The sequence below is a fragment of the Enterobacter sp. 120016 genome (genome assembly GCF_018383635.1).
GTDB lineage: Bacteria > Pseudomonadota > Gammaproteobacteria > Enterobacterales > Enterobacteriaceae > Enterobacter > Enterobacter asburiae_D.
Genome location: NZ_JAHAWC010000001.1, coordinates 575,174 through 903,145, shown reverse-complemented (window position 1 = coordinate 903,145; position 327,972 = coordinate 575,174). Strand labels below are relative to the sequence as shown.

Genomic DNA, 327,972 nt, shown 5'->3' with positions numbered 1-327,972 from the left:
GTGATCGACCTGAAGAAAAAGTCGATCACCATGGGTAAAGGATGTTAAAAAGTGTTCACCATGTCCCCGAACACCTGTCTACCATGTCCCCGGACCGTACAGGGAGAGGGTTAGGGTGAGGGCATCATCGCGCACCGTCTGAAACATCAGCGCAAAAGCACGCAGTCCGGCGGCAGCCTGCACTGCAGCGCGCCGGGCAACACCTCAATGCGGAACTGCGTTCCGCTCAGCGGCTCTCCGTCGAGGTTAAAGGTCATCCCGTGCGGAGCATTCACTTCAAACCACGCCGACTTCCCGGCGATGATATTTGGACTCTCTTCCGGCTGCGTCAGCGTGGTAAACAGCGCGGGCAGCAGGCCGTCGCCCGTGAAAATACGCAGCTGTAGCTGACCGTCATTGATCAGCGCCTCCGGGCACAGCTGCTGCCCGCCGCCAGCCTGGCGGCCATTGCCGATCCCAATTACCAGCGCGTCACCCTGCCACTGAAAATCCTCGCCGCGAATTTCGCAGCGGTCAGGCTTGAGGGTGTCCATGCGCATCAGGCCGTGGATCAGGTACGACACGCCGCCCAGCGCCGCCTTCAGCTTTTCCGGCGTTTCGCTGGTGATGCGCGTGCCAAACCCGCCCGTCGCCATATTGATAAAGCAGGTTTTATCATTCACCTGCGCAATATCCACAGCGGTGGCCTTGCCGAGGATTGCCAGCTGAAGCGCCTTCTCTAACTCCTCCGGGATCCCGGCGCTGGTGGCAAAATCATTGGCGGTACCGAGCGGTAAAATGCCCATCACCGGCCGGTCCGCCGGGGGCAGGTCGATAAGCGCTGACGCAATCTCATTGATGGTGCCGTCGCCGCCGCCGGAAATGATGGTGTTGACGCCAAGCCCGAGGGCTTCATTGATATAGCGTGCCGCGTCGCCTTTTTCCCACGTCACCCTGACGTGGACACGTGCGCCATCGTCACGCAAACCCTGAATCACCTGACGCAACAGATCGTTGCCCGCACTTTTGCCATTGAGAATCAATAAACTGTCTGGATAGGTTGCCATCCGCGCTGCTCCCTTTTTTAGCGTTAGTAAGAGTGTATAGCAGAGAGGAAAAAAGCGGGTAAGAACAGGATGAAAGGAACAAAATAGGCACGAAAGCGCGTTACACTTCAGCGATGACGTTAATGTAATCACAGGAAAGTGATAATGAATAAAATTTTGGTAAGCGCTTGCCTGATGAGCTTCAGGGTTCGTTATAACGGAAGTGAAAAAGCGCGAATGAACGAGCAACTCGCTCGCTGGCAACAGGAACAACGTCTGGTTATCCACTGCCCTGAACTTGCGGCCGGGCTGCCTGTCCCTCGTCCTCCGGCAGAGATTATGTCCGCTGATGGCAAAGACGTGATGCGCGGACAAGCCAGAATTATTGAAAATACAGGGCAGGATGTGACTGAGCATTACCAGCTTGCAGCCTGGCTCGCGCTACGCACTGCTCAGGAATCGGGGTGCAGCGCTGCATTGTTAACCGATGGTAGCCCAACGTGCGGCAGTCAGCTTATTTATGACGGATCTTTTGGCGGGATACATAAAGCGGGGATGGGTGTTGCGGCATCGTTGCTTGCAGAGCATGGGATAGCCGTGTTCTCAGAGAAGCAAATCGACGAGCTTATTGCCTGGGTTGAGGTAAGAGAAGGCAAAAAATAAGCCCGCGTAAGGGAGATTACGCAGGCTAAGGAGGTGGTTCCTGGTACAGCTAGCATTTATGGGTTATGTTTTTCAGCGGGGGGATAATACCCGTATTGAACGAAGCGGTATGTGATCCGATTCTAAGAATTATCCCAGCGCGAAAAAATTTCCCTGATCAACTATTTGCCGTGCGGGTTTCGGGTGCTTTCACCGTTGAAGTTACGCATCAGCAGCGCGAACTTCAGCTCCACCTCTTCAGGAACCGGCAGCCAGACGGTATGACCGTCACCCGGCGCCACGTCAATCGCTTCGCCTTTGCCGTTTTCCAGATGCTCCAGCGTAAAGTTCATGTTGCCCTGCGGGGTCATCAGCTCCAGGCTGTCGCCTTTGGTGAATTTGTTTTTCACCGCGACGGCCGCCAGCGCGCCTTTGCGCTCGCCGGTAAAGTCGCCGACAAACTGCTGGCGCTCGGAAACGGAGTAGCCGTGCTCGTAGTTCTGGTAGTCGTCATGGGTATGACGGCGCAGGAAGCCTTCGGTATAGCCACGGTGCGCCAGGCCTTCCAGGGTTTCCAGCAGGCTGGTATCGAACGGTTTACCGGCCGCCGCATCGTCGATGGCTTTGCGGTACACCTGCGCGGTGCGCGCGCAGTAGTAATAGGATTTGGTGCGGCCTTCGATCTTCAGGGAGTGCACGCCCATCTGGATCAGACGCTCGACGTGGGCGATGGCGCGCAGATCTTTCGAGTTCATGATGTAGGTGCCGTGCTCGTCTTCAAAGGCGGTCATGTACTCGCCCGGACGTTTGGCTTCTTCAATCATAAACACGCTGTCGGTTGGCGCGCCGATGCCCAGCGTAGGCTCGACGTTAGTCACCGGGATAGGCTCGTGCTTGTGCACGATGTTGCCGACGTCATCCTCTTTGCCTTCCTGGACGTTATATTCCCAGCGGCAGGCGTTGGTGCAGGTGCCCTGGTTCGGGTCGCGCTTGTTGATATAGCCGGAGAGCAGGCAGCGGCCAGAGTAGGCCATGCACAGCGCGCCGTGAACGAAGATTTCGATTTCCATATCCGGCACCTGGGTGCGGATCTCTTCGATCTCTTCCAGCGAAAGCTCGCGGGAAAGAATAACGCGGGTCAGCCCCATCTGTTTCCAGAACTTCACCGTCGCCCAGTTGACGGCGTTAGCCTGTACGGAGAGGTGAATATCCATATCCGGGAAGTTCTCCCGAACCAGCATGATTAAACCCGGGTCCGACATGATCAGCGCGTCCGGCCCCATATCCACCACCGGCTTCAGGTCACGGATAAACGTTTTCAGCTTGGCGTTGTGCGGCGCGATGTTGACCACCACGTAGAATTTCTTGCCCAGGGCATGCGCTTCGTTGATGCCGAGCTGCAGGTTCTCGTGGTTGAATTCGTTGTTACGCACGCGCAGCGAGTAGCGCGGCTGGCCCGCATAAACGGCGTCGGCACCATAGGCGAAAGCGTAACGCATATTTTGCAGCGTTCCCGCCGGGGAAAGGAGTTCCGGTTTAAACATGTTTGTTCTCGTTCTGATGACAGGTCAGATCCGCATGCACCAGGTGCAGCGGTAAGGGGAGATCCCCCACTTTAAGGGCGGGCATTGTAGCGCTGCGGGGCAGGGAGGTAAACAATTAAAAGCACCTGCGCGTTATTTTATAACTTAGTATTATTTATTATAGAAAGCATTATTGATTATTTTTTGTAATTCGGTAATTTTCCCTATCAGATCCTCATAGCTATAAGGAAGTTGACCACCTGGGAACATATCTACCATAGATTCCCAATCTTGTTTATAATGAGAATTCATATCCTCGTTGTCAGGAATTAATTTAATTGGTCCTTCATTAGCAGTCTTGCATGATAATTCTGATGTTTTATAATAAATGTCAGAAAACAGAACGTGAGCAAGAAATAGTTCTTTGTCTAAACACCATTTGTCATTTTGATTATGTAACTGAATTATGTCGTATAAATGTCTGGCATATTTTGGTTGTTGTTTACATGCAGTCAGGTTTGTATGTACGCCAAATATTTTTTCCAGCATTGTTCTTTGGGGTGATAGAGCGCAGACTTCAAATGGTTGGTCCACACTAAAAGCTTCGACGCATTCACTTAACATATGATTGATTGACACTTTAATTGTAGGGTTATTATCGGAGCGACCACCTGTTTCTAATAATACTCTGGGTTTTACACCCTTTCCATAATAACTTTCATCAAGTTCTTTAGGGTAGTAGATGGCTATATTTAGTGGGGTTTCACTTTCTACAACAATTTCAATTCTTGAGTCCATTTTCTCCAAACCCTCAGCTAAGTGGGGTAGGAGGGTTTCCCTAATAAATTGTTTGGCCGTTTCATCAAGCGCTAATGCCAGTTGAAGAAGTTTTTTTCTACCGTCATCTTTTTTTTCAATCGGTTCATGCTTTAATAATTCAAAAGAAAAGGATAAATCAATATCTTCTGACATTCGATTGATTGATTTGAAACACTTAGATAAAGATGTTCCACCTTTGAATATAAAAGGCGGAGATGCCAAACCAGTCAGTTTTGGAATGATGTCATTATAGATAATATAAAGTGTTTGGGTGACCCAGAAATCTTTCTCAATGATATATGCAGGTAAACCTAAAGGGTGCTGTTCCTCTGCTGTCAGAAACGCTCCTTTACGGTCCTCATTTGAAAAAGTAAATAATACGCTCATTCGTTTGTTATCCTTTAACGAATTTTATACGAACCCATTTCATCGAACTTGGCAATGCGTTTAAAAAAAGCATTCTGGATTCAGGCCCTAACAATTCGATGAATTTTTGGTACATTTCATCGTGATAATGAGGTAAGCCATGTATATCCAAATAGCTTAATGCGCTCCAAAAAAGAAGGGCCGTATTCTTTTGCTCTTCATTTTTTATATGTAAATGATGAATAAAAAAATTCAGTGATTCTTTATATTCAAATTTTACATTTTTTATGTGATATGAGGAACGCAACCTTTCTGAGCTGAAATAGCTCTTGACCATAGGAAGTTGAGTATCCAAGCCTAACGCGTTAACAGCAGCAATTCCTGCAGGCACAACAGTTGCCTTTTTTGTTTTAACAACGGCGGCAACAAGTTCTTCTATATCAAGCGGCAGACGACCGAATCTACCTACACGTGGGCGGTAATAAACACCATTCGCGAGCCGTACAATTTTTTTCTCCTGGGCTAGGCGACTGAGTGCCTTTAAAGCCGCAGGTCTTTTCTCCGGCTCAAGGCCTTTACGAGCCAGTATTTGTTCAATACTGAAAACGCGTCCGTGTTGTTGGCGTGACACATAAGATTTCACAGTCGTTGCGACATCATTTTGATGCGAAGTATGCGTCATGTTGTGCCTCCTGTAACTATCTCAATCTATACATTCTGCTTCATTTGAACATAAGCTGCAAGGATGAGAAATGCGAGTTCTGTCCAGAATTGACAGCTTAACCTTTCCAAATTTTTTTAAAATCAATGAATTTGGATAGTTTCCTTAAATAGGAGGTAAACATGCTTTCTTAAGAAATCCTGCACGCATCCGCTTCCCAGCGATACCCCACGCCATACACCGCGCGAATAAACGACTGCTCGGCGTCCAGCGCCTCCAGCTTGCGGCGCAGGTTTTTGATATGGCTGTCGATGGTGCGGTCGGTCACGACGCGGTAATCGTCATACAGGTGGTTCAGCAGCTGTTCACGGGAAAAGACTTTCCCCGGCTCGTGGGAGAGGGTTTTCAGCAGGCGGAACTCCGCAGGCGTCAGGTCCAGCAGCTTGCTGCGCCAGCTTGCCTGGAAGCGGCTTTCATCCACAATCAGCGGGCTTTCGGCGTCGAGCACCTGAAGCTCGCGCTGTGGCCTGCAGCGGCGCAGAATGGTTTTCACGCGGGCGACCACTTCACGCGGGCTGTAGGGTTTGCAGATGTAATCGTCTGCGCCAATTTCAAGCCCCAGCAGGCGGTCAATCTCTTCAATTTTGGCGGTGACCATGACGATCGGCACGTCGGAGAAGCGACGAATTTCCCGGCACAGGGTCAGTCCGTCAACGCCCGGCAGCATTAAATCCAGCAGGATCAGATCCGGCGGGGTCTGACGCACGTATGGCAGCACCTGGTCGCCGTGGCCGATCAGCGACGGGGCGTAGCTGGCCGCGCGTAAATAGTCGATCAGCAGCTGCCCAAGTTTGGGCTCGTCTTCCACAATCAAAATGCGCGGCGTTTTTTCGTCAATCGGTAACTCGGTCATACTTCTCTCGATAAATCCCGTTCCAGAGGTAACTCTACTGTAATGCTAACCCCGCCAAAAGGCGAATGGGCGGCGCGGATCGTGCCATTATGCGCCTCGACGATGTTAACGCAAATCGCCAGCCCCAGGCCGGAACCGCCGCTAGCGCGGTTGCGGGAGCCTTCGGTACGGTAGAAACGTTCAAACAATTTTTCCAGCTGCGCGTCCTGCACGCCGGGGGAGGAATCCGCGAAGGTGAGGGCAAAGCGCCCGTTTTCCTGCCTGCCGGAGATGTGCAGCCCGCCGCCGCTGTCGGTGTAGCGCAGGCTGTTTTCCAGCAGGTTATTGAACAGCTGCATCAGCCGGTCTTTGTCGCCAAACACCACCGCGCTGTCCGGCAGGGAGTGTTCGATTGTCAGGTTGCGGCTGGCAAACCGCTCGCGGAAGGCGCCGCTGATCACTTCCAGAATGTTAATCACGTCCACCGGCGCTTTCTGGTAGGCCAGCGCGCCTTCGTCGGACATGGAGAGCTGGTGGAGGTCGTCCACCAGCTTGGTGAGCGTACCCACCTCCGCCTGCAGAGAGGCCACCGATTCGGGCGTAAACTGGCGAACGCCGTCCTGAATGGCCTCCAGCTCGCCGCGCAGCACCGCAAGCGGCGTGCGCAGCTCGTGGGAGATATCGGCCATAAAGTCGCGGCGCATCTGCTGGTTCTTCTCCAGCGTGCTGGCGAGCTGGTTAAAATCCTGCGCCAGCTTGCCCAGCTCGTCCTGGCTGCGGGTATCGACGCGGGTGGTGAAATCCCCGGCGGCCAGCTTGTGCGTGCCTTCCACCAGCCGTTTCACCGGGGCAAGCAGGCCGCGCGCCAGCGGGAAGGTGGCGAGCGCGGCGAGCAGGGTGGAGAGGGCAACAATCAGCCAGCTTGTCCGACGCTGCTGGCGGTCAAAGTTGATGTCGGTGTTGCGCGTCAGGCGCTCCACCGGGGAGGCGATAACCCAGCCGACTGTCGCATTATTGACTTTGATCGCCCGACGGGTGCCGTCCGGCGGTATCGGCGCGCGCGGGCCCACCAGCGTGCGCATGTCCTGGTCAATCACCCAGAACTGGGTGCGCCAGCCGTGCGGCGGCATGCCTGGCCCCGGGCGATCGTCACCGGTATCGTGCTCCAGCGAGCGCAGGATCTGGAAAATAAAGCGGTCGTTATTGCGCAGAAAACGCCAGTTGCCGTGCTGGGCGTACTGTTCACTCAGCGCATCGCTTAAGCCCTGTAAACGCTGTTCATTGCCATGCTTGATGTAATCAATAAAACCGCGCTCAAAGCTGATCCGCACCGCCCAGTGCATGGTGACCAGCAGGACGATACAGGTGGCAAAGATCGCCACGAAGAGCTTGCCGGTAATGCCCGGACGCCAGAATTTCATGAGCCACTCCTTTTGCCGCGCCTAATCACGACGTTCTTGCTGGTATCATCCGGCACTCTGGCGAAGATGAAAGCGGGCAGGGCGATGATGACCGCCATGCTGAGATAGGTATATAAAAAGACCTGATGCGCCACCGGCGTGTCGACGCTGAGATGATGCTGGCCGTACATGCCGAGCAGTAAACCGGCGATGGTCACCCCGACGCTCATTGAGAGCTGCATGATCATCGACAGCAGGCTGTTGCCGCTGCTCGCCAGATCGTCCGGCAGATCCTTCAGCGTCAGGGTATTCATCGACGAGAAGCGCATGGAGTTAACGATCCCCTGGCAGAACAGCACCAGCGGCAGAACGTAGTACCAGCCCATCAGCGCCACGGCCATAAACACCAGACTCACCAGCGCCAGCCCCAGCGTGGCGGTGACCAGCACGTGACGGTAGCCAAAGCGGTTCACGACCTGCACCACGATGCGCTTCATTCCCATGCTGCCGAGCACCATCGGGATCATCATCAGGCCCGCGTGGAAGGGCGAAAATCCCATCCCGATTTGCAGGAAAACGGGCGTCATAAACGGCAGCATGCCGCTGCCGACCCGCCCGGCGAAGCTGCCGAACAGGCCAAGGCGGTAGGTCGGGTTTTTAAACAGGTTCAGGCTGAAGAGCGCCTTATCGTTACCTCTGGCATGCCACAGGTACCACAGTATGGCGGTAACGCCGAGCGCGATCAGGAGCCCGAGCGTCAGGGGCGAAATCCCCAGTCCTTTTTGCCCGTCGAGCGCCAGGGTAAGCGTTGCCATGCCCGCCGCCAGCAGAATAAAGCCAAAGAAATCAAAGCGCCGCGTCTGCATTTTGTAGTTCGGCATCAGCGTCAGGGTGGCGATGGCGCCGATGATGCCAACAGGAAGATTGATTAAGAAGATCCAGTGCCAGGAGGCGTATTCCACCAGAATGCCGCCGAGCGCCGGGCCCAGCAGCGGCCCCACCTGACCGGGCAGGGTCACAAAGGTCATCGCCGCCATATACTGCTCGCGCGGCACAATCTTCATCACCGTTAGCCGCCCGACGGGCACCATCATCGCCCCGCCAACGCCCTGCAGCACGCGCGCCATCACCAGCTGGTCGAGGGTGTTGGCCTGGGCGCAAAACAGCGAGCCGGTGGTAAACAGCACGATGGCGGTAAAGAAGATATTCCGCACCCCCACTTTGTCCGCCAGCCAGCCGCTGGCAGGCAGCATCACGGCAACCGTCAGCACGTAGGAGACAATAACCATATGCATATGCAGCGGGCTCTCCCCCAGGCTTTTCGCCATGGAGGGGAGGGCGGTGTTGACGATGGTCGTATCCAGCGACTGCATAAAGAAGCCGAAAGCGACTATCCATAGCTGCCAGCGAACGTTAGCGGGGAGATCGGTCATCTACTCGGTCACCGTGGTTCTGTTTTTACGCGAAAAGCGCAGCCGCAGGCGGTCGAAGAACAGATAGACCACCGGCGTGGTGTACAGCGTCAGCAGCTGGCTCATGACCAGGCCGCCGACAATGGTGATCCCCAGCGGCTGGCGCAGCTCTGAGCCGTCGCCGCCCGAGATAACCAGCGGCAGCGCGCCAAACAGCGCCGCCAGGGTGGTCATCATGATCGGACGAAAACGCAGCAGGCACGCCTGGAAGATCGCCTCTTCCGGCGACAGATTGCCGTTGCGCTGGGCGTCCAGGGCGAAATCGACCATCATGATCGCGTTTTTCTTCACAATGCCAATCAATAGCATGATCCCGATGAGCGCGATAAGGCTGAACGGCGCGCCGAACAGCTCCAGCGCCAGCAGCGCCCCCACGCCCGCCGACGGCAGCGTTGAGAGAATGGTCAGCGGGTGAACGTAGCTCTCATACAGCACGCCCAGCACAATATAGACCGTGGCGATGGCGGCCAGAATCAAAATCACCTGCGAGTTCATCGTCTCCTGGAACACCTGCGCGGTCCCCGCAAAGCTGCCGCGCACGGTGGACGGCACGCCAAGCTGCGTCATCGCGCGGTTGATTGCGTCGCTGGCCTCAGAAAGCGACGAACCGGCGGGCAGGTTAAAGGAGATGGTCGACGCCGCCGAAAGCCCCTGATGGTTTACCGACAGCGGCGCGTTGGCAGGCTGCCAGCTGGCAAAGTAGGAGAGCGGAATCGCCTTGCCGTCGTTGTTAATCACAAACATTTTGTCCAGCGCGCTTATGTCCTGGGTGTAGCGCGGATCGACTTCCATCACCACCTTGTACTGGTTCATCGGCTGGTAGATGGTGGAGATCTCGCGCTGGCCGAAGGCGTTGTTCAGCAGGCTGTTGGCGGCTTCAACGTTAATGCCCAGCCGCGACATGGTTTCGCGGTCGTAGGTCAGGGCCATCTCGGCGCCGTTGTCCTGCTGATCGGAGTTGACGTCCGCCAGCTCCGGCAGGGCGGCCAGCGCCTTGCGGATCTTCGGCTCCCACTCGCGCAGGGCGGCTAAATCGTCCGAGAGCAACGTGTACTGATAGCTGGCGTTCGCCTGACGGCCGCCGACGCGGATATCCTGAACGGCCATCAAAAACAGGTTTGCCCCCGGCTCTTTGGCGAGCTTCACCCGCAGGCGGTCAATCACCTGCTGGGCGGTTTCGTTGCGTTCGCCGCGCGGTTTCAGGGTAATAAACATCATCCCGCTGTTAACGCGTGACCCGCCGGTAAAGCCGGTGACGTTATCCACGGCTTTGTCTTCACGAATGATCTTCATAAAGTCCTGCAGCTTGCCGCGCATCGCCTGGAACGAAATGCTCTGGTCCGCCTGAATCCCTCCCATCAGCACGCCTGTGTCCTGCTCGGGGAAGAAGGTTTTCGGGATGGTGATGTACATCCAGACGTTGAGCACGATGGTGCCGATCAGCACCAGGCCAACCAGGCGCGTATGGTTCAGCACCCACTTCAGCGATTTGCCGTAGCCTTCCTGCATCGCCATCAGGAAGCGACCAAAGCCTTTGCGTCGCGGCTGCGAGTGCGGTTTGCTGCGCTTGAGCATCCAGCCGCACATCATTGGCGTCAGCGTTAAGGAGATAACCAGCGAAATGCCGATGGCGACGGAGAGGGTGACGGCAAACTCGCGGAGCAGCCGGCCCGGCAGACCGCCCATCAGCAGCAGCGGCAGGAATACCGCCACCAGCGACAGGCTCATGGAGAGCACCGTAAAGCCCACCTCGCGCGTGCCCTGCAGGGCAGCCTGCAGCGGCTTCACGCCCGCTTCCAGGTGGCGGGAAATGTTTTCCAGCACCACGATGGCATCATCCACCACGAAGCCCGTGGCAATCGTCAGGGCCATCAGCGACAGGTTGTTGAGGCTAAACCCGCACAGGTACATGGCGGCAAAGGTCCCGATCAGCGAGACCGGCACGGCCACCGCCGGGATCAGCGTCGCGCGGCCGGAGCGCAGGAACAGGAAGACCACAAGGATCACCAGAGCGACGGAGATAATCAGCGTTTGCTCCACCTCTTCAAGCGAGGCGCGAATGGTCGGGGAGCGATCCTGCGCAATTTGCAGATCGATTGCTGCCGGGATGGTCTCCTGCAGGTCCGGAAGACGGGCGCGAATGCTGTTAACCGTCTCAATAATGTTCGCTTCCGGCAGCTTGCGGATCATCAGCAGAATGGCCGGTTTAGCGTTGGTCATCCCGGCGTTACGCACGTCCTGCACCGAGTCGGTGACGCTGGCGACATCGCTCAAGCGCACCGCCGCGCCGTTGTTGTAGTGAATAATGAGCGGCTGATATTCGGCGGCGGTTTTCAGCTCGTCGTTAGTGTGGATCTGCCAGCGGTGGCTACCGTCCTCAATCGCCCCTTGCGGCTTGCGGACGTTAGCCGTGCTGATGGCGGAGCGCACGTCATCCAGCGACACGCCCTGGTTGAACAGCGCCTGCGGGTTTAGGCCCACGCGCACGGCGGGCAGGGAACTTCCGCCAACGCTCACGTCACCGACGCCGTTAATTTGTGAGATTGTCTGCGCCAGTTGGGTAGACGCAAAGTCGTAAAGCTGCCCCTGCGAGTACGTATCCGAGGTCAGCGTCAGGATCATGATTGGCGCATCGGACGGGTTGGCCTTGCGGTAGGTTGGGCGGCTCGGCATTCCGCTCGGCAGCAGGCTTTGTGCGGCGTTGATGGCCGCCTGCACGTCGCGTGCCGCACCGTTAATATCCCGGTCGAAGCTGAACTCCAGAATGATGCGCGTGCTGCCCAGCGAGCTGCTGGAGGTCATCTCGTTGACCCCCGCAATCCGCCCAAGGGAACGCTCCAGCGGCGTGGCAACCGACGAGGCCATGGTCTCCGGTGACGCACCCGGCAGCGAGGCGCTGACCATGATCACCGGGAAATCCACCTGCGGCAGCGGCGCCACCGGCAGCAGCCGGAAGCCCAGCACGCCGCAGAGGGTAATGGCGAGCGAGATTAAAATCGTCGCCACCGGGCGGTAAATGAAGAGGGCGAAAAACTTCACTTATGCCTCCTCTTCACGTTTCGGAAAGCGGCTTTTGGTCCACAGCGCCAGGCGGTCAAACAGCAGGTAGATCACCGGCGTAGTGAAGAGCGTGAGCACCTGGCTCACCAGCAGACCGCCGACCATGCCGATACCCAGCGGACGGCGCAGCTCCGCGCCGACACCGGTGCTGAGCATCAGCGGCAGCGCGCCCAGCAGGGCGGCCAGCGTGGTCATCAGGATCGGACGGAAACGCAGCAGACAGGCCTGGAAGATGGCATCGCGCGGCGACATGCCCTGCTCGCGCTCGGCGGCCAGAGCGAAGTCGATCATCATGATGGCGTTTTTCTTCACGATCCCGATAAGCAGGATAATGCCGATGATGGCAATGACGTCCAGCTCGCTGCCCGCCAGCATCAATGCCAGCAGCGCCCCCACGCCCGCCGTCGGCAGGGTAGAGAGGATGGTGATCGGGTGAATAAAGCTTTCGTACAGGACCCCGAGCACGATGTACATCGCCACGACCGCCGCGACGATCAGCCAGATGGTGTTACCCAACGCGGCCTGAAACGCCAGCGTGCTGCCCTGGAACTGGGTCTGAATATCGGACGGGAAGCTGAGCTCTTTTTCCGCAGCCTGAATGGCCTCCACCGCTTCGCCGAGAGAATAATTGTCCGGCACGTTGAAGGAGATGGTGGTGGACGGGAACTGATCCAGATGGTTGATCGACAGCGGGGTATAGCGTTCTTCCACCGTGGCGATAGCGCTCAGCGGCACAATACCGCCGTCTTTACCGGTCAGGCGCACCGAGTCCAGCCCCGCCAGGCCGGGCGTATTCTCCGTATTGTGCTCCAGCACCACGCGATACTGGTTGGCCTGGGTGTAGATGGTGGAGATCAGGCGCTGGCCGAAGGCGTTGTACAGGGCGTTGTCCACATCCGACATGGTGATGCCCAGACGGCTGGCGGTATCGCGGTTGACGTTCACATACGCCGCCAGCCCTTTGTCCTGCCAGTCGCTGCTGACGTCGGCGAGCTGCGGCAGGGTGTTAAGCTTATTCACCAGCTGCGGCACCCAGGTGCTGAGCGCGTCCAGCGAGGTGGCCTGCAGCGTGAACTGGTACTGCGTGCGGCTGACCTGGGTATCAATGGTCAAATCCTGAATCGGCTGCAGGTAAAGCTCAACGCCCGGCACGCGCGCGACGGCGTTTTGCAGACGCTCAATGACGGCGTTGACGCGATCGTCGCGTTCATCCAGCGGCTTGAGGTTGATCTGCAGACGCGCGCTGTTGAGCGACGGGTTGGTGCCGTCGACGCCCACGTAGGAGGTCAGGCTCTCCACCGCCGGATCTTTCATGACGATCTCAGACACCTGCTGCTGGCGCTGGGCCATATTGGCGAAGGAGACCGACTGCGGGGCCTGAAGCGTGCCCTGAATAATGCCGTTGTCCTGGATGGGGAAGAAACCTTTCGGAATGAAAATCCACAGCATCACGCTGAGCGCCAGCGTTCCCAGCGCCACGCCGAGCGTGGCCCACGGATGGTTAAGGACTTTCGCCAGCACGCGACCGTAGGCGGCAATAATCCGCTCGAACATGCGCTCGGAGGCGCGCGAGAAGCGGTTTTGCCTGCGCAGGGACTCGTGGCTCAGCATGCGGGCGCACATCATCGGCGTCAGGGTCAGCGACACCACGGCGGAGATCAAAATGGCGACCGCCAGCGTCACGGCAAACTCGCGGAACAGCCGCCCGACGATATCGCCCATAAACAGCAGCGGGATCAGCACCGCAATCAGCGAGAAGGTCAGCGAGATAATGGTAAAGCCGATTTCGCCCGCGCCCTTCAGCGCGGCCGCCAGCGGTTTTTCACCTTTCTCGATATAGCGCGAAATGTTCTCGATAACGACGATGGCGTCATCCACCACGAATCCGGTGGCGATGGTGAGCGCCATCAGCGTCAGGTTGTTAATCGAAAAATCGAGGAACACCATCACCGCAAAGGTCCCGACCAGCGAGAGCGGCACGGCGACGGCGGGAATAATGGTCGCCGGAACGTTACGCAGGAACAGATAGATGATCATAACGACCAGCGCAATGGCCAGCATCAGCTCAAACTGGGTGTCGGTAACCGACGCGCGAATGTTCGTGGTGCGGTCGGAAAGCACCTTCACGCTGACCGACTTCGGCAGGCTTTCGATCAGCTGCGGCAGCATGGTGCGGATGCTGTCGGCGGTTTCGATGATGTTAGCGCCCGGCTGGCGCTGCACGTTCATCACGATTGCCTGCTGCCTGTTGGCCCAGGCGCCGAGCCAGCTGTTTTCCGCACCTTGCTCCACGGTCGCCACGTCGCCCAGACGCACCGGAGCGCCGTTCTGGTAAGCAATAATCAGCTGGCGGTATTCATCGGCGGACTGCATCTGATCGTTGGCAGAGAGCGTCACGGCGCGGGTGGGGCCGTCCAGCGAGCCTTTTGCCGAGTTAACGTTGGCACTGCTGATGGCGGTGCGGATGGTTTCGCTGGTCAGACCCAGCGCGGCAATCGCCTGCGCGTTCAGCTTCACGCGCACGGCGGGGCGCTGGCCGCCCGCCAGCGTAACGAGGCCGACGCCGGAGACCTGTGAAATTTTCTGCGCCACGCGCGTTTCGACCATATCCTCGACCTGGGTCATCGGCATGGCGGAGGAGGTAACGGCAAGCGTCATGATCGGCGGATCCGCCGGGTTCACCTTGCTGTAGACCGGCGGGTTAGGCAGGTCCGAAGGCAGCAGGTTGGTGGCGGCGTTAATCGCGGCCTGCACCTCCTGCTCGGCGACGTCCAGCGACAGCGTCAGCTGGAACTGCAGCGTCACGACGGATGCCCCGCCGGAACTCTGGGAGGACATCTGTTTTAGCCCCGACATCTGGCCGAACTGGCGCTCCAGCGGGGCGGTAATGGCGGACGTCACCACGTCCGGGCTGGCCCCTGGATAGAGAGTGACAACCTGAATCGTTGGGTAATCCACCTCCGGCAGTGCCGACACGGGCAGGAAGCGGTAGCCGATAATCCCGGCGAGCAGGATCGCCACCATCAGCAGCGTGGTGGCGACAGGACGGAGGATAAACAGGCGTGACGGCCCACCTGTAGAGCCTGGGGGCATAACCTGCATCAGGATTTCTCTCCCTGTTTCGCAGGTTCAACCACTTCCACTTTGGCCCCTTCGGTCAGACGGTCAATGCCGTCGGTGACCACGCGGTCGCCTGCGGAAAGGCCTGCGGCGATGACCACCGTCTGGCTGTCCTGGATACCGGTTTTCACCAGGTGCTTGCTGACCTTATTGTCGCTGTTAAGTACCCAGACGAAGTTACCTTCGTTACCCATCTGCAGGGCAGCCGTTGGGATCACCACCGCGTTCTCTTCGGTGGCGACCAGCATGCGCGCGTTGACGAACTGGTTCGGGAAAAGGGCATCGTCCTGGTTGTTAAAGCGCGCCTTCAGCTTGATGGTGCCGGTGGTGGTATCGATCTGGTTATCCAGGCTGAGCAGAGAGCCTTCGCTCAGCTTCTGCTTGTTGCTGCGGTCCCAGGCTTCCACCACCAGACCTTTACCGGCTTTTTGCGCCTGCACCACCGTCGCAATGTCGCTTTCCGGCAGGGTAAAGACTAAATCAATCGGGTGAGTCTGGGTGATCACCACGATGCCCGTGGTGTCGCCGCTGGAGATCTGGTTGCCGATATCGACCTGCTTCAGGCCCACGCGCCCGTCAATCGGCGCGGTGATGCGGCTCCAGTCGAGCTGCAGCTGTGCGCTGGCCACGGCGGCCTCGTCGGCTTTGATGGTGCCCTGCGTTTCGCTGACCAGCGACTGCTGGGTATCCAGCTCCTGACGAGACACGAGGTTGGTTTTCACCAGCTGCTGGTAGCGGGCCAGATCGCGACGGGCGTTGGCGAGGGTGGCTTTGTCTTTCGCGAGCTGCCCCTGCGCCTGGGCGAGGGCGACCTTAAACTGGCTCGGGTCGATTTCCGCCAGCAGATCGCCCGCTTTGACCTGCTGACCTTCCTGGAAGTGAATGGCCTGAAGCTGGCCGTCGACGCGGCTGCGCACCGTCACGGTGTTGGCGGCGGTAATGGTTCCGAGACCGGTAAGGTAGCGAGGAACGGCTTTATTGACCGCCGTCGCCGCCTGGACCGGCGCCAGCGCGCCGCCGCGCATGCCGTGACGCCCTCCGCCTGTCGGGCGCAGTGCCTGACTGCTGGCACCGGCGGGAGCGGCGGAGTTCGCGGATTGACTGTGCCAGTACCAGGCGGCGGCAAGGACCACCACAATGATGCCAGCGGCGATTGCCCAGCGGGATTTGTTACTGCCTTTCATCGTTATACGTTCTCATCCTGAATACTTCGGGGAATGATACTAGTTTAGTCAGCTAACACAGCGGAAAAATGGAGGAAATATGGAAGACTGTCAGGAATGGTCTGAATGGAGGTAAAAGCAAAACGGCAACATCCGTTGCCGTTTTTGGTGTTTTCTCCCTCTCCCTGTGGGAGAGGGCCGGGGTGAGGGCACCAGACCGCACCGCAACCGCACTAGCTAAACATCACCTGCGCCCAGCGCGCCAGCCCTGCGGTAACGGAGCCAAAGTCATCCCCACCGGCAATCGGAATGCCCGGCAGCTGTTCCGCCAGCGCCTTCTTGATCAGCGGGGAACGGGCGCTACCCCCGGTCAGATAGATAACGTCCGGCTTCTCTTTACCGTTCTCCAGCGCCAGCTGCACCTGCTCCAGAATACGCTGCAGCGGCTGCGCGAGCGCCGTCTCCAGCCCGTCCTGCGAAATCGCGGTGGCCAGATCGTCGCTGATAAACGGCAAGGAGACCGCATGCTCAGTACGATCGGAAAGGGCAATTTTGCTCTCTTCGGCAGTACGCACCACGCGGTAGCTCAGGCGCTGACGCCATACTTTATACAGCAGGGCAACTTTTTCGGCGTCCTGCGCGTCGCGCACCAGATCGTTCAGGAAGCGGCCGTTCGCGGTGCTGTAAAAATCACTCTGCGCAGGCACGTCGTTAATGGCAATCGCGTTCCACCACGGCAGGATCGGCAGGGCGATGCCTTTTTCGGTTTGCCCGCCCATGCCGAGCAGCGGCATCAGGCTCTTGAACGCCAGGGCGATATCGAGATCGTTACCGCCTACGCGGCAGCCGCTGTGCCCGAGCAGGCTGTTTTCGCGGTCGCGACGGTTATGCCACTGCGGTCCCATCAGCAGCAGCGAGCAGTCCGTTGTGCCCCCGCCGATATCCACGACTAACACGCGCTTCTCTTCCGTCAGCGTGGCTTCAAAATCCAGCCCCGCCGCAACCGGCTCGTACTGGAACACCACGTCGCGGAAGCCTGCCCGGTGCGCCGCGCGTTCAAGGATCCCCTGCGCCTGCTGGTTGGCCTCGTCGCCGCCCAGCCCCTGGAAGTTGATCGGGCGGCCAATGACCGCCTGGGTAATCGTATCGGAGACCTGCGTCTGCGCCTGATTGCGTATGTGCAGCATCATCGCGCACACCAGGTCTTCGAACATCGCCACCTGCTGCGGCTTCAGGCCGCTGGCGCCAAGGAAGGATTTTGGCGACTTAACGAAGTAGACCTCTTCCGGGTCTTCAATGTAGTGCCCGAGCGAAGAGAGGCCGAACTGCACGCTGGACGGCGATACGTCGATGTCTTCCTCGCGGTTAAAGCTGACCGCACGGCGCAGCAGCGCCTGGGTCTCCGCCGCCGTGGCCGGAACCTGATGGTGGCGGAACAGCCATTCGCTCACCGCTTCACGCGTCGGCGCGCAGAGCATTGAGGGCAGCAGCGTGCTCTCTTTTTCCATTTTCAGAAGCTGTGGCTGCCCTTTTTGCATAATCGCAACCGAGCAGTTTGCCGTACCGTAGTCGAATCCAATAAACACGATAAATCCCCATGCCAGTGAGAAGGGGCGAGACTTTAACGAAATGTCTTCATGGCGACAACAGGAATATGAAAGCAAGGCAATACAAGGTCTTTCCGTTTATGCTGATAAGAACAAAAAAGGAGCAACGATGTACACCCTGAACTGGCTTCCCCCTTACGACTGGCAGTGGATGTTTGGCTTTCTCGGCGCGCGTGCGGTGACGGGCATTGAAACCGTCACAAACGACTACTACGAGCGCAGTTTTGCCTGCGAAGGGCATCAGGGGATATTTCGCGTCACGCCGGATATCGCCACCCATACGCTGAACGTCACGCTCGGTCCGGGGTTAATCCCGGTGGCGCAGACGTGCCTTGAACGCATCGAACGCCTGTTCGATCTCGCCTGCAACCCGCAGCACGTCGCGGATACGCTGGGCGATCTCGGCGCTGCCCGGCCAGGCTTGCGTTTGCCGGGGGCGATGGATGCGTACGAGCAGGGCGTCCGGGCGATCCTCGGGCAGCTGGTGAGCGTGGCGATGGCGGCGAAACTGACGTCGCGCGTGGTGGCGCTGTGCGGCGAACCGGTGGCGGATTGTCCGGGCTATCTCTGCTTCCCCACCCCGGACGCGCTGGCGGCAGCGGACCCGCTGGCGCTGAAAGCGTTAGGGATGCCGGTAAAGCGGGCGGAATCGTTAATTCATCTGGCACAGTCGGTCATCGACGGGACGTTTCCGCTTTTCCCGCCCGCGAATATTGAGGCGGGGATGAAAGCGCTACAGCAGCGGCCGGGGATAGGGCGCTGGACGGCAAACTACCTGGCCCTGCGCGGCTGGCAGGCGAAAGATGTCTTTCTGCCGGATGATTATCTGATTAAGCAACGCTTTGCCGGGATGACGCCCGCGCAAATTCGTCGTTATGCCGAGCGCTGGCAGCCGTGGCGCTCTTACGCGCTGCTGCACATCTGGTATACCGACGGCTGGACGCCGTCAGTTGATGGCGAAATAGCTGGTATTGAGCAGTAGATCCAGCGGCTGCGGCTCGGCGATGGTATCACCAAAGATAAAATCAATGCCGATGCCGGAGAGCGTATCCATCATGATGGGCTGGTTGCAGGGGCCTGCGATGGTTTTCATTCCCAGACGCTGGGCGTGGCCCTGCACAATGGTCACCATCATCTCATCCATCAGGTTGCCATACACGTTGCTTACCACCTCTGCGTCCAGCATCAGATAGTCGGCCATATTGGCGGTCAGATGGGTAAAGACATTCATGTCGCGGCCTACCTGGCTGAAGATCACGCGGCAGCCCGCCTGGCGAAGCTTTTGCAGACTCCGCTGCAGGTTTTTATCCGGGCTGCACACCACGTCGGCAGAGATAACCAGATGCAGGAGGCGGCCCGGCATGGGGCTTTTATCCAGCAGGTCGAGGAGTTCATCAACCAGCGTTACGCTGGCTAAACCGGCCTCAGAAAGCGGCAGAGCCACCCCCATGCCTTTACTGGCGACCTGTGCGGCAGAGGCGCGGAAAAACTCATTAAAAATACGTCTGTCGAGGGCGTGCAAAAGCTCAGGCTCCGCCAGGCCCGAGCGGAACGCATGCTCCTCCTGGACTTCTCCCTGGCTGGTCCACAGGCGTAACGACAGCAGCCAGAAGTTACTGCTTTCCGGGATGCGCGGAGAGGCGACGCTGCGGGCAATCATCAGCAGATGATTGTCTTTAATCATGTGCCACTGTTCATCAAGCGACATCATGCTGCGCGTGTTGTGATCCCGCTCCTGCTGGGGTTCGTAAACCGTCACCATGCCGCGCCCGCTGTTTTTTGAGGCATAACAGGCAATATCCGCCTGGGACATCACTTCCGATGCCTGATGGTTATTTTCATCAATCAGCGTGATACCTGCGCTGGCGCCGATCCGGTGCAGGCGGCCTTCCCACATAAAGTGATAGTCATTGATCGTGTGGATCAGGCGCCCGGCGATATAGCGCGCGCTTTCAATATTGCAGTCCGGTAACAGTAACCCGAACTCATCCCCGCCCAGACGCGCCAGCACGTCGCTGGAGCGGAGCATGGTCAACATCAGGGAAGAGAGTTCCCGCAGCAGGGCATCGCCCGCCGCGTGGCCTGCAGAATCGTTGACGGCCTTGAAGCGATCGAGATCGATAAAGACCAGAGCGTGACGCTGGCGCGTTTCGCGAACGGTCTGCAGGAGTCGTTTGAGATGATTTTCGAAGCTCACCCGGTTTGCCAGGTGGGTCAGGGCATCGTGGGAGGCGCTATAGCTCAGCTGTCGCAGCATTTTGCGCGACTCGGTCACGTCCTGAATCACGATAACCGAGCCAATATTCTGCCCATCCAGCGTGCTGAGCGGCGTAATGCTGTAGTGAATATCAAAATTCCCGCCGGTCCGGCAGTTCAGCACCACGTCCTGATCGATATCGGAACGGGACATATCGCCGCTGTGAATATTCTCCATCAGCGGCCCTTTTTCACCAAAGGTGATGTGCAACACCTTCAGGATCGGCTGGCCGATAGCCTCGGTCTGCAGCCAGCCGCTCATTTTCTCGGCCACCGGGTTCATAAAGGTGACGTTCATGTTGATATCGGTACACAGCACCGCTTCACCGATGGAATCGAGGGTGATGTGCAGACGCTCTTTTTCCTGGAAGAGGGCCTCGTTGAGCTGCTTAACCTCGGTCATGTCCATGTTGATCCCGAGCAGCCGTTCGACTTCACCCTGCTTATTGAGCACCCGGTTCGCCAGGGAGCGAATGTGGCGCACGCCTTCCTTCACGCGGATGCGGAATTCCAGCTTAAACGGCAGACGGGAAATCAGCGAGTCCCGCAGCACCTTCTCGGCGTGGGCACGATCTTCCGGCAGCATCGTGTCATGCCAGAGCTGCCAGGTGGGCTTGATGTGCGGCGGAATTTCATACAGCTCAAACATCCGCTTGTCCCAGCTGATAATGTCTGGCTCCAGATCCCACTCCCAGATGCCGATGCCGCCCGCTTCGTTAGCAAGCGTAATGCGCTCCATCAGGCGCTTATTGACCCACTCGGTCTGCTTCAGGTCGTTAATGTCTTCAATCTGGGCGATAAAATAGAGCGGCGAGCCGTCGGCATGACGCACGACGGAGACGGCAAGCAGCGCCCAGACCACTTCTCCGTCGCGGGTGTAGTAGCGTTTCTCGAGGGTGTAGGTATTGATGTCGCCGTTTACCAGCTGTTCGAGCTGTTCCAGGTCGGTGTGCAGATCTTCCGGCCAGGTGAGTTGCTGGAAGGTCAGCGACTGGAGCTCGGTCTGGCTGTAACCCAGAAAATTGCACAGCGCCTTGTTAGCCTGAAGCCATTTGCCCTCAATGCTGACCAGCGCCATACCGATAGCGGAATACTCCATCGCATTACGGAAGCGCTCCTCGCTTTCGGTGATGTGCTTGCGCTCGGCGCGGAAGGCGTACATCACCATGGTCATCACGTTGGCAGGCAGGAGCAGCATCAGGAACGGCAGCCAGGGGGCGTTCAGCATCGGCCCGACGTGCTGGGTTGTCAGCGCCACCGGGTTTTGGGCAATCATCAGCGACACAACCATCACGGTGACCAGAAACACCAGGAACGCTTCCATTCGCGGCAGGCGCACGGCGCTCCACATAAGCAAAACGATAACGCAGGTGAAAGGCCACGGCAGCCAGGTGATAGCCGCCCAGCTGAGGGCCAGCGTCACGGCCAGCGTGGTCAGCGTTTCCAGCAGCAGTCTCGGGTCACGGTGGCGCAGCAGATAGTGCGGTTTAAACAACAGTCCCAACGGTACTACCGCCAGCGCGCCAATGGCTTCTGACAACACCCAGACGAAGAAATTACGCAGGGGTTCAGGGCCGGGAGCCAGCAGAGACACCAGGACGCCGCCCACCAGCGGCGGTATCACGGCGCTGCCGATGGCCACGCGGACCCAGTCATTCAGATTCTGCAGCGGGTTGTACCACGGGAGCAATTTGCGCAGCAATAGCGCGCCGGTAAAGGCCTCAACCACGTTAATTGAGGTGTAGGTGAGGCTTATCGAACCCCACGAAAACAGCATCCAGGTGGCCAGAATATTGCCGAACGAACAGGCCAGGGCAATTCCGGGCCACATTTTTCCTGCATGACGGTAAAACGCCACCATCATAATCGCGGTGGGGAACCAGAGCGGGGCAAGCAGGGTGCCGAACCGGGTGAGCTCCAGCGAAAATAAGGTAAAGATAAAGGTGACCAGGCCCAGACAGACAAGTCGTATTAAAGGATGTGGGGTGGTAACCAAAACCCGCTGGTATTGTTTATTCATTACCGCTTTATCCAGAGACGCCATGCCGTCAGGGAAGATGTCCGAACGCGTGAATTTGATAATTTGGTTTATGCTAGTACAAACAATTTACAATTCATATGGTGACCGCTCAGAATTTGACACCACAGACTTATTAAATAGAGACTCCGTGAGAAAAAAACGGTTAAACGCTGAAAAAACGTTCATTTAAATTTCACTCAGGGAATAAATCGCCACTTTTCGGCCAGTCTCGCAGAACCTGTGCATTCGACTGGTATCACGCCCGCGAAATCCCTATAATTGCCGCGTTTGACGCTCCGGCGTCGTCCTTCCTTAACATCCAGGTTAATCAGGTCGCTAAATTTATGACTGATAAGTCTCATCAGTGCGTCATTATAGGCATCGCCGGCGCATCGGCTTCAGGTAAAAGTCTAATTGCCAGTACGCTTTATCGCGAACTGCGTGAACAAGTAGGTGATGAGCATATCGGCGTCATTCCCGAAGACAGCTATTACAAAGATCAATCCCATCTGTCGATGGAAGAGCGCGTCAAAACCAACTATGACCACCCCAATGCGATGGATCACAGCTTGCTGTTCCAGCATTTAGAAGCGCTTAAGAGCGGCCAGGCGATTGAGCTGCCCGTTTACAGTTACGTAGAACACACCCGCACCCAGGAAACCATCCGCATCGAGCCGAAAAAGGTCATTATCCTTGAAGGCATCCTGCTGCTGACCGACGCCCGCCTGCGTGAATCCATGAACTTCTCGATTTTCGTTGATACCCCGCTGGATATCTGCCTGATGCGCCGCATCAAGCGCGACGTAAACGAACGTGGCCGTTCGATGGACTCCGTCATGGCGCAATACCAGAAAACGGTCCGCCCGATGTTCCTGCAGTTTATTGAGCCATCCAAACAATACGCCGATATCATCGTGCCGCGCGGGGGTAAAAACCGCATTGCTATTGATATCTTAAAAGCGAAAATCAGCCAGTTTTTTGAATAAGCCGCGCGAATTGTGTACCGTTCAGAGATAACCTGGTTTTACCCTGAGCGCTTACCGCCTCAGGGTATGATGCATGAAAGGAGAAAGTGCCGTGCGTCTTTGCGATCGCGATATAGAAGCCTGGCTGGATGAAGGCCGTTTGTCTATTACCCCACGTCCGCCCGTTGAGCGTATCAATGGCGTGACCGTTGATGTACGGTTAGGGAATAAATTCCGCACCTTTAGCGGCCATACCGCACCGTTCATTGACCTTAGCGGGCCGAAGGATGAAGTCAGCGCCGCGCTCGATCGCGTGATGAGTGACGAAATCGTTATCGACGAGGGCGAAGCCTTTTATCTGCACCCAGGTGAACTGGCCCTGGCGGTGACGTTTGAATCCGTCACCCTGCCTCCGGACCTGGTCGGCTGGCTTGATGGCCGTTCTTCGCTGGCGCGACTGGGGCTGATGGTTCACGTGACCGCGCACCGTATCGATCCAGGCTGGTCGGGACGTATCGTGCTGGAGTTCTTCAACGCCGGTAAATTGCCGCTGGCGCTGCGCCCGGGGATGATGATCGGCGCGTTAAGCTTTGAACCGCTGTCAGGCCCGGCAGATCGTCCTTATAACCGTCGGCAGGACGCAAAATATCGCGACCAGCAGGGCGCGGTTGCCAGCCGTATTGATAAAGACTGATCGTTAGCCCATTGAGGATGCCATGAGAAGAGTTCTGACAACGCTGATGATTTTGCTGGTGGTGCTGGTGGCCGGCCTTTCGGCGTTGGTTCTGCTGGTTAACCCCAACGATTTCCGCGCTTACATGGTGCGGCAGGTCGAGGCACGCAGTGGTTATCAACTGAAGCTTGACGGGCCGCTGCGCTGGCACGTCTGGCCGCAGCTCAGCATTCTCTCTGGCCGCATGTCGCTCACGGCGCCGGGGGCGTCCCAGCCGCTGGTGTCCGCTGACAACATGCGCCTTGATGTGGCGCTGATCCCGCTCATTTCCCATCAGCTGCAGGTTAAACAGGTGATGCTGAAAGGCGCGGTGATCCAGCTCACCCCGCAATCCGAAGCCGTGCGTGATGCCAATGCGCCGGTTGCGCCGCGCGAAAATACTCTGCCTGATGAACCGTCTGATACCGGCTGGTCCTTTGATATCGGCAAGCTGAAAGTTGCCGATAGCGTGTTGGTTTTCCAGCATGAGCACCAGGAGCAGGTAACCGTTCGCAACATCAACCTGCAGATGGAACAGGACGATCACCACCTGGCGTCGGTGGAGTTTAGCGGGCGCATCAATCGCGATCAGCGCGATTTGACCCTGTCGCTGAATGCCAGCGTCAACGCCTCAGACTATCCGCATCAGCTTACGGCCGACATTCAGCAGCTGGACTGGCAGCTGACGGGGGCCGATCTTCCCACCCAGGGTATCACCGGGCAGGGAACGCTGCAGGCCGTGTGGCGCGAAGAACAGAAGCAGCTGGAGCTGGATAACCTCAACCTGCAGGCAAATGACAGTAGCCTGAAGGGGCAGGCGAGCGTCACGCTGGAAGAGAAGCCGAAGTGGGTGCTGAATCTGCAGTTTGACAAGCTCAACCTGGAAAACCTGCTGCCACCGCTGCCAGCCAGCGCCACCGACAGCGAAGCCACGCAGACCGGGCAAAGCCAGGCACCGGTATCGCGTCCGGTTATCTCGTCGAATCTTGATCAGCCTGACTATAACGCCCTGCGCGGATTCACGGCGGATATTCTGCTGAAGGCCAATAGCCTGCGCTGGCGCGGTATTGATTTTACCGACGTGAGCAGCCAGATGTTTAACCATAACGGTTTGCTGGTGATCTCCGAACTGAGCGGTAAGATGGGCGCAGGGAACCTCTCGCTGCCCGGCACGCTGGATGTCCGTAAAGACGTTGCCAGCGCCGAATTCCAGCCGCGTCTCGACAACGTTGAGATAGGCACCATCCTGAAAGCGTTTAACTACCCGATATCCCTGACGGGGCAGCTGACGCTTGCGGGTGACTTCTCAGGCACGAAAATTGATGCCGATGCTTTCCGCCGCGAATGGCAGGGGCAGGCGCATCTTGATCTGAAAAACTCCCGTATGGAAGGGCTTAACTTCCAGCAGCTGGTGCAGCAGGCGGTTGAGCGCAGCAGCGATGTGAAAGCCCAGGAAAACTACGACAGCGCCACGCGCCTCGACAGCTTCACCGCGGACCTGACGCTGGACAATGGACAACTCTCTCTCGACGGTATGCAGGGCACCTCTTCACTGTTATCAATGACCGGTGACGGTAAGCTGGATCTGGTGAAAGAGACGGCGGACACGCGCTTTAACGTGCGGGTGCTTTCCGGCTGGCAGGGTGAAAGCAAGCTCATCGACTTCCTGAAAGAGACGCCGGTCCCGCTGACCGTATATGGCAAATGGCAGGCTCTGAATTACAGCCTCCAGGTGGATCAGATCCTGCGTAAGCATCTGCAGGATGAAGCGAAACGTCGGCTTAGCGGCTGGGCGGAACGTAATAAGGATTCACAGGACGGCAAGGATGTGAAGAAGCTGCTGGACAAGCTTTGATGCCCGTTGTGCCGGGTGGCGGCTTCGCCTGACCCGGCTGCCAGTGCGGCTGATGCCCTCACCCCAGCCCTCTCCCACGGGAGAGGGAGTAAACCCTTAAACGGCAACCTGGTTGCCGTTTTGTTTTATCTACACCTCAAAATCCAGTTCTTCCTCATCCCGCAGCGGAATAAGCTGAACCTTCTGCACGCGATGGTTTTCAATTTGCAGGGTTTTGAGCAGATAGTCGCCCACCTGAACCTCTTCTCCCGGCTGCGGGATACGCTGCAAATACTCCATCAGCAGGCCGGCAATAGTGTGATATTCCCGTTTTTCATCCAGCGGCAGCGGCACGTATTGCACCAGATCTTCCAGCGGCATATGGCCGTTAGCCGTCCACGAACCGTCTGCGTTTTTCTGAATGTCATGGCGGGCATCAATCTCATCCACCTCGTTAGGCAAATTACCGGCGATGGTTTCCATTACGTCGCTGAGCGTGACCAGCCCTTCCACCGATCCAAACTCATCTACCACAAAGGCAAAGTGCGTGCGCGCGTTACGGAATTGCTCAAGGGCGGAGAGCAGCGGTAGCCCCTCCGGGAAAACCAGCGGCTGGCGGACCAGGACGCGCAGATTGAGCGCCTCGCCGTGCAGCTGCTGCTGGAGCAGGTCAATAACGTGCACCACGCCCAGCAGCTCCTCTTCCTCTTCACCGCCGGTCACCACCACGCGGGTGTGCTGGTTTTTATCCAGCAGGGCGCGAATGTGCTCTTCCGGTGCCGTCAGGTCAATATGTTCAATGTCATGCCGCGAGGTCATGATGCTGCTGACCGTCCGCTGGTTCAGATTGAGCACCCGCTCGATCATCCGTCGTTCCTGCGGGTCAAAGATCAGCCCGTCGCTGTGATCGGCCAGCATGGCGGAGGATTCGGCGTCCAGCTCTGCATCCTCTTTCTTACCGCTTAACAGGCGCATAACCGTGTCGGCCGTGCGCTGACGCAGGGTCTGATTCGCGGACAGAAAGCGGCGGCGGTTAAATATCGCCAGCTGGTTAAGCGCTTCAATCATGACGGAGAATCCGATGGCGGCATACAGGTAGCCTTTCGGAATATGGAAGCCAAAACCGTCGGCCACCAGGCTAAAGCCAATCATCAGCAGGAAGCTCAGACAGAGGATCACGATGGTCGGGTGACTGTTCACAAAGCGGGTCAGCGCCTTGCTGGCCATGACCATCAGCGTGATGGCAACAATCACCGCGGCCATCATCACCGCAAGGTGGTCCACCATCCCGACGGCGGTGATCACCGAGTCCAGGGAGAAGACCGCATCCAGCACCACGATTTGCGCCACTACCGGCCAGAATTTCGCCCCGCGGCGCTGGGTGGGGTTCTCGCTGTCTTTGCCCTCCAGCCGCTCGTTGAGTTCTACCGTGGCTTTGAACAGCAGGAACAACCCGCCGAAGAGCATGATGAGATCGCGGGCGCTAAAACTCAGACCGTGAATGGAGAACAGAGGCTGAGTGAGCGTGACCAGCCAGGAGATAGAGGCCAGCAGCAGTAACCGCATCACCATCGCCAGCAGCAGACCCGTCACGCGCGCGCGGTCGCGCTGGGAAGGGGGCAGTTTTTCAGCGAGGATGGCGATAAAGACCAGATTATCAATCCCGAGCACGAGCTCGATGACGACCAGCGTAACCAGCCCGGCCCAGATTGAGGGATCGGCAATCCATTCCATAGTAATAGCAATACCTTCTGTTATATGACGAATGTCACACTTCGATCATGGATAAAGCTGGGGGAAATTGCAATGCCGGGCTGAGATTTCTCTTAATAGGAGGGATAAAAAAGAGAGCATTCTCAAGAGGGTGTAAATAAGCGAAATACGTATATTTAATTACAAAGAAAGCATTTTAGGATATATCGCAGTTACTGGTTTTTAGTCTCTTTTTGTCAATATAAAGAAATTCCTAAAAGGTCAAAAATTTGCTCTTAATATTAATCTTAAAAACTGATATTAGGACAGTTGTCTCCTTGCCTGCTATTAGGTTAGCTGCAACAATTCTCCCAGCATCAAATGTTAAATCTCGGTGTTGCTATTAATGTTCGGTCTTCAGGGATGGTTATTCATTATCCGTCGGGTTTTTCAAGCGACTGATATATTTCCAGAAGACCTTGCTCAAGAGGGTGTCTATCCATAACACATTGTTTAGTCAGTGGATTGGTAACTGAAAGCCAAGGGCGGTAGCGTGCCTGAAAGCGTGTGAATCAGCCTCGATTATTCTGTCAATAGCCAATGGATGAATAAGCTTTTTTTAGGACTGATGCCAGTTATATTTCTATTTGATTAACTGCATGCTGAAACCCAATACGACCCGAGCTTATTTAAATTGCACAGGATAATTACTCTGCCAAAGTGATAAATAATCAATGATGAAATCCAAAATGAAATTGATGCCATTATTGGTGTCTGTGACCTTGATGAGTGGTTGCACGGTCTTTCCCGGCAGCAATATGTCAACAATGGGTAAGGATGTGATCAAGCAACAGGATGCCGATTTTGATCTCGACAAAATGGTGAATGTTTATCCACTTACGCCTCGTCTGGTCGAACAATTACGTCCACGTCCGAATGTTGCCCAGCCGAATATGTCGTTGGACCAGGAAATTGCCTCCTACCAGTACCGCGTGGGGCCGGGTGACGTGATCAACGTGACCGTCTGGGACCACCCCGAACTGACCACGCCAGCGGGCCAGTACCGCAGCTCAAGCGACACCGGTAACTGGGTGCAGTCAGATGGCACCATGTTCTATCCCTACATTGGTAAAGTCCATGTTGTGGGGAAAACGCTTGCCGAGATCCGTAGTGATATTACCGGCCGCTTAGCGCAGTACATCGCCGATCCGCAGGTGGACGTTAATATCGCCGCATTCCGCTCGCAAAAAGCCTATATCTCCGGCCAGGTGAACAAATCTGGCCAGCAGGCCATCACCAACGTTCCTCTGACCGTACTGGATGCCATTAACGCCGCGGGCGGGTTAACCGACGGCGCCGACTGGCGCAACGTCGTACTGACCCACAACGGGAAGGAGCAGCGCATTTCGCTGCAGGCGCTGATGCAAAACGGCGATCTGACCCAGAACCGTCTGCTCTATCCGGGCGACATTCTCTACGTGCCGCGCAATGACGATCTGAAAGTCTTCGTGATGGGTGAAGTGAAGAAACAGAGCACCCTCAAAATGGACTTCAGCGGTATGACGCTGACCGAAGCGCTGGGCAATGCTGAGGGTATCGATCTGACGACCTCTAACGCGACCGGTATCTTCGTCATTCGTCCGCTGAAAGGTGAGGGCAGTGCGAAAGGCAAGATCGCCAACATCTACCAGCTGGATATGTCCGATGCGACCTCTCTGGTGATGGCAACGGAGTTCCGTCTCCAGCCATACGATGTGGTGTACGTCACCACCGCGCCGGTTGCCCGCTGGAACCGTCTGATCAACCAGTTGCTGCCAACCATCAGTGGCGTTCGCTACATGACGGATACGGCGCGCGACATTCATACCTGGTAATCCGCGATGTTTAACAAAATTCTGGTGGTATGCGTGGGGAACATCTGCCGTTCCCCCACGGCTGAACGGTTGTTGAAACACTACCAGCCCGAACTGACCGTTGATTCGGCAGGGCTGGGTGCACTGGTCGGTAAAGGTGCCGATGAGCGCGCTACGAGCGTGGCGCGGGATCATCACCTCTCTCTCGACGGCCACGTGGCCCGCCAGGTCACTGGCCGCATGTGCCGGGAGTATGACCTGATCCTGACGATGGAAAAACGCCATATTCATGCGCTGTGCGATATCGCTCCGGAGATGCGCGGCAAGGTGATGCTGTTTGGTCACTGGGACAATGAACGTGAAATCCCCGATCCGTATCGCAAAAGCCATGAGGCCTTTGAGGCGGTTTACACCTTACTTGACCAGTCTGCCCAACAGTGGGCGCAGGCACTGAAAGTTCAGCAGGGATAACAATGACAGAAAAAACAAGACCTTCTGCCGCCCCGATTTCGGGCAGTGATGAAATTGATATTGGGCGCCTGGTCGGCACTGTTGTAGAGGCAAAGTGGTGGGTGCTTGGCATTACCGCCGTGTTTGCCGCGGCGGCCGTCGTCTACACGCTGTTCGCCACCCCTATCTACAGCGCCGACGCGCTGGTGCAGATCGAGCAGAATACCGGCAACTCGCTGGTGCAGGACATCGGTTCCGCGCTGGCGAACAAACCGCCGGCATCCGACGCCGAAATTCAGCTCATCCAGTCACGTCTGGTGCTGGGTAAAACGGTTCACGACCTCGGGCTCGATATCTCCGTCACCAAGAATACCTTCCCAGTCTTTGGTGCCGGCTGGGATCGTCTGATGGGGCGAAACAACGACACGGTGAAAGTCACTGACTTCGTGCTGCCGAAAGGGGCTGCCGATCAGACGTTTACCCTGACGGTGCTTGGTCCGAAACAGTACCAGCTAACCAGCGACGCAGGTTTTAGCGCGCGCGGTGAAGTGGGGCAGATGCTGACCAAAGACGGCGTCAGCATGATGGTCAGCGCGATTAACGCCCAGGAGGGCGGTGAGTTTACCGTCACCAAATTCTCCACGCTGGGGATGATCAACAATCTGCAAAACAACCTGACCGTCACCGAAAACGGTAAGGACACCGGCGTGCTGAGCATGACCTTTACCGGTGAAGATAAGGATCAAATCCGCGACATCCTGAACAGCATTACCCGCAACTATCTTGAGCAGAACGTCGAGCGTAAGTCGGCGGAAGCGGCGAAAAGCCTGGCCTTCCTCGCCAAACAGCTCCCGGAAGTGCGCGCCCATCTGGATGATGCCGAGAACAAGCTGAACGCCTATCGTCAGGATAAAGACTCCGTTGACCTGCCGCTGGAGGCGAAATCGGTCCTTGATTCGATGGTCAACATTGATGCGCAGCTCAACGAGCTGACCTTCAAAGAGGCGGAGATTTCCAAGCTTTATACCAAACGTCACCCGGCCTACCGCACGCTGCTGGAGAAACGCCGTACCCTTGAAGAGGAGAAGGCGAAGCTTAATGACCGCGTGACCGCGATGCCGAAAACGCAGCAGGAGATCGTGCGTCTGACCCGCGACGTGGAGTCCGGACAGCAGGTTTACATGCAGCTGCTGAACAAGCAGCAGGAGCTGAAAATCACCGAAGCCAGTACCGTCGGTGACGTGCGCATCGTCGACCCGGCCATTACCCAGCCTGGCGTGCTGAAGCCGAAGAAAGCGCTGATTATTCTCGGCAGCATTATTCTCGGCCTGATGCTCTCCATCGTGGGCGTGCTGCTGCGTTCGCTGTTCAACCGCGGCATCGAAAGCCCGCAGGTGCTGGAAGAGAGCGGTATCAACGTCTATGCCAGCATTCCGCTGTCTGAGTGGCAAAAATCCCGCGACAGCGTCAAAACCATCAAGGGCGTCAAGCGTTACAAGCAGAGCCAGCTTCTGGCGGTGGGTAACCCGACCGACCTCGCTATCGAAGCGATCCGTAGCCTGCGTACCAGTCTTCACTTCGCCATGATGCAGGCCAAAAACAACGTCCTGATGTTAACCGGTGTTAGCCCGTCGATCGGTAAAACCTTCGTCTGCGCCAACCTGGCGGCGGTGGTCAGCCAGACTAACAAGCGCGTGCTGCTGATCGACTGTGATATGCGTAAGGGCTATACCCACGAACTGCTGGGTACCAACAACGTTAACGGTCTGTCGGAAATCCTGCTCGGCAAAGGTGAAATCAGCCAGAGCGCGAAACCTACAACGGTGCCGAAATTTGACCTGATCCCACGCGGTCAGGTACCGCCTAACCCGTCCGAGCTGCTGATGAGCGAACGCTTCACCGAGCTGGTGGAGTGGGCGAGCAAAAACTACGACCTGGTGCTGATCGATACGCCGCCAATTCTGGCCGTGACCGACGCGGCCGTTGTTGGCCGCCATGCGGGCACCACGCTGATGGTAGCGCGTTACGCGGTGAACACCCTGAAAGAGGTGGAAACCAGCCTGAGCCGCTTCGAGCAGAACGGCATTGAGGTGAAAGGGGTGATCCTGAACTCCATCTTCCGCCGCGCGACCGGGTACCAGGATTACGGGTATTACGAGTACGAATATAAATCTGACAGTAAATAAAAATCCCCCTCACCCTAACCCTCTCCTCTGAGGGGAGAGCAGCTTTTCTCCCTCTCCCTCCGGGAGAGGGGCGGGGTGAGGGATAAGGGGAAGACCATGACCACACAACGCCCTTTAGTTTCAATCTATATGCCGACATGGAATCGTCAGCAGCTGGCGATCCGCGCAATCAAATCCGTCCTGCGACAGGACTACGATAACTGGGAGCTGATCATCGTTGATGACTGCTCTTCCTCGTATGAACAGCTGCAAAAGTTTGTGACTGACCTCAACGACCCGCGGGTGGTCTATACGCATAACGCCATTAACTCCGGCGCATGTGCGGTGCGTAATCAGGCGATTATGCAGGCCAAGGGGCAGTATCTGACCGGGATCGACGACGATGACGAATGGACGCCGAACCGCCTGTCTATCTTCCTGTCGCATAAAGAACAGCTGGTTACGCACGCTTTCCTGTATGCCAACGACTATGTCTGCCAGGGCGAGGTTTACTCGCAGCCCGCGAGCCTGCCGCTGTATCCGAAATCACCGTACTCTCGCCGCCTGTTCTACAAGCGCAACATTATTGGTAACCAGGTCTTCACCTGGGCGTGGCGTTTCAAAGAGTGCCTGTTCGATACCGAACTCAAGGCCGCGCAGGATTACGATATCTTCCTGCGCATGGTGGTGGAATACGGCGAGCCGTGGAAGGTGGAAGAGGCCACGCAGATCCTGCACATCAACCACGGGGAGATGCAAATCACCTCCTCGCCGAAGAAGTTCTCCGGCTATTTCCATTTTTACCGCAAGCACAAGGACAAGTTTGACCGTGCCAGCCGTAAATATCAGCTCTTTACCCTCTATCAGATCCGCAATAAGCGCATGAACTGGCGCACGCTGCTGACGCTGCTTTCCGTGCGTAACGGCAAGCGCCTGGCTGACGGGCTTCGGGGGAAATAATGTTTCTGGAAGATTGCCGCGCTAACAGCTGGAGCCTGCGTCCGTGCTGCATGGTTCTGGCGTACCGCATCGCGCACTTTTGCTCGGTGTGGCGTAAGAAAAACGTGCTGAACAATATCTGGGCGGCACCCGTGCTGGTGCTGTACCGCATCATCACCGAATGCTTTTTTGGCTATGAAATCCAGGCCGCTGCCACCATTGGCCGCCGCTTTACCATCCATCACGGCTATGCGGTGGTGATCAACAAGTTCGTGGTCGCCGGGGATGATTTCACCATTCGTCATGCGGTCACCATTGGCAACCGTGGGCCTGACAGCCTGGCCTGCCCGGTCATCGGCAATAACGTCGAGCTGGGGGCGAACGTGGTGATCGTCGGTGACATCACTATTGGGAATAACGTCACGATTGGTGCTGGCAGCGTGGTGCTGGACAGCATTCCGGATAACGCGCTGGTTGTGGGAGAAAAAGCCCGCGTGAAGGTGATTAAATGAACATTCTGCAATTTAACGTACGCCTCGCAGAAGGCGGAGCGGCAGGCGTGGCCCTGGATCTGCACCAGCGCGCGCTGCAAAAAGGACTTCAGTCCCGGTTTATTTACGGCTACGGCAAAGGCGGCAAGAAAAGCGTCAGCCACGATAACTTCCCGCAGGTGCACAAGCACACGCCGCGCCTGACCTCGATTGCCAACATTGCGCTGTTCCGCCTGTTTAACCGCGATCTGTTTGGCAACCTGAACACGCTTTACCGTACGGTTACCCGCTCCGCGGGTCCGGTTGTGCTGCATTTTCACGTGCTGCACAGCTACTGGCTGAATCTGGAAGAGGTGGTGGCGTTTTGTCAGAAGGTGCAGGCCCACAAGCCCGATACCCGCTTTGTCTGGACGCTGCACGACCACTGGAGCGTGACGGGCCGCTGCGCGTTTACCGACGGCTGCGAAGGCTGGAAAGATAACTGCCAGAAGTGCCCGACCTTAAGCAACTACCCGCCGGTGAAGGTGGATCGCGCGCATCAGCTGGTCGCCGGAAAGCGTCAGCTGTTCCGCGAGATGCTCTCGCTAGGCTGTACCTTTATCTCCCCGAGCCAGCACGTGGCCGATGCCTTCAACAGCCTGTACGGGGCAGGGCGCTGTCAGATTATCAACAACGGCATCGACGTGGCGACGGAAGCCATTCTTGCCGAGCTGACCCCGGTGGCGGAAACCGCGGGCAAACCGAAAATCGCTATCGTTGCGCATGACCTGCGTTACGACGGCAAAACCAACCAGCAGCTGGTGCGCGACATGATGGCGCTGGGGGACAAGATAGAGCTTCACACCTTCGGCAAGTTTTCACCGTTTGAAGGGGCCAACGTGGTGAACCACGGGTTTGAGACCGACAAGCGCAAGTTGATGAGCGCGCTGAATGAAATGGACGCGCTGGTGTTCAGCTCCCGCGTGGATAACTATCCGCTGATCCTCTGCGAAGCGCTCTCAATCGGCGTGCCGGTGATTGCCACGCACAGCGATGCGGCGCGTGAAGTGCTGGAAAAGTCCGGCGGGAAAACCTTCTCGGAGCAGGAGGTCCTGCCCCTGGTACAGCTGCCGAAGGCGCAGATTGCTGAGATCGTTTTTGGCACTGACCTGGAATCGTTCCGCAACCGCAGCCGCAAGGCCTACAGTGGACAACAGATGCTGGAGGAGTATGTCTCGTTCTATCAGAATCTGTAGTTATCTGCTGCTGCCGCTGATCTACCTGCTGGTCAACGTCAAAATTGCCCAGCTCGGCGAAAGCTTCCCGATAACCATTGTGACCTTCTTGCCCGTTCTGCTTCTGCTGTATGTCGATAAAATCAACCTGAAGAAGCTGATGATTGCCCTAGGGTTGGGCACGGGCCTGACGCTGTTTAACTACATCTTTGGCCAGTCGCTGGATGCCAGTAAATACGTCACGTCGACCATGCTGTTTGTTTATATTGTTATTATTATCGGAATGGTCTGGAGTATTCGGTTTAAAACTATTTCTCCACACAATTATCGGAAAATCCTTAGGTTCTTTTATATTGCCGTTGCGTTAATTGTTATGCTTGCCGCACTGGAGATGGCGCAAATTATTCTGACCGGTGGCAGCAGCCTGATGGAGATAATTTCGAAATATCTCATTTACAGTAACAGCTATGTATTGAACTTCATCAAGTTTGGCGGAAAGCGTACTACGGCCCTCTATTTTGAACCGGCGTTTTTCGCTCTGGCGTTAATCTCAATTTGGCTCAGCATCAAACAGTTTGGTATCAAAACGCCTAAGACCGATGCTATGATTCTTGCAGGAATTGTTCTGTCTGGATCGTTCTCAGGGGTAATGACATTTATCCTGTTTTACCTGCTGGAGTGGGCGTTCCAGTACCTGAACAAAGATGCGATTAAGAAAAAACTGCCGCTGGCGATTATCTCCCTGACGGTATTTATGGTAGGCGTGATATTTGCTTTCCCGTACATCTCAGAACGTCTGGGTGATTTGGGAACGGAAGGGTCTTCGTCCTATTATCGCATCATTGGGCCACTGGTGATGGTGGGTTATTCCTTAACCCATATTGATGGGGTAGTAAGATTCGGCTCACTTTACGAATATGTTGCATCATTCGGAATCTTTAACGGTGCGGATGTCGGTAAAACCATAGACAATGGTCTGTATCTGTTAATTATTTATTTTTCGTGGTTCGCCGTACTGTTGACCCTGTGGTATCTGTTTAAAGTTTTCAAAATGATGATTAACGCCTTTGGTGATAACCAGAATTTTCGCGTTCAGCTTTATCTGTTTACTCCGGTGTCGCTGTTTTTTACCGGGTCAATATTTAGCCCGGAATATGCTTTCTTGATTGTCTGTCCGTTTATTCTGCGCAAAGCGCTTAATATTACGAACGCATGACGAAATGAGGTGATTTATGTTTCTTAGCGTCATTACTGTCGCTTTTCGTAATTACGAAGGGGTGGTAAAAACCTGGCGCTCGCTGCGTAACCTGGCGCGCGATCCAAGCCTCACCTTTGAGTGGATTGTGGTCGACGGCGGCTCGAACGATGGCACGGCGGAGTTTCTGGAAAAACTCAACGGTGAGTTCAACTTACGCTACATCAGCGAGAAAGATAAAGGCATCTACGATGCGATGAATAAAGGCATCAACATGGCGCAAGGCCGCTATGCCATCTTTCTGAACTCGGGCGACATTTTCCATGATGACGTGGCGCTGTTTGCCCGCCAGCTGGCTCGTCAGAAAGAGGACGCCATGTATATTGGCGATGCGCTGCTCGATTTTGGCGACGGACATAAAGTGTGCCGCAGCGCGAAGCCAGGCTGGTATATCTATCACAGCTTGCCGGCCAGCCATCAGGCCATTTTCTTCCCGGTAAAAGGTCTGAAAAAACAGCCTTACGATTTGCAGTATAAAGTGTCTTCGGATTATGCACTGGCGGCCAGCCTGTATAAGTCAGGTTACCCGTTCCGCCGAATTAAAGGCCTGGTATCTGAATTCTCAATGGGCGGCGTGTCAACGTCGAATAATCTGGAATTGTGCCAGGATGCCAAAAACGTACAGCGCAAAATATTACGCGTGCCGGGGTTCTGGGCGGAATTGTCTTATTTATTGCGCCTGCGTACCACAGGCAAAACGAAAACCTTATATAACAAAGCCTGAATATAAGGAAACGCAATGCAGGATCTGAAAGGTTTCTCCGTGCCGAAAGGCTTTCGGGGCGGGAACGGTATTAAGGTACAGCTGTGGTGGGCCGTTCAGGCAACCTTATTTGCCTGGTCGCCGCAAATACTGTACCGCTGGCGTGCCTTCTTATTGCGCCTGTTTGGCGCAAAAATAGGAAAAAACGTAGTCATCCGACCTTCTGTGAAAATTACCTATCCGTGGAAATTAACGCTTGGGGATTACGCATGGGTTGGGGATGACGCGGTGTTATATACCCTGGGCGAAATTACGATTGGCGCAAATTCGGTGGTTTCACAGAAATGTTATTTGTGCACCGGCAGCCACGATTTTATGAGTCAGCATTTTGATATTACCGCTTCGCCTATTGCGATCGGTGAAAAATGCTGGCTGGCAACGGATGTTTTTGTTGCACCGGGTGTTTCTGTTGGCGATGGCACGGTAGTCGGTGCCCGCAGCAGCGTTTTTAAATCGCTACCGGCAAATAAAGTTTGCCGTGGCAACCCCGCAGTGGTGATACGCGAACGCGTTGAAACTGATTAAATTCATAAGTAGAGGAATATAAACATGTCTAAAGTCGCTCTCATCACCGGCGTTACCGGGCAGGATGGTTCTTACCTGGCAGAATTACTGCTGGAAAAAGGTTATGAAGTGCACGGTATTAAGCGTCGTGCGTCTTCTTTCAACACCGAGCGCGTGGATCATATCTATCAGGATCCTCACGCGGCGAACCCGAAATTCCACCTGCACTACGGCGACCTGACCGATACCTCCAACCTGACCCGTATCCTGCAGGAAGTACAGCCGGATGAAGTGTACAACCTGGGCGCGATGAGCCACGTAGCGGTCTCCTTCGAGTCCCCGGAATACACCGCTGACGTTGATGCCATGGGTACCCTGCGTCTGCTGGAAGCCATTCGTTTCCTCGGCCTTGAGAAGAAAACTCGCTTCTACCAGGCGTCTACCTCCGAGCTGTACGGCCTGGTGCAGGAAATCCCTCAGAAAGAGACCACGCCGTTCTACCCGCGCTCTCCGTATGCGGTCGCCAAACTGTACGCCTACTGGATCACCGTGAACTACCGTGAATCCTACGGCATGTACGCCTGTAACGGCATTCTGTTCAACCACGAATCCCCACGCCGCGGCGAAACCTTCGTGACCCGCAAAATCACCCGCGCGATCGCCAACATCGCACAGGGTCTGGAATCTTGCCTGCACCTCGGCAACATGGATTCCCTGCGTGACTGGGGCCATGCCAAAGACTACGTGAAAATGCAGTGGATGATGCTGCAGCAGGAACAGCCAGAAGACTTCGTGATTGCGACCGGCGTGCAGTACTCCGTACGTCAGTTCGTTGAAATGGCCGCGGCACAGCTGGGCATCAAACTGCGCTTCGAAGGTACCGGCGTGGAAGAGAAAGGTATCGTTGTTTCCGTGACCGGCCACGACGCACCGGGCGTGAAGCCAGGCGACGTGATTGTTCAGGTTGACCCGCGCTACTTCCGTCCTGCTGAAGTGGAAACCCTGCTGGGCGACCCAACCAAAGCGCACGAGAAGCTGGGCTGGAAACCAGAAATCACTCTGCAGGAGATGGTTTCCGAGATGGTAGCCAAAGATCTTGAAGCAGCGAAAAAACACTCTCTGCTTAAGTCTCATGGCTACGAGGTTGCCATCGCGCTGGAGTCCTGAGAATGACAAAACAACGTATTTTTGTCGCCGGTCATCGCGGAATGGTGGGTTCCGCGATTGTTCGCCAGCTGGAACAGCGCGGTGACGTAGAGGTGATTGTCCGCACCCGCGACGAGCTGAACCTGCTCGACAGCCGCGCGGTACAGGACTTCTTTGCTAACGAACGCATTGACCAGGTGTATCTGGCGGCGGCGAAGGTGGGCGGCATTGTTGCTAACAACACCTACCCGGCGGATTTCATCTACGAAAACATGATGATCGAGAGCAACATCATTCACGCGGCGCATCTGCACAACGTGAATAAGCTGCTGTTCCTCGGGTCGTCCTGTATTTACCCGAAAATGGCGAAGCAGCCGATTGCCGAGAGCGAACTGCTGCTGGGCACGCTGGAGGCCACCAACGAGCCGTACGCGATTGCCAAGATTGCCGGGATCAAGCTGTGCGAGTCCTACAACCGTCAGTACAACCGCGACTATCGCTCGGTGATGCCGACGAACCTGTACGGACCGCACGATAACTTCCACCCGAGCAACTCGCACGTGATCCCGGCGCTGCTGCGCCGCTTCCACGAGGCGACCGCCGAGAACGCGGCGGATGTGGTGGTGTGGGGCAGCGGTACGCCGATGCGCGAGTTCCTGCACGTGGACGACATGGCTGCGGCCAGCATTCACGTGATGGAGCTGGATCGCGAAGTGTGGCAGGAGAACACCGAGCCGATGCTGTCGCACATCAACGTCGGTACCGGCGTGGACTGCACCATTCGCGAGCTGGCGCAAACCATCGCGCAGGTAGTGGGCTACAAAGGCCGCGTGGTGTTTGACGCCACGAAACCGGACGGCACGCCGCGCAAGCTGCTGGACGTGACCCGTCTGCATCAGCTGGGCTGGTATCACGAGGTGTCACTGGAGCAGGGTCTGGCCAGTACCTACCAGTGGTTCCTGGAAAACCAGCACCGCTTCCGGGGGTAACGATGTTTTTAAGTCAGGAAGATTTTGCCACGGTAGTGCGTTCCACTCCGCTCATCTCAATTGATTTGATCGTGGAGAACGAACGCGGCGAGTTCTTGCTGGGGAAACGAACCAACCGTCCTGCACAGGGCTTCTGGTTCGTGCCCGGCGGGCGCGTGCAGAAGGATGAGACGCTGAGCGATGCGTTTGAGCGTCTTACTCTGGCGGAACTGGGCCTGCAGCTGCCGATGGCAGCGGGCCAGTTTTACGGGGTCTGGCAGCACTTCTATGACGATAACTTTTCAGGCACCGGGTTCACCACGCACTACATCGTGCTGGGATTCCGCCTGAAGGTGAGTGAGGCAGACCTGCGTCTGCCTGATTCTCAGCATGACGACTACCGCTGGCAGACGCCAGAGGCGCTGCTGGCCAGCGACAATGTGCATGACAACAGTCGTGCCTATTTCCTGGCCGATCGTCAGTCCGGAGTGCCGGGCTTATGAAAATTTTAGTGTACGGAATCAACTACTCGCCGGAGCTAACCGGCATCGGGAAATACACCGGCGAGATGGTCGAGTGGATGGCGAGCCAGGGACATGACGTGCGGGTCATTACCGCGCCGCCGTACTACCCGGAGTGGAAAGTGGGGGAGCGCTACTCAAGCTGGCGCTACCGTCGCGAAGAGGGCGCAGCGACCGTCTGGCGCTGCCCGCTCTACGTTCCGAAGCAGCCCTCGACGCTGAAGCGGTTACTTCATCTGGGCAGCTTTGCCCTGAGCAGTTTTTTCCCGCTGATGGCGCAGCGTCGCTGGAAGCCGGATCGCATCATCGGCGTGGTGCCGACGCTTTTTTGCACGCCGGGCATGCGTCTGCTGGGCAAACTCTCCGGCGCGCGCACCCTGCTGCACATTCAGGATTACGAAGTTGACGCCATGCTGGGCCTGGGGATGGCAGGCAAAAGCAAGGGCGGCAAGGTGGCGAAGCTCGCCAGCGCGTTTGAGCGCAGCGGCCTGCACAACGTGGATTACGTCTCGACGATCTCGCGCTCGATGATGAACAAGGCGCAGGAGAAGGGCGTCCCGGCGGAGAAAGTCATTTTCTTCCCGAACTGGTCCGAAGTGGCGCGTTTTCGCGATGTGACAGAACAGGATGCTCATGCCCTGCGCGCGCAGCTCGGTTTGCCTGAAGATCAAAAAATCATTCTTTACTCAGGCAACATCGGCGAAAAGCAGGGGCTGGAGAGCGTGATTGAAGCGGCCCAGCAGCTTAGCAAACATCCGTGGACGTTTGTGGTTGTCGGGCAGGGCGGTGGAAAAGCGCGGCTGGAAAAAATGGCCGGCGAACGTGGCCTGAGCAACGTGAAATTTTTCCCGCTTCAGTCTTACGAGGCATTGCCTGCGCTGCTGAAGATGGGCGACTGCCATCTGGTGGTGCAAAAACGCGGCGCCGCGGATGCGGTGCTGCCGTCCAAGCTGACCAACATTCTGGCAGTGGGCGGCAACGCGGTGATTACGGCAGAAGCCGAAACAGAATTAGGCCAGCTGTGCGACAGCTATCCGGGAATTGCCGTGTGCGTGGAGCCGGAATCGGTCCCGGCGCTGGTGACCGGAATTGAGCAGGCACTTGCCATGCCAAAAGTGAACACGGTGGCATGTGAATATGCCGAACGCACGCTCGAGAAAGAGAACGTGCTGAGCCAATTTATTGCAGATATACGGGGATAAATCATGAGTCAAACCACTTTGTATCCGGTTGTGATGGCTGGTGGCTCTGGTAGCCGGTTGTGGCCGCTGTCCCGCGTGCTCTATCCAAAACAGTTCCTCTGCCTGAAAGGGGATCTCACCATGCTGCAGACGACGGTAAACCGTCTGCACGGCGTGGAGTGTGAAAGCCCGGTGGTGATTTGTAACGAACAGCACCGCTTTATTGTTGCCGAGCAGCTGCGCCAGCTGAACAAACTCACCGAAAACATCATCCTGGAGCCTGCCGGTCGTAACACCGCGCCTGCGATCGCCCTGGCGGCGCTGGCGGCAAAACGCAGCAGTCCAGACTGTGACCCGCTGATGCTGGTCCTCGCGGCAGACCACGTTATCCAGCAGGAAGACGCGTTCCGCGACGCGGTGCGTGCGGCCATTCCTTACGCCGAGAGCGGCAAGCTGGTGACCTTCGGCATCGTGCCGGATCTGCCGGAAACCGGCTATGGCTACATCCGCCGCGGCAGCGTGACGCCGGGTGAAGGCGACAGCGTGGCGTTTGACGTGGCGCAGTTTGTTGAAAAACCGAATCTGGAAACCGCGCAGGCGTATGTCGGCAGCGGTGAGTATTACTGGAACAGCGGGATGTTCCTGTTCCGTGCCGGACGCTATCTGGAAGAGCTGCGCAAATACCGCCCGGATATTCTGAACGCCTGCGAGAAAGCGATGGCGGTGGTGGACCCGGATCTCGACTTCATCCGCGTGGATGAAGAGGCGTTCCTCGCCTGCCCGGAAGAGTCCATTGACTACGCGGTGATGGAACGTACGGCAGACGCCGTCGTGGTACCGATGGATGCGGGCTGGAGCGATGTGGGCTCCTGGTCCTCCCTGTGGGAGATCAGCGCCCATACCCCGGAGGGTAACGTCCACCACGGCGATGTTATTAGCCACAAAACGGAAAACAGCTACGTCTACGCCGAGTCCGGTCTGGTCACCACGGTTGGGGTGAAAGATCTGGTGGTAGTCCAGACCAAAGACGCCGTGCTGATTGCCGACCGTAACGCCGTGCAGGACGTTAAAAAAGTGGTGGAGAAGATCAAGGCGGATGGTCGCCACGAGCACCATATTCACCGCGAAGTCTATCGTCCGTGGGGGAAATATGACTCCATTGACTCCGGTGACCGCTATCAGGTGAAACGCATCACCGTGAAGCCGGGCGAGGGGCTGTCGGTGCAGATGCACCATCACCGCGCCGAGCACTGGGTGGTGGTTGCGGGTACCGCTAAAGTCACTATCGACGGTGAAGTCAAACTGCTGGGTGAAAACGAGTCCATTTATATTCCGCTGGGGGCGACGCACTGTCTGGAGAACCCGGGGAAAATTCCTCTCGACTTAATTGAGGTGCGCTCCGGCTCGTATCTGGAAGAGGACGATATCGTGCGCTTCCAGGACCGCTACGGGCGGGTGTAGCACTCTGCATTATGCCCGGTGGCGCTGCGCTTGCCGGGCCTACGAATGACAAAAAAATCAATTTGGCCATTTAGTGGTCAGGGCCGACTGTTGCCTGAAAAAGGGGTCATCATGGAAAAATTAACCTGTTTTAAAGCCTACGATATTCGCGGCAAGCTGGGCGAAGAGCTGAATGAAGACATCGCGTGGCGCATTGGCCGCGCGTACGGCGAATATTTAAAACCGCAGACCATCGTGCTGGGCGGCGACGTGCGCCTGACCAGCGAGTCCCTGAAGCTGGCTCTGGCGAAAGGGCTGCAGGACGCGGGCGTGGACGTGCTGGATATCGGCCTTTCCGGGACCGAAGAGATTTACTTTGCCACCTTCCACCTGGGCGTGGACGGCGGTATCGAAGTGACGGCCAGCCACAACCCGATGGACTACAACGGCATGAAGCTGGTGCGCAAGGGCGCCCGTCCTATCAGCGGCGATACCGGCCTGCGCGACGTGCAGCGCCTGGCGGAAGCCAACGATTTCCCGCCGGTGAACGACGCGAAGCGCGGCAGCTACAAAAAAATTAACCTGCAGAAAGACTACATCGACCACCTGCTGGGCTACATCAACGTGGCGAACCTCAAGCCGCTGAAGCTGGTGATTAACTCCGGTAACGGCGCGGCCGGCCCGGTGGTGGATGCCCTCGAAGCGCGCTTTAAGGCGCTGAACGTGCCGGTCACCTTCATCAAGGTGCACAACACCCCGGACGGCAACTTCCCGAACGGTATCCCTAACCCGCTGCTGCCGGAGTGCCGCGACGACACCCGCAACGCGGTGATTGAGCACGGTGCCGATATGGGTATCGCCTTTGACGGCGATTTCGACCGCTGCTTCCTGTTCGACGAGAAAGGGCAGTTCATCGAGGGCTACTACATTGTCGGCCTGCTGGCGGAAGCGTTCCTCGAGAAAAACCCGGGCGCGAAAATCATTCATGACCCGCGCCTTTCCTGGAACACCGTTGACGTGGTGTCAGCGGCAGGCGGCACGCCGGTGATGTCCAAAACCGGCCACGCCTTCATCAAAGAGCGCATGCGCGAAGAAGACGCCATCTACGGCGGCGAGATGAGCGCCCACCACTACTTCCGTGATTTTGCCTACTGCGACAGCGGGATGATCCCGTGGCTGCTGGTGACCGAGCTGCTGTGCCTGAAGGGGCAGACGCTGGGCGAGCTGGTGCGCGACCGCATGGCGGCGTTCCCGGCGAGCGGGGAGATCAACAGCAAGCTGGCGGAGCCAGCCGAGGCCATTGCCCGCGTGGAGCAGCACTTTGCGATTCACGCGCTGGAAATTGACCGTACGGACGGCATCAGCATGGCGTTCCCGCAGTGGCGCTTTAACCTGCGCTCGTCCAACACCGAGCCGGTGGTGCGCCTGAACGTGGAATCCCGTGCTGATACGGCGCTGATGGAAGCCCGAACGAAGGACATTCTGGCGCTGTTGAATCAGTAACAATTGCCCCTCCCGGTGGGAGGGGGAACCGAATACAGGAACAACGATGACGAATCTAAAAAAACGCGAACGAGCGAGAACGAATGCATCGTTAATCTCTATGGTGCAGCGTTTTTCTGATATCACCATCATGGTCGGTGGATTGTGGGCGGTGTGTCGGATCGGCGGGCTGCCGTTCTTATACATGCATCTGCTGATGGCACTGATCGCGCTGGTTGTGTTTCAGATGATCGGCGGGATGACCGATTTCTACCGCTCGTGGCGCGGCGTCAAAATGACCACCGAACTGATGCTGTTGCTGCAGAACTGGACCCTGAGCCTGATCTTCAGCGCTGGCCTGGTGGCGTTCAGCCATGATTTTGATAATCGCCTCGTCACCTATCTCTGCTGGTATCTGCTGACCAGCGTCGGCATGGTGGTGTGCCGTTCACTGATCCGCTTTGGCGCGGGCTGGCTGCGTAACCGGGGCTATAACCGTCGCTTCGTTGCCGTGGCGGGCGATCTGCCGGTCGGGAAGGTGCTGCTCGACAGCTTCCGCAAAGAGCCGTGGTTAGGGTTTGAAGTGGTCGGGATTTATCACGACGCGAAGCCGGGCGGCGTGCCTGCGGACTGGGCGGGTAATTACGAACAGCTTATTGAAGACGCGAAAGCCGGCAAAATTCACAACGTCTACATCGCCATGCAGATGAGAGACGAGTCCCGCATTAAGCATCTGATGCGCGAGCTGGCGGACACCACCTGTTCGGTGATCCTGATCCCGGACGTGTTTACCTTCAACATTCTTCACTCCCGTATTGAAGAGGTGAACGGCGTGCCGGTGGTACCGCTGTACGACACGCCGCTGTCGGGCATTAACCGCGTGCTGAAGCGCGTGGAAGATATCGTGCTCTCTTCACTGATCCTGCTGCTGATTTCGCCTGTTCTGTGCTGCATTGCCCTGGCGGTGAAGCTGAGCTCTCCCGGCCCGGTTATCTTCCGCCAGACCCGCTACGGTATGGACGGTAAGCCGATTATGGTGTGGAAATTCCGCTCCATGAAGGTGATGGAAAACGACAAGGTGGTGACTCAGGCAACGCAGAACGATCCGCGCGTCACCCGCGTGGGGAACTTCCTGCGCCGCACCTCGCTGGACGAACTGCCGCAGTTTATCAACGTCTTCACCGGCGGCATGTCGATTGTTGGACCGCGTCCACACGCGGTGGCGCACAACGAGCAGTACCGCTCGCTGATTGAAGGCTACATGCTGCGCCATAAGGTGAAGCCGGGCATCACCGGTTGGGCGCAGATCAACGGCTGGCGCGGCGAAACCGACACGCTGGAAAAAATGGAAAAACGTATCGAATTCGATCTGGAGTACATCCGTGAATGGAGTATCTGGTTCGATATCAAGATTGTTTTTCTGACCATCTTCAAAGGTTTCGTGAACAAAGCGGCGTACTAAGATGAGCTTACGTGAAAAAACCATCAGCGGGGCGAAGTGGTCAGCGATGGCGACCATCGTCATCATTGGCCTCGGTCTGGTGCAGATGACCGTGCTGGCGCGCATTATTGATAATCACCAGTTCGGTCTGCTGACCGTCTCGCTGGTGATTATCGCGCTGGCCGATACGCTGTCTGATTTTGGTATTGCCAACTCGATTATCCAGCGCAAAGAGATCAGCCATCTTGAGTTGACCACCCTCTACTGGCTGAACGTGGGGCTGGGGATTTTCGTGTTCGTGCTGGTATTCCTGCTGAGCGACACCATCGCCAGCGTGCTGCATAACCCGGATCTGGCTCCGCTGATGCGCACGCTGTCGTTTGCTTTCGTGGTGATCCCGCACGGGCAGCAGTTCCGCGCGCTGATGCAGAAAGAGCTGGAGTTCAACAAGATCGGCATGATCGAGACCAGCGCGGTGCTGGCGGGCTTTACCTTCACCGTGGTGAGCGCCCATTTCTGGCCGCTGGCGATGACGGCCATTCTGGGATACCTGGTTAACTCTTCCGTGCGCACGCTGCTGTTCGGCTACTTTGGCCGCAAGATCTACCGTCCGGGGCTGCATTTCTCTCTCGCGTCCGTCTCGTCCAACCTGCGCTTTGGCGCGTGGCTGACGGCGGACAGCATCATCAACTATGTGAATACTAACCTGTCGACGCTGGTGCTGGCGCGTATTCTTGGCGCGAGCGTGGCGGGGGGCTACAACCTGGCCTACAACGTCGCGGTGGTGCCGCCAATGAAGCTGAACCCGATAATCACCCGCGTCCTGTTCCCGGCGTTTGCCAAGATTCAGGACGACACCGAGAAGCTGCGCGTCAACTTCTACAAGCTGCTTTCCGTGGTGGGGATCATTAACTTCCCGGTGCTGCTGGGGCTGATGGTGGTTTCCAGCAACTTCGTGCCGCTGGTGTTTGGTGAGAAGTGGAACGGCATCATCCCAATCCTGCAGCTGCTGTGCGTGGTGGGGCTGCTGCGCTCCGTGGGGAATCCGATTGGTTCCCTGCTGATGGCAAAAGCGCGCGTGGACATCAGCTTTAAGTTCAACGTGTTCAAAACCTTCCTGTTTATTCCGGCGATTATCGTCGGCGGGCATATGGCGGGCGCCATCGGCGTTACGCTGGGCTTCCTGCTGGTGCAGGTAGTCAATACCGTTCTGAGCTACTTCATCATGATCAAGCCGGTGCTGGGCTCCAGCTACCGTCAGTACATCCTGAGCCTGTGGCTGCCGTTCTATCTCTCATTGCCGACCCTGGCGGTGAGCTACGGCCTGGGCATCATCCTCAGCGGCCACCTGCCGCTGGCCGCGCTGCTGGCGGTACAGGTTGCCGCGGGCGCGCTGGCATTCGTCGTGATGATTGTGCTGTCACGCAATGCGTTGGTGGTAGAGATGAAGCGCCAGTTTTGCCGTAACGAAAAAATGAAAACGCTGCTTCGCGCAGGCTAGTTATTTAAGAGGCCATTATGAAATTATTAATTCTTGGCAACCATACCTGCGGCAACCGTGGCGACAGCGCCATCCTGCGCGGTTTACTGGATGCAATTAACACCCTTAAGCCTGAGACCGAAGTGGACGTGATGAGCCGTTATCCGGTCAGCTCATCCTGGTTACTGAACCGCCCTGTGATGGGCGACCCGCTCTACAGCCAGATGAAACAGCATAACAACGCCGCGGGCGTGATGGGCCGCGTGAAGAAGGTGCTGCGCCGTCGCTACCAGCACCAGGTGCTGCTTTCCCGTGTGACCGATACCGGCAAGCTGCGCAACATCGCTATCGCGCAGGGCTTCACCGATTTTGTTCGTCTGCTGTCCGGCTATGACGCCATTATCCAGGTTGGCGGATCGTTCTTCGTCGATCTCTACGGCGTGCCGCAGTTTGAGCATGCGCTTTGTACGTTCATGGCGAAAAAACCGCTGTTTATGATTGGCCACAGCGTCGGGCCATTCCAGGATCCGCAGTTTAACCAGCTCGCAAACTACGTTTTCGGCCACTGCGACGCGCTGATCCTGCGCGAGTCGGTCAGCCTCGACATGATGAAGCGCAGCGAAATTGACACCTCAAAAGTTGAGCACGGCGTGGATACCGCCTGGCTGGTGGATCACCAGGACGATAGCTTCCAGCCGAGCTACGCGGTGCAGCACTGGCTCGATGTGGCGGCGAAACAGAAAACCGTCGCCATAACCCTGCGCGAGCTGGCGCCCTTTGATAAACGTTTAGGCACAACGCAGGCGGCGTATGAGAAAGCCTTCGCCGACGTGGTGAACCGCGTGCTTGACAGCGGTTACCAGGTGCTGGCGCTCTCAACCTGTACCGGTATCGACAGCTACAACAAAGATGACCGCATGGTGGCGCTGAACCTTCGCAGCCTTGTGAACGATCCGTCCCGCTATCATGTGGTGATGGACGAACTGAACGATCTGGAGATGGGCAAGCTGCTCTCCGCCTGCGACCTGACCGTGGGCACGCGCCTGCACTCCGCCATTATCTCCATGAACTTTGGCACGCCGGCCATTGCCATCAACTATGAGCACAAATCAGCAGGCATCATGCAGCAGCTTGGTATGCCGGAAATGGCCGTGGATATCCGTCATCTTCTGGATGGTTCGCTGGGTGCGATGGTGGGGGACACCCTGGGTCAACTGCCTGCCATCAATGAACGCCTGGCCGTGGCGGTGAAAGCCGAGCGCGAGAAGGGCATTGGGATGGTGAAATCGGTACTTGACCGCGTACGGGAGGGGAAATGAAGGTTGGTTTCTTCTTACTGAAATTTCCGCTGTCGTCTGAAACGTTTGTCCTGAACCAAATCACCGCGTTTATCGATATGGGATATGACGTGGAGATTATCGCCCTGCAAAAGGGCGATACCCAAAACACCCATGCGGCGTATACCCAGTATGGCCTGGAGGCGAAAACCCGCTGGCTGCAGGATGAGCCGTCCGGGAAGCTGAGCAAGCTGCGCCACCGGGCCAGCCAGACCTTACGCGGGATCCACCGCGCGTCGACGTGGCGGGCCCTGAATGTTTCCCGCTATGGGTCTGAATCTCGCAATCTCATCCTGTCGGCCATCTGCGGGCAAACGGCGCAGCCGTATCGTGCCGACGTGTTTATCGCCCACTTTGGCCCGGCGGGCGTCACCGCCGCGAAGCTGCGCGAGCTGGGCGTGATTGACGGTAAAATTGCGACCATCTTCCACGGTATCGACATCTCCAGCCGCGAAGTCCTGAACCACTACACGCCGGAGTATCAGCAGCTTTTCCGCCGCGGCGACATGATGCTGCCGATCAGCGACCTGTGGGCCGGACGCCTGAAAAACATGGGATGCCCGGGAGAAAAAATTGCCGTTTCGCGTATGGGCGTGGACTTAACGCGCTTCACTCGGCGTCCTGTAAAGGTGCCGGGAAAGCCGCTGCAGATCATCTCCGTTGCTCGTCTGACCGAGAAGAAAGGCCTCCATGTGGCCATTGAAGCCTGCCGCCAGCTGAAAGCGCGCGGGGTGGATTTCCACTATCGCATTCTCGGCATTGGGCCGTGGGAGCGTCGTCTGCGCACGCTTATCGAACAGTATCAGCTGGAAGATGTCGTAGAGATGCCGGGCTTCAAGCCGAGCCACGAGGTCAAGGCCATGCTCGATGAGGCGGATGTGTTTCTGCTGCCCTCGGTGACGGGCGCCGATGGCGATATGGAAGGCATTCCGGTGGCGCTGATGGAGGCGATGGCCGTAGGTATTCCTGTGGTATCAACCCTGCACAGCGGGATCCCGGAGCTGATTAAGTCTGACCACTCCGGCTGGCTGGTGCCGGAGAATAACGCGATGGCCCTTGCGGACCGATTAGCTGCCTTCAGCGACATCGACCAGCAGGCGCTTGAGCCCGTGCTCCATAATGCCCGACAAAAAGTGGAAGCCGATTTTAACCAGCAGGTGATTAACCGCCAGTTAGCGAGCCTGCTGCAAACGCTGTAACGCCGAGGATGTATGCTGAAAAAGATTACCCGACGCACCTTTGTCTCTTCTCTGTCCGTTCTGGCGGCCACGCCGCTGCTGTCGTCACGCATTGCGCGGGCGGCAGCCGGAAGAACGGTCTCTGTTAATCAGTACAATAACAACGACTGGATCGCCGCCTTTAAGCAGGCGTTTAATGACGGCGACACCGTCGTGGTCCCTGCCGGGCTCACCTGCGAAAACATCAATACGGGCATTTTCATTCCCGACGGTAAAACGCTGCTGATCCGCGGGGCGTTAACCGGCAACGGGCGCGGCCGCTTTGTTCTGCAGGAAGGCAGCAAAGTGATAGGCGAAGGCGCTGGTCGCACGGAGAACATTACGCTCGACGTTCGCGGCTCTGACTGCGTCATCAAAGGGCTGGCCATGAGCGGTTTTGGCCCGGTGACGCAGATCTACATCGGCGGCAAGAAACCGAGCGTGATGCGTAATTTGCTGATTGATAACATCAGCGTAAGCCAGGCCAACTACGCCATCCTGCGCCAGGGTTTCCACAACCAGGTGGATGGCGCCCGCATCACCAACAGCAAATTTAGCCATCTGCAGGGGGATGCGATCGAGTGGAACGTCGCCATCAACGATCGCAATATCCTGATCTCCGATCATGTCATCGACAACATCAACTGCACCAACGGCAAGATCAACTGGGGCATCGGCATTGGCCTCGCCGGCAGCACCTACGATAACGACTATCCGGAGAAGCAAACCGTCAAGAACTTCGTGGTGGCCAACATCACCGGCAGCAACTGTCGCCAGCTGGTGCACGTTGAAAACGGCAAGCATTTTGTTATCCGCAATATCAAAGCCAAAAATATTACTCCCGACTTCAGTAAAAAGGCGGGAATAGACAACGCCACGGTGGCCATTTATGGCTGTGATAATTTCATTATTGATAATGTCGATATGGTGAACAGCGCCGGAATGTTAATCGGCTATGGGGTGATAAAAGGCGATTATTTATCCATCCCGCAGAACTTCAAGCTCAACAATATTCACCTCGATAATCGACAGCTTGCGTATAAATTGCGCGGAATACAGATTTCGTCCGGTAACGCCACCTCGTTTGTGGCGATAACTAACGTGGAGATGCAACGTGCTACGCTGGAATTACACAATAAGCCGCAGCATCTTTTTTTACGAAATATCAATGTGATGCAGGAATCTGCTGTGGGTCCCGCCCTGAAGATCAACTTCGACCTGCGCAAGGATGTGCGGGGTAAATTCATGGCGAAAGACGAGACCCTGCTGTCGCTGGCGAACATAAAAGCTGTGAATGAGAAGGGGCAGAGTTCGGTGGATATTGACAGGGTCGACCAGCAGGTGGTGAATGCGGAAAGGCTGAACTTTGCGCTTCCGCACAGATAATCGACAATCGTCTGTTTTGAGACTATTCCTGGCATAAAAGCGCGATCGAATCAGATTACAACTACAGAAATTTGTGATGCGAAGGCGTAACATTGCCCAAGGATTACGGCAAATCATGCTGGCGAAAACAGGTTAAAGAGCTATAATTCGTCAACCATTTTAAGGTGGAAGAAATAATGATTAATTTGAAAGCAGTCATTCCGGTAGCAGGCCTGGGCATGCATATGCTGCCAGCCACAAAAGCCATTCCTAAAGAGATGCTGCCGATCGTCGACAAGCCAATGATTCAGTACATTGTCGACGAGATTGTTGCTGCAGGGATCAAAGAAATCGTCCTGGTTACCCACTCGTCCAAGAATGCGGTAGAAAACCACTTCGACACCTCTTACGAACTCGAAGCGCTGCTTGAGCTGCGCGTTAAGCGCCAGCTGCTGGCGGAAGTACAGTCAATCTGTCCGCCGGGCGTGACCATCATGAACGTGCGCCAGGCGCAGCCGCTGGGCTTGGGCCACTCTATTCTGTGTGCTCGTCCGGTTGTGGGTGACAATCCGTTTATCGTTGTTCTTCCGGACATTATTATCGATACGGCTTCTGCCGATCCGCTGCGTTACAACCTGGCGGCAATGGTGGCACGTTTCAATGAAACCGGCCGTAGCCAGGTGCTGGCAAAACGCATGAAGGGCGATCTCTCCGAGTACTCCGTTATTCAGACTAAAGAACCGCTGGAGACGGAAGGGCAGGTGAGCCGCATCGTTGAGTTCATCGAAAAACCGGATCAGCCACAGACGCTGGATTCGGACCTGATGGCAGTGGGTCGCTATGTTCTGAACGCAGATATCTGGGCGGAACTGGAAAAAACCGAGCCAGGCGCCTGGGATCGTATCCAACTGACCGACGCGATTGCAGAACTGGCGAAGAAGCAGTCTGTGGATGCCATGCTGATGACCGGCGACAGCTATGACTGCGGTAAGAAAATGGGGTATATGCAGGCGTTCGTGAACTATGGGCTGCGTAACCTGAAAGAAGGGGCGAAGTTCCGTAAGAAAATTGAAAAACTTCTGGAAGAGTAAATTTTCGAACCTGTGTTTGTCTAAGTTGATGAGAAAACGACAGATGATACTTGGAGCACATTTTAATGTGTCCCTCGTCTCCTCTGTCGTTTTGTTTTTAGCACGTAACTCGATGTGTAGGACGTCTTACGGTTTTGAATACCAAACGGTTGGTTTTTCTTGTTTTGACCTGTAATTAATACCACAATACTGGATTCGCTGTGGCTGCTATGGACGCTGCAGTCTGAGTAACAAAATATAAAATTCAACGTCTCATGCAGACTTAGTGCACTGGTAGCTATTGAGCCAGGGGCGGTAGCGTGTTCAAACATGAACCTCCAGCGTTGAGATGTATATATGCGACTTGAAGAGGTATGCATGATCGGTTTACTCAATCGTTTGCTATTAAAGTTGAAGTTAGCAACAAAATTCCGAAATAAAATTCAAGTGGGTGATAATGTATTCATTCACAAGAACCCCACTTTCATTGTGAGATCGAATGAAGATCGCAACGGTATCTTTATCCATGATGGGGTTTATATCGGCAGAGATGTAAACATTCATACTGCCTCTAAGATTGTGATATCAAAAAATTGCGTTATCAGTGACTATGTTTATATAAGCACGCTAGCTCATGGTATAGATCCTGAACTGGGGCCTATCCTCACCCAGAAAGATATTGACAAAGGGCAGATAATTCTAGGTGAGAACGTTTTTCTTGGGTTCAATACTAAAATCTTGCCGGGGGTAACGCTCGGTGATTGGACCATCGTAGGGACGGGGGCTGTTGTCACGAAATCCTTCCCAGGCTTTTGCGTAGTAGCAGGTAACCCAGCCCGCATCATCAAGACGTACAATCATAGTTCACATGAATGGGAAGCAGTGAATGTTGCTAAATAAAATAGTGAATGCCTTCCATTTATTTGTTTCACAGGTTAAGTATAAAACCTGTATGAAATCTTTTGGGCGTCGTAGTAGGATTATCTCGCCCATGCTCATCGCAAATCCGCAATATATTGAGGTTGGGCAGCGAGTTTTAATAAGAAACGGTTTAAGGCTAGAAGTGGTTGACCCTCAAAATGAGGTTGTCATCAGTATTGGTGATAATGTCAATATTGAACAGAATTGTCATATTATTGGCCGCGTAAAAGTTGCTATTGGTAACAATGTAACTATTACCGGGAATTGTTCCATTGTTGATGTTAGCCATCCTTTCGAAAATATTCATGATACGAAAAAAATTGGTGACCGAATTTCAAGTATTCAACAGCCAGTTACTATAGGTGATGGTTCTTTTATTGGTTTTGGATCGCATATTTCTCCCGGTGTTACGATTGGAAAAAATTGCGTCGTTGGTGCTGGTTCAGTAGTGACTAAATCAATACCTGATTATTCGGTTGTCGCAGGTGTTCCAGCCAAAGTTATAAAGTATTATTCATTTGAAGAGAATAAATGGGTCAGTGCAAGAAGTTGATATCAGTACTTTAAAACCCTTGGCTTCAATTATATAAAAGAGATCGTGATGAAAATATTAGTTACTGGTGGTGCCGGATTCATCGGTTCGGCATTAGCGCGTTACATTATTAACTCGACAACTGATTATGTGGTGAATGTTGATAAGTTAACCTATGCAGGTAACCTTCAGTCTTTAAAAGACATTGAAAATAGCGATCGTTATGCTTTTGTTCATGCTGATATTTGCGATGCACAGGCGTTAGACGAAATCTTTTCAACTCATAAACCTGATGCAGTAATGCATCTGGCAGCAGAAAGTCACGTTGACCGTTCAATAACCGGCCCTGCTGCGTTTATTGAAACGAATATAGTTGGAACCTACGTCTTGCTTGAAGCAGCCAGAAAATACTGGCAAACCCTGGAAGGTGAAAAGAAACAGAGATTCCGTTTCCATCATATTTCAACCGATGAAGTGTATGGAGATCTTCCTCATCCTGATGAATGGGATAATAAAAAAAGTCTTCCATTATTTACTGAGCAAACCGCCTATGCTCCAAGCAGTCCTTACTCTGCCTCTAAAGCATCAAGCGATCATTTAGTTCGCGCGTGGCATCGTACTTATAATTTCCCAACTATTGTGACTAACTGTTCAAACAATTATGGACCTTACCATTTCCCAGAAAAATTAATCCCGCTGGTAATTCTCAATGCATTACAAGGAAAACCGTTGCCTATTTATGGTAAAGGCGATCAAATCCGTGACTGGTTATACGTTGAGGATCATGCCCGCGCACTCTATACCGTTATCACGGAAGGGATCGTAGGTGAAACCTACAATATCGGCGGTTATAATGAGAAAAAGAATATTGAAGTAGTACAGACTATCTGCGATATCCTTGACGAAATAAAGCCGAAGAATACCTCGTATAACGAACAAATCACTTATGTTGCCGATCGCCCAGGCCACGATCGACGCTATGCAATTGATGCCAGTAAAATCACTCAAGAACTCGGCTGGAAACCTCAAGAGACCTTTGAATCTGGTATTAAGAAAACGATTCATTGGTATCTTGATAACCAGGATTGGGTCCAAAATGTTATGAGCGGTGCCTATCAGGACTGGATCAACAAAAATTACGAGCAACGTTAATCTTTTCAACCCCGTCATAAGAAGCATTGAACATGTCAAAAAGAAAAGGAATTATTTTAGCCGGTGGTTCAGGTACCCGCCTTTACCCTGTGACGATGGCGGTTAGTAAACAGCTGCTGCCAATCTATGATAAGCCGATGATTTATTATCCATTAAGCACGCTGATGCTTGCTGGCATTCGGGATATTCTCATCATAAGCACACCTCAGGATACCCCTCGCTTTGAGCAATTACTTGGTAACGGTAAAAAATGGGGACTGAACATCGAATATAAGGTCCAGGAAAGTCCTGATGGCCTTGCTCAGGCATTTATAATTGGTGAAGAATTTATCGGTAACGATTCTTGTGCTTTAGTCCTTGGCGACAATGTTTTCTATGGTCACGATTTGCCAAAAGAACTTGAAATGGCAATGAATCAGGAAAAAGGAGCTACGGTCTTTGCCTATCATGTAAAAGACCCTGAACGCTATGGCGTGGTAGATTTCGATGAGAACGGCAAAGCGCTTTCTTTAGAAGAAAAACCACTGAAGCCAAAAAGTAATTACGCTGTGACTGGTCTCTATTTTTATGATAATGACGTCATTGAGATGGCTAAACAGCTGAAACCGTCAGCGCGTGGTGAATTAGAGATCACTGATATTAACCGCCTCTACCTGGAAAAAAATTCGCTCTCAGTTGCTATTATGGGACGTGGATATGCCTGGCTTGATACAGGAACGCATGAGAGTCTAATTGAGGCAGGTAACTTTATTCAGACAATCGAATCACGTCAGGGGCTCAAAGTTTCTTGTCCGGAAGAGATTGCTTATCGTAAAGGTTTCATTGATAAGAAACAGTTAGCAAAATTAGCCAAAGAGCTCAATAAAAATGACTATGGCAAATATTTGCAGCATTTAGCTAAAGATTGAAATCCAACATTAAGTACTAAAAACGTATGAAAATTATTGAAACGCCCTTAAAAGATGCTGTGATTATTGAACCTAAAGTTTTTGGTGACGAACGTGGCTATTTCTTCGAAGTATATCAGAAAAAACGTTACCAGGAATTAGGATTTGGTCTGGACTTTGTTCAGGATAACCGTTCTAAATCGACGAAAAATGTCCTGCGCGGGCTTCATTTTCAGAAAACAAAGCCTCAGGGTAAGCTAGTCTCAGTAACCCAGGGTTCTGTTTTTGATGTGGCTGTTGATCTCCGCCCAGAGTCACCAACATTTGGTCAGCATCATTCAGTCATTCTATCCGAAGATAATTTTCTTCAGTTTTATATTCCTCCTGGTTTCGCTCATGGTTTCTGTGTATTAAGTGATACTGCTAGTTTCCAATACAAATGCACAGATTATTATGATCCAACCGATGAAGGTGGTCTTATCTGGAACGATCCAGAACTGGGTATTGAATGGCCAGTTTCGAATCCTGTGGTTTCTGCTAAAGATTGTATTTTACCTTCACTTGAAAGTATCAAAGAACAGATTCTTAAAGGCTGGACAAATGGCTAAGTATACAATTATTGGTGGTAACGGTTTTATTGGTTCACATATCGTTACCTTGCTTAAAGAGCAAGGGCATGATGTCGTTGTCCCTGATCGTAATAGCTGCAATTCCCTCAATGGTGAGTTGGGCAAAGTCATTTATTGTGCTGGCAATGGTGATTGTGCAAAAAGCTATTTTTCTGTGCTGGAAGCAAATACGGTCTTGTTGGCAAAGTTACTGCAGGATGCACAGTTTGAAAAGCTGGTATATATATCCTCAACTCGAGTTTATATGAACCATTATAGCGCGAATGAAACTGACGATCTGGTAGTAACAGCGGATGATAACAGGAAGCTTTTTAATCTGACCAAACTGGTAGCTGAGGAGCTGTGCCTTAAGAGCGAACGTGATGTTACTGTGGTTCGACCAAGCAATGTCTATGGTTTAGCGCTCAATAGTACATTATTCTTGCCGTCAATTATCCGTCATGCCATTAATAATGGTGAAATCAACATGTTTGTTGCACCTGAATATGCTAAGGACTATGTTTCGGTCAATGATGTCGCTAAAGCATGTGTGTGGTTGGCTGAAAACAAAAATGCCAATAAAAAAATATACAATGTCGCATCTGGATTTAACGTCACAGCTAAACAAATCGCTGATGTCATTGAAAAAGAGACAGCTTGTAAAGTTAACTGGCATGACGGTAATTTTCCTCGTGAAGAGTTTCCTGTTACCAGCATAAGTAAATTAACTAATGAAATTCCGGATTATAAACCACAACATGTGCTTGATGATTTGAAAATTATGATAGCTAGTTATAAAGAAGAACTGGCGAGATAAATATGAGTGGGTTTAAGCGGTTACTTAAAAACTCTTTATCTAATATAATAAATGGCTTCTCAAATGTAATTCTTGGAATAGTTATATCTCCAGTTTTACTACATAATCTTTCAAAGGTAGATTTTTCGATTTGGTCCCTTACTCTTCAGGTTGGGGTTTTGATTGGCATTTTTGGAATTGGTCTTCAGGTTACGGTAGGGCGTTTTGTCGCCCTTCATTTAAGTAATCCACAGAAACTTCAAATGGCAATGCATCAGTCATTGCTTTTTTCGTTACTGCTCAGTGTGGTATGTTTGAGCGGGATCTTCGTTTTAGCAAAGTTCTTTTTTTCATTTTTCCCTGAAGTTTCAGAAACTAGTGCTAATGCTAGACAAATTCTTATATTAATTGGCAGTTCGTTCGTCATTAATAATGTATTCTCACCCTTCGTCGGTTATTTCACTGGTATAGAACGCAATGATATTACCGCTGGCATAAATATATTTTTTAAAGTGATTTTGGGTACGTCGATTCTGTTGCTTGTTCACCATGGTCTCGATGTTATTGCATGGGTTTATTTTGCAATAAACAGTTTTAATCAAATTACTTTTTATATTTTATATAAATTTAAAAATACATCTCAAAGAACAAAGTTATCGCTGGATAAAAATTTATTTCGAACCATAGTTGTCTTTTTCAGCGGACTCTTAGTATGGAATATCGCCCAGTTCTTAATTTCCGGTATAGGCACCTTTACCGTCGGTAAATACTCATTTCAGGAACTCGCTGGGTTTGCCGTATTAATGACACTTGTTAATGCTGGGGTGGGAATTTTGGGAGCCATGATTAATCCTATAATTCAACCCATGATAAGGATGCATAATCACGGGAATAATCAGCATGTTGAACTTCTGGTCAACAAACTTATCTTCCTTTTCTCGATGATTGTCTTTATTGGCGTCTTTATTGCCTGGTTTGCCTCTGTACATATCCTTGGCGTCTGGCTGGGATATCAGCAAGCGACAAACTTGCACGTTATGTTTTCTTTGCTGCTTGCGGCTTATCTTATTCGAATGATTGCAGCGCCCTACGGGCTTATGTTAGTCGCCTACGGCAAACAATTGTCAATTGCCTGGCTACCGGTGCTCGAAGGAATATTGAACTTTGCGTTGTCGATTTACTTTGTTCGTATATTTGGCGCCATTGGAATTGCCTACTCGACGTTTATTTCAGGCGTATTAATCATGGCTGTTTACGCATGTAAGTATCAGGCTGAAGCTGAATATAAATCAAAATTAATATTTGTCTCGTTTCTGATAATACCTGTGATGATAGCCTTCTGCCTGGTCAGTCTGGTGATGACTAAGTCGGTAACTATCCATTATGTTGTTTATGGCATCCAGGTTGCTTTTATATCTGTATTTACTGTCTTCATAATAAAACAAATAAAAAGCATCAAGAATCTGTTAAATCAATACTAATATTTCTATGGTGAAAGTGTGAAAAAAGTTGGACTCGTTACTGTTTTGTTCAATTCTCCAGGTGTGCTGCCTGACTTTTATTCGAGTGTTGAAAAACAAAATTATCAGAACAAGCATCTTTATATTGTAGATAACAGTACAAATCAGGATTCTTTTAACTTAACGCGAGAAATTCTTTTAGAGAAAGATATAAATTACACCTATATTAATAATGAAGGAAATAATGTTGGGGTTGCGCAGGCCAATAACCAAGGTATTGAACAAGCTTTAAAAGATGGGTGTGAGTATATATTGCTCACAAATAACGACTTGCTTTTTGAACAGGAAGATACTCTCAGCAAAATGATGAGTGTTGCTGAGGAAGGACAATACAAACTTGTTTCACCAGTAATATTCAGTTATCCAGAAAAAAAAGTCTGGTACGCAGGTTCATTTTTTAATAAGAAAAAAGCTATCGCCCCTCATCTTTTTGAGGGAGCCGACTACGATGATGTTTGTGCTAATATTCCAAAAGAGTGCGATTACGCACCAACATGTTTTTTGCTTGTGCATGCTTCGGTGTTTGCCACTATAGGTATGATGGATGCTCGTTACTTTGCTTATTACGATGATACTGATTTTCTCTATCGTGCAAACATAGCGGGCACCCGGGTTAGAATTATTAATGAGCCTCTAGTGTTTCATAAGGTTAGTACTTCTACTGGGGGGGGGTTAAGTCTATTCGGCGCATATTATTTGACAAGGAACCGAATATTTTTTGCCAGAAAAAATATTGAGGCTCCTTATTATATTATTAGCGTTTTCTTTACCATTGTAACCCGGTTGGTTTATCCACTTTGTCGCAGAACGCCATATAATGTCTATAAGGCTTTTGTTAGAGGGATTATCGACGGACTAATGTTAAAAAAATAAATAACTAAGAGGTTAAGGTGAGCGAAATTTCCAGTAGCACACTTGTAAATAACTATAATTTATCGACAACTTTTATTGTCAAATCACTTGTTGGACTATTATTAATTAATTCACTTTTTAGTGGTGTCGACTTTTCTCAGATTGGTTTAATGAAAGGCCTTTCAAGTATTGCTGATTTTGGCCTAAAGATCATCCTTGTAATCGTATTGCTCGTACTTTTCAGGATTCGCAGTCTTAACCTTGCAAAGATACTCTTTTTTGCCTTTATCCTTCTCATTGGTGCTGCGCTAGGTGCATTCTATCATGGTGCTGAATATGATAAAACCTTCGCGCTTTTACTAAATATGCTCTTATGGTTTGTTATATTCAGTTATGCTAAAGAACTTGAACGTAACTTTGAGATATATAGTTTTAGTGTCAAGATATCGAGTTTATTTCTTGGTGTCGCGCTGATACTTTACATCATGGCAAAGTTTGGTTTTCATGTTAAAATATTAGGTGGGGCTTGGTTATATGATGAAAATTTTCGCTTTGCAGGTACTTTTGCAGAGCCGAGTTTAAATGGCTATTTTTATGGCTTAATGTTCTTGATGGTGATGTTGTCTAATCAAAAGTACAGACTAATTCTGGCGTGTATGTTTGCCATTACCACCTATATTTCAGGTGCTAAATTTTCATTCCTGATAATTCCAGTACTCCTTGGGCTAGTTTATTTCTTCAAGGTTAAGGGCTTTTATAATTATACATACCAGCTCATTCCGTTATCTTTTATTGTTCTTTTTGTCAGTCTTGCGTTCATCTATTATGACCTTTTTGCACTCATTGCAGCTCATTTGTCAAATTCTGCAACGATGACGTATGTCACTCGTCTGGGGTTCCCAATTGTCAGCATATGGCATCTTAGTGATTATCCACTTGGCAGTGGAGTATATGGTTTCAAGAGCACGCTATCACCTTTTATACATGACTATTGTCAGGCTCTTTCTGGTTTGGACGTAAACTGTAATGAAATGAGATCTTATTTATCTTCGTTGGATCCCAATGCCTATGAAAGTTTCGCCCCTAAAGATGTCTTAAGTTTTATTATTTTAACTTTCGGCCTACCGGGCTTACTCATATTTGTCCTAAGTATATGTTTATTGTCAGCCAGACTTAAAGCAAATAAGAATCACTTTATCATTCTAATGTATATTGTTGCTTCGATGCTCTTTACATTACCTTTTAGATTTATCCTTTTTTATTCCTTCTTTATGTTTCAGTGTTACATCTACAGAATGCCGAGTAATAAATGATCTATATTAATGCGAGATTTTTGACTCAACGTAAAACTGGTGTACAGCAATATGCATTGGTACTATGTCGGGAACTCGTTAAACACGTTCCTGATATCTGTTTTTTAACACCGAAAACTGACCTCATTGATGACAAATGGAGGAAGGAATTTAATATCCTTCAAATAGGAAATCGTAACGGCCACTTCTGGGAACAAATCGAGTTACCTCGTTATCTAAGAAGCGTCGGTAGTCCGTTACTGCTCTGCTTCACTGGGTTATCGCCTGCGTTTTACAAGAACTGTTACTTTACTATCCATGATATGTCATTATACGCATATCCAAAGTGGTTCCGTTTTTTATATCGTGCTGTATACAAAGTTAACTATGCCATTCAGTCGAGAATCGCGAGAGGTATTTTTACGGTTAGTGACTTTTCAAAATCAGAGATAGAGAAGTATCTGGCGGTAGATCCAGATAAGATCACTGTATTGCCAAATTCCGTGGATACATCTATTAACCTCAAGAATTATATTGAAAATGAAAAGGTTAAGCATAAAGAGATTTTATTGGTTGGTACCTTAGAACCGAGAAAAAATATCGAATTTGTTATTAATGCTTTTTTGAATTCAAAAATCGAAGATTATAAACTCATCGTGGTGGGAGGGTTAGGGGCTGCTTTCTCAAAAGTGACTTTTTCACAGCATGAGAACATTGTATTCTGTGGCTATCTATCAGATGACGATTTAGAGTTAAAATATAGAGACGCTTCAATTTTTGTCTATCCGTCACTATATGAAGGTTTCGGACTTCCTCCTCTGGAAGCAATGCAACGCGGTTGTCCTGTAATGGCTTCTGACCGCGCAAGTATCCCTGAAGTTTGTGGTGATGCGGCATATTATTTTAATCCAGAGGACTCAGCAGATTTTAGTGCTAAGTTACGTGAATTGATTGAAAATTATGATGAGCTCAGTCCTGTATTGATTCGTAATGGATATCGTAGGCTGGAACAATTTGACGTACGTGATGTTGCATCGAAACTTATGGATGTGATCTCTCAAAGGAATATTTGAATGAAGGTTTTACAGTTTAGTAAATTTTACCCTCCAGTACATGGTGGAATCGAACAGGTAGCATTCGATATAAGTGAAGGTATCGCAAAAAGTAATGACCAACCTGTTGATGTACTCTGTGTTGATCCGATTGGAGAAAGAAAAAATGACGATAAACTCCGTTATAAAGTTTACCGTCAGAAATTGTTTGCACAGCTTTTTTCGACACCGTTATCATTTTCCTTAATATCCCGCTGGAGAATGATAAGAAATAATTATGATGTTATCCATGTTCATCTTCCAAATCCACTGGCTGTGTTGGCACTCTTTTTATTCCCTCCCAAAGGGAAGATCGTTCTCCATTGGCACAGCGATATTGTTAAGCAAAAAAAACTATTGATGCTTTTTGCCCCGTTACAAAAATGGATTTTAGATAAGTGTACCAGTATTATTGTTACTAGCCCTGTTTATGGGCAGTCCTCTCCAACTTTGCAGCCTTATCAGGATAAAATTGTTTGTATTCCAATTGGGGTTGATACCCGTGTTATGCCACTGAATGAGGACCTTGAAAAAAGTATCAAGCAGCGTTATCAAAATAAAAAAATAATTTTTTCTTTGGGACGTCTTGTTTACTATAAAGGTATGGAATATCTGATTGATGCTGCGAAGGAACTTCCTGAAGATTACATTGTTCTTATTGGTGGTACTGGTCCATTAATTGATACATTAAAGCAAAAAATTGCTAATGATGGATTGTCAGACAAAGTAATTCTTCTTGGTAGTATCAATTATTCGGATTTGGCTTCTTATTACAAAGCATGTGATGTTTTTTGTCTGCCATCTATTCATGAATCTGAAGCTTTTGGTGTAGTTCAATTGGAAGCTATGAGTTTTTCCAGACCGCTTGTGTCGACTAATATTCCTCGAAGTGGTGTGGCTTGGGTTAATCAGCACAACGAGACTGGCATCGTTGTTGAGCCTAATGATGCCAAAGCGCTTGCAAAAGGAATAGTTACAGTTATTCAAAGCAGTGAGACGTATAGTACAGGCGCGAAGGCCAGATTTGATACTATGTTTACTAAAGAGTTGATGGTTAAGAATATAATGAATTTATATTCATCATTAAAGTGAGTGCAATCATGTCATTATTTCCTGTTGTTATGGCCGGAGGCTCCGGTAGTCGTTTATGGCCGCTTTCTCGTGTTCTCTATCCAAAGCAATTTCTCTGTCTGGAAGGTGAACTGACAATGTTACAAGCGACGATTAACCGATTACAGGGCATTGAATGCGAAAGCCCCGTCGTTATTTGTAACGAACAGCACCGCTTTATCGTTGCCGAGCAACTGCGCCAGATGAGTAAACTCACTGAGAATATCATTCTCGAACCGGTTGGTCGTAATACTGCTCCGGCGATTGCGTTGGCTGCACTTGCTGCTGTTCGTGCCCAGCACGAGGGCAATGCGCTTATGCTGGTTCTGGCCGCCGATCACGTAATACAGGATGAAGAAGCGTTTCGTAATTCAGTTCGGAAGGCGCTACCTTATGCTGAAAATGGACAGCTTGTGACGTTTGGCATAGTCCCACATAAACCAGAGACTGGCTATGGTTACATTCGTCGAGGTGTTCCATGCGATGATGTTGAGCATGCCGATGCATTCGAGGTCGCGCAATTCGTTGAGAAACCTAATCTTGAAACGGCAGAAGCCTATGTTGCCTGCGGTGAATACTACTGGAACAGTGGGATGTTCCTCTTCCGCGCAGATCGCTATCTCGAGGAACTGAAAAAATATCGTCCGGATATTCTTGAGGCGTGCGAAAAGGCAATGAGCGCTGTTGATCCTGACCTGAACTTTATTCGCGTTGACGAGGAAGCTTTCAGGGCTTGTCCTGATGAGTCGATTGATTATGCTGTGATGGAACAGACTTCAGATGCTGTTGTTGTGCCAATGGATGCAGGCTGGAGTGATGTCGGCTCCTGGTCTTCGCTTTGGGACATTAGTCATAAGACGGCAGAGGGTAACGTCGTTACAGGTGATGTATTGTCCTGCAATACCGAAAATAGCTTCCTGTATTCTGAATCCGGGCTATTGACTACTGTTGGAGTGAAAGATTTGGTCGTTGTTCAGACCAAGGATGCTGTATTGATTGCCGATCGTAACGCCGTACAGGATGTGAAGAAAATTGTCGAATCGATCAAAGCAGACGGCCGTCACGAACATCATACTCACCGTGAAGTTTATCGTCCTTGGGGTAAATATGACTCGATTGATACGGGAAGCCGCTATCAGGTTAAGCGATTGACCGTAAAGCCGGGCGAAGGTATCTCTCTTCAGATGCATCACCATCGTGCGGAGCATTGGATTGTCGTCGCGGGAACTGCACAAGTGACTATTAACGAGCAAACAAAACTTCTCGGTGAAAATGAGTCTATTTATATTCCTGTTGGGGCGACACACTGTCTGGAAAACCCTGGAAAGATCCCTTTAGAATTGATTGAGGTTCGCTCAGGTTCTTATCTTGGGGAGGATGATATTGTACGTTTTGCTGACAGGTATGGTCGTGTTTGAGATTACGGTAAAATTATCATGGAAAAATTAACCTGTTTTAAAGCCTACGATATTCGCGGCAGGCTGGGCGAAGAGCTGAATGAAGACATCGCGTGGCGCATTGGCCGCGCGTACGGCGAATATTTAAAACCGCAGACCATCGTGCTGGGCGGCGACGTGCGTCTGACCAGCGAGTCGCTGAAGCTGGCTCTGGCGAAAGGGCTGCAGGACGCGGGCGTGGACGTGCTGGATATCGGCCTTTCCGGGACCGAAGAGATTTATTTTGCCACCTTCCACCTGGGCGTGGACGGCGGTATCGAAGTGACGGCCAGCCACAACCCGATGGACTACAACGGCATGAAGCTGGTGCGCAAGGGCGCCCGTCCTATCAGCGGCGATACCGGCCTGCGCGACGTGCAGCGCCTGGCAGAAGCCAACGATTTCCCGCCGGTGAACGACGCGAAGCGCGGCAGCTACAAAAAAATCAACCTGCAGACAGACTACATCGACCACCTGCTGGGCTACATCAACGTGGCGAACCTCAAGCCGCTGAAGCTGGTGATTAACTCCGGTAACGGCGCGGCCGGCCCGGTGGTGGATGCCCTCGAAGCGCGCTTTAAGGCGCTGAACGTGCCGGTCACTTTCATTAAAGTGCACAACACCCCGGACGGCAACTTCCCGAACGGTATCCCTAACCCGCTGCTGCCGGAGTGCCGCGACGACACCCGCAACGCGGTGATTGAGCACGGCGCGGACATGGGTATCGCCTTTGACGGCGATTTCGACCGCTGCTTCCTGTTCGACGAGAAAGGGCAGTTCATCGAGGGCTACTACATTGTCGGCCTGCTGGCGGAAGCGTTCCTCGAGAAAAACCCGGGCGCGAAAATCATTCATGACCCGCGGCTTTCCTGGAACACCGTCGACGTGGTGTCAGCGGCAGGCGGCACGCCGGTGATGTCCAAAACCGGCCACGCCTTCATCAAAGAGCGCATGCGCGAAGAAGACGCCATCTACGGCGGCGAGATGAGCGCCCACCACTACTTCCGTGATTTTGCCTACTGCGACAGCGGGATGATCCCGTGGCTGCTGGTGACCGAGCTGCTGTGCCTGAAGGGGCAGACGCTGGGCGAGCTGGTGCGCGACCGTATGGCGGCGTTCCCGGCGAGCGGGGAGATCAACAGCAAGCTGGCGGAGCCAGCCGAGGCCATTGCCCGCGTGGAACAGCACTTTGCGATTCACGCGCTGGAAATTGACCGTACGGACGGCATCAGCATGGCGTTCCCGCAGTGGCGCTTCAACCTGCGCTCGTCCAACACCGAGCCGGTGGTGCGCCTGAACGTGGAATCCCGTGCTGATACGGCGCTGATGGAAGAGAAGACACAAGAAATTCTGGCTTTGCTCAGGAAGTGAGGGTCGGCCGCCAGCGTATTTCTGGCGGCTTGACTGTACCTGGATTGTGCAATCAGTGTGACATAGATCAGCAAAAGCTATTCATGTCACCTAATACTGAGTTAACATCTCAACCACATTTCAAGCCGCGCATAAGCCGTGGTGACCACACCTGACAGGAGTATGTAATGTCCAAGCAACAGATCGGCGTTGTCGGTATGGCAGTGATGGGGCGCAACCTGGCGCTCAACATCGAAAGCCGTGGTTATACCGTCTCCGTTTTCAACCGCTCCCGTGATAAGACCGAAGAAGTTATTGCCGAGAACCCAGGCAAGAAACTGGTTCCTTTCTATACGGTGAAAGAGTTCGTTGAGTCTCTGGAAACGCCTCGTCGTATCCTGTTAATGGTGAAAGCGGGCGCAGGTACCGATGCAGCTATCGACTCCCTGAAGCCTTACCTCGAAAAAGGTGACATCATCATTGATGGCGGTAACACCTTCTTCCAGGACACCATTCGTCGTAACCGTGAGCTGTCTGCAGAAGGCTTCAACTTCATCGGTACCGGTGTTTCCGGTGGTGAAGAGGGCGCTCTGAAAGGCCCATCTATCATGCCTGGCGGCCAGAAAGATGCGTACGAACTGGTTGCGCCTATCCTGACCAAAATCGCAGCCGTGGCTGAAGATGGTGAGCCTTGCGTAACCTATATCGGTGCGGACGGTGCAGGTCACTATGTGAAAATGGTGCACAACGGTATCGAATACGGCGACATGCAGCTGATTGCTGAAGCTTATTCCCTGCTGAAAGGTGGGCTGAACCTCTCTAATGAAGAGCTGGCTGAAACCTTTACCGAGTGGAACAAAGGCGAGCTGAACAGCTACCTGATCGACATCACCAAAGATATCTTCACGAAAAAAGATGAAGAGGGTAAATACCTGGTTGATGTGATTCTGGATGAAGCAGCGAACAAAGGTACCGGTAAATGGACCAGCCAGAGCTCTCTGGATCTGGGCGAACCGCTGTCTCTGATCACCGAATCCGTGTTTGCGCGTTACATCTCTTCCCTGAAAGAGCAGCGCGTCGCGGCATCTAAAGTGCTGTCTGGCCCACAGGCCAAACCAGCTGGTGATAAAACCGAATTCGTTGAAAAAGTGCGTCGTGCACTGTACCTAGGTAAAATCGTTTCTTACGCGCAGGGCTTCTCTCAGCTGCGTGCGGCGTCAGACGAGAACAACTGGGACCTGAACTACGGTGAAATCGCGAAGATCTTCCGTGCGGGTTGCATCATTCGTGCGCAGTTCCTGCAGAAAATCACCGATGCCTATGCTGAAAATGCCGGTATCGCTAACCTGCTGCTGGCACCGTACTTCAAGAAAATTGCGGATGAATATCAGCAGGCGCTGCGTGACGTGGTTGCCTACGCTGTCCAGAACGGTATCCCGGTTCCGACCTTCTCGGCTGCAGTCGCCTACTACGACAGCTACCGTGCGGCTGTTCTGCCTGCTAACCTGATTCAGGCACAGCGTGACTACTTTGGTGCGCATACTTACAAACGTACCGATAAAGAAGGCGTGTTCCATACCGAATGGATGGAATAAGTTAGCTTACTCGCTGTAATCAAAACCCGGAGCCTGTCTCCGGGTTTTTTTATGCAAAAAATGTCGCCCGTTATTCGAAGTAGTCTGAATCTCGGCCCGCTCGTAGTGATTACTCCTGGTTTGCCTTGACAGTTCAGTTTGCCAGGAGGTACAAAGCCCAACAGTTATGTTTATCGCGATGGTCTGGCGGCCATCAGTACAGTTAACTCACAGAAGTCATTAGCGAATGAAAATAACAATCTCCGGAACAGGGTATGTCGGTCTTTCTAACGGCATTCTGATTGCTCAGAATCATGAAGTGGTTGCGCTGGATATCGTGCAGGCCAAAGTGGATATGCTCAATCAGAAAAAATCGCCGATTGTGGATAAAGAAATCCAGGACTATCTCAGCAATAAAACGCTGAATTTCCGCGCCACGACAGATAAAGAAGATGCATACCGCAATGCGGATTACGTCATCATTGCGACGCCTACTGACTACGATCCTAAAACCAACTACTTCAACACCTCAACTGTAGAAGCGGTGATCAAAGACGTTATCGCGATCAACCCTGATGCGGTGATGGTCATTAAGTCAACGATTCCCGTCGGTTTTACCAAATCCATTAAAGAAAAGTTTGGTATTGATAATATCTTCTTCTCGCCGGAATTCCTGCGTGAGGGCAGAGCGCTTTACGATAACCTCCATCCTTCGCGAATCGTCATTGGCGAACGTTCTGAGCGCGCTGAACGTTTTGCTGCGCTGCTTCAGGAAGGCGCAGTGAAGAAAGATATTCAGGTGCTGTTTACCGACTCCACTGAAGCTGAGGCGATTAAGCTCTTCGCGAATACCTACCTGGCAATGCGAGTGGCTTATTTCAATGAGCTGGACAGCTACGCAGAAAGTCTTGGACTGAATACCCGCCAGATTATTGAAGGAGTGTGTCTCGATCCGCGCATTGGCAACCACTACAACAACCCTTCATTTGGCTACGGTGGCTATTGCCTGCCAAAAGACACGAAGCAACTGCTGGCAAACTATCAGGCTGTGCCGAATAACCTCATTTCTGCGATTGTTGATGCTAACCGTACACGTAAAGACTTCATCTCCGATTCCATCCTTGCGCGTCAACCGAAAGTGGTCGGCGTGTACCGTCTGATTATGAAGAGTGGCTCCGATAACTTCCGCGCCTCATCCATTCAGGGGATCATGAAGCGCATTAAGGCGAAAGGGGTTGAGGTTGTCATCTATGAGCCAGCTATGCCGGACGATCAGTTCTTCAATTCCCGGGTGATCCGCGATCTGGATGCCTTTAAGAAAGAAGCTGATGTCATCATTTCAAACCGCATGGCGGAAGAGCTGGCTGACGTGGCGGATAAGGTTTATACCCGCGATCTGTTTGGTAGCGACTGATTCTCTGCTTTATCCTGTAAAAAACCCGGCTTAATTGCCGGGTTTTTTATTTTCAGACCTTGTAGAAATCGCGGTACCAGTCAACGAAGTTCTTCACCCCGTCTTTAACCGAGGTTTGCGGTTTAAATCCGATTACTTCATAAAGCGCCTGGGTATCGGCACTCGTCTCCAGAACATCGCCTGGCTGAAGAGGCAGCATGTTTTTCTCTGCTTTTTTACCCAGCGCGTCTTCCAGCGCGGTGATGTAATCCATCAGTTCTACTGGCGAACTGTTACCGATGTTGTAAACACGGTAAGGCGCTGAGCTGGCAGCCGGGGAGCCGGTCTCAACGGTCCAGTTTGTGTCAGATTGGGGAATAACATCCTGCAGACGAATAATGGCTTCAGCGATATCATCAATGTACGTAAAGTCGCGCTTCATCTTACCGTAGTTATAGACATCAATGCTTTTGCCCTCAATCATCGCCTTAGTAAACTTAAACAGGGCCATGTCCGGGCGTCCCCACGGACCGTATACGGTAAAGAAGCGCAGGCCGGTGGTCGGCAAGTTGTACAGATGCGAATAGGTGTGCGACATCAGCTCATTGGCTTTTTTGGTCGCGGCGTAGAGTGAGACCGGGTGATCCACGGAATCATCGGTGGAGAAGGGCATCTTGCGGTTGAGGCCATAAACGGAGCTGGATGAGGCATACAGCAGGTGCTGAACGTTATTATGGCGGCAGCCTTCCAGCACGTTGAGATGGCCGATAAGGTTGGCATCCGCATACGCGTGAGGGTTTTCCAGGGAGTAGCGTACGCCGGCCTGCGCGGCCAGATGAATCACACGATCAAACTTCTCACCAGCGAAAAGTGCGGCCATACCTTCGCGGTCGGCTAATTCTAGCTTGTGGAAGGTGAAACTCTCAGATTTTAACAGTTCCAGGCGTGCCAGCTTCAGATTGACATCGTAGTATTCATTGAGGTTATCGATACCAACAACCTGATGACCGGCCTCAAGAAGGCGTTTACTGACGTTCGCACCGATAAAACCTGCGGCACCCGTGACTAAAAATTTCATAGCTTCCCTCATAAAACCTATTCTGACAGATGCCATAGCGCATCACATAGCGTCTATGATAGCGCGAAGGATGTAAGTTACATAACCCATCTTTCCGATATTACTCATCGGATTCTTATAGAAAAATCGCCAGTAATAGATAAACTATACAAACAAAATTATGTTTGCCCTTTTTCATCTGTTAGGGATTGTATGACGCAAAACAACAATAGCCAGGTCAGCCGAAGCAATGACCCTGAGCAAATTGATTTACTTGATTTAGTGCTGCAGCTGTGGCGTGGGAAGTGGGTGATAGCAGCCTTTGTTGTTGTTTCTATCGCCCTGGCAATTGGATATTTATCGGTCGCAAAGGAAAAATGGACCTCAAGTGCGATTATTGCGCAACCTGATGCGGCTCAGATTGCCAGCTATTCCAATGCATTGAATATCCTTTATGGTAGCGCAGCACCTTCTATGCTTGACAACCAAACGCGCGCTATTGGTCGTTTTAGCTCCTCATTCTCGGCATTATCGCAGGCACTTGAAAATCAGGCTGAGCCTGAAAAACTGACCATTGAGCCCTCGGTTAATGAGCAGCCGCTCCCGTTGATTGTATCCTATACCAGTACATCTGCAGAAGCCGCGCAAAAGCAGTTGGCGCAGTTCATCCAGCAGGTTGATGAGCAAACGGCGAAAGAACTTGCTGCTGACCTTAATGACAACATTAAAGAGCAGATAAAGACCCTGAATGATTCTCTGCAAAACCAGGAGAAGGTCGCTCAGGAGCAAAAAGATCTGCGTATCAAACAGATTGCTGAGGCACTGAAGAACGCTGAAGCAGCAAAAATTACCTCGCCGCAGGTCCAGCAGACCCAGGAGGTGACTCAGGAAACGATGTTTCTGCTGGGCAGCGAGGGGCTGAAATCGATGATTGACAATGAAGCTTCTCGTCCGTTGGTCTTCCCAACAGCCTATTACCAGACCAAGCGAAACCTGCTGGACATCCAGAATCTCAATGTGAACCCGGATACAATCCACGTTTACCGTTATGTCATGAAGCCGGAACTCCCTGTTCGTCGTGACAGCCCGAAAAAAGCGATTACTCTTATTCTTGCCGTACTGCTGGGCGTGATGCTTGGTTCCAGTGTGGTTCTGGTGCGCAACGCATTACGCAACTACAAACCAAAAGCCTGATTTTAGATTTAAAAATACCGGGGATAATCCCCGGTTTTTTTATTTGTGACGTTTGCGAAGATTTTCAATCACCGCCGTCAAATCCAGCTCCTGATCCTGCAGCAGCACCAGCAGGTGATACATTAAATCGGACGCTTCATTCGTCAGCTCCTCCCGGTCATGCACCGTCGCTGCCAGCGCTGTCTCAACGCCTTCTTCACCTACCTTCTGTGCGATACGCTTGGTTCCGCTGGCGTACAGCTTCGCGGTGTAGGAACTCTCAGGATCCGCCGTTTTACGCTCTGCCAGCAGCTGTTCCAGTTGATACAGGAACAACCACTGGTGGCTCGTCTCGCCGAAGCAGCTGCTGGTCCCTTTGTGGCACGTCGGCCCAATCGGGTTTGCCAGCACCAGCAGGGTGTCGTTATCGCAGTCGGGCGCCATGCTGACCACATTGAGGAAATGGCCCGAGGTTTCCCCTTTGGTCCACAGGCGCTGTTTCGTGCGGGAGAAAAATGTGACTTTGCCGCTGTCGATCGTTTTCGCCAGCGCGTCCTGGTTCATATACCCCAGCATCAGCACTTCACCTGAGACGGCATGCTGGACAACCACCGGCAGTAATCCGTCCGTTTTTTCCCAGTCCAGCTGCGCCTGTTGTTGCTCTGTTAACATACCCTGATCTCCACGCCCTGGTCGGCCAGGTACGTTTTTAACTCACCAATATTAATAATCTGTTTGTGGAACACGGACGCGGCCAGCGCGCCGTCCACGTTGGCATCGCGGAAGGCTTCGAGGAAGTGTTCCATGGTGCCCGCGCCGCCGGAGGCAATCAGCGGAACGTGGCAGACCGCACGGACTTTTTTCAGCTGCTCCAGGTCATACCCGTTACGCACGCCGTCCTGGTTCATCATGTTGAGGACAATCTCGCCCGCGCCACGTTTCTGCACTTCCTGCACCCAGTCGAGCGTTTCCCACTGCGTCACGCGCGTGCGGCTTTCATCTCCTGTGTACTGGTTGACGTGGTACTTGCCCGTTGCGGCGTCATACCAGGTGTCGATCCCAACCACAATACACTGTACGCCAAAACGATCGGCAAGGCGGGTGATCAGCTCCGGGTCGGCCAGGGCAGGGGAGTTGATAGAAATCTTGTCGGCACCAAAAGAGAGAATTTTGGCGGCGTCGTCAGCGGACTTAATCCCGCCCGCCACGCAGAACGGAATGTCGATCACTTCCGCCACGCGCGCTACCCAGCTTTTGTCGACCACGCGGCCATCGCTGGAAGCGGTGATATCATAAAAGACCAGCTCGTCTGCGCCTTCATCAGCATAGCGTTTTGCCAGCGGGACGATGTCGCCAATGATCTCGTGGTTGCGGAACTGCACGCCTTTCACGACCTGACCATTGCGTACGTCAAGACAAGGAATTATCCGTTTTGCCAGCATTGAATCGCCTCCGTCACAGTAAATTTACCTTCCAGCAGGGCCCGGCCCACAATCACACCCTGTACACCGGTACCGCGCAGCGCGGCCACGTCGGCAATATCACCGATACCACCAGAAGACTGGAACGCTACCTGCGGATAACGCGCACAGACCTCTTCATACAGAGAAACGTTGGAGCCCGCCAGCGTTCCGTCCCGGGAGATGTCCGTGCATAACACGTGCTTCAGGCCGACGGGCAGATAGATATCGACCAGCTCTTCCAGCGTCACGCCGGAATTTTCCTGCCAGCCGCTGACGGCAACCTGCTTGTTACCCTGTTCGTCAATACGCACGTCCAGCGCCAGTACAAGGGCGTCAGCGCCAAAGCGGCGGAACCAGCCCTTCACCGTCTCAGGAGCTTTCACCGCGGTTGAACCTACCACCACGCGGGCCACGCCAGCGTCCAGCAGCGCCGCAACGTCATCTTCCGTGCGTACGCCGCCGCCGACCTGTACGGGCACATCAACACCGGCGACCAGATTTTTGAGCAGGGGGATCTGGCGCTTTGCCGGGTCTTTCGCGCCGGTCAAATCCACCAGATGCAGCACCTGGGCACCCTGGGCGGCATAATCCTGCAGACGCGGCAGCGGATCGTTTCCGTAGTCTCGCTGCTGGCCGTAATCGCCCTGGTGGAGACGGACAACCGTGCCGTCAATTAAATCTAAAGCGGGAATAATCATCACATCTCCAGGAAGTTTTTCAGCAGTTGCGCGCCTGCGGCGCCAGAGCGCTCCGGGTGAAACTGCACGCCGAAGAAATTATCTTTCTGTACAGCTGCCGTAAACGCCTCGCCGTAGGTGCACTGGGCGATCGTGTTCACGTTCACCGGCATGGCGTAGCTGTGCACGAAGTAAAAATACGCGCCGTCTTCGATGCCGCGAAACAGCCGGTCGCCCGCTTTGGCGTAAACGCGGTTCCAGCCCATATGCGGCAGAGGCAGGCCGTGGTCGGTCATTTTCGGCACGTCTTGGTCAATAATGCCCAGCAGATCAACGCCGTTGCTCTCTTCGCTGCGGCGGCCCAGGATCTGCATGCCCAGGCAAATGCCCAGCACCGGCTGGGTACAGGCTTTGATCAGATCGACCAGCTCGCGTTCGCGAATCTGATCCATCGCGGCCTGCGCGGTTCCCACGCCCGGTAAAAAGAGTTTGTCGGCGCGCAGCACCACGTCCGGGTCACGGCTCACCGCCGGCTCATAGCCGTGGCGCGCAATCGCCGATTTCACGGAGTTCAGGTTGGCGCATCCGGTATCCAGAATCACCACGTTCATTACAGCACTCCTTTCGACGAGGGCAGGGCGTCGCCTTCCACGCGAATCGCCTGGCGAAGGGTACGGCCAAAGGCTTTGAAGAGACTCTCCACGCGGTGGTGGTCGTTCTTGCCCTTGGTCTTCAGGTGCAGCGTCAGGCCCATGGTGTAGGACAATGAGCGGAAGAAGTGCTCCACCATTTCAGTGCTCAGATCGCCCACGCGCTGATAGGTGAAATCGGCTTTATATTCCAGGTGCGGACGACCGGAGATGTCCATCGCGCAGCGCGCCAGACACTCGTCCATCGGCAGGACAAAGCCGAAACGGTTAATGCCGCGCTTATCGCCAAGCGCCAGCTTCAGGGCTTCGCCCAGCGCCAGGCCGGTATCTTCCACGGTGTGGTGATCGTCAATATAGAGGTCGCCTTTTACTGCGATCTCCATGCGGAAGCCGCCGTGGGTGGCAATCTGGTCCAGCATGTGGTCGAAGAAGCCGACGCCGGTGTGGATCTTGCTGCCGCCTTCACGGTCCAGCCAGACCTTCACGTCAATCTGCGTCTCTTTGGTGTTGCGCTCAACGTGGGAATAGCGGTCGCGCTTTGTCAGCTGCTCGCCAATCTTCGCCCAGTTAAGGTTGTTGCGGTCGTAGCGCAGCCCCGCGATGCCCATGTTTTCCGCCAGCGTGATATCGGTGATGCGATCGCCGATGACATAGCTGTTGGTTTTATCCAGCAGATCTTCAGCCAGGTAGCGCTCTACCAGCTTCACCTTTGGCTTACGGCAGTCACACTCGTCGGCCGGCATGTGCGGGCAAATCAGCACGTCATCAAACACCACGCCCTGAGAGGTCAGCACCTGCATCATCAGATTATGCGGGCCGTCAAAGTCTGCCTGCGGGAAGCTGTCGGTACCCAGACCGTCCTGGTTGGTGATCATTACCAGCTTAAAGCCTGCTTTTTGCAGATTAAGCAGCACCGGGATCACGTCCGGTTCAAAAGCCAGCTTGTCGAATCGATCGACCTGAAAATCGGCAGGTGGCTCCGAAATAAGGGTGCCGTCACGATCGATGAAAAGGATCTTCTGGGTCATACTTTCTCCGCTTTCAGGGCGTCAATCACGCGCTGGCTCTCTGCACGGGTGCCTACGGTAATGCGCAGGCATCCGCTCAGAGAAGGTTGTTTATTCTGGTCTCGTAAGATAATGCCCTGATCCCACAAAGATTTAAATACGGCGCTGGAGGCGGTGAAGCGCACCAGGATGTAGTTGGTTTCCGAGTCGAACACCTGCTCCACGCAGGGAATATCCTTCAGGGTACTCACCAGATACTGACGTTCCTCCAGGATTTGCGCCACGCGCTCGCGCATCGCGTTGATTCCCTGAGGCGTCAGCGCCTGTGCCGCAATATCGGCAACCGGCGTCGAGAGCGGGTACGGGGCGATCACTTTCAGCAGCAGGTCGATGACCTCCTTATTCGCCAGCGTGAATCCGCAGCGCAGACCCGCGAGGGCAAAGGCTTTCGACAGCGTACGCAGCACCACCAGGTGCGGATACTCTTCCAGCCAGCCTGCCAGCGTCGCCTGCGGGCAGAACTCGATGTAGGCTTCGTCGGCCACCACCAGGGCTTTACCGCGCGTCATCTCCAGCAGGGTGCGGATATCCTGCGGGTTGATAATCTGTCCGGTCGGGTTGTTCGGGCTACAGACAAAGACGACTTTTACGCCATCGAGATTGTCGGCAATGCCCTGCAAATCCAGCTGCCAGTTCTCGAGCGCCTGCACGTTGCGGCACGCCACGCCGAACGTTTCCGCGCTGACGCTGTACATGCCGTAGGTCGGCTGGCAGTACATCACCGCGTCTTTGCCCGGCTCGCAGAAGGCGCGGATCAGCAGTTCGATACCCTCGTCCGCGCCGCGGCTGACCAGCACCTGCTCCGGCTTCACGCCCGCGTACTGGGCGTAGTTTTCAATCACCGCTTTCGGCTGACACTCCGGATAGCGGTTCAGCGTTTGCTGCGACAGCTCAAACTGCACCGCCGTCGGGAATTCGTTGGCGTTCAGCCAGACATCCCCTTTGCCGCCGAGACGACGCGCGGACTGATAAGGCGTCAGGCGACGGACATTTTCGCGGGCTAATTCTTCAATGTTCATGCTTGCTCCTTCAGGGCTGCAACGCGCAGCGTAACGGCATTTTTGTGGGCGATCAGCCGCTCGGCGGCTGCGAGGGTTTCAATAGTAGAAGCCAGTGACGCAAACCCTTCGCGGGAGAGTTCCTGCACGGTCATGCGTTTCTGGAAATCCGCCAGGCCCAGGCTGGAGCAGGTAGAGGTGTAGCCATACGTGGGCAGCACGTGGTTGGTGCCGGAGGCGTAATCCCCCGCGGACTCCGGTGACCAGTCGCCGAGGAACACCGAGCCCGCGCTGGTAATGTTGTCGACCAGATCGCGCGCGCTGCGGGTCTGAATAATCAGGTGCTCCGGACCGTACTGGTTGGAGATGGCAATGCACTGCGCCAGATCGCGCGCTACAATCAGGCGGCTGGCCGCTAGCGCCTGGCGTGCCGTGTCGGCGCGGGGCAGGTCGGCAAGCTGACGCTCAACGGCTTCGCCCACGCGTTTCGCCATATCGGCATCCGGCGTCAGCAGGATGACCTGCGAGTCCGGGCCGTGTTCCGCCTGAGAAAGCAGGTCGGAGGCAACGAAGTCCGGCGTTGCGCCGCTGTCGGCAATCACCAGCACTTCAGACGGACCGGCAGGCATATCGATGGCCGCGCCGTCCAGACGCTGGCTGACCTGACGCTTGGCTTCGGTCACGTACGCATTGCCCGGGCCAAAGATTTTGTCGACCTTCGGAATGGATTCCGTACCGAACGCCAGGGCTGAAATCGCCTGCGCACCGCCCACTTTATATACCGCCTGCACGCCGCACAGCTTCGCCGCATAGAGGATCTCGTCGGCAATCGGTGGCGGTGAGCAAAGCACCACTTTCTGACACCCGGCAATGCGCGCGGGAGTCGCCAGCATCAGTACGGTGGAGAAAAGCGGAGCAGAGCCGCCAGGAATATAGAGGCCGACGGATGCAACCGGGCGCGTGACCTGCTGGCAACGCACGCCGGGCAGGGTTTCGACATCCACGGTCTGCAGCTTTTGCGCGGTGTGGAAGGTATCAATGTTTTTCACCGCGACGGCCATCGCCTGTTTGATGTTGTCACCCAGACGATTGCTGGCATCAATGATTTCCTGCTCGGTTACCCGTAATGCGCCGACTTCCGTCTTATCAAATTTTGCGCTGTATTCACGCAGCGCGTCATCGCCACGGGCTTTGACGTTGTCCAGGATCTCCGCCACGGTGCGTGAGATGCTTTCGGAGGCGGAAATCGCCGGGCGCATCAGCAGCTCGCGCTGCTGTGCGTCGCTACAGTTATTCCAGTCGATGATTGTGTTAAAGCTCATGGCGATTACTCCATCATCTTCTCAATAGGCAGCACCAGGATGGAGCTTGCGCCCAGCGCCTTCAGTTTTTCCATGGTTTCCCAGAACAGGGTTTCGCTGCTCACCATGTGCATCGCCACGCGCTGCTGATCGCCCGCCAGCGGCAGGATGGTTGGACGCTCAGCGCCCGGCAGCAGGGCAATCACTTCATCCAGACGCTCGGTTGGGGCGTGCATCATGATGTATTTGGACTCACGCGCCTGAATCACGCCCTGAATACGGGTCAGCAGCTTGTCGATCAGCTGCTGCTTGGCGTCGGCCATGTCGCCGTCGCGCTGAATCAGGCACGCTTTAGAGCGGTAGATGACTTCCACTTCGCGCAGACCGTTTGCTTCCAGCGTCGCGCCGGTAGAGACGAGATCGCAGATGGCGTCCGCCAGACCCGCACGCGGTGCGACTTCAACAGAGCCGTTCAGCAGGCAGGATTTAAACTGCACGCCTTTCTGGTCGAGATAACGCTTTAACAGGTGAGGGTAAGAGGTGGCGATACGTTTGCCGTTCAGCGCGGCCGGGCCGTCCCACGCTTCATCAACCGGCGTAGCCAGCGACAGGCGGCAGCCGCCGAAGTCCAGACGACGCAGGGTGAAGTAACGCGGATCTTCGCCCTGCGCGCGGCGGGTCAGCAGCTCTTCTTCCAGCACGTTTTCACCGATGATGCCGAGGTCAACGACGCCGTCCATGACCAGGCCGGGAATATCGTCATCACGCACGCGCAGAATGTCGATGGGCATGTTTTCAGCCAGAGCAATCAGGCGCTGGGTGTGCAGGTTAATTTTAATCCCGCAGCGGGCCAGCAGTTCGCGTGAGTCGTCGCTCAAACGGCCTGATTTTTGAATAGCTATGCGTAAGCGTGAGTTATCTAACATTCTTTATTCCTCGTTAACCTGTTTTAACCTGTCTGAATTCGGTCCAAAAAAAAGCCCCCGGAAGAAGATCTTCCGGGGGCTTTCTCATGCGTTCATGCACCACTGGAAGATCCAAACGTCTTCCAGCACACATCGCCTGAAAGACTAGTCAGGATGATGGTGATGATGGTGGTGTTTAAATTGAACGCGTGTCATATAAATTCTCGATGAATGCTTATTCATTTGATGTCTTTTAACCTAAACCAGTTGTACGACATATTGCAAGGGCTTTTTTTGATCATTAATTCATTTCATATTGATGCTATGAATTGTGTGTTCTGCCAGGCTGGCGTAGCCTTATAAAAGACGAGTAAGAGTCAGGAGAATTCGCATGAAAAAGGTCGCGATTGTCGGTTTAGGATGGCTGGGAATGCCGCTGGCGATGTCATTAGCCGCGAAAGGCTGGCAGGTGACCGGGAGCAAAACCACGGCGGATGGGGTAGAGGCAGCGCGCATGTGCGGTATTGATGGCGTTGAACTGCGTCTTGAACCGGAGCTGGTGTGTGATGCTGACGATCTGGACACGCTGATGAACGTCGATGCGCTGGTGATCACGCTACCCGCGCGGCGCAGCGGGCCGGGCGAGTCGTTTTATCTGCAGGCGATGCAGGAGATCGTCGACAGCGCGCTGGCGCACCATGTTCCGCGCATCATTTTTACCAGCTCGACGTCGGTCTATGGCGAGGTTGAGGGCGTGGTGAAAGAGAGTTCCGAGCGCCGTCCCGTGACGACGAGCGGTCAGGTTCTGAAAGAGCTGGAAGACTGGCTGCATCATCTTCCCGGCACGCAGGTCGATATTGTACGTCTGGCGGGGCTGGTGGGCCCTGGCCGCCATCCGGGACGCTTTTTTGCCGGAAAATCTGCGCCAGACGGCCAGCATGTCGTCAATCTTGTACATCTTGACGATGTTGTTGGCGCAATTGAGCTACTCCTACAGGCTCCGAAAGGTGGACACATCTATAATATATGTGCACCGTCTCATCCGGCGCGCAGCACGTTTTACCCGCTGATGGCACGTCAGCTGGGCCTGGCGGCGCCGGTTTTCGGTGAGGCAAAGGATGACAGTAAAGGCAAAATTGTTGATGGCAATCGCATTTGTCATGAGCTGGGGTTTGAGTATCAGTATCCCGATCCGCTGGTGATGCCCATGGAATAAGTCCCGCAGCGGAGACGATCGCACACCAGAAGGGGGCGAACATGAAACCGCTGCTGGATGTTCTTATTATTCTGGATGCACTGGAAAAAGAGGGGAGCTTTGCCGCTGCGTCGGCAAAGCTCTACAAAACCCCATCTGCGTTGAGCTATACCGTTCAAAAACTGGAAAGCGATCTCAATATCCAGATCCTCGATCGCTCCGGGCACCGCGCCCGTTTTACCCGTACCGGTCAGATGCTGCTGGAAAAAGGCCGCGAAGTCCTTCATACCGTCCGTGAACTCGAAAAACAGGCCGTTAAACTCCATCAGGGGTGGGAAAACGAGCTGGTCATTGGCGTGGATGATACCTTTCCGTTTTCTCTCCTGACGCCGCTGATTGAAGCCTTTTATCAACACCACAGCGTCACCCGGCTTATCTTTATCAACGGCGTGCTGGGGGGCTCCTGGGATGCCTTAACGCAGGGCAGGGCGGATATTTTTGTCGGTGCACTCCATGAGCCTCCTCAACTGAGTGATTTTGGTTTTGCCCGGCTGGGCGTGCTCGAGCAGGTGTTTGCCGTAGCGCCCCATCATCCCCTGGCTCAGGAACCCGAGCCTATTAACCGTCGCGTGATTAAAGGCTATCGCGCCATCGTGGTCGGGGACAGCTCTCGTCCGGAATGTTCAGTCTCCTCGCAGCTGCTTGATGAGCAGGAGGCCATTACCGTTTTCGACTATAAAACCAAGCTGGAACTGCAAATAAGCGGCCTGGGCTGCGGCTATTTACCCCGCTATCTGGCGCAGCGGTTTATTGACAGCGGTGCGCTTGTTGAAAAACAGGTGCTTGCTCAAAGCAGTAATGACTCGGTGTGGGTAGGCTGGAATGAACAAACAGCCGGGCTGGCCAGCGCCTGGTGGCGGGACGAGATTTTAGCAAATAGTGCTATCGCCGCCGTTTACTCTCAGCCCGGCGTCCAGAAATCAGCCAGTTAGCAAAAAGAAAATTGTCCCGTGCTTTGCAAAGTATTGCCTTTTGTATCCGATGTGGGGCAAAATGCCGCCGCTGCAACCAAATGAATAATCGACGATATAAAAGGCGTCGGTTATTTTTTTTTGCATGTACGAAACGAAACTAAAAACCAAGAGGCCGGGCTTCGTACCGGATAGATATTTACTAAAATCCGACAGTTGTTGTCGCTGAGGAAGAAAGAAATGGGGCAATTTTTCGCTTACGTGGCGGTTATCACCGTAAAGGAGAATAACTATGTCGCATAACGCAACTCCAAACACCTCTCGCGTGGAATTACGTAAAACGCTTACGTTGATTCCGGTTGTTATGATGGGCCTCGCCTATATGCAACCGATGACGCTGTTCGATACATTCGGTATCGTATCGGGCCTCACAGACGGTCACGTGGCAACGGCTTACGCCTTTGCGCTGGTCGCTATTCTCTTTACTGCGCTGAGCTACGGTAAACTGGTTCGCCGTTTCCCGTCTGCAGGCTCTGCCTACACCTATGCCCAAAAATCCATCAGCCCGGCGGTTGGCTTTATGGTGGGCTGGTCATCTCTGCTGGACTATCTGTTCATGCCGATGATCAACATTCTGCTGGCAAAAATTTACTTCGAAGCGCTGGTGCCTTCTGTTCCATCGTGGATCTTCGTTGTCGCGCTGGTGGCCTTTATGACCATCTCTAACCTGCGCAGCATCAAGACCGTGGCGAACTTCAACACCCTGATTGTTATTCTGCAGATGGGCATTGTGGCGGTTATCGTTGGCCTGATCATCTACGGTGTTTCTCACGGTGAAGGTGCAGGTACGCTGACCAGCACGCGTCCATTCTGGTCTGAAGGTGCGCACGTTGTGCCGATGATTACCGGTGCGACGATTCTGTGCTTCTCGTTCCTGGGCTTTGACGGTATCTCTTCTCTGTCCGAAGAGACCAAAGATGCTGAGCGCGTGATCCCGAAAGCGATTTTCCTGACAGCGCTGATTGGCGGCCTAATCTTTATCGGAGCTTCCTACTTCCTGCAGCTGTACTTCCCGGATATTTCTCGCTTTAAAGATCCGGATGCGTCACAGCCTGAAATCATGCTGTATGTTGCGGGTAAAACCTTCCAGTGGGGCGTGCTGATCTTCTCCAGCGTGACCGTACTGGCGTCCGGCATGGCGGCACACGCAGGCGTTTCTCGTCTGATGTACGTGATGGGCCGTGACGGCGTATTCCCGACCCGTTTCTTCGGCTACGTTCATCCGAAATGGCGTACTCCGGCGTGGAATGTGCTGCTGGTTGGCGCTATTGCCCTGCTGGCGATTAAATTCGACCTGGTGACGGCGACCGCGCTGATTAACTTCGGTGCGCTGGTGGCGTTTACCTTCGTTAACCTCTCCGTGATTTCCCAGTTCTGGATCCGTGAGAAGCGCAACAAAACGCTGAAAGACCACTTCAACTATCTGGTGCTGCCAGTGTGTGGTGCCCTGACCGTGGGCGCGCTGTGGATTAACCTGGAAGAGAGCTCTATGGTTCTGGGTCTGATCTGGGGTGCTATCGGTTTGGTTTACCTGGCCTGCGTCACGAAGAGCTTCCGTAACCCGGTTCCTCAGTACGAAGACGTCGCGTAATACCGTGTCGGGTGGCGCTAGCGCTTACCCGGCCTACAAAAAAACACACCCGTAGGCCCGCGTAAGCGCAGCGCCACCGGGCAAAAAAAACCGGAGACTATCGTCTCCGGTTTTTTTATCTGTGAATTTCAGACTATCTCTTGCGCGTACTGGAACAGGGATTTCAACAGTGCCTGTTTTTCAGCATTCCCTTCATACTGCCCATAAAGCATTTCCAGCTCCTGGGCATAGCTATTAAGGAACTCCGGGGTAAAGACATTGCGACGATGCTGCAGCCAGCGATCCTGTTCCGCTTCATCCAGGGTTCCCGGGTAGTTACGCGCGCGGTAATTAAACATCAGCCTTTCGATGCGTTTATCGGCGAAGGTAATATCCAGCGCAGGCAAGTTACGCGGCTCGGTTTGCAGAACGATATTCATCGCCGCGCGATCGGCATCGCTAAAGAAACCGTTATAGAGCTGGGCATCGACGTTTTCTGACGGAACGAAAGGCTCCGCCTCGGCAAAGATGGCGACCACTTTCTCGCGCACCTGAGGATTATCGCGCAGCACTTTCAGATTATCGAGGCAGTGCTGCCGGTTTATGCCCAGTCTGTCGGCATCTTCCGGGCGTAGCGTATTGGCCTGCGCCAGGACCGGACATTTATTGATATGCACCAGTTTGACCGGCACCGCAGGCAGATCCCCGAGTTCATTTTTCGGGGTATAAAGCCGTTCACGCAGGGTATCGCTGTCAAGCTCCAGCAGCGGTGAAATATCGCCGGCCAAATCCACCATGATGACCGCATTACGGTTATCCGGATGCCAGGCCAGCGGGGCGACCCAGCTGGTATTTCCGCGCCAGGCGCCAAACATGCCGGAAATATGCACCAGCGGCTTCATCTGCGGCACATCAATCAGCGTGGTCAACTTCTGTTTACTGCGGTGGCTCAGCAGATACTCAAACAGCCGGGGCTGCGCGCTTTTCACCAGCTTCGCCATGGCAATGGTGGCATAGACGTCCGCCATCGCGTCGTGGGCATTGCTGTGCTCGATACCGTTAGCGCGCGTCAGGTGTTCCAGCCGGAAGCTGGTCAGCCCTTCCTCATTTTCCGGCCAGTTAATGCCTTCAGGACGCAGGGCATAACAGGCGCGCATGATGTCGAGTAAATCCCAGCGTGAGTTGCGGTTCTGCCAGCTCCAGGCATAGGGATCGTAAAAGTTACGATAGAAGATGTTGCGCGTCACTTCGTCATCGAAGCGGATGTTGTTGTAACCGACCACGCAGGTATTGGGGACGGTAAACAGGTCGTGGATGCGTCGGGCGAATTCTGCCTCGTTAACGCCTTTCTCCCGCGCTTCCTGAGGGGTGATCCCGGTGACCATGACCGCCCCGGGCTGCGGCAGGTAGTCATCAGCCGGTTTGCAGTAAAAGACCTCAGGCTCGCCAATGATGTTGAATTCGTCGTCGGTACGGATGGCGGCAAACTGCGCCGGTCGGTCCAGCGCCGGGTGCGTGCCAAAGGTTTCGTAGTCGTGGAACAAAAAAGTCGGGCGAGCGGCAGAGTCAGACACCAGTAATACCATCCTGTTAAAAAATGACGTCACTATGGTAAACGATCGCGCGGTCCAGACCGAATAAAAAGCACCGCCGTGGCGCAAATTTGCGCGCCAGCTTCAGAGAAAAATCTGCGTTCTGTCACATTTTTTTGCAATTAAGCCAGGTAACGACATCAGAACTCCCGTAAAAAGGTCATCGATTTTTAATGACCTGAGGATATACCGTTGAAACGCCGTCTGTTTATTGCTGTTTCTTTACTCGCTTCGAGTATCTCATCTGCTTTTGCGGCCGAACCACTGGATTTTTCGCCGCAGCCTCCGGCCATTCAGGCTGGCTCCTGGGTGCTGATGGACTACACGACTGGTCAGATCTTAACGGCGGGCAACGAACATCAACAACGTAATCCGGCGAGCCTGACCAAGCTGATGACGGGGTATGTGGTTGATCGGGCCATTGATAGCCACCGCATTACGCCGGACGACATTGTCACCGTAGGGCGTGACGCGTGGGCTAAAGGCAACCCGGTTTTTGACGGCTCGTCGCTCATGTTTCTGAAAGAGGGCGATCGCGTCTCCGTGCGTGACTTAAGCCGCGGCCTGATTGTCGACTCCGGAAACGACGCCTGCGTGGCGCTGGCCGATCACGTGGCGGGCGGTCAGCCGCAGTTTGTGAAGATGATGAACGACTACGTGCAAAAGCTGAACCTGCGCGATACGCATTTTGAAACCGTCCACGGGCTGGACGCGCCGGGCCAGCACAGCTCGGCCTATGACCTGGCCGTACTCTCCCGCGCCATCATCCACGGCGAGCCTGAGTTTTATCATATGTACAGCGAAAAGAGCCTGACCTGGAACGGGATCACCCAGCAGAACCGTAACGGCCTGCTGTGGGATAAAACCATGAACGTGGACGGGCTTAAAACGGGACATACCTCGGGGGCGGGCTTTAACCTGATTGCTTCCGCCGTTGACGGGCAGCGCCGTTTAATCGCGGTAGTCATGGGAGCGGATAGCCCGAAAGGGCGCGAGGACCAGGCCCGAAAACTGCTGCACTGGGGGCAGCAGAATTTCGATACGGTGCAGATCCTGCACAGCGGTAAAAAAGTGGGGACAGAGCGTATCTGGTACGGCGATAAGGAGCAGGTGAAACTGGGTACCGACCAGGACTTCTGGCTGGCCCTGCCGAAAGCGGAAGTGCCGAACATCAAAGCCAAATACGTGCTGGATAAAAAAGAGCTGGAAGCGCCGATTGCCGCGCATCAGCGGGTGGGTGAGATCCAGCTCTATGACCGCGACAAAGTGGTGGCGCACTGGCCGCTGGTGACGCTGGAAGCCGTTGATAAAGGCGGCCTGTTCTCTCGCATGAGCGATTATCTGCATCACACGCTCTGACGGCAGATGAGCAGACTGGCAGGGTTGCGAGTCTGCTCACATAATAAACACTTCACGTTTGCTGATCGCTCAGAACTCGCTTTATAGTGTATGTATATACAGTAATAAATGGAGGCAGCATGGACTACAGCATTAAGCAGCAACAGAAACGTAAAATTGCCGGTTTTCATTTGGTCGGACCGTGGGAGCAAACGGTAAAACAGGGCTTTGAACAGCTGGTGATGTGGGTGGACGGGCGTCACATTGAGCCGCTGGAGTGGGTTGCGGTCTACTACGATAACCCCGACGAGGTCCCGGCAGAAAAACTGCGCTGCGATACGGCCGTTACGGTACCGGATGATTTCGTTATCCCTGAAAACAGCGAAGGCGTCATGATGACGGAAATCGCGGCCGGGGATTATGCCGTGGCGACGGCCCGCGTGGAAAACTACGACTTCGCCACGCCGTGGTATCAGTTCTTTAATTCCCTGCTGCAGGACAATAAGTACCAGATGGCGCTCAAACCCTGCTTCGAACGCTATCTCAATGACGGGAATGCAGACGGCTACTGGGATATCGAAATGTATATCGCGGTAGAGCATAAAACGGTTTAAGCCTGTTAAATGAAGGGTTTTTCAGCCGGGAGCGATCCGCCCGGCTGAAAACACAGTACAATTGTGATTTGCCGTGTAGCTGGAGAGCGGGTGTGCGTCCCGACAAATCATTAACCCCTTTTGAAATTCGCTTGTACAAACATTACCGCGTGGTGCACGGGTGTCGCATCGCGCTGGCTTTCGTGTTGACATTTGTACTGGTCCGTTTGCTGGACGTTCCGGAAGGAACATGGCCGCTGATCACGCTGGTGGTGGTGATGGGGCCCATCTCGTTTTGGGGGAACGTTGTTCCGCGCGCCTTCGAGCGAATTGGCGGGACGGTTTTAGGCTCGGCCCTTGGGCTTATCGCCCTGAAGCTGGAGCTCATCTCATTTCCCGTGATGCTGGCATGGTGCGGTGCCGCCATGTTTCTGTGCGGCTGGCTGGCGTTGGGTAAGAGGCCATATCAGGCGCTGCTGATTGGTATTACGCTCGCGGTGGTTGTCGGTGCACCCGCCGGGGATATGACTACGGCGCTGTGGCGAAGCGGGGACGTCATCCTGGGGTCACTGCTGGCCATGCTTTTCACCGGTATCTGGCCACAGCGTGCTTTTCTGCACTGGCGTATTCAGATGGCTAACTACGTCACAGCCTTTAACCGCGTCTATCAGGCCGGTTTTTCCCCAAATCTGGTTGAGCGTCCCCGGCTGGAAAAGCATCTGCAAACGATCCTCAACGACGTGGTTAAAATGCGCGGCCTGATCACGCCCGCCAGCAAAGAAACCCATATTCAGAAATCGATTTTTGAAGCCATCCAGACGGTAAGCCGCAATCTGGTCTGCATGCTTGAACTGCAAATCAACGCCCACTGGGCCTCGCGTCCCAGCCATCTGTTGATGCTTAACGCGCAGACCCTTAAAGAGACCCAGCAGATGACGCAGCAAACGCTGTTGACCATCGCTCATGCGCTCTATGAAGGGAACCCGCAGCCGATACTGGCCAACAGCGAGCGGCTGAATGAGATCGTCGCGGAGCTGAAGCAGCTCATCAATGAACGCCAGAGCGATAACGTGGCAGAAACGCCAATTCATGGCTACGTCTGGCTGAGCATGGAACTGGCGCGGCAGCTTGAGCTGTTATCGCACCTTATTTGTCGGGCGCTGCGCAAATAAAAGGCGTATGTGACGGCTGCTGCTTCGATTCAGCAGCAATTGGGGTTATGATAGCTTTAAACGATATACTCATTGTCATTCGCAGCCGCTGTCAGTAAGGTTATTGTTACAACGGTTGCCTTAACGAATCCGAATCTCACATTATCAGGGGTGTAAAAATGGAAACTACCAAGCCTTCGTTCCAGGATGTTCTGGAATTCGTCCGCCTGTTCCGCCGCAAAAACAAACTGCAGCGTGAAATCCAGGACGTTGAGAAGAAGATCCGTGACAACCAGAAACGTGTCCTGCTGCTCGACAACCTGAGCGACTACATCAAGCCAGGTATGAGCGTTGAAGCTATTCAGGGCATCATCGCCAGCATGAAGAGCGACTATGAAGACCGCGTTGATGACTACATCATCAAAAACGCTGAGCTGTCCAAAGAGCGTCGCGACATCTCCAAGAAGCTGAAAGTGATGGGCGAAATCAAAAACGGCGAAGCAAAAAGCGAGTAATCGCAGCGAATAGTAAAAAAGGCTCTCTGGTGACAGAGAGCCTTTTTTTATGATGCAGAACGCGGCTGTAGCTGATAAATCCAGGCCTTAACCTGCTTGCCTTCAAGGGTGGTCACCGTGACCTCAACCCGATCGTAGCCATCTTCAAATTCATCCAGCATTTGCCAGTGTGCGGCAAGGTTATCAGAGATAAACAGATAGCCTTCGACGCGGGGTCCGTCCGGATGGAGCACAATCCCCGGGAAATCTGCCGCAGCGCCCCAGCCGCGTTCGTAAAACGTACCGGATACGGAGCCGGCCAGCCATTCGCCGCCAATGTTTTCAAGAATATGCGCATTTGAGTGGCCCGGGCGCAGCGTGCCGTAGACAAACAGAGCGTTCATTTTCCCTCATCCGCAAAGCAAAAAGCCTGCTTTAAAAGCAGGCTTTTTAAATTTGGCTCCTCTGACTGGACTCGAACCAGTGACATACGGATTAACAGTCCGCCGTTCTACCGACTGAACTACAGAGGAATCGTTGTGGAGGCTTATCTTAGCGGCGAAAAAACTTTTGTCAAACCTGATCTTAGGGAAAATCGACCGATTGCTGATTCTGTCGTCAGTTTGTTGTAAATCCACACATCTTTTTCTGGAAAATACTTTGCAGGATTAGCATTTGTCCCCCATCATTTGAAATGGAGTTTCAACTTTTCTCTCTAAGGTCCATTTTGAACGTCACTGCCTCCTTACGCCAGGCGATAGAGCGCACGCCATGGTATGCAAAACGTAAAAGCTATCGTGTCCTGTTCTGGCGTGAAATCACCCCTCTCGCTGTGCCTATCTTCCTGGAAAATACCTGCGTTTTGCTGATGGGGGTCCTGAGCACCTTCCTGGTGAGCTGGCTGGGAAAAGAGGCGATGGCAGGGGTTGGGCTGGCGGACAGCTTTAACATGGTGGTGATCTCGTTCTTTGCCGCCATAGATCTCGGGACGACGGTGGTGGTGGCTTTTAGCCTCGGCAAGCTTGACCCCAAACGTGCACGCGAGGCGGCCCGCCAGTCGCTGATGATCATGACCATTTTTTCGATCGTTCTGGCGGCGGTGATCCACTATTTCGGTAAAGAGATTATCGATTTTGTCGCCGGGGAGGCCACGAACGAGGTTAAAGACCTGGCGCTGACCTACCTGGAAATGACCGTCTTAAGCTATCCGGCGGCGGCCATTGCGCTAATTGGCAGCGGTGCGCTGCGCGGGGCAGGCAACACCAAAATTCCGCTGCTGATTAACGGCGGGATGAATATCCTGAATATCATTATCAGCAGCGTGCTGATCTACGGCGTGTTCTCGTGGGAGGGGCTGGGGTTCGTCGGTGCGGGACTGGGCTTAACCATTTCACGCTATATCGGCGCGGTAGCCATTATTGGGGTACTGATGGCGGGGATCACCCCCTCGCTGCGTCTGACGCTAAAAAGCTATTTCCGTCCCTTTAATTTCGCCATTATCTGGGAAGTGATGGGGATCGGCATTCCCGCGAGCATTGAATCGGTCTTGTTCAACGGCGGGAAGCTGCTCACGCAGATGTTTGTTGCCGGGATGGGGACCGACGTTATCGCCGGTAACTTTATCGCCTTTTCTATTGCCTCGCTGATTAACCTGCCGGGTAACGCGCTGGGTTCGGCATCGACCATCATTACGGGTAAACGGCTCGGGAAAGGGCAGATAGGCCAGGCGGAGCGGCAGCTGCGGCACGTCTTCTGGCTGTCGACCATTGGACTGACGCTGATCGCCTGGGGAACCGCGCCGTTTGCCGGGCTGATGGCTTCGTTCTATACCCACGAAGACGACGTTAAAGAGGTCGTTAAGATCCTCATCTGGCTCAACGCGGCCTTTATGCCCATCTGGGCGGCCTCATGGGTATTGCCCGCCGGGCTGAAAGGGGCGCGCGATGCCCGCTTTGCAATGTGGGTATCGATGCTCGGCATGTGGGGATGTCGCGTTGTCGCGGGGTATACGCTCGGGGTGATGCTCGGATGGGGTGTGGTCGGCGTCTGGCTGGGGATGTTCCTCGACTGGGCCGTGCGGGGCGCGCTGTTCTACTGGCGCATGGTCAGCGGGCGCTGGCTGTGGAAATATCCGCGAAAGAATGCCTGACAATTGCGCGAAGTGGAGAATAATTCGGCAAACGATCGGAAATATGCATTCTGCCTTTGACATCATGGGGGAGCATCGATAATATGCGCCCCGTTCACACGATTCCTCTGTAGTTCAGTCGGTAGAACGGCGGACTGTTAATCCGTATGTCACTGGTTCGAGTCCAGTCAGAGGAGCCAAATTTAAAAAGCCTGCTTTTAAAGCAGGCTTTTTGCTTTTCAGCGAAAGGTAAATGCAAAACGGCAACAAGGTTGCCGTTTTTAGTGTTTGCACCCTCTCCCGTGGGAGAGGGTTGGGGTGAGGGCACCAGATCGCACGAAATTACACACCAATCGGCGCCGTCGCCTCAACCAGCCACGGACGCGCATCGCTATTCACCAGAGGTGAGAGCGCCTCGCGTACCTGCTGATGATATTCATCCAGCCACTGCTTTTCCTGCTCGCTCAGCAGATGCAGCTCAACCTGACTTAAGTCGATCGGGATCAGCGTCAGCGAGGCAAATCTGCAGAACCCCGGACGGCTCTCCACAATCTCCACCTGGTTTTCAATGCGAATACCGTGGCTATCGCCCAGATAGTAGCCCGGCTCGATAGTCATGATATTGCCTGCCACCAGCGGCCACGGGTTGACCTTTTTGGCGATGCGATGCGGGTTCTCATGGATCAGCAGCTGGTGCCCCACGCCGTGCCCCGTGCCGTGATCGTAATCCAGCCCCATCTCCCACAGCGGGCGACGCGCAAACGCATCCAGCTGATGCCCCTGAGTCCCGGAAGGAAACTGCAGGGTAATGAGCGACAGGAAGCCTCTCAGCACGGCTGTGTAGTGAAGGCGCTGCTGCGGATCGACTTTACCCCATGCCAGCGTGCGGGTGGCGTCGGTGGTGCCGTTAGCATACTGACCGCCGGAATCGTTCAGGTAAAAATGGTCATGGCCGATGGGCTTATTGCTGGCCTCGCTCGAATGATAGTGGCACATCGCCGCATTGCTCGAAGAGGCGGAGATGGTTTCAAAACTCTGCTCGATGAACCCTGGCTGCTGTTGACGGAACGCAAGCTGCTGCGCCTGCGCGTCCAGCTCGGTGAGCGGTTGTCCTGCCGCCTCGCGCAGCGGCACTTCACGGCTCAGCCAGGCGAGGAAGTTGACCCACGCGGCCCCGTCCTGGTGATGGCACTCGCGATAGCCTGTCAGCTCGACCGGGTTTTTAGCCGCTTTCATCAGGGTGATGGGGTCGGTCCGCCAGACAATTTCTCCCCGTGGCTCAATGGCGAAACGCAGGGCCACCGGCGCGGAATCGGCATCAATCATCACCCGTTTGCCTTCAGCAATCTGCTGGCAGCGTTCAATAAAGGTATCCTGCGGCGCAATGGTGAACGCATTGCGCACATCGTCAGGCAGGGCGCTGAGCTTATTATCGTTAACAAACCACTCAACGTGACCGTCACGACCAAGAAGGGCAAAGGAGAGCGGTACCGGGCTGTAAGGGATATCCGCGCCGCGTACGTTTAACAGCCAGGCGATGTTATCCGGCAGGGTGACGGCGAGATAGTCAGCACTGTTTGCGGCCAGCACGGCGGCGACGCGCTGACGTTTGTCCGCGCTGCGTTCGCCGCTGTGTTCAACCGCCATTTCACGGATAAGCCCCGCCGGCGCGGCAGGGCGGTTAGTCCATAAGGTGTCAAACGGCGAGGCATTCAGAGGCACCAGCTCGCACGGCGTGGCAGACAGTTGCTCAAACTCCGTGTTGGTCATCAGCAGCGCGTCAAAACCGATGCGTGTCCCGGCCTCAATGTTTTCTGCAAGCCATTCTGCCAGCGGCTCGTTGTGCAGATGGTGGATCTCAACCTCATCCGTATTGACCTGAACGCGAGCCTGAACCTGATAGCGCCCGTCGACGAACAGCAGCGCTTTGTTTTTGAGTACCAGCGCCACGCCGGCCGAACCGTCAAAGCCCGTCAGCCAGGCCAGCTTTTCTTCGTAGGGCGCGCAGTATTCGCTCTGCCAGGCATCCGCCCGCGGGACGATCATCCCGTCGAGATGGCTGGCCTCAAGCCAGTGGCGCAGGGCAGAGAGCGGTGATGTGCTGGACATTGTTTTTCCTTATCGTTATTAGCGGAACGGCGGCTCGTTGAAGGTGCGCAGCTTGCGGGAATGTAGCTTGTCGCCTTCTGCCCGCAGTAAATCAATGGCGCGAATACCAATCTGCAGATGCTCTGAGATAGCCCCTTCATAGAAACGGTTGGCCTGGCCCGGCAGCTTAATTTCACCGTGCAGCGGCTTATCGGAGACGCACAGCAGCGTGCCGTAAGGGACGCGGAAGCGATACCCCTGCGCGGCGATGGTGGCGCTCTCCATATCAATCGCCACCGCGCGGCTCAGGTTGAACCGCAGCGCGGAGGCGGAGTAGCGCAGCTCCCAGTTGCGGTCATCCGTTGTGACGACCGTACCGGTGCGCAGGCGCTGCTTAACCTCTTCACCCGGCATGCCGCTCACCTCTTTGGTAGCGTCGTACAGCGCGCGCTGTACTTCGGCGATGCTCGGGATTGGGATGTCCGGCGGCAGCACCGCATCAAGCACGTGGTCATCACGCAGATAGGCGTGGGCCAGCACGTAGTCGCCAATCAGCTGGCTTTCACGCAGGCCGCCGCAGTGGCCAATCATCAGCCACACGTCCGGGCGCAGTACCGCCAGATGGTCGCAGATGGTCTTGGCATTTGACGGGCCAACGCCGATGTTGATCAGGGTGATGCCCTGACCGTCGGCGGTGATCAGGTGCCAGGCGGGCATCTGGTGCTTTTTCCACGCCAGGTCGGAAATGGCCTGCTCGGGCGCTTCGGTCTCCGCGGTGATCCAGATCCCGCCCGCGCAGGACAGCGCGATATACGGGCTTTCTGGGTCGAGGATCTGGCTGCAGCCCCAGCGGACAAACTCGTCAACGTAGCGGGTGTAGTTGGTAAAGAGCACGAACGGCTGGAAATGTTCGACTGGCGTACCGGTGTAGTGGCGCAGGCGCGCCAGGGAGAAATCGACCCGGCGGGCATCAAAGTGCGACAGGGGTGAAAATTCTGCCGGGTGATAAATCCCGTCAGCCGTCTCATCGCCAATCTGTGAAAGTTCCGTCGTCGGGAAGTGGCGGGTCAGCCCCGCGCTCATGGAGCGGTCAAGCGTTAACGCCGAACCGTCAATCACGTAGGGATACGGGATCTCATGCCGCGAGGGCTCAACGTGAATGTGCGCGCCGTAATCCTGGTACAACAGCGTGAGTTGTTCCTCAAGATACGGGCGGAACAGTGCAGGGCGGGTGACGGTGGTGCTGTAGCAGCCTGAGTGGGTAAAACGGGCGTAGGCGCGGGTCTTCGGGGTCGTGCTGGCGCTGCCGTCCCAGGTTACAGAGAGCGATGGATAAACAAAAAGGCCCTCGGTTCTGGCCTTTTCATCGGGAAGTTTCCCCGTTTCGATATATTCGCTGATGGCGCCGCGCAGCGCGTTGACGGACTGTTCATACAGCGCGTCGAGTTTTTCCAGCGCCTGAGCCGGGGTCAGGCTGGAGCCCTTATTATTCATCTCTGTCTCCTTGTTCCACAGGTGTGCGACTCTACCCGATAGTATGTCACACGCCTGTGAAACAAAAGGGAGATCAGCTGTGGCTCGTCTCTTTCATCAGCAGCGCCGTCGCCGCCGACAGCAGGCAGCCGGCCAGCAGATAAATCGCCACGCTGTGCCAGTTGCCGCCGGAGAAGGTCACCAGCGCGGCGGCAATAAACGGCGTAAATCCGCCGCCGACCACGCTTGCGACCTGGTAGCCTACGCCCGCGCCGCTGTAGCGGTAGCTTGCCCCGAACAGCTCGGTGAACATCGGCTGCTGTACGCACACCACCATATCGTGAGCGATGTTGGCGAGCATGATGGCGAAGAAGACAATCCAGAAGATCGACTGCGCCTCGAGCGCCATAAAGAACGGCCAGGCGCTGAGGGTGCCAATCAGCGCCCCGGTGATGTAAACGCGACGGCGACCAAACCGGTCCGCCAGCCACGCGAAGCAGGGGATTGTCAGGCAGCTGATCCCGCCGACCAGCAGGCCAATATTCAGGAACAGCTCGCGCGGCAGACCGAGGTTCTGCGTCGAGTAGTTCAGGGCAAACGCGGTGACGATATACATCGTCAGCAGTTCACAGAGGCGCAGGGCGATAATTTTCAGAAAAGCGCCAGGGTGCCGGACGAGGGCTTCCATGACCGGAAGACGCTTGTTCGTGGCCGGTTTTTCCTGCTGCTTTTCGAACTCTGCCGACTCCTCCATCCCGTTACGGATCCACAGCGCGGCGATGACCAGCACGATGCTGAAGATGAACGGAATGCGCCAGCCCCAGCTCAGGAACTGTTCGTCGGTGGTGAGCTGGCTGATTAGCGATACCAGCCCGGTGGAAAGCAGCAGGCCTACGCCGTACCCGACCTGTACGCCGCTGCTGTAAAACGCTTTCCTGTTCTTCGGCGCGCTCTCAACGGACAGCAGCGCCGCGCCGCCCCATTCGCCGCCGACGGCGAAACCCTGGATGGCGCGCAGGGTGACCAGCAGTACCGGCGCCCACCAGCCGATAGAGGCAAACGAGGGGAGGATACCGATAAGCGCGGTGGCGATCCCCATCATCCAGACGGTGAGCATCAGCATGCGCTTGCGGCCAAGACGGTCGCCGAAGTGGCCGAAGATCACCCCACCCAGCGGGCGAAACAGAAAGCCGACGCCGAAGGTGGCAAACGCGGCGAGCGTGCCCATCGCGGGGCTGACCTGAGGGAAAAACTCGCGGTTAAACACCAGGGCGGCAGTGATGCCGTAAAGCAGAAAATCATACCAGTCGACGACGGCACCCGCGAAGCTGCCTAAGGCTGCGCGGCGGGCACGATTGAGCGAAGGTGTCTCCTCGTTGGGACGATCGGAGATGAGGGTGGAGTCCATAGTTGTCCTGTCCATACTGATTTTTTAATTATTGGTATAAGAAAAGGTCACTCACAAAGCAGCCGTCGTATCAACGGAACCTATGAGACTACCGCGACAAAACGCCTGAGAAAACGTTTTTATCTTTCCGGAAGGCGCTGAATAAATAAATTTCATCTTCCCCTGCCTCGAGATAAATCAGTCTGTTTGGCTCCGGTTAGTGCTGAATGGATTACAGTTATAGATACCGCTGCGTGGCCTAAGCTGAGGGAATAACGATGCAACGCACCTTTTCGGCATTCTGGATGGTCCTGTTTTTATACGTCGCACCGCTTAACGCGGAGCCCAACGTCTATGGTGAGCAACGCATCAGCGGCTGGTGGAATGCGCTGACGGATGATATCTCCCGGACCTGGGAAGAGCCTCAACGTTACGACCTGTACCTGCCGTTCCTGAGCTGGCACGCTCGCTTTATGTACGACAAAGAAAAAACGGACAATTATAATGAAATGCCGTGGGGCGGCGGGCTGGGCGTTTCCCGCTATAACGAAGAGGGCAACTGGAGCGCGCTGTTTGCGATGATGTTCAAGGACTCGCACAACGAATGGCAGCCCGCGATGGGCTATGGCTGGGAGAAGGGCTGGTATCTGGATGATGCCAAAGATTTCCGCCTTGGGCTCGGTGCCGCAGCGGGCATCACGGCGCGAGATGATTTTGCAAACTATGTCCCGCTACCGTTCATCTTCCCGCTGTTTTCGGCCGGGTATAAGCGCGTTACCGTCCAGTTCACCTATATTCCAGGAACCTATAACAACGGCAACGTGCTCTTTGCCTGGCTGCGCTTAGGCTTTTAAAGGGTGATCACCTTTTTTGCCACGGCGTTAGACAATACCAGCATGGAGAAGAGAACAGAGGTGACGAACGTGAGCACAATCAGCGCCAGCTTCATACCGAGAGAGGTCACCGGTATCAGCGCCGTCAGCAGATGAAACACCGAGTAGTGCACAATGTACACGCCGGTCATCGTTTTGCTGATGGCGGCCAGAATGGACTCCTTAAATTCAGCGTTGCGGCGAAAGCGCACGCCGTTCGCCGCAATCACCAGGGCAATAATCAGGATGTAGATCTGCGAGCCGGTAAGAATAAAGGCGTTTCTGTCCGCCTTGAACAGCGCGAAGAAGAAGTGGCGCTCGTAAAACCAGGTGAAGAGGTAGATAAACGGGATGGCGACAACCGCCGCCCGGACCACATTTTTGCGGCTAATCCACTCGGCGACTTTCGGGTCGCAGAAGAGTTGCCCCGTCAGATAAAACAGCAGCCACGTCCACAGCCGATACTGCGGTGAAAGCGAAAGGGCGTGCGTTTCAGGATAAAGCGCCGATAGCAGATCGTATCCGTAGGAAAAGAGCAGCAGGGCGGCAATCGCGCCGCAGAACAGCGCTCGCCGCTGGCTCAGCCACTCCACCGCAGGGTGGAAGGTGTAAATCACCACAAACGCAAACACGAACCAGGGCTGGATTAAATACCCGCGCTGATAGGGCTCCCACAGGTAGTAGATCGTTATCCAGAACAGAAAAACAATCACCAGACTTTTAATTTTACCCAGCTGCCAGCGGGTGCCGTGCCGTGATTGTCCGTCGAGATAGCCCGCGACAACGAAAAACAGCGGCGTGGCGATGGTCGAAATAAAGGTTAAAAACCCCAGGATCCAGTGATAGTCGTAATCATAATGATCCCAGGTGTTGTAGATGGTAAAGAAAGTCACCGCCGTCATACAGCCCAGCGTCTTGATAATGTTCAGCCCTGTCGCATTCATTGTTGTTTGGCTTCGTCCTTACGATGGAAACACGCATAGATAACGGGGAGTACCAGCAGCGTCAGGATTGTAGCAAACCCCAGTCCAAACATAATCACAACGGCCATGCTCTGGAAGAAAACGTCCAGCAGCAGCGGAGCCAGGCCAAGTACGGTCGTAAACGCGGTGAGCAGAATGGGGCGCAGGCGCGAGGTGGCGGCATAAACGATCGCACTGTGCTGATCCTTTTGCGTTTTCTGCTGTTCGATCTCTTCCACCAGCACGATGCCGTTGCGGATCAGCATGCCGCTCAGGCTCAGCAGACCAATCAGCGCCATAAAGCCAAAGGGAATGCCGGTAAGTAAAAATCCCGGCGTCACGCCAATCAGCGCCAGCGGTACGGTCAGCCAGATGGCGACCGCATTTTTTACCGAGCTGAACATCAGCACCGTAATAACAAACATCACCAGATACCCGAGAGGTAGCGTAGTGAATAGACCCTGCTGCGCTTCACTGGAATTTTCCGCATCGCCCCCCCATTCAATGCTGTAGCCGTGTGGCAGGCTAAGGGCATCAATCTGCGGCTTCACGCGGGCGAGAATGTCCCCGGAGGTTTGCTGGCTCAGCGGATCGGGATCGGTCTGCACCGTCAGCACCCGCGAGCGGTCGCGTCGAAGGATGAGCGGATCTTCCCACTCCAGCGAGAAGCGGCTGACGACGTTACTCAGCGGGATATACTGCTGCCGCGTCTGGCTCCACACCAGCACGTTGTTCAGGTGATTGGCGTCCAGCCGTTCACTCTCAGGCGGGCGCACCACCACGGGCAGCAGGTCGCTGCCTTCCCGGTACAGCCCCGCCCGACTGCCGGAGAAATTCATCTCCAGCGCGTTATCAACGTCCTGCTTATCTACGCCAAGCTCGCGGCCCAGGGCGGCAACGTACTGTGGGCGGATCACCTTGCTGCGATTTTGCCAGTCGTTCCTGACGCTGCCCGTGGCCGGGTCGCGCGTGATAATGTCGTCCACCTGGCTGGCAATCAGACGCAGCCTGTCAGGATCCGGGCCTTTAATGCGCACCTCAATGGCGCTGTCGCCGGAGGGGCCAAACATAACGCGTTTGGTGCTGGCGTTGACCTGCGGATAGTTTCGCGCGATGTACTCGTCCACGTGGCGCGTCAGGGCGGAGATGTTGCGCTGGTCGTCCATGCGCACCATGATCTGCGCATAGTTGCCGTACTGCCGCTGCCCGCTGTAGGTCAGAATAAAGCGCATACTTCCCTGACCGATGGTTGAGACGGTGGTCTCCACGCCTGGCTGGCCATTGATCGTTTTTTCAATATCGCTGGTCATTTTCTCAGTCCACTTGATATCGGTACCGTAGGGTAACCAGAGGTCGACAAAGAAAATCGGCGTATTAGACGACGGGAAAAAATTTTGCCGCACGGCGCCGAAGCCCCAGACAGACGCTGCCAGCAGCGCAGCCATCACAATGAGCGTCGGCGCCTTATGGTGCAGCAGCGTGTTTAGCAGGCGCTGGTAGGCGCGGTAGAGTCGTTTATCGTAAGGATCTGACTCATCGGTTTTATCGGGCGCGCTGTCGTTTTTAAACAACCACCACTTAATCAGCACCGGGGTGAGGGTGAGTGCCGAGAACCAGCTCAGCATCAGGGAAATCAGCAGCACCTGGAACAGGGATTTACAGTATTCCCCGGTGGAGTCCTGCGACAGCCCGATAGGGGCAAACGCCAGGATGGCGATCACCGTCGCCCCCAGCAGCGGCAGGGCGGAGCGGCGGATGATGTAGTTCACGGCGGTTAGCAGCGGGGAGCCCTGCTGTCGGGCAATCAACACCCCTTCGACAATCACGATGGCGTTATCCACCAGCATGCTGAGGGCGATAATCAGCGCCCCGAGCGAGATGCGCTGCAGCTCAATGCCCCACAGATACATAATCAGCAGCGTGCCCAGCACGTTAAGCGCGAGGGAGAACGCGATGATGATCCCGCTGCGTACGCCCATAAAGATCAGCAGCACGCCGATGACAATCGCCAGCGCCATCAGGAAGTTAATAATAAAACCGTTAACGGAGTGGCCCACTTCGGCAGCCTGATCGTAAAACAGATCTATCTGTATGCCCGCCGGTTTTTCCGCCGACATCTGGTTTAGCTTCGCCTCCAGCGCGTGGCCCACGTCGATAACGTTCACGCCGGGAATAAACGAGACGCCCATGGTAACGGCTTTTTTGCCGTTGGCATGGTAGATACTGGCTGGCGATTCGTTCAGCCCGCGCGACAGCGTGGCGATATCCCGCAGACGCGTCGCCGCCCCGGTGCCGGAAGGCGTGATGATGATATCCGCCAGTTCATCAAGATTCTCGAACTCACCGGTCGGGTGCAGGCGAATGGATTCGGTGCCGGAGGTAATTTCTCCGGCGCTGGAAACGACGTTAAGTCTGCTGAGCAGGGCGGAAAGCTGGTTCAGCGTAATGCCGCGCGCGGCCATTTTTGTCAGGGAGATATCAATGTTGACCTGCTGGCTAATGGCCCCGCCGATGGCGACCTTCGCGACGCCGGGGATCAGAATCAACTCCCGGCGCAGCTGCTCCGCATATCTCACCAGTTCAGGATTACTGAATTCATCTCCGGAAATGGCGAAGAAGAAGCCGAACACGTCGCCGAAATCGTCATTCACGAAGGGCGTGACGACGCCGGGCGGGAACTGACGCGAAGCATCGCCCACCCGGCGGCGCAGTTCATCCCAAATCTGCGGCAGCTCGTTCGAGTGATAGCGAGAAGCGATGTTAACGGTGATTTGCGACAGGCCGTTTGAAGAGATGGAGCTCACGTTGTCCAGATAAGGCAGCTGCTGCAGGGCATTCTCCAGCGGAAGCGTCACCTCCTCTTCAACCTGCTGAGCGGATGCGCCGGGGTAGTGGGTGACCACCACTGCGGTTTTGATGGTAAAGGCGGGATCTTCCAGCCTGCCGATATTCAACAGGGCGAAAATACCCCCAATGCCCAGCAGCAGGATCGTTAGCCAGACGCGAACAGGGTTATTAATAAATTGACGAGAGATATCCATTACAGTCCCCGTTCACGCGTCCAGATACGCACCGGCTGGTTAGCATGGAGCTCCCCAACGCCTGCGGCCACCACGCGCTCGCCCGCCTTAAGCCCGCTGGTAATCACCACGCCTTCGGTACTCACTTGCCCCACGCTGACCTTGCGGTCTTCCAGATGCAGCGCATCGCCTTCGCCCGTTACGACCCAGACGTGCGGCTCGTTGCGCGGGCTGTTGTTCGGGTTAAAGACTGCCTCAACCGGGACGACCAGCGCCTGAGCGTCCGCGCCAGCCGGGAGGTTGGTTAAATTGATGGTCACCGTACCGCTTACGCCGCCGACGGCGGGAAAATCATCTGGCCGCGGCATGGTAAGTATCACCTGCCAGGTCAGGGTATTGCTGTCGCTGCTGCCCGAGTGCTCTTTGTAGACGGCGGTAAATTCCCGATCCGGCATGGCGTTAATTCTCACCACGGGGCGATACTGCGCGTTGCGGATATCAAAGGTCTTAAACAGGTTTTCAGGGATGCTGAACACCACGTCCAGCAGGTCGGTGCGGGTTAACGTCGCGATTGGCTGGCCGGGGGACACCACCTGATGGTTCCGTACGTGCACGCTTGCCGCCGTCCCGCTGAAGGGGGCGACGAGCGTCATCTGGTTTAGCTCTTCTCGGGCAATTTGCAGCGCCGCATTCGCCGAATCGCGGTTTGCGCGCTGCACGTCCATTTCTGCTTTCGAAATCGCCTGGCGGCCCGCCAGCGTCTGGAAGCGGTCAAACTGCCTCTGGGCCAGCGTCGCCGCCGTTTGTCTGTCGTTAACCCGCTGCTGGGCTTCACTGGCGTTCAGTCTGGCAAGCTGTTGCCCCTGTTTGATGGCTGCGCCCTGACGCACATCGAGCGCTTCAATTTGACCTGCGCGCTTGAAGGAAAGGTCTGTGGCATCGCCCGATTCAATGCGTGCGGGAAAAATGCGCTGCTGGTCGTGACCTGGAACCGTCACCTCCGCCACTTTTACCATCCTGGGCAGGGGGGCGGCTTGCTTGGGTTTCGGGTCGCACGCCGTGAGCGTTAACAAAACGAACGGTAAAAGAGAGAGGTAGCGGTTCACTGTATTCCCCTAATAAATAACTGTTTTATTTATTCCATAACCTGGACAGGGGTGACACTATTCTGCCAGAACAGTGACGACCATATAGGTAAATAAACCAATCGCCGTGCTGGCGATAATGGCAAGCGCAATAAACATACCCAGACGAATCAGGCTTAAACCATACATACATTCCTCCATGAGCAGGAAGCGGTAGCTGACTATGAGCATAGTCGGCGAAAAGATAAATGTTAAATAACCATTATCAGTGGGTAAGCGCTAAACCTGATATTCCTGTGCTACGTTTAATGTTATCCATCTTTTTTTACCGTAACTGGCATTAAGGGCAACCCCCTGCATTTAATGCGTTTTTTTGCTTCATTCACTCTCGTGTTGGTTATAAAAAGGATGCTCGATATGTATAAAAACATTCTCGTTCCGGTGGATGTCTACGAGACAAGCCTGGCGGATAAAGCGTTGCAGCATGCACAGTTTCTGGCGCAAAGCGCATCGGGTGACATTCATTTGCTGCACGTCATGCCCAAATTTTCAGCCGAGCTGACGCGTGGTTTTATTTCAGATGCGCGCAAAATGGATGAATATATGATTAATAATTCGAAAGAAAAGCTGTCTGACCTGGTCAAAAAATTGAATCTGCCAGAAGAGCGTGTTCATCTCCACGTCCGTAGCGGGAATGTTCGTGATGAGGTTATTAAGCTGGCGGATGAACTTGCTGCTGGCGCGATTATTGTCGGCTCGCGAAATCCAAATATTCAAACCCATTTGTTAGGATCGGAGGCGGCAAGTATTGTTCGTTACGCACATGTTCCTGTTTTCGTTATTCGTTAATTACAGAGAAGCAAGGTGATTTCTGAATAGAACCTGAGGAAGGAACGATGAAAACAGGAAAACCTGAACGTCCGTATTATCAACAAACCGTTGACGAAACCCTGTCGAATATCCACTCCACCCTGGAAGGCCTTAGCGGCACTGAGGCATCAGCCCGACTTCAGCAGCACGGTGAGAATGCGTTACCGCAAAAAAAGGGCAAACCCGCCTGGCTGCGCTTCCTGGCGCATTTTAACGACGTATTGATTTACGTTCTGCTGGTGGCCGCGTTGCTTAAGCTCTTTATGGGCCACTGGGTAGACATGTTTGTGATCCTTGGGGTTGCCATCATTAACGCGCTGATTGGCCATATCCAGGAGAGCAATGCTGAAAAATCGTTGCAGAGTATTCGCAATATGCTCTCCAGCGAAGCCGTGGTGGTACGACAGGGGAATCATGAAACGATCCCCACGACGGCGCTGGTCCCGGGAGATATCGTGGTGATCCGCGCCGGGGATCGTATCCCTGCGGACCTGCGCGTGATTGAAGCGCATAACCTGCGCGTGGAGGAGGCCATTCTGACCGGCGAATCCACCGTTGTTGAGAAAAACAGCGATGCGTTAAGCGGGGAACTGCCCTTAGGTGACCGGTATAATCTGCTCTACTCAGGCACCACCGTCAGCTCCGGCGGCGGTAAAGGCGTGGTGGTGGCAACCGGGGGCGAGACAGAGCTGGGCCACATCAATCAGATGATGTCCGACATTGAAAAGCACCGCACGCCGCTGATGGTGCAGATGGACAAGCTCGGTAAGACCATCTTCATCACTATCCTGGTGATGATGGTGGCGCTGTTTGTCTTTAGCCTCCTGTTCCGGGATATGCCGGTTTCTGAACTGGTGCTGTCGCTTATCAGCCTCGCCGTTGCCGCGGTGCCGGAAGGCCTGCCGGCCATCATTTCTATCATCCTTTCGCTTGGCGTACAGGCCATGGCGCGTCGCAAGGCCATTATTCGCAAGCTGCCTACGGTGGAAACGCTGGGCGCAATGACGGTCATCTGCTCGGATAAAACCGGCACCCTGACGATGAATGAAATGACGGTCAAAGCGGTGATTACCGCTGACACGACCTATCGCGTAGAGGGCGACAGCTACGAACCGGTGGGGAATATTCACCCTGTAGATGACCCGACGCCCGCCAGCGTGACGCAGGGTTCCCTGCTGGAACGCTACCTGCGCACCATTGACCTCTGTAATGACAGCCAGCTGATCAAAGACGAGCAGGGGCTGTGGAAAATCACCGGGGGCCCGACCGAGGGGGCGCTGAAGGTCCTGGCGGCGAAAATCCCGCTCCCACCGCTCGATACCGAAATGCGCAGTAAAATCCCGTTTGATTCACAGTATAAATACATGTCCACGCTGTACCGGCTGGGTGATGAAGAGGTGATTTTAATCACCGGCGCGCCGGACGTCCTGTTCCGCCTCTGCCAGTACCAGCAGACGAATGACGGACTGCAGCCGTTCGATCAGCCCTACTGGGAAGGGAAGATTGAAGAGTATGCCCGGGAAGGGTTGCGCATGGTGGCCGCGGCCTGGAAACCTGCCCGCGAGGGGCAACGCGAGCTGGATCACCCGGACCTGCATGATGGCGTGATCCTGCTGGGTATTGCTGGAATGATGGATCCGCCGCGTCCGGAGGCCATTACCGCCATTGCCGACTGTCTGCAGGCCGGGATCCGCGTGAAAATGATCACCGGCGACCACCCGCAAACGGCCATGAGCATTGGGCAAATGTTGGGGATTGGTAACGCCGCAAGCGCTATCACCGGACGTGAGCTGGAGGCGATGGACGATCGTCAGCTGAGCGACGCCGCGCAGCAGTACGATATTTTCGCCCGAACCAGCCCGGAGGATAAATTCCGCCTTGTGCAGGCCCTGCAAAGTAAGCAGGAAGTCGTGGGCATGACCGGGGATGGCGTAAATGACGCCCCAGCGCTCAAGCGGGCGGATGTGGGCATCGCCATGGGGATTAAGGGGACGGAAGTGACCAAGGAAGCCGCCGACATGGTGTTAACGGATGACAACTTTGCCACCATTGCCAGCGCGGTGCACGAGGGACGTCGGGTTTACGATAACCTGAAAAAGACCATTCTGTTCGTTATCCCCAGCAACATCGCGCAGGCCCTGCTGATCATCATCGCGCTGCTGGCGGGGAACCTGATCCCGTTGACGCCGGTCCTGATCCTGTGGATGAACATGGCGACGTCGGCAACGCTGTCGTTTGGCCTGGCGTTTGAAGCGGGTGAGAAGGACATCATGAACCGGCCACCGCGCAAGGCAAATCTCCATGTGATGGACGGCTATGCCATCTGGCGCGTGGTGTTTGTCGGTCTGATGATTGCCATCAGCGCCTTCGTGCTGGAGGCCTGGCTACAGCCGCGCGGCTACTCGGCGGAATTTATCCGCACCGTGCTGCTGCAAACCCTGGTCACTGCGCAGTGGTTCTACATGCTCAACTGCCGCGTTAATGACGGCTTCTCGTTGAGCAAAGGCCTGCTGGCGAACAAAGGGATTTGGATCGTGAGCGGCGTACTGCTGGCGCTACAGCTTCTTATCATTTACGCACCCTTCATGCAGATGCTGTTTGGCACCGAAGCGCTGCCGTTCCGCTACTGGGTCATCACCTTGCTGATTGGTTTTGTGATGTTCCTTATTGTCGAGGCGGAGAAAGTACTGACGCGCCGGTGGCGCAAAACCGAGGCGTAATAGCGTAAACTGAGAAAGCCTGCCTGAGACCAGGCTTTCTCTTTTTTTGAGCACAGGAAACTATGATTCGACTTACCTGGTTCGTCCTTACGCTGTGTGCTGCTGTACCCGGTGCGTTTGCCGTAACCTATACGCTTCCGCCGGAAGGCAGTCATCTGGTAGGAAACCCGATTGTCATCACCGTTCCCGAAGGCAACACGCTGCCTCTGGAAGCCTTTGCCGCGCGGTACGGACAGGGGCTGAGCAACCTGCTGGAAGCAAACCCGGGCGTGGATCCTTTTTTGCCTAAATCCGGCACCCGGCTGGTGATACCTCAGCAGCTGATTTTACCTGACACCGTCCGCGAGGGCATTATCGTGAATGCGGCAGAAATGCGCCTCTACTACTACCCGCCGGGTGGCAATACCGTTGAAGTGCTGCCCATCGGCATCGGTCAGGCCGGGCGTGAAACCCCGCGTAACTGGGTGACGGCCGTTGAGCGTAAGCAGGAGGGGCCAACCTGGTCTCCGACGCCTAATACGCGGCGTGCCTATGCGGCAGAAGGGAAAACGCTTCCGGCATTCGTGCCCGCCGGGCCGGATAACCCGATGGGACTCTATGCGATTTATATCGGCAGGCTGTATGCCATTCATGGCACAAACTCGAATTTCGGCATCGGGCTGCGGGTGAGTCAGGGCTGTATTCGTCTGCGAAATAACGACATCAAATACCTTTTCGATAACGTTCCCGTAGGAACCCGCGTGCAGCTTATCGATCGGCCGGTAAAGGTGACCACGGAGCCGGACGGCAGCCGCTGGGTGGAAGTTCACGAGCCATTATCACGTAACCGCGCGGAATTTGAGTCAACCCGGAAAGTGCCTCTGCCCATTTCAGCCGCGCAGCGAACGCAGTTGATAAACGAGGGTGCGGGTGCTGAACTGGAGCGGCGGTCGGGGATGCCGGTTAAGATCGGCATTTGAGGGTATTGTGCGGGCTGGTGCCCTCACCCCGGCCCTCTCCCACGGGAGAGGGTGCAAACACTAAAAACGGCAACCTTGTTGCCGTTTTGCATTTACCTTTCGCTGAAAAGCAAAAAGCCTGCTTTAAAAGCAGGCTTTTTAAATTTGGCTCCTCTGACTGGACTCGAACCAGTGACATACGGATTAACAGTCCGCCGTTCTACCGACTGAACTACAGAGGAATCGTGTGAACGGGGCGCATATTATCGACCTGCGTTCGCCTTGTCAAAGGGTGGATCAACGCCTTTTGATCGTTTGCTGACAAAATCGGCAAAGTGATGTTTTTGACAGCGGAATGCACCGTCATGGTGCGGGTATACCCCTAATGGGGCAGATCATAAACTGCTGTTTCGGTAATAAAACCCCCCTCCATGATTAGGTTTCCTTATTTTCAGGCGCTTAGCGAACAATTTAGACCGCCTGGTAAAAGTGGCATTCATATTGCAAAACCTGTTCAACAACGACAGCCGGTTCCGGCACAGCATTTCGAACAGGGGGCAAAATGAACTTAAGACGACTGAAATACTTCGTAAAAATCGTCGATATCGGCAGCCTGACTCAAGCGGCAGAAGTGCTGCATATCGCGCAGCCCGCGCTGAGCCAGCAGGTGGCTACTCTGGAAGGCGAGATGGATCAGCAGCTGTTGATCCGCACCAAACGCGGCGTCACGCCAACGGAAGCAGGCAAAATCCTGTATACCCATGCGCGCACCATCCTCCGCCAGTGTGAACAGGCTCAGCTGGCGGTGAATAACGTGGGCCAGACCCTGAGCGGGCACGTGTCTATCGGCCTGGCGCCGGGAACGGCCGCGTCCTCTATTACCATGCCGCTGCTGCAGGCCGTCCGCGCCGAGCTGCCTGAAGTGCTGGTGTACCTGCACGAAAACAGCGGTTCCGTACTGAATGACAAACTGCTCAACGGCCAGCTGGACATGGCGGTTCTTTACGATCGCTCCCCGGTCGCTGGTATCACCAGCCAGCCGCTGCTGAAAGAAGATCTCTACCTCGTGGGGACCCGCGACTGTCCGGGCCAGAGCGTCGACCTTACCGCCGTGGCAGAGATGAACCTCTATCTGCCGCGCGACTACAGCGCCGTACGCGTACGCGTGGACGAAGCGTTCTCCCTGCGCCGCCTGACGGCCAAAATCATCGGTGAAATTGACTCAATCTCCACGCTCACCGCGGCCATTGCCAGCGGAATGGGGGTGACGGTTCTGCCGGAATCCGCAGCACGCTCGCTGTGCAGTGCGGCAAACGGCTGGATGGCGCGGATCACCACGCCTTCGATGAGCCTGCCGCTGTCGCTGAACATGTCTGCACGCGGTTCGCTGTCGCCGCAGGCGCAGGCGGTAAAAGAGATTTTGATGTCGCTGGTCAGCAAGCCATCGCTTGAAAACCGCGAACTCCAGCTCGTGAGCTGATATTCCAAAAAAGCATAAGATGCTGGTTTTTATTATTTGTTCTGCAGCTCGGCTGACTCTAACAATAGAGCTATGTCAGATGCGCCGGAGTGAATCGTGAATTTCCAGCAACTTAAAATTATCCGTGAGGCGGCCAGGCGGGACTACAACCTGACCGAGGTCGCCAATATGCTTTATACCTCTCAGTCCGGCGTCAGCCGCCATATCCGCGAGCTGGAAGAGGAACTGGGTATAGAGATCTTTATCCGTCGCGGCAAGCGGCTGCTCGGCATGACGGAGCCGGGTAAGGCTTTGCTCACCATCGCGGAGCGGATCCTCAACGAGGCCAGCAACGTGCGTCGTCTGGCGGATCTCTTCACCAATGACGCCTCGGGCGTGCTCACCATCGCCACCACCCACACCCAGGCGCGCTACAGCCTGCCGCCGGTGATAAAAGCCTTCCGCGAACTTTTCCCTGACGTCCGTCTGGAGCTCATCCAGGGCACGCCGCAGGAAATTGAAGTGCTGCTGCAAAACGGTGGGGCGGATATCGGCATCGCCAGCGAGCGCCTGAGCAACGACCCGCTGCTGGTGGCGTTCCCCTGGTTCCGCTGGTACCACAGCTTATTACTCCCGGTCGATCATCCGCTGAATCAGGTCTCTCCCCTGACGCTGGAAGACGTTGCGAAATGGCCGCTGATCACATACCGCCAGGGGATCACCGGACGTTCGCGCATTGATGAAGCCTTCAACCGCAAAGGGCTAACGCCGGACGTGGTGCTGAGCGCGCAGGATTCTGATGTGATCAAAACCTACGTCGAGCTGGGTCTGGGCATTGGTCTGGTGGCGGAACAGTCCAGCGGAGAACGCGAGGACGGGAATCTGGTGCGTCTTGATACGCGTCACCTGTTTGACGCCAATACCGTATGGCTTGGCCTGAAGCGCGGGCAGCTGCAGCGCAACTATGTGTGGCGCTTTATCGAGCTCTGCAACGCCGGGCTGTCGGTGGATGAGATTAAACGCCAGGTGATGGAGCCGGAAGAAGTGGCGATTGATTATCAGATTTAGCTGCTGGCTTGCCCGGTAGCGCTGCGCTGACCGGGATCGTTGCTTAGCTGAACGGATATTTTTTAAAGACCGACTGCGATTCGAATGATGCGGCAAAAGCCTGAATCTCTCTAAAATCCGCTGCGTTAACGACGTGCGGGATCATCGACTGCATAAACGTCCAGACAACCGTGCTCGTGACGGCAACCTGATCGGGAACGGTGGTGGCGGGGCGCCCCTCCAGTAAGGTATTCCATTCCCTGCAGGCCGCCAGCAGCTGGGTTGTAATGCGCTTGACCCATGCAGCATGCTGCTTCTCCACCGGCCGCTGGTGGTGTTCATACACATTTTGCACGGCTTTCTCAGCGGCGGCGAGAATAAAGCCCAGCGTCTGAAGATCCTTTGCCTGCGCATCCGGCGCGACGGGCAGAAGTCTCCGCTCGGGGGCGGCCTGATCCTCAAAATAGTTCAGTATCAGCGACGAGTCCATCAGCCGTATTCCGTTATCCAGAATCAGCGTTGGCGCTTTTACCGCCGGGTTGATCCGGGAGAACGCTTCGAAGGTGCTAAAGACTGATAGCGGCTGGCTTTCAAACTCAACGCCATAAAGCTCAAGAGAGATCGCCACGCGCCGTACATAAGGCGAATCCATCATGCCAATAAGCTTAATCATAATTCCCGTTTTCCTGTCTCTGTGAAATAACGCTTCATTGAAGAGGATGAACTGACATTACAATACAAACTTCCCGGCGAATATCTTCAGTATCTAACCGTAAAGGTTAGTATTACTGACATGTGGGCAAGCTGTCGTTATAGATCCATCGCAGATAAGGGAATGTTTTTATGTCCGATTTTCCACCCATCGCCAGTTTGCGAAGCTTTGAAGCCGTCGCCCGTCTTGGCAGCGTGACGCTGGCGGCGAAAGAACTCCACGTTACCCATTCCGCTATCAGCCAGCAGATCAAAGTGCTGGAGGAGATGGTGGGCGTGAAGCTCTTCATCCGGAACGGGCGAGGGGTGCAGCTCAACGAAGAAGGGCGGCTCTATGCCTTACAGGTACGCGAGGCGCTAAACCATATCGCAGATGCCACCCGGCTCGTGCAGGTGAAGCCGAGAAAACAGGAGCTGACGCTGGCAATGGTTCCGTCTTTTGGATGCCACTGGCTGTTGCCGCGTCTGGAACGCTTTCGGGCTAAATATCCACTTATCACCTTGCGGATCCAGGCCAGCCTGACGGTCACCAGCCTGCAGCAGGAGGGGATAGACATCGCCATACGGATGGGGAAGGGAAACTGGGAAGGAAGTGAAAGCCATTACCTTTTTTCCGATGAGCTCATTGTGGTGGCCGCGCCTGGCTATAACGACGGTGTGCTGCCCGCTACGTCGGCTGAGATTGCAAAGAGTCATATTATTTTTTCCATGGAGTCCTGGAAAACGTGGTGCGTGAATGCGGGGCTGGAGAAAGAGATCGTGCCTGGCGGTTTATGTATTAACGACTCCAATATCATTATCGAAGCCGTTCGGCTCGGGAAAGGGATCGCGCTGGAGCGTCGCTCTCTGGTTCAGGATGCCATCACCCGAGGTGAACTGGTCCAGCTAACCTCCATCACCGCGCCGTATCCCTGGCCTTACTGGCTGGTGACGGCGCAATCAACGGCGGCGAAGCCGGAAGTGGCTCTTTTTGTCGCGTGGCTGAACGAGGAAGTGGCGGTCTGGCGACAGTTGACGGGCTCCTGAACTTTTTTCGATGCTGCTCGTAACAAAATGAATATCCGACAAGGGATACATAGAATTTCTCCGGCACGCATTCAGTATTCCCGTAACCCCACAAGAATCTTCTTTCCATCTCTGCATAATCATTGCTATAGCTTTGCATGTATATAGTTTTTGATCTATATTTGATGGGAGGCCTTGTGTGGGCAATTAACACGACGGACAGGTTTGATCGCTGGTTCACATCGCTTGACGATACCGATCGCGCCAGCGTACTTGCAGCACTGCTTGTTTTGCGAGAGAAGGGGCCGGGTTTATCGAGACCTTACGCTGATACGCTTAAAGGCTCTCGTCATAGCAACATGAAAGAGCTACGTATTCAGAGTAAGGGTGATCCATTGCGGGCGTTTTTCGCCGTTGACCCAAACCGTACTGGCATCATGCTTTGTGCTGGCAATAAGGTCGGCAGTGAAAGGCGATTCTACGATGAGATGCTTCTCGTTGCTGACCGGGAATTCACTCACTGGCTGAATACATTAAAAGAGAGGGAATAGCGCGATGGAAAGAACCCTTGAGCAGCTTATAGCGGATGAAAAGCCGGAGGTTGTCGCCAGCGCTCAGGCGATAGCAGCGGATATTTTGCTCAACATTCATCTGGCTGAGTTACGTGAGAAAGTACAAAAAACGCAAGTAGAGATGGCACAGGCTCTGGGGATCAGGCAGCCTACCGTTGCGGTAATGGAAAAGCCCGGGCGCGATTTGAAACTCTCTTCACTTAAGCGTTACGTTGAGGCTGCGGGTGGAAAGCTGCGGCTTGATGTTGAGCTGCCAGATGGCTCGCACTATGAGTTCGTGCTGTAGGGCTGAAAAGCCTGATTCAAAGCCGCCAGAATGACCGCCAATCGACGGTGATGAGCGAATCAGGGGCTAAGAGGTTGTTACTTATTGGTGGAAGTAGGGGCATGCTGCTGCATCAATTCAACGATCCAATCAATAAAAACGCGCAGCCTGGCGTTGACGTGGCGGTTCGGCGGAAATGCCAGGTACAGGGGCATTGGGTTAATACGCCATTGTTCAAATAGCGGGATCAAGGAGCCACAAGCCTGATGCGCTGCCGCCATATAGACGGGTAGCGCAATCACGCCTAATCCCGCTAGCCCTGCTTCGAGGTAAGCGTTGCCATCATCCACTGCAAGCACATAGCTGGCCTTGATTTCAATATGTTCACTCTCACCATGCAGTACCAGAGGATCAATCTTACCGGTGCGTGAGGACAAGAATCCCACTATGCGATGGTCCGTGTTTTCCAGCTCTCGCGGATGCGCAGGGGCGCCGAGGCGTGCCACATAACTCGGTGCGACGTAAACACCAATTTGCAAATCGCCGACATGGCGTGCGATCAGGGACTGGTCATTGATTTCGCCACCGCGCAGGACGCAATCCACGTTGTCGCCGATCAGATCCACTACCCGGTCACTCACGCCCATATCGAACTGGATATCAGGGTAGCGTGCGTGAAAAGCCGGTAGCGCGGGCACCAGCACCAGGCGGGCGAGAGGAGTGGGCACATCTACCCGTAGCCGTCCCCTGGGCGTCATCGCCGAACTGGACAGGCTGTTTTCAGCATCTTCCATGTCCGCCAGCAGGCGGATGACGCGCTCGTAGTAGACCGCGCCATCGGGGGTGACACCGAGCCTGCGGGTGGTGCGATGGAGCAGCCTGACGCGCAGGCGCGCTTCCAGCTGCTGAATAAGCTGCGTCACCGTGGTTTTGCTCATATGAAGCGTTTGGGCAGCTTTTGTGAAGCTACCTGCTTCCACCACGCGAGCAAAGGCGCGCATCGCATCGAAACGATCCATCCCCTGTCCTCTCTTTTCACCGATTGTTTGGATATTACAAACAATGATGGACAAAGTCGCTTGTTTATCCGCCGGATCCTGCGCCTGTAAAGTGTCTTTATGTTCACCGGGCAGATTTCGCCCCATTACAAAGGTACTAACATGACAACACGCGAAGCAGTTTTTCCCTTCGGACGGCAGGCGCTCTATGAGCGCAATCGGTATTCACCCGCCATCAAATCTAACGGCTTCCTGTTTGTTTCGGGGCAGGTTGGTAGCCGGGAGGATGGTTCGCCTGAAGAGGATCTCAACGCGCAGGTCCGGCTGGCATTCGATAACCTTAACGCTGTTCTTACGGCTGCGGGCTGCACGTTCGCTGACGTGGTTGACGTTACCCTCTTTGTCGTCGATCCCGAGTCAAACCTCGACGCTATCTGGAGTATTCTGCCAGAATATTGGGGGGAAGCGCCTTACCCTACGTTGACCGGGATCGGCGTGACGTGGCTGTACGGATTCCAGTTTGAGATTAAGGTGATTGCCAGGCTGCCCTAAGCGTTACGGATTTTTCGGCCAGTCGACAGACCAGACAGAGGAAAATTGATGAAAGCAGCGGTTTATGACATGGAAGGCGCTCCCGGCGTCCTGCAGTATGTCGACGTCCCGGATCCGGTCGCAGGGCCTGACGACGTCCTGATTTCTGTTGAGGCTATCTCGATTGAAGGGGGCGATCTGATCAACCGACGCTCAACTCCGCCGCCTCTTCCTTCATGGATCGTCGGCTACGCGGCCGCGGGCACGGTTGTTGCCGTCGGGGCGAAAGTCCATAGCCGCAGGGTTGGGGACAGAGTGACTGCTTTTAGCATGCAGGGATCGCATGCGGAACGTTGGGCTGTGCCTGCGGAACGCACCTGGCTTATACCGGATGGAGTGGATGCAGCAGAAGCGGCGGTGGTACCGATCTCTTTTGGAACCGCGCATCACTGCCTTTTCACACGAGGGATGCTTCGGCGCGGAGAAACCGTCCTGATTCAGGCAGCAGCGGGGGGCGTGGGGCTCGCGGCGGTTCAGCTTGCCTCACAATCCGGCGCGAGGGTCATCGCCGTGGCAAGCGGAACGCAGCGAATAAACCGGTTGCTGGAACTTGGTGCCGATCATGTCGTGGATCGTGTAGAGAATAACGTCGTGGGCAGTGTCCGAGAGTACACCCATGGTACCGGTGTTGACCTCGTCATCGATCCGGTAGGGACGACGTTGCCAGCTTCGCTTTCTGCACTCGCTCCGGAAGGGCGTCTCGTTTTCGTCGGTAATGCGGGCGGTGGCAGCCTGACTGTCGACCTGTGGCCGCCAATGCAGTCTAACCAGACGCTCATGGGGGTATTCATGGGGCCCCTTTTTGAAAGGCCCGGCGTTCGGACAAGTGTGGACGATATGTTGCTGGCTGTGGCAGCAGGGCGCATCAGGGTTGTCATTGACCGCATTTTCCCCCTGGCTAACGCCGCCGGGGCCCATGAATACGCTGAGACAGCGAAACCGCTTGGCCGCATCGTTATGAAGCCTTGAGAGAGGGGGGCCTCAACCTGGCCCCGACACAGCTCCTATCTGGAAACCGCCTCGCATTTCGTTTATTCGATTCGCCATAATCCTTTGAACCGCAAAAACAGTTTTCTATTATCTGCCTTCTTAGTGACGCACTTCGTTCACACCTGCATTGCCCTTCGATGGATAACGACATTCTGCCCACTTAATTACGAAAAGGAAATCACCCTGAATCTGATGAATAATTGCGCACTCCCTGCCATGAATGTTATATTAAAATATAATATTCGGAGGTGTGCTATGTATACAACCCGCCTTAAAAAGGTTGGCGGATCCATCATGCTGGCGGTTCCTCCCGCCGTACTGAAAACGCTGGAGCTGTCGACGGACAGCGAAGTCGGCATGACCATTAATAATGGCTGCCTGATTATCGAACCCCAGAAACGGCCTCATTATTCGCTTGAGGAGCTGCTGGCGCAGTGCGATCCGCACGCTGAAATGAGCGAAGAGGATCGGGAATGGATTGATGCGCCTGCGGTGGGCAAGGAGATCCTGTAAATGGAAAGAGGGGAAATTTGGCTTGTTTCACTGGATCCGATTGCTGGCCACGAGCAAAGTGGAAAACGTCCGGTACTCATCGTATCGAAGGCATCGTTTAACAAGCTGACCCGGCTACCGGTGGTGGTACCCGTCACCAGCGGCGGAAACTTTGCACGTACAGCGGGTTTCACCGTTTCACTGGAAGGGGCGGGGACAAAAACAATGGGCGTTATTCGCTGCGACCAGCCCAGAACTATTGATATGGCTGCCAGGAACGGCATGCGGCTGGAACGTATACCTGACGCAGTTGTAAATGAGGTACTTGCCAGGCTGGATGCGATTCTGAGTTAACATCAGAGACGCAGAAAAGCAAAAAGCCCGCTTCAAAAGCAGGCTTTTCAAATTTGGCTCCTCTGACTGGGATCGCCTTTGCCAGTAACTGGCTAATAATTAAGCTAATCCTGAATTTCCTTTTTGTCAAGACCACCAGAATGACCACCAATCGAAGCTGGTGATCATTTTTGTACATTTGGTTATCGCTATTTAATTTATGAAACTTGGGTTGTTGTACGGCCTGAACCTACCTCGTTTGGATTCTAAGATCTGCAGGTGATTTTTATCTGCAGATCCTATATCAGTAAGTTTTTTATTCTATGCTTAGATCTTCTGCATAAATTAAAACTTTTTCAGGAGAGCCTATTTGCACATAGTTCAGGCATTCAGCAAACAAGAAATGATTATTAAGTTCATCACTAATTTGATTTTTAGATAGGTCTGTTAAATTTTCAAAGAAATAATAAACTCCATCTAAAAAATCGTGAGGGTGATTTTCTAATGCAATATTTATATAATTCCGTAACTCTATTAATATGGACTTATCATTAATTTTATATTTTCTGAAAATGTACATTAAAAAATAATCGAAATAAACTCGGCGGTTAAGTCCCGTAATGAACTCTGACCATCTTAAACTTGTTTTAGCGAATAAAATTCTTTCAGGTAGATAGTATCTTAGGCGTTTATATAATCGGCCTATATAGATAGCCGCATCTCTACTTAATATGGGGTATGTACTAGCCAGTACCGTTTTTGCTCCTGCACATAGAAAAGCATTTGCTGCATTAAAATGATTTCTATCGGCTGGGCTTGTATCACAAGCACTTAATACGACTATTGGTGGGATATTAGCTAAACCCATTAACTCATAAGGATACAAAATTTCACCTGATAGCTCAAGGAATCCATGCCCATCATAATCATGACCACCGTGCATATCAAATATTACAAGAGCGAATTTAAATGAATTCAAAGAATCCACTAGCTCATTTTTATTTGTGACATCTTTAAATATTACTTCCATTTCAAAGTTCGGGATGTAAGACCCTTTTTTAGAAACTTTTTCATTTACTACTGAATTAATACTAGGGTCGTTGCATTCTTTTATTACCCGATGCAATTCATTTTTTATATCATTACTTATACGTTCCCCAGCTTTAAAGGAACTGATGACTAATATTTTTTTAAAACTATCTAGGCTTATTGAAACTTCGTTATTATTGAGAAGAATGTTTTGTTTTATAAATCCCGGGGTGTTGAATATACGACTTGTGTTATGCCTTATCATCAACGGTAGGCCATTTACATTAGTCCATTCCAAAGGGAAGTTTGATATTATTTTTATTTGCTTATTTGATGTTTTAGAAAAATAATCAAACATAGTGTCAGATTTATCAATTACTTTAGATGAGAAAGTCTTCATCATTTTTTGTATTTTTGATATATTACTATTTCTAATGTTTTTACCTATGTCTGAAACCAGGCTAAAAAGATCATTATTACATATTCTTATTTTTATTTCAGGAGTTAAAGTCGATGAAGCATAAATGGATGATATTAGACTGTTGAAATATAACTCATTCCGATATTCAGCAATATGATTGTTATAATGTGAACTATCAATGTCTGTTGATGTTTTAGCATATGAGATTGAGTCGGAAATCAGCTCGTAATCTATGGTTTGGTTTCTCATTAATGTATGCTTTGAGTATTCCTTTGCATTTATAGAATACTCTAGATCAATGGTAAAGTCAGTGATTAAATAGTCTACACTTGGTATCGATAATTCTATGTGCATGTTGCTTGTTATTTTATTCTTAATTTTATTTATAAGATTGATTGATGTTTCAATATTTTCATTTTTGTCTTTATTACAAATGGCTTTAGGGTTAAAAAAGAGATTGATTGATTCTAATGTTTTTATATTGCAAAAGGTAGAAATATTCTCGTCTATGTTAATATCGGTTTCTATGTGTTCTCGTTTATAAGTATCAGGTAGGTCGGTATAAACAGAATCTTGTTCTTTAATTTTGGAGAAGAAAAAGTTTCTCAGTACATCAATATTAATTTCTTCATGTGAAAGGGTGTTCTCAATTGCAATATCTTTATTTATTGAGATATATAGTATAGTACCACATTTTTTCACTGCCTTGATGAACCTTTCATCTATGAAAACAACTTTAAAAACATAAGGTAAGTTTTCAATTTCATTATAATCTTCAATGAAATGTATTATTCTTCCGGGATATATGCCGCTAATTCTTATTTTTATCTTCTCTTCTTTCTCGCAAAGTAATTCTGGTATGCTTATTGGTAAGTTATTGATCTTTTCTAATAAGGGTGATAATTTAAGTAGATAATTAGAAGATCTTAGAAAAAAAGACTCTCCCTCATTTTTATCTATTATAATATAACAAATGCTAAATTTGTTTTTCATTTAAGGACTCTTTCTGCTAGATTTTCCGCAAAAAATTTTTTGGGTTGAATATTTCATTGTATGTTAACAGACTGAAACTTTTAATTATTATGACATTTTGAAATGTATAAGTATAGGTTTTGTATTAAAAAAATGAAATGTAGCCATGCAAGTGTCAAGACTCTATCCTGTGTGGGACAGTTTTTAAGTATAAGAAGTGGGCATCTTTGCACATATCTTGTTATTTGAAATCCTGATTTCCACTAGTGGTAATCTTTCGAGTACCATAAGTTACTGTCCCTTTACCCTGTGGCATTGATAAACCGCATCTTGCAGTTTTCCACTAAAAATATCATCATAGTTGGTATCTAACTGTTGATATTGAAGGCTGTTTTTGTATGGTCGAATAATATTTAGTGGACAAAGAAGGCGTATATCCCCAAGAGAATAATTTTTTTACGATATTAAGTAAGTAATATTTTCATTAGAAGAAAGTCACTCCCCGCCAAGCTGAGTCCCTAAAATATTCAGCAGTATAGGAGGCAGTATGCACGCTATAGACATGAGGGTTTAGAATCATTATACCTAATGCCCTGAGAAAAATTGATCTGCTTCCAGTTGATATTGTGCCGTATCGCCAGGGTATGACCTGTCGTGCCAGCTCATTGTTCTCCAAATCCCAGGATGGCCCGTCCAATGTGAGCAATGCGTAGCTCAGGCTCATTAGGCCGGATACAAGTGTGCCGCGGGCAGTGACAGTGAATAGAGTCTGATAGCCGCTTCGCCTTAGCGCGCCTTGCAGACCGTCACCAACGGTAGCGCGGGAGTTTTCCGGCAATGCCACGCCGATTACCTGCAATATCAGGTCGTGCTGTGCTACATCAGGTGCTAGCTTTAAAGAGGGTAGCGCCCGGAATAAAACCGGGCTCAGCATTTTCAGGAACCGGAGAAATCTCTTTAATGGGCGAAGGCAAGAGAGGCGAGGAGGTTGTCGCGCAGCCACTGAGCAAGGCAGTGACGACAAAAAGCCACTTTGTGAGATGGATCATAGGCATGGTTTAGCTCTCTGTTACGATGAACTGTTACCTTCGTCGGACAAATAGATTTGATTAGCAAAAAATGTGCAATGACCAAAAACCGTTTTGATCGCAACTGCACCCCTCAGCAGATTTGGTCGTGCTAGGCAGTCTCTTGCGGTTTGAGGGCTACTCTTATTTTGGGAGATAATCAAAAAGATAGGGAGGCAGTAATGCGGATTTCCCGAATCCGGTTAATTAATTTCGCCAACTTCTCCGACGTTGATGTTGAAACGGGTGAGAGTATTGTTATTGTTGGTGAAAACAAGGTTGGCAAGAGCAATTTTATTCGCGGCCTGCAACTGATTCTTGACCCAGCGTTGTCTGAGCGTGACCGTCAACTGGGTTTTGAACATTTTTGGGATGGATTGGGCGAAGACAAATTGGGGGAGACCATTGAAATTTCAGTAGATTTCACTGATTTCACTGACGATCCCCGATTGATGGCTCATCTGAATGACTGTGTCCTTAATCCGGGGCCTCCGATGGTGGCCCGCCTTACCTATCGCTTTCAGCCCAAAACCGAGTTAAATCGAGCTCCAGAATCGTTAAAAGATTATGAGTATGTGATCTTCGGTGGTGCTGATCCTGACATGCATATTGGTGGTGCGTTTCGTCGTATGTTGCCCATCGATGTTCAAGGCGCGTTGCGTGATGCTGAGAAGGATCTTTCAAGTTGGCGCAATTCACCCTTGAGGCCGCTTATTGAAGAACTTTCCGCATCTCTGGACGAGGAGGATCGTGAGGAGATTCAAACCCTGGTCGATGAGGCTCAGCGGGAACTGGCTGGGCATGATGAGGTGGTGGCGACAGCAGAACGAATTAGCGAACGGTTGATTGCTATAGCAGGTGAGCAATATGCCGTTCCGGTATCGCTCGGACTTGCACCGACTCGCGTTGATGCGCTGCTACGTAGCCTGCGTTTGCTGCTCGACAGTGGCATTCGGGGCATTGGCGATGCCAGCTTGGGGACAGCTAATCTGATTTTTCTGGCTCTGAAAAGCCTCGAACTTGATCGTCTTGTTGATGACGGAGAGCGAGACCATACGTTTTTCGTCGTCGAGGAGCCTGAGGCACATTTGCATCCGCACGTACAGCGCCTAGTCTACCGTTATTTCCTGGGTACTGACGGGGAGAATGGTGATGAAAGGGCGCCGCTGACAACGATCCTGACCACCCATTCCCCACATATTGCCAGCGTCACGCCTGTCAGATCTATCGTTCTGCTGCGTCATGACGCAGAGGACGAGAAGACTATTGCTGTTTCAACGGCGAACGCACCGTTTACGCAGCGGGACGAAGATGATCTGCAGCGCTATATCGACGTCACACGCGGTGAAATATTCTTTTCACGTGGTGTAATCCTGGTGGAAGGAGATGCCGAACGTTTTCTCGTCCCTGCATTCGCCGATGCTCTTGATATTCCTCTCGATATGCTTGGGATCACGGTGTGCTCGATCGGTGGAACAAATTTCACTCCGTATGTGAAGCTCTTGGGGCCACGGGGGCTCAATATTCCGCATGTGATTCTGACAGACCGCGATCCTATGGAGGGTGGAGTGCCGCTGGTTCGTAAGAGACTTATCAATATTTTAAGCGTGCTTGAGAACGATGTTGACCATGATGATATGGATACCGATGAGGTGATTGAATATGCCGGGGAGTATGGATGCTTCGTCAATGAGATCACCCTGGAGCCTGAGCTGTTTACCGGTGGACTGGGCGAAGCCATGAAGTCGGTTATCGAGCAGGAATTGTCTCTTAGACGAGCTACTCTGAACGAGATACAGGCATGGGTGGATGACACGGACCAGCTTGATAAAGCCCGGTTGTTGAAACTGATTGAGCGAATAGGCAAAGGGCGGTTCGCCCAGGCGCTGGCACCTTCGGTGTCGGAGGATGTTTGTCCGGATTACATTCGCGAAGCACTGGAGCATATCCGCGATGCCGTCGCGTAATGTCAGTGCAGCCTATTTGGCTCAGGCTGCCGAGCTGGCCGAGAATCCGGGCCAGTTAGCCGCGTATCACTCCCGAGGGCACTGCGTGGTTCTCGCCGGGCCAGGTAGTGGTAAGACCAAGACGCTCGTGCTGAAGCTGGCCCGAATCCTGGCCGAGGATGTTGAGGCTCCACGTGGCGCGGCATGTATCACATATAGCCAAGAATGCGCACGCGAGCTGACCCGTCGTCTCGAAGCGCTGGGGCTCAGAGAGGCACCGAATCTCTTTATCGGAACCGTTCATGGGTTCTGTTTGCGCCATCTGTTGATGCCCTATGGACGACTGGCCGATCTGCCAATTCCATTTCCGCTGTCAGTAGCGTCTCAGCGTGCGAGCGAACGATTACTTCGACAATCTGGTGACCGTCTCTTTGGCCCAAACCACCCCTATAAGGCTATTGATCTCGGACGGCATCGCCGTTCGGTACTTAACCGCAACAGTGTTGCCTGGCGTGCAGAAGAGGAACTCGCTGCCTGGGCCGAGGCTTACGAAGCGGCATTGCGGCAGGAAGGGCTAATCGACTACGACGATATGGTGGTATTCGGCCAGCGTCTGATCGTTGAGCATGACTGGGTTCTGCCCTTGGTACAGGCGAAATTTCCGATCCTTGCGGTTGATGAATATCAGGATTTGGGCGTGGCGCTCCACCGTATGGTCAAACGCCTGGCTTTCGAGGGGGGCGTACGCTTATTTGCTGTGGGTGATGCAGACCAATCGATTTACGGTTTCACTGGTGCCGATGGCGCGTTACTCATGGAACTGGCAGGCAGGAGAGACGTTGAAACAGTCAGGCTTCAGTTGAACTATAGATCAGGAGCGGGCATCGTCAATGCATCTGAGATGGTGTTGGGTGAGGTTCGTGGTTATCGAGCAAGCGACCTGAACCGCCAGACAACCATTGCGTTCCAGCTGTGTCCGGATGGCCTAGAGGAGCAGGCTGTCCATGCTGTCGCGCAGATAATTCCAACTGCGTTGGCTGCTAAGCCGGGTCGAACGCTGGGTGATATCGCTATTCTGTACAAGGACTACCGTGCCGGTGATGTGGTGGCCGATGCGGTGACAGCTGGCGGTTTTGATTACATTCGGGTGGACACCGCAGCGCCTTATCGCAAGGTTGCTTTGACGAGCTGGGTGGAGGATTGCGCGGCATGGTGTGCTGGCGGTTGGCGTATCGGGCACCCTCAACTGCGCGGATTGATAGACCGTTATCTGGCATTTCATCGGGCAAGGCTGGATGATGCATGCGCCCGGCATAAGGGACAGGAATTAACCAAGCTGCTTTGGGCACTTCGTGCCGACCAACATCCAGCATGCGATTTTGTCGCGTCGTTGCGCAACGGTCTCGTTGATTCCCTGCTGGCAACTGAACCGGCACTTTCTGATCAGGCAGAGCAGCTAGATCGCATGACTGTAGCACTTGCCGAAGGTGGTGCGTTGGCGATGCTGGACATTACGAGCCTGGGTGGTCGTGACGGTTCACCTGAGCACCTCAATTTGCTGACGCTTCACTCAGCCAAAGGTTGCGAATATGACGTGGTCATCATGGTTGGCCTGGATCTGGGGAATTTGCCGTGGCGTAATGAGACGCCAGAAAAGCTGCGCGAAAGCCGTCGTCTTTTCTATGTGGGGCTGACCCGCGCACGAGACGAGGTGCATATGCTGTATTCCGGTTTTGTTGATGGTCGCTACGGCCCTATGCGTCTAGGGCGTTCCCCATTTCTGGATGAACTGGAGGTGCGAATGCGAGGGGCTGGTTTACAGTAGTCGGGAATAAATGCGTGATCGAATGAAAGCCAGTAAAAGACAATGCCGGTGATCGCGCCACCTTCCAACACTCAACCTAAGGAACAATGCATCTTCCATATTTTAGTCCACCGAGCAGGCAAATCATCACCTGCGACTGAAACTGGATCGAAAATGAATCGTAATTTGATGGACAAAATTAGATTCTGTTAACGATTCACCAATCAAAAAATCAAATCAAAAAGCCTGCACAGCTTTACCTGAGTGGGCTCTTCAAATTGACTGGGCTCGTACTTCATTTGTATCTCCTGCTACAAGGGATGATAATATTTTAATAAAACCACCCCTAATTCATAATGGGTGGTTTTATTTTGAATTAACCTGTAATAAATAATTTTGACTTGTTGCTAGGTGCTTTAAAATTACTCAATCCTTTCTTTTGTCCTGCATCATGACAAACTAAATATATAGGATATCGTTTATTGCCCCCAATTGTTTCCATATCTATTATCTTGTTTTTCCCTTCAGCATGGTATTCACCGAACAGATCAGGCTTTGGTTTCTTATTTGTTTTTTTGAAAGTGGGATCAAAAGTCAATAAAATATTGGTTCTTTCTATTGTCTTTTTTTTTACATTGCAATAGTGGAAGTGATATCCAAAATTATGGTTTTCAACCTCAACTCCTTCTTTTGTGTCTGGGATTTTAAGGAGATGACATATATTGGGTATTGCTTCTTGAGGCACAAGAGGTTTATGGTCTTCAAGTAAGATAGCATCTTTATAAATAGGAATGATGTCAATAATATCATGATAAAATGGTAACGAAGTTTTAAACTTTGTTTTTGTGTGGTTGACATTTATTGAAGGTTGCTTTTCGTGTGATTGTAAGAGTGTTTCCAAATTGAATTCGACCATGGTTTCAAGTTCAAATATTATTTCAAGATAAGATTCTATATTCTTTTCGTCAGAGGCTTCTCTTGAAAATAACCAATTAAATCTTCTGTCCCAAACACCTCTTATTTCTAACTCATGGATGATTTTTCTAATAAACTCTATTGTTGAATTATCTACTACTTCCATAGAACGAACCTTTTTTGGTAGCTGAGTTTATATTTTATCATAACAATAAGTGAATTAAGTAAATATATTTTAATTGTTTTGTTACCTTTAACTGCTTACCCATTAAAGTGGTCTAATTGTTATCGGTTAATCGAAACAATCATTTGCTTGTAGCGTTGGGTTGTGCCTCGCTTCAAATAAAAAGAGTTAATTGATCGGTGAAGCGCCAAACGGCCCGAGGGCCGTTTGTTGTGGGGAGATCATGCTGTTGTCAGCTACCAGGGTCGAAATGGATTGCTTTTCATTCCACTTGAAACCCTAAAATAGATAAAATCAGCCACTGATGCTTGACTAGTCGCGTTGTTGAGGATGTATGGCCTGCTCCCAGTTGATTAACACACCGCGATGTTAGTAATGTCTTCATAAGCCACATGAGGGAAAACTATATTGTTTCTTATTTATTTGAATTTTGTTTATTGCTTTGTTTTTTTTAATTTTTAATTTTTCATAGAACAACCTCGTTTTATCTAATTCTGCTTGTGCTATTAATATAAGTTCTTAAATCACTTTTATTAAATATTGGATAATAAATAATGGTTTTGTGCATCTGAGGGAGTATGTCTAATAGAGTTTTTAGCTCACAGTCTCCTGATTTTATCTGTGATTTTTTATCATAACCATGCTCATTTTGTGACTTATTAAAGTAACCTACCATGTTCTTCCATACGGATTGGATACCTTGATATTGTGAGGTTGCATTATTGCAAGCTCTCCATGAGGGATTGCGGGGGATTCCTGGGTGAAAAATAGGACCTTGTAAAGAGTTATCATCTACAATTGTTACAGGCACAGGTCCTTTTACGTGGATTTTTTATCTAGGGGTAACATTATGAATTGTTCTCCCCTTTTTAATAAATGAATTAATAAATTAATAATTCATTTTGATTAGCTGCATGAATTAAAGAATCATCCAGATTATATTATTTCCCGCAAGGTAGCTTCTCTTGTTCTTCCTGCGACCAGCATAAGTTGAGATAGTGACATGTCTGACAGCAGACTCTTTCATCAATTTGTAAAATATGACATTTGCGGTTTCTACGATCGTACACAACTTGATGAGCGCAATGATGTATTTCCTTGTCGGTAAATATAACTTTAGGATCTGTAGAGCGAATACTAATAGCGGAAATCCCAATGGCACAATTCTCAGAATGGCATTGTTCCCATGAATGAAAACGGCATGAATCTATCAATGGGCTATTACGAAGATAATGATTTTCGGTTCCTGTAACTACCAACCATTCAGTATGATAGTTTTTTATGTTTTTGACCATCAAAGGGAAATTATTTGTAGTCGAAGATGCTGATGGAAAACCCGGAAAATCTTCAACAGAGGAAACCGTTAGCCTGCGGCCTAACTCATGTTCGCAGGTAGTATGAAGTTCCTGAAAGCAAGTTGTAATAGAATCTAAATGCGTCGTGAGACCGCCTGCATCTGTAGCGCTATTTTGGGTGTATTCGAGCGTGTAATGCTCCCCTTTGTTTGCTACAACAGCTAAAACGCCATCATGGCGTTGCAGAATGAGTACCGGATAAATCAATACTTGTGGTTTTACTCTAAAAAGTCGGCTGCCTGTTTCTTCGTAATGAACGTGTAGGCCATAAAATGCAGAGTTCAATGAATTAATATCAACATATTCTTTTATTTGCGTAGGGCGCAAAGGAAACGGAATTTCTTGTGCCAATACTGAACAGTGTAAAAGATTAAACAAAGCATCGACATCGCTTTTGTATGTTTCCAGCTTGAAAACTTTAATATTGCTTGTACTTACTCTGCCATCAACAAACGTTAGACAAGGGTTTGCAAATACTACCGTCCATTGCCCACTGGAGAGAACAGCACAAGGGGTTTTATGCTCATATTCCTTTTTCATGGTACACACGTAACCCATGATCTGTTTCAGATAGTCATGCCATTGTTTTGTAACAGGTGATTCATCTTCAGACTTATCATCCAGAATATGGCGGATTGCGGCGGCAATAAGATCGTCGTCCGTGGCTCTCGTTTCGGGATTACGGGCGGAAACAAAAGGTTTATCCCAGGCTTTTGCTTCAAAAATCATTAAAGGTGTTTTTGTTTCTTCCTTTAAGCCAAGGTAATCCATAAAGCGCGTCGTTTCGGCCTTTATTCTGGCTTCTTCTGCCACATTACCTTTTGTACCCAGACGCCAACCCAGAATTGTCAATAGACGATCGAAGAACAGGATGCGCGTATGATGTTCAAGCAGCGTTTTCTTGCTCTCTTTCGAATAGGGATCAAGATCCTCATTTTCAAGAGACTGTGTCATATCCTCAATTAATGTGGATAGATCTCCACGAAACTGATTACGCAATTGATGTTCGTTCACTGAATCAATTCCGGCAGCCGGTAAAGCAGGCGTCTGGCTGCGGGCCAACCGGTTGCCAGAAAAATATCCAGACTCTCTATCAAACGAGCTCGTCTGTTCTCATCTTCAAAGATGGTTTTATGATCGGCAAGAAACACGCCCATCATTTTTACCAATTGTTCCATTCCCAGCGTTTCGTTCTGGAAACCGGATTTTTTTGCATGACTTAACGCATGAGCCATCAGATCGAAACATTTGGCAGGATCGACAGGAACAAGCGTTTCAAGCAACTCCAGAAGATAATAAACAGTATGTGGCGAGCTGCAATCACCAATACGGCGCATGTGTAATTCAGTTTCGTTCAGAAATTGCTTAAGTTCTTCATATTCTAATGATGTCTTGTCAGAATTATGCTTCCCTTCACAAGCGAAACGAAGTTGTAGACATGCCCTGTCTATAATCGCAAAGCAGTGTGTTACGTTTTCCCTTTCGGCCTCTGTCAGGTCAGTATGGGGGGAGTATTGTTCCAGTTTTTTACCAGCAGCATCAATAATGCTATAGGCCATATCCAGCGCCCGATGCCTGACTTCTGTATCCTTCAGTTTACTTTGTCCGGAAAGGCCAAAAACAAATCCTTCTCTTAATGTAAACAGGACTTGATTAAGCTCATCATGATAAAAGGTGGGTTCGCTAATCCAGCCCTGGAGAATATGGTGCGATTCTCTGACTTCATGGACTCCCCAGAGAATTGCCAAATCGCCGCTGACCAGAGTACGAATACGTTTCTGGCGTTCGGGATGGCCATTAAAACGCCCCAATAGCTTCTGAATTAGGTAGAAAGAACGGGTTGGCTCGGTATGTAACAGATTTCTTATTCCATCCCCAACCGTATGCTCTATTACACCGGTATTGGTTTCCTGCTCCAGCCGTTCACTCAGGTAACGCCATACGCTATCCCGATCGACATCCCACAGCCGTAGCAGCCGTACTGATGCCTGTAATCGAACGGCCGGATGAGGATCAATCAACATTCTTTCAATATCTGGTTTCAGTCGCTCATAAAGGTCGGGACGTAATGGAATAACATCGAGAATAATCTGTGCAGCATCAATCCTCGGTGCAGGTGAGCCCCAGCTAACACTATTTTCAAAGTTTTCTTCTGTATCTTCATTCAGGATTGGATCAGTTGCACAGGAAGCGAGATGTACTAAATCTAAAAAATGAGATGTCAGTTCATCAGCCCGATCGTCGTCTAGCGGAGGCAGCAATTTCTGTTCAACAGCAGCAGCGCAGGCCCGGACAATGACATCCTCAGCTGTTGTACGCACATAGGTATGAGTGTGTGCCAGATTGAGCTGTTCATGAAGAGGTTCGAGAATGCTAAAAACATCCTCCAGCGATAATTCGGATGAAAGCGTGTTATTCGTTGTTAAACCCAACGCAGTTTTAGCGGCTTTGACCGCGTTGATAAGAGTGATGTTGTCCGGTTCGTTCCGATCCAAACCATCGATAAAATCGTAAGGTATATCGGTGCTGACTGTAACGGGGGAAATGTTGAAAAGCCTCTTATTACCAGATGCTTCACCATCCCTTGGGGCGTTCTTCAGGAAATTTCTGGCTTGTACAGTCTGAAGATTCTTTGAACCAATTGTACTGAAAAGACGGTACAACAAACTGGTTTTTGCTTTCTCAGGGTAAACATAATCAGAGAGGTCATACTGAAAGGCGGAATTTTCCAGTTCTCGCCGCTCATGCTCTGAACGATGCGTAATTCCCATAGCGACCAGATCAATAGCGTCTTTACGGGTATCTTCATTTTGGATAAATGCTTCTTGTGCAGCAACAGGCCAGAGAAAATCAATCAGGCCATCATTGCGTCTATTTGCAGCCAGAAAGATTCTGGCCCAGAAAATTGCCAGCGAAGCTTTTTCACAGATAAGTCTTGCCAGAACGAGCGCGTCGGGTTCGGGCTTGCTTTGCAAGCGCTGAAATAATTTTTTAACCAGTACTTCTCCGTCATGAGCATGTTTACCATCAGGATCGTGCGCCCAGATGTAGCTGCAATCTGCCTTAAGGTAAATATCATGCCCAGGAACGGGCACATGCATCACAGGTGTATCTAAGGGATGACGTCGAGCAACATACCCGCTTATTGCGCGCACTGCGGCATCCACAGCCAGACTAGGATATTGTTCGAGAAAACGGGAGAAATATTCTCCAAGTGAATAACGAGCCGATTCATAATCTTGTCGGGCATTTGACCTCAGAGGCAGAATTAGGCTTTTTCCCAGCGTTGTTTCCCGTTCTTCTGTTACATCATGGGTATAGACAAACTCGAATACGTTAACTACAAACTCAGGCGCACAATCTCCGATTTTCTTAATGTTGTAACAGAGCACAGGGATCTCTTCTGAACCAAAGCGTTGGAGACGTTCAGAAGAAATAAGCTGCTCCAGTAAATGGCAGGATGCCTGCACATCGGTATTGATAGTATCTGTAACGAGAAGAATAGCGCTTCTGACAAAATAATCTGGTTCACTCAGCGCAAGGGCGTAGGAAAGTACAGCGCGACTGGCTGTCCCCAGCATATTGCATAAGGGTTTATCGGTAACTCGCTTGATAAGCGGGTACAACAGAAAGCGTAATGTTTCTGCGACCTTATGTACCTGGGGCGTCAGCGCTGCTACCAGATATACCCATGGAAGAGCTATAACCTCTTTTTCATCTTCAAAACGTATTGCCAGCGCTCCGCAGATATGACTGAGCGTGGTTATCATCTTCTCATCATCGGCAGCCACGCGTTCAGCAAGCCAGAGCAGGTCATGTTGAGCAGTGGGATAATCTGCCGCAATCCGACCCGCCGAACTACGAATGATAGGATCGCCATCTTTGTCGTTGACAAGATAACTCACTGCCTGCCAGAAACGGCAATGGTTATTGTCATAACTCCAGATTTCCTGAAGTACAAAACCGAGCGCCGGGGATAGCATTAGCCCCAGTGCCTGTTGTTTGTGGAAACGTAATGTCCCCGCAATTAGCGTTTCTGGATCAAATGATGTCTGGGCCGCAGCGTAGTCAAATAAAAGGTGATGGCGAAACTGTATCCGACGGTCATTTTGTTCCCGAATCAACACCCCTTCGCGGCAGAGTGTATCGATCATGTCGGCATCCGTGTCTGCAAGCAGGGATGAAACACTGAGTGAACGCACATTAATCATAGCATCCACTAATGTTTTTATATTTCGTGTGGCCTTAAGCCCATGAGCCTCAACGCGACGTTGCCAGTACAGTTTTAAGAGTTCTGACTGAGACGAAATATCCGCCAACCTGACACCCGTCTCTTGGGAAACCAGTTCTGCCAGTAGTCTGGTATTAAACGGGACTTTCGCTAGGTCTCGCAGTTTTTTAGAAGCGCCCTCAAGGGCCGTAGCCAGAGATGGAGATTTTTCCAGTAGTTGGCGAAATTCATCATCTGACCAACGTGGGATAACGATGTGGCGAACTGAAGAGAACAGAGTATCAGCACGTTTAGCAACAGGAGGGGTACCTTTAAACAAATCACGAAGTTTTACCCCCATGCGCAGATCAAAGCTGCGTATTGAAGCAACCACTCGCCATCTGCCACCCCAAGCTAACACTTGCTCAATGAGGGGGCGAAAAACGGCCTCTCCCTTGCCCCCTCTGGTGGCATCCAGCGCATCTATAATCAGCCAGCCCTGAGATGAACCATCCCACGCCTGAAGCACGTCGGTCAAACTATGTTCAAGCCTGAGTTCATGGGTTAGGTGCCCGAGTGACTCAACAGAATAGCGATCAACTGCCAGTTCCAGTACATCATCTCCCCGTTCGCGCAGGCTGCGGGCCAGTGCATTCAGCACTCCGCTTTTACCCGCTCCGGGTTCACCAATAATTAATAGCGAACCTGACTGTACGGCTTGCTCAACTTCATTCTGACACTCCCTGCGGAGGGTAACGGGCTGGCCTGACTGACTTTCAATGGCCTCATATTGATTAAGGGAAGCAGCAATCTCCTGAGAATGCTGTTGAAGTCGGGCAATATCATCCTTGTAGCGAGGAGGTGCTGCGAGTTCGATCCCTTTCCCTGCTAGCTCGTTGCGAAAAGTTGACAGATCGCCGCCATCACGGCTGGACATCATTTTTCCGCAAATTTCGGTAAGAACACTCAATGCTGCCGTTGCCTGTGTGCCTTTAGCAAGGATCTGAGTAAGCCGTGAACAGGCGAGTAAAGCCATGTTTTCAACATCAACCACCAAAACAACAACCAGGCGGCAAAGTTCAGATACAAGGTGAGGCGGTAGGGGCGCGGAGGTTATGCTATTCCAGGCTGTGGAAATACAGCGTTCAAAAATGTTATACACCTGTACCTGCTTTTGATTCATCGCTCCGCTGCCGTGCTGAGAAAAAAGAGACAAGGCAGCAGGAAGAACGTCGCGAATTGAAGCCGAAGCTTTGGTACTGACAGCTAAAACCAGACGGTCTTTATCTGAATCGAGAGGTCGATTCCACTCCAGAGAACTATTGCCATCGCGGCATGTAAGCCAGTGTCGGACAAACTGTTCTATGATCCGGTAAAAGGGGGTTCTTTCATCATCTGAAAGCGAAACGGTTGTTTTCGCCTGGATGGCGATGAAGCCACCGACGGATGTTGCAACCAATATATCGTCAACGGGGGCTTCTGTTTCAAAGCGCAACCAAACAGGAGATGCGTTGCCCAGCCTTAAACGTGTATCCAGTCTGCTATCGGAAAGGATCTGAGCAGCAAAGTGAGCGCCCAACTGTTGCTGGAACAAAATACCGCTACTGGTTGCTGCTCCACCGCCGTTAGCGGGACCGTTCAGATTTATATCAGACAAATTCCACCTTCATATATTGAATGCTGTGCTGACGCACTATCCTTACTGTTCTTGAAACCTATTTTACGGGTAGTTTGCCAATAAAACAGAGAAATAGTATCCAGAAAATTATCTTGTTGCTGAATGTGGAGCCGCTCAGGCAGAGTGGCTGATGCCAAATCAGTATTGGCAACCTCCACTCACAACCGCCTCTGACAGCGCCGCAAAAAACGCCCCTCTGACACCTTATCCGCAAAGGGGCGCACCAGCATTGCAACCTTCAGCGCTTCCATTTCATTGATATGGCAGTCGCCATCGCGAAAGAGCGCCATCATGCCGCGAAGCAGATAATCATACAGGGACGAATTTTTTTCATGAACCGGACTTTCCGTCCTATATTTTTGCAATGCTGTTACCACGGACTCATGGTCTTCCTGCGAAGCGCCGACGCTACTGCGGATATAACCCCAGTAATTGACAGTAGTCTTGTTTAACAAATAGAGAAAAGCGTCGCAAAGTTGCTCAAACTCATTTGCCTTAAAGTACACCCGGCGATTGTAGATATTAAAAAAATCTTGTAGTTCAGTCAGCAACGCCAGCAGACTCTGTTTGCTGTCTACTTGTTCAACAGAGATATTACTTTCCGGTTGGTAGTTAGAATAAATATCCTCGGATGTACAGGAGATATGGCGAGGTGCGCAAAATGGCAGTCGTCGCCAGCCCCTGCGTTCTGGAAAGTAATTGGCACAGTACCAGCTATCTGCATGAGGGATTAATTTCTCTATAAGCCAGCGATATGTCGTCAACGCATCCCAGTAATTACGAGGCCCGATGGCGCCATCTTCCATATTATAGATATCATACCGACTGGGAGGTTGCCAGATTAGCACCACGCGATGATTAGTAAGGCTATTAAAATTAGGGTCGCGGTTGGCTAGTAGTGTGACATGATGCCCTTCGTTCATTACTTCATCTTTATGACGGGTAAAGACCATAATGCGCTCACGGGCAGGATTAAATATCGACCACTCGCCTTCGGTATTCAGATAATCATGATGTTGACAAAAGATGCTGATGCGACCCCATAGCCAGTAAGGAATGGAAATGAGATGAATATTATCACCGAGTGGTGTACTGTTCGAGAAATCAACGGTGCGACAAATCCGGTCAATTTCTTCCATGCGCAGTTTATAGCACATCCAGAACTTATCAAAAGCTTCACAGAGAGATTGAGTTTCATTTAGGGTAAGTACAAGGCGGCAATTACCGATATCACAATAATAATTTTCGCCATGAAGTTCTTTTAAAACCCACGATCTGACTCCCGCCTCCGGTGGGCTACCGACTCCTTCGAAGGCAGAATTTAGCAGGCTAGTCTGACTCATCGTCAGCAAAACATGGCTATAGCGGCCATTACGAAAATCAATGAAACAGGAGAGGGGATTCCCCTTCAGGTTAGGTAAAAACGCCTGAATAAACACGTGATCATTCTGTAGTGTATAGGTATCACCAGTAATGTGTTCATATGGATGCGTGTAATTTCGCCAGGCAGAAGATTCGTTATAGTCCCACAAGCCATAGTTTTTGATATTTAACAGTGCTCGCTCACCATAAAAAAGAGATACCCAGCTCTCGTGACAAAAACGATACAACAGATCTGGGCAATGCAGATTTTTCAGCCAGTCGTGGATCAGTTCCGAATCAAGAAGACGATGTACTATATCCATTTCCTTAAAAAGAACCTCTTGTTTTTTGTATTCCGTGATTAATTTTGCTGACGCTTTCTCACTGAGGAAAATGTGAAACTCATTGATTTTAACATGCCATTTCTCCCTGTGTTCATTAAAGCGATTGATAGTGGATAGATATTGGTTCGTTGTGAATTTTTCACAACGTTTCACTTCGTATAACGAATAAATGTCCTGATTGCCGTGCTGACGATGTGTAAAAATATCCGCCCCAAATTGTGATTGGCCGGAAATGCCAATCGTCATGGCATCAACTATTTCTCCGTTTTTTAGCCGTTTTTTTATGAGCTCACAACAAAATAGTTCAAACGTTTTCGGCTCCATAAGCTCCAGAGGTATATAAGCATCTGCTTTTCCTACTGGTGGCCCCAGCTTAACAATCTGTTGTTCAATAGTATTCAACTGACTCCCTCCGTAAAATTGGTGAAGATGACAGATTAGCGACCAATGCTTATATTTATAACAATCTGCGAACTGTATTACACCACTTCCTGTTGCTGTTTTTGCCCGAAAGTGAAATCTTAAGCCCATGCCTGCAAATTCAGGGGCCGGTATTGGAACCACGAGAAATGTTGGTTACTGCGGAAAAGAAAACCCCGCGCTGGCTAATACGCTTACCCACCGCTGGCCCAAAAGCGGAAGATTGTTTGCTTAAGCGTACGGCTTCGAGCCTGGATAAATCTGACCTTCACGCTACCGCTGATGCTCCTCCGACACATCTCCGATCCCGAAGCCGCCTCGCATTTCGTTTATCCAATCCGCCATAATCCTTTGAACTGCAAAATCTATGGATGTTATATTAAAATATAATATTTGGAGGTGCGCTATGTATACAACTCGCCTGAAAAAGGTTGGCGGATCCATCATGCTGGCGGTTCCTCCCGCCGTACTGAAAACGCTGGAGCTGTCGACGGACAGCGAAGTCGGCATGACCATTAATAATGGCTGCCTGATTATCGAACCCCAGAAACGGCCTCATTATTCGCTTGAGGAGCTGCTGGCGCAGTGCGATCCGCACGCTGAAATGAGCGAAGAGGATCGGGAATGGATTGATGCGCCTGCGGTGGGCAAGGAGATCCTGTAAATGGAAAGAGGGGAAATTTGGCTTGTTTCACTGGATCCGATTGCTGGCTACGAGCAAAGTGGAAAACGTCCGGTACTCATCGTATCGAAGGCATCGTTTAACAAGCTGACCCGGCTACCGGTGGTGGTACCCGTCACCAGCGGCGGAAACTTTGCACGTACAGCGGGTTTCACCGTTTCACTGGAAGGGGCGGGGACAAAAACAATGGGCGTTATTCGCTGCGACCAGCCCAGAACTATTGATATGGCTGCCCGGAACGGCATGCGGCTGGAACGCATACCTGACGCTGTGGTAAATGAGGTGCTTGCCAGGCTGGATGCGATTCTGAGTTAACATCCGAGACGCAGAAAAGCAAAAAGCCTGCTTCAAAAGCAGGCTTTTCAAATTTGGCTCCTCTGACTGGACTCGAACCAGTGACATACGGATTAACAGTCCGCCGTTCTACCGACTGAACTACAGAGGAATTGTGTGAACGAGGCGCATAGTAGCGACCTCGGTACGCCTTGTCAAAGGGTGAAAACGCACTTTTCGTTCGTTTGCCGACAATTTCAGCAAATCGCTGATTTTTGGCAAATTTGCGTTGAAATTACACAGCAAAAAGCGCCGCCCGCAGGCGGCGCGCAGGATCAGAACAGTACGGAGTAGTTCAGACCAAAGGTACGTCCGCGGCCTTTATAGGTATACAGGCCCGGTGCACCGTAGGTTGGGCTATACAGCCCCGGCGCGCGCTGGCCCCAGGCGGTGGTGTAGTCTTTGTCCAGCAGGTTTTCCACGCTGAAGCTGACCTTACCCACCGGCAGAGCGTAGCTGCCCAGGAAGTCGACCGTGTTATAGCCATCAATCTTCTTGCCGTCGGAGTCTGACACGTCAAAGGTCTGCGTGCTCTGTACGCGCAGGGTCCAGTCGCCCGGTGCCCAGTTGACCCATGCGCTGGCTTTCGACGGGCTGGCGCTGTCGACCGTCAGCTTCTCCCATTTGCCGTTTTCGCGGGTTTCAGACTTGATGGCGTTAAAGTTCGCACCGGTGCTCCAGTCGCTGTCGGTGAAGAAATAGTCCACCTGACCTTCCACCCCGTAGATACGACGCTTGTCGTCTTCCAGGTTGATGGTCATATCCGTCTTGTTGATGGTGATGGTTTTATCCGAGAGCGAGTAATACGCCGCGACCTGCGTGCGCAGGTTATCGCCGGTGTAGCGCCAGCCCAGCTCATAAGCGTTGACCTTGATACCGTCCAGCGTCGAGTCGTTCACGTTGACACTGTTCAGCAGGCGATAGTGACCGTTGCTGAGCTGATAGGTGCCCGAGCCGTAGTACTTCGCCAGGTCCGGAATTTCGAAGCCCTGGGAGAAGTTAAACCACACCTGCTGCTGTTCGGTCAGGCGACCGAGGATCCCGGCGTTAAACAGGAAGTTGTTGTAATCGGTTTTCCCGCCCGGCACCGCGTCGGCGGAGGTGGCTTTCCCGGTGGCGATGGCCTGCTGCTGGGTGTAACCGACAAAGTCGTCCACCTTGTTTTCGGTGTACTGATAACGCACGCCGCCGCTCAGGGTGATGGCGTCAATGTCGTAGCTGGCCTGCAGGAACGGGGCGAGGTTGGTGATGCTGTAGCCCGGGTAACGGCCCACGTTGTAGGCGTTATCCAGCTCCATGCCGCCGCTCGCCGCGGCCTTGCTCAGGTTAAAGAACTGCTGGTTGGCATCAAAGGTTTCGTGGTCGGCATCCACACCCCAGGTCAGCGTTAAATCGTCCACCGGCTTGCTGTTCAGCGTCAGCTTGCCGCCGTAAAAATCGGTTTTCTGCTGGGACGCGCCGATGCTGCTCACCACGCCTTTGGTCAGGGTCGGGAACGGATAATAGGTCAGGCTCTCGTCGCGATAGTAAATCTGCGCGACCAGATCCTGGCCCCAGAAGTCGGTATTGGAGTACTGCAGGTTAATCAGATGGCGCTCGGTACCCGGTACGCGGTCAGAATCGAGATTACCTTTGTTGTAGGCGGTCGCATCCCCCGTTACCGCCGAGAAGTTCTTCCCGAGATACAGCCCATGTTTGCCGTCGGACTCGCTCTTGTAGTACTGCGTCGTCAGCTGCAGCTGCTGGTGATCGTCAATGTTGATGGTGCCTGTTCCCATCACATCAATACGGTCGGAATACTGGAGGCCGGTCTGGGTGTTATCGATAATGACCTCGTCGCCGTTGCCGTCATACCAGCCGCCGTAGCGCTGATACGACACCGACAGACGACCGGAGGCCTTGTCATTGCCGCCGCTTACGGCTGCCGACACGTTCTCATCGTGATCGTTGTGGCTGTTAAATCCGCTCTTTGTCCCGGTCTGGAACTCAACTTCGGTTTCCGGCTGGCCTTTTTTGGTGACGATGTTCACCAGGCCGCCGGTGCTGCCGCCGCCGTAGAGTGAGGTGGCGCCGGAGATCACTTCGATACGGTCAATGTTAAACGGATCGATAGAGTCCAGCTGGCGGCTGTCGCTGCGGGACGAGTTCAGGCGAACGCCGTCCACCATCACCATCATGGAGCGGCCGCGCAGGTTCATGCCGTAGTTGGTACGCCCCTGGCTGCTGACGTCCATGCCCGGGATCAGCTGCGCCAGCACTTCTTTAATCTCTTTCCCGCCCTGAACCTGCTGCTCAATTTCAGCCCGCTCAATGACCCAGGTGGTCTGCGCCATCTCCGCCACGCTGCGGTGCGCGCGGCTGGCGGAGACAACGATATTTTCTTCCTTTTGTTCTTCCGCCCACGCAGAGGTAGAAAGCATTGCAAGCAAGCAAGGATTTAAAACCCAAAGATGAGAACGTTTCATTGTTATGTTGATCCTGATTGTGTGTGTCAGTACTCGGTGGTTTTTGCTAACGATTTAAAAACCGGGTTGCTGTCCGGGCTGGCGGTGGTGCGCCAGTGGATAACGCCGGGGGTGGTGGCCAGCTCAAACGGCTCATCGGCATGCGCGCGATTCAAGATCCGCGCAGCGCGCCAGGCCATCAGGCTGAGCTGGGGTTCGGCAATGCCGAGACGGTGCATCCCGGCATTCACGGCGAACAGGCGGTTGCTCTGCGGGCCGTCCCATTCGAGGGTGAAATCGTTGTTGATGCAGAAGGCTTCGTCCGTATCCAGATGCAGGCGATGAGACAGCGGCGCGAGGAACGCGGGCTGAACGGCGCGGTAGCCGGTGGCGAAGATCGTCACGTCGCTCTCCAGCTGCTCGCGGCCGCCGTCGAGGTGATGCTGAATGTTCAGACGATGTCCGTTTTCCTGGCGCGTCAGGGACGTCACCGAGCGGGACGGCAGGAGATGCGCCCAGGGTTTTTCACGCAGCACTTCGAAGCGGTGGTACATGGCGCGGTAAATCGCCAGCAGGGACTCGGCGGTGATACCGTCGGACGTCATCTTCTGCTCGTGCAGCATCTGACGACGGGCCTCTTCGCCGAGGGTGGAGAAGCTGTCCACGTACTCTGGCGTGAAATACTCGTTGGCAAAGGCGGCTTCATCCAGCGCGTTGTAGTTGTTGCGGCGCGATACCCAGTTCAGGCTCAGCGGCTGGCCCCATTCGCCGCGGAAGATATTCAAAAACAGGTCGGCCCCGCTCTGGCCGCCGCCGACGACGGTGACGCGCTTGCCCGAAAGATCCGGCGTGCGCAGCATCATCTCGCTGGCGTGGAAGCAGGTATCGTCCTGAACGGTGACGCAGTCAGGCAGGTTGATCTGTTTGCCAATCCCCACGCAGACGTGGCGCGCCAGGAAGCGGTCGCGCTGGGTCACCACTTCAAACAGGCCGCTTTTCTCATCAAAGCTCACCTGCTGTACCTGCTGGCTGAAGGCGAGGTTGGTGAGGTTTTCCGCCGCCCAGCACAGGTAGTCCGCAAACTCCTCGCGGGAGACGGTGCGCTGCTCGGTGGTCAGGAAGCGGTAGAACTTTTTGCGCTGCACCAGGTAGTTCAGGAAGCTGTGGCGGTTGGTTGGCTCCACGGCGCTGACCAGATCCTTCAGGAAGCTGGTCTGCATGTGGCAGTCCGGCACCATCATTCCCGGGTGCCAGGAGAAGTGCGGTTTACGCTCAAGGAACAGCGAGCTAAAGCCGTCCAGCCCTTCGGCCAGAGCGGCGATGCTGAGGTTAAACGGGCCAATACCAATGCCGATGAAATCATAGGTTTTCATTGCGCTGACTCCCGGGAGGCGAGAAAAAGAGGGTTATCAAGGTCGGTAACGTAGTTCGGCAGCATGCGGCTGCCGCCGTCGTGTTCGGAGAAGGTCAGTTTGACCGGGTTGAGGATCACGCGAATAATTTGCGGCTTGAACAGGTCGAACGTCGCAAAGCGCTCCGCAAGCTCCGGGTGCGCGGCCATATAGCGGTGTAAAACCTGCGCCAGGATCTGATAGAAACGGGGTTCGCTCACGCCGCATTGCAGGGTGAGGCGCGAGATAAAGCGCAGCACCGTCACAAAGTTGCCGGTTTGCAGGTCGTGAATGATGTAATCCGCGCTGAGGCGCGCCGTGACGGCCTTCACCTGCTCCGGCAGGCTCTGCGCCTGCGGGAAATCCTCATCCACCAGGCGCATATCGCCCTGGAAATCCTTCAGCAGGATGCGCTGCGGGACGTAATCCTTCATCACCAGCGTCACGTTCTGGCCGTGGGCGATCAGCGCCACGCCGTAGCGGCAGAGCAGGTGATAGAACGGGATCACCGTTGCCTCAAACAGCTTTTCCAGCCACGCGTCGGCGCTTAGCCCCGAGCGTTTAATCCACGCGTCGATCAGCGGGCGCCCGGCGTTATCGGTTTCCATCAGCGCCGCCATCAGCACCGCCTGTTCACCGTCGTCTAAATAACAGGACGGGTTCTCGCGCCAGATCACCCCCAGCATCTCCTGATAGCGGTAGGGCGCTTTTGGCAACGCGGCGTAACCCGGATGCGACAGATAGCCGGCGGCGGGTTCGCCAAGCACCTGCGCGCCAGAGCGGGCAAGCGTAGCGTCGGTGGCAAACTGCTGCTGAAGCCAGCGCGAGGCCAGCGGCCCGGCGGCAATGTACTTGCCCGGAATGCCGCGATAGCAGGAAGTGTTATAGATAGTCAGCGGAAGCTTGATGTCGTAAGGCGCGCGACGGCTGGCGTTGGTGAGCGTGCGCAGGGACTGCTGCGCCAGATACTCATCGCCAAACTCGCCCAGCTCAACCATCTCTCCGCGCGCCAGCTGCGCCAGGAAATGAATGGCAATTTTCTGCTGCCACTGCCACGGGTGCAGCGGCACCGGCAGCCAGCCGTCGTCAAGACCCAGCGCCTGCCAGCGGGCGTCAAAGCGGACGCGCTCGGCGTTGTCCATGGCGCTTGCCAGCAGCGCGTTGATATCGCAATCGACGTCGCTGCTCCAGACCAGATGATCCCTCTGAACGGCAACCCAGTGCAGACGAAAACGCCCGCGGTATTCCGGCGCGTACTGACGCAGCGCGTCCAGCCCCCAGCCGCGGCGGCCTTTGTTGAAAATAAACTTCGGATGACCGCTCATCAGACACTGTAACTCGTCCGGGTCCAGGTGGATCAGCGCGTCCGCGTCCAGCGCTTCACGCGCCTGCAGCAGCTGCATGTCTCCGCGCAGCGTGGCGTAGAGATCTTCCATGTGCTCTGCCGTTTGCGCGTCGCTCATCTCCAGCACCGTCGCCAGCTGTAGCAGCGCGCTTTCCGCTTCGACGGCGTCTCCGCTGGCGGCGATCAGGCTGTCCGGGTCGATGTGCAGCCAGCCCCAGATCCCGCGCGCGGCGCGAAACTGCCAGGACTCGTTGCCCATGGTGATGCGCCAGCCGTCCGACGAAACCGGCTCAGCGCGCAGGGTGCGTTCGTATTCCAGCTCGGCGAGGATCTTTGCCACCATCTCGCGGTTCACTTTCTGCCAGAGCGCGTTCACAGTTCCACCTCGCTGAAGAAGCGGTGACGCTGGCTCACGATCAGGCGCGAGCGCTTGTGCGGGAAGTCGAACTCTTTCATCATCTCGAAACCGGCGGAGGCCAGATGGCGGAACAGGCGCTGGTTGTCGAAGCGCGGCTCGGCGACAATGCGCGCGGTGCGCGGTTCATCGAGATACAGATAGTGGCTCAGGCCGCGCAGCCAGCTGCGGATGTACTGCGCGCCGCGCCAGTTCTCTTCGCCCACCAGCATGTGCAGGCCGCGGTCAAACGGCTGCCAGCGGTAGTGGCGGCCAATGCGGTCTTCCGCCGCCCAGTAGAGCTCAAAGTAGCCGAACGGCTGGTCGTCGAAGCAGCCGATAACCGGGTAGCAGTAGGTCGAGTCAAGCTGGCGGCGCAGGTAGCTTTCCTGTTCGGCCTGCGGGCCCGCCATCTCCCAGAAGGCGTTCACGCGCGGGTTGTTCATCCATTGGGTAAAGCGCTCGCCGTCCAGCGCCACGTCGGCCACGCGGAAGCTGAGTGTGCGCTTAATTTGCGGATCGTAACGACGGTACACTTCGCCCTGCGGGCGGTGAGGACGCAGCGGGAAATACAGCTGACGGCTCTCATCAAACTGCATCCCGCCGCTGGCCCGTGATTGTTCGCCTTTCAGCCACAGCGGCAGCTGCCAGAAGGTTTCGCGTGCCAGATAGTCCCCGTGGGCCAGGCTAAACAGCGCCTGCGCCTGGGGTTCATCCTGCCAGGTCGCCCAGGGCAGGGTAATGCCGGTTAGCGCGGGTGCGGCAATAAACAGCTGATCCAGGGCTTCGACCAGCCAGCCGTCCGGGATCCCACTCAGACGCTCCAGCACCGCGCTGCCGTCAAGACCCAACGTCAGCGGCAGCGCGCGATCCGTGGCGGTGCAGCGAAAGCCGTAGCCGGAATGGACGATATTCGCGATGGCCATTACGCCTTCTCCTTGTAAAACGGGTTGCTAAAGTCGAAATAGATCACCGCCGGATCGGCGATGGTGTTTTCATTGCGATCGTGCAGGTAGCAGAAGAAGTTGCCTTTGCAGTTCCAGGTCGGGCTGTCGAGCACGTAGTCGAGGCAGCGGGTCTGCTTTGCCGTGCGGCGCAGTTCGGCCAGCGCGTCGCGCACCCGGGACATCAGGCTCTCCTCGCTGTCGAAACCTGCGGCGGCGAGGGCGGCGGTGACGGCAAGGGTAGAGTTCAGCAGCAGGTAATAAGGGAAGTAGCGCAGCAGCTGGCTCTCACCGAAGCGGTTTTCCACCTCCGTTTCGCCCGCCTCTTTCAGCCACGCGTCGGCTCCTTCGGTCCACGCGCTGCCCTGGCAGTCGCGGTAGATCAGCCCGACGGGGAAATCCTGCTGCATCTCAACGAGGATATTTTGCTGGTGCGCCAGCAGGACCAGACCGTAGTCCGCCTCGGCGCTGAACAGCGGAAGTAATACGCGGTCGCAATAGGCGTCCAGCCAGCAGCGGGCGGCCTGGGCGAGCGGTAATTCCAGACGCTGGCTCAGACGGCGCACCGCGGAGGCCAGCAGGCTATCACCGCCGTCCGGCGCGGCCTGGGTCAGGCTCACCAGCACGTTGGTCTGGGTCTCTGGCGTATCGAACAGCAGGTTGACGCGCAGGGCCATCAGGCTCTCTTCCTGAATACCGCCGCTTTCGTCACGCAGCCCCGCCCAGCCGTCTTCCTGCATCACGCGCATGGTCGGGTAGCGAGCCTGCAAATCTTGCCAGCGTTCCGTTTTCGCCAGGCGCGCCAGGCGCATTCCGCGCTTAACCTCTTTGACCGACAGCGTGCGCACGGAGTTGGTCAGGCGCACGCTGAGGGAGAACTTAATCATGTCGCCGTTGGTTTCGCTGTACAGCGAGCGGGACGAGCTGGTGGGCAGCCACTGCGCGCCCGCTTCACCCAGGTCCTGCAATGAACCGTTTGCCGCCAGACGCTGGCACCACTCTTGCTCCAGCAGATAGTCGGCCTGCCACGGATGCATCGGCAGCAGCCAGCGGGTGTCGGTGAAGTGGCCGAGCAGCTCAGGCGCGCTCTGGGCCGCGAAGCGCAGCAGACGCTCGCGCAGGGAGACGTTCAGGCTGTCGCCAGCAACGAGCGTGCTCTCAACGGCAAACCAGCGCAGCGGGAAGCGGGAGGCAAAATCGGGCAGATAGCGACGCGCCTCGGTTTCGTTGAACGGCTCGTGCGACTTCGGTGCTGGGTGGAACGCGTGGCCGACCAGCAGCGCCTGTTCCGCCTCGGCAAACGTCAGCGGCTTATCGCGCAGGGTTGCCCAGCTGTGGCGCAGATCGATCGCCTGCCAGGTGTGCGCATGGCTTTCGAGAACGCGCTGCTTAAAACGCGCCAGCGTATCGGCATCCAGCGAGCCTTTTACTGACGGTTTTTCAAGAATTAAATCAACCAGTTGATCAAATGTGACGGCGTCACCGTCATCACTGTTGCTTTGAATAAGCGTTGCCGGGAAACGGTACTGATGATGCTGGGTGGGAGAGAAATAGCGTACCGGAACCCGAAGAGCCTGGGTTTGTGACAGCGGGATATGAATGTCCGGTAACGCATCCGCAGCGGTAGCGGGGAGATAGCGCCAGTCCTTCGTTTCGCGCAACAGGGCGTTTAAAAAACACTGGGCTGCAACGTCTGTACCGGCAGAGCGGGGCAGAGCACGCATAGATGTACCTCATTCCATGATTGATAATAATTCTCGTTATGATATTCATTCTGTTTACAGTCGCAACCATTTTTGCAATATTTGTTTTCATAAACTTCATGATTTCCACACATTTATTGACACTATGTTCACATTCTCATGCGCACTGACTCTGAAATATTGACCGAAAACGTCACCTCTAAAGCCAACTGGCCCCTGGCGCTCTGTGCGGGTTTATTAGGTATCGGGCAAAACGGCCTGCTGGTGATGCTCCCGCAGCTGGTGACCCTGACCGGGCTGTCGCTCTCGGTCTGGGCCGGGCTGCTGATGTTCGGATCCATGCTCTTTTTACCGGCATCGCCCTGGTGGGGACGCCAGAGCGAGCGGCGGGGGTGTAAGGCCGTGATGGTGGCCTCGCTGAGCGGCTATCTGGCCAGTTTCGTCGTCATGGCGCTGGTGGTCTGGGCGATGGCGGCCGGCAGGCTGGATACTTACTGGGGACTGGCGGGGCTGATCCTCTCGCGCCTGCTCTACGGACTGACGGTCTCGGGGCTGGTGCCTGCGGCCCAGACGTGGGCTATTCAGCGCGCGGGGCTGGAGAAGAGAATGGCGGCGCTGGCGACGATAAGCTCCGGCCTCAGCCTCGGACGTTTGCTCGGCCCGCCGCTGGCGGCGCTGATGCTCAGCGTCAGCCCGGTGGCGCCGCTCTGGCTGATGGCGATCGCGCCGTTAATCGCCCTGCTGCTGGTGCTTCGCGAAGTCGCGGACCCGCCGCTGCCGCCGGTGGCGCACCAGGCGACCCGCCTGCAGGCCTCCATGCTGCCGTTCCTGCTGCTGGCACTGCTGCTGGCGGCGCTGGTCAGCCTGATGCAGCTTGGGCTGTCACCGCATCTTAGCCCCCTGCTGGAGGGCAATGCCCGGGACATCAGCCATCACGTTGCGCTTCTGCTGAGCCTGGCCGCGCTGGCCACGCTCGCGGCGCAGTTTCTGGTGGTCCGCCCGCAGCATTTCTCCCCGGTGACGTTACTCTGCATCGCGGCGGTGCTGATGGTGGCAGGGCTTGGGCTGATGACCGTCGCGGGTTTAACGCTGTTCTACGTGGGGATTGTTATCACTTCACTCGGGGCGGCGATGGCCACGCCGGGCTATCAGCTGCTGCTGAACGACAGGCTGACCACCGGGAAAGGGGCGGGCGTCATCGCCACCAGCCACACGTTAGGCTACGGCGTCAGCGCGCTGCTGGTGCCCGTGGTGACGCGTTTTTACGGCGAGCAGTCTTTAACGGTGGCCGCATGGGGAATGGCATTGCTGTTTTTAGCGTTGAGCATAGGGGTACGGTCAACCGAGCGTACCCCTGCTGAAAAACCTTAATGGATCTGGCGGGAGGAATGGCCGCCAGACTCCTCATTTTGCCGCAGACGCTGCAGGGGATCCTGCTGATAAAACTGGCAGAAACGCTGCCACAGCGCCGGGAAACGGGGCGCGAAGAGCTCGGGGGCGCTGAAGAAATACTCCGAGAGCACCGCAAAACACTCGGCCGGGTCGGTTGCCGCATAGGCGTCAATGCTGGCCGCGCTTTCGCCGACCAGGTCTATCTCATCCTGGATGTTATCCATCGCCGCGTGCAGATCGTGCTCCCAGCCCGCCACCTCGCGAAGCGGGATCAGCGGTACTCCGCTGGCGCGATCGCCGTTGCGGGTATCCAGCTTGTGCGCCACTTCATGAATAATCAGATTAAAACCGGACGCATCGAACGAGTCCTGAATGTCGAGCCAGTTCAGGATGATCGGCCCCTGCTGCCAGCTTTGTCCGGACTGCACCACGCGCTGGTTGTGCACCAGCCCGATATCGTCCTGCCATTCGTCATCCACCACGAACGGCGCGGGATAGATAAGCACTTCGTGGAAACCGTCCAGCCACTCAATGCCGAGCTCAAGCACCGGCAGACAGAATAGCAGGGCGATGCGCGCGTTTTTCAGGGGATCGAGTTCGAAACCCTGCAGTGGAACCAGGCGTTTTTGCTGTAAAAAACGATCCGCCAGCTGAACCAGTTTCGCTTGTTCATCCGGCTTAAGATTTGCCAGAACAGGGATCGTCAGCGCGTCATCCCATGGCAGCGCCATATCCCGGCCAGCCTCATTCGTTTTCCAGGGCCACTTTATCATCGCTTTGCTCGCAAACTCGTCACATGAACAAAAATGGGAAAGTCAGGTTCGGTTAAGATGCCAGAAAATCGCTCGCTGCGACAATTCCAGCCTGAATAAACTATCATTCGTACGTAGCGGTGGGTAGCGGTTTGCGGGTATCACCTTCATTTTGTGAAGTCTGTCGTAGCCTTAACCCACAGGTTCAGTGAAGAAATCAGTACGGTATTGAAAAATGAGCGATTTCAAAGGTAACAAGCAGGACCTGCCCAGTCGAGCGTGCGCGCACTGCCAGCGGCCCATGACGTGGCGCAAGAAATGGGCGAAATGCTGGGATGAGGTCAAATACTGTTCCGAGCGCTGTCGCAGGAGCCACCGTTGACCGAACTGCGCCTGATCCTGGGCGATCAGCTTAATCCGCACCACGGCTGGTTTGATGACTGCAATCCGAATGTCATTTACGTGATGCTGGAGCTGCGGGCGGAAACCGCGTACGTGCTTCATCACGCCCAGAAAGTGATCGCCATCTTCGCGGCCATGCGCGCGTTTGCCTCTGCGTTAAAGGAAAAGGGGCATCGGGTGAGGTACGTTCGGCTCTCTGACAGCTCAAACCGCGGCGCGCTGGAAGACAATCTAAACGCGCTTGTCGCGCATTACGGCGCGGACAGGGTGCTGTGGCAGGAGCCCGACGAATGGCGTCTTGATGCGCAGCTGCAGGCGTGGGCGAAAACGGCCTCTGTCGAAACGGCCTGCGTTAGCAGCGAGCATTTCTTCACCACCCGTGAACAGGTGAGCGCGTTTTTTGCGACGCGTAAAAGCTGGCGAATGGAGTACTTTTACCGGGAAATGCGTCGTCAACAAGGCATACTGTTGACCTCAGAAGGCGAGCCGGAAGGGGGAAAATGGAATTTTGATGCTGAAAACCGCAGGCGCTGGTCAGGCGAGCCGCCCGCGCCGGGGGACTCGCGTCCGCTCCATGATAATTCAGCCCTATGGGAGGAGATCCAACGCTGCGGCGTAAACACCTTCGGCGAACCGCAGGCCGGGAAGTTTCGCTGGCCGCTCAACCGTTCGGAAGCCAAAGCCGGGCTGGATGAATTTATCACTCACGTGCTCCCGCAGTTTGGCGCCTGGCAGGACGCGATGCACGCGGAGGAGCCTTTTCTTTTCCACTCGTTAATTTCATTCGCGCTGAATACCAAAATGCTTAATCCGCGGGAAGTGGTGGCTGCCGCCCAGCAGGCATGGCGTTCGGGCCATGCGCCGCTGCCTGCCGTTGAAGGGTTTATCCGACAAATTCTCGGCTGGCGGGAGTACGTGCGTGGGATTTACTGGTCGCAGATGCCGGGCTATCGGGAGCTGAATGCCTTAGACCAGCATGCCCATCTGCCGGACTGGTTCTGGACGGGCAAGACGCAGATGCGCTGCCTGGCGCATGCCGTTGGACAGTCGCTCACCGAGGCTTACGCCCACCATATCCAGCGCCTGATGGTCATCGGGAACTTTAGCCTGCTCAGCGGCCTGTCGCCGCAGGCGGTTCATGAATGGTATCTGGGGGTCTACATTGATGCCTTTGAATGGGTGGAGCTGCCCAATACCCTCGGCATGAGCCAGTTTGGCGATGGTGGGTTACTGGCCAGCAAGCCCTACGTCTCGAGCGCGTCATATATTCATAAGATGAGTAATTACTGTCAGGGGTGCCGGTATCAGCACAACCAGCGTACCGGAGAGCTGGCGTGTCCCTTCAATGCCCTTTACTGGGATTTCTTTGCCCGCAATCAGGCGCGTCTGGGTAACAATCCCCGCCTGGGCATCGTCTTTAAACAGCTTGCGGACATGAAGGAAGAGGAGCGGCAGGCCATTGCCGATCGCGCCGGTTATGTTCGCCTGCATCTCAACGACCTCTGACGTATTTCAACACCGCGCCGGTTGCGGTGGGTCAATAAGACGCTATTATTTTTGACTTTGCTGCGTATTCCCTGACAGGACATCCAGACGCTATGCCCGTGAATTTTGACCTTAACGATCTTTATGCTTTCAGAGCGTTAGTGGAATACGGTAACTTCCGTGTCGCTGCTGAATCTATCTGCTTATCCCAGTCGGCGCTGAGCCGCAGGATTGAAAAGCTGGAAGCCGCGCTGGGAAACCGGCTTTTTGACCGTACCACCCGCCGCGTGGCCTTAACCTTATACGGGCAAAACTTTGCTGAACGCTCCGCGCAGCTGCTCGACAACGTTGAGTCAATGCTGGCGGATGTTGATAAAGTCAGTGAAGAGCGGACGGGGCTGATCGCGGTTGCCGCGGTGCCGTCCGCCGCCTGTTACTTTATGCCTGATGTGATCCGTCGTTTTCAGTCTCGCTATCCGCGCGTTCGCATTAAGCTCATCGACAGCAGCGCGGGGAACGTGATTGACGCCGTGGCCCGAAGCCAGGCGGATTTTGGCATCTCCTTCGCAGGAAACTTGCCGTCTGACATCGAATTTTTCCCGCTGGTGGAGGATGTCTATGTTGCGGCGTGCCGAAAGGATCACCCGCTGGCGCAGAAGAGTCACCTGACGTGGCAGGCATTTTACCAGCAGGATTACATCTCCCTCGATAAAACGTCAGGTAACCGTAACCTGCTCGATCGGATGCTGGGGGATATCATTCCCGAACGCCCCAGCGTCTGCGAAACGCGCCACGTTACCACGATGCTCGGCATGGTAGAGGCGGGGATCGGCATCGCTGCCGTTCCCGCCATGTCGATGCCGACGTCAGAGCACACGCTGCTGACGCATCTGCCGCTGGTGGCGCCGGAAGTGAAACGCACCGTGGGGCTTATCCGGCGCCGGGGGCGCATCCAGTCCTACATTGCGGCTGAACTGGAAAAGCAGATTACCGAGCAGTATCGCCGGACGTAACGGGGATCATCCCCGTCCCCTGGATGACGGCCCTTGAGGGCGGTGAGGCGAGATAGGTCAGCAGCGCTTTCCCCTCCGCGGGATGTTCGGCATGGCGGGTGACCGCACCCGCGAAGCGCGTGATGTACTGCAGATTATCCGGGATTTTCCCGATAAAGGTGACGCCCTGAACCGGCAGCAGCTCGCTGACCTGCTGGAAGCCCACGGCGTATTTTCCTTTCGCCACTTCTGAGGCGACCGGAATACGCTCGACCATTGTCGCTTTGCCCGCCACGTCCTTTTCAATCCCCAGCTTTTTGAACAACGCCTGGCTGACATACCTGCCGCTGGCGCTGTCAGAGTAGGCGATGGAGCTGGCCTGCAGCAGCGTGTTACGCAGACTCGCCTCGCTGCTGATATCAGGGACATCCGCACCTTTTTTCACCACCATGCCAACGGGAGAGTCCGCGAGTTCAGTTCGCGACCCCGGCTGGGTCTGGCTGGCTTTTTCGAGCTTCTCCAGCGCATCGCCTACCATAATCACCACGTCGGCTTTTTCGCCGCGCGCCAGTCGGTTTGGGATCGCCTGCGGCGTCGCGCCCATTGAGGGGCCGGGGATGATCACGATTTTATCCCCGGTCTGGCGTTCATATTCCGGGGCCAGCTTTTCAAGGGCGGCTTTGAAGCCGCCTGAGATCATGACCTTCACGTCCTGGGCACAGGCATTGACGCTCAGGAGCGTCAGCACCAGCGCGCTGGCGGTATAGCGATAAGTGCGTTTCATACTGCCCCCTGTGACTTGACGGTGTTTTGCAGCGATACCGCGCGGCGGCGGTAGAGGTAGAGCGTGGCCAGCAGGGCACACACGGCAGCGAAGCTCATCCAGTAGCCAGGCGACGCTTTGTCACCGGTGTATTCAATCAGCGCGGTGGACATTACCGGGGTAAAGCCGCCAAAGACCGCCGTTGCCAGGCTGTAAGCCAGAGAGAACCCCGCCACGCGCACTTCAGCAGGCATAATCTCCGTCAGGGCCGGGATCATCGCGCCGTTATACAGGCCGTAGAGGAAGGAGAGCCACAGCAGCACGCTCAGCATCATGGAGAAGCTGGGGGCGCTCGCCAGCAGCGTCAGGGCAGGGTAGCTGGTCGCCAGCGCCAGCAGGGCCATGGCAATCAGCACCGGCTTGCGCCCGAAGCGATCCGACAGCGCGCCGCCCACCGGCAGCCAGATAAAGTTAGAAATCGCCACCAGCAGCGTGACCAGCAGGCTGTCCGAGGCGCTGAGCATCAGCACCTTTTTGCCAAAGGTGGGTGCGTAAACGGTGATCAGGTAGAACGCGGTGGTGGTCATCGCCACCATCAGCATGCCTGCGACCACCACCTGCCAGTTGCCGAGCAGCGTTTTAAATACCTGACGCATCTCCAGATGATGGCGGCGCGCGCTGAACTCTTCTGTTTCCTCCAGCTTGCGGCGCAGGAAGAAGATAAACGGCACGATTAAACAGCCGAACAGGAACGGGATGCGCCAGCCCCATTCGCGAATGGCGCTCTCCTCCATCAGGGCATTCAGGGCAAAGCCCATCGCCGCGGCGACCATAATGGCGACCTGCTGGCTCCCGGACTGCCAGCTGGTGTAAAACCCCTTGCGGCCCGGCGTGGCGATTTCAGCCAGATAGACCGAGACGCCTCCAAGCTCTGCACCGGCGGAAAAGCCCTGCAACAGACGGCCCGTCAGCACCAGCAGCGGCGCCCACAGACCGATGCTTTGATAAGAGGGGATAAGCACAATCAGGAACGTCCCCGCCGCCATGATGGAAAGCGTGACGATCAGACCCTTTCTGCGCCCAACCTTGTCAATATACGCGCCAAGCACAATGGCCCCGATCGGCCGCATCAAAAAGCCCGCGCCGAAGACGGCGAAGGTCATCATTAGCGACGCGAATTCACTGCTCGCCGGAAAGAACGTGTGGGCGATGTAGGTGGCATAGAAGCCGAAAAGAAAGAAATCGAACTGTTCGAGAAAGTTGCCGGACGTCACGCGAAGTATCGCGCCCGCCTTAGATCGTACGGTTGCAGGTGAGGTTGAGGAAAACATGGTTATCTCCAGTTTATTGTTGACGTTTTACGCGTCTGTTTCTGAAAACTGGATCAGGACGAGGAAATAGATAAGCGCAAATGCCGCATCGGCTGATGCATTTTTTGCATGAATACCATTCACCGTGTAAATACAATTAATGGCAACAATAACTTAACAAATTGTTGGCTTTTTATTCACCAATATTCTGTAAGTCTCTGATATTGCGATTTTGTGATGTGGCGCAGAGGGGTGCTTCAGAAAGCGCCGGGTAACCGCTTCATTACCCGGCGGGTGCAATTTAGCGCAGCGCCCTGGCAATAGCGCTGAACATCAGAGAGGCCTCCAGAGGCTGGGCGCTAAAGGAGGGCTCCGCCTGCGGCCAGGTAGACCACTGGACGATAACCAGCTTTTCCTTCTGGTTCACCACGATCATTTGCCCAAAAATGCCCAGCGCCCAGAGTGAACCTTTCAGCGAATCCTGCGCTGCTGGATCAACGCCGGTGGCGTTGGCGGGCACAGCGTTGTTCCACCACTGATAGCCGTACAGCCCATCTGGATGGGCGTCTGATACCGAGCCTTTTGCCTTTGTCCAGTCTGACGACTGCGGGATCCAGTTATCCGGCAGGATCGTCTTACCGTTCGGCAGCGTACCGTTGTTCAGGATAAATTGCCCGAAGCGACCCCAGTCCTCCAGCGTGGCGTTAAAGCCGTGCGCGCCGACGTCGTGCTGGCCTTTACTGTAGGCATGCCACACGCCGTCGCTGGCCATGCCGTACGGCTGCCAGATGCTTTTCTCCAGATAGGCTGCGAGCGTCATGCCGGTGGCGCGCTCCAGCACGTCACCCAGCAGCCAGGCGCCGCCCGATGAGTAAGACCAGCTCTCTCCGGCCGGGTGAACCCTGCGTAGTCCCTTCACCAGCTTGCGCACGCAGTCGTAGGTACCCGGCTTCGCCTCGCACTCGGTGAGCTGCGCGAAATCGGAGTTCGGGTTGGTGTAGTCCTCGTTCCACGCCACGCCCGAGGTGTGGGTGATAAGCTGTTTGAGCGTCACGCCGTCCCACGCGGTGCCTTTCAGATCGGGTTCATACTGCGTGACCAGGTCGTTGAGCGAGTGAAGTTTTCCCTCTTTGAGGGCAACGCCCACCAGCGCCGAAACGACTGATTTACCTACCGAGCGCGAGGTCCAGAGCGTGGAGTCGGTATTACCATTTGCGAGATACTTCCAGGCGATTTTGCCGTCTTTCAGCACCAGCATACCGCTGACGTTCTGGCGTTTAAGGTACTCCTCCAGGCCGTAGCGCCTGCCGTTGACCTGATAGTAGGCGTCCTTGAGCGGCTTGTCCGACACCCGCAGCGGCACGGCGTTACCGTGGCGGAAAATATCCCCGGCGTAGTTGCGGTAGTCATTGCGAAAGCCCACCACGCGGTCAGCCTGGCTCCAGGTGAGCATCTTATGGGTGTCCGGCAGCGCGGCGTCAAAGGGGGCAGGGCAGGCGCTGAGGTCGGTGCCTTCGCAGGCGGCAAATGCCGCAGGGGACAGCAGGCTACTGAAGACAAGACCCGCCAGCAGAGCCTGGTTTACTTTTTTGTTTTTCATATCCGTCTCGTATGGGTTAAGAACGGCTTCAGTTTAAAAAGCCCGGCGCTATAATAAAAAACGCATAATGGGGGAAAATCCCCCCCAAATAACGGAGGAAACGTGGCGGGTCTACTCTATTCATTTGCACAGCTTGAGGCATTCACCGCCGTGGCTGAGAACGGCAGCCTGAGTAAAGCGGCGGTGGTGCTGAAAAAAGACCGAACGACGCTTCGCGATCTGATTGATTTTCTTGAGGACGGGTTGGGCTATGCGCTGTTTATTCGCGACGGGCGTACCCTGCGCCTCACGGCGGAAGGAGAGCAGCTTCAGCGCCAGGCGCATCTGCTGATGCGGCAGGTAAAAGCCTTTGAGGCCTTTGCCAGAGAAGTGCCCCACGGTGCCACGCAGGATCTGACGCTGGTCTACGATCCTTTTACGCCCAGAGCCTTTCTGCACGAGGTCATCGCTGAAATGGTAGCGCGAAAAGTCCGGCTGAGCCTCATCTGCGCCTCGCGCGATGAATCTGAACGCCTGCTGACGAGCGGCCGCGCGGATCTGGCCATCTGCCAGGCGCGCAACCGCAGCGTGGGCAACGACATGGAGTGGCGGGCCCTGGGGGCAATCGATATGGATTTTTACGCCTCAAGCACGCTGTTTGCGGATATTTCATCCCCCCTGTCGCTGCTTGACCTCTCCCTGGTTCCCCAGGTCGTTATGCACCCTGCCTCGGACGAGCCGGTCGCGCGTCGCCTGCAGATTTCCGGGCATACCCTTTTTACTAACGAGCCGGAAATGCTGCGCGGCCTGCTGGAGCGCGGATGCGGGTGGGGATTCTTACCGACCCATTTTCATGCCGCGCGGTGGCAAAACGTAAAAAGGCTGCGCACCGAAGTGGGCAGCCAGGGGATTAGTCAGACGATGGTCACCATCTGGAAGCCGGGGAGCGACAAGCGCGCCATCATTGCTGACGCGCTGGCGCTACTGCCGGACGTGTGGAAGCACTCAGCGCTGTGAACAGCCTTTGCACTGCTGGTTCTGGATCTGCTGGAAGAAATCGTTGCCTTTGTCATCCACCAGGATAAACGCCGGGAAGTTCTCGACTTCGATTTTCCAGATGGCTTCCATTCCCAGCTCCGGATACGCGACGCATTCCAGGCTCTTAATGCTGTTTTGCGCCAGCACTGCCGCAGGGCCGCCAATGCTGCCCAGGTAGAAGCCGCCGTGTTTATGGCAGGCGTCGGTTACCTGCTGGCTGCGGTTGCCTTTTGCCAGCATGATCATGCTCGCGCCGTGGGATTGCAGTAAGTCCACATACGAGTCCATACGTCCCGCCGTGGTCGGGCCGAGTGAGCCAGACGCGTAGCCTTCCGGCGTTTTGGCCGGGCCCGCGTAGTAAATCGGGTGATCTTTGACGTACTGCGGCAGTTCTTCACCGTTGTCGAGCAGCTCTTTCAGCTTCGCGTGGGCGATATCGCGTGCCACAATGATGGTACCGTTCAGCGACAGGCGGGTAGAGACCGGGTGCGCGGAAAGCTGCGCCAGGATCTCATTCATCGGCTTGTCCAGATTGATGCTCACCACGTCGCCTTCGCCCTGCTGGCGCAGTGACTCCGGAATGTACTGACCCGGGTTGTGCTCCAGTTTCTCAATCCAGATGCCGTCGCGGTTGATTTTCGCTTTGATGTTGCGGTCCGCGGAGCAGGAGACGCCCATGCCGATCGGGCAGGACGCGCCGTGGCGCGGCAGACGGATCACGCGGATATCGTGGGCGAAGTATTTACCGCCGAACTGCGCGCCGAGGCCGAGGTTCTGCGCTTCCTGGAGCAGTTCCTGTTCGAGCTGAACGTCGCGGAACGCCTGGCCGTGTTCGTTGCCTTCGGTTGGCAGCGCGTCGTAGTAGCGCGTGGAGGCCAGCTTCACGGTTTTCAGCGTGCTTTCGGCAGAGGTACCGCCAATCACAAACGCGATATGGTAAGGCGGGCAGGCCGCAGTGCCCAGGGTGCGCATCTTCTCAACCAGGTAGTTTTTCAGCTTCGCCGGGGTGATCAGCGCTTTGGTTTCCTGGTAGAGATAGGTTTTGTTGGCAGAACCGCCGCCTTTTGCCATGCACAGGAATTTGTATTCGTCGCCGTCCACGCTGTAGAGGTCAATCTGCGCGGGCAGGTTGGTGCCGGTATTCACCTCTTTATACATGTCCAGCGCCGCATTCTGCGAGTAGCGCAGGTTATCTTCAATGTAGGTGTTATACACGCCCTGGCTCAGAGCCGCTTCGTCACCGCCACCGGTCCAGACGCGCTGGCCTTTTTTACCCATGATGATCGCGGTGCCGGTATCCTGACAGGTTGGCAGCACGCCTTTTGCGGCAATTTCAGAGTTACGCAGGAACTGCAGGGCAACGTACTTGTCGTTCTGGCTGGCTTCCGGGTCGTTGAGAATGGCGGCAACCTGCTTCTGATGGGAAGGACGCAGCATAAACGCGGCATCGTGGAAGGCCTGCTGCGCCAGCAGGGTCAGGGCTTCTGGCTCCACCTTCAGGACTTCCTGACCGTCGAATTCGGCAACGGAAACGTGCTCTTTGGTCAGCAGGTAGTATTCGGTGTCGTCATGGGAAAGAGGGAAAGGGTTCTGATAAAAAAACGGTTTATTCGACATAGTATTGCTCCACAAAAATAAAACCGCCGGAGGAGAAGTCCGGCGGTCAGGAATCAGAACATCATGGACATCCACGGATAACCAATCAGCAGCAGGGCCGCCAGGAAGATGGCACCGAAGATGGTGCCGAGGCGCCAGTAGTCTTTGGTTGGCAGGTAGCCGCTACCGTAGTAAATCGGGCTTGGGCCAGTACCGTACGGGGTGATGATCCCCATCACGCCCAGCGAGGTCACCATCAACAGGACAAACACTTCCATATTCATGCCCGGAATGGTGGAGGCGATGGTCAGCATCGCTGGCAGCAGCGCCGTCGTGTGCGCGGTGGTGCTGGCAAACAGGTAGTGCAGCAGGTAGAACGCCAGCAGCAGGACGATGGTCGCCACCCCCGGGGAGATACCGCTCATTAACAGACCGCCTTCTTTACCTAACCAGCTGATAAAGCCGGTAGAAGAGAGGCCATCCGCCAGTGCCACCAGGGTGGCGAACCAGACGAAGGTGTTCCATGCGGCTTTGTTACCGGTGATATCGTTCCACTCCAGCACGCCGGTCCACAGCATCAGACCAACGATGAGCAGGGCCGCCATGGCAGGCTCAATCCACGCGGCAGCGAAGATCCACATCAGCAGCGCACAGCATACGAACACCAGCAGCAGAATTTCATTGCGGGACAGCTTGCCGAGTTTTTCCAGCTCGCGGGTCGCCCACAGCGGCACTTCGTTATTCACTTTAACTTCGGGTGGGTAGAACCAGTAGGCCAGCAGCGGCATGGCCAGAATCAGCAGGATACCCAGCGGCAGGAAGGCGAGGAACCAGGTGCCCCAGGAGATATCAATCCCAACCGTACTTTTCACCAGCGCCAGGGCCAGCAGGTTTGGCGCGAGGGCGGAGAGGAACATTGAGCTGGTGATACAGGCCGCGGTGATCGCCACCCACATCAGGTATGAACCAATCTTACGCGCGCTTGGGTCGTTGGGTTTTGAACCGTACAGCGGCGGCAGGTTAGCAATGATTGGGTAGATGGTTCCGCCGCTGCGCGCGGTGTTGGACGGGGTGAACGGTGCCAGCAGCAGGTCCGCAAACGTAATGGCGTAACCGAGCGTCAGGCTGCGACGGCCGAGGTACTTCACCAGAATCAGCGCCAGACGGCGGCCGAAGCGGGTTTTGTCATAGCCCGCGGCGAACATAAAGGCACCGAAAATCAGCCAGACGGTGGAGTTACCAAACCCGCTCACCGCCCATTTAAAGGAGGCACCCGCCAGCTTGAATTTCGGATCAGCCAGCTGTTCAGGGCTGAACAGCACCCACTGGCTGCACAGGGCAATGGCGACGACGCCGGTCAGGCCGATCACCGCGCCCGGCAGGGGTTCGAAGATCAGACCGACGATCACGCCGACAAAGATGGCGAAGTAGTGCCATGCGTAAGGCGGCAAGCCTTCAGGAACGGGAACAAACAGCAGCAGTACGGCGACGACGATGGGTAACGCCATCATCAGCAGTCGTTTTGCGTTTCCATTTGATGCCTGGTTCGCCACTGGGGGCGTTACAGCAGTTTTTGTATTCATAGTTTCACGTCTTAAGTTGTCAAAAATTCGGTCGCACTGAAAAACGAAATCACTTTTTTAAGTTTCTTTGCTTTTTTTAGTTATTAAAGGTGCTTTCTTGTGTTTTCAGTAATAGCGATTTAACGCATTTTCGTGTGCGCTAAATTAAAAAATGATGATGTTTTTATATTGCGCTTTTGAATGCCATAACTATTGATCGCGATCAAAAAAATAGAATTGCAGCGTTATTTTTATGCTTTTATTAATAACCACTCTGGCGTATGTGGGTATTGCGTATTTTTTGCGTGTTATTTATCATTTCCTTAACAATATTGATTTCGGTGTAATCATATCTTGTTGTTTTTATAGCGTTTAAAAGTGTAATGGTGAATTGGTTTTACCATTAATCATTTAACGAATTTTAAATTATTGTGAATGGCTGAATTACAATCGCTAACACCAATGTGTTATTTGTGTTATTGCAGGGATTAAATAGTTTTTTAACTAACGTAATAACTTTAGAAACTAAAAAAATCATTATATTAATATCATGACATCGGCAAATAACGACGAAATAAAAAATCAATCCGATAACGAATTCTTAATTTTTAAAAGTTTGGAGTTTCAATTATGAGCACTAACGAACGCATTCTAAGCCCCTTCACATTACCGAATGGTACTGAACTGAAAAACCGTTTGTTAATGGCCCCTATGACAACCTGTACCGGCTATTTTGACGGCACCGTCACCAGCGAGCTGGTGGAGTACTATCGGGCCCGTTCCGGCAGCATTGGTACCATCATCGTGGAGTGTTGCTTCGTCGACGATCTCGGTCTCGCCTTCCCGGGCGCCATCGGTATTGATAATGACGAGAAAATTGCCGGGCTGGCGAAAATCGCAGAGGCCATTAAGTCTAAAGGGTCTAAGGCGCTGCTGCAGATCTACCACGGCGGCCGCATGGTCGACCCAAAACTGATTGGTGGCCGTACCCCGGTTGGCCCGAGCGCCGTAGCCGCGCCGCGTGAAGGCGCCGCAACGCCGGTTGCGCTGACCGCTGAAGAAGTGGAAGGCATGATCGGCAAGTTTGGTGAGGCCGTGCGCCGCGCCATCCAGGCCGGTTTCGACGGCGTGGAGATCCACGGGGCGAACACCTATCTGATTCAGCAGTTCTATTCGCCAAACTCTAACCAGCGCGACGACGAGTGGGGTGGCAGCCGCGATAACCGCGCGAAGTTCCCACTGGCGGTGCTGGACATTACCCACAAAATGGTGCGCCAGTACGCGGACGACGCGTTTATTATTGGCTACCGCTTCTCCCCTGAAGAGATGGAAGTCCCGGGCATTCGCTTTGACGACACCATGTACCTGCTGGAAAAACTGGCGGCGCGCGGCGTGGACTACCTACACTTCTCCGTCGGCGCGACCCTGCGACCTTCCATTGTCGACACCCAGGACCCAACTCCGCTTATCGAAAAATACTGCGCGATGCGTTCTGAAACGCTGGCGCAGGTTCCGGTCATGGGCGTGGGCGGCGTGGTAAATGCTTCAGATGTGAATGAAGCGCTGGACCGCGGTTACGACCTGATTGCCGTTGGCCGCGCCACCATCGCTTATCCGGACTGGACAGACCGCATCGCGGCTGGCGAAAGCCTTGAGCTGTTTATGGACAGCACCCAACGCGAGGCGCTGAGCATTCCTGAACCGCTGTGGCGCTTCTCGCTGGTAGAAGCGATGATCCGCGACATGAGCATGGGCGAATCCAAATTCAAACCGGGTACCTTTGCTGAGAAAGTGCAGGATGACACTAACGAACTGGTGATTAACGTCAGCCTGGAAACCGACCGCATTGCGGACATCGAGCTGGCCTCCGGCCCGAGTGAAGACGTTGAGTTTGTGACCAGCTTTGAAGAGATCCGTACCCGCATTCTGGACGCCAACACCCCGCACGTGGATGCCATCACCGGCGCAACCAGCCAGAGTGAAGCGGTGAAGAAAGCGGTCTCGAAAGCGATGCTGAAGTCCAGCAAGGCGCTGGCCGCGGAAGAGGGCGTTGACCCGAACGAAACCCGCAGCGTGGACGTGGTCGTTGTCGGCAGCGGCGGCGCCGGTCTGGCGGCGGCGATTCAGGCTCACGACGAAGGCGCGAGCGTGCTGATTGTCGAGAAAATGCCAACCATCGGCGGGAACACCATTAAAGCCTCTGCCGGTATGAACGCCGCCGAAACCCGCTTCCAGCGCGTGAAGGGCATTCAGGACAGCAAAGAGCTGTTCTATCAGGAAAGCCTGAAAGGCGGCGGCAACAAGAACAACCCGGAACTGCTGCGTCGCTTTGTCGAGAACGCGCCGCAGGCGATTGAGTGGCTTGCAACGCGCGGCATCATGCTGAACGACATCACCACCACCGGCGGGATGAGCATCGACCGTACTCACCGTCCAAAAGACGGTTCTGCGGTGGGGGGCTACCTGATCAGCGGCCTGGTGCGTAACGTCAACAAACGCAACATCGAGGTGATGCTGGATACCTCCGTCAGCGACATCATCTTCGAGAACGGCGAAGTGACCGGCGTACGTCTGACCACCGAAGAGAACGAAACCGTCACCGTGGCAACCAAAAGCGTGATTGTCGCCACCGGTGGTTTCAGCGCCAACAGCCAGATGGTAGTGAAATACCGTCCGGATCTGGAAGGGTTCGTCACCACCAACCACAAAGGGGCAACCGGCGGCGGTATCGCGCTGCTGGAGCGCATCGGGGCGGGTACCGTGGATATGGGCGAAATCCAAATCCACCCAACCGTTGAGCAGAACACCTCGTACCTGATTTCCGAATCCATTCGCGGCGGCGGGGCGATTCTGGTCAATCAGAAAGGGGAACGCTTCTACAACGAAATGTCGACCCGCGATAAGGTCTCGGCCTCAATCATCGCGCTGCCGGAGAAGTACGCGTACATCGTCTTTGACGAGCACGTGCGTGCCAAAAACAAAGCCGCGGATGAGTACATCGCAAAAGGTTTCGTGACAAGCGCCAGCTCGCCAAAAGCCCTGGCTGAAGCGCTGGGGATGGATTACCACGCATTCCTCGCGACGCTGGAACGTTACAACGGTTTCGTTGAGAAACAGCACGATGACGATTTTGGTCGTACCACCGCGCTGCGTGCGCCTATCAACGAAGGGCCGTTCTACGCCATCCAGATTGCGCCGGGCGTGCACCACACCATGGGCGGCGTGACCATCAACACCGAAACCTGCGTGCTGGACAGCAACCACAACGTGCTGCCAGGCGCGTTTGCGGCCGGTGAAGTGGTCGGCGGGATCCACGGCGGTAACCGTATCGGCGGTAACGCAGTGGCAGATATCATTATTTTTGGTACGCTTGCAGGACATCAGGCGGCTATGCGTTCGAAAAAGCAGTAAGACCCCTGTGTTGTAGGCCGGATACGCGCAGCGTTATCCGGCATTTTCCCCGGAGGCGCGGTGCCTGCCGGGGCTACATCTGAGGACTCTTGCTATGCCTGATAGCCATCGCGTTTACAGCTACTCCGCCGTCCTGATGGGCTCACCCATTCTCCTGAAACTCTTCTCCCACGATGAAGCCCTCGCGTCCCGCGTATTTCGCCTGATCAAACAGTACGAAGATCTGCTCACCGTCAACCGCGCGCACTCGCAGGTGATGGACATCAACCATGCCGCTGGGCAGCATCCGGTTACCGTCAGCCGGCCGGTGTTTGAGCTGATCCGCTGTGCAAAAGCGGCAAGCCTGCTCAAGGACAGCGCTTTTAACCTGGCGATAGGTCCGCTGGTGAAGCGCTGGAAAATTGGTTTCCAGGGGGACAGCATTCCGCCTGCCGATGAAATCGCGTCGCTGCTGGCGATTACCCGTCCTGAAGATGTCCTCCTTGATGAGGCCAGCAGCAGCGTGTTTCTGACCAGAGCGGGGATGGAGATCGATCTGGGGGCCATCGCCAAAGGCTATATCGCCGACAGGGTGCGTGATTACCTTCGTAAAGAGGGCGCTGAGCTGGGGCTGATCAACCTCGGCGGGAACATCCAGACGTTGGGCTCACCGGAAGGGGGCTGGGGCGTGGGGCTGAAAAAACCGTTCGCCGGTGACGCGCTGATCGGCACGATGACCGTAGAGAACCTGTCCGTCGTGACGTCGGGAACCTACGAGCGCTACTTCGAACAAAACGGCAGACGCTATCACCATATTCTCGACCCGCGCACCGGGTATCCGCTGGACAACGAGCTGGACAGCGTGACGATTGTTTCGAAAGACTCCATCGACGGCGATATCTGGACCACGCTGATGTACGGCATGGGTGTCGAAAAGGGCTGCGCTGCGCTGCGTTCTCGTCCTGATATCGAAGCGATTTTTGTGACCAAAACAAAAGAAGTGGTGATCTCCTCGATGCACCACTTCCGCTTTACCCTGCTGGATAACGACTACCGCGTTACTGACAGTATTGCTTGAGCAGGCCGGTCTGCTCCGGCTGGAGACGGTAGCGATACACCGGACGGCCGGTGGCGCCGTAGTGAATGCTGGTGAACAGAATGTTGATTTGCGCGAGCCAAATCAGGTATTTACGGCAGGACACGCGGGAGATATTGACCGCGTTTGCCAGGTCATCGGTAGAAAACTCCGTCTCCGGGTGAGCGTCAATCCACTGGCAAATCGTGCGCAGCGTTTGCGGCGTTAACCCCTTCGGCAGCTTTTTACTGTCCGCCAGTTCCGGCGCCCCGCCGTGGATCAGCCGGTCGACGTCGGCCTGCTCATAGTACTGGTGCGAACCCATCAGGCTGTGCTTTGCCTTCCAGCCGTTCAGCGCCTCTTCAAAGCGCGGGAACTGGAACGGCTTGATTAGATAATCCACCACGCCGTAGTGGATGGAGGTCTGGATCGTGGCGGCGTCGGCAGCCGACGAGATCATAATCACATCGATTGGGCGACCGGATGCGCGAATAACGGGCAGCAGATCCAGCCCGTTATCCTGCTGCATATAGACATCCAGCAGCACCAGATCGACAGGCTGCCCGGGGTTATTAATGATGGCCTCGGCCTGGTTTAGCGTGGAGGCGACGCCGCAGCAGCTAAAACCTTCAACACGGTTGACATACAGACGGTTGAGGTCGGCTACCATGGCGTCATCATCGACAATTAATACATTTATCACGCGATATTCCTCTCGCTATCCCAGGGGATGTGAACAAAAAATTGGGTAAATACGCCTGGCTCAGACTCGACGCTGATATCGCCGCCGAGGTTCTGAATTTGCTGGCGAGCAAGGAACAGCCCAACGCCGCGGTTTTCACCTTTTGTTGAGAAGCCCTTTGTAAAAATAGCCTCCAGCTGGGCGGGATCAATGCCGGGGCCATCGTCGCTGACTTCGCAGCTGAGCCAGCCGTTCTGATAATGCAGCAGCAGGCCAATCTCACCTTCCTGCTGTCCTTCCATCGCGTCGAGCGCGTTTTCAATAAGGTTACCCAGCGCGGTGATCAGCACCGCGACCTGCTCTTCACTCGCGGTATCCGGTATCTGGCATTCATCCGCCAGCGTCAGGGTGACGCCCGCTTCTTTCGCCCGGTTGATTTTACCCAGCAGGAACCCGGCTATAACCGGGGATTTTACCTTGCTCTGTATCGTACCGATATCCGTCTGGTAATTTTGTGCCGTCTGAATGATGTACTCTTCCAGCTTGTCGTAGCGCTTCATGTGCAGCAGGCCCAGGATCACATGCAGTTTATTCATAAACTCGTGGGTATGGCTGCGCAGGGCGTCGACGTAGTTGACCATGCCGTCAATACGCTGCATCAGCTGGCTGATTTCGGTTTTATCACGGAAGGTGGTAATGGCGCCGATCACCCGATCCTGACTTTTAACGGGCACCATATTGCACAGCAACAAACGCCCGTTACAGCTAATCTCCTGATCCTGGCGCGCAACGCCCGTCTTTGAGACTTCACGCAGGCTGGCCAGCAGGGGCGCGCTGGCGTTTTCGGTCTGCTTGCCGGAGGGGAGAAGCAATATTTCTCTGGCGGTCTGGTTGATCATCGTCACGCGCCCGTGAATATCGACGGCCAGCACCCCCTCGCGAAGCGACTGCAGCATCGCCTGACGCTGTTCGAACAAGGCGGAAATTTCATAAGGTTCGAGTCCGAACAGGATGCGTTTCAGGACCCGCACCAGACCCCAAATCGCCATCGAACTCATAAAAATACTGAATAAAATGGTCCAGACGGCGTTTAGCCGCCCGCGGGCAATCTGCTCTTCAACCTTATTCAGGGAGATACCGACGGCCACCACGCCGATCTGTTCGTGCTGGCCGTCGTAGACGGGCGTGAAAACGCGCAGCGCTTCGGCGAGCGCGCCCCGGTTAACCGATACGTTCTCTTTGCCTTCCAGCGCGGGGGTTAAATCATCACCGATAAAATGCAGCCCCAGTAGCGCCTCGTTCGGGTGTGAATAGCGGATCCCGCGCATATCGGTGACCACGGTGAACAGCAGATCGTTTCGTTTCGTCACCTCCTGGGCAATGGGCTGAATAATATTCTCCTGCGGTGCATGCATCAGGCCGCGCTGTATCTCGGGGCTGTCGGCGAGGGTGCGGGCAATGCCGAGCGCGGTGTCTTTCACATCATCGCGGGTCGCCCGGGTGATTTGTACGGAGTAGAGCGCAAAGACCACCAGCAGCACAGAGGCAATAATCGCGCCCACCATCAACGTGACCAGCGTATTCAGTTTCATGGGGCGCTTGCGCGTCGGAAGGAAAGGCTGCAAATCGCTCATCAACACTCCGCGAGGATTAAGAAAGGGGTAATTATCGCCGATGACGGGCTTTTCTTAAAGCCATGTAAAGGCGTGTATTTGGTCCTCTTTTCGTGACCCTCCTCGCAGGTCATCTATATAAAACACTTTATAGTGTGTGGGTACTCATAATAAGGAGGCTGTTTATGAGCATTATGCTTACCGGTTCGGTCAAGGAAAGACGGCACGCCAGCACGATGAATATTGATAGATTGTCCACGCTGGACATGCTGAAAGTCATTCACCAGGATGATGCACTCATTTCTGCTGCGATCGCCCCCTGTTTACCTACTCTCGCCCGCGTGGTGGATAACGCCGCCGCAACGCTCAGCCACGGCGGTCGCTTGGTCATCGTTGGCGCGGGGCCGTCGGGGCGCGTTGCGCAACAGGTTGCCGATGAATATGCGCCGGGCAAAACCCCTGTGGTGGCCGTTACGGCACAAGAAGGGGAAGGGAGCTACGAGCGCGGCGTTGCCGATCTGCAGGCCATCAAGTTTGGTGAACACGATATGATGCTGGCCGTGACCGTCAGCGGAAAAACGCCGTGGGTCTGGGGGGCAATGCGTCACGCGTGGTCGCTGGGTTCACCGGTCGCCATTATTACCGGTGATGCGCAAAGTGAAGCCGCACAGCTGGCGAGCATGGTTATCGCGCCGGAGCTGGGGGCCGACGTCGTCGCAGGCTATATCAACACCAAAGCGGGGATTGCGCAGAAAATGATCCTCTCGATGATCGCCACCGGGCTGGCCGTTCGAACCGGACGGGTTTACAGCAACCTGCGCGTGGATCTTGAGGCAGGCACGACCAAATGGGCTGAACGGCAAATCGCCATTGTGATGGAAGCGGGGGGATGCAGCCGGGCGGAGGCAAAAGCCGCGCTGGAGAGCTGTAACCATAACTGTAAAACGGCGGTATTAATGGTGCTGACAGGGCTGGATGCGTGGAAAGCCCATGAGCTGCTGGCGCAGAATAACGGGTTTATCCGCGTGGCGCTGCAGGAAGCGCCGTAATACACACCGTTAAGACGTAAAAAAGGCCGCAATTGCGGCCTTTGGTATTTTGGGGATTAGAACTGGTAGGTCATGCCGATGCCAACGATGTCATCGGTGGAAATACCGTATGCGTCATACAGCGCTTCGTCCTGATCCAGCATGTTGATTTTGTAATCAACATAGGTGGAGAAGTTTTTGTTGAAGCTGTAGGTCATGCCCAGGTCGATGTAGTTAACCAGGTCCTGATCGAATCCTTTACCGTCCAGGTCTTTACCTTTTGAGTAAACCCATGCCAGGGAAGGACGCAGACCGAAGTCGAACTGGTACTGGGCAACCGCTTCAAAGTTCTGAGTCTGGTTGGCGATACCAAAGTTTCCGATTGGCGTCATGTTGCGGGTTTCCGCATACATCATCGCCAGGTAGACGCTGTGAGCATCGTATTTCGCGCCCACGGTCCAGGCTTCAGCTTTATCACCAGCCGCATAGCCGATGCCTTCCGCGGCTTTGCCATAAGCAACCTGCTCGTTAGTACGGTCGGAAGACGAGTACGCCGCACCCAGGCTCAGGCCGGAGAGATCGCCAGAGAAGTCATAGGTGGTAGACATACCGAAACCGTCGCCGTTCTGGAAACGAACATCGTTATGACCGTTTTTGGTGCCTTCCTGATTTTCATCTGCGTTGGCACCTTCATTCGCGCCCTGATACTGCAGAGCGAAATTCAGACCCTCAACCAGACCAAAGAAATCCTGGTTACGATAAGTTGCCAGACCGTTCGCACGACCGTTCATGAAGTTATCGGTCCAGGTGTAAGAGTCACCGCCAAATACAGGCAGCATATCGGTCCAGGCTTCTACGTCATACACGACGCCGTAATTACGGCCATAATCAAATGAACCGTATTCGCCATATTTCAGGCCAGCGTATGCCAGACGGTTAAACGATTTGTCACCCGCGCCTTCGGTATCGTTAGCGTAGGTTTTGTATTCCCACTGGCCGTAACCGATCAGGTCGTTAGCGATCTGAGTTTCGCCTTTGAAACCAATCTGCACATAGGTTTCGTCGCCGTCATCGCCAGCGTTGTCAGAGAAGGTGTGACGCGCATCGACTTTGCCGTACAGGTCAACCTTGTTGCCGTTTTTGTTGTACATCTCAGCCGCATTTGCTGCGCCTGCCATTAATAACGCGGGTACCAGAATTGCCAGAACTTTTCTTTTCATTATATATTCCCTTGAAAGATAATTTATATGAATATATGTAATCACCCTCCGTAATTACAGGGTCGATACTATTCCAGGAGATGCCATTTAGTTTCAAAAATAAATGTAATTAAATTCGATGAAATATTGCTAAATATTTCTATTAATCTCTTTATTTTTCTAGTGAATTAATTCATTGAATTTATATGTTGTAATTATTATTAAGTATTTCGCAATTCTATTTTTTAATTGGTTTAATTTGGCTGTGTTATAATTCACGCTCTTTTAAACAACAGGATATGACGATGGATCTTGCCCAGTGGCAGCACAGATTTGAGCGCTGGCTCGAGGAAAACCACAGCACCGACGATACCGCTCATGATATTTCGCATTTCCGTCGTGTCTGGATGACGGCGCAAAAAATCATGGTTAATGAAACGGTGGAGCCGCTGGTGATCCTGACCGCATGCTATTTCCACGATATTGTCAGCCTGCCGAAAAACCATCCCGAACGCAGCCGATCATCACAGCTGGCGGCGCGCAAGACGGGGGACATTTTGCACAGCGACTTCCCGGACTTTCCGCCAGAGCACGCTGCCGCCGTTGCGCACGCGATTGAGGCGCACAGCTTCAGCGCCGGTATTGCGCCGCAGAGCATGGAAGCCAAAATTGTGCAGGACGCAGACCGGCTGGAAGCGTTAGGCGCCATCGGCCTGGCGCGCGTCTTTGCCGTCTCGGGCGCGCTGGGCGTGCCGCTTTTTGATGCCGACGATCCCTTTGCCGATGCGCGTACCCTTGACGACCGTGCGTTTGCCCTCGACCATTTTCAGACCAAGCTGCTGCGATTGCCTGATACAATGCAAACGGAAATGGGCCGCGAGCTGGCACGTCACAATGCCGATTTCCTGATCCAGTTTATGGCGAAACTCAGTGCCGAATTACGCGGCGACTGCATTGGGCTGGATAGCCAGGTGTTGAACCGCTTCCGTCGCAGTTTGCGCAACTGAACTGTGGTAATCTGTTTCCAGTCTTTATTCTCCGGTTAAAAGAATGCAGGAAAATCGATCAGTGACAGAGCCCGCGCCTGAGCAGGCTGAGAAATCAACGGCAACGGTGCAGGCGTTACTGCGCCAGCTGTTGGATATCTATGATGCTAAAACGCTGGCCAATCTGCTGGTGGCGCGCGGCGAGAGCCACTGGAGCCCGGCGATCCTTAAACGTCTGCTGACCAGCGAGCGCGCAGGGCGTCGCCTGAGTGAAGGCGAGTTTCGTTATCTGCAAAACCTGCTTCCGCGTCCTTCTGCCGCGCACCCAAACTATGCCTTCCGCTTTATCGATCTGTTTGCCGGTATCGGCGGCATCCGGCACGGTTTTGAAGCTATCGGCGGGCAGTGCGTGTTTACCAGCGAGTGGAACAAACATGCCGTAAGGACCTACAAGGCTAACTGGTACTGCGATCCGCACGAGCATCATTTCAACGCGGATATCCGCGATGTGACCCTGAGCCATAAAAGCGGCGTAACGGATGAACACGCCGCCGAGCACATTCGCCAGACGATCCCGGCGCATGACGTGCTGCTGGCAGGCTTCCCGTGTCAGCCCTTCTCGCTGGCCGGTGTCTCCAAAAAGAATGCCCTCGGACGCGCCCACGGTTTTGCCTGCGATACCCAGGGAACGCTGTTTTTTGACGTGGCGCGCATCATCGATGCCTGCCGACCGGCCATCTTTGTGCTGGAAAACGTCAAAAATCTAAAGAGCCACGACGGTGGAAAAACCTTCCGCATTATCATGCAAACGCTGGATGAGCTGGGTTATGACGTGGCCGATTCACAGGACATGGGCGCGGACGATCCCAAAATCATTGATGGGAAACATTTCCTGCCCCAGCATCGTGAACGTATCGTGCTGGTGGGTTTCCGCCGCGATCTCAATCTCAAGGGGGATTTCACCCTTCGGGATATCCCGTCTCTCTATCCCGAGCGGCGTCCAACCGTGGCCGACCTGCTGGAGCCGGTCGTTGACGCGAAATTTATCCTGACCCCTGTGTTGTGGAAATACCTCTACCGCTATGCCAAGAAACATCAGGCGAAGGGCAACGGCTTCGGTTTTGGGATGGTAAACCCCAACGATCCGCACAGCGTGACCCGCACGCTGTCTGCTCGCTACTACAAAGACGGCGCGGAAATCCTGATCGACAGGGGCTGGGACAAGGCGCTGGGTGAAAAAGATTTCGACGATCCGCATAACCAGCGTCACCGTCCGCGACGCTTAACGCCGCGGGAATGCGCCCGGCTGATGGGATTTGAGACCCCGCAGGGCTACCGCTTCCGCATTCCGGTGTCGGACACCCAGGCGTACCGCCAGTTCGGTAATTCGGTGGTGGTTCCCGCGTTCGCGGCGGTGGCCAAGCTGCTGGCCTCGCGCATCAGACAGGCGGTGGCACTCCGTCAGGGTGAGGCCGTCAATGACGGATGTTCACGATAAGGCGACGCGCAGCAAAAACATGCGTGCCATCGGCACGCGTGACACCGCCATCGAAAAGCGCCTGGCCGGGCTGCTGACGCAGGCGGGCTTTGATTTCCGCGTGCAGGATCCCGCGCTTGCCGGTCGGCCGGATTTCGTCATCGACGCCTGGCAGTGCATCATCTTTACCCACGGCTGTTTCTGGCACCACCACGACTGCTACCTGTTTAAAGTCCCCGCGACGCGCACCGATTTCTGGCTGGATAAAATTGGCAAAAACGTCGAGCGCGACAGCCGGGACCTGATCGCGCTGATTGCGCAGGGCTGGCGGGTGATGATCGTCTGGGAGTGCGCGCTGAGAGGCAGATTAAAACTGAACGATGCCGATCTGACCGAACGGCTGGAAGAGTGGATCTGCGGCGGCGGCCAGACCGCGCAGATCGACACGCAGGGAATTCACCAGCTTAAGGTTTCTCCACCCCGCAAGGCGTGACCACCGGTTTTGCGGGCAGTAAATATTTGCCCAGGGTGACCAGCACGACGGCAAAAACAATCACCCCTAATGCCAGCCATTCAACGGAAGAGAGCGTTTCTCCCCCCAATCCCGTTCCGAGCAGCACGGCCACGACCGGATTGACGTAGGCATAGCTGGTGGCGACAGCCGGGGAGACGTTGCGGATCAGGAACATGTAGGCGTTAATGGCGATGATGGAGCCAAACAGCGCCAGGTAGCCTACCGCCAGAAAGCCCGACAATGGCGGCAGGGTCGTTAGCTTTTCTCCCGTCAGCGTGGAGGCGAGCAGTAGCACGATTCCGGCGGCAAGCATCTCAATCGCCCCCGCCATCATGCCGGCCGGCAGTTCGATACGCGAACCGTAGACGGAACCAAACGCCCAGCTCATCGAGCCAATCAGGATGATGACGGCGCCCCACGGATTCCCGCTCAGGTTACCGCCGCTATTTAGCAGAATGATCCCGGCCAGGCCAATACCAATCCCCAGCCATTCCAGTTTGCGGGTACGGATACCGAAAAGACGGCTAAAGCAGAGGGTAAACAGCGGTACGGTGGCAACGACCACGGCGGCGATCCCGGACGGTACGTTCTGGTGCTCGGCAATCGTGACAAAGCCATTTCCCACCGCCAGCAGCAGCAGGCCGATCAGGGCGGCATTCAGCATCGGGCGCAGCGGGGGAAGCTTGTGCCCGCGCAGCAGCAGGAAGGCCAGCAGCAGCACGCCAGCCGAGAGGAAGCGGATGCCCGCCATCATCAGTGGCGGCCAGCTTTCCACGCCGATGCGAATGACAAAGTAGGTTGAACCCCAGATGATGTACAGCGAAAAGAGTGCCCCAATGAGCGGTAGCAGTTGCCGGAAACGCATAATCCCTCACGACGAAATAAAAAGGTCGCTGATAGTAAACGCGAAAACTATCGTGCTGGCGAGCCCTTTAATTGTGTAGCAGATGTGAATTTTTTGTTGACGTGAGGTGCCTGTTTCCGGGTTTACGCTTTTGCTCCATACTATTCACCTAATTACCAAAAAATGAAGGATTAAGATTTTGGCAGGAAGTAGCTTATTAACATTGCTGGATGATATTGCCACCTTACTGGATGACATTTCAGTGATGGGTAAACTGGCGGCGAAAAAAACCGCAGGCGTGTTGGGAGATGATTTATCGCTTAACGCCCAACAGGTGAGTGGGGTAAGGGCTAACCGTGAATTGCCGGTGGTGTGGGGCGTGGCAAAAGGCTCCTTCCTGAATAAGGTGATTCTGGTACCGCTGGCGCTGCTGATCAGCGCGTTTATTCCCTGGGCCATCACGCCGTTGCTGATGATTGGCGGGGCATTCCTCTGCTTCGAGGGCGTGGAGAAGGTTCTGCACTCCTTCAGCGCGCGTAAGGAGAGCGATACGCCGGAGATGCGCCAGCAGCGTCTTGAAGCGCTGGCCGCGCAGGATCCGAAAACCTTCGAGCGCGATAAGGTCAAAGGCGCCATTCGGACCGACTTTATCCTGTCCGCAGAGATTGTCGCCATTACGCTGGGCATCGTGTCTGACGCGCCGCTCCTGAACCAGGTCCTGATCCTTTCCGGCATCGCCATTCTGGTCACCGTCGGCGTCTACGGCCTGGTGGGACTGATCGTGAAGCTGGATGATATCGGCTACTGGCTGGAGGAAAAATCGAGCGCGGTGGCAAGAGGCATCGGCAAAAGCCTGCTGGTGCTGGCCCCGTGGCTGATGAAGAGTTTGTCGGTGGTGGGCACGCTGGCGATGTTCCTGGTGGGCGGTGGGATCGTGGTTCACGGTATCGCTCCGCTGCACCATGCTATCGAGCATTTCTCCTCGGCGCAGGGTGACGTTGTCGCGGCGATTCTGCCGACGCTGCTGAATCTGGTGCTGGGCTTTATCATTGGCGCTATTGTGGTTGCGGCGGTGAAGCTGGTTGAAAAAGTACGCGGCGCGTCGCACTAATTGTTACCCGCTGCGGGATGCAAAAAGACCATTCCTCGTCTAAATTGAAACAGTTTCACCCTGATACAGGAGGCAGGTATGGTCTTTTTGGTCAGTGATGAAGTTAAGCCTAAGAAGGGCGGCCCACGTATGATTGTCACCGGGTATTCCAGCGGAATGGTGGAATGTCGTTGGCACGATGGCTATAGCATCAAGCGGGAAGCATTTCGTGAAGATGAGCTTCAGCCGGGGGACGGGCAGCACAAGCGGGACAAGGCTTAATCACATAACGCCCGGCTTTGCCGGGCGTTTTTATCTCAAGTACCGGGTGTAAGGCAGTCATCATGGAGTGTGTGTGCAGCGCGATACCTTTGTTGTAAGACAATCATTTTTGCAATGGCTGCATAAGCGTAGCAATCCGGGGTTGATTGTTAATGTCTGTTTTATGGTCGTTCTGGTGTTTTCCACTCTCCTGACCTGGCGTGAGGTGGTGGTCCTCGAAGAGGCGTATATCTCCAGCCAGCGTAACCATCTGGATACGGTGGCCAGTTCGCTGGACAGGCAGTTACAGAACAGCGTGGACAGGATGCTGCTGTTCCGTCAGGGCATGCGTGATGCAATCCAGACGCCGCTGGCATTTGATGTATTACAGAACGCGGTGTCACGCTTTAACACCGTCCGCATGCTCCCCACCTGGCAGCTTGCCGTTGATAAAAAACGCACCCTCCCTATTAACGGCGTTTCGGATGCGTTCGTCGACAAAACCACGGTTCTGAATCGTGACGATGAACGCCTCAGCCACGAAATTTCTGCCACGCTCGAAGTGGGATACCTGCTCAGGCTGGCGTCGTCGAGAGCGCAAACGGAAGCGCGCGTGATCTACGTGTCCCGCGCCGGATTTTTCATTTCCACGGATACGCCTGACCAGGCGGGTGATATTACCTCCCGCTATTATCATCTGGTCACGCAGTCCTGGTTTACCCAGCAGTCAGAACGGAACAATCGCGCTCGCGCGGTGCGCTGGTTTATCTCTACCCCTTCATCCTGGACCAATGATGAACGTACGATCACCGCCAGCGTCCCCATCTATTTCGATCATTACTGGTATGGCGTCGTGGCGATGGATTTTACGTTGAGCACGATGCAGCGTCTGCTGGCTGATGCGACGGAAGACCGAACGGAAGGGGAGTATCAGCTGTACGATACCCGGCTCAATATGATTGCCACCTCGGTCCACGCGGAAAACGCGGTTAACCATTTTGACGAACGCGAAACGGCGCAGATTGCGCAGGCGATTGAGCACGCGACCGGCGGCGGGATCCGCCTCGGAAGCCGTTTTGTTAGCTGGGAGCGGCTCGATCACTTCGATGGCGTTGTCCTGCGGATCCACACCCTGCATGAAGGGGTACAGGACGACTTCGGCAGCATCAGCATCGTGCTGGCGCTGCTGTGGGCGCTCTTTACCGCCATGCTATTGATCTCGTGGCTGGTGATCCGTCGGATGGTGAGTAACATGTACACGCTTCAGCACTCGCTCCAGTGGCAGGCCTGGCATGACCCGCTTACCCGGCTGAATAACCGCGGCGCGCTGTTCGACCGCGCAAAATTGCTGGCGGAAACCTGTCGCCAGCAGTCGCTGCCGTTCTCGGTGATTCAGATCGACCTCGACCATTTTAAAAACATCAACGACCGTTTCGGCCATCAGGCCGGTGATAAAGTCCTCTCCCACACGGCAGGGCTGATTGCCAGCGCGCTACGCAAGAATGACGTGGCAGGGCGCGTAGGCGGGGAAGAGTTTTGCGTTGTCCTGCCGGGGATTGGTCTGGAGGAGGCGAGAAGCGTCGCGGACCGCATTCGCTGCCGGATCGACAGCAAGGAGATCCTGGTGAAGAAGAGCACGACTCTGCGCATCAGCGCGTCGCTGGGGGTCAGCAGCGCGGATGAAGCGGGTAACTACGAGTTTGAACAGCTGCAGTCCGTGGCGGACGCCCGGCTGTACCAGGCCAAACAGTGCGGCCGTAACCGGGTCGTCTGGCGGGATTAGGACAGGAAGTGATCCAGCCCCTCCTGCCAGCCCGCGGGGCCGGGCTGCCGGGTGTGATAAACCCGGGCGGGGTTATCATCCCGTAGCGTGATGCCCTGGCGGTTAATGCCCTTAATCACCACCGCGAAGTCAACGCTGTCGAGCAGCGGCGCATCGTTAGGGCCGTCGCCGAGCCCCAGCGTGGTGGGTTCGATCTCTTCCTGCTCGCGGTACTGCGCAATCAGCCAGTTAACCGCAACGTCCTTGCCACAGCGGGCGTCCAGAATGTGCCAGAAGCGCGCCCCCTGCAGACACTTCAGGCCGCTGTGCGCCAGCTCCTCTTCAAACTGGACCATTTTCTCGTCGGTATCGCGCCAGATGAGCGTGACGGAGGCTTCATGCTTGCGGGCAAGCGCCGAACGATAGCGCGTCAGTCCGGTCCACTCGCTGATGACATGCTCATCCACGTCGTCAAAGGTGGTGAATTTAAAGCCCGTCTGCAGGCGAATTTGCTCGATCCGCGGGCGAATATCCCGGTGCGTCATCCCCCTGATCTGGCGCTGAACCTTCTCCCAACGCACGTCGGGCTGAATCACCGCGCCGTTCTCGGCAATAAAAGGCAAGCCTTCCAGCCCCAGATCCTGCTGGATATCCAGCATCTCTGCCGCGGTCTTGCTGCTGCAGAGAATGACCGGTATCTGGTTATCCAGCAGCCTGTCCAGCCAGGGCATGGCGGGTTGCCACTCATAGGTATGAATATCCAGCAACGAGCCATCCAGGTCCGAAAAAATCAGCAATGTATCCCGCAGTGAAGGCATAGTGACTCCTGGTAACGGCTTCGCCTCAATCTAAGAAAATTCCTAAAAAATAACCGAATTGTTAATAGGAGAAATGAGAGTATTCCCTGGCAAACCCGCATTCGGCGTGTGTTATTGCTCATAACAAAAAGCATTATGTTAAAAATATTATATTCATCATAAGAATATATGCTTGTCAGACAAATTCGTTGGGGATAGTGTGGCGTGTACATCAGATTTCCTGGTGTAACGAATTTTCAAGTGCTTCTTGCATAAGCAAGTTTTGATCCCGGCCATCCCCATGACCGGGATTTTTTTCGCCCTACCGATTGGCTTCAGACACGCTAAAGTCGTGAATATCAAGCTCGAAGGCCTCGGCCAGCTCACGATAGGTGTGATAATCCCTTCCGTTGACAATGACGCGGTCCGAATTGTCGTCCGTCCGGCGGACTTCCGACTCACTGATCTCATTGATGGCGGCCAGCAGGGCATCGACATCCACCTCGACTTCGCGCTTGATGGTGTCGCTGTACTCTTTATCGGTCTTCATTACGGGGTTCCTCATTCAACCGTGTCCAACGGTAAGTATAGACTGTGCATAAAAACGCCATTCACACCGGGCGGCGATGTGCGTTTTTGCGTTTTGTTCTACACTGGCTCAAAACCAGAGGAGGAATGTATGAAGGTCAACGATCGGGTAACGGTTAAAACGGACGGTGGGCCGCGCCGCCCGGGTGTGGTGCTGGCAATTGAAGAGTTTAGCGAAGGCACAATGTATCTGGTATCACTCGAAGACTACCCGCTCGGCATCTGGTTTTTTAACGAACTGGGGCATCCGGACGGCATTTTTGTAGAGAAGGCAGACTAGCACGGCGTCGGGTAGCACAGCGCGTGCCCGACAACCTCACAGAAGCAAAAATCTCTGGCCAGGCCAGAGATCAAAGGTAGGGTGCACAGGGTCTTAAGGGACTAACGCATGTTGACGAAAATCCCGTTCGTCACATTATCGGTCAGGCGTACCACGTGGTAGATCACTTGCTTATTATGCGTTTTAATTTTCCTTTTAATATTTCCTTTGTGAGACGAAACGGTTTTCGCTTTAATATTCATCTGGTCCGAGATCTGAATAGTTCCTTGTCCCGCCATCCACATTCGCAGCATACTTGATTCAGTCCTGCTTAATGATAGGGTGGGTAAGTTAACCGCTCCTACATTCTTAACTTCTTTATTCAAATAATCACCCAGAATGTCATCCAGCGACTCGGGTTTAATCGATTTAGAACTAATCAATAAATTTTTACGGACCAACAAATACTCATCGAAATGGATATTCGCGATCGCCATAAAAACAATAAACAGGGTTTTTGGATGCTGATTAATGATTTGCTTAATGTGCTGACTGTTGGCTGGATCGTGAATGAAACAGTCCTCATTAATAAACACCACGCCTGGTTTTAGTTCGTCACAAGCGGCTGCGAGTTCGTCAACGGTGTGTGCATCGTTGATGTCTCTCTTTCTTACCCCTCTGCTTGCCAGGTACCCGGTTAACCCTAGCCGGGTGTAGCTGCATAAATCCATAATGATCGTTGACATGGCATACCCTCACTCAATGCGTAACGATAATTCACCATCTGCCTGAGAGCTCAAAACAGCCATACGGGATGGAAAAAAATAATAAACCTGTGAGCATGACAAAGACTTTCAGGCGGACTCACTATCCCGTAAAGTTACGTATAATTTGCCAGGAATCTTCTTAAAGTAAAGTAAATATTAAGTATTGTGAGATGGTTAGAAACAATTAAACCGCGTCAGATATATCCTGGAAGATGTTTTTCGCGTTTTATTTTAGGAATATCCTCAGAAAGACAGTAGCAACAGTGCGGGCTATTATTTACGTGGCAGTTCGCTGACAATATCCGCTAACAGGTTGAATATCTCGCCGAATAAATGTTCACAGAAGGGAGCGATAAGTGGCATCAGCAATGACATTAATAAAATTCCCACCGTCAGCGTCAGCGGAAAACCGATGACAAACACCGAAAGCTGCGGTGCCATTCGGTTGAGTAAACCTAATGCCAGGTTGACGGTCAGCAGCAGGGTGATGATCGGCAGCGCCAGCATCAGCCCGTTCAGGAATATCAGCCCCGCAGCGCGCGTGAGCGCCAGAAAGGCGTTGCTGTTCACCGGATTTTCGCCAATCGGCAGCGTATGGAACGTATCCACCAGCATGGAGATAAGCCACAGATGGCCGTTGAGCGACAGGAACAGCAGCATGGCGAGAAGATCGATAATGCGCGCCAGCACGGGCATGTTGAGATGACTGCCGGGATCAACAAACGTGGCGAACGATAGCCCCATCTGCAGGCCGATCAGTTCCCCTGCGGTACGCACCGCGGCAAAGGCGAGCTGCATGGTAAAGCCGACGGCGACGCCAATCATCACCTGCTGCAGAGCCACCCACACCGCGTTCGCCGAGAAGATCGGAATATCCACGGGGGAGAGAGAGGGCGCAACGATAATGGAGATGATAATGCCCAGCCCCACCTTGACGCGCTTGGGTATCGATTTCTCACTGAGAATGGGGGCGGTGGATATCAGCGCCATGATGCGCAGCATCGGCCAGAAGTAGACGCCGAGCCACTGAACCCACTGGTCGCTGGTGAAGTGCAGCATCGTCAGGTCAGCCGATGATGTACGGCAGGTTGGTAAACAGGTTGCGCATATAGTCCAGCAACAGGTTCAGCATCCACGGCCCGGCGACGATAATCGCCACGAACACGGCGATGATTTTCGGGATGAAAGACAGCGTCATTTCGTTAATCTGCGTGGCGGCCTGGAGGATACTGATAATCAGACCGGTAACCAGCGCGACAAGCAGCAGCGGCGCGGCAACGGCAATCGCGATTTTCATCGCTTCCGTGCCCATCATCATGACCGATTCAGGTGTCATTACCGTTCCTTAACTGTAGAAACTCTGCGCCAGCGAACTGACCAGCAGTTGCCAGCCGTCGACCAGAACAAAGAGCATGATCTTAAAGGGCAGGGCAATGGTCGCGGGCGGCACCATCATCATCCCGAGCGCCATCAGGACGCTGGCGATCACCAGGTCAATAATCAGGAACGGAATAAAGATGGTAAAGCCGATCTGGAACGCGGTTTTCAGCTCGCTGGTGACATAGGCAGGCAGAAGAATACGCATTGGCACTGATTCCGGTCCCTGCAGCTCGCCGGTGTTGGACAGGCGGGCAAAGAGGGCCAGGTCGGCTTCGCGCGTCTGGCGCAGCATAAATTCTCGCAGCGGCTGAGCGCCTTTATCCAGCGCCTCCTGCATGGAGATTTTGTCTTCGCTGAACGGCTGGTAGGCGTCGGTATAAATCTTATCGATCACCGGCGACATAATGAAAAAGGTCAAAAACAGCGCCAGCCCAAGCAGAACCTGGTTTGGCGGTGCGGAAGGGGTTCCCAGCGCGTTTCGCAGCAGGCCAAAGACGATGATGATGCGGGTGAAGCTGGTCATCATCAGCAGGATGGCCGGAATAAACGTCAGCGAGGTGATGAAAACCAGCGTCTGGACCGGAAGGGACCAGCTTTGTCCGCCGCCCGCGAGAGGGGTTGAGACCAGACCGGGCAGCTGTGCATAAACCGCGGGAGCAAACAGGCCAACGCCCGCGAGCGTCAGGGATAACAAACGGCGCATCAGGATCTCCCGGAACGCTTAAGCAAACTCTTCATGACGGACTGAAAATCCGCAGGGGCGTCTGCGCGCTCGTCCACCACAGCAGGGGCGGGCGGCAGCTTATGTAATACGCTGATGTTTGAGGCCGTGACGCCCAGGACCAGGCGCGCGTCGTCCACCTCGACGATGACCACGCGTTCGCGTGGCCCCAGCGTGGTGCTGGCGCTGACCTTCAGGCCGCGGGCACCGGCGGTTTTACCCGCCAGGCCAAAGCGCTTCGCCAGCCAGGCGGCGATAAGGATAAAGGCAATAATACCGAACAATGCCCCGCTCACCTGGAGCAGCGGCGAGCCGGGAACGGCAGAAGGCTGTGATATTGTTGCCTGGGTTTTCATGCTTAACGGCTCAGACGACGCATACGTTCAGACGGGGTAATGATGTCGGTGATACGTACGCCGTATTTATCGGCAACCACCACCACTTCACCCTGGGCAATCAGATAGCCGTTGATCAGAATATCCAGCGGCTCGCCGGCCAGACCGTCAAGGGCCACCACGGAACCCTGCGTCAGGCGCAGCAGCTCCTTAATGGTCATACGGGTGCGTCCCAGCTCAACGGTCAGCTTAACCGGGATATCCATAATCAGGTCGATGTCCTGCAGCGTGCCGCTGACGTCACCGCCGCCGAGCTGCTGGAATACGGCATCCGCAGCACTTTTGGCCGGGGGTGCTTTTTGCTCGTTTAACGCGTCAGCCCACAGATCGTCCAGTGCTCCGCTGTTTTCATCGGACGGATTGTTCATGTCACTCATTTGGGCTGTTCCTCATTCAGCGAATTCAAAATCGGGTTGATCAAGTGCTCAACGCGTAACGCATACTGACCGTTAATCGTGCCGTACTGGCTTGTCAGCACGGGGACACCATCCACATGGGCAATAATGCGGTCGGGTTTTTCTATCGGCAAAACATCGCCGGGTTGTAATTTCAGGATCTGAGATAACCGCAGCGGGATATCGGCGAAGCTCGCCACCAGCTCAAGCTGCGAATGCTGGACCTGGCGGACCAGGTTTTCACGCCAGTTCTGGTCTTCGTTGCGGGAGTTCTCCAGCGGCGGGTTAACCAGCAGCTCGCGCAGCGGTTCGATCATGCTGAACGGCAGGCAGATGTTGAACTCGCCGGTCAGGTTACCGATCTCCACGTGGAACGGGGTGTTAACGACGATATCGTTCGGGGAGGTGGTGATATTGGTAAATTTCACCTGCATCTCAGAACGGACGTACTCCACTTCCAGCGGGTTAATCGCTTTCCACGCGTCGCTGTATGACTCCAGCGCCAGCTTCAGCATGCGGTTAATGACGCGCTGTTCGGTATGGGTGAATTCACGACCTTCTACTTTGGTCGGGAAACGCCCGTCGCCGCCGAACAGGTTATCCACCGCGATGAACACCAGGCTTGGCGAAAACACCACCAGACCGGTGCCGCGCAGCGGCTTCAGATGAATCAGGTTAAGGTTGGTTGGCACCGGCAGGTTGCGGGCAAACTCATGATACGGCTGAATGCGGATCGCACCGACCGTGATATCCGGGCTACGACGCAGCAGGTTAAACAGCCCCATACGGAACTGACGTGCAAAACGTTCGTTAATGATCTCCAGCGCCTGCAGACGTTCACGTACCACGCGACGCTGGGTATTCGGGTCATAGGGACGAATATCGCTATCGCCGCCAATACCCGGTTTAGGATCATCATTGTTATCGCTGTCGCCGTTGAGCAGCGCATCGATTTCTGCCTGAGAAAGAATACTGTCGCCCATGTCGTTACCGCAGAATGAATGCTGTATACAGAACGTCAGTGACTTCCTGCTTAGGTTGGCCGTTTACCAGCGGGGTCGCCAGCGTTTGTTTAATAGCGTCGACCAGCTTTTGCTTACCCACATCGGTGGCCAGCGCCGAAGCGTCCTGACGAGAGAACAGCAGCAGAAGTCTGCTGCGCACTTCTGGAAGGTAATCGTTCAGACGTGAACGGGTGGCTTCATCTTTCAGGCGCAGCGTAATGCCAACATAAAGCACGCGATCCGCATCACCCAGGTTGACGGTGAAGGTATCCAGCGGGAAAAACACGGGTGCCGGCGGAGGTGGCGCTTCAGCTTTGGCTGCAGCGGTGGTAGGTTCCTGCTGCATACGCCAGTAACTATAGCCCGCGGTAGCGCAGGCGGCGAGCGTGATCAACACCAGCAGCGGGATCCAGATGGAACGCTTACTTTTTTTGGTGATAGCGGAGTCAGTCATCTGATACGAGCTTCCTGTTTCGGTACAGCTTAATAAGGTGATTATCCCGTGTCCTGCTGTCGTCAAAGCGTGGAAAAGACGGGGATAATCACGCTACCTCTGGCGTTTAGGCGAAGATGTCTACGGCACTGTTACCGCGCGCTGCGGATTGCAGGGCGGCAGGGACAGGCAGTAGTTCATCGCTCTCTTCATTAAAACCGCCGGTGTTGCCGGAACGCGAAGCCTGGTGCTGCTGCTGGGATGAAGACTGCTGCTGCCCGGCGAAGCTCTCGCTGCTGACGCTGCTCTGTGAAAGCTGAATGCCGTTCTCCGCCAGCGAGGTCCGCAGTACCGGCAGCGCGGCTTCCAGTGCCGCGCGGACGTGGCTGTGCGCAGAGACCATCTGCAGCTGCGCCTGGTTATCATCCAGCTTGAGCGAAATTTGCACCTGACCCAGATCTTCCGGGTGCAGACGCAGCTCTGCCGTCTGCTGGCCCTGCTTAGTGAACAGAGTGATGTGCTGGCTCAGGGATTGCTGCCATTCGTGGGTTCCCAGAGGCTGGCTTAACACCGGCGCGGTGGCGACGGTGGCGGCCGTCTGACTGGTCGCATGGCTGGACATAATCGGTGCCAGGGTGGCCGTTGGGGAGGCTGAAGAGGAAGAGCTGGCGAGCTCCTGCTTCTCTGCCGCCGCGGCCACGGCCGGGGTTGCCAGCGCGTTGCCCGACAGGGCCGGGTCGTTATTTTTCACCTGGCTCTGATAAGGCACAGAACTCTGCGCTTTATCATGGCTTCCCGGAAGCGCGTTCAGGGACGGTTGGCCCGCGCCATTGTGCGAAAGCGCCGCGGAATTCAGCGTTGAGGTGGCGGATACGCCGTCACTGCCTGCCGCGCGAGAGGCGGTAGTTTGCTGGTGCGGCAGCATCGCCATCAGCGCGCTTAATCCGGCCAGCTCTTCTTCGCTCAGCTCGCTTTTACCGTCATCCTTGCTGTTTGCCGCATTGAGGGTCTTCAGCGCGTCGCCCTTAGACAGCGGTACCAGCCCGGAAACCAGCGTATCAAGCGGCGTGACGGGGGAGGTTTCATCGCCATTCAGCGCGGTTTGGCGCGAGAGCAGGTCGGCAATTTTGGCCTGAAGGGCGGTATCCCCTTTGGCGTCCTGAGCCACTTTTGACAGCTTACTGCCTGCGGCTTTCAGATCGGCCAGGGTCAGCGGCGCATCTTTGCCCTTGCCCGTTGCGTCCGACAGGGCGCCCGCCAGCAGAGAGAGAAAGTCCTGTGCACCGTCGGTGCCTTTCCCCGTTAGCGTGCCGCCTGACAGGTCGCTGTCGCTCATCAGCAGTTGTTGCAGTGTGATCATTCCGGTTTCCTCATTGATGCGCGCTGGGCAAACTCATCCATTTTCTTCTGATCCAGACGGTTTTCCGCCAGGGTCGTTGCCGCGATCTGTCGGTCCTGTAAAGTCTGCCAGGCCTGCAGCCGCTGCTTCTTCTCACGCCAGAAATTCAGCGCGGTATCGACTTTCTGGGTCCACTGGTTAAGCTGCTGGCGATGCTGATCTATCGCCTTCTCCAGCGTCTGGATAAACTGCTGATAGTTAATCCAGCGCTGGCTTCCAATGCCCTGTGTCATATCGGTATTGAGGTTGGTGCGATATTCATGCTGATAGTCGATCAACATCTTCAACTGTTCTTCAGCCTGCTGGCACCCGCGTCGCATTGCGCCTAGCTGCAATGCGGCATCATCAACTTCTTTTTCAGCCAGATCTTTCAGCGTTGATAACGCGCTGTTTTGCGCCATGACCTTCGCCCTCCACCTGTGTTACACCTGCGGGAAAATCAGCTCCAGTGCCTGAATTGAATCTTCCCAGTCGGCGCGTTCAAAAATGCCTTGTTGCAAAAATGCCTCCAGCTGCGGCCACAGGCTAATCGCTTTGTCGAGCATCGGGTCGCTGCCTTTGGCATACGCCCCCACGCTGACCAGATCGCGGTTGCGCTGGAAGCTGGAGAGGAGTTGTTTGAAGTTACGCACGCGGGCGTAGTGCTTCTCGGTTATCAGCGCCGTCATTGCGCGGCTGATAGAGGCTTCAATATCAATGGCCGGATAGTGCCCGGCTTCGGCCAGACGACGCGACAGAACAATATGACCGTCAAGGATCGCGCGCGCGGAGTCGGCAATCGGGTCCTGCTGGTCATCGCCTTCCGTCAGTACCGTATAGAACGCGGTGATGGAGCCGCCGCCGGTGATGCCGTTCCCCGCGCGCTCAACGAGGGCAGGGAGCTTGGCGAATACCGAAGGCGGGTAGCCTTTGGTCGCCGGTGGCTCACCGATGGCCAGCGCGATTTCACGCTGCGCCATCGCGTAACGGGTCAGGGAATCCATGATCAGCAGCACGTGCTTGCCTCGGTCCCTGAAATCTTCGGCAATACGGGTGGCATAGGCGGCACCCTGCATACGCAGCAGCGGCGACACGTCCGCCGGCGCGGCGATAACCACCGAGCGGGCGCGGCCTTCCGCACCCAGAATGTTTTCAATAAAGTCTTTTACTTCACGACCACGTTCGCCGATCAGCCCCACGACGATCACATCGGCCTGGGTATAGCGCGCCATCATGCCGAGCAGGACGGATTTACCCACGCCTGACCCGGCGAACAGGCCCATACGCTGCCCGCGACCCACGGTCAGCAGGGCGTTAATCGGGCGCACGCCGGTGTCCAGCACATGCTCGATAGGGGTACGCTGCAGGGGGTTGAACGGCTGGGTGATCAGCGCGCCGGTTTCGGTGGTGTCCGGGGAGGGCAGCCCGTCGAGCGGTTTCCCGCTGCCGTCCAGCACGCGGCCCAGCAGGGCAGGGCCAAGCGGCAGCTGCTTCCCGCTTTGCAGCCCGTCGCCAGAAATGTTTTTGGCATACACGCGCGCGCCGGGCAGAATGCCTTCCACCTCTTCAAGCGGCATCAGGAACAGGCGCTGGCCGTTAAACCCGACCACTTCGCTTTCAACTTCACGCGTTTCCAGACCATCCTGACGCTCAATGACGCAGGTCGCGCCCAGCGGAAGCTGGAGGCCGGTGGCCTCCAGAACCAGACCGGTGGCGCGCGTCAGTCGCCCATAACGACGAACGGACGGCAGTTGCGCCATCTTCGTCTCAAAGTTGTCGAGCGTGGTGAGCCAGCGGGTGAGGCGCGCAGTCATCAGACGACTCCCGGTGCCGCCAGGCGGCACAGTTCCTGCCAGCGGGTGGCGACGCTGGCATCCAGGTCACCTTCATCGGCAGAGACTTTACAGCCGCCGTGATGCAACGACGGGTCGCCGCGCAGACGCCAGCCGTGCAGGTTTAGCGTCGCCCCCAGGCTTTCTTCAACGCGCTGCAGATCGTCCGGATGGACGCGCAGCTGAGGCTTCCCGCTGAACAGCGGCTCCTGCTGAAGCAGACCCTGAATTTGTTTTATCAGCGCAGTGTTATCCACCACGGGCGTCTGGCCGATAACCTGACGCGCGGCTTCCAGCGCCATCTGCATCAGTCGCGAGGCAATCACGCTGTCCAGCGCGTCCAGCGTATGCTGGAACTCGCTGACCAGCTGCTGCATGCGGGCATGGATCGGCGCCTGCTGCTGGCGCGCCTGATCGATACCGTGCTCTAGCCCTTTCGCCAGACCTTCCTGATAGCCAAGGTCGTGGCCTTTCTGCCGGCCTTCGTTCAGACCGGCATTATAGCCCTGCTCGTGCGCCTGCATTTGCAGCTGAGCCAGCATCTGTGCCTGCTGCTCCTCTTCGCTCAGCTCGGGCTGCTCGACGTCCGGATCACGCTCCTCGCTCGGTATCACGGCTGGCGTGAACTCGGAGAGGGGAGGGGCCAGATCGTCCGGCGTCCAGCGCTTCCACGGCAGCTCATTAGACATAGGTGTCGTCTCCGCTGCCAATCACCATCTCGCCGGTTTCCGCCAGACGACGAACAATAAGCAGAATGGCTTTCTGTTCGTTTTCCACCTGAGACAGACGAACCGGGCCGCGGTTGGCAAGGTCGTCGCGCAGGATATCGGCCGCACGCTGAGACATGTTGCGCAGGAACTTCTCGCGCAGCGGCTGCTCGGCACCTTTGAGGGCGATAAGCAGCGACTCGGAGTCCACTTCCTGGAGCAGTCGCTGGATGCTGCGGTCGTCCACTTCCACGAGGTTTTCGAACAGGAACATCTCGTCGATGATTTTCTGTGCCAGCTCGCCGTCGAATTCGCGAACCGCCGTAATGACGGCCTCTTCCTGCTGCGTTTTCATCAGGTTGATAATTTCCGCCGCCGTTCTCACGCCGCCCATTTTGCTGCGCTTGAGGTTCTGACCGTCGAGCAGGTTGTTCAGCACTTCGGTCAGCTCCGCCAGCGCGGCCGGCTGGACGCCGCCGAAGGTGGCGATACGCAGCATCACATCGTGGCGCAGGCGCTCTTCGAACAGCGCCAGAATATCGGCCGCCTGGCCACGTTTGAGGTGGACAAGGATGGTGGCGATAATCTGCGGGTGCTCGTCGCGAATAAGGTCGGCGGCACTCTGCGGTTCCATAAAGTTGAGCGTTTCGATACCGCTGGCGGTATCGCGCGTTTCCAGAATATCTTCCAGCAGGCTGGCGGCACGCTCTTCGCCCAGCGCCTTGACCAGCACGGAACGCAGGTAGTCGTTGGCGTTGACGTTCAGCGCGGCAAACTGTTCGGCTTCCTGTTCAAATTCCGACAGCACTTCGGTCAGCTGTTTATTGGAGATTTGACGCACGCTGGCCATCGCCGCACTGAGAATTTGCACTTCACGCTGGGAGAGGTGTTTAAACACCTCTGCCGCGCGATCTTCGCCAATGGTCATCAACAGGATGACGCTTTTATCGGTGCCCGTAAGCGTATTACTCATGTTCGTTACCCATCCACTGGCGGATGACCAGCGCCACGACGCGCGGATCGTTATCTGACATTTCGCGAATGCGCTGGCTCATGACCTCAGCGCCCATGCGCTGGTTAGCACGACGCTGCTGCATCTGTTCATCTTTACTGAGGCGAACTTCAACCGCTTCTTCCGTTTCCTGACGCGTAGACATCTGTTCGCGAGCCGCTTTTTCGGCTTCAGCACGACGCTGAAGCTGCGGACGAACGGCCTTACGCCACAGCAGCCACGCGACAATCAGCACCAGCAGCCAGCGTCCTGCGGACATCAGCTGATCGATAAACGCCTGCTGTTGCCAGAACGGCAGTTCACCGCCGGTCTCTTCAACCGAGTTGAACGGTGAGTTCACCACGTTGAGGGTATCGCCGCGCTTCTCGGAGTAACCCATCGCTTCACGGGTCAGGTTTTCAATCTGCTTCATCTGCTCGGCGGTCAGCGGCAGCGGTTTGCCATCCGCCAGCGTTTTGTAGTTCACCACTACCGCAACGGAAAGACGCTGAATATCGCCCACGTTCAGTTTAGTGTGGCGAATCGTCCGATCCACTTCGTAGTTCGTGGTTTCGTTACGGCTGCTGGTACGCGGACCGGCGTTGCTGGTCGTTGAGGTGGTCTGCTGATTTTGCTGACCGTTCTGCTGATTGGCCGGAGGCGTAGAAATCGGCGCCGCGTTAGCCGGGGCAGGCTGATTAGAGAGTGCGCCCGGCACGCCGCCTGGGTATGCACCGCCGACCTGCTCGTTCGAATTGATCTGGCGTGAACGCATCACCGCCTGAGCCGCATCGCCGTTCGGGCTGTATTGCTCTTCAGTTTGTTCTTTATTCGCGAAGTCGATCTGCGCGGTAACCTGCGCGTGCACGTTGCTGTTACCCACGACCGGGCCGAGGATGGCTTCAATACGGCGCTGGAGGCGGTTTTCGACATCGGAGGCATACTTCAGCTGCGCATCATTCAGATCGCGACCGGCGGTATTGGATTGCGTCAGCAGGTGACCACTTTGGTCTACCAGCGTCACGTTACCCGGCGGCAGACCGGCGACGGCGCTGGAGACGAGATGCGTCACAGCGCTGATTTGCCCTTCGTCCAGCGCGCGGCCAGCCTGGAGGTTCACGGTAACGGAAGCCGAAGGTGATTTCTGTTCACGGACAAATAAAGAAGGTTTAGGCATCGCAAGGTGCACGCGGGCACTCTTCACCGGGCCTAATGTTTCAATGGTGCGGGCCAGTTCACCTTCCAGCGCACGCTGGTAGTTCACCTGCTCGCTGAACTGGCTGATACCGAATTTTTCCTGATCCAGCAGCTCAAAGCCAACGGCACCGCCCTTCGGCAGCCCCTGCTGAGCCAGACGCAGACGCAGTTCGTGCACCTTATCTGCCGGTACCTCAAGCGCACCGCCATTATCGGCAAAGCGATAAGGGATGTTCATCTGGGTAAGCTGGGTGACGATGGCGCCGCCATCCTGATCGGAAAGGTTGCTGTAGAGCGTCCGGTAATCAGGGCTTTTCGCCCACAGGACCATCGCTACAAGGATCGCAATTGCGGCAGCGCCTGCCACGATCAACGGGATTTTAGGATTCGCGCGAAGGCGGTTCATCCACTCGAGTGATTTATTCTGCGGCGCTGTCGATGCTGTTGCACTCATTGCGCACCTCTTAAATCCTGGTGGTTTACGTTATTCGTGTAGAGAAACAAAACTGACTCCCGGGTCGGCAAACACGACAAAAGTTCCATATTGATGGCCCTGCCATTATTTGATGATTCGTGATTTTCTATGCGTCAAATAACCTGGTTTTTTCACGCTATTTACCGCCATTATCTTATTGACAAGCTGTTAGTCTTGACCGCGTAAAAAACCATCCAGGGGAAAGTCATGGCTATACAGGGTATTGAAGGGGTAATCAGTCAGTTGCAGGCAACGGCGATGACGGCCCGTAATCAGAATGTGGCAGATCAGCAGCCGAGCATCAGCTTCGCAGGGCAACTGCATGCCGCTCTTGACCGTATCAGTGATACCCAGACTGCAGCACGCACTCAGGCAGAAAAGTTCACCCTCGGTGAGCCTGGCGTGGCGCTGAATGATGTGATGACCGATTTGCAAAAAGCCTCGGTTTCCCTGCAGATGGGGATCCAGGTGCGTAACAAGCTGGTGTCGGCGTATCAGGAAGTGATGGGGATGCAGGTTTAGGTTAACTAACCTGATGATATTGATAGTTGATTACTGCCCTGACCCACGACGTGGGGCATGAGCGGGGCAAATCCTCTTTCGTTTTGGTTCTGGACTGGTGTCTCGTCTGTTCATTTTCCGCCTTCCAGAACCGAACTCTCTGATTCATATCACGCGATATGTTACGTCTTCATGATGCAGATATATGTTTCACCTGGACTGCCCTGATAAAATGTAACTCCTTTATTTTACAGGGATAGAAAAGTGAAAAGAGCGTTTCTGGTTTCTTCTGCAATTTTACTGGCAGGTTGTTCCGCTAAATACAGCACAAATAATATTCAGGAGCGTACAGAGCACCTGGTAAAAGATGTCCCGGTTGTGATTTCTCAGCCAACTGATGGCGTTTATGAGACACACACTTATTCGGGTTCAGGCAAAGCAACGGCCGACGCTGTAAAAGCGGCATTTTTACGGCATTCCGATAAAGTTACTGTTTTTGCTGACTGTGATGATGTCCCATGTCTGAAAACTGGCCATTCAATCAGCCGGGGATATTATGTGGTCCCGCAGATACTGCATTGGGAAGATCGTGCAACCGAGTGGTCTGGCATTCCGGACAAGATTGAAGTGAAAATTACTGTTTATAATGCTGAATCCAATAATCGGGTTGCATCAACCATTATCAACGGCAAAAGCAAGTGGGCGACCTTCGGTGGCGATCACCCGCAGGATTTGCTGCCGGAGCCGATAAACACGTTCGTCTCAAGCCTGTATTAATTATCTATCAGACTCCTTGCGAAACCCCGTACAACCGGGGTTTTTTGTCTGCACGCGGTAGGCAGGAGCTTCAGGAGAGTGCGTGATAGCTATAGCTTAAGACCTTTCGATCTTCGCTGGCAGCCGCAGCGCTTTAATGCCACAATATTTTTTTCTTCGAATGCAGGAAAGATGATGAAAAAAATAGCAATTGCTGGCGCGCTGCTGGCACTGACCGGGTGCGTTCAGGTCGATAACTATAACGACGTGATCAAGCATCCTGTCCCGGCGAATCTGGCGGGATACTGGCAGTCGAAAGGACCGCAGAGCAAAATGGTCAGCCCGAAGGCGATTGCCACGCTGGTGGTGACGGAGGAGGGCGACACGCTGGACTGCCGTCAGTGGCTGCGCGTGATTGCCGTGCCGGGGAAAATCATGCTGCGTTCAGACAGCTATTACAACGTGACGCGTAAGCTCGATATCTATCCGCTGGAGCGCGATGGCTCGACGCTTGAGTACGACGGGCTGGAGCTGCAGAAGGTCGACCGCCCAACGGTTGAGTGTGCGGATTACCTGAGCAAGCATCCGCTGGAGAGTAAGCTACCCTAAGGGTAAACGCAAAACGGCAACCTCGTTGCCGTTTTTGGTGTTTGCGCCCTCTCCCTGTGGGAGAGGGACGGGGTGAGGGCATCAGGCCGCACGTTTCCCGTTCTACAGCGCATCCTCTATTACCCAAATGCTGACGCTCCCCCCATTACAGGTAAACGTCCCTTCGCCATCCGCCGCCGTAGTGATGGTTTCTTCGCGATTGCCGAGAAAATCCCGCCACGTTTTGTTGCCGTAGTTTTCACCCAGGCAAATCACTTTTTCACCGTCGTCGCCGTTAGAAAGTACCACCACGCAGCCGGGATCGTCTTCCGTGCCGCTGCGGCTGAAGGCGATGCAGTTAGGATGGTCGAAAAACAGCGTCTGCACGCCGTGGGCAAAACGCTGGCGCGCGAGGATCAGCTCGTGAAGCTGCTCAATGACCGGCATATCAATATGGTAGGTTTCACCGTCGCCTCCCGTGTCGTCATAGCTGGCGCCGAAGAGATCCGGATAAAAGACGCTCGGCACGCCGTTTTCCCGCAGCAGGATCAGCGCGTAGGCCAGCGGCTTGAACCAGGCCTCGACCGGCGCTTCGAGCGCCTGCAGGGGTTGGGTGTCATGGTTCGCGACGAGGGTGACCGCATGAAACGGATCGGCTTCCACCAGGGTACCGGTGAAGATTTGGCTCATGTCGTAATCCCGGCCCTGACGTGACGCCTCGTGGAATTTCATCTGCAGGGGGGCATCAAACAGCATGGTTTTGCCTTCGACCTGGTCAATATAGGCCTGAAGTTTATCCACCTCATGGGACCAGTACTCCGCCACGATAAACAGCGGCTGGTCGGCGACTTCCTGGACGTGCTCAATCCACTCTTTGTAAAACCAGGCGGGAATATGCTTGACGGCGTCCAGACGAAAACCGTCGCAGCGCGTCTGTTCCATGACCCAGCGGGCCCAGTATTTTATCTCCTCGGTCACGGCGTGATTGCGAAAGTCGATATTTTCGCCCATCAGGTAATCGAAGTTACCCATCTCATCATCAACCTGATCGTTCCAGCCTTCGCCGGTGTAGTCGTTGACGATTTTAAAGATGCCGTCTTCATCGGGGTTTTCAATATGGTCGACGCCGCTGAAGCATTTGTAATCCCAGATGAACTGCGAATACTGCCCGGCCCGGACGGGGAAGGTGTAGCGAGTCCAGGCTTCGCACTCAATAACCTCGTCATCGATTTGCGTGCGGTCCTGTTCGTTCACGCGCTGAACGCGCACGGACTCCTTCTCATCGGCGCCCATTTTGTGGTTGACCACCACGTCCAGCAGCACGGCTATGTCGTTGCTTTTGAGAGCGTCGATGGCCTCCAGCAGCTGTGCTTTGTCGCCGTATTTCGTGGCAATACTGCCTTTCTGGTCAAACTCGCCGAGATCGAACAGGTCGTAAGAGTCATAGCCAACAGAATACCCGCCGGACGCACCTTTATAGGCGGGCGGTAGCCAGATCATGTTGATGCCGATTTCGTTAAGATTGGGAGCTAACGCCGTGACCTCTCGCCACAATTCACCGCCAGCAGGGTAATACCAGTGAAAACATTGTAACAGGGTGGGGTTTTTCATCATCCTTGCTCCAGAAGCCGGTTGGCAGACTTCTGGAGTATGGATGAAGAAATCATAGTTGTGTGTCGCGGGTAAAACTTTCTGGATAAAGAATATTCCCTGACAGCTTTCCATAGGTAGACGTGATGGATTGCTGTTTACCGGTTTGATCAATCAGATTGCGCAGTTCGTCCATGCGGACCTTCAGCAGTGCCTTTAGCGCATTCTCATTTTCAAGGATCATTTCCAGCAGCGCACGCGCTTGCTCAACCTGAGCCGGAGGGCATGACATGATGGGCGTTTGAGAAATCCTTTCCACCAGTTGTACGTAATGCATTTCCTGCTCGATAAGCGCATCCCATTGACCAGAATGTGCGAGATTTAGCATAGCAATGCTCTGAGCATGTAACGCCTGCCAGTGGCTAAGCGCTGCGCTGGGATTATTCATCAAAAATTATCCTGAAATAGAGGACGCATTGGGGCCGATTTGCTTCCACGCATCCGCAATGTTGTTTAATAAACCCTCGACTTCAACAATTGCGTCTACGTCGTTACTGACATTCGCCAGCAACAAACGTCGAACCATATATTCGTACAAGGAGGCAAGATTATCGGACAAGTCGCTCTCAACCTCCATGTTCAGTCCTGCTTTTAAACCGTTGTCGATGATGTTGATGGCTTTGGATAAGGCTTCGCCTTTCTCACGAATTTGTCCGGCTTCCATGAACAAACGCGCGCGAACAAGGGCGCTATGCGCCCCGTCGAACAACATGACAATCAGCTGGTGTGGACTGGCATTCATGACTGCGCTTTCTACTCCTATCTGCTGATAGGATTGAACACCAGAGGTCTTATACATATCCACTCCTGAAGGCTACGACTACTTTTGTGAGAACTGTTGGGTCAGGTAGTTGGCTGTACTGGTCATTTTGGTGACTAATACGTCCAGACTGGTGAACTGGGTTTTGTAACGCGCCATGGTGGCTTCAATTTGAGCATCCATGGCATCGTAACGTTCGCCCAGGGTTTTCAGCGTTTTGTTGATCCCGTCTTTTGCGTTCTGGATCACGCCGGCGTTACCGGTACTGGTGCTGAGCATGTTGGTCAGCGTGTTGTTCATCTGGGTGGCCAGACCGGTGGTTTTCCCGTCACCAACAAAATACTGCTGTACGGCGCCAGGGTTGTCAGTAAGTACTTTTTTCAGCTTATCGGTATCGACTTTCAGGTTACCGACGGTACCGTCCGCGCCTTTCACCGGGTCCTGGGTAATCCCCAGCTGGGCCATGATCTGAACCGAGCCGGTTTGTGCTTCGGTTAGCAGGCCGCGCAGCTGAGACTGAACTCCGCGCACGTTCGCATCACCGACCAGCGCGCCGTTGCTGGTAGACTGGCCGCCGGCGCCTGCATCGACCGCAACATACTTCGTCAGACTGTTAATGGTGGACTGCAGCGAGTTGTACGCCGTGACCCAGTCTGTGATCGCCTTCTGGTTTGCATCCGTTGCGCGTGAAACCTCAAGGGTTTCATCGGCTTTGCTTTCGGCCTTCACCGAGAAGGTGACTCCAGGCAGCGCATCGGTAATGGTATTCGACTGACGCTCGATGGAGATGTTGTTCACCACCACAATCGCGTTCTGCGCGTCGGTGTTCACCGTCAGCGCGCCCGTTTTGGTGCTTGAATCGTAGCCAATTGCGCTTTGCAGCTTGGCGTCGCCGGTAACGCTTACCGTCATCGCACCATCCGTACCGGTGGTTTTTGATGACAGCATCAGGCGGTAATCACCGTCTTTCGCTTTAATGACGCTGGCGGTGACGTTGCCGTTCGCTTTATTAATGGCGCTCGCGATCCCGGCCAGCGACGTATCGCCATCTGCCAGGTTCACCTCTAAAGGCGTTTTGGTACCCGGCTGGGTGATGGTGATTTTACGCGTTGTACCTGTCGTATCGCCCAGCAGGTCCGTGTTGTTAGCATAGGAGCCGGTAGTGAGCGCCTGTGCCTTTGCAACCTGGTTGACGTTGACAACAAAGGAACCCACGGACGCGTCAGCCGTTGTCGTGGCGGTAAAGGCCGTGTTGGTGCTGCTAACGGACGTTGAGTTCCAGGTGGTTGCTTTACCCAGTGCAGCGGTCGCAGTCTGCAGCGATGTCATGGCGCTCTGCAGCTTGCCGTAAGCGCTTAACTGTGCGTTATACGTTGATTGCTGGGAAGTAATCGTCGTCAGCTTGGTTTTTTCTGCCGCTTCCAACTGATTATATAAATCCCCGAGTCCTGCAGAACCTATCCCGAGGTTACTGATAGTAGCCATGCATATTTTCCTTAAAATACGAAAGTAGTTCAGGACTCTTATCGGCCTCTCAGCGTAAAAGTTTACGATGGTGAGAAAAAAATAATCCAAAGAATAGACGCGTCCTGGCGGGGTAAATGAAAGGATTGCACTTTAGTGTCATTATCAGTGCATTAAAAACACGATTAAGTGTGTGCCTTTTTTGTCATCTCTTTGAGCGTTAAAAAAGCGTAAATAATAAACCTCTGACGGGCCTTAATTGATTTTTTAAAAATAAAATCATTAATAATCAGTATCTTGTAATTTTTTGAAAATTGATTCTAAAGTCTTTTGGGGACCCGTCGATAACCTTGATGACGGTGAGAGACGCTGTGAGTGTTAGGCACCGGACCTAAAACCCAATTTTTGAAGGAAACAAAATTATGGCAGTTATCAATACTAACCTGATGTCCCTGACTACTCAGAACAACCTGAACAAATCTCAGTCTTCTCTGGGTACTGCTATCGAGCGTCTGTCTTCAGGTCTGCGTATTAACAGCGCGAAAGACGATGCTGCTGGCCAGGCGATTGCAAACCGCATGACCTCCCAGATCAAAGGCATGACTCAGGCAGCACGTAACGCCAACGACGGTATCTCCATGGCGCAGACTGCTGAAGGCTCCCTGAACGAAATCAACAACAACTTACAGCGCGTTCGTGAACTGGCTGTTCAGGCAAGCACTGGTACTAACAGCACCTCTGACCTGGCTTCTCTGCAGGATGAAGTTACCGCTCGTCTGGCTGAAATCGACCGCGTTGCGGGCAAAACTGACTTCAACGGCATCAAACTGCTGGACGGCACTGCAGGTACTGCTGGTGTGGTTAAAATTCAGGTTGGCGTTAACGACGGCGACACCATCAACCTGGATCTGAGCGGCGCTAAAGCTGACTCTACTACTCTGGGCGTGAACGCAATCGACCTGAAAGCAATGACCGCTACCGACCTGAGCACCATCGACAAAGCTATCGCTACCGTTGATAAAGCACGTTCTGGTCTGGGTGCTGTGCAGAACCGTTTCACTTCTGCAATCAACAACCTGAACAACACCTCTAACAACCTGTCTGCTGCTCAGTCCCGTATCCAGGACGCTGACTACGCAACTGAAGTTTCCAACATGTCCCGCGCGCAGATCCTGCAGCAGGCTGGTACTTCTGTTCTGTCTCAGGCAAACCAGGTTCCACAGACCGTTCTGTCTCTGCTGCGTTAATTTTACGCGTGAAACCCCGCTTCGGCGGGGTTTTTTTATCTCTGCTATTTGAGAATCCGCCTGTGAAACAAATCAGTGTCACTCAACCAAAGCTGGTCGCAGATTTTTCATGTGTCGGTGGGGAATGCCGTGAACATTGTTGTCAGGGCTGGACCATCGCGTTTGATAAATCCTCCGTTAATCGCTATCTGAACAGTAAAAATGCCGCCATTCGTCATACGGCGAAAACGGCGATAAAAGTCACCAAAAAACAGTATGGCAACTGGGGCGAAGTGATTTTCCATACGGAAAGTAAAAACTGCCCGTTTATGGATACGGAAAAACTCTGTTCTATTCATAGCGCCATGGGTGCCCAGGCCTTAAGCCCAACCTGTTCGTCCTTTCCACGGACAAACCGGGTCTATAAAAATGAAATCGAAAAATCGCTGAACCTCTCGTGTCCGGAAGTGACCCGACTTCTGTTGAACGATCGGGAGTCTATGTCGATGATGGAATCCATCAGCGTCCAGCAGGACGTCAATAATGCGCCGATGATTGATTTGAAGGCAAAGGTCATCAATCTCTTCTGCCAGAATATTTTCAGCGTTGAGGCGGTCAGCGTTGAAGAACAGGTTTACGCCGTGGTGAAATTCCTCATGGTGGCTGAAAAGCTCGAAAACCTCGAAGAGAATATCGGCACGCTCGAAACGGTCTATTTCTCGCTGGTTAACGAACTGGTGAGCGGTAAAATCAAAACGGAATTAGGCGGATTTAATCAGAACTACAGCCTGAAATTTGCGTTAATTTCGCTCATCCAGAGCTACTTTACGAAGAAAGCGACAGCCCGCGGCGGTGCGGTATTAAACCGTTATTTTACTCAGCTTTATCAACAATTTGAGTCTGCTGGTGACACCGTGCCGGCAGAGAGGGTCATGGAAAACATCGAGTCCGTCTGGCGCGATGTGGCGGGCAGTTACCTGGCGACCAATGACCATTTATTTAAGAACTTTTTTAAATACAAACTGTGGGAGCAGAGCTTCCCGCAGAACAATGGCCGCAGCATGTTGAATAATCTTTATTTAATCGTCGCGGAGTTCTATTTCCTTAAAACGTTACTTGCCGGTCAGGCACGCGTGGCGGGAAAAATTGAACAAGATAATATCATTGATGTTATTTACAGCTTCCACTCCCTTAGCCAGCATAATCAGGAAGCGGGAAAGCTCTTTCATCAACATATAGATAGCGTCAAACTTGGCGACGATCTTTCATTGTTACAACTGTTAATTTAGGCAGAAAAGTTGCCCCTGTTGTGGGCAACCTCAGAATAACCTCACTTTATCCCCCTTTTTCATCCAATTGAACGCCCTGCAGAATCGGATAATCATGCCGATAACTCAACTAACGCAGGGCTGTTTATCGTGAATTCACTCTATACCGCTGAAGGTGTAATGGATAAACACTCGCTGTGGCAGCGTTATGTCCCGCTGGTGCGTCACGAAGCATTGCGCCTCCAGGTGCGCTTGCCGGCGAGCGTGGAACTCGACGATCTGCTACAGGCGGGCGGTATCGGGTTATTGAATGCAGTTGACCGATACGACGCTCTGCAAGGAACGGCATTTACGACTTACGCAGTTCAGCGTATTCGTGGTGCGATGCTGGACGAGCTGCGCAGCCGTGACTGGGTGCCGCGCAGTGTTCGCCGCAACGCGCGCGAAGTGGCGCATGCGATGGGGCAGCTGGAACAGGAACTGGGACGTAACGCAACGGAAACCGAAGTGGCGGAACGTCTTGGCATTGCTGTTGAAGAGTATCGTCAGATGTTGCTCGATACCAATAATAGCCAACTCTTCTCTTATGACGAGTGGCGCGAAGAGCATGGCGATAGCATCGAGCTGGTGACGGATGAGCATCAGCAAGAAAACCCGTTACACCATTTAATGGAAGGGAATTTACGCCAGCGCGTCATGGAGGCTATTGAAGCTCTGCCTGAACGCGAACAGCTGGTATTGACCCTTTATTACCAGGAAGAGCTTAACCTCAAAGAGATTGGCGCTGTTCTGGAGGTGGGAGAGTCGCGGGTGAGCCAGCTGCACAGCCAGGCCATTAAACGCTTACGAACCAAGCTGGGTAAGTTATAGGTGATTGATTCACCTGAAAAATGCCGCACAACGTATTGACAACCAGGAGTTATCATGACGGTGCAGCAATCTAAAAGACGGCCTTTAAGCCGCTACCTGAAAGACTTTAAACACAGCCAGACGCATTGCGCCCACTGTAACAAGTTACTCGATCGTATCACGCTGGTTCGCCGGGGCGAAATCGTCAATAAGATTGCGATTTCGCGTCTCGACACGTTGATGGACGAATCAGCATGGCTCGAAGAGCAAAAAGAGTGGGTGGCGCTTTGCCGTTTCTGTGGGGATCTCCACTGCAAAGAGCAAAGCGACTTCTTCGACATTATCGGCTTCAAGCAATTCCTGTTTGAACAAACGGAGATGAGCCACGGCACCGTTCGCGAATATGTGGTTCGCCTGCGTCGCCTTGGGCAACATCTGACCGTAAACAATATTTCTCGCGATCTGCTGACAACCGGTTATCTGGATGAAAATTTGGAGCCGTGGCTGCCTGCGACCAGCACCAACAACTACCGAATTGCGCTGCGCAAGTATGCGCAATACAAGGTACAAATGCCGGGTGCCATAAAGCAGAAAGCCCACGCCGGAACAACTTCTGATATATATTAAAAAAGAATAAGATGTAGCGCAGTCGCCTTTGACGTTGCAGGCGATTTCTCTACACTACGTAAAAATTCCACTATATCGGGGTATTTATGAAATTTGCACTTCTGGGTCGTCAGGCGCTGATGGGTGTTATGGCCGTTGCGCTGGTTGCGGGCATGAGCGTGAAAACGTTCGCCGCAGAAAACCTGCTGAATAAAGTAAAAGAGCGCGGTACGCTGCTGGTCGGGCTGGAAGGAACGTATCCTCCGTTCAGCTTCCAGGGCGACGACGGTAAGCTGACCGGTTTTGAAGTGGAGTTTGCTGAAGAGCTGGCGAAGCACCTCGGCGTTAAAGCGTCGCTGAAACCGACCAAATGGGACGGTATGCTGGCGTCGCTGGATTCCAAACGTATTGATGTGGTGATTAATCAGGTGACCATTTCTGACGAGCGTAAGAAGAAATATGACTTCTCTACGCCGTACACCGTGTCCGGTATTCAGGCGTTGGTGAAGAAAGGCAACGAAGGCGGGATTAAAACTGCCGCGGACCTGAAAGGGAAGAAAGTCGGTGTTGGTCTGGGGACCAACTACGAAGAGTGGCTGCGCCAGAACGTGCAGGGCGTGGATATCCGCACCTATGATGATGACCCGACAAAATACCAGGATCTGCGCGTGGGCCGTATCGACGCCATTCTGGTTGACCGCCTGGCAGCGCTGGATCTGGTGAAGAAAACCAACAATACCCTGGCCGTTGCGGGTGATGCATTCTCTCGTCAGGAATCAGGCGTGGCCGTTCGTAAAGGTAACGAAGACCTGGTCAAAGCGATTGATTCCGCGATTGCTGACATGCAAAAAGACGGAAGCCTGAAAGCGCTCTCCGAGAAGTGGTTCGGTGCAGACGTCACGAAATAAGTTTCTGACGTAAAAAAAGGCGCTTTTAAAAGCGCCTTTTTTATTTCTTTCGCGTCTGCGTGCATAATGAAAAATATCACATTTTGTCAGAGTTACCGGAGAACCCATGTCACTACAGAATTTAACGCGCTTTCCCCGCCTGGAGTTTATCGGCGCGCCGACGCCGCTGGAGTACCTGCCGCGATTTTCTGATTATTTAGGGCGCGATATTTTTATTAAGCGTGATGACGTGACGCCGATGGCGATGGGGGGCAATAAGCTGCGCAAGCTGGAGTTTCTGGCGGCGGACGCCCTGCGCGAAGGCGCGGATACGCTCATTACTGCCGGGGCTATCCAGTCCAACCACGTCCGTCAGACGGCGGCAGTGTCGGCAAAGCTCGGGCTCCACTGCGTGGCATTGCTGGAAAACCCGATTGGCACGCGGGCAGAAAACTATCTGACCAACGGTAACCGCCTGCTGCTGGACCTGTTTAATGTGCAGGTCGAAATGGTGGATGCGTTGACCGACCCGACCGCCCAGCTCGACGAGCTGGCGACGCGCCTGGAAGCACAGGGCTTCCGCCCCTACGTTATCCCCGTCGGCGGGTCGAACGCGCTGGGCGCGCTGGGGTATGTGGAAAGTGCGCTGGAAATCGCGCAGCAGTGCGAGGGCGCGGTGAGTCTCTCCTCGGTGGTTGTCGCGTCCGGGAGTGCGGGCACGCATGCCGGGCTGGCGGTGGGGCTGGAGCAGCTGCTGCCGGACGTCGAGCTGATTGGCGTGACGGTATCCCGCAGCGTCGCGGATCAGAAGCCAAAAGTGGTGACTTTACAGCAGGCGGTAGCCGCACAGCTGGAGCTGAAGGCAAAGGCCGATATTCTGCTCTGGGATGACTATTTTGCGCCGGGTTACGGTACGCCTAACGAAGAGGGTATGGAAGCGGTGAAGCTGCTGGCGCGCCTCGAGGGGATACTGCTCGATCCGGTGTATACCGGCAAAGCGATGGCCGGACTGATTGACGGCATTGCGCAGAAACGCTTTAAGGATGAAGGGCCGATTTTATTTGTCCATACCGGCGGGGCGCCTGCGCTGTTTGCCTACCATCCTCATGTCTAAAAATCAGGTCGAAAAATAATAATGCAAGAAAGTATTCAACTGGTTATTGATTCTCTGCCCTTTCTGCTGAAAGGTGCGGTATTTACGTTACAGCTCAGTATCGGCGGGATGTTCTTCGGGCTGGTGCTGGGATTTGTGCTGGCCTTAATGCGCATGTCACCCGTCCTGCCGGTACGCTGGCTGGCGCGTTTTTATATCTCCGTGTTTCGCGGTACGCCGCTTATCGCCCAGCTCTTTATGATCTACTACGGCTTACCGCAGTTTGGTATCGAGCTGGATCCGATCCCAGCAGCGATGATTGGTCTGTCGCTCAATACCGCGGCGTACACCTCCGAAACCCTGCGCGCGGCCATCTCCTCCATTGACAAGGGGCAGTGGGAAGCGGCGGCCAGTATCGGTATGACCCCCTGGCAGACGCTGCGCCGGGCCATTCTTCCGCAGGCGGCGCGCGTGGCGCTTCCACCGCTGAGCAATAGCTTCATCAGCCTGGTGAAAGATACTTCCCTGGCGGCAACGATTCAGGTGCCGGAGCTGTTCCGTCAGGCGCAGCTCATTACTTCGCGCACGCTTGAAGTCTTTACCATGTATCTGGCCGCCTCGCTGATTTACTGGGTGATGGCGACGGTGCTGTCTGCCCTGCAAAACTACTTCGAAAACCAGCTTAACCGCCAGGAGCGTGATCCAAAATGAGTGCTATCGACGTCAAAAACCTGGTGAAAAAATTCCACGGTCAAACGGTGCTCCACGGGATCGATCTTGAAGTCGAGCAGGGTGAAGTCGTGGCGATTATCGGACCGAGCGGTTCGGGAAAGACGACGCTGCTGCGCAGTATTAACCTGCTTGAACAGCCGGAAGGCGGCACTATTCGGGTAGGAGATATAACGATTGATACCGGAAAATCCATCAGCCAGCAGAAAGGGTTGATTCGCCGCCTGCGCCAGCATGTCGGCTTCGTTTTCCAGAACTTCAATCTCTTCCCGCACCGTACGGTGCTGGAGAACATTATTGAAGGGCCGGTCATTGTAAAAGGTGAATCGAAAGAGGACGCAACGGCGCGGGCGCGCGAACTGCTCGCCAAAGTCGGGCTGGCGGGGAAAGAGACCAGCTATCCGCGCCGTCTGTCGGGAGGGCAACAGCAGCGCGTGGCGATAGCGCGCGCGCTGGCGATGCGCCCGGACGTGATCCTTTTTGATGAACCGACCTCTGCGCTCGATCCGGAACTGGTGGGTGAGGTGCTGAACACCATTCGCCAGCTGGCACAGGAAAAACGGACGATGGTGATCGTAACGCATGAGATGAGCTTTGCACGCGATGTCGCTGACAGAGCCATCTTCATGGATCAGGGGCGGATTGTGGAGCAGGGGCCGGCGAAAAGCCTGTTTGCTAACCCTCAACAGCCGCGAACCCGTCAGTTCCTTGAAAAATTCCTGATGCAGTAGAATTTTTGCACTAATTTGCTCCAGAAATTTAGCCTGGAGCAAATTATTCTCCCCCCGCACGCCGCCCTGCGTTTTTTTATTCCATCCAGCTCGGATAAACCTTATCAATAGTAAAGTTAATTGTGCTATTGCCGATATTTTGTAGTTAGAAAAAAGTTTTATGTGTTAGGTTATATTCACCATAATAATGATTATCTTTTCAGAGGCTTCATTTAGTAAGTATGAAGGATTCAGACTTTTTCACCTGGCGACGGGATTGCTCCCTCCGGTTTCAGGAATTGACCTGTGCCGACGAGGTATATCAGGAACTTCAGCGACAAACTCAGACGCTTGAATTTGATTATTTCGCGCTCTGCGTGCGCCATCCCGTGCCATTTACCCGGCCAAAGATCGCCGTGCATACCACTTATCCAAAGCAGTGGATGGCGCAATATCAATCCGCGAACTATTTCGCTATTGATCCCGTCTTAAAACCGGAGAATTTCATTCAGGGTCATTTACCCTGGACCGACGCATTATTCGCTGACGCGCAGGAATTATGGCATAGCGCGCAGGACCACGGTTTACGTGCGGGAATAACGCAGTGCCTGATGCTGCCTAATCACGCGCTCGGCTTCCTGTCGGTTTCCCGTACTAGTGTACTGGAAGGGGCATTTGCCCGTGAGGAAATAGAACTGCGGCTGCAGATGCTGGTGCAAATGGCCTTAACTTCTCTGATACGCTTTGAAGATGAGATGGTCATGCCACCCGAAATGAAATTCAGCAAACGCGAACGCGAAATTCTGAAATGGACTGCGGAAGGGAAGACGTCTGCGGAAATAGCGATCATTCTCTCCATCTCCGAGAATACCGTTAACTTCCATCAGAAAAATATGCAGAAGAAATTCAACGCGCCTAACAAAACCCAGATCGCGTGCTACGCGGCGGCAACGGGACTGATCTGACGGGATAATACGTTCTGCGTGACAGACGAGCGAACGGCTGAATGCACTGCATCCAGCCGTTTTTTGTTACTGGCGGTAGGCTTGTTTGATTTGCTTAACGGTGTTAGCAAATACCGCAGATTCAGCCTGGTCTTCCATCTCCGCGATTTGTTTTTCCATTTTAATGATCACACGACCGGCGTCCGCCTGGCCCATCGCCTGCAGCATCAGCGTTAGCAGCGCTTTCAGGCAGTTTACTTCCTGTGCCAGTTCCTGGTTATTCTCAGCAGTGGCAAATTCAGGTGTGCTCATTTATTTTCCTCATTATTAAACGGCGCTAAAGTGCGACGACGAAAGTCAAGGCGGCGGAGTATACCACAAGCTGACGCAAAAAATGCAGCGGTTGTTTTTCGTACTTTTACGCGGATGTTTAATTGCGTAAACAGAACCTACCGGTAAACTGAACCGCTTTTAAAGGCTATTAATTGTTTATGCCCGGTTCGCTTGCCGTTAATTATTGTTACAAAAATTTGAGATCTGTTTTTTTGCAGGGAAACCCTGCAGGTTTTTTGTAACTTTTTGAATACAGATGCTTAAAAAAAGCTGCAAAAGCCCTGTGTGCACGGTCTTTCTTTCCACGGACTGTACAGCCTAATTTCCAAAAACGAGAGCAAAATCGAATAGCCGGTTTTTTAACGTTTTAATCTTGTGAGGAAAACCGTTAATATAAACCAAATTATCACTCAGTAGCGTTATCCCTATTCTGGAGACATTTCCTTTGATCAACGTCCTTCTTGTTGATGACCACGAACTGGTGCGCGCAGGGATACGACGCATTCTTGAAGATATTAAAGGTATTAAAGTTGCCGGTGAGGCGTGCTGTGGAGAAGATGCGGTAAAATGGTGCCGCACAAACTCGGCCGATGTGGTGCTGATGGATATGAACATGCCCGGTATCGGCGGTCTTGAAGCAACACGCAAAATCGCGCGTACCTTTGTTGATACAAAAGTCATCATGCTGACCGTGCATACCGAAAACCCACTGCCCGCGAAAGTGATGCAGGCGGGCGCAGCGGGCTACCTGAGTAAAGGTGCTGCGCCGCAGGAAGTCGTCAATGCAATCCGTTCCGTGTTTGCCGGACAGCGTTACATTGCTTCCGACATCGCTCAGCAGATGGCGCTGAGTCAGATCGAGCCCGAGAAAACCGAATCACCGTTTGCGAGTTTGTCCGAGCGTGAATTGCAGATTATGCTGATGATCACCAAAGGTCAGAAGGTGAATGAGATCTCGGAACAGCTGAATCTCAGTCCGAAAACGGTGAACAGCTATCGTTACCGGATGTTCAGTAAACTGAACATTCATGGCGACGTCGAACTGACGCACCTGGCCATCCGGCACGGTTTGTGTAATGCGGAGACGTTGTTAAGTCAGTGAGTGATGTGTTCGATTCAAAAGCATTTCTGAAAACCGTAACCAGCCAGCCTGGCGTCTATCGCATGTATGACGCTGGCGGTACGGTTATCTATGTGGGGAAGGCAAAAGATCTTAAAAAACGTCTCTCCAGCTATTTTCGCAGCAATCTGGCCTCCCGTAAGACCGAAGCGCTGGTCTCTCTCATTCAGAATATTGATGTCACCGTCACGCACACAGAAACAGAAGCGCTGCTGCTTGAGCACAACTATATAAAGCTCTACCAGCCGCGCTATAACGTTCTGTTGCGTGATGATAAATCCTACCCGTTTATTTTTCTGAGCGGCGACACCCATCCGCGCCTCGCCATGCACCGCGGTGCAAAACATGCGAAGGGCGAATATTTCGGGCCGTTCCCTAACGGCTATGCCGTGCGTGAAACGCTGGCGCTGCTGCAAAAAATCTTCCCGATCCGCCAGTGTGAGAACAGCGTTTACCGTAACCGCTCGCGCCCGTGCCTGCAGTACCAGATTGGACGCTGCCTGGGCCCCTGCGTGGCCGGGCTGGTGAGTGAAGAAGAGTATGCGCAGCAGGTGGATTATGTGCGCCTGTTCCTGGCCGGAAAAGACGATCAGGTCTTGACGCAGCTGATCGCGCGGATGGAAAAAGCCAGCGCCGCACTCGAGTTCGAAGAGGCCGCGCGGATCCGCGACCAAATCCAGGCGGTGCGCAGAGTCACTGAGAAACAGTTTGTCTCGAATACCGGTGATGATCTTGACGTCATCGGCGTAGCCTTTGACGCCGGGATGGCCTGCGTGCACGTGCTGTTTATTCGCCAGGGCAAAGTGCTCGGCAGCCGCAGCTATTTCCCGAAAGTGCCCGGCGGTACCGAACTGGGTGAAGTGGTGGAAACCTTTGTCGGGCAGTTCTATCTGCAGGGGAGCCAGATGCGCACGCTGCCTTCTGAGATCCTGCTCGATTTTAATCTTGACGATAAAACCCTGCTGGCCGATTCGCTCTCCGAACTGGCTGGCCGTCGGGTCAATGTTCAAACCAAACCGCGCGGCGATCGCGCGCGTTATCTGAAGCTGGCGCGAACCAACGCGGCGACGGCACTCACCACTAAGCTGTCGCAACAGTCGACGGTGCACCAGCGTTTAACGGCCCTGGCGACGCTGCTGAAGCTTCCGGAAGTGAAACGGATGGAGTGTTTCGACATCAGTCATACGATGGGGGAACAGACGGTAGCGTCCTGCGTGGTGTTTGATGCAAATGGTCCACTCCGCGCCGAGTATCGCCGCTATAACATCACCGGGATCACGCCGGGTGATGACTATGCGGCCATGAATCAGGTACTGCGTCGTCGCTATGGTAAAGCCATAGAAGAGAGCAAAATCCCTGATGTGATCCTGATTGACGGTGGGAAAGGGCAGCTCGGCCAGGCGAAAGCGGTATTTGAATCGCTTGATGTCAGCTGGGATAAAAACCATCCGCTGCTGCTGGGCGTCGCAAAAGGGGCCGATCGTAAGGCCGGTCTGGAGACATTGTTCTTCGAGCCGGAAGGTGAGGGCTTCAGCCTGCCGCCGGACTCGCCGGCGCTGCACGTCATCCAGCATATTCGCGATGAATCGCACGATCACGCCATCAGCGGTCACCGCAAAAAGCGGGCGAAGGTGAAAAATACCAGTAGCCTGGAAACGATTGAAGGCGTGGGACCAAAACGTCGCCAGATGCTGCTGAAATATATGGGCGGATTGCAAGGATTACTCAACGCCAGCATGGAAGAAATTGCAAAAGTGCCGGGTATTTCGCAAGGGCTGGCAGAAAAGATCTACTACTCGTTGAAACATTGAGGGCTCTGTAGCAACATAGAGCTAAATTTTACTGACAACAAACAGTTACCGTCATTATGCAATTTAATATCCCTACGTTGCTCACTCTCTTTCGTGTTGTACTCATCCCGTTCTTTGTACTGGCGTTTTACCTGCCGGTCGTCTGGGCACCTTTCGCCTGCGCATTGCTCTTTCTGATCGCGGCGGTCACCGACTGGTTTGATGGCTATCTGGCCCGTCGCTGGAATCAAAGTACCCGTTTCGGTGCCTTCCTCGATCCGGTGGCAGACAAAGTGATGGTCGCTATCGCCATGGTGCTGGTGGCCGAGCACTATCATACCTGGTGGGTAACGCTGCCCGCGGCAACCATGATCGGCCGTGAGATCATCATCTCCGCGCTGCGCGAGTGGATGGCGGAGCTGGGGAAACGCAGCAGCGTGGCGGTCTCGTGGATTGGCAAAGTCAAAACCACCGCGCAGATGGCAGCGCTGGTCTGGATGCTCTGGCGTCCAAATGCCTGGGTTGAATGGGCGGGAATTGGTCTGCTGTGGGTGGCGGCAGTGCTGACGCTGTGGTCTATGCTGCAATATTTGAACGCTGCGCGCGGGGATTTGCTTGATCAGTGATCGTTTCGCCGTAATTTTCAGCAAACGATCCGGGGATGCAAAAAATAACGTTGACTCATAACGTCATATCAGTAGAATGCAACGCATCGAACGGCGGCACACTAAGCCGGACGATAGTGAAATCAAGTGGTTAGACGTTTACTTGATGACATGCGGGAATAGCTCAGTTGGTAGAGCACGACCTTGCCAAGGTCGGGGTCGCGAGTTCGAGTCTCGTTTCCCGCTCCAGGTTAAAGACATGCGCAGTTGCGGGTGTCAGTTTGAAAAGTTTTACGGCGCGTTAGCAAAGCGGTTATGTAGCGGATTGCAAATCCGTCTAGTCCGGTTCGACTCCGGAACGCGCCTCCACTTTCTTCCCTGGCCGGATGGTGGAATCGGTAGACACAAGGGATTTAAAATCCCTCGGCGTTCGCGCTGTGTGGGTTCAAGTCCCACTCCGGCTACCATGGGAAACAAAGAATAAAATCAATGATAAGCAGTGTCGTGTAAACCACCGAAAGGTGGTTTTTTATTTTCTGAATTTCACTCTTCCATCATTCCAGCTTTTCACAAGTACACCTTGCCGATTACATCATTGCATCTACACATTGGTATCTTGCCCCGATAATGCAACGCAATTGGTGTGTGGAGTGAGGGGATTATATAAGCCTATCTGGTATCGATTAGGATCATGATGGGGAGAATGGAATGGAATGGAATGGAATGGGAGGGAAACCCTCCCGATTCGTTATTTTGCGAATAAACAATCTCGTCCAGAAGGTGCACCCATTACGCGGATCATTTTTTTACAAATCACAGTGACCTGCTGTCCTTTTTTCAATGCTACAGCGGTAGCCTTTTCTGAGTTTTCCATCTCCATTCGTGCAGGCATGAACTGGTTGTCTGTTTGTAAGCCGATGATAATTGAGTCTGTAAAATCTTTATCAATGGACTGAACAACACCCTTGACTGCGATGAGCTTACCCTTCATGTTTTCATCGGTTGCGACTTCATTCTCTTCATAAGCTTTAAAAAGCTGTCTTGCGGAGGTCGTAAACACTTCTTTTTGCGGTACTGACTTCTGCGTATCCGTAACTGATGCAGAAGACGAAGTCGCGCCTGCTTCCGTTTTGTCGTTTTTACCGACGATATATCCCAGAACCATCAAAGCAATAAAGATATAGAAAATCCATTTAATAAATTTCTTCATGTAATTACCTGTAAGCTAATAGTTTTACTGTGTAAAGAATGTGAGAATATCACTTTATTACTTTATCGCATAAAGATGCTTATTGCCTATAAAAAGGATTTACGCGAGTAAATTATTTTATCCTTTTTCAAGGAAGGCATTATTGTGATATCACAAAAGGGTGGCTTCACACTAAAGGTGGTTTGTTGGTGCATGGACATTGTGTAATCACACCCCGCCTAAATACGCCTTCCTCACCTCCTGATTCCCCAGCAGCTCCTCGCCGCTGCCGCTCAGTCGGATCTGCCCGTTAACCATCACATACCCGCGATCGGAAAGCTTCAGCGCGTGATGCGCATTCTGCTCCACCAGAAAGATGGTCATGCCGTTGCGGGCCAGCTCGCGCAGCGTCTGGAAGATCTGTTTCACCACTATCGGCGCTAAGCCCAGGCTCGGTTCATCCAGCAGCAGCAGCTTCGGACGGCTCATCAACGCCCGGGCGATCGCCAGCATCTGCTGTTCCCCGCCGGACATGGTCATTGCGCGCTGCTTGCGTCGCTCCTTGAGGCGAGGGAACAGGTCGAACATGGTTTGCATATCCTCAGCGGCAAACTGGCTGCCGATGGGGATGGTCCCCATCAGCAGGTTCTCTTCAACGGTCATATCCGGGAAGATTCGTCTGCCTTCCGGCGCCTGCGCAATGCCGCCGGACGCGACGTAGTGGGTGGATTTATGGCTGATATCTTCACCACCGAAAAGGATCTGCCCGTTGCGGATGCGGGGCTGGCCAAAGATGGACATCAGCAGTGTCGATTTACCCGCGCCGTTTGCGCCAATCAGCGCCACGGTTTCACCCTTATTGACCTCGAGGGAGACCTGCTTCAGCGCCTGAATGACGCCGTAAAACACGTCCACCTCGCGAAATGCCAGCAGCGGTTCGCTCATAGGGTGACCTCGCTTTCATCCGTACCCAGGTAGGCGGCAATGACCTTTTCATCATGCTGGATCTGCTCGGGTTTTCCCCTGGCAATAACATCCCCGTGGTCGAGCACGATAATATCGTCCGAAATCTCCATCACCATCCCCATATCATGCTCAATCAGTAATACCGTGATGTCATGGTGATCCCGCAGAAAGCGAATAATGCTGCTCAGCTTGTGCGTTTCAACCGGGTTCAGCCCGGCGGCGGGTTCATCCAGACAAATCATTTCCGGCCCGGTGCACATTGCCCGCGCGATTTCCAGACGCCGCTGCTGGCCGTACGACATCTCTCCCGCCAGGCGATTGGCACACTCCACCAGATCCACCACTTCCAGCCAGTAGAAGGCTCTGTCAAGGGCATCGCTTTCCGCCCGCCGGTATGCCGGCGTATTTAAGATCCCGGCGAGCAGATTGCGGTTAACGCGCATATGCTGCGCGACCAGCAGGTTTTCCACGACCGACATCTCGCGAAAAAGACGGATATTTTGAAACGTGCGGGCCAGCCCTGCGCGGTTGACCAGATGCGTTCCGCCAAACATTTTGTAGAACAGACGCTGCCCGAACTGCGCGGGGTTAATCCAGTCACCCGGCTGGAATTTTTGTCCGAGAACCTGAATGACGTTGGTCGTTTTAGTGCGGGTATTAAATAAAATGTTGCCGCCGGAGGCCCTGTAGAAGCCCGTCAGGCAGTTAAACACGGTTGTTTTTCCCGCTCCGTTTGGCCCGATCAGGGCGGTAATAGAGCCACGCTGCACGTCCAGGTTGACGTCGTTAAGCGCCTTAATCCCGCCAAAGTGCATCATCAGATGTTCAACGCGTAATATCGTTCCGTTCATGGCGCGACGCCCTTACGCACGGCAAACCCGCAGCGGTTAATGCGGATCAAACCGCGTGGACGCCAGATCATCATCACCACCATGAGCATGCCAAACAGCAGGACGCGGTACTCGGCAAAACTGCGCAGCAGTTCCGGCGTTACCGTGAGCACAAAGGCGGCCAGCACCACGCCAAGCGTAGAGCCCATACCGCCCAGCACCACAATGGCGAGGATCAGCGCCGATTCAAAAAAGGTAAAGGAGGTTGGATTCACGAACCCCTGGTAGGTGGCGAAGAACACTCCGGCAATGCCTGCGGTGGACGCGCCCAGCGTAAAGGCCGACAGCTTAACCAGAACATGATTCAACCCCATTGAACGGCACGCAATTTCGTCTTCACGCAGCGCTTCCCACGCCCGACCAATCGGCATCCGCGTCAGGCGGTGTTTGATATAGAGCACCAGCAGCACCACCAGGAACAGCACCGCGTAGATAAAAATAAACTTCATGTTCGGGTTGTAGTTCAGGTGGAAAAATTCGTGGAAGGGCACGCCGCCTTCTTTCGCGCGTCGCCCAAATTCCAGGCCGAAAAAGGTGGGAGGAGGGGCCGACACGCCGTTTGGTCCGCCGGTGAAGGTTAGCCAGTTGTTCAGTATCAGGCGAATGATCTCCCCGAACCCGAGGGTGACGATGGCCAGATAGTCACCGTGCATGCGCAGTACCGGGAAACCGAGCAGAGCGCCTGCGGCGGCGGCCATGATTGCCGCCAGCGGCAGCATGCTCCAGAAGCCTAAGCCGAGATACTGGTATCCCAGCGCCAGACCGTACGCCCCAATCGCGTAGAACGCGACATATCCCAGATCCAGCAGACCGGCCAGACCCACGACGATATTCAGCCCCAGACCGAGAAGTACGTAGATCAGCCCGAGAATGGCGACGGTCAGCACATATTTCGTGGCGACAAACGGAAAGCAAATCGCAAGGGTAATCACCAGAGGAATAATCCAGCGCATGCGGCTTTTGTATTCCGGTGGCCGGACATATACGCCCGCGCTATCGGCTTCGAAGCGCGCCTGGAAACGAGCGCCCGCGGCGGTACCTAAAAAGGCGCTCAGCAGAAAACGCCCGAGCATGACGATGCCAACCATCCAGGCCAGCCGCTGCCCGGCGAAGTTAAAGCTGTACCCGTCCAGCACTACGCCCGCTATGGGGCCGAAGATTATCAGCGCAATCAGCCCGGAAAAAATCGCGTCCAGAATGCAGCGTTTAAGTGAAAAACCGTGTGATGTCATCATTCTCTCCCTCACACTTTGGCCACAATCGGGCGCCCAAGCAGTCCCTGGGGACGGAAAATAAGGATCATGACCAGCAGGCCGAACGAGAAGACGTCTTTATAGTCCGAATTCACCATGCCCGAGAACTGGGCTTCCGCCACGCCGAGGATAAGGCCACCGAGCATGGCGCCGGGGAGGGAGCCGATGCCGCCGAGTACCGCCGCAGTAAAGGCTTTAATGCCGATCACGAACCCGACGTAGAAATCAAAGGTGCCGTAATTCATGGTGATCAACACCCCCGCCAGACCGGCCATCGCCGCGCCGATGACAAAGACCATCGAAATAATCCGATCGGTGTTAATGCCCAGAATGGAGGCCATCTTACGATCCTGCTGTACCGCGCGGCACATCCGGCCCAGCCGGGTATGGTTGATTATCCAGGTAAGCACCAGCATGCCGACAAACGAGGCAATCAGAATAAACACTTTGGTGTAGGTTATCTGCACGAACCCGTCGCCCAGATGCAGGCGAATAACGCCGTCCAGCATGGTCGGCACCCCTTGCTGGCGCGGCCCTTGGCTAAGCTGCGCGTAGTTTTGCAGGATAAGCGACATCCCAATGGCGGAGATCAGCGGCGCCAGGCGCGTGGAGTTGCGCAGCGGCTTGTAGGCGATACGCTCGATGGTCCAGCCGTACACCCCGGTGACCACAATGGTAAACACCAGCGTCCCGAGGATCAGCAGCGGAAACGACTGCAGACCGAAGAAAGAGAGCAGCGCCAGGCCAATGGCGCAGAGATAGGCGGAAATCATATACACTTCGCCGTGGGCGAAGTTGATCATGCCGATAATGCCGTACACCATGGTGTAGCCGATGGCGATCAGGCCGTAGACGGAGCCCAGCGTTAAGCCATTGATTAACTGTTGCAGGAAGAATGTACTCATCTTAGCGCGCTCGTTTTATAGGCCGCGCGAGCCGCGCAGCCTGATGTTTATTACGCGCCGACGGGAAAGCCCGCCGACGTTGAGCGTGACTCCGTCCCGTTACTGCACTTCCTTATATTTTCCTTTGTCGTCCCACTGGTAAACCACGTAGTCAGACACTTTCAGATCGCCTTTGCTGTCCCAGGCTTTTTTGCCCATCACCGTGTCGACGGAATTGGCTTTCAGCCACTCGCTGGCTTTGGCGGAGTCCTTGCCTCCGGTGGCCTTGAAGGCCGCGGCAATGGCCTGGACGGAGGCATAGGAGTAAAGGGTGTAACCTTCAGGCTCGAATTTACCGGCGCGGAATTTCTCGATAACCGCTTTACCGTCCGGGATAAGGCGCGGATCTTTACCGAAGGTCATGTAAATGCCGTTGGTGTATTGCGGGCCACCCGCGGCGGTCACCATCTCTTCGTTGACAATGCAGTCGCCGGAGAAGAATTTCGCCTGCACGCCCTGTTCACGCATCTGGCGAACCAGCGGACCGGCTTCCGGGTGACAGCCACCGAAGAACACGACGTCCGGTTTTTGCGCGCCGATCTTCGTCACCAGCGCGTTAAAGTCTTTTTCACCGCGGGATAACCCCTCATACATCACATCCTGAACCCCGCGTTTCGCCAGCGCCGCTTTGGTGGCGTCAGCCAGACCCTGACCATAGGTGTCTTTATCGTGAATAATCACCACGCGCTTGGCTTTCAGCTTGTCGATGATGAAGTCGCTGGCAACCTGGCCCTGCTGATCGTCGCGACCGCACATGCGGAACATATCGCTCATGCCGCGTTCGGTGATCAGCGGGTTAGTTGAGCCGGGGGTAATCGCAATAATGCCTGCGTCGCTATACACCTCAGAGGCGGGCATTGTGGAAGAGGAGCAGAAATGGCCGACCACGGCGTTGACTTTATCCTGGTCAACTAAACGGTTGGCGACGGCCACGGCCTGCTTAGGTTCGCAGGCATCATCCCCCTGAACCAGTTTGATCTTCTCGCCGTTAATGCCGCCTGCGGCATTGATGTCTTCAGCGGCCTGCGTTGCGCCGTGCCAGTACTGATCGCCATAGGTGGCATTCGGACCCGTGAACGGCCCGGCCACGCCAATCACAATATCCGCCCGGGCGGAAAACGCCGTCATCAGGCAACCGGCCAACACAAGAGAAAGAGGAGTTCTGATAAATTTCAGCGACATTATTATGTTCCTTAGCAAAGAGGTTTTTGCACCACGGCGTAAACCCGAACGCCCGACGGCGCAGCCAATCCGAAACACGAGCAAGAACAAAATGCACTAAACGAACAAGATACAGACGGCATCCTGCCTATTACGGCGAGATTTCCCTGCGCAGGGACGCGCGAAGAACGTTAAGCAAAAACGTTGCCAGAATGGTTAACCCATTGACCAGCATGCAACATGTTTGAGTATAGAGCGCCGCGTTATGCCGCCTTGCGGGAGGAGAAGAAATTACAGCGGAGATCACATATCGTTAACAATAAAGCCCATAAGTTGTGCAAAGGTCACGATTTGCACGTTTTTGCAGCAATAAAGACCTAAACTTCAGCCCGGAGAGGGGTGAGATATGTGTTAGGATCGTTTCCTTTTTTGCAGGAGTATCAGCGATGACTGAAGGCCCATTGAATGAAAGCGAAATGGCGTGGCTTGAAGAGACGTTAATGTCTTACGGTCATGATGACGCGTCCGTGATTGACGTGTCCGAACTGGACGGCATGCTTACCGCAGTGCTTTCCGGTCCTGTTGTCGTTGAGCCAGATGCCTGGCTGGTGGCGGTGTGGGGTGGCGAGAAGTACATTCCGCGCTGGAAAAACGATCGTGAGATGAACCGTTTTATCGATCTCTGCTTTAAGCATATGAACGATATTGCCGAGCGCCTGAGCGAGTACCCGGATCAGTTTGAACCGATGTTCGGTTATAACGACGTTGACGGCGAGAGCTATACCGTGGTGGAAGAGTGGTGCTATGGCTATATGCGCGGCGTGGCGCTGACGGACTGGTCAGCCTTGCCGGAAGCACTGAAGGCCGATCTTGAGGTGATTGCCCTGCACGGGACGGAAGAGAACAGCGAAAAGCTGGATGAACTGTCCGAAGAGGAGTATATCGCCAGCATCGAGAGCATCCAGCCTGCGGCGCTGCGTTTATATCAATACTGGGTAAACAACCCGCAGCAGCCGGAAGTGAAGAAACCGACGGTGAACGGCACGAAGGTCGGGCGTAACGATCCGTGTCCTTGCGGCAGCGGGAAGAAGTTTAAGAGCTGCTGTTTGCACTGATAAAAAAGGGGCTGATGACAGCCCCTTTTTTATTTAACCCACTTCCGGCAGCATCCCGGCTGCAATCAACACCTGCACCAGAATAATCACCACCCCACAGCCAAACACAACGCACAGCAGCGGTTTTCCGCCCGCCACGCGATATCCCTGCTGAGGATGCTGCTGACGGCTTTTCCATGCCAGCAGGGAAGGGAGGAGGAGGGCAAGGATCGACAGCGCCACCCCTGCGTACCCCAGCGCCATCACAAACCCGCGTGGATAAAAAAGCGCGAACGCCAGCGGCGGCAGGAAGGTAATTGCGCCCGTCTGTAACCGTCCGGCCGCGGTATTGCGACGCTGGAACAGGTCGGCCAGATAATCAAACAGGCCGAGCGCCACGCCCAGGAACGAGGTTGCCAGCGCCAGGTCGGCAAACAGGTGTACCGCCAGCTCCACGTGCGGGGAGGTGACGACCTCGCGCAGTGCCAGCAGAAAACCGTTCAGGCCAGCGTGTTGCGCCATCAGCCCAATAAAGGTTGAAGAGTCAATGCTGCCCAGCGTCACCAGCTGCCAGAAAATATAGGCAATCAGCGGGATCGCGCTGCCGATAACAAAGACGCGGCGCAGCTTGCGGATATCGCCGTTCATATAGCTGACGATGCTCGGCACGCTGCCGTGGAAGCCAAACGAGGTGAAAATAACCGGGATCGCGGAGAGCGCCAGCCCTTTTTCCAGCGGCAGCGTCAGCAGGTTGACCTTGTGCACGTGCGGCGCCAGCAGCACCAGCATGACGATCAGGAAGAGAATTTTGGCGCTGAACAGAAAACGGTTAAACAGATCGACCAGCGATGTGCCCACGCAGACCACGCCGCCGCCGATGAGCGCAAAGAAGATAGCCCCCGTCGCTGGGGTGATGTCGGAACCAAACCAGTCGTTGACGCTGGAGGCGATAAGCTCCCCGGCGCCGCTGATATAGGCGGCGGTCAGGGCGTACATCAGGAACATCATGCTGAAGCCGGTTATCCACTGGCCGTAGCGTCCCAGATAGCGCGCCGCAAGCGAACCCAGACCGGTGTCGGCGGGCACGTGTTGGTAAACCTCAAGCAGCAACAGTGCGGTGTAACACATCAGCGCCCAGAGCGTGCCCAGCAGCAGCAGGGTTATGCCAAATCCCACGCCCGCGGCTGCCAGGGGCATTGCCAGCATTCCTGCGCCAATTGTCGTTCCGGCGACGATAAAAATACTTCCCAGGGTTCTGTTTCTCACGCTTTCCTCTACAACGATGCTTAACCGCGACAAAATCTGCGGCGCAGAGTAAGGGAAAAGCCGTAATTCGTCAAATCACCGTTACAAGTAGTGTAATGAATACTTTACGAATTACTGACCCTCTGATCCTTTATAGGCTTATGCCTACTTCATAAGGGCAATGTTGCTGCGCGACATTCCGGCGTAACGTAAACAATAAATATAAATTATCAAATTAAGTGAGGGTTTTATGGCAGGGGAGAATCCCTTTACCGCGGCATGGAGCCGGGGAGGTAACCTGTTGTGCCATGGTCACTGGATAATCAGCTGGCAGAACCAACCCCTGATACTTCCCGAGCCCCGTCGCGAAAAGGATATGGGCACTTGGGCAATCTATTCGGTTATTGATCCTGAAGACGAAACCTTTGCACAAGGCTTACAGGAAGATGAGTGGATTATTGAGAATGTCGAGTGGTTAACGGATATGTTCTTCGAAGTGGGTATTCCGCTGGAGACCTCCAGCTACCGCTATTTTTACCAGGCCGTGAATCCCCATGACTGGCGCTGCACCAGCTGTGCGGGGTGTATGTAAATTAACGCGGTGCCGGAAACCGGCACCGCGCTGAAATTAATTCTGCGTATCAAGAGTGGAAAGTTCTTTATCAATAAAGTAAAGACCTTCGCCGGATTTCCCCACCAGAGATAATTTATCCAGCACGGATTTAAACAGCTTCTCTTCTTCATGTTGCTCAGCGACGTACCACTGCAGGAAATTAAAGGTTGGATAATCCTGGCTGGTCATCGCCGCATGAACCAGTTCGTTAATTTTCTGCGTGATCAGCTGCTCGTGCTCGTAGGTGGCGCGGAACAGTTCATCGAGAGAATTATACTCGGCAAAGGGTGACGTCACGGTTTCAATGCGCGGCAGGCTGCCCGTATCCGTCAGATAATCAAACAGACGCTGCATGTGGGTCATCTCTTCCTGAGCGTGACGACGCAGAAACGCGGCAGCGCCCTCGAAGCTGTGGTAGCTGCACCAGGCGCTCATCTGCTGGTAGAGCAGGGATGAAAAAAGCTCAAGGTTCATTTGTGCGTTGAGCTTGTCGATCATTTCAGTTTTCAGCATGGTGACGCTCCGGATTATTATTTCTGGTTCACAATGAGCGACACTATAATTTGTTATTTAATTATTTGCAAAACGTAAAATTTTTATTTTATTTATTTAAAATACGAATGGGAATAAAACGCATTGGCAATTTTTAAAACTTATTAATGAGAATTATTTTTGTTCGTAATGAAATAAACTGCCAGCACGCGCTGGCAGCTTCGATTAATACCACGGATTATTTGACTTAGGATTAACGGCGTAACCCATACATTTATACTGGATAGTCACGCTCTCGTTCAGGCACAAAGAGCCGCTCGTCAGGGTGCAGGTTTTAATGGGCTGACCATAGGCTGAGGCAGTGGCATACCCCATGCTCTGACACGCTTTTGCCGCCGTGCCGTTGTTCACATACGCATCGGAATACGCATTTTGCAGCGCTGCCTGGCCGTAGTCGAGGCGGACGATGCCGTTCGGCGCGTCGAGGCTGCTGACTTCAGCCTGGCGATTAATGCTACATCCCGCGAGCAGCAGGATTGTGCCGGCTACAATGACTCTTTTCATGGTTCGCTCTGAGTGGATGGAAATACGTTATCGTACCCGCAGATGCCCGCTGCAATGCCTGGAATAGCCGGACAATCTGCCCTCACTCTTCGCAACGGGTCAGCGGTGAGCGCTTTCAGTCCATACCGCAAGAAAAGTGTGATGCGAGTCACAAAAGTGTTGATTTTTGTGATGGTGGTCATATTATAGGCACGTTAATAATAAAGTTGTATAACAAGTTAATGGAGCATCATCGTGAAACTGCGCAAAATCCTGAAAAGTATGTGGGCCAATTACTGCCGCACGTTCAAAGACGTGCCGCCGGGCGCCATGTTCTGATAAAAAAAACCTGCTTCGGCGGGTTTTTTTGTACCTGCTGACGATGAAGGGAAGGAGTCAGGGGGCGTGTTTTGATACTATGGCGGCCTTTAAATAAGGAGAAAGCCCCCATGTCACAAAACCTGAGCGCCGATCAGGAACTGGTCTCTGACGTTGTCGCCTGTCAGCTGGTTATCAAACAAATCCTCGATGTTCTGGACGTGATTGCGCCGGTTGAAGTGCGCGAGAAGATGTCTACGCAGCTGAAAAACATCGATTTCGCCAGCCATCCTGCTGCCGCTGACCCGGTTACGCTTCGTGCGATCCAGAAGGCCATCGCGCTGATTGAGCTGCGATTCACGCCGCAGGGTGAGTCCCACTAAAGCAGGGAAATGGGCGACGGCATGTGTCGCCCTTTGATGCGGTCAGAAGAACGTCTGGACCAGCAGGTAGCTCGCCGCGCACGCGCAGCTTACCCCAATCAGCCCCGGCAGAATAAAGCTGTGGTTGATGATAAATTTGCCGATGCGGGTCGTGCCTGAACGGTCAAAGCCGATGCAGGCCAAATCGCTTGGATAGGTCGGCAGGACAAAATAGCCGTATGACGCCGGGAAAAAGGCGATCAGCATTTTCGGGTCGATGCCGAGCATCAGGCCCATAGGCGCAACGGCCGTCAGCGCAGCCGCCTGGCTGTTCACCAGTTTTGACACCAGAAACAGCACGATGGCATACGTCCACGGGTGGCTTTTCACCACGCCTTCCAGCGCCAGCTTCAACTCGTCGAGATGCGCCTGGAAAAAGGTATCGCTCATCCACGCCACGCCGAACACCGAGAAGATCGCCACCATACCGGCCTTGAACACCGCGCCGTTGGAAATCGCCGACGCGTTGACCTTACAGGCCATCAGCATCACGGCGCCCGCAATTAACATCATCATCTGAATGACAAGGTTCATCGACAGCGCCGTCATTTTGCCTTTCAGCTCAAAGGCGGGACGCAGGTCAGGGAACGCCCCCAGCAAAACGACCACGGCAATACCGGCAAAGAAAATCCACGTGGACCAGTAGGCCTGTTTAGGGAAACGCTGATTCATTAACGTCTCCGTTCCGCCGTAGATAAACTCGCGCTGCTTAGGATCTTTCAGCTTTTCCTGAAACTCCATGTCGTCAGCCAAATCTTTCCCACGGCGTAAACTCCACAGGGCCGCAATAGCGACGCCGAAAAGCGAAGCGGGAACCGACACGGCAAGAATTTCCAGGATCCCCCACGCGTGGCCGATCCCATGCTGGGCCGCAAGGATGGACACCAGCGATACCACGGCAACGGAAACGGGGGAGGCCGTAATCGCCATCTGCGACGCGACCGATGCCACGGCCATGGGGCGCTCGGGGCGGATCCCTTTTTTCAGGGCGATATCCGCAATGATGGGGAACATGGTGTAGACCACGTGCCCGGTGCCGCACAGAAAGGTCAGCATCCAGGTGGTGAAAGGCGCGAGCAGGGTGATGTGCTGCGGGTGTTTGCGAAGCAGACGTTCAGCAAACTGCATCATGACGTTGAGGCCGCCCGCAGTCTGTAGCGTAGCCGCACAACCAATCACCGCGAGGATGGTCAGCATAACGTCTACCGGCGGCTTACCCGGTTGCAGACCAAAGACAAAACATAAAATGAAAAGACCAATACCGCTGATTAACCCAAGCCCCATACCGCCAAAACGCGTACCCGTCAGCAGGCAGAGGAGAATAACAACAAACTCAATGGTGATCATGATGCTCCCTCGTCAATGATTATGTAACTAAATAAATCATCACACGTTGTGTGGTTAATCATTGGGAGCCAGATCTGATTTGTTAAATTTCAGCAAAAGCAGAAGGTTGGAGAGGGGAAGGGGCCTGCTCCCCGGATCGGAAGCAGGCCAAGAACTCAGTGGTGCTGCACCGCCACAATGTCGAGCAGGTGACGGTCAGTTTGCTCAGGACATAAACCCGCCTGCTGGGCATTATGGATCTCATCCGCCAGCGTCTTCAGCAGCATGCCATCCTGCTGCTGCTCTTTGTCCATATCACGTAAGAATTTGAGCGTCGTAATGTCCTGCTGCGCCCTGGCTTCATCGGCCAGCTTGCTGAGGGTGCTGCAGCGCTGTTCATACTCTTCAAGCGTTTTCTGAAACAGTTCTTCCAGGCAAGAGTAGTTTTCATTGATCCCATCAAGGGCTTTAACGACAGGATTTGCCCCTGCGGCTTTCAGGAAGTTAAAGACACGCATCATATGGGTGACGTTACTTTGCGCCTGAGAGCGAAAGAATGTCGCAGATCCCGTGAGGCTATTCTCGGCACACCACGCGCTTAAGTGAAGGTGCAGATTCGAGGCGTAGAACTCAAGGTTCATCTGCGCGTTAAGTTTTTGCATCATCGTTTGGGTAGCCATACTCATATCCTTATTGACTGTGGGACGTGATGTCCGTTGCTTAACCTGAGGGCCAGGCAAATACGAAGAAAAGAGCAGAAATACACATTCTGCCGTGACCGAAATTCACTTCCTGTGTTCGATATAAATAAGCATACCCTTGTCTTTGGTCTAAGAAAACTCTTAATTAGGCTGTGTTTACCATACATTACAAAGTTTAATATAGTACAGAAATGCAATTAGCTCGCCATGAATTGAGCCTTGGTTAATGCTCTAATAATTAACGATTTTTATTGCATTGATACACTGTTACTCTTTCGAAAATATTAAGTTGGAATAATGCTCCGTGAAAAAGAGAAATACGGATTAATCGTTTCGAATATATGATGTGCTAATAAAATTGCGTTAAATCAAATTCTGCTGAATAACTTTTTTCCAGGTGCCTGGCGCATTTTTGATGAAAAACATGTTGGACCTCTTTAGCGCCAGGTGCGTTTTTCCCGCTGAGGGGTATCAGGGATATCTTAGCTAATCTTATGGATAATTCTGCTTATCCCACTTTCATTTGTCTGACAAATCCTGCCTTTTTTATGTCATTTTCCGCTGAATTTATGTACGCAATTACTGTAATTCTGCGGTGTGATGGGGCTCTCTTATGGATGATTAATTTCCCGCTAAAACTATCACCAGCAATAACGCTTATGACGAGGTAAGCGCTAATGCCTTGTTTTAAGTCCGATTAAATAAGAAGCACGCACATATTCCCTACAGAAAAGAATGCTAAAGCTGGAGTTTACCATGCACAAATTTACTAAAGCGCTGGCGGCCATCGGTCTGGCTGCCGTTATGTCACAATCCGCTATCGCTGAGAATTTAAAACTCGGTTTTTTGGTAAAACAGCCCGAAGAGCCCTGGTTCCAGACTGAGTGGAAATTCGCCGATAAAGCCGGGAAAGATTTAGGTTTTGAAGTGATTAAAATCGCCGTGCCTGACGGTGAGAAAACCCTGAACGCCATCGACAGCCTGGCGGCCAGCGGTGCAAAAGGTTTCGTTATCTGTACCCCGGATCCAAAGCTGGGATCGGCAATCGCGGCGAAAGCGCGCGGTTACGACATGAAGGTCATCGCGGTTGACGATCAGTTCGTGAATGCGAAAGGTAAGCCGATGGACACCGTCCCGCTGGTCATGATGGCGGCGACCAAAATCGGCGAACGCCAGGGCCAGGAACTCTATAAAGAGATGCAAAAGCGCGGCTGGAATGTCAAAGAGACCGCGGTGATGGCCATCACGGCTGACGAGCTGGACACCGCGCGTCGCCGTACTTCCGGTTCAATGGACGCGCTGAAGGCGGCCGGTTTCCCGGAAAAACAGATCTACAAAGTCCCAACCAAATCTAACGATATCCCGGGCGCTTTCGACGCCGCGAACTCTATGCTGGTCCAGCATCCGGAGGTCAAACACTGGCTGGTGGTCGGCATGAACGACAACACCGTGCTGGGTGGGATACGCGCGACGGAAGGCCAGGGCTTCAAAGCGCCTGACGTGATCGGGATTGGCATCAACGGCGTTGACGCCGTCAGCGAGCTGTCTAAAGCGCAGGCTACCGGCTTCTACGGCTCTCTGCTGCCAAGCCCGGACGTTCACGGCTACAAATCCAGTGAGATGCTCTACAACTGGGTAACCAAAGGGGCTGAGCCGCCGAAATTTACCGAAGTGACCGACGTGGTGCTGATTACCCGCGACAACTTCAAAGAGGAGCTGGCGAAAAAAGGACTGGGCGGTAAGTAATACGCTGTGATTGTGCCCCTCACGCATCGTGAGGGGCCAGACGTACACACTACAGGAATCACGGAGACGTTATGCGACAGTCTGATCCGTATCTCTCTTTTCGCGGCATCGGGAAAACCTTCCCCGGTGTTAACGCGCTGACCGATATCAGCTTCGACTGCTATGCCGGCCAGGTTCACGCCCTGATGGGGGAAAACGGCGCGGGTAAATCCACGCTGTTGAAGATCCTCAGCGGCAACTACGCGCCCACGACCGGCACGCTGGCCATTCGCGGCGAAGAGGTGGCGTTTGCCGATACCACGGCGGCGCTCAATGCCGGGGTGGCGATCATCTACCAGGAGCTGCACCTCATTCCTGAGATGACCGTGGCGGAAAACATCTATTTAGGACAGCTCCCGCACAAAGGCGGCGTGGTAAATCGTTCGCTACTTAATTATGAAGCGGGGCTGCAGCTTAAACACCTGGGTCTGGACGTCGATCCCCAGACGCCGCTGAAATACCTCTCCATCGGCCAGTGGCAGATGGTAGAAATTGCCAAAGCGCTGGCGCGTAACGCCAGAATTATTGCCTTCGATGAGCCCACCAGTTCGCTCTCCGCGCGCGAAATCGACAATCTATTCCGCGTGATCCGCGAACTGCGTCAGGAAGGCCGTACGATTTTGTATGTCTCGCACCGCATGGAAGAGATATTTGCCCTGAGCGACGCCATCACCGTCTTTAAAGATGGGCGCTATGTGCGCACCTTTACCGACATGGCGCAGGTTAACCATGACCAGCTTGTTCAGGCGATGGTCGGTCGCGAGCTGGGTGATATTTATCACTGGCAACCGCGCCCGTACGGCCCTGAACGCCTGAGTCTGGACAACGTCAAAGCGCCGGGCGTGCGTACGCCCGTTTCGTTATCCGTACGCAGCGGCGAAATTGTCGGCCTGTTTGGTCTGGTAGGGGCAGGGCGCAGCGAATTGATGAAAGGCCTGTTCGGCGGTACCCGCATTACCGATGGGCAGGTCTCCATTGACGGCGAGCGGGTCGATATCCAGAAACCGGCCCACGCAATCAGGGCGGGGATGATGCTCTGCCCGGAAGACCGTAAAGCCGAGGGGATTATTCCGGTGCATTCGGTACGCGACAACATCAATATTTCCGCCCGCCGCAAGTTTATTCGCGCAGGCTGTCTGATAAACGATGGCTGGGAGTCGAGCAACGCCGACCACCATATTCGCTCGCTGAATATCAAAACGCCGGGTCCGGAACAGCTGATCATGAATCTGTCAGGCGGAAACCAGCAGAAGGCGATTTTAGGCCGCTGGCTGTCAGAAGATATGAAGGTCATTTTGCTGGACGAGCCGACGCGCGGTATCGATGTGGGGGCAAAACACGAGATTTATAACGTGATCTATGAGCTGGCAAAGCGCGGCGTGGCGGTGCTCTTCGCCTCCAGCGATCTGCCGGAGGTGCTTGGCGTGGCCGACCGCATTGTGGTGATGCGTGAAGGCGAAATTGCCGGTGAATTACTTCATGAACAGGCGAATGAACAACAGGCGTTGAACCTCGCCATGCCTAAAGTCAGCCAGGCTGTCGCCTGAGTAAGGAGTTAATGATGTCCTCTGTTACTACATCCGGAGTGCCGAAGTCGAAGTCGGCGCTGAGTTTTGGACGTATCTGGGATCAGTACGGCATGCTGGTGGTCTTTGCCGCACTGTTCCTTGCCTGCGCGATCTTTGTCCCTAATTTTGCCACCTTCATTAATATGAAGGGGCTGGGGCTGGCCATTTCCATGTCCGGGATGGTGGCCTGCGGGATGCTGTTCTGCCTGGCTTCCGGCGATTTTGACCTGTCGGTGGCGTCGGTGATTGCCTGTGCGGGCGTCACGACGGCAGTGGTGATCAACATGACGGAGAGCCTGTGGATTGGCGTTCTGGCCGGTCTGCTGCTCGGCGTCATCAGCGGTCTGGTGAACGGTTTTGTTATCGCCCGCCTGAAGATTAACGCCCTGATCACGACGCTCGCGACGATGCAAATTGTCCGCGGGCTGGCCTACATCATCTCCGACGGTAAAGCGGTAGGGATTGAAGACGAGCGCTTCTTTACGCTGGGTTACGCCAACTGGCTGGGGCTGCCCGCGCCAATCTGGCTGACCGTGGCCTGCCTGATCCTGTTCGGCTTCCTGCTCAATCGGACCACTTTTGGCCGTAATACGCTGGCGATTGGCGGTAACGAAGAGGCTGCTCGCCTGGCCGGGGTGCCGGTGGTACGAACCAAGATTATTATCTTTGTGCTCTCAGGACTGGTTTCTGCCGCCGCGGGGATTATCCTGGCCTCGCGTATGACCAGCGGCCAGCCGATGACCTCTATCGGTTACGAGCTGATTGTCATTTCGGCCTGCGTGTTAGGGGGCGTTTCCCTCAAGGGCGGCATCGGAAAAATCTCATATGTGGTGGCCGGTATCCTGATTTTGGGCACCGTTGAGAACGCTATGAACCTGCTGAATATTTCACCGTTCTCGCAGTACGTCGTGCGTGGTCTGATCCTGCTGGCCGCCGTGATTTTCGACCGTTACAAGCAAAAAGCGAAGCGTACCGTGTAACCCCAGCGCTGCGTTTTTATTGCACAACTTATAACCTTAGTTGACCCCTGAACCGCCCCGCCAGTTTTGCTGGCGGGGCGGTTGTCAAATGGCGAGCCCCGTCACACTGTCTATACTTACATGGCTATGAAAGAGGTAAAGGTGTTTACCTCTCGTAAACCGTAAGGAGGATTAGGGTGGCTGACATGTTAACCGCACCGCCTGTACTGCCCGGAAAATATGCTTTCTTTTTTGATCTCGACGGCACGCTCGCCGGGATCCAGCCGCATCCTGACGACGTGGTCGTACCGGATACGGTGCTAGAGAATTTGCAGCAGCTCTCCAGACTGAACGAGGGCGCATTGGCATTGATTTCAGGGCGCTCAATGGCCGAGCTGGACGTGCTCGCCAGTCCTTACCACTTTCCGCTAGCCGGTGTACACGGAGCGGAGCGCCGCGATATCCATGATCAACTGCACGTTGTATCACTTCCTGAGACCTTAATTCAGGCGTTACACGCTCAACTCTCCTCGGCGCTGGCGTCGCTTCCGGGCACTGAACTGGAAGCGAAGGGCATGGCTTTCGCCTTGCACTATCGGCAGGCACCGCATCACGAGGCGGCAATCTTTGCGATTGCCCGCAGCGTGGCCGATGCACACCCGCAGCTCGCGCTGCAGCCGGGGAAGTGCGTCGTTGAGATAAAACCGGAAGGGATTAATAAAGGTGCTGCTATTGCGGCGTTTATGGCGGAACCGCCATTTAAGGGACGTACACCCGTATTTTTTGGCGATGACCTGACCGACGAGGCTGGGTTTCGCGTGGTGAATCAGGCCGGAGGGATCGCCGTCAAGGTGGGGCCTGGTGACACCGTTGCCGAATGGCGACTGGCGGATGTCGCCAGCGTCTGGCAGTGGATATCTGACATCGCTAACCAGCAACAACAACAAATAGCGCAAAGCAAAGGGGGAAACCATTATGGGTCGCTTAGTCGTCGTCTCTAACCGAATCGCACCGCCTGACGATAAAAAAGCCAGTGCGGGTGGCCTGGCGGTAGGGGTGTTAGGTGCCTTAAAAGCCGCTGGCGGGCTGTGGTTTGGCTGGAGTGGGGAAATTAGTGAAGAAGAGAAACCGCTCAAAAAGGTGACGCGCGGAAACATTACGTGGGCTTCATTTGCATTGAAAGAGAAAGACTACGACGAGTATTACTCGCAGTTCTCGAATGCCGTCCTGTGGCCCGCGTTTCACTATCGTCTTGACCTGGTCAAATTCCAGCGTGAATCCTTCGAAGGCTACTCGCGCGTGAATGCGCTGCTGGCGGATAAACTGCTGCCATTAATAGAAGAAGACGATATTTTATGGATCCACGATTATCACCTGTTGCCCTTCGCGCGCGAGCTGAGAAAAAGAGGGGTAAATAATCGCATTGGCTTCTTCCTGCACATCCCGTTCCCGACGCCGGAAATTTTTACCGCGCTGCCGCCGCATGAAGAATTGCTGGAGGCGCTGTGTGATTACGATTTGCTGGGCTTCCAGACCGAAAATGACCGCCTCGCGTTCCTTGACTCCGTGTCAGGTAAAGCGCGGCTGGTGACCAAAGGCGGGAAAACCCATACGGCGTGGGGGAAAACCTTCCATACCGAAGTGTATCCAATAGGGATTGAACCTGACGAAATCGCGGAGCAGGCTTCCGGCCCGCTGCCGCCTAAGCTGGCGCAGCTTAAGAATGAACTTAAGCACGTGAAAAATATCTTCTCGGTAGAGCGTCTTGATTATTCCAAAGGGCTGCCGGAACGCTTCCTGGCGTATGAAACGCTGCTGGATAAATATCCGCAGCATCACGGTAAAATCCGCTATACCCAGATCGCGCCGACGTCGCGCGGTGAGGTTCAGGCCTATCAGGATATTCGCCACCAGCTGGAGACGGAAGCAGGGCGCATTAATGGCCGCTACGGGCAGCTGGGCTGGACGCCGCTCTTTTACCTGAACCAGCACTTTGACCGTAAGATCCTGATGAAGGTCTTCCGCTATGCGGACGTTGGCCTGGTCACGCCGCTGCGCGACGGGATGAACCTCGTCGCGAAAGAGTATGTGGCGGCCCAGGATCCTGCCGACCCGGGGGTTCTGGTGCTCTCCCAGTTTGCCGGCGCCGCAAATGAGCTCACGTCGGCGCTTATCGTGAACCCTTATGACAGGGATGACGTGGCGAACGCGCTGAATCGCGCCCTGACAATGCCGCTCACGGAACGTCTTTCCCGCCATGCTGACATGATGGAGACAATCCGTAAGAACGACATTAACCACTGGCAGGCACGTTTTATTCAGGATCTCCGGGACATCGCCCCGCAAAGTCATGAAGGCGATCTGCAAAAAAAGATCGCGACCTTCCCTAAACTCGCCTGATTTTCCGCTGGGGGGTTAATTCCCCCCAAGCGGTACTAACAGCACATCGACCTGGCTCGACGCGACAATGGATTTCGCCGCGCAGGCTGCCCGCGATATAAAGCTGTGGTTATGATTCCCGCAAATCACTAAATCAATATCCTGTTTACGACACATGTCGAGAATATGAGCGTTAAGCTCCCCGGTCGCAATAATTGTCTCATAAACCGGATATTGTGCCTTTTCCACCAATTCGCGCAGAAATTGCTGCGTTTCTTCCTGAAGGACCTCTCGAATATCCTCCAGCATGGGCGCGGCCAGCTGATTATACATCTCTGGCTCCGCGGCGAGCGTGATGAGGCTGATGCGGGCATTGTGGGGTCTGGCAATGGAAACTGCCCGGGCGACGAGCTGATGACTTTCGGGGGAAACTGCAACAGAAACAAGAAGATGGGAGTAACTCATGGCGCACTCCTTAGGTGTCTGAAAGACAGCGTATGATCACCTTTACCGCGATTTCCCTGGTTCTGCAAGAGCTGATTACGACATTAGTGTGAAGCTTATCATAATTATTCATTAATTATTCTTATAAGAAGAATAACTGAAAAATGCGCCTAAATGAAAAAAATTAACAACTTAACGTAAATCACACAAATTCACGCTTTCACTGTTAAATCGTTTTGACGCGTTACAAACTCATTTCGAATGATCACGTCCTGAAACATCTTTTTTGTGCTACCTGCATAACTATATGTTTTTTCACGGTAAGAAAAATGTTTCCCGGAGAGGGGTTTGTTGTAAATGTTTCCGCACGGCGCTTGCGGCGGCAAAAGCACGATGCATGCCAGTTCTAATCACACGTCTGCATGAGTATTCGTCGATTAAGAATACAAAACAGTACTGATTGGTTAAAAAACGAACAAATTACAAGTCATACTGATGGATTTATGGGTCATATTCACTTAAATTGTGTGACGTGGATCACATTTTTTTTAAATTTGAGGGTGGCTGGATTGTATGTGGCAAAACTGACGAGTAGAGTTTGCGTCGAATTAGGAAAAATCTTAGTTATTTGTAAGAAATGATAAATCTTGTAAGAGACGCATTCGCGGTTTCTCTCTTACGGTTTCAGTGAATACAAACCTAAATTCAACTATGCATTTAGCCTTTTCTTTTTTATACCGGGTGATTTCCCGGCGACATCACGGGGTGCGGTCTTTCCGCATAAAAATAATAGTTGGTTATTCGGGATGGGAACAATGCATACATCCGAGTTGCTAAAACATATCTATGACATCAATTTGTCGTATTTACTGCTCGCGCAGCGTTTGATTAGTCAGGACAAGGCGTCCGCGATGTTTCGTCTGGGTATTAACGAAGAGATGGCAACCATGCTGGGCGGATTAACCCTCCCGCAGATGGTTAAACTGGCTGAAACGAATCAACTGGTTTGCCAGTTCCGTTTCGATGATTCGCAGACAATAACGCGTCTGACGCAGGATTCCCGTGTGGACGATCTTCAACAGATCCATACCGGTATTCTTCTTTCCACTCGCTTGCTTAACGAAATCAGCCAGCCTGATGACGCAGCCCGTAAGAAAAGGGCCTAGCAATGAGCGAGAAAAGCATTGTTCAGGAAGCGCGTGACATACAGTTGGCCATGGAGCTGATTACACTGGGTGCTCGTTTACAAATGCTGGAAAGCGAGACTCAGTTGAGCCGTGGCCGTCTCATCAAACTGTACAAAGAGTTACGTGGTAGTCCCCCGCCGAAAGGCATGCTGCCGTTTTCTACCGACTGGTTTATGACGTGGGAGCAGAATATTCACGCTTCCATGTTCTGTAATGCCTGGCAGTATCTTCTCAAAACCGGTTTGTGTAGCGGCGTTGACGCCGTGATCAAAGCGTACAAACTTTACCTTGAACAATGCCCACAGCAGGAAGAAGGCCCTCTGCTGGCGCTGACCCGCGCATGGACGCTGGTGCGTTTTGTTGAGAGCGGAATGCTTGAACTGTCGCGCTGCAACTGCTGCGACGGCAATTTTATTACCCATGCTCATCAGCCTGCAGGCAGCTTCGCCTGTAGTTTATGTCAGCCTCCATCCCGCGCAGTAAAAAGACGTAAACTTTCCCGGGATGCTGCCGATATTATTCCACAACTGCTGGATGAACAGATCGAACAAGCTGTTTAACCCGAACGTGTGGGAAAGATTCCAGCAGCGGTAAGCAATTACCGCTGCTTTTTTTTACCCCGCAAACGGTAAACGCTGCGAGCTGGACGTCCTTGCCATAGTCACTAGCGGAAGGATGATGTCGTGCTTATCTTATTAGGTTACCTGGTAGTTCTCGGTACAGTTTTCGGCGGTTACATGATGACCGGCGGGCACCTTGGAGCACTCTATCAACCGGCTGAACTTATTATCATCGGCGGTGCAGGGGTAGGGGCTTTTATCGTTGGCAACAACGGTAAATCGATCAAGGGCACGCTGAAAGCGATTCCGTTGCTGTTCCGTCGCTCGAAATACACCAAAAGTATGTATATGGATCTGCTGGCACTGCTCTATCGCCTGATGGCGAAGTCGCGTCAGCAGGGCATGTTCTCGCTTGAACGGGATATTGAAAACCCGAAAGAGAGCGAAATTTTTGCCAGCTATCCGCGAATTCTTGCTGACGCCATGATGCTGGATTTCATCGTCGACTATCTGCGACTCATCATCAGCGGCAACATGAATACCTTCGAAATCGAAGCGCTGATGGACGAAGAGATCGAAACCCACGAAAGCGAATCTGAAGTGCCGGCCAACAGCCTGGCGCTGGTCGGCGACTCGCTTCCGGCATTCGGTATCGTTGCGGCGGTAATGGGGGTGGTTCACGCCCTGGCCTCGGCAGACCGTCCGGCAGCCGAGCTCGGTGCGCTGATTGCCCACGCGATGGTGGGGACTTTCCTCGGTATTTTGCTGGCGTACGGCTTCATCTCTCCGCTGGCAAGCGTTCTGCGCCAGAAGAGCGCGGAAACCACCAAAATGATGCAGTGCGTGAAGATCACGCTGCTCTCTAACCTCAACGGTTACGCGCCACCGATCGCGGTTGAGTTTGGCCGTAAAACGCTTTACTCCAGCGAGCGTCCGTCGTTTATCGAGCTTGAAGAACACGTGCGTGCGGTGAAAAACCCAAACCAACAGACGACAACTGAGGACGCATGAAAAACCAGTCCCATCCGATCGTCATCGTAAAAAAACGCAAGCACAAGGGCGGCGGGCATGGCGCACACGGCTCGTGGAAAATTGCGTACGCCGACTTTATGACTGCAATGATGGCGTTCTTTCTGGTGATGTGGCTGATCTCCATCTCCAGCCCCAAAGAACTGATCCAGATTGCCGAATATTTCCGAACGCCGCTGGCAACGGCGGTGGCCGGTGGGCCGCGTATCTCTAACAGCGAAAGCCCGATCCCGGGCGGCGGCGATGATTATACCCAGCAGAAGGGTGAGGTGAAAAAAGAGCCGAACATCGACGAGCTGAAAAGAAAGATGGAGCAGGCGCGTCTGAAGAAACTGCGTGGCGATCTCGATCAGCTGATTGAGGCAGATCCGAAGCTTCGCGCGCTGCGCCCGCATCTGAAGATCGACCTGGTGCAGGAAGGGCTGCGTATTCAGATTATCGACAGCCAGAACCGCCCAATGTTTAAAACCGGGAGTGCGGAAGTCGAACCGTACATGCGCGACATTCTGCGCGGTATTGCACCGGTGCTGAACGGCATTCCTAACCGAATCAGCCTGTCAGGACACACGGATGATTTCCCGTACGCCAGTGGGGAGAAGGGATACAGCAACTGGGAGCTTTCTGCCGATCGTGCCAACGCCTCGCGTCGCGAGCTGGTGGTAGGTGGGCTTGATGATGGCAAGGTACTGCGCGTAGTCGGCATGGCCGCAACCATGCGCGTTTCCGACCGCGGGCCGGATGATGCCATCAACCGTCGTATCAGTCTTTTAGTGCTGAACCAGCAGGCGGAGCAGGCCATCCTGCATGAAAACGCCGAAAGTCAGAATGAGTCACTGGACGATTTAAAACAGCCTGGGGCCGTTCCTTCGGCTGCCGTTCCAACATCGCCACCAGCCAATCCGAGGTGATAGCGTGAGCATGGATATTAGCGATTTTTACCAGACATTCTTTGATGAAGCCGACGAATTGTTGGCCGATATGGAGCAACACTTGCTCGATTTGGTGCCCGAAGCACCGGACTCCGAGCAGCTCAATGCCATCTTCCGTGCGGCGCACTCTATTAAAGGCGGAGCCGGAACGTTTGGATTTACCATCCTGCAGGAAACGACCCATTTAATGGAAAACCTGCTTGATGAAGCACGACGCGGTGAGATGCAGCTCAATACCGACATTATCAACCTGTTTTTGGAAACCAAAGATATTATGCAGGAACAGCTCGACGCCTATAAAAGTTCGGCAGAGCCTGATGCCGCCAGCTTTGAATACATCTGCAATGCGCTGCGCCAGCTCGCGCTGGAAGCAAAAGGTGAGGTTGCCGCCGCGGTTGTTCCGGCCGCAAAGCTGAGCGTTGTTGATGCGGTTGCCGGTCAGGAGTCTGCCTCAGCCGACGCACAGGCGGGCAAACTGCGCGTTGTGCTGTCACGCCTGAAAGAGAATGAAGTTAACCTGCTGGAAGAAGAGCTGGGTAATCTGGCGAAATTAAGCAACGTGGTAAAAGGCAAAGACAGCCTTGCCGCGACGCTTGATGACGGTATTGGCCAGGACGATATCGTCGCGGTGCTGTGCTTTGTGATTGAAGCTGACCAGATCGCTTTCGAAACCGAAGAGGCTGCGGTTGACGCTCCTGCGGCAGTGGAAGAGGTGGTCGTTGTCGCTCAGGCCGCCGCACCGGCTGTGACGCCTGCGGCCCCGGCGCTGAAGGCGGTGCCAAAAGAGGCCGCTGCGACTGGCCGTGGTGAAAAACCTGCCGCACGCTCCAGCGAATCAACCAGCATCCGCGTTGCGGTTGAGAAGGTTGACCAGCTGATTAACCTGGTTGGCGAACTGGTGATCACCCAGTCGATGCTGGCACAACGTTCTAACGAACTGGACCCGGTCACGCACGGCGATCTGATTACCAGCATGGGGCAGCTGCAGCGTAACGCCCGCGACCTGCAGGAGTCGGTGATGTCCATCCGTATGATGCCGATGGAATATGTCTTCAGCCGCTTCCCGCGTCTGGTGCGCGACCTTGCCAGCAAGCTGAATAAACAGATTGAACTGACCCTGATGGGCAGCTCAACCGAACTGGATAAGAGCCTGATCGAGCGCATCATCGACCCGTTAACGCACCTGGTGCGTAACAGTCTCGACCACGGTATCGAACTGCCGGAAAACCGCATTGCCGCCGGAAAATCTCCGGTTGGGAACCTGATCCTGTCTGCGGAACATCAGGGCGGGAACATCTGCATCGAAGTGACCGACGACGGCGCCGGTCTTAACCGCGAGCGCATCCTGGCAAAAGCGATTTCGCAGGGGATGGCGGTCAATGAAAACATGACCGACGAAGAAGTGGGCATGCTGATCTTCGCGCCGGGCTTCTCTACCGCAGAGCAGGTGACCGACGTGTCCGGGCGCGGCGTAGGCATGGACGTGGTGAAACGTAACATCCAGGAGATGGGCGGCCACGTTGAGATCCAGTCTAAACAGGGTTCCGGCACCACCATTCGCATTCTGCTGCCGCTGACGCTGGCGATCCTCGACGGCATGTCCGTCAAAGTGGCGGACGAAGTCTTTATCCTGCCGCTGAACGCCGTGATGGAATCCCTGCAGCCGCGTGAAGAAGATCTGCATCCGCTGGCGGGCGGCGAGCGCGTCCTCGAAGTGCGCGGTGAGTACCTGCCGCTGGTGGAACTGTGGAAAGTATTCGAAGTGGACGGGGCGAAGACAGAGGCCACGCAGGGTATCGTTGTGATCCTGCAAAGCGCGGGCCGCCGCTACGCGCTGCTGGTCGATCAGCTGATTGGTCAGCACCAGGTGGTGGTGAAGAACCTCGAAAGCAACTACCGCAAAGTGCCGGGTATTTCTGCCGCCACCATTCTGGGTGATGGTAGCGTGGCGCTGATCGTCGATGTCTCGGCGCTTCAGGGATTAAATCGTGAACAACGTGTGGCGTACACAGCCGCCTGATTAAGTAGAAGGTAATAACATGACCGGTATGAGTAATGTAACGAAGCTGGCGGGCGAGCCATCAGGGCAGGAATTCCTGGTATTCACTTTAGGCGATGAGGAGTACGGCATCGATATCCTGAAAGTGCAGGAAATCCGTGGTTACGACCAGGTTACCCGCATCGCTAACACGCCTGCTTTTATTAAAGGTGTCACCAACCTGCGTGGCGTTATTGTGCCAATCGTGGACCTGCGCGTGAAGTTCAGCCAGGGCGACGTTGACTACAACGACAACACCGTGGTGATCGTCCTCAACCTGGGGCAGCGCGTGGTCGGCATCGTGGTGGACGGCGTATCTGATGTGCTTTCTCTGACCTCTGACCAAATTCGTCCGGCGCCGGAGTTTGCGGTCACGCTCTCGACCGAATACCTGACCGGTCTGGGCGCGCTCGGCGAGCGTATGCTGATTCTGGTGAACATTGAGAAGCTGTTGAACAGCGATGAGATGGCGCTGCTGGATATCGCCGCGAGTCATGTAGCGTAGGTAAAAGCAAAACGGCAACCCAGGTTGCCGTTTTTTGTGTTTGCTCCCTCTCCCTGTGGGAGAGGGCTGGGGTGAGGGCATCAGGCCTCACCCTTTTTCATACCGTTACGCTTCCTGCTTGACCAGCTCAGCTTCAGCTTCCCGCGCGCCTTCATTCTGCGACAGCATCGCGGTCGCAATACCATTCCCCAGAACGTTAATTGCGGAACGGCCCATATCCAGGAAGTGGTCGATCCCCATCAGCAGCAGAATACCCGCCACCGGAATGTTAAAGCTTGGGATCGTCGCTGCCAGCACCACCAGGGATGAACGCGGTACGCCCGCAATCCCTTTTGAGGCCAGCATCAGGGTCAGCATCAGCACCGTCACTTCCGAGAAGCTCAGGTGAATGTTGTATGCCTGAGCGATAAACATTGAGGCGAAAGAGCAGTACACCATCGAACCCACCAGGTTGAAGGAGTAGCCGATCGGCAGAACGAAAGAGGCGATGTTGCGCGAGCAGCCAAAACGCTCCAGCTGCTCCAGCGTTTTGGGATAGGCGGCTTCAGAGCTGCTGGTGGTAAACGCCACCAGGACCGGATCTTTCAGCATGCTGACCAGGCGAAACACCTCTTTTTTCAGCACCATATAGCCCACGGCCAGCAGCACCATGCAGGTGAGAAGGATGGCAACATAGTAGCCGCCAATAAAGGAGGCGTAATTAAGCAGAATGCCCAGACCCTGCGTGGCAATGACGGAGGAGATCGCCGCAAAAATAGCCAGCGGAGCAACGTACATCACGTAACCCGTTACCTTCAGCATGATATGGGAAACCACATCCAGCGCGGCCACCAGCGGCGCGTTGAATTTCTGGCCCAGCGACGCGCCGCCGATGCCGAAGAACATCGAGAACACCACAATCTGCAGGATCTCATTGTTCGACATCGCCCCTGCGATGCTGGTCGGAATGGTGTGCGAAAGGAACGCTTTCAGCGTCATGCCGCCAACGGCCAGACCGGTATCCACCGCTTCGGTTGGAACCGTCAGGTTCAGACCGCTTCCCGGATGCTCCAGCGTGACGATAAACAGGCCGACCAGAATAGAGAGCACGGATGAGCTGATAAACCACACCATCGCTTTGCCGCCAACGCGGCCAATGGTGGAGGTTTCACCCAGCTTCATAATGCCGACGGTGAGCGTGCTGAAGACCAAGGGTGCAATGACCATTTTGATCAGACGGAGGAAAATATCGGTCAGAAGGGTAATATTATCCGACCAGGCTGTGATGGCATCCGCAGATGCATATTCATGAATTGCTGCCCCTGAAAGAATACCCGCCAGCATGAATATCACGATGAAGAGTGTGAGTTTGTTTGCACTTGCCACGAAAAAAGACCCTCTATGCGCTTCAGATGTAGCCCGCATCGATACATATAAATTTTTTATTACGATGCGGGAAATTATTCGGCACATAAATTGACGCAAAGCGTAGGGGGATACAACTCCTTTTTAAGTTTTATTAATTTTGTTGTTATTGCTCCGACGATATATTGTGATCTGCATCACATTTTGGTGGATATATTCTCTCTGGAAAAAATAAAATAGCGGATTAAATGAATTTAACCCTCTGTTATTAATATGAAAATTAAGTCAATAAGACATATGGCTTATGCGTGGAGGGGCGGGTGGTCGAAGCGATATCCGTAAACTAAATTCACAATAACCCCCTCAGAGGAACCTTAAGCGGGGCTAACATCTTGAACGACAAAAATAAAATGTGGCAAGGGAACGGAGACGTCTTCTGGAGGGTGGTAAATGAAAAGAAAACTTCTTTTGATCTGCGCAGGCACCTTACTGACTGCAACAACGGCCCATCAGGCGCTGGCCGTCACCAGCAGCGGCACCATTGGGGCGACGCTGACGCTGACAAACGGCTGTCTGATAAACGGATCGCCCGCGCAAAGCGGCATTAACTTCGGTACGCTCGATTTCGGTACCCATCCGGCAACCTTTTCCACGCTTACGACGCAGCTGAGCGGCGCCAGCGGCGGAAACACCTTCACCATTCAATGTACGACCGCAAGCTATACGGTCGCGATCACCGGTAATACCCACTCTACCGCGCCCGGCTCCGTTGTCGGTTCGCCGGGTACGCCTGAACGCTATCTGGTTAATACGGCCAACGCGGCACAGGGCGTGGCTTACAGCCTGTACAGCGACAGCGGGTTTAACACCGTGATTGCCAATAACGCCGCGTTGCCGATCGCCTCTACGACCGGAGGCGTGGATAGTTACACCCTCTACGGGCGAATTACCGGCGGTGGTAACAGCGTGACGGTCGTCCCGGGAACCTACACCGACACGATTAACGTCAGCGTCACCTACTAGTCCCGAACCGCCATGAAGGCAACTCTTACAGGTCTGCGCAAACGCGCAGAGGGACGCGTGCAGCCTTTTTTCGCGCTGATCGTCGGATTGCTCATGATGCCCACGGCGGACGCGGTGACTTCACAGTCCTTTAAGGTCAGCGCGACGATTGTACCGGGATGCGCGGTGGCCACCGGTAGCGGAGGGCTTCTCGGTACGCTGGATTTTGGCAGCCATAACGGCGTCGAAAGCGCGCCGGTCAGCACCAGCTTTGTGCCAAACGGGGCGTTGTCTATCGCCTGTACGCCGGGCGTGGCGCTGAGCATGAGCATTAATGGCGGTCAAAATTATTCATCCGTTCGTCGGATGAAGCGGTCCGGTGGAGCAGAACTGGTGCCGTACCGGCTCTACAGCAGCAGCTCGCTGGCTGCGAACAGCGAAATTGGCGTTAACCAGGCGATACCGGTGACCTATACCAACAGCAATAACATCGCGCTGCCGCTTTTTGGCGTGGCGCTACTGACCGGCTTTAGCCCGGCGGGAACCTATTCCGATCAGCTCACCGTGACCTTGTCATGGTAATAAAGGGAGAGTGTTGATGAAGCCATTTTTCAGACCCGTTTGTCTGGCGGGCGCGTTGGGAATGGCGGTTGCTGGCCAGGCTCAGGCGGCGGCCACCATCCTGCTGTGGCCTATCGATCCGTGGCTCGCTGCGGACGCCAACGCCACGGAGCTGTGGATCCAGAACCAGGGAAACAGCGCCACGACGATGCAGGTCCGCATCGTGCGCTGGAAGCAGGAGGAAGGACACGAGCGTTATACCGCGCAGCAGGACGTGGTCGCCAGCCCGCCGATCGTCACGATTGGCACTGGCAGCAAGCAGCTTATTCGCCTTATCAAACAGGCTTCAGTTCCCGCAGGCGTCGAACAGGCCTACCGCATTATCGTCGATGAAATCCCCCAGCCGGATGCCAAAGCCGAACCCACCATCGGCCTCAAACTGCAGATGCGTTACTCCATCCCTCTGTTCGTGTATGGACAGGGGATCCCGACCATAAAAGAGGGCGCGCACCACGCGCTGGCGGAGACTCAAAACCTGAGCTGGCGGGTGACGCAGGCGGGGGGACAGCCTGCGCTGGAGGTCCGAAACCGGGGGGATGTCCATGTCAGGCTCAGCCAGGTCGCGCTTGAGCAGGGAGGGCAGAAACGCACGGTTGCGGAGGGATTACTGGGTTACGTCCTTCCGGGCAGCACCCGCAGCTGGCCGGTACCCGCTGGCGTTCGTCAGCCAGAGCGGATGAGCGCGCAGATTAATGCCAGGGACGCACAATGGCAGTCGACGCCCGTCAACTGAAGCCGGCGATGATGATACTGCTATGCGTCAGCTCCGCGACCCTGGCCGAGCCCGGTGACGACAGTTTACCGCCGCCTCCCCAGGCGCAGGCGATAAATGATGAAGCGGTTTTCCAGCTTTCTCTCGTGGTCAACCACTACGATACCGGCCTGGTGGTGCCCGTGACGCAGCGTAAAGGCGCTTTCTTTATCTCCAGCGCCGATTTGCTGCGTGCGGGGCTGCCCCCGGCGCATGTTCCCACCGGAGAGGTGAATCTTTCCTCGCTTGCCCAGGTTCGGGCGGAGTACGACAGCGCCGCACAGCGCCTGCTGCTGACCGTTCCTCGCGACTGGGTGACGGCCCGGGTAACCCCTTTCAGCGCGCAAACGGCGCAGGCCAAACCGCACTACGGGCGCGGGGCGCTGCTGAATTACGATCTCTACACCAACCACACGGAACATATCGGCGGTCAGGCGTCGCTCTGGCACGAGTTCCGCTACTTCAACGAGAACGGCTCCTTTTCCTCCACCGGCTACGCGCGGGAAAATTTCAGCGGTAACGACGGCCAGCAGGAAGGGTATGTTCGCTATGACACGACCCTGCTGTTCACTAACGAAGATGACGCGATGAGCTGGAGCGTCGGGGATGTGATCAGCGATGCCCTGAGCTGGAGCTCCAGCGTGCGAATGGGTGGGGTAAGCGTCGGGCGGGATTTCTCCCTGCGTCCTGACCTGGTGACATGGCCGCTGCCCGAGTTCGCGGGGGAAGCCGCGGTACCCACCTCGGTCGATCTCTTTATCAACGGCTATCGCTCCGGCTCAACCCAGCTTCAGCCGGGCCCCTTCACCCTGACTAATCTGCCCTATATCAACGGCGCCGGGGATGCGGTGCTGGTCACGACGGATGCGCTGGGGCGCCAGGTAAGCACTACGCTACCGTTTTACGTCACCAGCGACCTGCTTAAACAAGGGCTGAGCGACGGCGCCGTGACGCTGGGCGGCCTGCGGCGAAATTACGGTATCAAGAATTTTGACTACGGTTCCGCGGCAGGCAGCGGCTCGTATCGCTACGGGATGACGGACTGGCTAACGCTGGAGGGCCACGCGGAAGGGGCGCAGGAGCTGGCGCTGGGCGGCGCGGGGACGGTGATAAAACTCGGCCAGCTTGGCGTGGTGAATACCTCTTACTCGCAAAGCCGCATGCGCGGGGATGCTGGCGGGCAGATCAACTGGGGCTACCAGTACAGCACCAGCGCGTTTAGCGTCGCCACCCAGCACACGCGTCGCGACCGCGGCTTTGGCAACCTCGCCCTCTACGACCAGCCGACGGTGTATGACGAAAACGATAAACCCATCGCCAGCTTCAGCCGTAATACGGACCAGTATTCGCTGACCTTCAATCTGGGACAGTACGGCAACGTTGGTGCGGCCTGGATCGGCGTGGAGAGTTTTGACAGCCAAAAAACCGAGCTGCTCAATCTCTCCTGGAGCCGCAATCTGTGGGGGGCGAGCAGTATTTACCTGGCCGGCAGCCGGGATCGGCAGCGGGGAGACTGGACGGTCGCGCTGTCGCTGCAGGTGCCGCTGGGGGCGCGCGACAGCGCTGCCGTCACCGTTGAAAACACCCCGGATGCAGGCAGTACCCAGCGCATCAACTATAACCACTCCATGCCTTCTGACGGCGGGTTCAGCTGGAACATGGCCTGGGCCAACCAGTCAAGATCCAGTGATTATCAGCAGGGGACGTTGGGGTGGCGCAATAACAACATAGAGCTGCAGGGCGGCGGCTATGGCGAAAGGGACACCATGACCTGGTGGGGCGAGGCGATGGGTTCCGTTGTGCTGATGGACGGCGAGCTTTTTGCGGCGAATAAGATCAACGATGCGTTTGTGGTCATCAGTACCGACGGCCACCCGGACGTGCCCGTCAGCTATGAGAACCAGCCCGTCGGTAAAACTAATAACAACGGCTACCTGCTGGTGAGCGGGGTGTCGGCGTATTACCCCGCAAGCTACCGGATCGATACCCTCAATCTGCCGGCGGATACCCGTCTGAAAGAGACCGAGCGGCGAATCGCTATCCGCCGTCACAGCGGCTATCTGGTCGATTTCCCGATGGAGCAGGAGCGGGTGGCAAGCGTCATTCTGCATGATGCACACGGGCAGGCGTTGCCGGTAGGAAGCCAGGTCCGACGCGTCTCGCGCAGCAATGCGGTGGTGGGGTATGACGGCATCGCCTGGCTGGAAAATCTCAGCGATGTGAACCCGCTTGAGGTGATTACACCTGACGGAAAACGCTGCAAGGCTACCCTGACCGTGCGGGCCAATCCGGAGCACAAGCTGCAAACCTACGGTCCGCTGGTATGTCGGGAGGAGCCATGACGCGCCTGCTGCTGTTGATGTTGCTGCTTTTCTCCGGCGGCGGCTGGGCGGCGTGTACCGTCAGTACGGTTAATGCGTCGTTTGGCAGCGTCACCTCGTTCGCGCTCAGCGGAACCGGGGAGGTGGAAACCACCGGCAGGCTGGTGGTGGCGTGTGATACCGTGCTCAACGTCCTGACCAACGATTCGGTGACCCTGAGCTACACCGCGGCATCGGTGTCGGGCAACAGTCGCGCGACCATGAAACGTACGGATAATGCGGCCATTACGGACGTAATCCCTACCCGGCTGTGCGGATTATCAGCTTGCGCGAGCAGCAGCGAGGTACAGATAAGTAAAACGTATACCTGGAGCGGGAATACCTTGCTGGGGCTGCTGGGGACAAAGCAGTACAACATTCCGCTCTATTTTCGCACCGTCGCCGGACAAAACGTCACTGCCGGTCCCTATCAGGTGCAGTTGACCTTCAGCATCAGCTACAGCGTCTGTGCCTTAGGTGTGGGAAGCCTTTGTACGAACCCCCAGACGGGAACCTCGACAACCACCATTCTGTTGGATATGACCGTTACCAACGACTGCAGCGCCATGACCACACCGGATGTGAACTTTAACAGCGCGCCGCTGGTACAAAGTTTCCCCACCGTCTCGCAGGCGATTGCCGTCACCTGCACCAAAGGAAGTTCGTATACCATCGGCATTAATAACGGTGCCAACGCGCTGAACAACGTGCGGCGGATGGTGAGCGGCAGCAACACCATGAGCTACGACATCTATAAGGAAGCCACCACTAACCGCTGGGGCGGCAGCGGCAGCGAGCGCTGGTCCAGCGCGGTATCGTCACAGGTCAGTACTGACGGCTTACTGCGCACCTACAACTACACCGCGAAAGTCCTGACCAATCAGGCCACACCACCCGCCGGAACCTATACCGATACGCTGATTGTCGACGTGGCGTTTTAACCCCGCGCTTTTCCCTTTCTCAAATGTAAAGTTCCTGTGGGCAGTGCCGATAACACCGTTAATAAATCTATGAGAAGGTGTTGTATGTTGAACCGTATCCGCGTTGTCACAATGCTCATGATGGTGCTGGTCATTTTCGCACTTCTTCAGCTTATTTCCGGCGGGCTTTTTTTCTCGTCATTAAAACAGAACCAGGACAGCTTCGCGGCCTCGAACGATCTGCGCCTGCAGCAGAGTGAACTCACGTCGACGTGGGATCTGATGCTGCAAACGCGTATCAACCTGAGCCGCTCGTCCGCGCGCATGATGATGGATCCCAACAATCAGCAGAGCAGCGCGAAAACCGATCTGTTGAAAAATGCCCGTGCCACCCTCGCTGACGCCGCTAAACACTACGACGCCTTCAAAAAGATCGCCCCGCAGCCTGCTATGGAGCAGGTGAGCCAGAATATCGACGAAAAATACAATGCCTACCATACCGGTCTGACAGAGCTGATTCAGTTCCTGGAGAGCGGCAATATGGACGCCTATTTCGCGCAGCCTACGCAAGGGATGCAAAACGCCCTCGGCGCGGCGCTGGGGGAATACGCGAAGGCCAGTGGCGATCTGTATCACTCGGCCTTTACCGCAAGCCAGGATGACTACCGCTTTGCGAAATGGCAGATGGCCGTGCTGGCGCTGGCGCTGGTCATTGTGCTGATGGCGGTCTGGTACGGCATTCGCCATATCCTGCTGAATCCTCTCGGCCGCGTCATTGCCCACATTCGTGAAATTGCCGGCGGGGACCTGACCAAAACGCTGACCGTTTCCGGGCGCAATGAGATCACCGAGCTGGCAAACAGCGTTGACCATATGCAGCGTTCGTTAATCGAAACCGTCGCCAACGTGCGTAACGGGTCGGAGGCTATCTATACCGGCACCAGCGAAATTGCGATGGGGAATAACGATCTCTCATCTCGTACCGAGCAGCAGGCGTCCGCCCTGGAAGAGACGGCCGCCAGCATGGAGCAGCTCACCGCGACCGTGAAGCAGAACGCCGATAACGCCCGCCAGGCGTCTCAGCTGGCAGAAAGCGCCTCCGAGACGGCGCAGCGCGGCGGTCGCGTGGTGGATGGCGTGGTGAAAACCATGCACGAAATCGCCGACAGCTCGAAGAAAATCGCCGACATCATCAGCGTCATCGACGGCATTGCCTTCCAGACCAACATTCTGGCGCTGAACGCCGCCGTGGAAGCGGCGCGTGCGGGCGAACAGGGACGCGGGTTTGCCGTGGTGGCCGGGGAAGTGCGCAACCTGGCCAGCCGCAGCGCCAACGCGGCAAAAGAGATCAAGTCGCTGATTGAAGATTCCGTCTCCCGCGTGGATACCGGCTCCGTGCTGGTGGAAAGCGCCGGGGAGACAATGAATGACATCGTGAATGCCGTCACCCGCGTGACGGACATCATGGGTGAAATCGCCTCTGCGTCTGATGAGCAGAGTCGTGGTATCGACCAGGTTGCCCTGGCGGTATCGGAAATGGATCGCGTGACACAGCAAAACGCCGCGCTGGTGCAGGAGTCCGCTGCGGCGGCCGCTGCCCTGGAAGACCAGGCGAGCCGTCTGAAGATGGCCGTCTCGGCGTTTCGTCTCGCTTCACTCGCTGGAAACACGGTCACCCCGCAGGCGACGTATCGCGCGCCAGCCGCTGAATCGGCTGTAAACCGTACGCGCACCGCGACGACCGGACAAGATGAAAACTGGGAAACATTTTGACTGACAATTAAACCGCGGCTGCTTGCCGCTTGATGGGAGCGTGGATGTTAAATCGTATTCGTATCTCGACCACACTGTTTTTGATTCTGATCCTTTGCGGTGTGTTGCAGGTTGGCAGTAACGGGTTGTCTTTTTGGGCGTTTCGCGATGGCTATCAGAATTTGCAGGAAGTTGAGGCGAGTAATCAGCAGCGCTCCGCACTGGCACAAACGCGTGCCGTGCTGTTGCAGGCAAGCACTGCGCTGAACAAGGCGGGAACCTTAACCGCGCTGAGTTATCCGCCGGATGACATTAAAGCGCTGATGGCGGCCGCGCGCGACAGCCTGAAGCAGGCTGACGCACAGTTTAAAGCCTTTACGGCGCAGGCCGCCGACAGCGAGAAAGAGAAAGCGCTGAAGGCCGCCATGAAGACGAACTTTGAACAGTGGTACAGCGATCTCGACCACCAGGCAACGTGGCTTGAGAACAACCAGCTTTCGGACTTTATGACCGCACCGGTTCAGGCGTCTCAGGCGGCGTTTGACGGCAGCTTTAACGCGTGGCAGCAGGATATTAACCAGTCTGTTCAGCGTGCCGGTGAACAGAGCCGTAGCAGCTATCACATGTCGGGCGTCATCTTTGCCGTGGTGGTGATCCTGGCAGGGCTGCTGACCGGCGGGGCACTGCTCTGGTCGCGCAGAATGATTGTGCAGCCGCTGGCAATCATCAGCAGCCACTTCGACAGCATTGCGAAAGGGGACCTGGCGCGTCCGGTAGCGGTGTTCGGCAAAAACGAAATTTCGGCGATCTTTGCCAGCCTGAAGGCGATGCAGAGTTCGCTGCGGGAAACGGTGAGCGACGTGCGGCAGGGCAGCTATGCCATGCACACCGGGATCTCCGAGATTGCGGCGGGTAACAACGATCTATCGTCCCGCACCGAGCAGCAGGCGGCCTCGCTGGCGCAGACGGCGGCCAGCATGGAGCAGCTGACCGCGACGGTAGGCCAGAACGCCGATAACGCGCGCCAGGCGTCCGACCTGTCAAAACAGGCGGCGATGACGGCGAAGAAAGGCGGCGACCAGGCCTCCCATGTCGCCAGCACCATGCAGGAGATTGCCACCAGTTCGCAGAAAATTGGTGACATCATCAGCGTGATTGACGGTATCGCGTTCCAGACCAACATTCTGGCGCTGAATGCCGCCGTTGAAGCGGCGCGTGCCGGTGAGCAAGGGCGCGGATTTGCGGTGGTGGCGGGGGAAGTGCGTAACCTGGCGAGCCGCAGCGCCAACGCGGCGAAAGAGATTAAGGTGCTGATCGAAGAGTCGGTCTCGCGCGTTCAGCAGGGCTCAACCCTTGTGGATACGGCGGCGAAAACCATGCACGAGATCGTCACCTCCGTCACGCGGGTGAACGACATCATGGGCGAGATTGCCTCGGCGTCGGACGAACAGCGTCGCGGCATTGAGCAGGTTGCCCAGGCCGTCAGCCAGATGGATCAGGTGACGCAACAGAACGCCTCGTTAGTTGAGGAAGCGGCAGCAGCAACCGATCAGCTGGCCAGTCAGGCCGATCGTCTGACCGGACTGGTCGCGGTGTTTAATGTGAAAGAGCACGTTGAAGCAGTAACAGAAGTCGGGCGGTCGCAGGCCGTGCCAGTTGTATCCTGAATGTAATTAAGAAGGCGCTATGACATCACCAATGCCCCCTGGGCAAACGTCATTACTGTTGCAGATGACACAGCGCCTCGCGCTGTCCGACGCGCATTTTCGTCGGATATGTCAGTTAATCTACCAGCGTGCGGGGATCGTGCTTGCGGATCATAAGCGGGACATGGTCTACAACCGTCTGGTGCGGCGCTTGCGCACGCTGGGGCTGGATGATTTTGGCCGCTATCTGAGCATGCTCGAGGCGAACCAGAACAGCGCAGAGTGGCAGGCTTTTATTAACTCGTTAACCACCAACCTGACGGCGTTTTTCCGTGAAGCTCACCACTTCCCGGTCCTGGCCGAGCACGCCCGCCGTCGCACCGGGGAGTATCGCGTATGGAGTGCGGCCGCCTCGACGGGTGAAGAGCCGTACTCGCTGGCGATCACCCTTGCTGACACCCTGGGCATGACGCCTGGACGCTGGAAAGTCTACGCCAGCGATATCGATACCGAGGTGCTGGAGAAGGCGCGTAACGGCGTGTATCGCCAGGATGAACTGAAAACGCTGTCGCCGCAGCAGCTGCAGCGTTATTTCATGCGCGGCACGGGCCCGCATGAAGGTCTGGTACGCGTACGTCAGGAGCTGGCGAACTGCGTCGAATTCGCGCCCGTAAACCTGCTGGATAAGCAGTACAACGTGCCGGGGCCGTTCGACGCCATTTTTTGCCGTAACGTCATGATCTATTTTGATAAAACGACGCAACAGGACATTCTGCGTCGGTTTGTTCCGTTGCTCAAGCCTGACGGTTTACTGTTTGCCGGGCACTCGGAAAACTTCAGCAACCTCGCGCGTGAGTTTAGCCTGCGTGGGCAAACGGTATATGCGCTGAGTAAGGAAAAAGCATGAGTAAAATCAGGGTGTTGTCTGTCGATGATTCAGCGCTGATGCGTCAGATCATGACTGAAATTATCAATAGCCACAGCGACATGGAGATGGTGGCCACTGCGCCCGATCCTCTGGTAGCGCGGGATTTAATTAAAAAATATAACCCCGACGTGCTAACGCTGGATGTCGAGATGCCGCGCATGGATGGCATCGATTTCCTCGAAAAATTAATGCGGCTTCGGCCCATGCCGGTGGTAATGGTCTCCTCCCTGACCGGTAAAGGGTCGGAAATTACCCTGCGCGCGCTGGAGCTGGGGGCGGTGGATTTTGTCACCAAACCGCAGCTCGGCATTCGCGAAGGGATGCTGGCCTACAGCGAAATGATTGCAGAGAAGATCCGCACCGCGTCGCGTGCGAAGCTTGCCGCCCACACGCCGATGGCCGCGCCTGTGACCCTGAAGGCCGGTCCCTTACTCAGCTCGGAAAAACTGCTGGTCATTGGGGCGTCAACCGGAGGAACAGAGGCAATTCGTCATGTACTCCAGCCATTGCCGCTTTCAAGTCCGGGTATTCTGATCACTCAGCATATGCCGCCAGGCTTTACCCGTTCGTTCGCCGAACGCCTGAACAAGCTGTGCCAGATCAGCGTGAAAGAGGCGGAAGACGGCGAGCGCGTGCTCCCGGGACATGCCTATATCGCCCCGGGCGACAAGCACATGGAGCTGTCGCGCAGCGGCGCTAACTATCAAATCAAAATTCATGACGGGCCGCCGGTTAACCGGCACCGTCCGTCGGTGGATGTGCTGTTTCATTCGGTGGCGAAACATGCGGGGCGCAACGCTGTTGGGGTGATCCTGACGGGGATGGGCAACGACGGTGCCGCCGGAATGCTTGCAATGCACCAGGCTGGCGCCTGGACGATTGCGCAGAATGAAGCAAGTTGTGTGGTGTTCGGCATGCCGCGCGAGGCCATCAATATGGGTGGCGTGAGCGAAGTGGTCGATCTTAGCCAGGTAAGCCAGCAGATGCTGGCGAAAATCAGTGCCGGACAGGCAATACGTATTTGACTCAGGAGTATTATTTTATGGCGGATAAAGAGCTTAAGTTTTTGGTTGTGGATGACTTTTCCACCATGCGTCGCATCGTGCGCAACCTGCTGAAAGAGCTGGGCTTCAACAACGTTGAAGAAGCAGAAGACGGCGTTGATGCGCTGAACAAGCTGCAGGCTGGCGGGTTTGGTTTTGTTATCTCCGACTGGAACATGCCTAACATGGACGGTCTGGAACTGCTGAAAACCATTCGTGCCGATGCGGGAATGGCGTCTATGCCGGTTCTGATGGTCACTGCAGAAGCGAAAAAAGAGAACATCATTGCCGCTGCACAGGCGGGCGCAAGCGGCTATGTGGTGAAGCCATTCACCGCGGCAACCCTGGAAGAGAAGCTCGGTAAGATCTTCGAGAAACTCGGCATGTGAGGTGATGGAAATGTTGCAACCTGCTATGAAACCCGTTGAAGAACACTCGCCGAGCGATATCATCGTCCGCATCGGCAGCCTGACGCGCATGCTGCGTGACAGCCTGCGCGAGCTGGGTCTGGATCAGGCGATTGCCGAAGCGGCGGAAGCCATTCCTGATGCCCGCGATCGTCTGGACTACGTTGTGCAGATGACCGCTCAGGCCGCTGAGCGTGCGCTGAACAGCGTTGAAGCGTCACAGCCGCACCAGGATGCGATGGAAAAGGGGGCGAAAGCGCTGAGCAAACGCTGGGACGAGTGGTTTGAGAACCCTATCGAGCTGGCGGATGCCCGCGAGCTGGTGACGGATACCCGTCAGTACCTGGGTGATGTGCCGGGCCACACCAGCTTCACCAACGCCCAGCTGCTGGACATCATGATGGCGCAGGATTTCCAGGACCTGACCGGTCAGGTGATCAAGCGCATGATGGATGTTATCCAGGAGATTGAGCGTCAGCTGCTGATGGTTCTGCTGGAGAACATTCCGGAACCGGCAGCCCGTCCAAAACGCGAGAACGAAAGCCTGCTCAATGGTCCTCAGCTCGACGCCAGCAAAGCGGGCGTCGTGGCAAGCCAGGATCAGGTCGACGACCTGCTGGACAGCCTCGGCTTCTGATTGCCAATTCCGCCTCAGGAGGTTTACGCCGCCTGAGGCGGTTTGCGACAAAATCACCGAAAAGAGCCCGAATAAACGGGCTTTTCCCGCCATTGGATTTCCGCTGCGCTGGCATGATACCCGTGACGTAATGGGCTGAGCATGCACTGTGGCAGAAGAGAACGACGACAAAACGGAAGCCCCCACACCCCACCGACTAGAAAAAGCGCGTGAGGAAGGGCAGATCCCCCGATCCCGAGAATTGACCTCCCTGCTGATCCTTATCGTAGGCGTGTGCATTATCTGGTGGGGCGGGGAGTCGCTCGCCCGCAAGCTGGCGGGAATGTTGTCCACCGGCTTACGTTTTGACCACAGCATGGTCAACGATCCGAATCTGATCCTCAGCCAGATTATTCAGCTTATTAAAGGGGCCATGGTCGCGCTGTTGCCCCTGATTACCGGGGTTGTGCTGGTCGCGCTGGTCTCTCCGGTGATGCTCGGCGGTCTGGTTTTTAGCGCCAAATCGCTGCAACCGAAATTTTCCAAACTGAACCCGCTGCCGGGCATTGCGAAAATGTTCTCTGCGCAGACCGGGGCTGAGCTGCTCAAAGCCGTGCTCAAATCGGTGCTGATGGGCAGTTCCGCGGGGTTTTACCTCTGGTACCACTGGCCGGAAATGATGCGTCTTATCAGCGAATCGCCGCTCACCGCGATGAGCAACGCGCTGAATCTGGTCGGGCTCTGCGCGCTGCTGGTGGTGCTCAGCATTATCCCGATGGTGGGTTTTGACGTGATCTTCCAGCTTTATACCCACTTCAAAAAACTGCGCATGTCACGGCAGGATATTCGTGACGAATATAAGCAGATGGAAGGTGACCCGCACGTGAAAGGGCGCATCCGCCAGATGCAGCGTGCCGTCGCCCGTCGCCGCATGATGGAAGATGTGCCGAAGGCCGACGTCATTGTTACCAACCCGACGCACTATTCCGTTGCGCTGCGCTACGACGAAAACAAAATGAGCGCGCCGAAGGTCGTCGCGAAAGGGGCTGGACTGATCGCACTGCGCATCCGGGAAATTGGCACAGAACACCGCGTGCCGATCCTCGAAGCCCCTCCGCTGGCGCGTGCCCTGTACCGCCATGCGGATATTGGACAACAGATCCCGGGACAACTCTACGCCGCCGTGGCGGAAGTGCTGGCCTGGGTATGGCAGTTGAAGCGCTGGCGTCTGGCCGGCGGTCAACGGCCTGTGAAACCTGAGAACCTTCCGGTGCCTGCCGCGCTGGATTTTATGAACGAGAAGGACACTGATGGCTAATCTGGTGGCAATGTTGCGCCTGCCCGGCAACCTGAAATCGACCCAATGGCAGATCCTTGCCGGGCCGATTCTGATCCTGCTAATTCTGTCGATGATGGTACTGCCGCTCCCGGCGTTCATCCTCGATCTGCTTTTCACTTTCAATATTGCGCTGTCCATTATGGTGCTGCTGGTGGCGATGTTCACCCAGCGTACCCTGGAGTTCGCCGCGTTCCCGACCATTCTGCTGTTTACCACCTTGCTACGACTGGCGCTGAACGTGGCGTCCACGCGTATCATCCTGATGGAGGGTCACACCGGTGCGGCAGCGGCAGGTAAAGTGGTGGAGGCGTTCGGCCACTTCCTGGTGGGCGGCAATTTCGCTATCGGTATCGTGGTGTTCGTTATCCTCGTTATCATCAACTTTATGGTTATCACCAAAGGTGCAGGGCGTATCGCGGAAGTCGGCGCGCGTTTTGTGCTGGACGGGATGCCGGGCAAGCAGATGGCGATCGACGCCGACCTGAACGCCGGTCTTATCGCCGAAGATGAAGCCAAAAAACGCCGTTCGGAAGTGACGCAGGAAGCGGACTTCTACGGCTCCATGGACGGTGCGAGTAAGTTTGTGCGCGGTGACGCCATCGCGGGCATTCTGATCATGGTGATTAACGTGGTCGGCGGCCTGCTGGTGGGGGTATTGCAGCACGGGATGGACATGGGCCACGCGGCGGAGAGCTATACGCTGCTGACCATTGGTGACGGTCTGGTCGCGCAGATCCCGGCGCTGGTTATCTCCACGGCGGCGGGTGTGATTGTGACCCGCGTGAGTACCGATCAGGACGTTGGCGAGCAGATGGTGGGCCAGCTCTTCAGTAACCCGCGCGTGATGCTGCTGGCCGCTGCCGTTCTGGGTTTGCTCGGTCTGGTGCCGGGTATGCCAAACCTGGTGTTCCTGCTGTTTACGGCGGGCCTGCTGGGGCTAGCCTGGTGGATGCGCGGTCGTGAAACCAAACCGGCAGCGGAACCTGTTCCGGTAAAAATGCCGGAGAATACCCAGGCCGTCGAAGCGACCTGGAACGACGTTCAGCTGGAAGATTCCCTGGGCATGGAAGTGGGCTATCGCCTGATTCCGATGGTCGATTTCCAGCAGGATGGCGAGCTGCTTGGCCGTATCCGCAGCATCCGTAAAAAATTCGCGCAGGATATGGGCTTCCTGCCGCCGGTTGTTCACATCCGCGACAATATGGACCTGCCGCCCGCGCGCTATCGCATCCTGATGAAAGGTGTCGAAATTGGCAGCGGTGATGCCTATCCGGGCCGCTGGCTGGCGATTAACCCCGGCACCGCCGCAGGCACGCTGCCGGGCGAGCAAACCATCGATCCGGCCTTTGGCCTGGCCGCTATCTGGATTGAAAGTGCCCTGAAAGAGCAGGCGCAGATCCAGGGGTATACGGTTGTTGAAGCCAGTACCGTGGTGGCGACCCACCTTAACCACCTGATTGGGCAATTCTCGGCGGAGCTGTTTGGCCGTCAGGAAGCGCAGCAGCTGCTGGACCGCGTCACGCAGGAGATGCCGAAGCTGACTGAAGATCTGGTCCCGGGCGTGGTGACGCTGACAACGCTGCACAAGGTGCTGCAAAACCTGCTCGAAGAAAAGGTGCCGATCCGCGATATGCGCACCATTCTGGAAACGCTGGCAGAGCATGCGCCAATCCAGAGCGATCCGCACGAGCTGACGGCTGTGGTGCGCGTGGCGCTGGGCCGCGCGATCACCCAGCAGTGGTTCCCGGGAACCGGAGAAGTGCAGGTTATCGGCCTCGATACGCCGCTTGAACGTCTGCTGCTGCAGGCCCTGCAGGGTGGGGGCGGCCTGGAGCCGGGGCTGGCGGACCGTCTGCTGGCGCAAACGCAGGAGGCGCTGGCGCGTCAGGAGATGCTGGGCGCGCCGCCGGTGCTGCTGGTGAACCATGCGCTGCGTCCGCTGCTGTCGCGCTTCCTGCGTCGTAGCCTGAATCAGCTGGTCGTGCTGTCGAATCTGGAGCTGTCGGATAACCGTCATATCCGCATGACCGCGACGATTGGAGGAAAATAATGCGTAAATGGCTTTGGATTTTGCTCTTCCCGCTGGCGGCACAGGCTGGCGGGGAGGGGACCTGGCAGGCGAGCAGCATGGGGGTGACCCTCAGCAACCGGGGCGTCGCCATGTCCTCTAACCCGCTGTCGCCTTCTGACGGGGTTTCCGGTCAGATGGGCCTTGTGGTCTGGAACTACCGGCTGATTGGCCCAACCCCGGCCGGACTGCGGGTGCGCCTCTGTTCTCAGACGCGCTGCACGGAAATCGACGGCGAAAACGGCACGACACAGGCGTTCAACGGCGTACCGGCCATTGAACCTCTGCGTTTCATCTGGGAAGTGCCGGGCGGTGGACGCTTAATCCCGGCCCTGAAAGTACAGAGTAATTCTGTCATCGTGAACTACCGCTAACACCCTCTCTTTTCACCAGCCATCAGGCAATTCTGATGGCTGGCTCTCAAAATTGCCCTCGCCTTTTGAATAAATAGAAACGCTGTTTTATAAATCAGTGACGCGCGTGACGATACTCTTTGCATTTTTGCCATTCACCCGCCTGGTGATGGCAGAAACAGAAAGGTATCAACAGGCCGATGCATTTACTGTAGCCGTATAAAAGCTCCCGGATGAAGCTTGCTTGCAGGGAGTCTCCCAAAACTGATTAGGGTTGACGGCAATGAAAACACGTAAAATTGGACTCGCAAATTATCTTGCTTACGGGTCAGGCGATTTCCTCGGGGCGGGTACCACCGCCCTGACGGCGGCCTGGCTTTTATATTTCTATACCACCTTCTGCGGGCTCTCACCGATCGAAGCCACGTTCATCTTTGCCGCGGCAAGGGTGCTGGATGCCGTGGTTAGCCCGTTAATGGGCTTTTTAACCGATAACTTTGGTACGACCTGGCTCGGTAAGCGCTTCGGCCGTCGCAAGTTCTTTATCCTGCTGGGGATTCCGTGCGTGTTCAGCTACTCGCTGATGTGGGTAGGGGACATGAGCTTCTGGTACTACCTGCTGACCTATCTGGTGTTTGATATTGTCTACACCATGATTCTGGTGCCGTACGAAACGCTGGTGCCGGAAATGACCGACGACTTTAAGCAGAAAACCAAGTTCTCCGGGGCGCGTATCTCTATGGCGCAGATGTCCGCCATTCTGGCCTCCTTCCTGCCGGGGATCCTGTTGACCCACTTCGGGAAAGACAACGCGGTTTCCTTCTTCTACGCAAGCCTGGTCTTCTCCGTGCTCTGCGCGCTGATGCTGACCTTCGTCTGGTTCTTCACCTGGGAACGCCCGCGCGAAGAGTGGTCTGAAGCGGCGCTGCGTGCTGAAGAAGAGAAGAAGAAGCTGACGCTGGGGCAGAGCCTCAACCGCCTGTTCGTCGAGTTAAGCTCCACGCTGCGCATCAAGATTTTCCGTCAGCATCTGGGCATGTACCTCGGCGGCTATATCGCGCAGGACGTTTTTAATGCGGTATTCACCTACTACGTGGTGTTCGTGCTGATGCAGGAAGCGTCAATGGCGTCCAATCTGCTGGGCACGATGGCCATCTTCCAGTTCCTTGCGGTTATCGCCATGATCCCGTTGTGTATCCGCTTCGGGCCGGCACCGTCCTACCGCATGGTGGTGGTGCTGTTTGGTCTGGCATCAATTTCCTACGCCGTGCTCTATTACGCGGGTCTGAGCGACGTTTACTCTCTGCTGTTGCTGATCTCTGCGGTGGCCGGGCTGGGTCGCGGCGGTATCAACTACGTGCCGTGGAATACCTACACCTACATTGCTGACGTGGATGAAGTGATCACCGGCCAGCGCCGCGAAGGGATCTTCGCGGGCATCATGACCCTGACCCGTAAGGCGTCACAGGCCGGTGCGGTGATGCTGGTGGGTATTGTGATGCAGATGTCCGGCTTTGTCAGCGGTCAGAAAGTGCAGCCTGCGGAAGTGAGCCACACCATTTTGATGATCCTGAGCGTGGGCACCATCCTGGTGCTGTTCTGCGGCTTCCTCGTTTCCCTGCGCTTCAAGCTCAATTTGCAGACCCACAGCACGCTGCGCGAGGAGACCGCGAAAATGCGTGAATGTGGTCATGCGATGCCTGAGTCAGCGACGCCACACGCCCGCGCCACCGTCGAGATGCTGGCCGGTATGCCTTATGAGTCACTGTGGGGCAATAACAACATCGGTTATCTGAATCGCAACAAGCCAGCGGCGCCTTCGCTGAAGGATCGCGCGGTACTGAATTCGACATACAACAGAGGTTAAGATAATGAAAGTTTGGCCTGTCAAACATAGCCCGTTACTGCGTCAGCCAGAGCGCTTTATCGCCCGGGACGAGCTGAAATCGCTGATTCAAAAGGTGACGCATAGCCTGGTCAATATCCACGACAAAACGGGTGAATTTTTGCTGCGGCTGGACGACGGGCGCGTGATCGACACCAAAGGCTGGGCCGGATGGGAGTGGACGCACGGCGTCGGCCTGTACGGTATCTGGCAGTATTACTGCCAGACCGGCGACGAAGGTATGCGAGACATCATCGACAGCTGGTTTGCCGACCGCTTTGCGGAAGGCGCGACCACCAAAAACGTGAATACCATGTCGCCGTTCCTGACGCTGGCCTATCGCTACGAAGAGACCAAAAATCAGGCCTGGCTGCCGTGGCTGGAAAGCTGGGCGGAATGGGCGATGGCCGAGATGCCGCGCACTGAACACGGCGGGATGCAGCACATCACCCTGGCGGAAGAGAACCATCAGCAGATGTGGGATGACACGCTGATGATGACGGTGCTGCCGCTGGCGAAAATCGGCAAGCTGCTCAATAAACCGGAGTACGTTGAAGAGGCGGTTTATCAGTTCCTGCTGCACGTGCAGAACTTGATGGACCGGGAGACCGGGCTGTGGTTCCACGGCTGGAGCTACGACGGTAATCACAACTTCGCCAATGCCCGCTGGGCGCGCGGCAACAGCTGGCTCACCATCGTCATCCCGGACTTCCTCGAGCTGGTGGATCTGCCGGAAAACAACGCCGTGCGTCGCTACCTGGTGCAGGTATTGAATGCGCAGATTGCCGCGCTGGCGAAATGTCAGGACGACAGCGGGCTGTGGCATACGCTGCTCGACGATCCACATTCGTATCTTGAGGCGTCCGCCACGGCAGGGTTTGCCTACGGCATTCTGAAAGCCGTGCGCAAGCGCTACGTTGGCGCGGAGTATGCCGAAGTGGCAGAAAAAGCCATTCGCGGTATCGTCAAGAATATCTCGCCGGAAGGCGAGCTGTTGCAAACCTCGTTCGGTACGGGGATGGGAAGCGATCTTGAGTTTTATCGCCAGATCCCGCTGACGTCGATGCCGTATGGGCAGGCGATGGCGATACTGTGTCTGACGGAGTATTTGCGGAAATACTTCTGAACCTGTGGAGATCCCCGGTGGCGCTGCGCTTACCGGGGCTACAAAATAAAACCCGGCATTTGCCGGGTTTTTTGTATTACATGCGTTCTACGGTTTCGATACCCAGGGTATCCAGTCCCAGCTTCAGGGTCTTTGCCGTGAGCTGCGCCAGCTTCAGGCGGCTGTTGCGGACCGATTCGTTTTCCGCAGACAGAATAGGGCAGTGCTCGTAGAAGCCGGAGAACAGACCCGCCAGATCGTACAGGTAAGCACACATCACGTGCGGCGTTCCGTCACGCGCGACAACCGTCAGCGTCTCTTCGAACTGCAGCAGACGCGCCGCCAGCTGCGCCTCGCGATCTTCCGTGATGGTCACGGCAGCATTCGCCAGCGCGCTTTCGTCGATGTTTGCCTTACGGAATACGGAGAGCACGCGGGTGTAGGCATACTGCATGTAAGGCGCCGTGTTGCCTTCAAACGCCAGCATGTTATCCCAGTCGAAGATATAGTCGGTGGTACGGTTCTTGGAGAGATCCGCGTATTTCACCGCACCGATACCCACGGCGTTGGCCAGTTTTTCCAGCTCATCGGCAGGCATGTCCGGGTTCTTCTCGGCCACCAGACGGCGGGCGCGTTCCAGCGCTTCGTCCAGCAGGTCGGACAGCTTCACGGTACCGCCCGCACGGGTTTTGAACGGCTTGCCGTCTTTACCCAGCATCATGCCGAACATGTGGTGTTCCAGCGGAACGCAATCCGGCACGTAACCGGCTTTGCGCACGATGGTCCACGCCTGCATCAGGTGCTGGTGCTGACGGGAGTCGATGTAGTACAGCACGCGGTCGGCATGCAGCGTTTCGTAACGGTATTTCGCGCAGGCGATATCGGTGGTGGTGTAGAGGTAGCCGCCATCCTTTTTCTGGATGATCACGCCCATCGGTTCACCTTCCTTGTTTTTGTACTCATCAAGGAACACCACCGTTGCGCCTTCGCTCTCAACCGCCAGGTGTTTGGCCTTCAGGTCGGCCACAATGCCGGGCAGCATTGGGTTATAGAGGCTTTCACCCATCACGTCGTCACGGGTCAGGGTGACGTTCAGGCGGTTATAGGTGAGCTGGTTCTGAGACATGGTGATGTCAACCAGCTTGCGCCACATCTCGAGGAAATACCGATCGCCACCCTGCAGTTTTACCACGTAGCTGCGCGCGCGCTCGGCGAAGGCTTCGTCTTCGTCGTAGTGCTTTTTAGCTTCGCGGTAGAACCCTTCCAGGTCCGCCAGCGCCATTTCACCCGCGTTTTCCTGCTGCTGTTTTTCCAGGTAAGCAATCAGCATGCCGAACTGGGTACCCCAGTCGCCCACGTGGTTCGCGCGGATCACCTTGTGACCGAGGAACTCGAGCGTGCGCACTGCGGCATCACCGATGATGGTGGAGCGCAGGTGGCCAACGTGCATCTCTTTCGCCACGTTCGGGGCAGAGTAGTCGATCACGACGGTCTGCGCCTCCGGCTGGGAAACACCCAGACGGTCAGATTTCAGCGCCGCGTCAACGTGGCGTGCCAGGAACGCAGGCTCAAGGAAGATATTGATAAAGCCCGGACCGGCGATTTCGGTTTTACTGGCAATGCCGGAAAGATCCAGATGCGTCAGTACCTGCTCAGCGAGCTGTCGCGGCGGCATGCCCAGTTTTTTAGCCACTGCCATCACGCCATTAGCCTGATAGTCGCCAAACTGTACTTTTGCTGACTGACGAACCTGCGGTTCGCAATCCGCAGGCGCACCTGCGGCAATCAGTGCCTGACTGACTTTTTCGGAGAGAAGAGCCTGAATATTCACCTGGATACCTTACGTTTTTGATGCGGGCTTACAACCGCCCGCGCCAGTTAAAGAATTTAGGGCGGGAGTATACTGCAAATGCCTTCTGGCGTCAGCATCGCGGGACCTGAAGATTGCTCAGAATCCAGGCAGTGAAGGTGTGCATAATCATGCAGTCGCAAAAAGCCGGATTCTGCGGTTGGTCAAAACAGGACAACAGAGTAAATTAGCGGCTTTGCGACACGAAAAGAGAGTGAATTATGGCGAACTGGCAATCCATTGATGAACTGCATGATATTTCCGCAGATTTACCGCGCTTCACCCAGGCGTTCACAGAACTTGCCACCCGTCTGGGTCTGGATATCGCACCGCTTGAGGCCGATCACATCTCTTTGCGCTGTCATCAGAATGCCACCGCCGAGCGCTGGCGTCGCGGGTTTGAGCAGTGCGGTGAGTTACTGTCCGAGAACATCATCAACGGTCGTCCCATTTGCCTGTTTAAACTGCATGAACCGGTGAGCGTGGCGCACTGGCAATTCACCGTGGTTGAACTGCCGTGGCCGGGTGAGAAACGCTATCCGCACGAAGGCTGGGAACATATCGAGATTGTCCTGCCGGGTGAGCCGGAGACGTTAAACGCGCGCGCGCTGGCCCTGCTTTCTGACGAGGGTTTAAGCAAGCCGGGAATTTTTGTGAAGACGAGTTCACCCAAAGGCGAGCGCGAGCGGTTACCTAACCCGACGCTGGCCGTCACTGACGGACAGGTCACGGTGAAGTTTCATCCGTGGACCATTGAGCAGATCGTTGCCAGCGAAGCGTAAGAGATGTGAGTTCACGCCGGGACTGAAAACGGACGGCGTGGCATGATGGTTCGTTTAGTGGGATTTCAGGAGGATTAAATGGCGCTGCTGGAGATTTGTTGTTACAGCGTGGAGTGTGCCGTGACCGCGCAAAAGCACGGGGCTGACCGCATTGAACTGTGCGCGGCACCCAAAGAGGGCGGGCTGACGCCGTCCTTCGGCGTATTGAAGTCTGCCCGTCAGGCCGTCACCATTCCCGTTCACCCGATTATTCGTCCGCGCGGCGGTGATTTTTGTTACACGGCGGGCGAGTTCAGTGCCATGCTTGATGATATCGCGCTCGTTCGGGACCTGGGGTTTCCGGGGATGGTGATCGGCCTGCTGGATGAAGACGGCAATATCGATCTACCGCGCATGCGTCAGATTATGAGCGCCGCACAGGGGCTGGCCGTCACTTTTCATCGCGCATTCGATATGTGTAAAGTTCCGCTTCAGGCCTTTGAAACGCTTGGAGAACTTGGCGTGGCGCGCATTCTGACATCGGGTCAGCAGGCGTCAGCTGAAAAAGGACTGCAATTAATTACGGAACTAAAAGCACATTCCGGTGTTCCAATAATAATGGCGGGTGCGGGAGTCCGCGCCAGCAATCTGGAACGGTTTTTAAACGCCGGGGTAGAAGAGCTGCACAGCTCCGCGGGTAAATGGATACCTTCACCCATGCGTTATCGCAACACAGGATTGTCAATGTCGACGGATGCTGAAGCGGATGAGTATTCACGCTATGGCGTAGAGGGAGAGTCGGTTGCGGAAATGAAGTCGCTGATTGAGCGCCATCACGTGTAGCAACGTACCGATTTTTACCGCGCATCATGTCGCCCAATATGATGCTTGCTTGTACCAGGCCCCTGCAATTTCAACAGGGGCCTTTTTTTCTCCTTCATATTTCAAGCCGCAGCTGCGTTGGCTGCCTCGCTCACCCCGGTCACTTACTGATGTAAGCTCTCGGGGATTCGCTGCGTTGCCGCCTTGCTGCAACTTGAACTATTTCGGAGAAAACGTGCTACGAGTAGGCCGGGAAAGGCGTAGCCGCCACCCGGCTAAAGGGCTACGGCTTGGTCGCAATCAACACCGCACGCATCGGGGCCGGATAGCCTTCGATGGTTTTGCTGTGGTCGGCCGGGTCGAGGAACTGCTCCAGCGATTCGGTGATCATCCAGTCGGTGCGGCGCTGTTCCTCAATTGAGGTCACGCTGACGTCGGCAATCCGCACATCCACAAACCCGCACTTCTCCAGCCAGTTCTTCAGCGCCAGCGCGGAAGGGATGAAGTAAACGTTGCGCATCTGCGCGTAGCGATCGCCCGGCACCAGAACGGCATGCTCATCGCCTTCAATCACCAGCGTTTCCAGCACCAGCTCGCCGCCGCTGACCAGCTGATCCTTCAATTGCCACAGGTGTTCAAGCGGAGAACGACGGTGATACAGCACGCCCATGGAGAAGACGGTATCAAACGCTTTCAGGGCAGGGAGCTGTTCAATGCCCAGCGGCAGCAGGTGCGCGCGCTGGTCGTTACCCAGCAGCTTGCGCACCGCTTCAAACTGGCACAGGAACAGCTGCATCGGGTCAATACCGACGGCCAGATGCGCGCCCGCGCCAATCATGCGCCACATGTGGTAACCGCTGCCGCAGCCCACGTCCAGAATGGTACGTCCGGTCAGGTCGGAAAGGTGGGGCAGAACGCGATCCCATTTCCAGTCAGAGCGCCATTCGGTATTGATGTTCACGCCATAAAGTGAAAACGGCCCTTTGCGCCACGGCATCAGGTTACGCATCAGCGTTTCGATGCGGTTGATCTGCCCGGCCGGAAGCGGCTCTTCGCTCTCGGCGGTTACGCTGTGCAGAAGATCCAGACGATGCGGGGTCAGTTCGGGCAGAAACTCCACCGCGTTTGACCACTGCTTTAACAGGCCGTGCTGCTGATCGCGCTGCCAGGCGGCAATCTGCGCGGGCAAGGTTTCCAGCCAGTGGGAGAGCTGGTTTTTGGCAATCAGCTGATAGAAGTTACTGAATTCGATCATGCGGATTCTCCCGCTTTCAGCGCCACCAGAGAGCCAAAGTTAAAGCACTGGAACCACAGTTCGCTGTGCTCAAACCCGGCTTTGCTCAGACGCGCTTTGTGGGTTTCTACGGAATCCGTCAGCATCACGTTTTCGAGCATGCTGCGCTTCTGGCTGATCTCCAGCTCGCTGTAGCCATTCGCCCGTTTGAAATCGTGGTGCATATTGAACAGCAGTTCGCCAACCTCGGCATCTTCGAAGCTGAATTTCTCCGAGAGCACCAGCGCGCCGCCGGGATTCAGCCCCTGGTAAATTTTATCCAGCAGCAGCTGGCGGTCTTCAGGCACCAGGAACTGAAGGGTGAAATTCAGCACCACCATTGAGGCGTTATTGATCTCAATCTCGCGGATATCACCTTCCACCACGTCCACCGGAACAGGGGCTTTGTACGCGTCAATATGGCGACGGCAGCGCTCAACCATGGCCGGGGAGTTATCGACGGCAATGATTCGGCAGCCTTCCTGGTGAATATTACGACGAACCGACAGCGTTGCCGCGCCGAGCGAGCAGCCCAGGTCATAGACCTGCGTGCCGGGTTGAACGAAGCGCTCAGCCAGCATGCCGATCATAGAGATAATATTGGAATAACCGGGAACAGAGCGCTGGATCATATCCGGGAAGACTTCGGCTACCCGTTCATCGAAGGTCCAGTCGCCCAAGCTGGCGATAGGCGCGGAAAAAAGCGTGTCGCGATCTGACATAACGTAAAAATCCGGGAAAAATAAAGTGGCGTATTGTGCGCTAATGGAGGGAGAAAACCAACTCCCACGGCATATACCACAGGTTAGCCAGCACCATCAGCAAAAGCGAACACCAGGTCGCACTCATGCCGGAACGACGCCAGCGGATTAAGCGGTGGTGAAAACCGTAATAGTGCATCAGGCGGCCAGCAATAAGAAGCAGGCCACAAATGTGCACCATCCAGGTTTCTGCGCCATTCATCTCCATAAACAGCAGCAGGATTAAGGCTGCGGGGATGTATTCGACCGCGTTGCCATGAATACGGATAGCGCTTTGTAGCTCTGAAAACCCGCCGTCACCGTAAGAGACTCGGTATAGCGTTCTGAGGCGCACAACATCAAATGAAAACTTAATCAGCAGTAATGCACCTAACACCGCATACAGCGCGCTGACCATACAAACTCCCTGTTTTTGGCAGATGGCACTTCACTATGATAGGGGGTGATATCAGAAAAGAGAAGATTGTTGTGGGATGCCAGGGGCGCTGCCCACGGACGGCACCGCAGCCTGCAAGGCCTGCCACAGAGCATCGACCAGTTCGGGCGCCTGGGCGATATCCGGCGTGTGCAAAAAGAGATACGGCGTGGTGGAGTGTTCCCATTTCGCTAACGTTTGCAGCCAGACGGCGAACATCGCCTGATTTTGCTGCATGTTATCGCTGCCGATAAACCTGACCATTGGGTTATGTGCGGTGACAATGGCGTGGACCGGCACTTTCGGTTTTTTGCGCTGTGCTTCGACGATGGCTTCGCTATGGGGGACAGCGCTGTGCACCGGGCGGCTGTCGAGGATCACCCGGTTTACGGAACGCTCAAGCAGGCCGCGATTGAGCGCTTTTTCTGCTTCGCCCTTTGCAAAAAATTCAGGATGCCTGACTTCAACGCCGTAGGTGAACTCACGGGGCAGGGCATCGAGAAATTGCCAGAGCGCAGGCAAATCGCGCGGGCCAAACGTGGCGGGTAGCTGGATCCAGTACTGACCGATGCGGTTCGCCAGCGGCGACATGCGCGAAAAAAATTCTTCGGTCAAAACGCCGCAGTTGCGCAGCGCGGCGTTGTGGGAAATGGTTGCCGGAAACTTGAAGCAGAAGCGGAAGTCGTCGGTCGTTTGTTCCCGCCAGCGCGCAACAATCTCGGCTTTGGGAAGCGCATACAGGGTGGTGTTGCCCTCGACACAGTTGAAGTGTCGGGCATACTCCTCAAGGCTGGTGATGCCAAGGCGCACCCATTTCGGGTGCGACCACTGGGGCAGGCCGACATACATCATAGCGCGCTGACAATCTCATCCGTGCTGCGCACGCGTCCGATGCGCGGGAATATATGGGTCATGCTGCCCTGATGCTGTTCCGCGGAGGCCGCGCTGCAGGCATCTTCGGCGATCACCAGGTTAAAGCCCAGCTCCCACGCGTTGCGGGCGGTAGACTCCACGCCGATATTGGTGGAAATGCCGCACAGGATGACGGTGTCGATGCCGCGACGGCGGAGCTGCAGTTCGAGATCGGTACCGTAAAATGCGCCCCACTGGCGTTTAGTCACTTCAATATCGCCGTCGCGTTTGCCGAGTGAGACCGGGTACGTCCACCAGTTTTCAGGCAGGGCGCGTGCAGGAGCCTGGGCATCAACGGGCTGTTTTAACGCTTCGGCGTAATCCGCAGACCAGCCGACGCGCACCATGATAACAGGCGCACCGCTGGCACGACATGTTTCCGCCAGGCGAGCGGCGCGGCTGACCACATCATCCGCGGTATGCGGGCCTCCGGCGAAGGGCAGAATGCCTTCCTGTAAATCAATCACGACAAGTGCGGTTTTACTGGCATCAAGTGTTAACATCGTTACTCCCGTTAAATTAGTCACTTCCAGACACCATACGACGTGATGGCCTGTTATTGGTCGGATAATTTTGTTAATTTTTGTGAGAATGCGCAATAAGAGTGCAGCAAACGACCGCCTGGCCGTGGTTCGCTCTTATCGTCCGGCGGAATTTCCAGTATAATAGCCGCCTTTTTTCATCCAGTTGTGACATACAGAAAGCTGCGACATAGTAGCCTGCATACCAGGCGACATTTAGCCTGCGGCTAATTAAGGGATATCTCATGCGTACAGAATATTGCGGGCAGCTGCGTCAGTCCCACGTCGGGCAGCAGGTAACCCTGAGTGGTTGGGTCAATCGTCGTCGTGATCTTGGTAGCCTTATCTTCATCGATATGCGCGACCGCGAAGGTATCGTTCAGGTGTTCTTCGACCCGGATCGCGCAGATGCGTTGAAGCTGGCCTCTGAGCTGCGTAATGAGTTCTGCATTCAGGTTACCGGCACCGTGCGTGCGCGTGACGAGAAAAACGTCAACGCCGACATGGCGACGGGTGCCATCGAAGTGCTGGCGTCCGATCTGGTGATTATCAACCGTGCAGAAGCGCTGCCGCTGGACTCCAACCACGTCAACACTGAAGAAGCGCGTCTGAAATACCGCTACCTGGATCTGCGTCGCCCGGAAATGGCTCAGCGCCTGAAAACCCGTGCGAAAATCACCAGCCTGGTGCGTCGCTTTATGGATGACCACGGTTTCCTCGACATCGAAACCCCGATGCTGACCAAAGCCACGCCGGAAGGCGCGCGCGATTACCTGGTCCCATCCCGCGTTCATAAAGGTAAATTCTACGCGCTGCCGCAGTCTCCACAGCTGTTCAAACAGCTGCTGATGATGTCCGGCTTCGATCGCTACTATCAGATCGTTAAATGCTTCCGCGACGAAGACCTGCGCGCTGACCGCCAGCCTGAATTTACCCAGATCGACGTGGAAACCTCCTTCATGACCGCCGAGCAGGTGCGTGAAGTGATGGAAGCCCTGGTGCGTAGCCTGTGGAACGACGTGAAAGGCGTTGAGCTGGGCGATTTCCCTATCATGACCTTCGCTGAAGCCGAGCGTCGCTACGGCTCCGACAAACCAGACCTGCGTAACCCGATGGAGCTGGTGGACGTTGCAGACCTGGTGAAAGGCGTTGAGTTTGCCGTATTCTCTGGCCCGGCTAACGATCCTAAAGGCCGCGTGGCGGCCCTGCGTGTACCGGGTGGTGCAGCACTGAGCCGCAAGCAGATAGACGACTACGGCAACTTCATCAAGATCTACGGCGCGAAAGGTCTGGCCTATATTAAAGTGACCGAGCGTGCGAAAGGTCTGGAAGGTATCACCAGCCCGGTAGCGAAGTTCCTGAACGCCGACATCGTGGAAGCGATCCTTGAGCGCACCGGCGCGCAGGACGGCGACATGATCTTCTTCGGTGCAGACAACAAGAAAGTCGTGGCGGATGCGATGGGCGCGCTGCGTCTGAAGCTCGGCAAAGACCTGAGCCTGACCGACGAAAACAAATGGGCGCCGCTGTGGGTTATCGACTTCCCAATGTTTGAAGAGGACGGTGAAGGCGGCCTGACGGCGATGCACCACCCGTTCACCTCGCCAAAAGACATGACGGCAGCAGAGCTGAAAGCGGCGCCGGAAGACGCGGTCGCGAACGCCTACGATATGGTTATCAACGGCTACGAAGTGGGCGGCGGTTCCGTGCGTATTCACAGCGGCGAAATGCAGCAGACCGTGTTCGGCATCCTGGGCATTAACGAGCAGGAGCAGCGCGAGAAGTTCGGCTTCCTGCTGGACGCCCTGAAATACGGCACGCCTCCGCACGCGGGTCTGGCATTTGGTCTTGACCGCCTGACCATGCTGCTGACCGGCACTGATAACATTCGTGATGTTATTGCCTTCCCGAAAACCACAGCAGCAGCGTGTCTGATGACCGAAGCGCCAAGCTTTGCCAACCCGGCCTCTCTGGCCGAGTTGGGCATTGAAGTGGTCAAGAAGGAAGAGAAAAACTGATATGGCATATAAGCTTCCCGTTTCGGTCCTGGTGGTCATTTATGCAGAAGACACGAAGCGGGTGCTGATGTTGCAGCGGCGCGACGATCCTGATTTCTGGCAGTCGGTAACCGGCAGTCTGGAAGAGGGAGAAACCGCGTCGCAGGCCGCCGCGCGTGAAGTAAAGGAAGAGGTCACCATTGACGTTGCCCGCGAGCAACTGACCCTGAAGGACTGTCAGCGCACGGTGGAGTTTGAAATTTTTAGCCATTTACGTCATCGCTACGCGCCGGGTACCGAGCGCAATACGGAGTCGTGGTTCTGTCTCGCGCTCCCCCATGAACGGGAGATCGTGTTTACCGAACACCTGACCTACCGCTGGGTGAATGCGGCGGACGCCGCCGCACTGACCAAGTCGTGGAGCAACCGGCAGGCGATTGAAGAATTTGTAATTAACGCAGCCTGAGAAGGCGCGATTTTTGGAGAACTTTTTATGGCAGGTCATAGTAAGTGGGCCAACACCAAACACCGCAAAGCGGCACAGGATGCCAAGCGCGGTAAGATCTTTACCAAAATCATTCGCGAGCTGGTGACAGCAGCGCGTCTGGGCGGCGGCGATGCGGGTTCTAACCCGCGTCTGCGTGCAGCGATCGATAAAGCGCTGTCTAACAACATGACGCGTGACACCCTGAACCGTGCTATCGCACGTGGCGTGGGCGGTGATGAAGACGCGAACATGGAAACCATCATTTATGAAGGTTACGGCCCTGGCGGTACTGCGGTGATGGTTGAGTGTCTGTCTGACAACCGTAACCGTACCGTTGCGGAAGTGCGCCACGCGTTCACCAAAACCGGCGGCAATCTGGGCACTGACGGTTCCGTTGCTTACCTGTTCAGCAAAAAAGGCGTCATCTCCTTCGAGAAAGGCGATGAAGATGCGATCATGGAAGCGGCGCTGGAAGCCGGTGCGGAAGACGTTGTGACCTTCGATGACGGCGCTATCGACGTTTACACCGCCTGGGAAGAGATGGGTGCCGTGCGCGACGCGCTGGAAGCAGCTGGCCTGAAAGCGGACAACGCTGAAGTCTCCATGATCCCGTCCACCAAAGCGGACATGGATGCGGAAACGGCACCTAAGCTGCTGCGTCTGATCGACATGCTCGAAGACTGCGACGACGTGCAGGAAGTGTATCACAACGGTGAAATCTCTGATGAGGTTGCAGCGACTCTCTAATGAGAGCGTATAAATCCGTTACGGGGGACGCGTGATGTCGATTATTCTCGGGATTGACCCAGGCTCACGCGTCACCGGTTATGGCGTTATCCGTCAGGTGGGACGCCAGTTAACCTACCTGGGCAGCGGCTGTATTCGTACCAAAGTTGACGATCTGCCGTCGCGCCTGAAGCTCATCTATGCGGGCGTGTCGGAAATCATCACCCAGTTTCAGCCGGACTATTTCGCCATCGAGCAGGTCTTTATGGCGAAAAACGCCGATTCGGCGCTAAAGCTCGGTCAGGCGCGCGGCGTTGCCATCGTCGCTGCCGTGAACCAGGATTTGCCGGTATTTGAATACGCGGCGCGTCAGGTCAAGCAGACGGTGGTGGGCATTGGTAGCGCGGAGAAAAGCCAGGTGCAGCACATGGTGCGTACCCTGCTGAAGCTTCCCGCGAACCCGCAGGCCGACGCCGCCGATGCGCTGGCGATTGCGATTACCCACTGTCACGTCAGCCAGAACGCGATGCAAATGAGCGAGTCGCGGCTTAATCTGGCGCGAGGCAGGTTACGATAATGAGAAATCAGGCTGGATAAACATCCAGCCTTTTTTTATTATGTCGGCAGTTAATTTCTCCCAGAACGCAGGAGCGTCACGTGATAGGCAGACTCAGAGGCATCATCATTGAAAAACAACCCCCGTTAGTGCTGCTGGAAGTGGGTGGCGTGGGCTACGAAGTCCATATGCCGATGACCTGCTTCTACGAGCTGCCGGACGCGGGCAAAGAGGCGATTGTCTTTACTCAGTTTGTGGTGCGTGAAGATGCCCAGCTGCTGTACGGCTTCAATAACAAGCAGGAACGGACCCTGTTCCGCGAGCTGATTAAAACCAACGGCGTCGGCCCGAAGCTGGCGCTGGCGATTTTATCCGGCATGTCTGCACCACAGTTTGTGAATGCCGTTGAGCGCGAAGATCCTGCGGCGCTGATTAAGCTTCCGGGCATCGGCAAGAAAACCGCCGAGCGCCTGATTGTCGAGATGAAAGACCGCTTTAAAGGTCTGCATGGCGATCTGTTCACGCCGGCTGCCGACCTGGTACTGACCTCTCCTGGCGGCCCTGCCACGGATGATGACGCCGAGCAGGAAGCGGTTGCCGCGCTGGTGGCGCTGGGCTATAAACCTCAGGAGGCCAGCCGTATGGTGAGTAAAATTGCCAAACCGGATGCCAGCAGTGAAACCCTGATTCGCGAAGCGCTGCGCGCTGCATTGTGAGGTAAAGGATGATTGAAGCAGACCGCCTGGTATCGGCAGGCACAATTCAGGCAGAAGACGTGGTGGATCGTGCGATTCGCCCTAAGCTGCTTGATGAGTATATCGGCCAGCCGCAGGTTCGTTCCCAGATGGAGATTTTCATCCAGGCGGCAAAACTGCGCGGCGATGCGCTCGATCACCTGCTGATTTTTGGTCCTCCGGGTTTGGGGAAAACCACGCTGGCGAATATCGTCGCCAATGAAATGGGCGTCAACCTGCGCACCACCTCCGGCCCGGTGCTGGAGAAGGCGGGCGATCTCGCCGCGATGCTGACCAACCTCGAACCGCATGACGTGCTGTTTATCGATGAGATCCACCGCCTGTCACCGGTGGTAGAGGAAGTGCTCTATCCGGCGATGGAAGATTACCAGCTGGATATCATGATCGGCGAAGGCCCGGCCGCGCGCTCCATCAAAATCGATCTGCCGCCCTTTACCCTGATTGGCGCTACCACCCGCGCCGGGTCGTTGACCTCACCGCTGCGCGACCGTTTCGGCATCGTGCAGCGTCTTGAGTTTTACCAGGTGGCGGACCTCCAGCACATCGTTGGCCGCAGCGCCCGCTATATGGGGCTGGAGATGAGCGAAGAGGGCGCGTTTGAAGTAGCGAAGCGTTCCCGCGGTACGCCGCGTATCGCCAACCGCCTGCTGCGCCGCGTGCGTGACTTTGCCGAAGTGAAGCATGATGGCACGATTTCCGCCGAGATCGCCGCTCAGGCGCTGGATATGCTTAACGTCGATGCCGAAGGTTTTGACTATATGGACCGTAAACTGCTGCTGGCGGTGCTGGACAAGTTCTTTGGCGGCCCGGTCGGGCTGGATAACCTGGCGGCGGCTATTGGGGAAGAGCGCGAGACGATTGAAGACGTGCTGGAGCCGTATCTGATCCAGCAGGGCTTCCTGCAGCGCACCCCGCGTGGACGTATGGCAACGGTGCGGGCGTGGAATCATTTCGGCATTACGCCACCGGCAATGCCGTAATACATTGTTCCCTCTCCCTGTGGGAGAGGGCCAGGGTGAGGGCATCAGCGCCCTCCATGTTAATTTGCGGTCTTCTTCATCATACTGAAGATAAACAATACCGCCGCACTGAGCACCACGGACGGCCCCGCAGGCGTATCGTAGAACGCCGAGAAGGTTAACCCACCCGTTACCGCAACCATCCCGACGATAACCGCCACGCCCGCCATCTGCTCCGGCGTACGGGCAAAGCGACGCGCCGTGGCGGCAGGGATGATCAGCAGTGACGTAATAATCAGCGCGCCGACAAACTTCATCGCTACACCAATCGTTAACGCCGTCACCAGCATCAGCAGCAGTTTTACGCGCTGCAGCTTCACGCCGTCGACAAATGCCAGGTCCGGGCTGACGGTCATGGCCAGTAAATTCCGCCACTGCCAGAGCAGAATAGCGAGCACCACCACCACGCCAATGGCGATAGAAATAAGATCTTCCGGCGTCACGGCCAGCAGGTCACCGAAGAGGTAGGCCATCAGATCCACGCGGATGTTCGACATCAGGCTGACCACCACCAGGCCCAGAGACAGGGCACTGTGCGCCATAATGCCAAGCAGCGTATCAATTGCGAGGTGAGGGCGCTTTTCCAGCCAGACCAGACCGGCGGCCAGCAGCAGCGTGACCACAATGACCGCGTAGAAGGGGTTCACATCCAGCAGCAGACCAAAGGCAACGCCCAGCAGAGACGCATGTGCCAGGGTATCGCCAAAATAGGACATTCTGCGCCAGACGACAAACGAGCCGAGCGGGCCCGCGGCGCAGGCAAGCATAATCCCGGCCAGCCAGCCGGGCAGTAACAGTTCAATCATGAGTGTCCATTTCCCCGACGCAGTACGATTCGTCCCTGTAAATCATGGCGATGATTATGATGATGGCGATAAATGCCCAGCTGTTCAGCGCCGCGAGGGCCGAACATAGAGATAAATTCCGGGTGCATTGACACCACTTCTGGCGTGCCGGAACAGCAAATGTGGTGGTTGAGACACAGCACTTCGTCGGTTTTTGCCATCACCAGATGGAGATCGTGAGACACCATCAGCACTGCGCAATCAAGCTCTCGACGTAGCTGGTCGATCAGATCATAAAGCGCAACCTGACCATTCACATCCACGCCCTGAGTCGGCTCATCCAGCACCAGCAGCTGCGGGCTGCTCAGCAGCGCGCGTGCAAGTAAGACTCGCTGCGTTTCACCGCCGGACAGTTTTTGCAGCGGCGCATCGACAAGATGGCCCGCCTGCACGCGTTTCAGTGCCGGGAGAATATCGGCCTTACGTGTGCCGGGACGCAGACGCAGAAAACGGCTGACCGTCAGCGGCAGCGTGGCGTCGAGGTGAAGTTTTTGCGGCACATAGCCAATACGCAATTTTTCCTCGCGCTTGATCACGCCTTCATCGGGTGCGACCAGACCCAGCACCACGCGCACCAGGGTGGATTTGCCTGCGCCATTGGGACCGAGCAGCGTCAGAATTTTGCCGGGCTTCAGATCGAGCGACACGTCAGAGAGGACGCGGCGCTGCCCGAATGAGACCGAAATATTTTCAAGAGAAACCAATGTCGTCATGTCATTTTAAGCTTGAAGAAGTCAACGAATGTTATAATATCACATTCCACGCATTCACTACGATGATTAGTCGCATTATGTTACATAAAAATACGCTTCTTTTCGCAGCATTATCCGCTGCCCTTTGGGGTACAACCGCACAAGATGTTAACGCTGCGGTTGTCGCTTCGCTTAAGCCGCTTGGATTTATCGCCTCGGCCATTGCCGACGGGGTAACGGAAACCCAGGTTCTGCTCCCTGATGGTGCATCCGAGCATGACTATTCCCTGCGCCCGTCAGATGTAAAACGCTTACAAAACGCGGACTTAGTCGTCTGGATTGGCCCGGAAATGGAAGCGTTCATGCAGAAGTCAGCAAAACAGGTTGCTGGCGAAAAGCAGGTCGCGATTGCCGCTCTCCCCGGCGTGAAACCGTTGCTCATGAAAGGGGCGGATGACGACGGCGACGAACATGACCATCATGCTGCAGACGGTGAAAAAGGTGATGGAGATCACCATCACGGCGAGTACAACATGCATCTTTGGTTATCCCCAGAGATAGCGCGGCTTTCAGCGGTTGCAATCCATGACAAATTAGTGGAACTTATGCCGCAAAGTCGAGCCAAACTAGACGCCAACCTGAAGGATTTTGAGGCACAATTAGCCGCAACCGATAAGCAGGTAGGTAATGAGCTCGCACCGTTGAAAGGTAAAGGGTATTTCGTTTTTCATGACGCCTACGGCTATTACGAAAAACATTACGGTTTGACCCCGCTGGGTCACTTCACCGTCAACCCTGAAATTCAGCCTGGTGCGCAGCGTTTACATGAAATCAGAACACAGTTGGTTGAGCAAAAAGCGACATGCGTTTTTGCTGAGCCACAGTTCAGGCCAGCGGTCGTAGAAGCCGTGGCCAGGGGAACATCCGTGCGCATGGGAACCCTTGACCCGCTAGGTACGAATATCCAGTTGAGCAAAGCGAGCTATTCGCAGTTCCTCAGCCAACTGGCGAACCAGTATGCGAGCTGCCTGAAAGGAGATTAACGAGGAAGTGAATACGTGCAACAGATAGCCCGCTCTGTCGCCCTGGCATTTAACAATCTGCCTCGACCCCACCGCGTTATGCTGGGGTCGCTTACAGTACTCACCTTAGCGGTCGCCGTCTGGCGGCCCTATGTTTACCACCCGAGTTCTGCCCCTATCATCAAAACCATTGAGCTTGAAAAGAGCGAAATCCGTTCTTTGCTGCCTGAAGCCAGTGAGCCTATCGACCAGGCGGCTCAGGAAGATGAAGCCATCCCGCAGGATGAACTGGACGATAAAACCGAGAACGAAGCGGGTATCCACGAATATGTTGTGTCAACCGGGGACACGCTGAGCAGCGTGCTGAACCAGTACGGCATCGACATGAGTAATATCAGCCAGCTGGCGGCTGCGGATAAAGATCTTCGTAACCTGAAAATCGGACAACAGCTCTCATGGACATTAACGGCGGATGGCGATCTCCAGCGTCTGACCTGGGAAATGTCCCGCCGCGAAACCCGCACCTACGATCGCACTGCAAACGGTTTCAAAATGACCAGCGAAATGCAGAAAGGCGACTGGGTTAACAGCGTTCTGAAAGGCACCGTGGGCGCGAGCTTTGTCTCCAGCGCGCGCGATGCAGGCTTGACCAGCGCTGAAATCAGCTCGGTGATCAAAGCCATGCAGTGGCAGATGGATTTCCGCAAGCTGAAGAAGGGCGATGAGTTCTCAGTCCTGATGTCCCGCGAAATGCTGGACGGCAAGCGCGAGCAAAGCCAGCTGCTGGGTGTACGTCTGCGCTCCGAGGGCAAAGATTACTACGCGATTCGTGCCGAAGACGGTAAGTTCTATGACCGCACCGGTACGGGCCTTGCGAAAGGCTTCCTGCGCTTCCCGACGGCAAAACAGTTCCGCGTCTCCTCGAACTTTAACCCGCGTCGTCTGAACCCGGTAACCGGGCGCGTCGCGCCGCACCGCGGCGTTGACTTTGCCATGCCGCAGGGTACACCTGTACTGGCGGTAGGGGATGGCGAAGTGGTGGTGGCCAAGCGTAGCGGTGCCGCCGGATATTATGTCGCGGTACGTCATGGTCGTACTTATACGACCCGCTATATGCACCTGCGTAAGCTGCTGGTCAAACCGGGCCAGAAGGTGAAGCGTGGTGACCGTATCGCTATCTCCGGCAATACCGGACGCTCTACCGGCCCGCACCTGCACTATGAAGTGTGGATCAACCAGCAAGCAGTGAACCCGCTGACGGCGAAACTGCCGCGCACCGAAGGCCTGACAGGTAAAGATCGTACTGATTATCTGGCGCAGGTGAAAGAGGTGATGCCGCAGCTGAGCCTAAACTAAGCTCTCTGTTTTTGTTAAAAAAGCCGGCGCACACTGACGCCGGCTTTTTCTTTTGTGCGTGGACGACTGCCTCGCTACACTATCTGAATAAAATTTTGCGTCATCAGACCCTGGATCCAGCATGGAAACCCAAAAAAACAATATTGAATACATTCCTGAGTTTGAAAAATCCTTCCGCCATCCGCGCAACTGGGGCGCCTGGCTTGGTGTTTACGCCTTTGCGGGGATGGCGATGCTGCCTGCCTCTGTTCGCGATCCTGTTCTGGGTAAAATTGGCCGTCTGGCCGGGCGTTTAGGCAAGAGCGCCCGCCGCCGCGCGCAGATCAACCTCTACTACTGTTTTCCTGAGAAAAGCGACGCCGAGCGCGAGGCAATCATTGATGAGATGTATACCACCGCGCCGCAGGCAATGGCGATGATGGCGGAACTGGCGCTGAAAGGGCCGGATAAAATCGTCGATCGCGTTGACTGGAAAGGGCTGGACATCATCGAGGAGATGCGCCGCAACGACGAGAAAGTCATTTTCCTCGTCCCCCACGGCTGGGGCGTTGATATTCCGGCGATGCTCATGGCGTCTCAGGGTCAGAAAATGGCGGCGATGTTCCATAACCAGGGAAATAAAATCTACGATTTTGTCTGGAACACGGTGCGCCGTCGTTTTGGCGGACGTTTGCATGCGCGTAACGATGGCATTAAGCCCTTCATTCAGTCGGTACGTCAGGGGTACTGGGGCTACTATCTGCCGGATCAGGACCACGGCCCCGAGCACAGCGAGTTTGTTGACTTCTTTGCGACCTATAAAGCGACGCTTCCCGCGATTGGCCGTCTGATGAAGGTCTGTCGTGCCCGCGTGATCCCGCTATTCCCGGTCTATGACGGCAAAACGCATCGTCTGAGTATTGAGGTCCGTCCGCCGATGGACGATCTGCTCACCGCGGACGACCACACCATCGCGCGTCGAATGAACGAAGAGGTGGAGATACTGGTGGGGCCGCATGCCGAACAGTACACGTGGATACTGAAGCTGCTTAAAACGCGGAAACCGGGTGAAACAGAGCCCTATAAACGCAAAGAGCTTTATCCGAGGAAATAAAAAAAGCCCTCTCCGTCTGGAGAGGGCTTTTTAACACAGACGTTATTACTCGACGGTCATAACGCGCGTGGTGTTGGTTGAGCCGATGGTGCTCATCACATCCCCCTGGGTCACAATGACGATATCACCGGACACCAGATAGCCTTTGTCGCGCAGCAGGTTTACGGCATCGTGTGCCGCAGCTACGCCGTCATTGGTGCTGTCGAAGTGAACCGGCGTCACGCCGCGGTACAGCGCGGTCAGGTTCAGGGTACGCTCGTGACGGGACATGGCGAAGATCGGCAGACCAGAGCTGATACGAGAGGTCATCAGCGCGGTGCGGCCAGATTCGGTCATGGTGATGATCGCGGTAACGCCCTTCAGATGGTTTGCCGCGTACATCGCAGACATCGCGATCGCTTCTTCCACGTTGTCGAACTGCACGTCCAGACGGTGTTTAGAAACGTTAATGCTTGGGATCTTTTCAGCGCCCAGGCAAACGCGCGCCATGGCGGCCACGGTTTCTGCCGGATACTGGCCCGCAGCGGTTTCTGCAGAGAGCATCACCGCATCGGTACCGTCCAGCACGGCGTTAGCCACGTCCATGACTTCCGCACGGGTTGGCATTGGGTTGGTGATCATCGACTCCATCATCTGAGTGGCGGTGATCACCGCGCGGTTAAGCTGACGTGCGCGACGAATCAGCGCTTTCTGGATACCTACCAGCTCAGGGTCGCCGATTTCCACGCCCAGGTCACCGCGCGCAACCATTACCACGTCGGACGCGAGGATCACATCGTCCATGGCATCCTGATCGCAAACGGCTTCCGCGCGTTCAACTTTAGCGACGATTTTGGCATCGCAGCCTGCATCACGCGCCAGGCGACGCGCATAGTTCAGATCTTCGCCGCAGCGCGGGAAGGAGACGGCCAGGTAGTCAACGCCGATCAGCGCGGCAGTCACGATGTCCGCTTTGTCTTTATCGGTAAGCGCTTCAGCAGAGAGGCCGCCACCCAGTTTGTTGATGCCTTTATTGTTGGAGAGCGGGCCGCCGACGGTGACTTCGGTGAACACTTTCATGCCCTGAACTTCCAGCACCTTCAGCTGTACGCGACCGTCGTCGAGCAGCAGGATATCGCCAGGCACCACGTCAGCCGGCAGGCCTTTATAGTCGATACCGACTTTCTCTTTATCGCCTTCGCCTTTGCCCAGGTTGGCATCCAGCAGGAATTTGTCGCCGATATTGAGGAAAACTTTACCCTCTTTAAAGGTCGATACACGGATTTTTGGACCCTGCAAATCGCCGAGGATAGCCACGTGGCGGCCCAGTTTTGCTGCGATTTCACGCACTTTATCGGCACGTAATTTATGGTCTTCTGGCGTACCGTGAGAGAAGTTCATACGCACCACGTTGGCACCAGCGGCGATAATTTTCTCAAGATTATTATCGCGATCGGTGGCCGGGCCTAAGGTGGTTACGATCTTGGTTCTGCGAAGCCTTCTGGACATGTAATACTCCGTTGACTGAAACAACTTTGGTGTTGCGTGAACATTGAATCGGTCTTCATCTGCTGCAAGGCAGCGGAGAGTGGACCGAATGCCGTAAATCGTTACATCGTAATTATTGGTTACGTCTTCGTTATCAACTATCAGGGGACATCGCTCTTTATAAGCAATTCTTTATCAAAACGCGATTCCTTCAGCGCTTCCTTGACCCGCTTCAAGTTATCCCTGAATTTTGCGCCCCGACGTAAGGTAAAGCCGGTCGCCAGCACGTCAATCACGGTGAGCTGCGCCAGCCGGGAAACCATCGGCATATAAATGTCGGTGTCTTCCGGTACGTCAAGGGTGATCGCCAGCGTCGCCTCACGCGCCAGCGGCGTGCCTGCCGTGGTGAGGGCAATCACCATGGCATCGTTTTCACGGGCCAGCTGCGCCAGCTCTACCTGACTCTTGGTGCGGCCGGTATGCGAAATCAGTACCACGACGTCATCTTCACTGCAATTCATACAGCTCATGCGTTGCAGCACAATGTCATCGGAATAAATAACCGGGACGTTAAAGCGGAAAAATTTGTTCATGGCGTCATGCGCCACGGCCGCCGACGACCCGAGACCAAAGAACGCAATCCGCTTGGCCTGGGTGAGTAAATCCACCGCGCGATTCACGGAACTCATGTCCAGAGACTGGCGGACGTGGTCGAGCGAAGCCATAGCCGATTCAAAAATTTTCGCGGTATAGGCATCAACGCTGTCGTCTTCATCCACATTACGATTAACATAAGGGGTGCCGTTAGCCAGACTTTGTGCCAGATGCAGTTTAAAATCAGGGAAGCCGCGCGTTTCCAGGCTGCGGCAAAAGCGATTGACCGTCGGTTCGCTAACACCCGCTTCCTGTGCCAGAGCGGCGATGCTCGAATGAATCGCCTGAGCGGGGGAGGCGAGAATGACCTCGGCCACTTTTCGCTCGGATTTGCTAAGGTGTTCCAGTTGAAACTGGATTTTTTCCAGCATGTTCATGTTAACAGGACGCTCATGGGTGTAAACGATTTCATAAATTGATGAAATCGTGATTCGATTTAGCCGATATTACCCTTGTGGCTTCCATAAAGGGTAATAATCGACAAGATAATGTTGTTGTTTTTTTTCATTACTTGATCGGTGTCGGGTTTTGCCGTGACCCTGTTGCGCAAAGAAACGACGGTTGTTGCGTCATTGCGCCGTCGTAATCCTCGAGAGGGTGAAAAATCGCGGTATCGCACGCGACGATAAGCGCTAATGGTTTCAGGAATGACGTAAAAGCAGTACAGTGCATCGTAATAAAATTACAACGATACCTGGCAGAAGTACCAGGTGATCCAACTGAGGAGAATGACATGGCGGTAACGCAAACAGCCCAGGCATGTGACCTGGTCATTTTCGGCGCGAAAGGCGACCTTGCACGCCGAAAATTGCTGCCTTCCCTGTATCAACTGGAGAAAGCGGGCCAAATTCATCCGGATACCCGTATCCTGGGTGTAGGGCGCGCCGACTGGGACAAGGACGCTTATACCAAAGTCGTCCGCGAGGCGCTCGAAACTTTCATGAAAGAAAAAATTGATGAAAGTTTGTGGGATACCCTGAGTGGACGTCTCGATTTCTGCAACCTGGACGTCAATGACGTCAGCGCGTTTACCCGCTTAGGCGCGATGCTGGATCAGAAAAACCGTGTCACCATTAACTATTTCGCCATGCCGCCAAGCACCTTCGGCGCCATCTGCAAAGGTCTGGGCGAAGCCAAACTGAACGCCAAACCGGCACGCGTCGTGATGGAGAAGCCGCTGGGCACGTCGCTGGCAACCTCGCGTGAAATTAACGACCAGGTGGGCGAGTTCTTTGAAGAGTGCCAGGTCTACCGTATCGACCACTATCTCGGTAAAGAGACGGTACTGAACCTGCTGGCGCTGCGTTTCGCTAACTCCCTGTTTGTGAATAACTGGGACAACCGCACTATCGACCACGTGGAAATCACCGTGGCGGAAGAGGTGGGGATTGAAGGCCGCTGGGGTTACTTTGACCAGGCCGGCCAGATGCGCGACATGATCCAGAACCACCTGCTGCAAATTCTGTGCATGATTGCCATGTCTCCACCGTCTGACCTGACGGCTGACAGCATCCGTGACGCAAAAGTGAAGGTGCTGAAGTCACTGCGCCGCATCGACCGCTCCAACGTGCGTGAGAAGACCGTTCGCGGCCAGTACACCGCCGGGTTTGCGCAAGGCAAAAAAGTGCCTGGCTACCTGGAAGAAGAGGGCGCGAACAAGTCCAGCAACACCGAGACGTTCGTGGCCATCCGCGTGGATATCGACGACTGGCGTTGGGCGGGTGTTCCGTTCTACCTGCGCACCGGTAAACGTCTGCCGGCCAAATGTTCCGAAGTGGTTGTTTACTTCAAAAACCCGGAACTGAACCTGTTCAAAGAGTCCTGGCAGGAACTGCCGCAGAACAAACTGACCATTCGTCTGCAGCCGGACGAGGGCGTGGATATCCAGATCCTGAACAAAGTGCCGGGCCTGGATCATAAACACAACCTGCAAACCACCAAGCTGGATCTGAGCTACTCCGAAACCTTTAACCAGACGCACCTGGCCGATGCTTACGAGCGTCTGCTGCTGGAAACCATGCGCGGTATCCAGGCGCTGTTCGTGCGTCGCGACGAAGTGGAAGAGGCGTGGAAATGGGTCGACTCCATCACCGAAGCCTGGGCTGCCGATCAGGATGCGCCAAAACCGTATCAGGCGGGAACCTGGGGACCTGTCGCGTCGGTTGCGATGATCACCCGCGATGGCCGCTCCTGGAACGAGTTTGAGTAAGATAATCCTCTAGCTCGAAAGTGTTATTTTACCGGTAACATGATCTAACACAGCTAGTGGCACAATTTTCAACTTTTAAGCTCCGCGTGGATTCACCCGCGGAGCTTTTTTTATTACACTGCCGGAAGTGATTTTGCCCCTGAGCTCCGGACAGCAAGCGTTTCAGCGTTGTTAACAACTGCCAGCGACTTTGTAAACTCCCGAGCCCGGACAGATAAATTAGAGGAGCTTTTATGAATCCGACATTGTTACGCGTAACACAGCGCATTATTGAGCGCTCGAAAGAGACCCGCTCGGCCTACCTCGCCCGGATTGAACAGGCAAAGCGCAACACCGTCCACCGATCTCAGCTGGCCTGCGGGAACCTGGCGCACGGCTTCGCCGCCTGCCAGCCTGATGATAAAGCGTCGCTGAAAAGCATGTTGCGTAACAATATCGCCATCATTACCTCCTATAACGATATGCTTTCCGCTCACCAGCCGTATGAGGTCTATCCCACTATCATCCGTAACGCGCTGCACAGCGTGAATGCCGTGGGCCAGGTGGCGGGCGGCGTGCCTGCCATGTGCGACGGCGTGACGCAGGGGCAGGACGGCATGGAGCTGTCCCTGCTGAGCCGCGAGGTGATTGCGATGTCCGCGGCGGTGGGCCTGTCACACAACATGTTTGATGGCGCGCTGTATCTCGGCGTGTGCGACAAGATTGTCCCGGGCCTGGTAATGGCGGCGCTGTCGTTTGGGCACCTGCCTGCGATCTTCGTGCCGTCAGGCCCAATGGCGAGCGGTCTGCCGAACAAAGAAAAAGTGCGTATTCGCCAGCTGTACGCGGAAGGGAAAGCTGACCGTCAGGCGCTGCTGGAGGCGGAAGCCGCGTCCTATCATGCGCCGGGGACCTGTACGTTCTACGGTACGGCTAATACTAACCAGATGGTGGTGGAATTTATGGGGATGCAGCTTCCGGGCTCATCCTTTATCCAGCCGGATGCGCCGCTGCGCAAGGCGCTGACCGAGGCCGCAGCCCGTCAGGTGACGCGTCTGACCGGCAACGGCAACGAATGGATGCCGATGGGTAAAATGGTCGACGAAAAAGTCATCGTCAACGGGATTGTTGCGCTGCTGGCAACCGGGGGGTCAACTAACCACACCATGCACCTGGTGGCTATGGCGCGTGCGGCGGGCATTCTGATTAACTGGGATGACTTCTCCGAGATCTCTTCCGTGGTGCCGCTGATGGCACGCCTGTACCCGAACGGTCCGGCGGATATTAACCACTTCCAGGCCGCAGGCGGCGTACCGCTGCTGATGCGCGAGCTGCTGAAAGGCGGGCTACTGCATGAAGACGTAAATACCGTGGCGGGCTTTGGCCTTAAGCGCTACACCCAGGAGCCGTGGCTGAACAACGGCGAGCTGGACTGGCGCGAAGGGGCGAGCGCGTCTCTTGATGCGCAGGTGATCGCCACCATCGACAAACCGTTCTCACCTCACGGCGGCACCAAAGTGCTGAGCGGCAACCTCGGTCGTGCGGTAATGAAGACCTCTGCCGTACCGGAAGAGAACCAGATTATCGAAGCGCCGGCGGTGGTATTTGAAAGCCAGCATGACGTGTTACCCGCCTTTGACGCCGGTCTGCTCGATAAAGACTGCGTGGTGGTGGTGCGTCACCAGGGGCCTAAAGCGAACGGGATGCCAGAATTACATAAACTTATGCCACCACTTGGTGTATTATTGGACCGCCGTTTCAAAATTGCGTTAGTCACCGATGGACGCCTCTCTGGGGCATCCGGTAAAGTGCCTTCAGCCATCCACGTGACGCCGGAAGCCTACGACGGCGGATTGCTGGCGAAAGTGCGCGACGGTGACACGATCCGCGTGAACGGTCAGACGGGCGAGTTAACCCTGCTGGTCGATGACGCCGAGCTGGCGGCACGTCAGCCCCATATTCCTGACCTGAGCGCATCGCGCGTGGGGACCGGACGCGAAATGTTCAGCGCGCTGCGTGAGAAACTCTCCGGTGCGGAGCAGGGCGCAACCTGTATTACGTTTTAAGACGACTTGATTTTAACGATCTGGCGAGAGAAAACTCTGATGAAAAACTGGAAAACAAGTGCAGAAGCAATCCTGACCACTGGCCCTGTCGTGCCGGTTATCGTGGTAAACAAGCTGGAGCACGCTGTACCGATGGCGAAAGCGCTGGTTGCGGGCGGCGTTCGCGTTCTTGAAGTCACCCTGCGTACCGCCTGCGCGATGGACGCTATTCGCGCGATTGCCAAAGAAGTGCCGGACGCCATCATCGGTGCGGGTACCGTTCTCAACGCGCAGCAGCTGGCGGAAGTGACCGAAGCGGGCGCGCAGTTCGCCATCAGCCCTGGCCTGACCGAGCCGCTGCTGAAAGCCGCCGCTGAAGGCACCATTCCTCTGATCCCGGGCATCAGCACCGTCTCTGAACTGATGCTGGGCATGGACTACGGTCTGAAAGAGTTCAAATTCTTCCCGGCTGAAGCGAACGGCGGCACCAAAGCGCTGCAGGCGATTGCGGGTCCATTCTCTCAGGTACGCTTCTGCCCGACGGGCGGTATCTCTCCTGCCAACTACCGTGACTACCTGGCGCTGAAAAGCGTGCTTTGCATCGGTGGTTCATGGCTGGTTCCGGCGGATGCGCTGGAAGCGGGCGACTGGGATCGCATCACCAAACTGGCTCGCGAAGCGGTTGAAGGCGCGAAGCAGTAAGCCACTCGCCATATGAAAAACGGGCCTTACGGCCCGTTTTTTTATCCTGCAACCTTGACGCTCGCAGCGGCCGCTTTCGCCCTCGCCACGGCGTCGTCAACGTTATCCCCGGTGGCTAACGCCACGCCAAGACGGCGGGTTCCGTCGATCTCCGGCTTGCCGAACAAACGTACCTGCAATCCTGCACCCACCGCCCCGTCGACGTTATCAAACGTGACGTTCTGGCTGGTTAACTGCGGCAGGATCACGGCCGAGGCTGCCGGGCCATACTGACGTACACCGCCGACGGGCAGGCCGAGGAACGCGCGCACGTGCAGGGCGAACTCGGAGAGATCCTGCGAAATCAGCGTCACCATGCCGGTGTCATGCGGGCGAGGGGAGACTTCGCTGAAAATCACCTCATCACCGCATACAAACAGCTCCACGCCGAACAGGCCATAGCCGCCCAGCGCCAGGACGGTTTTACGGGCGATCTCCTGAGCACGCTCCAGCGCCAGGGCGCTCATCTGCTGCGGCTGCCAGGACTCGCGGTAATCGCCATCCTCCTGACGGTGGCCAATCGGGTCGCAGAAATGGACGCCGTCAACGGCGCTGACGGTCAGAAGGGTGATTTCGAAATCAAACTTCACGACGCCTTCGACGATGACGCGACCGGCTCCGGCGCGGCCACCCTGCTGGGCATAATCCCACGCGTTATCCAGGGTGCTGCTGTCGCGAATAAAGCTCTGTCCTTTTCCGGAGGAGCTCATCACCGGCTTAACGATGCACGGGTAGCCAATCTCCTCGACGGCCTTCAGGAATGCGGCCTTATCGCCAGCAAAACGGTAGCTCGAGGTGGGCAATCCCAGCTCTTCCGCCGCCAGGCGACGAATGCCTTCACGGTTCATGGTCAGCTTTGCGGCTTTCGCGCAGGGCACCACGCGCTGGCCTTCCTGCTCCAGGGCGATCAGCGTATCGGTGGCAATCGCTTCAATTTCCGGTACGACAAAATCGGGTTTCTCGCGCGTAATCAATTCGCGAAGGGCATCGCCATCCAGCATGTTAATCACATAAGAACGGTGGGCGACGTGCATGGCGGGTGCGTCGGCGTAACGGTCTACGGCAATGACTTCCACACCTAAACGCTGGCACTCAATGGCGACCTCTTTCCCCAGCTCGCCCGATCCTAACAGCATCACTCGCGTCGCCGCAGGTCGCAGCGCAGTTCCTAAACGAATCATAACAATCCCCCTAAAAAAGTTGCGCGCAGTATAAACGAAAACGTTTGCGTATGTCTTGTGCACGGCTAAACGAGGCGGCAGAAATTTGCGCTTCTTTAGCCCGACCAGACGTTTCCTGACGCCTGCTCGCTTACGCTGTGGAACATGTACACCGTTAAGTGAGGGAAACCATGTCTGGCTGGTTAAATCAACTGCAATCCCTGTTAGGGCAGAAAACATCGTCTGGCGAGCGGGACCTTAGCAAACTGCTGGTACCCGGGGCGCTCGGCGGGCTGGCAGGCCTGCTTGTCGCGAATAAATCCTCACGCAAGCTGCTGGCAAAGTATGGCACAGGCGCGCTGCTGGCCGGCGGCGGTGCCATCGCGGGCACCGTGCTGTGGAATAAATACAAGGACAGGGTACGGACCGCGCACAGCGATGAACCGCATTATGGCGAGCACACCTCGCCGCTGGATCTGCGTACCGAACGGCTCATTCTTGCGCTGGTTTTTGCCGCGAAAAGTGACGGACATATTGATGATAAAGAACGTTCGGCGATCGAGCAGCAGCTGCGCGAAGCCGGGGTCGAAGAGAAGGGAAGGGTGCTGGTGGCGCAGGCGATAGAACAGCCGCTCGAGCCGCAGCGTCTTGCGCAAAGTGTGAAAAATGAGGAAGAGGCGCTGGAGCTCTATTTCCTCAGCTGTGCCGCCATCGATATCGATCACTTTATGGAGCGCAGCTACCTGAACGCCCTGGGCGATGCGCTAAAGATCCCTCAGGACGTGCGCGAGGGCATTGAGCGGGATATCCGGGAACAAAAACAGGCGCTACAGGGATAGCCGTCGCCGTCGTGACGCGGTTTCGCTTGCATCATGCGTGGGTTTTGCCAACCTTATAGGGTGTAAAACTTAAAAGAATGATGACATGCCACCGAAAGCCCGACGTACTCCTTATGCGATCACCACGCATGGCGATACGCGTATAGACAACTATTACTGGCTGCGGGACGATTCGCGCTCCCGGCCAGAGGTACTCGACTACCTGCACGAGGAAAACGACTATGGCCGCAAGGTCATGTCCAGCCAGCAGACGCTTCAGGACCAGCTGCTGAATGAAATGGTGCAGCGTATTCCTCAGCACGACATCTCCGCGCCCTGGACCAAAAACGGCTATCGCTATCGCCATATTTACGAGCCCGGCAATGAGTATCCCATCTACCAGCGTCAGTCGGTGTTAAGCGCCGAATGGGATGAGTGGGATATTCTGCTGGATGCCAACCAGCGCGCCGCCCACAGCGAGTTTTATACCCTGGGCGGCATGTCCATTTCGCCTGACAACGCGGTAATGGCGCTGGCGGAGGATTATCTCTCCCGTCGCCAGTACGGCCTGCGGTTTCGCAATCTGGACACCGGCAACTGGTATCCGGAAATGCTGGAAAACGTCTCCCCGGATTTTGTCTGGGCGAATGATTCCGAGACGGTTTACTACGTCAAAAAGCACGCGTCGACGCTGCTGCCTTATCAGGTGTGGCGACATACCGTGGGAACGGACTCCGCTGACGACGAGCTGGTCTATGAAGAGAAAGACGAAACGTTTTATGTCAGCCTGCATAAAACCTCCTCACGCCACTATGTGATTATCTTCCTTTCCAGCGCGACGACCTCGGAAGTTCTGCTGCTGGATGCCGAACTGCCCGATGCCCAGCCGCTCTGTTTCCTGCCGCGCCGCAAGGATCACGAGTACAGCCTGGATCACTTCCAGCACAGCTTTTATTTGCGCTCCAATCGCGAGGGCAAAAACTTTGGTCTCTATAAAACCAAAGTGCGCGATGAGCGCAAGTGGGAGGTGCTTATCCCCGCGCGGGATCAGGTGATGCTCGAAGGGTTTACCCTGTTTACCGACTGGCTGGTGGTGGAAGAGCGTCAGCGCGGGCTGACCAGCATCCGTCAAATCAACCGTAAGACCCGGGAGGTGGTGGGGATTGCGTTCGACGACCCGGCCTATGTGACGTGGATTGGTTTCAACCCTGAACCCGAATCATCGCGGTTGCGCTACGGCTACTCATCCATGACCACGCCGGACACCCTGTTTGAGCTGGATATGGATACCGGGCAGCGCCAGGTGATTAAACAAACCGAGGTAAAAGGGTTTGAGTCCGAAAACTACCGCAGCGAGCACCTGTGGGTCACCGCCCGTGATGGCGTGGAGGTGCCGGTCTCTCTCGTTTACCATCGGGCGCATTTCCAGAAAGGCAAAAATCCGATCCTGGTGTACGGCTACGGCTCGTATGGCTCAAGCATGGACGCCGATTTCAGCAGCAGCCGGTTAAGCCTGCTCGATCGCGGTTTTGTTTTCGCCATCGCCCATATTCGCGGCGGCGGTGAGCTGGGGCAGCACTGGTATGAAGACGGGAAATTCCTGAAAAAGAAAAATACCTTCAATGACTATCTCGACGTCTGCGATGCGCTGATTGAGCAGGGCTATGGGGATCCGCAGCTTTGCTTTGGAATGGGCGGCAGCGCGGGGGGAATGCTGATGGGGGCGGCGATCAACCAGCGTCCCGATCGCTTTAAGGGGATTGTCGCGCAGGTTCCGTTTGTTGATGTGGTTACGACCATGCTCGATGAATCCATTCCTCTTACCACCGGAGAGTTTGAGGAGTGGGGGAATCCGCAGGATGAGATGTACTACCGCTATATGAAAGCGTACAGCCCGTACGATAACGTGGAGGCAAAAGCCTACCCGCATATGCTGGTCACCACCGGCTTGCATGATTCTCAGGTGCAATACTGGGAGCCGGCAAAATGGGTGGCAAAGCTGCGGGAGCTGAAAACCGATGACAATCTTCTGCTGCTGTGTACCGATATGGATTCCGGACACGGGGGGAAATCGGGACGGTTTAAATCGTACGAAGGGGTTGCCCTGGAATATGCCTTCTTGATAGGCCTGGCGCAGGAGACGCTGCCAGGCCGTGCGGAGCGTTAGACGTCGCCCAGATAATGTTTCAGCGTTAAGCGCAGCTCCGGGCTCATTCTGTCGAGGTTGTTATACAGCCAGCGCAGATAGCCCGGGTCTTTATCCGCCACCTCGGACACCGGCTTCCCGCGATATTTCCCAAAGGTAAACGTGGTCAGTAGCGCGGGGCGTCCGGTGATGGTTGCCATATCATCCGGCGTCCAGCCAGAGATATTCATAATATCAATCAGCAGCGCGGCGGTGATATAGCAGTCATACAGGGCGCGGTGATGGTGAAGCCCCTCAGGGGTACGGACGCTGAGCTTACGGGACTTGTACAGCGCCATGTTGCTGTATTTAATCCCCGGCCAAAGGCGACGCGCCAGCTTCATGGTACAAATCCATTCGCCCGGCATCTCAGGTAACACCCGGCGGTCAAAGCTGGCGTTATGCGCGACGTACCATGGGCTACCGTAGTAGTGCGGAATAATCTCTTCAATCCACGGCTTATCCGCCACCATCGATTCGGTAATGCGATGTATAGCCATCGCCTGAGGGCTGATGGGGCGATCGGGACGCACCAGATGGCTCATTGGGTTGACGATTTTACCGTCAACCACGTCGACAGAGGCCACTTCCACAATTCCGCCCTGAAGATCGCAAGTTTCGGTATCGATGACGCGCAGCATTGAAAACTCCTGAGCTTAAAACGCCTAGCCTAAAGGAATGATATCGCCTTGCCAACCCCGTCTGCTGAGCGTACCGGTCACCAGAAGCTCGCCTTTATCCGCGCGCACGATCAGCTGGCCTTTTTCATCCCACAGCGCGCTGCCGCCGCAGGCGTTTGCCATCAGTACCGCAATGGCATATTTATGCGCGAAGCGCTGCAGGGTACCGATGGACTGCCGCCAGCGGTTATCCCTTACTGACTGGCAGCTGGTGACAAGCGTGGCCCTGGGATCAAGATTGGGGGAATCGCCATGCGCCTCAATGATGGTAAGGTGTTTATCCCCCGGCACCAGGCTGGCACCGTGACCTTGCGGGTAGAAAAGGATTCGGTGGCGAGCGGGCGTAAACAGCGCGAGGCCTTTCTGGCGCTGACCATTCCGCTCCAGGGGAATTCCGGCAATAACGGTAATCCGGTAAAAATGTGCCGCATTAAGCAGCGGTTCCAGCTGCGCGTCATCGGGCGGGGGAGGTAGCGTCGGCGCGCCTGAGCCCGTTAATGAGAGTTCAGGGAAGACCAGCAAATCACACCGCTGCCGTGCTGCTTCGGCGATGAAGCGCAGGTGGTGCGTAACATGGTCATCCACGCTCTGGTGCTGACCGCTATACTGGGCTGCCGCTATATTCCAATGTGACATCGTGACTTCCTTATACACTGAGTCGCAGAGATTTAAGAATACACCTAAATTTATCAGGGTTTTCTTATCCTGCCAGATTCCGCGTAAGGAAGTGTAACGACTCGTTAAGCTTATTTAACTTTTGGCTCGTACGGTAAACGGGAGAGGTTAACCGAGGCGAGACGGTGGGCGATTAATCTTTCGCGAAACCAGTCGCGCAGATGGGCGGGTTGTTCCCGTTCCACGACTTCAGCCACGATGGGCATGTTGTAACGCTCTTTAAACGCGACGCCAGCGGCAGCGAGATCGACATTCACTTTATCCATCTCGTCCTGCGGAAGGGCGGCCAGGTTGATCTTCATTACCTTCTCCTTTTTATGCGGCGGCAACGTTACCGCGATTGCACGAAGATGACAAGCGGAGGCAGGATGATCCTCGACTCGTTTATTATACAGCGTTATTCTTTAGCTTACAGACATAACAAAAAGGAATGATTGCGATGGGTTTCTCCGCCTCCCGCGCGGTATGCGCACTGGTTTTTGTGGCCTCGACGATGATGACGCCCTCCGTGCTGGCACATGCACATCTTAAACAGCAGCTCCCGGCAGCAGACAGCGTAGTGACCGCACCGCAGGCACTTACGCTGAATTTTTCGGAAGGTATCGAACCTGGGTTTAGCGGTGTGGTGGTAACGGATGCGCAAAAGCAGGTCATCAAAACCGGAACCGCCGCGCGAGACGAAAAGAACAAGGCTCAGCTCACCGTTCCGCTGGAACAAACGCTGGCGTCAGGGACTTACCAGGTGGACTGGCACGTGGTCTCCGTAGACGGCCATAAAACCAAAGGCAGCTATCACTTTAGCGTGAAATAGCATGCTGGCGCTGTGTTATATCGGGGTACGCTTTATCCATTTTGGGGCGCTGATGCTGGTTTTTGGCAATGCGCTTTACAGCGTCTGGTTTGCGCCTTCCTCTCTCCACCGTCTGATGTCCCGGCGATTCCAGTCGCAGCAGAAAGTGGCGGCCTTAGTGGGCCTGGCGGCAGCATTCCTGATGTTTATGCTGCAGGGCGGATTGATGGGTAACGGCTGGGGAGATGTGTTTGCCCCGCAGGTCTGGTTCAGCGTGATGGGGACCCGGTTTGGTGGCGTGTGGCTGTGGCAAATGATCCTCGCGGCGATGATGGTCGGTGCGGCATGGCTTGCGCCGCTGAAAGGGTCGCGGCTGCTGCTGCTCGCATTGGGCCAGCTTATCCTGCTGGTTGGGGTAGGGCACGCGGCGATGAACGAGGGGCAGATGGGGGCGTTGCAGCGTCTAAATTATGCTTTTCACCTGATCTGCGCCGCAACCTGGGTTGGCGGATTACTGCCTCTGCTGTTCTGCATGCGCCTGGCGAAAGGACGGTGGCAGAATGCCGCCATCTTTACCATGATGCGCTTCTCGCGCGTGGGGCATTACGCCGTCGCGGGCGTGCTGCTCACAGGCGTGATAAATACGCTCATGATACTGGGTGTCCATATTCCCTGGCAGGCTGGCTACGTGCGGTTTTTGTTGTTCAAATGTGCGCTGGTGGCGTTGATGGTGGTAATTGCGCTGGCAAATCGGTATTTTCTGGTGCCACGGTTTCGTCCGGAAACCGGGCGAGCACAACAGATTTTTATCAGGATGACACAGGCAGAAGTGGTGCTGGGAGCGCTGGTACTGGCAACGGTCAGTCTGTTCGCCACCTGGGAACCCTTCTGACAAGGTTAAATATCATATGAAAAAGACAGTACTTTCTCTCATATTGCTGGCCTGCACGGGGAGCGCGCTTGCCGCCCCGCAGGTTATCACCGTTAGCCGTTTTGAAGTGGGTAAGGACAAATGGGCTTTCAATCGCGAAGAGGTGATGCTGACCTGCCGTCCGGGCCACGCGCTGTATGCGATTAACCCGAGCACGCTGGTGCAATACCCGTTAAATGATACCGCAGAGCAGCAGGTAGCCAGCGGTAAGAGCAGCGGCCAGCCGATTAGCGTTATTCAGATCGATGACCCGGCGCATCCGGGACAAAAAATGAGCCTGGCACCGTTTATCGAGCGCGCCGACAAGCTCTGCTAACGCTCAGGTTTCCAATAAAAAACCGCAGATGCTGGCGAAAGCACTGCGGTTTTTCACATTTTATGATGCTCTGGCGCTTTTTTTCCGACCGCTTTAGCTGTGGACTGGAAAACCTGGCGTCGTCATCTATTCTTAAAAGGCAAGGCGACTTAGCCTGCATTAATGCCAACTTTTAGCGCACGGCTCTCTCCCAAGAGCCATTTCCCTGGACCGAATACAGGAATCGTATTCGGTCTCTTTTTATCTGTATGTTTTTCAAAGCATTGTTCGGTGTTGACTCGAAATCACCCGAAACTTTCTCGAACTTTCCATATCCTGTCTAAACCATAACATACTCAGGACCGCGTGCGTCCAGGGTTTTTTGGGATCTTTGTTAAAATTTTGTGGCCGAGGGTTCGCTGAGCAAACGTCCTCTAAGAGCAAAAGGGCAGCCCGTAAGTTAAATAATGAATGCGCTGAATTTGTCTTTGTTGCGGACAACGTACTCCGGGAAGTTTTCAACCGTCAGCGCTTGCCTGATTAACGTTCTGTCGCGTCCCCAGATATCTTCCGCATTTTTAATGACCTTCATGATGTGTTCCGGGTTGTTAAACTCAGGAAGATCGTATTCAGTATGGGAAATGGTAGACATTTTTTCTGAGATGCGCTCAGGGGTCATCACCCATGAGAAATGCCAGCCACCATTTTCAATGATGCTGTTGTTAACCTTGAACCAGTTCCATTTTAGCCAGGACCAGCTTTTGACGCTTCGGGTGCGTTTAAGATTCCTGAATGATTCAGGTTCCCCGCCAAAGAAATTAACGAGATTCTTATATTGGGTGGCTCTCGGTAATTTACATTTTCTTGGCGTGTTGTCAGTATTAAAAACCTGCAGGTTAAACTGATAATTATAGAAATTCTGATAAATAGTAGTGCACAGCTTTTTGGGATTTATCGATGCGACCACCCGAGGGGAAAATATCTCATCCACATCGGAAACTAAAATCAAATCATCATCGCTGGCCTGCGTCAAACCCTGCATGATAGCATTCCTCTGCGCGGCTTCATTTGCCCACGCATCCACTACCATGCCGTCTGGCAGCCCCGGAATGAGCTCCCGAGCCGGATGTGATTCTTCAGCGGCTTTCGTAATCGGTTCTTTATCATGAACAACGTAAATAATTTTATCTTTAAATTGACTGTATTTATTTACGTCAAAATGCAGCTGCCTCTTTTTACCGGTAAAGGTATGCGTTGACTCAACGATAACGAAGCGATCGACAACGTCCGCTAGCGTGTTTAGCCTGATTTCGAGAAGCATATCTTCATCGTAATATAAGAAGCAGTCATAGATCATTACCGAAGTCCCTCATTCTTGCGCCGCATTGCGCTTTTCCCAACGCATTCGTCAGTTTCATTTCGCGCAATGCTAACTGAGCGCCCTCGCCCTGTGCAATAGTGGGCTGCTTTATCATTCCTCTTTTAAACAGAATGCATCCACTACGCAGTGAGCGAAAACGCCAGCCGGGCTTAAAAGTGGGACTTAACGGATGCCTCTATTTCATCGAGCAGCTCAAAGCGACGGCGGTATTCGGCACGTTTTTTACTGGCAATCTCTTCCAGGGATTTACGCTCCATGTGCAGCGGCAGCTGCCAGCAGAAGGCCGAAAGCTTTTTACCGTCCAGCGATCCCCAAAACTCATCGTAGCTGGCATGGAAATGGCGGCCTTTGCTCAGGCGATATCGCAACGCGCGGAAAACGTGTCCCTCGTCGCTGACGGCAAAAATCGCCCGGACAGAGGACTGCGCAGCCAGCTGGAAGAGGACTTCCATCAACACTCGTTTGGGGAACAGGCCGTGGCATGCGCGGGTGGCCTGTTTAATGACGTCTCGCGATACGCTGCGGCGGGGCCCCTGAAGGCCGCCGATGACCATCACTTGCTGACCATTGCTGCGCGCGACGCTGAAGGTCAGGCTGGCCAGCAGCGTATCCTCGTTGTCGCGTAGCCACAAGGTGCTTTCGCCCTCGCGCTCGGCTTTCCCCGCAGAGGAAGCATTGACCGTATAGGTTACACCGTCTTTAGCGTGGAACTGTACGACGGTTTGCTCCTGCGGGCTGGTCAGGGCCTGAGCGAGACCGCTCTCTTTCAGGCTATCAATCCAGTAGTAATGGTTGACGATAGCGTCGGCGCGATCGTTAGCCGTCAGGCCGCGCATCAGATACTGCCGGTGGGTCTTGCTGGGTAACGTAATCTGTGAGGCAAGCAGTTTGTCGAAATCGTCGCGCCCGGAAAGGGCCTCCAGCATGCGATGGGTAGAAGACCAGAACAGAAGCGAGCGTAAAAGGAACTTCAGGCGATATTCGCGTTTCCGCCAGATTGGCCCCGGCACGCGTTTGCCGTTCACCAGCTCGGAAATAATATTTGTGCGATGCGGATAAAAAACATCGTTATGCAGGTGCGTATTAGACACGTGAAGACCCCTCTTTTTTTTCTACCCTTATTCTAAAGAGCCAATAAAAAGGGATTAATAGCGCGAGGATCTTTATTTCTGTTTGGTTTACCGTTTGTTTCACTTCGTGAGGACCGCGCCTGTCTGTTGCCTTTTCTGCGGTGGCTATACTGTTAAAAGGAGGTCCTATGTATCAGCGAATTGAAGGTGGAATGTGGCGTCACGTCTGGGTTGTCAGCGATATACACGGTTGTTATCAGTGGCTTATGGATGAGCTTAAACGTCGTCACTTTAACCCGTATGAGGATTTGCTTATTTCTGTCGGGGATATGATCGATCGTGGCCCTGATAGCGTGAAATGCCTGCAGTTAATTCATGAAAAATGGTTTCGCGCCGTGCGGGGTAACCATGAGCAAATGGCTCTCGACAGTCTGGATAATAACGATTTTTCTCTCTGGACGATAAATGGCGGAATGTGGTTTGCGCAGCTTGAACGCGACCAGCAACAGCTTGCGCTGTCGTTACTCGAGGCCTGTCGGGAATTACCGCATATCATCGAGATAACCTGTGCGAACGGTCTGAATGTGATTGCCCATGCTGATTACCCGGCTGCAGAATACCGATGGCAAAAACCGGTTAGCGCCCAGCGCGTTTTATGGAACCGCGACAGGTTGATGGGATTTATGGTGGGCAAAGGGCAGGGCATCAGCGGCGCGGATCATTTCTGGTTTGGGCATACGCCCCTCGACAGAAGGTATGATTTTAACAATCTTCACTACATTGATACGGGGGCTGTTTTTGACGGTTACTTTACGCTGGCGCAGCTGCAGTAATAAATAACCCGCCTTCGGGCGGGTTCTCTTTAGGTCAGGCAAGACGCATGACCCAGGCATCGGTTTTGCTATCGTAATGCTCACGGTAAAGGACAGAATGTTCGCCATCAAGTATTGCCGGGACGCTGGTGTCTGCATCCCATGCATCGAGCTGCATGCACAAATCCGGGTCGGATTTGCAGGGAATACTTAACGTTCGATCGCCCTGTGCTTCGCCGCGCAGCTCTGCGTCGTCGATCTCAAAAGCGCCAATACGCACGCTGGTTTTCGTCATAGTGCTCTCCGGGTCGGTTGTCAAAATCTGGTATGACCAGTACGATCATCCATTTTTGATCGTAGACAAGGAGAGCAAAATCGCCAGTAAAAAAATGCGCTTTTTTCTAGTTCGTGCGATCGTTACCGGTAAACAAACGGCCGTCCCTAACCAGCTCGCGCGGATAGCTGTTTTTCAGCCTTGAGCCGACCTTTTTTGCCAGTCCCAGCGGGTATCCCTGATACGTCACTATCACTTCATCGCCTGATGGCGCGCTGTCCGGATAGACATCGCGACCACGGTACCACTCTTCGGCTTCCTGATGCGTCAGGGCAAAGGTATTCTCGCGTCCGGCAAGGGCGATAACGGCCTCATGCTGCCAGCGATACCCTTTGTTATGCACTTCCGCCAGGCGGATCCCGATTCGCGAAAAACGGACCTTTCCGATGAGCGGCTCGATCTGGGCCGGGAACAGCCATATCTCTTTATCACGCATCCAGAGATGCAGGCTCTCATCCCAGACCAGCCCAACCTTTTTGGCTGCGGCTTCAAGCTGTGCCGCATCGCGACCTTTAAGAGGGGCAAACGGGAAGTTGCCGACCTTGAATTTAGGTGCGGGCAGGGGAGCAACCGCCTGCGTTTTACGCAGACGCGCCACAAAGAACCCTTCGCAGTCGTAAATCTGCGGGAACACGTGAAGGAAACCCTCGGGGGTTACCGCCTCTTGTGCCGAGGCAAACAGATCGTTAAGCGGCAGAAACTCGACTGCATCCGGATAGTTCGCTTTCAACCACAGACAGACGTCTTCGTTTTCATCGCGGTTAAGGGTGCACGTTGAATAGACCAGCGTGCCGCCAGGCCGCAAAGCGTGAAATGCGCTCTCGATCAGCTCTCGCTGCGTGGCGGCGATCTCCAGATTGCTTTCCACGGACCAGTTCTTTAACGCATCGGGATCTTTACGCACCACGCCTTCGCCGGAGCAGGGGGCGTCCAGCAGAATGGCATCAAAAGCTTCCGGCAGGGCGGCGCCAAACACGCGTCCGTCGAAGTGCGTCAGGGCAACATTATGAATACCGCAGCGGCTGATGTTGGCATGCAGCACCTTCACGCGGCTGGCGGAAAACTCGTTGGCGAGGATCGCCCCGTGATTGCCCATCCGCGCGGCAATTTGCGTGGTTTTTGAGCCGGGCGCCGCGGCAACATCCATCACGCGCTCAGGCGCGTTGCCATCGGCAAACAGGGCGGCAACCGGCAGCATCGAGCTGGCTTCCTGAATATAGAACAGACCGCTCAGATGTTCAGCGGTACTGCCCAGCGGCAGCGAGGCCTCGTCATCGCGTTCGATCCAGAACCCTTCAGCGCACCACGGTACCGGCGTAAGCTGCCAGCCGTACGGCGATACCAGCGCCAGAAAATCATCGACGCTGATTTTCAGCGTGTTGACGCGAATGCTTCGGCGCAACGGACGCTGGCAGGCGGCGATAAAATCGTCTAACGACAGGTGAGAAGGAAGCGCCTCGCGCATCTGCGCCAGGAATTGTTCAGGAAGAAATACGGAGTTTTGAGCCACGGGCACACCACAGGGAAAAGTTCAGGCGCGCAGTGTAACATAAAGGCTCCGGTGCGTTGACACCGGAGCCTGTCGGATTAACGCGGCAGGGCGGTTCCCCACTCGCGCCACTCTTTCGGTTCGCTTTCGAGCAGCAGGAAGTGTTTACCCGGCTGCGCTTTTGGCGCCAGCGGCGTTCCCGGCGGCGTGGCAAACGCAATACCGCCGCGAATGAACTGGTTGAAGGTGCCGGTTTTCACCACGCCTCCCGTCAGGCCAAAGTCCAGAGAATAGCCCGATGCCAGCCAGAATACCGAGTTATTACGTACCAGGTGCTGGTAGCGTTCGCTGATGCGCAACGCCACCATCACGCGGTCGGAGAGCGTACCGAGCGTCAGGCCCGTGACCGTACCCACTTCAATACCGCGGAACAGCACCGGGGTGCCGATGCTCAGCGAGCCCGCTTCTGGCACTTCCACCACGATGCTCAGGCCGCCAAGGTAGCGCGAGTCGGTGATCGTGGCTTCCTGAAGCTCGAAATCACGACGGGCATTGCCCTGGCCTGGCTCAACGTTGATGTACGGCTGCAGGATGGTGTCGAGATGCTCAACGCCCGCGGCCGAGATCTGCGGCGTGACCACCGAGAAGCGCGAACCCGTCCGGGCAAAGGTCTGCACATATTCCGGGTAAAGCACGGCGGTAGCCTGCACCTCGTTACGCGAGGTAATTAGCGTCAGCTTTTGGATCTGGCCGATATCAATGCCCAGATAGCGGATTGGCATGCCTTCCGCCAGCTTACCGGCATCAAACGCGTGCAGGGTAATCTGTCCACCCACGGCACGTGCGGCGGTTTCGGACGGGAAGAGAATACGCTTATCACCTTTACGCAGATTCGCGCCCGCGCCGCTGAGGTTATCGAAGCTAATCGCCCCGCGCAGCGCGCGTGAGAGCGGGGAGGCCTGCACGGTCAGGCCGTTACCGTTAAGCTGAACTTTCGCGCCGCCTTCGGCCCAGAAGACGCTGTTTGGCGTCAGCAGCTTGCGGTACTCCGGCTTGATATGCAGTTCGATATCGAACGCGTCCGCACGCGGGCGTACGGTGATCACTTCCCCGACTTCAAACTTGCGATACAGCACCACGGATCCCGCCTGTACGTCCGGCAGCGTCTCGGCGCTTAGCTTCAGCGTGGTGGTAGGAAGATCGCTCAGGCTGTTTTCAATCGCTTTCTCCAGGTTGGCATATAGCGGATAGCTGTCGCGCACGGGGCCTTTATCGCCGGGCAGAATGCGGATACCGCCGTTAACCCATTCGCTGGCGCTGGCGCCGAGGAACTCCACGCCGTCCAGACCCACCTTCACGTCGACGCGACTGTTCACCACGAATTTGCTGTCACCGTGCACCAGATCGCTGTACTGCGGATCGATGGCGACCGAGAACGTCACGCCATCCGCCGAGAGCTTACGCTCCAGCACCTGACCGACCTGCACGCCGTGTAAAATTAACGGCTGTCCGGCTTCGATACCGTAACTTTCTGGCGCATTCAGCGTGACCGTCACCACGCCCGGCTTTTGCAGCAGGGCTTTATCCGCCGGGGCAATCACGAAGCTATTGCTGGGCTCACCTTCGCCGGGGATGAGCTCAAACGTATTTCCGGTCAACAGCGTGCTGAGGCTGGCATCGTTCAGAGAGAGCTTCGGACTACGCATTTCGATGCGCGTTTTCTCGCGCAGGAGATCGACCACGCTCGGGTCGACCGTCATTTCGCCGGTGACCGAACCGCCCGGGTTGAGCGTCATTTTGGTGAGCTGACCAACCTGCAGTCCCTGATACATCAGCGGCGTTGAACCCGCTTTTAGCCCTTTAGCATCGGGCAGGGCGAGTTTGACGATCACGCCGCGCTGGCTGTGCGCCAGGTCAGCGTACAATCCAAATGAATCATCAGCGGTGGCAGGGCTTGAGTTTTCCGGGGAGTCAAAGGCAATGGCGCCATTCACCAGCGCGGCCAGACTCTCCAGCTTCACTTTCGCACCGCTCAGGCTGAGGTCCGCATCCACGCCGGAGACGTTCCAGAAGCGGCTGCCTTTTTTCACCAGGTTGGTGAAGCGGCGCTCGATCAGCACGTCGATGGTGACGCCCTGTTTATTCGGGTTGATCGCGTAATCGTACACGCGGCCAACCGGGATTTTGCGGAAATAGACCAGCGAACCGCTGTTCAGAGAACCGAGATCCGGCGCCTGGAGATGGATCATCAAATCGCCGTTATTGAGGCGGTACTTTGGCTGTGTATCCAGGGCAACAAAGTGATCCTGCGGCTCGCCTTTGCCTGGCATCATGCCGATATAGTTACCGCCCACGAGCGCATCCAGCCCGGACACGCCGGCCAGAGAGGCTTTAGGCGTCACTAGCCAGAACTGCGTTTCGCTGCGCAGGGCATCCTGCATGTCAGATTTAATACTGACCCGCACCTGAATCTTGTTCAGCCCTTTTCCAAGGGAGATGTCCTGAACCGTACCCACTTCAACCCCCTGGAAGCGAACGGGCGTTCGCCCGGCAACGATGCCGTCGGCGGTTTGGAAATCAATGGTGACGGTACTCCCGCGATCTTCATAGCTCGTCCAGATCAGCCAGCCTGCAATCATCAGGGCGATGACGGGCAGCAACCAGAATGGCGAAATGCGGCGTTTTGTTTTAATTCTCGCTTCAGTCGGCGAAGCGGGGGTTTCCTGACTCATGTGCATCCCAAAGTAAGCGGCTATCCAGCCATTCCACAGCAAGAATAGTCAATATCACCGCAGAGCCGAAATAAAAAGCCGCGGGTCCCATTGTAAAAGCAAGTAGCTGGTCGCGATTGATGAGCGACATCATCAGCGAAATCACGAACAGATCTAACATTGACCAGCGGCCAATCCAGGTGACGAACCGCAGCAGCAGAATGCGGGTCCGTAAGCCTTGTTCACATTTAAAGTGAATGCTGATGAGCAGGGTAAACATCACCACCACTTTGGTAAAGGGAACCAGGATACTGGCAATAAAGACGATCGCCGCCACCCCGACGTTGCTGTGCGCAAGGGAGATAATCCCGGAGAGGATAGTATCCTCCTGACGCCCGCCATTCACGTAAATGATGGAAATCGGCAGCATATTGGCTGGGATCAGAAACACCAGGGAGGCGATCAGCGCGGCCCAGCATTTTTGCAGGCTGTTGTTGCGCCGCAGTCTCAACGGAATGTGGCACCGCGGGCAGCGTCCTCGCGTGTCGGGCAAGCCGGTATAGTGGCATCCCAGACAGACGCGCAGATTGTCGTCGGGACGCGTGGCGGGGCGCTGAGGGTAAAACCGTTCCCACAGCTGCTCAACGTTAAGGTGGATCAGCGTCAGGATGCTCAGCAATACCAGGCAGATGAAAGCAAAGAGCCCGATGCCGGGCTGCAAAAAGGCATAGTCCTGTACCTTTATTGACGCAACGCCCACGCCCACCAGATAAATATCCAGCATCACCCACTCTTTGAGCTTATCCAGCATCAGCAGCACCGGGCGAAGGTTCATGCCGAGAATATTGCCAAACCAAAGATAGGCAATGGCGGCGACCAGCACCAGCGGCGCGCCAACGGTGCAGAACAGCACCATGGCAGCGGTGATGGGATCGCCCTGACGGGTCATCTGCCAGATACCCTGCAGCACGTTGGCGTCAATACGTACCCCAAGCAGGTAGAGTTTCAGCAGCGGTTCGCTCCAGGCGAAGGGCATCAGCAGCAGCATGGTGACGGCCATGGCGGCGAGGCGGGTTAACGACCAGTCGCGACCATCACGAATTTTGGCGTCGCAGCGGGGACAAAAGGCACTTTGGTGCGATTTCATCTTCGGCAACATAAAAAGCGTATCGCACTGGGGGCAACGCTGATAATGTGCACGTGGCAAAGCTTCGCTTACCGTATGGACAGTTATCTTTCTTGTCGGCGTAATTTTGGTTGTTTTTAAGGCCATCAGCTGCGCACAAATAAGTATTGTTGAAAGTTATAATAACTCATGAACGGATTCATCTTGAGCATGAGCGCATTTAATGCTTATTTTAATAGGCTATGCGGTAAATTTGTAAGACAACTAAGTGATTGAATAATGAACAAAACAGAATTCTACGCGGATCTGAACCGCGATTTTAAGGCATTGATGGCGGGTGAGACCAGCTTCTTAGCCACTCTGGCAAATACTAGCGCATTGCTGTTTGAACGTCTCTCTGACGTGAACTGGGCCGGCTTTTACCTCCTGGAAGGTGAAACGCTGGTGCTTGGCCCGTTCCAGGGCAAACTGGCCTGCGTACGTATTCCGGTAGGGCGCGGCGTATGCGGCACGGCGGTGGCCGAGAATGAGGTCCAGCGTGTGGAAGACGTTCATGCGTTTGACGGGCACATTGCCTGTGATGCCGCCAGTAACTCTGAAATCGTTCTGCCGCTGGTGGTCAAAAATCAGATTATTGGCGTTCTGGATATCGACAGCACGGTCTTCAGTCGCTTTACAACCGAGGACGAACAGGGGCTGCGCGAGCTGGTGGCGAATCTGGAAAACGTACTCGCTGCAACCGATTATCAAAAATTCTTTGCGAGCGTCGCAGGATAATCAACGGATAACGTAGCATTTACTGATAGCGTCATTATAATGACGCCTGTTCATGCCTGCGCTTGTTGGCAACGTCCGTTGTAATCAGGAAATTTCATGGAAAATCAACCTAAGTTGAATAGCAGTAAAGAAGTTATCGCATTTCTGGCCGAGCGTTTCCCGCAGTGCTTCAGCGCGGAAGGTGAGGCTCGTCCCCTGAAAGTCGGTATTTTTCAGGATCTGGTGGCGCGTGTTGAAGGGGAAATGAACCTCAGCAAAACTCAGCTGCGTTCCGCCTTACGTCTTTATACTTCGAGCTGGCGTTACCTGTACGGTATCAAAGCTGGCGCGACCCGCGTGGATCTCGACGGTAACCCTTGTGGTGAGCTGGACGAGCAGCACGTTGAGCACGCGCGCAAGCAGCTTGAAGAAGCCAAAGCACGCGTTCAGGCACAACGTGCAGAACAGCAGGCGAAAAAACGCGAAGCCGCAGCGGCAAACGGCCAGGAAGAAGCGCCTCGTCGTGAGCGTAAACCACGCCCTGCGCCGCGCCGTCACGATAATAACGATCGCAAACCGCGTGCAGACAAACCAGCAGCAAAAGCCCCGCGTGCCCCTCGTGAAGAGCCGCGCCATACGCCGGTTTCTGACATTAACGCCCTGAGCGTAGGTCAGGCGCTGAAGGTAAAAGCGGGTAACAATGCTATGGACGCCACCGTACTGGAAATCACCAAAGATGGCGTTCGTGTACAGCTGACTTCTGGTATGTCAATGATTGTACGCGCAGAACACTTGTTGTTCTGAAACGGAGGCCAAGCCTGGCATGAACACTTTTTTTAAGCTCACCGCGCTGGCGGGCCTGTTTGCTATAACAGGTCACGCTTTTGCAGTGGACGATATCACGCGTGTTGATCAAATTCCGGTACTCAAGGAAGAGACGCAGCACGCGACGGTGAGCGAGCGCGTGACCTCACGTTTTACCCGCTCGCACTATCGTCAGTTCGATCTCGATCAGGCCTTTTCGGCCAAAATCTTTGACCGCTATCTGAACTTGCTGGATTACAGCCATAACGTTTTGCTCGCCAGCGATGTCGAGCAGTTCGCTAAGCGCAAATCCGAGGTGGGTGACGAGTTGCGTTCAGGCAAGCTGGATCTGTTCTACGATCTCTACAACCTGTCGCAAAAGCGGCGTTTCGAACGCTATCAGTACGCGCTGAAAGTGCTGGAACGTCCGATGGACTTCACCGGCACTGACACCTTTAATCTGGATCGCAGTAAAGCACCCTGGCCGAAAGATGAAGCCGAGTTGAATGCGCTGTGGGACGGTAAAGTTAAATACGACGAACTGAGTCTTAAGCTGACCGGCAAAGACGAAAAAGAGATCCGTGACACGCTGACGCGTCGTTACAAATTCGCCATTCGTCGTCTGGCCCAGACCAACAGTGAGGATGTTTTCTCGCTGGCCATGACCGCCTTTGCTCACGAAATCGATCCGCACACCAACTATCTCTCTCCGCGCAACACCGAACAGTTCAATACCGAGATGAGCCTGTCTCTGGAAGGTATCGGCGCGGTGCTGCAGATGGACGATGATTACACGGTGATCAATTCGATGGTCGCGGGTGGCCCGGCATCCAAAAGCAAAGCGATTAGCGTAGGCGATCGTATTGTGGGTGTAGGACAAACCGGCCAGAACATGGTCGACGTGATCGGCTGGCGTCTTGATGACGTGGTTGCGCTGATCAAAGGTCCGAAAGGCAGCAAGGTTCGTCTGGAAGTTCTTCCGGCTGGAAAAGGCACCAAAACCCGTATCGTTACCCTGACCCGCGAGCGTATCCGTCTTGAAGACCGCGCGGTGAAAATGTCGGTGAAAACCGTGGGTAAAGAGAAGGTAGGTGTTCTGGATATTCCTGGCTTCTACGTTGGGCTGACTGACGATGTGAAAGTTCAGCTGCAGAAGCTTGAAAAGCAGAACGTCAGCAGCATTATCATCGACCTGCGCAGTAACGGCGGCGGTGCGCTGACGGAAGCGGTTTCACTTTCTGGTCTGTTCATTCCATCGGGTCCTGTGGTTCAGGTGCGCGATAACAACGGTAAAGTGCGTGAAGATGCCGACAACGACGGTGTGGTCTACTATAAAGGCCCGCTGGTGGTCCTCGTTGACCGCTTCAGTGCTTCCGCGTCTGAGATCTTTGCCGCTGCAATGCAGGACTATGGCCGCGCGCTGATCGTCGGTGAGCCTACCTTCGGGAAAGGCACCGTTCAGCAGTATCGCTCTCTGAATCGTATTTACGATCAAATGCTGCGTCCGGAATGGCCTGCACTGGGCTCGGTTCAGTACACCATTCAGAAATTCTACCGCGTGAACGGCGGCAGTACGCAGCGTAAGGGCGTAACGCCGGACATCATGATGCCGACAGGCACGGAAGAGACGGAAACCGGCGAGAAGTTTGAAGATAACGCGTTGCCGTGGGACAGCATCAATGCCGCGACCTACGTGAAAGCGGGTGATATGACGCAATTTGGCCCTGAACTGCTGAAAGCGCATAACGACCGCATCGCGAAAGATCCGGAGTTCCAGTACATCATGAAGGACATTGCACGGTTCAATGCCCTGAAAGATAAGCGGAATATCGTTTCTCTGAACTACGCACAGCGTGAGAAAGAGAACAACGAAGACGATGCAACCCGCCTGGCGCGTATCAACGATCGCTTCAAGCGAGAAGGTAAGCCTCTGCTCAAGAAACTGGACGATCTGCCAAAAGATTACCATGAGCCGGATCCGTATCTGGACGAGACGGTGCATATCGCTCTCGACCTGGCGAATCAGGAAAAAGAGAAACCTGCCGTACAGCCCGCTCCGGCAAAATAATCACCCAACAGGCACAAGAAATTGTGCCTGTTTCTTTTTGTTCTTCATCCTTCCGTCAGCCAGATTTCCAATTGTGTAAAGTTGTGTCTTTCTGGTGACTTACGCCCGCCGGATGCTTGAAAATAGCCGCAATACCCATACGATGTGGGTAATCGCATAGTGCGTTTTGTTAAACTGAGGTAAAAAGAAAATTATGATGCGAATCGCGCTCTTCCTGCTCACCAACCTGGCGGTCATGGTGGTTTTCGGGCTCGTGCTAAGCCTGACAGGAATTCAGTCGAGCAGCGTTCAGGGTCTGTTGATTATGGCGCTGCTGTTTGGTTTTGGTGGCTCGTTCATCTCCCTGCTGATGTCGAAGTGGATGGCACTGAAGTCGGTGGGTGGTGAGGTTATTGAACAGCCGCGTAACGATATGGAACAGTGGCTGATGAATACGGTGGCTCAGCAATCCCGTCAGGCCGGGATCGCCATGCCGCAGGTGGCGATTTATCATGCCCCGGACATCAACGCTTTCGCCACGGGCGCCCGTCGCGATGCGTCACTGGTTGCCGTCAGCACCGGATTGCTGCAGAACATGAGCCGTGACGAAGCCGAAGCGGTTATTGCCCACGAAATCAGCCATATCGCCAACGGTGACATGGTGACCATGACCCTGATTCAGGGCGTGGTGAACACCTTCGTGATCTTCATCTCCCGTATTCTGGCGCAGATTGCGGCAGGCTTTATGGGTGGCAACCGCGACGAAGGTGAAGAGAGCAACGGCAATCCGCTGATCTACTTTGCCGTTTCGATGGTTCTGGAACTGGTATTCGGTATTCTGGCCAGCATCATCACCATGTGGTTCTCCCGCCACCGTGAATTCCACGCGGATGCCGGCTCGGCGAAACTGGTTGGTCGTGAGAAGATGATTGCCGCGCTGCAGCGTCTGAAAACCAGCTACGAGCCGCAGGAAGCGAACAGCATGATGGCCTTCTGCATTAACGGTAAGTCCAAATCGCTGAGCGAGCTGTTTATGTCTCACCCGCCGCTGGATAAACGTATCGAAGCGCTGCGCAGTGGGGAATACCTGAAGTAACGCAAAGAACCTTAATAAGCCGGGCAGGAGAACACTCCGCCCGGCTTTTTTTATGCCTGAACCCTGGGTTGGGTCACGCGCAGGCCGCTGACAACCGCCGCGAGAGAGGCAAGGGCACCCGCGGTGAGAAGCGCAACATGGTTGCCGTTTTGTCCAGCGAGGTTAAACATCAGGGCGACCAGCGCCGCACCGCTGCTTTGCCCCAGAAGGCGCGCGGTACCCAGCATGCCGCTGGCACCTCCGCTGCGATGGCGAGGCGCGGAGGTGATAATGGTGTGATTGTTGGGGGACTGGAACAGGCCAAACCCTGCGCCGCACAGGATCATACGCCAGATGATGTCCAGATCGGTTGGCGATGACGGTAGCAGAGCCAGCGCGAAAAGGCCTGTCGCCATCACCGCCAGCCCCAACGCTCCCAATAAACCGGCATGGACGCGTTCAATCAGGTAACCTGCCAGCGGCGCCATCACCATTGTCACCAGCGGCCAGGGGGTTAACAGCAGGCCGGTCTCCACTTCTGAACGTCCTAGCACGCTCTGCAGAAAGAAGGGCAGAGAAACCAGAGCCAGCATCTGGGCGCAGAACGAGCAGACTGACGTGCAAATGGAGAGGGAAAAGAGGGGAATACGCAGCAGATCGACCGGTAGTAGGGGCACAGGGAGTGTGAGCTGGCGGCGAACAAAGAAGAAACCGATCGCCAGCAGGGCGATGAGCTCCGCGCCGGTAAGCATCAGAGACTGTCCCTGCGCAAAGCCGCTCAGCGCCGTAATCAGCAGGCCAAAGGTCAGGGCATTCATCACCGCACTCGCCACGTCGAAGCGCGGCATGGTGCTTTTAGGGCCGTTAGCGGGAAGAAAGCGCAGGGCAAAGAAGATGGCGATGATACCCAGCGGCACGTTAATGGCGAACAGCCATTGCCATGACGCAACGGAAAGGATCGCCGCCGCAATGGTAGGCCCGGCGGCGGAAGAGACGGCGACAATAAACGAGTTGATCCCCATGCCGCGCCCCAGATGACGCTGCGGATAAATTAAGCGGATCAACGCCGTGTTTACGCTCATCAGCGCCGCGCCGCCAAACCCCTGCGCAATGCGGGCAAGCGTCAGGGTATACAGTGAATCTGAAAGGGCGCACAGCAAGGACGTGAAGGTGAAAACCACCAGACCGCACTGATACACCCGACGGTAACCGAACATATCGCCCAGGAAAGAGAACGAGAGCAGGGAAACCACAATCGCAATCTGATAGGCGTTAACAATCCATATCGAACTGGCGGGAGAGGCGTGCAGGTCGCTGGCGATGGTTGGCAGGGCGACGTTTGCGATTGCGCCGTCAAGGACGGCCATTGAGATACCGATAATGATGGTCGCTATAGCGCCATACCGCTGGGGTAAAGGCAGGCCATCGGAAAGGGTCTTTTCCATTAGGATTAAAAAAGCTCAGCGTGAAATTATTCTCAGGGTAACTATTTTAGCATTGTTACAGCCGCGATATGTCGCAGATTTGTAACGAAGTAAACGCGGATTGATTGCAGGTGACATGACGGGAACTTATAATAAAAACCGGTTCTGATTTTTATAAAACACTCTCTATGAGGTGGTAAATGGCTATTGCGGATTTGGATAAACAGCCAGATTCTGTTTCTTCCGTGCTGAAGGTGTTTGGCATCTTACAGGCGCTGGGAGAAGAGCGTGAAATAGGTATTACAGAGTTGTCGCAGCGCGTGATGATGTCAAAAAGCACCGTGTATCGCTTTTTGCAAACCATGAAGTCGCTGGGCTACGTTGCCCAGGAAGGCGAATCTGAAAAATACTCTCTGACGCTGAAGCTGTTTGAGCTGGGTGCCCGTGCGCTACAAAACGTTGACCTGATCCGCAGCGCCGATATTCAGATGCGTGAAATCTCTCGCCTGACCAAAGAGACCATCCATCTCGGCGCGCTGGATGAAGACAGCATTGTTTACATCCATAAAATCGACTCCATGTACAATCTGCGCATGTATTCGCGCATTGGTCGTCGCAACCCGCTCTACAGTACCGCCATTGGTAAGGTTCTGCTGGCGTGGCGCGATCGTGAGGAAGTGAAGCAGATCCTCGAAGGCGTGGAATACAAGCAAAGTACCTCACGAACCATTACCAGCACGGACGCGCTGTTAACGGTGCTCGATCGCGTACGCGAGCAGGGGTATGGCGAAGATAACGAAGAGCAGGAAGAAGGGCTGCGCTGCATCGGCGTTCCGGTGTTTGACCGTTTTGGCGTGGTAATCGCGGGCTTAAGTATCTCCTTCCCAACCTTACGCTTCTCCGAAGAGCGTCTGCATGAGTATGTGGCTATTTTGCACACTGCCGCACGTAAGATTTCTGAACAGATGGGGTATCACGACTACCCGTTCTAATCTCTGTTTGCATAAAAAAACGCCGCAACAGATGCGGCGTTTTTTGTCGGTCATTTACCCGGCTGATTAGCCATTATCAATCACGACGGATGTCTTACGCAGGACCGGACAGTGCGTTAAGCCCACGATCCCGCTTTCAGTATGCAGATATTGCGCAGTGCTCACGCCCTGTGCCGTTAAATATTTACACTGAATTCCTAACCCGGCTGCGTTCTCGGTGCTTCCCACAAGCACGCCATAACCCGTTAGCAGAAGGCCAATCCAGACAATGGCCAGTGCAACAATTGTTCGAATGATTAACCGCATCATTTCCTCTTTTATCGTTGTTATCATAATGCTAGCGTAAACGGTTTACGCGGCGAAACAAGTGCAGGAATCTGAAAAAAGCGCGATGGAGGCACAGTTAGTCCTTGTTTAAGATAAGCGTGATAACCTCGTTACATCAGGTCATTAGACGGAGTGTGGAGTGAAAAAAATACGCTGGGTAATTCTGATTATCGTGCTGATAGCGTGCGTGGTGTTATGGACGCAGACGATCAATGTGATGTGCGATCAGGATGTACAGTTTTTTAGCGGCGTTTGCGCAATCAATAAATTTATTCCGTGGTAACACGCATTTTTTCTCAAGGTGATTTCCTTCCTTCGCGCCAGTGGTAAAATAGACGTTTTTATTGAGGTGGTGAAATGGGTGAGTTACTGAATTCAGGGCTGCTGAATATAGCATCCCTGATGATTTCTTTGGTTGTTCTGCTTGTGGGGCTGGTCATTTGGTTTTTCGTGAACCGCGCCAGTTCCCGTACTAACGAGCAGATTGAACTGCTGGAAGCGCTGCTCGATCAGCAAAAACGTCAGAATGCGCTGCTGCGCCGTCTGTGTGAGGCTAACGAGCCGGAAGAGAAAGACGCGCCGAAAGACGCGGTCGCTGAAGATAACAAAGACGAAGACGACTTTATCCGCCTGGTGGCTGAGCGTTAATCTTTTGTCTGGGAGGTGGCTGTGGTCTGGAAAAATCCCTGGTATGACCCCTCCCTGAAACATCACACCCCGAACGGTTTTCGTAATACCGATCCTGTCGGACATCAGCCCGGCGATCTTGACCGCTGGCGTAAAGCGCGTAAAGAGGCCGGTTTACCGAAGCCGCCCGCGCTGGGTTATGAAGACTTTATCCACCAGTGGTGGCAACCGGTTGAGCTTACGCAATCTCATGAAGATGGGGTGTGGTGGCTCGGACACGCAAGCGTGTTGCTGCAGCTGGACGGCAATATCCTCCTTACCGATCCGGTGTTTTCACGGCGCGCTTCTCCGCTCCCTTTCCTGGGACCACAGCGTAAAACGCCTCCCGCGCTGTCAGTCGATCAACTTCATCAGCTTGATGCGGTCGTCATCTCCCATAATCATTACGATCATCTTGATGACGCGACCATTCGCCGTATCCTCAAACGCTTCCCCGACGTCAGTTTTTTTGTTCCGCTGGGGCTTGCCGACTGGTTTCGCCGCCGGGGGGCAAAACGCGTGGTTGAGCTCGACTGGTGGCAGAGTTTCACCTGGCAGGGGATGACGCTGACAGCCGTACCGGCACAGCACTGGAGTATGCGCACGCCATGGAACCGCAATCGCTCATTATGGTGCGGCTGGGTTATGGAAGGTCGACATCATCGTTTCTGGTTCAGCGGCGATACGGGGTATTCGCCCGAGCTGCTGTTGATACCTGAACGTCTGGGCCATATCGATGCTGCCGCGTTACCGATAGGTGCCTTTGCCCCACGATGGTTCATGGCTGTCCATCATATGGATCCGCAATCCGCGGTGGCATTATGGCAGCAGTTGGGTTGTCCGCTGGCGTTTCCCATTCACTGGGGCGTGTTTGAACTGGCAGATGAAGCTCTTGATGAACCTGTGCGGGAGTTAACTGACGCGCTAGATAATTTAGCACCAGTTAATCATTCTTTCAGGATACTGAAAATTGGCGAATATTTATCCTTATAAACGAAGCGATTAATTGTTGCATATATTCTGTATGTAAACGCGCGCAGAAATGTTTTATTTATATCGAAACGTTTTGCTTGCCTTCTTTTGATGCAGGTTCATAAAAATTTCATTATTTTGGTGCATAACACTGTTTATTAACTGGTGCATTTTAATACAGTTGGGCGTGGGCTATTAACGGTGTTTTTTCTCTGAAACAATTTGGTCGCGTTACAATGATTTAAGCATAAGTTTTTACAAATTGTTCTAACTCAATCAAGACGTAAGATTTCTTTTCCCGGTTGCTGGACGCTTCGTTATGATTGAGCTATGTTAAAAAAGTCTTAGATTACAGCGGTTGTGAAAGCAATGCTGGGTCTTTGTTACGCAGCAGAGCTGTCTGTACGTGATGCGCATAATTGTGCAAAACCTGACAGGCACTGTTCGAATTTGTGCGGCGGATCGAGACATGTTTAAAAATGGCTTGCCATATTAAACATAGTGTGTGATAACACGTTTTGGGTCAAACGAGGTACAGTTCTGTTTATGTGTGGCATTTTCAGTAAAGAAGTCCTGAGTAAACACGTTGTCGTTGAATACCGCTTCTCTGCCGAACCTTATATTAGTGCCTCATGCAGTAATGTCTCAGTTTTATCTCAGTTAATGCCTGCGGGCTAAGAAAACACTCTAAGGAATTTTGCAAAATGGCAAAGATTAAAGGTCAAGTTAAGTGGTTCAACGAGTCTAAAGGTTTTGGTTTCATTACTCCTGCTGACGGCAGCAAAGACGTGTTCGTACACTTCTCTGCAATCCAGGGTAACGGCTTCAAAACTCTGGCTGAAGGCCAGAACGTTGAGTTCGAAATTCAGGACGGCCAGAAAGGCCCAGCTGCAGTTAACGTAACTGCTATCTGATCGAACCGCTGCTGACTGAAGCGCTTAGCACTTCAATCTCAGACATAAAGCCTCGCATAACGCGGGGCTTTTTTATGTCCCTTATCTTTCAAAATATTACCATTCGCGCTCTTGTTAGTAACTTGTTGCAAAGCTGCGAGGTTAGTAGCACTGTTTTGCCAACCTAAACCCATCTTTTCCCGTTAAATCAGGGCGTTGTTTAACAGTCCTGGGGTTCAGGTGAAGAATAAATTGATAACGACTGCCGGAAATTTCACGCCGGCGCGTTTTGTGCTGCTCTGTTTAGCTATTTTTTGTAGTCTGGCTTTTTTACTGGGCCGCGTTGCCTGGCTGCAAATCATCAAGCCTGACAATCTGGTGAAGCAGGAAGATATGCGCTCCCTCCGGCAACTGGCGATTGATGCGCCGCGCGGGATGATAATGGATCGCGAAGGTCGCCCCCTGGCGGTGAGCGTGCCTGTCCGGGCCGTGTGGGCCGATCCTAAAACGGTGCTGGCAAAAGGAGGCGTTGGCGTTGACGAACGCTGGCAGGCGTTGGCAAACGCGCTGCATCTCTCCCTGGGCACACTCTCGGCGCGAATCAACGCCAACCCGCAGGGCCGTTTTATTTATCTTGCCCGTCAGGTCGATCCGGCACAGGCAAAGTGGATCGATAAGCTCAATCTGCCCGGCATCAATTTACGCGATGAATCCCGCCGTTTTTATCCTGCCGGCCATGTGGCAGCGAACCTGATTGGCTTCACCAATATTGACGGGCAGGGCATTGAAGGCGTGGAAAAAAGCTTTAACGCGCAGCTGACCGGCAAGGCGGGTGTACGGCAGGTAAGGGAAGACCGCTACGGACGCGTGGTTGAAAACCTGACGGAAGTGGCGCCCGCACCGGCGCATAACATCCAGTTAAGTATCGACGAGCGTCTGCAAACCATTACCGAAGATGCGCTCGATAATGCCGTGGCCTGGAACAAGGCCGAGTCTGGGGCATCGGTGCTAATTAATATCCCAACCGGGGAAATCCTCGCCATGGCGAGCTATCCGGACTTCAACCCCAATAACCGGGAAGGCGCGACGATAAACGATTTTCGCAACCGTGCGATCAGCGATACGTTTGAGCCCGGCTCCACGGTCAAGCCGCTGGTGCTGATGACGGCCCTGCAGCAGGGGCTTGTCCAGCCGGACAGCGTGATTGACACGCATCCGTATACCCTCGACGGGCATCGTATCCGCGATGTGGGCTATTATCCTGAACTGACAATGACCGGGATCCTGCAAAAATCGAGCGACACCGGCGTGTCTCGACTGTCCCTGGCAATGCCTGTCCAGCATCTTATTGATACCTATCGAAACTTTGGTTTTGGCACCAATACGGGGCTTGGCTTAACGGGTGAGAGCGCGGGACTGCTGCCCCAGCGTAAATACTGGAGCCAGCTCGACCGCGCGACCTTTGCCTTCGGCTACGGGCTGATGGTGACGCCGCTCCAGCTGGCGCACGTCTACGCCACGATTGGCGGCTTCGGGCTTGAGCGACCTCTCTCGATTACGCGTATCGATCCGCCCGTTATCGGGCACCGCGTCATGCCGGAAGAGATTGCGCATGAGGTGGAGCACATGATGGAGAGCGTTGCGCTGCCCGGCGGCGGCGGGGTTAAGGCCGCCGTTCGTGATTACCGGGTAGCGGTGAAAACCGGTACGGCGAAGAAAATTGACGACAGCGGGAAGTACGTCGATAAATACGTTGCCTACACTGCTGGCGTTGCGCCTGCCAGCGATCCGCGCTTTGCCCTGGTGGTGGTCATTAACGATCCGCAAAATGGCGCCTACTACGGCGGTGCCGTTTCCGCGCCTGTCTTCAGCGAGATTATGGGCAACGTGCTGCGTCTGGAGAATGTTAAACCTGACGGGTTACCGGCCGGTTCCGATCACCTTATCGTTATGCGTTAACCGGGCGTTTATAACCAGGGCGAATAGCGGTACACTTCGCCCTTTGATTATGCTCCGGAGTCACCATGTCCTTCAGTTGTCCTCTTTGCCACGCCCCCCTGACGCACACAGATAAAAGTTATACCTGTCCGCAGGGGCATCAGTTTGATATGGCAAAAGAAGGCTACGTGAATCTTCTGCCGGTGCAGCATAAGCGCTCCCGCGATCCTGGCGACAGTGCAGAGATGATGCAGGCGCGTCGCGCGTTTCTGGATGCCGGCCACTATCTGCCGCTGCGGGAGACCGTCGCGCAGATGCTGAATGACATTCTGCCGGATTCTGCCACCGCCATGCTCGATATCGGCTGCGGGGAAGGGTACTACACCGCCCGGTTTGCCGAGATTGCCCGTGAGAAGGGCGCGCTGACATTCGGTCTGGACGTGTCGAAAGTGGCCATTCGCGCGGCGGCAAAGCGTTACGCGGACGTGACGTTCTGCGTGGCATCCAGCCACCGGCTGCCGTTTGACGATGCCAGCATGGACGCTGTTATCCGCATTTACGCGCCCTGCAAGGCGGAAGAGCTGGCTCGCGTGGTGAAGCCGGGCGGATGGGTCGTCACCGTGACGCCGGGCCCGCGTCACCTGATGGAGCTGAAAGGGCTGATCTACGACGAAGTGCGTCTGCATGCCCCTCATTCTGAACAGCTGGCCGGTTTTAGCCTGAAGCAGGAGCAAAGCGTGGCGTATGAAATGACGCTGAAAGGGGAAGAGGCTACCGCGTTGCTGCAGATGACACCGTTCGCGTGGCGGGCAAAACCGGAAGTATGGGAAGCGCTAGCTGCGCACTCAACATTTCGCTGCCAGACGGATTTCAGTATCCACGTCTGGCAGCGCGAAGATTAACCGGCGAAGTGTGCCCAGAGGATCTGGGCACCAATGCCAATCAGCACAATTCCCCCCAGGATCTCGGCGCGTTTACCCAGCAGCGGGCCGATAAACCGTCCAACCATCATGCCCAGCGTGGACATAATCAGCGTTGCGCAGCCGATGGCCAGCGCGGTGGCGATAATATTGACCTGCAGGAATGCCAGACCTACGCCGACGGCCATCGCATCAAGGCTGGTGGCAATGGCCGTGGTGACCAGCAGCCAGAACCCGTGGCGGTGCTGCGGCTCCTCGTCTTCTTCATCACCACCGCGAAAACCTTCAATCACCATTCGGCCACCGAGAAATACCAGCAGGACGAACGCAATCCAGTGGTTCCACTCCAGCACGAACTGGCTGGCGAGCATGCCAAGACCCCAGCCGATAAGCGGCGTCAGCGTTTCGATAGCACCGAAAATCAGGCCGGTACGCAGGGCTTCTGAGAACTTAGGTTTATGGAGCGTGGCGCCTTTTCCGATGGAAGCAGCAAACGCGTCCATGGACATGCCAAAAGCGAGGAGGATCGTAGCGGAGATATTCATAACAGCGTCCAGACCGGGGATATCCATATGACACATCACTGCCCCCAGTAAACAGCAGTTGATGTATCTATGGTCTCGCCTGATCGCGCCGCACATAAGATGTGCTGTAAGCGATCCGTACGCGCCACGTTTTTCAACGAGTATGTTGACACGTACATTTCCTGCGAGCAGGAAATCGGCTACTCCCCAACGACGGGCGCAACCTTAACATATTTTGAGAATATAAAACAACAATGAAGAGGCATTATTTAAAATGCTTAGTGATAACGATTTTCATTTGTCTTTAAGCGTGAAGATATCGTTAACAAATAGAGATCAAATTAACGGAGTGGATATAGCTTTGGCTATATTTCTTGCGCACGATAAACGCAGTATATAGCCATTGCTATATATATAAATTATTGAGTTTTAACGAGTAACTTGTATATCTTTTCCAGGTCGTCAATATTCTTCACCCGAACAAGCAGGCGACGTTGTTCTAATTGCATCACCAGCACACCGTCTTCGGATAAATTCATCTCTTTAATACGGTTATATTCTATCCACACATTGGCGAAGAAAAACCCGCGGGATTTAAAAATGATTTTCGGCGTGCGGATCCAGAACAGATAAACCGCCATTAATGCCAGCGCACATAATAACCATGTGGTTAATATTGCACCATGGCTGGTGACGTTATTGTAAATAAGAATGACGATGAGACCCGCGAAGATAAACGCATCCACGCGCCCGCGTCGCAGAAGGGGAAGGGAGAGCAGCGTCTCGCCGTGGCGGCGGGGCATGATGAACTCGTCATAGATCGCGTAAGCCAGAAGGGCTGCAATAAATAAAACCAGTACGATGTCCGTGACAGTCATTCATCCTCCAGAAAACAGATAAAAAAACCGGGGGCAAGCCCCCGGCGTCTAACGTTATTGCTTTACAGGCCCAGCAGACCGACCGCGTAGCCCGCGATACCGATGACGAAGAAGCCAACGATAATCCACAGCGGGTTCACTTTCTTACGCAGCAGCCACATGCAGGCGAAGGTCAACAGCAGCGGTACCAGGCCAGGCATCAGCTGGTCCAGAATCGTCTGCACGGTGGTGACGCGCGTCTGTCCATCCTGCCCGGTGATGGTCGATACCACCAGCGGGATGTTCACGTGCGTCCACTTGTTAACCAGTGCCCCCATGACAAACAGGCCGAGGATTGACGCCCCCTCAGTCAGTTTCTGCAGGAAGCCGCCGCCCATGTCCTTAACGATATCTACCCCTTTACGGTAGCCGTAGGCCACACCGTAGTAGCGGGTCAGCAGGCGCACGGCGTTGAACAGGATGAAGAACAGCAGCGGGCCAAGCAGGCTGCCGCTCATCGCGATACCGGCACCCAGCGCCGCGAAGACCGGACGCACGGTACCCCAGAAGATAGGGTCACCGACACCGGCCAGCGGGCCCATCAGGCCGACTTTGATACCGTTGATAGCACCATCGTCAATCTCTGCGCCGTTCGCACGCTGTTCTTCCATCGCCAGCGTTACGCCCAGTACGGGGGCCGCAACGTAAGGATGGGTGTTAAAGAATTCCAGGTGACGCTTGATCGCCTGACGGCGCGCTTCGTTGTTTTCCGGGTACAGGCGTTTGATCGCCGGTACCATGGAGAAGCAGAAACCCAGCGCCTGCATACGTTCGAAGTTCCATGAACCCTGAAACAGGTTAGAACGGATGAACACGCCACGAATATCACCCGGAGTGAGTTTTTTCTCGGTGGTAGTTTTTGTCATATCAACCATTTCGCTCACCTGTTAGTCCAGTTCGTTATCGAGATCGTTGTTACCAGCAGCCTGCGCTGGGGCACCCGCGACGCGGTTGTATTTCGGGCTGAGCTGGATGTAGAGAATCGCCATCACCGCACCAATCACGCCCAGTGCAACCAGGTTGAAGTTGGTGAAGGCAGCGGTCACGAAGCCGAGGTAGAAGAACGGCATCAGGTAGCCTGCGCGCATCATGTTGATGACCATCGCATAACCGACGACCACGATCATACCGCCCGCGATGTTCAGACCGCCGGTGACCACTTCTGGAATGGCGTTCAGCATGCTCTGGACTTCACTGGTACCGACGGAGATCGCCACGATAACCGCCGGGATCGCGATACGCATCGCCTGCAGGAACAGGGATGATACGTGGATCCACGACAGGGCCGTGAGGTTACCGTTTTCGGCCGCCTTATCCGCCGCGTGCTGGAAGGCAACGGTGATAGTACGAACGATGATGGTCAGAACCTGGCCTGCTGCTGCCAGCGGGATCGCCAGGGCGATACCGGCACCAATACTCTGATGACCAGCAATAACCAGAACGGTCGAAATGATAGAGGCCAGCGCGGCATCGGGCGCAACCGCCGCGCCGATGTTCATCCAGCCCAGGGCGATCATTTCCAGGGTACCACCGATGATGATACCGGTTTTCATGTCACCCAGAACGGCCCCAATCAGCGTACAGGCCACCAGAGGGCGGTGGAACTGAAATTCATCAAGTACGGATTCCATACCCGCAATACATGCGACGACGAACACCAGCACAATCTGAAGAGTGGTAATCTCCATTGCACTTCTCCTATTACATAAGCTTTATGTGAGAACCGGCGCGGGCTTATTTCCCAACTTTGCCGATCAAATCCATCATTTTCAGTTTTTGATCCGTGGAAACCTTACGGGCTTCCAGTTCAATACCGCGCGCATTCAGCTTGTTGAATGCCTCGATATCTTTCGCATCGACTGAAATGGCGTTGTTGACCTGCGTTTTGCCCTGACGGAATGCCATACCACCAATGTTCACGGAGGTGATTTTCACGCCGCCTTCAACAATGCGCTCAACGTCTGTCGGGTTAGTGAACAGGAGCATCACGCGTTCACCCGCGTATTTCGGGTTGTTGTAAACGCGGATCATCTTGGCGACATCCACAACGTGCGCGGTAACGCCAGGAGGAGCTACCTGAGTCAGAAGGGTTTTACGTACGGTATCGGCGGCAACTTCGTCGCTGACCACGATAATGCGTCGAACGTTGGTCTCTTTGGTCCAGCGCGTGGCAACCTGGCCGTGGATTAAACGGTCATCAATACGCGCAAGGCCGATAACCATATAATCGTTCGGGCCCATCGGTTTTGCCGGTGCTGCCGCTTTTGGTGCCGCTGCAGGAGCAGGGACAGGCTTTTCAACCGGCTGCGCTTTCAGGGCTTTTACGCCTTCGCGACCGGTTTCAACGGTCAGTGCCACCAGCTCATCGAACGCCGGATTGTCGTCGCGCGCCATGAAGGTTTCCACCAGCATGGGAATATTCACCCCGGCGACAACTTCATAGTGCTCTTTATCGACGACAATGCGGCTGGCGGCATTGAACGGGCTGCCGCCCCATGTATCAACGAGAAACAGCACGCCTTTGCTGGTATCCAGCTTCGCGAGTTGAGCGTTGTACTTCTCTATCAGCGTCTCGGCATTTTCACCGGGAACGAAATCGATCCAGCCGACGTTTTCCTGCTCGCCCAACAGCATCTCTGCCGTTTTGAGTAGCTGCTCAGCAGCCCAACCATGTGTGCCTATGACAATAGCAATGGTCACTTGCTACCTCCTTTTATTATCATTAATACGCCTGCCAGGCAGTCGTACTGAGAATCGTATTGGCGAACCGAATCGATTCAGATAAGGGTTAGAGTTCAAAAAAACTAAGACTTCCGCGAATTATTTTAGATAGTGAAAAAATAATTTATGTGATGAAGATCCGTAATTTAGCCACGCGTTACAGATTTATCTGTAGAGTAAAGCCGCTGTGTTACAGAACTTTGCAAAGGAACGTAAATCTTTGCTAAAAACACATTGTCTCTGATATGTTTAGCCTCCGTTTAATTGTTCAGGAGTATAGGGCTACAGCCCACTATATGGACCGTCACCGACGTCAGTCATCTACCAGGCCATTTCGCGCCTTATTCACCGGCGATCCTCGCCACGTATCGACTCTGTTTACCTCTGTTTTGCCCACGTTGAGTGGGGCACCGTTTCGTCATTCCTTTAGCAGGAGCTTGTCATGGAATTCTTAATGGACCCGTCAATCTGGGTGGGATTGCTCACGCTGGTGGTGCTGGAGATTGTTCTCGGCATTGATAACCTGGTGTTTATCGCCATCCTTGCGGACAAACTGCCGCCAAAACAGCGTGATAAAGCGCGCCTGATTGGTCTCTCGCTAGCGCTGGTCATGCGACTGGGGCTGCTCTCCGTCATCTCCTGGATGGTCACGCTGACCAAACCGCTGTTCTCCGTCATGGATTACACCTTCTCCGGGCGTGATTTAATCATGCTGATCGGGGGGATATTCCTGCTTTTCAAAGCGACGACAGAGCTACACGAGCGGCTGGAAAACCGTCAGCACGATGATGGGCACGGTAAAGGCTATGCCAGCTTCTGGGTGGTGGTGCTGCAGATCGTGGTGCTTGATGCGGTCTTCTCGCTGGATGCGGTGATCACGGCGGTCGGCATGGTGAATCATCTGCCGGTAATGATGGCGGCTGTCGTTATTGCGATGGCGGTAATGCTGCTGGCCTCGAAGCCGCTGACGCGCTTCGTCAACCAGCATCCAACGGTGGTGGTACTGTGTCTGAGCTTCCTGCTGATGATCGGCCTGAGCCTGGTGGCGGAAGGTTTTGGCTTCCATATTCCGAAAGGCTACCTGTACGCCGCGATTGGCTTCTCGATCCTGATTGAGCTCTTTAACCAGATTGCGCGCCGTAACTTTATTAAGCAGCAGTCGAATCAGCCGCTGCGCGCCCGTACCGCAGATGCCATTCTGCGCCTGATGGGCGGTCGTCGTCAGGTGAACGTCCAGTCTGATTCCGAAAACCACAACCCGGTTCCGGTCCCGGAAGGGGCGTTTGTGGAACAAGAGCGCTACATGATCAACGGCGTGCTCTCCCTGGCCTCCCGTTCGCTGCGCGGCATCATGACGCCGCGCGGGGAAATCAGCTGGGTCGATGCTAACCTGAGCGTGGATGAAATTCGCCAGCAGCTGCTCTCTTCACCGCACAGCCTGTTCCCGGTGTGTCGCGGTGAGCTGGATGAGATCATCGGCGTCGTGCGGGCGAAAGAGATGCTGGTGGCCCTGGAAGAGGGCGTCAACGTGGAAGCCGTTGCTGCCGCGTCGCCTGCGATTGTCGTGCCGGAAACGCTGGATCCTATCAACCTGCTCGGGGTGCTGCGCCGCGCTCGCGGTAGCTTTGTTATCGTCACCAACGAGTTTGGCGTGGTGCAGGGGCTGGTTACGCCGCTGGACGTGCTGGAAGCGATTGCCGGTGAATTCCCGGATGCCGACGAAACGCCAGAGATTGTTGCCGACGGTGAAGGCTGGCTGGTTAAAGGTACTACCGACCTGCACGCGCTCTCGCACACGCTGGGGCTGGAAAACGTGATCAACGATGAAGAAGACATCGCGACCGTTGCCGGTCTGGCGATCGCGGTTAACGGGCAAATCCCGCGCGTCGGAGATGTGATCGAGCTGGGGCCGCTGCACATTACGATCGTTGAAGCCAACGACTATCGCGTTGATATGGTTCGTATTGTTAAAGAACAATCAGCCCACGATGAAGATGAATAAGCCGGCTTAGCGCAGCGGCATTAAGGGCACGATGTGCCCGTTATGATGCGCTGGCGGGGGCGCGCCTCCCGCCAGCCACTTCGGAAAATCCCGTAGCGGCATGGGCCGCGCATAGAAAAAGCCCTGCAGGACGGGCACACCATGGCGGCGCAAATAGCGCGCCTGCTCCTCTGTCTCGACCCCCTCAGCAACCAGTTCAATATTCAGCCGCTGACCCAGCGCAATAATCATATCCGTCACCGTCGAGTTCACGGCGTCGGTGCCGATGGCGGTGGTAAACGACTGGTCAATTTTCAGCACGTCCGGGTGCAGCTTTTCAAGCCAGGAGAGGGAGCTGTTCCCGGTGCCAAAATCGTCGATGGCCAGCTTCACCCCTTTACGATGCAGTTCGCGCACGATGCGATAATCCGCATCCAGCAGCGCATCCCGTTCCGTAAGTTCAATCACCAGCTGCTGGTGCGGGAAGGCGCTGAACCAGAGGCGGTTCAGGTCCTGGATTAACATCGCGTGACGGAAATGGCTGGCGGCGACGTTAATACCGATGTGAAAACCGGCGTTGGCGGGGAAGTAGCCTATCTGGCGCACCGTTTCGGCGATGACATAGCGGGTCAGAGGGACAATCTGGTTATGTTCTTCTGCCAGAGGGATAAACACCTCCGGGGTGATCCAACCCTGACGCGGATTGTTCCAGCGCAGCAGGATCTCCACGCCGGTGCACGCCTGGGTACGGGCATTCACCAGCGGCTGGCAGAAAAGCTCAAATTCCCGCGCCGCAATGCCCATATCGATCTCCCACGTGAAGCTCATCCGGTTTGCCGTTGCCAGCCAGGCGAGATAGCCCAGCAGCAGGCTGAGCATCAGCCCCAGCGGCAGCTGGGCTGGCAGGCTTTTTAAGGCTAACTCTCCAGGACCTGGCCCGCTGACCGTAATGGTGAAAGGATTTCGGGTTGATGACTGCCGGAAAAGAGATCCCTCCTCATCAAAGGTCAGGCTGTCGCTGACGCGTTGTCCATAGCGCAGAAAGCGATCGCCCACGGTCAGCGCCACGTCATTGATGAGAGGGCGCTGGGGCTCGAGGATCATTTTGGCGATCAGATCGATATTGATGATTTCGATAACGCCAGCTTCACCGTCCTGCGAGACGGGATACCACTGGACCAATATCGGGCTATCTTTAAGCAGCCACTGGTCGGTCGATAAAATCAGCTTAGCCGTGCTGGCGGGCAATTCTTTCAGGAAGTCGCGAACGGGCACGTTGCGGCTCCCGAAAATACTCGAGCAGTACAGGATTCCGTCGTTAATCAGGGCGATGGAGCGTACCGTCTGCAAAATGGCGGCCTGCTTTCGCAGCGCCAGGTGCGCCTGCGGGCAGGGCTGCCCCACCAGGGGTTGCAGCACGCTGCGGCGGTTCTCTAAAGAAAGCAGAACGTTATCAAGGGCGCGAACGGTGTGGCTGGTAAAATCGAGGATCCGCTGTTGGTTAACATTGCGCTGTGAAATAAAGCGAATGCCTAACGTCAGGATGAGCGTGAGGAGCGCAACCGTGACACAGACGATAACGCGTTTTCGGCGATAGTTTTTAATGATCGTTTGTGCAGTTTGCATGAACGGTCGCCTGATAAGCCACCAGCCACAAAAGCCGGACGCAACAGTGAAAGTGTAGTGGGGAAAGCAGAAGGAGACGAGAAAGAAGAGGGAAATTCGCCCATCCGTTGCAGATGGGCGAAAGGCAGTATTAGTCGCACTGCACCTTAATGGCCAGGCCACCGCGGGACGTCTCGCGGTATTTCGCGTTCATGTCTTTGCCGGTTTCGTACATGGTTTCAATCACCTTATCCAGCGATACGCGAGGTTCACTGGTACGGCGCATCGCCATGCGTGAGGCGTTGATGGCTTTCACCGAGGCAATCGCGTTACGCTCGATGCACGGCACCTGAACCTGGCCCGCAACCGGGTCACAGGTCAGACCGAGGTTATGTTCCATACCGATTTCAGCGGCCACGCAGACCTGCTCAGGGCTTGCGCCCAGCAGCTCTGCCAGACCCGCCGCCGCCATGGAGCAGGCAACGCCGACTTCACCCTGACAGCCCACTTCAGCACCGGAAATGGAGGCGTTCATTTTGTACAGCGCACCGATGGCACCTGACGCCAGGAAATAGCGGATATAGATGTCCGGCGTCACGGGCTCAATAAAGTGATCGTAGTAGGCCAGCACTGCCGGAACGATACCGCAGGCACCGTTGGTTGGCGCCGTCACGACGCGGCCACCGGCGGCGTTCTCTTCGTTAACCGCCAGGGCAAACATGTTTACCCAGTCGACCACGTTCATCGGGTCGTTGGAGAACTTGTCCGTGGTCACCAGCATACGGCGCAGGGCGGAGGCACGACGCGGTACGCGCAGTGGACCCGGCAGAACGCCTTCGGTGTTCATCCCGCGATCGATACAGGCGCGCATGGTTTGCCAGACGTTCGCAAAATAGTCTTCAATCTCTTTTTTGCTGTGCAGGGCCAGTTCGTTCTGCATCACCATACCGGACAGGGAAAGACCGGTCTCTTTACAGTAACCCAGCATTTCAGTAGCCGATTTGAACGGGTACGGTACGTTGACGTCGCCGACGCTGTCTTTGCCAAAATGCTCTTCATCCACGATGAAGCCACCGCCGATGGAGTAGTACGTTTTGCTGTAAATCTCTTTTTCACCGCTATAAGCGTGAATGGTCATGCCGTTTTCATGCAGCGGCAGGTTGTCGCTACGGAAACGCATGCCGTCATCCTGCGGGAAATCGACTTCCTGCTGGCCGTTTGCCAGCAGCAGGCGGCCGCGTGTTTCCACGTCGCGGATGAATGCCGGGATGGCATCAATATCAACGGTATCCGGCATATTGCCTGCCAGACCCATAATAATGGCGATATCGGTGTGGTGGCCTTTACCCGTTAATGACAGCGAGCCGTAAACATCCACGGCGACACGGGTAACGCTTTCCAGTAATCCTTTTTCGACCAGATCATCGACGAACTGTTTACCGGCCTTCATCGGGCCAACAGTATGGGAAGACGAAGGGCCAATTCCCACTTTGAACATGTCGAATATACTAATCACTTTCACACTCCTGACAGGGTTACCGGGGTTCCAGTAACGATGTTATAACTGCGCATAGTGTAAGAGGGAACACCGACCTCGGCTTAACTATTCACATGAATTAAACTAATGGTTAACGATGGGTTTTGCTAATAACGCGACCCAGATCGCAAACCTGGCAGAAGAGGGCGGAATGTAAAGTATAGTCAAGGCTTCAGGCCGATCTGCAACGCCAGCTCACGAATAATGCCCGCCGTCATGCCCCAGACAAAATAATGCTGATACCAGGACAACCAGACCCGATGGTCATGCCCGCGACGCTGAATATCCAGCGGGTGATAACGACTCAGTCGGAGGGCTTCATCCAGCGGCATTTCAAACACCGCAGAGACTTCATCGACGCTAGCGTGATACTGAAGGCCCGGCGGGATAATGCCCACCACCGGCGTGACCTGAAAACCGGTGACGCTGTCGACGGGCGGCAGCACGCCGATGACCTCCACAGCCTCCGGTGGAATGGCAACCTCTTCCTGCGCTTCCCGCAGCGCGGCGGCAATTAGCGAGGCGTCGGAGCTGTCTACGGCCCCCCCCGGAAAGGCGACCTGACCCGCGTGCTTACGTAAATGGGGAGAACGCTGGGTCAGCAGCAGGCCAGGCTGCTCGCGACGCACGACCGGGATCAGCACGGCCGCCTGTCGCTGATTCAGCGCCTCGCGGTTGACCTGCGGTCGTAATAGCTGAAAGCGAGATAAAAAGTCATCCAGCGTCAGGTTCTCTTTTTCCACCCGTGATTACTCCAGTTGTTTCAGGATACGGTTAACTTTATCAAAGGTTTCCTGATATTCCGCATCGACCTGGCTATCGGCAACAATGCCGCCCCCGGCCGAACAGTAAAGGTTTCCGTCGCAGGCGGTCAGCGTGCGAATGGTAATGCTGGTATCCAGCGTGCCGCACAGGCTGATATAGCCAATGCTGCCGCACCAGGCGTTGCGGCGCTGCGGCTCCAGCTCATCAATGATCTCCATCGCCCGCACCTTTGGCGCGCCGGTGATGGAGCCGCCCGGAAACGCCGCGCGCAGAAGATCGCAGGCCGTGCGTGATGCCGGCAGCGTCGCGGTGATAGTACTGACCAGATGATGCACCGCCGGGAAAGGCTCGACGACAAACAGTTCCGGAACGCGCACGCTGCCCGGAACGGCCACCCGGCCAATGTCGTTACGCATCAGATCGACAATCATCAGGTTCTCGGCGCGGTCTTTCGGCGAGGCGGCCAGCTTTTCCGCCTGCTGGCGATCGGCGTCGGGATCGGCAAGACGCGGCAGGGTGCCTTTAATCGGACGGGTTTGAATCGTGCCCTCGGCCAGATGAATAAAGCGCTCCGGAGACAGGCTGAGTATGGCCCCCCGTTCCAGACGGACAAACGCGCTGAACGGGGCCTTATTGCTGGCATTAAGGCGGGTAAACGCCTGCCACTCATCTCCCCGGTATGTCGCCTGGAAGCGCTGGGCGAGGTTAACCTGGTAGCAGTCACCGCTTTGCAGATACGCCTGAACGCGCGCGAATTTTTCGGCATACTCCGCAGCGCTCATATTTGAGCGCCAGCCGGAGGTCAGCGTGAACGTCTGTGCCGGGGCAGGCTGCTGCGCCTCAAGCCACGCCCGGCGCGCCTGCACGTCACGATGGCTCAGCAGGGAAACCGTTTTTTTCTGGTGATCGACAATTAACGCCCAGTCATACAGCCCCACGGCCATGTCTGGCAGGGAAATATCAGCCTGCGCATGCTCCGGCAGCGTTTCGAAACGGCGGCCCAGGTCATAACCAAACAGGCCCAGCGCGCCCCCCTGAAAAGGGAGGTCCGGGTTTGGCGTGGCAGATAAGCCCAGCGCGTTAATGGCGTGCTGAAGCTGCACCAGCGGATCGTCCGTTAACGACAGGTCATCGGTTGTCAGCGTCTTTAGCGGATCGGCCACCAGAATATCGAAGCGGCTATAGGGATGGTCCGCATGGCCGGAATGCAGCAGCATCGCAAACGGAAGATGGCTCAGGCGGGCAAACCAGAATTCAGCGGCGTCTGCACGCCAGGGCAAGGTAATAACAGTGGGGAAGCGCATGTTCATGTGTGGCATACTACCGGGCAGCGTGAAATAATTAGCGCGAATAATTTAGCAGGAGTTGACGATGTTTGCAGGTTTACCTTCTCTCAGTCATGACCAACAGCAGAAAGCGGTTGAACGCATTCAGGAACTGATGTCCCAGGGGATGAGCAGCGGAGAGGCGATTACGGTTGTCGCTCAGGAGATTCGCGCCAGTCATTCCGGCGAGCGGATTGTGGCGCGATTCGAAGATGAAGATGAAGATCCAGAAGAGTAATCGGGCTTACACCGCCGCGATAATCTTGATCTCAACCTTATACTCCGGTTTCATCAGCGTGGCCTGTACGGTGCAGCGTACAGGCGCGTGACCCGCCACTACCCATGCATCCCAGGCTTTGTTCATCGCCGCGAAATCGTCTTTGTTTGCCAGGAAAATCGTTGCATCCAGAATGCGGGATTTGTCGCTGCCCTGTTTTTCCAGCACCGCATCAATCTGCGCCAGGGTGTTAGCCGTCTGCTCGAACGCATCCGCGTCCAGGTTAGCCGGTACGCCGGTGTAGTAAAGCGTCTGGTTATGGATCACCACATCAGACCAGCGGGCTTCGGCATCAATGCGCACAATTGTCATAAACGTTTCCTCGTTATTTTCGTCGTCAGGCGGCAAGACTGCCATATTGTTCTCCTGTCGTCACTATTTGGGGTGGCACAGGAGAGGATGGGCTGACATAATCCCTGTGCAAAAATACAGTGAGAGAGCACCGTGGCAGACGATTTTTCCCCTGAAGGTCAATTAGCGCAGGCTATCCCCGGCTTCAAACCCCGTGAGCCTCAGCGTCAGATGGCGCACGCCGTTGCGCACGCCATCGATAAGGCTCAGCCGCTGGTGGTCGAAGCCGGAACCGGCACGGGTAAAACGTATGCTTACCTTGCTCCGGCGCTGCGCGCGAAGAAGAAGGTGATTATTTCCACCGGATCGAAGGCGCTGCAGGATCAGCTCTACAGCCGCGATTTGCCCACGGTGGCTAAGGCGCTGAAATACAAGGGGCGTCTGGCCTTGCTGAAGGGGCGCTCTAACTATCTCTGCCTGGAACGTCTTGAGCAGCAGGCGCTGGCGGGCGGCGACCTGCCGGTACAAACCCTCAGCGACGTCATTATCCTTCGCGCCTGGGCGAACCAGACCGAAGAGGGCGATATCAGCACCTGCGCGAGCGTGCCGGAAGATTCCCCGGCCTGGCCGCTGGTGACCAGCACCAACGACAACTGCCTCGGCAGCGACTGTCCGCTGTATAAAGACTGCTTCGTGGTGAAAGCGCGCAAAACGGCGATGGACGCGGATGTGGTGGTGGTGAACCACCATCTGTTCCTCGCGGATATGGTCGTCAAGGACAGCGGCTTCGGCGAGCTGATCCCGGAGGCGGACGTGATGATCTTCGACGAAGCCCACCAGCTTCCGGACATCGCCAGCCAGTATTTCGGCCAGTCGCTTTCCAGCCGCCAGCTGCAGGATCTGGCGAAAGATTTCACCATCGCTTACCGGACCGAACTCAAAGATACCCAGCAGCTGCAGAAGTGTGCCGACCGTCTGGCCCAAAGCGCGCAGGATTTCCGCTTACAGCTCGGCGAGCCGGGCTATCGCGGCAACCTGCGCGAGCTGCTGGCGGACAAAAACATCCAGCGCGCGCTGCTGCTGCTCGATGATGCCCTGGAACTCTGCTACGACGTGGCAAAACTGTCCCTCGGCCGTTCCGCGCTGCTGGATGCGGCCTTCGAACGTGCTACGCTCTATCGCGGGCGGCTCAAACGGCTGAAAGAGATTAACCAGCCGGGGTTCAGCTACTGGTATGAGTGCACCTCGCGGCACTTCACGCTGGCGCTCACGCCGCTGACGGTGGCGGATAAGTTTAAAGAGGTGATGGCGCAAAAACCGGGAAGCTGGATCTTCACCTCGGCAACCCTGTCGGTGAATGACGATCTGCATCACTTCACGGAACGTCTTGGCATTGACGAGGCGGAATCGCTGCTCCTGCCCAGCCCGTTCGATTACGAAAAACAGGCGCTGCTCTGCGTTCCTCGTAATCTGCCGCTGCCGAACCAGCCGGGTGCGGCGCGTCATCTGGCAGCGATGTTAAAACCGATGATCGAGGCCAACAACGGCCGCTGCTTTATGCTCTGCACCTCTCACGCCATGATGCGTGACCTCGCCGAGCAGTTCCGCGCCACCATGACCTTACCGGTGCTGCTGCAGGGAGAAACCAGCAAAGGCCAGCTGTTACAGCAGTTTGTCAGCGCCGGGAATGCCCTGCTGGTGGCGACCAGCAGCTTCTGGGAAGGGGTCGACGTGCGGGGCGATACGCTCTCGCTGGTGATCATTGATAAGCTGCCGTTTACCTCTCCGGACGATCCGCTGCTGAAGGCGCGCATGGAAGACTGCCGCCTGCGCGGGGGCGATCCGTTTGACGAGGTACAGCTGCCGGACGCGGTGATTACCCTCAAGCAGGGGGTAGGGCGATTGATCCGCGACGTTACCGATCGCGGGGTGCTGGTCATTTGCGATAACCGGCTGGTGATGCGTCCTTACGGGGCAACCTTCCTCGCCAGCCTGCCGCCCGCGCCGCGGACGCGGGACATAAAACGCGCGGTGCGCTTCCTGGCAAACCCAACGGCGGAGTAATTTACCCCGGAGTGTGCTAAGATGCGCGCCATTTTGTGACTGACCCTTGCGAGAGCGCGACGACTGATGCGAATTCTGGCTATTGATACCGCGACAGAGGCTTGCTCTGTCGCTCTGTTGAACGACGGTGCTGTTTCTGCCCATTTCGAAGAGTGCCCACGGGAACACACCCAACGCATTCTGCCCCTGGTAAAAGCCATTTTAACCCAGGGCAATACCTCCTTAACCGACCTCGACGCGCTGGCCTTTGGCCGTGGCCCCGGCAGCTTTACGGGCGTTCGCATCGGGATTGGCATTGCGCAGGGGCTGGCGCTGGGCGCTGAACTACCGATGATTGGCGTCTCTACCCTCGCCACCATGGCGCAGGGCGCATGGCGCATGACCGGGGCAACGCGCGTCCTGGCCGCAATAGATGCCCGCATGGGCGAAGTTTACTGGGCCGAATACGCTCGCGACGAGCAGGGCGTGTGGCACGGTGAAGAGACGGAAGCCGTGCTTAAGCCGGAAGCGGTCACTGAACGACTGCAACAGCTCTCCGGTGAGTGGGCGACCGTCGGCACCGGCTGGCCTGCGTGGCCGGAGATGGCGAGCGGCACCGGCGTGACGCTGGTGGACGGCAACATGCTGCTGCCGGCTGCGGAAGATATGCTACCGATTGCCTGCCAGCTGCTCGCAGCAGGAAAAACCGTTGCCGTTGAACACGCGGAGCCGGTTTATTTGCGAAACACCGTTGCGTGGAAGAAACTTCCGGGCCGCGAGTGAATCTCAGTAACAGGAACTGAGAAAAAGGAGTCGCATCATGGCGGTTCAGACTAAAGTAGTACGCCTTATTATGGCAGGCGCGGTTGCCATAGCACTGAGCGGATGCGTTTCCGTTCCTGATGCGATTAAGGGCAGCAGCCCGACGCCACAGGAGGATCTGGTTCGGGTGATGAATGCGCCTGAGCTGTACGTTGGCCAGGAAGCGCGCTTTGGCGGTAAGGTCATCGACGTACAAAACCAGCAGGGGAAAACCCGTCTGGAGATCGCGACCGTTCCGCTGGACAGCGGCGCGCGGCCTGTACTGGGTGAGGCCTCCCGCGGGCGTATCTATGCGGACGTCAGTGGTTTCCTCGATCCGGTCGATTTTCGCGGACAGCTGGTGACCGTCGTCGGGCCGATTACCGGCGCCGTGCAGGGCAAAATCGGCAGCACGCCGTATAAATTTATGACCATGCAGGTCAACGGGTATAAACGCTGGCGGCTGGCACAGCAGGTGATCATGCCGCCTCAGCCGATGGATCCGTGGATGTGGGGTCCACATCCCTATCGTTACGGCTACCCGGGCTGGGGGTGGTACAACCCGGGTCCTGCACAGGTTCAGACGATCGTTACTGAGTAACTTACTGTTATTGTTAGAAAAGAGACAGCGGCTCAGCCGCTGTCTCTGTTTTTTTACGGATAAAACGAAAAAAAAGAGTGACGCGCTTCGCAACCTTAAATCTGAACAATTAATAAACTGGTACGCTGAGTTAATATAATGTTAACAAACTGTTTATTATCGGGGTTGTGATGACGACGAACACTCATTTCAGAGGTGATGCATTGAAGAAGGTTTGGCTTAACCGTTATCCCGCAGATGTTCCTGCTGAGATCAATCCTGACCGTTATCAATCCCTGGTGGAATTATTTGAACACTCGGTAAGGCGCTACGCGGACCAGCCCGCATTCGTGAATATGGGCGAGGTCATGACGTTCCGTAAGCTTGAGGAGCGTAGCCGGGCGTTTGCGGCATATCTTCAGGAAGGGCTGGGGCTGCAAAAAGGGGACCGCGTCGCGCTGATGATGCCAAACCTGCTGCAATACCCGGTGGCGTTGTTCGGTATCCTGCGAGCCGGGATGATTGTCGTCAACGTTAACCCGCTGTATACCCCGCGCGAGCTGGAGCATCAGCTGAACGACAGCGGCGCGGCCGCGATTGTCATTGTGTCCAACTTCGCCCATACCCTGGAAAAAGTGGTCGACAAAACTCAGGTTAAACACGTCATCCTGACGCGCATGGGCGATCAGCTCTCCACCGCCAAAGGCACGCTGGTTAACTTTGTCGTCAAATACGTCAAACGTCTGGTGCCAAAATACCACCTGCCGGACGCCATCTCCTTCCGCCGCGCGCTGCATGCGGGCTACCGTATGCAGTATGTGAAACCCGAAGTGGTCGCGGAAGATCTTGCGTTTCTGCAATACACAGGCGGGACCACCGGCGTGGCCAAAGGGGCCATGCTTACCCACCGCAATATGCTGGCAAACCTTGAACAGGTGAACGCCACCTACGGGCCGCTGCTGCATCCGGGCAAAGAGGTGGTGATCACCGCGCTTCCGCTGTATCACATCTTTGCGTTGACCATGAACTGCCTGCTGTTTATTGAACTGGGTGGTCAGAACATCCTCATCACCAACCCGCGCGATATCCCGGGCCTGGTGAAAGAGCTGGCGAAATACCCGTTCACCGCTATGACAGGGGTAAACACCCTGTTTAACGCGCTGCTTAATAACAAAGAGTTCCAGCAGCTGGATTTCTCCACGCTGCATCTCTCTGCGGGCGGCGGCATGCCGGTTCAGCAGGCGGTCGCCGAGCGCTGGGTGAAGCTCACCGGCCAGTATTTACTGGAGGGCTACGGACTGACGGAATGTGCTCCGCTGGTCAGCGTTAACCCGCATGATATCGACTATCACAGTGGAAGCATTGGTCTGCCGGTTCCTTCCACAGAGGCCAAACTGGTCGATGATAACGATAACGAAGTCGCGCCGGGCGAGCCGGGCGAGCTGTGCGTCAAAGGTCCGCAGGTGATGCTGGGCTACTGGCAGCGCCCCGACGCGACCGACGAAATTATTAAAGACGGCTGGCTGCACACCGGTGATATCGCGGTGATGGATGACGAGGGCTTCCTGCGCATCGTCGATCGCAAGAAAGACATGATCCTGGTCTCCGGCTTCAACGTCTATCCGAATGAGATCGAAGACGTGGTTATGCAGCACAGCGGCGTGCTCGAAGTGGCGGCAGTCGGCGTCCCTTCTGGCAGCAGCGGCGAAGCGGTCAAGATATTTGTGGTCAAGAAAGACGCTTCACTCACGGAGGAGGAGCTGGTAACGTTCTGCCGTCGTCAGCTGACGGGCTACAAGGTGCCGAAGCTGGTTGAATTCCGCGATGAGCTGCCGAAATCCAACGTCGGAAAGATATTACGACGAGAATTACGTGACGAAGCCCGTGGCAAAGTAGACAATAAGGCCTGAGCTTCACGTTAATCGCCCAGACGCCGGTTAAGCCGGCGTTTTTTATGGGCGCAAACAAAAGAGAATCCGATTTGAATTACCAGATGATCACGACCAACGACGAGCTGGCTTCGCTGTGCGAAGTGACGCGCGACTTTCCTGCCATTGCTCTGGATACCGAGTTTGTCCGTACCCGGACCTATTATCCGCAGCTGGGTTTGATTCAGATGTACGACGGTAAACACGTCTCCCTGATCGACCCTCTCGGCATTACCGACTGGACGCCGATGCGTGACCTGCTGCTCGATACCGCCGTGACGAAATACCTGCACGCAGGCAGTGAAGATCTGGAAGTCTTTCTGAACACTTTTGGCATCATGCCCCAGCCGCTGATTGACACGCAGATCCTCGCGGCATTCAGCAATCGTCCGCTCTCATGGGGGTTTGCTGCCATGGTAGAGGAGTATACGGGCCTGACGCTGGATAAAAGCGAATCCCGTACCGACTGGCTGGCGCGTCCGCTAACCGAGCGTCAGCTGGAGTATGCGGCGGCAGACGTGTTTTACCTGCTGCCGATTGCCGGACAGCTGATGAAAGAGGCTGAAGCTTCCGGATGGCTGTCTGCGGCGCTCGACGAGTGTCGTATGACCCAGCAGCGCCGCCAGGAAGTGGTCGACCCGAAAGAGGCCTGGCGCGATATCAGCAACGCCTGGCAGCTGCGTACGCGTCAGCTGGCATGCCTGCAGCTGCTGGCAGACTGGCGCTTGCGTAAAGCGCGCGAGCGCGATCTGGCCGTTAACTTTGTGGTTCGCGAAGAACATCTCTGGGCGGTCGCGCGCTATATGCCGGGCAGCATGGGCGAGCTGGACAGCATTGGGCTTTCGGGCAGCGAGATCCGCTTCCACGGCAAAACCCTGCTGGCGCTGGTCGCAAAAGCGCAGGAGCTGCCGGAAGATGCGCTGCCGGAACCGCTGCTGAACCTGATGGATATGCCGGGCTATCGCAAAGCGTTTAAGGATATCAAAGCGCTGGTGCAGGACGTTGCAGCGGAAAGCAAGCTGGGCGCGGAACTGCTCGCTTCACGTCGTCAGATTAACCAGCTGCTGAACTGGCACTGGAAGCTGAAGCCGCAGAGTGGCGTGCCGGAAATGATGGCGGGATGGCGCGGGAAATTGATGGCCGATCGCCTGAATACGCTGCTGGAAGGTTATCCGCGATAAAAAATATGCCGGGCGATATACCCGGCATATTCCCCCGGTGGCGCTGCGCTTACCGGGGCTACGAAATCACAAACCTACGGACGCGACTCTTCCGCTTCCGGGAGCGTAACGTTCAGCTCCAGAATCGAAATATCCCCGTCTTTTTGTTCCAGCTGCACCGTGACCATCTCCGGGTCAATCTGCACATACTTGCAGATCACTTCCAGGATGTCCTTGCGCAGCTGCGGCAGGTAGTGAGGCTCGGCGTCGCTACGACGACGCTCCGCAACGATAATTTGCAGACGTTCTTTTGCGATGTTGGCGGTGTTCTTTTTCCGCGAGAGAAAAAAGTCCAGTAATGCCATAACTTATCCTCCGAACAGGCGTTTGAGGAAACCTTTCTTCTCTTCTTCAATGAAGCGGAAAGGACGTTCTTCTCCCAGCAGACGGTCAACGGTATCGGCGTAAGCTTTACCTGCATCTGCCAATGTATCAAGGATCACTGGCTCGCCCTGGTTAGACGCGCGTAACACGGACTGATCTTCCGGGATAACGCCCACCAGCTTAATGCGCAGGATCTCCAGCACGTCTTCCATGCTCAGCATGTCACCTTTGTTCACGCGGCCCGGATTGTAGCGGGTGAGCAGCAGGTGTTCTTTAATCGGGTCTTCGCCATTTTCCGCACGACGGGATTTAGAGGCGAGGATCCCCAGAATGCGGTCAGAGTCACGCACGGATGAAACTTCAGGGTTGGTGGTGATGATCGCTTCATCAGCGAAGTACAGCGCCATCAGGGCACCGGTTTCGATGCCGGCAGGGGAGTCGCAGACAATGAAGTCGAACTCCATTTTTTTCAGCTCATCGAGCACCTTTTCCACCCCTTCACGAGTCAGGGCGTCTTTGTCACGCGTCTGAGAAGCCGGAAGAATGTAGAGGTTCTCGGTGCGCTTGTCTTTAATCATCGCCTGGTTCAGCGTGGCATCGCCCTGAATGACGTTCACGAAGTCATACACGACGCGACGCTCACATCCCATGATGAGGTCGAGGTTACGCAGACCGATATCGAAGTCGATAACGATGGTTTTCTTTCCCTTCTGGGCCAAACCAGTAGCGATGGCCGCGCTGGAGGTGGTCTTGCCAACGCCTCCTTTACCCGAAGTAACAACAATAATGCGTGCCATAGAAATTCCTTGTTAAAAAGGGATCAATTCAACGGTTGAACGGTCAACGCGTCGTCTGCCAGAAGCAGGCGGGCCGCTTTGCCATAAAATTCGGCTGGGATCTTGTCGCTCAGCCAATATTCACCTGCGATGGACACCAGTTCCGCCGTCAGGTGAGTACAAAATATTTGCGCATCTCGATCGCCACTTGCACCTGCGAGCGCACGTCCACGCATCATACCGTATACGTGAATATTGCCATCTGCAATCAGCTCAGCGCCAGCACTGACGTGGCTTGTAACAATCAGATCACAGTTTGGTGCATAAATGCGCTGACCGGAACGAACCGGCACATCAATCATTCGCGTTTTTGTGACGGTAGTAACGTTTTGCACCGCAGGAGGGGGCGTTTGCACGGCAACGGGGGCCGCACGCGAGGCTTTTTCTTTGCCCTCATTCAGAAGTGGCAGCCCCGCACGCTCAATTTCCGCTTTCAGCTCAGTATCTTTGCAGCCGCTGATGCCCACGATACGCAGTCCGGTCGAGGAGACGGCCTGCTGGAGAAGTTTCCAGTTAACCGGAGCCTCAAGACCGCTGACGTTGATAACAACAGGGGCGTGCTTCAGAAAGGCGGGAGCCTGGGCGATTTTGTCTTCTAACGCCTGACGAATAACCTCGGGTTTTGCATCATGCAAATGTACCACTGATAAGGTGAAGCTACTGCCTTTAAGCTCGATGGGCGTGTTTGACATCCTGGCCTTACTCAATTTGCTATTAACCGCAACCACTCGCTGCGATATTCCGAAGAGTATCAGGCATGTTATAGTCAGGAGTATATTGAGGCAAGCAACCACCCATTAATTCAGAGTAAAAACATGTTTTGTGTGATCTACAGAAGTACAAGCCGTGACCAGACCTATCTTTATGTCGAAAAGAAAGACGATTTTTCACGCGTGCCTGACGAATTAATGAAGAACTTTGGCCGACCACAGCTGGCGATGCTGCTGCCGCTTGATGGTCGTAAGAAACTGATTAATGCCGATCTGGATAAAGTGAAAACGGCCTTAGCCGAGCAAGGCTATTATTTACAGCTTCCACCGCCACCCGAGAATTTATTAAAACAGCATCTTGAGGCGAACGGTAAAAAATAGTCTCAACTGTTTTTGGGCACAACACATCAACCGTTTAGGGGTCGACCATGTATCAACATCATAACTGGCAAGGTGCATTACTGGATTATCCCGTCAGCAAAGTGGTTTGCGTGGGCAGCAACTATGCAAAACATATTCAGGAGATGGGCAGCGCGACGCCAGAAGAGCCGGTCCTGTTCATTAAGCCTGAAACGGCGCTTTGCGATATCCGCCAGCCGCTGGCGCTGCCGCAGGGGCTGGGCTCGGTGCACCACGAAGTTGAGCTCGCCGTGCTGATCGGCGCGACGCTGCGCCAGGCCTCAGAAGAGCATGTTCAGAAAGCGATTGCCGGTTACGGCGTGGCGCTGGATCTCACGCTGCGTGACGTGCAGGGCAAAATGAAGAAAGCAGGGCAGCCGTGGGAAAAGGCCAAAGGGTTTGATAACTCCTGCCCCATCTCGGCGTTTGTGCCGGTGAGCGAATTTACCGGCGATCCGCAGGACACCCCGCTTAGCCTGAAGATTAACGGCGAGATCCGCCAGCAGGGCACCACCGCGGACATGATTCATAAGATTGTGCCGCTGATCGCCTACATGAGCCGCTTCTTTACCCTGAAACCGGGCGATGTGATCCTGACCGGAACCCCAGAAGGTGTTGGCCCGCTACTCAGCGGTGACGAGCTTGAGGTCGGTTTTAACGGCCTGTCGCTGAAAACCCGCGTGCTGTAACCCCATCTTGCCGCCTGAAGAGGGCGGCAAAACTTGCAACAACGTGCCAGACTCGTTATAAGGTGCGCTTTCTTTTGACGTGTGGACATCCTGATGAACGACATCCCTTTCTGGCAAAGCAAAACTCTCGACGACATGACTGACGCAGAATGGGAATCATTGTGCGACGGCTGCGGGCAGTGCTGCCTGCACAAGCTGATGGATGAAGATACGGATGAAATCTACTTCACCAACGTTGCCTGCAAGCAGCTAAACATTAAAACCTGCCAGTGCCGCAACTATGAGCGCCGGTTTGAATTTGAGCCTGACTGCATCAAGTTAACCCGGGATAATCTGCCGACGTTTGAATGGCTGCCGCATACCTGCGCGTATCGCCTGCTGGCGGAAGGGAAAGGTCTGCCTGACTGGCATCCGCTGTTAACCGGTTCAAAAGCGGCGATGCACGGTGAACGCATTTCTGTGCGCCACATCGCGGTGAAAGAGTCCGAGGTGCGTGACTGGGAAGACCACATCATGAACCACCCGACCCGTTGAGATTAAAAAACCCGCCGAGGCGGGTTTTTTATTGTGCGCTGTTGTGTCGGGTGGCGCTGCGCTTACCCGACCTACAAAACCGTAGGCCCGCGCAAGCGAAGCGCCGCCGGGCAAATTAGCGCCCAAAAAGATCGCGTTTCTTCGGTTTGAACGGCTGAGCGATCAGCACCAGCAGCGCCACGACGAAGTAGGCGGCAAAAATACCCACCAGCCACTGCGGCATCTCCAGCGTCAGGAATTCCCACTGACGAACGGAGCAGTCACCGGATGCGACAAACACCTGCGGCAGCCATTTGTCCAGCGGCAGCCAGCTCGGGAAGCGGGCGGCAAAATCACAGGTCATAAACGGTGACGGATGCAGTTGCATCATGGTGTGCTGCCAGGAGAGTTCAATCCCTTTCCAGGCGCTGTAGATCCAGATGGCAATACCGGCATAGCGAAGCGGCGATTTTGGGGCAATCGCGCCGACCAGGCCCGCACCCATAATGCCGAACAGCGCGCAGCGTTCATAAATACAAAGCACGCAAGGTTTCAGTCCCATTACGTGCTGGAACCACAGCGCGACCATTTCCAGCGCAAAGGCGGTCAGGGCCATTAACAACCACGCTCCGCGACCGCGGGAGCACTGGTTTAAAAATCTCAACATAATCATTTCCCTGGAACATGCTTAGAAAGCGCAGTGTAAACGAATTCGTTTTTCGCGCCACCTGTACCTGACGAAATAAAACGTAATTGGATGTTTATCGTGCGAAAAGGCAAACGGGCAGCGAACTGCCCGAGATGCATAGTTTACTGCGCCGCAAGTATACCCGCTTGTATCAACCATTGCGTACAGGGAATGAGGGTAATTTTGACGCAAAGCAATCCCACGATCGTGAGCACCAGCGTGTAGGGCAGCGCCATCCACACCATCCTGCCATAAGAAAGTCGTATGAGCGGCGCGAGGGCGGAGGTCAGCAGGAACAGGAAGGCGGCCTGGCCATTTGGCGTCGCCACCGACGGCAGGTTGGTGCCGGTATTGATTGCCACCGCCAGCAGCTCAAACTGTCCGGCGCTGATAACGCCTTGCTCCATGGCCGCTTTGGCCTCGTTGATGTAGACCGTCCCGACGAAGACGTTATCTGAGATCGACGAGAGCAGGCCGTTAAACAGGTAAAACAGCGACAGCTGAGCATCCGGTGACGCCTGTAATACAAAGGCAATAATTGGCGCGAAGAGATGCTGGTCGATAATCACGGCCACGACGGCAAAGAACACCGCCAGCAGGGCGGTAAACGGCAGGGCTTCGGTAAACGCCTTGCCGATGGCATGTTCGTCCGTCACGCCGGTAAAGGTGGTGGCGAGAATAATGACCGACAGGCCAATCAGCCCCACTTCGGCAAGATGGAGCGCCAGCGCCGCGATAAGCCAGACGCCGATGATCCCCTGCGCAATCAGCCGTAGCGTCTCCTGGCGCGTGCGCTGGCTGCGGCTCTGCAGATCGAATTTATGAAGCTCCTGACGAACCGGCTCCGGGAGCTGCGCCCCATAGCCAAAGAGGCGAAACTTCTCCACCAGCAGACAGGTCGCCAGACCGCAGATCAGCACCGGTACGCTCACCGGCGCCATTCTCAGGAAAAACTCACCGAAGTGCCAGCCTGCCGCTTTGGCAATGATCAGGTTTTGCGGCTCGCCCACCATGGTCATCACGCCGCCCAGCGCGGTACCGACGCCAGCATGCATCATCAGGCTGCGCAGGAAGGCGCGAAACTGCTCCAGTACGTCACGATTATGCGCGTCGACGTGGCTGTCATCCTGCAAATCTTCACCCGGGCGAGAGGAGGCCACGCGGTGATATATACCGTAAAACCCAACCGCAACGCTTATCACCACCGCGACGACCGTTAGCGCATCCAGGAACGCCGACAGGAAGGCGGCCGCAAGGCAAAACGCCAGCGAGAGGAACATTTTCGACGGAATGCTGAGCAGCAGGCGCGTGAAGATAAACAGCAGCAGCTGTTTCATGAAGTAGATGCCCGCCACCATAAACATCAGCAGCAGCAGCACTTCGAGATTTGACGCCAGCTCTGCTTTGACATGCTCGGCGCTGGTCATGCCGATGACGACCGCCTCAAACGCCAGCAACCCCCCCGGCAGCAGGGGATAACATTTCAGCGCCATGGCCAGGGTGAAGATAAACTCCGCCACCAGCAGCCACCCGGCAATGAACGGGTTTACGCTAAAGAGGAGGGGGTTAACGACCAGGAACACCAGAAGTATAAGTTTGTACCAGTCCGGAGACTGGCCTAAAAAGTTGCGCCACAGCGCGCGCCCAAAAGAAATTTCCACGACAGACGTCCATCCCCGTCAAGTAAGACAAAACATCAGTATACGCAAAAATCGAGGCCTGGAGGCGGATAAGGCTGCATTGTAAATTTCACAAAAATGAAACGGCGATCCCTCTTTTCTCTCTTTGCCGTGCTACCTGCCACTGGCTGCCTCTGGTATGATGAGTCCAATTTGCTAAAGCTGTGTAATGGAAATCTCACTATGGTCATTAAGGCGCAGAGCCCGGCGGGTTTCGCGGAAGAGTACATCATTGAAAGCATCTGGAATAATCGTTTCCCTGCGGGGTCCATTCTTCCGGCTGAACGCGAACTCTCTGAACTGATTGGCGTCACTCGCACCACGCTGCGTGAAGTGCTCCAGCGGCTGGCGCGCGATGGCTGGCTGACGATCCAGCACGGCAAGCCGACGAAAGTAAACAACTTCTGGGAAACGTCCGGGCTGAACATTCTTGAAACGCTGGCGCGTCTCGACCATGAAAGCGTGCCGCAGCTCATTGATAATCTGCTCTCCGTTCGCACCAACATCGCGACGATCTTTATTCGTACCGCCTTCCGTCAGCATCCGGAAGACGCCCTTGCGGTGCTGGCCAGCGCGAACGAGGTGGAAGATCACGCCGATTCCTTTGCCACCCTCGATTACAACGTGTTTCGCGGCCTGGCGTTTGCCTCCGGCAACCCGGTGTACGGTCTTATCCTCAACGGTATGAAGGGGCTTTACACCCGCATCGGCCGCCACTACTTTGCCAATCCTGAAGCGCGTAGCCTGGCGCTGGGCTTCTACCATAAGCTGAGCAAGCTCTGTACCGAAGGCCTGCACGATCAGGTTTATGAGACGGTGCGCCGCTACGGTCATGATTCCGGTGAAATCTGGCACCGTATGCAGAAAACGCTGCCGGGTGATTTAGCGATTCAGACCCGCTAAAAGAAAAAACCTCTCGTACGAGAGGTTTTTTTTCGTCGGGTGGCGGCTACGCCTTACCCGACCTACGGGTTTTGTAGGCCCGGTAAGCGCAGCGCCACCGGGCAAATGCGGCACTACAGCGTATTCAACCGCGCCGGGCAGCGTTCCAGCAGCTCGACGCTCCCGTCTTCATTCTGCTGCTCCAGCTGCACGTCAAAGCCCCACAGGCGATGCACATGCTTCAGCACCTCTTTACGCCCTTTATCCAGCGGCGCTCGATTGTGCGGGATATAGCGCAGCGTCAGGGAGCGGTCACCGCGCAAATCGACGTTCCAGACCTGAATATTCGGTTCAAGGTTGCTCAGGTTGTACTGGGAAGAGAGGCGAGAGCGGATCTCCCGGTACCCCTCTTCGTTATGGATCGCGGAAATTTCCAGATAGTTGTTGCGGTCGTCGTCCAGCACGGTGAAGAAGCGGAAGGCACGCATGATCTTCGGCGACATAAACTGGCTGATGAAGCTCTCATCCTTAAAGTCGCGCATCGCAAAGTGCAGCGTTTCCAGCCAGTCAGAGCCGGCGATATCCGGGAACCAGTACTTGTCTTCTTCCGTCGGCGACTGGCAGATACGCTTAATATCCTGGAACATGGCAAAGCCAAGCGCATACGGGTTTATTCCGCTGTACCACGGGCTGTTGTAGGGCGGCTGGAACACCACGTTGGTATGGCTGTGGAGGAATTCCATCATGAACCGCTCGGTAACTTTCCCCTCGTCGTACAGATGGTTAAGAATGGTGTAGTGCCAGAAGGTCGCCCAGCCTTCGTTCATCACCTGCGTCTGCTTTTGCGGGTAGAAATACTGGCTCACCTTGCGCACGATGCGCAGGATCTCACGCTGCCACGGCTCCAGCAGCGGGGCGTTCTTCTCCATAAAATAGAGCAGGTTTTCCTGCGGCTCGGACGGGTAACGACGCGCTTCGGCGATCGTTTTTTCCTCCTCACGCTTCGGCAGGGTACGCCACAGCATGTTCACCTGGCTTTGCAGGTACTCTTCGCGGCTTTTCTGCCGGGCCTTCTCCTCCTGCAAAGAGATTTTCTGCGGACGCTTGTAGCGGTCCACGCCGTAGTTCATCAGCGCGTGGCAGGAGTCGAGCAGTTTTTCCACTTCGTCCACGCCGTAGCGTTCTTCGCAGTCGGTAATGTATTTACGGGCGAAGATCAGGTAATCCACGATGGAGCTGGCATCCGTCCAGCTGCGGAACAGATAGTTATTCTTGAAAAATGAGTTGTGCCCGTAGCAGGCGTGCGCCATCACCAGCGCCTGCATGGTAATGGTGTTCTCTTCCATTAAATAGGCGATGCACGGATTGGAGTTAATGACGATCTCATACGCCAGCCCCTGCTGGCCGTGCTTGTACAGCCGCTCGGTTTCAATAAATTTTTTACCAAACGACCAGTGCGGATAGTTAATCGGCATCCCGACGCTGGAGTAGGCGTCCATCATCTGTTCGGACGTAATGACTTCAATCTGATGAGGATAGGTATCCAGACGATACAGCTTTGCGACCCGGTCGATTTCGGCGAGGTAAACATCCAGCAGCTCGAAGGTCCAGTCGGGTCCATCGCTCAGACGTGTGTTGTCCTTGTTCAGGGAATCAATAGTTGCCATTAGCGCGCCCTCGTTGTGGGTGCTCTCTCTGTCTGGAGAGCCTCCTTTCAAGCATAGATCAACGTGTTAAAAAGCGTGCTGGGGCAGAAATTTTTTCTTTGCGATTTCGCGTTTTTGATACGGCAAAAAAACGGTATGTCTCAGCATATTATGCTGGTTAAAAATAACGCGCAGCAGGAGATCCCAAATTAGCACTATCCCCTGATGCTGGGGGATGTGTGAGGTAAGTCACCATAAAAAAGTCGTATGTTGAATAATATTTTCAACTAGGTTATCAATCTGTAATTAGAAGATTGTTCTTTTGCACATAATGGAGTGGCTATGCGTGTTGTCATACTGGGAAGTGGTGTCGTTGGGGTAACCAGCGCCTGGTATTTAAGTCAGGCGGGACATGACGTAACCGTTATCGATCGTGAATCCGGTCCCGCGCTTGAAACCAGCGCGGCGAACGCCGGGCAAATCTCTCCGGGGTATGCGGCACCGTGGGCTGCGCCGGGCGTTCCGCTGAAAGCGATTAAATGGATGTTCCAGCGCCACGCGCCGCTGGCCATCAGCCTTGACGGCACGCAGTTCCAGCTGAAGTGGATGTGGCAGATGCTGCGCAACTGCGACACCCGCCACTACATGGAGAACAAAGGGCGCATGGTGCGCCTGGCGGAATACAGCCGCGACTGTCTGAAAGCGCTGCGCGCGTCGACGGGGATTGAGTATGAAGGCCGTCAGGGCGGGACGCTGCAGCTGTTCCGCACCGAGCAACAGTACGAAAATGCCACCCGCGATATCGCCGTGCTGGAAGATGCCGGCGTACCGTACCAGCTGCTGGAAGCCAGCCAGCTTGGTCAGGTTGAACCAGCGCTCGCGGAAGTGGCGCATAAGCTGACGGGCGGCCTGCGCCTGCCGAATGACGAAACCGGTGACTGCCAGCTCTTTACGCAACGTCTGG

The 327,972-nt window shown here is 54.7% G+C and carries 297 protein-coding genes, 7 tRNA genes, 4 pseudogenes and 1 other annotated feature (1 of these 309 running past the window's edge); of the genes and pseudogenes, 179 read left to right on the top strand and 129 right to left on the bottom strand.

The window, feature by feature from the left end; all coding sequences use genetic code 11:
* Nucleotides 1-146: 146 nt before the first annotated feature.
* Nucleotides 147-1,046 (bottom strand): lipid kinase YegS, encoded by a 900-nt coding sequence (gene yegS, locus KIF87_RS04280; RefSeq protein WP_213327998.1) that lies wholly within the window; start codon nt 1,044-1,046, stop codon nt 147-149.
* Nucleotides 1,047-1,187: 141 nt separating this feature from the next.
* Between yegS and KIF87_RS04275 the strand changes: the two genes are divergently transcribed.
* Complete coding sequence (locus KIF87_RS04275) at nt 1,188-1,688, top strand: 2-thiouracil desulfurase family protein (RefSeq protein ID WP_213328025.1); 501 nt, start codon at nt 1,188-1,190, stop codon at nt 1,686-1,688.
* A gap of 161 nt (nt 1,689-1,849) precedes the next feature.
* Here the strand turns inward: KIF87_RS04275 and trhP are convergent, their stop codons facing one another.
* From trhP to yegD, 10 genes are all read right to left on the bottom strand, one after another.
* A complete protein-coding gene (gene trhP / locus KIF87_RS04270) occupies nt 1,850-3,211 on the bottom strand; it encodes a prephenate-dependent tRNA uridine(34) hydroxylase TrhP (RefSeq protein ID WP_213327997.1) in 1,362 nt (453 codons plus the stop codon).
* A 150-nt stretch (nt 3,212-3,361) separates the two neighbouring features.
* Nucleotides 3,362-4,396: a nucleotidyl transferase AbiEii/AbiGii toxin family protein gene (locus tag KIF87_RS04265; protein ID WP_213327996.1), complete on the bottom strand. Its 1,035-nt coding sequence runs from the start codon at nt 4,394-4,396 to the stop codon at nt 3,362-3,364.
* A 7-nt stretch (nt 4,397-4,403) separates the two neighbouring features.
* Nucleotides 4,404-5,057 carry a DUF6088 family protein gene (locus KIF87_RS04260; RefSeq protein ID WP_213327995.1) on the bottom strand — a complete coding sequence of 218 codons (654 nt, stop codon included), beginning with the start codon at nt 5,055-5,057 and terminating at the stop codon, nt 4,404-4,406.
* Between the two features lie 169 nt (nt 5,058-5,226).
* Entirely contained in the window at nt 5,227-5,949 is a 723-nt protein-coding gene (gene baeR / locus KIF87_RS04255) for an envelope stress response regulator BaeR (protein WP_213327994.1), read from the bottom strand.
* On the bottom strand, nt 5,946-7,349 hold the full coding sequence (gene baeS, locus KIF87_RS04250; protein ID WP_213327993.1) for an envelope stress sensor histidine kinase BaeS: 1,404 nt from the start codon (nt 7,347-7,349) through the stop codon (nt 5,946-5,948). The genes baeR and baeS overlap by 4 nt, the downstream gene beginning before the upstream one ends.
* Entirely contained in the window at nt 7,346-8,761 is a 1,416-nt protein-coding gene (locus tag KIF87_RS04245; protein WP_213327992.1) for an MFS transporter, read from the bottom strand. The genes baeS and KIF87_RS04245 overlap by 4 nt, the downstream gene beginning before the upstream one ends.
* Nucleotides 8,762-11,839: a multidrug efflux RND transporter permease subunit MdtC gene (gene mdtC / locus KIF87_RS04240; protein WP_213327991.1), complete on the bottom strand. Its 3,078-nt coding sequence runs from the start codon at nt 11,837-11,839 to the stop codon at nt 8,762-8,764.
* Nucleotides 11,840-14,962 carry an MdtB/MuxB family multidrug efflux RND transporter permease subunit gene (locus KIF87_RS04235; protein WP_213327990.1) on the bottom strand — a complete coding sequence of 1,041 codons (3,123 nt, stop codon included), beginning with the start codon at nt 14,960-14,962 and terminating at the stop codon, nt 11,840-11,842.
* Complete coding sequence (locus KIF87_RS04230; protein ID WP_213327989.1) at nt 14,962-16,164, bottom strand: MdtA/MuxA family multidrug efflux RND transporter periplasmic adaptor subunit; 1,203 nt, start codon at nt 16,162-16,164, stop codon at nt 14,962-14,964. The genes KIF87_RS04235 and KIF87_RS04230 overlap by 1 nt, the downstream gene beginning before the upstream one ends.
* Before the next feature lie 212 nt (nt 16,165-16,376).
* Entirely contained in the window at nt 16,377-17,729 is a 1,353-nt protein-coding gene (yegD, locus tag KIF87_RS04225) for a molecular chaperone (RefSeq protein WP_213327988.1), read from the bottom strand.
* A gap of 130 nt (nt 17,730-17,859) precedes the next feature.
* Here yegD and alkA point away from each other — a divergent pair, with 130 nt between their 5' ends.
* Complete coding sequence (alkA, locus tag KIF87_RS04220) at nt 17,860-18,732, top strand: DNA-3-methyladenine glycosylase 2 (RefSeq protein WP_213327987.1); 873 nt, start codon at nt 17,860-17,862, stop codon at nt 18,730-18,732.
* On the opposite strand, the gene KIF87_RS04215 is transcribed toward alkA, so the two are convergent.
* On the bottom strand, nt 18,697-22,026 hold the full coding sequence (locus KIF87_RS04215; RefSeq protein ID WP_213327986.1) for a diguanylate cyclase: 3,330 nt from the start codon (nt 22,024-22,026) through the stop codon (nt 18,697-18,699). The two genes, alkA and KIF87_RS04215, sit on opposite strands and share 36 nt — an antisense overlap.
* A 344-nt stretch (nt 22,027-22,370) precedes the next feature.
* Here KIF87_RS04215 and udk point away from each other — a divergent pair, with 344 nt between their 5' ends.
* The 3 genes from udk (at nt 22,371) to asmA (ending at nt 25,558) form a co-directional block, all read left to right on the top strand.
* On the top strand, nt 22,371-23,012 hold the full coding sequence (udk, locus tag KIF87_RS04210; RefSeq protein WP_008500855.1) for a uridine kinase: 642 nt from the start codon (nt 22,371-22,373) through the stop codon (nt 23,010-23,012).
* Nucleotides 23,013-23,103: 91 nt separating this feature from the next.
* On the top strand, nt 23,104-23,685 hold the full coding sequence (dcd, locus tag KIF87_RS04205) for a dCTP deaminase (RefSeq protein WP_023312408.1): 582 nt from the start codon (nt 23,104-23,106) through the stop codon (nt 23,683-23,685).
* 22 nt (nt 23,686-23,707) lie between these two features.
* Nucleotides 23,708-25,558 carry an outer membrane assembly protein AsmA gene (gene asmA / locus KIF87_RS04200; RefSeq protein ID WP_213327985.1) on the top strand — a complete coding sequence of 617 codons (1,851 nt, stop codon included), beginning with the start codon at nt 23,708-23,710 and terminating at the stop codon, nt 25,556-25,558.
* A gap of 129 nt (nt 25,559-25,687) precedes the next feature.
* On the opposite strand, the gene KIF87_RS04195 is transcribed toward asmA, so the two are convergent.
* Nucleotides 25,688-27,271: a TerC family protein gene (locus KIF87_RS04195; protein WP_213327984.1), complete on the bottom strand. Its 1,584-nt coding sequence runs from the start codon at nt 27,269-27,271 to the stop codon at nt 25,688-25,690.
* A gap of 692 nt (nt 27,272-27,963) precedes the next feature.
* On the opposite strand from KIF87_RS04195, the gene KIF87_RS04190 reads away from it, so the two are divergent.
* The 36 genes from KIF87_RS04190 (at nt 27,964) to ugd (ending at nt 68,046) form a co-directional block, all read left to right on the top strand.
* The gene (locus KIF87_RS04190; protein ID WP_134347914.1) at nt 27,964-29,103 is read left to right on the top strand and encodes a polysaccharide export protein; all 1,140 of its coding nucleotides are present in this window, start codon (nt 27,964-27,966) and stop codon (nt 29,101-29,103) included.
* Nucleotides 29,104-29,109: 6 nt separating this feature from the next.
* Nucleotides 29,110-29,553, top strand: coding sequence for a low molecular weight protein-tyrosine-phosphatase Wzb (gene wzb, locus KIF87_RS04185; RefSeq protein ID WP_023312405.1), 444 nt, complete (start codon nt 29,110-29,112; stop codon nt 29,551-29,553).
* A gap of 2 nt (nt 29,554-29,555) precedes the next feature.
* Nucleotides 29,556-31,718: a tyrosine-protein kinase Wzc gene (gene wzc / locus KIF87_RS04180; protein ID WP_213327983.1), complete on the top strand. Its 2,163-nt coding sequence runs from the start codon at nt 29,556-29,558 to the stop codon at nt 31,716-31,718.
* Between the two features lie 96 nt (nt 31,719-31,814).
* Nucleotides 31,815-32,657 carry a colanic acid biosynthesis glycosyltransferase WcaA gene (gene wcaA, locus KIF87_RS04175; protein WP_023312403.1) on the top strand — a complete coding sequence of 281 codons (843 nt, stop codon included), beginning with the start codon at nt 31,815-31,817 and terminating at the stop codon, nt 32,655-32,657.
* Nucleotides 32,657-33,148 (top strand): colanic acid biosynthesis acetyltransferase WcaB, encoded by a 492-nt coding sequence (wcaB, locus tag KIF87_RS04170; protein WP_032642828.1) that lies wholly within the window; start codon nt 32,657-32,659, stop codon nt 33,146-33,148. The genes wcaA and wcaB overlap by 1 nt, the downstream gene beginning before the upstream one ends.
* A complete protein-coding gene (gene wcaC / locus KIF87_RS04165) occupies nt 33,145-34,362 on the top strand; it encodes a colanic acid biosynthesis glycosyltransferase WcaC (RefSeq protein ID WP_213327982.1) in 1,218 nt (405 codons plus the stop codon). Before wcaB ends, wcaC begins: the two co-directional genes overlap by 4 nt.
* The gene (wcaD, locus tag KIF87_RS04160) at nt 34,337-35,557 is read left to right on the top strand and encodes a colanic acid polymerase WcaD (protein ID WP_063144527.1); all 1,221 of its coding nucleotides are present in this window, start codon (nt 34,337-34,339) and stop codon (nt 35,555-35,557) included. Before wcaC ends, wcaD begins: the two co-directional genes overlap by 26 nt.
* 16 nt (nt 35,558-35,573) lie before the next feature.
* On the top strand, nt 35,574-36,320 hold the full coding sequence (wcaE, locus tag KIF87_RS04155) for a colanic acid biosynthesis glycosyltransferase WcaE (RefSeq protein WP_039263104.1): 747 nt from the start codon (nt 35,574-35,576) through the stop codon (nt 36,318-36,320).
* Nucleotides 36,321-36,335: 15 nt separating this feature from the next.
* On the top strand, nt 36,336-36,884 hold the full coding sequence (wcaF, locus tag KIF87_RS04150) for a colanic acid biosynthesis acetyltransferase WcaF (RefSeq protein ID WP_023336272.1): 549 nt from the start codon (nt 36,336-36,338) through the stop codon (nt 36,882-36,884).
* 24 nt (nt 36,885-36,908) lie between these two features.
* Nucleotides 36,909-38,030: a GDP-mannose 4,6-dehydratase gene (gene gmd / locus KIF87_RS04145; RefSeq protein ID WP_213327981.1), complete on the top strand. Its 1,122-nt coding sequence runs from the start codon at nt 36,909-36,911 to the stop codon at nt 38,028-38,030.
* 2 nt (nt 38,031-38,032) lie between these two features.
* The gene (fcl, locus tag KIF87_RS04140; protein WP_213327980.1) at nt 38,033-38,998 is read left to right on the top strand and encodes a GDP-L-fucose synthase; all 966 of its coding nucleotides are present in this window, start codon (nt 38,033-38,035) and stop codon (nt 38,996-38,998) included.
* Nucleotides 38,999-39,000: 2 nt separating this feature from the next.
* Nucleotides 39,001-39,480, top strand: a complete 480-nt coding sequence (locus KIF87_RS04135; protein WP_024908101.1) for a GDP-mannose mannosyl hydrolase — start codon at nt 39,001-39,003, stop codon at nt 39,478-39,480.
* A complete protein-coding gene (gene wcaI, locus KIF87_RS04130; RefSeq protein ID WP_213327979.1) occupies nt 39,477-40,700 on the top strand; it encodes a colanic acid biosynthesis fucosyltransferase WcaI in 1,224 nt (407 codons plus the stop codon). The genes KIF87_RS04135 and wcaI overlap by 4 nt, the downstream gene beginning before the upstream one ends.
* 3 nt (nt 40,701-40,703) lie before the next feature.
* On the top strand, nt 40,704-42,140 hold the full coding sequence (gene cpsB, locus KIF87_RS04125) for a mannose-1-phosphate guanyltransferase (protein WP_213327978.1): 1,437 nt from the start codon (nt 40,704-40,706) through the stop codon (nt 42,138-42,140).
* Nucleotides 42,141-42,251: 111 nt separating this feature from the next.
* On the top strand, nt 42,252-43,622 hold the full coding sequence (cpsG, locus tag KIF87_RS04120; protein ID WP_213327977.1) for a colanic acid biosynthesis phosphomannomutase CpsG: 1,371 nt from the start codon (nt 42,252-42,254) through the stop codon (nt 43,620-43,622).
* Between the two features lie 46 nt (nt 43,623-43,668).
* Nucleotides 43,669-45,063, top strand: a complete 1,395-nt coding sequence (gene wcaJ, locus KIF87_RS04115; protein WP_213327976.1) for an undecaprenyl-phosphate glucose phosphotransferase — start codon at nt 43,669-43,671, stop codon at nt 45,061-45,063.
* A 1-nt stretch (nt 45,064) separates the two neighbouring features.
* Nucleotides 45,065-46,543 carry a colanic acid undecaprenyl disphosphate flippase WzxC gene (gene wzxC / locus KIF87_RS04110; RefSeq protein WP_063144520.1) on the top strand — a complete coding sequence of 493 codons (1,479 nt, stop codon included), beginning with the start codon at nt 45,065-45,067 and terminating at the stop codon, nt 46,541-46,543.
* Between the two features lie 17 nt (nt 46,544-46,560).
* Nucleotides 46,561-47,841 (top strand): colanic acid biosynthesis pyruvyl transferase WcaK, encoded by a 1,281-nt coding sequence (gene wcaK, locus KIF87_RS04105; protein WP_033145972.1) that lies wholly within the window; start codon nt 46,561-46,563, stop codon nt 47,839-47,841.
* Entirely contained in the window at nt 47,838-49,058 is a 1,221-nt protein-coding gene (gene wcaL / locus KIF87_RS04100) for a colanic acid biosynthesis glycosyltransferase WcaL (protein ID WP_121423371.1), read from the top strand. The genes wcaK and wcaL overlap by 4 nt, the downstream gene beginning before the upstream one ends.
* Nucleotides 49,059-49,070: 12 nt before the next feature.
* Entirely contained in the window at nt 49,071-50,462 is a 1,392-nt protein-coding gene (gene wcaM, locus KIF87_RS04095; protein ID WP_213327975.1) for a colanic acid biosynthesis protein WcaM, read from the top strand.
* A gap of 176 nt (nt 50,463-50,638) precedes the next feature.
* On the top strand, nt 50,639-51,532 hold the full coding sequence (galF, locus tag KIF87_RS04090) for a GalU regulator GalF (protein ID WP_213327974.1): 894 nt from the start codon (nt 50,639-50,641) through the stop codon (nt 51,530-51,532).
* A gap of 357 nt (nt 51,533-51,889) precedes the next feature.
* Nucleotides 51,890-52,411: an acyltransferase gene (locus KIF87_RS04085; RefSeq protein ID WP_213327973.1), complete on the top strand. Its 522-nt coding sequence runs from the start codon at nt 51,890-51,892 to the stop codon at nt 52,409-52,411.
* The gene (locus KIF87_RS04080; RefSeq protein ID WP_213327972.1) at nt 52,398-52,985 is read left to right on the top strand and encodes an acyltransferase; all 588 of its coding nucleotides are present in this window, start codon (nt 52,398-52,400) and stop codon (nt 52,983-52,985) included. Before KIF87_RS04085 ends, KIF87_RS04080 begins: the two co-directional genes overlap by 14 nt.
* Before the next feature lie 48 nt (nt 52,986-53,033).
* The gene (rfbB, locus tag KIF87_RS04075; RefSeq protein WP_213327971.1) at nt 53,034-54,116 is read left to right on the top strand and encodes a dTDP-glucose 4,6-dehydratase; all 1,083 of its coding nucleotides are present in this window, start codon (nt 53,034-53,036) and stop codon (nt 54,114-54,116) included.
* A 32-nt stretch (nt 54,117-54,148) separates the two neighbouring features.
* Nucleotides 54,149-55,024, top strand: coding sequence for a glucose-1-phosphate thymidylyltransferase RfbA (rfbA, locus tag KIF87_RS04070; RefSeq protein ID WP_039262639.1), 876 nt, complete (start codon nt 54,149-54,151; stop codon nt 55,022-55,024).
* A 26-nt stretch (nt 55,025-55,050) separates the two neighbouring features.
* The gene (gene rfbC, locus KIF87_RS04065; protein WP_213327970.1) at nt 55,051-55,611 is read left to right on the top strand and encodes a dTDP-4-dehydrorhamnose 3,5-epimerase; all 561 of its coding nucleotides are present in this window, start codon (nt 55,051-55,053) and stop codon (nt 55,609-55,611) included.
* Entirely contained in the window at nt 55,604-56,428 is an 825-nt protein-coding gene (locus tag KIF87_RS04060; protein WP_213327969.1) for an NAD-dependent epimerase/dehydratase family protein, read from the top strand. Before rfbC ends, KIF87_RS04060 begins: the two co-directional genes overlap by 8 nt.
* A 2-nt stretch (nt 56,429-56,430) precedes the next feature.
* A complete protein-coding gene (locus KIF87_RS04055) occupies nt 56,431-57,888 on the top strand; it encodes a lipopolysaccharide biosynthesis protein (RefSeq protein ID WP_213327968.1) in 1,458 nt (485 codons plus the stop codon).
* Nucleotides 57,889-57,906: 18 nt separating this feature from the next.
* Complete coding sequence (locus KIF87_RS04050) at nt 57,907-58,800, top strand: glycosyltransferase family 2 protein (RefSeq protein ID WP_213327967.1); 894 nt, start codon at nt 57,907-57,909, stop codon at nt 58,798-58,800.
* 17 nt (nt 58,801-58,817) lie between these two features.
* A complete protein-coding gene (locus tag KIF87_RS04045; protein WP_213327966.1) occupies nt 58,818-60,092 on the top strand; it encodes an oligosaccharide repeat unit polymerase in 1,275 nt (424 codons plus the stop codon).
* Nucleotides 60,089-61,144 (top strand): glycosyltransferase family 4 protein, encoded by a 1,056-nt coding sequence (locus KIF87_RS04040; RefSeq protein WP_213327965.1) that lies wholly within the window; start codon nt 60,089-60,091, stop codon nt 61,142-61,144. Before KIF87_RS04045 ends, KIF87_RS04040 begins: the two co-directional genes overlap by 4 nt.
* A complete protein-coding gene (locus KIF87_RS04035) occupies nt 61,145-62,254 on the top strand; it encodes a glycosyltransferase (RefSeq protein WP_213327964.1) in 1,110 nt (369 codons plus the stop codon).
* A gap of 8 nt (nt 62,255-62,262) precedes the next feature.
* Entirely contained in the window at nt 62,263-63,690 is a 1,428-nt protein-coding gene (cpsB, locus tag KIF87_RS04030) for a mannose-1-phosphate guanyltransferase (protein ID WP_213327963.1), read from the top strand.
* An 18-nt stretch (nt 63,691-63,708) separates the two neighbouring features.
* On the top strand, nt 63,709-65,079 hold the full coding sequence (gene cpsG, locus KIF87_RS04025) for a colanic acid biosynthesis phosphomannomutase CpsG (protein ID WP_213327962.1): 1,371 nt from the start codon (nt 63,709-63,711) through the stop codon (nt 65,077-65,079).
* Nucleotides 65,080-65,246: 167 nt separating this feature from the next.
* Complete coding sequence (gnd, locus tag KIF87_RS04020) at nt 65,247-66,653, top strand: NADP-dependent phosphogluconate dehydrogenase (protein WP_213327961.1); 1,407 nt, start codon at nt 65,247-65,249, stop codon at nt 66,651-66,653.
* 226 nt (nt 66,654-66,879) lie between these two features.
* Nucleotides 66,880-68,046, top strand: coding sequence for a UDP-glucose 6-dehydrogenase (ugd, locus tag KIF87_RS04015; RefSeq protein WP_213327960.1), 1,167 nt, complete (start codon nt 66,880-66,882; stop codon nt 68,044-68,046).
* 52 nt (nt 68,047-68,098) lie between these two features.
* On the opposite strand, the gene KIF87_RS04010 is transcribed toward ugd, so the two are convergent.
* Entirely contained in the window at nt 68,099-69,103 is a 1,005-nt protein-coding gene (locus KIF87_RS04010; RefSeq protein ID WP_213327959.1) for an NAD-dependent epimerase, read from the bottom strand.
* 192 nt (nt 69,104-69,295) lie between these two features.
* On the opposite strand from KIF87_RS04010, the gene wzzB reads away from it, so the two are divergent.
* Nucleotides 69,296-70,276 carry an LPS O-antigen chain length determinant protein WzzB gene (wzzB, locus tag KIF87_RS04005; RefSeq protein WP_213327958.1) on the top strand — a complete coding sequence of 327 codons (981 nt, stop codon included), beginning with the start codon at nt 69,296-69,298 and terminating at the stop codon, nt 70,274-70,276.
* Nucleotides 70,277-70,315: 39 nt separating this feature from the next.
* Here wzzB and hisIE read toward each other — a convergent pair whose 3' ends face one another.
* The 9 genes from hisIE to hisL all read right to left on the bottom strand — a co-directional run bounded on the left by hisIE (nt 70,316) and on the right by hisL (nt 77,532).
* Entirely contained in the window at nt 70,316-70,927 is a 612-nt protein-coding gene (hisIE, locus tag KIF87_RS04000; RefSeq protein WP_047344777.1) for a bifunctional phosphoribosyl-AMP cyclohydrolase/phosphoribosyl-ATP diphosphatase HisIE, read from the bottom strand.
* Nucleotides 70,921-71,697 (bottom strand): imidazole glycerol phosphate synthase subunit HisF, encoded by a 777-nt coding sequence (gene hisF, locus KIF87_RS03995; protein ID WP_023325610.1) that lies wholly within the window; start codon nt 71,695-71,697, stop codon nt 70,921-70,923. Before hisF ends, hisIE begins: the two co-directional genes overlap by 7 nt.
* On the bottom strand, nt 71,679-72,416 hold the full coding sequence (gene hisA, locus KIF87_RS03990; protein ID WP_213327957.1) for a 1-(5-phosphoribosyl)-5-[(5-phosphoribosylamino)methylideneamino]imidazole-4-carboxamide isomerase: 738 nt from the start codon (nt 72,414-72,416) through the stop codon (nt 71,679-71,681). The genes hisF and hisA overlap by 19 nt, the downstream gene beginning before the upstream one ends.
* On the bottom strand, nt 72,416-73,006 hold the full coding sequence (gene hisH, locus KIF87_RS03985) for an imidazole glycerol phosphate synthase subunit HisH (RefSeq protein WP_213327956.1): 591 nt from the start codon (nt 73,004-73,006) through the stop codon (nt 72,416-72,418). The genes hisA and hisH overlap by 1 nt, the downstream gene beginning before the upstream one ends.
* Nucleotides 73,006-74,073: a bifunctional histidinol-phosphatase/imidazoleglycerol-phosphate dehydratase HisB gene (hisB, locus tag KIF87_RS03980; RefSeq protein WP_213327955.1), complete on the bottom strand. Its 1,068-nt coding sequence runs from the start codon at nt 74,071-74,073 to the stop codon at nt 73,006-73,008. Before hisB ends, hisH begins: the two co-directional genes overlap by 1 nt.
* Nucleotides 74,070-75,131 carry a histidinol-phosphate transaminase gene (hisC, locus tag KIF87_RS03975; RefSeq protein ID WP_213327954.1) on the bottom strand — a complete coding sequence of 354 codons (1,062 nt, stop codon included), beginning with the start codon at nt 75,129-75,131 and terminating at the stop codon, nt 74,070-74,072. Before hisC ends, hisB begins: the two co-directional genes overlap by 4 nt.
* Nucleotides 75,128-76,432, bottom strand: coding sequence for a histidinol dehydrogenase (gene hisD, locus KIF87_RS03970; protein ID WP_213327953.1), 1,305 nt, complete (start codon nt 76,430-76,432; stop codon nt 75,128-75,130). The genes hisC and hisD overlap by 4 nt, the downstream gene beginning before the upstream one ends.
* Before the next feature lie 5 nt (nt 76,433-76,437).
* Nucleotides 76,438-77,337 carry an ATP phosphoribosyltransferase gene (hisG, locus tag KIF87_RS03965; RefSeq protein WP_028018500.1) on the bottom strand — a complete coding sequence of 300 codons (900 nt, stop codon included), beginning with the start codon at nt 77,335-77,337 and terminating at the stop codon, nt 76,438-76,440.
* A 45-nt stretch (nt 77,338-77,382) separates the two neighbouring features.
* Nucleotides 77,383-77,506, bottom strand: a sequence feature (His leader region).
* Entirely contained in the window at nt 77,482-77,532 is a 51-nt protein-coding gene (gene hisL, locus KIF87_RS03960) for a his operon leader peptide (RefSeq protein WP_001364200.1), read from the bottom strand. Its footprint overlaps the feature before it by 25 nt.
* A gap of 175 nt (nt 77,533-77,707) precedes the next feature.
* Here hisL and KIF87_RS03955 point away from each other — a divergent pair, with 175 nt between their 5' ends.
* The 4 genes from KIF87_RS03955 to KIF87_RS03940 all read left to right on the top strand — a co-directional run bounded on the left by KIF87_RS03955 (nt 77,708) and on the right by KIF87_RS03940 (nt 81,133).
* Nucleotides 77,708-78,532, top strand: coding sequence for an SDR family oxidoreductase (locus KIF87_RS03955; protein ID WP_213327952.1), 825 nt, complete (start codon nt 77,708-77,710; stop codon nt 78,530-78,532).
* A 41-nt stretch (nt 78,533-78,573) separates the two neighbouring features.
* Nucleotides 78,574-79,503: a LysR substrate-binding domain-containing protein gene (locus tag KIF87_RS03950; protein WP_213327951.1), complete on the top strand. Its 930-nt coding sequence runs from the start codon at nt 78,574-78,576 to the stop codon at nt 79,501-79,503.
* Nucleotides 79,504-79,722: 219 nt separating this feature from the next.
* On the top strand, nt 79,723-79,785 hold the full coding sequence (gene yoeI / locus KIF87_RS03945) for a membrane protein YoeI (RefSeq protein ID WP_099458931.1): 63 nt from the start codon (nt 79,723-79,725) through the stop codon (nt 79,783-79,785).
* Complete coding sequence (locus KIF87_RS03940) at nt 79,775-81,133, top strand: APC family permease (RefSeq protein ID WP_023336236.1); 1,359 nt, start codon at nt 79,775-79,777, stop codon at nt 81,131-81,133. The genes yoeI and KIF87_RS03940 overlap by 11 nt, the downstream gene beginning before the upstream one ends.
* Before the next feature lie 128 nt (nt 81,134-81,261).
* Here KIF87_RS03940 and sbcB read toward each other — a convergent pair whose 3' ends face one another.
* On the bottom strand, nt 81,262-82,698 hold the full coding sequence (gene sbcB / locus KIF87_RS03935; RefSeq protein WP_371745452.1) for an exodeoxyribonuclease I: 1,437 nt from the start codon (nt 82,696-82,698) through the stop codon (nt 81,262-81,264).
* A gap of 198 nt (nt 82,699-82,896) precedes the next feature.
* On the opposite strand from sbcB, the gene dacD reads away from it, so the two are divergent.
* The 4 genes from dacD to KIF87_RS03915 all read left to right on the top strand — a co-directional run bounded on the left by dacD (nt 82,897) and on the right by KIF87_RS03915 (nt 86,301).
* Nucleotides 82,897-84,063, top strand: coding sequence for a serine-type D-Ala-D-Ala carboxypeptidase DacD (gene dacD / locus KIF87_RS03930; protein WP_213327950.1), 1,167 nt, complete (start codon nt 82,897-82,899; stop codon nt 84,061-84,063).
* A 119-nt stretch (nt 84,064-84,182) separates the two neighbouring features.
* Nucleotides 84,183-84,656 carry a DNA gyrase inhibitor SbmC gene (gene sbmC / locus KIF87_RS03925; RefSeq protein WP_032646437.1) on the top strand — a complete coding sequence of 158 codons (474 nt, stop codon included), beginning with the start codon at nt 84,183-84,185 and terminating at the stop codon, nt 84,654-84,656.
* 92 nt (nt 84,657-84,748) lie between these two features.
* Nucleotides 84,749-85,807: an FUSC family protein gene (locus tag KIF87_RS03920; protein WP_023312358.1), complete on the top strand. Its 1,059-nt coding sequence runs from the start codon at nt 84,749-84,751 to the stop codon at nt 85,805-85,807.
* Between the two features lie 158 nt (nt 85,808-85,965).
* Nucleotides 85,966-86,301 (top strand): DUF496 family protein, encoded by a 336-nt coding sequence (locus KIF87_RS03915; protein WP_008499467.1) that lies wholly within the window; start codon nt 85,966-85,968, stop codon nt 86,299-86,301.
* Between the two features lie 47 nt (nt 86,302-86,348).
* On the opposite strand, the gene KIF87_RS03910 is transcribed toward KIF87_RS03915, so the two are convergent.
* Both KIF87_RS03910 and KIF87_RS03905 read right to left on the bottom strand, forming a co-directional pair.
* Nucleotides 86,349-86,684 carry a gamma-glutamylcyclotransferase family protein gene (locus KIF87_RS03910; protein ID WP_029739253.1) on the bottom strand — a complete coding sequence of 112 codons (336 nt, stop codon included), beginning with the start codon at nt 86,682-86,684 and terminating at the stop codon, nt 86,349-86,351.
* Between the two features lie 53 nt (nt 86,685-86,737).
* Nucleotides 86,738-86,813, bottom strand: a tRNA-Asn gene (locus KIF87_RS03905).
* A 161-nt stretch (nt 86,814-86,974) separates the two neighbouring features.
* On the opposite strand from KIF87_RS03905, the gene emmdR reads away from it, so the two are divergent.
* Together emmdR and KIF87_RS03895 are read left to right on the top strand one after the other, a co-directional pair.
* Nucleotides 86,975-88,429, top strand: a complete 1,455-nt coding sequence (gene emmdR / locus KIF87_RS03900; RefSeq protein ID WP_213327949.1) for a multidrug efflux MATE transporter EmmdR — start codon at nt 86,975-86,977, stop codon at nt 88,427-88,429.
* 103 nt (nt 88,430-88,532) lie between these two features.
* A tRNA-Asn gene (locus KIF87_RS03895) sits at nt 88,533-88,608 on the top strand.
* Between the two features lie 142 nt (nt 88,609-88,750).
* Here KIF87_RS03895 and KIF87_RS03890 read toward each other — a convergent pair.
* The 3 genes from KIF87_RS03890 to shiA form a co-directional block, all read right to left on the bottom strand.
* Nucleotides 88,751-90,517: an aminopeptidase P family protein gene (locus tag KIF87_RS03890; protein WP_213327948.1), complete on the bottom strand. Its 1,767-nt coding sequence runs from the start codon at nt 90,515-90,517 to the stop codon at nt 88,751-88,753.
* 18 nt (nt 90,518-90,535) lie between these two features.
* Nucleotides 90,536-91,990, bottom strand: coding sequence for an AMP nucleosidase (locus KIF87_RS03885; protein ID WP_213327947.1), 1,455 nt, complete (start codon nt 91,988-91,990; stop codon nt 90,536-90,538).
* 73 nt (nt 91,991-92,063) lie between these two features.
* Nucleotides 92,064-93,377, bottom strand: coding sequence for a shikimate transporter (gene shiA, locus KIF87_RS03880; protein ID WP_213328024.1), 1,314 nt, complete (start codon nt 93,375-93,377; stop codon nt 92,064-92,066).
* Between the two features lie 257 nt (nt 93,378-93,634).
* Between shiA and pagP the strand changes: the two genes are divergently transcribed.
* A complete protein-coding gene (gene pagP, locus KIF87_RS03875) occupies nt 93,635-94,210 on the top strand; it encodes a lipid IV(A) palmitoyltransferase PagP (RefSeq protein ID WP_213327946.1) in 576 nt (191 codons plus the stop codon).
* Here the strand turns inward: pagP and KIF87_RS03870 are convergent.
* Genes KIF87_RS03870 through KIF87_RS03860 form a run of 3 tightly spaced genes read right to left on the bottom strand, consistent with a single transcriptional unit; the run spans nt 94,207 to nt 99,316 of the window.
* Nucleotides 94,207-95,172, bottom strand: a complete 966-nt coding sequence (locus KIF87_RS03870; protein ID WP_213327945.1) for an acyltransferase — start codon at nt 95,170-95,172, stop codon at nt 94,207-94,209. The two genes, pagP and KIF87_RS03870, sit on opposite strands and share 4 nt — an antisense overlap.
* Nucleotides 95,169-98,231, bottom strand: a complete 3,063-nt coding sequence (locus KIF87_RS03865) for an efflux RND transporter permease subunit (RefSeq protein ID WP_213327944.1) — start codon at nt 98,229-98,231, stop codon at nt 95,169-95,171. Before KIF87_RS03865 ends, KIF87_RS03870 begins: the two co-directional genes overlap by 4 nt.
* Nucleotides 98,231-99,316 carry an efflux RND transporter periplasmic adaptor subunit gene (locus KIF87_RS03860; protein WP_213327943.1) on the bottom strand — a complete coding sequence of 362 codons (1,086 nt, stop codon included), beginning with the start codon at nt 99,314-99,316 and terminating at the stop codon, nt 98,231-98,233. The genes KIF87_RS03865 and KIF87_RS03860 overlap by 1 nt, the downstream gene beginning before the upstream one ends.
* 396 nt (nt 99,317-99,712) lie before the next feature.
* Here KIF87_RS03860 and KIF87_RS03855 point away from each other — a divergent pair, with 396 nt between their 5' ends.
* From KIF87_RS03855 to ldtA, 3 genes are all read left to right on the top strand, one after another.
* Nucleotides 99,713-100,144 carry a universal stress protein gene (locus KIF87_RS03855; RefSeq protein ID WP_028019628.1) on the top strand — a complete coding sequence of 144 codons (432 nt, stop codon included), beginning with the start codon at nt 99,713-99,715 and terminating at the stop codon, nt 100,142-100,144.
* Between the two features lie 47 nt (nt 100,145-100,191).
* A complete protein-coding gene (locus tag KIF87_RS03850; protein ID WP_213327942.1) occupies nt 100,192-102,885 on the top strand; it encodes a cation-transporting P-type ATPase in 2,694 nt (897 codons plus the stop codon).
* A gap of 62 nt (nt 102,886-102,947) precedes the next feature.
* Entirely contained in the window at nt 102,948-103,844 is an 897-nt protein-coding gene (gene ldtA, locus KIF87_RS03845; protein ID WP_213327941.1) for a L,D-transpeptidase, read from the top strand.
* A 145-nt stretch (nt 103,845-103,989) separates the two neighbouring features.
* On the opposite strand, the gene KIF87_RS03840 is transcribed toward ldtA, so the two are convergent.
* A tRNA-Asn gene (locus KIF87_RS03840) sits at nt 103,990-104,065 on the bottom strand.
* A gap of 320 nt (nt 104,066-104,385) precedes the next feature.
* Between KIF87_RS03840 and nac the strand changes: the two genes are divergently transcribed.
* Complete coding sequence (gene nac / locus KIF87_RS03835) at nt 104,386-105,303, top strand: nitrogen assimilation transcriptional regulator NAC (RefSeq protein WP_008499475.1); 918 nt, start codon at nt 104,386-104,388, stop codon at nt 105,301-105,303.
* A gap of 96 nt (nt 105,304-105,399) precedes the next feature.
* A complete protein-coding gene (gene cbl / locus KIF87_RS03830; protein ID WP_023336219.1) occupies nt 105,400-106,350 on the top strand; it encodes an HTH-type transcriptional regulator Cbl in 951 nt (316 codons plus the stop codon).
* Nucleotides 106,351-106,393: 43 nt separating this feature from the next.
* On the opposite strand, the gene KIF87_RS03825 is transcribed toward cbl, so the two are convergent.
* Entirely contained in the window at nt 106,394-107,002 is a 609-nt protein-coding gene (locus KIF87_RS03825) for a glutathione S-transferase family protein (protein WP_213327940.1), read from the bottom strand.
* A 170-nt stretch (nt 107,003-107,172) separates the two neighbouring features.
* On the opposite strand from KIF87_RS03825, the gene KIF87_RS03820 reads away from it, so the two are divergent.
* From KIF87_RS03820 to proR, 3 genes are all read left to right on the top strand, one after another.
* Entirely contained in the window at nt 107,173-108,066 is an 894-nt protein-coding gene (locus tag KIF87_RS03820) for a LysR substrate-binding domain-containing protein (RefSeq protein ID WP_213327939.1), read from the top strand.
* Between the two features lie 176 nt (nt 108,067-108,242).
* Nucleotides 108,243-108,596, top strand: a complete 354-nt coding sequence (locus KIF87_RS03815) for a type II toxin-antitoxin system RelE/ParE family toxin (RefSeq protein WP_213327938.1) — start codon at nt 108,243-108,245, stop codon at nt 108,594-108,596.
* Nucleotides 108,597-108,600: 4 nt separating this feature from the next.
* Nucleotides 108,601-108,903: a transcriptional regulator ProR gene (gene proR / locus KIF87_RS03810; protein WP_213327937.1), complete on the top strand. Its 303-nt coding sequence runs from the start codon at nt 108,601-108,603 to the stop codon at nt 108,901-108,903.
* 77 nt (nt 108,904-108,980) lie between these two features.
* Here the strand turns inward: proR and KIF87_RS03805 are convergent, their stop codons facing one another.
* Nucleotides 108,981-109,901 (bottom strand): LysR family transcriptional regulator, encoded by a 921-nt coding sequence (locus KIF87_RS03805; RefSeq protein WP_213327936.1) that lies wholly within the window; start codon nt 109,899-109,901, stop codon nt 108,981-108,983.
* Nucleotides 109,902-110,042: 141 nt separating this feature from the next.
* On the opposite strand from KIF87_RS03805, the gene KIF87_RS03800 reads away from it, so the two are divergent.
* The 4 genes from KIF87_RS03800 (at nt 110,043) to KIF87_RS03785 (ending at nt 112,307) form a co-directional block, all read left to right on the top strand.
* Nucleotides 110,043-110,432, top strand: a complete 390-nt coding sequence (locus KIF87_RS03800; protein WP_213327935.1) for a RidA family protein — start codon at nt 110,043-110,045, stop codon at nt 110,430-110,432.
* 48 nt (nt 110,433-110,480) lie between these two features.
* Nucleotides 110,481-111,440 (top strand): quinone oxidoreductase family protein, encoded by a 960-nt coding sequence (locus KIF87_RS03795; protein WP_213327934.1) that lies wholly within the window; start codon nt 110,481-110,483, stop codon nt 111,438-111,440.
* A 276-nt stretch (nt 111,441-111,716) separates the two neighbouring features.
* Nucleotides 111,717-111,974, top strand: coding sequence for an AbrB/MazE/SpoVT family DNA-binding domain-containing protein (locus KIF87_RS03790; protein WP_004852307.1), 258 nt, complete (start codon nt 111,717-111,719; stop codon nt 111,972-111,974).
* Nucleotides 111,975-112,307, top strand: a complete 333-nt coding sequence (locus tag KIF87_RS03785; protein WP_213327933.1) for a type II toxin-antitoxin system PemK/MazF family toxin — start codon at nt 111,975-111,977, stop codon at nt 112,305-112,307.
* Nucleotides 112,308-112,602: 295 nt separating this feature from the next.
* Here the strand turns inward: KIF87_RS03785 and KIF87_RS03780 are convergent, their stop codons facing one another.
* On the bottom strand, nt 112,603-114,729 hold the full coding sequence (locus tag KIF87_RS03780; RefSeq protein ID WP_213327932.1) for a CHAT domain-containing protein: 2,127 nt from the start codon (nt 114,727-114,729) through the stop codon (nt 112,603-112,605).
* Between the two features lie 1,228 nt (nt 114,730-115,957).
* On the opposite strand from KIF87_RS03780, the gene KIF87_RS03775 reads away from it, so the two are divergent.
* On the top strand, nt 115,958-117,742 hold the full coding sequence (locus KIF87_RS03775; RefSeq protein WP_213327931.1) for an ATP-dependent nuclease: 1,785 nt from the start codon (nt 115,958-115,960) through the stop codon (nt 117,740-117,742).
* Nucleotides 117,729-119,546, top strand: a complete 1,818-nt coding sequence (locus tag KIF87_RS03770; RefSeq protein ID WP_213328023.1) for an ATP-dependent helicase — start codon at nt 117,729-117,731, stop codon at nt 119,544-119,546. Before KIF87_RS03775 ends, KIF87_RS03770 begins: the two co-directional genes overlap by 14 nt.
* Nucleotides 119,547-119,901: 355 nt before the next feature.
* Here KIF87_RS03770 and KIF87_RS03765 read toward each other — a convergent pair whose 3' ends face one another.
* Complete coding sequence (locus KIF87_RS03765) at nt 119,902-120,606, bottom strand: hypothetical protein (RefSeq protein ID WP_213327930.1); 705 nt, start codon at nt 120,604-120,606, stop codon at nt 119,902-119,904.
* A gap of 116 nt (nt 120,607-120,722) precedes the next feature.
* Between KIF87_RS03765 and KIF87_RS23230 the strand changes: the two are divergent.
* Nucleotides 120,723-120,912: pseudogene (locus tag KIF87_RS23230) on the top strand (restriction endonuclease); the annotation flags it as partial.
* Nucleotides 120,913-121,565: 653 nt separating this feature from the next.
* Here KIF87_RS23230 and KIF87_RS03760 read toward each other — a convergent pair.
* The 3 genes from KIF87_RS03760 to KIF87_RS03750 form a co-directional block, all read right to left on the bottom strand.
* A complete protein-coding gene (locus KIF87_RS03760; protein ID WP_349628201.1) occupies nt 121,566-122,993 on the bottom strand; it encodes a hypothetical protein in 1,428 nt (475 codons plus the stop codon).
* Nucleotides 122,990-127,846 carry an NACHT domain-containing protein gene (locus KIF87_RS03755; protein WP_213327929.1) on the bottom strand — a complete coding sequence of 1,619 codons (4,857 nt, stop codon included), beginning with the start codon at nt 127,844-127,846 and terminating at the stop codon, nt 122,990-122,992. The genes KIF87_RS03760 and KIF87_RS03755 overlap by 4 nt, the downstream gene beginning before the upstream one ends.
* A gap of 179 nt (nt 127,847-128,025) precedes the next feature.
* The gene (locus tag KIF87_RS03750) at nt 128,026-129,975 is read right to left on the bottom strand and encodes a hypothetical protein (RefSeq protein ID WP_213327928.1); all 1,950 of its coding nucleotides are present in this window, start codon (nt 129,973-129,975) and stop codon (nt 128,026-128,028) included.
* Between the two features lie 424 nt (nt 129,976-130,399).
* On the opposite strand from KIF87_RS03750, the gene KIF87_RS03745 reads away from it, so the two are divergent.
* Together KIF87_RS03745 and KIF87_RS03740 are read left to right on the top strand one after the other, a co-directional pair.
* Nucleotides 130,400-130,657 (top strand): AbrB/MazE/SpoVT family DNA-binding domain-containing protein, encoded by a 258-nt coding sequence (locus tag KIF87_RS03745; RefSeq protein WP_004852307.1) that lies wholly within the window; start codon nt 130,400-130,402, stop codon nt 130,655-130,657.
* Nucleotides 130,658-130,990 carry a type II toxin-antitoxin system PemK/MazF family toxin gene (locus tag KIF87_RS03740; RefSeq protein ID WP_213327927.1) on the top strand — a complete coding sequence of 111 codons (333 nt, stop codon included), beginning with the start codon at nt 130,658-130,660 and terminating at the stop codon, nt 130,988-130,990.
* 54 nt (nt 130,991-131,044) lie between these two features.
* On the opposite strand, the gene KIF87_RS03735 is transcribed toward KIF87_RS03740, so the two are convergent.
* From KIF87_RS03735 to KIF87_RS03710, 6 genes are all read right to left on the bottom strand, one after another.
* Nucleotides 131,045-131,120, bottom strand: a tRNA-Asn gene (locus KIF87_RS03735).
* Between the two features lie 163 nt (nt 131,121-131,283).
* Nucleotides 131,284-133,473, bottom strand: a complete 2,190-nt coding sequence (locus KIF87_RS03730; protein WP_213327926.1) for a TonB-dependent siderophore receptor — start codon at nt 133,471-133,473, stop codon at nt 131,284-131,286.
* Between the two features lie 26 nt (nt 133,474-133,499).
* Nucleotides 133,500-134,825, bottom strand: a complete 1,326-nt coding sequence (locus KIF87_RS03725; protein WP_213327925.1) for a lysine N(6)-hydroxylase/L-ornithine N(5)-oxygenase family protein — start codon at nt 134,823-134,825, stop codon at nt 133,500-133,502.
* The gene (gene iucC, locus KIF87_RS03720; protein WP_349628200.1) at nt 134,822-136,564 is read right to left on the bottom strand and encodes an aerobactin synthase IucC; all 1,743 of its coding nucleotides are present in this window, start codon (nt 136,562-136,564) and stop codon (nt 134,822-134,824) included. Before iucC ends, KIF87_RS03725 begins: the two co-directional genes overlap by 4 nt.
* On the bottom strand, nt 136,561-137,508 hold the full coding sequence (locus KIF87_RS03715) for a GNAT family N-acetyltransferase (protein WP_213327924.1): 948 nt from the start codon (nt 137,506-137,508) through the stop codon (nt 136,561-136,563). Before KIF87_RS03715 ends, iucC begins: the two co-directional genes overlap by 4 nt.
* Nucleotides 137,508-139,250: an IucA/IucC family protein gene (locus KIF87_RS03710; RefSeq protein ID WP_213327923.1), complete on the bottom strand. Its 1,743-nt coding sequence runs from the start codon at nt 139,248-139,250 to the stop codon at nt 137,508-137,510. Before KIF87_RS03710 ends, KIF87_RS03715 begins: the two co-directional genes overlap by 1 nt.
* 138 nt (nt 139,251-139,388) lie before the next feature.
* Here KIF87_RS03710 and KIF87_RS03705 point away from each other — a divergent pair, with 138 nt between their 5' ends.
* Complete coding sequence (locus KIF87_RS03705; RefSeq protein ID WP_213327922.1) at nt 139,389-140,600, top strand: MFS transporter; 1,212 nt, start codon at nt 139,389-139,391, stop codon at nt 140,598-140,600.
* On the opposite strand, the gene mtfA is transcribed toward KIF87_RS03705, so the two are convergent.
* On the bottom strand, nt 140,597-141,394 hold the full coding sequence (gene mtfA / locus KIF87_RS03700; RefSeq protein WP_032658707.1) for a DgsA anti-repressor MtfA: 798 nt from the start codon (nt 141,392-141,394) through the stop codon (nt 140,597-140,599). The genes KIF87_RS03705 and mtfA overlap by 4 nt on opposite strands.
* A 214-nt stretch (nt 141,395-141,608) precedes the next feature.
* On the opposite strand from mtfA, the gene KIF87_RS03695 reads away from it, so the two are divergent.
* The 3 genes from KIF87_RS03695 (at nt 141,609) to psrA (ending at nt 144,273) form a co-directional block, all read left to right on the top strand.
* Nucleotides 141,609-141,755, top strand: coding sequence for a DUF2256 domain-containing protein (locus tag KIF87_RS03695; protein WP_071891562.1), 147 nt, complete (start codon nt 141,609-141,611; stop codon nt 141,753-141,755).
* Nucleotides 141,752-143,281, top strand: coding sequence for a cryptochrome/photolyase family protein (locus tag KIF87_RS03690; protein ID WP_213327921.1), 1,530 nt, complete (start codon nt 141,752-141,754; stop codon nt 143,279-143,281). The genes KIF87_RS03695 and KIF87_RS03690 overlap by 4 nt, the downstream gene beginning before the upstream one ends.
* 92 nt (nt 143,282-143,373) lie before the next feature.
* On the top strand, nt 143,374-144,273 hold the full coding sequence (gene psrA / locus KIF87_RS03685) for an L-proline-binding transcription factor PsrA (protein ID WP_213327920.1): 900 nt from the start codon (nt 143,374-143,376) through the stop codon (nt 144,271-144,273).
* Here the strand turns inward: psrA and KIF87_RS03680 are convergent.
* From KIF87_RS03680 to KIF87_RS03670, 3 genes are all read right to left on the bottom strand, one after another.
* Nucleotides 144,248-145,036, bottom strand: a complete 789-nt coding sequence (locus KIF87_RS03680; RefSeq protein WP_213327919.1) for a substrate-binding domain-containing protein — start codon at nt 145,034-145,036, stop codon at nt 144,248-144,250. The two genes, psrA and KIF87_RS03680, sit on opposite strands and share 26 nt — an antisense overlap.
* A complete protein-coding gene (locus tag KIF87_RS03675) occupies nt 145,033-146,346 on the bottom strand; it encodes an MFS transporter (RefSeq protein ID WP_023336204.1) in 1,314 nt (437 codons plus the stop codon). Before KIF87_RS03675 ends, KIF87_RS03680 begins: the two co-directional genes overlap by 4 nt.
* 280 nt (nt 146,347-146,626) lie before the next feature.
* Nucleotides 146,627-147,925 (bottom strand): serine hydrolase domain-containing protein, encoded by a 1,299-nt coding sequence (locus KIF87_RS03670; RefSeq protein ID WP_213327918.1) that lies wholly within the window; start codon nt 147,923-147,925, stop codon nt 146,627-146,629.
* A 102-nt stretch (nt 147,926-148,027) separates the two neighbouring features.
* Between KIF87_RS03670 and KIF87_RS03665 the strand changes: the two genes are divergently transcribed.
* Nucleotides 148,028-148,921, top strand: coding sequence for a LysR family transcriptional regulator (locus KIF87_RS03665; protein WP_213327917.1), 894 nt, complete (start codon nt 148,028-148,030; stop codon nt 148,919-148,921).
* Here the strand turns inward: KIF87_RS03665 and fumA are convergent.
* A complete protein-coding gene (gene fumA / locus KIF87_RS03660) occupies nt 148,910-150,559 on the bottom strand; it encodes a class I fumarate hydratase FumA (RefSeq protein WP_213327916.1) in 1,650 nt (549 codons plus the stop codon). The two genes, KIF87_RS03665 and fumA, sit on opposite strands and share 12 nt — an antisense overlap.
* A 53-nt stretch (nt 150,560-150,612) precedes the next feature.
* Nucleotides 150,613-152,121, bottom strand: a complete 1,509-nt coding sequence (locus KIF87_RS03655; protein WP_073961501.1) for an anion permease — start codon at nt 152,119-152,121, stop codon at nt 150,613-150,615.
* 609 nt (nt 152,122-152,730) lie between these two features.
* On the opposite strand from KIF87_RS03655, the gene KIF87_RS03650 reads away from it, so the two are divergent.
* Together KIF87_RS03650 and KIF87_RS03645 are read left to right on the top strand one after the other, a co-directional pair.
* Nucleotides 152,731-155,511 (top strand): flavocytochrome c, encoded by a 2,781-nt coding sequence (locus tag KIF87_RS03650; RefSeq protein ID WP_213327915.1) that lies wholly within the window; start codon nt 152,731-152,733, stop codon nt 155,509-155,511.
* Between the two features lie 94 nt (nt 155,512-155,605).
* A complete protein-coding gene (locus KIF87_RS03645; protein ID WP_213327914.1) occupies nt 155,606-156,568 on the top strand; it encodes an FAD:protein FMN transferase in 963 nt (320 codons plus the stop codon).
* On the opposite strand, the gene dcuR is transcribed toward KIF87_RS03645, so the two are convergent.
* Complete coding sequence (gene dcuR / locus KIF87_RS03640; RefSeq protein WP_032658686.1) at nt 156,549-157,268, bottom strand: two-component system response regulator DcuR; 720 nt, start codon at nt 157,266-157,268, stop codon at nt 156,549-156,551. The two genes, KIF87_RS03645 and dcuR, sit on opposite strands and share 20 nt — an antisense overlap.
* On the bottom strand, nt 157,265-158,881 hold the full coding sequence (locus tag KIF87_RS03635; protein ID WP_213327913.1) for a sensor histidine kinase: 1,617 nt from the start codon (nt 158,879-158,881) through the stop codon (nt 157,265-157,267). The genes dcuR and KIF87_RS03635 overlap by 4 nt, the downstream gene beginning before the upstream one ends.
* A gap of 164 nt (nt 158,882-159,045) precedes the next feature.
* Here KIF87_RS03635 and KIF87_RS03630 point away from each other — a divergent pair, with 164 nt between their 5' ends.
* Nucleotides 159,046-159,909 (top strand): N-acetylmuramic acid 6-phosphate etherase, encoded by an 864-nt coding sequence (locus KIF87_RS03630; protein ID WP_213327912.1) that lies wholly within the window; start codon nt 159,046-159,048, stop codon nt 159,907-159,909.
* Between the two features lie 56 nt (nt 159,910-159,965).
* Here the strand turns inward: KIF87_RS03630 and ompC are convergent, their stop codons facing one another.
* Nucleotides 159,966-161,108 (bottom strand): porin OmpC, encoded by a 1,143-nt coding sequence (gene ompC, locus KIF87_RS03625; protein ID WP_213327911.1) that lies wholly within the window; start codon nt 161,106-161,108, stop codon nt 159,966-159,968.
* A gap of 284 nt (nt 161,109-161,392) precedes the next feature.
* Here ompC and KIF87_RS03620 point away from each other — a divergent pair, with 284 nt between their 5' ends.
* The 3 genes from KIF87_RS03620 (at nt 161,393) to KIF87_RS03610 (ending at nt 164,043) form a co-directional block, all read left to right on the top strand.
* Nucleotides 161,393-162,094, top strand: coding sequence for a phosphohydrolase (locus KIF87_RS03620; protein ID WP_213327910.1), 702 nt, complete (start codon nt 161,393-161,395; stop codon nt 162,092-162,094).
* Between the two features lie 61 nt (nt 162,095-162,155).
* Nucleotides 162,156-163,571 carry a DNA cytosine methyltransferase gene (locus KIF87_RS03615; RefSeq protein ID WP_349628199.1) on the top strand — a complete coding sequence of 472 codons (1,416 nt, stop codon included), beginning with the start codon at nt 162,156-162,158 and terminating at the stop codon, nt 163,569-163,571.
* Nucleotides 163,552-164,043: a very short patch repair endonuclease gene (locus KIF87_RS03610; RefSeq protein WP_213327908.1), complete on the top strand. Its 492-nt coding sequence runs from the start codon at nt 163,552-163,554 to the stop codon at nt 164,041-164,043. The genes KIF87_RS03615 and KIF87_RS03610 overlap by 20 nt, the downstream gene beginning before the upstream one ends.
* Here the strand turns inward: KIF87_RS03610 and yedA are convergent.
* Nucleotides 164,015-164,929: a drug/metabolite exporter YedA gene (gene yedA / locus KIF87_RS03605; protein WP_159514462.1), complete on the bottom strand. Its 915-nt coding sequence runs from the start codon at nt 164,927-164,929 to the stop codon at nt 164,015-164,017. The genes KIF87_RS03610 and yedA overlap by 29 nt on opposite strands.
* A 178-nt stretch (nt 164,930-165,107) precedes the next feature.
* On the opposite strand from yedA, the gene KIF87_RS03600 reads away from it, so the two are divergent.
* The 3 genes from KIF87_RS03600 to dgcQ all read left to right on the top strand — a co-directional run bounded on the left by KIF87_RS03600 (nt 165,108) and on the right by dgcQ (nt 168,042).
* The gene (locus KIF87_RS03600) at nt 165,108-166,019 is read left to right on the top strand and encodes a DUF808 domain-containing protein (RefSeq protein WP_213327907.1); all 912 of its coding nucleotides are present in this window, start codon (nt 165,108-165,110) and stop codon (nt 166,017-166,019) included.
* A 78-nt stretch (nt 166,020-166,097) separates the two neighbouring features.
* Nucleotides 166,098-166,280, top strand: coding sequence for a YodC family protein (locus KIF87_RS03595; RefSeq protein ID WP_008500307.1), 183 nt, complete (start codon nt 166,098-166,100; stop codon nt 166,278-166,280).
* A 73-nt stretch (nt 166,281-166,353) separates the two neighbouring features.
* Nucleotides 166,354-168,042 (top strand): cellulose biosynthesis regulator diguanylate cyclase DgcQ, encoded by a 1,689-nt coding sequence (dgcQ, locus tag KIF87_RS03590; RefSeq protein ID WP_213327906.1) that lies wholly within the window; start codon nt 166,354-166,356, stop codon nt 168,040-168,042.
* Here the strand turns inward: dgcQ and KIF87_RS03585 are convergent.
* Nucleotides 168,039-168,839: a mannosyl-3-phosphoglycerate phosphatase-related protein gene (locus tag KIF87_RS03585; RefSeq protein ID WP_213327905.1), complete on the bottom strand. Its 801-nt coding sequence runs from the start codon at nt 168,837-168,839 to the stop codon at nt 168,039-168,041. The genes dgcQ and KIF87_RS03585 overlap by 4 nt on opposite strands.
* Nucleotides 168,840-169,140: 301 nt before the next feature.
* Nucleotides 169,141-169,368, bottom strand: a complete 228-nt coding sequence (yodD, locus tag KIF87_RS03580) for a YodD family peroxide/acid resistance protein (protein ID WP_013097742.1) — start codon at nt 169,366-169,368, stop codon at nt 169,141-169,143.
* A 129-nt stretch (nt 169,369-169,497) separates the two neighbouring features.
* Here yodD and dsrB point away from each other — a divergent pair, with 129 nt between their 5' ends.
* Complete coding sequence (gene dsrB / locus KIF87_RS03575; RefSeq protein ID WP_008500312.1) at nt 169,498-169,686, top strand: protein DsrB; 189 nt, start codon at nt 169,498-169,500, stop codon at nt 169,684-169,686.
* A 101-nt stretch (nt 169,687-169,787) separates the two neighbouring features.
* On the opposite strand, the gene rcsA is transcribed toward dsrB, so the two are convergent.
* The 14 genes and pseudogenes from rcsA to fliF all read right to left on the bottom strand — a co-directional run bounded on the left by rcsA (nt 169,788) and on the right by fliF (nt 181,319).
* Nucleotides 169,788-170,411 carry a transcriptional regulator RcsA gene (gene rcsA / locus KIF87_RS03570; RefSeq protein WP_008500313.1) on the bottom strand — a complete coding sequence of 208 codons (624 nt, stop codon included), beginning with the start codon at nt 170,409-170,411 and terminating at the stop codon, nt 169,788-169,790.
* 287 nt (nt 170,412-170,698) lie between these two features.
* Nucleotides 170,699-171,491, bottom strand: a pseudogene (gene fliR / locus KIF87_RS03565) (flagellar biosynthetic protein FliR); the annotation flags it as partial.
* A gap of 7 nt (nt 171,492-171,498) precedes the next feature.
* Entirely contained in the window at nt 171,499-171,768 is a 270-nt protein-coding gene (gene fliQ / locus KIF87_RS03560) for a flagellar biosynthesis protein FliQ (protein WP_008500315.1), read from the bottom strand.
* 9 nt (nt 171,769-171,777) lie between these two features.
* A complete protein-coding gene (fliP, locus tag KIF87_RS03555) occupies nt 171,778-172,515 on the bottom strand; it encodes a flagellar type III secretion system pore protein FliP (RefSeq protein WP_024909733.1) in 738 nt (245 codons plus the stop codon).
* The gene (fliO, locus tag KIF87_RS03550) at nt 172,515-172,889 is read right to left on the bottom strand and encodes a flagellar biosynthetic protein FliO (protein ID WP_121424285.1); all 375 of its coding nucleotides are present in this window, start codon (nt 172,887-172,889) and stop codon (nt 172,515-172,517) included. The genes fliP and fliO overlap by 1 nt, the downstream gene beginning before the upstream one ends.
* A 2-nt stretch (nt 172,890-172,891) precedes the next feature.
* Nucleotides 172,892-173,305, bottom strand: a complete 414-nt coding sequence (fliN, locus tag KIF87_RS03545; RefSeq protein WP_023312308.1) for a flagellar motor switch protein FliN — start codon at nt 173,303-173,305, stop codon at nt 172,892-172,894.
* The gene (gene fliM, locus KIF87_RS03540; protein ID WP_023336184.1) at nt 173,302-174,306 is read right to left on the bottom strand and encodes a flagellar motor switch protein FliM; all 1,005 of its coding nucleotides are present in this window, start codon (nt 174,304-174,306) and stop codon (nt 173,302-173,304) included. Before fliM ends, fliN begins: the two co-directional genes overlap by 4 nt.
* A gap of 4 nt (nt 174,307-174,310) precedes the next feature.
* Complete coding sequence (gene fliL, locus KIF87_RS03535) at nt 174,311-174,781, bottom strand: flagellar basal body-associated protein FliL (protein WP_023312306.1); 471 nt, start codon at nt 174,779-174,781, stop codon at nt 174,311-174,313.
* A 106-nt stretch (nt 174,782-174,887) separates the two neighbouring features.
* Complete coding sequence (gene fliK / locus KIF87_RS03530; protein WP_213327903.1) at nt 174,888-176,120, bottom strand: flagellar hook length control protein FliK; 1,233 nt, start codon at nt 176,118-176,120, stop codon at nt 174,888-174,890.
* Nucleotides 176,117-176,560, bottom strand: a complete 444-nt coding sequence (fliJ, locus tag KIF87_RS03525; RefSeq protein ID WP_023312304.1) for a flagellar export protein FliJ — start codon at nt 176,558-176,560, stop codon at nt 176,117-176,119. The genes fliK and fliJ overlap by 4 nt, the downstream gene beginning before the upstream one ends.
* Nucleotides 176,561-176,581: 21 nt before the next feature.
* Nucleotides 176,582-177,952 (bottom strand): flagellar protein export ATPase FliI, encoded by a 1,371-nt coding sequence (gene fliI / locus KIF87_RS03520; RefSeq protein ID WP_121424279.1) that lies wholly within the window; start codon nt 177,950-177,952, stop codon nt 176,582-176,584.
* Complete coding sequence (gene fliH, locus KIF87_RS03515; protein WP_213327902.1) at nt 177,952-178,659, bottom strand: flagellar assembly protein FliH; 708 nt, start codon at nt 178,657-178,659, stop codon at nt 177,952-177,954. Before fliH ends, fliI begins: the two co-directional genes overlap by 1 nt.
* On the bottom strand, nt 178,652-179,650 hold the full coding sequence (fliG, locus tag KIF87_RS03510; RefSeq protein ID WP_063143657.1) for a flagellar motor switch protein FliG: 999 nt from the start codon (nt 179,648-179,650) through the stop codon (nt 178,652-178,654). The genes fliH and fliG overlap by 8 nt, the downstream gene beginning before the upstream one ends.
* The gene (gene fliF / locus KIF87_RS03505; protein ID WP_213327901.1) at nt 179,643-181,319 is read right to left on the bottom strand and encodes a flagellar basal-body MS-ring/collar protein FliF; all 1,677 of its coding nucleotides are present in this window, start codon (nt 181,317-181,319) and stop codon (nt 179,643-179,645) included. Before fliF ends, fliG begins: the two co-directional genes overlap by 8 nt.
* Nucleotides 181,320-181,547: 228 nt before the next feature.
* Between fliF and fliE the strand changes: the two genes are divergently transcribed.
* From fliE to yedD, 3 genes are all read left to right on the top strand, one after another.
* The gene (fliE, locus tag KIF87_RS03500; protein WP_008500329.1) at nt 181,548-181,862 is read left to right on the top strand and encodes a flagellar hook-basal body complex protein FliE; all 315 of its coding nucleotides are present in this window, start codon (nt 181,548-181,550) and stop codon (nt 181,860-181,862) included.
* 243 nt (nt 181,863-182,105) lie between these two features.
* Complete coding sequence (locus KIF87_RS03495; protein ID WP_213327900.1) at nt 182,106-182,618, top strand: DUF4823 domain-containing protein; 513 nt, start codon at nt 182,106-182,108, stop codon at nt 182,616-182,618.
* Between the two features lie 174 nt (nt 182,619-182,792).
* Complete coding sequence (gene yedD / locus KIF87_RS03490; protein ID WP_213327899.1) at nt 182,793-183,206, top strand: lipoprotein YedD; 414 nt, start codon at nt 182,793-182,795, stop codon at nt 183,204-183,206.
* A gap of 102 nt (nt 183,207-183,308) precedes the next feature.
* On the opposite strand, the gene amyA is transcribed toward yedD, so the two are convergent.
* Genes amyA through fliD form a run of 4 tightly spaced genes read right to left on the bottom strand, consistent with a single transcriptional unit; the run spans nt 183,309 to nt 187,080 of the window.
* Complete coding sequence (amyA, locus tag KIF87_RS03485) at nt 183,309-184,796, bottom strand: alpha-amylase (protein ID WP_213328020.1); 1,488 nt, start codon at nt 184,794-184,796, stop codon at nt 183,309-183,311.
* A gap of 52 nt (nt 184,797-184,848) precedes the next feature.
* Nucleotides 184,849-185,223: a flagella biosynthesis regulatory protein FliT gene (gene fliT, locus KIF87_RS03480; RefSeq protein WP_008500332.1), complete on the bottom strand. Its 375-nt coding sequence runs from the start codon at nt 185,221-185,223 to the stop codon at nt 184,849-184,851.
* Between the two features lie 6 nt (nt 185,224-185,229).
* Entirely contained in the window at nt 185,230-185,634 is a 405-nt protein-coding gene (gene fliS, locus KIF87_RS03475; RefSeq protein ID WP_121424269.1) for a flagellar export chaperone FliS, read from the bottom strand.
* Nucleotides 185,635-185,655: 21 nt separating this feature from the next.
* Nucleotides 185,656-187,080, bottom strand: coding sequence for a flagellar filament capping protein FliD (gene fliD, locus KIF87_RS03470; protein WP_063143660.1), 1,425 nt, complete (start codon nt 187,078-187,080; stop codon nt 185,656-185,658).
* Nucleotides 187,081-187,481: 401 nt separating this feature from the next.
* Here fliD and KIF87_RS03465 point away from each other — a divergent pair, with 401 nt between their 5' ends.
* From KIF87_RS03465 to sdiA, 9 genes are all read left to right on the top strand, one after another.
* Nucleotides 187,482-188,306: a flagellin N-terminal helical domain-containing protein gene (locus KIF87_RS03465; RefSeq protein WP_063143661.1), complete on the top strand. Its 825-nt coding sequence runs from the start codon at nt 187,482-187,484 to the stop codon at nt 188,304-188,306.
* Nucleotides 188,307-188,368: 62 nt separating this feature from the next.
* Complete coding sequence (gene fliB / locus KIF87_RS03460; RefSeq protein ID WP_213327898.1) at nt 188,369-189,574, top strand: flagellin lysine-N-methylase; 1,206 nt, start codon at nt 188,369-188,371, stop codon at nt 189,572-189,574.
* Between the two features lie 129 nt (nt 189,575-189,703).
* Nucleotides 189,704-190,423: an RNA polymerase sigma factor FliA gene (locus KIF87_RS03455; protein WP_014170714.1), complete on the top strand. Its 720-nt coding sequence runs from the start codon at nt 189,704-189,706 to the stop codon at nt 190,421-190,423.
* Nucleotides 190,424-190,477: 54 nt separating this feature from the next.
* Nucleotides 190,478-191,029 carry a flagella biosynthesis regulatory protein FliZ gene (gene fliZ / locus KIF87_RS03450; RefSeq protein WP_213327897.1) on the top strand — a complete coding sequence of 184 codons (552 nt, stop codon included), beginning with the start codon at nt 190,478-190,480 and terminating at the stop codon, nt 191,027-191,029.
* 86 nt (nt 191,030-191,115) lie between these two features.
* Nucleotides 191,116-191,916 carry a cystine ABC transporter substrate-binding protein gene (gene tcyJ / locus KIF87_RS03445; protein ID WP_023336163.1) on the top strand — a complete coding sequence of 267 codons (801 nt, stop codon included), beginning with the start codon at nt 191,116-191,118 and terminating at the stop codon, nt 191,914-191,916.
* A 106-nt stretch (nt 191,917-192,022) separates the two neighbouring features.
* Nucleotides 192,023-193,009 (top strand): D-cysteine desulfhydrase, encoded by a 987-nt coding sequence (dcyD, locus tag KIF87_RS03440; RefSeq protein ID WP_213327896.1) that lies wholly within the window; start codon nt 192,023-192,025, stop codon nt 193,007-193,009.
* Nucleotides 193,010-193,030: 21 nt separating this feature from the next.
* Nucleotides 193,031-193,699 carry a cystine ABC transporter permease gene (tcyL, locus tag KIF87_RS03435; RefSeq protein WP_063143665.1) on the top strand — a complete coding sequence of 223 codons (669 nt, stop codon included), beginning with the start codon at nt 193,031-193,033 and terminating at the stop codon, nt 193,697-193,699.
* The gene (tcyN, locus tag KIF87_RS03430) at nt 193,696-194,448 is read left to right on the top strand and encodes an L-cystine ABC transporter ATP-binding protein TcyN (RefSeq protein WP_032658641.1); all 753 of its coding nucleotides are present in this window, start codon (nt 193,696-193,698) and stop codon (nt 194,446-194,448) included. The genes tcyL and tcyN overlap by 4 nt, the downstream gene beginning before the upstream one ends.
* 221 nt (nt 194,449-194,669) lie before the next feature.
* Nucleotides 194,670-195,392, top strand: coding sequence for a quorum-sensing transcriptional regulator SdiA (sdiA, locus tag KIF87_RS03425; protein WP_213327895.1), 723 nt, complete (start codon nt 194,670-194,672; stop codon nt 195,390-195,392).
* Nucleotides 195,393-195,458: 66 nt separating this feature from the next.
* Here sdiA and KIF87_RS03420 read toward each other — a convergent pair whose 3' ends face one another.
* Nucleotides 195,459-195,683: a DUF2594 family protein gene (locus KIF87_RS03420; protein WP_008500345.1), complete on the bottom strand. Its 225-nt coding sequence runs from the start codon at nt 195,681-195,683 to the stop codon at nt 195,459-195,461.
* A gap of 25 nt (nt 195,684-195,708) precedes the next feature.
* A pseudogene (locus KIF87_RS23570) lies at nt 195,709-195,777 on the bottom strand (hypothetical protein); the annotation flags it as partial.
* 372 nt (nt 195,778-196,149) lie between these two features.
* On the opposite strand from KIF87_RS23570, the gene uvrY reads away from it, so the two are divergent.
* The 6 genes from uvrY (at nt 196,150) to KIF87_RS03390 (ending at nt 199,686) form a co-directional block, all read left to right on the top strand.
* Complete coding sequence (gene uvrY, locus KIF87_RS03415) at nt 196,150-196,806, top strand: UvrY/SirA/GacA family response regulator transcription factor (protein ID WP_013096026.1); 657 nt, start codon at nt 196,150-196,152, stop codon at nt 196,804-196,806.
* Complete coding sequence (uvrC, locus tag KIF87_RS03410) at nt 196,803-198,635, top strand: excinuclease ABC subunit UvrC (protein ID WP_063143667.1); 1,833 nt, start codon at nt 196,803-196,805, stop codon at nt 198,633-198,635. Before uvrY ends, uvrC begins: the two co-directional genes overlap by 4 nt.
* Nucleotides 198,636-198,691: 56 nt before the next feature.
* Nucleotides 198,692-199,240: a CDP-diacylglycerol--glycerol-3-phosphate 3-phosphatidyltransferase gene (gene pgsA / locus KIF87_RS03405; protein WP_023312285.1), complete on the top strand. Its 549-nt coding sequence runs from the start codon at nt 198,692-198,694 to the stop codon at nt 199,238-199,240.
* A gap of 152 nt (nt 199,241-199,392) precedes the next feature.
* A tRNA-Gly gene (locus KIF87_RS03400) sits at nt 199,393-199,468 on the top strand.
* 46 nt (nt 199,469-199,514) lie between these two features.
* A tRNA-Cys gene (locus tag KIF87_RS03395) sits at nt 199,515-199,588 on the top strand.
* 11 nt (nt 199,589-199,599) lie between these two features.
* Nucleotides 199,600-199,686: transfer RNA gene (locus tag KIF87_RS03390), tRNA-Leu, on the top strand.
* Nucleotides 199,687-199,967: 281 nt separating this feature from the next.
* On the opposite strand, the gene KIF87_RS03385 is transcribed toward KIF87_RS03390, so the two are convergent.
* From KIF87_RS03385 to KIF87_RS03360, 6 genes are all read right to left on the bottom strand, one after another.
* The gene (locus KIF87_RS03385) at nt 199,968-200,429 is read right to left on the bottom strand and encodes an OB-fold protein (RefSeq protein WP_045143126.1); all 462 of its coding nucleotides are present in this window, start codon (nt 200,427-200,429) and stop codon (nt 199,968-199,970) included.
* A gap of 207 nt (nt 200,430-200,636) precedes the next feature.
* Entirely contained in the window at nt 200,637-201,353 is a 717-nt protein-coding gene (locus tag KIF87_RS03380; RefSeq protein WP_023336152.1) for an ABC transporter ATP-binding protein, read from the bottom strand.
* Nucleotides 201,350-202,225 carry an ATP-binding cassette domain-containing protein gene (locus KIF87_RS03375; protein ID WP_213327894.1) on the bottom strand — a complete coding sequence of 292 codons (876 nt, stop codon included), beginning with the start codon at nt 202,223-202,225 and terminating at the stop codon, nt 201,350-201,352. Before KIF87_RS03375 ends, KIF87_RS03380 begins: the two co-directional genes overlap by 4 nt.
* The gene (gene livM / locus KIF87_RS03370; protein WP_213328019.1) at nt 202,222-203,496 is read right to left on the bottom strand and encodes a high-affinity branched-chain amino acid ABC transporter permease LivM; all 1,275 of its coding nucleotides are present in this window, start codon (nt 203,494-203,496) and stop codon (nt 202,222-202,224) included. Before livM ends, KIF87_RS03375 begins: the two co-directional genes overlap by 4 nt.
* An 11-nt stretch (nt 203,497-203,507) precedes the next feature.
* Nucleotides 203,508-204,422: an ABC transporter permease subunit gene (locus KIF87_RS03365; protein WP_213327893.1), complete on the bottom strand. Its 915-nt coding sequence runs from the start codon at nt 204,420-204,422 to the stop codon at nt 203,508-203,510.
* A gap of 99 nt (nt 204,423-204,521) precedes the next feature.
* Nucleotides 204,522-205,643: a branched-chain amino acid ABC transporter substrate-binding protein gene (locus KIF87_RS03360; RefSeq protein ID WP_213327892.1), complete on the bottom strand. Its 1,122-nt coding sequence runs from the start codon at nt 205,641-205,643 to the stop codon at nt 204,522-204,524.
* 425 nt (nt 205,644-206,068) lie between these two features.
* Between KIF87_RS03360 and KIF87_RS03355 the strand changes: the two genes are divergently transcribed.
* A complete protein-coding gene (locus KIF87_RS03355; RefSeq protein WP_023336148.1) occupies nt 206,069-206,737 on the top strand; it encodes a YecA/YgfB family protein in 669 nt (222 codons plus the stop codon).
* Between the two features lie 33 nt (nt 206,738-206,770).
* Here KIF87_RS03355 and tyrP read toward each other — a convergent pair whose 3' ends face one another.
* A complete protein-coding gene (tyrP, locus tag KIF87_RS03350) occupies nt 206,771-207,982 on the bottom strand; it encodes a tyrosine transporter TyrP (protein WP_213327891.1) in 1,212 nt (403 codons plus the stop codon).
* A 229-nt stretch (nt 207,983-208,211) separates the two neighbouring features.
* Here tyrP and KIF87_RS03345 point away from each other — a divergent pair, with 229 nt between their 5' ends.
* Nucleotides 208,212-208,553: a PM0253 family protein gene (locus KIF87_RS03345; protein ID WP_213327890.1), complete on the top strand. Its 342-nt coding sequence runs from the start codon at nt 208,212-208,214 to the stop codon at nt 208,551-208,553.
* Nucleotides 208,554-208,589: 36 nt separating this feature from the next.
* Here KIF87_RS03345 and ftnA read toward each other — a convergent pair whose 3' ends face one another.
* Both ftnA and yecR read right to left on the bottom strand, forming a co-directional pair.
* Complete coding sequence (gene ftnA, locus KIF87_RS03340) at nt 208,590-209,087, bottom strand: non-heme ferritin (RefSeq protein ID WP_023336146.1); 498 nt, start codon at nt 209,085-209,087, stop codon at nt 208,590-208,592.
* A gap of 204 nt (nt 209,088-209,291) precedes the next feature.
* Complete coding sequence (yecR, locus tag KIF87_RS03335; protein ID WP_213327889.1) at nt 209,292-209,630, bottom strand: YecR family lipoprotein; 339 nt, start codon at nt 209,628-209,630, stop codon at nt 209,292-209,294.
* Between the two features lie 234 nt (nt 209,631-209,864).
* Between yecR and azuC the strand changes: the two genes are divergently transcribed.
* Together azuC and KIF87_RS03325 are read left to right on the top strand one after the other, a co-directional pair.
* Nucleotides 209,865-209,948 carry a stress response protein AzuC gene (gene azuC / locus KIF87_RS03330; protein ID WP_014884364.1) on the top strand — a complete coding sequence of 28 codons (84 nt, stop codon included), beginning with the start codon at nt 209,865-209,867 and terminating at the stop codon, nt 209,946-209,948.
* A 110-nt stretch (nt 209,949-210,058) separates the two neighbouring features.
* On the top strand, nt 210,059-210,310 hold the full coding sequence (locus KIF87_RS03325) for a DUF2766 family protein (RefSeq protein ID WP_008500405.1): 252 nt from the start codon (nt 210,059-210,061) through the stop codon (nt 210,308-210,310).
* Between the two features lie 42 nt (nt 210,311-210,352).
* Here the strand turns inward: KIF87_RS03325 and KIF87_RS03320 are convergent, their stop codons facing one another.
* Both KIF87_RS03320 and KIF87_RS03315 read right to left on the bottom strand, forming a co-directional pair.
* Nucleotides 210,353-211,696 carry an anaerobic C4-dicarboxylate transporter gene (locus KIF87_RS03320; protein ID WP_063143674.1) on the bottom strand — a complete coding sequence of 448 codons (1,344 nt, stop codon included), beginning with the start codon at nt 211,694-211,696 and terminating at the stop codon, nt 210,353-210,355.
* A 155-nt stretch (nt 211,697-211,851) separates the two neighbouring features.
* Nucleotides 211,852-212,355, bottom strand: coding sequence for a non-heme ferritin-like protein (locus KIF87_RS03315; RefSeq protein ID WP_213327888.1), 504 nt, complete (start codon nt 212,353-212,355; stop codon nt 211,852-211,854).
* Nucleotides 212,356-213,132: 777 nt separating this feature from the next.
* Here KIF87_RS03315 and araF point away from each other — a divergent pair.
* From araF to otsA, 5 genes are all read left to right on the top strand, one after another.
* The gene (gene araF / locus KIF87_RS03310; RefSeq protein ID WP_213327887.1) at nt 213,133-214,122 is read left to right on the top strand and encodes an arabinose ABC transporter substrate-binding protein AraF; all 990 of its coding nucleotides are present in this window, start codon (nt 213,133-213,135) and stop codon (nt 214,120-214,122) included.
* Between the two features lie 71 nt (nt 214,123-214,193).
* The gene (gene araG, locus KIF87_RS03305; RefSeq protein ID WP_213327886.1) at nt 214,194-215,708 is read left to right on the top strand and encodes an L-arabinose ABC transporter ATP-binding protein AraG; all 1,515 of its coding nucleotides are present in this window, start codon (nt 214,194-214,196) and stop codon (nt 215,706-215,708) included.
* A gap of 14 nt (nt 215,709-215,722) precedes the next feature.
* The gene (araH, locus tag KIF87_RS03300; protein WP_023336141.1) at nt 215,723-216,709 is read left to right on the top strand and encodes an L-arabinose ABC transporter permease AraH; all 987 of its coding nucleotides are present in this window, start codon (nt 215,723-215,725) and stop codon (nt 216,707-216,709) included.
* Nucleotides 216,710-216,885: 176 nt separating this feature from the next.
* Nucleotides 216,886-217,689, top strand: a complete 804-nt coding sequence (gene otsB, locus KIF87_RS03295; RefSeq protein WP_213327885.1) for a trehalose-phosphatase — start codon at nt 216,886-216,888, stop codon at nt 217,687-217,689.
* Complete coding sequence (otsA, locus tag KIF87_RS03290; protein WP_121424238.1) at nt 217,664-219,088, top strand: alpha,alpha-trehalose-phosphate synthase; 1,425 nt, start codon at nt 217,664-217,666, stop codon at nt 219,086-219,088. The genes otsB and otsA overlap by 26 nt, the downstream gene beginning before the upstream one ends.
* Nucleotides 219,089-219,103: 15 nt before the next feature.
* On the opposite strand, the gene uspC is transcribed toward otsA, so the two are convergent.
* Nucleotides 219,104-219,532, bottom strand: a complete 429-nt coding sequence (gene uspC, locus KIF87_RS03285) for a universal stress protein UspC (protein ID WP_159514446.1) — start codon at nt 219,530-219,532, stop codon at nt 219,104-219,106.
* A 794-nt stretch (nt 219,533-220,326) separates the two neighbouring features.
* Here uspC and flhD point away from each other — a divergent pair.
* From flhD to cheW, 6 genes are all read left to right on the top strand, one after another.
* Entirely contained in the window at nt 220,327-220,677 is a 351-nt protein-coding gene (gene flhD, locus KIF87_RS03280) for a flagellar transcriptional regulator FlhD (RefSeq protein WP_023336137.1), read from the top strand.
* A 2-nt stretch (nt 220,678-220,679) separates the two neighbouring features.
* Complete coding sequence (gene flhC / locus KIF87_RS03275; protein WP_013096051.1) at nt 220,680-221,258, top strand: flagellar transcriptional regulator FlhC; 579 nt, start codon at nt 220,680-220,682, stop codon at nt 221,256-221,258.
* A gap of 123 nt (nt 221,259-221,381) precedes the next feature.
* Nucleotides 221,382-222,269, top strand: a complete 888-nt coding sequence (motA, locus tag KIF87_RS03270; protein ID WP_008500417.1) for a flagellar motor stator protein MotA — start codon at nt 221,382-221,384, stop codon at nt 222,267-222,269.
* Nucleotides 222,266-223,195, top strand: a complete 930-nt coding sequence (gene motB, locus KIF87_RS03265; protein ID WP_029741333.1) for a flagellar motor protein MotB — start codon at nt 222,266-222,268, stop codon at nt 223,193-223,195. Before motA ends, motB begins: the two co-directional genes overlap by 4 nt.
* Before the next feature lie 4 nt (nt 223,196-223,199).
* A complete protein-coding gene (cheA, locus tag KIF87_RS03260; RefSeq protein ID WP_213327884.1) occupies nt 223,200-225,236 on the top strand; it encodes a chemotaxis protein CheA in 2,037 nt (678 codons plus the stop codon).
* A gap of 19 nt (nt 225,237-225,255) precedes the next feature.
* Nucleotides 225,256-225,759 carry a chemotaxis protein CheW gene (gene cheW, locus KIF87_RS03255; protein ID WP_008500420.1) on the top strand — a complete coding sequence of 168 codons (504 nt, stop codon included), beginning with the start codon at nt 225,256-225,258 and terminating at the stop codon, nt 225,757-225,759.
* 105 nt (nt 225,760-225,864) lie between these two features.
* Here cheW and KIF87_RS03250 read toward each other — a convergent pair whose 3' ends face one another.
* Nucleotides 225,865-227,124, bottom strand: coding sequence for a dicarboxylate/amino acid:cation symporter (locus KIF87_RS03250; protein WP_023312261.1), 1,260 nt, complete (start codon nt 227,122-227,124; stop codon nt 225,865-225,867).
* A 429-nt stretch (nt 227,125-227,553) separates the two neighbouring features.
* Between KIF87_RS03250 and KIF87_RS03245 the strand changes: the two genes are divergently transcribed.
* From KIF87_RS03245 to bglB, 16 genes are all read left to right on the top strand, one after another.
* Nucleotides 227,554-228,126, top strand: coding sequence for a Csu type fimbrial protein (locus KIF87_RS03245; RefSeq protein WP_121424229.1), 573 nt, complete (start codon nt 227,554-227,556; stop codon nt 228,124-228,126).
* Between the two features lie 12 nt (nt 228,127-228,138).
* Nucleotides 228,139-228,687, top strand: a complete 549-nt coding sequence (locus KIF87_RS03240) for a Csu type fimbrial protein (protein WP_213327883.1) — start codon at nt 228,139-228,141, stop codon at nt 228,685-228,687.
* 16 nt (nt 228,688-228,703) lie between these two features.
* Nucleotides 228,704-229,459: a fimbrial biogenesis chaperone gene (locus KIF87_RS03235; RefSeq protein ID WP_213327882.1), complete on the top strand. Its 756-nt coding sequence runs from the start codon at nt 228,704-228,706 to the stop codon at nt 229,457-229,459.
* A complete protein-coding gene (locus KIF87_RS03230) occupies nt 229,435-231,819 on the top strand; it encodes a fimbria/pilus outer membrane usher protein (RefSeq protein ID WP_213327881.1) in 2,385 nt (794 codons plus the stop codon). Before KIF87_RS03235 ends, KIF87_RS03230 begins: the two co-directional genes overlap by 25 nt.
* Nucleotides 231,816-232,778, top strand: coding sequence for a Csu type fimbrial protein (locus KIF87_RS03225; RefSeq protein WP_213327880.1), 963 nt, complete (start codon nt 231,816-231,818; stop codon nt 232,776-232,778). The genes KIF87_RS03230 and KIF87_RS03225 overlap by 4 nt, the downstream gene beginning before the upstream one ends.
* 84 nt (nt 232,779-232,862) lie before the next feature.
* Complete coding sequence (gene tar / locus KIF87_RS03220) at nt 232,863-234,530, top strand: methyl-accepting chemotaxis protein II (RefSeq protein ID WP_213327879.1); 1,668 nt, start codon at nt 232,863-232,865, stop codon at nt 234,528-234,530.
* A 44-nt stretch (nt 234,531-234,574) separates the two neighbouring features.
* A complete protein-coding gene (tap, locus tag KIF87_RS03215) occupies nt 234,575-236,176 on the top strand; it encodes a methyl-accepting chemotaxis protein IV (protein WP_121424217.1) in 1,602 nt (533 codons plus the stop codon).
* A 19-nt stretch (nt 236,177-236,195) separates the two neighbouring features.
* The gene (cheR, locus tag KIF87_RS03210) at nt 236,196-237,062 is read left to right on the top strand and encodes a protein-glutamate O-methyltransferase CheR (protein WP_023312253.1); all 867 of its coding nucleotides are present in this window, start codon (nt 236,196-236,198) and stop codon (nt 237,060-237,062) included.
* Nucleotides 237,059-238,108 (top strand): protein-glutamate methylesterase/protein-glutamine glutaminase, encoded by a 1,050-nt coding sequence (locus tag KIF87_RS03205; protein WP_063143692.1) that lies wholly within the window; start codon nt 237,059-237,061, stop codon nt 238,106-238,108. Before cheR ends, KIF87_RS03205 begins: the two co-directional genes overlap by 4 nt.
* 17 nt (nt 238,109-238,125) lie before the next feature.
* The gene (gene cheY, locus KIF87_RS03200) at nt 238,126-238,515 is read left to right on the top strand and encodes a chemotaxis response regulator CheY (protein WP_008500431.1); all 390 of its coding nucleotides are present in this window, start codon (nt 238,126-238,128) and stop codon (nt 238,513-238,515) included.
* A 10-nt stretch (nt 238,516-238,525) separates the two neighbouring features.
* Nucleotides 238,526-239,170, top strand: a complete 645-nt coding sequence (gene cheZ / locus KIF87_RS03195; protein WP_023312251.1) for a protein phosphatase CheZ — start codon at nt 238,526-238,528, stop codon at nt 239,168-239,170.
* 148 nt (nt 239,171-239,318) lie between these two features.
* Nucleotides 239,319-240,467: a flagellar biosynthesis protein FlhB gene (gene flhB, locus KIF87_RS03190; protein ID WP_213327878.1), complete on the top strand. Its 1,149-nt coding sequence runs from the start codon at nt 239,319-239,321 to the stop codon at nt 240,465-240,467.
* Nucleotides 240,460-242,538 carry a flagellar biosynthesis protein FlhA gene (flhA, locus tag KIF87_RS03185; protein WP_024909680.1) on the top strand — a complete coding sequence of 693 codons (2,079 nt, stop codon included), beginning with the start codon at nt 240,460-240,462 and terminating at the stop codon, nt 242,536-242,538. The genes flhB and flhA overlap by 8 nt, the downstream gene beginning before the upstream one ends.
* Nucleotides 242,538-242,930: a flagellar protein FlhE gene (flhE, locus tag KIF87_RS03180; protein WP_213327877.1), complete on the top strand. Its 393-nt coding sequence runs from the start codon at nt 242,538-242,540 to the stop codon at nt 242,928-242,930. Before flhA ends, flhE begins: the two co-directional genes overlap by 1 nt.
* A gap of 262 nt (nt 242,931-243,192) precedes the next feature.
* Complete coding sequence (locus KIF87_RS03175; protein WP_213327876.1) at nt 243,193-244,776, top strand: MFS transporter; 1,584 nt, start codon at nt 243,193-243,195, stop codon at nt 244,774-244,776.
* 4 nt (nt 244,777-244,780) lie between these two features.
* Nucleotides 244,781-245,920, top strand: coding sequence for a beta-galactosidase BglB (bglB, locus tag KIF87_RS03170; protein WP_213327875.1), 1,140 nt, complete (start codon nt 244,781-244,783; stop codon nt 245,918-245,920).
* A gap of 76 nt (nt 245,921-245,996) precedes the next feature.
* Here bglB and argS read toward each other — a convergent pair whose 3' ends face one another.
* On the bottom strand, nt 245,997-247,730 hold the full coding sequence (gene argS, locus KIF87_RS03165) for an arginine--tRNA ligase (RefSeq protein WP_213327874.1): 1,734 nt from the start codon (nt 247,728-247,730) through the stop codon (nt 245,997-245,999).
* Between the two features lie 239 nt (nt 247,731-247,969).
* On the opposite strand from argS, the gene KIF87_RS03160 reads away from it, so the two are divergent.
* Both KIF87_RS03160 and cutC read left to right on the top strand, forming a co-directional pair.
* A complete protein-coding gene (locus tag KIF87_RS03160; RefSeq protein WP_213327873.1) occupies nt 247,970-248,530 on the top strand; it encodes a VOC family protein in 561 nt (186 codons plus the stop codon).
* Between the two features lie 78 nt (nt 248,531-248,608).
* Complete coding sequence (gene cutC, locus KIF87_RS03155) at nt 248,609-249,352, top strand: copper homeostasis protein CutC (RefSeq protein WP_213327872.1); 744 nt, start codon at nt 248,609-248,611, stop codon at nt 249,350-249,352.
* Between the two features lie 262 nt (nt 249,353-249,614).
* Here the strand turns inward: cutC and cmoB are convergent, their stop codons facing one another.
* Genes cmoB through KIF87_RS03130 form a run of 5 tightly spaced genes read right to left on the bottom strand, consistent with a single transcriptional unit; the run spans nt 249,615 to nt 253,195 of the window.
* Nucleotides 249,615-250,586, bottom strand: coding sequence for a tRNA 5-methoxyuridine(34)/uridine 5-oxyacetic acid(34) synthase CmoB (gene cmoB, locus KIF87_RS03150; protein WP_121424203.1), 972 nt, complete (start codon nt 250,584-250,586; stop codon nt 249,615-249,617).
* Nucleotides 250,583-251,326 (bottom strand): carboxy-S-adenosyl-L-methionine synthase CmoA, encoded by a 744-nt coding sequence (gene cmoA / locus KIF87_RS03145; RefSeq protein ID WP_032647795.1) that lies wholly within the window; start codon nt 251,324-251,326, stop codon nt 250,583-250,585. Before cmoA ends, cmoB begins: the two co-directional genes overlap by 4 nt.
* Nucleotides 251,327-251,366: 40 nt before the next feature.
* Nucleotides 251,367-251,762 (bottom strand): MAPEG family protein, encoded by a 396-nt coding sequence (locus KIF87_RS03140; protein ID WP_021240443.1) that lies wholly within the window; start codon nt 251,760-251,762, stop codon nt 251,367-251,369.
* Between the two features lie 51 nt (nt 251,763-251,813).
* On the bottom strand, nt 251,814-252,632 hold the full coding sequence (locus KIF87_RS03135) for a DUF72 domain-containing protein (protein ID WP_213327871.1): 819 nt from the start codon (nt 252,630-252,632) through the stop codon (nt 251,814-251,816).
* On the bottom strand, nt 252,629-253,195 hold the full coding sequence (locus KIF87_RS03130; protein WP_213327870.1) for a hydrolase: 567 nt from the start codon (nt 253,193-253,195) through the stop codon (nt 252,629-252,631). Before KIF87_RS03130 ends, KIF87_RS03135 begins: the two co-directional genes overlap by 4 nt.
* A gap of 263 nt (nt 253,196-253,458) precedes the next feature.
* Here KIF87_RS03130 and aspS point away from each other — a divergent pair, with 263 nt between their 5' ends.
* The 6 genes from aspS (at nt 253,459) to ruvB (ending at nt 258,714) form a co-directional block, all read left to right on the top strand.
* On the top strand, nt 253,459-255,231 hold the full coding sequence (gene aspS, locus KIF87_RS03125) for an aspartate--tRNA ligase (protein ID WP_213327869.1): 1,773 nt from the start codon (nt 253,459-253,461) through the stop codon (nt 255,229-255,231).
* A 1-nt stretch (nt 255,232) separates the two neighbouring features.
* Complete coding sequence (gene nudB, locus KIF87_RS03120) at nt 255,233-255,676, top strand: dihydroneopterin triphosphate diphosphatase (protein WP_033145850.1); 444 nt, start codon at nt 255,233-255,235, stop codon at nt 255,674-255,676.
* Nucleotides 255,677-255,703: 27 nt separating this feature from the next.
* Nucleotides 255,704-256,444 carry a YebC/PmpR family DNA-binding transcriptional regulator gene (locus tag KIF87_RS03115; RefSeq protein ID WP_010432574.1) on the top strand — a complete coding sequence of 247 codons (741 nt, stop codon included), beginning with the start codon at nt 255,704-255,706 and terminating at the stop codon, nt 256,442-256,444.
* 34 nt (nt 256,445-256,478) lie between these two features.
* Nucleotides 256,479-257,000 carry a crossover junction endodeoxyribonuclease RuvC gene (gene ruvC / locus KIF87_RS03110; protein WP_003859749.1) on the top strand — a complete coding sequence of 174 codons (522 nt, stop codon included), beginning with the start codon at nt 256,479-256,481 and terminating at the stop codon, nt 256,998-257,000.
* An 80-nt stretch (nt 257,001-257,080) separates the two neighbouring features.
* Nucleotides 257,081-257,695: a Holliday junction branch migration protein RuvA gene (ruvA, locus tag KIF87_RS03105; protein ID WP_023312236.1), complete on the top strand. Its 615-nt coding sequence runs from the start codon at nt 257,081-257,083 to the stop codon at nt 257,693-257,695.
* Nucleotides 257,696-257,703: 8 nt separating this feature from the next.
* Entirely contained in the window at nt 257,704-258,714 is a 1,011-nt protein-coding gene (gene ruvB, locus KIF87_RS03100; protein ID WP_213327868.1) for a Holliday junction branch migration DNA helicase RuvB, read from the top strand.
* 59 nt (nt 258,715-258,773) lie between these two features.
* Here ruvB and znuB read toward each other — a convergent pair whose 3' ends face one another.
* Nucleotides 258,774-259,559 carry a zinc ABC transporter permease subunit ZnuB gene (gene znuB, locus KIF87_RS03095; protein ID WP_213327867.1) on the bottom strand — a complete coding sequence of 262 codons (786 nt, stop codon included), beginning with the start codon at nt 259,557-259,559 and terminating at the stop codon, nt 258,774-258,776.
* Nucleotides 259,556-260,311: a zinc ABC transporter ATP-binding protein ZnuC gene (gene znuC / locus KIF87_RS03090; protein WP_023312233.1), complete on the bottom strand. Its 756-nt coding sequence runs from the start codon at nt 260,309-260,311 to the stop codon at nt 259,556-259,558. Before znuC ends, znuB begins: the two co-directional genes overlap by 4 nt.
* A gap of 77 nt (nt 260,312-260,388) precedes the next feature.
* Between znuC and znuA the strand changes: the two genes are divergently transcribed.
* From znuA to lpxM, 3 genes are all read left to right on the top strand, one after another.
* On the top strand, nt 260,389-261,333 hold the full coding sequence (znuA, locus tag KIF87_RS03085) for a zinc ABC transporter substrate-binding protein ZnuA (RefSeq protein WP_193941540.1): 945 nt from the start codon (nt 260,389-260,391) through the stop codon (nt 261,331-261,333).
* 15 nt (nt 261,334-261,348) lie between these two features.
* Nucleotides 261,349-262,668, top strand: coding sequence for a murein DD-endopeptidase MepM (gene mepM / locus KIF87_RS03080; protein WP_213327866.1), 1,320 nt, complete (start codon nt 261,349-261,351; stop codon nt 262,666-262,668).
* 121 nt (nt 262,669-262,789) lie between these two features.
* Nucleotides 262,790-263,761, top strand: a complete 972-nt coding sequence (lpxM, locus tag KIF87_RS03075; protein WP_213327865.1) for a lauroyl-Kdo(2)-lipid IV(A) myristoyltransferase — start codon at nt 262,790-262,792, stop codon at nt 263,759-263,761.
* Between the two features lie 45 nt (nt 263,762-263,806).
* Here the strand turns inward: lpxM and pyk are convergent, their stop codons facing one another.
* The gene (gene pyk, locus KIF87_RS03070) at nt 263,807-265,249 is read right to left on the bottom strand and encodes a pyruvate kinase (RefSeq protein WP_008500455.1); all 1,443 of its coding nucleotides are present in this window, start codon (nt 265,247-265,249) and stop codon (nt 263,807-263,809) included.
* Between the two features lie 140 nt (nt 265,250-265,389).
* On the bottom strand, nt 265,390-266,259 hold the full coding sequence (locus KIF87_RS03065) for a MurR/RpiR family transcriptional regulator (RefSeq protein ID WP_023312229.1): 870 nt from the start codon (nt 266,257-266,259) through the stop codon (nt 265,390-265,392).
* Between the two features lie 356 nt (nt 266,260-266,615).
* Here KIF87_RS03065 and zwf point away from each other — a divergent pair, with 356 nt between their 5' ends.
* The 3 genes from zwf (at nt 266,616) to kdgA (ending at nt 270,817) form a co-directional block, all read left to right on the top strand.
* A complete protein-coding gene (gene zwf, locus KIF87_RS03060; RefSeq protein ID WP_023312228.1) occupies nt 266,616-268,091 on the top strand; it encodes a glucose-6-phosphate dehydrogenase in 1,476 nt (491 codons plus the stop codon).
* A 233-nt stretch (nt 268,092-268,324) separates the two neighbouring features.
* On the top strand, nt 268,325-270,136 hold the full coding sequence (gene edd / locus KIF87_RS03055) for a phosphogluconate dehydratase (protein ID WP_213327864.1): 1,812 nt from the start codon (nt 268,325-268,327) through the stop codon (nt 270,134-270,136).
* Between the two features lie 39 nt (nt 270,137-270,175).
* Nucleotides 270,176-270,817: a bifunctional 4-hydroxy-2-oxoglutarate aldolase/2-dehydro-3-deoxy-phosphogluconate aldolase gene (gene kdgA / locus KIF87_RS03050; RefSeq protein ID WP_213327863.1), complete on the top strand. Its 642-nt coding sequence runs from the start codon at nt 270,176-270,178 to the stop codon at nt 270,815-270,817.
* 41 nt (nt 270,818-270,858) lie between these two features.
* Here the strand turns inward: kdgA and purT are convergent, their stop codons facing one another.
* Nucleotides 270,859-272,037 carry a formate-dependent phosphoribosylglycinamide formyltransferase gene (gene purT / locus KIF87_RS03045; protein WP_213327862.1) on the bottom strand — a complete coding sequence of 393 codons (1,179 nt, stop codon included), beginning with the start codon at nt 272,035-272,037 and terminating at the stop codon, nt 270,859-270,861.
* 170 nt (nt 272,038-272,207) lie between these two features.
* On the opposite strand from purT, the gene KIF87_RS03040 reads away from it, so the two are divergent.
* Together KIF87_RS03040 and ptrB are read left to right on the top strand one after the other, a co-directional pair.
* Nucleotides 272,208-272,855: a tellurite resistance TerB family protein gene (locus tag KIF87_RS03040; protein ID WP_023312225.1), complete on the top strand. Its 648-nt coding sequence runs from the start codon at nt 272,208-272,210 to the stop codon at nt 272,853-272,855.
* A gap of 85 nt (nt 272,856-272,940) precedes the next feature.
* Nucleotides 272,941-275,001, top strand: a complete 2,061-nt coding sequence (gene ptrB / locus KIF87_RS03035) for an oligopeptidase B (RefSeq protein WP_213327861.1) — start codon at nt 272,941-272,943, stop codon at nt 274,999-275,001.
* Here ptrB and exoX read toward each other — a convergent pair.
* From exoX to KIF87_RS03020, 3 genes are all read right to left on the bottom strand, one after another.
* On the bottom strand, nt 274,998-275,660 hold the full coding sequence (gene exoX, locus KIF87_RS03030; protein WP_213327860.1) for an exodeoxyribonuclease X: 663 nt from the start codon (nt 275,658-275,660) through the stop codon (nt 274,998-275,000). The two genes, ptrB and exoX, sit on opposite strands and share 4 nt — an antisense overlap.
* Nucleotides 275,661-275,684: 24 nt before the next feature.
* Complete coding sequence (locus KIF87_RS03025; protein WP_213327859.1) at nt 275,685-276,335, bottom strand: carbon-nitrogen hydrolase family protein; 651 nt, start codon at nt 276,333-276,335, stop codon at nt 275,685-275,687.
* A gap of 110 nt (nt 276,336-276,445) precedes the next feature.
* Nucleotides 276,446-276,676, bottom strand: a complete 231-nt coding sequence (locus tag KIF87_RS03020; protein ID WP_013096102.1) for a DNA polymerase III subunit theta — start codon at nt 276,674-276,676, stop codon at nt 276,446-276,448.
* Between the two features lie 137 nt (nt 276,677-276,813).
* Here KIF87_RS03020 and yobA point away from each other — a divergent pair, with 137 nt between their 5' ends.
* From yobA to KIF87_RS03005, 3 genes are read left to right on the top strand one after another with little or no spacing between them, the layout of a single operon-like run.
* On the top strand, nt 276,814-277,185 hold the full coding sequence (yobA, locus tag KIF87_RS03015; RefSeq protein ID WP_213327858.1) for a CopC domain-containing protein YobA: 372 nt from the start codon (nt 276,814-276,816) through the stop codon (nt 277,183-277,185).
* Between the two features lies 1 nt (nt 277,186).
* Nucleotides 277,187-278,056 (top strand): copper homeostasis membrane protein CopD, encoded by an 870-nt coding sequence (gene copD / locus KIF87_RS03010; protein WP_213327857.1) that lies wholly within the window; start codon nt 277,187-277,189, stop codon nt 278,054-278,056.
* 16 nt (nt 278,057-278,072) lie between these two features.
* Complete coding sequence (locus KIF87_RS03005) at nt 278,073-278,411, top strand: YebY family protein (RefSeq protein ID WP_213327856.1); 339 nt, start codon at nt 278,073-278,075, stop codon at nt 278,409-278,411.
* A 439-nt stretch (nt 278,412-278,850) separates the two neighbouring features.
* Here KIF87_RS03005 and KIF87_RS03000 read toward each other — a convergent pair whose 3' ends face one another.
* Complete coding sequence (locus KIF87_RS03000; RefSeq protein WP_213327855.1) at nt 278,851-279,747, bottom strand: glycosyltransferase family 17 protein; 897 nt, start codon at nt 279,745-279,747, stop codon at nt 278,851-278,853.
* Between the two features lie 173 nt (nt 279,748-279,920).
* Nucleotides 279,921-280,862, bottom strand: coding sequence for a VirK/YbjX family protein (locus KIF87_RS02995; RefSeq protein WP_213327854.1), 942 nt, complete (start codon nt 280,860-280,862; stop codon nt 279,921-279,923).
* Between the two features lie 167 nt (nt 280,863-281,029).
* Between KIF87_RS02995 and pphA the strand changes: the two genes are divergently transcribed.
* Nucleotides 281,030-281,674 (top strand): protein-serine/threonine phosphatase, encoded by a 645-nt coding sequence (gene pphA, locus KIF87_RS02990; protein WP_213327853.1) that lies wholly within the window; start codon nt 281,030-281,032, stop codon nt 281,672-281,674.
* Between the two features lie 34 nt (nt 281,675-281,708).
* Here the strand turns inward: pphA and KIF87_RS02985 are convergent, their stop codons facing one another.
* The 4 genes from KIF87_RS02985 to yebS form a co-directional block, all read right to left on the bottom strand.
* Complete coding sequence (locus tag KIF87_RS02985; RefSeq protein WP_008500472.1) at nt 281,709-281,948, bottom strand: YebV family protein; 240 nt, start codon at nt 281,946-281,948, stop codon at nt 281,709-281,711.
* Nucleotides 281,949-282,054: 106 nt separating this feature from the next.
* Complete coding sequence (gene rsmF, locus KIF87_RS02980) at nt 282,055-283,497, bottom strand: 16S rRNA (cytosine(1407)-C(5))-methyltransferase RsmF (RefSeq protein WP_502757621.1); 1,443 nt, start codon at nt 283,495-283,497, stop codon at nt 282,055-282,057.
* A gap of 77 nt (nt 283,498-283,574) precedes the next feature.
* On the bottom strand, nt 283,575-286,208 hold the full coding sequence (locus KIF87_RS02975) for a PqiB family protein (protein WP_213327851.1): 2,634 nt from the start codon (nt 286,206-286,208) through the stop codon (nt 283,575-283,577).
* The gene (gene yebS / locus KIF87_RS02970; protein WP_213327850.1) at nt 286,177-287,460 is read right to left on the bottom strand and encodes a membrane integrity lipid transport subunit YebS; all 1,284 of its coding nucleotides are present in this window, start codon (nt 287,458-287,460) and stop codon (nt 286,177-286,179) included. The genes KIF87_RS02975 and yebS overlap by 32 nt, the downstream gene beginning before the upstream one ends.
* Nucleotides 287,461-287,592: 132 nt before the next feature.
* Between yebS and msrC the strand changes: the two genes are divergently transcribed.
* The 4 genes from msrC (at nt 287,593) to htpX (ending at nt 292,016) form a co-directional block, all read left to right on the top strand.
* Nucleotides 287,593-288,090, top strand: coding sequence for a free L-methionine (R)-S-oxide reductase MsrC (gene msrC, locus KIF87_RS02965; protein ID WP_213327849.1), 498 nt, complete (start codon nt 287,593-287,595; stop codon nt 288,088-288,090).
* A gap of 96 nt (nt 288,091-288,186) precedes the next feature.
* Nucleotides 288,187-288,873: an RNA chaperone ProQ gene (proQ, locus tag KIF87_RS02960; protein WP_023336085.1), complete on the top strand. Its 687-nt coding sequence runs from the start codon at nt 288,187-288,189 to the stop codon at nt 288,871-288,873.
* A 19-nt stretch (nt 288,874-288,892) separates the two neighbouring features.
* A complete protein-coding gene (gene prc, locus KIF87_RS02955; protein ID WP_213327848.1) occupies nt 288,893-290,941 on the top strand; it encodes a carboxy terminal-processing peptidase in 2,049 nt (682 codons plus the stop codon).
* A 193-nt stretch (nt 290,942-291,134) separates the two neighbouring features.
* Nucleotides 291,135-292,016, top strand: a complete 882-nt coding sequence (gene htpX, locus KIF87_RS02950; RefSeq protein ID WP_014884290.1) for a protease HtpX — start codon at nt 291,135-291,137, stop codon at nt 292,014-292,016.
* 50 nt (nt 292,017-292,066) lie between these two features.
* Here htpX and KIF87_RS02945 read toward each other — a convergent pair whose 3' ends face one another.
* Entirely contained in the window at nt 292,067-293,440 is a 1,374-nt protein-coding gene (locus tag KIF87_RS02945) for an MFS transporter (RefSeq protein WP_213327847.1), read from the bottom strand.
* Nucleotides 293,441-293,619: 179 nt separating this feature from the next.
* On the opposite strand from KIF87_RS02945, the gene kdgR reads away from it, so the two are divergent.
* The gene (kdgR, locus tag KIF87_RS02940) at nt 293,620-294,411 is read left to right on the top strand and encodes a DNA-binding transcriptional regulator KdgR (RefSeq protein ID WP_023312208.1); all 792 of its coding nucleotides are present in this window, start codon (nt 293,620-293,622) and stop codon (nt 294,409-294,411) included.
* A 66-nt stretch (nt 294,412-294,477) separates the two neighbouring features.
* Here kdgR and KIF87_RS02935 read toward each other — a convergent pair whose 3' ends face one another.
* A complete protein-coding gene (locus KIF87_RS02935; protein ID WP_121424153.1) occupies nt 294,478-294,717 on the bottom strand; it encodes a YobH family protein in 240 nt (79 codons plus the stop codon).
* 160 nt (nt 294,718-294,877) lie between these two features.
* Between KIF87_RS02935 and mgrB the strand changes: the two genes are divergently transcribed.
* From mgrB to rlmA, 7 genes and pseudogenes are all read left to right on the top strand, one after another.
* Nucleotides 294,878-295,021, top strand: a complete 144-nt coding sequence (mgrB, locus tag KIF87_RS02930) for a PhoP/PhoQ regulatory lipoprotein MgrB (RefSeq protein WP_006175995.1) — start codon at nt 294,878-294,880, stop codon at nt 295,019-295,021.
* 74 nt (nt 295,022-295,095) lie between these two features.
* The gene (locus tag KIF87_RS02925) at nt 295,096-295,386 is read left to right on the top strand and encodes a YebO family protein (protein WP_024909723.1); all 291 of its coding nucleotides are present in this window, start codon (nt 295,096-295,098) and stop codon (nt 295,384-295,386) included.
* A gap of 21 nt (nt 295,387-295,407) precedes the next feature.
* A complete protein-coding gene (locus KIF87_RS02920) occupies nt 295,408-296,397 on the top strand; it encodes an MBL fold metallo-hydrolase (RefSeq protein WP_213327846.1) in 990 nt (329 codons plus the stop codon).
* Nucleotides 296,398-296,922: 525 nt separating this feature from the next.
* Nucleotides 296,923-297,067: pseudogene (locus KIF87_RS02915) on the top strand (DUF2627 domain-containing protein).
* A 13-nt stretch (nt 297,068-297,080) separates the two neighbouring features.
* Nucleotides 297,081-297,290 carry a transcription antiterminator/RNA stability regulator CspE gene (gene cspE / locus KIF87_RS02910; RefSeq protein ID WP_001062678.1) on the top strand — a complete coding sequence of 70 codons (210 nt, stop codon included), beginning with the start codon at nt 297,081-297,083 and terminating at the stop codon, nt 297,288-297,290.
* 219 nt (nt 297,291-297,509) lie between these two features.
* Nucleotides 297,510-299,228, top strand: coding sequence for a peptidoglycan DD-transpeptidase FtsI2/PBP3(PARA) (gene ftsI2 / locus KIF87_RS02905; protein ID WP_213327845.1), 1,719 nt, complete (start codon nt 297,510-297,512; stop codon nt 299,226-299,228).
* 65 nt (nt 299,229-299,293) lie between these two features.
* Nucleotides 299,294-300,109 (top strand): 23S rRNA (guanine(745)-N(1))-methyltransferase, encoded by an 816-nt coding sequence (gene rlmA / locus KIF87_RS02900; RefSeq protein ID WP_213327844.1) that lies wholly within the window; start codon nt 299,294-299,296, stop codon nt 300,107-300,109.
* On the opposite strand, the gene mntP is transcribed toward rlmA, so the two are convergent.
* The 5 genes from mntP to manX all read right to left on the bottom strand — a co-directional run bounded on the left by mntP (nt 300,106) and on the right by manX (nt 304,268).
* Complete coding sequence (gene mntP, locus KIF87_RS02895) at nt 300,106-300,672, bottom strand: manganese efflux pump MntP (protein ID WP_032642447.1); 567 nt, start codon at nt 300,670-300,672, stop codon at nt 300,106-300,108. The genes rlmA and mntP overlap by 4 nt on opposite strands.
* A 398-nt stretch (nt 300,673-301,070) precedes the next feature.
* On the bottom strand, nt 301,071-301,529 hold the full coding sequence (locus KIF87_RS02890) for a DUF986 family protein (protein ID WP_029741999.1): 459 nt from the start codon (nt 301,527-301,529) through the stop codon (nt 301,071-301,073).
* Between the two features lie 62 nt (nt 301,530-301,591).
* Nucleotides 301,592-302,443 (bottom strand): PTS mannose transporter subunit IID, encoded by an 852-nt coding sequence (locus tag KIF87_RS02885; RefSeq protein ID WP_006810994.1) that lies wholly within the window; start codon nt 302,441-302,443, stop codon nt 301,592-301,594.
* Nucleotides 302,444-302,455: 12 nt separating this feature from the next.
* Nucleotides 302,456-303,256, bottom strand: coding sequence for a PTS mannose transporter subunit IIC (manY, locus tag KIF87_RS02880; RefSeq protein ID WP_008500490.1), 801 nt, complete (start codon nt 303,254-303,256; stop codon nt 302,456-302,458).
* A 46-nt stretch (nt 303,257-303,302) separates the two neighbouring features.
* Entirely contained in the window at nt 303,303-304,268 is a 966-nt protein-coding gene (gene manX / locus KIF87_RS02875) for a PTS mannose transporter subunit IIAB (protein ID WP_213327843.1), read from the bottom strand.
* A 266-nt stretch (nt 304,269-304,534) separates the two neighbouring features.
* Between manX and KIF87_RS23565 the strand changes: the two genes are divergently transcribed.
* Together KIF87_RS23565 and yoaE are read left to right on the top strand one after the other, a co-directional pair.
* Nucleotides 304,535-304,744: a protein YoaL gene (locus KIF87_RS23565; RefSeq protein WP_071994519.1), complete on the top strand. Its 210-nt coding sequence runs from the start codon at nt 304,535-304,537 to the stop codon at nt 304,742-304,744.
* Nucleotides 304,732-306,291 (top strand): TerC family protein, encoded by a 1,560-nt coding sequence (gene yoaE, locus KIF87_RS02870; protein ID WP_213327842.1) that lies wholly within the window; start codon nt 304,732-304,734, stop codon nt 306,289-306,291. The genes KIF87_RS23565 and yoaE overlap by 13 nt, the downstream gene beginning before the upstream one ends.
* A 6-nt stretch (nt 306,292-306,297) precedes the next feature.
* On the opposite strand, the gene pdeD is transcribed toward yoaE, so the two are convergent.
* The 4 genes from pdeD to pabB all read right to left on the bottom strand — a co-directional run bounded on the left by pdeD (nt 306,298) and on the right by pabB (nt 311,487).
* A complete protein-coding gene (gene pdeD / locus KIF87_RS02865; protein WP_213327841.1) occupies nt 306,298-307,896 on the bottom strand; it encodes a cyclic di-3',5'-guanosine monophosphate phosphodiesterase PdeD in 1,599 nt (532 codons plus the stop codon).
* 130 nt (nt 307,897-308,026) lie between these two features.
* Nucleotides 308,027-309,391 (bottom strand): L-serine ammonia-lyase, encoded by a 1,365-nt coding sequence (sdaA, locus tag KIF87_RS02860; protein WP_063143820.1) that lies wholly within the window; start codon nt 309,389-309,391, stop codon nt 308,027-308,029.
* Between the two features lie 185 nt (nt 309,392-309,576).
* A complete protein-coding gene (locus tag KIF87_RS02855; RefSeq protein WP_063143821.1) occupies nt 309,577-310,155 on the bottom strand; it encodes a CoA pyrophosphatase in 579 nt (192 codons plus the stop codon).
* Between the two features lie 6 nt (nt 310,156-310,161).
* Complete coding sequence (gene pabB, locus KIF87_RS02850) at nt 310,162-311,487, bottom strand: aminodeoxychorismate synthase component 1 (RefSeq protein ID WP_213328018.1); 1,326 nt, start codon at nt 311,485-311,487, stop codon at nt 310,162-310,164.
* Between the two features lie 61 nt (nt 311,488-311,548).
* On the opposite strand from pabB, the gene KIF87_RS02845 reads away from it, so the two are divergent.
* A complete protein-coding gene (locus KIF87_RS02845) occupies nt 311,549-311,740 on the top strand; it encodes a YoaH family protein (RefSeq protein WP_213327840.1) in 192 nt (63 codons plus the stop codon).
* 6 nt (nt 311,741-311,746) lie between these two features.
* Here KIF87_RS02845 and KIF87_RS02840 read toward each other — a convergent pair whose 3' ends face one another.
* On the bottom strand, nt 311,747-312,091 hold the full coding sequence (locus KIF87_RS02840) for a RidA family protein (RefSeq protein WP_008500498.1): 345 nt from the start codon (nt 312,089-312,091) through the stop codon (nt 311,747-311,749).
* 132 nt (nt 312,092-312,223) lie between these two features.
* Here KIF87_RS02840 and yoaA point away from each other — a divergent pair, with 132 nt between their 5' ends.
* From yoaA to rnd, 5 genes are all read left to right on the top strand, one after another.
* Nucleotides 312,224-314,134: a DNA repair helicase YoaA gene (gene yoaA / locus KIF87_RS02835; protein WP_213327839.1), complete on the top strand. Its 1,911-nt coding sequence runs from the start codon at nt 312,224-312,226 to the stop codon at nt 314,132-314,134.
* A 66-nt stretch (nt 314,135-314,200) separates the two neighbouring features.
* Nucleotides 314,201-314,896, top strand: a complete 696-nt coding sequence (gene tsaB / locus KIF87_RS02830; protein WP_213327838.1) for a tRNA (adenosine(37)-N6)-threonylcarbamoyltransferase complex dimerization subunit type 1 TsaB — start codon at nt 314,201-314,203, stop codon at nt 314,894-314,896.
* Between the two features lie 37 nt (nt 314,897-314,933).
* Nucleotides 314,934-315,515 carry a Slp family lipoprotein gene (locus KIF87_RS02825; protein ID WP_121424134.1) on the top strand — a complete coding sequence of 194 codons (582 nt, stop codon included), beginning with the start codon at nt 314,934-314,936 and terminating at the stop codon, nt 315,513-315,515.
* A 203-nt stretch (nt 315,516-315,718) separates the two neighbouring features.
* Complete coding sequence (gene fadD / locus KIF87_RS02820; RefSeq protein WP_147430001.1) at nt 315,719-317,404, top strand: long-chain-fatty-acid--CoA ligase FadD; 1,686 nt, start codon at nt 315,719-315,721, stop codon at nt 317,402-317,404.
* Nucleotides 317,405-317,475: 71 nt separating this feature from the next.
* Nucleotides 317,476-318,603 carry a ribonuclease D gene (gene rnd / locus KIF87_RS02815; RefSeq protein WP_213328017.1) on the top strand — a complete coding sequence of 376 codons (1,128 nt, stop codon included), beginning with the start codon at nt 317,476-317,478 and terminating at the stop codon, nt 318,601-318,603.
* 74 nt (nt 318,604-318,677) lie between these two features.
* On the opposite strand, the gene minE is transcribed toward rnd, so the two are convergent.
* From minE to minC, 3 genes are read right to left on the bottom strand one after another with little or no spacing between them, the layout of a single operon-like run.
* On the bottom strand, nt 318,678-318,947 hold the full coding sequence (minE, locus tag KIF87_RS02810) for a cell division topological specificity factor MinE (RefSeq protein WP_008500504.1): 270 nt from the start codon (nt 318,945-318,947) through the stop codon (nt 318,678-318,680).
* Nucleotides 318,948-318,950: 3 nt separating this feature from the next.
* Entirely contained in the window at nt 318,951-319,763 is an 813-nt protein-coding gene (gene minD, locus KIF87_RS02805; protein WP_121424130.1) for a septum site-determining protein MinD, read from the bottom strand.
* 23 nt (nt 319,764-319,786) lie between these two features.
* Nucleotides 319,787-320,494: a septum site-determining protein MinC gene (minC, locus tag KIF87_RS02800; RefSeq protein ID WP_023312186.1), complete on the bottom strand. Its 708-nt coding sequence runs from the start codon at nt 320,492-320,494 to the stop codon at nt 319,787-319,789.
* A 123-nt stretch (nt 320,495-320,617) separates the two neighbouring features.
* Between minC and KIF87_RS02795 the strand changes: the two genes are divergently transcribed.
* The 3 genes from KIF87_RS02795 to ycgN all read left to right on the top strand — a co-directional run bounded on the left by KIF87_RS02795 (nt 320,618) and on the right by ycgN (nt 322,134).
* The gene (locus KIF87_RS02795; protein WP_032658474.1) at nt 320,618-320,893 is read left to right on the top strand and encodes a YcgL domain-containing protein; all 276 of its coding nucleotides are present in this window, start codon (nt 320,618-320,620) and stop codon (nt 320,891-320,893) included.
* Between the two features lie 47 nt (nt 320,894-320,940).
* The gene (locus tag KIF87_RS02790; RefSeq protein WP_032658472.1) at nt 320,941-321,600 is read left to right on the top strand and encodes a fumarylacetoacetate hydrolase family protein; all 660 of its coding nucleotides are present in this window, start codon (nt 320,941-320,943) and stop codon (nt 321,598-321,600) included.
* A 93-nt stretch (nt 321,601-321,693) separates the two neighbouring features.
* Complete coding sequence (gene ycgN, locus KIF87_RS02785) at nt 321,694-322,134, top strand: cysteine cluster protein YcgN (RefSeq protein WP_024909872.1); 441 nt, start codon at nt 321,694-321,696, stop codon at nt 322,132-322,134.
* Between the two features lie 115 nt (nt 322,135-322,249).
* Here ycgN and dsbB read toward each other — a convergent pair whose 3' ends face one another.
* Nucleotides 322,250-322,780, bottom strand: a complete 531-nt coding sequence (dsbB, locus tag KIF87_RS02780; RefSeq protein WP_024909807.1) for a disulfide bond formation protein DsbB — start codon at nt 322,778-322,780, stop codon at nt 322,250-322,252.
* A 143-nt stretch (nt 322,781-322,923) separates the two neighbouring features.
* Nucleotides 322,924-324,462, bottom strand: a complete 1,539-nt coding sequence (nhaB, locus tag KIF87_RS02775; protein ID WP_213327837.1) for a Na(+)/H(+) antiporter NhaB — start codon at nt 324,460-324,462, stop codon at nt 322,924-322,926.
* Between the two features lie 201 nt (nt 324,463-324,663).
* Between nhaB and fadR the strand changes: the two genes are divergently transcribed.
* Nucleotides 324,664-325,383 carry a fatty acid metabolism transcriptional regulator FadR gene (gene fadR, locus KIF87_RS02770; RefSeq protein ID WP_063143834.1) on the top strand — a complete coding sequence of 240 codons (720 nt, stop codon included), beginning with the start codon at nt 324,664-324,666 and terminating at the stop codon, nt 325,381-325,383.
* A gap of 113 nt (nt 325,384-325,496) precedes the next feature.
* Here fadR and KIF87_RS02765 read toward each other — a convergent pair whose 3' ends face one another.
* A complete protein-coding gene (locus KIF87_RS02765; protein ID WP_213327836.1) occupies nt 325,497-327,029 on the bottom strand; it encodes a SpoVR family protein in 1,533 nt (510 codons plus the stop codon).
* A 321-nt stretch (nt 327,030-327,350) separates the two neighbouring features.
* On the opposite strand from KIF87_RS02765, the gene KIF87_RS02760 reads away from it, so the two are divergent.
* Nucleotides 327,351-327,972, top strand: partial view of a D-amino acid dehydrogenase gene (locus KIF87_RS02760; protein WP_063143835.1) — the 5' end (the start) only. Its footprint extends 677 nt past the window's final position; the window shows 622 of its 1,299 coding nt (coding positions 1-622); the start codon lies at nt 327,351-327,353; the stop codon falls past the right edge of the window.

What these genes read in the sequence shown, in the direction of transcription:
- flhE (WP_213327877.1), top strand. Translation starts at nt 242,538, where the DNA reads ATGCGTAAATGGCTTTGGATTTTGCTCTTCCCGCTGGCGGCACAGGCT.
- cmoB (WP_121424203.1), bottom strand. Translation starts at nt 250,586, where the DNA reads ATGATCGAATTCAGTAACTTCTATCAGCTGATTGCCAAAAACCAGCTC.
- kdgR (WP_023312208.1), top strand. Translation starts at nt 293,620, where the DNA reads ATGGCTATTGCGGATTTGGATAAACAGCCAGATTCTGTTTCTTCCGTG.
- fliK (WP_213327903.1), bottom strand. Translation starts at nt 176,120, where the DNA reads ATGATCACACTGCAACAACTGCTGATGAGCGACAGCGACCTGTCAGGC.
- KIF87_RS02975 (WP_213327851.1), bottom strand. Translation starts at nt 286,208, where the DNA reads ATGAGTCAGGAAACCCCCGCTTCGCCGACTGAAGCGAGAATTAAAACA.
- emmdR (WP_213327949.1), top strand. Translation starts at nt 86,975, where the DNA reads ATGGAGTTTCAACTTTTCTCTCTAAGGTCCATTTTGAACGTCACTGCC.
- KIF87_RS04260 (WP_213327995.1), bottom strand. Translation starts at nt 5,057, where the DNA reads ATGACGCATACTTCGCATCAAAATGATGTCGCAACGACTGTGAAATCT.
- alkA (WP_213327987.1), top strand. Translation starts at nt 17,860, where the DNA reads ATGTACACCCTGAACTGGCTTCCCCCTTACGACTGGCAGTGGATGTTT.
- sdiA (WP_213327895.1), top strand. Translation starts at nt 194,670, where the DNA reads ATGAAGGATTCAGACTTTTTCACCTGGCGACGGGATTGCTCCCTCCGG.
- tap (WP_121424217.1), top strand. Translation starts at nt 234,575, where the DNA reads ATGTTAAATCGTATTCGTATCTCGACCACACTGTTTTTGATTCTGATC.
- wcaJ (WP_213327976.1), top strand. Translation starts at nt 43,669, where the DNA reads ATGACGAATCTAAAAAAACGCGAACGAGCGAGAACGAATGCATCGTTA.
- KIF87_RS03730 (WP_213327926.1), bottom strand. Translation starts at nt 133,473, where the DNA reads ATGAAACGTTCTCATCTTTGGGTTTTAAATCCTTGCTTGCTTGCAATG.
- cpsB (WP_213327978.1), top strand. Translation starts at nt 40,704, where the DNA reads ATGAGTCAAACCACTTTGTATCCGGTTGTGATGGCTGGTGGCTCTGGT.
- wzb (WP_023312405.1), top strand. Translation starts at nt 29,110, where the DNA reads ATGTTTAACAAAATTCTGGTGGTATGCGTGGGGAACATCTGCCGTTCC.
- KIF87_RS03360 (WP_213327892.1), bottom strand. Translation starts at nt 205,643, where the DNA reads ATGTCGCTGAAATTTATCAGAACTCCTCTTTCTCTTGTGTTGGCCGGT.
- yedD (WP_213327899.1), top strand. Translation starts at nt 182,793, where the DNA reads ATGAAAAAAATAGCAATTGCTGGCGCGCTGCTGGCACTGACCGGGTGC.
- fliS (WP_121424269.1), bottom strand. Translation starts at nt 185,634, where the DNA reads ATGTATAAGACCTCTGGTGTTCAATCCTATCAGCAGATAGGAGTAGAA.
- fliO (WP_121424285.1), bottom strand. Translation starts at nt 172,889, where the DNA reads ATGAAAACCCAGGCAACAATATCACAGCCTTCTGCCGTTCCCGGCTCG.
- otsA (WP_121424238.1), top strand. Translation starts at nt 217,664, where the DNA reads ATGGGTCGCTTAGTCGTCGTCTCTAACCGAATCGCACCGCCTGACGAT.
- znuA (WP_193941540.1), top strand. Translation starts at nt 260,389, where the DNA reads ATGTTACATAAAAATACGCTTCTTTTCGCAGCATTATCCGCTGCCCTT.
- yobA (WP_213327858.1), top strand. Translation starts at nt 276,814, where the DNA reads ATGGGTTTCTCCGCCTCCCGCGCGGTATGCGCACTGGTTTTTGTGGCC.
- KIF87_RS02985 (WP_008500472.1), bottom strand. Translation starts at nt 281,948, where the DNA reads ATGACGAAAACCAGCGTGCGTATTGGCGCTTTTGAGATCGACGACGCA.
- KIF87_RS03705 (WP_213327922.1), top strand. Translation starts at nt 139,389, where the DNA reads ATGCGCACTGACTCTGAAATATTGACCGAAAACGTCACCTCTAAAGCC.
- prc (WP_213327848.1), top strand. Translation starts at nt 288,893, where the DNA reads ATGAACACTTTTTTTAAGCTCACCGCGCTGGCGGGCCTGTTTGCTATA.
- KIF87_RS04040 (WP_213327965.1), top strand. Translation starts at nt 60,089, where the DNA reads ATGATCTATATTAATGCGAGATTTTTGACTCAACGTAAAACTGGTGTA.
- KIF87_RS03745 (WP_004852307.1), top strand. Translation starts at nt 130,400, where the DNA reads ATGTATACAACTCGCCTGAAAAAGGTTGGCGGATCCATCATGCTGGCG.
- hisC (WP_213327954.1), bottom strand. Translation starts at nt 75,131, where the DNA reads ATGAACATTGAAGAATTAGCCCGCGAAAATGTCCGTCGCCTGACGCCT.
- fliE (WP_008500329.1), top strand. Translation starts at nt 181,548, where the DNA reads ATGGCTATACAGGGTATTGAAGGGGTAATCAGTCAGTTGCAGGCAACG.
- KIF87_RS03345 (WP_213327890.1), top strand. Translation starts at nt 208,212, where the DNA reads ATGGCAGGGGAGAATCCCTTTACCGCGGCATGGAGCCGGGGAGGTAAC.
- yoaE (WP_213327842.1), top strand. Translation starts at nt 304,732, where the DNA reads ATGGAATTCTTAATGGACCCGTCAATCTGGGTGGGATTGCTCACGCTG.
- KIF87_RS03355 (WP_023336148.1), top strand. Translation starts at nt 206,069, where the DNA reads ATGACTGAAGGCCCATTGAATGAAAGCGAAATGGCGTGGCTTGAAGAG.
- KIF87_RS04135 (WP_024908101.1), top strand. Translation starts at nt 39,001, where the DNA reads ATGTTTTTAAGTCAGGAAGATTTTGCCACGGTAGTGCGTTCCACTCCG.
- fliN (WP_023312308.1), bottom strand. Translation starts at nt 173,305, where the DNA reads ATGAGTGACATGAACAATCCGTCCGATGAAAACAGCGGAGCACTGGAC.
- KIF87_RS03235 (WP_213327882.1), top strand. Translation starts at nt 228,704, where the DNA reads ATGAAGCCATTTTTCAGACCCGTTTGTCTGGCGGGCGCGTTGGGAATG.
- fcl (WP_213327980.1), top strand. Translation starts at nt 38,033, where the DNA reads ATGACAAAACAACGTATTTTTGTCGCCGGTCATCGCGGAATGGTGGGT.
- cheY (WP_008500431.1), top strand. Translation starts at nt 238,126, where the DNA reads ATGGCGGATAAAGAGCTTAAGTTTTTGGTTGTGGATGACTTTTCCACC.
- kdgA (WP_213327863.1), top strand. Translation starts at nt 270,176, where the DNA reads ATGAAAAACTGGAAAACAAGTGCAGAAGCAATCCTGACCACTGGCCCT.
- KIF87_RS03040 (WP_023312225.1), top strand. Translation starts at nt 272,208, where the DNA reads ATGTCTGGCTGGTTAAATCAACTGCAATCCCTGTTAGGGCAGAAAACA.
- livM (WP_213328019.1), bottom strand. Translation starts at nt 203,496, where the DNA reads ATGACATCACACGGTTTTTCACTTAAACGCTGCATTCTGGACGCGATT.
- KIF87_RS03870 (WP_213327945.1), bottom strand. Translation starts at nt 95,172, where the DNA reads ATGAATGCGACAGGGCTGAACATTATCAAGACGCTGGGCTGTATGACG.
- flhD (WP_023336137.1), top strand. Translation starts at nt 220,327, where the DNA reads ATGCATACATCCGAGTTGCTAAAACATATCTATGACATCAATTTGTCG.
- KIF87_RS04060 (WP_213327969.1), top strand. Translation starts at nt 55,604, where the DNA reads ATGGCTAAGTATACAATTATTGGTGGTAACGGTTTTATTGGTTCACAT.
- KIF87_RS03420 (WP_008500345.1), bottom strand. Translation starts at nt 195,683, where the DNA reads ATGAGCACACCTGAATTTGCCACTGCTGAGAATAACCAGGAACTGGCA.
- dsbB (WP_024909807.1), bottom strand. Translation starts at nt 322,780, where the DNA reads ATGTTGAGATTTTTAAACCAGTGCTCCCGCGGTCGCGGAGCGTGGTTG.
- hisF (WP_023325610.1), bottom strand. Translation starts at nt 71,697, where the DNA reads ATGCTGGCAAAACGGATAATTCCTTGTCTTGACGTACGCAATGGTCAG.
- wzc (WP_213327983.1), top strand. Translation starts at nt 29,556, where the DNA reads ATGACAGAAAAAACAAGACCTTCTGCCGCCCCGATTTCGGGCAGTGAT.
- edd (WP_213327864.1), top strand. Translation starts at nt 268,325, where the DNA reads ATGAATCCGACATTGTTACGCGTAACACAGCGCATTATTGAGCGCTCG.
- fliM (WP_023336184.1), bottom strand. Translation starts at nt 174,306, where the DNA reads ATGGGCGACAGTATTCTTTCTCAGGCAGAAATCGATGCGCTGCTCAAC.
- pphA (WP_213327853.1), top strand. Translation starts at nt 281,030, where the DNA reads ATGTATCAGCGAATTGAAGGTGGAATGTGGCGTCACGTCTGGGTTGTC.
- fliL (WP_023312306.1), bottom strand. Translation starts at nt 174,781, where the DNA reads ATGACTGACTCCGCTATCACCAAAAAAAGTAAGCGTTCCATCTGGATC.
- KIF87_RS03205 (WP_063143692.1), top strand. Translation starts at nt 237,059, where the DNA reads ATGAGTAAAATCAGGGTGTTGTCTGTCGATGATTCAGCGCTGATGCGT.
- KIF87_RS03890 (WP_213327948.1), bottom strand. Translation starts at nt 90,517, where the DNA reads ATGTCCAGCACATCACCGCTCTCTGCCCTGCGCCACTGGCTTGAGGCC.
- KIF87_RS03820 (WP_213327939.1), top strand. Translation starts at nt 107,173, where the DNA reads ATGTCCGATTTTCCACCCATCGCCAGTTTGCGAAGCTTTGAAGCCGTC.
- psrA (WP_213327920.1), top strand. Translation starts at nt 143,374, where the DNA reads ATGCCCGTGAATTTTGACCTTAACGATCTTTATGCTTTCAGAGCGTTA.
- KIF87_RS03385 (WP_045143126.1), bottom strand. Translation starts at nt 200,429, where the DNA reads ATGAAGAAATTTATTAAATGGATTTTCTATATCTTTATTGCTTTGATG.
- aspS (WP_213327869.1), top strand. Translation starts at nt 253,459, where the DNA reads ATGCGTACAGAATATTGCGGGCAGCTGCGTCAGTCCCACGTCGGGCAG.
- KIF87_RS03620 (WP_213327910.1), top strand. Translation starts at nt 161,393, where the DNA reads ATGGATCTTGCCCAGTGGCAGCACAGATTTGAGCGCTGGCTCGAGGAA.
- manY (WP_008500490.1), bottom strand. Translation starts at nt 303,256, where the DNA reads ATGGAGATTACCACTCTTCAGATTGTGCTGGTGTTCGTCGTCGCATGT.
- KIF87_RS03955 (WP_213327952.1), top strand. Translation starts at nt 77,708, where the DNA reads ATGAAAAAGGTCGCGATTGTCGGTTTAGGATGGCTGGGAATGCCGCTG.
- znuC (WP_023312233.1), bottom strand. Translation starts at nt 260,311, where the DNA reads ATGACGACATTGGTTTCTCTTGAAAATATTTCGGTCTCATTCGGGCAG.
- KIF87_RS02925 (WP_024909723.1), top strand. Translation starts at nt 295,096, where the DNA reads ATGGGTGAGTTACTGAATTCAGGGCTGCTGAATATAGCATCCCTGATG.
- KIF87_RS03065 (WP_023312229.1), bottom strand. Translation starts at nt 266,259, where the DNA reads ATGAACATGCTGGAAAAAATCCAGTTTCAACTGGAACACCTTAGCAAA.
- rfbC (WP_213327970.1), top strand. Translation starts at nt 55,051, where the DNA reads ATGAAAATTATTGAAACGCCCTTAAAAGATGCTGTGATTATTGAACCT.
- yodD (WP_013097742.1), bottom strand. Translation starts at nt 169,368, where the DNA reads ATGAAGACCGATAAAGAGTACAGCGACACCATCAAGCGCGAAGTCGAG.
- KIF87_RS02840 (WP_008500498.1), bottom strand. Translation starts at nt 312,091, where the DNA reads ATGACAATTGTGCGCATTGATGCCGAAGCCCGCTGGTCTGATGTGGTG.
- gmd (WP_213327981.1), top strand. Translation starts at nt 36,909, where the DNA reads ATGTCTAAAGTCGCTCTCATCACCGGCGTTACCGGGCAGGATGGTTCT.
- baeR (WP_213327994.1), bottom strand. Translation starts at nt 5,949, where the DNA reads ATGACCGAGTTACCGATTGACGAAAAAACGCCGCGCATTTTGATTGTG.
- KIF87_RS03225 (WP_213327880.1), top strand. Translation starts at nt 231,816, where the DNA reads ATGACGCGCCTGCTGCTGTTGATGTTGCTGCTTTTCTCCGGCGGCGGC.
- KIF87_RS03715 (WP_213327924.1), bottom strand. Translation starts at nt 137,508, where the DNA reads ATGGCCATCGCGAATATCGTCCATTCCGGCTACGGCTTTCGCTGCACC.
- KIF87_RS04230 (WP_213327989.1), bottom strand. Translation starts at nt 16,164, where the DNA reads ATGAAAGGCAGTAACAAATCCCGCTGGGCAATCGCCGCTGGCATCATT.
- exoX (WP_213327860.1), bottom strand. Translation starts at nt 275,660, where the DNA reads ATGCTGCGCGTCATCGATACCGAAACTTGCGATCTTCAGGGCGGAATT.
- KIF87_RS03790 (WP_004852307.1), top strand. Translation starts at nt 111,717, where the DNA reads ATGTATACAACCCGCCTTAAAAAGGTTGGCGGATCCATCATGCTGGCG.
- KIF87_RS02825 (WP_121424134.1), top strand. Translation starts at nt 314,934, where the DNA reads ATGGCGGTTCAGACTAAAGTAGTACGCCTTATTATGGCAGGCGCGGTT.
- KIF87_RS23565 (WP_071994519.1), top strand. Translation starts at nt 304,535, where the DNA reads ATGTTTAGCCTCCGTTTAATTGTTCAGGAGTATAGGGCTACAGCCCAC.
- purT (WP_213327862.1), bottom strand. Translation starts at nt 272,037, where the DNA reads ATGATTCGTTTAGGAACTGCGCTGCGACCTGCGGCGACGCGAGTGATG.
- KIF87_RS03655 (WP_073961501.1), bottom strand. Translation starts at nt 152,121, where the DNA reads ATGAATACAAAAACTGCTGTAACGCCCCCAGTGGCGAACCAGGCATCA.
- KIF87_RS03805 (WP_213327936.1), bottom strand. Translation starts at nt 109,901, where the DNA reads ATGGATCGTTTCGATGCGATGCGCGCCTTTGCTCGCGTGGTGGAAGCA.
- KIF87_RS03230 (WP_213327881.1), top strand. Translation starts at nt 229,435, where the DNA reads ATGGCAGTCGACGCCCGTCAACTGAAGCCGGCGATGATGATACTGCTA.
- ruvC (WP_003859749.1), top strand. Translation starts at nt 256,479, where the DNA reads ATGTCGATTATTCTCGGGATTGACCCAGGCTCACGCGTCACCGGTTAT.
- KIF87_RS03850 (WP_213327942.1), top strand. Translation starts at nt 100,192, where the DNA reads ATGAAAACAGGAAAACCTGAACGTCCGTATTATCAACAAACCGTTGAC.
- KIF87_RS03320 (WP_063143674.1), bottom strand. Translation starts at nt 211,696, where the DNA reads ATGATCACCATTGAGTTTGTTGTTATTCTCCTCTGCCTGCTGACGGGT.
- KIF87_RS04245 (WP_213327992.1), bottom strand. Translation starts at nt 8,761, where the DNA reads ATGACCGATCTCCCCGCTAACGTTCGCTGGCAGCTATGGATAGTCGCT.
- KIF87_RS03795 (WP_213327934.1), top strand. Translation starts at nt 110,481, where the DNA reads ATGAAAGCAGCGGTTTATGACATGGAAGGCGCTCCCGGCGTCCTGCAG.
- yedA (WP_159514462.1), bottom strand. Translation starts at nt 164,929, where the DNA reads ATGCGTTTCCGGCAACTGCTACCGCTCATTGGGGCACTCTTTTCGCTG.
- KIF87_RS03380 (WP_023336152.1), bottom strand. Translation starts at nt 201,353, where the DNA reads ATGAGCGAACCGCTGCTGGCATTTCGCGAGGTGGACGTGTTTTACGGC.
- tcyL (WP_063143665.1), top strand. Translation starts at nt 193,031, where the DNA reads ATGCAAGAAAGTATTCAACTGGTTATTGATTCTCTGCCCTTTCTGCTG.
- ruvB (WP_213327868.1), top strand. Translation starts at nt 257,704, where the DNA reads ATGATTGAAGCAGACCGCCTGGTATCGGCAGGCACAATTCAGGCAGAA.
- KIF87_RS03865 (WP_213327944.1), bottom strand. Translation starts at nt 98,231, where the DNA reads ATGGATATCTCTCGTCAATTTATTAATAACCCTGTTCGCGTCTGGCTA.
- wcaF (WP_023336272.1), top strand. Translation starts at nt 36,336, where the DNA reads ATGCAGGATCTGAAAGGTTTCTCCGTGCCGAAAGGCTTTCGGGGCGGG.
- KIF87_RS03695 (WP_071891562.1), top strand. Translation starts at nt 141,609, where the DNA reads ATGAGCGATTTCAAAGGTAACAAGCAGGACCTGCCCAGTCGAGCGTGC.
- KIF87_RS03885 (WP_213327947.1), bottom strand. Translation starts at nt 91,990, where the DNA reads ATGAATAATAAGGGCTCCAGCCTGACCCCGGCTCAGGCGCTGGAAAAA.
- KIF87_RS02890 (WP_029741999.1), bottom strand. Translation starts at nt 301,529, where the DNA reads ATGACTGTCACGGACATCGTACTGGTTTTATTTATTGCAGCCCTTCTG.
- fliP (WP_024909733.1), bottom strand. Translation starts at nt 172,515, where the DNA reads ATGCGCCGTTTGTTATCCCTGACGCTCGCGGGCGTTGGCCTGTTTGCT.
- cpsB (WP_213327963.1), top strand. Translation starts at nt 62,263, where the DNA reads ATGTCATTATTTCCTGTTGTTATGGCCGGAGGCTCCGGTAGTCGTTTA.
- bglB (WP_213327875.1), top strand. Translation starts at nt 244,781, where the DNA reads ATGAAAGTTTGGCCTGTCAAACATAGCCCGTTACTGCGTCAGCCAGAG.
- KIF87_RS03645 (WP_213327914.1), top strand. Translation starts at nt 155,606, where the DNA reads ATGCCTGATAGCCATCGCGTTTACAGCTACTCCGCCGTCCTGATGGGC.
- proQ (WP_023336085.1), top strand. Translation starts at nt 288,187, where the DNA reads ATGGAAAATCAACCTAAGTTGAATAGCAGTAAAGAAGTTATCGCATTT.
- cmoA (WP_032647795.1), bottom strand. Translation starts at nt 251,326, where the DNA reads ATGTCAGATCGCGACACGCTTTTTTCCGCGCCTATCGCCAGCTTGGGC.
- copD (WP_213327857.1), top strand. Translation starts at nt 277,187, where the DNA reads ATGCTGGCGCTGTGTTATATCGGGGTACGCTTTATCCATTTTGGGGCG.
- KIF87_RS03465 (WP_063143661.1), top strand. Translation starts at nt 187,482, where the DNA reads ATGGCAGTTATCAATACTAACCTGATGTCCCTGACTACTCAGAACAAC.
- shiA (WP_213328024.1), bottom strand. Translation starts at nt 93,377, where the DNA reads ATGGACTCCACCCTCATCTCCGATCGTCCCAACGAGGAGACACCTTCG.
- KIF87_RS03770 (WP_213328023.1), top strand. Translation starts at nt 117,729, where the DNA reads ATGCCGTCGCGTAATGTCAGTGCAGCCTATTTGGCTCAGGCTGCCGAG.
- nac (WP_008499475.1), top strand. Translation starts at nt 104,386, where the DNA reads ATGAACTTAAGACGACTGAAATACTTCGTAAAAATCGTCGATATCGGC.
- araF (WP_213327887.1), top strand. Translation starts at nt 213,133, where the DNA reads ATGCACAAATTTACTAAAGCGCTGGCGGCCATCGGTCTGGCTGCCGTT.
- mntP (WP_032642447.1), bottom strand. Translation starts at nt 300,672, where the DNA reads ATGAATATCTCCGCTACGATCCTCCTCGCTTTTGGCATGTCCATGGAC.
- fadR (WP_063143834.1), top strand. Translation starts at nt 324,664, where the DNA reads ATGGTCATTAAGGCGCAGAGCCCGGCGGGTTTCGCGGAAGAGTACATC.
- fumA (WP_213327916.1), bottom strand. Translation starts at nt 150,559, where the DNA reads ATGTCGAATAAACCGTTTTTTTATCAGAACCCTTTCCCTCTTTCCCAT.
- pdeD (WP_213327841.1), bottom strand. Translation starts at nt 307,896, where the DNA reads ATGCAAACTGCACAAACGATCATTAAAAACTATCGCCGAAAACGCGTT.
- yecR (WP_213327889.1), bottom strand. Translation starts at nt 209,630, where the DNA reads ATGAAAAGAGTCATTGTAGCCGGCACAATCCTGCTGCTCGCGGGATGT.
- KIF87_RS04235 (WP_213327990.1), bottom strand. Translation starts at nt 14,962, where the DNA reads ATGCAGGTTATGCCCCCAGGCTCTACAGGTGGGCCGTCACGCCTGTTT.
- fliQ (WP_008500315.1), bottom strand. Translation starts at nt 171,768, where the DNA reads ATGACACCTGAATCGGTCATGATGATGGGCACGGAAGCGATGAAAATC.
- hisD (WP_213327953.1), bottom strand. Translation starts at nt 76,432, where the DNA reads ATGAGCTTTAACACAATCATCGACTGGAATAACTGTAGCGACGCACAG.
- KIF87_RS04010 (WP_213327959.1), bottom strand. Translation starts at nt 69,103, where the DNA reads ATGAAATTTTTAGTCACGGGTGCCGCAGGTTTTATCGGTGCGAACGTC.
- minD (WP_121424130.1), bottom strand. Translation starts at nt 319,763, where the DNA reads ATGGCACGCATTATTGTTGTTACTTCGGGTAAAGGAGGCGTTGGCAAG.
- KIF87_RS03365 (WP_213327893.1), bottom strand. Translation starts at nt 204,422, where the DNA reads ATGAGTACATTCTTCCTGCAACAGTTAATCAATGGCTTAACGCTGGGC.
- rcsA (WP_008500313.1), bottom strand. Translation starts at nt 170,411, where the DNA reads ATGTCAACGATCATTATGGATTTATGCAGCTACACCCGGCTAGGGTTA.
- KIF87_RS03635 (WP_213327913.1), bottom strand. Translation starts at nt 158,881, where the DNA reads ATGAGCGATTTGCAGCCTTTCCTTCCGACGCGCAAGCGCCCCATGAAA.
- cheR (WP_023312253.1), top strand. Translation starts at nt 236,196, where the DNA reads ATGACATCACCAATGCCCCCTGGGCAAACGTCATTACTGTTGCAGATG.
- sbmC (WP_032646437.1), top strand. Translation starts at nt 84,183, where the DNA reads ATGGACTACAGCATTAAGCAGCAACAGAAACGTAAAATTGCCGGTTTT.
- tcyN (WP_032658641.1), top strand. Translation starts at nt 193,696, where the DNA reads ATGAGTGCTATCGACGTCAAAAACCTGGTGAAAAAATTCCACGGTCAA.
- motB (WP_029741333.1), top strand. Translation starts at nt 222,266, where the DNA reads ATGAAAAACCAGTCCCATCCGATCGTCATCGTAAAAAAACGCAAGCAC.
- KIF87_RS04265 (WP_213327996.1), bottom strand. Translation starts at nt 4,396, where the DNA reads ATGAGCGTATTATTTACTTTTTCAAATGAGGACCGTAAAGGAGCGTTT.
- KIF87_RS03680 (WP_213327919.1), bottom strand. Translation starts at nt 145,036, where the DNA reads ATGAAACGCACTTATCGCTATACCGCCAGCGCGCTGGTGCTGACGCTC.
- KIF87_RS03000 (WP_213327855.1), bottom strand. Translation starts at nt 279,747, where the DNA reads ATGATCTATGACTGCTTCTTATATTACGATGAAGATATGCTTCTCGAA.
- yegS (WP_213327998.1), bottom strand. Translation starts at nt 1,046, where the DNA reads ATGGCAACCTATCCAGACAGTTTATTGATTCTCAATGGCAAAAGTGCG.
- tsaB (WP_213327838.1), top strand. Translation starts at nt 314,201, where the DNA reads ATGCGAATTCTGGCTATTGATACCGCGACAGAGGCTTGCTCTGTCGCT.
- KIF87_RS03910 (WP_029739253.1), bottom strand. Translation starts at nt 86,684, where the DNA reads ATGAACGCTCTGTTTGTCTACGGCACGCTGCGCCCGGGCCACTCAAAT.
- hisH (WP_213327956.1), bottom strand. Translation starts at nt 73,006, where the DNA reads ATGAACGTGGTGATTCTGGATACCGGATGCGCCAACCTGAACTCCGTG.
- flhA (WP_024909680.1), top strand. Translation starts at nt 240,460, where the DNA reads ATGGCTAATCTGGTGGCAATGTTGCGCCTGCCCGGCAACCTGAAATCG.
- wcaB (WP_032642828.1), top strand. Translation starts at nt 32,657, where the DNA reads ATGTTTCTGGAAGATTGCCGCGCTAACAGCTGGAGCCTGCGTCCGTGC.
- flhC (WP_013096051.1), top strand. Translation starts at nt 220,680, where the DNA reads ATGAGCGAGAAAAGCATTGTTCAGGAAGCGCGTGACATACAGTTGGCC.
- KIF87_RS03140 (WP_021240443.1), bottom strand. Translation starts at nt 251,762, where the DNA reads ATGGTCAGCGCGCTGTATGCGGTGTTAGGTGCATTACTGCTGATTAAG.
- hisG (WP_028018500.1), bottom strand. Translation starts at nt 77,337, where the DNA reads ATGTTAGATAACTCACGCTTACGCATAGCTATTCAAAAATCAGGCCGT.
- pagP (WP_213327946.1), top strand. Translation starts at nt 93,635, where the DNA reads ATGCAACGCACCTTTTCGGCATTCTGGATGGTCCTGTTTTTATACGTC.
- wcaK (WP_033145972.1), top strand. Translation starts at nt 46,561, where the DNA reads ATGAAATTATTAATTCTTGGCAACCATACCTGCGGCAACCGTGGCGAC.
- amyA (WP_213328020.1), bottom strand. Translation starts at nt 184,796, where the DNA reads ATGAAAAACCCCACCCTGTTACAATGTTTTCACTGGTATTACCCTGCT.
- KIF87_RS04195 (WP_213327984.1), bottom strand. Translation starts at nt 27,271, where the DNA reads ATGGAATGGATTGCCGATCCCTCAATCTGGGCCGGGCTGGTTACGCTG.
- KIF87_RS04190 (WP_134347914.1), top strand. Translation starts at nt 27,964, where the DNA reads ATGATGAAATCCAAAATGAAATTGATGCCATTATTGGTGTCTGTGACC.
- wcaD (WP_063144527.1), top strand. Translation starts at nt 34,337, where the DNA reads ATGTCTCGTTCTATCAGAATCTGTAGTTATCTGCTGCTGCCGCTGATC.
- KIF87_RS03025 (WP_213327859.1), bottom strand. Translation starts at nt 276,335, where the DNA reads ATGTCACATTGGAATATAGCGGCAGCCCAGTATAGCGGTCAGCACCAG.
- pabB (WP_213328018.1), bottom strand. Translation starts at nt 311,487, where the DNA reads ATGAACATGCGCTTCCCCACTGTTATTACCTTGCCCTGGCGTGCAGAC.
- KIF87_RS03650 (WP_213327915.1), top strand. Translation starts at nt 152,731, where the DNA reads ATGAGCACTAACGAACGCATTCTAAGCCCCTTCACATTACCGAATGGT.
- KIF87_RS03375 (WP_213327894.1), bottom strand. Translation starts at nt 202,225, where the DNA reads ATGAACGGAACGATATTACGCGTTGAACATCTGATGATGCACTTTGGC.
- KIF87_RS03115 (WP_010432574.1), top strand. Translation starts at nt 255,704, where the DNA reads ATGGCAGGTCATAGTAAGTGGGCCAACACCAAACACCGCAAAGCGGCA.
- wzxC (WP_063144520.1), top strand. Translation starts at nt 45,065, where the DNA reads ATGAGCTTACGTGAAAAAACCATCAGCGGGGCGAAGTGGTCAGCGATG.
- KIF87_RS02885 (WP_006810994.1), bottom strand. Translation starts at nt 302,443, where the DNA reads ATGGTTGATATGACAAAAACTACCACCGAGAAAAAACTCACTCCGGGT.
- KIF87_RS03325 (WP_008500405.1), top strand. Translation starts at nt 210,059, where the DNA reads ATGTCACAAAACCTGAGCGCCGATCAGGAACTGGTCTCTGACGTTGTC.
- KIF87_RS02945 (WP_213327847.1), bottom strand. Translation starts at nt 293,440, where the DNA reads ATGGAAAAGACCCTTTCCGATGGCCTGCCTTTACCCCAGCGGTATGGC.
- yebS (WP_213327850.1), bottom strand. Translation starts at nt 287,460, where the DNA reads ATGGCCTTAAAAACAACCAAAATTACGCCGACAAGAAAGATAACTGTC.
- rlmA (WP_213327844.1), top strand. Translation starts at nt 299,294, where the DNA reads ATGTCCTTCAGTTGTCCTCTTTGCCACGCCCCCCTGACGCACACAGAT.
- zwf (WP_023312228.1), top strand. Translation starts at nt 266,616, where the DNA reads ATGGCGGTAACGCAAACAGCCCAGGCATGTGACCTGGTCATTTTCGGC.
- KIF87_RS03710 (WP_213327923.1), bottom strand. Translation starts at nt 139,250, where the DNA reads ATGCGTGCTCTGCCCCGCTCTGCCGGTACAGACGTTGCAGCCCAGTGT.
- KIF87_RS03595 (WP_008500307.1), top strand. Translation starts at nt 166,098, where the DNA reads ATGGTCTTTTTGGTCAGTGATGAAGTTAAGCCTAAGAAGGGCGGCCCA.
- trhP (WP_213327997.1), bottom strand. Translation starts at nt 3,211, where the DNA reads ATGTTTAAACCGGAACTCCTTTCCCCGGCGGGAACGCTGCAAAATATG.
- KIF87_RS03630 (WP_213327912.1), top strand. Translation starts at nt 159,046, where the DNA reads ATGAGCATTATGCTTACCGGTTCGGTCAAGGAAAGACGGCACGCCAGC.
- KIF87_RS03160 (WP_213327873.1), top strand. Translation starts at nt 247,970, where the DNA reads ATGGCGAACTGGCAATCCATTGATGAACTGCATGATATTTCCGCAGAT.
- galF (WP_213327974.1), top strand. Translation starts at nt 50,639, where the DNA reads ATGATTAATTTGAAAGCAGTCATTCCGGTAGCAGGCCTGGGCATGCAT.
- KIF87_RS03135 (WP_213327871.1), bottom strand. Translation starts at nt 252,632, where the DNA reads ATGATGTATGTCGGCCTGCCCCAGTGGTCGCACCCGAAATGGGTGCGC.
- KIF87_RS04055 (WP_213327968.1), top strand. Translation starts at nt 56,431, where the DNA reads ATGAGTGGGTTTAAGCGGTTACTTAAAAACTCTTTATCTAATATAATA.
- KIF87_RS03915 (WP_008499467.1), top strand. Translation starts at nt 85,966, where the DNA reads ATGGAAACTACCAAGCCTTCGTTCCAGGATGTTCTGGAATTCGTCCGC.
- msrC (WP_213327849.1), top strand. Translation starts at nt 287,593, where the DNA reads ATGAACAAAACAGAATTCTACGCGGATCTGAACCGCGATTTTAAGGCA.
- lpxM (WP_213327865.1), top strand. Translation starts at nt 262,790, where the DNA reads ATGGAAACCCAAAAAAACAATATTGAATACATTCCTGAGTTTGAAAAA.
- KIF87_RS02795 (WP_032658474.1), top strand. Translation starts at nt 320,618, where the DNA reads ATGTTTTGTGTGATCTACAGAAGTACAAGCCGTGACCAGACCTATCTT.
- KIF87_RS02845 (WP_213327840.1), top strand. Translation starts at nt 311,549, where the DNA reads ATGTTTGCAGGTTTACCTTCTCTCAGTCATGACCAACAGCAGAAAGCG.
- tcyJ (WP_023336163.1), top strand. Translation starts at nt 191,116, where the DNA reads ATGAAATTTGCACTTCTGGGTCGTCAGGCGCTGATGGGTGTTATGGCC.
- udk (WP_008500855.1), top strand. Translation starts at nt 22,371, where the DNA reads ATGACTGATAAGTCTCATCAGTGCGTCATTATAGGCATCGCCGGCGCA.
- cutC (WP_213327872.1), top strand. Translation starts at nt 248,609, where the DNA reads ATGGCGCTGCTGGAGATTTGTTGTTACAGCGTGGAGTGTGCCGTGACC.
- KIF87_RS03005 (WP_213327856.1), top strand. Translation starts at nt 278,073, where the DNA reads ATGAAAAAGACAGTACTTTCTCTCATATTGCTGGCCTGCACGGGGAGC.
- baeS (WP_213327993.1), bottom strand. Translation starts at nt 7,349, where the DNA reads ATGAAATTCTGGCGTCCGGGCATTACCGGCAAGCTCTTCGTGGCGATC.
- znuB (WP_213327867.1), bottom strand. Translation starts at nt 259,559, where the DNA reads ATGATTGAACTGTTACTGCCCGGCTGGCTGGCCGGGATTATGCTTGCC.
- KIF87_RS03175 (WP_213327876.1), top strand. Translation starts at nt 243,193, where the DNA reads ATGAAAACACGTAAAATTGGACTCGCAAATTATCTTGCTTACGGGTCA.
- KIF87_RS04215 (WP_213327986.1), bottom strand. Translation starts at nt 22,026, where the DNA reads ATGAATAAACAATACCAGCGGGTTTTGGTTACCACCCCACATCCTTTA.
- cpsG (WP_213327977.1), top strand. Translation starts at nt 42,252, where the DNA reads ATGGAAAAATTAACCTGTTTTAAAGCCTACGATATTCGCGGCAAGCTG.
- wzzB (WP_213327958.1), top strand. Translation starts at nt 69,296, where the DNA reads ATGACGCAAAACAACAATAGCCAGGTCAGCCGAAGCAATGACCCTGAG.
- KIF87_RS03020 (WP_013096102.1), bottom strand. Translation starts at nt 276,676, where the DNA reads ATGAAGATCAACCTGGCCGCCCTTCCGCAGGACGAGATGGATAAAGTG.
- pgsA (WP_023312285.1), top strand. Translation starts at nt 198,692, where the DNA reads ATGCAATTTAATATCCCTACGTTGCTCACTCTCTTTCGTGTTGTACTC.
- uspC (WP_159514446.1), bottom strand. Translation starts at nt 219,532, where the DNA reads ATGAGTTACTCCCATCTTCTTGTTTCTGTTGCAGTTTCCCCCGAAAGT.
- KIF87_RS03315 (WP_213327888.1), bottom strand. Translation starts at nt 212,355, where the DNA reads ATGGCTACCCAAACGATGATGCAAAAACTTAACGCGCAGATGAACCTT.
- fliJ (WP_023312304.1), bottom strand. Translation starts at nt 176,560, where the DNA reads ATGGCGCAAAACAGCGCGTTATCAACGCTGAAAGATCTGGCTGAAAAA.
- KIF87_RS03610 (WP_213327908.1), top strand. Translation starts at nt 163,552, where the DNA reads ATGACGGATGTTCACGATAAGGCGACGCGCAGCAAAAACATGCGTGCC.
- KIF87_RS03800 (WP_213327935.1), top strand. Translation starts at nt 110,043, where the DNA reads ATGACAACACGCGAAGCAGTTTTTCCCTTCGGACGGCAGGCGCTCTAT.
- ldtA (WP_213327941.1), top strand. Translation starts at nt 102,948, where the DNA reads ATGATTCGACTTACCTGGTTCGTCCTTACGCTGTGTGCTGCTGTACCC.
- KIF87_RS03855 (WP_028019628.1), top strand. Translation starts at nt 99,713, where the DNA reads ATGTATAAAAACATTCTCGTTCCGGTGGATGTCTACGAGACAAGCCTG.
- KIF87_RS03740 (WP_213327927.1), top strand. Translation starts at nt 130,658, where the DNA reads ATGGAAAGAGGGGAAATTTGGCTTGTTTCACTGGATCCGATTGCTGGC.
- htpX (WP_014884290.1), top strand. Translation starts at nt 291,135, where the DNA reads ATGATGCGAATCGCGCTCTTCCTGCTCACCAACCTGGCGGTCATGGTG.
- hisIE (WP_047344777.1), bottom strand. Translation starts at nt 70,927, where the DNA reads ATGTTAACAGAGCAACAACAGGCGCAGCTGGACTGGGAAAAAACGGAC.
- wcaA (WP_023312403.1), top strand. Translation starts at nt 31,815, where the DNA reads ATGACCACACAACGCCCTTTAGTTTCAATCTATATGCCGACATGGAAT.
- rfbA (WP_039262639.1), top strand. Translation starts at nt 54,149, where the DNA reads ATGTCAAAAAGAAAAGGAATTATTTTAGCCGGTGGTTCAGGTACCCGC.
- tar (WP_213327879.1), top strand. Translation starts at nt 232,863, where the DNA reads ATGTTGAACCGTATCCGCGTTGTCACAATGCTCATGATGGTGCTGGTC.
- KIF87_RS04035 (WP_213327964.1), top strand. Translation starts at nt 61,145, where the DNA reads ATGAAGGTTTTACAGTTTAGTAAATTTTACCCTCCAGTACATGGTGGA.
- sbcB (WP_371745452.1), bottom strand. Translation starts at nt 82,698, where the DNA reads ATGGTATTACTGGTGTCTGACTCTGCCGCTCGCCCGACTTTTTTGTTC.
- fliI (WP_121424279.1), bottom strand. Translation starts at nt 177,952, where the DNA reads ATGACTGCGCGCCTCACCCGCTGGCTCACCACGCTCGACAACTTTGAG.
- KIF87_RS03765 (WP_213327930.1), bottom strand. Translation starts at nt 120,606, where the DNA reads ATGGAAGTAGTAGATAATTCAACAATAGAGTTTATTAGAAAAATCATC.
- minE (WP_008500504.1), bottom strand. Translation starts at nt 318,947, where the DNA reads ATGGCATTACTGGACTTTTTTCTCTCGCGGAAAAAGAACACCGCCAAC.
- KIF87_RS03240 (WP_213327883.1), top strand. Translation starts at nt 228,139, where the DNA reads ATGAAGGCAACTCTTACAGGTCTGCGCAAACGCGCAGAGGGACGCGTG.
- cpsG (WP_213327962.1), top strand. Translation starts at nt 63,709, where the DNA reads ATGGAAAAATTAACCTGTTTTAAAGCCTACGATATTCGCGGCAGGCTG.
- cheW (WP_008500420.1), top strand. Translation starts at nt 225,256, where the DNA reads ATGACCGGTATGAGTAATGTAACGAAGCTGGCGGGCGAGCCATCAGGG.
- KIF87_RS02935 (WP_121424153.1), bottom strand. Translation starts at nt 294,717, where the DNA reads ATGCGGTTAATCATTCGAACAATTGTTGCACTGGCCATTGTCTGGATT.
- ptrB (WP_213327861.1), top strand. Translation starts at nt 272,941, where the DNA reads ATGCCACCGAAAGCCCGACGTACTCCTTATGCGATCACCACGCATGGC.
- rfbB (WP_213327971.1), top strand. Translation starts at nt 53,034, where the DNA reads ATGAAAATATTAGTTACTGGTGGTGCCGGATTCATCGGTTCGGCATTA.
- fliT (WP_008500332.1), bottom strand. Translation starts at nt 185,223, where the DNA reads ATGAATAATCCCAGCGCAGCGCTTAGCCACTGGCAGGCGTTACATGCT.
- mtfA (WP_032658707.1), bottom strand. Translation starts at nt 141,394, where the DNA reads ATGATAAAGTGGCCCTGGAAAACGAATGAGGCTGGCCGGGATATGGCG.
- ugd (WP_213327960.1), top strand. Translation starts at nt 66,880, where the DNA reads ATGAAAATAACAATCTCCGGAACAGGGTATGTCGGTCTTTCTAACGGC.
- cspE (WP_001062678.1), top strand. Translation starts at nt 297,081, where the DNA reads ATGGCAAAGATTAAAGGTCAAGTTAAGTGGTTCAACGAGTCTAAAGGT.
- ompC (WP_213327911.1), bottom strand. Translation starts at nt 161,108, where the DNA reads ATGAAAAGAAAAGTTCTGGCAATTCTGGTACCCGCGTTATTAATGGCA.
- pyk (WP_008500455.1), bottom strand. Translation starts at nt 265,249, where the DNA reads ATGTCCAGAAGGCTTCGCAGAACCAAGATCGTAACCACCTTAGGCCCG.
- KIF87_RS03950 (WP_213327951.1), top strand. Translation starts at nt 78,574, where the DNA reads ATGAAACCGCTGCTGGATGTTCTTATTATTCTGGATGCACTGGAAAAA.
- dsrB (WP_008500312.1), top strand. Translation starts at nt 169,498, where the DNA reads ATGAAGGTCAACGATCGGGTAACGGTTAAAACGGACGGTGGGCCGCGC.
- araH (WP_023336141.1), top strand. Translation starts at nt 215,723, where the DNA reads ATGTCCTCTGTTACTACATCCGGAGTGCCGAAGTCGAAGTCGGCGCTG.
- KIF87_RS03245 (WP_121424229.1), top strand. Translation starts at nt 227,554, where the DNA reads ATGAAAAGAAAACTTCTTTTGATCTGCGCAGGCACCTTACTGACTGCA.
- KIF87_RS03780 (WP_213327932.1), bottom strand. Translation starts at nt 114,729, where the DNA reads ATGAAAAACAAATTTAGCATTTGTTATATTATAATAGATAAAAATGAG.
- KIF87_RS03775 (WP_213327931.1), top strand. Translation starts at nt 115,958, where the DNA reads ATGCGGATTTCCCGAATCCGGTTAATTAATTTCGCCAACTTCTCCGAC.
- fliH (WP_213327902.1), bottom strand. Translation starts at nt 178,659, where the DNA reads ATGTCTAATGAGCTGCCGTGGAAGCGCTGGACGCCGGACGATCTGGCC.
- KIF87_RS03785 (WP_213327933.1), top strand. Translation starts at nt 111,975, where the DNA reads ATGGAAAGAGGGGAAATTTGGCTTGTTTCACTGGATCCGATTGCTGGC.
- KIF87_RS02765 (WP_213327836.1), bottom strand. Translation starts at nt 327,029, where the DNA reads ATGGCAACTATTGATTCCCTGAACAAGGACAACACACGTCTGAGCGAT.
- dcyD (WP_213327896.1), top strand. Translation starts at nt 192,023, where the DNA reads ATGTCACTACAGAATTTAACGCGCTTTCCCCGCCTGGAGTTTATCGGC.
- fliD (WP_063143660.1), bottom strand. Translation starts at nt 187,080, where the DNA reads ATGGCTACTATCAGTAACCTCGGGATAGGTTCTGCAGGACTCGGGGAT.
- wcaI (WP_213327979.1), top strand. Translation starts at nt 39,477, where the DNA reads ATGAAAATTTTAGTGTACGGAATCAACTACTCGCCGGAGCTAACCGGC.
- KIF87_RS03585 (WP_213327905.1), bottom strand. Translation starts at nt 168,839, where the DNA reads ATGCCTTCACTGCGGGATACATTGCTGATTTTTTCGGACCTGGATGGC.
- ycgN (WP_024909872.1), top strand. Translation starts at nt 321,694, where the DNA reads ATGAACGACATCCCTTTCTGGCAAAGCAAAACTCTCGACGACATGACT.
- wcaC (WP_213327982.1), top strand. Translation starts at nt 33,145, where the DNA reads ATGAACATTCTGCAATTTAACGTACGCCTCGCAGAAGGCGGAGCGGCA.
- proR (WP_213327937.1), top strand. Translation starts at nt 108,601, where the DNA reads ATGGAAAGAACCCTTGAGCAGCTTATAGCGGATGAAAAGCCGGAGGTT.
- fliG (WP_063143657.1), bottom strand. Translation starts at nt 179,650, where the DNA reads ATGAGTAATACGCTTACGGGCACCGATAAAAGCGTCATCCTGTTGATG.
- KIF87_RS02790 (WP_032658472.1), top strand. Translation starts at nt 320,941, where the DNA reads ATGTATCAACATCATAACTGGCAAGGTGCATTACTGGATTATCCCGTC.
- hisB (WP_213327955.1), bottom strand. Translation starts at nt 74,073, where the DNA reads ATGACCCAGAAGATCCTTTTCATCGATCGTGACGGCACCCTTATTTCG.
- fliF (WP_213327901.1), bottom strand. Translation starts at nt 181,319, where the DNA reads ATGAGTGCAACAGCATCGACAGCGCCGCAGAATAAATCACTCGAGTGG.
- KIF87_RS03725 (WP_213327925.1), bottom strand. Translation starts at nt 134,825, where the DNA reads ATGAAAACCTATGATTTCATCGGCATTGGTATTGGCCCGTTTAACCTC.
- araG (WP_213327886.1), top strand. Translation starts at nt 214,194, where the DNA reads ATGCGACAGTCTGATCCGTATCTCTCTTTTCGCGGCATCGGGAAAACC.
- gnd (WP_213327961.1), top strand. Translation starts at nt 65,247, where the DNA reads ATGTCCAAGCAACAGATCGGCGTTGTCGGTATGGCAGTGATGGGGCGC.
- KIF87_RS03825 (WP_213327940.1), bottom strand. Translation starts at nt 107,002, where the DNA reads ATGATTAAGCTTATTGGCATGATGGATTCGCCTTATGTACGGCGCGTG.
- KIF87_RS04080 (WP_213327972.1), top strand. Translation starts at nt 52,398, where the DNA reads ATGTTGCTAAATAAAATAGTGAATGCCTTCCATTTATTTGTTTCACAG.
- KIF87_RS03670 (WP_213327918.1), bottom strand. Translation starts at nt 147,925, where the DNA reads ATGAAAAACAAAAAAGTAAACCAGGCTCTGCTGGCGGGTCTTGTCTTC.
- wcaL (WP_121423371.1), top strand. Translation starts at nt 47,838, where the DNA reads ATGAAGGTTGGTTTCTTCTTACTGAAATTTCCGCTGTCGTCTGAAACG.
- fliZ (WP_213327897.1), top strand. Translation starts at nt 190,478, where the DNA reads ATGACGGTGCAGCAATCTAAAAGACGGCCTTTAAGCCGCTACCTGAAA.
- minC (WP_023312186.1), bottom strand. Translation starts at nt 320,494, where the DNA reads ATGTCAAACACGCCCATCGAGCTTAAAGGCAGTAGCTTCACCTTATCA.
- ftnA (WP_023336146.1), bottom strand. Translation starts at nt 209,087, where the DNA reads ATGCTGAAAACTGAAATGATCGACAAGCTCAACGCACAAATGAACCTT.
- wcaM (WP_213327975.1), top strand. Translation starts at nt 49,071, where the DNA reads ATGCTGAAAAAGATTACCCGACGCACCTTTGTCTCTTCTCTGTCCGTT.
- wcaE (WP_039263104.1), top strand. Translation starts at nt 35,574, where the DNA reads ATGTTTCTTAGCGTCATTACTGTCGCTTTTCGTAATTACGAAGGGGTG.
- KIF87_RS03675 (WP_023336204.1), bottom strand. Translation starts at nt 146,346, where the DNA reads ATGTTTTCCTCAACCTCACCTGCAACCGTACGATCTAAGGCGGGCGCG.
- cheZ (WP_023312251.1), top strand. Translation starts at nt 238,526, where the DNA reads ATGTTGCAACCTGCTATGAAACCCGTTGAAGAACACTCGCCGAGCGAT.
- KIF87_RS03130 (WP_213327870.1), bottom strand. Translation starts at nt 253,195, where the DNA reads ATGTTAACACTTGATGCCAGTAAAACCGCACTTGTCGTGATTGATTTA.
- KIF87_RS04085 (WP_213327973.1), top strand. Translation starts at nt 51,890, where the DNA reads ATGATCGGTTTACTCAATCGTTTGCTATTAAAGTTGAAGTTAGCAACA.
- hisA (WP_213327957.1), bottom strand. Translation starts at nt 72,416, where the DNA reads ATGATTATTCCCGCTTTAGATTTAATTGACGGCACGGTTGTCCGTCTC.
- KIF87_RS03940 (WP_023336236.1), top strand. Translation starts at nt 79,775, where the DNA reads ATGTCGCATAACGCAACTCCAAACACCTCTCGCGTGGAATTACGTAAA.
- asmA (WP_213327985.1), top strand. Translation starts at nt 23,708, where the DNA reads ATGAGAAGAGTTCTGACAACGCTGATGATTTTGCTGGTGGTGCTGGTG.
- nudB (WP_033145850.1), top strand. Translation starts at nt 255,233, where the DNA reads ATGGCATATAAGCTTCCCGTTTCGGTCCTGGTGGTCATTTATGCAGAA.